Here is a 371,592-nt window from a genome sequence, read left to right as displayed (position 1 = left end):
GGGTGAAGGCTCCCTGATCAACATACGGCGGTTCCTTAGGTCACGAGCCGAAAGGCACGGTAATAGGGTTTGTCGGGCAGTGTTCCGAACAGCCGCAGCGATTGTCCGTCGTACACTCCAGGGTAGAACATGACGAGCGGGGTGCTGCCCATGCGGTGATGGAGGTTGTTCAAGAGGTTGTGTGTGCGCAGCAGCGGGTAGGCGCTGCCAACGCCCGAAACGAGGACCAGATCCTGTGACTCGGGCTGGACCGCCTCGGCGAAAACCTGGGCCAATTTGCCGGCATCCAGCGGCGCGGCGAGGACTTTCAGCAAGGCCGCGTCGCCCTTCTGGTGCTGCAGGTCCAGCGCCTTCTCGTAAAACCCGCGAACTTTCAGGTGGCGGACGATCAGGTCGAACAGGTTGACATGGACGTGACGCAGCTCCGGTCGGCGCTTGGGGATCTGGGCCAACAGAAACGCCAGGTGCGCGCGGACCTCCAGTTCCCGCTCGGGCGGATAGTCGAAGGCATAGAAGGGGATTTCGTTGCCGAGTCCCTTACCCTTGAGGAAATCATCAGCGATGACGCAGTCAAGGATCTGATCGAGGCGCTGGTTAAAGTCATGGCTCATGCGTTCACCTGCATGCAGCGCAGGATCCGATCCTCGCCCTGCGTCTTGAGATCGCTCGCCACCGCCGGCGAGATGATCAGCGGCTTCAGCGTCCGGGTGCGCGCGTCGGAAAGATAACCGACCTCGGTCAAGATGCCGAAGACACGGGAGCGCAAACTGATCAGGGTGCCCGTGGCCCAGTAGGGCATGCGGGGATCGCGGGTGTGACAGTCGTCCAGATAGCGGTCCCAATGCGCGGGCTTGAGCCGGTCCTCGAAGCGCCGGTAGAGATCCCGCATCACCAGGTCCAGAAAGTCACCCAGCAAGGGGGAGTATTTGAGGGTCGCGGCGAAGACGGCTTGGGTGGCCACGGGCTTGTCGCCGTCACGCACCAGACGCCAAAGGCCCGGGGTCATGGTCCGCAACCGCGCACGGATCAGGGTCGCCTTGGTCGATGCGGTGGTCAGCGAGCGCTTGCGCAGCCGATTCTCGACCTCGATGGCCTGCTTCCAGCCCGCAGGGTCGATACCCTGCAGTAAGAGATCGGCAACGAGGCGGCTCTCGGACACCATGAGCCCGCCTTTGGTGAAATTGGCCTGGTAGCGACCTGCATGCATCAGGGTCGTTGTGAGAAGAAATCGAACGGAAAATCCCTCAGAACTCGTCAAAACCGGCCCGACGATACCATTTGCGGGCCTCTTCGGGATCCTTCTCCACGCCCCGCCCCTCCTCGTACAGCATCGCCAGGGTGGTCTGGGAGCCTACCAGTCCCTGCTCGGCGGCCAGGCGAAACCAGTGCGCCGCCTGAACGGGGTCCTGTTTGGTACATTCGCCTTCCAAGAACATGAAGCCCAGGCCATGCTGGGCAATGTCCATGCCCGCCTCGGCGGCGGCCTTCATGAAGCGAAAGGCCATGCCATGGTTTTCATGCATGCCCAAGCCGTTCTGGGCCATGATCGCCATGCGATATTGGGCCTGGGGGTCGCCCGCCTCCGCCAGGGGAGACAGCAGACCCGAGGCGCGGGCGAAGTGCTTGGCCTCGAAGGCGGCGATGCCGCTGCCAATTTGCATATCGTAGTTGGAAATCGTGTCGGTCATGGGTCTAGTCCAGTCTCTTGTTGCGAATTGGCGGCACGGGGGCGGCCTTCGGAGTCCTCAAGCTGAGGCCCAGCCGGCCAGAATCAAAGGCCATTTTCGCCCGACCCCAGACGCAACCAGGCGGTCCACTGCTCCAGCAAGGCCGGATTGGCGGCGGCCACCGCCATGCAGGGCTCCAGCGACAGATTAACCGGGACTTTGCTACCCCCGGGGCTCAGGAGAAGGCTCTGGACCTCCGCCTCGCTGGCGATGAGGCGCCCGGCGGCCCAATCCCACAGCCGTTGGCCGCCATGCAGATAGAGCTGCGCCCGCCCCGCCGCCAGCCAGCACCACTCGAGGGCGACCGCGCCCAAACTGCGCTGCGAGCGGTAAGGGGCATCGCCACCGAGGCGCATCAGCAATTCCGCCGGCAGGCGCTTGATATCCACCAGGGCCAGGGCGTCCTTGAGGGCATCAGTGGCGGGTGCCCCCTGCAGGGGCTGCCCATTCAGCCAGGCGCCTACCCCCCGCTCGGCGGCAAAGCACTCATCGCGGACCGGGTCCAGCACCAGGCCCAAGCGAGCCTGCCCACCTTCGAGCAGGGCCAGCGAGATCCCAAAAAAGGGAAAGCCACCCGCGAAATTGCTGGTGCCATCCAGGGGATCCAGACACCAGATATTGCCTTGGGCGCCAGCCAGCAGGGCCCCTTGCTCCTGGGTCGTCATTTCTTCGCCCAGCACCGGCACGCCAGGAAAGCGATCTCTCAACTCGGCGAGGATAAAGGCCTGGGTCCCCACATCCGCCGCCGTCACCAGGCTGCCATCGGCCTTGGCCCTGGCATCCGGGTGCTGAAAGCGGGGCAGGATCTCGCTACGCGCGGCGGCGCGGAGCATGTGACACAGGCCTGTTAATTCCGGACTCATGGGGGTCTTCCTGGTGACAATATCGATTGGCATCATACCTCCTCCAGGTCGAAACAGCAGGGGTCAAGACCGGGGCGAGGCTCGTCCGCTTTTGTTAGACTGCTTTATATTCACTGAGTCTCAGCCATGACCCAGGCCCCTCAACTCGGCCGCAACGAGATGTTACCCCGGATGATCCAATCCCCTGGCCGGATCCCGGCCCTGATCCAGGTCCTGGTCAAACACCCGATCGGAACCCTGGTCCTGGCGATCACCCTGCTCTTCGCTACCGAGGCCTTGGCCGAGGACGCGGGCGCCGCTCCCCGGGCGGCCATGGCGGATGCCATGTCGCGGATGATGGAGGCCATGGGCTTCCTCAACCCTCCCACCAGCCCCGGCCTACCCATGACCACCCCTTTAGTCCCCTTAGGCGGGATGCCAGGCGGCCTGTCCATCCCCGGCATGACGGGCATACCCGGTGCCTCGTCCTGGCCAGCGCCCAGCGGCGACCCTTCCGGTCTCATGGGCAAGGGCGGCGAAGTCATGAAGCAGATGACCGAAGGCATGAAGTCCTCCGGCGGGGCCCTGCCCTCGTCCCCAGGCTCCCGATTGGATGGCGTCTGGGAGGGCCGCAATGGCGAGCTTCTCATTGTCCAGGGCAACCGTTTTCGCATCTACCCCGGCTCCAGCGGCTATGTGGACGGCTACCTGCAATTGAGCGGCGATCGCCTGGCCATGTACAACCCGGAAAATGCCCACATCAGCCCCTTTGACTTCGCCGAGTCCGATGGCCGACTGGCGCTACGAGACAGGAATGGCGGCCATTTTCTCTACCGGCGACTGTGGTTGGATCAACCGACGCCCCCGTTACCCTCCCCCGCCACGGCCGACAGGTAGTGCGGTCCAGCCGGACCCGATTGATCAGCCCAACAGCAACCTGGCGGCCACCAGCAACAGCAGGACCCCGAAGATGCGGGTCAGGATGGGGAGCGGCAGGCTGTGAGCCAGCCGGGCGCCCAGGGGCGCCATGGGCATGCTGGTCAGCAGGATACCCAGGACCGCTGGCCAATAGACGAACCCCGTGCTCATCGCGGGCAGCCCCTCCCTACCCCAGCCCGTGACCATGAAACCGATGGCCCCGGCCAAGGCGATGGGCAGTCCACAGGCGCTTGAGGATGCCACGGCCTGGCGCATGGTCAGGCCGGTCTTGACCAGGTAGGGCACCGTCAGGGTCCCGCCACCTATACCGACGATGGCGGAGAGGGCGCCAATCCCACCCCCCGCCGTCGCCAGCCCTAGCAGGCCAGGCGCGGTAACCCTCGGCGTCTCCGACCGAGGTAGCAGCATCCGCGCCCCGACATAGAGCAGGAAGACGCCGAACAGGCGCTGGAGCCATGCCTGAGGCAACAGGCCCGCAAGGGCCGCGCCCGCCCAGGCCCCCAGGACTATCCCCGGCGCCAGCCTCCGGACCAGATCCCAGCGCACCGCGCCACGCCGATGATGGGCCAGGGCCGAAGCGCCCCCGGTGCCTATGATGGTAGCCAGGGACGTGCCCACCGCCAGATGCACGATCCATTCCGGGGTAAAGCCCAGATGGCCGAAAACCAGGATCAGCGAGGGGACGATCAGTACCCCACCCCCCAGTCCCAATAAACCCGCCAGCAAGCCGGAAAAGACCCCGGTCACCAGATAGGCCAGGATTTCAATCAAGGTCATGGAATCTCCCGTTCACCCTTACCGATACCCCTACCCCAACCGATGGGAGGACCGGCCTTTTTGCGCACTGCAACATTAACATTTGCCTATATTAGCGAAATAATATATTCTCGTTGGCAGTTAAATTTTGCCCGAAGTCAATCGCGCCGTCATGTTGTCCCGACTCGCCAAAGCTCTGATTTTCTCCCTGTTAGCCCAGGCTGGCCCGGTGGCCGCCGAAAACCATTTCGACTGGGCCAAAGTCGGGGCAGAGGCACGGGAACGTGGGTTGCCCGTCGCCGTCCTGATCATGGGTCCCGATTGCGGCTACTGCGAACGCCTGCGTCAGGAATTCCTCGAAGCCCCCGCGACGCGTGGCACCCTGGAACGGGGGGCCGTCACCCAGGAGATCTCCCGGGACCTGGGCGGCAAGGTCACGGACTTCGACGGGGAACGCATCCGTACCCGTCGCTTCCTGGACCGCTACGAGATCTTCGCCACTCCGACCCTGCTTTTCCTTAGCCCGGAAGGCGAACTGCTAGCTCCCGCTCTCGTCGGCTTTAACGACCCCCAGAACTATGGGGAGCTGGTGGCCAAGCGCATGAATCGCGCCCATGCCAACCTGGCCTCTGGGGAGCGGCCATCCCGCTCCATGCTCGCCGAAAGCGAGTAGCACCGACGCCTGGCCCCTCACAAGCGGCCACGCAAATCTCTTAGGGAGAACCCCGTCCAAGGCTGATCGAGGTTCTTGGCGAGGCCCAAGACCCGAAAGCGCTCACCCATGGCGCTGGGCAGCACCAACTGCTTGGCCCCGAGCAGCCACTTCAGTTCCTCCTCGGCGGTAGCCGAATCGCCGCTCAGGCGTTCCGCCAGCAAACCGTCGAGGCCGAGTGCGATCAGGAAATGCGCCTGGGTCGCGAAACCCGCGACCGCCAGACCCGCGATCCGCGCCGCGTTGGCCGCCGCCGTAAAATCCACATGGGCCGTGATATCCTGGAGTCCCAGGTTCACATAGGGGTCCCCATGGGCCTGGTGGCGATAATGGCACATCAGGGTTCCCATGCCACGCTCGGGCCGATAATAGTCGGCGCGGTCGTAGCCATAGTCGATCAGCAGCAGCAGGCCGCGGGCCATGGACGCCGCCAGGGCTTGAATCCAGGGACCCAGCCGCAGATTGATTTCGGAGGCATAGCCAGGCTCCCGCGCCAGGCCCTGGGCCCAGAGGGCGTGAACCGCCTCGGACAGGCCGGGGCTAACGGGCTCCGCGCCCACCTCCTCCCAGCCAGTGCCCCGGGGCTTGACCAGGATTTCCGCAACCGCGCCCTCCTCGCGAACCTGGAAGCGATGCACCGGCAGGGCGTCCATAACCTCGTTGGCGACCAGCACGCCGGCAAACCCGAGAGGCAGGTCGTCCAGCCAGTGGATGCGGTCCATCATATCCGGATGGCGCGCCCGGAGCAGGTCCCGCTGACGCTCGCGCAACTCGGGGCCAGGTTCCAGGATGAGGTAGCGGCCGGGGAGACAGGCCGCGGTCTTGAGGCCATCAAGGAGATCCGCCGCCAATTCGCCGCCGCCGGCGCCCAGTTCCAGGATGTCGCCACCGCCCAGGGCCGCCAGGACTTCGCCACACTGACGGGCCAGGCATAGGCCAAAGAGGGGCGAGATAGCGGGGGCGGTCACAAAATCCCCGCCCCGACCAAACTTAGGCGCCCCGGCGACGTAATAGCCCAGTCCGGGGGCGTAGAGGGCCAGTTCCATGAAGCGGTCAAAGGGCAAGGCCCCGCCTCTTGCCAGGGCCTCGGCGCGGATCACGTCCGCCAGGCGGAGGCTGTGTTCCTGCGCCACCGGGTCCTCTCTGGCCCCCGGGTCAGTGCCCGCGCAAGTCATCGATTCGGCTGAAATAGGCATCGGGGGGCACGGAAGCGGCTAAAATCGCGGGAGGCTTATGATACAGGCAGACCCCTCCTTGGCACACGAACCCAACCATCAACCCCTGGTCCACAAGGTCGCCCTGATCACGGGGGCCGCCCACCGCATCGGGGCCGAAATCGCCCGCCTCCTCCATGCCCAGGGGGCGGACATCGTCATCCATTACCGCAACTCCATCGCCGCCGCCGAGGCCCTGCGGCGGGAACTGGAGAGGAGCCGCCCCTCCTCCGTCTTGTTGATAGGCGCCGACCTGCGCGACTGCCAGGCCTTCCCCGCCCTCATGGCCCGCGTGCAGGGCTTTCGTGGCCGGCTCGACATCCTCGTCAACAATGCCTCCAGCTTCTATCCGACGCCCTTCGACCAGGTTGACGAGGACCAATGGGAGGATCTGATGGCGTCCAACCTCAAGGGCCCCTTCTTTCTGGCCCAGGCCGCCGCGCCGCTCCTGCGTGCCAGCGGCGGCTGCATCATCAACCTGGTCGATATCCATGCCGAACGGCCCCACAGGAATCATCCCGTTTATTCTATCGCCAAAGCCGGCAACGCCATGATGGTCAAGGCCCTGGCCCGGGAATTGGGGCCCGAGATCCGGGTCAACGGTATCGCGCCGGGCATCATCCTCTGGCCCGAGGGCGAGGGCCCGGGCCCGGCGGTCAGGGCCGAGGTACTGAGCCGCACCGCGCTGGGCCGACCCGGCTCCCCCGCGGACATCGCCCGGGTCGTCTCCTTTCTGGCGCGGGAGGCGGACTACATCACCGGCCAGATCATCGCCGTCGATGGCGGGCGTACCCTGCAACAATGATGTCACCCGCCAAGTTCACGATTTCCACAAGTGCCTGAAAAACCGAGTAGCGCGATCAACGATAGGGAAATCATGGGCATTCAGTCCGTTTAGCGTTAGAATTTAATTAAATTGCGGTGGGTCCAGTCATCCACCCCAACCCCATAAGAAGAGATGAGCAGGACTCCATGACGGAAGAAGACATCAAATCCAGGACGGCGGTTGACGACGCCATCCTCCAGCAACAGTATCGGCGGGCCCTGAGTACCTTCGAGGGCATCATCCTTAGCGAAATCGAACTCACCAACCGCCTCAGTACCCGCCTCAATTACGGCATTCAGGCGGGCACCTTCATCCTGGCCGCCATCTCGATCTCCCTCTCCCTCCTGCTCTTCACCTTGACCTCCCAGGTCTCCCGCATCTCCAACGTCGTCGGGGGTATGAAGGAACACTTCATCTCGGTGAGCCAGCAGATGAGTGCCATCAGCGGCCACATGAACGCCATTGAGAGTCGCGTGGCCCTGTTGGAGGCGGTCGATCAACGCACCGCCCTCATGGACGTCGAGATGAGCAACATCCTCACGGACATGAATGATATGCGCGCCAACGTGGCGGGCATCGATGACTATCTCGCTACCGTCCGCAACCATATCTCTAATGTCTCGTTCAACATGGACCTGATGAATAACGAGGTCCAGATTATGAGCATCGAATTGGGCCGCATGGCGAAGCCGATGCGAAACATGAACAAAATTTTTCCATTTCCCTAGCGGACCCTCAAGGAGGGACAGAGCATGAGAAGCCGGCGAGTAGCAGACCCCAGGCGGGCCGTCATCGAGGTTATCAAGGACCTGGGTCGCGCGACCCAGCTCCATCTTGACGAGCGCCATCGCCATTTCCGCATCACCGATATCGTCATTATCGCCACCTCCCTGCTGCTCTTGCTGGGGGCCGCCTTCGACGTCTATCACGCCCGGGTCCTTTACCAGGACTTCAACGAGATTATTGCGGATATGTACTCCATGCACGACCACCTGATCGGCGTGGATGCGGACATGGGCGACATCACCGCGAACATGGAATCCTTTGACAATCACATGATTCACATGGATTCCATCGCCGCCCGCATGGACTCCATGGCCCGCATCATGCCCCAGATCCGCGGCAACACCCAAGCCATGGCGGGGGAAATGGCCAGCGTCGAAGAGAATATGGAACTGGTCCGCAATGCCATGGGCATCCTCGATTCCCGGATTCATGGTATGACCGGGGGGGTGGTCATGATGCGGGAGCACATGAGCCAGTTCGCCCGGCCCATGGCGGGGATCGTCCCCTTCATGCCCTGAGGACCGGGATCACCTACAATGACGGGACCGGCGGCCAGGGAGGCCCGCCACCCATCCTGGCCGAGGCAAACGCATGAGCGCTGCAATCCACAACGTCGATCCCGCCGAAATCAGTAAGTTCGAAGCCTTGGCGGCCCGCTGGTGGGATCCCCACAGTGAATTCAAGCCCCTGCACGAGATTAACCCCTTGCGGCTTGACTATGTGGACCAGATCGCGGGCCTCGCGGGCAAGGAGGTGCTGGATGTCGGCTGTGGCGGTGGCATTCTGGCGGAAAGCATGGCCATCCGCGGGGCCCATGTCACCGGTATCGATATGGGGGAGCTGCCCCTCAAGGTCGCGGAACTGCACACCCTGGAGACCGGGGTTGAGGTGAACTATCGCCAGGTCGCCGCCGAAACCCTGGCGGCGGAATGCCCGGCCTGCTTCGACATCGTCACCTGCATGGAGATGCTGGAGCACGTACCGGACCCGGCCTCCGTCATCGCCGCCTGTGCCCGCTTGGTCAAGCCTGGGGGGCACCTCTTCTTCTCCACCCTTAACCGCAACCCCAAAGCCTACCTCTTGGCCATCATCGGCGCGGAATACCTGTTGCGCTGGCTACCCCGTGGTACCCACGACTATGCCCGCTTCATCAGGCCCTCGGAATTGGGGCGCTGGATACGCGCTGCCCATCTGGAGTTGAGCCACCTCACGGGGATGACCTACAACCCCTTGCTGGGTGTCTATGGCCTCGACGCCCGGGACCTGGACGTCAATTACCTTGCGGCATGTCGGCGCCCAGTGGATGGCTGATGCTGGGAGCGACGGATCCTTGACGGAACCCTTTCGTGATACGAACCCCGCCGGGAGGGACCAGGTCGCCTCCGACCCACGAACCCTCGTGACCCATCGCCCCGCCTCCTGGCGTTTCCCCAACCCCGCCACCCCCCTGGGTTCCTCGACTTACTACAGCCTGAGATTTTCGCCACCTGGCCTACGTGATGACCTGGCGATCCTCGCCGCCTGGCGCCATCAGGTCCGCGCCATCCTGGTTGAGGTCAGGGATCCCGGCGTTGCCAGGCTTAAGCTCCAGTGGTGGCGCGAGGAACTGGACAAGCTCGCCGACGGCCGACCCAGCCACCCCTTAAGCCTGGCCCTGCAGACGGTAGCGAACCGACACCCCTTGCCCCTCCAACCTTTTTTCCAGATGGCCGATCAGGTGGAAGCGGAAATCTGGCGCCGCCCCCTGCCGGACTCGGCGGCCCTGGTCCACGCCTGCGACGCCGATCTCGGGGCCCTGTTCGAACTCATGGCCGGGTGCCATGGCCTCACCGATCCAGACCACCTCACCTCGGCGCGAGCCATCGGGGCCTTCTGCGCCCTGGTCTACCGCATTCGCGACAGCGGCTGGCTGGCCCGCCAAGGTCGGGTGCCTATCCCGCTGGACCTGTTGGGCCCTCATCACCTGACCCCCGACGCCCTCCGGGAAGGCCAGCACCGCGCCCGCCTGGTGGAGTGGCTCCCAGAACTCGCTCGCCAAGCCCAGGCCCTGCAGGCTCGGTCCGCCCATTTCGGCGCCCTCCCCCCCTTCGCCCGGGTACGGGCACGCATCCTCGCCAGCCTGCTCCGGGAGATCGAGGCCCTGTCCTTCCAGGTCGTTGACCAACGGCTCAGCCTCACACCGGTGCGCAAGCTCTGGATCGCCTGGCGCGAGACCTGGCGCTGACAGAGGACCCGCGCGGCCAGCCCTTATCCCTTCCGCCACATCGACATAACATTATGGAAAATTATCAGCCCGCCCCCAACCTCCTCGCCGGCCGCGTCATCCTCGTCACGGGCACCGCCGACAGCCTGGGCGCCGCCGTTGCCAGCGCCTGCGCCGCCCACGGCGCCACCCTCATCCTCTCGGACCAGGAAGAGGCTTCGATAGAGCCGCTCTATGATCGGATTGCGGCGAGCGGGGCCCCAGAGCCCGCGATCCTACCCCTGGACCTGGAGGCGGGCGACGAGCCGCACTATGCCGCCGTCGCGGCTACGATTGGGCGGGAATTTGGTCGGTTGGATGGCCTGGCTCACTGCGCCGCCTTCGCCCCCTTCCTGAGCCGCATCGATGACTATGACGCCAGTGAGTGGGAACGGGTCCTGCGCATCAACCTGACCGCCCCCTTCCTGCTCACCCAGGCCTGCCTGCCCCTGCTCCGGCAAGCCCCCGACGCCTCCATCGTCTTCACCGCGGATCGCGTGGGCCGCCAGGGCCTGGCCTATTGGGGTGCCTTCGCCGCCGCCAAGTTCGGCATCGAGGGCCTGATGCAGACCCTGGCGGAGGAAACCCGCGACCAGGGCCGGCTCCGGGTCAACAGCCTGTATCCCGGCATCGTCCGCACCGGTCTGCGCGCCCGCCTCTATCCCGGGGAGAACCCAGCGGACCTGGCCCCGCCCGAGTCCATTGCCAGCCAATATCTCTATCTGCTGGGACCCGCCAGCCGGATGGTGACGGGCCAAGCCCGTTAACCCCGACGATGAGCCCGCCGAATCGCGGGCCATTCGCCCGACACGGGCCTGATCCCCCAGTAGCAAGCGGTCTTCCCCACGCCGTGAATGGGCCCCAAGGGTTAGGGGTCGGTTTTTTTATCCTTCTCTTCCCGGCTGTCAGGCATCCCCTCAGCGTCCGGAATCCGCCGGGGGTCCACGGCATCCTCGTCCATGAGGATCCGCTGGCCATCCCCCTCGAGATCGTCGAATTGACCGGAACGGGCCGCCCAGAAGAGGACGATGACGGCCCCAAGGCCCAAGAGGATCATGCCAGGAATAAGACCGTAGATGACTTCCATGGAGCGGGATTCAGCCCTGGTTAGGTTTCTGGAAAAGTTTGCGAATGCGCGCGGAGTTGCCGATAACCGCGAGGGAACTCAGGGGCATGGAAACGGCGGCCACCAGGGGGGTCACGAGGGCCGCCATGGCGAGGGGCACCATGATGAGATTGTAGGCAATGGAGATGCCGATATTCTGGCGGATAGTCCTGAGGGTCCGGCGCGACAGGGCGGCGGCCTGGGGCACCCGGGCGAGATCCGCCTGCATCAGGACGATATCGGCGCTGGCAATGGAGACATCCGTGCCGCTACCCATGGCGATGCCCACATCGGCGCGGACCAGAGCCGGGGCATCGTTGACGCCATCCCCCACCATGGCCACCCGCTGGCCATGGTGCTGGAGATCGGCGATCACCCGATCCTTGGCCTCCGGCAGGACCTCGGCGATCACCTCGACCCCGCCCAGGGCGGCAGCGATCCGTTCTGCCGTGGCGCGGCGATCTCCCGTGAGGAGGGTGACGTGGATGCCCTGCGCCTTGAGACCAGCCACGACCTCCGCCGCGTTGAACCGCAACCGATCCTGGATAGCCAGCACCAGCAGGGCCTGGCCATCAAGGGCGACATGGATGAGGGTCGCGCCACTGGCGTTAAGCTCTTGATCCGCGATGGCCAAGGGTCCCGTCCAGGGATCGACGCCCTGAGCGATCAGCCAATCGGCGGTGCCCGCGATCACGGCCTGCCCACCCACCCGGCCCAGGATGCCCTGCCCCGGCCGCGACAGGCTGTCGGCCACCTCCAGATGACGGAACTCAACCCCCTGATCCCGGCAGAGATTAAGCACCGCCTGGGCGACCGGATGCTCCGAGAAGCGCTCCAGGGCCGCCAGGCTGGCCAGGTGCCGCGCCAGGTCCGAGTCAGGGTCCAGTGACCCGTCGCCCCTCCAGGTACCGCCCCCATGTGCGACGGCGGTCACCGCCGGCCGCCCTTCGGTGAGGGTGCCGGTCTTGTCGAAAACGAAATGGTCGATGTCGGACAGGCTTTCCAACACGGCTCCGGTCTTGACCAGGATGCCATGGCGGGCGCCTAACCCCGAGGCAACGGCAATGGCCATGGGCGTCGCCATACCGAAGGCGCAGGGACAGGTGATGATGAGAACGGCGGTGGCGGCCATAAGGGCGAGCTCGAAATCCGTGCTAACCCAGAAAAGGAAGGTCACCAGCCCCAGGGTGAGGGTGATGGCGACAAACCAGGGGACGATACGATCCGCGGTGCATTGGATGGGCGCCTTGCTCGCCTGGGCCTCCTCCACCAAGGCAATGATGCGCCCCAGAGCCGTGTCCCGCAGCAGGCCCTCGACCTGGACCCGGAGGGCGCCAGCACCATTCAGGGTTCCCGCCGCCACCCGATCGCCCCGCTTCCTCGCCACCGGCGCCGCCTCGCCGGTGAGCAGGGATTCATCCATCTGACTTTCGCCCTCCAGGATGACGCCATCCACGGGCACCTTTTCACCTGGCCGCACCAGCACGGTTTCACCGGCTTTAACGGCCCGAATCGGCAAGAGCACCTCATCGCCCCCGCGCAGAACGGTCGCAACCTTGGGCTGGAGATCAAGCAGCCGTTGGGTGGAGGCCACCGCCTGGCGCTTGGAGATCGACTCCAGGAAGCGGCCGACCAGGATCACAAAAAGGAAGTTTACGACCGTGTCCCAATAGACCTCGCCGATACGGGACCCGCTGATCGTGACGTAAAGGGAATAGCCATAAGTGATTGAAACACCAATGGCAATGGGCAGGTCCATGGTCAGGCTGCCGGCTCTGACTCCCAGCCAGGCGCCCCGATAAAAGGGCCAGCCGGAATAGATGAGGACGGGCGTGGCGACGGCGAAACCGATCCAATGGAAGAGGCCGCGAAACTCGCCCTGGTCCGCGCCGGAATAGAGGGCGATGGAAATCCACATGAGATTCATCATGCCGAAGGCCGCGACAGCCAGGCGATAGAGGAGTCGCCGATTGGCGCGCTGCAGCGAACCTTCCGCCACCTCCGGATCGAAAGGCACGGCGGCGTAACCGATCTCTCCCAGCCGCCGGAGGGCTTGGGAGAGCTTGAGGCGGCTATTGTCCCACTTGAGTCGCAGCCGCCGGCCGGTGAGGTTGACCCGCGCTTCGGCCACCCCCGGCAGGGCCTTGAGGCTATTCTCGATCAACCAGACGCAAGCGGCGCAATGGATGCCTTCGACCAGCAAGTTGATTTCGCGGGTCTCGCCCAGGGAATCGACGAACTCCTCCTGGACCGCATCGATATCGTAAAGGGCCAATTCCTTGGGGGGCTCTGGTGGCGGACCCAGGACTTCGCCCTCGGGGGTGCGCTGATAAAAGCCCTCGAGACCCGCCGCATGGATGGCCTCGCAGACGGACTTGCACCCGTTGCAACAGAAACTCCGCATCTGGTTTCGAACGGGGGCCCGCACCTCGGCCGGAGAGGCTACGGGCAGGCCGCAATGAAAGCAGCGTGATGACTGAAGCGAGTTCTGGCCAGGGATCGGGCCCTGGAAGGCGCTCACGGCCAAGGTCGATCGGAGACTGTCGCGCTGACCAGGGTCAATTCGTGACGGGAACCTGAGATCCGCCGCGGGGGGCGGGGACGGAAATGCGTCTGCCGAGATTGAACTCCTCCTCCCCCTGACGTACCGCCACCAGGGTGTCCCAAACCCCCATCAGGGGAAAGTTTACATCGACCCGAAAACGACCCGGCCCCTCTTCGATCATGGGCAGATCAAAATCCCGCTTGGCGTCCGAGGGACGGTAAGCGTAGAAGTGGGCGTTATCGATGTCCGCGGGCTGGCCGGCCTTATCGACAAGGAAGAAGCGGAGCACCGAGGGCTCACCGACCACCAGATCCTGGGGGACATCGGCCCGCAGGACCCAGCCCGGATCACGCTCCTGCCGACTGGCCCAGGTCTTCTCGTAATCCTGGCCACGATCGTAAAAGTTATCGACCACCAGACCCGGATTCGTGGAGAAACCCAGGACGACGAAGATGATATTGACGATCAGGACCACCACGACCAGGGAGACCCACCCAATGATCCAGGGGCTCTTCCAGGCAGGCAGGGGCTTGGGACTTGGCGAGGTTACAAGGGTCATCGCGGCTGATCTCCTCAAAGAAAACGTAGTGGACCTGAAACCGGCTTAGCGCTTGGGGCCAAAGAAAGTGCTCTGCCGTTCGGCGGAGATTACCTGGCCGTCCGGGCGGGTAGCCTCGATGCGGAAGGTGATGTCCTCCCGCTCGGCCTTCAAGTGCTTACGGGGCACCTTAACGTAGATCACGGCGGGCATCACAGCGCCATGCTTAGCCAGCAGGAGGTCATCAACACCCATGAGGGTCATCTTCTCCGGCCCCGTGGCACTGATTTTGACCTCGAGGTCCGAGTTGTCCTTATTCAGAATTTTGAGGGTGTACTTATTCTGAATCGAGCCATCGGATAAGGTAGCGAAGAGGGGGGCTCGTTCATGCAGCACTTTGAGCTCAATCGGGGCTAGCGAGGTCAATCCATACAGAATGCCCGATATGGCGGCCAGCAGGATGGCGGCATAGACCCAGACACGCGGTCTGGCCAGCATGGGCTTGACCGGCTTACCCTCCAGTTCGTCGAGGGAGGCATAGCGGATCAGCCCTTGAGGCCGACCGACCTTGACCATGACGGCATCGCAAGCATCCAGACAGAGGGCACAGGTGATGCAGCCTTCCTGCTGCCCCTCGCGAATATCGACGCCCGTAGGACAAACAGCCACGCATTGGTTGCAATCCACGCAATCACCCGTCGTGCGGTCCTCTTCCTTCTGGCCCTTCTTGACCCGGCCGCGCGGCTCGCCGCGATGGAAGTCATAAGTCGGGAGTATGGTGGTGCGGTCCAGCATGACGCCCTGGATGCGGGCATAGGGGCAGAGCCAGAAACAGACCTGTTCGCGCAGCCAGCCCGCCAGGCCATAGGTACCCACGGTAAAGAGAGCCACCGTGACATAGGCTACCGTCCCGGACTGGCCGGTGAAGAATTCCACCCAGAGGCTTGGGGCATCGACGAACCAACTCACAAAGGCGAAGCCAGTGGCAAAGCCGATCAGGAGCCAGACGAGATGCTTGGTCACCTTGATCCGGAACTTTATGAAGTCCATGGAGGCCTTGTCGAGCTTGCGGCGGGCGGCCGGCTGGCCCTCCAGCTTCTCCTCGATCCAGGTGAAGACGTCGGTCCAGACCGTTTGGAAGCAAAAATAGCCACACCAGACCCGTCCCGCCAAGGCCGTTACCACGGCCAGGAGGATGGCGAAAAACAAGAGCAACAGCGACAGCATCCAGAAATCCTGGGGCAGGATGGTCGCGCCAAAGATGTGGTACTGACGAGCGGGGATATCCCAGAGGATAGCCTGCTGGCCATTCCAGCGCAGGTAGGGGCCAACGAAAAACAGGATCCAGACAGCCGCGGAAATCCACTTGATGGTGCGCCACTTGCCAGGCATGCGCTTGGCGTGAATGGTCTCGCCACCCGTGTTGATGTGCCACTGGGCGGCCTCGGCGTAGAGATCATCCGCCGCCGCGACTTTATCGACTGTTTCGTTGCTCACTGAACCCTCTCCCAAGGTGATGCCATAGCAGGCAGGGTCGCCGGGTGTCGGGCGGACGGGCCGGTCTTACCTGATGCGAATGCTGAAAATCTAGATGAAAATGACTATTTCGGCATTGCGCAAACGCAATTATATCCCACCATTTTACCCTGCATTTGGACTCTCAAGGGACCTTGCAAGGCTTGCGTACCCAGGATTGTCCAGGGCCGTAAAAACATAAGGGGGGACACATGCCCCCCCTTTCACCCACCCCATTGGAGCACAGGATTCGCTAACTCCTCCTGTGTCCCTCCTTCTGGTGCGCCTCCGCATCCTTATCCATCAAGGCCTTTACCTTAAAACCCAGGTAAACAATGATGACGATGGCGATGATCACCATCAGGATGGACATCCACATGACGGGGTCCCAATTCATCATATTGCTGAAAAAACTCACGATGCGTTCCTCCGTTTGGATAGGTTGGCGACGGGGGCGCGATGACCGCCCCTCTTCCCTGGCCCCGACTAGTTGCCGCCACCCAACTCATGGACATAAACCACCAGCTTTTTAATCTGCAGGGGGTTCAACTTGCCCGTATCCGCGAAGGCAGGCATGACCCCCTCGCGAGTACCCACCACACCATCCTGATTAACGCCATAAAGAATGCTGTGCTTAGCGCTTTCAAAGCCACCTGGCTCGAAGCGCCAAATGCCATCGGTCAGGTTGGCGGCGCCAACGGATACGATCTCGCCCCCAGGCAATTCCGCCAGGACGCCATTCGCTTTCGGACCATGACAGGCGGTACAGCCCTTTTCATTAAACAAGGCCCATCCCTGATCCGTGGCCTTACCTTCACTGAGGTCAACCACGAACTGTGCCAGGGCATCGACCTCGGCTGGTGACAGGATATCCTTGTGTGCCGTCATGGCGCCCTTGCGACCGTAGGCTATGGACTCCTGGAGCTTAGCCAGGGAGCCGCCATAAAGCCAGTCGTCGTCGACCAGGACCGGGTAGCCGGGATTGCCTTGACCACCACTGCCGTGACAAGCGGAGCAATTATCACCAAACAGCACCTTGGCCGAGGCCAGGGTGTACTGCTTCATACCAGGATCCGCCAGGATCTGATCGGCCGTCATCGCGGCGATTTTTTCCTCATACTGGGCACGCATCTCCTGGAGTTGCTGGACGCCCTCCTCGTACTCCTTGATCTGGGTCCAGCCCATGACCCCCTTGGTGAAGCCTTCACTATCTGGAGGTTGATAAGGCATGGGCCACGAAGGGTAGAGGATGAAATAGCCTACCACCCAGGCAATGGATGCCCAGAAGCCAATCATCCACCAACTCGGGGGGGGATTGTTCAGTTCCCTCAGGTTGTCGTCCCAGAAATGACCGGTATTGTTTTCACCGGGAAAGGGATTAGGTCCCGCCATTTTTTTCTCCGCTCTCTTTATTGTCCTCTTCGAACAGGATGAAGCGTTTAGCCTCGAGCTTATCCTTGTTCTTGGGACGAAAAACCTGGAAGTAAGCCACCACCATGGCAACGAAGGTGACCACCGTCAGTATCGTACCGATCCAGTCGTTGGTGGTCATCGCCGCCCAATCGGTATGGAAATACTCGCTCAGACTAGTCACGATAGACCTTGCCCTCGTCAAGCTTCACCATGGTACCCAGCACCTGAAGGTAGGCCACCACGGCGTCCATTTCGGTCTTACCCTGGAGCAGGGCCGGGGCCGCCGCTATGTCGGCATCGGTATAGGGAACACCGATGGTGCGCAGCCCGCCCATATGGGTCTGGATATTGACGGCATCCGGAGAGGCCTTATCCAACCAGGGATAAGCCGGCATGACGGATTCCGGAACGAGCGCCTGGGGTCTGCGTAGATGGGACCGCTGCCAGTCGTCCGAGTACTTGCCGCCAACCCGGGCCAAGTCAGGCCCGGTACGCTTGGAGCCCCACTGGAAGGGATGGTCGAACATGGACTCGGAGGCCAGAGAGTAATGGCCATAACGTTCCTTCTCGTCACGGAAGGGACGAATCATCTGGGAGTGGCAGGTGTAGCAACCCTCGCGTTGATAGATATCGCGGCCCGCCAGTTCCAGAGCGGTGTAGGGACGCATGCCATCGCCGGGTTTCCAGTTCGCCTTCAGAACGCCAGCATCGGCGGCAATGATGGCCTCCTGGCCAACCTTGCTCCAGACGATCTCGGGATAGCGGTTGTACTCCATCGTGTTCTTCAGATAGAAGAGCGGGACAATCTCGACCAGACCGCCCACGGAGAGGACGAGCGCGACAACGATGAGCAGGGCCCAGATATTCCGCTCCAGGCGGTCCTGAAGGCCCTTGGGTGGTGTGTTTTCAGCCATGTGTCTTACCTCGGGTGATCAGGCGGTAACTGTCGCGAGACGGGCCTTCTGCAAGCTACCGCTGGTGGCGGACTTGCGAACGGTCATCAGCACGTTGAAGAGCATGACGATGGCGCCGATGAGGAAGATACCGCCACCGACCGCACGCATGGCGTAGTAGGGGTGCATGGCATCCACAGTCTCAACAAAGGTGTAGGCCAAAGCACCGTATTCATCAAAGGCACGCCACATCAAACCCTGCATGATGCCCGACACCCACATGGCGACGATATAGACCACGGTCCCGATGGTCAGGGCCCAGAAGTGGAAGTTCACCAGCTTCTCGGAGAACATCTCGGTGTGCCAGAGGCGGGTCATGAGGTGGTAGATGGAGCCGATGGCAACGCCAGCCACCCAGCCAAGGGCACCGGAATGCACGTGGCCGACTGTCCAGTCGGTGTAATGGGACAGGGCATTGACCGTCTTCAGGGACATGACCGGACCTTCGAAGGTGGACATGGCGTAGAAGGCCAGGGCGACGATCAGGAAGCGCAGCACATAGTCGGTACGCAGCTTATCCCAGGCACCGGAGAGGGTCATCATGCCGTTCACCGCGCCGCCCCAGGAGGGGATGATCATGGCGATGGAGACGGCGGCGCCGAGGGAACCGGTCCAGTCCGGGAGGGCGGTGTACTGAAGGTGATGGGCACCCAGCCAGACATAGCCGAACATCAGGGCCCAGAAGTGGATGACGGAAAGGCGATAGGAATAGACGGGACGATTAGCCTGCTTGGGCACGAAGTAGTACATCATGCCCAGGAAGCCGGCGGTCAGGTAGAAGCCCACGGCGTTGTGACCCCACCACCACTGGATCATGGCATCCTGGGTGCCGGAGAAAACGGAATAGGACTTGAAGATACCCACCGGGATGGACAGGCTATTGACCACGTGCAGGTAGGTGATCATCACCATCATGCCCAGGAAGAACCAGTTCGACACATAGATGTGCGAGGTTTTGCGGATGGCCAGGGTCATAATGAAGTTGAAGGAGAAGGCCAGCCAGACCACGGCAATGAGGATGTCGATGGGCCACTCCAGCTCGGCGTACTCCTTGGACTGGGTGATGCCCAGGGGCAGAGTGATGACGGCGGAGACGATGATGAGATTCCAGCCCCAGAAGACGAACCAGGCCAGCTTGTCACTCCAGAGGCGCACGCCACTAGTGCGCTGGACCGTGTAGAAGGCAGTGGCCATGAGGGCGCAGCCACCGAAGGCGAAGATCACCGCGTTGGTGTGGACCGGACGCAGGCGTCCGAAGGTCAGATAAGGAATATCGAAATTCAGGAATGGCCAAGCCAATTCCGACGCGATGTAAACGCCAACAGCTGCCCCTACCACCAGGTAGATGACCGCCATCACTGTGAACCATCGTACAACGTCAAAGTTGTACTTCTGTTCGAGTCCAGTTTCCATAAAACCTCCCCGAAATGACTGCATAAACAATGTAGATATGCCAATTCCCTGCCGCACTGATCGCCACGCCTTTGGTCCTTGGCATAACCTAGGCAATAACAAAGTAAGAGCCTTTGAAAGTCAAGGTCGGGAGGGCGGCTGACCCCGGCCTGAGGCAGATCACTCGCTTTTCGTTGATCTAGGTCAGGTCAGAGCGGCGTGGCGAAGAAGAAGGGGAGAAGGACCTTGGATGATCCTGGGGCAGGGAAAAGCCTAGCGGAGACGGGCCGGCAAGGCTGGGCTAACTCATTTGAAGAAAGCCTCCTGGGAGAAACCCTCCTTCTCCAAAATATCACGTAGCCGACGTAGGGCATCCATCTGGATCTGACGGACCCGCTCCCGGGTTACGCCCAATTCCTCGGCGACCTTTTCCAGCGTGCTGTTCTCGTAGCCATGGATGCCAAAGCGCCGCTCGAGGACCTCGCGCTGCTTCTTGGTGAGCTTGGTTAGCCAGCTATCGAGGTTTACCTGAACTTCACGATCCTGGATGCGGTCAGCGGGGTCCTCGGCGCCCTCATCCTGGAGGATATCCACGAGGGGCTTGTCGGCATCCTTGCCCAAGGGGCTATCAACCGAGGTGATGTGTTCGTTGAGGCCTAGCAGGCGCTTGACCTCGCCAATGGGCCTGTCGAGGAGTTCCGCAACCTCCTCGGCACTGGGTTCGTGATCCAGCCGCTGGCCCAGAAGACGCGCAGCCCGCAGATAAACATTGATCTCCTTGACCACATGGATCGGCAACCGCACCGTGCGGGTCTGGTTCATGATGGCCCGCTCGATGGTCTGGCGGATCCACCAGGTGGCATAGGTGGAAAAGCGAAAGCCCCGCTCGGGATCGAACTTCTCCACGGCGCGGATGAGACCCAGGTTACCCTCCTCGATCAGATCCAGAAGGGGCAAACCGCGATAGAGGTAGCGGCGAGCGATCTTGACCACCAGCCGCAGGTTACTGACGATCATATTCTGGCGGGCCAGATTATCACCTGCCTGAGCCAGACGGGCCAGACACACCTCTTCCTCCGCTGTCAGTAAGCGGGAGGCCCCGATCTCATTAAGATAAATGCGGGTCGCGTCAAGATCGGACTCCTGTGCGAATGGCCGCGATCGGGGGGCAAAACCTTCCGCTTCCTCGTCCGTATTCTCATCGGCGGCAAAGACCGGGGTTATGTCACCGGCATTCTCCTCATCGCCATCGGCATCGGGCATGCCCAACGATTCCGGATCAAGTTCCTCCTCGCGATCCGATTCCTCTCGATTATCGGCAAAAGCCATGCGTCCTCTCTCCTCTAGGGCGGCTTGCGCGCACGGGCAGGTAAGTCAAGGGATCGACAGCCCCACCATCTCGCCGGATCTTGAAGTTACACAGTCAAGTTCCTCCTGGCCTGGCCCCAGCCCCAGCCCCAGCCAGGCGATCGTGCGGACTCCATCCTTATCCTACCCGCACTACCAACAACGGGGGTTAAACCCGCTTGGGCCTATAATATTCATGTTGTTCTAGGGAATGATAAAGTCACCTTATCGCTTGAGTCCACTGCCCGCGTAGACATCCTCGCCCACCTCGGTAGTCGTGAAGGGAGTATCGGTTGGGTTTGCGCCAAAGATATCCTGATGCTGCGTAGGGGCATAGCCCGCTGGATAGGGGCCGCCCCTGACATCGCCGAGGGCTCGAACCGGGCTAAAATATCTTTTGGGACATACTGAGGCGATAAAGGCGAGCGAAATCCAAGGAGCGGCGTGATGGGCCCATTCAGGCCAGGCCGCCCAGGAGCGGCACGAAGGTGACAGGCTCCAGGATCTCATGGCGATAACCCGGCTCCGTACGGATGACTCTGACCAGAACTTGCTCGCTGCCATGGCCGATGGGCAGCACCATGCAACCCCCAATGGCGAGCTGATTAACCAAGGCGCGAGGAATCCCCTCCGGGGCCGCGGTGACAAGGATAGCGTCGTAAGGCGCGTAATCGGCCCAACCCAACCCGCCGTCGCCGTGGCGCAGACGCACATTGCGCAACCGCAGGTCCCGCAGCCGTTTGCGGGCCGATTCAAGGAGCGCGGAGACCCGCTCGACGCTGTAGACGCGTCGCGCCAGGGACGCCAGCACCGCCGTCTGAAATCCCGAACCGGTGCCGATCTCGAGAACCGACTCGGGCCGTCCCGGCTCCAGCAAGGCCTCGGTCATGCGCGCCACCATATAAGGCTGGGACAGGGTCTGGCCGTGGCCGATGGGCAGGGCCGAATCCTCATAGGCGTGACTGGCAAGGGCCTCGTCGACGAAGCGATGGCGCGGTAGGCGGCCCATGATCGCCAGCACTTCCTTATTGCCTATGCCCGCCGCCGCGAGGCGAAGGCGAAGCCGCTCCCGAGTGCGTGGCGAGGTCATGCCAACCCCGGGTTCATCCAGGCACCCCTGAACGGCGGCAAGGGGATGAGTCATGTCCCCGACCTCAAGCACACCCCTCCAGCCACTCCGCCAAGGGATCGAGCAGGGCATGGCGCGTCAGGTCCACCTGCAAGGGGGTAACCGAGACGAAACCATGGCGAACGGCGTGAAAGTCCGTGCCGGGACCGGCATCCTCCTCGGGACCCGCGGGACCAACCCAGTAGATGGTGCGACCGCGCGGGTCCTGGGTGCGGGTAGCGGGCTCGGCTTTGTGACGATGGCCAAGCCGAGTAGCCCTCAGCCCAGCCAACTGGTCGTAGGGCAGATCTGGCACATTAACATTGAGAATGAGTTTGGACCCCAGGACCTCGGCATCCAGATTCGCCACCAAATTCACGGCGACGCGGGCCGCCGTCTCCAGGTGCTTTGGCTCATGGGAGGCTATGGATACGGCTATCGCCGGCAGCCCCAAAAAGCGCCCCTCGGTAGCCGCCGCTACCGTTCCTGAATAGAGCACGTCATCACCCAGATTGGGCCCGTGGTTGATGCCGGCGACCACCAGATCCGGTTCCTCGTCCAAGAGGCCGGTGATGGCCAGATGGACGCAATCGGTCGGGGTACCCTCCACATAGTAGTGGCCATTGCCCAACTCATGGGCGCGCAGCGGGTTGATCAGCGTCAGGGAATTGCTGGCCCCACTGCGGTCCCGATCCGGGGCCACAATGATCACGGTGCCATAGGGGGCAAGGGCCTGGGCCAGGATCAAGAGCCCTGGAGACTGATAGCCATCGTCGTTACTGATGAGAATGCGCATGAAGGAACCCCGTGGAAGAAGCGCTTTCATCATACTGGAATCGGTAGCCGGGAACACGCTTACGCGCACCGAGGAGGGGCTGAATGAGGGACCTGGTTAGGCATGGGCCAGGGGCTATCCGCTATACTCCTTCTCCCTTCAACAGCCCGCCAACCCCCGAGTCCATCCGTGAGCCAACGTCTCCCCGATGCCGAAAGTCAGCTCTTCCGCGCCGAGGTGCGGGACACGGAACCCCTTACCCTGGCGCTCCCGGAACCCTGGCGCCGCCGGCCACCCCCCTTTCCAATCGCCCAGCCCCTGGATACGCTGGCTGACGGGGAAGTGTCCAGCCTCTCGGAAGCGCAGGTGGAGACCCACGAATATCTGCTTTACGCCAAGCCGGGCGTCCAGAAGCGGATCTTGGCGGATCTCCAGCGCGGTGCCATTCCCAGAGAACTGGAATTGGACCTCCATGGACTGACGGTCGTCTTCGCCGCGCAACTCTGCAAGGAATTCCTGGCCGACTGTATCCAGCACCGGGTGCGGTGCGCCCACATCATCCACGGCAAGGGGTACGGCTCCGAGGAGCGCCAACCGGTCCTGAAACGTAAGGTCAATTATTGGCTGCGCTTGCGATCGGATATCCTCGCCTTTTGCTCCGCCACCCCGCGCGATGGCGGTACCGGGGCCCTCTATGTCTTACTACGGAATCCGGATAAGGCCCGACGGGAAGGCAAACGCTGAGTCAAAGCCGTTGAGTGAAGGGGGCCTAGCGCGATTGCGCGGATCGGCATCGCTCTCAATATTGACGAAGCCCGAGCACATCCTGCATATCGAAGAGGCCCTTTTCTTGTCTGGCGACCCAGCGCGCCGCCCGTGCCGCCCCTCGGGCGAAAGTGAGTCGGCTGGAAGCCTTGTGCGCAATCTCAACCCGTTCGCCTTCTGCGGCAAACCAGACGCTGTGTTCACCCACCACATCCCCGGCGCGGATGGTTTCGAAGCCAATCGTGTGGCGCTCCCGGGGTCCCGTCTGGCCTTGGCGACCATAAACGGCGACCTCGCCAAGATCCCGACCCAATGCCTGGGCGATGATCTCTCCCATGCGGAGGGCCGTGCCCGAGGGGGCATCCACCTTATGCCGGTGATGGGCCTCGATGATTTCGATGTCCGCCTCGTCTCCCAGGACCCGTGCCGCAATGTCGAGCAGTTTGAAGCAGAGATTGACGCCCACGCTCATATTGGGCGCGAGGATGATGCCAATCTGCGCCGCCGCTGAGACTATGGCAGCCCGGCCAGCCTCGTCAAAACCCGTGGTACCAATGACCAGGCGGCGACCCGCGCGACGACATAACGCCAGATGTTTCAACGACGAGGCCGGCGAGGTAAAGTCGATCAGGACATCGAACAGATCGAGTGCATTTTCCAGATCCTCCCGGATCGCGATGCCAATGGGTCCAATACCCGCCAACTCCCCCGCATCCAGACCCAGTAGGGAGCTATCGGGACGTTCGGTCGCCAGAACCACGCCCAAACCTTCGGCCTCGTTAACCGCATTGACCAAGGCGCGGCCCATGCGCCCACCAACGCCCGCAATCGCCACACGGATATCACTCATTAATCGACTCCGAAAAAAGCTTAACGGAAAAGGCCCATGGCGATTTCATCTCCTACCTCCAGGCCCAGTTTAAGGGCCGCCGAACCCTGATTAACCGCAATTTCAACGAGGCCAAAGGCATTTTCATACCAAAAGGCAGTGCCATGGGGAACCTCGTTAAAGGTTCTGGCGCGGGGAACCCGTTGCCCCCTAACATCCATCATCCCACCGGGTTGCACTAAGGCTGCGCGTATCCCCGTAATCAAATTCCCAAAGCTATCCTGGTAGATAACCCTAGGCAGATCATTCGGCCATTTCGCACCTTGGAGGCGGTCAGGATCAAAGGGTGTCATGGCAAGGGGACGGCCAAGAGTCAGGGAAATAGCAACCGGGGCGAAGAGATCCCGACCCTGAAAACTCGGTGACAAAATCTCAGGACGCCAGTCAATGCGAAAAACAGAAAAGGACAGTGCACCTCGACAAACCAGAGCCAGAAGGCCGTTATCGGGGCCAATGAAGTAATTGCCGTCAGCCTCAACAGCGATGGCAAGACGATCGCCGCCGACGCCGGGATCGACCACACAGAGATAGAGAGTACCGCGGGGCAAGTCTCGGACCAGCGCGGGGAGAAGGTAAGCCGCCAGATCAGGGCGAAAAGCTGGCAGGTCGGATATCACCTCGATGATCGAAATGCCCGGGAGGGCAGCGGCCAGGCATAACCGCAGTTGACCGACATAGGGACTCGCAGCGCCAAAGTCGGTGAGCAAGGCAATGCGACTGTATCCGGCCATAAAGCAAGGAAAATGAGTTAATACCTAAAAATCAGATGCAAAAAAACCGGGACAAGCCCGGTTATTCGTCTGTTGTTCGATAAGTCCTAGTAATCAAGACTCATCAGCGACAACGACTTCGCCCGCCGGACGATCGACCAGTTCGACATAAGCCATGGGGGCGGCATCACTAAACCGAAATCCGCATTTGAGAATACGCAGGTAACCACCCGGACGGGTCTTATAACGTGGTCCTAGTTCGGTAAAGAGTTTGGCAACGACAGCGTTATCGCGCAAACGTGCAAAGGCCAGGCGCCGCTTATGAACCGAATCCTCTTTAGCCAAGGTAATCAAGGGCTCGGCAACTCGCCTGAGTTCCTTGGCCTTGGGCAAAGTGGTCTTAATGAGTTCGTGACTAAACAACGAGTTCGCCATGTTCTTAAACATAGCCTCGCGGTGCGAACTGTTACGATTGAGTTGCCTTCCGGCCTTACGGTGACGCATGGTTGATTACCAGAATCTAGTGAGTGTACGCCATCGAGGCGCCTTCTCCCTGAAAAAACGATGAAAGCCATCTTCAGTGGCCAAGGCTATTCGGCAGGCTAAGCCAAAAAAATGCCTTGCCCCTACTTTATTGCCAACTCATCAATATTTTCGGGTGGCCAATTCTCAAGACGAGAACCCAGGGACAAACCACGAATGGCCAAAACGTCCTTAATCTCGGTAAGCGATTTCTTACCTAAATTAGGAGTTTTAAGCAATTCAACTTCTGTCCTTTGAATAAGATCGCCGATGAGATAGATATTTTCAGCCTTGAGGCAATTGGCGGAACGAACCGTCAACTCCAAATCATCGACCGGCCTCAAGAGCATGGGATCGAAAACCGGCTTCTCCGGCTCCATGGACATACCGCTGTCGTCATAAGCAGTACGCTCCAAAACCACGAAGCTGCCGAGTTGGTCTCTCAGGATAGCCGCAGCCTGTTGAACGGCGCCCTTCGGGTCAATGGTTCCGTTGGTCTCAAGGTCAATGACCAGACGATCGAGATCCGTCCTCTGTTCCACACGGGCGGACTGCACGTCAATTGAAACCCGACGCACTGGACTGAAAGAGGCATCCAATGGTAATTTTCCAATGGGACGCTCCTCACTGCCCTCCAACTCACGTTGTGTAACAGGCTCGTATCCACGACCCCGTCTTACCGTAAGCGTCATACTTAATTCGGACTTACCTGTGAGGTTGGCAATGACCAAATCGGGATTAGCAATCTCGGCACTGTGATCCAGCGCGATGTCCGCGGCGGTGATAACGCCAGGCCCAACCTTGTGCAGCGTAAAATTGGCTTCATCCTTTCCATGCAAGGTAATAGCCAATTCCTTGAGGTTAAGTAAGATCTCGAGCACATCCTCTCGCACGCCTTCCAGCGTGGTGTACTCGTGAAGAATACCCTGTATCTCGACCTCGGTGACCGCGCAGCCGGACATAGAAGAAAGCAAAATGCGCCGTAACGCATTGCCTAATGTATGTCCAAAGCCGCGCTCCAAAGGCTCAAGGGAGATACGGGCACGGCTGGGGCTTCCGTCAACCGGATCGACTTTGACGATCCGCGGCTTGAGGAAGTCACTAACAGCTTCAGGCATGCGATAACCCTCTCCGTTGCCTACTTGGAGTACAACTCCACGATCAGCGATTCGTTGATATCGGCTGGAAGGTCGGATCTATCGGGAATACGACTAAAAACCCCTTTAAGGGCCTTGGTATCCACGTTAATCCAGTCTGCAAAGCCATACTGCTCGGCTAAGGCCAAGGCATTTTGAATACGTACCTGTTTCTGGGCCTTCTCGCGTACCGAGATCACATCCGCTTCCTGTACTTGATAGGAAGGAATATTCAGTGTTTTACCATTAACCAGGACCCCCTTATGGGCAACAAGCTGCCTGGCCTCGGCACGGGTCGATCCAAAACCCATACGAAAAACTACATTGTCAAGCCGGCGCTCCAACAGGCGGAGGAGATTTTCACCCGTCGCACCCTTTTGTGATGCCGCCAGTGCGTAATAATTACGGAACTGCTTTTCCATCACGCCATAAATACGACGTACTTTTTGCTTTTCACGCAACTGAACACCATAATCCGAAACCCGGCGACGACGATCACCGGCTTGACCGGGTGCCTTCTCCAGATTGCATTTGGTATCAATGGAGCGCGCACGACTCTTCAGGGATAAATCCACCCCTTCACGTCGGGCCTGTTTGCAGGTTGGACCTGTGTACCTTGCCATCTCGATTCCTAGCTTTCCGGGACTTAGACGCGCCGCTTTTTAGGCGGGCGACAGCCATTGTGGGGAATGGGAGTCACATCCTGAATGCCGGTTATCTTAAAACCGGCATTATTGAGCGCCCGCACTGCGGACTCACGCCCAGGACCGGGGCCCTTGACATTGACATCCAGGTTTTTCACACCGTACTCCTTAGCCGCCTGCCCCGCACGATCGGCAGCAACCTGGGCCGCAAAGGGGGTGCTTTTACGCGAACCACGGAATCCGGACCCACCCGAGGTGGCCCAAGCCAAGGCATTACCCTGACGATCCGTGATTGTGACAATGGTGTTGTTAAAGGAGGCATGGACGTGTGCGATACCGTCCGCGACCTGTCGCTTCACCTTCTTTTTAACATTACGAGTCGGTTTTGCCATCAGATTATATCCGGCGTAAGCAAGAAGCCAAGGTTAGCGCTTGATCGGACGCCGGGGACCCTTGCGGGTACGGGCGTTGGTACGGGTGCGCTGGCCGCGAACCGGCAGACCACGGCGGTGGCGAATGCCACGATTGCAGCCCAGATCCATGAGCCGCTTGATATTCATCGAGACCTCACGTCTGAGATCGCCTTCGACCGTGAACTTGGCAACCTCGGCACGGAGCTTGTCCACCTGCTCCTCGGTGAGATCCTTCATCTGGGTGCCATGTGCAATGCCAGCGGCGTCGCATATTACGGCCGCGCGGTTGCGACCCACGCCGTAAATCGCAGTAAGGGCGATCACGGCATGCTTTCTGTCAGGGATATTGACGCCGGCGATACGGGCCATGCTCTTCTGTCTCCAATTCGACTTATGCTGAACGCGGGTAATCGCGCATTCTAGCAGGTTTCAGCAATAGGTCAACGCGCTAGCGTCAACCTTGGCGCTGCTTGTGCTTGGGGTCTTTGCAGATGACGCGAACAACACCGTTGCGCTTGACGATCTTGCAATTGCGGCAAATTCTTTTAACCGAGGCCCTGACTTTCATGTGTATTCTCCCAAACGTTCTTTATAAAGGCTACCGGAGGGGTCGCCCGTCAGCGCATGAGGCCGCCGCCCGGCGCCCTGAGATTGGCCTTCTTCATCAATCCTTCATACTGATGAGACATGAGGTGCGCCTGCACCTGGGCCATAAAGTCCATCACCACCACAACCACAATCAACAGAGATGTGCCGCCAAAATAGAAGGGGACATTCCAACCCACGATCAAAAATTCTGGTATCAGGCAAACAGCGGTGATGTAGATCGCTCCCGCGGCAGTAAGCCGGGTCATGACCGTATCAATGTAGCGGGCGGTCTGTTCCCCCGGACGTATACCGGGTATGAAGGCGCCCGAACGCTTCAAATTATCCGCCGTCTCCTTGGCATTGAAGACCAAGGCGGTATAAAAGAAACAGAAGAAAATGATGGCTGTTGAGTATGCGATTACATAGACAGGCTCTCCTGGCGAGAGCTTACTAGTGATATCAGCAATCCAGCGGGTATTTTCTGACTGGCCAAACCATTGTCCAAGCGTCCCAGGGAACAGAATGATGCTAGAGGCAAAAATAGGGGGTATGACACCCGCCATATTTATTTTCAGCGGTAAATGGGTGCTTTGGGCGGCCATCAGCCGTCTTCCCTGTTGACGGCGCGCATAGTTAACCGTTATTCGCCTCTGGCCTCGTTCAACGAAAACCACAAAGGCCGTGACACCTAACGCCAGCACAAACAGAGCCAGTACCGCAAGGGCATTCATTTCCCCCGTGCGCACCAGTTCCAATGTCCCGCCAATTGCCGATGGCAGCCCGGCAACGATGCCAGAAAAGATTATGATGGAAATTCCATTTCCAATTCCACGCTCGGTGATCTGTTCCCCCAACCACATGAGGAACATGGTCCCCGTGACAAGGGATACAGTGGCGGTAAAGACAAAGCCATAGCCGCTCAAAACAACAATTGAAGAACCGCCAACGGATTGACCCTGTAGGGCCATGGATATACCTATGGCCTGGAAGGTGGCAAGACCAACAGTTCCGTACCGAGTGTACTGGGTTATCTTTCTCCGACCTTGTTCTCCTTCCTTTTTGAGTTGTTCCAAGGTAGGAATTACCGAAGTCATCAACTGGATAATAATCGATGCCGAGATATACGGCATAATTCCCAGGGCAAAAAGGCTGGCACGCTCCAGGGCACCACCAGAAAACATGTTAAACATGTCGAGCATTGAACCCTGGTTTTGATCAAACAGGATAGCCAATGCCTCTGGATTCACGCCAGGGACCGGAATGAAAGTGCCAATACGATAAACTAGCAAAGCGCCAAGCACGAACAGCAGACGCTGACGTAACTCGGTAAGCCGCCCCATGCCCCCCAGGGCTTCAGTCATCGAAGACATGTTTTTGGCCATTCGGGATCAGATTCTCACTAGGCCTCGACAGTCCCGCCGGCTGCTTCGATAGCAGCACGAGCACCCTTGGTGACCCCTAGACCGCGAATGGTGTAGGCGACATCAACCGTACCCGAGGCGATAATTTTGACGTTCTGGATACCAGAGCCAATCAGACCAGAGGCGTGCAAAGCCAGGAGATCAATGACATCACCCATCACATTCTTCAGTTCGCTCAGGCGAATCTCATCAGTTGCGCGAGCCTTGCGTGAACGAAATCCAACCTTGGGAAGACGACGTTGGAGCGGCATTTGACCGCCCTCAAAACCGACCTTATGAAACCCACCCGCCCGCGACTTTTGACCTTTGTGACCACGACCCGCGGTTTTACCAAACCCGCTGCCTATGCCACGCCCAACTCGCTTTGCGACTTTTTTGGCACCATCACCAGGGCTAAGTTCATTAAGACGCATCTCAGAATTCTCCAATCACTTTAACCATGTAGGAGACCTTGTTCACCATGCCTCGTGTGGCGGGTGTATCTTCAACCTCCACGATTTGGTGCATGCGTCTCAGCCCCAGCCCCTTAACACAGGCCTTATGGTTCGCCAAGCGCCCAAAAAAGCCGCGTACCAGGGTCACCTTCATCATTTTTCTGTCAGACATTGCTTACCCCAGGATCTCAGCTACGGTCTTGCCACGCTTTGCGGCAACGCCCTGAGCATCGGTCATCGTCTGCAGACCATTTAAGGTTGCGCGGACAACGTTCATGGCGTTGTTGGTGCCAATACACTTGGCCAGCACGTTTTGTACGCCCAGTACCTCAAATACAGCGCGCATCGCGCCACCCGCAATGATGCCGGTACCTTCGGAGGCGGGCTGCATGAACACCTTCGCGGCACCGTGCCGACCAATGATGGGATACTGCAGGGTAGCCCCCTTGAGTTTCACATCAATCATATTCTTGCGAGCACCTTCCATGGCTTTCTGGATAGCAACAGGTACTTCCCTGGCTTTACCCGTGCCAAAACCCACGCGACCTTTACCATCGCCGACCACGGTCAAAGCGGAAAAGCCGAACTGACGCCCGCCTTTAACAACTTTGGCGACCCGTCTTACGCCGACGAGTTTTTCCAAAAAATCATCGCCTTCCGGCTTAGGATTGTAATTCGACATGATTCAGCCCCTAGAATTGCAGACCGCCTTCACGAGCGGCATCGGCGAGCGCCTTTACGCGACCGTGGTAACTAAACCCAGACCGGTCGAAGGCAACCTTTTCCACACCCGCCAACTTCGCGCGTTCGGCAATGGCCTTACCGACGACAGCAGCGGCCGAGGTGTTGCCAGCGTGACCCGCAAGGAGTGTGCGGACGGACTTATCCAGGGTCGAGGCGGAGGCCACGACCATGTCACCCGTTACACCAGGCGCAAGAACCTGAGCATATATATGGCTTGGCGTACGAAATACGCACAAACGGAATACACCTAATTCACGGATTTTGGCGCGTCCACGAGCGGAGCGGCGAAGACGAGCTTGTTTCTTATCCATATCGGTACCCCTTACTTCTTCTTCGTCTTCTTGGTCTCTTTACGCAGAACCTGTTCGTTCGCGTAACGGACACCTTTACCCTTGTAAGGCTCGGGCGGCCGGAAGGCGCGGATCTCCGACGCCACCTGACCGACCTGCTGTTTGTCAGCACCCGACACCAGAATTTCAGTCTGGGTAGGGGTAGCGATATTGATACCCTCGGGAACCTGATAATTCACAGGGTGAGAAAAGCCCAGACTCAGATTCAGGGTCTTGCCTTGAGCCTGAGCGCGGTATCCCACGCCGATCAAGGCCAGCTTGCGTTCAAAACCTGAAGAGCAACCCACAACCATGTTATTCAACAGAGCACGGGTAGTACCCGCCTGGGCCCAACCTTCCCTATTGGTTTCATCGATGGGAGCAACCTTGAGGTTGCCTTCCTGATAGGAAACGGTGACCAAGGGATGTACATTCCAGGTCAGGATCCCTCGGGTTCCTTTGACCTGCACTGCTTGCCCGGAGATCTCGATGGAGACTCCAGCGGGAACCGTAATTATGGCTTTTGCGATACGAGACATGATCGGCGCCTCCGGTCAAGCTACAGTGGCGATAATTTCGCCACCAAAGCCCGCTTTTCGAGCGGCACGATCGCTCATCAGGCCCTGGGATGTAGACACAATGGCTACTCCTAGGCCGCCACGAACCGCAGGCAACTCGTCCTTACCGCGATAAATGCGCAAACCTGGGCGAGAGATCCTTTTGATATGCTCTATTACTGGCTTTCCGCGATAATATTTTAGCTTAATTACCAGTTGCGGTTTTGCGCCATTCTCTTCAACCTGTACATCCGTCAGATAGCCTTCATCCTTAAGAAGAAGAGCTATAGCCTGCTTTTGCTTAGATGAAGGCATGGTGATGTTGACCTTGCCCCGGGTCTGGCCATTGCGGATGCGCGTTAGCAAATCCGCAATCGGATCCGACATACTCATGGAATTCTCCCTGGGGTCAGACCGCCCTTTGGGCGCGATACCCTCTAATTGGGTTATTAGCGGGTCGGATTGGTTATGACCCGCGTCAATAGAAGATGATACCATAGCTCGTGGGATAACCCACGAGCTTTATGGCATCCTACCCTAAAGCTGGTGTCGATCTGCTACCAACTGGCCTTGACCAATCCTGGTACGTCGCCACGCATGGCCGCTTCACGAAGCATATTTCGGCTAAGACCGAACTTCCGGTAGACAGCGTGTGGTCGTCCGCTAATTCTGCAGCGTCGCTGCTGACGGGTTGGACTGGCATCCCGTGGCAACTTCCCAATGCTTGTCATGGCAGCATCAATCTGCTCAATGCTGGCCGAACGGTCATCGATAACGGCCTTGAGCGCCGCACGTTTTACCGCATATTTTTTCGCGATCTGGACGCGTTTTACATCACGCGCCACCATGCTTTTCTTCGCCATGTGGTCTGCTCAGGTCCTGAAGGGAAACTTAAAGGCCTCTAGAAGCGCACGACCCTCTTCATTGGTTCGAGCACTCGTCGTAATCGTAATATCGAGACCCCGGATAGTATCGATCTTGTCGTAATCAATTTCAGGGAAAATGATTTGTTCCTTGACGCCCAGGCTGTAATTGCCACGCCCGTCAAAAGCCTTCGGACTCACGCCGCGAAAGTCACGAATACGGGGAATGGCGACGTTGATGAGGCGATCCAGGAATTCATACATTCGATCGCGACGCAGGGTCACCTTACACCCCACCGGCCATCCCTCGCGGATCTTGAATGCGGCTACGGATTTGCGCGCATAGGTGACGATGGGCTTTTGGCCAGCTAGTGCGGTAAGATCAGAGACGGCATGGTCCATAATTTTCTTGTCCGCAACCGCCTCACCCACGCCCATATTGAGCGTGATTTTAACGACTCGAGGAACCTGCATGACGCTTTTATAGCCAAATCTCTCCATGAGTTGGCCGACGATCTTATCCTGGTATTCGCTTTGCAATCTGGGCATGGGTTACTTACTCAAACGTCAACGACTTCGCCAGTGGATTTGAAGACACGCACCTTACGTCCGTCTTCCAGAATCTTGAAGCCCACGCGGTCTGGACCACCCTTTACCGGGTTGTACAGGGCCACGTTAGACAAATCCATCGGCATTTCCTTGTCAACAATGCCGCCAGAGATGCCCTTTTGCGGGTTTGGCTTCTGGTGCTTCTTCACCATGTTCACGTTCTCGACGATGACCTTCTTATCAGCCACGACACGGAGAACGGTCCCACGAGAACCTCTATCCTTTCCGGTCAGAACGACTACGTCGTCCCCCTTTTTGATCTTGCGCATAGCCCCATTACCTCACAGAACTTCCGGCGCGAGGGAGATAATCTTCATGAACTTCTCGCCCCGCAGCTCCCTGGTCACCGGTCCAAATATACGAGTACCGATGGGCTGCAACTGATTGTTCAGGAGAACCGCCGCGTTGCCGTCGAAACGAATTAGCGAGCCATCCGGACGGCGGACACCGGAACGGGTGCGCACAACCACGGCATTATAGACGTCGCCTTTTTTAACCTTGCCGCGCGGAATTGCATCCTTTACGGCTACCTTGATGATGTCACCGATGCTGGCATAATGCCGATGCGAGCCGCCGAGCACCTTGATGCACTGCACGCGCTTGGCGCCACTATTATCGGCAACGCCCAGACTGGTCTGCATCTGAATCATTGTCTGTTTCCTGAATTATCACAACCAGTTCGGTAGGATTCTCACGAGACCTACCCGCATCGACCTAAACCAGCGCGATCAGCGGGCCTTTTCCACCACCTGGACGAGCCGCCAGGATTTTGTCTTAGAGATAGGACGGCATTGTTCTATGGTGACCCAATCGCCCTTACCGCAAACATTGGCCTCATCATGAGCATGAATTTTGGTTGACCGGCGGATGAATTTACCATAAAGAGGGTGCTTGACACGGCGTTCAACAAGAACCGTGATGCTTTTCTCCATGGCATTACTGACAACCTGGCCGGTCAAGGTCCGGTTAATTTTGACTTCCTCATTCATCGGCTGCCCGCCTTGATCTCAGTTAATACAGTCTTGATGCGTGCTATGTCTCTACGCACGGACTTCATCTCGGAGGGCCGGGTCAATTGTCCTACACCCCGCTGCATGCGCAGGTTGAACTGCTCCTTGAGCAACTCAAGTAACTGCTTATCTAGATCGACAGCACCCGTGTGTCTCAGATCACTCGCCTTCATCACATTATAGTCCGCTTGGTAAAGGAGGTCTGAATCGGCAACTTAGCAGCGGCAAGGGCAAAGGCCTCGCGGGCAAGTTCCTCGGTGACGCCCTCAATCTCGTAAAGCATGCGACCCGGCTGAATTTGGGCTACCCAATATTCGACACTGCCTTTACCGGAACCCATGCGCACTTCAAGGGGTTTTTTGGTAATGGGCTTGTCTGGAAAGATACGGATCCATATCTTGCCACCGCGCTTGACTTTGCGCGTTATGGTCCGGCGAGCGGCCTCAATCTGACGCGCCGTCAGTCGGCCACGGGTCATGGCCTTCAGACCAAACTCTCCGAAGCTGACATGGCAGCCCGTAAGAGCCAAACCGCGATTACGGTCTTTATGCAGCTTGCGAAACTTTGTACGTTTAGGTTGCAGCATTTCTTATCCCCTCCTGGCAGCGGGCTTAGGAGCTCGCGCAGGCTTGGCGGGGACTTCCTCCACAACCTGGCCCGGGAAAATCTCCCCCTTGAAGATCCAGACCTTGACGCCAAGCACGCCATAGGTGGTCCGAGCCTCCGCGAATCCGTAATCAATATCGGCACGCAGGGTATGCAAGGGGACACGTCCCTCACGATACCATTCACTGCGGGCGATTTCGGCGCCGTTCAAACGGCCGGCGATATTAACCTTGATGCCACCGGCACCCAATCGCATGGAATTCTGCACGGCACGCTTCATGGCACGACGGAACATGATGCGTTTCTCAAGCTGTTGGGTAATGCTTTCGGCAACAAGCTGAGCGTCTAATTCTGGTTTCCGAATTTCTTCGATGCTCAAATGGACTGGAACGCCCATGAGATCCGAAACCTCCTTACGGAGCTTATCAATATCCTCGCCTTTCTTACCGATCACGACGCCGGGACGAGCCGTGTGAATGGTAATGTGGGCATTATTAGCAGGACGATCGATTTGGATGCGACTCACCGAGGCCTGCGCCAATTTTTTGCGCAAAAAGGCTCTTACCTGCATGTCGGTGTTGAGCAGATCCGGAAAATGCTTGGAATCGGCATACCACTTCGAGGTCCAGTCCTTGACGATCCCCAAGCGAATGCCGGTTGGATGAATTTTGTGACCCATGCTGGCTTCTCTTTAGGCTTCAGGCTTCGGCAACCGTCACAATAATGTGACTGGTCCGTTTTGTGATTCGATTGGCGCGACCCTTGGCCCTAGGACGAATCCGCTTCATGCTCGGACCCTCGTTGACCTGGATTGCGGATACCCGGAGTTCATCCACATCAGCGCCGGCATTATTTTCGGCATTGGCTATGGCGGATTCCAGAATCTTCTTGATGAGAGCAGCGCCCTTCTTAGTGCTAAAGGCGAGAAGGTTGAGAGCCTTCTCGACGTGCAGCCCACGAATCTGGTCCGCCACTAGGCGCGCCTTCTGAGCGGACAGTCGCCCTGTCTTAAGTCTTGCTTCAGCCTGCATTAGTACGTCCTCAACCTATCGCTTCTTTTTGGCCTTTTTGTCGGCCGCGTGACCACGATAGGTCCGGGTCATGGAGAATTCACCAAGCTTATGCCCGATCATATTCTCGTTGATCAGAACCGGTACGTGCTGACGCCCGTTATGCACCGCGATGGTTAATCCAACCATCTCCGGTAACACCATGGAACGGCGCGACCAGGTCTTGATGGGGCGCTTGCTGTTCTGGGCAACCGCGTCCTCCACCTTTTTTGCCAGGTGGGAGTCCACAAAGGGTCCCTTACGAATCGAACGTGGCACTTGCTCAACCTCGCCTAGTTATTTGCGTCCGCGACGGCGCACGATCATTTTATCGGTGCGCTTGTTGGAACGGGTCTTGTGGCCCTTGGTCGGAACGCCCCAAGGCGTAACCGGATGACGGCCTCCTGAGGTACGGCCTTCGCCACCACCATGGGGATGATCGACCGGGTTCATGACTACGCCACGCACCGTTGGCCTGACACCACGCCAGCGACTCGCTCCGGCCTTGCCGAGTTTGCGCAAGCTGTGCTCATTATTGCCAACTTCGCCGACGACCGCGCGACATTCCACGCTGACCTTGCGCATCTCACCCGACCGCAGCCGCAAAGTGGCGTAGCCACCATCACGGGCAATGAGCTGGGCGGAGGCGCCCGCGGCGCGCGCCATTTGGGCGCCCTTGCCCGGACGCATCTCAATGCAGTGCACCTGGGTGCCCAAGGGCACGTTGCGCAGCGGCAAGCAATTGCCCGCGGAAATCGGGGCATCCTCACTTGCCACCACCACGGCACCGGCTTTCAAGCCCTTGGGGGCAATGATATAAGTCCGGTCGCCATCGGCATACTTCAGCAGGGCAATGTGAGCCGTGCGGTTCGGATCATATTCCAAACGCTCGACAACGGCGGGGACACCGGTCTTACCACGCTTAAAATCAATGATGCGATAACGCTGCTTATGGCCACCGCCATGATGACGAACCGAAATGCGCCCCGCATTATTGCGGCCGCCCGTCCGAGTCTTCTTGTCGAGCAGCGGCTCATGGGGAGCCCCTTTGTGGAGCTCCGGGGACACCACCTTGACGACAAAGCGTCGCCCCGGGGATGTCGGGTTAGTCTTTACGATTGCCATCTTGACTGGTCCAAATGCGCTTAGGCGTTGCCGCCGAAATCGATATTTTGTCCCGCCTGCAAGCGGACATAAGCCTTGCGCCAATCCTTGCGCTTACCGCTACGCTGACCCATACGCTTTTGCTTACCCTTGACGTTGAGGATCTGTACACGGTCTACCTGAACGTCAAAGAGGGTCTCAACTGCCTTGCCGATTTCCAGCTTGTTGGCATCGGGGACGACGCGAAACACATACTGGCCGTTAGCATCGGCGGCCAGGGTCGCCTTCTCGGAGATCACCGGGCCTAAAATCACCTTTAATAGTCTTTCCTGGTTCACGCTAACCGCTCCTCGAGCTTACGGATCGCACCCTCGGTAGCCACTAGGTTTTCGAAGGCAATCAGACTGACTGGGTCCACTTCCTCGGCCATCAAGACATCGACGCGAGGTAAATTACGCGCCGCCAGGAAGAGATTTTCGTCAAGACCCTCGATCAGGATCAACACGTCCGTCAGATTCATGGCGACAAGCCGATCGGCCAACAACCGGGTCTTGGGCTCATCGACGGAGAAATCGGGTACGATGGTCAAGCGGCCCTGCCGGATCAACTCCGAGAGGATGGACCGCATAGCGCCACGATACATCTTCCGGTTGACCTTCTGGGCATAGTTGCGTGGGCGGGCCGCGAAGGCCCTGCCGCCACCGCGCCAAATAGGGCCGCGAGAGGTACCCGCGCGGGCCCGACCCGTGCCTTTTTGACGGAATGGCTTAGCGCCACCACCAGAAACTTCGGCCCGGCTTTTCTGAGCCACGGTCCCGGAGCGGGCAGAGGCCATATAGGCGGTTACGACCTGATGAATCAGGGCCGGCTTATAGTCGACGCTGAACACCTCATCCGCCAACTGGATGCTCGCGTCTTCACCGATTCGTGCTTGGATTTCCATTGACTTATCAGCCCTTGCTCTTCTTCACGGAAGGCAGCACGACCAATCGTCCACCCTCGGCACCGGGTACGGGACCCCGCACCAGCAGCAGGTTGCGCTCAACATCAACCCGGATCACCTCCAGATTCTGCTGAACACGATTGACGTCGCCCATGTGGCCAGCCATGCGTTTGCCTTTCATGACCCGACCTGGTGTCTGGCACTGACCTATAGAACCCGGTGCCCGATGGGAGACGGAGTTGCCATGCGTTGCATCCTGCATGCGGAAGTTATGACGTTTGACCCCGCCAGCAAATCCCCGTCCCTTTGTCACGCCACGTACATCAACCTTTTGCCCGGGAGCAAATATGCTGACAAGAATCTCGCCACCCTCCGCCAGGTCAAGGCCCTCGCCATCGGCGAGCCGAAACTCCCGGAGGGTATCTCCCGCAGTCACGCCAGCACGAGCATAATGGCCCGCCATTGGCTTGGTGACTCGCGAGGCCCGGCGTTCGCCAATGGCGACTTGAACTGCCCGATAGCCGTCGGTCGCGGCGGTCTTTACCTGTGTCACCCGATTTGGCTGAACCTCAATGACCGTCACGGGGACGGACGCGCCTTCCTCGGTGAAGATCCGGGTCATGCCAGCCTTGCGGCCAATCAAACCTATGGTCATGGTCCTATCCTCAGCTCAGCTTGATCTGGACGTCAACGCCGGCCGCCAGATCGAGTTTCATCAGGGCATCCACTGTTTTATCAGTGGGATCAACGATGTCCATGAGCCGCTTGTGGGTCCTCAACTCATATTGATCCCGAGCGTCTTTATTGACGTGTGGGGAGATGAGGATTGTAAAGCGCTCCTTTTTCGACGGCAGCGGGATAGGTCCAAGGACCTGAGCGCCTGTCCGCTTGGCGGTATCAACGATCTCATGAGCGGAACGATCAATCAGGCGATGATCGAAGGCTTTGAGACGAATGCGTATTCTTTGGTTTGCCATGGCTCTTACTCGATGATCTTGGACACAACGCCAGCACCGACGGTCCGGCCGCCCTCGCGGACCGCGAAGCGCAGGCCCTCGGTCATAGCGATGGGGGCGATGAGCTTGATGGTCATCTTGACGTTGTCGCCGGGCATGACCATTTCCACGCCTTCGGGGAGTTCGCAGGCGCCGGTGACGTCGGTGGTGCGGAAGTAGAACTGGGGGCGGTAGCCGTTGAAGAAGGGGGTATGACGGCCGCCTTCTTCCTTGCCCAGGACGTACACTTCGGCTTCAAAGTGGGTGTGGGGGGTGATGGTGTTGGGCTTGGCCAACACTTGCCCGCGTTCGACGTCGTCGCGCTTGGTGCCGCGCAGCAGGACGCCAACGTTGTCGCCGGCCTGGCCCTGGTCGAGGAGTTTGCGGAACATCTCGACGCCGGTGCAGATGGTCTTGACGGTGGGCTTGATGCCGACGATGGCGACTTCGTCGCCGACCTTGACGATGCCGCGTTCGATGCGGCCGGTGACGACGGTGCCACGGCCGGAGATCGAGAAGACGTCTTCGATGGGCATCAGGAAGGGATGGTCGATGTCGCGGGTGGGCTCGGGGATGTAGCTGTCCATGGCTTCGACGAGCTTGTAGATGGCTTCGGCGCCGAGGGGGCCGGTGTCGCCTTCCAGAGCCTTGAGGGCGGAGCCGGTGATGATGGGGGTGTCGTCACCGGGGAAGTCGTAGCTGTCGAGGAGTTCGCGGACTTCCATTTCAACCAGCTCGAGGAGTTCGGCGTCGTCGACCATGTCAGCCTTGTTGAGGAAGACGAGGATGTAGGGCACGCCGACCTGACGGGAGAGCAGGATGTGCTCGCGGGTCTGGGGCATGGGGCCGTCGGCGGCGGAGACGACCAGGACGGCGCCATCCATCTGGGCGGCGCCGGTGATCATGTTTTTGACGTAGTCGGCGTGGCCGGGGCAGTCGACGTGGGCGTAGTGGCGCGCGGCGCTTTCGTATTCGACGTGGGCGGTGGCGATGGTGATGCCACGGGCGCGCTCTTCGGGGGCGTTGTCGATCTGGTCGAAGGCCTTGACTTCCCCACCGTACTTGGCGGCCATGACCTTGGTGATGGCGGCGGTGAGGGTGGTCTTGCCATGGTCAACGTGGCCGATGGTGCCTACGTTGACGTGCGGCTTCTTGCGTTCGAATTTGGCTTTGGACATCCCGATCTACCCTAAATATGCTCGTTAGTGTGTCTTGGCTAGGGTATCGGCGGCTTTGCCGGTACCTCAGTGATTTGGAACAGATTATCTAGAATTCGTGGCGAATCCTTACATTCCCCGGCGTGATTTGCTGGCCAAACCGAACAACTCCGCCAAGGCTGCCTCGGCCTCTATTGATTGCCGGCGGCGTACGCCGCACCGCGAGTCAATTTTTGGCGACTGGCCGGCCGCTACTTTTGGGGCCTTCCTGTTCCATTGATCATCCTACAACTTCCCAAAGAGGTTGCAGTAAACAGGTGCCGTCTATTTCGCTTCGCCCGCAGTGTCCCGCAGGGCGCAATCAAAATGCAAAGGAGGGAACCAGGATCTCCGGGCCCCGCGCAACCCCGGGCAGGGTCGGCGCTCCCACCCCACTACCACCGATAATGCGAGAAGGCCTTGTTTGCTTCCGCCATGCGGTGGGTATCTTCCTTTTTCTTGACCGCCGTACCCCGTGAATCAGCTGCATCCATCAGTTCACCAGCCAACCGTAGGGCCATGGACTTCTCGGAACGTTTGCGCGCGGCATCAATCAACCAGCGCATGGCCAGTGAATTCCGGCGCTGCGGGCGTACTTCAACGGGAACCTGATAAGTAGCACCACCTACGCGGCGAGACTTAACCTCAACCACGGGGCGCACATTCTCCATGGCCTGGTCGAGCATATTCAGTGGCTCACCACCCTTTTTGTTTGCCATGGTCTCCAAAGCGCCGTACATGATGCGCTCGGCAACGGCTTTCTTGCCGTCTTCCATCAGCATGTTTACAAATTTGGCGAGTAGGTTACTTCCGAACTTCGGGTCCGGCAGAACCTGGCGGCGAGCAACGATGCGTCTTCTGGGCATGTGAGACTCCGACCTTCTAAATTCGACTAGCGATCAGCTCTTTGGGCGCTTGGCGCCATACTTAGAGCGACCCTGACGGCGCTTGTCCACGCCCGAGGTATCCAGGGTACCGCGTACCGTGTGGTAGCGAACGCCGGGTAAGTCCTTGACGCGGCCACCGCGGATAAGGACCACCGAGTGCTCCTGGAGGTTATGGCCTTCACCGCCAATATAGGATGTGACCTCGAAGCCGTTGGTCAGGCGAACACGCGCGACCTTACGCAGGGCGGAGTTAGGTTTTTTGGGTGTCGTGGTGTAGACACGCGTGCAGACACCACGCTTTTGAGGGCACTCCTCAAGCGCGGGTACCGTGCTTTTCGCCACCTGACGCTTACGCGGCTTGCGGACCAACTGATTGATGGTTGTCATGCAAACACTCTCCAGCGGCGCCTTCGCGCACCAAATCCGGGAAACGCGGGGTTACCCCTTGCGCCTCACCCTGCCCAGTAATAAATCAAGCCGACCAGATGGCCGGCTTGGCTAAGACCCGAAAGTATAGGTTTCACCCTAGAACATGTCAATACCTTGACGCAGTTTCAGGGATTGAGGTCGCATATTCGGTCACTCGGCTTCCGCGATATTGAGGGCCTCCTTGAAGGCCTCCTCTACCTCGGCGCTCGCCATCTCGATCTTGGCGCCACCGGCCTCCGCCTCCAGTTCCCGCTCCTCGCGGCGTTTGCGACGGCGCTCCTTGTGAGAGGCCAGGCCAGTGCCCGCCGGGATGAGACGGCCGACGATGACGTTCTCCTTGAGGCCGCCCAGGCGATCCGTGGAGCCCCTTACCGCCGCCTCGGTAAGCACGCGGGTCGTCTCCTGGAAGGAGGCCGCGGAGATAAAGGACTCGGTCGCCAGGGAGGCCTTGGTAATGCCCAATAGGAGGGGCTCGTAGCGGGCGGGGTGACGGCCTTCCGCCAGGGCCCGCTCGTTTTCGATCAACACCTGGCCCAACTCCGCCTGTTCACCGCGCAGAAGCCGGGTATCGCCCGCATCCAGGATCTCGCCCTTGCGCAGCATCTGCCGGACGATGACCTCGATATGCTTGTCGTTGATCTTGACGCCCTGGAGGCGATACACATCCTGGATTTCCTTCACCAGATACTCGGCGAGTTGGGTAACGCCCTTCAGCCGCAGAATATCGTGGGGATTGAGCTCCCCATCGGAAACGATCTCGCCCCGCTCCACGCGCTCACCCTCGAAGACGTTGACGTGACGCCACTTGGGGATCAATTCCTCGATCTGTTCGCCGTCATCCGTGGTGATGACCAAGCGCTGCTTGCCCTTGGTGTCCTTACCAAAGCTGATGGTGCCCGATGCCTCCGCCAGGAGGGCGGGCTCCTTGGGCCGGCGGGCCTCGAAGAGGTCAGCCACCCGGGGCAGACCACCGGTGATATCGCGCGTCTTGCTCGACTCCTGCGGAATTCGCGCCAGGACATCACCCACCCCGACATTGGCGCCGTCGGCGACGCCCACGATCGCCCCGGCGGGCAAGAAGTAACGGGCCGGGATATCGGTACCCGCGATGTTGTGTTCCTGCTCATTTTCGTCGAGCAGCTTGACCATGGGGCGCAAGTCCTTGCCCGCGGCCGGCCGCTGCTTGGGATCAATGACCACCAGGGACTTTAGGCCCGTCACCTCGTCGGTTTCCTGCTGCACCGTAACACCCTCGATGAAGGAGTCGAAGCGCAGCCGCCCCGCCACCTCGGTCACCACCGGGTGGGTGAAGGGGTCCCAGGTCGCCGCCACCCAGCCGCCAGAGACGTAATCGCCGTCGGCGTTACGCAGGGTGGCGCCGTAAGGTAGTTTGTAGCGCTCTTTCTCCATGCCCAGTTCGTCGACCACGGAGAGTTCACCGGAGCGGGAGACGGCCACCAGGTGGCCCATCTGATGACGGACAACCTTAAGATTGTGCAGGCGCACGGTACCGGCGGACTTGATCTCGATGCTATTGACCGCCGCCGCCCGGGAGGCGGCGCCACCGATATGGAAGGTGCGCATGGTCAACTGGGTGCCTGGCTCGCCGATGGACTGGGCAGCAATGACCCCCACCGCCTCACCCATATTCACCAGATGACCGCGCGCCAGATCACGCCCATAGCAATGGGCACAGACCCCGGAGCGGGCCTCGCAGGTGATGGGCGAACGGACCCGCACCTGGTCGATACCGGCCTGCTCCATGGCCACCACCCCCTGTTCATCCAGAAGCGTACCCGTGGGGCAGATGAGTTCGTCGCTGCCCGGGCGATAGACATCCGCGGCCAGCACCCGGCCGAGGATGCGCTCGCGCAGGGGCTCGACGATGTCGCCCCCCTCGATAATGGGCGTCATCAGCAAGCCGCGCTCGGTGCCGCAATCCGTCTCCAGGACCACCATGTCCTGGGCCACGTCCACCAGGCGCCGGGTCAGGTAACCGGAGTTGGCGGTCTTGAGGGCCGTATCCGCCAGGCCCTTGCGGGCGCCGTGGGTGGAGATGAAGTACTGGATGACGTTCAGCCCCTCGCGGAAGTTGGCCGTGATGGGGGTCTCGATGATGGAGCCATCGGGCTTGGCCATGAGGCCACGCATGCCCGCCAACTGGCGAATCTGCGCGGCGGAACCGCGGGCGCCAGAGTCCGCCATCATATAGATGGAATTGAAGGAATCCTGCAAGACCGCCTTACCCTTGGTGTCGGTCACCAACTCCTTGCCCAGCTTACCCATCATGGCCTTGGCCACCAGGTCATTGGTATGGGACCAGATGTCGATGACCTTGTTATAGCGCTCGCCGTTGGTGACCAGGCCCGAGGCGTATTGCTGCTCGATCTCCTTCACCTGACGCTCCGCCTCACCCAGGATCCGCGGCTTCTCCTCCGGGACCGCCATATCCTCCAGACCGATGGAGATACCGGACCGGGTGGCCATGCGAAAGCCCAGGTACATGACCTGGTCGGCGAAGACCACGGTTTGCTTGAGGCCCAGGGTGCGGTAGCAGGTATTGATGAGGCGCGAGATCTGGCGCTTGCCCAGGGCCTGATCGACCAGGCTAAAGGGCAGGCCCTCGGGCACGATCTCATAGACCAGGGCGCGGCCCAGGATTGTATCCTTGAGGGATAGCCGCGATTCGCGCTCGCCCGCCTCGTTGATCAGCACCTCGGGGATACGTACCCGGACCCGAGCGTGAATATCGGCCTGGCCCGTCTCGTAGGCGCGCCGCGCCTCGTCGATATTGGCATAGACGCTGCCCTCGCCCCGGACGCCCGCGCGTTCGCGGGTCATATAGTAGAGGCCCAGGACCACGTCCTGGGACGGCACGATGATGGGTTCGCCATTGGCGGGCGACAGGATATTGTTGGAGGCCATCATCAAGGCGCGGGTCTCGATTTGCGCCTCCAGGGACAAGGGCACATGGACCGCCATCTGGTCGCCATCGAAGTCGGCGTTGAAGGCGGTACAGACCAGGGGATGGAGCTGGATGGCCTTGCCCTCGATCAGCACCGGCTCGAAGGCCTGGATGCCCAAACGGTGCAGGGTCGGGGCGCGGTTGAGCATGACCGGGTGCTCGCGGATGACATCCTCCAGGATGTCCCAGACCTCGGCGGCGCCGCGATCGACCATCTTCTTGGCCGCCTTGATGGTGGTGGCCAGGCCCCGCAACTGGAGTTTGCCATAGACAAAAGGCTTGAACAGCTCCAGGGCCATGCGCTTGGGTAGGCCACATTGGTGCAGTTTCAGCTTGGGGCCAACCACGATGACGGACCGCCCGGAGTAGTCAACCCGCTTACCCAGCAGGTTCTGGCGGAAGCGCCCCTGCTTGCCCTTGATCATGTCCGCGAGGGATTTGAGGGGACGCTTGTTGGTGCCCGTGATAGCCCGGCCCCGACGACCGTTGTCGAGCAGGGCATCCACGGACTCCTGCAGCATACGCTTTTCATTGCGCACGATGATGTCCGGTGCGATCAGGTCTAGCAACCGCTTGAGGCGGTTGTTGCGATTGATGACCCGGCGATAGAGGTCGTTGAGGTCCGAGGTCGCGAAGCGCCCGCCGTCCAGAGGCACCAGGGGCCTCAGTTCCGGCGGCAAGACCGGCAGGACGGTGAGGATCATCCATTCGGGCCGATTGCCGGACTCCAGCAGGGATTCCATCAGCTTGAGCCGTTTTGACAGCTTCTTGATCTTGGTCTCGGAGTTGGTGGCCTCGATCTCCTCCCGCATCTGGCGCATCTCCGCCGGCAGGTCGAGGGTCCGTAGCAGCTCGTAGACGGCCTCGGCGCCCATGCGGGCATCGAACTCGTCGCCATTCTCCTCCAGGGCCTCCAGATACTGCTCGTCGGTCAGGAGCTGGCGGCGCTCGAGCTGGGTCATCCCCGGGTCGATAACGACAAAGGACTCGAAATAGAGGATGCGCTCGATGTCGCGCAGGGTCATGTCGAGCAGCAGGCCAATACGGGAGGGCAGTGACTTGAGGAACCAGATATGGGCCACCGGGCTTGCCAGATCGATATGGCCCATGCGCTCGCGGCGCACCTTGGCCAGGGTCACCTCGACACCACACTTCTCGCAGACGACACCGCGATGCTTGAGGCGCTTGTACTTGCCACACAGGCATTCGTAATCGCTGACGGGGCCGAAGATCTTGGCGCAGAAGAGGCCGTCGCGCTCCGGCTTAAAGGTACGGTAGTTGATAGTCTCCGGCTTCTTGACCTCACCATAGGACCAGGAACGAATGGTGTCCGGCGAGGCCAGCCCGATCTTGATGGCGTCGAACTCCAGGGCTTGACCCTGGGCCTTGAGAATTTTGAGCAGATCTTTCAATTCAGTGTCTCCGTGATGGAGGACTCCAGGGCATGACCCGGGAGCCGAGAAGGCGCCGAGGACGGAGGCCTGGGGGGCTGGCGGTCCTCATTCCAGGACCGGCACCGCGCACCAGGGGTCCTCAGTCCTGTTCGAGTTCGACGTTGATGCTCAGGGAGCGTATTTCCTTGACCAGCACGTTGAAGGACTCGGGCATGCCGGCCTCCATGCGATGGTCGCCATCGACGATATTCTTGTACATCTTGGTACGCCCGTTCACATCGTCGGACTTGACGGTGAGCATCTCCTGCAAGGTGTAGGCCGCGCCATAGGCCTCCAGGGCCCAGACCTCCATCTCCCCGAAGCGTTGGCCGCCAAACTGGGCCTTACCGCCCAGGGGTTGCTGGGTAACCAGGCTATAGGGACCCGTGGAGCGCGCATGCATCTTGTCATCCACCAGGTGATTGAGCTTAAGCATGTACATGTAGCCGACGGTGACGGGGCGATCGAAGGCATCACCGGTACGGCCATCGTAAAGCTGGGTCTGGGCCATGGGGATGCCCGTACCGCTATTATCCCGGCCAGCCAGGCGCAGCATCTCGCGGATCTCCCCCTCGGCGCAGCCATCGAAAACCGGCGTCGCCATGGGTACGCCCTTGGTCAGGTTGCGAGCGAGTTCAAAAATCTCCTCGTCCGTCAGACTGTCCAGGTTCTCCGGCTTACCGCTGGAGTTATAAATTTGACCAAGGAAGTCGCGCAGATCGCCGACCGCCCGGTGGGCACGCAGCATCTCGTCGATGCGACGACCCAGGCCATTGGCGGCCCAGCCCAGATGGGTCTCAAGCACCTGGCCCACATTCATGCGCGAGGGCACGCCCAGCGGATTGAGGACGATATCCACCGGCTCGCCATCGGCGGAGAAGGGCATATCCTCCACCGGCACGATCATGGAGATAACACCCTTGTTGCCATGACGGCCGGCCATCTTGTCGCCCGGCTGGACGCGGCGCTTAACCGCCACATAGACCTTGACCATCTTCAGCACCCCAGGGGCGAGGTCGTCGCCCTGGGTGATCTTGCGCTTCTTAACCTCGAAGCGGGCTCGAAATTCCTCGCGTTGCTCCTTGATGTGCTTGGCAATGGTCTCAAGCTGGCTCGCGGAGTCTTCGGCGCGCAGGCGGATTTCCAGCCACTTATCGCGGGAATCCTGCTGGACCACCTCATGGAGATAGGTTTTGGTGATCTTGGCCCCAGCCTTGAGACCCCGTGGGCCACCATCGGCGATCTTGCCGACCAGCATGCGCTCGACGCGCTGGAAGGTATCGTTCTCCATAATGCGCAACTGGTCGGCCAGATCCTTGCGGACCTGCTCCAATTCCATCTCCTCGATTTGATAGGCGCGCTTGTCCTTTTCGACACCATCGCGGATGAAAACCTGGACATCGACAACCGTTCCGGCCATGCCGGAGGGCAGGCGCAGCGAGGTGTCCTTCACGTCCGAGGCCTTCTCGCCAAAGATGGCGCGCAGCAGCTTCTCCTCGGGGGTGAGCTGAGTCTCGCCCTTGGGGGTGACTTTGCCCACCAGGATGTCGCCATCCCGCACCTCGGCACCGACATAGATGATGCCGGACTCATCCAGCTTGGCCAGGGCCGCCTCGCCGACATTGGGGATGTCGGCGGAGATTTCCTCCGGACCCAGCTTGGTGTCGCGGGCCAGACAGGTCAGCTCCTCGATATGGATGGAGGTAAAGCGGTCCTCCTGCACCACCCGCTCGGAGATGAGGATGGAATCCTCGAAGTTGTAGCCGTTCCAGGGCATGAAGGCGACGCGCAGGTTCTGGCCCAGGGCCAGTTCGCCCATGTCGGTGGAAGGGCCGTCCGCCAGGACATCGCCCCGGGAGATGAGATCACCCACCCCCACCAGGGGCCGCTGATTGATACAGGTATTCTGGTTGGAACGGGTGTACTTGGTCAGGTTGTAGATATCGACGCCCGGCACACCCGGCTCCGCCTCGTCGTCGTTGACCCGCACCACGATGCGAGCGGCATCCACGGACTCGACCGCGCCCCCCCGCCGCGCCACCACGGTAACGCCGGAGTCGATAGCCACCACCCGCTCCATGCCCGTTCCGACCAGGGGCTTTTCGGCCCGCAGGGTGGGTACCGCCTGACGCTGCATGTTGGAGCCCATGAGGGCGCGGTTGGCGTCGTCATGCTCCAGGAAGGGGATCAGGGAGGCCGCCACGGACACGATCTGGCGCGGCGACACGTCCATGTACTGGACCTCGGCCGGGGCCTTCATGGTGAATTCGTTCGAGTGCCGACAGGACACCAGGGCATCGGTCAGGAGGCCATCCGCGTCCAGGGTCGCATTAGCCTGGGCGATAACGAATTTGCCTTCATCGATAGCGGAAAGGTAGTGGATCTCAGCGGTGACCTGGCCATTCTCTACCTGGCGGTAGGGCGTCTCCAGGAAGCCATAGCGGTTGGTGCGGGCAAAGACGGCCAGGGAATTAATGAGGCCAATGTTCGGACCTTCCGGGGTCTCGATCGGGCAGACACGGCCGTAATGGGTCGGATGCACATCACGCACCTCGAAGCCGGCGCGTTCGCGGGCCAGGCCGCCCGGACCGAGGGCTGATACCCGGCGCTTGTGGGTGACCTCGGAGAGGGGGTTATTCTGATCCATGAACTGCGACAACTGGCTGGAACCGAAAAACTCCTTGATGGCCGCCGACACCGGCTTGGCATTGATGAGTTCCTGGGGCATCAGGCCCTCGGACTCGGCCAGGGACAGGCGCTCTTTAACCGCGCGCTCGACGCGCACCAGACCGACCCGGAATTGATTCTCCGCCATCTCGCCCACGCAGCGGATGCGCCGGTTGCCGAGGTGATCGATGTCATCCACGGTCCCTCGCCCATTGCGCAACTCCACCAGGATGCGTAGCACATCAATGATATCGGAGCCATCCCCCTGCGCGGCGCAGAGCTTGTGGGAGACGTCGTCGTTGCGGGCGCCGAAATAGACGTGATCGTAGAGAATCCCGGGACCCTCCTCGCCCTCGCGGGCCAGGCGCCGATTAAACTTCATTCGGCCCACGGCGGATAGATCGTAGCGGTCGTGGGTGAAGAAGAGGTTGTGGAAGAGGTTCTGGGCCGCCTCCTTGGTCGGGGGCTCGCCGGGTCGCATCATGCGATAGATTTCGACCTGGGCCTCCAACTCGGTCGCGGTGGTATCGATGCGCAGGGTCTCCGACATGTAGGGACCCTGGTCCAGATCGTTGACGAACAGAGTCCGCAACTCACCGATACCCTTCTCCCGTACCAGTTGCAGCAACTCGGGGGTGATGAGGTCATTGGCGTTTGCCAGCAATTCGCCCGTCTCGGTATCAATAAGATGGTGAGCCAGGATGCGGCCTAACAAAAAGTCAGCGGGCACCGTCAGGCGCTCCACGTTCAGCTTCTGGAGTTCTCGCGTGTGGCGGGCGGTTACCCGGCGGCCGGCTTCCACCACCAGTTGGTCACCCACCTTGATGTCAAAGACCAGAGTCTCGCCCCTGAGCCGATCCGGAACCAGGTCCAACTCAAACTCGTCGCCGTTGAGGCGAAAGCAATCGGTCTCAAAAAAGCAGTTGAGTATGCGCTGGGTGTCATAGCCCAGGGCGCGCAACAGGATAGTGGCCGGCAACTTACGGCGACGATCGATGCGCACGAACACGTTGTCCTTGGGATCGAACTCGAAGTCGAGCCAGGAACCACGATAGGGAATGACGCGCGCCGAGAAGAGCAACTTACCGGAGGAGTGGGTCTTGCCCTTGTCATGGTCGAAAAAGACGCCCGGCGAGCGATGTAATTGGGATACGATGACCCGCTCGGTGCCATTGATGATGAAGGTACCGGTGTCGGTCATGAGGGGCATCTCGCCCATGTAGACTTCCTGCTCCTTGATGTCTTTGATGACGCGGGACCCGGCCGGGGCATCCCGATCGTAGATGACCAGGCGCAGCAGGACCCGCAGCGGGGCCGCATAGGTGGCTCCCCGTTGATGGCACTCGCGCACGTCAAAGGGCGGCTCGCCGAGACGATAGCTGACGTACTCCAGCACCGCATTCCCAGAGTAGCTCTCGATGGGAAAGACGGATTTGAAGGCGGCGTGCAGCCCCATGTCGTGCCGCTCGGAGGGTTTCATGCCCTCCTGAAGATAATCCCGATAAGAGTCAATCTGGGTCGCGAGCAGGAAGGGGACTTCCAGGATGCTGGTGCGCTTGCCGAAGTCCTTGCGGATACGCTTTTTCTCGGTGAACGAATAAGCCATGCTGCCTTACCCTCGACGTACTGATAATTGGGCCGCCCTGGAACGGGCGGCGGATCGGGACGGAACGTGCGGACTGCCTAACCGTCGTTCCCACCCGATGCGTGCGTGGCTCAAAGCCCCGCGACGGAAACAGGGAAAGGCCAGCGGTCCAAGGATCGCCAGCCCCTCATTCCTAATGGAAGAATAACGACGCAAGGTTGAGATTATTTAACCTCGACGGTGGCGCCAGCCTCTTCCAGTTGCTTCTTGGCGGTAGCCGCTTCATCCTTGGAAACACCTTCCTTGACGGTGGTTGGCACGCCTTCGACGGCGTCCTTGGCTTCCTTGAGGCCCAGGCCCGTCAGGGCGCGGACGACCTTGATGACGCTAACCTTGTTTTCGCCGAAGCCGGTCAGAACGACATCGAACTCGGTCTTCTCCTCAACGGCCTCGGCCGCGGCGGCGGCAGGGGCAGCGGCCACGGCGACAGCCGCGGCGGCGGTTACGCCAAACTTCTCTTCCATCGCGCTGATAAGCTCAACGACATCCATGACGGTCATGTTGGCGATGGCTTCCAGGATGTCTTCTTTGGATATAGACATGGGTTTCTCCTAAATCGAATAGCTGGTTGATGCCCTACCGAGGACCGGACCCGTGTGGTCAGGCCGCCTCTTTGGCATCGCGGACCGCCGCGAGGGTACGGACAAGCTTGCCCGGGACCTCGTTGATGGTCGCCACGAGTTTCTGCGCCGGGGCCTTCATGACGGACATGAGCTGGGATATCGCCTGCTCGTAGGTCGGCATCTTCGCGAGCGTGCCGAGTTCCGAGGGGGCGAGCAGCTTGCCGCCAATAGACACAAGCGTGACCTTGAGCGCGTTATTACCCTTGGCAAACGCCTCGACCACGCGTGCCGCCGAACCCGGATCCGTCTGCGAAAAGGCCAGGACCATGGGCCCCTTGAGGGCCCCCTGTATGCAGGCAAATTCCGTACCTTCGACGGCGCGCTTGGCCAGGGTGTTCTTGACGACGCGCAGATACACCCCGGCCTTGCGCGCTTCAACGCGCAGGCTGGTCATCTGGGCGACGGTCAAGCCCCGGTACTCGGCGCCAACGGCCGAATAGGCGCTCTTCGCGACTTCCGCGACCTCGGCGACGATGGTTTCTTTCTGGGCAAAATTCAGTGCCACAGTTCGTCACCTCCTGATTTCGGTTGTCTGGGGACGCTATCCCCTGTTCCGATTGCCGCCCGGGTTATCCCTAACCCAGTAAGGCGGCGGTTCCGTGCGCCGTTATCAGGGGTCTTGCCACCGCTTGCGCGGTCACCAGTCCGATTCGGGAGCACCGTCTGCGCGGGCCTGCGTAAATTTAAGTCTGGCGCAACCTGGAATCCCTGTGGCAGCCCGGACGCCCGCGGTCTTTGACGGCCCCCGGCAAATAACCAGGGCCCCAAAGATCACATCGAACCCCGACCCGAAGGCCAGGGTCCGAAAATTATCGCGGCCATCATTCCCGGTGGCCGCCAAGTCGAGGTGAGGCATCGCCCCCCTCACGTAGGGTTAGACGAGAGCCTGGTGATCCACCGTCAGTCCAGGCCCCATGGTCGTGGAGACCGTGACCTTGCGCATGTAAACACCTTTGGAGGTACTGGGCTTGACCTTCATCAGGTTGCGCAGCAGGGCCTCAAGATTTTCGCGCAGGGCCACGGCTTCGAAGGAGACCTTGCCCAGGGGGCAGTGGATGATGCCACCCTTATCGGTGCGATAGCGCACCTGACCGGCCTTGGCATTACGCACCGCCTCGGCGACATCGGCCGCCACAGTACCAACCTTGGGATTAGGCATGAGTCCGCGGGGACCCAGCAAACGCCCTAACTGACCAACCACGCGCATGGCATCCGGCGAGGCGATGATGACATCGTAGTTGAGGTTACCGGCCTTCATATCCTCCGCCAGATCCTCCATGCCAACGCGTTCGGCGCCGGCGGCCGTGGCCGCATCCGCCGCCGCGCCCTGGCAAAAGACGGCCACTCGCACCTGCTTGCCAATGCCATTGGGTAAGACGGTAGCGCCACGAACCACCTGATCGGACTTCCGCGGATCGACGCCCAGATTCACGGAGACATCAACGTTCTCCATGAACTTAACCTTGGATAGCCCCTGGAGAATCACGAAGGCCTCTTCCGCGCCATAGACCCGGCCTTTTTCAAATCCAGACCGAACCGCCTGCATGCGCTTTGAAAGCTTAGCCATTTCAGACTCCCTCCACATTCAGGCCCATAGCGCGGGCACTGCCGGCGATGGTACGAACAGCGGCGTCCATATCGGCGGCTGTCAAGTCCGGCATTTTCATGGTGGCGATCTCCTCAAGTTGGGCGCGCGTTACGGTGCCAATCTTGTTGGTATGAGGGATCTTGCTGCCCTTGGTCACGCCTGCGGCCTTCTTGAGGAGGACCGTGGCGGGCGGGGTCTTGGTTATGAAGGTGAAGCTGCGGTCGGCGTAGACCGTGATGACCACCGGGGTGGGCATACCCTTTTCCAGATTCTGCGTTTTGGCGTTGAAGGCCTTGCAGAATTCCATGATATTTACGCCGCGCTGGCCGAGGGCCGGGCCGACGGGCGGGCTCGGATTGGCCTCACCTGCCTTGACTTGCAGCTTGATATAAGCTGTTATTTTCTTTGCCATTTCAACCTCTATGAATGGGTTCGATCGCCAGCCGCGAGGAACTGGCTCCCCGGATCCGCTGCCCCCTCTCTAACAGAGCGGTGGGTGGGATCGGCTCATGGATTTGAATCCATGAATTCGTTTGTGGGTCGGACTTCGCGAAAGGGTGCCGGGGCAATCCAGCCTTGACCGCTTACTTCCTCTCAGCCCTTCTCGACCTTGGAGAATTCCAAATCAACCGGAGTGGAGCGACCAAAAACCAGAACCGACACTTTAAGACGGTTCTTCTCGTAATCCGCCTCCTCAACCACACCCGTAAAGTCCGTAAAGGGACCATCGATGACCCGTACCATTTCGCCGGGCTCATAGAGAACCTTGGGCCGCGGTTTGGTGGCACCGTCCTGCATCCGTTGCAGAATGGCATTCGCCTGGCTGTCGGGAATTGGGGCCGGTCTATCACGATGGCCGCCAATGAAGCCCATGACCTTGGGCACATCTCGCACCAGATGCCAGGTATCGTCGGTCATCTCCATGCTGATCAGGACATAACCCGGGAAGAACTTGCGCTCGACCTTGTGCTGGACACCATTGCGGACCTCAACCACGGTCTCGGTCGGGACCAAAATGTCGCCGAATTGATCCTCCACACCGGCACGCTTGATACGGTCTTCCAGCGCACGCTTGACTTGATTCTCCATGCCGGAGAAGGCGTGAATCACATACCAGCGCTTGGACACGCTCAACTCCCCTGCCCAGTCAGCAATCGCAGGACGCTCATCAGCACCATGTCAAATAGCCACAGAATGATCCCCAGAATCAGGACCATGACTACGACGATAAAGGTGGTTTGCAGGGTCTCCTGGCGGGTCGGCCATACCACCTTACGGACTTCGGTACGGGCATCTCCCACGAAGTGCCACAATTGGCTCCCTATCTGGGTGTTAAGGGCGATCGCCGCCGATCCGCCCCCAACGACCAACAGACCCAAAACTCTTAGCAATGCCGAATAATCGGCAAAGAAATAGAAGCCGTAAATGCCGGCTATTAACAAGAGGGCCGCCGCCGCCAGTTTGGCGGTATCCAAACGGTTTGCGCCGGCTTCGGCTTTTACATTCATGGAGTTACCACGCCGCTCAATACGAGGGGAAAGTGGCAGGCCAGGAGGGAATCGAACCCCCAACCTGCGGTTTTGGAGACCGCTGCTCTGCCAATTGAGCTACTGGCCTAAAAAAATCAGGTCCAGGTTTCGGGGCAGGGTCGGCAACCCCGATCCGCCCCGACACGAGGACAAGTGATTACGCAATAATCTTGGACACAACGCCAGCACCGACGGTCCGGCCGCCCTCGCGGACCGCGAAGCGCAGGCCCTCGGTCATAGCGATGGGGGCGATGAGCTTGATGGTCATCTTGACGTTGTCGCCGGGCATGACCATTTCCACGCCTTCGGGTAGTTCGCAGGCGCCGGTGACGTCGGTGGTGCGGAAGTAGAACTGGGGCGGTAGCCGTTGAAGAAGGGGGTATGACGGCCGCCTTCTTCCTTGCCCAAGACGTACACTTCGGCTTCAAAGTGGGTGTGGGGGGTGATGGTGTTGGGCTTGGCCAACACTTGCCCGCGTTCGACGTCGTCGCGCTTGGTGCCGCGCAGCAGGACGCCAACGTTGTCGCCGGCCTGGCCCTGGTCGAGGAGTTTGCGGAACATCTCGACGCCGGTGCAGATGGTCTTGACGGTGGGCTTGATGCCGACGATGGCGACTTCGTCGCCGACCTTGACGATGCCGCGTTCGATGCGGCCGGTGACGACGGTGCCACGGCCGGAGATCGAGAAGACGTCTTCGATGGGCATCAGGAAGGGGTGGTCGATGTCGCGGGTGGGCTCGGGGATGTAGCTGTCCATGGCTTCGACGAGCTTGTAGATGGCTTCGGCGCCGAGGGGGCCGGTGTCGCCTTCCAGGGCCTTGAGGGCGGAGCCGGTGATGATGGGGGTGTCGTCGCCGGGGAAGTCGTAGCTGTCGAGGAGTTCGCGGACTTCCATCTCGACGAGCTCGAGGAGCTCGGCGTCGTCGACCATGTCGGCTTTGTTGAGGAAGACGAGGATGTAGGGCACGCCGACCTGACGGGAGAGCAGGATGTGCTCGCGGGTCTGGGGCATGGGGCCGTCGGCGGCGGAGACGACCAGGATGGCGCCGTCCATCTGGGCGGCACCGGTGATCATGTTTTTGACGTAGTCGGCGTGGCCGGGGCAGTCGACGTGGGCGTAGTGGCGCGCGGCGCTTTCGTATTCGACGTGGGCGGTGGCGATGGTGATGCCACGGGCGCGCTCTTCGGGGGCGTTGTCGATCTGGTCGAAGGCCTTGACTTCACCACCGTACTTGGCGGCCATGACCTTGGTGATGGCGGCGGTGAGGGTGGTCTTGCCATGGTCAACGTGGCCAATCGTGCCTACGTTTACGTGCGGCTTCTTGCGTTCGAATTTGGCTTTGGACATGACTCTATCCCCGCGATATGCTGAAAAATCGGCCAGATGACAGAAACGGCAAACTCGCCGCGCATTGCCTCCTGTTTCGGCGGCCACACGCGACAAAATGGAGCCCATGATCGGAATCGAACCGATGACCTCACCCTTACCAAGGGTGTGCTCTACCATCTGAGCTACATGGGCGACTTCGCAAACAACAGCTTGGAGCGGGTGATGGGAGTCGAACCCACGCTATCAGCTTGGAAGGCTGAAGTTCTACCGTTGAACTACACCCGCGCTTTCATAATCCAGGCGCCGATGGTATACGGCAACGGCCTGCAACCCCGGCGAGTTTGCATTCCAAACAATAAATGGTGGAGGGGGGAGGATTCGAACCTCCGAAGGCTGAGCCGTCAGATTTACAGTCTGATCCCTTTGACCGCTCGGGAACCCCTCCAAATTAAGCGACGCATGATAGCCCCAGGCAAAGGGCCTGTCAACCTCGTTCGAGCCTTGGACGTACCTCCCCTTAGCCCCACGAAGCCTGGCATTCACTCGCCTCCCGTCACGGCGGGGTTTCCTTTAACATGTTGCGGAGATATTTTTTGCCTAACGCGGCGTAACCAGGGAGATCCGGATGGACGTAACGATTTTTGGCAGCGGCTACGTGGGCCTGGTGACAGGCGCCTGCCTGGCGGAGGTCGGTAACCGAGTCCTCTGTGTGGATATCGATCCGGCCAAAATCGACCTGCTCAACAAGGGCGGCATCCCCATCTTCGAGCCCGGACTGGAAGCCCTGGTGGCACGTAACCGCGCCTCCGGACGCCTAACATTTTCCACCGACCCAGCCGAGGGCGTTGCCCATGGCCTCTTCCAATTCATCGCCGTCGGCACTCCGCCCGACGAGGACGGCTCCGCCGACCTGCGCCACGTCATGGCTGTCGCCCACTCCATCGGCGAACACATGGACGCTTATCGGATCATCGTCGATAAATCCACGGTTCCCGTCGGCACCGCCGACCGGGTCGCCGCCCAGGTGCGCGAGTCCTTGACCGCGCGGGGCGCCGAGGTCGAATTTGACGTCGTCTCCAACCCGGAATTTCTCAAGGAAGGCGCCGCGATCGAGGATTTCATGCGCCCGGACCGCATCGTCGTCGGCACCGACAACCCTCGTACTGGGGAGTTGCTCCGTGCCCTATACGCACCCTTTAATCGCAGTCACAACCGCGTCATGCTCATGGATATTCGGTCGGCCGAGTTGACCAAGTACGCTGCTAACGCCCTACTGGCGACCAAGATCAGCTTTATGAACGAGTTGTCCAACATCGCCGAGGCCGTGGGCGCCGACATCGAGCAAGTTAGGGTTGGCATCGGTTCGGACCCCCGCATCGGCTACCAGTTCATCTACCCAGGCTGCGGCTATGGGGGCTCCTGCTTCCCCAAGGATGTGCGCGCCCTCGAGCGCACGGCCCGGTCGGTTGGCTACCAAGCCGAACTCCTGGGCGCCGTCGAGGCAGTCAACCTGCGCCAGAAGGAGGTCCTCTTCGCCAAGATCCGGGATCATTTCGCTGGCCATCTCTCTGGCCGTACCCTCGCCCTCTGGGGCCTGGCCTTCAAGCCCAACACCGACGACATGCGGGAGGCCTCCAGCCGCCGGCTCATGGAGGCCCTCTGGGAAGCCGGCGCCAAGGTACGCGCCTTCGACCCGGTAGCCATGGAGGAGGCGCAACGTCTCTACGGTGATCGCCCCGACTTGACCCTGGCGACCGACCCCCTCGACGCCCTTGATGGCGCCGATGGCCTGGTCATCGTCACCGAATGGCACCAGTTCCGCGGTATCGATTTCACCCTCGTCAAGGCCCGCCTGAAAAGCCCCGTCGTCTTCGATGGCCGCAACCTCTTCGATCCACGTCATGTTAGCGCTAGCGGCCTGACGTACTATTCCATTGGTCGAACCCCAACGACTCCGGGTTGAGGGGCCTGGCACGTCTAATGGAATAGCCACGCAACACGGGGCTTTCGAAATTTGAGGGCCATTGCATCTCGACGCCTTGCGCAGAGCCAGACCCTTCGCCACTCAGGGATCGTCGCCCTTCCGACCCTAGCCAAGGTCGGAATCCCCGAACGAGGGCGATGAAGCCCGTCAGAGCCATGGCCTTGGGGGCGCCGGTGTTACCGTGTGCAGGTGGTAGTCGTGATCCCTGGTGAGTTATTCGCCAGATTTCAGACATCCTTCTATGCGGACCCCCTGGATGCGGTATTCAAGGCGCTGGGGGTGGAATAGAGCCGATGGGAGTGTCATATGACGTAAATCGCAATCCAGTAGCATCAGGCGATTGAGGAGAAATCCACGGCCGCGAGGCCGAAACAATGGCATGGGCCTTATCTGGAACAGAGGGACATTGTGAAATACAAACCTATCGGGTCCTTGATGGTGCTGGTCACCGCGTGCGCGATGATGATCGTGAGTTGCGGCGGCGACAGCACGGGTGGGCCGGAACCTTGGGACGCATCACCCTACGCCACGCGCATCTACCTGCTGGCCGCGCAACAGGGGAACCTGACCCCGCTGGACACCGCCGATGACGAGAGGGTGCCAGCCGCGGGGTCGTCGTGGGGGCTGACCCTGGAGGGTCTCAACCCCGGTGCCCTCTGGTACATGGATCGGCCGGGCCGGGCAGTGGGCAACACGCCGCTGAAAGATTACGTGAACACCCTTTGGAGCCGGGTTTACGGGGATACCGACCCGAACGCGACGATTCAATTCGACCTGGGCGTCAGGGGTGGAGAGGAAGGGGTCTACATGGTTTTGTCCGATCCCTCCTATGACGCGGCGTCCAACAGCATGCGTTTCCATGCGGAAATGCTGAATCACAGCCTGGACCAGACGCCCACCACCCCCCTGAATTTCTCCGATGTCACGGTCAACGTACTCAACAATGCCATGGACGACCAGGAGGTGGTGTCCTACGTCCAGTACGCCGACGGAGCCGACCTCTATCCCACCGGCAGGGAACATGAGTACCAGTTGGTGCTGAGCGACGCCGGCCCGGGGATGTTCTGGGTGGACAACGCCCCAGGGCGCTATTCGGACCAGGCGCCCATGTCCTACTTTTTTCCGCAGTGGGACTACCTGTTTGGCGACGACCCACCCAACGCGGCCCTGTTCGGAACCACGGCCGGCGGCGCCTTGAAACTCTTCTTCCTGACCCTGACTGAACCCCTCTTTGACGAGGCCTTGGGGCAGGTGACCTACACGGCCAGGCTCCTGGGGCAGACGTCCGGACCGGTGGAGACCCTCCATCGGATCAACCTGAACATTGATTCGGGGACCTTTTCACGCTTCCCGCTACCGGGCAAGGGCACGGCCTACCAGGCCTTCAGCCAAGGCTACGACCCCTCCACGGCCAACACCAACGTCATCTATTTCGGCAGCGATATCGCCCGCAAGGAGGTGGCATCGCTGTGGGGAACCCAATCCAATCTTTCGGTAAGCTGCGCCCCCTACTGCCGGGACGACCTGCAAACCCTCACGGGCATGGGCATCAACCTGATCCGGCTCTATGACTGGGATCCGCGCAACGATCACAGCCAGTTCCTGGATTACGCCCATAGACTGGGGATCAAGGTGGTGGTGCCCATCAGCAACTGGCTGCCGCAGAACCCGGGGGCCTGGGATACCCAAGTCCCCCTCTACTTCAAGTTTGGCAACTTCGGCAACAGCGCCGGCACCGACTGGCACCCGGCCGTGGCCGGCGTCATCATCTCCAACGAACTGGACAACTCGGACGCGCAATACGGCCAGGCGATTAGCCTGGTAGCGCGTTTCCTCCAGGAGGCCGATAGGCAGGGCTTCAGCAAAAGTGTGCCCGTAGGCGTGCCCATCACCTTTGTCCCCCGCGGCACCCCCTACGGCCCGGGTGGTCAAAACATGCCGGGCTGGAACCAATTCAGCAAGCTGTTGACCGATCCCCGCACCGCGCCTTACCGGGACCGGCTGATGCTGTGCCCCAACACCTACAACTCCAAAGACTACCTCTTTGCCAACGCGGAGAGCATGGGTCAGGGCTGGGTCCCGTTGACCTACCAGCAATTCGGCACCCCTATTCTCTTCACCGAAATTGGCTACAGCCGCGTCAAAAGTGATTACACCCCGGACTACATCAAGGACCAGTTGGAAGGAGTGCTGACCTACCAAAAGGCGCACCCGGAGCAAATTCTCGGGGCCTGCCACTTCCAGTTCTCGGACAAGGTCTGGAAACAGGGCGGCAATGATACGGAAGGCGCCTTCGGCTCTTTCACCCACGGCCCGATTCTGAAGCAAATTCAAACGGTACAGAGCGACTTCAGCTACTGGCCAGGCGATCCGGCCATCGATTACGGCATCCTGACCATCGACAAGCTAGAACCCACCTCGACCTACAGCCCCGTGATCGAGGCCTATCAATAGCTTCCTCTCCGGCGGATCACCCCTTGGGGGACAAGGGGCCCGCCGGCCAGGGTGGCTCGGAACATTCAAGCCACCGGGGCCATCAATAGACCTCGGGAATGAATCTAAAGGGGTAATCGGGCGACTTGTAGCGGTCCAGCTTCTTGCGATCCGGCAGTTTGACCTTCTCGTGGGGCACTTCCTCGTAGGGGATACGACTCAGCAGGTGGTGGATGACGTTGAGCCGCACCTGCTTTTTGTTTTCGGAATTGGCGACGTACCAGGGGGCCCAGGCGCTATCGGTGGCAGCGAACATCTCGTCCCGCGCCTTGGTGTAATCATCCCAGCGGCTATAGGACTTGAGATCCATGGGCGACAGCTTCCAGATCTTGCGGCCATCGTCGATGCGCCCCTCCAGCCGGCGAGTCTGTTCCTCCGGACTGACCTCCAGCCAGTATTTGATAAGGATGATGCCCGAATCGACCATGGCCCGCTCGACCAGGGGGGTCATCTTCAGAAACTTTTGGGCCTGCTCCTCGGTGCAGAAGCCCATGACCCGCTCGACGCCGGCGCGGTTATACCAACTGCGGTCGAAGATGACGACCTCGCCCCCCGCAGGGAAATGGGGCATGTAGCGCTGGGCATACATCTGGGTCTTTTCCCGCTCCGTCGGGGCGGGCAGCGCCACCACCCGGAAGACCCGAGGACTCACCCGTTCGGTGATCGCCTTGATGGTGCCGCCCTTGCCGGCCCCATCGCGACCCTCGAAGACGATGCACACCTTCAGCCCCTGGTGTACTACCCACTCCTGCAGCTTGACCAACTCCACATGCAGCTTGGCCAACTCCCTGTCGTACAGCTTCTGGGTTAGCGCGACAACCGGTGCCTGAACAAGAGCCGTGATTTCCTGTTTCTTCTTCTTGTTTTTGTGCTTAGCCATGGTAGGGACCTCGATGGTGGTTTGCCTGAAGTTCTGGAGCATTGAGAAGGATATCGGGAGCGGTTTTGCACCTCGCTCCCCTTCTCAAGGAAACTATAGACCACCAGGGCCAGTGTCAACGTGAAAGAAAAAATGGGACTTAGCTCGCGGATAGCGTTCGAACTTCACCGTCATCTACGACGCGTGCGTGCTCTCCCGCCCAATAGCTTACATGGCGAACCGGCCAAAAAGGTCCCGGTCAGGTCGATAAATGAGGGCCCAGGACCGTCCTCATCAGTGAGCATCCGGGCTGAACGCCGGCGATCATCTCCCGGATCTGCTCCTTGACATCCTGGATCGATACGCCTGCGCCGGCCGCCGCCTGCATCACCGCCGCGTAGGCATCAAGCACATCAGCCCCGGTGATTTCATAGCCCTGGCCGAGGGCGATCCAGCGCAGGGCGGCCAGGCCGGCGGCGAGCGCGAAGTCCGGCTGCTTCCCGGCAAAATCACGGGCGGCGCGGGTCAAGGTGCGCGGATCGGTCGGGCTGCGGGTCGCCAGCTCAGCCGCCACCTCAAATAGACCCGCATCCTTGGCGGCGGCAAACCACTTGCCCTCGGCTCCAGGGGTGCTGGCCATCAGGTCGCGCAGGATCTCTTCTGGCGTCTTGTAGGGGTACTTCCCGGCAATGGAGCGAAACCTCGCGAGGTGGGTCGTGGCTTGATTGGCTTCCAGCGCATAGCGGCGGTAGGCCTCCTCGAACGAGCCGGATGACAAGAGAATGGCTTCGCAGGCCTGGCTGATCTGCCAGCCCCGATCATTGAGGCCGCGCGAATCCTCTGCGTATTGGATCGCCTCGGCTTTCTTGCCCAAGGCCACCAGGGATTTCACCCCCCAGCGCCGGTAGTGCCACCACTTGAATGGCGCTGTGTCGAGCAACACCAGCACTTCCTGATCGCGACCCGCCGCATACAGGCAGGCCAGGCAGGCACTGGTGCCCTTGAAGAATTCGTGCTCGGGCGCCGCGGGGCTCCAGGCCTGCTCGGCGAGCGGCAGAAACGCATCGGCCCAATCCGATGCCAGCGCTGGCGTCACGCACAGCTCGCCCCAGTAGTCGCCCAACAGTTCGATGTAGGGCATTTCGTCGTCCTGCAGCGCTCGCCATAAGCGCTCCAGCCAGCGTTGCCGTAGTTGCGGCTCGACATCCGCTTTGGCGATGATCGGCACTAGGATGGTGATGGCCTTGTCGACGGCGGAACCCAAGGCGCCCGAGGAGCTGTCGACATGCACCAAGGCTGGCGAGAGTTTTTCCAACAGGCTGATGCCCCCCTCGGCCGCCAGCACCGGCTCCGTGCGGGCGACCTGCTTGATCTCCGCGATGGCCTCCTTGATGCGCTGCACGGGTGTGCCGGACCGCCAACCGAAGGCGTGACGGCGGAAACGGGAGGCAAACTGCCACTTGTGGACACTCATGATGGATCCTCAAAGGGTTACACAGCTAATGAGCTAGGACTCGCCCTTCTCGGGGAAGCTATAGACCACTAGCGCCCGTGTCAACGTCCAGGCAAGGATAGGGCCCTGGTGCGCGAATGCCCGGGCCCAGCCTTTCCGGCCCTCTGCCCACGCCAAAGTCGGCACCGGGCGCTGGCCTTGCCCTATACTCCGCTGCCAGGATCGGCGCCACGGGTAACTGTCCAGCCCCAAGCCCTTGTCTCGATGGCGTCCGGCGCCCCCCAGGTACCCCCTCTTGGATACTTGATGCGATGCTCAATACCACTCCCGTCCGCTACAAGCCGCATCGGTTCATCCATATTTATTTGCAACTTGGCAAATTGCTGTTCTTAAATGGCGCGACGGTCCAGCGGGTCATCGACAGCATCGGCGCCATGAAAAACTATCTGGGCGGCGATGATCTGCAGGTCATGATTGATTACGACGGCCTGGTGATCACCGACATTAGCGGCCAGCACTATCACACGCGCGTGGAAAGGCGGAACACCTTTGTTGTATTCAACATCGAGGTGCTCATTGAGGTCAGCAAATTAATTCGTAATCTAGATGTCGAGCGTCCAACGGTTGTGGCGATCAAGCAACATCTGGATGAAATTTCCAATTTGCATTCAGGGCTTAGAGGTTGGGGCCTGCATATTCTGGTAGGCCTGATCGCCTGCGCCTTTGGCGTTATCAACGGCGCCGACGCCACGGCCAGCGCGGCGATATTTCCGGCGGCGATGCTCTTGAGCCTCGTCAAATCCAGCCTGCTGGGGCGCGGCCATAATCTCTACATGAGCGTGTTTCTCGCCGGTCTGACCGGTGTCCTCTTATCCGGATTGCTGGCGAGCCTGTTGGGCACCGGCACCGGCCTGGTGGCGATCATCGCCATACTGCTACCACAAATCCCCGGTTTTCCCCTCATCAATGCGGGCTTTGATATTCTGCGTAACCACAACACGGTGGCGTGGGGCCGGTTAGCCTTTGCCGCCATGATGATCGTGATCCTCACTCTGGCCGCGAGCGTCCCCCTCCTGGTGTTTTTCGACGCCTTGCAGGTTGAAACGGCACCAGAAATAGGCTATTGGCTCGTCCGGCTCGCGGATGCGCTCTTTGCTGGCCTGGCGGCCACGGGCCTGGGTCTCCTGTTTAATGTCCCCGGCCGCTTCATCCCCCTGCTGGGTCTGGGCGCGATTCTGGCGCGCGGTCTGCGCACGGAGCTCATGGCTTTTGGCGGCATGGACATGGCGGTGGCGGCATTTTTGGGCGCGGCGGCGGTGTCCCTGCTCATGTCGCTGATCTCGCGTCGCGGCCACTTCCCGGCGGCAGTCTTCGCCTTGATTTGCGTGCTGCCGATGGTTCCGGGGTTTTTGGCGATCGATGGATTGAACCATTTATTTTTGTTCACGCAATTGCCCCCCAGCGCGGTACCGCCGGAAATGGCTGTGCATACCCTGCAGACCCTGCTGAAGACGGCCTTCACGGTCAGCGCCCTGGTATTTGGTGTGATTCTCCCGGTATTTTTGATCGGGGGCCGGAGCCCGCGGGTCTAGGTTGGGACCCGCCGGTATCTCCCGGGGAATAGGGGCAATCCCGGCGATCAGGTCCTGGGGTTCAAACCATTTAACTAGCGGATTGAGGAGCTTGAATCCATAAGGCATCTGTTTCGCATCGGCAGTTTTCTGTCCTTCATCGGGATGATGTTCCTCAAGGCCTTCGTGGACCTAGGCCACAAGATCATCATCCAGAACACCCTCTTCAAGACCTACGACGGCGATACTCGGATCCTGCTGACCGCCATCGTCCTTGCCCTGATCCTGCTGCCCCTCGCCTTCCCTTCCCAGGGGAACTAGAGACGACCAGGGCCACTGTCAACGTGAAGGCAAGGAAAGGGACTTGTTGCGCGGACGCTTGGGCACCCAGAGCCTGATGCACAAGCTCCAGGGCTATTGCACCCTACGCGCTACGCGCTACGTTTTCGGCCCGGTTACGCAGGCGTGGTCGGGGCCACTGTCGCCTCGCCGACCACGACCGGGGGGCGATCACGCATGGCCTGGTAGTAGATGATCGGGACCGCCATGCGCGAGAGCAGCAGCGAGGCGATCTCGCCCGCCATCAGTGAGATAGCCAGACCCTGAAAAATCGGATCAAACAGGATAACGCTGCCGCCGACCACCACCGCAGCCGCGGTCAGCATCATGGGGCGGAAACGCACCGCCCCCGCGTCCACCACCGCCTGCACCAGCGGCATCCCCTGTTTGTTGCGCAGCTTGATGAAGTCCACCAGGATGATGGAGTTGCGCACCACGATGCCGGCCCCGGCCATAAACCCGATCATGGAGGTCGCGGTAAAAAAGGCCCCCATGGCCCAATGGGCGGGGAGTATGCCGACCAGCGAAAAGGGGATCGCCGCCATCACGATGAACGGCGTGCGAAGGGAGCGGAACCAGCCAACGATGAGGATATAGATCAGGATCAGGACCACCACGAAGGCGGCCCCCAGGTCGCGGAAGACCTCGTAGGTAATGTGCCACTCGCCGTCCCACTTGACGGACGGGGTCAGGGTCGAGAAGGGCTGGCGGGTACTCCAGACGGTCAGGTGCTCGTCCGGCACGGACCCGACCGGCGTCAGTGCCTCGATCGCTCGGCCCAGGTCCATAATCGCATAGACCGGGCTCTCCACATCCCCCGCCACGTCCGCCGTGACATAGACCACCGGGAGCAGGTTCTTGCGGTAGCGGCTGTGCTCGCCGGTCGTCCGCTCCAGCCGGACCAACTCACCCAGCGGCACCTGACCCCCATCCGGGGTGCGCAGAGGGATCGGCAACAGTTGGGAGATCTCGGCCCGCTGCTCCAGGGGCAGGCGCACCCGGATCGGCACGTCCTCCCGCTCTCCGGGGACATGCAGTAGTCCCGTCTCCACCCCGGCCTCGGCGATGGTCACCAACCGCTCTACCTGGCTGGCGCTGATTCCGTTGCGGGCGGCCTTTTCCTGATCGAAGCGGAAGATTAATAGCGGCTGGGCTTCCTCCATGTACCAGTCCACGTCCACCACCCCGGGCGTCTGTTCCAGGAGCGCCCGGATTTGGAGAGCGTTGGCGATCTGCTGGCCGTAGTCTGGCCCATAGACCTCCGCCACCAGGGTCTGGAGCACCGGCGGACCAGGCGGCACCTCCGCCACCTTGACCCGCGCCCGGTGGCGCTCCACGATCGGCTGGATGCGCTCGCGCAGGCGTTTGGCAATCTCATGACTCTGGGCCTGGCGCTCATCCTTCGGGACAAAATTGACCTGAATGTCGGCCAGGTTGGGCCCCCGGCGCAGGAAGTAGTGACGTACCAGGCCGTTGAAGTTGTAGGGCGCGGCCGTGCCCGCGTAGATCTGGTAGTCGGTCACCTCCGGCTCCTGGCGCACCACCGCAGCCAGTTCCTGGGCCACCTGGGTGGTCTGCTCCAAGGTGGTGCCCTCGTCCATGTCGACGATGAGCTGCAGTTCGCTCTTGTTATCGAAGGGCAGCATCTTGACCTTAACCGCCCCGGCCCAGACCAGCCAACAGGCCGCCAGCAGGGCGACCGTGATCCCGAACAGGAAGGCCAGGCCCCGCCAGCGGACTTCAATCAGGGGACCCATGACCCGCCGATAGAGGCGGGTGGTCCAGTCCTCCGCGGTCAACTCCGGGCCGCGATGCAGGGCGAGCTTGCCCAGCATCCGATTGGCCGCCCAGGGGGTCACGACAAAGGAGACCGCCATGGAGAACAGCATGGCGGCCGTCGCCCCGATCGGAATGGGGCGCATGTAGGGGCCCATCAGCCCCTGCACGAAAGCCATGGGCAGCACCGCCGCAATCACCGTCAGGGTGGCCAGGATCAGCGGGCTGCGGACCTCGTTGACCGCGTCGATCACCACCTCGCTCAGGGGCCGTCCCCGGTTTTCGAACAGCCGGAAGTGGCGCACGATGTTCTCCACGTCGACAATCGGATCGTCCACCAGGATGCCGATGGAGAAGATCAGGGCGAACAGGGTGACTCGGTTGAGGGTGAAACCCAGGAGGTAGAAGGTGGCCAGGGTCAGGGCCAAGGTCATGGGGATGGCGATAGCCACCACGAAGGCCTCCCGGACCCCGAGCACCATGCCCACCAGGATGCTGACCCCCACCACGGCCAGGCCCATATGGAGCAGGAGTTCGTTGGACTTGTCAGTAGCGGTGCGACCGTAGTTCCGGGTCACGGTAACCTCCACCCCCGCTGGGATGATGTGACCCTGGAGCAGGGCCACCTTCTCCAGCACCCGGTTACTTACCTCGATCGCGTTGGTCCCAGGTCGCTTGGCGATCGCCAGGGTCACTGCCGACCGCGTGACCCCGAACTCGGACCCGGCGGGGTCGGCGCCTTCCTGCCTCGGGCCACTCCCGAACAGGACATAGTTGGTGGGTTCCTCCGGCCCATCCAGGACCTGCGCCAGGTCGCGGAGATAGACGAGTTGGCCCTGGTAGGCCCCCACCACCACGGCCCCCACCTGGCCCGCATCCGCGAGGAAGCCCCCGGTCTCCACCAGGACCTCGCCCCCCGGGGTCGGCAGGCTGCCGGCCCGCGACTGGCGATTGGCCGCCTCCAGCTTGGCCACCACCTCGTTGGGATCGATGCCATAGGCGATCAGCCGCGTGGTATCCAACTCGACCCGCACCTGCCGGCGCAGGCCCCCGATGAGGGTCGTCTCGGCAACGTCCTGGACCTGCTTGACCTCATCGTTCAGGGCCGCGGCGATTTGCCGCAGGGCCAGGGCGTCGACGCCATCCCCGTGCAGGGTCAGCGCCAGGATCGGCACATCGTCAATGCGCCGGGGCTTGACCAAGGGCGGACTGGCGCCGGGGGGGATCAGGTCAAGGTTGGCCGCGAGCTTCTGATTGACCTCGACAATGGCCCGCTCCTCGTTCCAGCCCACCAGAAAGCGCACCACGGTCAGGGCACCGCCGGGGCTCGAGGTGGAATAGAGATACTCCACCCCGGGCAACTCCCAAATCAGCTTTTCCAGCGGCTTGGTGAGGCGCTGCTCCACCTCCTGGGCAGAGACGCCGGGCATCTGCACGAAGATGTCGATCATCGGCACCACGATCTGCGGCTCCTCCTCCCGCGGGAGGAGGAGGATGGCCAAGGCGCCGAGTAACAGCGAGGCCCCCAGAATCAGCGGCGTCAGGGGCGACTCGATGAAAAACGCGAGGATGTTGCGGATGGCACCGAAGCGACGAACACAGTACTTCGCCTTGCGTCTCATGGGAGATGGGCCTCTTTGCAACCTTGGAGCAGGATGGCAACCCCCGGCGTCGCGCTGGATGGCGGGAGTACCGCCTGGCTGAGCGCACGGGACCAGACTACCACGCCAATCCCCGCCGGACCGCCGGGATCGGCAACGCTAAAGAGTAAAGAATAGCTGAGATTTCTTAAACCTGATTACCTCCATGGCTCAGCTTTGCCGAGGAGGCGCCGAGGCATCGGCGGTGTGCGTACGGCGGCAAAGCCCAGGCGTGGTAGCATCACCTTGAGCGCAAGGCGCCGGTTGAACCGATAACAGAATTCCAGGCAGGTGTTTTGCCTGCATCGCGTGATAGGTGCCATGGATGGTATTTTTCACATTACCGATGATCATGTTGACCCATTTGAAAGCCTCCAGCATGACGCTCCATGGCCGCCGCGGTGGCGGGAAATAAGCTTTGAAACTCGCCGGCGGGGTTGCGTAGGATACCCATTGCACGAGGGCTCTTTGCATTGGTTAATGCATCGACTTAACGCCTTTTATGATGCCACGCGGCGAGCCTTTGTTCACCGCTAATAAAAACCATTTAACTTGCGCAATGAGGAGCTTGAATCCATGAGGCATCTGTTTCGCATCGGCGGTTTTCTGTCCTTCATCGGGATGATGTTCCTCAACGCCTTCGTGGACCTGGGCCACAAGATCATCATCCAGAACACCCTCTTCAAAACCTACGACGGCGATGCCCAGATCCTGCTGACCGCCATCGTCAATGCCCTGATCCTGCTGCCCTTCGTCCTCTTGTTTTCACCCTCGGGTTTCCTCGCCGACCGCTTTTCCAAGCCCAAGGTGATGCGCGTCTCGGCCTGGGCGGCGGTGGTCATCAGCCTGGGCATCACCGCCTGCTACTACCTAGGCTGGTTCTGGCACGCCTTTGCCATGACCTTCCTGCTCGCCGCGCAGAGCGCCATCTATTCCCCGGCCAAGTACGGCTACATCAAGGAACTGGTGGGCAAGGAGACCCTGGCGACGGCCAACGGCTGGGTCCAGGCCACGACCACCACCGCCATCCTCTTCGGTATCTTCTTTTTCTCGGTGCTCTTCGAGCATTACCTGAGTGGCATGACCTATTCCACGCCGGGAGAGGTGATGCACCTGATCGCCCCCCTGGGTTGGCTGCTGGTCCTGGCCTCCCTGGCCGAGGCGGTCCTCTCCTACCGCCTGCCCCAAAAGCACGCCGTGGACAAGATCACCTTCGATTGGGGCCAGTACCGGCGCGGCCGCTACCTGCGGGACAACCTCCAGGCCGCCTACGGCAACCGCGTGATCTGGCTCTCCATCATCGGCCTCAGCGTCTTTTGGTCCATCTCCCAGGTGATCCTGGCGGTCTTCCCGGCCTTCGCCAAGGAGACCTTGGGGGAGACCAACACCGTGGTCATTCAGGGCCTGCTGGCCTGCTCCGGTCTCGGCATCATCCTGGGCTCCATCGTCGCCGGCAAGGTCTCGCGCGACTACATCGAGACGGCCCTGATCCCGGTGGGGGCCATTGGCATCGCCATCGCCCTCTTCCTGGTCCCCGGCCTCCAGTCCTCCTGGGCCCACGCCGTCAATTTCTTCATGATCGGCGTCCTGGGCGGCTTCTTCCTGGTGCCCCTCAACGCCCTGATCCAGTTTAACGCTGGCGAGCAGGGCCTGGGCCGGGTGTTGGCCGCCAATAACTTCATTCAGAACATCTGGATGCTGGCCTTCCTGGGCATCACCGTCGCCGCCGCCTACGTCGAGATCGGCGACGTCACCCTCATCCTCGGCCTCGCCCTGGTGGCCCTGATCGGGGCCATCTACACCCTCTACCAACTCCCCCAGTCCCTGGTCCGTTTCCTCATTCGGCACCTGGTGGCCACCCGCTTCCGGCTCAAGGTCCTCGGCCTGGATAACCTGCCGGCCCAGGGTGGGGTCATGCTGCTCGGCAACCATATCAGTTGGCTGGACTGGGCCCTGGTGCAGATGGCCTGCCCGCGCCCGGTGCGGTTCGTCATGGAGCGGGAGATCTATGAGCGCTGGTACCTGAAGCGGTTCCTGGACTTCTTCGAGGTGGTCCCCATCTCCCGCGGCAGCAGCCGCCATGCCATCGCCACTCTGGCCCGGTTGCTAGAGGCGGGCGAGGTGGTGTGCATCTTCCCCGAGGGGACCATCAGCAAGAACGGCCAGGTCTCCGAGTTCAAGCGCGGCTTCGAGCTCTCGGCGCGCCAGGTCGCGGCGGGGACCGACGCGGTCCTGGTGCCCTTTTACCTGCGTGGCTTGTGGGGCACCTGGTTTTCCTACGCCACCGCCACCCTCCGCCGCAGCCGCGAGGAGGGCCGGTTAAGGGCAGTGGTGGTCGCCTTCGGGGCACCTCTGCCCCTGGCGTCCAGTGCCGAGCAGGTCAAACAGGCGGTCTTCGAGTTGTCCGTCACGACCTGGGAGGACTATGTCCGGGGCTTGCCCACCCTGCCGGTAAGCTGGCTGCGCACCGCCAAACGCACCCCGGGCCAGGTGACCCTGATCGAATCGAGCGGCGCCCACCTGACCAATCGGCGGCTGATCGCCGCCGTCCTGCTCTTCACCCGGCGCATCCGGCGCCTGGCCCCGGAGCCCGCCCTCGGCATCCTGCTCCCCGCCAGCGGCGCCTGCGCCATCGCCAACCTGGCGGGACTCATGGCCGGCAAGCAGGTGGTGAACCTCAACTACACCTCCAGCCCCGAGTCCCTGCGCGCCGCCCTCGCCAGCGCTGGCATCCGTCACGTCATCACGGCGGACCGCTTCCTGACCCGGCTTGCTGCCCGTGGCATCCACCTCGACGCCACCCTGGGCGAGGTCAGCCTGCACCCCATGGAGGCCCTGCGGGCGGACATCGGCAAGGTCGCCTCCCTGGGGACCCTCATCCTGGCCTCCCTGCTCCCGGCCGGCGCCCTCTTCACCCTCTTTGGGCGCCGCACCCGACCGGAGGACACCGCCGCCATCCTCTTCTCCAGCGGCAGCGAGGGCGCCCCCAAGGGCGTGGAGCTGACCCATCGCAACATCATGGCCAACATTCGCCAGATCTCGGACCTGCTCAATACCCGCGCCAACGATATCTTCATGGCCAATCTGCCGCCCTTCCACGCCTTCGGCCTCACCGTCACCACCTTCCTGCCCCTGGTGGAGGGCATCCCCCTGGTCTGCCACCCAGACCCGACCGACGCCTTCGGCAGCGCCAAGGCCATCGCCCGCTACCGCGCCACGGTGCTGTTCGGCACCTCCACCTTCCTGCGCCTCTACACCAAAAACCGCAAGGTCCACCCCCTCATGCTGGACTCCCTGCGGCTGGTGGTGGCGGGGGCCGAGCGCCTGGCCCCGGACGTGCGCGAGGCCTTCATGCTCAAATTCCAAAAGACCCTCTACGAGGGTTATGGGGCCACCGAGACCACGCCGGTGGCCAGCGTCAATGTCCCGGACACCCTGGATACGGATAACTGGAAGATTCAGACCGGTTCCCGCCCCGGCACCGTGGGCTTGCCCCTGCCCGGCACCAGCTTCCGCATCGTGGACCCGGTCACCCTGGCGACCCTGAACCCGGGCGAGGACGGCCTCATCCTCATCGGCGGGGTCCAGGTCATGAAGGGCTATCTCCAGGACCCGGAGAAGACCGCGGCGGCGGTGGTCGAGTTGGATGGCATGCGCTGGTACAAAACGGGTGACAAGGGCCACCTGGACGCGGACGGCTTCCTGACCATCGTGGACCGCTACTCGCGCTTCGCCAAGGTCGGCGGCGAGATGATCAGCCTGGGGGCGGTGGAGGAACAGGTCCGTCGGGTCCTGGCCGAACCGGAACTGGAACTTGCAGCGGTCAACATTCCCGACGAGCGTAAGGGAGAACAGATTCTGCTGCTGGTGGCGGCGGCGGACCTGGACACCGAGGCCCTACGCCGGTCCCTGCTGACCGCTGGCGTCAACCCCCTGAGCATCCCCGCCGAGGTGCGCCGGGTGGACGCCATCCCCAAGCTCGGCAGCGGTAAGACCGATTTCGGCGGGGTCAAGCGCCTGGCCAGCGAGCGGGTCTGAAGGCCCTTCTTTACCGGATGACCTTACGCATCAAGACCTCGTCCTGCCCGGCCATCACCAAGTCCGCGATGACGCCAATCGGGTGAAAGCCGTGCTGCTCGTAGAAACGCCGGGCGCCGGCGTTGAAGCCCGAGACCAGCAGCCAGAGGTTGGCGGTACGCCCGCGATAGCGCGACTCGATGAAAGCCAGGGCCGCGCGACCGATCCCCCGGCCCTGGGCCGCGGGGAGCACGGCGAACAGCTCGATATAGGCCCCGCGCAGCCAGGGATAGCGCACCACCACCAGCCCCTGTGGCTCGCCACTGCGCATCGCGAGGTAGCGGGTCACCTCCGGATGGGGTGACTCAAGCCCACGGGCCAGGGCCTCGGCGCCATAACCCAGGGTCTTCCAGGGGTCCATGACCGCCAGGGTCTCGCCGATCACCGCGGCCAATCCCGGCTCCAGCGCCGCCAGGGGGTGAAACTCCAGGGGCCCGTCCCTCATTTCCCGGTGCCCCGCCCGAACAGGACATCATAGCGGCGGTTGTCGCCGGGTCGCTCCTCGTAACAGGCCTCGACGGTGACCGGGCGACCGGCGGCCAGCAGTTCACTCAGGGTCACGAAACGATAACCCCGCCGCCGCAATTCCGGGATGAAGAGGGACAAGGAGCGGGCGGTGTTCCAGCCGCGCCCGTTGGCGTGGGCGACGACGATAGCCCCGCGGTGGCGTTTGACCCCGGCGAGGACCGCCTGGGCAATGGCCTGGGCGCTCTGGCCCTTGGCGGGGTCCCCGGTGACCACGGACCACTGGATGGCGGCAAGCCCGGAGTCCGGCGGTGGTCTCCAGTGCGTCCAGGTTGCAGGTGCCATAGGGAAAGCGGAGGACCGCCGGCCACTCCGGAATCCGCTCCAGGGCCGCGGGCCCGGCCGCCCGGGCGCAGGAACGCTCGGCCAGTTCCCGACGCAGCACCTGGTACTGGGCCTGGGTCCAGAGTATCTGGTCACGCGCCTCGGGGCCGGACACGACGCGCAGGTTGGCATGGGTCCAGGCGTGGTTACCGATCTCGAACCGGGGGTCGGCCATGAGTTGCATGGCCTGCTCCGGGTGTGTGCGCAGCCACTTGCCGCTGGCGAAGAAGGTCGCCTTGACCCCTTGCTCGCGCAAGGTCGCCACCAACTCGGCGTCATAGCCGGCGCGCTCGTTGGCCTGCTCGCAGAGATCAAAGGTCAGCGCCACCAGATGCGCCTGGGGGTCCGCGGGCTCCACCGACCGGATGGAGCCGCGCAGCCCGGCGGACAAAGGTGGCAGGGCGGTTTCGGCGGCACGGATGGCCCAGTCCGGAGGTGGGGCAGGGTCGTGCTTCAGGCCCCGCTGGATAATCCTGTCCCGAGGCGAACCGGCGAGTTGGGCCGGGGTCCAACAGGCTTGGAGAATCGCCGCGGGATCGGCGCCGTCTAGGGCCTCTTCTCTCCCGGCCCGGGACTCCGGGATCGGCCCGGCAGGGGGCGCCTCATCGGCCAACCGACCTGGAGAACTCGCGGGGGTCACCAGTAGCGGGGTCTCGGCCGGCAAGGCCCACCCCGGAAGACCCGCCAGGGCAAGGAGCAGGCACCCGCCGCGCATGACCCTCAACCCTTGAGAACGAAACAGAGGGGTGGGAATTAGGAGGATCTGCATGAGGCTTACCTGATGGACTTCTGGATGCCTGGGGAAATGCTGGTGGACCGGCCTCCCATCTCTAAGGGCCCGATCATGGAGTCCGAGCCGAGCGGATGAGGTCCAGTATAGCCGGCCACCGCGTCGCGGACATTCCAGGCCGCCACGGTCACGACGGGGCCCACTCCAACCGAAATTAACGGCTAACATAGCCGGTCGACGCGACCACCACGCCCGACCCCTTCCCATCCGGCCCACCCCCAGGAGGCAGCCGCTCATCATGACCCCTGACCCACCCCGCGTAACCGGCCAGGATTACCCACCGCCACCGGATACGCCCCCGGACCAGACCCCGGACGCGCTGGCCGCCCGCATCGGCCTGGCCGATCCCCCCCGCCGACGCTGGGCCGGATATGGACTGGCGGCACTCGGGCTGCTGGCGCTAGCGGCGGCCGCCTGGGTCCTGCTCCCGAGCGCCACCCCGGAGGGCCCGCGCTTCAAAACCACGCCGGTCGAACGGGGCGACCTGACGGTCAAGGTCACCGCCACCGGGCAATTGCAGCCGGTCACCCAGGTGGACGTGGGTACCGAGGTCTCGGGCACCATCGACCAGGTCAGGGTGGACTTCAACGACCGCGTCACCCAGGGCCAGGTCCTGGCCCGCCTCGACCCCGATACCTTCCAGGCCAAGCAACGCCAATCCCAGGCCGCCCTGCTGCTGGCCCGGGCCAGCGTTACCGAGGCCCAGGTCACCGTCACCGAGACCGCGAGCAAGCTGGGGCGCGTCCGCGACATGATCGCCAAGCGCCTCTCCTCCCCCGAGGAGCTCGACACCGCCATAGCCGCGGCAGGTCGCGCCGAGGCCGCCCTGGCGGTGGCCCAGGCCAAGGTCGAGCAGGCCCAGGCCCAACTCGACGCCGACAACCGCACCCTGGAGAAGTCCGAGATCCGCTCCCCCATCGACGGCACCGTGCTCAAGCGCCAGGTCGAACCGGGCCAGACCGTCGCCGCCTCCCTCCAGACCCCGGTGCTCTTCACCCTGGCCGAGGACCTGACCCAGATGGAGCTGAATGTCGCCGTGGACGAGGCCGACGTGGGCCAGATCGAGGCCGGCCTGAAGGCGGAGTTCACCGTGGATGCCTATCCCAACCGCCGCTTTCCGGCGACCATCACCCAGGTACGCTACGCCCCGGAGACCATCAATGGGGTGGTGACCTATGCCGCCCTCCTGTCCCTGGACAACCAGGACCTCTCCCTGCGCCCCGGCATGACCGCCACCGCCGAGATCATAGCCCGCGAGGTCAAGGACGCGGTGCTGGTGCCCAACGGGGCCCTGCGCTTCACCCCACCCGCGCCCAAGGCCACCAAGGAGGATAGTCGCGGCCTGGTCGGGATGCTGCTGCCCAACCGCTCCTCCTCCAGCCGGCGCGGCGGGAGCAAGGACGCCACCACCGGCAAGGGCTTCCAGGTCTGGATATTGAAGGAGGGGGTCCCGACGGCGGTGGCGGTCAAAAGTGGGGCCACCGATGGCACCCTGACGGAGATCCTGGACGGGACACTGGCGCCGGGAACCGAGGTGCTGGTGGACCTGGAGCGGACGGGGGCCAAGCCATGACCCAGGCCGCGGCACCCGCGTCCGCCCCACTCCTGCTCGAATTCCGCCAGGTGTCCAAGGTGTACGGTGCCGGCACCGCCGCCGTGCGCGCCCTGGACGCCGTGGATCTCCAGATCCGGGAAGGGGAGTTTGTCGCGGTCATGGGCCCGAGCGGCTCGGGCAAGTCCACCGCCATGAACATCCTGGGCTGTCTGGACACCCCCAGCGCCGGCTCCTACCGTTTTCGCGACGTGGGCGTCGAGACCCTGAGTCGGGACCAGCGCGCCCGGCTGCGGCGCAACTACCTGGGCTTCGTCTTCCAGGGCTTTAATCTCCTCAATCGCACCTCGGCCCTGGAAAACGTGGAGCTACCCCTCATCTATCGCCGCATCCCCAGCGGCCAGCGCCACACCCAGGCGGCGGCGGCCCTAGCCCTGGTTGGCCTCACCGGCTGGGAGACCCACACCCCCGGCGAACTATCCGGTGGCCAACAGCAGCGCGTCGCCATCGCCCGCGCCATCGTCACCCAGCCCAGCCTGCTGCTGGCGGACGAGCCCACCGGCAACCTCGACAGCGCCCGCAGTCACGAGATCATGGACCTGCTGACCTGGCTCAACCGGGATCGGGGCATCACTATCCTCATGGTCACCCATGAGTCAGACATGGCCGCCTACGCCCACCGGGTCATCCATTTTCGCGATGGTCAGGTGACCGACGACGGCCTCGGCACCGGGGCTCATCAAGAGGAGACCGCCTGATGCTCTGGAATGCCCTGCTCCTCGCCCTGCGGGAGATCCGTCGCAACGTCCTGCGCTCCATCCTGACCATCCTGGGGGTGGTCATCGGCGTGGCGGCGGTCATCATCATGGTCACACTGGGAGGCGGCGCCACCCGCGCGGTCTCGTCCCAGATCGAGTCCATGGGCAGCAATCTGCTCATGATTCGCATGGGCCAGAGCATGGGGCCCGGGTCCGGCATCGGCGTCCCGCCCTTCAAGATCGAGGATGCCATCGCCCTCCAGCGCGACATCCCCAGTATTCGCGTCCTGGCGCCCTCCGCCAGCCAGACCGCCACCGCCATCGCCGGCAACAACAGTTGGTCCACCTCCGTCACCGGCACCGACAACCGCTATCTGGATGTCCGTAACTGGCCTCTGGAACGGGGGCGCCTCTTCACCGAGGGCGAACTGCGCGCGGGCCAGGCGCTGTGCCTGATTGGGGCTACGGTCGGCAAGGAACTCTTCGGCGAGCAGGACCCCATCGGCGAGAGCCTGCGCATCAAGACGATCTCCTGCAAAATCATTGGTTTGCTCACCGCCAAGGGCCAGAGCAGCATGGGCCGGGACCAGGACGATCTCATCCTCATGCCCCTGCGCGCCTTCCAGCGGCGCATCGCCGGCAATCAGGACGTGACCCTGATCCAGGTCTCGATCAAGGATGGCGAGTCCACCGAGCGGGCCAAGGCCGACATGGAGCGCCTCCTGCGCGAGCGCCGCAAGATTGACGCCACGGAGCAGGACAACTTCGGCGTCAACGACATGAAGGAACTCACCAAGATGCTGACGGGGACCACCCAGGTCCTCACCACCCTGCTCAGCGCCGTGGCCGCCGTCAGCCTGCTGGTGGGTGGCATCGGCATCATGAACATCATGCTGGTCTCCGTCACCGAGCGCACCCGGGAGATCGGCATCCGCCTGGCCATCGGTGCCCTGGAACGGGAGGTGCTGATGCAATTTCTGGTCGAGGCCGTCGTCCTGTCGTCCCTGGGGGGCATCCTCGGCATCATCCTCGCGCTGGGGTCCTCCCTCGCCCTCGCCGACCTGCTCATGGTCCCCTTCATCTTCAACGGCGGCATCGTCCTCACGGCCTTCCTCTTCTCCGCCGCCGTCGGCATCATCTTCGGCTACTTCCCCGCCCGCCGCGCCGCCCGGCTCGATCCCATCGAGGCCTTGCGGCGGGAGTAGGCGCCAGCGCCCTGCCCGCGTGCCCGGGCGCCCCTTCCCTGGCGTCACGCATCCCGCCTCATGCAGGCGACAATACCGATTAGACTTAAGAGCGCCCCTGTCCCGGGGTCTTCTCAACCGGAATGATCACTCAACCTTGCACAGGAGAAGCCCCGATGACATCGACCACAACTGTCGCCCTCCCCTCCGAGGTCGTGACCTTCTGGTTCGCCGCTACCGTCCGGCCGCTCTGGTTCGCGGCGACGACGGAGTTTGACCAGGCCTTGCGCGAGCGCTTCCTGGCCACCTACCAGGCAGCGGCGGCGGGCGAACGGGCGGATTGGGAGATCACGCCCGAAGGGGCCTTGGCCCTGGTGATTGTGCTGGATCAGTTCCCGCTCAACATGTTCCGGGGTCAGCCGGAGGCCTTTGCCACCGAGACGGCGGCCCGGGGGGTCGCGGAGCGAGCTATCGACCGCGGGCTGGATCAAGCCCTCCCGCCCGAGCAGCAGACGTTTCTTTATATGCCCTTCATGCACAGCGAAGCCCTGGCGGATCAGGAGCGCTCGGTGCGCCTGTTCCAGCAGCCGGGCCTGGAACAGTCCTTGGGCTTCGCCCGCCATCATCAGGGGCTGATCCAGCGCTTCGGCCGCTTTCCGCATCGCAATGCCATCCTGGGGCGCGCCAATACGGCCGAGGAAGTCGCCTATCTAGCCTCCCCGGAGGCATTTCGCGGGTGAGGCCTCATACGGGTCTGTGTGATCATGATTCTGGCCGACCCCGGGTCGGTTGACGGGGGATGGGCCGGCTGGGATCTGGAAGCTAGGGTCTTCTTCATTTCTACCCTTGGCGGTGCCAACTGACCCAGGGGTCGGAAGCCACGCCCAGATCGGGCCTAGGCTGAGTTTAATGTGGCAGTGCCGCTCATGCTCCGCCACCTTCGGATGGTGCTTGAGCCTCTCGCCCATGACCGTTGGCCCAGGGTGTCAAAACGGGCTTGTTCGGTGGCGTTCACAGGGGTACTCTCCTCGGCGAAAAGCGCAACCGCCACAACCCTTTTCTCTGGTACGCGGGGCCGTGCCAGGCGGGGCCCCTTTAGGCCAGTCGTTAGCCCCCCATCACCATTATTTCTCGAGGAAAAATCATGAAAAGCAATCCAGTTGGTTGGTTTGAAATCTATGTCCAAAACATGGAGCGCGCTAAAGCCTTCTACGAATGCGTGTTCGCAATTCAATTTGAACAGCTAGAAAGTCCTGACCTTGAAATGTGGGCTTTTCCAATGCAAGAGGATGGGCCCGGTGCCATGGGTGCACTCGTAAGGATGGAAGGCTGCCCATCGGGTGGCAACAGCACCTTGGTTTATTTCACTTGCGCTGACTGCGCCCTTGAGGCCGAACGGGCCAAGGAAAATGGTGGTCAGATCTTCAAGGACAAATTTTCGATAGGCCAGTATGGGTTTATTTCCCTCGTTTACGATACAGAGGGAAATATGATTGGCCTTCATTCGATGCAATGATGCCAAGGCCCACCCCTTGACTGCCTTGGATTTTTGGAAAATCGGATAGTGGCGTCCTGTTCTGTGTGTGTACCTGGAGACCGGACATGACCGACACCGCAAGCCTCGGGACCACCAAACCCCAACGGCACGGGATCCACCCCAAGAGCTTGCGCGGCACTCAGGCCCGCCGCCGCCGCGAGGCCACCCCGCCCCCGGCCATGCCCAGGTCCGGGCAGACCGCCCCTGGGTCCGCGGCCGGCATCGAATACCACGAGCTGGTCCAGACCCCCGGCCTGCCGCCGGCGCGCATCATCTGCACCGACTACTGCCCCGACCAGATCCAGGTCCAGGAGGTCGCCGACATCGCCGCCTTTCTGGCCGTGCACCGACCGGCCTGGTCCAAGGTACGCTGGATCCATGTGGAGGGACTCCAGGACCGCCGGACCATCCGCGCCCTGGCGGAAAAATACCAGTTGCACCCACTGGCCATCGAGGACGCCCTGGACCCGAACCACAGACCCAAGGCCGAGGACTATCCGGGCACCGGCGACCTCCCCGGGCGCCTGTTCGTCATAGCCCGGCGGCTGCGCCTGGTGGACGGCGAGCTGCGCGGGGAACAAACCAGCCTGTTCCTCGGCCGCACCACGCTGCTAAGCTTCCAGGAGAGCCACTGCTCCGCCATGGAAGAGGTCCGGCGGCGCTGTGACAGCGAGCGCTCGCGGCTGCGCCAGAACGACGTGAGCTTCCTGCTCTACGCCATCCTCGACGCCCTGGTGGACCGCTTCTTCCCCATCCTGGACGAGACCTCCAGCCACCTGGAGGACGCCGAGGAGGATGTCCTGACCCGGCCGCACCGGCAAAGCCTCCAGGCCATCCACTTGATCAAGCGCGACCTGGTCATGATCCGGCGCATCGCCTGGCCCATGCGCGAGCTTATCGCTCAACTCCAGCGCGAGCCCCACGAGTGCCTCTCCCAGATCACCCAGACCTACTTCCGCGACGTCTACGACCACTGCATCCAGATCATCGACCTGATTGAGACCTACCGCGAGATCGCCTCCACGGTGGTGGAGACCCATGTCTCCATCATCTCCAACCGCACCAACGACATCATGAAGGTGCTGACCATCATCGGGACCATCTTCATCCCCCTGACCTTCCTAGCCGGGGTCTACGGGATGAACATGTACATCCCCGAGAACCAATGGCCCTGGACCTATGCCGTCTTCTGGGTGGTGTGCCTGGGCATCGCCGGCTTCATGCTGTGGCGCTTCCGGCGCGGCGGGTGGTTGTGATCCGCGCGGATCAGCCATCGAAGCAGCGTACCATGGCGTGACGACGAATGTCCGATAAGGAAGCCACCGCCCGCATCAAGATCAACAAGCTGCTCGAAGCGGGGGGCTGGCGATTTTTCCAAGCCGGCGCCGCGCCCGCCAACATTCGCCTCGAACCCAGCGTCACGATCAAGTCCACCGATCTGGACGCCCTCGGCCACAACTTCGAGAAGAGCACGACAGGCTTTGTCGATTTTCTCTTGCTCGATGCCAAGGGCTTCCCGCTGCTCGTCCTCGAAGCCAAAGCCGAGGACAAAAATCCACTCATCGGCAAAGAGCAGGCGCGTAAATACGCCAGGTCCCAGAACTGCCGCTTCGTCATTCTCTCCAACGGCAACCTGCACTATTTCTGGGATCTCGAACGCGGCAGCCCCTACCTCATTACCGCCTTTCCGACACCCGAATCGGTCACCGGCTACCGGAAGGTCACCCCTAATCCGCAACGCCTGATCGAAGAGCAAGTGGACGAGGACTACATAGTTCGCACCCAGCGCCCGAACTACCAGTCCGAAGCCGGGTGGCGAAACGCAGCGGAGCGACCCGGATACATCCAGACCAACAAGCTGCGCTTCCTCCGGCCCTATCAACTCAAGGCCATCCACCGCCTACAGGCCGCGGTCGGCGAAGGCAAGGACCGCTTCCTGTTCGAGATGGCCACCGGCACCGGCAAGACCCTGACCGCCGCCGCCGTCATCAAGCTGTTTCTCCGTTCCGGCAATGTGCGCCGCGTCCTCTTCCTGGTGGATCGCCTTGAACTGGAGGACCAGGCCAAGAAGGCCTTCGCCGCGGTCCTCTCCGCCGACTACCAGACCGTGATCTACAAGGAAAACCGGGACGACTGGCGACGCGCGGAGAATGTCGTCACCACCGTGCAATCCCTGCTCTTCAACAACAAGTACCAGAAGCTCTTCTCGCCGACGGATTTCGATCTCGTCATCTCCGACGAAGCGCATCGCTCTATTGGTGGCAATGCCCGCGCCGTGTTCGACCACTTCATCGGCTACAAACTCGGCCTCACCGCCACGCCGCGCGATTACCTGCGCCGGTTCGACCACGCACAGCCGGGCACCCGCGACCCGCGCGAGGCCGAGCGCCGCCTGCTGCTCGACACCTACCGCACCTTCGGCTGCGAGAACAGCCAGCCGACCTTCCGCTACTCCCTGCTCGATGGCGTCAGGGAAGGCTACCTGGTCAACCCCATCGTCGTAGATGCCCGCACCGAGATCACCACCGAACTGCTTTCCGAAGACGGCTTCGTCGTCGCCTTCACCGACGACGCCGGCGAGGACCAGCAGGAGACCTTCAAGAAACGCGAGTTCGAGAAACGCTTCTTCGCCCAAGCCACCAACCAGCTCTTGTGCAAGACCTTCCTGGAAAACGCCCTCCGTGACCCGGTTAGCGGCGAAATGGGCAAGTCGATCATCTTCGCCGTCAGCCAGGACCACGCCGCCAAGCTGACCCAGATCCTCAACCAGATGGCCGACCGCCTCTACCCCGGCAAATACCAGTCCGATTTCGCCGTGCAGGTCACCTCCCGGATACCCGACGCCCAGCAGTTCACCATCAACTTCGCCAACAACAAGCTGCTCGGCTCCGGCAACTTCATTCCCACCTACAAGACCAGCAAGGCGCGTATCTGCGTGACGGTCGGCATGATGACCACCGGCTACGACTGTACCGACATCCTCAACATTGGTCTTTTCCGCCCGATCTTCTCGCCCACCGACTTCATTCAGATCAAGGGTCGCGGCACCCGCAAGCACGACTTCCGCGAGCTGCTGTTCGACGACGCCCTCAAGGAAGGCGTGCAACAGCCCCTGAAAACGGCCTTCAAGCTGTTCGACTTCTTCGCCAACTGCGAATACTTCGAAAAGGATTTCAACTACGACGAGGTGCTGAAGCTCCCGCCGCCCCAGGGCAAGGGCGGCGACGGCGGGGGCGGCCCAGGCCCGGGGATGAGCGGCACTTACGAGCACCTCGGCGCCGACATCCTGGCTTCGCTGCGTGTCGAGCAGATTACCGCCGAGGGCATGAAGATCGACCGCATGTTCTTCGAGCAGTTTGAAGACGTAATCCGCGCCAATGACACCATCGCCGCCGCCGTTGAAGCCGGGCAGTGGGACCGCGTCATCGACTACGTCAACCGCGAGGTCTTCGACCAGCCCGAGGAGTACTACAGCCTCGACAAACTGCGCAAAGCCGCCGCTGTGGACCGCCGTCTGACCCTGCGCGAAATCCTGGAGAAGGTCTTCGGCCTCATCCCCCGCTTCAAGTCCAAGGATGAGTTGCTGGAAGAAGAGTTCACCAAGTTCATCGCCGACCGCATACCCGAGCCGCCCGCCACCATCCCGGCCATCAAGACCTTCTTCAAGGCCTACGCCACCAGTAACCGGGTGCGTGACATCATCGACAGCCGGCAATTCACCGATCTGGCGACCAACCCCTTCTTCACCACCCATGATTTCAGGGCCGTGCCCCAGCGGTACCGCACCCTCGTCCCCGAATACATCAAGGACTACGTCCCCTTGAACCAGTTTGCCGCCTGAGCCATGCATGACATGCCGGCGCTTCCAGTCACACAGATTCGGGTGATACACTTATTTATGTGTTCATCCCATGGGATCAAGATAATGGCAAGCACCGTCAATTTCACCGGCGCGGTCGACCGCGATCTGCTCAAGCGCGCCAAAATCATTGCCGCCAAAACGGACACCTCGGTCAATGCGCTGTTCAACGCCGAGCTTCGCCATCTGGTTGAAACCTTCGAGGCGGCCGAAGCAACAGGCAACCAGAATTACCGGCAGCTGCTCGATTTTTCGCTCGGGCGGCTCGCGAGCGACGAAGCCATGCGCGCGCTGGGGATCGACAGCGAAGAAGACCTCTTTTTGTTGATGGCACAAGCCCACCTGCCGATGCCGCGATTGTCGGAGGCCGTCACGCGCGACATGGTCGAGCAACTGAAATCGCTGGACAGCTGAGCCGCTCGCGATGGCCGCGAACGTCGCTCTGCTGCCCGACGCCGGGCCGCTCATCACGCTGGCCTATGCGGATGCGCTCGACCTGCTGTTCAAGCCCGGCTGGCCGATTGTGCTGGTCGATATGGTGCTGCACGAAGTAACGCGCAACCAGACGCCGACCAGCGAGAAACTGGCGCAGTGGGCCGCCTCCGGCCAGGTATCGATGCGCTCGACCCGCACCTTCCAGCATCACCAGCAGATGCTGACAGCGAACCCCGCCGCTGCCCGCACCGCCAATCTCGGCGAACTGGCGATCCAGGAAACCATGAACGACTTCGCACTGGAAGCATTCAACCTGGACCAGCCGCGACAAACCGGCGTGTTCCTGTTCGAGGACCACAAAATCGCCCGAGCCAGCTTTTTGCTGCCCGACAACTGCCGCAAGATCAGCACCCGCGCCTACCTGTTGTTTCTGGAGCAACAAGGCTGGCTTGCGTCGGCAGCGGAAATCGAGCGGCGCGCCATCCAGGCCGGGCGCAGCTTTTCGAAACTGCGGTTTCCGCCCGAATAATCCGTTTCAGGAATTCCCGTGCTCGACACCGACACCAAACGCCGCATCGACACCGCCCGCGACATCCTCGTCGGCAAAGTGCCCGACCCCAAATCCCAGGTCGAGCAGATCACCATCGCCCTCATCTACAAGTTCATGGACGACATGGACGCCGAGAGGACCGCAACGAGTTGCGGCGCATGCGCGGATTTCGGCCACGACGCTCGCTTCCTCCAACGCGGAAAGTCGGCGCTGGCGGGACGGCGGTTGTTCGGCCATTGCGGCCGGCGGGTTCTGAGCCAGTCTGATCTGCTATGTGGTCTTTAGCAGTCACTGATCATGAATTCACACCAATTACTGCTTTCCAATACGGCGAACGCGTATTCCGGAGACATTCAGCCTGCCGTCCCGATGGTTTGGTTTATATTGGTTCCAGCCGGTCGGATGCCGGATTGCAACGCTTGCGGCGGAAGGGGCTGGCCCTGAGATGCACAAGCAGACTCTGACGAAGGCGAGAGGAACGTAGGCATGCACGAAATCATCTGCCCACACTGCGGGAAAGCGTTCAAGATCGACGAGGCCGGGTACGCGGACATCCTGAAGCAGGTTCGCGATAGCGAGTTCGAGCAGCAATTGCACGAGCGACTTGAGCTGGCTGAGCAGGACAAACGGAATGCCGTTGAGCTTGCCACGACCAAGGTCGCCAGCGAGTTGCAGAAGGTTGCCGCGACCAAGGAATCCGAGATTCAGGAACTGAAGGCCAAACTCGATGCGGGTGAGGTCGCGCGGAAGCTCGCCGTTACCGAAGCGCTCAGCAAAGTGGAGAAAGAGCGTGACGCGCTCGCGAACGAACTTGAGCAGGCAAGGCGTGAAAAGGAATCTTCTTCCAAGCTGGCCGAGGCGAACCTTTTGAACGAATTGCAGAAGGCTGCTGCGACGAAGGACGCTGCGATCCAGGAACTGAAATCCAAGCTCGGCGCCATAGAGGTTGCGCAGAAGCTGGCGATCAACGAGGCTGTTGGTAGAGTCGAGAAAGAACGGGATGAATTGAGGAGTGGCCTCGAACGAGCCGCGCTTGAAAAGCAGCTTGCCGAGAAGTCGCTCAAGGACAAGTATGAGACGCAGATCAAAGATCGTGATGATGCGATCGAGCGTCTCCGTGACATGAAGACTCGCCTGTCGACCAAGATGGTTGGCGAAACACTCGAACAGCATTGCGAGACCGAGTTCAACCGCATTCGGGCTACGGCGTTTCCGAGGGCCTATTTCGAGAAGGACAACGATGCGCGGACAGGCAGCAAGGGCGACTACATCTTCCGCGACACGGACGAAGCCGGCACCGAAATCGTTTCCATCATGTTCGAAATGAAGAACGAGATCGATCGAACGGCGACAAAGAACAGGAACGAGGATTTCCTGAAGGAACTCGACAAAGATCGCACCGAGAAAGGGTGCGAATATGCGGTGCTGGTCTCCCTGCTGGAACCCGACAGTGAGCTCTATAACACTGGGATCATTGACGTGTTCCACCGCTTCCCGAAGACGTATGTCGTCCGGCCGCAGTTCTTCATTCCGATCATCACGCTGCTGCGGAATGCTGCGTTGAACTCGCTCAAGTACAAGTCAGAACTGGCGCTCGTTAAGGCGCAGAACATTGACATCACGAATTTCGAAACTGAGCTTGAGACCTTTAAGGTGGCATTCGCGAGAAATTACGACCTCGCCTCCGGGCACTTCCAAAAGGCTATCGTAGAGATCGACAAGTCAATCGACCACCTGCAGAAGACGAAGGACGCCCTCCTCGGTACCGATCGGAACCTTCGACTTGCGAACGACAAGGCGCAGGACGTGACGATCAAGAAGCTGACTCGGGGCAACGCGACGATGGCTGCCAAGTTTGTCGAACTCAAGAATCAAAATCCTTCCGATGCCAAATAGGTAAGGAAACAGGCCCGATGAAGACTATCAAGGAGGCGAGTCCCTGTGAGCATCACTAGAGAAAACGTAGATTCAACTGCCGGGCCAGTCGATGCGACTGCCCCGGCGGCAGCGCCGCCCAAATCGCTGCCTGCGATTCATGATGCCGCCCAGCAGACAAGGAACCTGCGGCAGGTACTCCAAGATGATAAACAGCGCATCGGCTGCTTCCTAGGTGCGGGGTGCCCACTTGGCGTATACGACGAGGCAGGTAGCAAAAGCGTGGTGCTCATTCCGGCAGTTGTCGAGTTGACCAAGCGAGTCGCAGACGGACTCCATGCAACAGATACCGCGCTCGGCGCTACCTCGAAGTTAAAAGCAAACTGGGATGCGCTCTGCGCTGAATGCAAGCCATCGGACGGCCAAGATCCAACCGTCGAGGACGTATTGACGGAACTACGGACACTTGCCAATCGCCGGGGCAGTGCCGAAATCCTTGGGATGAGCAAGAAGGATTTGGGCGAACTAGATGACAATGTGTGCGCACTCATCTCAGCGGAAATGCGGAAACCGCTTCCGGAGTACCGCAACGCATACAACCGTTTTGCATCGTGGATTGGCGGTGTTCACAGAGATTCACCCGCAGAGATCTTCACACCCAACTATGACTTGCTCTTTGAACAGGCTCTTGAGCAACATCCGCTTCCGCATTTCGACGGCTTCGTAGGCTCGCGTGAGCCGTGGTTTGATCTAGCGTCGATCGAACATGACACGATCCCGGCACGATGGACGCGGCTGTGGAAGCTCCACGGTTCCATCAATTGGGAAAAAAACGAAGAAACAGTGAACGGTAACAAGGTCACTCGGGTTGTCCGCGTTACCCGTGAGGCAGCAGCTGGCAAAGTGATGATCTTTCCTTCGCATCTCAAGTATGACCAGAGTCGGCGGATGCCATACCTTGCCATGCTAGATCGACTCCGCGCTTTCTTCCACGGGAAAGACGCACCGAGGCTTGTCGTGTGCGGCTATTCCTTTCTGGACGATCACCTCAATGAAGTTCTGCTCGATGGGCTTCGGGGCAATCGCAACGCTCAATGCTTCGCATTGATGTATTCAGGGCTGGATAAACATCCTAGAGTTGTTGAATACGCAGAGAAACAGAGCAATCTGACGGTTCTTGCTTGGGATGGGGCTGTAGTCGGAACACGTGTCGGTGGCTATCGAACCGGAACGACGGGCGGCACTGAACATGCGCCTTGGCTACTGGAAGAGGCATTGGCAGGGGGGGATGCGAAGATAATGCACCCACGCAGTCGTCTTGGCGATTTTCACTACTTCGGGCTCTTCCTTGAACAACTTTGCGGCGGGGGCGGTTATGACACGCAACCAGCCGTCTAATCCGGATCCGTCCCGACTTGGCACGGTCGAGGATGTGAACGGTTCGAGTGTCAGCGTGAAGCTGTCAGACAGCACGCCCGGTGGACTCCTTTTCGTGAACGGCGAGGCCTACCGCGTGGGGCAAGTCGGAGGCTTTGTGCGAATTCCGTCTGGATACGTCGATCTATATGGCGTGATCTCACAGGTTGGCGCAGGCGCTGCGCCCGGCCTCCCAGAGCTTGCGCCGCAATTCGGCAATCGATGGTTGAGAGTCGAACTCGTCGGGCAGGGCCGGCGCGGCACCAAATTCGAGCGAGGCATTGCGCAGTACCCCTCAATTGGAGATTCCGTCCACGTTGTCACCGAATCCAACCTAAAGACGGTCTATGCGCCGGGGGATGACGATGGCTACGTCGCCGTGGGGCGCGTCGCGAGCGCTGAGTCAATCCGAGCCTATCTGGATATGAACCGTCTGGTAAGTCGACATTCGGCGGTCGTCGGCAGCACAGGATCCGGGAAGTCAAACGCAGTCGCCAACCTTCTAGGTACCGTTTCTGATCCCGAGCGGTTCAAGGCTGCGCGAGTCGTGTTGTTTGACTTGCATGGTGAATATGCAAAGGCGTTCGGCAATCAGGCCAGAGTGTTTCGTGTTGGAGCAAACGCATTAGCAGGAGAACGGGAACTACGTGTCCCTTTTTGGGCGCTGACGGCGGAAGAGTTTATTTCCATAGCAATGGGGCCTGTATCCGGAGCGCCGTTGACTCTGCTTCAGGAGCGGCTGCTATCTGCCAAGCGGGCATCGAAGCCTGGCGGAACCCCGCACGGCATGTCAGAACTTGCCGTGACAGTCGATACGCCGCTACCGTTCTCCGTGTATCAGCTGTGGCATGACCTTTATTCGTTGCACTGCGCAACCCACACGGTTAGCAGCAACCAAAATCAAACCGAGGTTACGCGAGCCTATATCGAAGATGGTGTTCCATCAAAGAAAGCCACCGGCGATGCAGACACGCTTGTTCGTCCCCGATTCCAGCCGGTGACTGCTGCCAATATCTATAAGGGCGTCTACAGCGACCAACAGAGAACACATCTTGACGTGTTGGAAGGCAAGCTCCGCGACCCGCGCATGCAGTTTCTTTTCAATCCTGGCGAATGGGCAGCGTCGAAGGATGGAGTGACCCAGGCGGATCTCGATGCGCTGCTTTCGTCTTGGATCGGAGCTGATGCTCCTATTTCCGTTTTCGACCTGTCGGGCGTTCCCACTGCCATTGTGGACGACATGGTCGGAGCCGTTTTGCGAATCCTCTATGACTCAGTGTTCTGGGGTCGCCTAAAGCAGGAAGGTGGACGTGAAAGACCATTACTCGTTGTTTTGGAAGAGGCGCACGTATACCTCAGTGCCCAATCGAAGAGTCGTGCGGCCACTGCAGCTCGGCGTATAGCGAAGGAGGGTCGGAAGTACGGGGTTGGCTTGATGCTGGTGAGTCAGCGCCCGTCGGAAGTGGACTCGACGATCCTGTCACATGCGGTACCGTCATTGCACTTCGCCTCACGAATGATACCGACCGTGCTCAGGTTACTTCGTGTGCGTCGGACAACCTAAAAGGTCTGTTTTCGATGCTTCCAGTTCTCCGCACGGGGGAAGCACTGATTGTTGGCGAAGCAGTCAATATGCCTATCCGCGCAATCATCGATCGACCTCCAGAGGGGCGTCGACCGGATAGTGAAGATCCCGTCGTAGTGGTACCAAAGGATGCGGACGGCAAGCGTGTGAGAAGCGGCGGCTGGACCGAGCCGGTATTGAATGAAAACTACAAGCCTTTGGTCGAGTCTTGGCGTAAGCAAGACCCCACTGTGGGCAACCCAGTGGCGACGGCAAAACCGAAAACATAACATTTCAACCAGGAAGGCGATACACCATGGAACGGACACCTGTCAGCTCAAGCAACATCTCAGCGATTGGCTACGACGCAGATAACCAGGTACTTGAAGTCGAGTTCACCAATGGAGCGGTCTATTCGTACTCGGGCGTTCCGTCCGGCGAGTACGAAGGTTTCATGAATGCGGATTCCAAGGGTAAGTATCTTCACGCGAACATAAAGAATCGCTACTCGTTCATGAAGCACTGAGCCAGTTCTTGATGCTCTTGGCCCATACATGGTCTTCAACAGCACCTATTGGTCACGATGGTCAGCAGGTGGACGAGACTTTGTGCATGAGGCCGAGGACGATTGACCGGATCTCCTGGACACCAGTCTTTGCCCCAGGGAGATCGTCCGGCCGCAGTGGATCGAGAGCCGCAGTCGCAAAGATGGGAAGCGCGTTCAGCTTGGGTTTTATTCAACGACTGGTGCGCAGCGCATAGCAGACCACGTTGGCTCAGAACCCGGCGGCCGCAATGGCCGACCAACCGCCGTACCGCCAGCGCCGACTTTCACCCGTTTGAGCCCTTATGGCTAACTGTAAAAATGAGCAAACTGTCCTCCGAATTGGTTACGACTACCTGCCGCTCTCGTTCAAGACCCCGAAGGAGCAGGAGTACATCGAGTTCCTGTGGGACGCTTTCGAGACGAACTCTCGCGAAAGGACATCGAGATTTGTGCCGCCTTCGATACTGCTGGTTACAGGGCGCATCCCAATTTTTTCGGCATCGAGTCGCTTCACCACGCCTTACGAGAGCAATTTCCCCATGAATAATTGCCGCACCTCCCAGCAAGCCATCGTCGCCGAGATCGAAGCCGAGCAAGCGCTGGTGGCCGCCAACCGCGAACTGATCACCCGCTTCGAGCAAAAGATCCAGGCCACCCTCGCCCGCATCTGGGGCGAAAATGCAGCTGAACCATTCGGAGGAAACGCATGATCCGGCAACTGGAAGTCAAAGGCCTGCGCGCCTTGCGCTATGTTTCGGTCGATTTCGAGCCATTTCTGGTGATGGTCGGGCCGAATGCCTGCGGCAAAAGCACACTGTTCGATGCCTTGCTGCTGGTGCGCGACGTTCTGGCCAGCGGGCTGGATGCGGCGGTGTTCGGCAATGCCCGCATGAACATCGCGCCGCGCGCGGTTGATCCGCTGGACTTGACCTGGCTGCGCCAGGGCGGCGGCGTTGAAATCGCCGTGACCCTGGAATTGCCCGCCGCGATTGTCGAGAGATTGGGGCGGCGTTACCGCTACGCGCGTTATGAGTTGGGCATCCATACCGATGGCCGCTTGGGTTTCGATCATGAAACCCTGTGGCTATGCGACGAGATCAAGCCGCGCGAGATTCATCAGCAGACGCTGTTCCCATTCCCGGAAACGCCCCCGGAACATATTGTTTTACCCCAGAACAAAAAGAGCCCGCCGGGCTGGCGCAAGGTAGTCAGCAAGGTGGTTGAAAGCGGCAACGACTATTTCCGTTCGGAAACGTCGGACTGGAACAATCTGTTTCGCCTTGGCCCAGCCAAAAGCGCGCTCGCCAACTTGCCGGAAGACGAACAGAAATTTCCCGCCGCAACCTGGGCCAAGCGCGTGTTGATGGAAGGCATCCATCGCTTGATGCTCAATGCGGAAAAAATGCGCATGCCTGCTCCCGCGGGCTCCCCGTCCGATTTCTTGCCGGACGGTTCGAACCTGCCCTGGGTTGTGCATGCGCTGGAAAACAAAAGCGGGTCAAAAGCCAAGAAAAACTGGGTGGCGCATCTGGCGACCACACTGGATGATCTGGACGATGTGCAAACATGCGAAAAGCCTGAAGATCGTTCCCGTTATATCCAGTTGAAATACAAAAGCGGCTTGATCGCCCCTTCATGGGTGCTTTCCGACGGAACGCTGCGCTTGTTGGCGCTGACCTTGCTGGCCTATGCGCCGACCACCCCGAACGTGGTGCTGATTGAAGAGCCCGAAAACGGCATCCATCCGAAGGCGATGGAAACCGTCATGCAGTCGCTTTCGTCTGTCTATGACGCACAGGTCTTGTGCGCCACGCATTCTCCGGTGGTACTCAGCCTGCTGGAGTCAAAGCAGATTCTCTGCTTTGGTAAAACAGACGAGGGCGCAGTGGATATTGTTCGCGGCAATGAACATCCGCGCTTGCGCGAGTGGCAATCCGCACTGAATTTGGGTGAGTTGTTTGCAACGGGAGTGCTGGGATGAGGGATTGCCTGTTTCTCGTGGCGGACAAGAATATGGAGGGCATGCTCAAGGGCTTTTTCTCGCGAGATGCTTTTCATCGTGCCATGGGTTGCGGGCATTTTGATTTCGACTGGCGTCAGGATTTGCTGGTCGCCCATGGGCAAAATGACCCTGGGCTGTAGTCGCTACTTCAGCAGGGAAAAGCCCAGGTTCACCAGCAAGGCATTGGCCGTATCGGCGAACAGGGCGGCGGCCAGGGTGACCGCCAGGATGGCCTTGGGGGCGGGGCCGAAGTTCTGCGTCAGACGGTTCATCACCCCCAACCCCACCGGCATGGCGCCCATGGCAAAGCCGATGAAGCCGCCACAGCCCACCGCCCCCTGATAGCCCCGACCCAGGAGCGGATAGACCAGCAGCAGGCCCACCAGGCTGACGATAGTCACCTGGACGACCAGGGTGACGAGCAGCGGCAGGAGGAGATCCTGTAGTTCCCAGAGCTTGAGGCCCATCATGCTGATGGCCAAAAAGAGGCGCAGGGCCACGGTCCCGGTCAACTCCGCGACCACCATATCCACCGGATGGCGCAGCAGGTCGGCGCCATTGGTGAGCACCACGGCCACGGCCATGACGGCGAGGAAGCCTGGCATCACAATGCCCTCCTGCGAGGCCCACTGGCGCAGCACCTCCCCTAGGGCCAGACACAGGGCGATCACCAGGGTGATGACCAGCCAGCGGTCCGAGTTAAGCAGTTCCGCCGTGGACAGGTGCGGCGCCGGCGGTTCCCGGCTCAGCGCGCCCGGGGCGTCAGTGCCTCCGCCCCGATTGGGCTGGCGGCCTATCAACCAGGTGGCCAGGGGCCCCGCCACCAGGCCTCCGGCGATGAGGCCCAGGGTGGCGCAGGCCATGCCGACCTCCAGGACCCCCTCCAGCCCTTGGGCGGGGGTGGCCTGGGCCCAGGCGGCGGCGGTACCATGGCCGCCGAGAAAGGGGATGCTGCCGAAGAAGAGGCCCAGGCTGTTATCCAGGCCGAAACCGCCGGCAATGGCCACCCCGGCCAGGTTTTGCAGGCTGATGACGACCAGGATGGCGAGACAGATGACGGCCACACCAAAACCGCCCCGAAAGAGGGCCGAAAACTTGGCCGACAGGCCCACCCCAACGAAGAACACCAGGAGCAGGGTTTGGCGGATGCCATCGGCAAAGAGGATCTCGATGCCAAAAGCCTCGCGCGCGGCGGTGACCAGGGTGGCGATGAGCAGGCCCCCGGTGATGGCCGGGGGGATATTCCACTCCCGTAGCCGGGGCAGGACGCGATGGGTGAGGATGCCCAGCCGGATGGCGAGGACGGCCAGGATCAGGGTCCAGATTTCGCTAATGGGTGCGGGCATGAGGTTCCTTGGGCATGGCGGGGTGGGCGGGCAGTGCGGGAGCAAAATCGCTAGGCTGGCGAGATGGCTGCAAATATATTAACCGGCAACAGAGAGGGCGGAAGAATGCAATTTTTTCAATCGGTAGCCTGCCGCGGGAAGGCCCCGTCAACGGCAAGAAGCGGGTGGCACCTCTTGGGCCCGATCCTGGCGTTCGCGCTGATGGTTATGCCCTGCCTTACCCAGGCCGGCGGCGCGCCCGACACCGTCCCGCTCCAGATTCCCAACCTGGACAGCCTGCCCGCTGGCGAGATGGGAGAGAGCATCGTCCGGGGCCGCGCCTATCTGGCGAAGACGGGGGAGTTGCTGCCGGCCTTTGTCGGCAATGGCCTCACCTGCAAGAACTGTCATCTGGGCAATGATACGGAAGTAGGGATTATTGCCAATGCCGGGCCCTTTGTCGGGGTGGTCGCCGGCTTTCCCCAGTACCGGTCACGCGACGGCGCGGTAAACCTCCTGGAACAGCGGATCAATTCCTGCTTCGAGCGGAGCATGAACGGCAAATCCCTGCCCCTCGACCACCCCGCCATGGTGGACATGGTGGCCTACATGACCTGGCTTTCCCGCGGGGTGCCGGTGGGGGCCGCGATTGCGGGACATGGGATGCCGCAACTGGTGCTGGCACGGGCCCCCGACCTGGCCCAAGGGGCGGCGATCTATCAGGCCAAGTGCCCCGCCTGTCATGGCGTCACGGGGGCAGGCCTGGCGGGTCCCGATGGCGGCTATGTCTTCCCACCCCTGTGGGGTCCTCAATCCTTTAATATCGCCGCCGGCATGGCACGCCACTTCACGGCCGCCGGCTTCATCAAGCACAACATGCCCCTCGGCCAAGGCAACAGCCTGAGCGATGACGAGGCCTGGGACGTCGCGGCCTACGTCATCACCCAGGAACGCCCGGACTTCGCCGGCAAGACCAAGGACTGGCCTGGTGGCGATAAGCCCAAGGACGCCCGTTACTAGGCGGCCACCGCAGGGCAAGCCATTGTTTTAATAATTTCTATTTGAGTATCCCATGAGCATCAAGACCTCCCAAATTCTCAAAATCCTGCGCGAGCGCTTCCATGCCTTCCCGGGCATCTCCGAAAGGTGCCTGGTGGATTCGCTGCAGGTCTTCCGCCTCTTCGATCTCCGCGAGGGCGAAACCCTGCGCCTCACGGGCAGCGAACTCCCCGACCGCCTCTATGTCGCCCTCGGCCGGGTGGCGATCACCAACGCCGCCGGACAGAGCCACGAGATCGCCGCCAACGACCGCGGCTATGTCTTGCTGCCACCATTACCCGCGGCGGTGACGGTCGTGGCCCTGGAGGACTCCCACCTCTGCCACATTGATACCGCCCTCGCCGACTATCTGGTCACCCTGGAGGAGGTGGCTGGCAGCCTCGCCGCGTCCGGCATGGCCCATGAAGACTACCTCCGGCTGGTGCGCGATACGGCCCCCTTCCAGCGCATCCCCCTGGAAAACGCCGAGCGGGCCTTCGCCAGCCTCCGCGAGCGGCCGGTGGTGGCGGGGGAAGAGATCGTCAAGATGGGTAAGGAGGCGGACGCCTTTTACGTCATCGCCGCCGGCCGCGCCGAGTTGTGGCGGATCGATGACGAAGAGGGTATCCCGATGAAGGCCGCCGAGCTGGAGCGCGGGGCCGCCTTCGGCGAGGAGGGCCTCCTCACCGGCCAGACCAGCCCGGTGACGGTGCGGATGCTGGAGAATGGCGTCCTGCTGCAGCTCACCCGCGACGAGTTCGCCCGGCTGCTCGCCAAGCCCCTGGTGCGCGAGGTCGAGACGCCGGTGGCCAAGGCCATGATCGAGAACCACTACGTCGCCCTCGACGTGCGCCTGAATGAGGAATTCGACGAAGGCCACATCCCCGGGGCCCAGCTGATTCCCCTGTCGCAATTGCGTCAGCGGACCGCCGAACTCGACAGCACCACCCGCTATGTCGCTTACTGCCGCAGCGGCCGACGCAGCTCGGTGGCCGCCTTTTTACTCAGCCAACTGGGCTTCGACGTGGTGAGCATGGCCGGTGGGGTCCTGGCCTGGAGCGACCCGCTGACGGAACCGGAGCCGGAGGACTGAGGCCTGAGCCTAACCCACGAGGACCGGGCCGACCTGACCGGCTCAGTCGTTCATGGCGTCGATCATCTGAGCCTTGGCCTCGCGATAATCCTGATTGGCCTCCTGCATCATCTCCTCCGCGGCCTCCAGGGCCTTGAGAGCCTGATCGATATCGGACCCCGCGACCATCAGGGGGATTTTAGCCACATCCTCTTCGGAGCCTTCCACCAGGCTCATGGTGCCCAGATGTCCCCGCAGCAGGGTCAGCCGATGGAAGCAGAGGGTGTTTATGTCCTCGTGCTGGCAGGAGCAGGTAGCGGACATATTGGTACCCCTGCGCTGGAAGACCAATTTGCAAGGTTCCTGGTCGCCTTTCTGCACCACGAGACGGATCTCCCGGAGGGGATATTGCAAGGTCTCGTAGGCCTCCACCGCCTTCTTGACCGACACGTAGAACTCCTGGGTCCCAATGGCGGCGGAGAGGCCGACCTTCTTCAGTTGCTCCATGAAGGGCCGGGTGGCATCGGCGATCTTGACGTCGATACCCGCCTCTTCGAACTTGCGGTGCAGGTCGGCAAAGCGTTGGGCGGCGGTGATGTCCATGTCGGTGATCGCCTGGGCATCGATGATGACCCATTTCACCGGTGGATCAGCCTCGCCCACCAAGTTCTCCAGGCGATCCATGACGTAGCGCGCATTGGCGAAAATCAGGGGGCCATAGAGGCGATAGATCAGCAGGCCAGGCACGGTGTCGCCCGCCGACTGGGCCAAGCCCCCAGCGGCGGAGAGACCTTCCGGCAGGGCGGCGGTTGATTTAGGCCCCTTCCCCCCCGAGCGGATAGCGCCGAAATCCTGGAATTTACCCCCAGGCCGCCCTCGGCGCAGGATGGCATCCTTGGGGCGGGCGAATTCGACGATCACCCCGCCGAGAGAGATCACCAGCCCGATCAGGATCCCCGGGACCACGCCCGCCACCAGGATGGCGCCCGTGACGGTCATGGAGATGAAAAATTCCACGCGATCCATCCGGAACAGATCCCGCAGCGCGGCAATCTCCAGCATGCCGATACCGGTCACGATCAGGATGGCTCCCAGAGATACCTTGGGCAGCATCCCTATGAGCTCGGTCAGGAAGAAGAGCGACAACAGCAAACCGCCCGCCGCCACCAGTTGGGCCACCTGGGACTTACCCCCGGCGGCATCCACGATGGAGGTACGCGACTGGCTGGCGGAGACCGGGAACCCCTGCAAGAGGCCGGCGCCAATGTTAGCGACGCCAAGCGCCGTCAATTCGGCATTGGGTCTGATTTCGTAACGGTTTTTGTTGGCGAAAGACTGGGCCAGGAGGATGCCATCCGAGAAGGCGAGAAAGGCGATGGCCACCGCCGCCGGCGCCAGGGCGCTGACGTCCGACCAGTGGAATTGCGGCATCACCCATTCCGGGATACCGGAGGGGACGACCCCCACCAGCTTGATGCCCATCGCCTCGATGCCCATGAACTGGGTCGCCAGGATGCCAATCAGCGAGACCGCCAGGGCACTGGGAATGCGCGGCATCTGTTTGTTCAACAGGATCAGGATCAGGATCATCGCCGTGCCAAAGATGAAGGTCGGGGTATGGGCCTGGGGCAACTGGGAGATCACCTGCCAGAGCAGCGGGAAGAAATTCTCCCCCTCGGTATTGATGGCAAACAGCTTGCCCAACTGGGTGGAGGCGAGGATCAGGGAGGCCCCGTTGAGGTAACCGATCAGGACCGGCCGGGACAGGAAATCGGCGATGACCCCGACCTTGAGCCGGGCGGCGAGGATCAGCACAACCCCCGAGAGCAGCGCCAGAGTGGCGGCCAAAGCGGGTATGCGGGAGGGGTCGCCCGCCGCCAGGGGGAGGATGGCCGTACCCGCTAACAAACCGATCGCGGCATCCGGGCCGGCGATGACATGGCGCGAGGAGGCGAAGAGGGCGTACCCCAGGGAGGCCGCCAAGGCGGCGTAGATGCCCGTGATGGGGGGCATGTGGACCAGCTCGGCATAGGCGATGACCGAAGGGATCATCACCACGCAGGCCGTGATCCCGGCCAGGACATCGCCCCCCAACCAACTCAGCCGGTAGTTGGCCAAGACGTTCAGGAGGGGAATCCCCAAGGAGAACTTTCGCCCGGCAAGGGTCTGTGCCATCTATGGGACCTCGTGGATACCTGATTGTGGATGCGCATTCCCGGCACCCAGCCAGCGGCTAGGGCGGGCCTGGCGCCTCGCTAGGATGCGAGGGGCGCGGCGGGACGCGTCGGCACCCCGGTCCTGGACATGACCCGCGGGTGCCTTGAAGGGTAACAATAAGGTAACACGAGGCTAATGAAAAGTTTGGGTCCCGGCCTAGGGCGGACTCCAGGCGGTTTCGGGCACCCGATCAGTGCGGTCAGTGGCGAGGCGAGGTTTCCGCCGCCTGGCCGAGTTCGGCGCGCAGTTCGGCGATCTCCTCGTGGAGTGCCTGAAATTCCTGGTTCTTGCGCGCCAGGTAGGCGGAGGTCAAGGCCCGGCGCCGTTTGATGCCCGCGGGGGTCGGCAGGTAGGCGAACTTTTCGAGCTTTTTCTCGCCGCGCTGGAAGATGCCGCAACTAACCCAGTCATTGGTGACGAAGGTCTTGAGCAGATTGTTGACCGTGCCAACGCTGATGCCGAGGGCGGCGGCGAACTCGCGTTGGGTGCGGTGGGGGTTATGCTCAAGTTGGCGCAGGAAGCGGAAGTGGGTATCTTCTGCTTGGTGGGGGCGGATGGGTGAGGGCATGGCGGCTGGGTTTCCTGACTGGCTGCCCACCCGGCCCTGTCGGTTTCAGTGGGGCTCGGGGCTGGTGACCGGGTGGGCGGAGGCCCGTCCGGAGAAGTGGGCGGATTATCGACGCCTGGCCGAGCCTTGAATAGACATCAAATACGACAAGATACGTCCAAATACGACATTTTAGTCGTTAAGGCCTTGTATAAGCAATAAATCTCTGGCTAAAAATTTTTACGCAGGGGGTGATTTCGCCCTCCCAAACGCGGAAGCGGGCAAGGGTCTCCTAGGCAAGATACAGGGACAACCCCGTCCCAGGTCAGCAAAAGTCCTGGCGGCAAGGCCGGGGCAGAGCATGGAATACCCTTTGCTGGTCCCAATTCTTTGGAGTAGGCTTCCATGCCTTTCACGATTCGACGCTAAGAGGTTTTTCAGTGGAAAAGGATCTGCGCGAGGCCGCCCTCGAATATCACCGCTGGCCTACCCCCGGTAAGATTTCCGTCCGCCCGACCAAGGTCCTGACCAACCAGCGCGACCTGGCGCTGGCCTATTCCCCGGGGGTCGCCGCCGCCTGCGACGCCATCGTCGCCAATCCGGCGACGGCCGCTGATTACACGTCCCGAGCCAACCTGGTTGGCGTCGTCACCAATGGCACCGCCGTCCTCGGCTTGGGTGACATAGGCCCCCTCGCCGCCAAGCCGGTCATGGAAGGCAAGGGCTGTTTGTTCAAGAAATTCGCTGGCATCGACGTCTTTGACATCGAACTGGCAGAGCGGGACCCAGACAAGCTGATCGACATGATCGCCGCCCTGGAACCGACCCTGGGCGGCATCAACCTGGAGGATATCAAGGCCCCGGAGTGCTTCTACATCGAACGGAAGCTGAAGGAACGGATGAAGATCCCGGTCTTCCACGACGATCAGCACGGCACCGCCATCATCTCCGCCGCCGCCCTGCTCAATGGGCTCAAGGTCGTCGGCAAACCCATCGCGGAAGTCAGGGTCGTCTGCTCCGGCGCCGGCGCCGCTGCCATCTCCTGTCTCAATCTCTGGTGCTATCTTGGCGTCCAGCGCCAGAACATCATCGTCTGTGACTCCAAGGGCGTCATCTACACGGGCCGGCCGGGCGGCATGGACGAGACCAAGGCCCAGTATGCCCAGGACACGGCGGCGCGCACCCTGGGCGACGCGATCAAGGGCACCGATATCTTCCTGGGCCTCTCGACCGCCGGGGTCCTGACCCCGGAGATGGTCAAGACCATGGGCCCCCAGCCCATGATCTTTGCCCTGGCCAACCCGACGCCCGAGATCATGCCGCACCTGGCCAAGGCCGCGCGCCCGGACGCCATCATAGCCACCGGCCGCTCGGACTATCCCAACCAGGTCAACAACGTCCTCTGCTTCCCCTTCATCTTCCGCGGCGCCCTGGATGTCGGCGCCACCTGCATCACCGAGGAGATGAAGATCGCCAGCGTGCGGGCCATCGCCGAGTTGGCGGAGGCCGAGGCCACCGACGAAGTGGCCATGGCCTATCCCGGCCGGGAACTCAGCTTCGGTCCGGAATACCTGATTCCCACCCCTTTCGATCCGCGCTTGATCCTCAGGATAGCCCCCGCCGTGGCCAAGGCCGCCATGGATTCCGGCGTAGCCACCCGGCCCATCACCGACTGGCAGGGCTATCGCGCCAAGCTGACGGAGTTTATCTACCACACCGGCGTGGGTATGCGCGCCATCTTCCAGGCCGCCCGCCGGACCAAGGGCAAGCGCATCATCTTCGCCGAGGGCGAGGACGAACGGGTGCTGCGGGCCGCCCAGATCCTGATCGAGGAGCGGATCGCCCGCCCCATCCTCATCGGCTGGCCCGCCGTCATCGGCTATCGGCTGGAAAAGGCGCAACTGCGCATCCGGCCGGGGGTCGATTTCGATCTCGTCAACCCGGAATCCGACGAGCGCTATCGCGAGTGCTGGGAGGCCTACCTCAAGCTGATGGTGCGCCGTGGCGTCACGCCGGCCATCGCCAAGTCCGCGCTGCGCCGGGACAACAGCATCATCGGCGCCATACTGCTCCGGCTGGGCTACGGCGACGGCCTCCTCCTGGGTACCAGCGGCCTCTTCGCCGAGCATCTGCGGGTGGTCCGGGATCTGATCGGCAAGCGCTCCGACGTCCATACCCTGGGGGCCATGAACTACCTCATGCTCCCCGGCCGCTCCCTTTTTATCTGCGATACCCACGTCAACCAGGACCCCAGCGCCCAGGAGATCGCCGAGATCACCCTGATGGCCGCCGAGCAGGTGCGACGCTTCGGGGTCCAACCTAAGGTGGCACTGCTGTCACACTCCAACTTCGGCTCCAGCCCCTCCGAATCCGCCCGCAAGATGAGCCGTGCCGCCTCCCTGATTGACGCCATGTCGGCCGGGGAACTGGAGGTCGATGGCGAGATGCACGGCGACGCCGCCCTCTCAGAGGAGTTCCGCCGCGCCGCCAATCCCAACTCCATGCTCAAGGGCGAGGCCAACCTGCTCGTCATGCCCAACATCGATGCCGCCAACATCTCCTACAACCTGCTGAAGATGACCGGCGGCGAAGGGGTCACCATCGGCCCCATCCTCCTGGGCGTCGCGCGCCCGGTGCATATCCTCACCACCACCTCCACCGTCCGCCGCCTGGTCAACATGGCCGCCCTGGCGGTAGTCGAATCCCTGGAACGGTAAACAGGCTCAGTCCCCTTGGCACTCGCAATCTTCGATCTCGACAACACCCTGCTGGCGGGGGACTCGGACTACCTCTGGGGGCTCTTCCTCGCCGAGGAGGGCATCGTCAATCGGGAGGAATACGAGCGGGAGAACGAGCGTTTCTACCGTGAATACAAGGAGGGCCGACTCGATATCCAGGAATTCATGCGCTTCGCCCTGCGGGTCCTGAAAGACCATGAGCCCGAGGATCTGCTCCGCTGGCGGGAGCGATTTGTCCGGGAGAAGATCGAGCCCATCGTCCCGAACGCCGCGGTGGCGCTGGTGGAGCGCCATCGCGCGGCGGGGGATACCCTGCTCATCATCACCGCCACCAATGCCTTCGTCACCGCGCCCATCGCCGCGCACTTTGGCATACCCCACCTGATCGCGAGCATTCCCGAGGAGCGGGAGGGACGTTTCACGGGCCATCTGGCGGGCACCCCCGCCTTCCAGGCCGGCAAGGTCGAGCGCCTGCGCCAGTGGCTGGCCGAAGAGGGGGGCGACCTCGCGGGCAGTCATTTCTACAGCGATTCCCACAACGACATCCCCCTGCTGGAGCAGGTGGAATGTCCGGTGGCGGTGGACCCGGACGAGACCCTGGCGCGACATGCCCGGGCGAAGGGCTGGCCCATCATATCCCTGCGGGGCGAGGCCTGAGATAAGGGCCAGCGGACGGGACCATGCCATCGTTTCGGCTTCTCTGGCGCGGGTTGCGCCTCCTGCTCCATATTCTGACGGCCACCCTCCTGGTGGCTAGCGCCGTGGCGCTACCCCGGGCCCTGGGCCTACGCCCCGCCTGGAGACCGACCCTGACCCGCTGGTGGTACCGGCGCCTGTGCCGGATTCTGGGCCTGCGGCTAGCGGTGGCGGGGAGCCTGGCCCCCGGGATTCTGCTGGTAGCCAATCACATTTCCTGGCTCGACATCCCCGTGCTGGGGGCCCAGGGCGACGTCGCCTTCCTGTCCAAGGCCGAGATCCGCGCCTGGCCCCTGATTGGCTGGATGGCCGAGGTGCTGGGCACCCTCTTCATCCACCGTGGCGCCAATCAGGCCCGGGGCATAGCGGACCAGATTGCCAGCCGGGCCCGGGCCGGCCGGGTGGTCGTGATCTTTCCCGAGGCCACGACCGCCGACGGCAGCCGACTGCGGCCCTTTCATCCCCGCCTCTTCGCCGCCGCCCAGGAGAGCGGGGCCTGGCTGCAACCCGTCGCCCTGCGCTATGGCAAGCCGGACCGGCTGGATCGAATCGCGCCCTTCATCGGCGATGACCACCCCCTGCCCCATCTGCTCCGGGTGTTGCGCAATCCGGGCATCCGGGTTCAGGTCCAGTTCCTGCCGCCCCTGGCGAGCGCGGGTCTGGACCGGAAGGGGATGGCGGAGGCCTGCCGGCGGGCCATTGGCGATGCCTTGGGTTTGCCAGGGGACAGCTAGCCGATCGGGGCCCTCGTCACCACACCGGGCCCTTGGCGCCAGCCCGGTCCACCCCTAACGAAAAACCGCGCCGAAGCGCGGTTTTTTTGGGCCTGTCCTAGGCCTGTCTCCCATCCTGGGGGCAAATCACAGGGACTAATCCTTACTTGGCCTCGGCGGCGGGAGCGGCCGGAGGAGCGGGCGGGGCATAGGGGGCACCATAAGGAGCACCGTAGGGCGCGCCATAGGGGGCACCGTAAGGGGCGTAGCCGTAGGGGCCACCCCAGTAGGGGGCATAGCCATAGTAGTCCTGATAGCGGTTATAGCCACGGCCCCAGCCACGTCCGCCACCGGACATGTTCATGTTGAAGTCACCATAACCGTCACCGAACATGTCGTTCCACCAGTTGTTGGAGTTGTTGCCCCAACCATTGTTGCCCCAACCTGGGCCGCCCCAGAAGGCGGAAGCGGAAGCGGAGGCACCCAAAAGGGCGGCGATGGCGACGGCGGTAGCAAGCTTTTTCATTCGGATTCTCCTATTTATCAGTGGGCTGTTCATCAAGCGAGACACTCTGCGTGCCTACGGTATCTATAATATTAGCATTTGATTATTTTCAAAATCGGATTTTTTTATCACCTCCCGGGTTGTCATAGACAGATTCGAATACAGGCCCCGCGTGGCTTGGCCAGCCAGGGCCCTCAGGGGTCCCGCAACTTCCTGGCCACTTCCGTCAGATCCCGCCACGCCAGGGCCTTCTGCTCTGGCGAACGCAAGAGATAAGAGGGGTGGAAGGTCACCATCAGGGGCACGGCGTCGGGCCCGAAGCTGAACCAGCGTCCGCGCAGCCGACCCACGGCCTCGCCGGTGGCGAGCAGGTGCTGGGCGGAAATGCGCCCCAGGGAAAGGATGATGCGCGGCTGGACCCGCTCGATTTGCGCCATCAGGAAGGCACGGCAGGCCGCCGCCTCCTCGGGCTTGGGATCGCGATTGCCGGGCGGCCGGCACTTGAGGATATTGGCGATATAGACCTGGCCACGATCCAGGCCAATGGCAGCCAGCATCCGGTTCAGGAGTTGACCGGCGCGGCCGACGAAGGGCTCGCCCTGGCGGTCCTCATCGGCGCCGGGGGCCTCGCCGATCAGCATGAGGTCGGCATCCTGGCGACCCACGCCAAAGACGGTCTGGGTGCGGGTCTCCCACAGGCCACAGGCCTGGCAAGCCGCGACCTGGGCCTGCAACGCCTCCCAATCCAGGCCGACGCCGTTACCACCGGAGTCGAAAGCAGGCCAGGTGGCAAGGGGGGGGACCAGGGCCAACGGCACGGTCTGCGGAGGGATCGGGGCCGGGGTCGGCGCGGGGTCGCGGCGAGCCATCGCCACCTCGCCCCCCGCACCCGCCCCGGGCATTTTGGCCTGATCATCGCCAACCGCAACCCGCGGGCGCCAGGATTGGATACCCATGGCATCCAGATAGAGGTGGCGCCGGCTGGGGTCCATGGCGCTCAAGCCTCCTCAGACGTCGGCGGCCTGGGGGTGGGCCCGCTGCAGGGGCTTGAGCACCTTATTGCAGGCATTGATGTAGGCCTTGGCGGAGGCAATGATGATATCCGTATCCGCCCCTTGGCCATTGACGACGCGACCACCCTTCTCCAGCCGCACCGTGACCTCGCCTTGGGCGTCGGTGCCGCTGGTGATGTTGTTGACCGAGTAGAGTCGCAGCACGGTCCCGGAGTTGACGATGGACTCGATGGCCTTGAAGGTGGCATCCACAGGGCCGCCACCGATGGCCGCGCCGGGCTCCTCCTGGCCATCCACCAGCAGGACCACGTCGGCCCTGGGGGTTTCGCCGGTCTCGGAGCAGACCCTCATCGACACCAGTTTAACGCGCTCGTTGGTGGCGTCGAGATTGGCGTCGGTCACCAGGGTCTGGAGGTCCTCGTCGAAGATCTCGTGCTTTTTATCCGCTAATTCCTTGAAGCGGGCGAAGGCGGCGTTGAGTTCTTCCTCGGAGTCGAAGCTGATGCCCAACTCGACGAGACGGCTTTTGAAGGCATTGCGGCCCGAGTGCTTGCCCAGCACCATGCGGTTCTCGGTCCAGCCCACATCCTCCGCGCGCATGATCTCGTAGGTCTCGCGGTGCTTGAGGACGCCGTCCTGGTGGATACCGGACTCATGCGCGAAGGCATTGGCGCCCACCACCGCCTTGTTGGGCTGTACCGGGAAACCGGTGATGCCGGACACCAGCCGCGAGCAATGCAGGATTTGGGTGGTGTCGAGGCGGGTGTCGCAGGCGAAGTGATCCTGGCGGGTGCGCACGGCCATGACGATCTCCTCAAGGGCGGCATTGCCGGCCCGCTCGCCCAGGCCGTTGATGGTGCACTCCACCTGGCGGGCGCCATTGCGCACCGCCGCCAGGGAATTGGCGACGGCCAGGCCCAGGTCGTTGTGACAATGGACGGAAAAGACCGCCTTGTCGGCATTGGGGACCCGCTCCAGCAGGTTGCGGATGAGGTCACCGAATTGATAGGGCACGCTGTAACCCACGGTGTCCGGGATATTGACCGTCCGCGCGCCGGCATCGATCACCGCCTCCAGGACCCGGCAGAGGAAATCCAGTTCGGAGCGACCCGCATCCTCCGGGGAGAATTCGACATCGTCCGTGAAACGCCGGGCCCGCTTGACGGCATGGACCGCCTGCTCGACCACCTGATCAGGGGTCATGCGCAGCTTTCGCTCCATGTGGATGGGCGAGGTGGCGATGAAGGTATGGATACGGGCCGACTTGGCGCCGGCGAGGGCCTCGCCCGCGGTGTCGATATCGCGATCCATGGCGCGGGCCAGGCCACAGACGGTGCTGTCCTTGATAACCGCGGCCACCGCCTTGACGGCCTCGAAGTCGCCAGGACTGGCGATGGGAAAACCCGCCTCGATCACGTCAACCCGGAGCTTTTCCAGGGCCTTGGCAATGCGGACCTTTTCCTCCTTGGTCATGGAGGCGCCCGGACTTTGCTCGCCGTCCCGGAGAGTGGTATCGAAAATGATGAGATGTTCTTTGCTCATGGAGCGCTCCTGCCGCGCCTGGACCCTCTGGGCCGGCGCTATCGATGAAATTTAGGTCTGCATGGTCGCGTAATCTGGGGCCCCCGCCAGGGCCTGTTTGTCTCGTCTGCCCCTCAGGGCAGCAGCGGACGCGCCAGCAGGAGGGGCCGAAGCTGGAGCCTGGCCAAAAGCAGGGTCGCGGTAAGGCGCGAAAGGTAACTGGAAGTCATACTCGACAGAATAGGTGGTCTTCTCTGAAACTGGAATATAGGGCAAGCGACGACGGATGCCAAGAGCCCCAGCGCCCGTGACAGCCCGCGGCTTGCATGGAAAGCGGGCCGCTATCATATAGAATTGAGTTGAACAGACCCGATTCATTGGCCAGGGCCCGGCGCTTGCCGGGGGTTCATCCTCACCTTTCGGACGGCATGCGCAATGGAGTACAAAGACTATTACAAGACCCTGGGGGTGCCTCGCGACGCCACCCAGGAGGCTATCAAGCAGGCCTACCGCAAGCTCGCGCGCAAGTTTCACCCGGACGTCAGCAAGGAGCCGAACGCGGAAGCCCGGTTCAAGGAGATCAACGAGGCCAACGAGGTCCTGAAGGACCCGGAAAAGCGGGCTGCCTACAATGACCTGGGCAATCAATGGCGCGCGGGCCAGGAATTCCGGCCGCCCCCCGGCCGGGGTGGCTTCCACCGGGAGTTTCATTTCAACACCGGCGGCCCCGGCGACGCGGGCGGCTTCAGTGACTTCTTCTCCAGCCTCTTTGGGGGCGGCTTTGGCGGCGCCGGCGGGGATAACTTCGGCGATACCCGGCGCGGTGTCGGCGCGCGGCGCGAGGAGATGTTCCGGCAACGGGGCCAGGACCAGACCGCCCATGTCGAGATCAGCCTGGAGGAGGCCTTCGCCGGCGGTACCCGCGAACTGCGCCTGGAGACCCCGATCCAGGACGGCCAAGGCTATGTCAGCTCTCAGTCGCGCACCCTCAAAGTCCGCATCCCCGCCGGCGTCAGCCAGGGGCGCCAGATTCGCCTGGCCGGCCAGGGCCAACCCGGCGTCGGTGGCGGCCCCGCGGGCGATCTTTACCTGGAGGTCAAGCTCAAGCCCCATCGCCTCTATCAGACCGATGGCCGCGATATCCTGCTGCACCTGCCCGTCGCCCCCTGGGAAGCCGCCTTGGGGGCCAGCGTCCAGGTCCCGACCCTGGGCGGCACCGTCACCCTCAAGATTCCGGCGGGCAGCCAGACCGGCAAGCGCATGCGCCTCAAGGGGCGCGGCCTGCCCGGTGATCCCCCGGGCGACCAGTTGGTGATCCTCGAAATGGTGACCCCGCCCGCGGACACGGCGGAGACCAAGGCCTTCTACCAGCGGATGGCCGACACCCTGGCCTTTGACCCACGCGCCCGGCTCGGAGGCTAACGCCATGAATGAGTCCCCCGACTTCGTCCAGGGGGTGATCCTCGACGAAAACCTGGCCTTGGCCCTGGAGGACCTCACCGACCTGTGCGGCATCAGCGACGAACTCCTTGCCCTGCTCGTGGGCGAGGGTCTGCTGGCGCCGCGCGGCGAATCACCCGCCGACTGGCGCTTCGACGGCCTCCAGGTGCGCCGCATCCGCCGCGCCCTGCGTCTCAGCCATGACCTGGAACTGGATTGGCCCGCCACCGCCCTCGCCCTGGACCTGCTCGACGAGATCGATCGTTTGCGGGAGCGCCTCCAGGGCCTGGAGCTACAGGTGGTGCGGCGGGACTAGCCCCTCCTCCCGGCGCGGCCTGCCGCTTCCGGTATTACCCCCCACGCCAACCGACCCTGCCAGGCCCCTTCACGGGGCCCGTTCGGGGTTACCGCAACGCCCACGACCGCCGCCCCACTGGCTCAATATGGGCTGGTGCCGGCTATCCCGGCATGTTACGGTTACTTGAATTGAATGCCGATGCGTAGGCTTGCGATCCGCCTTGATGGTTGGATTCCCGACACACGCCGGTCCACCCTTCCAGACGACTCAGGGGAATAAGGATGCAGATACGGGTTGGATACGAGCTGATTTACGAGTGTCCACGGCCGACACCCATGTTGCTGACGCTGAATATCCATTACAGCCGCGCCTCCGATGTGGTTGTCGCCGACCACATCATCACCAACCCACCCCGGCCCATTAGTGCCTACCGGGACGGTTTTGGTAACTGGTGCAGTCGCATCGTCGCGCCTCCGGGGCAGATCCGCATCTCCTCGGACGCCCTCGTCAACGATAGCGGCTTACCGGACGAGGTCCATCCCTACCTGGCGCAACACGCCGTGGAGGATTTGCCGGCGGATACTCTGGTGTATCTGCTGGGCAGCCGTTACTGCGAGACGGACCGCCTCTCCGAAACGGCCTGGTCGCTCTTCGGGCAGACGCCTCCCGGTTGGCCACGCGTGCAGGCCATCTGTGATTTTGTCCACGCGCATATCGCCTTCGGCTATGAACATGCCCGGGCGACCAAGACCGCCCTCGAGGCCTTCCAGGAACGCACCGGCGTCTGTCGCGACTTCACCCATTTGGCGATTGCCTTTTGCCGGGCCATGAACATTCCTGCCCGTTACTGCACCGGCTATCTGGGCGACATCGGGGTGCCGGTCACGGGGCCAATGGATTTCTCGGCCTGGTTCGAGGCCTACCTGGGTGGACACTGGTACACCTTTGATTCGCGTAACAATGTCCCCCGCATCGGCCGGGTGCTGATCGCCCAGGGCCGGGATGCGGCGGATGTGCCGATCAGTCACACCTTTGGCCCCAATGAGCTGAAGAGCTTCAAGGTGTGGGCGGACGAGGTGGTCGGTCAGCCACGGGGCTGACGTCAATGCGGATGATGGCTCCCCTGCCGGGCCAGCAACCCATCGCGCTTTTGGAAGCCGACGAACCCGACGCCTTTGAGGTCGTTAACCGCCAGGGTGGCGGTATGGCCATGCTCGTCTGCGATCACGCCGCCAACCGGGTCCCACGCCAACTCGGCTCGCTGGGCCTGGACGCCGCCCAGTTAGCGGATCATATCGCCTGGGATCCCGGCGCGGCCGAGGTGGCGCGGCGCCTCTCGGCCCATCTCAATGCACCCCTGGTCTTGAGCGGTTACTCGCGCCTGGTCATCGACTGCAATCGGCCCCTCGGCCACCCACAATCCATTGCCGAATTGAGTGCCGGGGTGCCCATCCCCGGCAATCTCGGTATCTCCGCCGCGGAGCGCGAACGCCGGGGCGCGACCCTGTTCCAGCCTTATCACGACGCCATCGCCGGACTGCTCGCTGAACGCCGCCAGCGGCCGACGCTGCTGCTCAGTATCCACAGCTTTACCCCCGTTCTGAATGGCCAGCAACGGCCTTGGCAGGTGGGCATCTCGCACTGGCGGGATCGAAGGCTCGCCGATGGGCTGATCCAGGCCCTCACCCGCGATCCGGAGTTGACCGTGGGCGATAACGCGCCCTATCCCATCGAGGCCAGCATCGACTACACCCTCATCCGCTGCGTAGAAGGTTTCGCATTGCCAGGCGTCATGATCGAGATTCGCCAGGACGAGATTCACACCCTGGCGGGCGCCGCTCGCTGGGCCGCGCGCCTCGCCGAGGCCTATCGGCTGATCGAGGACGAGGCCCGATGCTTAGCGGGTCACTGACGCGACATCCTCCTGACAACGACCGGCGGTCATGTTAAGGAAGATGTCGCGTTAGCCAGGACGCTTGCGGTGTCGTTTGCGGCTCCTGTTTGAGGGGTGGCATCGATCTTGACCCTGAGGGTGATCGACCCCGACAGCGAATGGCGCCGGCACCGTCACTGGTTCGCAATGGCCGCGAATACTCGAAGAGGGGCTAGACTCAGCCCTTCGGGCGGGGTAAAAAGGGCTAGGAAGAGGCAACGCCACCGACCGAATGAGCGATCCGCATGTGACCAATCCCGAAATACTGAGCCAACTCAGCGGCCTGCAAACCATGATGGCGGACCTGATGCGAGGCCTGCCCGCCCATGAAGCCAACCAGCGCTTCCACCCCCGGCTCGCGCCCCTGGCCTGGTATCTCGGTCGCTCCGTCTATCGCGAACTCTATTGGCTACGGGAATTCCTGGCGGGAGACACGGAGCTGGCGGAGCGGGTCCGCCCCATCTTCGCGACCCAAGAAGCGGAGGCCCCCGCGGATCTGCTGCCCCCGCGGGACCATCTGCTGGCCTGGGCCGGGGAAGCGCAGGGTGAGCATCTGCGCCGGCTGGCGACCCCCGGGGCCTTGCCGGACAGCCCCTGGCTCCAGGATGACCGCCTGCCCTGGTTCCTGCTCCAGGAGACGGCGCGGGATTACGAGGCCATGCTCTGGGTCTTGCTCGCCCGTCGCCTGTCAGGGTCCGAGGAGGCTCCCGGCGGCGAACCCCTGCGGGCCCGCCCCCCCTCCACCCTGACGGTGGCGATGACTCAGGGTCACTACCGGATCGGTTCCCGCGAGGAGTCCTTCGCCTACGACAACGAATTCCCGCCCCAAGCGGCGGAGTTGTCCAGCTTCCGCATCGCCCGGCTGCCCGTGACCAATGCCGAGTTCCTGGGCTTCATGGCCGAGGGCGGCTATGCCCGCCCGGAGTTCTGGGATGCGGAAGGACAGGCTTGGCTGACCACCCACCAGGCCACCGCCCCCTGGCACTGGCGCCAGGACGAGGATGGCCACTGGTTCGGGCTGGGCCTCAACGGGGCGCGCCCCCTGACCGCCGAGGAGCCCGTCGCCGGGCTCGGCCGCCACGAGGCCCGGGCCTATGCCACCTGGGTGGCAAGTTTGGGGGGCGACCTCGCCGGGGCCGTGCTCCAGCATGAATATCAGTGGGAAATCGCCGCCCGCGCCGGCCACCTCCAGGGCACGGGCCGAGTTTGGGAGTGGTGCGCCAACCCTTTTCATCCTTATCCGGATTTCAGCCCCTCCCCGGAGCCATCGGCGTCCCAGCTTGCCTTCGCGGCCCAGCACGGCGTCCTGCGCGGGGCCAGCCTTTACACTCAACGCTGCCTGCGCCGCGCCAGCTTCCGGCACGCCGCCGGCCCAGAGGATCGGTACCGGGTCTCCGGCCTGCGCCTGGTTTTCCCTCCCGCCTAGACTCAACCCCAGCACCCGGTCTTGCGATCCTGGTTCCTTCTATGCTGCGCTGCAATACAATGGATTTATATAATTTGTTTTTTCAATAAAGGCTCAAGGTGTAACTTAGTCCTTGATTTATCCAGCGCAAGACTTCGCGCCCTGTTCGCCGGCCTTCCCGCCGAGAACCCACAGGGCGGCGCCTACCCGGTAGCGCCCCGCCAGCAACCCCCCCGAGCCGCCTTTCCCGTCAGCGGCCGACATCAAAGGAAGTCAACGATGGTGTCTATTTTCGTTGCCGTGGCCTTCATGAGCGTCCTGGGCCTGATGCTGGCTTCCATCCTGGTGGTGGCCAATAAACGCCTCTTTGTCTTCGAGGACCCCCGCATCGACCAGGTCGAGGAGTTGTTGCCCCACGCCAACTGCGGCGCCTGCGGTACGGCGGGCTGTCGGCCCTTTGCCGAACTCCTGGTCAAGCGGGAGATCGAGCCCGGCAAGTGCACGGTCAACTCCAAGGATATGAACCAGGTCATCGCCAACTTTCTGGGCGTGGCCATGGGCAACCAGGAGAAACAGGTCGCCCGCCTGGCCTGCGCCGGAGGTTCCCACGTCGCCTACATCCGCGCCTCCTACGGCGGCATCAATTCCTGCCGGGCCGCGGCCATGGTCTCTGGGGGTGGCAAAGGCTGTTCCTGGGGTTGCCTGGGGTTGGGTGACTGCGAGCAAGTCTGTGACTTCAAAGCGATTCACATGAACCGCTATGGCCTGCCAATCGTCAGCGAATCCGATTGCACGGCCTGCAATGATTGCGTCGAGGTCTGCCCCAAGGACCTCTTCAGCCTGCAACCCGTCAGCCACCAGCTCTGGGTCGCCTGCAAAAACCGGGAATTCGGGGATGAGGCCGAGGCCGAATGCAGCGTCATCTGCACCGCCTGCGGCCGCTGCGCCCAGGACTCTCCCGAGGGTCTGATCGAGATCCGCGACAACCTGGCGGTCATCGATTACTCCAAAAACAGCCTCGCCTCCCGCGTCGCCATTGAGCGCTGCCCCACCGGCGCCATCGTCTGGCTGGAAAAGGGCGGCCAGATCGAGAAGGGCAAGGACGCGCGCAAGGTGATCCGCAAGGAGGCCCTCAAGTCCGCGAACGCCAAGCCACTGCCCGTGGTCCGGGCCTAGCGGCCGTTCACCCCGAATTTAAACCTTATCCAGTGCCCAAAACGACAAGAATCCGGATCACCCGCGCCTTCCAGTGCCGGGATTCACTCCTACCAGACCGCTGAGAAGAACATGGCCATATTCGGAAAAAAAGACGAGAAGCCCTACAAGTATCCCGGCGTCCGCCAGGCGATGGACGGCAACAGCGCCGTCATCCTCTGCGAGCGCGAGGCCTCGGACGCCGCCGGTGCCTACCCCATCACCCCCTCCACCCAGATGGGCGAGTATTGGGCCGAGGAGGTCGCCAAGGGTCACCTCAACATCTCCGGCAAGCCCCTCATCTTCGTCGAACCCGAGTCCGAGCACGCCGCCGCGGCCGTCACCGCCGGTATGTCCATGACCGGCCTGCGCGCCACCAACTTCTCCTCGGCCCAGGGCGTGGCCTTCATGCACGAATCCCTGTACGGCGCCGTCGGCAAGCGCCTGCCCTACGTGCTCAACATGGGTTGTCGCGCCATCACCAAGGCCAGCCTCAACGTCCACTGCGCCCACGACGACTATCACTGCATCGATGACACCGGCTTCTTCCAGGTGTTCGGCAAGAACACCCAGGAAGCGGCGGACCTCAATCTCATCGCCCGCAAGGTCGCGGAACTCTCCCTGACCCCGGCGGTCGTGGCCCAGGACGGTTTCCTCACCACCCACCTGATCGAACCCCTGATGGTTCCCGAGCGGGCCCTGGTGGCGGAGTTCCTCGGCCGTCCCGCGGACATCATCCCCTGCCCGACCCCGGCCCAGAAGCTGGTCTATGGCGAGACCCGCCGCCGCATACCCGAGGTCTGGGATGTGGACAAGCCCATGGTGTCGGGTCCGGTACAGAATCAGGATGCCTACATGCAGGCGGTCGCCGCCCAGCGGCCCTACTTCTTTCAGCATATCGCCGCCCTCGCCGACCAGGCGATGGATGAGTACCACGCCCTCACCGGCCGCCGTTATCGGCGCGTCCGGGGCTACCGGATGGATGACGCCGAATACGTCATTCTGGGTCAGGGCAGCATGATCCTCCAGGCCGAGGCCGTGGCCGACTACCTGCGCGAGACCCGCAAACTCAAGGTAGGCGTGGTCAATCTCACCATGTTCCGTCCCTTCCCCGGCGACCTCCTCGGCCCCATCCTCAAGGGCCGGCAAGGCGTGGCCGTGCTGGAAAGAACCGACCAGCCCCTGGCGGAGGATCTGCCCATCATGCGGGAGGTCCGCGCCGCCCTCACCAAGTGCCTGGAGAATGGCGGCATCGGCCGCGACGAGCGCCCGCCTTTCCCCACCTACGCCACCTACAAGTCGGGTGACATGCCCCGCCTCTACTCGGGCTGCTACGGCCTGGGTTCCCGGGATCTCCAGCCCGAGGGGCTGATCGCCGCCATCGAGAACATGCTGCCCACGGGCCGCCGCCAGCGGTTCTTCTATCTGTCGATCGACTTCATGCGCGAGGCGACGGACCCCAAGGAAGAGATCCGCCTCCAGGCCCTGAGCGAGGCCTATCCAGACGCCATGAACCTGGCCCTCAAGGGCAGCGAGAACCCGAACCTGCTCCCCAAGGGCGCCATCACGGTGCGCCTGCACTCGGTGGGCGGCTGGGGCGCGGTGACCACGGGCAAGAACCTGGCCATGACCCTCTACGACCTGCTGGGCTTCGACATCCGCGCCAACCCCAAATACGGTTCCGAGAAAAAGGGGCAGCCCACCACCTACTTCCTGTCCGCCGCCCCCGAGGCCATCCGCCTCAACTGCGAATACACCTATGTTGACGTGGTGATGTCGCCGGACCCCAACGTCTTCACCCATTCCAATCCCATCTCGGGTCTGAAAAAGGGGGGCGTCTTCATCATCCAGTCCAGCCTGAACACCGCCGAGGCGGTGTGGGCCACCTTCCCCATCCAGGCGCGGCGCTTCATCATCGACAACGAGATTAAGGTCTTCTACGTCGATGGCTTCAAGATCGCCCGTGACGAGGCCTCCGACGTGGAACTCCAGTTCCGCATGCAGGGCAATGCCTTCCAGGGCGCCTTCTTCGCCGCCTCGCCACTGATGGAGCGCGCCGGCCTCGACGAGAATGGTCTCTTCCAGGCCATCGAGGACCAGTTAAGGTCCAAATTTGGCGGCAAGGGCGAGCGCGTGGTGCAGGACAACCTGCGCGTGGTGCGCCGCGGCTTCGACGAGATCATCGAGATCAAGGACAAGCCCTTCTCCACCGGCCAGCTCATCCCGCACAAGACGCCCAAGTTGCCCATCATGCTCAAGCAACTGCCGGAGGGCGATGGCTTTATCTCCGACGTCCACCGCTTCTGGCGGCAGACCGGTTACTTCTACGCCACGGGCCGCGGTAACAGCAACCTGGCGGACCCCTACCTGGCCCTGAGCCTGATGCCGGTCGCCACCGGCGTCTATCGGGACATGACCCAGATCCGCTTCGATTATCCCAAGTTCTTGCCCGAGAACTGCACCGCCTGCGGCGGTTGCTTCGCCACCTGCCCGGACAGCGCCATTCCTGGTCTGGTCAATACCGTCGCGGATATCTTCAACACCGCCATCCAGCGGGTTGAGAAGGGCATGCCCACCCAGTACCTTCGCCGCGAGACCCGCAAGGTCGAGAAGCGCTTGCGGGAATTGCTGGAAGGGGCGGGCGAGAGCGCCAGCACCCACGTCCTGCTCGACCAGGCGGTGCTGGAGACCCTGGCCGCCTCCGAGCTGGGAGGTGAGCAGAAGGCGGCCCTGGAGAAGGAGATGGGCCTCTTCCTGACGGCCCTGGCCGACTTTCAGCTCGCCGTTACCAAGCCCTACTGGACCAACCGCGAAAAGAAGGAAAAGGGCAGCGGCGGCCTCTTCAGCATCACCATCAATCCCTACACCTGCAAGGGCTGCATGGAGTGTATCGAGGTCTGCGAGGACGGCGCCCTGGTGGCCGAGCCCCAAACCGAACAGGCGATCGCCGAGATGCAGGCCCGGTGGGGCTTCTGGCTCAACCTGCCGACCACCCATCCCGACTTCATCCGCATCGACGACCTCAACGAGAAGGTCGGTGCCCTGGAGACCCTGCTCCTCGACAAGTCCAATTATCAATCCATGGTCTCCGGCGACGGCGCCTGCATGGGCTGCGGCGAGAAGACGGTCATCCACCTCTTCACCGGCACCGTCACCGCCCTGATGCAGCCGCGCATCAAGCAGCACCTGGCGGAGCTCGACGACCTCATCAACCGGCTGGAGACCCATGTCCGGCTCAAGCTGGCGTCCTGCGTGGACCTCACCAACACCGCCGCCATCGCCAAGGTGCTGGATGACAACCAGGACAAGGACATCACCCTTGGCGACCTCTCCGCCCAGCTCGATCAGGGCCACAAGGCGCATCCCGTCGATCCCGAGTGGCTCGGTTGGGTGACCAAGCTGCTGGGCCAGTTGCGCGACCTCAAGGGCCGCTACACCGACGCCCAGCCTCGCGCGGAGATGGGCGTGATCAACTCCACCGGCTGTACCTCGGTCTGGGGTTCGACCTACCCCTACAATCCCTACCCCTTCCCCTGGACCAGCCACCTCTTCCAGGATTCACCCTCGGTCGCCATGGGCATCTTCGAGGGCCACATGGGCAAGATGGCCGAGGGCTTCAAGGCCCTGCGCATGGCCCGGATCGAGTTGGACAAGGGCTACCAGGCCGCCGAACACCAGGCCTTCATGACCTATTTCAACTGGAAGAATTTCACCGAGGAGGAGTGGCGCCTCTGCCCGCCCGTGGTGAGCATCGGCGGCGACGGCGCCATGTACGACATCGGCTTCCAGAACCTGTCCCGCGCCCTCATGTCCGGCATGCCCATCAAGGTCCTGGTCCTCGATACCCAGGCCTATTCCAACACCGGCGGCCAATCCTGCACCTCCGGCTTCATCGGCCAGGTCGCGGACATGGCCCCCTATGGCAAGGTGTGGAAGGGCAAGACCGAGATCCGCAAGGAGATGGGCCTCATCGGCATGGCCCATCGCACCAGCTTCGTGCTCCAGGGTTCCATCTCCCATATGAGCCATCTGCTGGAGGGCTACATCGACGGCCTCAACAGCCACCGCCCGGCCCTGTTCAACATCTACGCGGTCTGCCAGCCGGAACACGGCGTCCCCGACGACAGCTCCGAGCGCCAGAGCCGCCTGGCGGTGGAGTCCCGGGCCTATCCCCTCTTCCGCTACGACCCGGATGCGGGCACCACCTTCGAGGAGTGCTGCTCCATCGAGGGCAACCCCAACCTCGAGGACGACTGGATCTCCTGGGCCGTCCAGTACCAGGACGAGGCCGGCAAGGCACAGCGCATGGAAGTACCCATGACCTTCGCCGACTTCGCCATGACCGAGGGCCGCTTCCGTAAGCACTTCCGCAAGGCCCCGCCGGAGACCTGGAACGACGCCATGGTGCCTCTGCATGAGTTCCTGGACCTGGACACCGAGGAGCGGGAGGACAAATTCCCCTTCATTTGGGGCGTGGATGGCAAGAATCGCCTGATGCGTGCCCTGGTGTCCCATGAGCTGGTCCTCTCCTGCGAGGAGCGGCGGGGCTTCTGGCGGCAACTGCGCGGCCTGGTGGGACTGGACCACCCCTTCGACGAGGAGATGGTGCGCAATCAGGCCAAGGCCGAGATCGCCCAAAAGCTGACTTCCAGCCTGCTCGCCCTAGCCCTGGGCGGTGCCGGGGCCGGAGTCCTGGCGGACTTCGCCCCCAATTCGGGCGGCAACGGCACGAGCGTGGCCGCCTCTGGCACACCCGGAGCCGCGGCTGGCTGGGAGCCGGTCTGGATCGAGAGCCCCGAGTGCACGGCCTGCGACGAGTGCATGAACATCAACCCCAAGCTGTTCGCCTACAACGCCCAGAAGCAGGCCATCGTCCTGGACCCCAAGGCCGGCCCCTTTAAGGACATCGTTAAGGCGGCGGAGAAGTGCACCGCCAGTTGCATCCACCCCGGCACGCCCTTCAACCCGGCGGAGAAGGATCTGGAGAAGCTCGTCGCCCGGGCGGCCAAATATCAATAGTCCGGACCCCGTCCGGCCCGCCACGGCGGGCCGGTCCCGGTATCCTTGTTGCGGAATCGGCATAAAGGGTTAGCGAATCATGGGCCTCTTGAATCTCTTCAGCTCGCGCAAGACCTTCGACCACGGCATCCATCCCGTGGAGCATAAGGAGCAGACCGCGGACAAGCCCATCCGGCGCCTGTCCTTCGCCCCGGAACTGGTGCTGCCCCTGTCCCAGCACCGGGGGGCGCCCTCCCGACCCATCGTCAAGGCCGGCCAGGAAGTGGTACGCGGCGAACCCATCGCCGAGGCCGATGGCTTCTTCTCCGTGCCCATCCATGCCCCCGCCGATGGCGTCATCCGCGCCATCGACCTGGCGCCCACGGCGGAAGGGCCCCGGATTCCCGCCATCTTCCTCAAGGTGCATCGCGCCTCGAACCAGGAAATCCTCTACGACCTGCCCCGCCATCTGTCGGTGCTGACGCCAGACGAACTCATCGATGCCGTCCGCTCCTCCGGCCTGGTGGGGCTAGGCGGCGCCGCCTTCCCTAGCCACGTCAAGATGAAGCCCCCGGAGGGGCGCAGGATCGAGACGCTGGTGGTGAACGGCTGCGAATGCGAGCCCTATCTCACCTGCGACCACCGGGTCATGCTGGAGCAGCCGGCCAGCATCATGGCGGGCATCCGGATCGCCATGCGGGCGACCGGGGCGACCCGGGCCGTGATCGGGGTCGAGGACAACAAGCCCGACGCCATGGCCAAGCTGCGGGAACACCTGCCCCTGGATATCCAGGTCACCGTCGAGGCGGTCGAGACCAAATACCCCCAGGGCGCCGAAAAAATCCTGATCAAAAGCCTCTTTGGCCGGGAGGTGCCCGCGGGGGGCCTGCCGGCGGATCTGGGCATCGCCGTTTACAACGTCGGCACCCTGGCCCAGATGGGCGACCTCCTGCCGCTCAGCCGCGGTCTCATCGAGCGCGTGGTAACCGTGAGCGGCCCCGGGGTCCTCAAGCCGGGCAATTACCGGGTCCCCATTGGCACGCCGCTGCGTTTCCTGCTCGAACAAACCAAGATGACCGACCAGGCCCACGAGGTCATCCTCGGCGGCCCCATGATGGGCATGTCGGTGGCCTCCCTGGAGGTGCCGGTGACCAAGGCCGTCTCCGGCGTCGTGGTCCTGGATGTCGAACATCCTGATCTGGCCCACCGCCAGGTCTTGCCCTGCATCCGCTGCTCGGCCTGCCTGGAGGCCTGCCCCGTCAACCTGAATCCCTCCATGCTGGGCCAACTGGCCCAGCACCGGGACTACGACCGCATGGCCAGGGAGTATTATCTAGATCAGTGTTTCGAGTGTGGCTGCTGCGCCTACGTCTGCCCCTCCAACATCCCCCTGACCCAGTACTTCCGTATTGCCAAGGCCATCAACCGCGACCAGAAGAAAAAGGTTCACTGAGCGCCCGCCATGCCCAGAATTATCGAGATCCGCACCTCCCCGCACCTGAAGCGGGCCAGGACCGTGCCGCAGATCATGCGCACCGTAGTCCTGGCCCTCTTGCCCATCTGCGCCTACGCCATCTTCCAGTTTGGACTGAGCGCCCTGCTCCTGCTGATCACCACCACCGGCGTGGCCATGGCCACCGAGTATCTTTTCTCGCGCCTCTCCGACCGGGGCAATAGCCTGGGGGACTGGAGCGTGGTCATCACCGGCCTGCTCCTCGGCCTGACCCTGCCGCCGGGCTTTCCCCTCTGGATGGCGGCGGTGGCGGCCTTTGTCGGCGTCGGCCTGGGCAAGTCCCTGTTCGGCGGTCTTGGCTTCAATGTCATGAACGCGGCCCTGGTGGGTCGCGCCTTCGCCCAGGCGGCCTTTCCGGTCGCCATCACCACCTGGACCCCCGGCTTCGCCCCCGGCCGCTTCCTGGAGCTCATCCCCTCGACCCTGACCCCCCCACTCATGAAGCCCATCCCGGTCACGGACTGGCTGGCGGGTCTGGGCATCGACGGCTTTACCGGCGCCACCGCCATGGCCCTGCAGAAATTCCAGCAAATCGAGGCCAATACCTGGGACCTCTTCCTCGGCCTGGTGCCGGGCTCGGCGGGGGAGACCTCCGCCGTCCTCATCCTGGTCTGCGGCCTCTATCTCGCCTTTCAGCGCATGCTGGATTGGCGGATTCCCGTGGGCGTCATGGCCGGGGCCGTCCTCATCGCCCTGCCCCTCTGGCTTTATGATGGCCACCTCTATCCCACGCCCTGGTTCGTTCTCTTTTCCGGCGGCCTCATGCTAGGGGCCTGGTTCATGGCCAGCGACATGGTCGGGTCGCCGGAGACGCCCTGGGGCGCCCTCCTCTATGGCCTCTTCATCGGCGCCCTCACCGTCGTTATCCGCCTCTTCGGGGGCCTCACGGAAGGCATCATGTACGCCATCCTGCTCGCCAACGCCGCCGCGCCCCTGCTGGCCGCCGCGACCCAGCCACGGGTCTATGGCGCCAAAAAGGAGGGCCGGTCATGACGGCATCCCTACAAGTTCCGGCTCAAGACCTGGCCCCGCCCGAGGCCCAGCCCGGCCAGGGCCCGCTGGCTGACCTCAAGGTCCAGACCGGCAACCCCGCCCCGGCCACCCCCAGTCGGGCCATGTTGACCACCCTGGGCCTCATCGCCATGATCTCCGGCCTGCTGGTGGCGGCGGCTTACGAGTTCACCGCCCCCATCATCGCCGAGAAGGAGCGACTCGCCACCGAGGCGGCCGTGCTGCGCATCCTTCCCGGGGCCGTCGCCAAACGCGATTACGTCATCGGGGCGGACGGCGGCCTGACCCCCGCCGAGATGGACGCGGGCCACAGCAGCGGCGGCCTCGTCTTTGCCGGCTACAACGCCGCGGGCCAGCTCCAGGGCCTGGCCATCACCGGCATCGCCAACGGTTACGCCGGCCCCGTGGAGGTCATGTTCGCCTATGACCCGCAGCGCCAGGCCATCGTCCGCAGCAAGGTGCTCAAGTCCACCGAGACGCCGGGTTTCGGCGATAAGCTCGACACGGACCCGGCCTTTTTGAAAAACCTCGAGGCCCTGGACGCCCGGCTCAATGCCGAGGGCAGCGCCCTGGCCAACCCCATCGTCACCATCAAGAACGGCACCAAGACGCATCCCTGGCAGATCGACGCCATCACGGGCGCCACCATCTCCTCGCGAGCCATGGGCAAGGCGGCGAACCAGGCCGCCCAGCGTGCCGCCCCCGCCATCCAGCGCAATCTGGCGCTACTGTCCCAACCGCGGTAACCGGGAGGCCGGCAAGATGACTGATTCCCCCCCCAAGACCCCGAGCGCCCCGGCGCCCGCCGACCCCTTCAACCGCCAGGAGAACCTGACCGCGGACACCTTCCTGCGCGGCCTTTGGCAAGAGAACCCGGTCTTCGTCATGATGCTCGGTATGTGCCCGACCCTGGCGGTGACCAACTCCGCCATCAACGCCATCGGCATGGGCCTGGCGACGACCTTCGTCCTGCTCGGCTCCGGGGCCCTGGTCTCCCTGCTGCGCCACTGGATCCCCAAGCAGGTCCGCATCGCCAGCTACATCGTCATCATCGCCACCTTCGTCACCGTGGTCGATTACGCCATCCACGCCATCAGCCTGGAGCTCTATGCGTCTCTCGGCGCCTTCATCCAGCTCATCGTCGTCAATTGCATCATCCTGGGCCGCGCCGAGGCCTATGCCTCCAAGCAGCGGCTGTTACCCACCCTGGTCAATGGCCTGGGCATGGGTCTGGGTTTCACCCTGGCCCTCCTCAGCCTGGGCTCGGTCCGGGAAATCCTGGGCAATGGCACCCTCCTCGGCTACTCCCTCTTTGGCGAGGGCTTCCAGCCCTGGCTGGTGATGGTGCTGCCGCCGGGTGGCTTCTTCGTCCTCGGGGCCTGGCTGCTGCTCTTTGCCTGGCTCAAACAGCGCCGTGAACGGCGTATCCTGGCACAAGCTGGAGTCGCCGCCCATGGCTAACGAATCCCTGCCCCTCATCTTCCTTAACGCCGCGGTGGTCAATAACTTCGTGTTGGCGCTTTTCCTGGGTATCTGCCCCTTCCTCGGCACCTCCGCCAAGAAGGAGACGGCCTGGAACATGGGCCTGGCCACCACCTTCGTCATGGTTGTCAGCTCGGTCAGCGCCTATGGCATCAACTGGCTCCTGGTCGAGCTGCAACTCGAGTTCCTGCGCCTCATCTGCTACATCGCCATCATCGCCGCGGCGGTGCAACTGGTGGAGATGTTCGTCAAGAAATACAGCCCGGCCCTGTTCCGCTCCCTGGGTATCTTTCTGCCCCTCATCACCACCAACTGCGCCATCCTCGGCCTGGCCCTCTTCCAGACCGCCAAGGAGTACGACTTCGTCCAAAGCCTGGTTTACAGCCTGGGCGCCGGCGCCGGCTTCATCCTGGCCCTGATGCTGATGGCGGGACTGCGGGAAAGACTGGAACTGGCGCGGGTGCCAACGGTAAGTCAGGGCGCGGCCATGAGCCTCATGCTCGCTGGCCTCCTGTCGCTGGCCTTCATGGGCTTCGCTGGCCTTGGAGCATCCCATGGCTAATGCCCTGATCGCCAGCCTGGTCATCTTCGCCGTCCTGGCCGGCTGGGTCTGGGTCCAGCAGCGTTATGCCGCCTTCGCGCGCCAGAACCCCAAGCTCGGCCCCTTCCGCGCCCCGGACGGCAGTTGTGGCGGCGGCTGTGCCTGCAAAAACGGCCAGTGCGAAACGCGGACGCCCTGATCCCGGGTCGGAGGCCAAGGCAGCCGTGATCCGCACCGCCGAGCAGGGCCACTCATAGCCGTAAATATATTTCCCAAAGGCCCGCCCCTTAACCCGGGGCGCGGGACCCCAACAACCAGAAACTCACCGGAACCAGCAAGATGAGCGAACTCGACCCACCTCTCGGCCCCACGGTCGCGGCCCAGATCACCGATTCCAGACGCATCACCCCCCTTAAATCGGAGGAGGTGCGTCATCTCAGCCTGCGGGTCGCGGACCCGGCCTTCCAGTTCGTCGAGGGTCAGAGCATCGGCGTGGTCGTCCCCGGGCCCCACCCCTTCGGCAACCCCTATCATGTGCGGCGCTACTCCATCGCCAATGCGCGCCCCCGGCCCCAAGACGAGGCCGTGGACCTGGAGATCCTGGTGCGTCGTTGCTTCTACATCGACGAAATCAGCGGCGAGCGCTTCCCGGGTATCGCGTCCCACTTTCTGTGCGATGCCAAGCCCGGCGACACCATCACCCTGACAGGCCCCTTCCGCAGCCCCTTCCAGATGCCCCTGGACAGGGGCTCCAACCTGCTCATGATCGGCACCGGCACCGGCATCGCCCCCTTCCGGGCCTTCGCTCAACTCATCTACGAGCGCCGCGGCGGCTGGGATGGTCAGGTCCGCCTCTTTTATGGCGGCCGCACCGGCCTCGACCTGGCCTATGCCAACGACGAGGCAACGGGCCTGGCCGACTACTACGACCTGGCCAGCTTCAAGGCCTTCAAGTCCCTGGCCGCCAATACCCTGATGCGCTCCTCCGACGCCCTGGCCCTGGGTCTCCAGGAAAACATCGGCGAGGTCTGGTCCCTCATCCAGGAGCCAAATACCTATGTCTTTCTCGCCGGCCTCGGCAAGATCGCCCAGGTCTTTGACAAGGTTATGAGTGAGCGCGCCGGTTCCCCCGAGGCCTGGCAGGGCATCAAGCAGCGGATGATCCGGGAGAAGCGCTGGTCGGAACTGATTTACTGAGGGACCCAGGCCCCGCCGTCAAGGACGGTCGAGGCCTGGGGGTCAAACACCCATGGCGCCTAGCGGCCGGTGGCCGTGTCGCCCATCTGGATCACGATCTTCTGGTAGAGCCCGCGAAAGGAAGTGACCTTTTCATAGGAGGCAATGGCGGCTTCCTGGGGCAGAATATCCCTGATCTCCTCCTTCCAGAGATCCAGGGCAAAGGGTTCCAGGGTGGCCAGGATCATCTTCATGACCAGGCGCAGCGGATGGCTGGACTCCGGGCCATGGTAATCGACAATGACCACCTTGCCGCCCGGTCGAGTCACGCGCAGGGCCTCGGCCAAGGTGGCTTGCCGCACCTCCGCCGGCTGCTCGTGAAGCAGGAAGAAGAGCAGCGTCCTGTCAAAGGTCCCATCCTTGAAGCTCAGTGAGCGCGAATCCTGTTGATGCAGATGAATCCGGGCATCCGGCTGCAACTTCTGGCGCAGATTGGTAAGCTGAATAGGTGCTACGTCAATGACATCCAATCGATCCTGTACCCCTAATAGCCCCCCCACCCGCTGGGTAAGATCCCCATAGACGCACGCCACCTGCAAGAGGCGCTGCCCCTCGCTCCCGGCGAGTTCCTGCAAGGCATCGTCACATAGACGCTGGTAATTACCCCATAGAATCAGATTGACCAGCCACTCGCGTTCGAAGAGGAACACGGCCCGGGGGTGCAAGTAGGCCCACCAGTAAACGCGCTGGAGATAATCCGGGATGGGGGGTGCCGCGAATTCGCCGGAAAGGCCGTCAGGGGAATAGGACATAGTTCTTCCTCAAGGGCAAAGTGCCTGATTGGATTATCAGGGCCGAGGTTCGACAACTCGGAATGGGGCTTATAGAGCAGACCTTCCCTGATGGACGCTAAGGATGGGCCATCCCTGACCAATCCTGGCAAACACTGACCGGTATCGCCGCCGGGACCCTGACTTCAGGGAACAAACAACCGCAAATCCCGCGCATCCCAGATTAACAGCCGGGATGGGTGTCCAGCGGTGCGACGAAGTAGCAGAGATACACCTTTCTTATAGTTACTATTTATTCTTGGCGTCCCACGGTGTATGCGCATTATTAGTCCAAAGACCCATAAATGACAATTATGTGACATAAAAAAATACCTTGCCCCGGATCTCCCAACCGAGGGGCACGGCGGGCCGAGGTCAGCCGCGCGTCATGATGCAAACGGCGATGGCATGGCTCGCCAATCCTGAAGAAGGCGCCGCGGGCCTTATGCTGGCCCCACATCAGCCAGCCAGTTCCTGGTACCGGAAACAATCCAGGGTATGGTCATTCACCATCCCCACCGCCTGCATCAGGGCCTGACAGATGGTGCCGCCGACGAAGCGGAAGCCGCGCCGCTTGAGTTCCCGGCTCATCCGGTCCGATTCCGGGGTCCGGGGGGGAATCTGCGCCAGGCTGGTCCAGGCGTTGTGCCGGGGCACCTGGTCCACGAAGCCCCACAGCAGATTAGCCAGGGTTTCGCCTTGCTCATGAAGGGCCAGCAAGGCGCGGGCATTGCTCACCGTGGACTCTACCTTGAGCCGGTTGCGGACGATCCCGGGGTCCGCGAGGAGTTCCGCCACCCTTGCCGCGTCGAAGCGGGCGATGGCCTCCGGGTCGAAGCCCAGGAAGGCGCGCCGGTAGCCCTCGCGCTTGCGCAGGATCGTCAGCCAGGACAGGCCGGCCTGGGCGCCCTCCAGGGTCAACATCTCGAACAGGTGCCGCTCGTCCCGGTTGGGGACGCCCCACTCGCGGTCGTGATAATCCACGTAAAGCGGATCAACGCCACACCAGGCGCAGCGCACCAGGCCGTCGCCGCTCATTGGGGCAGACGGTCCAGAATGCCGAACAGGGCCGCCTTGAGCTGATCATAGTCCTCGGGTACGGCGGCCAGCATGTGCGCCGCACTCTGGACGTAGGGGCCGGGGACGAGTTCATCGGCGCAGGCGGCGCAAATGCCCGCGACACTCTCCGGGGTGGACTCCAGATGGAACTGGAGACCCAGCACCCGCCCCTCGTACAGGAAGGCCTGCTGCTCACAGGCGGCGCTACGGGCCAACTGGACGGCTCCCGCCGGCGGATCGAAGGTATCGCCGTGCCAATGGAAGACGGGTAAGGAGAGAGGCAGAAACCCGAAGACCGGCGAGGCCTGCCCGGCCGGGGTCAGGGTGATGGGCATCCAGCCGATTTCCTTCTCACGATGGGGATAGACCCGCGCGCCCAGGGCCTCGGCGAGCAATTGGGCCCCGAGGCAGACCCCCACCAGGGTCTTGCCTGCCGCAATACTTCGGCGGATCAGGTCCTTCTCCACCGCCAGCCAAGGGTACCGGGCCTCATCGCCCACCCCCATGGGCCCGCCCATGATCACCAGCCAGTCGAATTCCGCCAACTCTGGCGGCGCGGCCCCGGCATAGATCGGGGTCACGCGCAGGGAATGACCGCGGGCCGCGGCCCAGTCAGCGATACCGAAGGGTCCCTCGAAAGGAACATGTTGCAGACAGTGAATCAGCATGAAAGAGATCCTCGGGAGTCAGCGCTGGCGCCGGCCTGGCAGGGCCGCGGCCAATTCTCAGGTGGTGGGGATGAAGAGCATTGGGTAGGAGTCGATGACGCTGCCGGATTATCGCGGTGAGCCCAGCCTGGATACCGCCGACGCGGCGGCCTTGGCGGGCCTCGAACTCCGGCTTGGCCGCCGCCCAGATCGAACAGCTGTCCTATCACGCCCGGATGTCCGATAAAAAATGCAGTTTCACCCTGCGCCAAACCCTGTGAGCCATTTCCGAATGCGCCGGTTACCTCTGCATTGGCCGAGCTCAACTCACCGCGCGACCGACCTGCGCGAGGTCGTGCGGCGCTGAGTGCGCCGCCAGCGAGTAGCAAGGTCAGGGGCATTGCGAATTACGGAGGTCAATTCACCTTTATATTTAATGCCGCGCATCTTTTAATATATTCGACACTGGCCGCCGACACGCCATCCAGATCCAAATCACCCTTTTGCCCGCCTATGTCATATTCAAGTCTGGAGGCGCCGCCCAGACCTGTTAGAAATATTTTATGGTTTTTATGATTAACCGTCAGGACCCCGCCCCGGCCATCATAACTCCAGGTCCCGGAGAACCCCTGGCCCTTGCCAAACTTGAACATAACCTCCGCCATGCTGGCGCCACGGGACTGCAGGCCCGCGTCGAACAGGACCGTCACGTTTTTATTATCGCAGGAAAGCTGCAAGAAGCCTTTGGAAATATTTTTATTTGATTTAAAGCAGGTCAATACCGAGGAATTGAGATTCGTGGCATCGTCGATATAGGAGAGCACCAGGCAATTCGCGCCGAAAGCCCGTTCGTTTGTCAGCCTGGCCTGGAGATTCGCGGAAATCAACAATAATACTGAAATAACCAGCAAGTAGGGCTTAGGGGTTTTCATGGGAAATAATGTCATGGCTATCGGGAGTTATCTCGGACCCTGCCGTCGGATCATTCAGACGGCGGCTCATAGGGGGTGACGCGGGTCGGAAGCCCTCAAGGGTGGGTGGCCAGGAAAGGCTGACGGCCAGTATGCCATCATCCCCAGGCCAGGATGGTCATCAAAGGATCAAATCCCGTTCATGGTATTTTCATATTGGCAACTTATATTGGCTACAAAAGGGTAACCGGCAGTCTAATCCGAGAACCGCCGCGCCACCCCTGAGATCAAACCTTAGCCATCAAGAGGAGCCATCATGACTAAAATCACCCACCGTCCGGGCGCTCTCGCCATGCTGATCCCCGGCATCGCCGCCATTCTTGTCGTCCTCGTTGCCGTCGTCTTGGTAAACATTGACGCCGCCATACAAGACCAGGACGTCTCTACCCCAGGCGCGTCAGCCATGCAGACAACGGGGCCTCGGGTTGCCAGCACCACGGACGATTAGCAAAGGGAGGCTTGCCCAACCCTCGCATCTGCACCTGTAACGGCCCCCGCTGGATATTTTCAGCCAGCCTTTCCTTGACGGACTCCAGCGGGGTTTCTTGTTCCCGGTATTGGCGGGACCTATCCTATCGCCTGGGATAGACACAGCCATAGTCAGGTGGCGGCGCGGGGATCATGTCCCGTGGACAGGTGATCGGGGTAGGCGCAGGGGTAGGTCGGCGATACTGGCGTGGGGGGGCGACGGGAGCCGTTGGCTTTTGGCTCATGGTTTCAACATGGCTTCCATATTCCTGCTCATATTGTCTCGCCAGGTATTCATCTCTCGTCCAGGCCTGCATATCCCGCACGCAGTTTTGCGAATAACAAATCACTTCTCCACCCGGCGTTTGCACGCTTGTCGCGCAGCCTGCTAATGGCAGCACAACAGCGGTTAGCAGGAAGATCCTGATGAAGAATGAAATTTTTCCAACCCGGTTCTTAGACATAAGGGACTCCAGCAAAAGAGACCGCCCACAGGCTGGCCTGGGAGGATTGTCGTAGCCCACCATCAGGCTGCGGAAGCGGGCCGAAATACGTCCGCGCAGTGACTTTTTGGTGGCTCAAACAGGAACGGCTTAGGGCTAAGGCACCTAAGCCGTTGTTTTATTGGAGCCGACGCACGGATTCGAACCGTGGACCTACTGATTACAAATCAGTTGCTCTACCAACTGAGCTACGCCGGCTTAGGATGAAGGATTCTATCTGGATGACTGGCGGGAGACAACGCCGCCCTCATCCCGGCACCAGCGCCAGGCCTTGCAGGACCAGATCGGGGACATGCAGGGCTCTCGACTGAATTCGGGCCATAAGGCGTTCAGCATCGCCGCCGGTGGTGACGAGGCCGGGTTCGGTGCCAGCGGCGTCGGCGAGCTGTCGCATCAGGCGCTCGGCTAGGGCGGCGGGGGCATCAAGGGAGGCGACGGCGATGGCGGTGGCGGTGTCCTTGGCCCAGAAGTCCGCAATCTCCTCGGGCTCGACGGGGGGGATCTGGGTATTGGCCAAGAGGGCCTGGCGCATGGTCTTGATGCCGGGGAGGATGAGCCCACCGAGGTGGCGTCCATCCGCGAGCAGCAGATCGTAGGTGATGGCCGTGCCGGCATCGAGGACGAGGACGGGCTGATTTAGGAGCCGGCGCGCGGCCAGCAGGGCCAGCCAGCGATCCACGCCCAGCCGGCCAGGGTCGGCATAGGCGACCGTCAGCCCCCCGCATACGGGCTGGGGACGGACGAATTCAGGTTCCTGTCCCCACAAGGCGCGACAAACGCGCGACAGGCCCTCGGCGACCTTGGGTGAGCCGACACAGGCAACTCGCGTCCGCACCGGTTTTTCCAGTATCTCCCAGGCGGCAAGCAGGTCGAGGGGGATGCCCCCATGATGGCGGAGGACGCGCATGGGCTCGAGCAGGGACTGTGGCCCGGCGGTGCGGAGGGTCCACTTGAGGTTGGTGTTACCTATGTCAACAAGAAGTTCCATGGCCAGTCCCTTCAGTAACCCGACGATTTAGATTCAATGTATGGGGACGGCCATGACACGACCGCCATGGGCCCCGCTAACCAGAACCCCTGTTGTTTGAGCCTCGCCACAAAAGGATTTCCCATCGCCCGCCTATCCGCCTATACTCCTGAGGCGTCAAAGATAGGCGTTGACCGCATTACCGTCATCCGCGACCTATAAGGGACTTCCACCGTCCGGGCAAGAATTAAGAATGGCGGCCGGGAAAAATACCACGTTTTAGCGGATTCGGGCAGTTCCGGGTTCGTTCGAGGTTTTGATTTCCCCAATCCTCCGTTCGCGACCCCTCCGGTCTTCCGTAAGGGCAAGCCCACGGGGCGGACAGTCCCCATCCACTCCCTAGAAGAGGTTCTCATCCCAATGAATAAATTTGTAAAGACTGCTGGCCTAGCGGCCGCTGTTGTGCTGTCCGCCACTTCCTTCTCCGCCAGCGCCTTTTGGGGTGGCGGGCCCTGGGGGAACAACGGTTACGGCAACAATAACAACAACATGATGAACGACATGTTCGGCGACGGCAGCGGCGACTTCAACATGAACATGAGCGGCAGCGGCCGTGGCTATGGTCGTGGCGACAACCGTTACTACAACAATTCCGGCTACGGCGGCTACGGCTATGGCCCCTACGGCTACGGTGCTCCCTATGGCTATGGCGCCCCCTATGGCGGTGGCTATGGTGCTCCTTACGGTGCTCCCTATGGCGGCGCCCCCTACGGTGCCCCCTATGGCGCCCCCCCGGCTCCTCCCGCCCCGCCGGCTCCCGCCCAATAAGTAAGGCAAGCCTGCCTTCGTTCCGGTCCTCCTGGACCGGAGCAACAACCGGCCCCGTCCTCGTGGCCGGTTTTTTTATCCCCCTGTCCTGAATCGCCGCACGCCAACCTGTCTGGGACAGGCGGAGGCAGCCCCCAGCGAGAGAATAAGAAGATGACCCAGCCGATTGAAGTCGCCGAGAACATTTACGCCATTGAGACAGGACTTTACCGCCATGGGCTGGCCTCCTGCTACCTGGTGCGCGAGGCCGATCGCCTGGCCTTCGTCGATACAGGCACGGCCCACACGACCCCCCACCTGCTCCAGTTCATCGCCGACCTGGGCCTGACCCCGATCATGTGGACTGGGTCATCCCCACCCATGTCCACCTGGACCATGCCGGTGGCGCCGGTGATCTCATGGCCGCCTGCCCCCAGGCCCGGCTGGTGATCCACCCCAAGGGGGCGCCCCACATGCTCGATCCTTCCAAGCTGACGGCCGGCGCTACCGCCGTCTATGGCGCGGAGGGCTTTGCCCGGGATTACAAACACCTCTTGCCGGTGCCCGCGTCACGCCTGATCGAGGCCGAGGACGGCCTGGAGATCGACCTGGCCGGACGCAAGCTGGTCTTCCTGGACACCCCCGGCCACGCCAATCACCACGGCTGCATCTACGACGAGCGCACCCGGGGGTTTTTCACAGGCGATACCTTCGGCATCTCCTACCGGGAATTCGATAACGAGCGCGGCGCCATGCTCTTTGCCCCCACCACCCCGGTCGCCTTCGACCCGGAGGCCTGGCAGACCAGCATCGACCGCCTCATGAGCTACGCCCCCGAGCGCATGTACCTGACCCATTACAGCCGTCTGGACAACCCGGCGGCCCTGGCGGGCGACCTGCGCCAGAGCGTGCGCGACCTGGCGGACCTGGCCCTGGCCGAGGCGGGTGGGCCACCCGAGGGACGCCTGGACCGGATTCGCGCGGCCGTCGGCGCTTACCTGGTCCAACGGGTTCGCGACCATGGCTGCGACATGGCGGAGAGCCGCATCCGCGAGCTCCTGGCGCTGGACACGGATCTCAATGCCCAAGGGCTCGAGGTCTGGCTGGCGAGACGGGCCAAGGCCGCCGGCCAAGCCGCCGCCGGCTAGCGCCCGGTGCCGGCCGGGCGGGATAACCCGCCCGGCCAACCCCCTAATCCCGGAGTTGGTAACGGGCCCCGCAATAGGGACAGGTGGCCTCGCCGGTCTTTTCGATGGGGAGAAAGACCCGGGGGTGCTGACTCCAGAACTTATCCCCCAGCGGGGGACAGGCCAGGGGCAGATCCTTGCGGGTGATGGAAATCACTTCCCGGGTCTGGGCATTGTCGGCGGCTGCGGCCATGATCGGATTCTCCTCGTGAGGGTAGCGGGAGGTCAGACCAGCGTGAGCCACTCGGGATGCTCGTCGCGGCGACCGTGGACCTGATCGAAGTAAAGACTTTGTAAGCGCTGGGTGATGGGTCCCCGGGTGCCGCTGCCAATGACGCGATTATCGACCTCGCGAATCGGGGTCACCTCGGCGGCGGTGCCGGTAAAGAAGGCCTCGTCCGCGATATAGACCTCATCGCGGGTGATGCGCTTCTCGACCACCCGGATGCCCAACTCCTCCGCCACCTGGATGATACTGCGGCGGGTGATGCCGTCCAGGGCCGAGGTTAGGTCCGGGGTATAGAGGATGCCATCCCGCACCAGGAAGATGTTCTCGCCACTGCCCTCCATGACATAGCCCGAGGCGTCCAGCAGCAGAGCCTCGTCATAGCCATCCCGCAGGGCCTCCTGAAGCGCCATCATGGAATTCATGTAGTTGCCGTTGGCCTTGGCCCGGCACATGGTGATATTGACATGGTGGCGGGTGAAGGAGGACACGCGGATGCGAATACCGTTGCGCATATTGTCCTCGCCCAGATAGGCGCCCCACTCCCAGGCAGCCACCATGCAGTGGACCTGCAGGTTATCGGCGCGCAGGCCCATGCCCTCGGAGCCGTAAAAGCACATGGGGCGGATGTAGGCGGAGGCCAGGCCGTTCTCGCGCACCGCCGCGCATTGGGCCTCGTCCAGGGTGGCGCGGTCATAGGGCATGGGCATGCCCAGGATTTTGGCGGAGTTGAAGAGGCGGTCCGTATGCTCGCGCAGCCGGAAGATGGCGGCGCCTTGATCGGTCGCGTAGGCCCGGACACCCTCGAAGACACCCATGCCATAGTGCAGGGTATGGGTCAGCACATGGACCTTGGCCTCGCGCCAGGGCACCAAGTCGCCGTCCAGCCAGATGAGGCCGTCACGGTCCGCCATCGTTCTCATGATCTTCTCCTGATTAGGTCGCGGACCGCCAGACTGGCGCCTTGCCAGGATAGGGCCCCCCAGGGTCGGGGACGGGCACGGCGGGGCCGGACCTCAATCCTCCATCAATGTTCGCCACAGGGCCGCCACCCGCTCGCGGCTGTCGAGCAGCACGTCCGCGGCGACCCGGGTCGGCTCATCCTGCAAGGCGCCGCGATGGTAGGCGGCCCGCAGAGCCTTATAGGCCGCGGTGAGATCCGTCGCCGCCGGGCCCGGCAGGAGATCCAGCCGGCCCAGGCTTTCCAGCAGCCGGATGTTATCGGACCAATCGGCCAGTTCCGGATATTGAGCTGCCCACCGCAGGATTGAGTATTGAACCATAAACTCGATGTCCGCAATACCGCCCTGACCCTGTTTGAGGTCGAAGCGGCCCCCGCCGCTCTTGTCCAGGCTGGCGCGCATCTTGGTCCGCATCTCCCGCACCTCCCCGCGCAAGCGGTCCGGATCGCGCTCCCGGCAGAGGACCTCGCGGCGAATACGGGCGAAGCGTTCATAGAGGCCCCGATCACCCGCCAGGGGCCGGGCGCGCACCAGGGCCTGATGTTCCCAGGTCCAGGCCTCCTGGACCTGGTAGTTCGCGAAGGAAGCGAGGGACCGCACCAAAAGCCCCTTATTGCCATCCGGGCGCAGGCGCATATCGACGTCGTAGAGCTGACCGGAAGGGGTCTGGGTGGTCATCATATGAATGGCGCGCTGGCCCAGGCGCGCATAGAACTGGTCGTTGGCCAGGACCTTGGGACCGGCGGTCATGGCATTGACGCTATCGCTGCCGTGGAGAAAGACCAGATCCAGGTCCGAGCCATAGCCCAACTCGATCCCCCCCAGCTTGCCATAACCGACCACCAGAAAGCCGGTCTCCCCGGCCCCCACCCCGGCGGGGGCCCCATGCCGCTGGACCAGATGGCGATAGGTCAGGGCGACAATGCGCTCCAGGCTGGCCTCGGCGATGTCGGTGAGATAGTCGCTGACCACCATGAGGGGGATGGCCCCCGTCAGATCGGCGGCGGCGACCCGCAGCCGGTTGCCTTGGGCGAACTGGCGCAGCCGCTCCATCTGCTGTTCCAGGTCCTCCGGGTCCAGGGGGTCCAGGAGGGCATCCAGCTCGGCCTCCAGCTCGGCCCGGCGCAGGGGTGAATAGAGGCGGCGGGTATCGATCAGCTCGTCGAGCAGCAGGGGCTGGCGGACGATCTGCTGGCCGATCCAGGGGCTCATGCCCGTGAGTCGCACCAGTTGGGACAGGATGACGGGCCGCTCCACCAGCATCGCCAGATAGGCGGTGCGGCGGGCCACCGCCTCCAGCACCCGCAGCACCCGCTCCAGGGCCAGGTCCGGGGCCTCGGAACCGGCGATCATGGGCAGGGCCAGGGGCATGAGTTGCCCCAGCCGCTCGCGCCCACGACTGCCGAGATCCTTGCGATGGACTCCCTCGCGGAAGGCCTCCAGGCTCAGCCGCGCCGCCTGGGGATCGGCAAACCCGGCCTGACTCAGCAGCTCCTCCGCCTGGGTCGCCTCCAGGCGCCCGCGCCACAGGGCGGTGAAGGCCGGTTCCTGCTGGGCCTGTTCGGCCTGAGGCGCGGCGAAGAGGCTGTCGAATTGGCCCTGGACCTGCCGCCGGTGCTCGTCGAGGGTCGCGAGGAATCCCGGCCAGTCGCCGAAGCCCATGGACCGGGCCAGACGCAGCCGGCCCAGGTCGTCCTCGGGCAGACGATAGGTCTGCTGATCCTTCCAGGCCTGGAGGCGATTTTCCACGCGCCTCAGAAAGACGTAGGCGGCGTCGAGCTGCTGGACGGCGTCGGCGGGCAAGAGGCCGCGCTCTCCCAGCAACCGCAAGACCGCGCGGATGGGGCGAATCTGCAGTTGGGGATCGCGCCCCCCGCGCACGAGCTGGAAGGTCTGGCCGATAAACTCGATCTCCCGGATGCCCCCCGGCCCCAGCTTGACGTTGTCCGCCATGCCCTTGCGCTGGAGTTCCTTGGCGATCATGGCCTTCATATCGCGGATGGATTCGATAGCGCCAAAGTCTAAATAGCGCCGATAGACGAAGGGCCGCAGCAGGGCCGCGAGCTGCTCCGCCTGGTCCCGGGGACCGGCCACCACCCGCGCCTTCACCATGGCGTAGCGCTCCCACTCCCGCGCCTGGTCCTGGTAGTAGTACTCCATGGCGGTAAAGCTCATGACCAGGGGGCCAGAGTCGCCAAAGGGCCGCAGGCGGGTATCGACACGAAAGACGAAGCCATCGACGGTGGGCGCGTCCAGGGCCCGCACCAGACGCTGCCCCAGCCGGATAAAGAATTGCTCGTTGGTCAGCCGCCGGGGGCCATCGACCAGACCCGTCTCCGGATAGGCCAGGATGAGGTCGATGTCCGAGGACATATTGAGCTCCCGCGCCCCCAGCTTGCCCATGCCGATGACCAGCAACCCCTGTGCCTCGCCCTTGGCATTGCGGGGGGTGCCCAGCTCCGCCCGCGTCCAGGCCTGGGTCCAATCCAGGGCCTGGTTGACGCATACATCCGCCAGTTCACTGAGATCCTCCAGGGTCTCCTCCAGGGCGGCGGCCCCGCCCAGATCCCGCCAGATAAGGCGCAGCATCTCGCGGCGGCGAAAGCGGCGCAGGCGACGCTGGAGGCCCTCGTCATCGGCGCCCGCCTGTTGCAGGTCTGCCAGCGCCGCGGCTAGCCCCTGGCCCATCTCGCCCGGCTCATAGGGGCGGTCCAGATCACCCGAGGCCAGGAGCTGGGCAAAGGTCTCGGGGTAACGGGCGACGGTGGTGGCGACAAAGTCACTCGCCTCCCAGACCCGGGCCCGGGTCTCTTCAAATGCCGGGTCCCGGGCGGAGGGGACGGCCATCCCCTGCCCCGCCGCCCAGTCCAGCCACTCCCGCCAGAGGCGCTCCGCATGGGCCATGGGTTCCGCTGCCACCGTCATAATTTCAAGCCTGTTTTGCCGAGGTCAAGGGCGGTCGCCCGGGTTAGGATCCATCTTGCTGGCCCAATCCATCGAGCCATTCCGCCAGGGCCAAAGAGTCGAGCACGGCCTGACCCATGCCGCCCGCCATCTCTCGCATCCCTGGCCCCATTATTGGCTAAAATGGCCGCTTCGCTCACCACCAAATAAGAAGGATTTCCCATGCTGCAAGCCTACCGTCAACATGTGGCCGAACGCGCCGCCCTCGGAATTCCGCCGCTGCCCCTGACCGCCCCGCAGACCGCCGAGCTGATCGAGCTGATCAAGCACCCCCCCGCCGGCGAAGAAGCCTTCCTACTGGACCTGCTGACCCATCGGGTACCGCCCGGCGTGGACGAAGCCGCCCAGGTCAAGGCCAGCTTCCTGGCGGCCGTGGCGCATGGCGACATCCAGGTCGGCCTGATCGGCAAGGCCAAGGCCACCGAGCTGCTGGGCACCATGGTGGGCGGCTACAACGTCCACCCCCTGATCGAACTGCTGGACGACCCCGAGGTCGCCGCCGTAGCCGCCGCGGGCCTGAAAAAGACCCTGCTGATGTTCGACTTCTTCAACGACGTCGCCGACAAGGCCAAGGCCGGTAATGCTCAGGCGCAGGCTGTCATCCAGAGCTGGGCCGACGCCGAGTGGTTCACCAGCCGCCCCGAGGTGCCCCAGTCCATCACCATCACCGTCTTCAAGGTGCCCGGCGAGACCAACACCGACGACCTCTCACCCGCGCCCGACGCCTGGAGCCGTCCGGACATCCCGCTGCATTATCTGGCCATGCTCAAAAACACCCGTCCCGACGCGGCCTTCCAGCCCGAGGAAGACGGTAAGCGCGGCCCCATGCGGTTCATCGAGGACCTCAAGAACAATGGCCACCTGGTGGCCTACGTCGGCGATGTCGTCGGCACCGGCTCCAGCCGCAAAAGCGCCACCAACAGCGTCGTCTGGGCCACCGGCCAGGACATCCCCTACGTACCCAACAAGCGCTTCGGCGGCGTGACCCTGGGCGGCAAGATCGCGCCCATCTTCTTCAACACCCAGGAGGACTCCGGCTCCCTGCCCATCGAACTGGACGTGTCCGGCCTGGAGATGGGCGATGTTGTTGACGTCCTGCCCTATGACGGCAAAATCCTGAAGAACGGCGCCACCCTCGCCGAGTTCCAGCTCAAGAGCGAGGTCTTGCTGGACGAGGTGCGCGCCGGCGGCCGCATCAATCTCATCATCGGCCGCGGCCTCACCGCCCGGGCGCGCGACTTCCTGTGCCTGCCCGCCTCCACCATCTTCCGCCTGCCCAAGCCCCCGGTGGACACCGGCAAGGGCTTCACGGTGGCGCAGAAGATGGTCGGCCGCGCCTGCGGCCTGCCCGAGGGCCATGGCATTCGTCCCGGCACCTACTGCGAACCCCGCATGACCACCGTCGGCAGCCAGGACACCACGGGCCCCATGACCCGCGATGAGCTCAAGGACCTGGCCTGCCTGGGCTTTTCCGCCGACCTGGTGATGCAGTCCTTCTGCCACACCGCCGCCTATCCCAAGCCGGTGGACGTCAAGACCCACCGCGAGCTGCCGACCTTCATCAGCACCCGCGGCGGCGTCTCCCTGCGCCCCGGCGACGGCGTCATCCATAGCTGGCTCAACCGCCTGCTCCTGCCCGACACCGTCGGCACCGGTGGCGACAGCCACACCCGCTTCCCCATCGGCATCAGCTTCCCCGCCGGCTCCGGCCTGGTCGCCTTCGCCGCCGCCACCGGCGTCATGCCTTTGGACATGCCGGAGTCCGTCCTGGTGCGCTTCAAGGGCGAGATGCAGCCCGGCGTCACCCTGCGCGACCTGGTCCACGCCATCCCCCTCTACGCCATCAAGGCCGGCCTGCTGACGGTGGCCAAGGCCGGCAAGGTCAACGCCTTCTCCGGGCGCATCCTGGAGATCGAGGGCCTGCCCGATCTGAAGGTCGAACAGGCGTTCGAGTTGAGCGACGCCAGCGCCGAGCGCTCCGCCGCCGGCTGCACCATCAAGCTGAACCAGGCACCCATCATCGAGTACCTGACCAGCAACATCATGCTGATGAAGAAGATGATCGCCGACGACTACCAGGACCGGCGCACCCTGGAGCGCCGCATCGAGGCCGTCGAGGCCTGGCTGGCCAACCCGCAACTGCTCGAAGCCGACCCGGATGCCGAATACGCCGCCGTCATCGAGATCGACCTGGCCGACATCAAGGAGCCCATCCTCTGCTGCCCCAACGACCCGGACGACGCCAAGTTCCTCAGCGAGGTCGCGGGCACCAAGATCGACGAGGCCTTCATCGGCTCCTGCATGACCAACATCGGCCACTTCCGGGCCGCCGCCAAGCTGTTGGGCGGCCAGCGTGACATCCCCGTCAAGCTGTGGGTGGCGCCGCCGACCAAGATGGACCAGAGCGAACTGGTCAAGGAAGGCCACTACAACACCTTCGGCATCGCCGGCGCCCGTACCGAAATGCCCGGCTGCAGCCTCTGCATGGGCAACCAGGCCCAGGTGCGCGAAGGCGCCACGGTGGTCAGCACCAGCACCCGCAACTTCCCGAACCGCCTCGGCAAGAACGCCAACGTCTACTTGGCCTCGGCGGAGTTGGCGGCCATCGCCTCCAAACTGGGCAAGCTGCCGACCGTGGCCGAATACCAGGCCGAGATGGGCATCATCAACCAGGACGCCGCCAGCGTGTACCGCTACCTGAACTTTGACCAGATCGAGGAATACGCCGAGACTGCCAAGGCCGTCGCCGCCTGATCGGTCCGGCCCAGCGCCGGACCGCGCCAGGGCCCGCCGGGGCAACCCGGCGGGCTTTTTTGTCAGCTAAGAGGCCTTTGAGGTTAAGGGCGGGAGTTCCATCTTGGAACGAACCAGAACGACGATGAGCATTTCCGCAAGGCGTATCTGCTCCCGGCCCTGGAGGCTGGGCTGATTGAAATGACCATCCCGGATAAACCATGCAGCAGCCGGCAGAAATACCGGCTGACCGATCTGGTGCGAGGCCGGAGTAGTGGTGAAGGTCGAGGGGCCCCTCGGCATACTCCTCCGCCGGCGACGGGAAGCCCGCGGGAACCCGGGAGGTGAAGAGCGGCCGGGATAGCGGCGGCCCCGGCCGGGCAAAATGGGTTCGTTTGGTAATTTGGCCTTTTTCGCGCCGCTGGGCGCCCGTTCCCCGTGCCCCCGCAAATGGGTTCGTTTGGTAATTTGACCCAAAACGCGGGTCGGGTCTGGCCAAGTCGAGTAAATTTCTGATGACCTCGGGCACCCCACCGAAGAACGCCAGCGCCCGGACTCTGGCGGGACTGCCGAGAACATCCCCCTGGCTGTTGCCCAATCCGCAGACGGGCAAACCCTACGTCTCCTTCTATCACGCCTGGGACACCGCCCGGAGACAGGCGGGCGGGGGTGCCGCTCTGTCGTTGGCATGATCTGCGGCATACGGCGGCGTCGTTGATGGCCAGTCAGGGGGTCAGTCTCTATAGGTGTTGGGGCATGCCCAAGCGAAGACCACCCAGCGCCATGCCCATTTGACGGATGACGCCCGGCGTCAGGCAATGGAGTCGGTATCGGCGGCTTCCGGGCTCTGAGATGCCAGGGGTGAGGGTCACGGCGCTCACCCCTGGCACACTGGGCTGTGAAGGGGTATTGGGTGGGGTGTGGGTGAAAATGATATGCGGTGGGTGCCGTGGATTTTACTAAGTGAAATTAGTGGTACTGGAAACGACAAAGACCGCGAAACGGGCTGTGGCCACCGTGGGAAGGGTGTGGGTGACCAGGAAAGACGGCGTGAAACAGCCAAGCACTGGCATGGGTATGTTGAACCGGCTTTGCATCGCTACTGTTAGGACCATCTACCAGGAGCAGATGGTTTTCTTGAAACCTATTATGTATCAGTGAGCTATGGCAGTTTGCTCTGCAAGGAGCGGCATTCGGCTCTAAAAGGAGCAGGGGCACTGCGGGCTTGCCATGGCCTGATGGCATGCATAGAGCGGACAAGAAGGACAGTAAGACGGAAAGATTTTCAGCGTATCCCTCAAGATGGGGAGAACCACTGCTGCATCAATAATAAGTATTGATAGATTTCTTGGGAAGTTCTGCGCCATTTGGACTCCTCAAACAGCAGATACAAATATCTTAACATATTGGTTTAGTTTAATAATTGCCAAAAATGTCGTATTTATACATGGATTAATTTAAGGGTTGTATAATAAAAAGCCAAGATCATAATCACATCGGAGATTCTGGCGATGGGGTACGGGCAAGGTGCAGGGACTGAGGGATATGCTGCCCAAATTGACCTGGATCAACGATCTTGGGGGAGATGAAAAAAGTTCAACTTTTTTATGTAGTTGAGTAATATCAGTAAAACGGCCTAAATGTCGCAAATGATAGTGATTTGGTCGTATTTGATGAGTAGACCTCGGGGCAAAGGGGGTCTAGCCTGTGGACTGGGTTCGGGACAGAAAGCGGGATTTATCATCAGGTGTTCGGTAAATAACCGGGGTTAACGCTGCGACGTTAGATACGCGGTGCTCAAATAGGTTTGCTACGGGTGGCTAAAACCATCGTGTCAGATAAGCAACACAGGCATTTAGCTAGCTTCCAAACTTTTGGCCCCAGAATAAAAACCAAAACTAGGGAATATTCGCACATGAAATTAAGATTTGGTAGTGCCCCGATTAGAAGGAAAGCAATGGCTTGAGCGTCTTTTGATTATTAATTGGGCGTGAGGCGTTATAGTGATGAACAAAATACCAAATGGCTCCGATATGGTTTTCCAGTTTTTTCGAGAAAGACAGTGCTTTCCTTACCAGTCGAGAAACACGTTGCCGAAGCGTATTGTTGAATCTTTCAATGTGATTGGTTTTGCCCGATTCCTTACCAACGGGAAGATGGCGTGTGGCGGGAAAGACGGCCGTATAAGCCTCCCAAAAGTCGGTATAGCTCAGCGCGTTTTGACGATAGTCACGTGGTAGAGAGTCCCATAAATGCTGGGCGGATTGCGCACTCCGGTCACCAATATAAAGACCAACAATTTCACGGGTATCTCGGTCTATAGCCAACAAAACCCATTGTTTATTATCATGTTTTATAACAAAAGACCATACTTCATCACATTCGATGATCAGTCGCCCTCCCGTTTTTTTTTAACGATGATCTCCCGGGGCACCTCTGCATATTTTTTATTGACAGAGTGCTGCAGCCAGCACTCTGAAACCCCAACACTACGTGCAATTCCAGCTAACGAGATTCTTTCTAAAAGCAAACGATCAATCAAGGCCTTCTTCTCATCGGAAATGGGTCCCTTCGCAGGATCTCGTACGAACTGACGTCCACACACCTGGCAACGGTAAATTTGCTTGTTGAGTGGATTGAATCCATTTTTGACGAGGTGATCAGAGTGGCAGGCAGGGCAGTGCATGAGAGAATGAACCTAATGCTGAAAATATAACCATAGCAGATTTTGCTAATTAATCCTACTGATCAGGGCACTACCTAAGATTTTTCGGTAGTGCCCCAATCCGCAGGATGATGACGAAGCTTATAGATATTAATCAGCATGTTAGAAAATTCTATCCTGCTGATCGGGGCACTACCGATTTTTCAATTTACTAGGGGTGTTGGTGCTTCTAAGCCTGACAACGGGGTGCGCGACGATCACGAGAGGGACCGAGGACACCTTAGTCATCAACTCCGAACCATCCGGCGCCGATATAAAACTTTCCAACGGCATGACAGGACAAACACCAGCGACCTTCAAACTGCCAAGAAAAGATGCAGTCTTTGTAAAGATCCAGAAGGCGGGATACCAAACGGTAGAGGTTAATGTGCAACCGCAAGTCTCCGGGGGCGGTGGTGCGGGCATGGCGGGCAATGTGTTGGTGGGTGGCATCATTGGGATGGCCGTTGATGCGGGCAGTGGCGCCATGAACGACCTGATGCCTAACCCATTAGATGTCAAGCTGGTTGCCACCGATGGCGAGATGATTGACATAGCCGGTGGCGGGGTCGAGGAACGGCTTGCACAACTCCGCGCACTGCGAAAAAACCGGAGTATCACAGAGTCCGAGTACCGGCGAAAGCGAGCCGAGATAGTTAGCAAACTTTAGGCAACTGATCACCTTTAGCCCCGGCCAGACGAGCAAGCCGGTCAGTATCAGTTCAAAGGTGATGTCGCGAAGGAAGCCAACGAAACGTTCTTCGTCAATCTCAGTGTTCCAACGGGCGCCACCTTGTTTGATGCCCAGGGGCGGGGAACGATCACCAACGATGACTAGCACAGTGATAAATGCCGCCAGAACCCAACGTGAGGCGCTTCAGAAATAACAGCAGGCGGAACAACAAAAAGCCGCGATTACCCCCTAACAACTTGCTAAGCAATTGAGGCCGCATAACTCACGCAACCAGGCACCCCATGCCTGATAGCGCGTATTCAGAAAAAAGCCAAATGAGGCAACCGGTGAATCAGAAAGGCGCATTACTACATGTAATGGGGTGGTTGTTTTTTAAATTTAGAAATATTTGGGGGCGCGATATAAATAGCAAGCTTAAAGCATTTACCTATGGCTTCATTGGTTTGGTCATTGGGATTGCTGTTTACCTATTCGTACGCGATCCGAGAATTTTATATTTAAATAACTTTCTGGATATACCTTTTATCTCTATAAATCAAGCCGATAATATAACATTTTTTATGAATGTTTACACTGGATCAATACCTACCGCAGTTCACGCATTCGCATTCTCGATTTTTACGGCTCTCGCGCTCGGAACTAACAGAAAAAATATCGTCTTAGCTTCAATCGTCTGGGCTGTGATTGATATTTTCTTTGAGATATTGCAAACAATCAAAGACTGCTCATTTATCCTTGGAAAACATATACTGGGCGACTTTCTTTGTGCCTACATTTCCAGTGGAACATTTGATTGGCTTGATATAGCTTCAATTATACTGGGAAGCTTTTTCGCTTATTATTTGATGTGCAATTTGTGCGTCCATAATGGAGAGTCAATCAATAATGGGTAGTGCGCCAGATCTGGATAGCACAGATTGCAGAGATTTTTCTTAACGACTATTTTTCAAGTTTCTATCCACGTCTGGACCCAGAAACTAATGCTGGCCAAACTAGGTAAAATCATTATGCCAATGCCATATGACGACAAGCCAATGACTGAAATCGCCAATTCGGCTGATTTAGCATGTGCTGCGGAGACTTAAATGAATTACTCGCGAATCTTTTTAACTTTCGCTTTCTTTGCCGTTGGCTTATTAGCCATTTTGGGTAGTGCGACAGAACCTGTAAATGTAGTAGAAGCTACTACGCCTTTCACATTGAGCGAGGCTGATGTCGCTGCAATCAAAAAAGGTGTTTCTGAAAAACTGCTAGATCCTACTAGCCCCCTATTTGGATCTATGCAAGCTAGAAAGGCAAACTCGAATAGAATCATTGTTTGCGGTTACGTTAATGCAAAAAATACTTTCGGGGGTTATACTGGAGATAAGCCATATGTGGGAGAATTATATCAATCAGGTTCAGGGAAAAAAGTAAAATCAGAATTTTCACCTATCCAGCTAGGAGGAACACGCCTTGAAAATTATGATGTAAGAGAAATGTGTTTAAGTAAAGGATTTAATTTTTAATACTACAGAAAGCGTCGAAATAAATAGGTAACAGGGGGCAGGCTCAATGATTATTTCCTAAATTTCCCTATTAAATTGCAGTCACCCAATCGGACATCCAGGCAAGAAACACGGAATTTAGACTCAATTCATGAAAACATAATATCCGTTCCCGATAATTTGAAAAAAAATGGGCAATCTCCTACTCTACCTTAGTATTGGGATTGCCCCCATAACCATGATTTTTTTATACAGGTATGTCTAAAGTAATTATGAAAGCGCAGGAATCTGGATACTTATTTGTAGCTGACAATAGTAAAAGATTCATTTTACTGGCGGCAGTACTTTTCACAGGTGTGATATCTATTTTGGGGTCTGGGAGTATTCCCACAAATAACAGTGATGGAAGTAAAGTTGGTGGTGCTACTATAACTATTTGGGAAGAGGCTGATAGTTATGCTGCTAAAGGAGAATTTTACCAAGCGTGGTATATGATTACTCGAACTCCACCGGGAATGGAACCCAAAACGAAAGAATATTTAAAAAATAATAACAAGATATATGATGCCGGAAAAAACTATTTTAATGCTTCTAACCTTAAAAATAAAAAAACTGACGGATACGGAAATAAATTCATCTATGAACAACTTGATGATTTTGAGCGCTTTGCAAAACCACAGGATATGAAATGGGCGAAAAATAATGTTCGCAACCTATACGGGAAAAGAGGGGAGAAATCACAATCACCAAAGACTCAAACGGTTAATACTGGAACATCACAATCAAAGGCTGAAACCGTTAGCCCTAAAGCATCAGAACCTCAATTACAGTATGCTCAGGCAAAAGCGCAATGTGATTATGAGGTTGAAGTAGCTGTGCCAATAGATAATACGCAACGGAATTTTCGAAGTTTTGGGGAAAGGTTTGTGGATGCATTAGGAAAAGATTTAGACCGAAGAAGTCGTAAAAGAGATTTACACCAATATTGTATGGCTGCCAAAGGATTCTAAGAGAATTAAAAGGAGTAATAATTGATTCAGGGTGGTGCCCCAATGCACAGGGTGAATCTTTCTTAACAGGCTGATAGATAGGGCTTAAACCAACCGCCATCTTATCGATTGAGGCACTAACCCAACTATAGGATTAGGGTATTGTGAAAAGGAACAATATCTAATGAAAACGCTGTTCGCCTTTTTGCTCTGCGTTCTCTATCTCCCCGCTCAAGCGGATCAGCATGACCACCAGATTGGCCAACATAACTACCACGCTGTCCGGTCTGATGGCTCCAATGCGCCCATCGTCCGCCGAGGGAGTACCTGCCCTCCCGGTTACTACCGAAACGGGGAGTACTGCCAGCCAGGGGCAGGCGCTAAGGAGCCTGCTAAGTCGTTCACACAAAGTCTTTATCACTAGAAAGCCATGTGGTACCGCGTGCCGACATTGTCGAGGATCTCGCCCACGTCACGCTCCAGCGTCGGAGCGTCGCGGTGCTTGGCAGGCATCCAAGAGTGCTTGACCAGATGCCAGAGCTTCTCGATGCGGTTCAGCTCCGGGCAGTACGGCGGCAGGAAGTACAGGGTCACGCTCCGGCGGCGGAGCACCTGCATCAGCGGCTCGATCGCACGGGCTTTGTGGACCGAGGCATTGTCCAGAATGATCGTCAGGGGCTTGGTGACCTGCGCAGTGAGGAGCGCGACGAACCCTGCACACAAGGGCGCCTTGAACGCACACCACAACTTGGCACTGAAGACCTTTCCGCTCGACAGCCGTGCGGCGACCACGTTGAGGCGCTTGCCGCGTGTGGCCTCGATGCAGTGCTGCTCGCCGATCGGCGTCCACGCGCTACGGTTCGGATGGATCTGCGCGAATCCGGCTTCGTCCAGGTACGCCAATTCGATCTCCCCAGCCTGGGCACGTGTTCTCAGGTCGACAATCTTTTGTTTTGCTTGTTCAAATGCCGCGTCGTCTCGTTTTTTTTAAGACTATGCCGGGTCCGTTTCCAAACGAACCCGCCGGCCTTGAGGACCGCCTTCAAGGTGTTCAGATGCACCACTGCGCCGCCCGCTTCTTCATGACGCGCCTTGAGCTCGGTCAGCGACAGGGGTTCCTCCCGCACCCACTGGGCCAAGCGCTCGATCTCCGACGGCGACACCTTCGCAGGTGCGCCACTACGAGGCAGATCCGCCAACCCGCCCAACCCCGCTGCAAGCCATCTTTTTCGTGTGTTGCTCACGGTCCGCATGGTCAATTCCTGCAACTCGGCGACCTGCGCACAGGTCTTGCCTTGCGCCAGCAGCAACACACTCCAGGCACGCTCGCGGACGCGCCAGTCAGGGTTCTTCTTCTCGGTCTGCAGCAACGCGTCCTTGTCTGCAGCACTCAGGGCCAACATTACGCGCAGCGGCACTTCACGACTCTCGATGACGGTACGGACCGACAACTTAACGCAAACGCGGCCAGCCGTCACTGATGACAATAACTTTATGTCAACGACTTATCAGCCGCGCAGGTAGCGTCTGTCCGCCCGGTTACTATCGGTACGGGGCCTACTGTGTGCAGAATAGGGATAAACTGCGGTAACGGATCATGCTGAAACTGGAAGACATCAAAAAGAACGCCGCCCTGGTGGGATTGGAACCGGGCCAGGTGGTGCGCATTGTCACCACGGAACCCGTGGGCGACCAGGCCCTGACCGTTTATTACAAGCTCCCGGACGGTCATGTTAGGGAGCGGAGACTGATAGGGTAATGACACCGACATGATTACAGAAACCGTAGTGACTGAACTGGCTGACGATGACGAATTGCTCAGATACATGGGGTTTGAGAAATTCTTACGGTTAGTTCATAACAAAAAACTATATTTTCCAAGAGCCGATTGCCTTGATGATAAACTTGAAGGTTATTATACGAAGCAAATATATGAAATTAGCAAAGCAGTTTCCGTTGGGACCAATGGAGAATTGAGTAACAAAGGAATTTGCGAGAGAACACAGGTAATCAGGGAAAGCGCCTATATCAGTTGTTGGACAAAATTCCAACATGAAAGCATGGCGCATTGGGAGGTGTATGGTGGAAAAAACTCAGTGGCAATAATGACATCAGTCGGAATATTGAAAAATCAATTAAAGGCTGAAGGTGACATTCTTTGTATCCTGGAAGAAGAAATCGTAGCAGTGGAGTATATTGACCATCATGCTATTGATAACAATTTGGCAACAGAACTGCTAAAGAATGCCAGGAACCCCCTAAAAAAGAAAAATGTAGCCTTCAGATACGAAGAAGAGGTTAGAATCATTTATAGTCATCACCATCAACTCGGGGGAAAGGAGGCACTTGATGCTAAACTTGGCAAAGGCTTTGACATTTCTATAGAACCCAATAAATTAATCCTTAGAATCTTTGTCTCACCTAAAGCAGATAACTGGTTCCATACTTTGGTTGTAGATCTTATGGAGCAATATCAGCTCTCTGGACGGGTTGAATGGTCAAGATTGCATTTAACGCCAATTGAAGAAGTGTTTTCGGGCAGTGCCCCAATCGGTAGGATAGCGGCTAGCTGAACTCCTTATTATCAGCCTGTTGGGTAAATGCGTTCTATGCATTGGGGCACTACCAAATTGGGCTATGGACGGTTTCTGATGCCATACCGCCGTGGGATTGGCGCAAACGGAAGTCCAGGCTTTTACGACCCGGCTAGACGGATCTAATCCATATGGTAGTGGTAAATGTGCGACTCCCCAGGGAACTTCATTAATAATTTAAATAGGAGAAGAATGTGATGAGCTTGTTTGAATTCGAAATGAAAGATAATGTTGCAAATTCAAAATCTGAAAAAATAATTGTGCAAGACGAAACTAGAAAATAATTAAGGTATGAGGAATTTCATCGATATTGCCTTCGTAATATTGATAGCTTCCATACAACCGCAAGAAAAATGGAGTCATTTAATGATAATTCAAATATTGAACGGTACGCACCATTTGACCAGATATTACCCAGATATAATCACATGAACATGGATCAAATGAAATCTTACTTTATATGGAGAACGAAAGTTAGAAATAAAATTGTTGAACCAATCAGCATTTCATACGTTCACGTTTACATATACGAATTGCTACATTTAGTGGGAGTTGGTAGCGCTGAAATTGGATTTTCGAAGCTGGTATTTCTTTGGGAAAATGCAGTTATATTTGCGCCAGGAATCAGTGAGAGCTTAGCAAGATGGATGATTGACTTTGTTGAGTACTACAATTTACCGATAAATTATCTTGAGCATCCAATGTTGAAGTCACATATTGAAAGTGATGCAGATAAGTTAGTAAAAGCTTTAAGCATGAGGGATTATTCGGTGATAAATGACATTATTGCTCGAAAAGGATACAATTATAAAGGAGGTGCTTTTAGCCGAAATGTAGATGGAACGACGCTAGAAAGATTGATAACAAATTTACTTCAAAATATCCTGGAGACTAATGATTTCATTTCGTATAATTTATTTGGAATCTGTACAAAATACTCATTTGTTTCAGCAGTCTTTGAGCCTTACAGATCTAAATACTCATTAGTAGAAAAGTCGGTCAATTATTTAAATTATCAGTACATTATTGAACTTGCTAGAACAATCGAAATTGCGCTAGACGAGATATTTGAAATCCCGCAGAAATTGATGAACAGGCCTTTATACCACTTAAAGAAAAAGGATGCGGCATTCATTAAAAGAGAATTAAAAAGAGATGTTATTAAAAATAAAATCTCTTTTTTGCCGAAAATAATTCCAGCAAAGAAGAAGTATTCTTCACCAAGAAATATTAATTCTTTGGTGAATGAAAGCGAAGTGATGCTAACGCCAAGAATTGTTGAGATTAACATTAGCAGTCTTTCTGAAATTCGGGATAAAACAGATTTAATAGCTGAGAAATTGATTTCTAAGGATTTATTAAATGAATATAAAAAAGAACCAAAAAAAGAATTGATCATAAATCATGACGTATACACGAATGACAAGGAAAAGGAAAAAGATGAATGGACAATATTCTTTAATAGTTTAGATGCCCATGGGAAAAAGATGCTTTCTCTTATTGCAGGCCAATCATCGTATAAAGATATTTCAGGGTATGCTGTTGGAAACCACTTAATGGTTGAAGAAGAAATTGAGAAGATCAACAACCTAGCAATTGAAACAATCGGAGATACAATCATCAAAGGAAATGGAACAGAATTATTAATATATGAGGAATATATTACTAATATAGACAAAAAATTAAATTAATGTACTGATATATTCCAAACAAGAAGGAGAAAAAAATTGAAAGTACCAAAAAGAATTGCTAAAGCTCTCATAGATTCTCTAAAAGCGGGAGTTGTTCCTCGAATAGGTCTTGAAAATGTCTTAGTAGGTAGAAGTGCTGAAATCAATGCACTGCTAGATGACATTGAGACTGTGAAAGAAGGTGGAGCCTCTTTTAGATTTATTGTTGGAAACTACGGAAGTGGAAAAAGTTTTATGCTGCAAATTATGAAAAATTATGCGATGGACAAAGGGTTTGTCATTGTAGACGCGGACATGTCCCCGGAAAGAAGATTAGCTGGAACTGGAGGTCAGGGTGTTGCAACATACAAGGAACTGATTCGTAATATGTCGACAAAAACAAAATCCGAAGGTGGCGCACTTCAACTTGTTATTGAAAAATGGATATCTAAAATAAAAATGGAAGTATTCCGAGAATCGGGGTTGGAGGAATGCGATCCCCTTTTCAATAAGAAGGTTGAATATAAAATAACAGAGACCATCCAAGAAATTGACGAACTTGTCCATGGGTTTGAATTTGGGCAGAATATTAGGACATATTGGAAAGCCTACAACGATGGAGATGAATATAAAATGCAGCTAGTGGTTAAATGGTTGAGGGGTGAATATACAACGAAGACAGAAGCTCGTGAGGAGTTAGGTGTTCGCGTAATTATTGATGACTCTTCGTGGTATGATTATTTAAAGGTCATGGCGCTTTTTATTGTTAAAGCTGGATTTGGAGGTCTCATGGTAATGATTGATGAGACGGTTAATCTATATAAAATCTCACACGCAGTCTCAAGAAACAATAATTATGAAAAGCTTCTAACAATATTCAATGATACGATGCAGGGCAAAGCAAAATACATTGGATTTATTCTTGGTGGAACGCCGCAGAGCATCACTGATAGTAGACGTGGGGTATATAGTTATGAAGCGCTCCAGTCACGGTTAGTGTCAGGAAAGTATGTAGTCGAAGGATATAAAGATTTTCTTTCCCCAATAATAAATCTAGCCGCACTTACCCCAGAAGAACTTGTAGTACTTACAGAGAAATTAAAAGAAATCCATGAAGCATATCTTGGATATGAATCAAGAATCACGCAAGATGATAGGATTTACTTTATCAAGTGCGAATTAAGCAGGGTTGGAGCCCAGTCAAAAGTAACACCTCGTGAGATAATTCGAGATTATATTGAGGTACTTAATATAACAATGCAAATTCCTGATACTAGCATTGCTGATATTATCGGGAAGCCTGATTTCGTATTCTCTACAAATGAAGTTACCGAGGAAGTTATTCATGAAACCTATGAGGAATTTAAGCTATGAGCGGAGTCTTTGATCGACTAGCAGAATTTATCCAAGAATATATTTATCGGAATAATTGGGATGAATTGCGAGACATACAGGTTAAAGCATGTGAGGTTATTTTTGATACGGATGCAAATTTGCTTTTATCTTCAGGAACGGCATCGGGCAAAACAGAGGCTGCCTTCTTGCCAATATTATCAGTTGTTCATAACTCCCCGAAAACAAAATCAGTCGATGTGTTATACATTTCTCCGCTAAAGGCACTGATCAATGACCAATTTGAGAGGCTAGATAAATTGCTCTTAGAGGCTGATATTCCAGTCTATAAGTGGCATGGCGATGTTAGCACATCCAAAAAAAAGAAATTACTCAATAATCCTGATGGGTTGTTGCAAACTACACCTGAATCTTTGCAAGGAATGCTTATTAATCAGCCAGGTAATATATTTATGCTTTTTAAATCATTGAAGTTCATAATCATTGATGAAATACACTATTTTATGAGTAATGACCGTGGTTTACAACTTCTGGCAGTGCTTGAACAAATACAAAGAATGATCGGGTGCGTGCCAAGAAGAGTAGGTCTATCTGCTACTTTAGGAGATTTGAAATCCGCAGAAGAATGGCTCAATACGGGTTCTTACAGAAAATCGATTGCACCGATTTCCTCAGAAGGGAGGCGAAGGATAGTAATTGGTATGAATCATTTTGAAAAAACAGAAAATAATCATAATGAAATTGCTTTTAATTATTACAAATGCTTGTATGACATAACGCTGAACAGACGGACAATTATTTATGCTCAGAGCAGAAACGATGTTGAGAAAAATATTCTATATCTGAAAAAGATGGCTACCAAGAACAAAACAGCAGATATTTATTATACTCATCACGGAGGCTTATCCGCACAACTGAGGAAATATGCAGAACAACTAATGAAGAACTCAGAACTTCCAATTGTTGTTGGTGCAACCCTTACCTTGGAACTTGGGATTGATATTGGAACTCTGGATAGGACGGTTCAAGTTCAATCTCCCATGACAGTATCGAGCTTCGCTCAGAGGTTGGGTAGAACAGGGCGTAGAGGCAATCCGAGCGAAATGATATTTCTACATATGTTCGAAGCAGATAGTAGTAGATTTGATAAACAATACGATTGGGATTTGATAAAAAGTATAGCAATAATTCATTTGTATGTTAAAAATAAATGGGTTGAGCCAATCGATATACAGCGAGTTAACTACAGTTTGTTATATCATCAAACAATGTGCTATTTGAAGCGAAAAATTGAAGCGCTACCGAAGGAAATGGCGCAGTATATCTTAACACTGGCAGTATTTAAATCAATAGACCAGAATGACTACAAAATATTACTGAATCACTTGATAAATATTGGACATATTGAGTACACGGAAGAAGGAAAATTAATGATTGGTGTCAAAGTTGAGAGGATGATTAATCATTACTCTTTTTTAGCTGTTTTTGTTACATCTGAAGAATACACTGTAAAAATCGACTCAACGACACTTGGAACCGTAGATGACATTGTGCCTATTGGAGAATTTCTTATATTATCCGGAAAAACATGGAAGGTTATAGACATTAACAATGATTCTAAAACATTGTTTGTAGAAGGCGGCGCAACACAGGCAAAAAGCCCTTGGCAGAAACAAATTACCATAATGGTGGATACGGAAATTGTAAGAGAAATGAAGCGAATACTAGAATCAGATGAAGCATATAAATTTGTATCGGAATCAGGGCAAAAAAATATAGAGAAAATGAGATGTAAGTTGCGAGATATTGGGGTATTAGATAAAGTCATCCACCAGGCATCAGAGTTTTCGTTTAATATATTTCCATGGCTTGGAACTAGAGATTTGATTAGGTTGTCGTATTTTTTTAAAGCCCACTTAATAAAAAATACAATTCATGATTGGGGAATTGAAATACCTCATACCAGGGTAGGGATTGCTAAGATTGAAGAGCTTTTCTTAAATGCGACTACTGAAAAATTCGATTTTGAAAATGTGGCAATTGATGAACACGATTTATCATATATTTTTGGTAAGTATAGTGGGTTTGTCCCTGAATATTTGTTACAGCAAGAGTTTAAAAAGAAAATTTTACAATTGAAAATACCCGATTCTATACCCATTAATCACGCCCTTTAATTATCCCCTAAAGCATCCCCCAAAAGATTCTTTATAAATACACCCCCAACCCCCTCATAACCCGCTTCGGCGGGTTTTTTTATGCCCGGAGAAAATGCCCATGCTGCAATTCAAATCCACCGCTGACCTCAAGCAACTCCCCGCTACCCATCCCGCCTATCCCCTCATCCAGGACCTGGTTGCAAGATTGATCGTCGATTACCAGCCCCCGGGTCGCGCTTATGCCCCCGAGGATGATGGCTGGATTGCCTTGATCGAAGAGTCAGATGTCCATCGCGTGCTCACGGAAATCTGGCCGGATTGGCAACTGGCCGATGTCGAATGGGAAGGGATCACCTATCGGGATGGTTTCTGGCAAGCCATTTACCTGGCGGACAATGAAAAAGGCTTTGTCCTGGTCATTCCCGACGAACCTTGGATCACTGACGAACTGCGGGAGACTATTGAATTCTATTTAGACCCCTGAACTGCGCCAATTTCAGCATCTTATCTGATAGGCAAACCTATCATTCCTTGATTTAACCGTGAGCCATTACATGAACGACATAGCACCACCCACCGACAACCTCCGGATCATCAAAGTGGCCACCTGTGAGGTGGACCCCAAGAACGCAGACCATCATGGGCCCTTCACGCCTTGCCAACCACAGAGGAGCCCGCTAAGATGCGTATATCTATTGTATATGCACAACGAGGATTCCTGACATGCGTGATGCAGCCATCAACCTCAGGGCACTACCCGAGCAGCGGGACCTGATCGATCACGCCGCCAGCCTGCTGGGCAAGAACCGCTCGGACTTTATGCTGGAAGCCGCTTGCGACAAAGCGCAAGCAGTCGTACTGGATCAGGTGTTTTTTCAACTGGATGATGGTCGGTTCAGGCAATTCACCGCACTCCTCGACGCGCCACCGCGTGCCAACCCGGGACTAGAACGCCTCATGGCCGTCCCGGCGCCATGGGATGATCAAGACGAACCGGCATGAGCCTGCGACTCAGTGCACCCGAGCCGATAAGTGCCACCCATCTCCTGAGTGAATTTAGCTGTGGCGAAGCCAGTCTGGACGAATGGCTGAAACGTCGGGCATTGGCCAATCAGGCCAGCGGCGCCAGCAGAAGCTTTATCGTGGCGGACGGTAACCATCGCGTCTACGCCTACTACGCCATAGCCGCGGGCGCGGTCACCCATCCGATAGCAACCTCTGCCGTGCGCCGCAACATGCCCGATCCCGTACCCGTGCTGATTCTGGCGCGACTGGCTGTCGGCCTTCACGCTCAGGGAATCAAGCTGGGCGCGGCCTTGCTGCGGGACGCCGTCAATCGGGCTGTGATCGTTTCGCATAACGCCGGGGTCAGAGCCTTACTCGTTCACGCCCTTGACCAGAATGCCAAGGGTTTTTATGAGCATTACGGTTTTCAAGCCTCGCCCTTACATCCCCTGACACTCATGCTGCGCTTAAATACCCTCGTGTCCTGAAGGGCCGATGCCAAGAACACCCTATGTCGCCGCCGACCTACACCAGCGCAGCGACGATCCTCAACATCTTCATCCAGTTCCAGGGCCGCGCTTACCCTGCAGGGCAATGCGCCTGCTGGTCTATATCGAGTTATCGCAATACCCATCGCCAGGGACGCGGGACCGCCCTCACACCAGATTCCACGGCCATGCCAGGACGGTCTCGCTGACCCAGCGCGGCTGTTCGACGGCGCACAGCAAGGCGCCCTGGGCCACCGGCAAATGGGGATGGGCCTGCCGGAAGGCCTCGATGCCGGAGGCCATGCGGCGGGTGGGCGCCGCGGTCAGCTTGATCTCGAAGGGGTAGAGGATGCCATCACGCTCCAGGAGCAGATCCACCTCGGCGCCGCCGGCCGATCGCCAGTGATGGCAGGCCGGTCGCGTGGGCAAGGCCCCGGCTTGCTTGAGGATTTCGCCCGCCATGGCGGTCTCGAACAGATGACCGAAGAGGGGATGGCCCGTCAGGGCCTGGGGTGAGGAGAGCTGGGCGTAATGGCAGGCCAGACCCGTGTCGGCCAAATAGCCCTTGGGGCGGGAGGAGACCCGTTTGGTCGGATTGCCGGAGAAAGCCGGCAGGGCCAGCCACTGGAAGGTGCCCTCCAGGATCTTCAGCCAGCGCCGGGCGGTTTGCGGGGTGATGCCGATCTCCCGGCCCAACTGGCTGTAATTGATCTCCTGGGCGGTGAGCGCACTCATCAGGCGCGCAAAGCGGCCGAAATCCTGCCAGTCTTCGACCTCGGCCAGCAAGCGGGCATCCCGTTCCACATAGGTGCGGTGGTAGCCGCTCCAGAAATCCGGGATGACCGCCGTCTCGATGGCGACCGCTCGCGGCAGGCTGCCCCGCCACAGCCATTCCGTTAGGGGGCCGGCATAGCGGCGGCCCTGGCGGGCCCAGGTCAGAAAGTCATCCGGCGTAGCCAACCAGCGCGGCAACCAACCCTGGGGCTCATCGCTGATTTCCTGGAGCGAAAAGCCATAGAGATCCAGGAAGGCCGCGCGCCCCGCCAGGCTCTCGGCCAGGGTGCGGATGACCTGCCATTGTTGCGAGCCGGTCATGAGGTATTGGCCAGCCCGTTCGGGGTTCCGGTCCACCCGGCGTTTGACGGCCGCCACCACCTCCGGCGCGAACTGCACCTCGTCCAGGATCACCGGCGGCGGATGGTTGAGCAGAAAGAGGTCGGGTTCCCGACGCGCGTCCTCCAGATCCAGGCTGGCATCGAAGACCACATAGTCATGGTCGGGAAAGACGTGCCGCAGCAGGGTGGTCTTGCCGACCTGCCGCGCGCCGGTCACCACGACGACTGGAAAGTTACCGGCCAGTTGCCGTAGGCGGTCGGTTTGGAGACGAGGATGAAACATACCTTGCAGATTAGTGATGGCATCACCAATTTGCAAGATTTTGACGGACATCATCACCCATTGAATTAGTTTTGCCCTTTGAGGCCGGGGCATGCCCTCTTCCCGACTAACCGAATACTTCCCCAGGTGGATAATATTAGGGCAGGTCCCATTCGCCCCCATCCACAGCCGCGAGGTCCCCCATGTCCCAACCCCTCCGTTTGCCCCGACCTGTCGGGGTCCCCAGTGCCTGGAGACGAGCCCCAAATCAGCCCTGGGTGCCTGCCAGGCGGGTTCTGCCGTGACCCCGGTCGGTGTCGCCTGGCGCGACCTCTTCCCCACCCTGGCCGGGGGCGATGCCCAGACAGGGGCGATCATGGAGACTGCCCACCAACTGACCCTGCCCCCGGACCAGCCGGTCTTCCGGGCTGGTTCGCCCTGTCTGAACTATGTCCTGCTCCTCGCCGGCCAGGTGCGGGTGCAGATCATCGGGGAGGGTGGCCGTGAGGCGGTCCTCTATCGCGTCCTGACCACATGCTGCATCCTGGCTCCTGAGTCAGGCCGGAGCTAGGTCTGTCTCCGCCACCCATCAGGAGATCGCTGTCGAACTGGGGAGTGCCCGCGAAGTGGTCTCGCGACACCTCAAGCGCTTGGAGGCGGCGGGTCTGGTCCGCCTGGGCCGTTCCAGCCTGGAGGTTTGATTGCCGCAAGATCGATACCGCCCCGGCCGACGTGAAGCGCGGCTACGAATACATCCATCACACCAGCAAGACCCTGGGCCCGGACGGCACCAAGAAGTACCCGAACGGTACCCCCTATTCCACCACCACCATCGCCTGTTCGAGCTGTCACTTCACGGGCGGCCATGTGCCCTTCGGTACCCTCATGTACCAGTCCCCGGACAAGTACGCCGGGCTGCCTTACTTTCGTCCCCTGAACTACAACCGCGACCTGGAAGATTCGATCATCGACTGCTTCCGCAACTGCATGAACGCCGCCCAGGCGCCCAGCAAGACCGATGTGGTGATGCGTGACATGGTGGCCTATATCCAGTGGCTGGCGGACGGCGTGACCAACCCAAATATGCAGGGCCCGGGCTGGGTCAATCTGCCGGGGAACGGCCTGCCGGTGGTTGATCCCAACGTCGCCAACATGACCGGAAATCCCGTTGCCGGGCGCAGCCGCTACAACGCCGAGTGCGGCAGTTGCCACAGCAAGGACGGCCCAGGGCGCGGCGAGTACCGCCGCGGCGAGGGCCGCCCACGCGTTCCGGCTCTGTGGGGCAAGGACGGCTACTCCCGCGGCGCGGCCTTCTACAACAGCCAGAACCTCGCCGGCTACATCAAGCAACACATGCCCTTGGGCGACGCCCTGACCCTGACGGCCCAGCAGTCGCTGGACATCGCGGTCTATATCAACGATCAGCCACGGCCCAGCGGCATGGCCAACCAGATGTTTTGTCACACGGAGAGTGACGGCATCCCCGGTGCCCTGCGCAAGCCCGCCGCCTGGCTCGTGGGCTATGGTTACCCCGGCGAACCCTTCACCGACCAGGACATCCTGTACGGTCCCTGGGCACCCATCACCGCCTGGCGCAATGCGGAAATCAATCGTCTGAAGGGACTCTGAACCGGGTCCGGCGGGGCCCAGTGTGGCCCCGCCGTCACTTACCCCCTTGTGACCGCGGGTGTTGCAGCCGCCTCAGCCCGGCAGGCAATCAGGGGGAAGATGGCGGATGATGCGATAGACATGACTGCCGGGGCGGGTAGGCCAGCGGCCACGTGGCGCGGGGTCCGCCGCCTGGGCACGTGAGGTGGCCTGCAGGACCAAGGGCTGAAAGCGGCCAGCATCAAGGTTAGTCTTGTTGTATGACCCGCCAAGCCCGGCGCGCAGCACCATTTCTATATCAGCGCACTTATCGGTATCCGGAATCCGCTCGCTGACATGGAACAGCAACCAGACCTCGAAGCAGGGGTTGCTGACCGCGAGGCTGAAACGCGCCGTTCTCGCCTCTCGGGCCATCGCACTGAGTTTCTTGCTACCCCATCGGTCGACATCCAGCATCAGCCAGAGGGAATCGTCCTTATCCAGGTCGTACTCGTCCCTGAATTGTCTCAGGCGCGCAAGCACCTGCTCAGGCGCCGAGCGGTTATCCTCCCCGGTGGCCAAGACCTTGATCTGGACCCGGGTGCTGCGGAAGAGGGCGAAGTATTGCTGTTCGGTCTTACGTCCTTCCGCGGCAATGATGACCAGTCGCGTATCCCGCCGATATTCCAGGCTGCGGTCCAGGGGGCGGGATTTTCGCGATGTCCGGATCATGACTCAGGCCGTCAACAGGGTTTCGCCGCCGTGAGTTCCGTAACCCGGATCAGCGGGATACCACCGAAACGGCCCTGAAGATAACTTTTTTCCAGCTTCAAATCCCGGCGCACATTCAGGGCGTTCATCGAATAAAGGGTGGAAGCACCAAAGGCATCCTTCTCGAAAAACCAGATTTCATCCCGGCGCAACAGGTCCAGATCCATCAGGTGAGTGTCATGGGTGGTGAACACGAGCTGACTCCGCTGATCCTGACCGCAGCGATCGAGGAAGGAGGAAACAAAGAACCGCGACAGATGGGGATGCAGTTTACGATCCAGTTCATCGACGACATAAACCCTTTCCCGCGTCCCCACATCCGCCAGAATTGGCAGGATCTCCATGAGCCTGCGCGTGCCGGATGATTCGTCCTCGAAATCGAAACGGACTTGTCCGCCATCCTTACCTTCGTGGACCGTTTTCAAACGGGCCGTCATGGGCTGACCCTGCTCGTTGCGATAAAAGGTCAGGGATTCACCCGTGGGACCCAGCAAGCCAACAATGGCACCCTCCTGGACATCCACTTCAATCTCCGTCCTGACGGTGGCGGAGGCGCCTGGCAGATGCTGATCAAAATCCAGAGGCACCTCCTCGGCGACCACGTCCTTGATGCCAGTCCCGGCCCGCCGCAGGAAATCGGCCAGAAAGGCCACAAAGTCCTGTTCGCGCCGCGCTCTGACCGCCAGCGGCTGAGGCACGCTTTCGGCCTTGACGATAGTCAGCACCGATTTGAACCAATCGTATAGAGGTGTCAGCCGTTCGACATTGCGGTCAGCCGCTTCCGTCAGGAAAAGCTGGTTCGGCCGGGTTCCCAGGGCGACCAACTCAAGAAAATCCTTTTGTTTTTTGGTGCGCCCGGTCAAGGCCGGGCCCGTCTCGACCCTAACCTTGCCTTCGATGTCCGTGACCCGTTCGAAGTACCTCACTTCCTTGGCCGTCGTGCGGACGAAGAGCCATTCCTCCTGGACCTGTTCCCCATCCACGGTAAAGCCATAGCTGTACTCGCTACCCTGGTAATCGATCAGGAAGTCGAACCTGGATGGCTGGTGAAGACGTTCGGCATCGAGACGGAAGGGCACCCGCGGAATCGGCGCCCCGCGCCGGGTACCTTCCACCACGAATAACTGGGCAAAGTGTAGCGCCTCGATCAGCCTGCTCTTGCCATGGGCATTGGGGCCATAGAGGGCCGCCACGCGCAGGATCCGTGGTCGGCGCCCGGCTTCGCTTTGCACGATGTGGCCGGGATGCTCAGTTGCCACGGATGCCACCATCGAGAAAAGCACCTCGTCGGCAAAGCAGGCGAAGTTTTCAACGGCAAATTGAACCAGCATGATCGAGCTCTGGCGGAAGAATCTGGTTAGATTATGGTCTATTTTCGTGAAAAAATCGAAAAATTTGCCAAATAACGGTACTGGTCCCGCCTTTGATCGGCCGGCCACGGATGCCCTCCTCAATCCCCGATAACATCCAGGACGTTGGGGCCACCCGCCTGATTGTTATCCCTCATACTTTACAGCTTCACTGTTCGATGTATTATCAAACCCACGAACGAACCCCTCGACATCAACACCATGAGCCGCGAGACCGGCATCAACGCCCGCACCATCCGCTACTACCTGGCGGAGGGGCTGCTGCCGCCACCCGCAGGGCGGGGACCGGCGGCCACCTATGGCGTGGGCCACCGCGACCGGCTTAGGCTCATCCGGTGTTTGCAGGATGCCCATCTGCCCCTGGCCGCCATCCGCACCCAACTGGAGGCCTTGGATGACGCCGGTGTGGCGGCGGCCCTGGTCGAACCACCGGCGCTGGCGGAGCCCAAGCCGGTCACGGCCTATCCCATCTTTGTCACCCCAACTCAGCCTGCCGCGCATTTTCAATAAGTTAGAGAATTTTCGCAGCAGAGTTGGTCACTACATTTGAGAAACCCCAGCACGCGGGTCGATGAACGTCTTCTCGGTCTTGCCGGGCAGGTGGGGCAGGCCCAGGGCGTTGTAGAGGACTTGCTGGTGGGGCTCGGGCCGGGTGGCCTTGCGGAGGTGGTAGATCTGGCCGTCGTCACGGTGGAGCACGACGGTGACCCGCTCCTGGCCGGAGAACTGATGGCGCAGGCTCTCCCAACTCAGGTGGATGCCCTGGGCCTTGAGCTGGAAGCGCAGGCTGTGGACCCGGTGGTAGGCCAACACCGAGATGAACAGATGGCCATCCACCCGGGCGCACGAGCTTGCGATCCAGACTCAGCCGGCGCAACGCCTCCAGCGCCACATGCTCGGCCCCGACGCTACGCGGGCGGATGACCTCCACCCGCGACAGGTCCACCCGCTGGTAGTCGCCCTCCGGCGCCGCAATATCCTGTTCGCAACCACCGTGCCGCGGCGACTGACAATGCGCGCCGCAACCTGCTGGGCCAGCGCCTCCCACTGCACATCCAAGCCATCGACGAGCAGATCCAACTGCCCCCCAGCAGCGCCTTGATGCGCTGGGCCAGCGGCGCCCATTGGGCGCGCGGCACCGCGAAGTTGCGCCCGAGATTGAGCACCGTGTGCTGGCGCACGTCCGCCCCAGAGCGTACCGACTCGACCAGGCGATAGGTGTAATAGGGCTCGCCCGATTCCCGGCTCTTGATGGTGGTGCGGCGGATGAACATGGCCACACCTGAGACGCTCGGCCAGGGTAGGTCAAGAGTGCCATAGAAAATTATGGCACTACACAAAGCCGGTTTACGCTAAGAGCTTGACGCGGCTTGGACCGCCTCCCCGCCGCGGCGGAAAACCGGGGTTTGGGGGCGGGTGGGCGGCCGAAACTGCTAAAGATGGATTAGCGCCTGTTGTCTGAGATCGATGCCTTCTCCCGCAATCGTTTCGGCTTCCTCAAACAGGTCGCCCGTGATAAGCCTGCGACGGGTGGCGTGACGGGGCTGGAAGCCGACGGACCGACAGTACCGCGACGCCGCTGGTGGTGGAGTGCGAGGGCCAGCCGAACAGGTCCTGACCATAGGTGGACATGCTGCTGGACATTAATTCCCAATGGTGGTATTAACTATCTATTTTAATTAGTTAATATTCGCATTTACCAAGGACATGGCGTTGGACATCAAGACCCTTTCCAGTCTGCCCGGGATCGCTACCCGCCTGGATATCCGCGTGGAAACCCGGCGGGCTGGCCCCTTTCGCTTCCAATTGGGGCTGGATGCCCAAGTCCTGGAGATGACCTATCAGCGGGTGCTGGATGCCCAGGCGCGCTTCCAGTCCGCGCCCCTGGCCCAGGTCGCCGAGCGCCTGGCCCCGGAGGTGATGGCGGGCGGGATTTTTGGTACCAACTCCATCGAAGGGGGAACCCTGACGGAGGAAGAGACCCGCCGGCTTCTGGACTTGACGTCGGACAGCGGGGTGGCGGAAGAAGAACGGCGCGCCCTTAATCTCAAGGATGCCTATCAATTGGCGATGATCACCAGCGCCACCCCTGATTGGCGGCCAGACCTTGATTTTGTCCGCGCCCTCCACGCCGCCATTACCCAGGGACTGACTCACTCTTACAACCGCCCCGGTCAATGGCGCGACAATCCCAAGACCATCCTGACTCATGTCGGCGATGCCGCCCACGGCGGTCGTTACAAGCCGCCTCAGCATGGCGGGGATATCCTGGCCTTGATGGGCGAACTCCTTGCCTGGCATGGACGTCTCGCCGAGGCGGAGGTGCCGGTCCTGATCCGGGCACCCCTTGTCCATCTTTACCTGGAGCGCATCCACCCCTTCTGGGATGGCAACGGCCGTGTTGGGCGGGTGCTCGAGGCCAGCCTGTTGCTCGCGGCGGGTTTTGATTATTGCCCCCTGGGCTTGTCCCGCTTCTATTTCGAGCATCTCGACCCTTATTTCACCCTCTTCAACCGGTGCCGTAAGGCGGAGGAGAGCGGTGAAGCGGCGGCTAATACCGCCTTTGTCAGCTTCCACCTGGAGGGGATGCTCGCCACCATCAACCGGCTCCATGACCGGGTTAACCGCCTGCTGGGCGACAGGCTGTTGCTGGCCGAGATCGACCGTCTGCTCCGCGACAAGGCCATCAATGCCCGTCAACACGCCATCCTCGACCACCTGCGGGAAGCCACCAGGCCCCCCACCCTGGCCGAACTGCGCCGTTCACCCTGGTATCTCGCCCTCTATGCCCGGCTCGCCGACAAGACTAAACAGCGCGACTTACGGGCCCTGCGGGAACGGGGACTGCTCCGTCTTGATGAAGCCGGGCGGCTGAGGCCAGTTCACTCCTAGCACTCAAGAACCGCGAATACCGCCCCGCGGGTGACTCACTCGCCATCTTGACCCGCACGGCTGGCCTCGGCCATTAGCGCATCTGATGGGATCCGTTACTTGCGCTCTACGCAGTAGTTACCGTTTGAGTAGTAACCCGGCGGGCAGGCGCCGAGTTTCTCCACCACCGCCTTGGCGTTGTCGCGCCCGACACAGTAATTGCCATTCGAGTAGTAACCGGGTGGACAGGCTCCACGCTTCTCGATGACGGGGTTGGCCGATTGGCGTGGCACGCAGTAATTGCCCGAGGAGTAATAGCCTGGCGGGCAGGCCCCGGCCTTGGGGATCGGTTTGACATCAGCGGCCAGGGCGCTGGTGACCCACAACATGAGGCTGACGGCGCCTATCTGACTGAAAAGCAATCGACTTATCCGGGCAGGCGCGCAGCGGGGGCGGTAGGGGCGGAACATAGGCCTATCCTCTTCTTGGTGTTGGGATGGGGATTACACCCGACGGATACGTCATGGGCTGACCGATGGCGGCCACCGATCTGGGGGGGGCAGCGCTTGGCCCTGCCTGGCCAGGATTGCGGTGCCGGGTGACATTATAGGGGCGGCCCGCCATCCTGTTCGGGGGTCCGCCCGAGGGTCCAGCGGAGTGCGACACCCTCTGTCAGCGGCTGGTGTTAATCTTGACCTCTGCCTTCCCCACCGCCCCTTCGCGCCAGGAGCCCCATGTGACCGCCACCCCCCTCACCCCCGGCCTGATGCTCGTCCACGGCAACCAGCCCGAGACCTTGCGGGACCTCCTCGTCACCTGGATGCGGCGCTACCCCCTGGCGCCCCTCGAACCGGAGATCATCCTGGCCCAGAGCAACGGTATCGCCCAGTGGCTCAAGCTGGCGCTGGCGGCCGATGCCACCGATGGCAAGGGCGCGGCGGGGGGTGGCGGTCTTGGCATCGCGGCGGCGCTGGAGATCTCCCTGCCGTCCCGCTTTCTGTGGCGGGTCTATCGGGCGGTGCTGGGTCCCGAGGCGGTACCGGAAGCCTCGCCTTTCGATAAGTCGCGCCTGGTCTGGCGCCTCATGCGTCTGCTGCCGAAGGCCATGGCCCGGCCCGAGTATGGGCCCCTGGCCCGCTTCCTAAGCCAGGACGCCGACCTGCGCAAGCGCTTTCAGCTCGCCGAGCGACTGGCGGATCTCTTTGACCAGTATCAGGTCTATCGCGCTGACTGGCTGGCGGCCTGGGCTCGGGGGGAGGACGTCCTGATCGATGCCCGCGACAAGTGCTCCCCCTTGCCGGAGGAGCAGCGCTGGCAGGCCTGTCTCTGGCGCGACCTGCTGGCGGATGTCGCGGCGGGCCCGGGCGACCCCACGGACCGGGACACTCCCACGGACGCGGGCCAGCGGGGGCCAGGCGCCCAGACCAGCCGCGCCAGCGTCCACGCGGCCTTCCTGGATCGCGCCCGGGACTGGCCGGGGGAGGAGCGCCCCCCCGGCCTGCCGCGCCGGCTGCTGATTTTCGGCATCTCCAGCCTGCCCCGCCAGGCCCTGGAAGTGCTGGCGGCCCTGGCGTGCTGGACCCAGGTCCTGATGTGCGTCCATAACCCCTGCGAACACTTTTGGGCCGACATCGTCGCGGATCAGGACCTGCTGCGGGCGGAGCGTAACCGCCAGCACCGCCGTAACGGCCGGCCGGCGGACCTGTCGGCCGCGGCCATGCACCTGCACGCCCACCCCCTGCTGGCGGCCTGGGGCAAGCAGGGGCGGGACTTCATCAGCCTGCTCGACGAGCATGACGAGGAGACGACGCGGACCGCCTATCAAGACCATTTCCAGGCCATCGGCCAGCGCATTGATCTCTTCCAGTCCAATGCCGATCCCCATCAGGTCCCCACCCTGCTGGCGCAACTCCAGGACGATATCCGCGACCTGCGCCCCCTGGCTGAAACCCGCGCGCTCTGGCCGCCGGTGAACCCCCAGGCGGATGGCTCCATCCGCTTCCACCTCGCCCACGGCCCCCAGCGCGAGGTCGAGATCCTCCACGACCAGTTGCTCGCCGCCTTCAATGCCGACCCGACCCTGACGCCGCGCGACATCATCGTCATGGTTCCGGACATCGACACCTATGCCCCCCATATTCAGGCGGTGTTCGGGCTGGTGGACCACCAGGACCCCCGCTATATCCCCTTCAGCCTCGCCGACCAGGGCCGGCGGGCCACCGACCCCCTGGTGCAGGCCCTGGCGACCCTGCTCGCCCTGCCCCAATCCCGCCTGGCGGTGAGCGACCTGCTCGATCTCCTCGAGGTCCCGGCCCTGCGCCGCCGGTTCGGTGTGGGCGAGGACGAATTGCCGCGCCTCCAGCGTTGGCTGCGGGGGGCCAACATCCGCTGGGGCCTCCACGCCGAACAACGCGCCAGCCTGGACCTGCCGGTCCGACCGGAAGCCACCACCCAGCACACCTGGCGTTTTGGCCTGCGCCGCATGATGTTGGGCTATGCCGTGGGCCAGGATGCCCAGGCCTGGCGGGACATCGAACCTTTTGATGAAATCGGCGGGCTGGATGCCGCCCTGCTCGGGCCCCTGGCGCAACTCCTCGACACGCTGGACAGGACCTGGCGGCAACTGCAAGAGCCCGCCACCGTCGCCGACTGGTGCACCCGCCTGCGCACCCTGCTGGCGGATTTCCTGGCCCCCGAGGACAGCCACGACGCCTTTACCCAGCTCCAGCTCGAAACCGCCCTCGACCAGTGGCGAGAGGTCTGCGACGAGGCGGGCTTGACCGAGCCGCTCCCCCTGTCCATCGTCGGCGAGCATTGGCTGTCCCGGCTCGACGAGGGGGGCCTCTCCCAGCGTTTCTTCGCCGGGGCCGTCACCTTCGCCACCCTCATGCCCATGCGCGCCATCCCCTTCCGCCAGGTCTGCCTGTTGGGCATGAATGACGGCGACTACCCCCGCCAGCGCCAGCCCATGGATTTCGATCTCATGGGCCGGGACTACCGACCTGGCGACCGTTCGCGCCGGGAGGACGACCGCTACCTCTTTCTCGAGGCCCTGCTCTCGGCGCGGGACCGGCTCCATGTATCCTGGGTCGGACGCAGCATCACCGACAACAGCGAACGCCCGCCCTCGGTATTGGTGGGCCAGTTGCGCGATCACCTGACCGCTGGATGGCGGCTGGATGGCCAGGCGGAGACCGGGGACCCGGATGCCGATAGGAAGGCATCGACGGCCTTGGTGAACGCCCTCACCTGGATACATCCCCTCCAGCCCTTCAGTCCCCGCTATTTCCCTGCGGACCCGGATGCCTCTCCCTGGTTCAGCTACGCCCAGGAGTGGCGCCCCCCCACGGATTTATGGGCCGCGACGGCAGCCGTGGGGCCAGGGGAACCGCCCTTGCCCCCCCTGGAGCCCGAGGAGCCCCTGACCCTCCGCGATTTGGCCGACTTTCTGAAGGCCCCGGTCAAGGCCTTTTTCCAGCAGCGGCTCAAGGTGGCCTTCGAGCTGGAAGACCCGGCCGGCGATGATCAGGAGCCCTTCGCCCTCAACCCCCTCCAGCGCTGGCAGCTCAACAACGAGCTGATCCGCGTCCAGGCCCGGGCGGTGGACCGGGGTGAAGCGATCGAGCAGGTGCGGACGGAGCGGCTGGCGCGCATCCAGCGGCGGGGCGCACTGGCCCCCGGCGCCTTTGGCGAGGCCCTCGCCGAGGAGTTGGCGGCACCCATGACCGATCTCTTCCAGCGCTACCAGGAGGCACTCTCACGCTGGCCGCGGCTGGTCGAGGCGGAAGAGGCCGTCCAGTTCGCGATCCAGGTCGAGGGCCAGACCCTGGAGTTGGCGGACTGGCTGAGCGCCATCCGGCTCGATGCGGCCGGCGAGCGGGGCCGGGTGGTGCTGGAGATCAGCGATGTGGTGCTCGGCCGGCAATACCGGGGGGACAAGCTCATCCGCCACTGGGTGGACCATCTCGCCGGGCACCTGGGGGGGGAGCCCCTGACCACGACCATCCTCAGCAAGGTCGGCGATGTCACCCTGGCGCCCCTCGACCCGGAGCAGGCGCGTGGGCACTTCACTACCCTGATGGCGGCCTGGCACGCCGGCATGTGTCGGCCCCTGCCACTGGCCACCAAGACCGCCTTCGCCTGGCTGAGAGGGGAAAAGGACGGCGCCGTGCGTGAGGCCTACGAAGGGGGCTATCAGCGAAGAGGCGAGGTCGAGACCGACCCCTATCTAGCGCGGGTTTATCCGGATTTCGGCGCTTTCGCCGCCCGAGGCGAGTTTGCCACCTGGGCCGAGACCCTGTTGCGCCCGCTGTATGCCGCGCTCCACCCCCCCAAGGACCAGCCCCCACCGACCGACCCCACCCAGCCCACGGGAGCCACGGCATGAACGGCACGACATACCCACCCCCCCCGCCAGCGGCGGACCCGGCCAGCCCCGCGACCCTCGACCCCCTGCGGTTCCCCCTCCAGGGGAGCCGCCTCATCGAGGCCAGCGCCGGCACGGGCAAGACATTCACTATCGCCACCCTCTTCGTGCGCCTGGTGCTGGGCCATCGGCCAGCGCCGAGGGATGAGTGCCCTGATCAGCCAGGGGAGGCCGAAGCCCTGGTTGAACCAGCCGCAAATGTGACCTCCCACCCTGGTTTGACGCCACCGGAGATCCTGGTCGTCACCTTCACCGAGGCCGCCACCCAGGAGTTGCGCGACCGCATCCGCTCCCGTCTGACCGAGGCCGCCGGCTATTTCCGCGCTGAGGCGGCCCACGTCCCCGCGCGTCCCGCCGGAGAGGACCTGCTCCACGACCTGCGACTTGAGTATCCCCCGGAGCAATGGCCAGGTTGCGCCCACCGGCTGCAATTGGCGGCCGAGTGGATGGACGAGGCGGCTGTTTCCACCATCCACGCCTGGTGCAACCGCATGCTGCGCGAGCACGCCTTCGACAGCGGCAGCCTCTTCACCCAGACCCTGGAGACCGACCAGAGCGAACTCCGCGCCGAGGTGGTCCGCGACTACTGGCGCACCTTCATGGTGCCCCTCGACGCCGAATCGGTCGTCGAGGTCCGGCGCTGGTGGCCAGACCCCGCGGCCCTGGAAAAGGGGCTAGAGGGGCTGGTCGAGCATGCCGATCGCCTGGATGACCCGCCCGAGCCGGGGCGCTCGCTCAGCGCCGCGCGCGCGAAGCGGCTCTCTCGCCTGGCCGAGATCAAGGCCCCCTGGATCGATGGGGAAACCCCTTGGGTGGATGAGTTGCGGCAATTGCTCGATGGGGCCGTCGCCGCGCGGCGGTGAACGGCCGCATGCTGCAAGCGCGCTTCTACCATGCCTGGTTACAGGCCCTGCGGGACTGGACCCAGGACCCGCAAGCCGTTTGGCCGGACCTGGATGCCAAGAGCACGGCTTGGCGACGCCTGACCCCCCAAGGCCTCCGGGAGGCCTGGCTCCAGGGCACCTCCCCCGCGCACCCCGCCCTGGAGGCCATGGTCACCCTTCAGGATGACCTCAACCAGCTCCCGGATGCCCGTGACGCCATCCTCTGTCACGCCGCCCGCTGGGTCCACCGGCGCTTTGCCGCCGAGCAGGCCCGCCGCGCCCAGATGGGCTTCAACGACCTCCTGACCCGGCTCGACGCCGCCCTCCAGGGCCCCCATGGCGAGCGCCTCGCCGCGACCATCCGGCGCCAGTTCCCGGTCGCCCTGATCGACGAATTCCAGGACACGGACCCGGTGCAGTACCGCATCTTCGATGCCGTCTATCGGGTGGCCAGCAACGATGCCGCCACCGCCCTGATCCTCATCGGCGACCCCAAGCAGGCCATCTATGCCTTCCGGGGGGCGGATATTTTCACCTACCTCCAGGCGCGGCAGGCCTGCGCCGGACGACTCCACACCCTCGGGAAAAACTACCGCGCCACCCAGGCCATGGTGCGGGCCACCAACCGCTGCTTTCAGGCCGGCGAGGAGCGCCCGACCGGCCAGGGGGCCTTCCTCTTTCGCCAGGAGACGGAGAATCCGGTGCCCTTCAACGCGGCGGAGGCCCAGGGGCGCTCCGACGCCCTCCAGGCCGATGGCCACGCCCTACCCGCGCTCACGGTCTGGTGGTTGCCACCCCCGGACTCGGGCAAACCCCTCGCTAAAGAGGCTTACCGCGACCAGATCGCCGAGACCTGCGCCAGCGAGATGACGCGGCTCCTGGAGGGGGGCGCGGCGGGTCGGGTGGGGTTCGTACCGACCGGCGCGCCCAGCCAACTCCGGCCACTACGCCCGGCGGATCTGGCGGTGCTGGTCAACAAGCGCGCGGAGGCCGACCTCATCCGCCAGGCACTGGCCCGCCGCGGGGTGCGCAGCGTCTATCTCTCCGACCAGGATTCGGTCTTCCAGAGCCCCCAGGCCCGGGAGCTCCAGCATTGGCTGGCCGCCTGCGCCGATCCCGACGACACCCGCCGGGTGCGCGCCGCCCTGGCGACCCAGACCCTCGGCCTGAGCTGGGCCGAATTAGACCAACTCAATCAGGACGAACTGGCCCTGGAGGGGCGCGTGCTCCAGTTTCGTGGCTACCGCGACCTCTGGCGTCGCCAGGGGGTGCTGCCGATGTTGCGGGGGCTGATCAACGATTTCCGGGTCCCGGCCAGATTGCTGGGCGGGATCGACCCTGGCGAGCGGGTCCTCACCGATCTGCTGCACCTGGCCGAACTGCTGCAACAGGCCAGCGGTCTGCTGGATGGCGAGCATGCCCTCATGCGCTATCTGGCGGAGGAGTGCCAGGAGGCGGTGCAGAGTTCGGGGAGCGATGCGCGGCTCATACGCCTGGAGACGGACGCCGACCTGGTGCGGGTGGTGACGGTGCACAAGTCCAAGGGGCTGGAATACCCGCTGGTCTTCCTGCCCTTCGCCGCGGACTATCGGCCCGTCAAGGAAACGGACCTGCCGCTCAAATGGCATGACGACCAGGGCGAAGCGCAACTGTCACTCGCCGCCCAGGGCGAGGTCGTGGCGAGGGCCAACCACGAGCGCCTAGGGGAGGACCTGCGCAAGCTCTATGTCGCCCTGACCCGGTCGCGTTATGCCACCTGGGTTGGCTTGGCGCCCATCAATGGCCTGGAACAAGGGGCCTTTGGTTATCTGCTGGGGGGCGGGGAGCCGCTGGCGCCGACGGATCTGGAGGCGGCGCTGGTGGCCTGGCGCGGGGAATGCGACGACATCGCCCTGATCCCGGCGCCCATACCGACAGAGCAAAGGTTCCGGGCCTTGGCGGCAACCGCCGTGCTGGGGACCGCCCGCGCTTCGCGCCAGGTCGTGCGCGAGCCCTGGTGGATCGCCAGCTACTCGGCCATCAGCCGCACCCTGGCGGGCGGCGTGGCGGTGGGGGGTGTCCAGGGCGATGCCGGTTGGGATACGGATGGCGGTGCCGCCCGGGCCGCCGAGACCCCGACCGAGGAGCGCTTCCTGGAGATGCAGGCCGCGCGGACGATGGTAACCGAGGTCCTGGCCCCGCTAGCAACCCCGCCAGACCGGGCCGAGATCCCCCTGGATCAGGGGTTCCCGGCGGGCCAGGAACCCGCGGTGATTCCCGCCCGTCAAAGGACCACCGCGATCCCGGCCAGCCCGCGAACGACGCCCGCCCCCGGCTCCCCCCATGCCTTTCCCCGTGGGCCCGAGGCCGGCACCTTCCTCCACGACCTACTCGAATGGGCGGCGACCCAGGGCTTCGCCGCGATCGCGGCGGACCCGGGCCGGCTGCGCGACATGGTGGCGCGGCGTTGTCAATCGCGGGGCTGGGAGGCCTGGATCGAACCCCTGACGGCCTGGCTGCTAAAGCTCATCACCCAGCCCCTGCACCTGCCAGCCCTGGGGGACGCCAAGCCCCTCTCGATCAGCCTCGCCGACCTGACCTGCTACGTCCCCGAGATGGAGTTCTGGCTCGCCGCCCACCGCGTCGATACTCAGGTGATCGACCAAGGGGTCAGCGCCCACACCTTGGGCGGGGCACCGCGCCCGGCGCTGGCCACCAACCTGCTCAACGGCATGCTCAAGGGCTTCATGGACCTGGTCTTCGAACATCAGGGCCGTTACTACGTCGCCGACTACAAATCCAACTGGCTCGGCCTCGACGCCACCGCCTACACCCCCGAGGCCATGCGCGCCGAGATCCTGCATGCCCGCTACGAGCTGCAGTACGTCCTTTATCTGCTGGCCCTGCATCGCCTGCTCCAGGCGCGCCTGCCGGACTATGACTACGACCGCCACGTCGGCGGCGCCGTCTATCTCTTCCTGCGGGGTCTCGCGGCACCGAGCCAGGGCCTGCACTTTGAGCGCCCGCCCCGGCGGCTGATCGAGGACCTTGACCGCCTTTTCACCGGCGCCACCCAGGAGGTGACGGCATGAGCGCCCCTGCCCCGAGTCTCAATGAATCAAGCGTCCTGGCCCAGAGCGCCAGTCCCCCGCGCCCCGCCAGCCCCGATGCCCAGGGCCAGCCGGCCCTGACCCGCGACACCCCGCCATCCGGCGACTCCCCTCGGGGCCCCGCCGCCCTGATCGCCGGTCCCGAGGGCCATCAGCAGTTACGCCGCCTCCTGGCCCGCTGGGCCGAGCGTGACTGGCTGCGCCCCCTGGATGTCGCCTTCGCCGCCTTTCTCCGGGAAGAGGCGCCGGACGCGCCGCCGCTCCTGATTCTGGCGGCCGCCCTGACCAGTCACCAGCTCGGGCGCGGCCATGCCGGCCTGGACCTGGCGGCGACCCTGAGTGATCCGGCCTTCGCCCTGTCCCTGCCCCCCGACGGGGCGGATCGACCCGATTACCAGCCCACGCCCCGCCCCGCCGAGGTCTTGGAGGGCCTGAGCCTGAGCGCCTGGCAGACCGCCCTGCGCCACCCCGAGCTGGTCGGTCCGGGCGCCGGGGCGACGCCATTGGTGCTGGTCGGCCCGCGCCTTTATCTGCGCCGCTATTGGCAATACGAGCAGGCGGTGAGCGCGGGCATTCAGGCGCGCCTGGCACCTGACCCCACGCCAGGAGCGGCTCTGCCAATGGAGGCCCTGCGCCAGACCCTGGCGGTCCTCTTCCCACCCGCGCCCATCCGACCCGATTGGCAGAAGCTCGCCTGCGCCCTGGCCGCCCCCCGCGCCTTCGGCATCATCACCGGTGGTCCGGGGACCGGCAAGACCACGACGGTGGTCCGACTCCTGGCCCTGCTGCAGGCCCTGGCCCTGGCGGCCCCCAGCCCCGGCAAGCCGCCCCGGCCCCTGCGTATCCGCCTGGCCGCTCCCACCGGCAAGGCCGCCGCGCGCCTGAATGAATCGATCGCCGGGGCCGTCGCCCGCCTGCCCCTGGCGGGACTCGCCAATGGCGCGGCGGTGCGCGCCACCATTCCCGTCACCGTCACCACCCTGCACCGCCTGCTGGGCAGTCGTCCCGATACCCGTCGCCTGCGCTACCACGCCGGCAACCCCCTGGCCCTGGATGTGCTGGTCATCGACGAGGCCTCCATGATCGATCTGGAGATGATGGCCGCCGTCCTCGCCGCCCTGCCGCCGAGCGCCCGCCTCATCCTGCTGGGGGACAAAGACCAACTTGCCTCGGTGGAGGCCGGCGCCGTGCTCGGCCAACTCTGCCAGCGCGCGGGCGAGGGTCATTACACCCCGGACAGCCACGACTGGCTGGCGGCCGCGACCGGGGAGAGGCTCGACCCGGCCCTGATCGACCCCGCCGGGCGCCCTCTCGATCAGGCCATCGTCATGCTGCGCCACAGCCATCGCTTCGCCGCGGACAGCGGCATCGGCCAACTGGCCGCGGCGGTCAATGCGGGCGACAACGCCGCGGTTCTGGATATCTGGACCCATGACCATCCGGATCTCGCCCTGGCTGTGGTCGAGAACCGGGAAGACCCAGGCTTGAGGTCCCTCGTCCGGGACGGGCGGCTAGCCGCCGCGGGCCCAACCCCGGCCTCTGGGGCGCCCCCGCCACGGGTGGGGTACCGCCATTACCTCGCGATCCTGCGCCAGGGTCACCCCGCCCCGGATGCGGATGCCGACGCCTTCGATGCCTGGGCGCGAGCGGTCCTCAAGGCCCAAGGTCAATTCCAGGTGCTGTGCGCCCTGCGTCGTGGCCCCTGGGGCGTCGAGGGACTGAATCAGGGTATCGCCCAAGCCCTCCAGGAAGCTGGGCTTATCGAGGCGAGCCGGGGTTGGTATCTGGGGCGTCCGGTACTGGTTACCCGCAACGACTATGGTCTGGGCCTGATGAATGGGGACATCGGCGTCACCCTGGCCCACCCCGGGCAGCCGGGGCAGCCGGCAATCCCGCGCGTGGCCTTCCCCGCGGGCGATGGCCAGGACGGCATCCGCTGGGTACTTCCCAGCCGCCTCCAGGCAGTGGAGACCGTCTATGCCCTTACGGTGCATAAATCCCAGGGTTCGGAATTCACCCATGTCGCCCTGGTCCTGCCCGAGCACCCGAGTCCGATCCTGACCCGGGAGCTGCTCTACACCGGCATCACCCGCGCCCGGAACTATTTGACCCTGGTCCGTCCAGGGGGCGAGGCGGTGCTGACCCAGGCCGTTCAGCGCCAGGTGCTGCGGGCCAGTGGCCTGATGGTGGATGGCACATGACAATCCGAGGGCCTGCGGCTATCAAGCCCCGAGAGGTTGTATAGAGAGCATGAGCAGCCTTCGCTCTTCTATGCGCTCAAGGCGATTAAATTGTAATAGACGGATGGTTGCTCGGCCTTCGGGTGTATCGCTCCAGATATGCCCTTCCAAAGTGAGGCGGAAATGGGTGTCCCAAGCCTCGCGCCGGGGATCAAACAGCAGAACGATGTTGCCGGTTTGGGGATCAATGGCCGTCAGGTCGCTACCCTTGTGGCGGTTGCAGAGGGTACAACAGAGGGCGAGGTTGTCCAGGTTGGTCTCGCCACCGTGCTTTTCGGCGACGATGTGATCGATCTGGTGCGGTGCAAAGCTGAAAGTCTCCGAAATCCCGCAGTATTCGCAGCGACCCGCGGCGCGCTTGTGGACCAGCCGCCGCAGACCAGCGGAGATAAAGGTCCGGCTCACGCCTGACGAAGTCGTTGGGCAGCGCGAATCTTCGCCTTACGAACCAAATGCTCGACGTACTGGTAGTTCCGCCATTGCTGTTCCTCCTCGTCCGATAGATCGCCTTCACGGCCACGTTCAAGGAGGTGGTCAATTTGGACTTGAAGGGCTTGATTTGGACGTAACGCCATGATTTGCCCTGGCGTGGGCAGACTGGCGAGGAATTCCAGCACGTCCGCCAGCCCCGCGAATCCGACAGCTCCCTCGGCGTCGAGTTCGCGTAAGCCAAGACGCAGGATGCGCGAGAGGCGCCCCTTGCCTGGCCGCAGCTCGGCTGCAAGGTCATCGGGGATTTGCAGGGTGAGTTCCATCATGCGGTGCTCGATCGAAAATATTGGCGATTTCAGCCTCGGCCCCCCCAGTATTCGTCCCACTATTCTCCTCGTCAAGTCGTGGCGAAGCCGCAGGGTGCGTCAGCCACGGGAGCCTGGATTGGATCGCGCTCATGGAACAGCCGGGCCAGGTTTTGCGTGGTCTCCCCGACAGAATTGCCAAGCCGCGAGGGTCAGAGGGTACTCTGAGCATGGGCTATTGGGCTTTGCTCGCTTGGCAAGGGGTCGGATCGACGCTGATAATCCGCTGTCAGGGCCGCCTTGGGCGAAACCGACGACTCGCCAGACCGGCAGCAGGGCTTATCCTGGACCCTTTTCCCAACCGATTCACCCACCCCCGGAGTACGAGACCCGCCATGGAACTCTCCACCCTGACCGCCGTGTCCCCCATCGATGGCCGCTATGGCGCCAAGACCGAGGACCTGAGGCCCATCTTCAGCGAGCTCGGCCTCATCCGGCACCGGGTGCTGGTGGAGATCCGCTGGCTCCAGGCCCTCGCCGAGCACCCCGGCATCCCCGAGGTGCCGCCCCTGTCTCCTCATACCCGCCATCTGCTGGAGGGCATCGTCGCGAACTTCTCCGAGGAGGATGGGCGCCGGGTCAAGAACATCGAGCGCACCACCAACCACGATGTCAAGGCGGTGGAGTACTTCATCAAGGAACACATCGCCGGCAACGCGGAATTGGAGGCGGTCAGCGAGTTCATCCACTTTGCCTGTACCTCGGAGGACATCAACAATCTTGCCCATGCCCTCATGCTGCGGGAAGGGCGGGGCCAGGTGCTGCTCCCCCGGATGGACGAGATCATCGCCGCCATCCGCGCCCTGGCGCACCGGTTGGCGGACCAGCCCATGCTGGCGCGCACCCACGGCCAGCCCGCCTCCCCCACCACCCTGGGCAAGGAGCTGGCCAATGTGGCGGCCCGCCTCGCCCGCCAGCGCGACCAGATCGCCGAGGTCCCCCTGCTGGCCAAGATCAACGGCGCCGTGGGCAATTACAACGCCCATCTCGCCGCCTATCCCGACCTGGATTGGCCCGGCCTGGCCCAGGGCTTCGTCGAGGGCTTCGGCCTGACCTGGAACCCCTATACCACCCAGATCGAGCCCCACGACTACATGGCGGAGCTGTTCGACGCCCTGGCCCGCTTCAATACCATCCTGATCGATTGCTGCCGCGACCTCTGGGGCTACATCTCCCTGGGCTATTTCCGCCAGCGGACGGTCGCCGGGGAAGTCGGTTCCTCGACCATGCCCCACAAGGTCAATCCCATCGACTTCGAGAACGCCGAGGGCAACCTGGGCCTGGCCAACGCCATCCTGGAGCATCTGGCCCGCAAGCTGCCCATCTCCCGCTGGCAGCGGGACCTGACGGACTCCACGGTGCTGCGCAACCTGGGCGTCGGCCTGGCCCACCTGAGCATCGCCCTCCAGTCCGCCCAGCGCGGCATCGCCAAGCTGGAGCCCGACCCCGCCCGCCTCGCCGCCGATCTCGACGCCAACTGGGAGGTCCTGGCGGAGCCCATCCAGACGGTGATGCGCCGGTACGGCATCGACAAGCCCTACGAAAGGCTCAAGGAACTCACCCGCGGGCATCGCATCGGCCGGGAGGAGCTGGCCCGCTTTATTGATGCCCTGGAGATGCCGGAGGAGGCCAAGGCCCGCCTGCGGGAACTGACGCCCGAGACCTACATTGGCAATGCCGCGGACCAGGCGCGGGGTGTCTGAGCAAGGGGTGGCCGCCGGGGAGGCCCCCCTGCTCATGAGGGACCCTTATCGCCCGGGGCGAACGGGGCTCATGGCGGCGGCAGGCCTCGGGGCCTGAAGGCCCCAGGCTCAATGCCGAGCTTACGCATCCGGGACCTCAGGGTATCCGGATGGATATCCAGGAGCCGGGCGGCGCCAAAGGGTCCTTCCACCCGCCCCAGGGTTTGGGCGAGGGCACGCTCGATGTGACGCAGGGTGACGACCTCCAGGGGCTCGATCGTCTGGGACCGGAGGCTGGAAGGCGGCGGGACTGGCCCTGGCGACGGTGGACTAAGGGGTCCGGCACCTAGGGCCCGCTCGACCTCGAGGCGCTGGCCATCGCCGAGGATGGCGGCCCGCTCGATCACGGACGCCAGTTCGCGCACATTGCCCGGCCAGGGATAGGCCCGCAGGAGTTCCAGGTCCGCCGGGCTCGGCAGGCGGGGTGCCAGGCCGAGCCGCTCCGCCGCCCGCTGGGCAAAGTGGTTGGCCAGAGTCGGAATGTCCTCGGGACGTTCCCGCAAGGCCGGGAGCTGGATGGGGAAGACGTTGATGCGATACCAGAGATCCTCGCGGAAATCGCCCTCGCGTACCATGGCCTGGAGGTCGCGATGGGTCGCGGCGATCAGGCGCACATCGACCTGCAGGGGGTGCTGACCGCCCACGCGCTCGAAGGTGCCATCCTGCAGAATCCGCAGGAGCCGCACCTGAATGGCCGGGGTCAGTTCGCCGATCTCATCGAGAAAGAGGGTGCCGCGATCGGCGCGCTCGAACCAACCCAGGCGGCGATTGGCGGCACCGGTGAAGCTGCCGCGTTCGTGGCCGAAGAGCTCCGAGTCCACCAGGTCCGGCGGTATGGCGCCACAATTGACCCGCAGAAAGGGCCCCTGAGCCCGGGAAGAGCGGACGTGAATGGCCCGGGCAATGACCTCCTTGCCGGAACCCGTCTCCCCGAGAATCAGGACCGGGGCCGTCGCGGGGGCGACTAATTCGACGCCGCGCATCACCTCCCTGAGGCCGGAACCGCCACCGATGAGGGTGTCCGTGATCTCCTGGCGACCGAGTCGCGCCAGCAGGGAGCGACGATCCGCCTCCGCCGCCTCCCGCAGGGCGGTCAATTCCTTGAGCCGCAAATGGTTGCGCAAGGCCACGGCGATGGGTTCGCGCAGGGCCAGCAGCCGGGGAGCCGGGGGCGACCCCAGGCCACCGACGGCGTCCATTCCCAGGAGCAGGGCCCCCAAGGGCTCGCCCTGGCTGGCCAGGCCCACCGCCAGCAGATCCCCCGTCCAACTCGCCGGCACCAGACCCGGCAACCGCTGGCGGACATCCTCGGCCCGGCCCTGGACCAGGTCGTCACCAAGGCACCAGCGACGCAAGGGGGCGAAGGGCGGCAGGGGGTCGAGCCCCTGACCAGGCCCCGCCGGCGTCATGCCGCATTGAGCGGCGGATTTCAACCGGGCCTGCTCCTGATCTAGCTCCAGGATCAGCAGGCGCTCAAAAATGACATGGCGGCCCAGGCCCGCGGCAATCTCCTCGATCACCTCATCCAACCGGCCATGACTGGCGGCCAGGCGCCAGAGCCCGAGTAGGGTCGTCGTCAGGTTATCCATGGTCCGGGAGTATAACGGAAATTCCAACATATTCACCGGAATTTCCGTCTTATTTAACGGATTATGCAAATCCCGGGGTTCGAGGGTGGTGACCTCGGCCCATCAGAGCCTTTCCATCGGGGCAAAACCAAGCAAAAACTATAACAAAGCCTATTAAAACAGATGGATGAATCTTCCATTCCGGCCAGGCCCATCCCATTGGCATCTTTCTTGAGTAGGCCTAGACATACCAACCCTCATAACCCGGAGCCCCACCATGATCCGCCACTCCCTTGCCACCCTTGAGACCTTTTACCAGTGGCATCGCAGCCGCCTGCTGATCCTGGCTAGCCTGACCGGCTTGATGATCATCGCCTTCGCCAGCCTGGGGGTCATGCAAAACCTGGGCTGGTTAGCCACCCCGGACGCCTCCTCCTGGACCTCCTCGACCCTGCTGCTGATCTTTCTGGCGGCCCTGGGCTGCGAGTATCTGGATTCCAGCCTGGGCATGGGCTATGGCACAACCCTGACACCGCTCCTGATGCTCGCGGGATACGCGCCGCTCGAGATCGTACCCGCCGTCCTCCTGTCGGAGCTGCTAACCGGCCTTGCCGCCGGGGCCATGCATCATCGCGACGGCAATATCGACCTGCGCACCAACCCCGCCGCTCGCCGCACCTTTGGCCTGCTGGGGCTCTTGAGCGCGGTGGGCGCCATCGTGGCGGTCATGCTGGCGGTCAAGATCTCGGCTCAATGGTTTTCGCTGTTGATCGCCATCATCGTCTTGACCATGGGTCTGGTGACGCTCCTCACCGCCCGCCGGCAGTTCCGCTACAACACCGGTGGCATCCTGGCTATCGGTCTGATCGCCGCCTTCAACAAGGGGCTCAGCGGTGGCGGTTATGGTCCCCTGGTGACCTCGGGACAAGTCGTTTCGGGCGTCCCGGCGCGCCAGGCGGTGGCCATCACCTCCATGGCGGAGGCCCTCACCTGCGCCGTGGGCCTGGGTGCCTACCTCTACTTCCAGAGCGGCATCGACTGGTCCCTGACCCTGCCCCTGGTAGCCGGCGCCTTGCTGTCCGTGCCCCTGGCCACCGCGACCGTCAAGCATCTGCCGGAGACCGGGATCCGGCGCGGCGTGGGCATTTTCACCCTGGTCCTGGGGGCACTCCTCCTGGCGCGGTTGCTGGGATAACCTGGCGCGTTTGACGGGATAAAGGCGCCCTCGGCGGGGACATCAGGCTGGGACTGACCCGCCCGTCTGCCTGACCGCCTGCCCCGAGGTCAACCGGCCTCAGTCGCCCGGGGAGACCCCGAAGGCCAGAACCGCCCGCCGGTAGGCACGCATCACCCCCACCAGCAGCCCCTCCAGGACCAGGGCGGACAGCGCAAGGGCCAGGCCGGCGGGGCGGGCCAGTTCCGGGATGAAGAGGGCTCCCATCATCAAGAGCAGTGCTAGCAGGTGGAGCCCAAACTGGACGCGGGCCCAGGGCATGGGGAGCAGGGTGCCCATGTGCGGCAGGCGCAGGTCAAAACGGCCCGAGGTGACCTGCCGGTGCTGGAGATGGAACCAGGCCAGGAAAGGCATGATCTTGAACAACATACCCGCGGGCAGGCCCAGCCCCAGACCCATCAGGAGCAGAACACCGATCGGGTGCGACGGCGCGCCCAGGACCCAGGCCAGCCCGCCCCCACCCAGGGCGAGCATGGCGGACCACCAATGGAGCAGGGTGGGATCGAGGCGGCGACGTCCCCGCTTGATCAGCAGTCCCAGCGTCAGCAGGGCAAAAAGGACAAAACCCAGGGCTGTCGCGCCCAGGGCCAGCCGGGCACCCAGGTCCCAGCCCAGAATTCCCGCCAGGCTGCCAAGGCCGATCCCGACCAGGAGCAGAGGGGCCAACCAGCTTCTGGCGAACCGGGGATAGGACGGGGTGATATAAAAGAGGGGGATCACCTGGACAGCCACGCCCAGGATCAGCAGTCCCACCCATCCCAGCAGTCCCCAGGTGGCGTGGGCATCGAGCCAGGGGTTGAACGCCGCCAGCCGCAGCCAGCCAAGCAGAGTACCCGTAAGGACCAGGCCCAGGCTCACCGTCATGACCAGCCCCAGGACGGCGGCACGCAGGGCCAGGCGCGTCCCGGGGTCACCGCGTGACCGCGCCAGGGCCAGGGTTACCGGGATAACAAAGACCAGCAAGGCTAGGGCGTTAGCGCTGGCACCCACCCCCAGGGCCAGGGTGCCGCCACCCCAGAGGCCCCAGGCCAGGCTCGGGGCACCCAGGGCCAGGCCGGCGTGGGTCAAGGCCCCCACCCAGCGGACCCCAGGCACGGGCGCCCCCACCACCACGGGCAGCATCTGCAGGAGGGCGCCGCACATCACCTGGCCGAGATAACCCAAGGTGATCAGATGGACGGCCGCCAGGGCCGCGGGCATCCAGCGCGAGGCCAATAGGCTAGGGCCTTCCCACACCAGCAGCAGGCCGGCGAGGATGGCAAAGAGGGGGCCGGTGAGGAAGAAGCGAGCCGGGATATGAAAGGGCGGTGCCTGGTCGAGGGCCAGCCCGCGGGTATTGATCATTCGCCCACCGGCCAGATGAGGATGCGGTAGCGACCTTCCTCCCCGGACGTCTCCCAACGATGGCCCATGGCGCGCAACATATCGAAGAGAGGAAAGGGCAGGCGCCGATGGATGACATCGAGACGATCTCCATGCCCTAAATCGGCAAGGGCGTCCAGGATCCGCTCCAGAGGCTCCGGCGGCTCCAGTTGACTGACATCCAGGACCCGATCCATGGTTCAGCGGGGCCGGAGTTGGTCCAGCAGCCCCTCGGCGCGGGAGGCCAGGCCCTGGTCGGCAAGGGGGTAGAGAATGCCCTCCTCCTTGGCGTTATGCTGCTGGATGAGGAAATGCAGGGTCTCGACCAGGCCCAGACACTCATCCGCGTCGCGCTTGCCGATGGCCCCTTCCAGATCGGCCAGCAGGGCACGCATCTGCCGATGCTCCAGGGTCATGACATGGACAGGCCCCCCGGCGCGGGGATCGACGGCTAACAACTCGGGGAAGAGCCTTTGCTCCTCCCGCGCGAAATGGTCCAGCAGGGCGGCCACCAGGCCCTGGCCGTCACCCACCGCCTGGTCCCAGTCCCTGGCGGCCGCGCGCTGCTCAAAATCTGCAAGAAATTGATCACAATGACGATGATCGGCGGTCATGGTGGCAGAGATCGAGTCGGTCATCCCGGTATCCTCGTTTAGAAAGGGGATGCCACTGTTGCCCAGACTCCCGGGAATCGCCTTGATCTTAGTCATATTGCGGCTTGCCGCCTCTTTACGGGCCCCAGGCCTGCCTCAAGGAAAAAAGCTGTTCATAAAAAAACCGGCCACGAGAACCGGGGCCGGCTTTTGTGCAAACCAAGGCGCCCGAGGGGCGCCTTGGCAGCGACCAGACATTACATGAGGTCGGTCTTGGTCAGCACGACACGACGCTGCTGGACCGAATCAGCCGGATACTCCTGCAACAGTTCGCGCTTGCCGCGGGATTCGGCGGGGGCGACATTCTGAGACGGGTAGCCCTGGGCAATGATGTAGCTGCGAACCGCGTCGGCACGGCGCTGGCCAAGGGCCATGTTGTAGGCATCGGAACCCACGGCGTCGGTGTGGCCCGTGACGGTGACCACTTCAGTCTCGGGGGTCGCCTGGATGTCGCGGATGTACTGGTCAATCAAGGCAACCTCTTCCTTGTTTACCACATACCTGGGCACTTCGTACTTGTCAAACTCAAAGTTCAGACGAACGGTGACCTGCTCGGCAACCACCACCTTGGGGGCGGCACAAGGGGGCAGGTTCTTGGGGCCATCCGGGTAGGCACTCTGCCAGCATTCCCCAGCGCTATTGACCCAGAGTTGGCCCTCGGGGAAGGAACGGTCGCCAGCGGCGAACCAGAAGCTATCCTGCTGCTCAACCGCTTGCGTGGCAGGCGCCATCATGGCGACGGCCAGGGCAATCGGCGCCACGCGCCCAAGGGCGCGAAGGGTCTTCGTTGCTTTATACATGTTCTCTTATCCTCTGTTCAGGTTAGAAGGACTTGGTTTAGAAATCGGCGTTTCGGCAAAGGCCTGAAAGTATATATTAGACGAATGACAACAACGACGCCCACCGCCTTTTCCCTAAGCATAGCTTTCGGGAAGCCGCCCTCCGAAACCGCGGATACCCGCCTCTGTTGCGACTAATCGTCCGTCGTTCTTAATTGTAGCGTAAACCGCAGACAAAAGTGCAACCTTTTTCAATTTCAGACTTATTCGCAACGCCCCCAACTCCCCAAATACGCAACTTATTGAATTAATTGGTTATAACAATGCCAGGAAGAGCGTGACAGCTTTGATACTGTATCATTATCGCAACGTATGCCGATCCGGATGAGGTTTCACAGGCCCAGGAAAAGCGTGTCACTGGGCATCGCCCTCATCATCGGCGGCCAATTTCTCTTTGCCGCAATGGGTGTTGGGATCCGATTTCTCGCCGACGGGGTGCCCAACGAGGTACTGGTGTTTTTTCGCAACATCCTGAGCCTGGGTCTGCTCGCCCCCTGGCTGTTCCGGGATGGACTCCCGAGGCTGCACACCCAGGTCCCCCATCTGCACCTGCTGCGCGGCGGCGCCGGACTGGCGGCCATGTACTGCTTTTACTACGCCATCAGGCACCTGCCCCTGGCGGAGGCCATGGTCCTGCTCCTCGGCGCCCCCCTCTACATCCCCCTCATCGGTCTTCTCTGGCTCAAGGAGCCGGTGCCGGGACGGGTCTGGCTCGGGGTAGCACTGGGATTTGGCGGCGTCCTGGTCATCATGCATCCCGGCTTTGGGGGCATTTCCACCCCCGTAGCCATCGCCCTGCTCGGCGGTTTTTTCGCCGCCATCGTCCAGGTCACCATCCGCCAGCTCTCGGGCACCGAACCCACTCTGCGTATCGTCTTCTATTTCGCCTTCACGGGGACCCTACTCTCGGGCGTACCCCTGGCCTGGTCCTGGAGTGCGCCCTCCCCCCGCGATCTTCTCTGGCTGCTGGCCGTCGCCAGCTTTTCCACCCTGGGCCAGGTCTGCCTGACCCAGGGCCTTTCGATGGCCAGCGTCGCCCGCCTGGGGATTTTCAGCTACTTCTCGGTCATCTTCGCCGCCGCCTTCGGCTGGCTGTTGTGGCAGGAGCCCATCACCAGTTGGCAGGTGACAGGTTCCCTCCTGATCCTGCTGGCGGGGCTGCTGGCAGGCGGGTAACGGCTCCCGGGGCGGAGATCCGGTTCAGGGCCGCGGCAAAAAATGGGGGGTCGGAACCGCCCGCCGGGGATGGCCTTGGCGGCGATTCCTTATATACCCAGCGCCGGCCACTCTCCGGCCTATCGCGGGAGGGCCGGGTGGGGGCTGGCGGGGGCTGGCGGGGGTGTCGACAGCAGGGATGCCGTCGTCAGGCCTACCGGGAGGTATTCACGGCGTCCCCAGCCAGACACCCCCCGGCCCGGGAAACCGAAAACTCAGGGGTGTTGGGTATAGAGACAGCCCCTCCCTCACCCAACCCAGGCCCGGGCATTGCGGAACAGCCGCATCCAGGGCCCATCCTCGCCCCAGCCATCGGGATGCCAGCTATGCTGGACGGTACGAAAGACCCGTTCCGGATGGGGCATCATGATGGTGACCCGGCCCTCCCGGTTGGTCAGGCCGGCGATACCCAGGGGCGAGCCGTTGGGGTTGGCCGGATAGCGCTCCGCGATGCCACCGGCGTTTTCCACATAACGTACCACCACCCGGCTGCCGGCGGACCGTAGGTGATCGCCATCGCGGAACTCGGCCCTACCCTCGCCGTGAGCCACGGCGATGGGCAGCCGCGAACCAGCCATGCCGGCCAGCAGGATGGAGGGCGTCTCCAACACCTCCACCATCAGGGTACGGGCCTCGAATTGCTCGGAGCGATTACGCACGAAGTGCGGCCAATGCTCGGCTCCCGGGATGAGTTCCCGCAGGTTCGACAGCATCTGACAGCCGTTGCAGACCCCTAGGGTAAAGGTATCGGGGCGCGCGAACCAGGCCTGGAACTGGTCACGGACCGGAGGATTGAAGAGGATGGACTTGGCCCAGCCCTCGCCGGCGCCCAAGACATCGCCATAGGAAAAACCGCCACAGGCCACCAGGCCCTGAAAGCCAGTCAGTTCCGCCCGCCCGGCCATGATGTCCGACATATGGACATCGACGCAGGCAAAGCCAGCTTGATGGAAGGCGGTCGCCATCTCGACCTGACCGTTGACGCCCTGTTCCCGCAGCACCGCCAGCCGCGGCCGGGCCCCGCGCAGAATGAAGGGGGCGGCGATATCCTCCTCGGGGTCGAAGCTCAGTTCGACGTGCAGACCGGGGTCGCCCCGGTCGCCGATGCGGTCATGTTCCTCGGCGGCGCAATCCGGGTTATCGCGCAGGGATTGCATCGCCAGGGTCGTTTCGGACCAGACGCGCTGGAACTCCTTTCGCGTCCCCGCCAGGACGGCAACCCCGTGGCGCAGGAAGCGGATGGTCCCCTCCCCGGCGACCCCGGGACTGCCGATCACGAAGGCGAGAGCCCCCAGGCCATGATCATGCAGCAGTTTGAGGACATCGTCCGTGTCCGTGTGCCGGACCTGGATGACGGCGCCCAGTTCCTCGCTGAAGAGGGCGGCGCCGGGCTCGTCGCCCAGGGCGTCCAGATCGATCTCGAGCCCGCACCGCCCGGCGAAAGCCATCTCGCATAGGGTAACGAAGAGACCGCCGTCGGAGCGGTCGTGGTAGGCCAGGGCCAGGCCCTCCCCCGCCAGTTCGCGGATGGCGGCGAAGAAGCGCTTGAGCGACTCCGGATGTTCCAGGTCCGGCCCCTGGTTCCCGACCTGCCCATAAACCTGGGCCAGACAGGAACCCCCCAGGCGGTTGCGGCCCGCCCCCAGGTCGATGAGGATCAAATCCGTATCGCCGAGATCGATGCGTAACTGGGGCGTCAGGGTGCGGCGGGCATCGGTGACGGGGGCGAAGGCGGAGACGATCAGCGACAGGGGCGCCGTCATGGCGCGCCGCTCGCCGTCCACCGCCCAGACCGTCTTCATACTCATGGAATCCTTGCCCACCGGGATGGCGATCCCCAGGGCCGGGCAGAACTCCAGGCCCACCGCCTTGACCGTCTCGAAGAGCCGGGCGTCCTCGCCGGGATGACCCGCCGCGGCCATCCAATTAGCGGAGAGCTTGATGTCGCCGATAGTGGCGATATCCGCCGCCACCAGGTTGGTAATGGCCTCGCCCACCGCCATGCGCCCGGAGGCGGCGGCGTCGATCAGGGCCAGAGGGGCGCGCTCGCCGATGGCCATGGCCTCGCCGCCGTAGCCAAAGCCGTCGCGGGTGGTCACCGCCACGTCCGCCACCGGCACCTGCCAGGGACCCACCATCTGGTCCCGCGCCACCAAGCCGGTGATGCTGCGGTCGCCGATGGTGATCAAAAAGGTCTTGTCCGCCACCGTTGGCAGACGCAGCAGCCGTAGGGCTGCCTCCTTGAGGTCCAGCCCGGCCAGATCCAGGGCCGGCTTGTGGAAGGAGTGATGATGGACATCCCGCAACAGGCGCGGTGCCTTGCCGAAGATCATGGGCATGGGCATGTCGATGGGGGTATTGGCGAAGTGGGCGTCGCCCAAGAGCAGATGCTCCTCCGCCGTCGTCTCGCCCACCACGGCGTAGGGACAGCGCTCGCGCTCGCAGAGGCCCTTGAACTCTTCCAGCCGCTCGGCGGCGATGGCCAGCACATAGCGCTCCTGGGACTCGTTGCACCAGATCTCCATGGGCGACATGCCGGGGTCGTCGTTGGGCACCGCCCGCACCTCGAATCGCCCGCCGCGACCGGCATCGTGGACCAGCTCCGGCAAGGCGTTGGAGAGGCCACCGGCGCCAACGTCATGAATGAAGAGGATGGGACTGTCCTCGCCCCGGGCGCAGCAGCGGTCGATGACCTCCTGGCAACGGCGCTGCATCTCCGGGTTGGCGCGCTGCACCGAGGCGAAATCCAGGTCCTCCGCCGAGGCCCCCGAGGCCATGCTGGAGGCCGCGCCGCCGCCCAGGCCGATGAGCATGGCCGGACCGCCCAGCACTACCAGGGGCGAACCCACCGGGAAGGGGTGCTTATGGACGTGCTCGGGGCGAATGTTGCCCAGGCCACCGGCGAGCATGATGGGCTTGTGATAGCCTCGCAGCTCGCTACCACTGGGCCCCGGTACCACCTGCTCATAGGTGCGGAAATAGCCACAAAGGTTGGGCCGGCCATATTCATTATTGAAGGCCGCCGCGCCGATTGGGCCTTCGAGCATGATGTCCAGGGCTGAGACGATGCGCCCCGGACGGCCGTGATCCTGCTCCCAGGGCCGTTCCAGACCGGGGAGGCGCAGATTGGAGACCGAGAAGCCACAGAGCCCCGCCTTGGGCTTGGATCCGCGGCCGGTGGCGCCTTCGTCGCGGATCTCGCCCCCCGAGCCGGTGGCCGCGCCCGGTTCCGGGGCGATGGCCGTGGGGTGGTTGTGGGTCTCGACCTTCATGAGGATGTGGATCTCCTCGTCATGCTCGCCGTAGATGCCGTTCTCGGGGTCGGGCATGAAGCGCCGACCCTCCCCGCCCTGGATGACGGCGGCATTGTCACGGTAGGCCGAAAGCACCTGGTCGGGCGACTGCTCGGTGGTGTGGCGGATCATGCCAAAGAGGGAATGGCGCTGGGGCTGGCCGTCGATGACCCAGCTCGCATTGAAGATCTTGTGGCGGCAATGCTCCGAATTCGCCTGGGCGAACATCATCAATTCCACGTCGGTGGGATTGCGGTTCAGGGCGACGAAGCTCTCCACCAGGTAGTCGATCTCGTCGTCCGACAGGGCCAGGCCCAGGTCACCATTGGCTCGTTCCAGGGCGGCACGGCCACCCGCCAGCAGGTCCACCCTCAGACAGGGCCGCGGCTCGGCCTGGAGAAAGAGGCAAGCGGCGTCCTCTTCGTCGAACAGGACTTGTTGGGTCATACGGTCGTGGAGGGCCGCCTCGGCCGCCCCTTGCTGCTCGGGGGTCAGAGATCCCTCGGTGGTCGCCAACCAGTAGGCCGTGCCACGCTCAATCCGCCGAATCTTGTTCAGGCCGCAATTGTGGGCGATGTCCGTAGCCTTGGAAGACCAGGGCGAGAGGGTCCCCGGCCTGGGGACCACCAGCAGGAGTTCACCGCTGGGCTCGCGCCCGGTCAGCTTGGGCCCGTAGCGCAAAAGGCGGTCCAGGACCGCTTGCTCCCCCTCGTCCAGGGTCTGCTCCAGCTCGACGAAATGGCGGAATTCAGCGTATAGGCTCAGGTTTCCGCCCATCTCGGCCGCCAGGCGCCTTTCGAGCTTACGCAGGCGGAAATCGGAAAGGGCGGGGGCGCCGCGTAGGACAAGCATGGGCAATGGGCTCCGGCGGAGGGGTCTGGATGTCGGGCATGATACCCCAAGGACCGAGGGCAAGGATGGTCAAAGGCCCCTGTGACCCGGCGCCACCCGAACTCGACCCAACAGGGGCCGGACGCGGGCCAGAACTAGGAGGCGGGGTCAGTCCAAGGCAGGGCGATGATGCCGTCCCGCGCGAAACCGGAGGGCTGCCCCAGTTCGTCGTAGCAGGTACAGCGCCTGCCTTCGAAATGGAAGTCGCCGATATAGCGGTGAGATATCTTACGGCGTAGGTTGCTGGCCAGGTCGAGGCCCAGGAGGTGACAGACGAGGGCGCGGATGACGCCGGCGTGGGCGACCAGAAGCAGGGTCTGGGTCGGGTGATCCGCGGCCATATCCAGGAGTCTAGCCAGGCAGCGGGTCTGCATCTGGCGGAAGCTCTCGCCGCCGGGAAAGACGTAATCCGGGTCCTGTTTGAACTTGGGGTAGGCCTGAATCACCTCATCCTTATCAAGGCCAAAGAGCTCGCCGTAGTTGATCTCGTTGAAGGCGACATGACTCTCCACCGCGTCACGGCCCCGGCTGCGGGCGTAGTAGAGGGCTGTATTGCGGGCACGGCCCAGATCGCTGGAATGGATGGCATCAAATACCAGCTTCCGGGTCGTCAGACAATGGTCCACGTCGAGCAGATCGCTCTCCCAGTCGCTGGCCCGCGGGGCATCGCCCCAGCCCATGATGCGCCGGGCCTCATTGCTCTGGGTGCGAAAATGGCGAACCAGAATCAGACGCATGAGGGCTCCCGCTAGCCTCCGCCGCCCAAGGGCCCGAAGAGGTCGTCGAGCACCGCGTGGATAGCGGTCGCGAACTCCTCGAAGGAATGGGGCTTGACGATATAGTCCTCGACCTCGTAGCGAAAGGCGGCGGCCCGGTCATTGGGCTCGTTGGATGAGGTCAGCACGATGACCCTCAGGTCCCGCAGTTCAGGGTCCGCCCGGAGCGCCTGGAGAAACTCGATGCCGCTCATGCGCGGCAGATTAAGGTCGAGGAGGATCAGGCCCGGCGGATCGATCCGTGCCCGGCCCTTGCCCCGCAACAGCTCCAAGGCCTCGGTGGCGGTGCGGGCCACGTACAGGGGAATGGGGATGGCGTGCCGCTTGAGGGCGCGCTGCACCGTCATGACGTCGACGCGATCATCCTCCACGAGCAGAATGCCGCTGCCAGGTTTGCTCATCTCGGTAGGTCTCGGTTGGTTTGTACGTCGTCTCCACCGGGGTCAAGCGCCTGTTCCCGCTTGGCCCAGGTGAACACGAAGCGGCAGCCGCGCCGCTTGCCCTTCCTATCCGCCAGATCCTCCAGGCGGATGGCACCCCCATGCTCCTCCACCAGCTTCTTGACCAGGGCCAGGCCAATGCCGGTGTTGACGCCGTAATCCTTGACGCTCAGGGTCTGGAACATGAGAAACACCTTGTCCTGGAACTCCGGGGGTATGCCCGGGCCATCATCCTCGATGGCAAAGAGCCACAAGTCCCCCAGATCCTGGCCCGAAACCCTGACCCAGCCACGATCACGGTCATGGTGACGAATGGCGTTGGCGATCAAATTGGCGAAGACCTGGGACAGATGCAGCCGATCGGTGTGAAGGACCGGCAGCCCCAGGGCAATCTTGACTTTGAAATGGCTGGGGGGAGCCAGGGTATCCACGACCTCCGCCACCAGGGGCCCCACGTCCACTTCTTCCAGGCTCCCAGCCACCCGGCCGATCCGGGAATATTCCAGGAGGCCCTCGATGAGGGCATTCATGCGCGCCACCCGGTCGCGCAGCAGATCGAGCTGCTCCTGGGTCTCGGGGGTCAGCCGGTCCTGGAGATCCTCCTTGAGCCATTCCGACAGGTTGGCGATGCCGCGCAGGGGGGCCTTGAGATCATGGGAGGCGACATAGGCGAACTGCTCCAGGTCCCGCGCCCGCCGCTCGGACTCGAAGGTACGCCGCTCCACCCGGTGTTCGAGAGTCATGTTGAGGCACTGCATGGCCTGCTCCGCCCGGCAGCGCTCGGCGATTTCGACGTTAAGGGCCTCGTTGGCGCGGGATAACTCCAGGGTGCGCTCCGCCACCAGCCGCCGCACCTGGCGGTCGCGCCCGGTGAGGGCCAGCAGATAAACACAGGTCAGCAGGGTGAAGACCAGTCCCATGAGCGGAATCAGCCAGACCCCCCACCCCTTGGTCTGGAAGGCGCCGGGCACCGGGGTACAGACCAGGGTCCAAGTCAGATCCCCGGCCTGCACCTGGCCTTGATAAGAAGTGGCGATCGAGTCCGTCCGCCCGTTGGCCTCGTCCCGGAGGCGGGAGCGATGGACATAGAAAAGGTGTTGCTTCTGGGTGTCGTCCCGAGACCAGAAGGCGATATCCACGCCACTGGGGCCCAGGCTGGCCATGGCCTCATCGATGAGTTCGCCAAACCGGAAGACGCCGATGGCAAAGCCGCGCACCTCCTGATCCTCGATGCCTACCGGCTCGGCATCGACATCATTTGGCATCTCCAGCCCCTCGCCTTCCTCGACCCGGGTAAAGACGGGACGATAAATGGAGAAGAGGCTTTCCCCGTCCTGGCCCTGCCGGGTTTCGGGCTCGCCCACCAGCAGAGTCCGGAGTTCCGCCGCCTTCGACAGGAGTTCCATCACCCGGGGAATGCCCGCCAGGTCCATGCCCAGCAGGGAGGTGTTTTCCGGGTAGGGCTGAACGTAGAGAATGGGGAAATGGACGGGCCGCTCCGGCGCTGGCTGGCTCTCGCCGCTGGCGGCCTGATCCTGGACCTGAAAGCGTGGTATGCGAGGGCGGACCTTGGCGACGAAATCACGGCGCTGATCACCGGTCACCCTGGGCGCCCATTGCAGCGACTGAATGATGCGGTTGCGTTTGAGGGTCGGACCGACGAACTCGCGGAACTGCCGCCGGGTGACCATGGAGGCGGCATCGAAGAAGCTGCCCAAATCCTGCACCAGACCCAGGGAGTAGTCCAATTCCCGCTGGATCACTAGCAAGCGGTCCCGGGCGGCCTCGGAGAAGGCGGCGAAGTGCCGCTGATTTTCCAGGTCCGCGATCCGCGCCGAGACCAGCCAGGTCCCCAGGGCACCCAGTAGGGCCACCACGAAGATGGGGCCATAGCTGCGCCAGAAGGCCGCCGCCTCGGCCAGCCACTCCCCCACCTTGGCCTGGGGCCACCTCATGCCAGGGCCTCGGGATCGGGGGGGAAGCGCTCGCCGATACGGCGCATGACCTCGTCCATGACCTGGCCCACCGTCTCGTTCATGTCCCAGTTCACCAGGACCGGAATGTCCGCCTTCTGGGCCTGATCGACCATGAAGGTTTGCAGGGTCCAGATCTCGGACAGCATCTCGCGATGACGATCGGAGTCGCGATCCGGGGCCTCGCGGCTACGGCGTTTGAACTGCTCGTCCAACCGCTTGCGCGTCGTCACCGCCAGCATCAGAGGCACCAGCACGGACTTGGTCCGCACCTCGGCCAGGTCCAGATAGGTCGGCATCACATGCACGCCATCGACGATGAGGTCGGTCCGCTCCTTGACGGCGCGGGCAATGGTCGCCTCCAGGGCCACGCGGACCGTGCCGAACTGGGCCAGAAATCCCGCTATGACCGGGTCCTGGGCGGAGGCCGCCGACCCTTTCACCTGGGGCAGGCCCCGCCAGGCGTCAAAACTGGAATAGCCCAGGGTGGGCGCCACATGGGGCACCAGGTAACAGCGGATGATCTCGCGCATCATGTCCGTGGACTGGGTACGGACGATATCCAGCAGGTAGGCCAGGCGGGTGGCCAGGGTGCTCTTGCCAGTCCCGGTGGCGCCGCCCAGCAGGATGATGAGGGGCTCGCCGCTATCATTGAAATGGCAGCGCGAGAGGAAGCGGTTGCCCGCATCCTGAAAGCCCCCGGACTTGAGGGTGGCATAGACCACCTGACGCAGTTCCTTGCGCCCCACCTGATTCACGCCCTGCTCGCGCAGGCTGGCGTGGACCAGGGCGGCCCCCCGGGCAGCCACGTCGGAACGGATACCACAACCCTCCAGATGGCGCGCCAGGACGCCGGTGGAAAAGGGCTCGGACCCCTCCTGGCGGCGCACCACGACCCGGGAAACCCCACCACCGGCATCATAGTCGCCGCGGATCTGGGCGCCGAAGCGACGTTCCAACTCCTCGCCCACCAGACGCCGCAATTCATTCGTGGACATGACCTCGGTATCGCCATCCAACTGATTACGAAGGCGATTGGCAATGGCGTAGGCTTGAGTAAAGGAGATGCCAACATCCACCAGCGACTGCACCAGGATGCCGCGCAGGAAGGGCAACCGCTCTCCCGTCGCCGTCTCTACCAATAAGGCCTTACTTGCCATAATGAGGCTCACCCCCCACCGACGCCACCGGGTGACACCAGCAACCTAGACAAAATTCGGGATCCCGAAAAACAGCATTGTCCGCGGAGGCTAGACACCGCTTTGCACGGTGGGTGGCCGCCCAGGGGAAGGAAGGGAGGGCCTGACTGCATCATCCCTAGGCCAGATTATCGCCCCAGCACCTGATCCAGTTGGGCAAAGATGCAATTCAATACGGGCTGGTTATCACCGGGAAGGAAAGTATTTATATTCGAGGCGTAGCCGTGACGGTCGATGCGTCCAAAGTAAAGCTTGGAAGTTTGGTCAATAAAGTAGATATTCGCGTCGCCACTTTCCACTTGCACCAGGTAATTCAGAGGCTGCCTGCCAATGTCCAATTTACCGCAGGCTTTGACAAGGCGATCCACGAAGGCATCGTCGCCAGAATCCTCGACGAGAGAATCCGGGGCCACCAGGGAGCCGCCACAGCCGGAAATCGCTATGACCGCCAGGATCACCGCCAGGTTGGTGCGCTTCGATAACATAGCCGTTACTCCTGGGGATGGTGTCCTGGTTAGGGATGGGTGTTGGACCGAGGCGGCGTGACCGGTACTAGCCAGCTCCGGGATCAATCGGGTCGTTTCGCGGGACATTTTAGTACCCGCGCGCCCATAGTCCAGCCTCTTTTCAAAATTAGGATTTTATGGTGCTCCCCCCTGACAATGGGGACCCCGGACCGGAAAATCATTTGATCCCTAGTGGTGTCCCTATGTCCAATCTGATCAAACTCCTTCATGAAACGGCCTCCTTGCGGGCCGAGTATCAGCGACTGCACCAGGATCTCACGGGTCTTTCCGTGCGCCGCCTGCTGTTTCTGGTCCGGTCTGGCGCACGACAGCAGGTGGATGCCCGGTTCCAGCAGCTGTTCCAGCGCCTGGGAGAAGTGCGGGAAGAGATGGGACGCTTGGCCCCCGACGACCTCGCCATCCGTAGGGGAGAAGAACTCTGCCAGGCCCTCAAAGACTTCCACCAAGCCTTTGACGAGACCCTGGGGCAACTCGAAATTCTCCACCGGGCGCAGGCCAGCCAAGCCACCAGGGTCCCTGGCAAGGACAGCCACAGCCTGCTTGCCCCCTATGACGACGCCCTCCAGCACCAGCGCCGGATGGGGGCCCGGATCAACGACTTGCTCGCCGATCTATGAAGACCCGCACCTGCGCGAGCGGGCCTTTATCAGTCCCCATGAGCGGCGGGGCGGAGACCTCCGCCAGCACCATCCGAGTTAGGGCCCTGGACCCGTCCCCCTGCGGCAACGGGTCCCCGCGCCGCCCCCAAGGCCCGGTGTCATTTCAAGGTCGCCGGCTGAAATCTATTTTCAACCAGTGCCTTGGCATCAGCCTGGGGTACATGACATTGGTTGCAGAAATAGCGGCTGCCCGCCGGCCGTACCAGCTTGCTTCCGTTGCGGTCAGTGAAGTGGGACTCGCTCATCTCCACCGACTTGGCCTCGTCTTCCTCCGGGCCCTTCATGTGACACTCCAGGCAGCCGTTCTCCTTGAGATTTATGGCGTACTTCTCGTTGGTATGCGGGACCAGGGGCGGCTGCTGCTCAAAGTTACGCGGGATATTTTCCTTGTTATTGATATACTTATAGGGCTCTGGCGCCGGCTCTGTCACCGGAATCGGCAGGTCGCCGCGCAAGGACACGACACCGGCGAGGACTTGCCCCGCCAGCCCCGCCTGACCGGTTACCAGAAGGGCCAGAAGGGTTAAGGATGGCTTCATGACGACACCTCTCTTTTGTGGTTTTCGCCGCCTAGGGCCGGGCGAGGGTTATTGGCAAAACGCGTGGTGAAGGCGAAGACGTCGCGACCGCAGACATCGATGCACCGTCCACAATTAGTACAGTGGCCGGACAGGATCAGGGGTCCCAGCCCCTTGTCGGCCCCCTTCAGCGCCGGCCGGATGACCCAGTGCTCGGGGCACACCGCGAAACAGTCCATGCAATCGTCGCAGCGCTCGCGCCGGACCGCGGCCACCCTCAGCACGGCCGCCGTCCCGACCAGGCCATAGAAGGCGCCGATCGGACAGAGATGGCCACACCAGGCCCGGCGACCGACGAAGAGATCCAGCAGGAACACCGCCGCCAGGACACCCCAGGCCAGGCCCATGCCAAAGACCAGGCCGCGATAGACCATGGCCACCGGATTCACCAGTTCCCAGGCCAGGGCGCCGCTGGCCGCCGTCACCAGCAGGATGGCGCCCAGGAGCCAGTAGCGGGTCTGATCGGTAAAATGCGCTCCGGCCTTGATGTTGAATCTACACCTCAGCCACTCGGCGGCATCCGTGACCGGGTTGATGGGACAGACCCAACTGCAATAGGCGCGACCGCCGACCAGCCAATAAAAGACCAGCACAATCAGGCCGCCAATCAGGGCCGTCAGCTCGGGGACATGGCCTGTCGCGAACAGCTGCAACAGGAGCAGGGGATCGGTCAGGGGCAGCAGATCCAGAGTCAGACTGGAGGCCAGGTTACCCGTGACGATCCAGGCGCCGAACCAGGGACCAGCCAGAAAGAGCGCCAGGACCAGCGCCTGGCTCAAGCGCCGCAGCACCAGATAGCGGTGAGCACCAAACCAGCCCTTGAGCCGGCGCGCCTCGGCGCCAGGACGACCGCCGGCTTGCATCAGAGACCTCCCTTGCGGTTGAGCGTCTCCAGCGGATTGCCGGGAAAGGGCGAGGCCGCGGAGGGTGCTAGCGGGGCGGCGGGTCCAGATGGCGCCAGCGGCTGGGGTGGGGAGAATGCCGGGTTAGGGGCCAAGGCAGCTGGTGGCCCGCCGGGCGCGGGTGGGAGCCCCAGGGATGGTGCCGGCAGGTCCGGCTGGCCCGGGATGAGCCCTCGGCCGCCGTGCTCGTAACGCGAGCCCTCGGGCAAGTGGTACTGGTGGGGGAGATCCGGGGTCACCAGGGATTCCCCGGCCTGGGCCTTTTGCTCCCAACCCAGACGATAGTGCTTACCGAGCATCCCCTTGGCCAGGGCGATCGGCAACACCTTGATGGCCGCCTCATCGAGAATGCAGGCCTTTTCGCACTTGCCGCAGCCCGTACAATCCCGCGAATGCACCACCGGGATGAAGAAGGCATGCTTACCGCTGCGGGGGTTATGCCGCATGTCGAGGGTGATGGCCTTGCCACGCAGCGGACAGCTATTGAAACAGACCTCGCAGCGCAGACCTTGAAAGGCAATGCAGGCCTCCTGATCGATGAGGACGGCGAGCCCCATGCGCGCCGCCTCGATCCGGGTCAGGCTCGGGTCCAGGGCCCCGGTGGGACAGGCCTTGACACAGGGGAGGTCATCGCACATCTCGCAAGGGATAGCCCGGGCCTCGAAGAAGGGCGTACCCAGGGCGACCTCGTCCCCCAGCCGGGCCAGTTTCAGGGTGTCATAGGGACAATCGCGCACGCAGAGACCGCAGCGGATGCAGGCACCCTGAAACCGGGTCTCGTCGTCCGAGGCCCCCGGTGGCCGGATGGCGGTCGCCGGCAGGGCCCGAGCCTGGCGCTGATAGACGCCCATCGTAACCGCCACCAGACCGACGCCCACCGCCGTCCGCAGGGTGTCCGTCAGCCAGCGCCGCCGCCCCGCGTCGAAACCCTTGGCGCCCTTCTCATGACCAGACATGGCCCCTCATCTCCCCTGCTCAAGCCGCGACCACCCGCTAGGGCGGCCAGCCCCGGCGCCCCTATCAGGCCGGCATGACCTTGACGGCCACCTTCTTGAAGTCCGTTTCCTTCGAGAGGGGATCGGTGGCATCCAGCACCAGTTTGTTGACCAGGCGGCTGGCATCGAAGAAGGGCACGAAGACCATGCCCTCGGGCATTTTATTGCGGCCTTTTGTCTCCACCCGACAGATGATCTCGCCACGGCGGCTGGCGATCTTGGCCGCGTCGCCGCGCTTGAGGCCGCGCTTCTCGGCATCCTTGGGGTGCATGAACACCTGGGCATCCGGCACGGCGCGGTAGAGCTCGGGGACGCGCCGCGTCATGGATCCGGAGTGCCAGTGCTCCAGCACCCGCCCGGTGGACATCCACATGTCAAATTCCTGGTCCGGGGCCTCCGCCGGCGGCTCGTAGGGCGCGGTGATGATGTTGGCCCTGCCATCCGGGTTGCCGTAGAAGGCGACTTTGGCGCCCTTGGGAACGAAGGGGTCATAGCCTTCGCGATAGCGCCACAGAGTCTCCTTGCCGTCCACCACCGGCCAGCGCAGACCCCGCACCTTGTGGTAAAGGTCGAACTCCGCCAATTCATGGCCCTTTTTTGGACCCTCCAGGCCGAAGATCCGATACTCCTCGAACAGGCCTTTTTGCAGGTAGAAGCCAAAGGCATCCATCTCGTCATTGGGGTAGAGGTTGCCCCGGTCATCGGTCACGGGCTGCTTGGCGAACTTGTTGACCGCGCCATTGGCGTAAAGCACCTCGAACAGGGTCTTGCCGCGATAATCGGGGTTTTTCGCCAGCAAGTCTTCGGGCCAGACCTCATCCGTTTTGAAGCGCTTGGAGAATTCGACGTACTGCCAGAGGTCGGAGCGCCCCTCGCCTGGGGGCTTGACCTGCTGGCGCCACACCTGGGTGCGCCGCTCGGCGTTACCAAAGGCCCCCTCCTTTTCGGTCCACATGGCCACCGGCAGGATCAGGTCGGCGGCCATGGCCGAGACGGTCGGGTAGGCCTCCGAGACCACCACGAAGTTGGCCGGGTTGCGCCAGCCGGGGTACATCTCCTCATTGATGTTGGGACCGGCCTGCATGTTGTTGGTCGTGCTGGTCCAGTAGCAGTTCAGCTTACCGTCCTTGAGCATGCGGCTCTGCAAGACGGCGTGATAACCGATCTTGCCCGGCAGGGTGCCCTCGGGCAGCTTCCAGACCTTCTCGGCGAAATCCCGATGCTCCTTCTTCTCCACCAACATGTCGGCGGGCAGGCGATGGGCAAAGGTACCGACCTCGCGCGCAGTACCACAGGCCGAGGGTTGGCCGGTCAGCGAGAAGGGGCTATTGCCCGGCTCGGAGATCTTGCCGGTCAGCAGGTGGACGTTGTACATGAGGCCATTGACCCAAACGCCGCGGACATGCTGGTTGAAACCCATGGTCCAGTAGGAGGTGATCTTCTTGCTGGGATCGGCGTAGAGCCTGGCGAGCCGTTCCAGGCTCTCGACCGGGACTCCAGACAGCTCTGAAACATATGCGGCGGTATAGGGCTCCAGGGACTTTTTGTAGTCCTCGAAACTGATCTTGGTCAGGTTGCCCTTGCCGGCATTCTTGGCCGCCTTTTCCAGGGGATGATCCGGGCGCAGGCCATAGCCGATGTCGGTCGGGGTGCTGTTGAAGTTCACATGGGCATTGACGAAGTCCCAGTTGACCTTATCGTTGGTGACCAGATAGTTGGCGATGTAGTTGAGGATCGCCAGGTCGGTCTGGGGCTTGAAGATAATGCCATGATCGGCCAGCTCGAAGCTGCGATGCTCGAAGGTAGACAGCACATGGACCTCGCAGCCCGGCCTGGTCAGACGGGTGTCGGTCAGGCGCGACCAGAGGACGGGGTGGTTCTCGGCCATGTTCGCCCCCCACAAGACGAAGGCATCGGCGTGCTCGAGATCGTCGTAGCAGCCCATGGGCTCGTCGGCGCCGAAGGCGCGCATGAAACCCACCACGGCGGTGGCCATGCAATGGCGCGCATTCGGGTCGATGTTGTTGGAGCGGAAGCCCGCCTTGTAGAGCTTGGAGGCGGCATAGCCCTCGTAAACGGTCCACTGACCCGAACCAAACATGCCCACCCGCGAGGTGATCTCCTCCGGCGGCTTGCCCTGGTTCTCCTCCAGGCTCTGCTTGATCGCGGCCTTCCATTTGACGGCCATGAGGTCGAAGGCCTCGTCCCAGGAGACGGGCTCGAAATCACCCTCCTTGTCGTACTGGCCATGCTTCTTGCGCAGCAGCGGCTGGGTCAGCCGGTCCTCGCCATACATGATCTTGGACAGGAAGTAGCCCTTGATGCAGTTCAGACCCCGATTGACCGGCGCGTCCGGATCACCCTGAGTGGCGACCACGCGGCCGTCCTTGGTCCCGACCAGCACTGAACAGCCGGTGCCGCAGAAGCGGCAGGGGGCCTTATCCCAACGGATACCCTGGTCTTCCTCGGCGGCGGTCGCCGGGATGCCCGGCAGTGCTAAACCCGCGGCGGCGGCAGTGGCGGCAATGGCATTGGTCTTGATAAATGTCCGACGGGTCTGATTCATGATACGACCTCCTCCTGGGGGGACTCGTTATCGACTTGGTAGTAAATGAGAGAAGACGCGGAGACCCCCGCGAGGGCAGCCAACCGGGCCATCAGGTCGGCGCAATAGCCATAAAAGGGCCCCTCGAGGGTGACGACCAGCCGCCCGCCCGCGCTGGCATGCAACTCCACCCCCGCCAGGCCAAGAAGCCTCTGCTCGACCGCTGCGGCCTGCTCGGATCGACATATCAGCAAGACGCCACAGACGTGGTATTCGGTCATGCCTTCTTCCGCCCTAGCCAGGCCTGGACAGGGGGACCGCCGCCACGACCGTTAGGCATCCCTTCGCGGCTGACGAATGGGGTGGGCGGGAATAGCATGAAGCCACCTTCAGGTTCAGGGCGCTGGCCGACCCAAACGTAGGCAGGTTTGTCCCAGGGCGGAGGTGCAACGCACACGAACGCGCCCCCGACAGGATGACCCGGGGCGCGGGCTGGTCTCAAGGCCTGGGTGGTAGTCATAGCCTGCGACGGATCTAAAATCGTGACCGCTTGGTTTAAGCGGCAGGCTAACCTTGAAGGCTCCCGCTAAAATTGACCCAGATCAAGGCTGGAAAAAATGCCTGCCGCGCCGCATCCACCCCTACCACCAATTCTTAATATTTTATTTTGGGTAGGGGGCTGTCTTGACGTAGGGGTCCTCCCTATGCAGCACCAGCAGCGCCAGGGTACGGCCGGTGAGGACCAGGACCGCTAGCGGGACCAGCAGATACATGGCAAGCAGCGGCCGCACCAAGGGCAGAGGGCGGTGCCACGGATAGGTCAGGTCCTTAAGCCGGGAGTCCATTAGGATGATGGCCCTAATGGCGAGCTTGAGCAGGATTAGGAGGGTGTGCGTCATGGGCCTATACAGGTTGCGACGGTATCGGGCCCAGGCCCGGTACCAATGGGAGGAGCGCCCGGCATCAGGCCAGGACCGAAGCCCCTACTTGCGCGCGACTCCCACAAGGATCAGCAACCGACACTCCTGGCCGATATCACCCTAGCCTTTACCACGCGGTGTCCGGGTGCGTACCCCGGGCCGCGACCAGAACCTTGGCGGGATCCCGCGGCTGACTGTCAGGCGACATGCAAAACTGGCCCGGAGGCGACCCGTAAAACCGACCCCGCACAGACCCAACGGAGGGGTCCAGATGAGCGAACGAGGCGTTACGGTAGCAACCCTTTGCGCGCACCCGCACCGGTCTGAGGCGAAAACTCGCGGTTGTGTTTGACAACTGGTGAGCCAGGTCTACGCTGAACTATTAGAGAACAACATGACGAGGCGACAACCCCACCGCTTCGTTCCAGTAATACCGCGCCTTAGAGGGGCCCAACCTGATGTACGCTTCTAGACTTAGGCTATTGACCTGTCTTTTGCTCTTTCTCACCGCGACAACCACCAGTATCCCGACGCAAGGAGCGCCTGGATCCTCGGGGACGATGGGGTTCGTCATCCAATGCCCCCATCTACCCCCGGGCCTGGAACCAATCCCTACCTGCCAAGGGAGACCAGCAACGTGCGTCGGGACGGAGGAAAACGATGTTCTTTGGGGAACGGAGGATGACGATGTCATCCTAGGGCTTGGGGGCGACGACGCTATCCAGGCAGACGCTGACGACGACATTGTGTGCGCAGGCCCCGGCAACGACACTGTCCATGGCGGCCCTGGCAACGACTCGATCTACGGCGAGGACGGGGATGATGTGCTCTTCGGAGCCAAAGGGAAGGACTCCCTTTATGGCGGTCATGGCCGGGACGTCCTATGGGGCGGACCTGAGTTAGATTCCCTTGACGGCGGTCCCGGCGAACTCGATGCGTGTCTCGGACAGAAAGACGAGGCTCAGTTCAACGAGGAGAACTGCGAGTTCATCTATCCTCCCCCAGGATTTACCCACGAAAAACAGCACCGTTTTGGGCCAGGAATTATCAAGGAAGCCACGCCGCGCCGAGCCACAGACGGGTGAATGCAGCCAACGCGTATGATTGAGCCCCAATCCCCGCAAGATAACCGGGGCTGCGAGAAGGGCCCATATCATAAGGTCATCTAGTTGAGGAAGGTCATCTAGTTGAGGACGGGGCCTCCCAGTAAGACTTGGCGAGCAGGCGGAGTGACCAATCTACTTGGCTGGTTTGCTACAGAAGGGTCACGCGGATTCAGTTCAGCGACTCGCCGCCTGAACCCCGGGAGTCACACTGTTGAAGAGGCGCGGTTACCCAAGGGCTCAGGCGGATCATGCGCACCCGGAAGCCTTTGAAGATGACCACCGGGGACTGCCCACCTAACTCAAGCACGCAGCGATGGCATCTTGGTAGCAGGGAGTCCGTCATTATCCGCTCGATTCCACACTCTGGAGGACTGAGGATCCGTGGCCGGATTTGGTTGGTAGTTCTGTAGCCCCGAAGGATCGCAGCCCGTACTTTCTTTGGACAGACTGGTGGCAACCTCCCACTGGCGCGCTGATCGCGCAGTGTCGAGTGGCGTTTCCCCAAGCGAATCCATCAGGTTCGCCTTTGCCCCAGCGCGAATCAGGTACTCCGCTACCTCGAGCCGGCCCTTGCGGGCTGCCTCGTGCAAGGGCGTTCGACCGCGATCGTCGCGCGCATTGATGTCGGCGCCCGCCAGTAGAAGCACCTCGACAGCGCCAATATGTCCGCTCGCCGCAGCGTCGTGAAGCGGGGTGTTACCGGGACGGTCTTGGGCATTTACACTTGCGCCTGCCCGGAGCAAGAGCAGGGCGATCTCCTCATCGCCTTCACTCACCGCGACATGCAAGGGGGTCTTACTTCTTTCGTCGGTCACGTTCGGGTTCAGACCATTGCTCAACAAGAGGCCAGTCATGTCCGTGTACCCGACCCGCGCCGCAACATGCAATAGCGTGTCGGTTTGTGGTGTATCCGGGATTGTTGCCCCCGCGGCGATCAGTATCCGAACCACGTCAAGGCTGTTGTTCTTGACGGCCTTGTGCAGCGGGGCCTCACGCTGCTTGCTAAGGGTATTGAGATCGGATCCGCGTTCCACCAGTAACTGGGCGAGGCGAGGGTCTCTGCACGCCGCTGCCTGGTGCAGTGGCGTCTCCCCACTCTTGTTGCGGGCATGGTAGTCTACCCCCGCATCCAATAGCTGGCGCAGGGAATCGAAGACACAGGTGGATGCGGCCTTGTGCAGCGGGGTGTCACCATAAAGATTCAAAGAATTGACCTTAGCCCCCCGATGCACCAATTTATTCACGGCATTAACCTGTCCCGCGGCAGCCGCATAATGTAACGGCGTTTCTCCCTGAGGGTCCGCCGCGTTCACATCCACACCCGATCGCAGCGCCATATCAATCGCAACGAGGTTTCCTGTCATCGCCGCCTCGAATATCGTCACCTGGGGCCCGAAATTACAGGCAGCAAGGGCCGTAGCAAGAATTACGAGCAGCAGGGAACGCAACATTAGATAGTTCATTGTGGATCTCGCACTTATCGCTGCGTATGCCTAGCTCCTCGTTTAGGTAGAAGCCACGAGTTATCCGCCCTATCTCCGTGTACCTGCAGCGGCCCCACCGTAGTCCAAACGTTGGGGGTGGAGCTGGCCGTTTCCTGCAAGGTCAGAAGTGGCTGACAGCCCGTGTCACCCATGGCGCCTTCCTGAGGCGAGCGGCTAGTCCTTATCATTTTCGCCTCGCTCCCTCCCAAGTGGCGACTGCCCATCTAACGTCCAACGACTGCCACTTAGGGCACTCGGCGTTGGGGTACGAGCCACAATATTCGCACCCCCATCGCCGCGAAGTAACCCCGACATGGCGATCGGCTCGATCGCGTGCCGCGCAAACTGCAGACAAGCCTCACCGACCTGGGAGAACCGCGCCTTATCGACCGCGCCTGACAGGGCGTGCTCGCCAAATTGAAGCCTTTAACACAAGCATATCAGTATATTTGAATATTTCAATATTATTTCACCACGGCATGATGCTATTCATAAAATTCATGGGACGGCCAATGTTCTGGTTAAGGCCGGACACGTTGCCACTGATATGCTGAGTCGCCGCCGTCACTGCCGCCATGTGTCCGTTCATGAATTGCAGGGTCGCGTTCATCGAACCCACGCGTCCATCTAACGAGCGCATGGTTTGATCCATGGACCCGATCCGTATGTCGACGTCCCGGATGGAATTCAGCATCGGAGGCAAGGTTTCCAACTTCACGTTCATAGCCGTTACCGTTCCGGTGAGGTCGTCAAGATTCACTGAGATGTCCCGCACGCTGCCAGTGAGCCCGTCGAGATTTCGCGAGATCTGACCCATTCGCTCTGACATGAACCCCAAATTGACATCGACCGCACGCGCCATGGTGTCAATGTCCTGCACGAGATTGTAAACCATGTAAAACGCGTAGGCAGCAAACAACGTGAAGCCGAATAGCATCGGAAACATCACCATCTGCCAGCGACGGTTGCTCTGCACTAAGGCCGTAACAAGTCTGCAGAGGACATCGTGCTCCGAAAGTAAGACCCCCGTTTGACCGCGTTGGCTCTCTTGCGTACCAGCCGGGGACTCGGGCTCGGTGCTGGTATCGCAGGGCCAATTTACCTTTGGCGTTTTCATAGAAACTATACCCTATTGGTCTGATCGTCTTACGCGAACCCCTTCGCAACCGGCCGATCGCTGGCCCCATTTTTTTGCCTACTCGGCATTATAACCTAGCCTTGGGGGGGGTCCGACCCCGGCGCTGCTCGAAGTACCGGCAGCTACCCAAGCAGAATGAGCGGATGTAAAAAATCAGCGTTTGGGTGAACCGTGACCCCGGTGTCCCGCTCGCCGCTCGGGCTCCTTGGTCTCTGCGGTCCGAAATCCTGTCTGAAGTTCCTTGCATATCTGCCAGCATGCCCCCGAACCAGGGTCACCTCTGGATGTTGACGTAGCCTCCGCTTGTTCACGATTTTTTTGAATCATAGGGCGCACTGCCGCGGCAGTCCATGGTAGGACGGGCGGGCTCAGTGCCCTTAGAATTGGTGGGTCCTGGGGGTGAGGATCGGCCAGGCGCACTTGGGGTCGATGCCGACCGCGTCCGACACGATCCGGTGCGGGTTAGGGCCGATCCACCTACCACAGGCGTTTCCGGTATAGCGGGCGCCCGCTCGTGATCCCCAATCTGCACCCTGGAGGCTGAGGAAAAACAGGATGGAAGGCATGCTGACCCGTCTAGCGGAATCCCCTGAACTAAAGAGGTTGCATTTCCGCGCCCTCTGCCATGTATCCGTCCGTGCCCCGACCCTCTTCGCCGATCTCGGCTTCACCGACCTAGACCAACGGCTCAAACCCATCCGCAACCAAGGTGCTGGTCAGTTCATGAAACAGCACCACGAAGCGGACGTCCAATAGGGATTGCCCGCGTTCGCACAGAGAAGGGCGCAGGCCGCTGATGTGGACCTGGACAACCTCGTAGTCCAGGTCCGACGGTGCACGGTCATCGGGGAGGAGGGCCACCTGGGTGGGGACGAGATCGGATCGCGGCGCTTGTACCAACCGAAGGCGCGGGACGCCGCGCCGAACTCTGGCCGCGGGGCCATCCGGCCTTGTCATGGGGCGGCCCCTGCGTGAGCATGGCACCGTGATCGCAATCCCATTCCTACCCTTTCCCAGCCCTCCAAAGTCAGGGGCGACGCCGTGATCGGGGCACTGGTCCGCCGCTGGCGTGAGCGAACCACGGCCAGAGCCCTGGCCCATTACCCCGCGAAGGCATGGAAGCAAGCCTGGGACGCCCTTCCGCTCTTGGCCGGGCTGGACGCAGGGGAGGCCCAGGGCCTGCAGGCACTTGCGGCCCAATTCCTGAGGTCCAAGACCATCGAGGCGGTCCAGGGAGCCAGCCTCGAACCCCACGATCAAATTGCCATCGCCCTGCAGGCCTGCCTGCCGGTCCTGCACCTCGGCCTGTCCTGGTACCAGGGGTGGTATGCCGTCATCGTCTACCCGGAAGAGTTCGTACTGGAGCGGGAGCACATCAATGCCGATGGGGTCGTCTGGATCGAGAGCGTGGTCAAAAGTGGGGAGGCCTGGGAGCAGGGGCCGGTGATCCTATCCTGGGCCGACGTGGAGGCTGGGATGCAGCGGGATGGCTACAACGTCGTCATCCACGAACTGGCCCATAAGCTGGATATGCGTAGCGGCCCCGCCAACGGCCACCCTCCCCTGCATGCCGGGATGAGCGACGGGACCTGGGCGCGGGATCTCGGGGCCGCCTATGCGGCCTTCGTCCACCGCGTGGACCGCCATGGGGAGACCGCCATCGACCCCTATGGGGCCGAGTCCCCGGGGGAGTTTTTCGCGGTATGCAGCGAGGCCTTCTTCGAGATCCCCCATCCGCTCCGGTTGGAGTTCCCGGCGGTCTATACCCAACTCGCCGCCTTCTACCGCCAGGACCCGATCGCCCGACTGGAGCCTGTGGTGTGGGACGAGATCCCTCGGAATGTGGACGACCTTATCGATACCGGCAGCGAGTGGCGGCTGCAAGGCACACAGGGCCCAGGGCGATCTGCTCGGTGAGGACTTTTACCATCCCACACCTGCTACCGCTGCCTGGACAAGCTCCTGGGTCCACCGTAACTGTTCAGGTCTCCCAGGCAGGCTTACGCCAGCCGGGGCATCGGCGGTTGGCTCTGGAAGGGCTGGCTTTTCACGGCCAGAAGAGCAGGAGCAGGGAGGCGGCCATCCCGATGGCAGGAAATACCCACGACGGTGGGGATAGATCGATCCTCTGCGGCGGATTCCAGGGTTCGGACTGGTTATCGGCGTCAAACCCGCGGGCTCGCAGGTAGTAAACACCGAAGAGCGGTTTTTGGAAGGTCGCCTCGTTCGTGGTCACCCCCACCCGCTGCACCGAGTGGTCGAAGCCCCGATCCTCGACCAACTCCACCTCGAACCGTTCGTTGGGCTCGCCGCGCCAGCGGAAGGTCATGCTCTGCCCCTCGATCTCCGGGGCCGCGAACTCCTGGGTGGGGCTTTGGCTGAAGGGGGGTTGGGTTGGGCGTCGACCTTGAGTCCCCGCTGACTGTCGAGACCCTCGATCCCGTCCCGATCCACCGGCCTTACCCGCAGGAAGCAATCTCCGTCGGGCACTCTTGTGAACTTCACCGAAGGCTCGGTGGTGATACGGTCCTGGAGCAGGATTTCGAAGGATGCGCTCGGTGCCACCTGGACCCGGTAGCGGATGGCCTTAGGCACTGTTTGTCGGGGTTGGCTTGGGATTCTGAGCGGCGTTCCTCGAGGAGCACCTCGGCATCGGAAACCTCACCGCCGATCAGGCGCGCGGAGACCAGTTGGAGGCGGCTCCGTTCCCGCACCAGAAGACGGGTGCCGTCGGCGAACTGCAGGGTGGCGTTGGCATCTTTGCCGGTTTCCAGGTCATCCCCGGCATACAGCGTCATACCTGGCTTGAGCGTGCGCTTAGTGTGGGGGGCACCGAGGTGGCCGCGGACCTCGCCCTGCACCTTGATGATCTGCACGGGGGCGTTCTCACTGCGGACCCACTACCGATCGGGGTCGAACTTGATGCTGGCCATGACCTCCGCCAGAGACCCGGCGGTCTCAGTCTCGACCCCCGCCACGGCCTCGCAACAATCACACAGTAGTCGGTTTAGGGCTTTTTGCTGCCATCGACCAGTAAAACTTTCTTGCCATAAGTTGCCCGCATGGGGTGCTTCGCTTGGCGCCAGGCGCACGGATTGGGTGGTGTCTTTGTTCTAAGTGGTCAGCCGCCGGTAAATGTCAGCCACTTTCAGGGGCAATTTGCGCACTTCGTCGATTTCCACCCAGTTGGCGTGGCCATACATGTGCGGCAGGTATTCCTTGCCTTCGCGATCGATGGTAATGCAGAAGGGGTGGATACCGCTACGGCGGGCTTCGAACAGGGCCTGCCGCGTATCCTCGATGCCGTATTGGCCACGGTAGCTGTCGAAATAATCGTCGGGTTTGCCATCGGAGAGGGTAATGAGGAGTTTGGTCTTGGCCTCGACCTCGTTCAGCCGTCTGGACAGGTGGCGGATGGCGACCCCCATGCGGGTGTATTCCCGCGGCACGATGCCGGCGATGCGCGCCTTGACGCTGGCGTCGTAGGCCTGATCGAAGGTCTTGATGCGGTAGATCTCGCAGCGCTTGCGGGTGGTGCCCGAAAAGCCATGGATGGCATAGCGGTCGCCCAGGGTCTCCAGGGACTCGCACAGCATGACGAGGGACTCGCGCTCCGCGTCATTGATCCACCCCTTGGTGGAGCCGCTCATGTCAACCATGAACATCACCGCCAGGTTGCGGTCGGCGCGGTGCCGCTGCATGAAGAGCTGCTCGCTCATTTCGCGCCCGTCCCGGGCATCGGCCAGCGCCTCCACCAGGGCGTCGATGTCCACGTCATCGCCCTGGGCCTGGCGCTTCAATAACCGGCTTTCGTCGCGCATGGCCTCGAAGGTGCGGCGCAGGTGCTTGACCAGGCCCTGGTGCTTGGCGATGACCTCCGCCACATAACCCGGATCGCCGGGCTCGAGGTCGATCTCGCGCAGCACGCACCAGTTCTTCCGGTAGTGCTGGCGGGCAAAATCCCACTCCTGATAGAGGTGCGCGCCCTCCAGGTGATAGGTGCCCTGCCAAACCTCGTTGGGGTCCTTATCCTTGACCTCATAGCGGGCGGCGTCGTATTCGCCATCACCGGCGGCGACCAGCATCTCGGGTGGAATCTCGCCCCAGTCCAGGACGACGGAGGTGAGCAACTGCCTCACGTCTTCCGGCGGGGCGATGGGCTGGTCATCCAGGGTCAGTTCCCAGCCCAGGCCATCCGGCTTGGCCTCGAATCGCGCTGGCGGCGGGGCCTGCCGCTCCTCGGACGGGTCCAGGGGGACGGGTGGGGCCTTCCGCCGCTGCTCTTCCGCGAGTTTCGCCAGCTTGACACGCAGCAGGATGGTCTCCCGCTCCAGGCGCGCCTGCCGGGCCGCGGCAATCGCCGGGGGATTGAGCCGGGCCTGATAGATGCGGGCGGCGGGCGGTTCGAGGACATAGGCGGTATCCAGCAGCGCCAGGGCGGTCTCGGGGACGGCGGGGTTGCGGTTCAAGGCCGCCGCGAAGGACCGCCAGCCAGCGGGAAGGGCCGTGTCACCATGCCGGTGCGAGAGGCCCTGCATGTCGCGCCACAAGCCGGGCAATTCGCGCGCCAGGCAGATATCCAGGCGCAGGCTGTCCAGGGCCTGGAAGGCCGCCAGGGCCTGGTCGGGATCGGGAAAGCGCGCGAGGACCGCGGCGAAATCCACGCGCGCGCTGCCAAAGCGTGTCTGGGCCCACATGAAGGTGACCTGGGCCTTGCAGAGCAGAAAATTGTCCGCCTCGCTCTCCATCAGGGCCATGACGTTGGGCAGGAAGAGGCGTTCGCTGTCGGTATAGACCTGCTCGCCCTCTTTCAGATCCAGCCGGCGCCCGGACAGTCCGCACAGAAAGCTGGAGAGGACGGGCTGGACCTCGTTGAAGAAGGCACCCGCGGCCCGCGCATGGGCGTGGGTTAGGAAGTCATCGACCTTGAACAGCACCTCGAGCGCCGGACGCAAGCCGACCTGATCATAGGTGTCCATGGCATGCACGGCCCAGGCTTCGATGACGCGCTGGTCCAGGCGGTCGAGGGCCGCCACCACCCGGCGGGTAAATTCATAGCTGATCTGGATGTTGGTGCTGGCGATGCGATCGACCAGATCGAGGATGAAGTCCTGGGTGTCCCGGTCCAGGGGCGCCAGGATATCGACCAGATGGCCGACCTTGTGGAAGGTGAATTCCACATCGAAGGCCGTTTCGAGCCGCCGGGTGAGTTCCTCTCCGGCGAGAGGCGGGCTAATCCGCACGGGGCGGCCCCTCGCGGCCAACCCGGCAGGCGCCGCCACGGGGCTCGAGCGGGAAGGCCGCTAGAGGGGTGCCGCCCATTCAGAAGAGGGCGGCGATCAGTTCATTGACCGCCGCGATCAGGTCTTCGTCATCGGTCAGCGCCAGCGATACGGCGCCCTGGCAGGCGGCGCGCGGCTCCACGCCTTGGGCGATGAGCTTGCCGGCATGGACCAATAAGCGGGTGGAGGCGCCCTCCTCCAGGCCATTGCCCTTGAGATTACGCGTCATTTCCGCCAACTTCAGCAGTTTGGCGGTGGCGGATTCGTCCAGTCCCGTTTCATGGCGGATGATCCTGGCTTCGAGTTCGGGCTTGGGGTAATCGAAGGACAGGGCCACGAAGCGCTGCCGCGTCGATTGCTTGAGCTCCTTCAGCACGCTCTGGTAGCCGGGGTTGTAGGAAATGGCGAGGCAGAAGTCGGGGGAGGCCTCCAGCAATTGGCCGAGCTTCTCGATGGGCATCATACGGCGGTCGTCCGCCAGGGGATGGATCACCACCATGGTGTCCTTGCGCGCCTCGACGATTTCATCCAGATAGCAGATGCCGCCAGCGCGCACGGCGCGGGTCAGGGGCCCGTCCACCCAGGTGGTCTCGCCGCCCTTGACCAGATAGCGGCCCACCAGGTCGGAGGTGGTAAGGTCGTCGTGGCAGGAGACGGTAATGAGGGGTCGCTTCAGGCGCCACGCCATGTATTCCATGAAGCGGGTCTTGCCGCAGCCGGTCGGCCCCTTCAGCAGCACCGGCAGGCGGTTGGCATAGGCGGCCTCGAACATCGTGACTTCATTGCCAACAGGTTCGTAATAGGGTTCCTGGGTAATGAAATGCGTTTCGGTGGGAGACTGGGTACTTTCCATGCGGCAGGGTGTCGTCAAGAGAGGTGGGCCAGGTGGGGGCGAGGCGATTATATACGAACAAACCGGCTTTTTAGCTTTGCCGACCCTAGCCGCCCTGCCCTCACACCTCCAGATCCAGGACATTCAAGTCTCCCCCGAAGACCTCGCTGGCCAGTTCCACCAAGTGGTGGTGGTGGCTGAGGAAGATGACCTGGGTCAGGCGGGACAGGTCGGCCAGGGCAGCGAAGCCGGCGCGGGCGCGGCCATTGTCGTAGTTGATGAAGAGGTCGTCGGCGATGAAGGGCAGGGGCGGGGTCTGTCGCAGATGCAGCTCCAGGGCGGCCAGGCGCAGGGCGAGATAGAGCTGGTCGCGGGTGCCCTCGCTCATGCCCTCGATGTGGACCCTGGCCCCATTGGGACGTTGACCCAACAGGGTCGGAGGCTGGATGTCATAGTCCACCTGGAGCCTCTCCAGGGCCCCGCCGGTCAGGCCCCGAAAGATAGCGCTGGCCCGGGCCAGCAGGGGTCCCTGCTTGTGTTCCCGAAAGCGTTCGATGGACCAGCGCAGCAGCTTGGCGGCGGTATGGACGCGAACGAAACGCTCAACGGCATTGCCCATGCGCGCCAGGGCCTCCTGCCGCCGGGCCTCTGCCTGGGCGGCCTCGTCCTGGCCGGCAATCCGCGCCAGATTGGCCTCGGCCAGCCTCAGGTCCGCGGTCCGCTGATTCTGCTGGCTGACCAGTTGTTCAATTTCCTCCCGGAGTGCCGACACACGGGCCGGGATGGCCAGGACATCAATACCGGCCCGTTCCGCCTCCAGGGCGCCAGGGTCTAGCCCGTCCCCATCCTTCAAGAGCTGCTCATGGAACTGATCGCGCTCGGTACCGAGTTGGCGCTGGTGATCCGAGCGTCGGATGGCCTCCCGCAGGATCTCCAGGTCGGCCCCCGGGGGTAAGCGCTGCCGCAGGGGGTCCAGGGTGGCCTGAGCAACCGTAAGGCGCGCGCGATCTGCCTGAGCCTCCCCGGTCGCCTGGGTCAAGGCCGCCTGGAGTCGGTCACGGTCCTGGGCGGCGGCGGTCTCCTGCTGGAGGCGGCGCGCCAGGGCCAGGGCAATGCCGTCGGCGGCTTCCGGGGCCAGCTCCGGGGCCAGGCCCCGGGCCAAGGTCTGGGCGGTCCCGGCAAAGTCCGCTAAATCCCGCCGCATCATGTCGATGCGGTTGACGCGCAGCTCACGAATCTTTTCCAGATCGCGGTGCATCTCCGCGAATAGGTCCAGCGCCTCTTGCAAGGCGCCGAGAGGGGTATCGGGTGGCAAATGCGCGAGGGCGAGGTTCTGCTGCAATTCCGATCGCCAGGCCGCCATGGCCTGATGGGCCTCCTCGCGCCGCTGACGGTTTTCGGCCAGGGTAGCCAGGGCGCGGACCTTCTGGTTGGCGAGGAGCTCGCGCTTGTCCGCGGCCTGGCGGGCGCTCGTCACCACCTCCTCGGCCAGCGGCAGGAGGGCGGCGAGGCCCTGGGACTCCCCATCCGGGGCCAGGGTGCCCAGGGCCCGCGCGAGGGCCTGGCTCGCCGCGGTAACCCGCCGCCCGAAGGCATCGCGGCCGGCACGGTCCTCCTCCAGGGCCTCCACCGCCCGCAGGACCCGCTCCCGGGCCGCCCGCCAGCTTTCGACGCGCGCCAAGGGCAACCCGGGCAGGCCAATATGGGCGATTTGCCGTTCCCAATCCTGGTGGTGAGCCGTCAGGTCCCGGTCATTCTCCTGGACCAATGCCTCCAGGTCCCGTTGTTGTTGCAGCAGTTGCTCCAGGCGATCAAGGCGGGCCTGGAGCCCGGCGGCCTCCTGGGCCTTGTCGTGGCGCTGATCGGACAGGACATCGGCGCTGGCGATCTGCTGCTCGAAGCGGTCGGCGGTTTCGGCCAGGGCCAGGGCCCCGGCCTTGATGCCTCCCCAGGTGGCGTCCCGCTGGGCACGCCGCTCCCGCACCTCCGCCAGGGTGACGGGCTTGTGAGTCGCCTGGTATTGACGGGTTTCCAGCTCCAGCCGCCCCACCTCGGCCCGCAGCTCCCGGAGGCCATCGGCCAGCTTGGCGGCGCTGGACTCCAGGGTGGCGCGCCACTGGATGATGTCGGTGATCTCCCGGGGGGCGGGCAACGCCAGGCTGCTCAAATGGTCCAGGGCGGGGTGCCCCTCGCCCAAGGCCAGCAGGGCCCGGTCCAGGTCGCGGGTCAGCCGCGCCACCTGGCCGTCCAGTTGCAGTTGCTGGACACTGATATTGCCCAGGTCCCGGGCCGCCACCAGGGCCTTGGGCAAGGCCGGCGGCGGTTGGGTACCCGGCAGTGCGACCAGATCGGCATCGATCACCTGGAGTTCCCGCTGGCGAGCGCGAATCGTCTCCTCGGCGCTGGCGAGGGTCTGGGCCAGGGCCTCATGCCGACGCAGCAGCTCATTGATAGCCGAGCGCACCAGCCGGCCCGGCAGCCGTTGGCCAAGGGCCGTCTCGTCCTCATCGGGCCAGCCCAGTTGCCGGGCACCGTTCTGAACCTGCTGCCACAGCACCCGGACCTCCTCCAGCCGCCGGCCAATATCCCGCTCGTGGTTGCCGAGGCGCTGGCGCTGTTCGGCGAGGGCTGCGATCTCGGTGGCACGTTCCAGGATGGCCGGGTCTGGGTGCAAGGCATCCCGCCGTGCCGTCAGGTCCACCACCTGGGCCTCGTGGAGTTGCAGGGACTGGCTAGCCATGGCGATATCCCGTTCGGCCCGGGCCAGTTGGGCGCCGGCCTCCTCCGGCAGGGTCGGGACCGCGCCGAGGACCGCCAACCGCTCCTCCCGGTCCCGGAGGTTGGCCAGGGGAGTGGCGATGCGCCACACCCGTTGCAGGCGGTCGCGTTCCTGCTCCAGGACCTGGCAACCGGCGCTAGTCCTCTCCAGGTCCGCCTGCAAGTCCCCGACCCGCTCCCGCGCCGCCAGCCAATCCTTGGCGCGCACCGTGGCCCGGTCCAGATCGGCCTTGGCCTGCTCCAGTTGGGCGCTGGCCTGGTAATACTCGCGGTTATCGGATTTGCGCTTGCTCCAGAGCCGGTCGGCCTCCTGTTCCAGTTGCTCCCGAATCTCCCCCAGGCCGCCGATCCCCGCCGCCGCCTGAAAGAGGATGCGGCCGATATCGTTGGAGGCATTGAGGATCTGCTCCCCGCCCGCCACCAGCCGCTGATGATCGAGGCCGAACATCTGGTCGAAGAAATGGCGGTCCACCTGGCCGAGGAAGGGGCTCAGGGCCTCCTCCGGCAGGGTGGCGCCCCCGGGGGTCTTGAGGGTGTTGGTGCGCGCCTTGAGGCGGATGAAATCCAGTGGCCCGGCGTCCTGACCGCCCTCGCGCTCCAGGCGGGCCCCCAGGCGCATCTCGTGATGCGGATGCAGAAAGTTGAAGCGCGAGCGGGTCTCGATGCCGAACAGCAGGTCCTGAATAGCCGCGCGCAGGGTGGACTTGCCGGCCTCGTTGGGACCGACGATAAAGTGAAAATCCTGGTCGGCCCGCGGCAGGGTCAGAGACCGGTCCGTGAATTTACCGTAACGCAGAAGATCGAAGCGGGCGATACGCATGGTCGGCCTCACCGGGCCCGGCCCAGATGGGCCAGCAGATCCGGCGTCACCGCCCTGATGAGATCCGCCACCTCGCCCTGGCGGATGGCCTCCAGTTCCGGCAGAGCCGCGAGGAGCTCCCGGGGGGCCTTGTCCACCAGGGGGCGCAGATCGTCCAGCAGAGCCTTGAGGAGGTCCGGGTCGTCCGGGGCCGCGGCGAGAAAGGCCTGGAGGTCGGCGATGGCATCTCCCCGGGCGCTCAGGAGGGCCGCGTCCCGTGGGGGCCGGGTCTCCAGGCACACCTTTTCGACCCACAGCCGGTCAAGGCCCTGGGCCGCCGCCTGGCCCAAAACCTCTTCCCGCAGGTGGGCGGCCAGACCGAAAAGCTCGCCATGGGCGGCGGTCTGGCCCCGCAGGACCAGGCGAACGGCCAGATAGAGGTGTTCCGGGGTGGTGGCGATGAGGCCCTCGAAGGCCCGGCCCACCCGGCGTACCACCTCTTCCAGGGTGGCGTCCGCCGCAACGTCCAGCTCCAGCCGTTCCCATCGCAGGACCGCCACCGCCAGCCGCTCGACCGTCTTGATACCGGCCTCATCGGCGGTGACCAGGAGGGCACCGCGCTCCCCGGTCTCCCGGCTATGACGCCCCTGGAGATTGCCGGGAAACACTACCCAAGGGTCGCGGTGCAGGATGGCGAACTCGTGCACATGGCCGAGGGCCCAGTAGTCATAGCCCTTGGCGGTGAGTTCCGCCAGGCTACAGGGGGCATAGCGGGCGTGACTGGCATAGCCCTCCAGCGCCGTGTGCAGGACGCCGATATTGAGCCAGCCGGCCACCGGGGGTGGATAGCTCGCGGCCAGGTTTTCCAAGGTCGCCGCCTCGCGATAACCGCGACCATGGAGGGCCACCTTGAGGGTGTCGAGCCGGAAGCTGCTGGCCTTGCGGCTCTCAAAAGTGTGGACATTGTCCGGCAGGGTCAGCTTCCGGGTCATCTCGCTCTCGGCATCGTGGTTGCCATGGAGCAGATAAACGGGAATGCCGGCCCGGTTCAGCCGCCCCATCTCCCGACAGAAGTAATGACCGGTATTGGCGTCCTTCCAGTTGCCATCGTAGAGATCGCCGGCGATGACCATGAAATCCACCGCCTCCTCCAGGGCCAGATCCACCAGCCGGCCAAAGGCCTCGCGGGTGACGGTGCGCAGCCGGTCCGCGGGGGCGTCCGGGTAAGCGGACAGCCCCGTGAGGGGGCTGTCCAGGTGGATGTCGGCGGCGTGGATGAATCTCATGAGGGTCCTGGAGAGATGTCAGGGGGTGGTCTAACGTATCCGTGGGCGGTCGCCGCCCCCAATATAAGGCTTTCTCGACCGGCCCTCCCTGCGGCATCATCCAAATCCCAGCCCCTCAGGCGGGCGCCGAGCCCCGAATCAGGTAGTCAAAGGCCGCCAGCGAGGCCTTGGCCCCATCGCCCATGGCAATGATGATCTGCTTGAAGGGTACCGTAGTACAGTCGCCCGCCGCGAAGACCCCCGGCAGCGAGGTCTGGCCCCGGTTGTCGATCTCGACCTCGCCCCGGGGGGAGAGTTGGAGCCTGCCCTTGAGCCAGTCGGTATTCGGCAGCAGGCCGATCTGCACAAAGACGCCTTCCAGATCCAGCCGGTGCGCGGCGCCGCTGGCCCGGTCCTGATAGACCAGGCCATTGACCCGCTCGCCGTCGCCCGTCACCTCGGTGGTCAGGGCCCGGGTGACGACCGTGACATTCGTCATACTGTGCAGCTTTTTCTGCAGGACGGCATCGGCACGCAGGGTTGGGTCAAATTCAATGAGGGTGACGTGGCCGACGATGCCGGCCAGGTCGATGGCCGCTTCCACGCCGGAATTGCCGCCCCCGATCACCGCCACGCGCTTACCCTTGAAGAGGGGGCCATCGCAATGGGGGCAGTAGGCCACGCCCCGCCCGCGGTATTCCAGTTCGCCCGGGACATTCATCTCCCGCCAGCGGGCCCCCGTTGAGAGGATGACCGTCTTGCTCCTGAGGGTCGCGCCGCTGGCGAGCCGGACCTCGGCCAGGCCGTCGGGGCCGGTCGTCAGGGCCTCGGCGCGCTGCAGATTCATGATGTCCACTTCGTATTCGCGGACGTGTTGTTCCAGTCCGGCCACCAGTTTGGGGCCGTCGGTCTCCTTGACCGAGACAAAGTTTTCGATCGCCAGGGTATCGAGCACCTGGCCACCGAAACGCTCGGCAACTATCCCGGTCCGGATGCCCTTGCGCGCCGCATAGATGGCAGCGGCAGCCCCGGCAGGACCGCCCCCGACGATGAGGACATCGAAGGCCGGCTTGGCCGCGATCAGCTCGGCGTCGCGAGCGGCGGCGCCAGTATCCAGCTTGGCCAGGATCTCTTCCAGGGTCATGCGGCCCTGACCAAAGGGTTCGCCATTCAGGAAGACGGTCGGCACGGCCATGATCTGGCGGTCATCGACCTCCTTCTGGAAGAGGGCGCCATCAATCATAGTGTGGCTGACGCCGGGATTGACCACCGCCATCAGATTGAAGGCCTGCACCACGTCCGGGCAGTTGTGACAGGAGAGGGAAATGAAGGTCTCAAAACGGAAGGTCCCCGGCAAGGCGCGCATCTGTTCAATGACGGCGGGCTCGACCTTGGGCGGGTGACCGCCGGTCTGGAGAAGGGCCAATACCAGGGAGGTGAATTCGTGCCCCATGGGGATGCCGGCGAAATGAATCCGCGCCGTTTCTCCCGGACGACCAACGGCGAAAGAGGGCCGGCGCACATCCTGACCGTCGTAGCGGATGCTGACTTGCGAGGACAGGGGCCCAATGTCTTCCAGCAGCGCCCGCATCTCTTGAGACTTGGCGCTGTCGTCGAGGGAGGCAACCACCTCAATAGGTTGTTGCAGGCGCTCAAGGTAGGCCTTGAGTTGGGTTTGGATGTTGGCGTCGAGCATTGATTTAATTCCCATGACAGCGGGGTTGCGCATCACCCCGGCATCACCCTCGCAACCCAGGGGCGGCGAGGGGGCCGGGGTCTTGGTTACGACCGGACTTAAATCTTACCCACCAGGTCGAGGGACGGCGCCAGGGTGGCCTCGCCTTCCTTCCACTTGGCGGGGCAGACTTCACCCGGATGCGCCGCGACGTACTGGGCGGCCTTGATCTTGCGCAGCAACTCGGCGGCATCGCGGCCTATACCGCCGGCATTAATCTCGATGATCTGAATCTTGCCCTGGGGATCGATGACGAAGGTGCCCCGCTCCGCCAGGCCGACCTCCTCGATCATGACCCCAAAGTTGCGGGTGAGGACCCCGGTCGGATCACCGATCATGGGGTAGTTGAGCTTGCCGATGGTCGCGGAGCTGTCGTGCCAGGCCTTGTGGGTGAAGTGGGTGTCCGTCGAGACCGAGTAGATTTCCACCCCCAGCTTCTGGAATTCGGCGTATTTGTCCGCCACGTCGCCCAGTTCGGTGGGGCAGACGAAGGTGAAGTCGGCGGGGTAGAAGAAGAACACGCTCCACTTGCCCTGCAGATCGTCGGCGGACACGGCGACGAACTTGCCCTGGTGGAAGGCGGTGGCGCTGAAGGGCTGGACTTCGGTATTGATGAGGGAGTGCATGCTGGCTACCTGTGGGTGAGGGGTTAATCAGAAACGATGGGTGCATGGTAGATACCCACCGATCTGGCAGCCAATTGATTGTTACGATGCTGGTGATAGGCGTTGACTATGTATTACCACTCCCCAGCCCCTCGGGGTCTACCAGTCTCCCGCGGGGGCATGGCGCGTACCGATGGCCCTGACCACCGATGGGTCTTTTGAGGTACTACCGTTCGTCTCCGTGACCAAAACCGATGACAGCAACGAACGCCAGCCCGGAGATTGAAACATACGGACAATAGCCGTTAAGGCGGGAGGAGGGAGGTAATTCTCTTAAGCATTTGATTTGGCGGTGGGGGTGGGATTTGAACCCACGGAAGAGTTTCCCCTTCGCTGGTTTTCAAGACCAGTCCAATAAACCGCTCTGGCACCCCACCCATGACTTTTTACCGGGGTCGCGGGTCCTTACAAAACCCTGTCGCGGGTTTTCAAGACCACCGCTGTCGGCCACTCCGCCCGCCTGCCGGGATTGGCGGGGCCCGGCTTGGATTGGAGCGGACTAGCCCCCAACATGTCGGGCAGGGATAAGGATACCGGAAGGGGCGCCCCAGGCCAACGCGACTTTAATTGCCTTTTCCACCCGGACCGGTATCCTTCGGAACTCCATTTATCGCTTACTGTCATAGGCTGGACAGATTCCAGATCCACTCACAACCCAGGAGAGACGCCAAATGGCTACCCCCCAATACTCCGTACTGAGCGGCGCCCAGAGCGCCATTTCCGCTAACAAGGTGTTGAAAAACACCTACATGTTGCTGTCCGCCACCCTGGCCTTCAGTGCCGTCATGGCCCTGGTTTCCATGACCCTGGCCCTGCCGAGTTGGATGTACCTGGTCTCGGTGATCGGCGCCATGGTGCTGGGCATGTTCGTGCTGCCCCGTACCGCCGATTCCAGCGCCGGTATCGGCGTCATCTTTGGCATCACTGGCCTGCTGGGCCTGGGACTGGGCTCCATCCTGACGATGTACATGGCCCTGCCCCGGGGTCCGGAGATCATCGCCACCGCCTTCGCCGGCACCGGCCTCATCTTCCTGGGCCTGTCCGGCTATGCCCTGACCAGCAAGAAGGACTTCAGCTTCATGGGCGGCTTCCTCTTCGCCGGCATCATGGTGGTCTTTATCGCCGCCATCGCCAATATCTTCCTGGCCATGCCGGCCCTGTCACTGGCGGTGTCCGGTGGCATCATCCTGCTGATGAGCGGCTTTATCCTCTTTGATACCAGCCGCATCATCAACGGGGGTGAGACCAACTACATCATGGCCACCTATGGCCTCTACCTGAACATGTTCAACATCTTCGTCAGCCTGTTGCAGATCCTGGGGATCATGAGCAGCGACGACTGATGATGACGGCTTGATGTCTGACCTTGACCCCGGCCCCGGCCGGGGTTTTTCTTGTGGCCCACCGAGACCCCGATCATGGACCTCTTTTTGAAAATCATCGCGGCCGCCGCCATGGGCATGATGGTCTTTTATGCCTGGCGGTCCTACCAGCAGTGGCAGGAGCATGGCCCCAAGGCCGAGAAGGGTGACTGGCAGGCGGTCATTCTCCCCCTGGCGCTGGTGGTGGGGCTGGTCGTCCTGCTCATCGCCATGGTGCGCTAGTCGGCCCGCAAGCCATCACCGGGTCCCTGGCCAACCTGACCAGGGACCCTTTTCCCCCGCCCTCCTCCTACAAAAATTCCGCCCCGCCCATGTAGGGCCGCAGGACAGCGGGGATGCCCAGCCTGCCGTCCTCCTCCTGGTAATTCTCCAATACCGCCACCAGGGTACGGCCCACGGCGAGACCGGACCCATTCAGGGTATGGAGCAGCTCGGGCTTGCCGGTCTCGGGATTGCGCCAGCGGGCCTGGAGACGGCGGGCCTGGAAGTCCTGGAAGTTGCTGCAGGAGGAGATTTCGCGGTACTGATGCTGACCCGGCAGCCAGACCTCCAGGTCGTAGGTCTTGGTGGCGGAAAATCCCAGGTCGCCAGTGCAGAGGGTCACCACCCGGTAGGGCAACTCCAATTTCTGGAGAATGGCCTCGGCATGACCGGTAAGAACCTCCAGGGCGGCGAAGGAGTCCTGAGGACGCACCATCTGGACCAGTTCCACCTTTTCGAACTGGTGCTGACGGATCATGCCCCGGGTGTCCTTGCCGTAGGAGCCGGCCTCGCTGCGGAAACAGGGGGTATGGGCGACCCAACGGCGGGGCATGGCGGCCGCGTCCAGGATCTGGTCCCGCGCCAGGTTGGTCACGGGCACCTCGGCGGTGGGTATCAGGTATAAGTCCTTCTCGCCGGGCACCTTGAAGAGTTCCTGCTCAAACTTGGGCAGTTGCCCGGTCCCATAGAGGCTTTCGGCATTGACCAGATAGGGGACATAGACCTCGACATAGCCATGCTCGCGGGTATGGGTGTCGAGCATGAACTGGATCAGGGCCCGGTGCAGCCGCGCCAGGGGGCCGCTCAGGACCACGAAACGCGAGCCCGTGAGCTTGGTGGCGACGTCGAAGTCCATCCAGCCGGTGGGGACACCCAGGTCCACATGGTCCTTTGGCGCGAAGGCAAAGACCCGGGGCTGGCCCCAGCGCCGCTCCTCGCGATTGTCGCGCTCGTCGCGGCCATCGGGCACGCTGGCATGCGGCAGGTTGGGCAGGCCCAGGGCGATCTGACTCAGGTCATTCTGGATCTCCGCCAGTTCGGCCTCGGCCGCCTTGAGTTGATCGCCCAGATCGGCGACCTGGGCCAGCAGAGGCGCCACCGCCTCACCCGCCTGCTTGGCCTGGCCGATGAGCCTGGAGCGGCTGTTGCGCTCACTCTGCAATTCCTGAGTTCGCACCTGGATGGCCTTGCGGCGCGCCTCCAGGGCCTCGATGCGCCCGGTATCGAGGGCGATTCCGCGACGGGCGAGCTGCTCGGCGACATAGGTCAGCTCGGCGCGCAACAAATGGGGATCCAGCATGATGACTAACCTGGGTTGGATGACCGGAGCCAGACGCAGCGACCCTCGCTGGCCTTGTCGATGGCGGCGAGGCGTTGCCGATGGGCATGGAGTTCCGACTCGGTGGCCCGCACCACGGGCAGAGGCAGACGGTCGGCGGGGAGGCGGCGGACGGGATGGCGATGGCTCTCCTGGCCCTGATCGCCCTGGCCCCCGAAGGCCAGCTTGACCTGGCCGCCGGTCATGGCGAGATAGACCTGGGAGAGGATCTCCGCATCCAGCATGGCCCCGTGCAGGTCGCGACGGGAGTTATCGACCTCGTAGCGCTTGCAGAGGGCATCGAGGGAGTTACGTTGTCCCGGATGGCTGCGGCGCGCCATCGCCAGGCTGTCGATAACCCGGCACAGGTCACCGATACGCGGGGCTTCCGGGCGCCAGAGCTTTAGCTCGTGATCCAGAAAACCCACGTCGAAGGGGGCGTTATGGATGATGAGCTCGGCGTCGCGGATGTAGGTGAGGAAGTCCTCGGCGATATCGGCGAAGCGCGGCTGATCGCGCAGAAAGTCGTTGGTGATGCCATGGACATTGACCGCCCCCTGCTCCACGTCCCGATCCGGTTGCAGATAGCAATGGAAGTCCTGGCGGGTCAGGCGGCGCTCCATCAACTCGACACAGCCGATCTCAATAATGCGGTGACCCTCGGCCGGCTCCAGGCCCGTGGTCTCCGTATCCAGCACGATTTGACGCATCGTTAACTACCGTCCTCGGGAACCATCAGCGGGGGATGCCCTGGTTGGCCAGGGCATCGGCGCGCTCGTTTTCGGGGTGCCCGGCATGACCCTTGACCCACTGCCACTCCACCTGGTGATCAGCCAGGGCCCGGTCCAGGCGCTCCCAGAGGTCCTGATTCTTGACCGGTTGTTTGCTCGCGGTCCGCCAGCCGTTGCGCTTCCAGCGCGCCATCCACTGCGTGACACCCTGGCGCAGATACTGGGAGTCGGTGACGACCCGGATGGGCATGGGCCGCTTGAGGGCCTCCAGGGCCTGAATGACGGCCATCATCTCCATGCGGTTGTTAGTGGTATGGGACTCGCCGCCGCACAACTCTTTCTCAAGGGCGCCGAAACGCAACAGGGCACCCCATCCACCGGGGCCGGGATTGCCCTTGCAGGCGCCATCGCTGAATATCTCAACCGGGTCAGACATTGCGGCTGGACCCGCGCGTGGTGGGTTCTACCGCGTTGCCGGGCAGCAGCTTGCGGCGGGTCTTCCAGGAAGGCCGCAGGGGCGTCAGGGTGGAGACGCGCTTGACGGCGCGCAGGGCATAGACACCGCCCAGGGCCGGCCAGAAGTGGCGGCCCGCCCGGTCAAGAAGACTGCCCGAACACCATCGGGAACCGCCCCAAGGGGCCTGAAACACCAACATCCGCTGCATCTCCAGATCAAAACCCAGTAGGGACAGCCACTCAGTCACCCGGTAGCGGGTCAGAAAGTGGCCACACCAGGGCACTCGCCCGGGGCTCACCAGGCGCAGGAGCGCCCAGGGGCTCAAGGCATTGAAGCCCAGAATGATGAGCCGCCCCTCGGGGATCAGGACCCGTTCGGCCTCCCCCAGCACCTGACGCGGATCGGCCGCGAAGTCCAGGCTGTGGGGCAGAAAGACGGCATCCAGGCTATCGCTGGCGATCGGCATCATCTCCGGGCTGGCGGCGATCCGCATCCCCAGCCCGCCACGATGAAAGGCGGGGGGTAGCGAAATGGCGTAGCGGACATGGCTGCCCGCCACCACCTCGCGAAAGACGTCATCGCCACCCACCTGGAGGAGATAATGGCCAAAGATCCCTTCCAGCATCGTCTCCAGGCAGGCCGCCTCCTGAGCCGCCACCTCCCGCCCCAGGCTCGACCCATACCAGGCCTCGATCTGGGCGATCAGTTCGACCCCTTGGGGACAGGTCTTGATGCTTATCGAAGGCATATCAGGCTTAATCCCCCGACGGCGGGGGCGCCAGGACTTCGCGGTTGCCATTGGTCTCGGCCGCGCCCACGATGCCGATGCGCTCCATCTCCTCAATCATGCGGGCGGCGCGGTTGTAGCCGATCTTGAGCCGGCGCTGGACGCCGGAAATGGAGGCGCGGCGGGATTCCACCACGATCTGCACCGCCTCGTCGAAGAGGGGGTCCTGATCCTCCAGGTCGCCACCCGGGCGCGGCTCCGGGTCGATGCCGGGGATACCATCGCCCATGTCCATGAGGATGGTGTCGATATAGTCCGGCTCGCCCTGGGCGCGCAGGAATTCAACGATTTTATGCACCTCATGGTCATCGACGAAGGCCCCGTGGATACGGTAGGGGATGCTGGTCCCCGGCGGCAAATAGAGCATATCGCCATTGCCGAGAAGATGCTCCGCGCCCATCTGGTCGAGGATGGTGCGGGAGTCGATGCGGGAGGACACCTGAAAGGCCATGCGGGTCGGGATGTTGGCCTTGATGAGGCCGGTCAGCACATCCACCGAGGGCCTCTGGGTCGCCAGCAGCAGGTGGATGCCGGAGGCGCGGGCCTTCTGCGCCAGGCGGGCGATAAGCTCCTCCACCTTCTTGCCCACCACCATCATCATATCCGCCAATTCGTCGATGATGACGACGATGTAGGGGAGATGATCCAGGGCGGGCGGCGAGTCCATGGGCATTTCCCGCGCCAGGTTGTAAAGGGGATCGAGGATAGGTTGGCCCGCCGCCAGGGCATCGGCGACCTTGCGGTTGTAACCACCGATATTGCGCACCCCCAGCCGCGACATCAGCTTGTAGCGCCGCTCCATCTCCGCCACGCACCACCGCAGGGCGTTGGCGGCCTCCTTCATGTCCGTCACCACCGGCGTGAGCAGGTGCGGTATGCCCTCGTATACCGATAGCTCCAGCATCTTGGGATCGACCATGATGAGGCGCACGTCGCGGGGTCCGGCCTTGTAAAGCAGGCTGAGGATCATGGCGTTGAGGGCCACGGACTTGCCCGAGCCCGTGGTGCCAGCGATGAGGGCGTGGGGCATGCGCGCCAGGTCCGCCACCACCGGGTGCCCGGAGATATCGGTGCCAAGGGACAGGGTCAGGGGCGACTTGGCATCCTGATAGGCGCTGGAACCCAGGATCTCGCTCAGGGCCACCGTCTCCCGGAAGTTGTTGGGGATCTCTAGGCCGATGACGGACTTGCCGGGAATCACCTCGACCACCCGCACACTGACGGTGGAGAGGGCCCGGGCGATATCCCGGGACAGGCCGGTGATCTTGCTGGCCTTGGTCCCCGGCGCGGGCATCATCTCGAAGAGGGTCACCACGGGGCCTGGGTGAACGGCGACCACCTGGACGGTGACGCCAAAGTCCGCCAGCTTGATCTCCACCTGGCGCGAGAGTTCGTCAAGCTGGTCCTTGGAATAGCCCTTGCCGCTGCGGCGCGCCTCGTCCAGGAGCAGCAGGGGCGGCAACTCACTCTCCAGGCCCAGAGGGGCCATGGGCAATAGCTCGGCCCCGTCCGCCTTATCCTGGGGCAGTTCGGGGGGCTGGAGGGGGATACTGGGTTGGGTGGCCTTGAGGCTTGGCTTGGGCTGGGCTTTGGCTTCTGGCTTGGGCTGAGGTTTGGCCTCCGGCTTGACGTGAGGTCTTTTAACCGGTGGTTCGCAGGGGGGCTCGATCTCCACGGGCAGGGGCCGGGCCAGCTCGATCAGGTCTTCCTCATCCAGCAGAGCCTCCTCCTCGATCAATTCGGGTTCGCGAAGCGCGACGGCCGCCGGCTCCCGGGCCCGCACCGGTGCCTTCTCGATTGGCGGCCGCATGAACCAGAGCACCAACTGGTTAGCTGCCCGCCACAGCAGCAGGGTCAGCCAGCCAATGCCATCCAGCACCGCCAGCCAGGACAGGCCGGTAAAGAAGGTGATCCCGGCCAGGAAGAGGGGTGCCAATAGCAGGGAGGCACCCGATGGGTGAAAGCTGGCCACCAGCTTGCCGCCGACCAACTGACCGACACCACCGCCGATGCCATTCGGGAGCGGGACGGGAATGCCCTGCAGCAGGATACCCGCCAGGGCACTGCCGGCGCCCAGGGTGAGCACAAAGCCAAGCAGCCGCAGGGCCAGGCGTTGCACCCGCGTCTCCGCCTCGTCGTCCATGCCGCGCAAGGTCAGCCAGGCTGTCCAGGCAATGGCGATGGGGAGCAGGTAGGCAAAGTAGCCGAAGAGCGACAGGACCACGTCCGCGAACCAGGCCCCAAAGGGACCGCCCAGATTCTGGACCTGATTGCTCGGCTCGATGTGGGTCCAGCCCGGATCCTCGGGGGCATAGGAAACCAGACAGGCCGCCAGAAAGAGGGCGACCGCGAACAGAGACCACATGATGGCCTCGCGCACCACGCGCTGAAAATAATCACTGAAGGTCAGTTGCCCGACCCGAGTCGCCTGTGCCAAATTCACTCCCTCCGTTTAGCCCCCTATTATAGGGGCGGGGGTGGTTGAGCCGATGCCGCCATCCTGCCTGGAAACTGCGCCCATGCCAAGCCGGTTCACCCGACCCCCGGGGTCCAACCGACCATCCTTTACCCGACAGGGGTCCATCCGTAACATGTAGGTCAACGCTACCCCTTATCAGGGGCGGCCCTGCCCTCAAGATTCAAGGAGTCCCGCCATGAACGCCAATAAGCACTGCCGCCTGCTGATCCTGGGTTCCGGACCCGCGGGCTACACGGCCGCCGTCTATGCCGCCCGGGCCAATCTGCATCCGGTCCTGGTCACGGGCATGGAACAGGGCGGCCAGTTGATGACGACCACGGACGTGGACAACTGGCCCGGCGACCCCGACGGCGTCCAGGGTCCGGACCTGATGGAGCGCATGCTCCGCCACGCCGAGCGCTTCGAGACCCAGATCATCCTGGATCACATCAACCAGGTGGACCTGAGCCAGCGGCCCTTCCGCATCTCCGGCGATGCCGGCGACTATAGCTGCGACGCCCTCGTCATCGCCACCGGAGCCAGTGCCCGTTATCTGGGCCTCCCCTCCGAGCAGGAATTCCGCGGCCGGGGCGTCTCCGCCTGCGCCACCTGCGACGGCTTCTTCTACCGCAATCAGAAGGTCGCCGTCATCGGCGGCGGCAACACGGCGGTGGAGGAGGCCCTCTATCTCTCCAACATCGCCGCCGAGGTCATCCTGGTCCACCGAAGGGATGCCCTGCGCTCGGAGAAGATCCTCCAACAGCACCTCTTCGAAAAGGCCGAGCACGGCAACGTCAAGATCCTCTGGAACAGCACCCTGGACGAGGTCCTGGGTGACCCCACGGGCGTTACCGGCATGCGGGTCCGCAATGTCCAGGACGGCGCCACCCAGGACATCGAGCTCCAGGGCGTCTTCATCGCCATCGGTCACCAACCCAACACCCAGCTCTTCGAGGGCCAACTGGAACTGCACAACGGCTACATCAGGGTCCAAAGCGGCAGCGACGGCAACGCCACCGCCACCTCGGTCCCCGGCGTCTTCGCCGCCGGCGACGTCATGGACCACGTCTATCGCCAGGCCATCACCTCCGCCGGCTCCGGCTGCATGGCCGCCCTGGACGCGGAGAAATTTCTCGATGCCCTGGGAGGCTGAACGTTAGCTACTTCACCGACGGGTTCCGGGCACGGCCTGCTAGCGCCGTGCCCCTCTGGCGATCGATCTCTGGGGCGATTCACGAGGAAAGTTATTCTGAGATTCAGGGGACAGCCTGAACCTTGAATTGAACACCAAGGGCGTGCATGAGTTTGAATACCGTTTCGTACCTGGGCTTGGCGCCAGGCGCGAGGGCCTTATAGAGGCTTTCGCGAGAAACTCCGGCGTCTTTGGCAAGTTGGGTCATGCCCCGCGCGCGGGCAACAGCTCCCACGGCCTGTAGGAAGTGATCCGGATCAGGGTCTTCCATTGCCACGGAAAGGTATTCAGCGATCATTTCCTCGCTATCCAGGTAGTCGGCAACATCGAAGGGGGTGATCTCGGCCGTGGGTTACTCCTTGGGAAAAGACTTGAGCAGTTAGGCCATTTTCCTCATTCTTTGCCAATGCCGTGGTTTGAACCAGGTTTTCCCTTGAGCCTGGCCAGCCGTCCGCGGGTCTTGAGGCCGAGCATGGCGGCTATCCCGATGCCGATGACGACTGAGAGTGCCCAGTCGAGCGGGGTGAAGAACCCCGTCGCCACCAGCAGCGTGATTATGCCGTATGGCAAGAGCAGGAAGGAGTTGGTGATGAGCCCCGGGTTGTAGGAAGGCTTGGCCCCCTGGAAGAGGATCGTGTGCGTCGCGTTGTTGATGATGAGTTCGAACCAGATCATCGAGAAACCGAGCCAGGGCGCTACCCCGGCAAGGATTGCGCCGAGGATCACGATCGGGTAGGCGATCAGGATGTTGACCTGGAAAACGTAGGCGTCATCCAGCGGGAAGTCGGGGTCGGTCTTCGAGCCAAACGGGGTCTTGAGATTGAAGAACTCCTTGAACCCAATGGGCGCAAGCACGTATTCCTCGGCCTCGTGGAGCATGAGCAAAGGCAGGTGCAGGCACAGGAGCCACTGGTAGAGGTCCATCGCAGGCCTGAACCAGAGGAGGAGGACGATGAGCGGCGGAGCGAGGAAAAGCGTCGCCGACTGCCAGATGCGGTTGACGACTCGGTAATTCATTGTGGACCCTCATCGCCCCTTTCCCGCAACAGCACCACGGCGAAGGCGGCGATACCCTCGCCGCGGCCGGTGAAGCCCATGCGCTCGGTGGTGGTGGCCTTGAGGTTGACGCGGGCCGGGGGGCAGCCAAGGTCGGTGGCGAGGGTCAGGGTCATGGCGGGGATGTAGGCGGCCAGCCTGGGTTGCTGGGCGACGAGGGTAAGGTCGGCATTGTGAACGGCGAGGCCCAGATCCCCCAGGGAGGCCATAACCCGGCGCAGTAGGATACGGCTGTCGATCCCGGCGTAAGCGGCGTCGGTATCCGGAAAATGGCGGCCGATATCGCCCAAACCCGCGGCGCCGAGCAGGGCGTCGCAGAGGGCGTGGATGGCCACGTCGCCGTCGGAATGGGCCTCCAGTCCCTGGTCGTGTGGCACCTGGACGCCAGCAAGCACCAGGGGTCGGCCAGGGCCGAAGCGATGGGCATCGACACCCTGTCCAATCAGCATAGCCGTCCCTGTTTCAACAGATGGAAATGAGCCAAGGCCAGGTCCTCGGGGCGGGTAATCTTGATGTTATCGGCATGGCCCGCCACCAGCAGGGGCTGGAAGCCGGCGATCTCCAGGGCGCTGGCGTCATCCGTCACCAGTTGGCTCGCCGCGATGGCCTGACGCAGCGCCTGGCGCAGGGGCCCCAGGCGGAACATCTGGGGCGTGTAGGCATGCCAGAGACCCGCGCGGGACACGGTGTTCAAGACCTCGCCACGGGCGTTCGCGGCCTTCATGGTATCCCGGACCGGGACCCCGAGGAGGCCACCGACGGGGTGATGTTCCAGGGTTGAGATGAGCAGATCCAGGTCCTCGCGCCGAAGACAGGGCCGGGCGGCGTCGTGGACCAGCACCCAATCGTCCTCCCGGGCACGCCCCGCCAAGGCCTCCAGGGCATTTAGGACCGAATGACACCGCTCGGCGCCACCGGTGACGCGGATTATGGCGGGATGATGTGCCGAGGGCAGTGCCTCCCAGCGCTCATCCGCCGCGTCCAGGGCGATCGCCAGGCCCCGAATCCGTGGATGGTCCAGAAAGAGCCGCAGGCTGTATTCGAGCACCGGCTGACCCGCCAGGTCCAGGTATTGCTTTGGGATGGCCGCGCCCATGCGCCGGCCGGCCCCGGCGGCGGGGATCAGTGCCCAACAGGCGGCTTCAGTCACCGGCCTTATACTCGGACATAGGCGGGGATTTGGACTCGAGCTTGGCGGCCGGCTTGGACTCGGGATTCGGTGCGGGCTTCGACTCAGACCTAGGCTTGGGCGCCTGCTTTGCCTCGGGCTTGGGCTTGGACTCCGGCTTAGGTGCCGACTTAGGTGCCGACTTCGCCTCGGGCTTGGGTGAGGACTTCGACTCGGATTTGGATACAGGCTTCGTCCCCGACTTAACCTCGGGCTTGGACGCCGGTTTCGGCTCGGGTTTGGACTTGGCCTCGGGCTTCGAATCGGACTTGACCTCGGACTTGACCTCGGGCTTAGCCTCGGGCTTAGCCTCGGGCTTAGCCTCGGACTTGGTCGCCGGCGTGGGGCCCAGGCTGGAGGCAGCCTGGGGAACCTTGGCCGTCCCAGCCGGGAACCTGGCCTTGCCTTCTTCCCGAGCCAGGGGCATCGGCGTTTGCGGCTCTATGACCTGGAGAAAGATTTCCCCCTCCTTGATCATCCCCAATTCACTGCGGGCGCGCTCCTCCAGGGCATCCTGGCCCTGGCGTAGATCTTCCACCTCGGCCTGCAGGCGGCGGTTACGGGTGCGCAGCTTTTCCAATTCCTCGCCCTGGGCCAGGATCTCGTGGCGCAGGGCGGCTACCTCCGCCAGGCTGCCCTCGCCCACCCAGAGGCGGTACTGGAGCCAGCCAAGCAACAGCAGCAGGACAAAAATCAGGATGCGCATGGGCGACCGGAATCAGGTTTCGCCGGCGCCGGTCAGGCGCCGGCAGGTCGGGTTCAAAGCCAGCGGAAGGCCGACCGGCCAGCAAAATCGGCCTCGGCGCCCAACTGATCCTCGATACGCATCAACTGGTTGTATTTGGCGACGCGATCCGAGCGGGACAGGGAGCCGGTCTTGATCTGGCCGGTGGCGGTAGCCACCACCAGGTCGGCGATGGTGGTGTCCTCGGTCTCGCCCGAGCGATGAGAGACGACGGCCGTGTAGCCCGCGGCATGGGCCATGGCGATAGCCTCCAGGGTCTCGGTCAGGGTGCCGATCTGGTTGACCTTGATGAGGATGGAGTTGGCGATGCCCCGGTCGATACCCTGCTTGAGGATCTGGGTGTTGGTGACGAAGAGGTCGTCGCCGACGATCTGGACCCGGTTGCCCAGGCGCTCGGTCAGGCGCTTCCAGCCGTCCCAGTCGCCTTCCGCCAGGCCATCCTCGATGGTCAGAATGGGGTACTGCTTGACCCAGCCCTCCAGCAGGTCGATCACGCCGTCGGCGTCGAGTTTGCGGCCCTCACCGGCCAGATCATAGATGCCGTCCTGGTAGAACTCGGAGGCGGCCACATCCAGGCCGATCCAGATATCCTTGCCCGCCGTGAAACCAGCCTTGCCGATGGCCTCCAGGATCGCCTCCACCGCGGCAATGTTGGAGGGCAGGTCCGGGGCGAAGCCCCCCTCGTCGCCCACGGAGGTGGCGAGCCCCCGGCCCTTCAGCACGGCCTTGAGGGCATGGAAGACCTCGGCACCATAGCGCACCGCCTCGCGGATGCTGGGGGCGCCCACGGGCAGGATCATGAACTCCTGAAAGTCCACGCTGTTGTCCGCGTGCTGGCCGCCATTGATGATGTTCATCATGGGCACCGGCAGCCGGTAGTGGCCCTGGCCGAGATAACGGTAGAGGGGCAGGGTCTCTTCCTGGGCGGCGGCATGGGCCACGGCCATGGAGACGCCCAGCAGGGCATTGGCGCCGAGCCGGCCCTTGTTCTCGGTGCCGTCGAGTTCGATCATGCGCCGGTCGATACCCCCCTGGTCGGTGACCTCCATGCCGACCACCGCCTGTTTCAGCTCGCCCTCGATATGGGCCACGGCCTTGCGCACCCCCTTGCCCAGGTAGCGGCTCTTGTCCCCATCGCGCAGCTCCAGGGCCTCGCGGGAGCCGGTGGAGGCGCCAGAGGGAACGGCGGCGCGGCCAACGGCGCCATCGGCGGTGATGACATCGGCCTCGACGGTGGGATTGCCGCGCGAATCCAGAATTTCCCGGGCACGGACGTCGATGATCTCGGACATGATGCAACTCCCCAGGGGGATCACCCCCAAAATTTGAAAAAAAGCGGTCTCGCGGCGGTGGCTTAAAGATCCGCCTCGGCAAATCTCCGCCCCTTGACCACCCGATCGATCTCGACCAGGGTTTCCAGCAGCTCCCGCATCCGCCCCAGGGGCCAGGAATTGGGTCCGTCGCTCAGGGCCTGGGTGGGGTCGGGGTGGGTCTCCACGAAGAGACCCGAGATACCCGCGGCCACCGCGGCCCGCGCCAGTACGGGGACGAATTCCCGCTGCCCGCCGGAGCTGTCCCCCTGCCCTCCCGGCAACTGGACCGAGTGAGTCGCGTCGAAGACCACGGGGCAGCCGGTCTCGCGCATCACCGCCAGGGCGCGCATATCGGAGACGAGATTGTTGTAGCCGAAGCTCACGCCCCGCTCGCAGACCATGATCTGGTCGTTGCCCGTGGAGCGGGCCTTCTCCACCACCCGCTTCATATCCCAGGGCGCCAGAAACTGGCCCTTCTTGATATTGACGGGCAGGCCCATCTCGGCGACGGCCAGGATGAAATTGGTCTGGCGGCAGAGGAAGGCCGGCGTCTGCAGGACATCCACCACCTCCGCCACCTCCCACAGAGGCGTGTCCTCGTGGACATCGGTGAGGACTGGCACCCCCAACCCGGCGCGCACCCCTTCGAGGATACGCAGGCCCGCCTCCAGGCCGGGGCCGCGAAAGCCGCCGATGGAGGAACGATTGGCCTTGTCAAAGGAGGATTTGAAGATGAAGGGGATGCCCAGTTCCGCCGTCAGTTCCTGGAGATACCCCGCCACTTCCTGGGCCAGGCCCGGGCTCTCGATGACGCAGGGGCCGGCGATCAGAAAGATGGGGCGATCCAGTCCGACCTCGAAGTTCAGGAGCCGCATCAGGCGTCCTTCCCGGCCGCCGCACCCTGGTATTCGAGGGCGGCGCGGATAAAGCCCGTGAAGAGCGCATGGCCATCGCGCGGGGTCGAGGTGAACTCGGGATGGAACTGGCAGGCGATGAACCAGGGGTGATCGGGGATCTCCACCATCTCCACCAGGCGACCGTCCAGGGACCAGCCGGAGAAGCGCAGGCCCGCGTCCTTCAAGGGGTCCAGATAGCGATTGTTGAACTCGTAACGATGGCGGTGGCGCTCGCGGACCTGGGGCTGGCCATAGACAGCCCGCGCCAGGCTGCCCGGCTCCAGACGACAGGTCTGGCCACCCAGGCGCATGGTGCCGCCCAGGTCGGTGTCCTGGCCGCGCCGCTCGATCTGGCCCTCCTCCGTCTGCCACTCGGTGATGAGGGCTATGACCGGGTGGGGGGTCGCGGCGTTGAATTCGGTGCTATGGGCGCCGGCCAGTCCCGCCACGTCGCGGGCGTATTCGATCACCGCCACCTGCATGCCCAGGCAGATGCCCAGATAGGGAATGCGGCGCTCCCGGGCGTAACGTACCGCCTGGATCTTGCCCTCGATGCCTCGTTCGCCAAAGCCGCCGGGGACCAGGATGGCGTCCAGGCCCTGAAGACAGGCGGTGCCCTCGGTCTCGACCCGCTCGGAATCGACGTAGCGGACCTTGACCCGGGTATGGGTCTGGACCCCGGCATGCGCCAGGGCCTCGGACAGGGACTTGTAGGCCTCGGTGAGGTCCATGTATTTGCCGACCATACCCACCGTCACGGTGGCGACGGGCTGGTCGAAGCCATCCAGGACCCTCAGCCATTCGCTTAGATCCGCAGCGGGCACCCCCAGACCAAATTGGCTGACCACCAAATCATCCAGACCCTGGGCGTGCAGCAGAAGGGGAATACGGTAAATGTTGTCCGCGTCCACGGCGGAGATCACCGCCGCCTCCGGGACATTGGTGAAGAGGGCGATCTTGCGCCGCTCGGGCTTGGGGATGTCCTGCTCGGCGCGACACAGCAGGATGTCGGGCTGGATACCGATGGACCTCAGTTCCTTGACCGAGTGCTGGGTGGGCTTGGTCTTGATCTCCCCCGAGGTCTTGATGTAGGGCACCAGGGTCAGGTGCATGAAGAGGGCGTTCTCGCGCCCCTCCTCCACCCGCATCTGGCGGATGGCCTCCAGGAAGGGCAGGGATTCGATATCGCCCACGGTGCCGCCGATCTCGACCATGGCGATGTCGGCGGCGCCGGCACCCAGACGGATGCTGGCCTTGATCTCATCGGTGATGTGGGGGATCACCTGCACCGTGCCGCCGAGATAATCGCCCCGGCGCTCCTTGCGGATGACGCTCTCGTAAATCTGGCCGGTGGTGAAGTTGTTGTTGCTCCCCATGCGGGTGCGCAGGAAGCGCTCATAGTGGCCCAGGTCGAGGTCGGTCTCGGCCCCGTCGTCGGTCACAAAGACCTCGCCATGCTGGAAAGGGCTCATGGTCCCTGGGTCCACGTTGATGTAGGGATCCAGCTTGATCATGGTCACGCGCAGGCCGCGCGCTTCCAGCAGGGCCGCCAGGGAGGCGGCCGCGATACCCTTGCCAAGGGATGAAACCACGCCGCCCGTAATAAAGATGTATTTGGTCATGAGGAAGGAGCCGCAGAGCGCGCGGGACGGTCCCGCGTAACCGGCGCAGGCTAACAAAATAGCCGCCTGGTCTCAATGGTCTCCGCGCACGGATCGTGGCGGCTGGCGGCCAGGCATTTTTAACCTGCCGTTTACTTGATCCTAATCAATTTAGATAGCAAAATGGTGGGTATGAAATCCTCCAGCCTCCCAGCGATGCACGAAAACAAGGTGATATCCTTCGAGGCCATACGGATCGCCTGCAAGAATTGCAGCCTCTCCGCCCTCTGCCTGCCCCTGGGGTTAAACCCCGAGGACGTGGAGCGCCTGGACACCATCGTCCGCCGCAACCGCCCCCTGCACCGTGGGGACTACCTTTTTCAGCACGGAGACCGTTTCCGCTCCCTCTTCGTCGTCAAGACCGGCTCCGTCAAGACCTTTGCCCCCAGTTCGGAAGGTGGGGAACAGGTGCTGGGGTTCCATCTGCCGGGTGAAATCATCGGCCTGGACGCCATCGAGAATAATGCCCATAGCTGCTCCGCCAAGGTCCTGGAGACCACCGCCTTCTGCGAGGTGCCCTTTTCCCGCTTCGAGGAACTGAGCGTCAACATCCCATCCCTTCAGCACCAGATGTACCGTCTTCTCAGTAAGGAGATCGCCCAGGAGACCGAGATGCTGCTCCTGCTGGGCAAGAAGAGCGCCGAGGACCGCCTGGCCACCTTCCTGCTCAGCCTCTCCCAACGCCTGCAAAAGCGGGGTTTGAGCCCCACCGATTTCTATCTCAGTATGTCCCGCCACGAGATCGGCAACTACCTGGGTCTGGCCGTCGAAACCGTCAGCCGCCTCTTCACCCGCTTCCACGAGGAAAGACTGCTCGTGGTCGATCGCAAGCACGTCCGCCTCACCAACCTCCGGGCCCTGGAGGCCATGGTCCAATGTGCCCCCCTGGAGGATTATCGGCGGCGGCTACCCTGATGGCCAGGCCTTTCGGGAGATCCGTATAGGCGGAGGAAGCGGAGGTTGAAAGCATCAACCCCAGCGCCCGATTCTAGAAGCTACTGGCGTTGAGATAGAGGTGACAGAGGATGCTGGCGGCATAACCCAGGGCCACCGCCCAAGTCCATTTGAGGTGGCTGGCAAAGGTGTACATGCCCTTGGACTGGCCCATGAGGGCCACGCCCGCCGCGGAGCCGATGGATAGCAGGCTGCCGCCTACCCCCGCCGTCAGGGTCACCAGCAACCACTGACCCTGGGCCATTTCCGGCTGCATACTCAGAACCGCGAACATGACCGGGATGTTGTCCACGATGGCGGAGAGCAGGCCGATGAGGATATTGGCCGTGGTCGGCCCCAGGTCGATATAGATGAATTCGGATATCAGCGCCAGGTAGCCGATGAAGCCCAGGCCACCCACGCACAGCACCACGCCGTAGAAGAACATGAGGGTGTCCCACTCCGCCCGCGCCAGCTTGCGGTAGATGTCGAAGGGCATGGCATCCGCCAGGCTCTCGCCCGGCAGCAGGGTTTTTTCGCCGGTCTTTTTGAGGAAGTAACCAAATATCTTGAGATAGGCCAGCCCCGTCATCATCCCCAAGACCGGCGGCAGGTGCAGGAAGTTATGGAAGCTGACCGCCGTGACGATGGTCAGGAGGAACAGCAGGATGACGCGTTTGGCGCCACGGCGCATGGGCACCTTCTTCCCCCCGGCCGGAGGCACCACATCGGGCACCGCGAAGTGCATGATGGCCGCCGGCACCACGAAATTGACCACGGAGGGGATGAAGAGCAGGAAGAAGGTCCAGAAATCCAGGAGGCCCTTCTGCCACACCATCAGGGTAGTGATATCCCCAAAGGGACTGAAGGCGCCACCGGCATTGGCGGCGACCACGATGTTGATAAAGGACAGGGCCACGAACTTGGGGCTGTCGGATCCTACCGCCAGGACCACCGCGCCCATCAGCAGGGCCGTGGTCAGGTTGTCCGCCACCGGGGAGATAAAGAAGGCCAGGAGGCCTGTCATCCAGAAGAGTTTCCGGTAGCCAAAACCACGGCTGATGAGCCAGGAGCGCAGGGCTTCGAAGACATTCCGTTCGTCCATGACGTTGATGTAGGTCATGGCCGCCAGCAGGAAAAGGAAGAGTTCGGCGAACTCCAGGATGTTATGGCGCACGGCCTCCCCGGCCTGCGTCGGCAGATCATTTTGGGCATAGACGATCGCGATCAGCACCCAGATGATGCCGGCGGCCAGCATGACGGGCTTGGACTTCCGCAGATGGGTAAACTCCTCGACCATCACGAAGCCATAGGCGACAACGAAGATCAGGATGGACACGAATCCCACCCAGTGCCCCGTCAGATCGAGACGATTGGCTGACTCGGTGGCGGCCGCCAGTCCTGGCGCGAGCAGGGTGGCGACTAATAGGAAGAGGCGCATCGGCGCGAGACCCGTCATGTGATATCTCCAGAAGAAATCAGAGGTACAAGGGCGGTCGTTCGGCGGACAGGGGGTGGGCGGCCAGGGGAACCGCTCGCCAATCCTCGGGAAACCGGGTATTCAGACCAGCCGGATTCTACAGGCGGCGATGGCGCGAACAATTGCGGTGGCGCAATTAAAGCCACGAAATCCGGTAAAGAATCCCGCTAGTATCGGAGGACAATTCGGATAAACTAGCGGCCTCGAATCGTCCGAGGCCGCGTGGAGTCCCCCACCACCCTTCCCCGATGCAAGAACTATTGATTCTCGCCATCCTGCTTGTCCTGTCAGGCATTTTCTCCGGATCGGAGACCGCCCTCACCTCTCTCTCCCTGGCCCGCGCCCAAGCCCTCCACCGGGAAGGTCGCCGGGGAGCCACCGCCGTCTATCGACTCAAGAAAGAACCGGCCCCCATGCTGATTGCCATCCTGATCGGCAACAACCTGGTCAATGTCGGCGCCTCCGCCCTCGCCACCGTGGTCGCCACCGACTGGTTCGGTCACCTTGGCCCCGGCATCGCCGTGGGCGTCATCACCCTGCTCCTCCTCGTCTTCGGCGAGATCACCCCCAAAAGCCTGGCTACCCACTATGCCGAGCGCATCTCCCTGGTGGCGGGGCCAATGCTCTACGCCTTCATGCGCGCCATTTACCCCCTGGTCTGGCTCTTCCTCAGCCTCACCAACCTGGCTCATCGTCTCGCCGGCAAGCAGGCCGACCCCCTGGTCACCGAGGCGGAACTCATCAGCATGGTGGAACATGGCGAAGAGGAAGGGACCATCGAGGCCGACGAGCGCGAGATGATCGAACGCGTCTTTAGCCTCAACGACCTGCGCGCCGAGGACGTCATGACCCCCCGGCGCCGGGTCTTCAGCCTCGACGGCCGCCGCACCCTGCAAGACCTGACAACGGAGATCATCAAGGAGGCCTATTCCCGCGTTCCTCTTCATGGCGACAACCCCAACGTCATTCTCAAGGTGCTGTTTGCCCGAGACCTGCTGGAGGCCATGGTCACGGGCCGCATGGACCTCAGTGCCCTGGAGATAGGCCGCGAACCGCTCTTCATCCCCGCCAATCAGATGATCGACAAGCTACTGCCCTTGCTACGTAAACATAAGCAGCACATGGCGTTAGTGGTGGACGACAGCGGCTATCTGGAGGGCGTTCTCACCCTGGAGGACATCCTCGAGGAGGTGGTGGGCGAGATCTACGACGAGAGCGACGAGGCCCCGGAACAGTTCGAGACCCTCACGGATGGCGGCATTCTGGTCAGCGGACATGTCGAGCTGCGCGTGATCGAGGACTTTTTCGACATTGAAATCCCGGGTAAACCCACGGACCGGGTCAGCCACTGGATTTTGAACCACACGGCACGCATCCCCGCCAAGGACGAAAGCTTCCTTTTCGATGGCATGAGGGTGCAGATCCGCGACGCCTCCCAGCGTCACATTCGTAAAGTGGTGATTAGCCGGGTCGATGACCAGCTACCCCAACCGAATGACATTCCACAACATCCCGCTTAAACGAGGCAAAGCCCCCCTTGGACATCGCATTAATCATCGAACTGGTCATCTTCATTATCCTGCTTGGCTTTTCGGGCTTTTTTTCCAGCACCGAAACCTCCCTCTTTTCCCTCAATAAGACGCAGGTGGAAAAGATGCGCGTGGATGGCAATCGCCGCGTGGATCTCATCGAGCGCCTCTTGAGCGAACCGCGCCGCCTCATCGTCACCATCCTCATCGGTAACGAGTTCGTCAACGTCGCCGCCTCGGTCATTTCGGCGGCCATGGTGATCCAGCTTTTCGGGGCGGATAACAAATTCGTCAACCTCTTCGTCATGGTCCCCCTCCTGCTGGTGTTTGGCGAGATCACGCCCAAGGTGCTGGCCATCCGCAATAATGTCGCCTTCGCGACCTTCGAGAGCGGGCCCATCGACCAGTTTGCCCGCCTGATCACCCCCCTCCGCTGGGTGGTGCGCGCGGCATCCGAGTTTTTCACCACCCTCATCGTCGGCAAGGAGCGCTCCAAGGGCAATATTGTCACCGAGGACATGGTCCGCACCCTGGCCCATGTGGCGGTCGGCGAGGGCACCCTGGACCACGCCGAGGCCCAGTACATCGACCAGATCTTCGATTTCGGCAGTCAGCGCGTGAACGACCTCATGACGGCCCGGGCCGACGTCACCTTTGTCCCCGTCGAGGCCACGGGCGGCGAGATCCTGGCGACCTTCCGCGACAGCCGCCAGTCGCGCATGCCCGTCTATGACGATAACCGCGACAACATCATTGGCATCCTCCACGCCCGGGACCTGCTGGCGGTGGACATCAACAATCTGGGCCAGGGCTGGCATACCCGCGAGGGTCTGCTACGCCCCCCCTACTTCGTCCCCGAATCCAAGTCCGCCTCCGACCTCTTCGCCACCTTCCGCCAACGCAAGAAGTCCTTCGCCCTCGTCGTGGACGAATACGGCGGTGTCACCGGCGTCATCACCATGGCCGACCTGCTGGAGTCCATTTTCGGCGATATCCCGACGCCCTCGGACGAGGCGGACGATGACTGGTGCCACGAACTCGCGGACAACCGCTTCGCCCTGCCCGGCGCGACCCCCCTCGAGGACTTCAACGCCCGTTTCCACGCCAATTTCGAGGTCGAGGATATCCGCACCCTGGGTGGTCTGGTGCTGCATCACTTCGGTGAACTCCCCACGGAGGGCGCCAGCGTGGAGATCTGGCCCTTCCACTTCACCGCCCAGCGCATCGAGGCCAACCGCATCCTGGAGATTCTGGTGGAGCTGCTCCCCGGGGCTACACCCAATGCCCTGGAGACCGGGGTTGAGCCTGGCCCATCGCCCGAGGCGGGCGGTGCGGCCCTCCCCCCGGACGAAGCCGCGCGCCCCTGACGCCAACTCCCGCCGCTCCCCGATCCCCACCGCGAGAACTCCCGATACATGGACATCGTCACTACCCTGCTCGTCATCCTTCTCTGCCTCCTGCTGGAAGGCTTCTTCTCGGGTTCCGAGATCGGCGTGGTCAGCGCCGATCAGATCAAGCTGCGCCACGATGCCGCCAAGGGCTCCAAGGGCGCCAAGCTGGCGATCGCCATGCTGAAGAAACCGGAATGGTTGCTCTCCACCACCCTGGTGGGCACCAATATTGCCGTCGTCACCAACACCACCATGGTCACCGCCCTCATGATCCACCTCTTCGGGGATCAAGGGAGCTGGATGGCCGTGGTATTGGCGGCGCCCCTCATCTGGGTCTTCGGCGAGATCGTCCCCAAGAGCGTCTTCCAGCAGCGCGCCGACACCCTCACCCCCATTGTCATCTTTGCCCTGCGCTTCTTCTCCCTCCTCTTCTGGCCCATCCTGATTTTCTTCAGCGCCGTGACCAAGCTCCTGGCCAAGCTGGTGGGCGGCACGGATCGCAACCCCTTCACCCTACGTGAGGAGATGATCACCATGTTGAAGATGCCCGCCTCCACCGACGGCGACATCCAGCCCGTCGAGAAGCAGATGATCCAGCGCCTCTTCAACTTTACCGAGACACGGGTCGAGGACAGCATGCGCCCCCTGATCGCCGTCACCGCCATCGACAGGGAAGCGACCTGTGGCGAGGCCCGGCGCCTGGCCATCGAGACCTCCCACGCCCGCCTGCCCGTCTTCGAGGAACGCATCGACCAGATCGTCGGCATGCTGTATGTGCTGGACCTGCTCGGCGAGCCCGAGGACCGGCCCATCGCGGATTTCATCCGCGAGGCCCTCTATGTACCGGCCACCAAGAGCGTCCAGAACCTGCTGGTGCAGTTACGCCAGACGGGGGAGGTGGTCGCCGTGGTGGTGGATGAATTTGGCGCCGCCGAGGGCATCATCACGGTCGAGGACATTGTCGAGGAAGTGGTCGAGGACCTGAGCGACGAGTACGACGGCAAGGAGCCCTCGTCGAGCCTCTTCCAGAAGCTGGACGAGCACGACTACCTGACCAGCGGCCGCACCGAACTGAGCCAGATCGCCGAGACCCTGGGGATCACGCTGCCCTCCGAGGATTATTCCACCATCGCCGGCTACATCCTCAACCGCACGGGCAACATCCCCGCCCCGGGCACCCAGATCGAGGCTGACAAGATCACCCTCAATATCCACCGGGCCTCGGCTCGCGCCATCGAGGAGGTAAGAATTCGCTGGTCCTGAGCCAATGACGGGACGGGAAGCCTCGTCCAGAAGCGCAAAAAAAACTCCGATGCCGGAACCAGGCCGGCATCGGAGCAGTTACAACAGGAACCCGCTAATTTAGAAAGTATGTTTACCAATCCACCAGAAAATGGCGGCAATCGCGCCACTGGCGGGAATGGTCAGCACCCAAGCCATCATAATCTTACCCGCCATACCCCATTTAACGGCATATTTACCGCGCGTACTGCCCACACCGAAGATGGAGCCGGTGATGGTATGGGTGGTCGAGACGGGAATACCGGCCATGGTCGCCAGGCCCAGGGTAATACCACCACCCAGGGCAGCGTTGGAACCGCTGATCGGGGTCAACTTGGTGATCTTTGACCCCATGGTCTTGACGATACGCCAGCCGCCCAGGTAGGTACCCCAGGCGATGGAGAAATAACAGGCATACACCACCCACATGGGCAGGGTGGACACATCCTTGGTGACGACATGCCCTATCAGGGGTACGCCACCGGCGCCGGCCGTGATCAGCAAGAGCCAGATGATACCGATGGTCTTTTGGGCATCATTACCGCCATGGGCGAGGGAGTAGAGGCCCGCCGACACCAACTGAGCGCGCATAAACCATCGCCCGACCTGATGGGGCGTTCGATTGCGAAACACCCAGGCGGTAATGAGCTGCAAGGTACCGCCAATCAGGAAGCCGATCAGGGGGGAGAGGATGATGAAGGCCAGAACGGTAATAAAGCCCTTCAGTTGCCAGAGGCTACCCCAAACGATGGCATCCCCACCGCCAACCTTGGCCAGGGTGGCACCCACCAGACCGCCGATAAGGGCATGAGACGAGGAGGAGGGGATGCCGTAATACCAGGTAATGATATTCCAGGACAGGGCACCCACCAGACAGCCGAAGATGACGTAATGATCCACGAAGGAAGGATCGATGACGCCCTTGCCAACGGTGGCCGCCACCTTGAGCTGGAAGACCCAGAGGGCAACAAAGTTGAGGGTCGCGGCAAACAACACCGCCTGTTTGGGGGTGAGGGCCCCGGTGGCCACGATGGTGGCAATGGAGTTTGCCCCGTCGTGAAATCCGTTCATGAAGTCGAAGGCCAGGGCGACCGCAATGAGGAGGACCAGGGTCCAGGTACCAATAAGTATTGCTGCTTGAGCTTCCATTATGGGTTCCTCAAGCGTTGGCGAGGATAACTTCTTCGAGGGTTTGACCCATATTCTCGGCCGCCTCTAGAACAGCCTCCAGAATTTGGTACATGCCCTTCACCTTGATGACTTGGATGGCATCGGTTTCCTCGCGGAACAACCGCGACATCCCGGCGCGCCAGAGCTTATCGGCCTTCGATTCGAGCGCATCAATTTCCTTGCAGTACTCCAGTGCCGTGGTGGCCTCACCCATCTTGTCAAGCAGGGTCACGGCCTTGCGCACCCGCTCCACCGCATCGGCCGCCAGTTCCGCTATCTCGCGCGCCTCTGGCGTAGCCTCCTTGAGATCGTAAAGTATGACCGACTCCCCTACGTCCTGCAGGCGATTGAGGATGCAGTCGAGACCACTGGCGATCATGTGGATTTGGTCGCGGTCAATCGGGGTGATGAAGGACTTGTGGAGCATGACGATGGTTTCGTGCTCGATGCGGTCGCCGCTGGCCTCCGCCATGTCTATCTCTTGGATCAGACGGGTGACCTCGGCGGGGTCCTTACCCAACTGAGTCATCATGCGCATCATGGCGTTGGCCGCCGCCGCGCAGCGATCGGCATGTGTATTGAATTGGATGAAGAATTCGTTTTTTTTCGGCATCAGGGCACTAAACACAGACTTCCCCTCTCAGGTGGATGGTTAAAGGCAGAACACGACAGTCATCAAAAAACCCTCAAGCCAGGGTGGCCAAGGGCATCTTCATTCCATGCTGGGTTTTTAGAGCAGGCCTTCGGAGGCCGAACGGCGGGAGCAAGGATAAGATTGCAGAATTGTTACAGAGATTTATTACGGTTTTGTTAATATTGTGTTACCAAGGCGGTTTTCCGCAAACCAAGGTTCATCCACGACTATATCGAAATAGTAAAATAACCCAAGAGTTGCGCCAGGCCGACCTTGTTCATAAGCCGGGCCACGGCCAAGTATTCCTTGGGAAATTGGACCAGAGGCGGAATATCCCACGGGAGATCAGTACAAATTAACCGCCTCGTATATCCGTCATTCCAACGCCGCGGGATTAGATTGATTCTTCATGGCCTTCATATCACATGCCAAGGCCCGATCGTTCTTAGCCACTATTGATTTTCTAAGCTTCAAATTTCTGTTTTTTATCTCTTTATTAATCCTGTATTTCTCATTTTCACTCACGTTTTCCATGTCCCAGCATGGCTCCACGGCGGCTTCCCAATATTCATAATCAGTTTTTTCCTTGTAATACTTCCTACCCAGGTCTCGCGCTCTATCCTTATCGGAATTTCTCAATGCGTTTTTATATTCCTCCTCCGATTTCATCAGTTTCTCCAATCGTTCCTTCACGCCTCCCTCGAGAACAAAAGCCTCGATATCTTTTCGATCCTTGCGGTTGATAAAAACAATAACCACCAATAACGCAATCACCAGAAGAATTATTAATTCCGGCATTTCTGATTACCCCCACTCAATATTTGATAATTAAGAGCATCGGTTCAAGAGGCGGATTGGCTCGCATACCCATGCGATCAGCCTCGGAGCGGTGAAGGCGCTATCAAGCTCCGCGATCGGTCACATGAGCGGCGGGTATGCGCGCCTTAAGGGCCTGGATCAGGCCCTCCATGTCGCCATAGCCCTCCAGGCGGATACCGCGATTATCCTTGCGCTTGATCTGAACGTGGCGCGGCGCCCCGCGCCGGCGGTAAACATTGACGGCGGCGACCTCCTCCAGGTCCAGTTCGGTGATGGCGCCGGCGGCATGAAAACGCACGCGGTCGGGCTGGATCTGGATCCAGTGATCCTTGACCAACCGCAGATAGCGGCGATGACGAACATAGTTGATCAAGTTGGCCGCGACCAAAAAGAGGTAGACGGAGACGAGGAGGGTATTGTTGAAGCTCTGGGGGAACTGTATATGGCCCCAGTATATTAACGAGGCCAGGCCAATACTGAGAACCAGGCCATATACGATGTTGCGGCTACGCTCGCGCAGGCTCTCCGGGCTGATGGTGAAGCGGGGATGTTTGAGGGTCATGATTGTATTTTCAGTTATTTGATAGAATGATATTATCGCATTGGCCTAACACTTTTGTTAACCGCTGATATTGGAAGACATCGGCTCGATTTTTCCGCCTCCCACCTGGCGGACTAGCTAGCAACTGGCGACCTCACCCCATCTCCCTGGAACGAAAGCGGTATCGCCCGGTTTCCAGCGACCGGGGAGAGGGAGCTCCCTGAATTCCCTCTGGACCCGGAGCATCGGCGATGCTGAAAAAAAGCCTCCTTCCCGTCATTTTCGCCATTCTCGCCTATGGTTTCTGGATCAGTCCGAACTTCAAGGAGATCGCGGCCGGTGTCGCCATCTTCCTGTTCGGCATGCTGTTTATGGAAGACGGCTTCAAGGCCTATACCGGTGGCATACTCGAGAAAATCCTCAAGCGCACCACCGACAAGCTGTGGAAAAGCATGTCCTTTGGCGTCGTTTCCACCAGCATCATGCAGTCCAGCTCCCTGGTGTCGGTCATTGCCATCTCCTTCCTCAGCGCCGGCCTGCTGGGTTTGACCGCCGGTATCGGCATCATCTTCGGCGCCAATCTGGGCACCACCACTGGGGCCTGGCTCATCGCCGGCTTCGGCCTCAAGATCGACATCGCCGCCTACGCCATGCCCATGCTGGTCTTCGGCATCATCCTCGCCTTCCAGAGCTCCAAGGCCGCCAAGGGGCTCGGCTACATCCTCGCCGGTCTCGGCTTCCTCTTTCTCGGCATCCACTACATGAAGGAGGGCTTCGAGACCTTTAAGGAGACCATCGACCTGTCCCAGTTCGCGGTCGGCGGCCTGGCGGGTCTGCTCATCTATACCGCCATCGGCATCTTCGCCACTGTGGTCATGCAGTCCAGCCACGCCACCCTGGTCATCACCATCACCGCCCTGGCCGCCGGCCAGATCACCTATGAGAACGCCCTGGCCCTGGCCATCGGCGCCAATGTCGGCACCTGCATCACCGCCATCCTGGGGGCCATCAGCGCCAACGTGGATGGCAAGCGCCTCGCCGCCGCCCATCTCATCTTCAATGTGACGACAGGCGTGGTGGCCATTATCTTCATGAACTACATCCTGGTGGCGGTGGACTCGCTCAGCACCCTGGTGGGGATCGCCCAGGACAACTGGACCCTCAAGCTCGCCGTCTTTCATACCCTCTTCAATACCCTGGGCATCGCCCTCATGGTCCCCCTCATCAACCAGTTGGTTAAGGTCCTATACAAGATCTTCCCGCAGCCCAAGGCGGACCTGGTGGCCCCCCTCTACCTCAACGAGGCCGTTGCCGATTTCCCCGATACCCTGGTGGAGACGGTGCGCAAGGAGGTGTTGCACCTCTACGACAATGCCTTCGAGGTCCTGGCCCATGGCCTCAGCCTGCACCGGCACGACATCCGTTCGGACGCCGACCTGGCCGAACTGACCCAGCGCCCGGACAAGCCGATGACTATCGACCTCGACGACATCTATGGCCGCAAGGTCAAGGTGCTCTACAATGCCATCATCGAATTCACCAGCCGCAAACAGGGCCAGTTGCCCCAGGAGCAGATGGAAGAGGTCATGATGCTGCGCGACGCCGCCCGCGACATCGTGGAGGCTATCAAGGATGTCAAGCACATGCGTAAGAACCTCATGACCTACATCGTCTCCGACAATGCCAGCATCCGGGCCGAGTACAACAAGATCCGCGCCCATTTAGGCGAGATTCTGCGCGAACTCGCGACCCTGCGGGATGCCGGGGAGGCGAGAGACCTGGTGGCCCTGGACGGTCTGCGGCTACAGATGGAAGAGAACGACATCACCCTGAATGGCGATCTGGACCACCTGATCCGCGAGGACAAAATCGCCCCCCCCATGGCCACCTCCCTGATGAACGACAGCAGCTACGCCTACGACGTGGCGCGCAATCTGATCGCCGCCGCCGGCGGCCTCTTCGCACCCCACGACAGCGGCATGCGCCAGGCTGCCCTTGAGGTGGAACTGGACGAGGAAGAAATGGACAAGCTGCTGCACGAACCGGAGCTAATCGGTATCCGGGCCGGGGAGACCCCTCGGCCCACCTCCACCTCAACTACCCTTCGGGAAAAACGCTAATGGCTGTCAAGAAATTCCTCAAACAAGTGGCGGACCTCTTCGACACCCGTCACCGCAAATGCAAGGATAAGAAGGTGTGCCTGGAGGAGGCCGTGGCTCGCCTCCAGGCGCGGCAGACGGAACTGGAGGCCAGTCTGACGGAGGATCAATCGGACAAGGGCCGCAACAAGCTGATTAAGCAGATAAGGGTCGTCACGGCCAAACGGCGGAAAGGCGAAAAGATCCTTCAAGAGCTGACGACCGAGGAATAGCTCCCTTTTCAACGACCTCGACCGCCCTGACGTGATGACCGCGCTCAGGTTGAGAAGGCGCGATTGTAAAGGGCCGTGAGGGGCTCGACGGGGTAGCGCAGAGGCAGGAAGCGCTCGCCGGCCAGGGCGACGATGCCGATCCATTCGGGATGGGCGCCAAAGACGACATGGTGGTTTTTTATGCCGCCGGCCTCCAGCCAGAGGGTGTCGTCGCAGGACAGAGGGGTGTGGCCGACCAGGACGGGTACCCGAGGGTCCAGGCCGAAGCAATTACGCAGGCGCTTGATGTCCCCTGGGCCATAACCGGCGGGGGAATTGGGTTTACGCAGCCGAACCCGGGTGACCTCGCGCTCCAGGCGCGGGTTATCCCGGATATTGATCAGCATGTCCCGGGTGACGGTGGAAGTCGGCGGGCCCGCATGACAGGCAACGAAGCGCGGCGAGGCGGCGACATAGGGCAGCCGCTGGTAGAGCTGGGTCATGGCCTCGAAATAGGCGGTGCCCCGCACGTCGCGCAGGGCGTGTTCCCAAAGGACGGCCTGGGGCACACCGTTCTTACTGATCTCCTCGGAGAAGCTGTCGTGGTTGCCGCGCAGGTAATAGACCTGGCCCGGGAAGGCGAGCTGGAGGCGAAAAATCAAGTCCATGAGGAGCATGGAAGTTCCCATGAAGTCCTCCAGACCCTCCTCGTCCGGGTGGGGCGCATCGCCAATGATGACGAGGGCCACCTTACCCGCCTCCAGCCCTTCCAGGATGGCGTTCTGGGTCAGCACCACCAGCAGGTTGTCGAGACGGGCGTGCAGATCACCCACGAAGACCGGGTCCAGTCCCGGTGGCAGCCTGACCACCCCACCGGGGCGGCCCTTGGCATCCTTGGGCTGGTTGGGATCGGACTCTATCCAGGCGATGACGGCTTCGATCAGGGTCAGAGCCTCCTCCCCGGAGGGCTCGGCGATCGGCCCGCCCAGGCGCTTGGCCAGGCGTTCAAGCTTGGCCAGGCGCAGGTTGGCGGCGGGTTTCCAACCCGCCTTGGGTGCCAGGGGCGAGAGGCAGCTCCCCTCGGTCGGCGCCAGATTCTTGAGGGTGAGACCCTCCGGGGTCAGCTTGATGCGCAGATGATGGGCCGCCACGGTCTCCGGATAGTCCAGCAAATCCTGCTGCTGATCCTCCTCCCGTCCCAACACCAGACTATCGCCGGGCACCAGGCGCAGAAAGCCATGGAGGGTATCGGTGGGATCTTCCGGGTCCTCGATCAGATAGGCCCCGCTGGGGACCGTTCCGCCCTCGGCGGTCAGCATGGGTTCGGGATAGAGTTGTAAACGTTTACCCTGCTCGCCCCCCAGTTGCATCAGGATCGGGGCCAGGGGGCAGATAAAGCGCACCTTGGCCTCGCCGAGACTAACGGCACCGGCGATTTCGATCTCCTCGCAGGCCCCAAACTCGTCCAGTAGATCGCTGAACCGGCGCAGAAAACCTCTCGAAGACTTCTTGGTGGGAAAATTCATCTCAACCTCCTGTCGCTTCCAGGGCAATCCGCCAGGGGGCGGCATCCAGGTCCTCGCGCACATAGACCCTCATGCCGGAACGTTGGAAATGCGCCGCAACCTCGCCAAAGATTTCCATCTGGCGGCGAATGTGCGCCAGGTCAAGAAACTGGTCCACCGGATGGGTGCCCTGACGGGCCCTGGCCAGGCGCCGTTCCAGGACCAGTTCCGGCGCGGGCAGGAGAAATTCGAAGACGAAGCGCTGGGCCCAATCCGGATCCCAAAAATGACGCTTGAGGGGCGGGCACCGGATACGCCCCCTCTCCAGGAGCAAGTCCTCGCAGCGCGCCAGCCATTGCGGCTCGAAGAGGGCCAGGCCCTCCTTCTCCCCCACGAAGGGTAGTCCTAGCTGAACCTCCCGAGGCCGCAGGGCCATGGCCTGGGACTTCCACCAACCAGCGACGCCGATATCGATATAGCCTTCCTCGGGCCAACCCTTGATCCGCTTGATCAGGGTGGTCTTACCGGAACCCGGTGGCCCGGTCACCACCAACTGCCGGAACTTGAGATCCGGCGGAAAAAGCATGCCCTTGATATCCTGACAGGGCTCGATAGGCGCCAACGTCAGGCCATTGATTATCCTCTTCATCTCACCCCACCCAACCCTAGGTGAATACCCAGTCCCGGTAAATCGAGATCTCCCATGGACCTAAGGCGGGTCCACTGCCGCTGAATCCGGTAGAAATTTGGTACAAAACAGAGGGCGCCAAAAGGCGCCCTCTGTTTTGTACCTCCTTGCCCAAGGGCAAGGAGGTGGCGACGCTGTCCCCCAGGGACGAGGGAGAGCGGCGCCCGCAGCCGGTCTGGCAGGTCTAGCCGCCAAAGATGGCCTTGAGGATATAGAAGAAGATGGCCGCCAAGGCCGCGCCCACCGGCAGGGTGATGAACCAGGACACCACGATGTTACCCAACACCCGCAGATCCAGGGCGCCGATGCCCCGCGCCAGGCCCACGCCCATGACCGCGCCCACGGCGATATGGGTGGTGGAGACGGGCATGCCGAGACCGGAGGCCACGATAACGGTAGCCGAGGACGCCAGGGTAGCGCAGTAACCGCGGCTGGGGGTCAGCTCGGTGATCTTGGAGCCGATGGTCTCCATGACCTTGTACCCATAGGTCGCCAGGCCCACGACGATGGCGATGCCACCCACGAGGAGCACCCACCAGGGCACCGGCGCCTTGGAGGCCAGGGTACCCGTATCGACCAGGCTGAGGACGGCGGCGATGGGCCCAATGCCGTTGGCCACGTCATTGGAGCCATGGGCGAAGGACATGGCGGCGGCGGTGAAGACCATCATGGGGGTAAAGACCTTCTCGACGCTGGCGTAGTGGAAGCTCTTGTCAGCCTTGTTATCGACCTTGACCTTGTTGACCAGGAAAGCGCCGAGGATGGCGCAGACAATGCCCGCGGCGATGGAGCCGATCTGTTCCTCCATGGTGCTGAAGTGGAGGTTGAAGTTCTTGAGGCCCTTGGAGATGGTCACCAGGGCGACGATGTAGCCCACCAGGAAGACATAGAAGGGGGCCCACTTCTTGGCATTACCAAAGGGGTCATCGGTCTCGAACACCAGCTTGCGCACGCTAAGCATGAGTACCAGGGCGATAACGCCGCCGGTGACGGGGGAGATGAACCAGCTCGCCACGATCTCGCCCAGGCCGCCCCACTTGACGGCGTGCATGCCAATGCCCGCGACCCCGAAGCCCACCAGGGCACCGACGATGGTGTGGGTGGTGGAGACGGGCCAACCGCGGCCGGAGGCCACCATGAGCCAGATGCCCGAGGCCAGCAGGGAGGCTAACATACCGTAGATCAGGAGGTGAGGCGTGCTTGCCAGCACCGCCGGATCGATGATACCGGACTTGATGGTGCCCGCCACGGTACCGCCCGCCAGGAAGGCGCCGGCAAACTCGAAGATACCCGCGATGATCACGGCCTGCTTGACGGTGATGGCGCCCGAGCCCACGGAGGTACCCATGGCGTTACCGACATCGTTGGCGCCGATGCCCCAGGTCATGTAGAGGCCGAAGACGAAGGCCAAGGCGAGAAACCAAGTGCCGTATTCGGCAATGATTTGAGATTCCATAAATCCCCCAAAAAAAATTCAGGTCAAAGGAGTCGGTCACCCCATGAGGGCACCCCAGCGCGGAATAGCCGGGAGCGGTTCATGGATCTTACCGGTCGGGAGCCGCGCTCAGCGGGCGATGAGCAGGCGCAGGCGATCGCCGACCTTCTCGGCGTAATCGGCCAGGTCGCCGATCCACTGGATCAGCTCGTACCAGAAGATGACCGAAACCGGCTTGAGGCTGTCTTCCTGGGCGAACAGGGACTGGGTCAAGGCCATGCCAAGCTTGTCGGTATCGTCCTCGATGAGGTTGAGCTTCTCGATCATGCCCGTGACCGTCTCGGCCTCGCGGCCGCCAAAGCCGGTCTCCACCAGTTCGTCCAGCTCGGAGATCAGGAGACCGGCCTGGTTGACGGCATCGACGCAGCGCGCCACCAACTGGCGTAGATCGGCGGCCATGCCCGGAGGCACCTGCATGTCGCGCTCCACCAGGAGCCCGGCGATATCCTGGGCGGTGTCGGCGATGGAATCCTGCATGCCCAGGAGATCGAGCAGGTCGCGTCGGTCCACGGGCATGAAGAGGCTCTTGGGCAACTGGGCGCGCAGCCCGTTCTTGATGGCGTCCGCCTCGTGCTCCTTGGCGAAGATGATGTCCTTGGCCTTGATAATGCCTGCCTTGTCGTTGGCGATCAGGGCCTCGAACAGGCCCGGAACCTCGGCGACGCATTCGCTAACCGCAACCATGTGCTTCTGCACTGGTTTGAAGGGGGAATGCCCGAACAGCGAGGCGATAGGATTGGTACCTTTCAAGAGATGACTCCTCAAAATGGGTGGAAGAGTGTTTGTTGGCCGCTCTAGTGGGGTCAGGGATCGGGCCCATGCCATCCCTGTCCACCAGGACCCAGCCGAGTCCAGGTTTCTTGACCTACTTTAGCGCGTCACTATTCTGTCAGGGAATTGTTGCAAAACGGCAAACCTTTTGTCATCTTTGCTTGATCGAAGTCATCCTTTTTCACGTCCTGAAACCCTTATGATTCAGGCTCGTTTTTGCGCGAGTCTGACGCCGCCGCCCGCCGCAGGGGAAGGCGTGGCCAGCCGCCGCCAAGGCGCCGTTAGGCCCCAGTCCGCGAGTCCCTTCCGAGGGGCGAACGCCCTCTCACCGCCGGATTCCCGGTACACAAGCAGGTAATAACACGATGCCTATGGAAACGGGTGACCTCGAACTCATCATTCGCATCCTCCTTCAGATCGTCCTCCTCTCGGGGTCGGCCATCTTTTCCGGTTCCGAGACCGCCCTCTTCTCCCTGAGCCGGATTCACCTGCAAAAGCTGCGCAACACCCGGGACCCGGCCTCGGAGGGTATCCACGCCCTCCTCGACGAACCCCGGCGGCTCATCATCTCCATCCTCTGCGGCAATGAGTTGGTCAACATCGCCTCCTCGGCCAACATGGCGGCCATCCTCTTGACGATCTTCGGGGCCGAGGATGTGGGGTGGATCAACATCCTGGTCATGGTACCCATGCTCCTGCTGGTGGGCGAGATAACGCCCAAGACCATCGCCGTCACCTTCCCCGTCGGCTTCGCCAAGAACGTCAGCGCCAAGGTCCTGCCGCGCTGGATCTGGCTCATCACCCCCCTGCGGGAGGCCGTGCGCCTGGTGGCGGACCGGGTCACCACCTGGGTCGTCGGCGACTCCGTGGCCCGTGAGAATCTTCTCCAGCCGGACGAACTCAAGACCCTTCTGGAGGAGGGCGAGGAGACGGGCGTCATCGACGCCACCGAGCGGGTGCTGATCGACAATCTACTGGAGGCCTCGAATACCGAAATCGCCCACATCATGACGCCAGGGCCGCGCATCCGCTTCCTCGACGCCGATCTGCCCCTGCCGGAACTCATCGAAGAGTTCCGCCGCCATCGCCACCCCCGCATCCCGGTCTATTCGGGGCACTGGGACAACGTCATCGGCTTTCTCTATTCCGAGGACGTGCTGCGGCTCATTCGCGGCGGGGCGGACCTGGAGCGGGTCCAGATCCAGGAAATGCTGAGGCCCATCCACTTCGTCCCCCCCACCATCAAGGTGGACGAGATGTTCAATTTCTTCCAGACCCACAACACCCGTTCCACCATCGTCCTGGGCGAGTTTGGCGAGGTGCTGGGCATCGTCACCATCAAGGACGTACTCAAGTTCATCTTTGGGGAGATCACCAGCCCCATGCGCGGTATCGAGGATCACGAGCGCGACGAGGGGGGCTACATAGTCCCCGGCGACATGCGGCTGCTGGACTTCTACAACCTCACGAATATCGATATCACGGACCCAGTGATGACTACGGTGGGCGGCGTCGTCTTCCGCCTCTTCGGCCGGCTGCCGAAGGTAGGGGAAAGCGTCATCCACGATGCCTACAGTTACACCGTGCTCCAGGTCGAACGGCTGCGCATCGCCCGCCTGCGGGTGGCCCCGGTGGAGGAAGGGGCCCTGGAGGAGGAGGAGCTGGCGGAATTGATCGAGACCCAGGAGGCCTTGCAGGACCAGGAACCTCCCGCCCTGGAGGCGGTTCTCGAAGCCGCACGGGAACCCAACCCCTCATCAACCCCCGACGCCCGCTAGGAGTACCGCGATGGACCTGCTCATCCCCTTCTTGATCATGATCTTCTTCCTGTGCCTGAAAGCCTTTTTTTCGGGGTCGGAGATCGCCATCGTCAATTCCGACAAGTTCAAGATGCGTCACCTGGCCAAAACCGGGGACCGCAAGGCGGCGCTCCTGCTCAAGATGTTCCGCACCCCGGACGTCATCCTGGGCACCACCCTGGTCGGTACCAATGTCGCCACGGTCACCATCTCGACCCTGGGCGCCATCATCGCCATCGAGGCCTTTGGCGAGATCGGCGACATCATCTCGGTGCTCATCATGACGCCCTTCCTGCTCATCTTCGGCGAAATCGTGCCCAAGAGCATCTTCCAGCAGAAGGCGGACACGGTGGCGCGGACCATCATCCCCTTCCTGCGTTTCTTCTCCCTGGCCTTCTATCCAGTCATCTTCGTCTTCAGCCGTATCGCCCGCTTCGCCACCCGCCTGGTGGGGGGCGCCACCACTGGCCACACCCTCTTCATCACCCGCGAGGAATTGAGCGTCCTGCTCGATATCAACGATACCGGCAGCGGTGTTGGCTCCGGCAAGGTCGATCGGCGCAGCATCCGTCGGGTCATCCGCTTTGCCGACACCACCGTGGGCCAGGCCATGATCCCCCTGGCGGACGTCATCGGCTTCAACGAGATGCGCAGTACCGCGGACGCCGTTCAGACGGTCATCAGGCACGGCTACAACCGCCTGCCGGTCTATCGGGGCAATATTACCAACGTCAAGGGCGTGCTCACCCTGACCACCTGGGACATGCTGGACCCGACGACCGAGGAACGGCGCTGCACCGACTTTATTCGCCCGCCCCTCTATCTCTCGGCCCAGCAGACCATCGACCAGACCCTGCGCCTGCTCCAGGCGCGCGAGGATCACATGGGTATCGTGGTGGACGAATTTGGCTCCGCCATCGGCATCATCACCATGGAGGACATCTTCGAGGAGGTGGTGGGTGATATCGAGGTGGGCTACGACTTCGATGAGTATCAGTCCAAGCGCCAGTACAGCATCGAGGAGGAGAGCGAAAACAGCTATGTCATGAGCGGCCGCTCACCCCTCTCGGAGGTCAACGACAAGCTGCATATCAAGCTGCCGGTTTACGTGGCCCATACCATCGGCGGCTATGTGATCACCCGGCTGCGGCGCATCCCCCAGGAAGGCGATTCCATCCTGGACGATGGCTTCCGCTTTACCGTCCTGGAGGCCGATCCGCGCACCGTGCTCAAGGTGCGGGTGGAGCGCGTCTGACCGGGGCGACCGGTAAGCCCCGCTCAAACCTTGTCACCCCATCCACCAGGCATCAGCCAAAGCGCCCTTCGATGTAGTCCGCCGTCTCCTGGCGCTGGGGCGTAACAAACATCTGCTCGGTCAGGGTGTGCTCCACCACCTTGCCCATGAGCATGAAGATGCACTCTTCACTGGCGCGGCGGGCCTGAGCCATGTTGTGGGTGACAATGAGGATGGTGTACTGGCCCCTGAGCTCCCAGATCAGTTCCTCCACCGCCTCGGTACCCTTGGGGTCCAAGGCCGAGCAGGGCTCATCCATCAGCAGGATGGCGGGCTTGACGGGCAACAGCCGGGCGATGCAGAGCTTCTGTTGCTCCTCCAGGGACAGCTCCGTGGCCTTGCGTTTGAGCTTGTCCTTGACCTTGTCCCACAACAGCACCTGGCGCAGGGATTCCTCGACGATCTCGTCCGGTTTGCCCTGGCTGACGTTGCCCCCGCCCTTGGCATGGAGGCGGTGGCTGAAGAGGATATTGTCGCGAATCGAGATGGGCAGCGGGTTGGGGCGCTGGAACACCATGCCCACCTGCTTGCGCACCTGGATCAATTCCACTTCCGGGTCATAGATGTTCTGGCCCAGGACCTCGATGGACCCCTGAATGCGCACATAGCCCAACCGCTCGTTGATGCGGTTGACGCTGCGCAGCAGGGTTGACTTGCCGCAACCCGAGGGACCGATGAGGGAGGTAATCATGCCCTCCCGGATGTTGAGGTCAACCTTGTAAAGGGCCTGGAAGATGCCATACCAGAGGTCGAGCTGGCGGGTGCGCATGGCGTATTCGCATCCAGTCACCCCGGCCGAGGCGTGTTGATCTTGGGCGTTCATAGGCGTTAGCGAAAATTCAGGTGGACCAGAAAGAAGGTTTGACAACCGGCGCGGATCGGCATCAACCGAACCGGCCATCCACATAGTCACGGGTGCGCTGGTCCATCACCTCCCCGGTGAAGAGGTCCTCCGTAATGCCGATCTCCACGCACTCCCCCCCCAAAAAGAAGGCCGTACGGTCCGCCAGGCGCCGGGCCTGCTGCACCAGGTTGGTGACCAGGATGATGGTCAACTCCTGGCGCAATTCCTTGAGCACATCCTCGATACGCATGGTGGTGACCGGATCGACCGCGATGGAGAATTCATCCAGCATCAGGAGCTCCGGGTCCTGGGAGAGGGCGCGGGCGATGGTGAGGCGTTGCTGCTGGCCACCGGAGAGGAGACTGCCGAGGGCATCGAGGCGATCCTTAACCTCATCCCAAAGGGCCGCCCGCATCAGGCAACGCTCGACGATCACATCCAGATCGGCCTTCCCCTTGATGCCCCGCAGTCGCGGTGACAGGGCCACATTGTCGTAAACCGTCATCGGCAAGCCCACGGGTAGGGGGAACACGACGCCGATGCGGCTGCGCAGGGCGTAAATGTTGTGCAAATGGCGGATGTCGTGGCCGCTGAAGCTGATGTCCCCCTCGACCCGCATCGCCGGGGTAAAAATATCCATGCGGTTGACGGCCTTGAGGAATGAGGTCTTACCGGCGTTGGCGGGTCCGATGATGCCGAAGATTTCATGCTCGTGAATATCCAGATTAACGCCATGCAGAGCCTGGGTATCACCGTAGCTGATCGCCAGGTCCCGGACCCGCAGCTTGACCCTCGCGGCATCGGGTTCCAGCCGGGACTCCGCGGAGGCCGTGTCCGGGCGCGGAGCAGATTGGCTTACCATTTCTTCTTACCCCGCAGATACATACGGAAGGCGATCGAGGTGCTGTTCATGACCAGGACCAGGCCGATGAGGACCAGGGCGACGGCGTAGGGGATGTTCTCGTTGATCCCTGGCACCTGGGTGGAGACCACGAAGAGGTGTAGGGACAGGGCCATGGTCTGGTCGAACACGCTCTCGGGCAGGAAGGGGGTGAAGAAGACGGCGCCGGTAAACATGATGGGCGCCGTCTCCCCGGCGGTGCGGGAAACTTCGAGGATGACGCCCGTGAGGATGCCGGTGACGGCGTTGGGGAGCACCAGGCGGCGAATGGTCTGCCAACGGGTGGCCCCCATGTTCCAGCAGGCCTCGCGAAAGGCCCGGGGGACCGCTTGTAGGGACTCGCGGGTCGCCACGATGACGACCGGCATGGTCATGATCGCCAACGTCAGGCTCGCGGCGAGAATGCTGGTGCCAAAGCCAAAGAAAATGACGAAGGCGCCGAGCCCGAACAGGGCGTGGACAATGGAAGGGACGCCCGCCAGGTTGATGATGGCGAGGTTGATGATGCGGGTAAACCAGTTGTCTCCCGCATACTCGCTGAGATAGATGGCGGCGAAGATGCCGATCGGCACCGACAGCAGGAGCGCGACCGTTACCAGCCAAATGGTTCCCAGCAGGGCTGGCAGGATGCCACCCGCGCGCATGCCATCGGTGGGATAGGTGAAGAGGAACTCGAAGGAGATGAGGCTCCCGCCCTTGTACAGCAGGGTCGCCAGCACGATCATGACCGGCGTGATAAGCAGCAGGGTCATGAGCCCGAACAGGATGCGATAGAGTCCCTGAATCCGGGCGTTGCGCCGGTTCAGGTCGGTGGCTTGAAACATAGCGTTAGCACTGGTCATCTCGTTACCCCTTGCGGATGCCGCGCACGATGAGATCGGCGGTCAGGTTGATGATGAAGGTGATGAGGAACAGGAAGATGCCGATGGTAAACAGCACCTGATAGTGTTCCTCCCCCACCGCCGCCTCCCCCAACTCCGCCGCGATGGTGGCCGTCAGGGCGCGTACCGAATCGAAGACACTCCCGGGGATGTTGACCGCATGACCGGTGGACATCAGCACCGCCATGGTCTCGCCAAAGCCCCGGCCGACGCCCAGCAGCACGCCACCCAGCAGCCCGGTCTTGGCTGCCGGCAGGACCACCTTGAAAATCACCTGCCAGCGGGTGGCCCCCATGGCCTCCGCCGCCTCGCGGTAACGATCGGGCACGGCCTTGAGGGCATCCTCCGCGATGGAGGTCATGATGGGCGCCGCCATCAAGCCGAGGATGATGCCGGCGTTGAGAACATTGAGCCCGACGGGGACGTTGAATACCGAGATAATCAAGGGGTTCATGATGACCAGGCCAATGAAGCCCCACACCACGGAGGGGATGGCGGCCAGCAGTTCGACCAGCACCTTCAACGCCTCGCGGGTTTTTCCGGTCGCGAATTCCGCGATATAGATGGCGGCCCCCAGCGAAAAGGGGATGGCCACCAGCATCGCCAGACCCGTGACGCTGGCGGTACCGGCAATCAGGGCCAGGATGCCGTATTCGGGCGCGTCGGGGTCGCTGGGGAACCAGTAGGGCGTGAGAAAGAACTCCCGGAAATCCAGTCGCTCGAAAATGAAGCCGATCCCTTCCTTGGTTACAAACAGAAAAATCCCCAGCACAAAGATAATCGCCGAGATTCCGCAGACAAAGACCAGGCCCCCCACGGCCTTGTCGATGTACCAGTCAAGATCCCGGCGGTCGAAATCGCCCACCCTGGCGGTGGGCATGCCAAGGGCACCCCTAGTGTCGGCCATATCAGGATGCCTCCTCGCCGCCGAGGATGGCCATCAGGTTGCTTACCTGGACGGCGATCTCCCGGTAACAGGTCTCGTAATAGGGGCGAAGCTGGTCCGACGGCAGATCCCTGGGCCCCTGCCCGAGATCCCAATCCAGTACCGCGGTGTGGAAGGGGATGCTTTCCAGGTAGGACTTAGCGGGCCCCTGCAGGCTGACAATCACATGGAAGTCCGCGAGTTCCTGGTGGGTCAGGTCCAGCACCCGGGGCTGATGGTTGCTGAGGTCAATGCCCCGCTCCCGCAGGAAATCGACCAGGGAGGGGGCCAGGTTGGCGGCGTGACGGCCAGCACTCTGGTAGTCGCCCGCGCCCGGGAAGTTCTTGCGGGCAATGGCGACCGCCAGGGGGCCCAGCAGGCTGTTGTCCTCATCCAGGAAGAGGATGCGGAAGACCTTGGCCGGCTTACCCTCCCCCGTCGCGGCGAAAACGGCCTCCTCGCACAGGTTCTTCGCCTGGTCCGAGACCCGCTCCAGCATGTTGAAAATCACCAGATAGGCGAACAGGTCCTTGACGCCCAGCCGATCGCCTTCGCCCACCAGGTCGGCGAACACCGTATCGAAGGTCCTGGCCACCTGATCGGCCATGGCCATGGTGGCCTTGGCCTGTTCGGCGTTACCGGCGATGAAGGCGGCAACGGACTGCTTGAGCATCTGCCGTGACTCGCCCGCCATCAGTTCCAGCTCCCGGGCGACCGTGCCCTGGGGACGGACCGCGAGCTGCACGGATTCCCGGCAGATGGTCACGGCATAGTCGCCGATCCGCTCCAGCCCCAGGTTGGCGCGAATGATGGCGGACATGAGGCGCAGGTGGCCGGCACTCGGCAGATGCAGGGCGATAAAGCCGTGGCACATCCGATCCAGGGCGCGACTGGCGCGATTAATGGACTGATCCCCCAAGGCGGTCAGGTGGGCGATCTTGTCGTTGCCGCTCAGCAGGGCGTGCAGCGCGTCACCAATAGCGTCTTCAACGCGCTGGGCCAGGATAGCCAGATGCTGTTTGATGCGGGACAGGTCTCTATCGAGACGCTCTTCGTAATGTGACATGAGTGCGGCTCCGCCAGGCGAGATCGGATAACAAAGGGTCCCAGGGGGCAGAGGCACCCACCGGGCACCCGCCGCCAACGAGCGTCAAGGGGTTATTTGCAGGCGATCTTGCGGACCGGCGCATACCCTTCCTTGGCCACCAGGCATTGGCCCGTGTCGCTCATGATCCAATCCATGTACTTCTTGATTTCCCCCTGGGGCTCGCCGTTGGTGTACATAAAGAGGGGGCGGGCGATGGGGTAGGTCCCGTCCAGGGCGGCGTCTTCCGAAGGCATGACGCAGGGCTTGCCGGCTTCCGGGGCGATGCAGACGGTTTTCACATGGTCCGTGGCATAGGCCAGACCGCTATAGCCGATGGCGCAGGGGGTCTTCTCCACCAGGTCCACCACGTCCTTGGAACCGTGCATGTCCAGGGTGCCCAGGCGGAACTTGCCCTTTTCGCCCAACACGTGCTCCTGGAAATAGGCGTAGGTGCCGGAGTTGTTCTGGCGGCTGACGACCACGATCTCACCCGAGTCGCAGCCCGGTATCTGGATGCCGAGATCCTTCCATTTAGTGGCGCCACCGTCGCGCCCGTAGATCTTGGCCAGATCCGCGATGGCCATGGAATTGGCGGGATTGTTCTTGTTGACGTAGATGGCCAGGGCGTCATAACCCACGATATGTTCGATCGGGTTATGCCCCCGCTCCTGGGCCTGCTTGATCTCCTTGTCCTTCATCTTGCGGCTGGAGTTGGCGATATCGACGGTGCCGTTGATCATGGCGGCGATACCGGTGCCGGAGCCGCCACCGGACACCGCGATGGCCACCTCCGGGTTGACCTTGGCGTACTCCTCGGCGAAGGTCTGGGCCACGTTGACCAGGGTATCCGAGCCCTTGTTCTGGATTTCGGTGCGCGCCTGCGCGTTGCCAGCCGCCAGGGCGATGGCGGTAGCAGTGGCAACGGCCAAATAGTTATTCATCTTCAACATGTTATTTCCTCTATCGTTTTCGCAATGGAATGTTCGGTGGTAAGCGGGGAATCTCTGCCTAGCAGCTTGACGAACGCCCATTACGGCAACTTTACCTCTTGATGAATATTTCTTGACCTGATCCCCGGCCCCGGCGGCAGTCGCGGGAAGGAGCCCCTCGGCTAGCCCGGCGGCCGGGAAGCCAGTCTTAACCTAATGTTCATTTAGCTGTACTAGAGTGTATTCAGTATCCAAACCACTGAAGAATCCCAGGGGGCTCCCATGAACAGGATCGTCGGCCAGTTGCGCATCGGCGAGAAGATCGGACTCGGCTTTGCCTTGGTGGGCATCCTCTACCTAGCGGCCATCTGGCAGTACCATCAGGGCCAGAACGCCCTGATCCGGGACTATGGCCAGCTTCACTCCAGCTTCGTGACACGGGTCAACCAGGCCTTTGCCATACAGACCCATTTCCACCAGGCGCGCCTGGCGGAGGGCGACTTCCTGCTCCACCGCCGGGAGGCGGATATCAACCGGGTGGAGGAGCAGGCCCGGCTCTTGCTGGAGGAAACCCGGCGACTCGCCGCCGCCCCCGATACAGCCGTGCCTGGCAAGGCCATGGGCCAACTGGCCGCGACCTACCAGCAGGGCTTTCTGGATATCACCGAGGCTTGGATCATCAAGGGGCTGGACGAAGATAGCGGGCTCCAGGGGGCCTTCCGCCGCTCGGTCCACGAGTTGCAGCAGAGATCGCGCAACTTCAACGCCGGCGAGCTCTATGTCACCCTCCTGCAGATGCGTCGCGGCGAGAAGGACCTGCTGCTACGCGGAGAGGAAGAGTACGTCACGCGCGTCCAGACCCTCATCGAGCAATTCCGGCACCTGGTCCAGGAGGCCGACTTCTATCCCGAGGTGCGCCAGGCCCTGCTGGATGAACTGGCTGTCTATGCCACGACCTTCCAGGACTATGCCCGGGGCGTCCTGGCGGGAGAGGAGATAGCGGGGGGCAAGGGGCCCTTCCGCGATTCCGGCCATCGCCTGGAGGCCATCCTCTCCGCCCATTACGTGCCGGGCCTGGAGACCGCTATCCTGGAGATGCGGCGCCGGGAAAAGGACTATCTGCTGCGGGGTGACCACGCTTACATTCGGCAGGTCCAGGATATCGCCGCCCTGATCCGTGGCCAGATCGGCACCGCCGCCATCGCGGCGGAGGATCAAGCCCAACTCGGCGCCCTCCTGGCCAACTACGAACGGGACTTCCTGGCCCTGGTTGCCCAGAATGATCTCATCGCCGGACTCACCCTCGGCATGGATAAGGCCGCGCGAGACATGGAACCCCTGGCGCGCCAAAACCTGGCGCAGGCGGACCAGGCCATGGTCGAGGAATCCGCGCGCCTGGTGGTGGCGACCCAGCGACAGGGGCGGCTCAACCTGCTGGTGGTATTGGGGGCCGTGGTCTTGGGTATCCTCTTTGCCTTCTTCCTCACCCGGCGGATCGTCCGACCGGTACAGGAGATGGCCGGTTTGCTCAACCGCCTGACCCACGAGAGCCCCAGCGAACGCATCGCCACCCTGCCCGGCTCCCGCGACGAAATCAATGCCATGGCCCAGTCCCTCAACACCCTGGCGGACCACCGCACCCGCTTCGTGCAATGGTGGAAGGCCGCCATGAGGGAGGCCACCGCCCTCCGCAAGCTCCATCAGGCCGCCGGCGAGGACAGCCGCGATCAGGCCTTGGAGGACCTTCGGCAGGCCGCCCTGGCGCAGGTCCAGCAACTCAATGGGATGCGCGGCCAGTTGCTCAAGCAGGCGGACCAGATCGACCAGGGCTGCCAGCGCCTGCGCCGGGCCCGTCCAGGGACCCCGGCCCCCGAGGTCGGACAACTGGAGGAGAGCGCCAAGACCATCCGTACCCTGTTAGAGGTCACGGCCTAGGCCGGGTATGGCACCAGGACGTCGGAGGTCTCGGCCCCGGCGCCCGAATCGTCACCAAACCGTCAATCCCTTGTCATGTTTTTTCATCTCCGCCACCCTTTTTGGTCCCTCACCCTCTATCATTAGCCGGTGATTTTCGGGTCCCACCGAGCGCCAAGCCCTTCTCCCCAACCAGCGCTGATCGTCTTGGTGCGGACCAGCCCCAATAACCGTCTCCCAGGTCCGCCAGGAAGACGAATATCCTGGGCGTTGACCTTGTCTGCACGATCCAAACCCCTCGGAGTTTGGTTACAGCCCCGTCACCTGCCCCTATCTCGCGCCCTTGATTCCGGCCAGGCATTGGCCAGGGGACCACCCACCATGATGATTGATACCCACACCCATGTAGCCGTCGCCGATTCCGGTGGAAAATTGCTCAAGCTCAGGGATGCCATCGAGCGTCTGTTGCGCCGAGACGCCAAGAAACCCTTGGAGAAGATCCTCTCCAAGATCCATCCGGCGGACCTGGGACAGGTGCTGGAAGGGATCCCGGAGGAGTATGTCACGGTCCTGTTCCTGAGCATCCCAAACCCGAGCGTAGCCGCCGAGGTCATGGCGACCCTATCAACGCGGATGCTTTCGGATGTCGTGCGCGAGGCGGACCTGGCTCGGCTGGCCCCGATTCTGGATCACCTGGCGCCGGATGATCTGGTCGATTTCATCGGCAAACTGGACGAGGAACTGGGTGCCAAGGTGACCTCGGCCCTGACCAAGGATAGTCAGGACGAGCTGGAGGACTTGCTCCAGTACGACCCGAACACGGCCGGTGGCATCATGACCACCGAGTTTTTCTCCATGACCGATGATTCGCGCGTGGAGCAGGCGGTCGAGGCCATCCGGGGCCGCGTGGACATGGAAGACGTGGAGATGGTTTATTACCTCTATGTCACCAACAGCCATGGCCGCCTGATGGGTGTCGTTTCCCTGCGCCAACTGCTCCTGGCGCATCCCTCCAAGCTGCTGCGGGATGTCATGAACTCCCGTATCGTGAGCACCCATACCAGCGACAGCCAGGAAACCGTGGCCAAGTTGGTGGATAAGTACCGACTGCTGGCCATCCCCGTGGTGGATGAGGAGGGCGTCCTGGTGGGCATGGTGACGGTGGACGACGTCATCGATGTCATCGAGAACGAGACCACCCGCGAGATGTTGGCCATGGCGGGTACCAGCAGCTCCGAGCTGTTGACCCAGTCGCCCCTGAACATCTTCAAGCTGCGCGCGCCCTGGCTGATGGCCGCCTTTCTGGGTGGTGTCGGCGCGGCCTTCGTGCTTGACCAGTACGAGGCCACCATGGCCCAGATCATTCAACTGAGCGCCTTCCTGCCGATTGTCATGGGCATGGCCGGCAACGTCGGCACCCAGGCCGCCACCGTCGCCGTGCGCGGTCTGGCCACGGGCTCCCTCAAGCTATCCCACTTCAAATCCCTGCTGATCAAGGAGTTGTCCGTTGGCCTGATGCTGGGCTCCTTCTACGGCCTCATGCTATCCCTCGTCTCCTACCTGATGTTCCACAATTTCGAAAGTGTACCCAACCTCATGCTCACCGTCGGCGTGGCCATGTTGATGAACATCTGCCTGGCGGCCATCATCGCCTCCTCGCTGCCCATGCTCTTTCAGCGACTAGGAACAGACCCCGCCCTAGCCTCGGGACCCTTCGTGCTGACCTCCATCGACGTGCTCGGCGTCATCAATTACCTGATCGTCGCCTCCATCATTTTCGATATCTAGGGCTGCCTTCTTAGGCCGCTGCGCCGCGCCAGGACAGGGTTCCGGGTCGCGGTGTCCGGGAGGCTGGCCCGCCGCTTTCCAAAATCCTGGGTGATCACGGATGCCGCCTTCCCAGTGGAGGCGGATGCCGTCGTCCCAGTGGAGGCGGATGCCGTCGTCCGCGGTGGGCGGGGTGCATCGCCAGAGATCCCCCACCGCCACCAGATGGGCGCCGTCAAAGAGGCAGGGTACGTAGGGCCTGAGCCAGGAGGGGATGGCGGCCTCCTGGAACAGGTGCTTGAGCCGCCGCTGGTGGGGCTGATCCGCGAGGCGGCACCTCAAACCCCGAGCGCCGAAGCGGACCTCCAGACCAGAGGGCCAGCAGCAGGCAACCGGGTCCTGCCTGGCCCCCACCCGATCCAGGAGGCGGAGGCAGCCCAGCCCCGCCGGCAGGGGTAGTTCCCCTTCCCGCCACTCCAGCACCGCGGCCCCCGGAACCGGGGGGAGCGGCGTCATGGCATAGAGGTCATCGCGGTAGCGGCGCGTCTCGCAGCCAGGCCAGGCCACCAAGGGGATACGATCCGGACGGGCCCGCATGAGCTCCGCGCGGATGCGCCCCAGATGGCGGCTGTCCGGGGTTGGCAGGCCAAGATCGGAGAGCCAGTGTCGCAGCACGGCGGCCTGGAGGGCGGGCGCGCGGACCGCTAAGGCCGCCAGGGAGAGGGTTCCGGGCCGACTGCCCCCTATCCGGCTGATTTCCCGCGCCGCAAGCACCGCGATCAAGTCCTGGGCCTCGGCGCAATGAGCGGCCGAGCGGGACAGACTGGCCGCGCAGGCGGGCCAACGCTCCGCCAATAACGGCAGGATGCGGGACCGCAGGTAGTTGCGATCGAAGTCGAGGTCGCCGTTGGAAGGGTCTTCGATCCAGGTTAGGCCCTGGGCGCGGGCATAGGCGAGGAGTTCGGCCCGCCGATAACCCAGCAAGGGCCGCAACAGCCAGGCCCCGCCCAGTCGCGCCAGCCTGGGCATGGCCGCCAGACCCTTGACGCCGCTGCCGCGCAGCAGGGCCAGCAGCAGAGTTTCGGCCTGATCGTCCTGGTGCTGGGCGGTCAACACCAGGTCACCGGGACCGGCTACCGCACTCAAGGCGGCATAGCGACCCGCCCGGGCCAGGGCCTCCAGACTCTCGCCGCCCTGGCGCTGGAGTGCCAGGTGGCGCAGGGTCAGGGGCACGGCCAGGTGCTTGCACAGGCGGCGGCAGTGGTCGGCCCAGTCGCCGGCGGCGGGGCTCAGACCGTGATCGACATGGATGGCGGCCAGGTCCAGGGGTCTCAGTTCCCGCGCGGCGGCCAGGACATGAAGAAGGACGGTGGAATCCAGGCCACCGCTCAAGGCGACCCAGAGGCGCCGGGTGTCGGGACAGAGATCAAGCGCCTGGAGCAGGCGCTCGGGGGTCGGAACGGCCATGGGAACGGCCTGGGCCGCCGGCTACTCCTTGAAGCGGGCGAAGCCCATGAGGCGCTTGTAGCGGCGGGCCAGGAGATCGTCCAGGTCCTGATCGGCGAGCTTGGCGAGGTGGCGGCTCAGGGCCTCCTTGAGGTTCGCGGCCATCTGGGCCGGATGGCGGTGGGCGCCGCCCAGGGGCTCGGGGATGATCTCGTCCACCAGGGCGTTCTCCTTGAGCTTGTCGGAGGTGATGGCCATGGCCTCCGCCGCCAGTTCCGCCTTGTCCGCGCTCTTCCAGAGGATGGAGGCGCAACCCTCGGGGGAAATGACGGAGTAGGTGCTGTATTGGAGCATCAGTAGCCGGTCGCCGACGCCGATGGCCAGGGCCCCGCCGGAGCCGCCCTCCCCGACCACGGTGCAGATGATGGGGGTGCGCAGATGGGCCATCACCAGCAGATTATGGGCGATGGCCTCGCTCTGGCCGCGCTCCTCGGCGCCGACGCCGGGATAGGCCCCCGGGGTGTCGATGAAGGTCAGGATCGGCATGCGAAAGCGCTCCGCCATCTCCATCAGCCGCAGGGCCTTGCGGTAGCCCTCCGGGCGCGGCATGCCGAAGTTGCGATAGATCTTTTCCTTGGTGTCCCGCCCCTTCTGGTGGCCAATGACCATGACCGGAAAACCGTCCAGCCTGGCCAGGCCCCCGACGATGGCCGGATCGTCGGCATAGGCCCGATCGCCGTGCAGCTCCTGAAAGCCCTCGAAGATGCGCGGCACATAGTCCAGGGTGTAGGGCCGCTGGGGATGGCGGGCGAGCTGGGAGATCTGCCAGGGGGTGAGGGCGGCGAAGGTGCTCTCGGTGAGCGCCCGGCACTTGGTTTGCAGCCGCTCGATTTCCTCGCCGATGTTGATGGCGCTGTCATTCCCAACCAGCCGCAATTCCTCGATCTTGGCCTCGAGTTCGGCGATGGGCTGTTCAAATTCAAGAAAGTTTAGATCCATGATGGCAACATCTTAATCAAAATTGGTCCTTGGCGACAGCGGCAAGGGGCCATGCGAGAATCGCGGGATTCGCAATTGTCATTTCGGGATTCCTTTCCCTGGAGGGGACCATGCGGCCGGTGCTGTTTGTCCTCCTGTTCTGCCTCCTGCCGCCAGCCCTGGGCCAGGCCGACGAGCCCTGGGTCACGACCGGACCCGATGGCCAACCCGGGGTCCACCTCTATTTCTACTGGGCCCTGACCTGCCCCCATTGCATCGAGGCCCACCCCGCGATTGAGGCCATTCCCCAGGCCCGGCCCTGGGTGAAGCTGCATGCGCGGGAACTCACCCACCAGCCGGAAAACGCCCGTCTTTACGAGGCCATGGCGGCGGACTTGGGCGAACAGGCGGCCTCGGTGCCCGCTCTGCTCTTTTGTGGCGAGATGCAGGTAGGCTGGGATAGCGATGACACCACGGGTGACATGATTCGTCAGCGTCTGGATGCCTGCCGGGCCAGAGCCGCCACGGCCGGGCCCAACCGGGTGGCCGGGGCCCAAGCCGCCGCGCCCCCGATCGGACTGCCGCTCATCGGCGCCATCGACCCTACCCACCTGTCCCTGCCGATGCTCACGCTGGTGCTGGCCGGGCTGGACGCCTTCAACCCCTGCGCCTTCTTCGTCCTACTGTTTCTGTTATCCCTCATGGTTCATCAAGGGAACCGCACCCGCATGCTGGCCATCGGCGGCATCTTCGTGACCGTTTCGGGGCTGATGTATTTCGCCTTCATGGCGGCCTGGCTCAGCCTCTTCCAGTTGCTCGGCCACCTTGATGGGGTGACCCTGGCCGCGGGGGCCCTCGCCGTGCTGGTGGGCCTCCTCAACGTCAAGGACTTCTTTCTGTTCCACCAAGGGCCATCCCTGTCCATCCCCGAGTCAAAAAAGTCGGACATCTTTCGGCGCGCCCGCACCATCCTGAGCGCCGATAGCCTGCCAGCCATGTTGGCCGCGACGGTCCTGCTGGCGGTGGCCGCGAATTTCTACGAATTGCTGTGTACGGCGGGCTTCCCCCTGGTCTATACCCGCTTGCTCACCCTGGCCGACTTGACGCCAGCGGGCCGCCTCGCCTATCTCGCCGCCTACAACCTCATCTATGTCATGCCCCTGGGACTGATTGTCATCCTCTTTGCCCGCAAGCTGGGGGCCCGCAGGCTCGGCGAGCGCGAGGGACGCCTGCTCAAGCTATTGTCTGGCATCATGATGCTGGGCCTGGGCGCCCTCCTCCTGCTGGCCCCCGCACTCATCAGCCAGGTGGGCAGTGCCTTCCTGCTGATGGCCCTGGCCCTGGGCATCACCTGGCTTGCCGCCAGGCTGACCCGCGGGAGCTGACGCCTTCCGACCCCGCCTGGCCCTTGGCACCGCTGGGCACGAGCCTGGCCCGCCGCCACCCTTATCACCCGGAGAACCCAGCCCGTGAGCAGTCCCAACGAACCCGCCACCTGGAGCCCCAGCCCAGCCAGATCCGACGGCCTGCGCGTCAATCACCAGATCCTGATCCCCGCGACGGACCTGGAGGAGCGCTTCATCCGCTCGCCCGGACCGGGGGGGCAGAACGTCAACAAGCTGGCCACGGCGGTGCAATTGCGTTTCGACGCCGCCCGCTGCCTGGCCCTGCCCGAGCCGATGCGGGAACGCCTGGCCCGCCTGGCGGGCCGGCGCCTGGGGAGCGACGGCTTCATCACCATCGAAGCCCACCGCTATCGCACCCGCGAGCGCAACCGAGACGATGCCCGCCAACGCCTGGCTCAACTGCTGATCCAGGCCACCGAGGAGCCCAAGCCGCGCCGCCCCACGCGTCCCAGCCGCGGGGCCCGGGAAAGGCGGATGGAGGCCAAGCATCAGCGGGCCCAAACCAAGCAACGACGCTCTGGCCCTCTGGGCGAGGGATGAGGGATGCCTGGCCCGGCGTCCTAACCCTGGCGGCCCGGGCATAAGGCCGCCAGGCAACAAACCCCGCACCGGGGCCGGGTACGGCAGACCTCCTTGCCGTGGCGGACGATGAGGGCGTGGTATTCGTTGAAGAGGGCGACGTCCGGTCCCAATGCGGTCTCCATGCCCTGGCGGATGGTCTCGTAGCCCTCGTTGCCATCGAGTTCGCCCAGGCGCGAGAGGAGACGCCGGCTGTAGGCATCGACGACAAAGACGGGCCGGTCGAAGGCGTAGAGGAGGATGTCGTCGGCGGTCTCGGGGCCGACGCCCTTGATGGCCAGCAGCCGCTGCCGTAGCTCGGCCGTGGCGAGCCGGGACAGCCCTGCCAGTCCCCCGTGGGCGAGATAGGCGGCGCAGAAGGCTCGCAAGCGCCGGGCCTTGACGTTGAAATAGCCTACGGGCCGCAGGCGGGCGGCCAGTTCCGGTTCGGGCAGGGCGAGGATGGCGGGGGCCGTCAAGGCCCCCAGGGCGGCGAGATTGTTCAGGCCGCGCTCGACGTTTGTCCAAGAGGTGTTCTGGGTGAGGACGGCCCCCACCATGACCTCGAAGGGCGTCTCCGCCGGCCACCAGTCCTGGGGGCCATGGGCGGCGAGCATGGCCTCGAAGACCGCGAGCAGGCGGTCTCCGTCCAGGTTCGACGCCATCCCCCTCAGAATTTGTAGCCCTTGGGGATAACCACCAGACCGCCTGCGGAGATATGAAAACGCGCCCTATCCGCCGCGGGATTGATGCCGATAGCGGTATCCGGCGGCACCTCCACCTCCTTATCGATGATGCAGCGGCGCAGGTGCGCGCGCTCCCCGACCGTGACGCAATTGAAGAGGATGGCGTCCTCGACGATGGCCCCATCCATCACCCGCACCCCCGGAAAGAGGATGGAGTGATTGACACCCCCGCCACTGATCACGGTACCAGCCGCCAGCATGGAGTTGACGAAGATCCCCTCGGTGCCGGACAGGCCGGGTATGGTGCGCGCCGGGGGATTCTGACCCTGAGCGGTGAAGATCTTCCAATCGCTTTGGTAGAGATTGAGGGGGGGATCGTGCTCCAGCAGGGCCATATTGGCCAGGTAGTAATCGTCGATGTTGCTCAGGTTATTCCAGTAGCGATCAGGGGAGACCCGGCCGCGTTCGCCGCCAAAGCGATAAACACAGACCTCGGTGTCCCCCGCCAGCTTAGCGACGGCCTCGGCCACGGAGACCCGGTCGGCGGCGACAACGGCCTCCACCGAATCCAGCAATTCGAGCAGGAAATCCTTGTTGAAGAGATAGACCCCCATGGGGGCACAACTGGTGCCCGGGACGGGGGCCTCCGCCGTCAAGAGACCGCACACCCGGTCCTCGCCGGCCAGATCAAAGGCCAGGGCGGGTTTGGGCCCACTGTCCGCGCCGCGGCAGGCGGCGGTGATGACCGCGCCGCGCTCCCGGTGGTGGCGGATCAACTCGGCGTAGTCCATGCGATAGACCAGATCGCCGTCCAGGGCAAGCACGAAGCGTTCCGCGTTACGTTCGATCAGATAGCGATTTTGGCGCATGGCGCTGAAGAGGCCACCGTACCAATCGGAGCCCTCGCGCATCTGGGGGGGGATGGGGGTGATGTACTCCCCGAGTTCCGGGTGAAAGATCGACCAGCCGTCGCGCAGGTGCTTCTGGAGGGAATGGGACTTCCATTGCGTCAGCACCAGGATCTGGCGCAGCCCGGAGTGCAGGCAATTGGCGAGGGTAAAATCGATGATGCGAAATTTGCCGCCGAAGGGGACGGCGGCCTTGGCTCGATGCAGGGTAAGAGGCGCCAGGCATTCGTCCTGGCCAGTCGCCTTCACGATCGTCAATGTCTGGGCGGGCATGGCTCTCCTTTGAGTGGGCTAGACAGGGGAACTGGGACCGATGTGGACGGCGCGCAGTCTAACCTATCCCGCGGCCAGGGGCGCGGAAATCGCCGCGCCCCCCGACCGCGCCAGCCCCGGGACGCTTAGCCCGTATTCCGCACCCCGGCGGCGATGGCATTGATGGACCTCAGCAGGGGCCCCAGCCACTGCTCGCGCTCCTCGGGCGTGGGGCCCCGCCGGTAACGTTCCAGAAGGACCACCTGGATATGATTCAGCGGGTCCAGGTAGATGTTGCGGCGCGCGAGGGAGAGCTGGAGTTCCGGGGTCTCCTCCATCAATTGGTGTTGTCCGGAGATATTGAGGATCTGGAAGACGGTGCGGTTGTATTCCTCGCGGATACGGCGGTAGATCAACTCGGCCTGGGGGCGGTCCTGGGCCAGCCGCAGGTATTGCTCGGCGATGTGCGGCTCGGCCTTGAAGAGGGCCATCTGGGTATTGCTCAAGAGGGCCCGGAAGAAGGGCCAGTCCTGGTACATCTTCTGGAGCTTGGCCAGGCGCTCCAGCCCATCGCCGCGCCAGCGCTCCAGGGCGGTGCCCAGGCTATACCAGGCCGGCAGGGTGTGGCGCGACTGGGCCCAGCCGAAGACCCAGGGTATGGCGCGAATGGAGGTCAGGGAGCGGTCGGCCTGCTTGCGGTGCGAGGGACGGGAGCCAATGTTGAGCAAGGCGATGGCGTCCATGGGCGTGACTTCATAAAAGTAGTCCAGGGTGCCCGGGGACTTGATCAGATCGCGATAGGCCTCCTCGCCCAACCGGGCCAGCTCGTCCAGGATGCCGATATAGTCGTTGCGATCCGGTTTCGGCTCCTCGATCAGGCAGCGGCTGGAAAGGATGAGGCCGCTGATGCCCATGGTCAGCTCGTAGCGGGCCGTCTCCGGGTTGGCATAGCGGTAGGACAGGACCTCACCCTGCTCGGTGAACTTGATCTGACCGTGGACCGTGTCCGGCGGCTGGGCGAGGATGGCCTCGTAGGTGGGGCCGCCACCGCGCCCGACGGTGCCGCCGCGACCATGAAAAAGACGGCAGGCGACGCCACGATCCTTGGCCAGGGCGATGAGCTTGCGCTGGGCCTCGTAAAGATGCCAGGTGGAGGCCAGGATGCCGCCATCCTTGCAGGAATCGGAATAGCCCAGCATGACATCCTGCTGGTTGCCGGAGGCCTGGAGCAGAGCGGCGTAGGTCGGATCATCGAAGAGGGTGGTCATGACCTGGTCGATGTGACCCAGATCCTCGATGGTCTCGAAGAGGGGGCTGACGCGAATGTCACGAAACCAGCCGCGATTGTCCCGCCCCGCCAGGCCCGCCAGGCGGGCCAACAGCATGACCTCCAGCACATGGCTGGCGCTGTGGGTCATGGAGATGACGTACTCGCCGAAGGCCTCGGGGCTGATCTCCGCCCGCAGCCGCGCCATGACCTCGAAGACCTCCAGGGTCTCCCGGGTCTCGGCGGTGAGGGTGGGCTTGTCAATGTGGAAGGGGTGTGGATGGGCGATGGCCTCCGCCAGGGCCACCCGCCGCTGATCCTCGGTCAAGGCCTGGTAATAGGGGGCGCCGGGCTGGCGGGCGAAGAGTTCCGCGACCGCCGCCGTGTGGCGCAAGGATTCCTGGCGGAGGTCGAGGTGCATCAAATGGAAGCCGAAGCTTTCGGCGAGGCGAATCAGGTCCTGTAAAGGCCCGGCCGCGGCGCTGGCATCGCCATGGCTGATGAGGGAGTCGCGGATCAGGTAGAGGTCCTGGCGGAAATCCGCTGCATCGGCATATCCCAGGGGCAAGTCCTCGGGCGCGGCGGCGATGCGGGCCCGCACCCGCGCCAGATTCGTCAGCAGGCGATGGCGGATGATGGCTAGCTTGCGTCGATAGGGCTCGTGGATGAAGCGGCGCAGATTCTCGCCCATGGTCTCGACCCAGTAGCCCTCGTCGGCGTCCAGGCCAGCGAGAAAGGCGGGCGATGGCTGACAGAGGGTGTCGCAGTGACTGAGCATGCGCCCCAGGTCGCGCACCCGTTCGCTATATTCCTGGAGCACCAACTCATGGTGCATCCGCACGGTCAGGGCGGTGGTCTCGGGCTTGACGAAGGGATTGCCGTCGCGATCGCCGCCAATCCAGGAACCGAAGCGGATGAAGCTGGGCACCTGGATGCCGGCCTCGGCGCCATAAATCCGCCGTATCACCCGCTCCAGGTTGGCATAGACCCGGGGCACGGCCTGAAAGAGGGATTCGCGGAAAAAGTAGAGCCCCTGGCGCACCTCGTCCGTCACCTGGGGCTTATGCTCCCGCACCTCGTCGGTCTTCCAGAGGATCTGGATCTGGGCGAGGATGGCGCCGAGCTTTTCCTCCGCCTCGTCCTCGTTGAGGCGGCGGGTGCGCAAATCCTGGGCCAGCAGGAAGATGCGGCGAAAGGTCTCCAGGATGGTGCGGCGCTTGGCCTCGGTGGGATGGGCCGTGAAGACCGGCAGATAGACCAGTTGGGCGAGGAGGCTCTGAAAACGCTCGGGGCTGACCCCCGCGGCCTTGAACTCGCGCACCGTATGATCGAAGGAGCCCAGCCAGAGGGGGCCGCCCTCGCTAACCTGGTCCATGCGGTGCCGGTAGCCATGCACCTCCTCGGCGGTACTGACCAGACCGAAGTAGATGGTGAAGGAGCGGATGATCTCGGCCAGGGTTTGGGGGTCCAGGCCTTCGATCTTGCGCATGAGTTCGTCGAGCCGCGCCGGATCGGGGCGTTCACGCAGCCGGGCGAAGCCCTCCCGCAGGCGCTCCACCATTACTAATACCCGCTTGGGGCTGTGCTCGCGGAGGACCTCGCCCAGGAGGGCGGTAAACAAATCAATATCGCGCCGCAGCTCGTCGTCGGAGGCTTGGTGATCCATGCTGGGATTCCGGACCGCCGGGACCGGCGGGGAGAGATAGAGGGTAAGGATATGTTATACCCAAAACACCCGCGTTTTCGGTATCCCGGGTCAGGGTCGGGTGGTGTCTGGCGGGGGACGCCGTGAATACGTCTCTGTAGGCTTGGCGACAGCATCCCTGCTGTCGACACCCCCGCCAGCCCCCACCCGACCCTCTCCGCGCCTGGCTAAGCGTGGCTGACGGGGGACGCACCCCGCGCCTGAGCGGCGCGGGGCTTCTTCAAAGGCTAGTTGGCGGCCTTGGCGGCCGGAGCGGCGGGGGGAACGGCTCCCCAGCCGGGATAGCCGTAGCCAGGATAGCCCCAGCCACCGCCATAGGGATTGCCCCAGCCGCCATAGTAGGGGTTGCCCCAACCACCGTAATAGGGATTATTCCAGCCACCATAATAGGGATAACCGCCATAGGGATAACCACCCCCATACCAGGGCTCGTCCCAGCCCCAAGGCCCACCGCCACCCCAGTTACGCATGGAGTTAAAGGGACCGAAGAAGGCATTGGCGGAGAAGGAAGCCACGACCGAGGATCCGGCGATGGCGGCGGCAAGCAGCAAACGTCTGTTGATCAACATGGTTGAGTCTCCTCAAGATTGGAGTAAAGCGCGGCCCCCGGTAACCTTGCCGGGAGCCGTCGCTAAAAAGAATACTAGTACCCCATCCCGAGCATTTTGACATCAATCAATATCAGTACATTTAGGTTTGCTGATATATCTGGCCACCCGGGCCGGAATACCTAAACCTTATGGGTGTTTGGTATGGCTAGGGCCGGCGGGGCTTGAGGCCCTTGGGTGGACCCGGGCGGCGATCCGCGCCCGGGTCATGGCCCTCGGGACCCACCTCGCGAGGCCTGAAGGGCCGCTTGACCGGGTCCCGGGGCGCCCCGGCCCCGGCCAGGCTGATATTCAGCCGCTTGCCGCGCACGAAGACACCACGCAGATGCTGGAAGATCTCCCGGGGCATGCCCTCAGGCAGATCGACCAGGCTATGGTCCTCCTCAATGGCGATGCGGCCGATGAAGCGACCCTCCAGGCCCGCCTCGTTGGCGATGGCGCCGACGATTTCGCGCGGGGCTACCCCGTCGCGATGACCTACCTCGATGCGGTAACTCACCAGGCCGGCGTTGTCACGCTCGCGCCGACCCGCTCCCCGCTCCTCGCCCGCTCCGAATTCCCGCCGCGGATCCGGCCTGTCACCGAAGCCCGCCGCCGGGCGCTCCGGGTGCGACTCGGGGCGAGGGGGACGCTCGGGACGGTCCGGTCGCGGCGGCCGCTCGCCCTGCTCGAGGCGTTCAGCCCGCTGCGGACGCGCGGGCCGCTCCGGCCGATCCAGAGGCGGCTGCTCCCCGACATCCCGCGGCGGTGGCGGGGCCTGGCGGTCAGGGCGATCGGGCCGTTCCGCGCGCTCGGGTCTTACGGGCTGACTGGGCGCCCGCTCCGGACGCTCGGTGGGTTCCCAGCGCGGCGCGCGTTCGGAACGGCCACCTCGCTCGGCAGCCCCCTCCCCGCGCTCGAACCGTTCCGGTTTGTCCTCGCGCCGCTTGAACTTGGGTTTGGGCGCCGGCTCCAGTTCGGACTCTAATCTTAGCGGCCGCTCGCGCTGGGCCAGGTAGGTCAGGGCGGCGGCGATATCCATGGCCTCTATCTCCCCCTCGCGGGCCATGCGGGCCACGACGCGGTAGAAAAAGTCCAGATCGGCCTCCGCCAGGGTCTGAGTCACCATGGAGGTGAAGCGTTCGATACGGTGAGCGCTGAGATCCTCCGAGGTCGGCGTGGCCAACTCGGGGATGGTCCGGCGGATGGTGCGCTCGATCGCCTTCAGCAAGTGGCGCTCCCGGGGCTCGACGAAGAGCAGGGCCCGGCCCGCGCGCCCGGCGCGCCCGGTGCGGCCGATACGATGGACATAGGCGCCGGGGTCGGTGGGGATATCGTAGTTGACCACCAGGCTCAGGCGCTCCAGGTCCAGGCCACGCGCCGCCACGTCGGTGGCCACCAGGATATCCAGGCGGCCGCGTTTGAGGCGCTCCACCGTGCGCTCCCGCTCCGACTGGGTCATATCGCCATTGAGGGGCTCGGCGGAGAAGCCGTGGGCGGATAGTTTTTCCGCCACCTCCAGGGTCTGGATCTTGGTACGCACGAAGATCAGCATGGCGTCGAAGGTCTCTACCTCCAGCACCCGCGTCAGCACGTCCAGTTTATGGAAGCGGGTCACCAGGCAGTGATACTGATCGATGGTGTCCACCGTCTCGGTGGCCGCCAGCAACCGCACCTCCACCGCATCATGCAGATGGGCATGGGCGACCCGGCGGATGGCGGTGGGCATGGTGGCGGAGAAGAGGGCCACCTGCCGCGCTGCGGGCGTCTGTTCGAAGATCCAGTCGATGTCCTCCGCGAAGCCCATGTCCAGCATCTCGTCGGCCTCGTCCAGGACCAGGGTGCGCAGACCCGCCAGGTCCAGGGTGCCCCGCCGCAGATGGTCCATGACCCGCCCCGGAGTGCCGACGATGACATGCACGCCGCGCTCCAGGGCGCGCGCCTGGAGGCCAAAACTCGAGCCGCCATAAAGCGGCAGGACATGAAAGCCGCGCAGGTTACGGGCGTAGGTCTGGAAGGCCTCCGCCACCTGCAGGGCCAGCTCCCGGGTCGGCGTCAGCACCAGCACCTGCGGCTTGGGCCCGGCGTCCAGTTCGACCCGACTGATGAGTGGCAGGGCGAAGGCCGCCGTCTTGCCCGTGCCCGTCTGGGCCTGGCCCAGGAGGTCGCGCCCCTGAAGCAGATGCGGGATGCACTGGCACTGGATGGGGGTCGGCGTCTCGTAGCCGAGCGACTGGACGGTAGCCAGGACGGCCGGGGCCAGCCCGAGTTGATCGAAACCCTCGCACTCGGTTAGGGGTTCCATGGTGGATGCGGATTCCATGGGTGATAAACCTCGGGGACCTGGGAAAAGAAAGGAGAGACAGTGACGCGGATAGCCGCCGGTCCCGCCTAGGGCAAGCCGGCGCAGGACACAGTCCGAATTCGACCGAGCAAAATAGCACGATCTGGCGTGGGAGACACGGCTAAATTAGCGCCACCACCCGCCCACCCTCGCGAACTGGCCGGGGTTAGGCAGGGAGAGGCGATCCGCAGCTTTACAAACGGTTTTGCAGGATGAGGAACCAGTGACGGCGGGGCGTGGCCCGCAGGCGGCCCTGGCCGTCGAGTTCCAGGGTGCTCTTGGACACGGAGTTGCGGACGTTGCCGCCGATGACCTCCAGGTCCTGGCCCTGCTTCCCGACCACCAGATCGCAATGGAGGTTGGTACCCTTGAGGGCCTCGGGACTGGTGTAGCCATCAAAGGTGGCCAGGTGAGTCAGGCCGCGGGTGGCGCAGACGAGGTCCCCGGGGTTTGGGCTGTAGTCCGCGACCCGCCGGGGGACGAAGAAGCGCCCCGGGTAGTCGGACAGATCGATGAGACGCGCGACATAGACCCAGTGGGCCGTCGCCGAGGGAAACTGACTCTCCGGGACAGCCACCCCCGCCATGACCCAGCTCAGGAAGGCGGCGGACCAGGGCTCCTGGCAATCCCGGCCGTCCAACCTGGGTTTTCCCGCCGCGCGCCAGTAGGCGTTGACCCGGCCGCTGTAGGGACCATCGTCGTCCTCCCAGGCTCCGACATGAGGGATGCTCTCCTCGCCACCCTTGAAGACCACGGTTTGGCGCCCGAAGAAGTCCCACTCCTGGTTCGCGCGGGAGATAAGGGCCTGCTTAAGGCCTGGGTTTGGCGCCGGCGGGGGCCCTATGGGCCGTCCCGCCCAGGTTTTAGGACCTTCATCCGGAGGTGGGGTCGTCGCACAGCCCAGGAGGGCAAGACAGAGCAGGAGGCAGAGGGGGAGCCTGGCTGTTGCCGCCAGGGACGCGGGAACAGGTCCCGGCATGGACACGGCGGGAATGCGGATGGGCAAGGCATGCCTCCTGGGCGGGGGCTAAAGAGATGGTTTGCCTTCAGGCCGACCGAGAGCGTGGGTACGCGGCCAACCGGGCTAAGGCCTGACCAAAAATGACCCGGACGAGTCCCGGAGCGGCGGTCATCGCGGCGGCCGGCGGGCCTCGCGGAACCAGGGACGGTATTCCTCCATGCGCGCCCCTTGTTCCTTGGGTGCCTGGCGGCGGCAGGTGGCATAGTCCGGGGTCCCGGAGGATGCCCCCCAGCGCCGCTCCACGCAGTCGTTGGGGTTGTACCCCACCTCAAGCCCGGCGCGGCGGGCGTAAATGTCCGCCAGGCTCAGGCGAAAGGGGCTGCCATCGCTGCGGCTGTAGGTCACGAAGCGCTCCTGGATGCGCCGCGCATGGAGCCGCTCGATGCGCGCCGCGGCCCCTGCCGGACGCTCGCCGCGCAGGACATAGAGCTCCGGATAGCGCCGGATACGCTCGGGCAGCCCTTCGAGGACCTTGAGGGCGATCAGCAGGCGCATGTCCCGCGAGGGTGTCGCGTAGTCCTCCCAGGGCCCCGTGGTCTCGAAGATGGCCGGGCCACTGGGCATGGGGACCGGTGCCCCGGGGTGGGCGCGCATATAAGTCTCGCCATTGTCCACCGAGGTGACCCGGGTCTCGATCTGTTCCATCAGGGCCGCCAGGGTGGCGTCGTAGGCGGCCTCGGGATCCAGCCCCCGGGGGTTGATGAGGTGCTCCATGCGGGCGTAGAAGTCCTCCGGCGACAAGCTGGCCTGCTCCGCCGAGTAGGGCGGAGTGCCATCGCGACCATCCAGATCGCCGTTGGGCAGGAGGCGCGACCCGGGGCCGCGGGCGACCAGCGGACGGTGGGCCTTGAAGCCGGGGCCAGCGCTAGGCGTGTCCGCAAAGAGGAAGGTTCCTTCCCAGAAGCGCTTGCGGCTGACCGAGTTGTCCGGCTGGGCGTCCACCGCGAGCAGGAGCCCACTGTTTCCGGCGGTCTGGGGGATCCACTTCACCAGGATCAGGGTGTGGCCGTAGGGGTCCGCGTAGAGGGTACCCGGCCAGAGCGCCGCGCGATCCAGGGGCACCGGATAGAAGTCCGTGGCCTCATCCCCCAGGGCCGTGCGCCCGCTGCCGGAATGGACCCGGTCCATGAGTCGCCGGCTGACGTCACGAAAGACCCCAGCCGGTACCGGTGAGCCGGCGAAGGCCGGGTCGATGGTCGGGGCCTCGCAGCGGGGGGGGCTGTCGCGACCGCCACGGCTGCAGGAGCGATAGGCGATGGGCAGGCCCAGCTTCCAGGCGAAGTAGGCGCGCAGGAAGTAGGACAGATCCGCGCAATCCGGCTCGGCCGGCAGGCGCTTGTCCTCGTCTTTACCCAGATAGCCATAGAGAAAGTTGCGCCCTGGGTCGGCCAGTACCGGGGCCAGCGACGGAAAACTCAGGGATTCGTTGGGCGGCGCATCGAAGAGGCGCTCGATCCAGGCAGCATAAAGGGCTTGGGCCGCCAGGTCCCACTGGCCGCTGCCCCGGTCCCCGGCCCCGGCTCCGACCTCTACCTCGGCGCAGGCCAGCACCCGGCCACCCCGCGTCGCCTCGATCCGGTAAGCCCCAGGCTGGGGTTCGTCGAGCGTCCCCTGGAGATGCCAGGGGGGTCCACCGCCCCGGGAAGTCCGCAGACCCGTCCGACGCCCACCCGGGTCCGTGACCTGGACCTGATCAAGGTCGCCGCCGGTGGCGACCGCCAGAACCGTCAGGGGCTCCCCGGGCTGGGGGTAGAGGGGGGCGGTCCAGACCCAGGCGTCGTCCCCCTGCCGGCAGGAGGACGCGGCCATGGCGGTAGCCGGAGAGCTGAGACACACCGCCAGCAGGCCGGCGGCCATCAGGGCAAGGGAGACGCCACGCGCATTCATAGCAACCTTTCGAACCAAACCCGAGGTGGCGGAAGTGTAACCGAACACCCCTGCGTTTTTCGGATTTCAAGGAGCGCATTAGCCATCCTTGAGTTCCTTATCCACGATGGCCGCCACCACCAGATCGCCCCAGACGTTGATGGCGGTAATGGGATAGTCGAAGAAGCGGTCCACCACCAGGTACAGGGCCAGATAGGTCGGGGGCAGGCCGAGCAGATCGAGCATGAAGGCCATCATGGCGATGCCGCCCCCAGGGATACCGGCGGTACCGGCGGAGGAGGCCATGGTCAGCAGGACGATGAAGACCGTCTGCCAGGGACTCAAATCGACGCCCGCCAATTGCGACATAAAAATTAGCAGGATGGATTGGTAGAGGGCGGAACCGTGCATGTTCAGCGTGGCCCCCAGGGGCAGGGTCAGGCTGGTGACCCGCTCGCTGACCCCGAAGGCCTCCAGGGCACGCTTGGAGACCGGGTAGGTGGCGTTGCTGGAGGCGGTGGACAGGGCGGTGAGCAGGGGCTCCCGGCAGGCCGCCACCAGCGACCAGGGGGAGCAACCGGTGCGGACGCGGTAAAGGGTCGGCATGACCAGGGCGCCGTGCAGGACGGCGGCCAGGACCACGGCCCAGACGAAGGCCCGGAGCTGGAAGGCCCCGGCCCAGTCCATGGTGGCGAGGCTGGCGTAAACCAGCCCGAAAATGCCGAGGGGCGCCAGGGCCAGAACCCCGTTCAGGGTCTGCATCAGCAGGGCGTCCAGGGCCTGGGCACCACCAACCAGGGTGGCCCTCTGGTGCTTGGCGAGGCGGCGGGAGGCGGCGGCGGCCATCACGGCGACAAAGACGATGTGCAGGACGTTGCCCGCGGCCAGGGAGGCGAAGAGGTTGCTGGGGACGAAGTTATCGATCAGCCGATCCAGGCTGAAGCTGGCCGTGGCCGGGGCGGCCGGCGCCAGGTTCAGCAGGCCAGCGGGGACCTCACGGGCAAAGACGAGACCGAGCAGGATCCCGATAATGGCAGCCACGGCGGAGGTGGCGAGGTAGTAAAGCAAGGTACGGCCGCCAATGCGCCGGAGATTATCCCCGCTGGCCAGGGAGGCGTAGATGGAGACCAGGATCAGGGGCAGGATCAGGAGCTTGAGGACGGAGATGAAGATCTGCCCAAGCCAGGCGACATAGGCACCCCCGGCCGGAAAGACGAGGGCCAGGGCGATGCCCAAAAGGAGCCCGCCGGGGATGGAATAGAGATAGCGCAGGGGCATGGCGGGTCCTGAGATGTTTTGGTAGGGCCGCCAAGCGACCGGGGCGGTAGGGGCTCCTGGTGGCGAGGCCGAGGTGAGGCAGAAGCCCCGCCTATCCGCCGAGGCGCTCCCGGTTGCGGTCCACCTCGTCCTGGTCGCTGTAATAGGTCTTGTGGCCACCGCGATCGATATAGCGCTCGTGGCCCTTGCCGGCGATCAGGGCCACCCAGAGCTCGGCCGCCGGGCGGCTGGCCAGCAGGTCAAAAAGGCGGGCGATGGCTTGCGGGCGCTCCACCACCACCTCCGGGGCCGGGCCCGCTATGCCGGTCAGGATGTCCGCGATGATCCGCTCGGGGTCCTCGGTGCGGGGGTTGTCCGAGGTCACGATGATGTGATCGGAGTGGCGCGCCACCGCGGCACCCATGAGGGGGCGCTTGCCGTGATCGCGATCCCCGCCGCAACCGAACAGGGTCGCGACCCTGGCCCCGGGAAAGGCGGCGCGGATGGCGGCGAGGATGGTCTCCAAGGCGTCCGGGGTGTGGGCAAAGTCGATGACCAGGGTCCGGTTGCCGATCACCTGGCACTCGAAGCGTCCAGGCACCGGATTCAGGCTCCGCCAGTAGGGGCGCTCCCCCGGGCCCAGGACGCCCTCCGCCAGGGCCACGGCCAGGGCGTAGTTGGCCCGATTGTGCTCCAGGGCCAGGAAGGGCTTAGCAGCGATGGCCTCCGGACCCAGGGCGGCGGGGGCCAGGACCTCGATCGGGACCCGCGACTCCCCCAGCCCCCGCAGGCGCTCGGCCACCGCGGGGCTGGAGCAGAAGAGGCGCCCCCCCTCCCGGATCAGGTCGAGGATGCGGGCCTTGGCGGCGAAGTAGGACGCCTCGTCGCGGTGATAATCCAGATGGTCCTGGGAGAAGTTGGTCCAGCCGGCGTTCCGCAAGGGGATGCCCTGGACCCGCCCCTGGTCCAGGGCATGGCTGCTGATCTCCATGGCCACCACATCGCACCCTCCCCGTTCGGCGTGCAGCAGGCGGCGCAACTCGATCAGGGGCGGGGAGGTAAAGCCGGTCTCCGCGAGGGATTGGCCGTTGCGGGAGACGCCCAGGGTGCCGATGGTCAGGACCCGCTGCCCCTGGGCCGCGAGCATGGACTCCAGATACTTGACGGTGGTGGTCTTGCCGTTGGTCCCGGTGACGCCCAGGAAGCAGGGGGCGCCCGGCTTCAGCGGGTAAACCAGGTCGCAGAAGCGCCGCACCGTTTCGGCCCAGTCCCCAGGCCGGGTGACGTAGATCCCCTTGGCCGGCATGGCATCGAAGCAGTCGAGCCTCTGGTTGGTCACCAGGACCGCGCAGGGGCTGGCCGCCAAATAGCGCTCATAGATCTCCCCATCGCTCTTGCCATCCGCGAAGCGCTGGAAGAAGAGGATGGAGCCCGGGTCGCAGGCGTCCGCGCGCCACTGGATATTGGTCAGGGTCGCGGGGTAGGCCGACTCACGCCGCCAGGCGAAATCGAGCGTCTCGATCAGATGGGACAGGGGGTCGGAGGGCATGGTGGTCCGGTGCGATTCGCGGAGGCGCTACTATAACAGGCCTCGAAAGCCACGCCTGGCGCAGATGCGGCCAGCAGCCCCGGACAGGGCATTGGGCACGGCGGTAACGAGCTTGAACATCAGGGAAACCGCTCCGGCATAATGTCCCCCTTGGGTGATCGCTCGGTGCGATCTGGATGCCCATTAACCCGGGGGAAAACCTCATGACCCGAATCGACAAGCTGCCCACCTGGCTGGCTCTGGCCATGAGTTGCGGGGCCCTGGCTGACCAAGCCACGGACCTCCCCTACCGTAATCCGGGCTTGCCTGTCGAGCAACGGGTCGCAGACCTGCTCGGGCGCATGACCCTGGACGAAAAGCTGGGCCAGATGGTCATGGGTGGGCGCGACTGGGTGACCCCGGCCCAGGTCGGTGAACTCAAACTGGGTTCGATGCTGTCCGGCGGCGACAGCCCACCCCCCGACCCCAATACCCCGGACGGCTGGGCCGCCCTGGTCCAGGGCTACCAGGCGGCGGCCCTGGGCACCCGCCTCGGCATCCCCCTCCTCTATGGCATTGACGCGGTTCATGGCTTTGGCGCACTGCCCGGGGCAACCGTCTTTCCCCACCAGGTGGCCCTGGCCGCGGCGGGGGACGAGGACCTGATGCGCCGCATCGGCGCGGCCACCGCCCGCGAACTCGCCGCCGTCGGCCTCTATTGGAATTTCGCGCCCCTGGTGGCGGTGGTCGACGACATCCGCTGGGGACGCGCCTACGAATCCCTGGGTGAGAATACCGATCTGGTCACCCGTCTGGCCCTGGCCTATACCAGCGGCTACCAGGGTGGCCTGGCGGAACTGGGGCCAGGACTCCCCCGGCCTCTGCCGACCGCCAAGCATTTTCTCGGTGACGGCGGTGTCGCCTACGGCAGTTCCCATTTCGAACTCAAGGGCGTCCGGTCGCACCTGGATCGGGGGGACACGCGCGGCGAGGAGGCGGCCCTCCTGGCGCGTTTCCTGCCGCCTTTCCAGGCTCAGATCGAGGCCGGCGTCGGTGCCATCATGGTCTCCTACAGTAGCTGGAACGGCACCCTGATGCATGGCCATGCCGAGCTGCTCCAGCGGCTCCTGCGCCAGCAACTCGGCTTCCGGGGCCTGGTGATCTCCGACTGGGAGGCCGTCGCCCTTCTCCCGGCCCAAGGCTTCGACCAGCAGGTGGCCATGGCCGTCAACGCCGGCGTGGATGTCCTCATGGAGCCCGCCAAAAGCGCGGAGGTCATCGGCCTGCTCCACGCCCTGGCCGCCGACAACCAGATCTCCGCTCAGCGGATCGATGAGGCCGTCGCCCATGTCCTGCGGGTGAAATTCGCCATGGGCCTCTTCGAACACCCCGGGCCGGTGGCCGCCGCGGGCGAGCTGATCGGCGGCCCCCAACACCGCGCCCTAGCCCGGGAGGCGGTCCGCAAGTCTCAGGTCCTGCTCAAGAACCAGGAAGCCCTGCCGCTGCGGCGCGGCCAGCACATTCGGGTGGCCGGGGCCCACGCCGATGACCTGGGCCTCCAGAGCGGAGGCTGGACCCTGGCCTGGAGTGGCTTTCAGGGCGACAACAGCCGCCTGCCCGGGGGGACCAGCATCCTCGCCGGCCTGCGTCAGGTCGGCGGCGCCACCACTCGCATCGACTATGCGGCGAACGGTGACTTCGAGGGTCCCCCGACCGACGTGGCCCTCGTCCTGGTCGGCGAGCCGCCCTATGCCGAGTGGTTGGGCGATCGCGATGCCCAGGGCCTGCGCCTGTCCCCCCAAGATCAGGCCCTGATCGCCAAGATGCGCCCCCTGGCCCGCAAGCTGGTCCTGGTGCTGGTCACGGGACGGCCGCTCATCCTCGATCAGGCCCTGGAGGCCAGCGACGCCCTGGTCGCCGCCTGGCTACCGGGTAGCGAGGGCGCCGGCGTCGCCGATACCCTGTTCGGCGATGCGCCCTTCACCGGCACCTTGCCCTATGGCTGGCCGCGCGACGCCGACAGTCTCTTACCAGCCAGCGCCTCCCCAGCGGGGCGCCCGCCGAGCCTGCTGTATGAATTCGGTTACGGACTGAGTTATACAAAGCCAATAGCTGGCGGCAGCACATGGCCCTGACCGACAAACAAAGTGGTGTTCTGAAAAGGATGATGGTCGGCTTGTTGCTAGCCTTGGCCATCGTCATCGGCAGTGGGACATGGAACCCCATGGGTTTTCCCGCCGGGATGACCCTCATTGACCGCCTGGCGGTCGCGGCCCAATGCGCCCTGGTACCCGGCCTCTTCATGATGATCGCGGTCGCGCGCATGGCGCGGCAGCGCTTCTTTTCGCCAGAGGATATCGATGGCGGAGTCACCGCCACGGATACTCCCCGGGCGCAATTACTACAAACCCTGTTGCAGAACACCCTGGAGCAGTCCGTAATCGCCCTGCTGGTTTATCTGGGGTGGGCCTTGACGATGCCAGCAACCTGGCTGTCGGTGGTGCCGGTGGCGGCCATGGCCTTTGCCATCGGGCGCATCCTGTTTTTCCTGGGCTATGAAGAGGGCGCGGCATCCCGAGCCCTGGGGTTTGCCATGACCTTCTATCCCTCCGTCGTCATGATGATAGCGCTGGGGGGCGTAGTATTCTGGGATATGATCTTCTGAAAGGAAGACTACCGGAGTCGCACCAGGTACTGTTCCACCCTCGGGCTTTCCGCGTATCAAGCTGTTCGACGGGATTGTGCCCGGCTGGCGGGCTGGAGATGGACATGAACCTTATCGAGATCAGTGTGTTAAATCCGTCCGAGGCCTTGAGCACCTTTGCCGCTACCTGGCAGGACGCCTCGGCTGGCAAGGAGCCCATCCCCCACCTGGCCTTTGGCAGCCTGAGCGAGTTATTTTCCGCCATTAGCGCCAAGCGGCTCGATCTGCTGCGCTATGTAGCCACCCATGAGGGGCTGAATGTCCGACAACTCGCTCAATCCCTACAGCGCGACTACAAAAACGTCCACACCGACGTGGTCAAACTTCTGGAACTGGGTTTGCTAGAGCGCAACGAGCAGGGCTTGCTGTCTGCTCCCTACGATGAAATCCTCATCCATGCCGAACTGCGCCATGCGGCATGAACACCTAACCTCTCCGCCCAGACCCTTCTAATCCGCGAGATCCCTGGATGGCTTTTCAAGTGGGAGCGATGATGCGAGTTTCCGATCCCACCTTCAATACAGGTGCCGCCAAGCTCGGCCTTTTCGAGCTTTTTGCGGCCATACACAATGGCGAATCCCTGGAATTAACCTGCCTACACCCCTACCAGCGGGCTCCAGCGGTCACAGTCCTTGCCATCATGATGGCCGCACTGCGCCGTTACGCCAATATCCCTCTACAGGCCGCACCGGACTGGGAACGGGAATGGCAGCGACAGGTCGGGGATGACGCCTTGCGGTTAATTGCCCCCGAGGAGGAGGTCGCCTTCTTCCAACCGCCCCTGGACCCTGGCAAAAACCGCTCGGAGATGACCCTGAGTGATATGGATTTCACCTTCACCAAGCTTGGGCACGCCGTAAAGCCATTCCTCCAGGGCACGGCCGAAGAGGCCATCTTTACCCTCTGGAGTGGCCTTTGGGCATTGACGGTGACCAAGTGGAATGGGGGCACGCGGCAAGGGCCTTCCGTCGTCCTCCCTTCCGAAGATGGCACCCTTGCGGGTGAGGTGCGTCACCTGATGGCGGCCTACGAGGCACGCGCCTCGACCATCATCGGCTCGCAAGCCTCCCCCAGCAAGGCAGGAGACCACTTTCTGTGGTTGCTTCCCGTGGGTAGCCATAGCCTAGGGGTGGATAGGATTCCTTACCCCTACCTAGAGGCGCGCCCCTGCCACCTCGTCCCCCTGGGCCCGGACCGTTACCGAGGGATCGGCGAGCACTCGGTTCCTGCCCGTCTGGCGGGCAAGGGGCACGCCGATGACCCTCATGTGCCCATTACCGAAGGTAAACCCTATCGCCTGTGGGGAGGCCGCGTCTGGTCGATGCGCACTCGCCACGCCATGCTGTTTGGGGGCGACAATATCCTCCGGCCGGCGGCCATGGGGCAATCGGGTTACCGGGTGGTGCGGGTCTGTGGGCTGGGTGTCGATAATGGCAAGACCCGTGGTTACTGGGAGGCGCTGCATCCCCTGACCCAGCGGGCCGCCTTTTCGTTGGCGATGCAGCCAGAGCGGGCTGCCGATCTCTCCCAACGGGCCTTGGATGCGGCGGAGAGGGTCGATAAGGCCCTCCGCTGGGCCGTCGAGGCCTTGATCGAGGGCTCGGCCAAATCGGCGGCTGTCAAGGCGGGCAAGGCGCGGGGGGCACAGGGACTCGCGTCCGCCCTCACCGAACCTCTGACCGCATGCCTTCTGACACTGCTGGCCGAGCCCCCGGATCCTCCGGCTGAGCAGGCCGCCCTGCTAGCGGCCGCCGTTGTCGTACTCCGAGAGGTGTGGGGACCGCTTGCCACCGGCTGCCCCGATCCGCTGCGGCGGGCGAAGAGCGCCAATCGATTGGATCATAAGATCAAAGAGCTTACCGGAGCCACCGCCATGACTCAGCCGCCGGACCTCGCCAAGCAGGTCCACGCCATCCTGCACGAGATCGGCGCGCACCTCACGCCCAATGACCGGGCGCGACTGCGCACCATGATCGCCACCGAACCACCGATGCTCTACTGGCAACTCCTCGGGCAGGTGCCGCCAAGGCTGAGGGATACCCCGGCGACCGAAGCCGTTTGGCGGGCCATCCTCCCCGCCCTAGGCGCTATCCGGGCTGGCGGCCTCCCCATTGGCAAGGCCCTGGCCCAGAGCGACTACCCTGAAATGCGGGTGCGGCAATTGCTCACCGCCACGGGTGAGACCCTGGTGGGTCTGGTGGCCGAAGTGGTGCGCTGGCTGGTCGCCCACCAAGTGACCACCCTGGACCTCTCGGCTCTTGGTGCCTTGGCCCTCGCGGACGGACTCGGCGAGGAAGAGACTCGGGCCGAACTCCGGCAACTGATTGCGATGAGCTGGGTGCGCGGGCACTCCCGTGAGGAGGCCGCCTGATGGACGGCACCCCCCAGCTCTCGGCTGCCAGTCCTGCCCCGCTGCTGGCGCAGCTTGCCGTGAGGGTGCCCGAAGCGGTGGCAGCCGTCCGGAGTTCGCTGACCCACGCCGGTCAGCGGGATGAATCCCTGTTACTCAAGACGATTCTTACCGAGACCCTTGGCGGCCCATGGGTCCGCCCCTGGCGCCTGCAGGGCGTCCGCGACGGCACCGCGACGATTCTCGGTTATAGCTTACAGGACGCCGATACCCTGCGGGATCGGCTGGCCTTCGCCCTGCCCGCCCTCCAGCAAGCCGTCGCCGTCGTAGCGACGGCTCCCCTGCCCCCGCTCCACGAGGGACAAGGCCTGCGTTTCCGGATACGGCTGGTCCCCACCATCCGCCAGACCGGCAAAGGGGAAATTGACGCCCTGCTGTACGCGGTTCGCAAGGACCCGGCAGGACAGCATGACCGCGCCCGGGTCTATGTCGACTACCTGACCGCGCGCTTGGCCGGGGCCGGGGTGCAACAAATCAGTCTCGACGGCACCCGCCTCGCCAGCATGGTGCGCCGCCAGGGTCCGAACTGGACGGAGCGGGTCTTCCCCATCGCGGAGATGAGCGGTACGCTGACCATCAGGGCTCCAAGCCAGTTCACCACCCTCCTCACCCAGGGCCTGGGCCGCCAGCGCGGCTATGGCTTCGGTTTTGTTCGCTTGGAACCCATTCACTGACAGGGGCATGGGACATGAAGGTTATTCAACTCCATTCACTCTTCTCGCTACCCGTGCATATCCCGAACCGGGGTGCCGACGGGCTTGCCAAGCGCGCCGTCTTCGGTGGCGTCGAACGACAGCGCATCTCCTACCAAGCTCAGCAGTACGCCCTCCGCAAGAGTCCCGAGATGGCTGGGCTCGAAGCAGCCGGCGGCATCGGCCATAGCTACCGAACGGCCCTGGTTGGGGATCGGCTATTGAAATTGGCTCTGGAGGAAGCTGGCATCACCCCCGCCGAGGCCTGGAGCGACGCGATCATGGCCCTGTGGCGCAAAGAGAAGGAGAAGACAGAGGTCGGCGAGCATGGCCATGATGCCGAGGAGACCACCGCGCCCTTGATCGTGGGCGAACAGGAAGTGCGCCTCTTCGTGGCTGTCGCCAGGACCTGTGCCGACGCCGACATCGGCCCCACGGGCTTGCGACCCCTGATTGACAAGAGGGCCCCCAAGGGAACCCCCGAGGCCGTGATACAGGCCATCGAGGCGCTCCGCTCCACCCGGGGTTCGGTCGGCTTTGATGGCGCCCTGTTCGGGCGCATGGCCACCGGCATCGCGGTAGCGACCGTGGACCGGGCGGTACGCATCAGCGATGCCCTGACCACCCACGCCATCACCCCGGTGGTCGATTTTTTCCTGGTGACCGACGACCTGAAAAACCGCGCGGCGGGAGAGGCCGGGGGCTCGCATATTAATACCCGCGAGGAGGCGGCCGGATTGTTCTACCGGCATGTGCTGATTGATACCGCCCAGTTGCGGCGTAACGGCATCGATCCGGCGGCGGTCCTTGCGCCGCTGGTCGTGGCGCTGCACACCGTATCGCCCATCGGCAACCGGTCACCCGCCCGCATTATCGAATCCCTGGTTGAGATCGGCGGTCAGGTGCGCTCCCTCATGGATGCCTTTGCGGCGCCGGTGGCCCAGCAGGAGCGGGCCGTGGCGCGGCTACGGGCCATGGCCACGGAGGACTATGCCACCTTTGGCAAACCGCCCGCCGCCTTCTGGCTTTCCGAGCAACCCGCGCCGCGGATAGCATCGCTGGCCCAGACCACCCAGGCTACCTGGGAGGCGTGATGGCTGCCTTGGTGATGCGCTGGCGCGGCCCACTGATGTCCCTCGCCGGGGCCCGTATCGATGGCTATGCCCAACAGATGCCGATCCCGTCCCTGACCATGGTCGCCGGGCTGCTGGGCGCCGCACTGGGGTATCGGCGCGGCGATGAGCGGCTGCCTATTCTGGCCGATAGCCTCAGGTATGGCGTTGTTGTCCATCGGCCCGGGACTCCTCTGGTGGATTTTCAGACGGCGGACCTGGCAACCATTGGCATGGAGTGCGCCGTGGTGGACCCGCAAGGTCAGTTACACCTCTTCCGGCGGGCAGGTAGTGGCGCGGCCAAGGACCGGCAAATGCAATATCGCCCCCTGCTCGCGGACGCGGACATGAGTGTGGTTGCCGAGGTTGCCGCTCCCTGGAGCGCCCAACAACTCCTGGAGGCGCTGCATGACCCCCTGTTTCCCTTGTGTCTGGGTCGCCAGTCGTGCCCGGCGAGTGGCCAGGTAGGGGAGCAGGTAATCGAAACGGCGTCCCTTGATGAGGCGCTGGAGACGGTGAGAAGCCGGCGGCATGGGTCCATCTACCGGCCGGTGCGGAGCCTGAGCGAAGGCTTGGTGGTTTCCGTGCCGTCGCGGGGGCGCGGTGCAGCGCTTTTTTCGGTGGCATAATTGGCGCTCCTATTTTTCATATAGGATCAGATTGTTATCGACAAGGGTCTCCTCCCCGTACGCGGGGGTTTACCGCACGAACTCAGCCACTGCCAGGGCTATGAAGAGTCTCCTCCCCGTACGCGGGGGTTTACCGCCGGGTCCGGCGCCGCCGCCATTGGTGTCGCCGTCTCCTCCCCGTACGCGGGGGTTTACCGGTTGGTGCGCTGATTGTGCCCTCCGTGGTGCAGTCTCCTCCCCGTACGCGGGGGTTTACCGTTTGTCGTCGTAGCCTATACCGCGACCGGCACGTCTCCTCCCCGTACGCGGGGGTTTACCGCAGGGCGACATCTTCGGCATGGTCCAGGCCACGTCTCCTCCCCGTACGCGGGGGTTTACCGGCCTCTAATGGCGCGTGAAAGGTAATCCAGTCGTCTCCTCCCCGTACGCGGGGGTTTACCGGCCGGTCTTTTGAACGGATCACCCATCAGGGTGTCTCCTCCCCGTACGCGGGGGTTTACCGGTCTTGAGTTGATTCTTCATTTGATACAACTCGTCTCCTCCCCGTACGCGGGGGTTTACCGTTTTACCTTCAGAATGCCCGCTGCACCATCGAGTCTCCTCCCCGTACGCGGGGGTTTACCGACCAGGTTCATGTGGTTGCGCTCGCGGTGCGCGTCTCCTCCCCGTACGCGGGGGTTCATTCACGCTTAGGTCATCTCCTGGCGTACTCTTACCGCTACCCCCTTGGTCGAGGCCTGTGATCCGTGACTGCCATAGCAAAAACCGACCGTGAGACAGGCGCAAGAAGATCCCTTATTGGCCATTCACTCGACGTTGCCCTCGCGGCATCCTGTTTGCTTTCCGCGGGCGTGCTGAAGGACCGACTTGCGGTTGCCTGCGGTCATGCCCTGACCGCTACACACCTTGCCAGGCTCGCTTACCTGGCCGGACTACATGACTGTGGCAAGGCCTTGGTGGGCTTCCAGGAACGCATTACCGGCCAGGGACCAGGCACCTCCCACCTCGCTGAAGCGCTCGCGGCACTGATGGGGGAGCCAAAGGTCCAGGCGGCACTGGGGGTATCAGAGTTAAGCCCTTGGTTCAGCGATGCTTCAGCGGCCCTGTTCTGTGCTATCTGTCACCACGGATCACCCGTGGCGCAGGGGGACATCTCCGTTGCACTGGCCCGGGTGAGGGCACAGGTTGCGGCCTCCGCGTCTTATGATCCGGTGAGGGAGATGGAGAGTCTCACCGCCGAACTCCGTCAACGCTTCCCGCAGGCCCGCGGAAGCGCCCCGCCAATCCAATGGACGACATCGTTCGACCATCTCTTTGCCGGGGTGGTGATGCTGGCGGACTGGCTTGGTTCGAGTTTGCCGGTCCCGGGGCCAGATTGGCGGCCCCAGGACGTCGCGGCCTTGCTCGCGACCCTGCCCTGGTCGGATTGGCACTCAGGTGCCCCCGCCAACCTGATCTTGCCAGGCCAGCCCCTCGGTGCCCAAGCGGTCATCCATGAGGTGCCACTCTCCGAGAGGCTGGTCATCATCGAAGCTCCCACCGGTACCGGCAAGACGGAGGCGGCTTTGCTGCGCGCCTTGCAACTGGTTGCGGCCGGTCGCGTGGACGGGATGTACTTTGCGCTGCCCACCCGGGCGGCGGCCACTGAGATTCATGAGCGTATCGGCAAACTCGCCCGGGCCCATTCTCCCGCACTCGCGGCTCGCGTCGTGCGGGCCGTCGCGGGGAACCTTGCCACGGACCCGATTGCCCGGGCCGTGCCCGGCTTGCTGGACCTCGATCCCTGGCAGCAGAGCCGCTCCTGGGCCGTTGCCAGCCCGAAGCGGGTGATGGCCGCGCCCATCGTGGTGGGAACCATCGACCAGGCCATGCTTGCAACCCTGCGCGCCAGGCACGCCTGGATGCGCCATGCCGCCCTGAGTCGTCATCTGCTGGTGATTGACGAGGTCCACGCCTCCGATCCCTACATGCTGGAGATTGTTCGTACCCTGGTCCGGCGTCACCTGGACCTTGGTGGTCATGTCCTTTTGATGTCCGCCACCCTGGGCGAACTGTTGCGTGCCGAGCTGGAGCAAAGGCCCCGATTACCCCTGGACCGGGCACTTGCAGCGCCTTACCCGGTCGTCAATGCGCTGCCCGTCGCCGTCCCGACCCTTAGCTCGACACTCCGACTCGCCGACTATCGGGTAGCCCTGCATGCCATCGCCGCTTGTGTTCGGGTCGGTGGCTGCGCCTTGATCATCCGCTCGACGGTGGACACGGCCATCGAAACCTATCAGGAGTTGAGCAACAAGGGGATAGCGGCGATGCTCCACCACTCCCGTTTCGCGGACGTGGATCGTCAGTATCTCGATGGGCAACTCGTTGGCATCATCGGCAAGGGTGGCACCCGCGCACCGATCGCCATTGTCGCTACCCAGACGGCAGAGCAGTCGCTGGATATCGACGCTGACCTACTGGTGTCGGATCCGGCCCCGGCTGACGTGCTGTTGCAGCGTCGGGGCCGGCTGGGACGGCATCGACCCGCCCAAGTTCTGCCGATGATCGTGCTCTCGGCTCAGGCGGAGGAGGAAACCGCCGCCATGGCATTACGCCGGGTACAGGGCAAGCGGGGCAAGATGCCAACCGGTAGCACCTGGGCCTACGTTTACGATGTCCTGGGGACTCTCGCCACCCTGGAGCTATTGCAGGGGAAGGACGCCATCACCGTGCCGACGGATGTCCGGCTATTGGTGGAGACGGCCACCCATCCCGATGGACTTGAGGCCTACGCTGAGCGGCGGGGCTGGACCCAGCTTTGGCGCGAAACCTGGGGCAAGCGGCTTGCCCAGCGACAACTTGCCCAGGGAGGGTTACTGGATTGGACGCAACCCTACGCCGGACAACCGGTGACCGAAGCCATTGCGACGCGGCTCGGCGAGGGCTCGGTCACTGTCGAACTCAGCACCCCCATACCTTCGCCGCTCACCGGGAAGGCCATCACGGCTTTGCCCTTTCCCTGGCATTGGCTGCGGGATGTCCAGAACGGCACTCCGGGTATTGCAGTACCCCATGCCATGGGCGGCTTCTCGATAGCGGTCGGTACCCAGCGCTTCCATTACGGGGTGCTGGGGCTGAGACGCTAACGGCCTATCCAAGGGAGATCGTGGGCCTTCTCGACCATTGCTGTGCTTCTGCTTAAACCCCCGGCTAATCGCTCCCGGTGTAAACCCGCAGGATGCGGAAAGGCAGCTCGGCACCATCCACGCCACCGTTCAGGGGTGGCGCGCGGTGAAGCTGGTTCACGGCGATGTAGAGCCAGTCAGGCTCGCCGAAATCCAGGGCGTCCGGCCAAAGGAGCCGGTCGTCCGCGACCAGGGTCTCCAGCTTGCCGTCCGGGCTCAGGAGGCTGATGGCGTTGTGACTCAGGTCGGTGAAGTAGTGATTGCCAGCGGCGTCGGTGGCGGCCCCGTCCGAAAGGGGCTTGGGTCCGACCTTGGCGATGGCGGCGGCGACCGTCGCCTCATCCGCCCCCTCGCGCAGCAACCGCGCCGGCACCAGGTACCAGGTCGCGCCGCTCATGGCCCCAAAGAAAAGTGTCTCGCCGTCCGCGGAGAGGGTGATGGGATTGACCGCGATGCGGGCCGGCTTGAGCTTGCCGTCCTCCCCGGGTAGGCCGATGACCCGGCCCTCGATCACCAGGTCCCGGTCCTCGGCTTGCAGGGCGGGCGAGGTGGTAAAGCGCCGGGAGACGCGCTGGTTGAGGTCCAGGATCACCAGCGCGGGGGCCTGGCTGCCGCCCGGGTCGGCGATATAAACAAAGCCCCGGTCCGCATCCACCGCCAGGTCGTTGAGAAAGCTGCCGGTGGGCGCGGTCTCCGGTGGAAAGTCATAGCGAAAGACCGGCCGGCCGTCGACGAGGGCGAAGGCCAGCAGCTTGGGCGGCTGGTCGGGCTGGTGGGCGGGGTCGCCCAGACCATTGTCGAGCACCCAGAGGCGATTCTGGCCATCGATCCGAATGCCGAGGACGCTGTTGAGTACCTCGGAACCCGAGCCAAAGGCCCCGTTCCAGGCCAAGTCCGGCCAGGGCCGGTAGCTGTTGGGCCCGGTGACCTCGATGAGTTGCGCCTCGGCGCGGCGGAATTGGTGAACCGTGGCGAAGACGCGCCCCGACTCGGTGACCGCGAGATTGCCAGGGTTGATGGGCAGCTCCGCCACCGCCTCGATGGCGCCAGGGAGCAATTGCTCCCCGGCCCGGGCCGGCAGGGTGGCGAGCAAGGGCAGGACCAGCAGGAGGGCGGCAAGGGCGGGACGCATGGCTTTCTCCTAGGAGATCTCAACAAAGTTCAAGGTTTATGGGAGTTAGGGATCAGGGACTTGGCTAGCAGGGACTCGCGGCTCATCCATCCTTGCCTTAACATAGTCCAATGACCAATAAGTCTGGAGGCCCCGATGCAAACGCTTTCCGTCGCCGACGCCAAGGCCCGCCTCACTGCCCTGCCTACCCAGGTTGAGGCAGGGGAGGAGGTCGTTATCACCCGTCGCGGGGTACCGATCGCGCGTATCGTCGCCGAACCGATCGCGGGAAGCCAGCCCTTCGATTTAGCGGAATTATTCGCCTTCGTTGATCGTCAACCCTGCATTCTGGCCCTGACGCGACGGCCGCTGGCATGTCCGATCAGAGTGACATACCCCTCCGGGCCCGCGATGCGTTACATCTGGCGGTCTGTGTCAGAGCGAGGGCACGCCTCGCCATTTTCGATGGCGGCTTGGCCAAGGCCGGGAAACATCATGGCGTGGCAACGGACTATTTGACGGCCCAGCCCCCTGATTAGGGGACATGGGCACCATCCACTTCACCAAGACTTCGGGTTTTCAACGCACCAAGACACATGCCCTGTCAATCCCGCCGGCGCGCCATGGCCAGGCCCGCGATGATGACCGCCAGGGACACAAACAGCAGGATGAGGGAGGCCAGGGCATTGATCTGGGGCGAGACGCCCAGGCGCACGCTGGAATAGACGACCATAGGCAGGGTAGTGGAAGCGGGTCCGGCGACGAAGCTGGCGATGACCAGATCGTCCAGGGACAGGGTGAAGGCCAGTAGCCAGGCGGACAGCAGGGCCGGGGCGATCAGGGGCAGGGTGATGCGCAGATAAACCACCAGGGGCCTGGCGCCCAGGTCCATGGCGGCCTCCTCCAGGGAGCGGTCCATCTGTGCCAGGCGCGCCCGTATCACCACGGTGGCGTAGGCCATGCTGAAGGTGATGTGGGCAATGGCGATGGTGGTGAAGCCACGCCCGTTGGGCCAGCCGATGACCTGCTGCATGGCGACGAAGAGGAGCAGGAGGGACAGACCGATCAGGACGTCCGGCATGACCAGGGGCGCCGTGAGCAGGAGTTCGAAGCCACCGCGCCCGCGAAAGCGCCCGTAGCGGACCAGGGCCGTGGCCGCCAGGGTGCCCAGGATCACGGCCAGGGTGGCGTTCACCGTTGCGATGCGGACGCTCAGCCAGGCGGCATCAAGGATCTGGGCGTTACGCAGCAACTCGCCATACCAGTGGGTCGAGAAGCCGCCCCACACGGTCACCAGGCGCGAGGCGTTGAAGGAATAGATGACCAGCAGCAAGACAGGCACGTAGAGAAAGGCGTAGCCGAAGGCCAGCATGCTGTAAATAGGCCAGCGATGGCCCTTCATGACTCGCCCTCCAGGCGCGACTGCCAGCGTTGCAGGGCCACGAAGGGCACGACCAGCAGGGCGAGCAGCACCAGCGCCAGGGCCGAGGCCAGGGGCCAATCCTTGTTGGAAAAGAATTCGGTCCAGAGCATGCGCCCAACCATGAGGGAATCGGGTCCACCGAGCAGGTCCGGGATGACAAACTCGCCCACCGCCGGGATAAAGACCAGCAGGCTGCCGGCCAGGATGCCGGACAGGGACAGCGGCAGGGTCACGCGGACGAAGGCTCGCCAGGGCCGGCAACCCAGATCCGCCGCCGCCTCCAGCAGGGTGAGGTCGAGGCGGCTGAGGGTCGCGTAGAGGGGCAGGACCATGAAGGGCAGATAGGAATAGACGATGCCAATATAGACGGCGAGCGGCGTATGCAGGATGGTCAGGGGCTCATCAATGACCCCCATGGATATCAAAAAGTTGTTGAGCAGGCCATTGTTCTTGAGAATGCCGATCCAGGCATAGACGCGGATCAGGAAAGAGGTCCAGAAGGGCAGGATGATGAGCATCAGCAGGGGCACGCGCCAGCGCTCGGGGGCGGTGGCGATGGCATAGGCCATGGGGTAGCCGATGAGGAGGCAAAGGAAGGTGCAGACCAGACCCACCCAGACGGAATTGAGGAAGGCGGCGCGGTAGAGGTCATCCATCCACACCAGGGCGTAGTTGCCCAGGTTGAGGCGAATCTGGAGCACGGCGTCATCCAGCCATTCCAGCAGGGCCGAATAGGGTGGCTGGGCCACCAGGGGCTCCGCCAGGCTGATCTGGAGGACGATGACGAAGGGTAGAAAGAAGAAGAGCAGCAGCCAGAAATAGGGCAGGCCGATGTTGGCCCAGCGCCCCGGTTGCCAGTAGCCCCGGCGCCTCATCCAGCCCCGCCAGCCCTCGGTCCGAGCGTCGGCATTCTGGCTCATGCCCAGGACCTTCCCCTGTTCCGCTGGCGACCCAGACGCGTCATGGCGCTAATCCGTCAGGACCACGCCGCAGACGGGTGACCAGGCCATGGTCACCTCCTGGCCCCAGGTCAATTTCTGCTCGGTACGGGGATGGATATTGGCCAGGGTCATGGTGGCGACGCGTTCCGGCGAGACGCGGACGTGGAAGATGGAGACATCACCCAGGTAGGCGATATCCTGCACCTGACCGGTGACGCAATTCTCGCCGGGACTGGGACAGTCCTCGCACAGGCGCATCTTCTCCGGCCGCACGGCAACCGCCACCGGCGTCCCCAGGGCCAGGGGCTGGCGGCAATGCACGCGCATGAGCAGACCCCCCTCCCCCGCCACCAGGACCTCGTCGCCACCGCGGGCGGTCACCTTGCCCTCGAAGAGATTGACCGAACCGATGAAGCTTGCCACCAGGCGCGAGTTAGGGAATTCATAGATACCGGTCGGGGTATCGATCTGCACGATCTGACCCGCGTCCATGACCGCGATGCGACTGGACATCGTCATGGCCTCTTCCTGGTCATGCGTCACGGTCACGAAGGTGATACCGATGCGCTCCTGCAACTTGACCAACTCGAATTGGGTGTGAACGCGCAGCTTCTTGTCGAGGGCGCCCAGGGGTTCGTCGAGCAAGAGCAGCTTGGGGTGCTTGGCCAGGGAACGCGCCAGGGCCACGCGCTGACGCTGTCCGCCGGAGAGTTGGTCCGGCCGGCGCTTGCGCAAGTCGCCGATATGGAGCAGGTCCAGCATTTCACCGATCCGCTCGGCGCGCTCGGCCCGGGGCATCTTCTCTTGCCGGAGGCCAAATTCGATGTTGGCCTCCACGTTCATGTGGGGGAAAAGGGCGTAGGACTGGAACATCATGTTGACCGGCCGCCGGTAGGCCGGGATGTCGGTGACATCCACGCCGTCGATCCAGATGCGGCCGCGGGTGGGACTGTCCAGCCCCGCCAGCAGACGCAGCAGGGTGGACTTGCCACAGCCGGAACCCCCCAGGAGCGAAAAGAACTCACCCTGATAGATATCCAAGCTGACGCCGTTGAGGGCATGAACCTCGCCAAAGAGACGACTCACGCCCTCAATACGCACATAGGGCCTGGCTTTAGGGTCTTGCCACACCTCCAGGGCACCGGGTTCCCGATCTTCTGGCCTAGCCACAGACTTCTTGCCGCCCGCCGGCCCGGATCAGCGATTGGCCTTGAGCCGGGTCCAGATGCGGTTGAGTTCGCGCATCTCCTTGTCGCTGGGTTCCTTGAGGGTAATGAAGCGGGCGCGGGTCTCCTTGGAGGGATAGATGCCGGGATCCTGGCGCACGGCCTCGTCCAGAAACTCCGTCGCCGCCAGGTTCGGATTGGCGTAGTTGACAAAGTTGGAGGCGTTGGCAATCACCTTGGGGTCCAGGAGATATTCGATAAAGGCCAGGCCTTGGGCAGGATTGGGGGCATCCTTGGGGATGGCCATGACATCCACCCACAGGACGGCACCTTCCTTGGGCACCAGGTAGGCCACCTTGACACCATTTGCCGCCTCCCTAGCCTTGTCTCGAGCCTGGAGCACATCTCCGGAATAACCTTGGGCGATACAGATGTCGCCGTTGGCCAGATCGCTGATGACCTGGGAGGTATGGAAATAGCGGATGTAGGGATGCACGGCCTTGATGAGGTCCTGGACCGCCTTCAGGTCCTTCTTGTCACGGCTGTTGGGGTCCTTGCCCAGATAGAGAAGGGCGGCGGCGAGGACCTCCGTCGGGTCATCAAAAAGGGTCAGACCGCAACTGGCCAGCTTCTTGGCCTTTTCCGGGTCGAAGACCAGGGCCCAGCTCGCCACCGGCTCCTCGCCCAGGGCCGCCTTGACCTTATCGACGTTGATGCCCAACCCCGTAGTGCCCCACATGTAGGGCACCAGGTATTTATTGTCGGGGTCTATGTCCTTGAGAGAGCTGTAGATCTCGGGGTCCAGGTTTTTCAGGCCGGGCAGCTGGGACTTGTCCAGGGGCTGATAGATACCGGCCTTGATCTGGCGCGCCGCGAAGGGGCGGGCCGTGGGGAAGACGAGGTCATAGCCGCTGGAACCCGCGAGCAGCTTGGCGTCCAGGATCTCGTTGCTGTCATAGAGGTCCAGCACCGCCCGCGTGCCCGTGCGCGCCTGGAAGCCTGCCAGGGTGTCTTCCGCGAAGTAATCGTTCCAGTTATAGATGTGAACGGTTTCGTCCGCCGCGCCTGCCGCCAGAGGGGCGAGCAGGGGAATCCAGGCAATTTTCTTGAGGAACTGGCGCATGGTGATCGTGTCCCGGGGTAATCAGCAAACAGTTAAAAGCCGCTCCCAACCCGGCTCATTGGGGGTTCGGAGCGGCTCGGGTAGTAGGTTGTGAATAAGCTCCTATTTTGCATGGGCGACACGACCTTGTCATCCGCCCCGTCCCATCTTTATTAAATCCCGCGGGGCGAGGCCGGCGGGGCATCGCCTGCCCGCAATAAAGACTGCCTGCTCGCCAGCCCATGGGATAAACTGATGGCTGATCAACCAGCCCCCAGGCCAGCCCCCCCAGCTTGCACGGCACACACGAAATTAAGGAGGAGAAGATGACCGAACCCAAGATTGCATCTCCCTTACGCACCTGGACCTGGCTTCTGGCCATCCTCGTCCTTGGCCTGGGCGCGCTCCTGGTCTGGCACTACCAGTACGCCCAAAAGCAGTTGCAAGGCCACCAGGCCGTAATCGCCGAGAAGGGCCAGGCCCTGACGGCCGCCGAAGCGGAGATAGCCGGTCTCAAAAGCAAGCTAACCGCCCTCGGGGGTGATCTGTACCTCGCCACCAAGGCCCAGCAAGACCTCAAGGCCCAGGTTCAGGCCAAGCAGGCGGAGCATGAGGCCGCCCTCGTCACCCTGCGTGACGCGGCCAAGGCCGCCGAGAGCACCCTGGAGCAACGCCTCCAGGGGGCGGGTGATGAAATTACCGCCCTGAAGGCCGACATCGCCCAGCTCAACCAGGCCGCCACCGATGCCGCCGCCACCCACGAGGCCCATGTCCTGCAAATCACCGCCGACCTGTCGGCCGAGGCGATGAAATACCGCACCCTCCTGGTCGGCAGTGACCCGGAAAAGGCGGCCCTAGTGGCCAACTGGGAGCATCGCGTCCAGGCCCTGCACGCCGAACTGCTCAAGACTCGCCAGGCCCTGGAGGCCGAGCGGGCGAACCTGGCCACCCTGGACAAGGATCTGACCCAGGCCAAGCAAGCGAACGAGGCGCTCAAGCAAAACCTGAGCGCGGCGACCTTGAAACTCCAGGCCGCCGATACCGCCCTGACCCAGGAGCACGATGCCCTGACGGACCTGCGCACCCAGGGCGAAGCGGCGGTCGCCGCAGCGGAGAAAAAGGCGCGGGAACTCGCTGACCGTCTGGATACCGCCATCCTGGCCCACACCTCGGATAAAGGCGAGGCCGAGGCCCTGATTGCCCAGCTCAAGCAGGAGATCGATGCCGGCGGCGCCGCCCTGTCCAGCCTCCGCGGCGAGCACGAAAACCTCCAGGGCACCCTCGCCACGACCCAGCAGGCCCATGCCGGTGCCCAATCCGAACTCGATCGCTTGAGCCAGGAGGCCGCCGAGGCCCAGGGCGCCCTGTCGCGGGAGCTGGCGGCGAGCAAGGATAAGATCGCTGCCCTGAGCACGGAACTGGATAAACTCCGCCAACAAGGCGAGGCCGATCAAGTCCGCGCCAAGTCCGATTTGGACGCCCTGCGGCAGCAATCGGCGGCCGATCTGGCCCGGGCTAAGGCTGAAGTGGACGCCCTGCGTCAACAGGCGGAAGCCGATCTGAACCGTGCGAAGACGGGGGCCGAGGCGGCCCTCAAGCATCAGCGGGAGGCCTTGACCCGCCTGAGCGGCCTGGGCGGCCGCACCACCCAGGAAGGCATCCTCTTCACCTTGAAGGAAACCGAGACGCGATTCCTCACGGGCAAGGGCACCCTCCCCGCCGGCCCGATCCCCAGTCTCGACCAGCTCGCCGCCGTCCTGGTCGAGTTCCCGGAACTCAAGGTCCGGATCGAGGGCTATACGGATAGCTCGGGGCGTGACGAGACAAACCTCGCCCTGTCACAGCAGCGCGCGGATGCCATCATGGCGGCCCTGGTCGAACGGGGCGTCGCCGCCGAGCGTCTGACCGCCCAAGGTAATGGCGAGACCAAGCCCATCGCCACCAACGACACCCCGGCTGGCCGGAGCCAAAATCGGCGTGTCGAAATCTACGTTAGCGAACCCTGAGCGACAGCTCGGGAGGCTAACGACCGTGCGCGAGATCATCCTCCTCGACAATGGCTCGCGACGTCCCCAATCCACCCTGGCCCTGCGGGAGTTGGCAGGGCGCTTGAGGGGACTCCTCCTCCAGCCCGTCCAGCCCTTATCCTTGGCCCATTCCGACCTCATTAGCGCCGATAAACTCGATGGGCAACCGGCCACCACCCTGGAACCCTGGCTGGTTGACCGTTTACACCGGGGTGCCCGGCGCTTTCTGATCATCCCCCTCTTCTTCGGCCCCAGCGGGGCCCTGACCGAGGCCATCCCGGCCCTGGCGGCCAGGCTGAGCGCGGACATCGGTCCGCTGGATATCCGGCTGGCCGCCCCCCTCTGCCCCCTGCCCCAGGGGGAGCCGCGCCTCACCGCCATCCTCCTGGACCGCATCGCGACCGCCGCCCGGGAGACCCAGCTCCAGCCCCGACGCCTGGTCCTGGTGGATCATGGTTCCCCCCGCCCCGAGGTCAACGCCGCCCGGCGCTGGGTAGCGACGGACCTGCGCGCCCGTCTGGCGGCCAGTATTCAGGTCGAGGAGGCCGCCATGGAGCGTCGCGCCGGCCCCCAATACGACTTCAATGGCGAACTCCTGCTGGAGGTTCTGCGCCGCCTGGCGCGCGCGGACAGCCAGAGCCCGGTCTTCGTCGCCCCCCTGTTCCTGTTCGCCGGCCGTCATGCTGGCCCCGGCGGGGATCTGGACGAGATCGCGGCCGCCGTCAAGGCCGAACACCCCGACCTGCGCATCGCCCTGACGGGGCTGGTGGGCGACCATCCGGCCCTCCTCGACATTCTGGAGTCGCGCTTCCTTGAGGCCAAAGAGGACGCCGGGGAGTGATCCCAGCCCCGGCCGTGAACCTGCCCATCGCGGCGGCGCTGGATGAACTCACCGCCGCCTTCAGGACCGGACATGCCCTGCTCCAGGCCCCCACCGGCTCGGGCAAATCCACCCAGGTCCCCCTGGCCCTGCTCGACCAGGACTGGCTGGCGGGCCAGCGCATCCTGATGTTGGAACCCCGTCGTCCCGCCGCCCGCCTCACCGCCGCGCACATGGCGGCCCTGCTGGGCGAAAAGCCGGGCGAGACGGTGGGCTATCAGGTCCGCTTCGAGCGCCGGATCGGACCGCGCACCCGCATCGAGGTGCTGACCGAGGGCATCCTGACCCGCCGCCTCCAGTCGGACCCGGCCCTAGAGGGCGTGGGGCTGGTCATCTTCGACGAACTCCACGAGCTGAATTTGCCCTCGGCGCTGGGCATGGCTCTGACCCTGGATGTGGTCGCTAACCTGCGCCCGGACCTGCGCATCCTGGCCATGTCCGCCACCCTGGATGCCGGGCCCCTGGCGGACCTGCTCGGTGGCGCGCCCCTGATCCAGGCTGGCGGCCGGCCCTATCCGGTCGAGATCCACTACGCCGAACGGGACCCTGGACGCGATGGGCTACCGACCCTCGTCGCTACCATCCGCCAGGCCCTGGCGGACCACTCTGGCGACCTCCTCGCCTTCCTGCCCGGCGCGGGGGAGATCGAACGCGTCCGCGAGCGGCTCGCCGGCCTGACCGAAGCGGGCATCCAGATCCTGCCCCTGCATGGCACCCTGCCCGTCGCGGCCCAGGACCTGGCCCTGGGGCCGGGGCATGGCCGGCGGCGCCTGGTGTTGGCCACGGATCTGGCCGAGACCAGCGTTACCATTCCCGGCATTGGCGTGGTGGTGGACAGCGGTCTGACCCGCAAACCACATTTCGAGCCGGGATCGGGTTTGACCCGGCTGGTGACGGAAGCCATCCCTCGCGCCTCGGCGGATCAGCGGGCCGGGCGCGCCGGGCGACTGGGCCCCGGCGTCTGTTACCGGCTCTGGACCCGGGCCCAGGAGGCCAGCCGCCCCGAACACCGCACACCCGAGATCCTGCAAGCCGATCTGGCCCCCCTGGCCCTGGAACTGGCTCTCTGGGGGGTGAGCGATCCGGCGGAACTCCAGTGGCTCCAGGCCCCACCGCGCCCGGCCTGGGAGCAGGGAGTCGCCCTGCTCGTCCGGCTGGGGGCCCTGGATGCCGCTGGCCACATCACCCGGCTTGGCCGTGCCATGGCGGGCCTGCCCGTCCATCCGCGCCTGGCCGCCCTGCTCACGGGGGCGCCAACCGACCTGGCCGGGGAGGCCGCGGACCTCTGTGCCCTCCTCTCGGAACGCGACCCCTGGCTACGCCGGCCCGGCGAGCCCGGCTCGGCGGACCTGGGGCCACGTCTCCTTGCCCTGGAGGCCTTCCGAAACCGCCGGAGCCCTGGCGACATGGACGGCCGCCGACTCGCCGCCCTCGACCGCGCCGCTAACCAACTGCGCCGACTGGTCAAGGACGCGGAGCCAGGGGAGCCGCGTGGCATTACCAGCAGCGGCGGCCTGCTCGCCCTGGCCTATCCGGACCGGATCGCCCAGCGGCGCGGCGGATGCGATGGCCGCTACCTCCTGGCCCAGGGCTCCGGCGCCGTGCTGCCGCCGGGTGATCCCCTGGCCAGTCACCCCTATCTGGTGGCCGCCGGCCTGGATGCCGCCGGGCGCGACGGCCGCATCCAACTCGCCCTGCCCATCACCGAAACGGAGATCCAGGCCCTGTTCGCGGATCGGATCCAGCGCGAGCGGGTCCTGACCTGGGACCCGGGCCGAGAGGCCGCCAGCGCCCAGGAGGTCACGCGACTAGGCGCCATCACCCTGGCCGCCCAGCCGGCGCCCCTCCTGCCCAGTGACCCCGTCGCCGACCTGCTGCTGGCACGCATCCGGCGCGACCCCGGCCTGGCCCTGGAATGGAGCGACGCCGCCCGCCAGTTCCAGGCCCGTGTCCTCCTGATGCACACCCTGGAACCCGATGCCGGCTGGCCGGACCTGACGCCCGCCCAACTTGAGCAGAGTCTGGAAACCTGGCTCGGCCCCTGGCTGGCCGGCAAGAGCCGCCTCGACGAGGTCCAAGCCCTCGACCTGGCCGCCCTCCTCGCCGCCCAACTCAACTGGGAGCAACGCCAGCGCCTGGAACAGGATGCCCCGGCCAGCCTCCTCACCCCCGCCGGCACCCGCCGGCCCATCGATTACCTGGCCGGCGCCATCCCCATCCTCGCCGTGCCCCTGCAAGAGATGCTGGGGGCTCGCGAGACCCCGAGCATAGCCCGTGGCCAGGTCCCCCTCCTGATGCAGCTTCTCAGCCCGGCGCGCCGTCCCATCCAGCTCACCCGGGATCTCCCGGGATTCTGGGTCGGCAGTTATGTCCAGGTGCGCAAGGAAATGCGCGGCCGCTACCCCAAGCACCATTGGCCTGAGGACCCCGCCAACGCGGCGCCCATGGCTCGGAGCATCAAATCAAGAGGGGTGTGACGGGTGTGCTGGGTATTTAAAAATGGGGGGGTCCCAAGCCCCACTACCAGGGCTTGTACTGAAATTGCGGCAGGCTATCGCGGTCAAAAATGGCAGGCAGGGTCTCGACCAACCGCACCAACTCATCCAGGTTCATGTAGCAGCCCCAGGAGGCCTTGGCGGCTTCCACGGGTAGTTCGACCCAAAAACGCGCCAGCTTGGGCTCGCAGAGGATCTGCAGAATATTATCCTGGCTATCGATGAGGCCGAGAAAGTCGTCCCCGCCATGAAAACGTCCCAGGAGTTGGCGCTGGATATCGCGGGCGCTCATCTCGACGGCGTTGGTCGAGGAGATGGTATCGCCGGAACGTTCGAAGTAGTAGAAGACTCGGTAATGCATGGCTAATTAACCCCGCTCCCCGCTCGACGACCTGGACGGGTGGCGAGGAGGCGAATGGCGCGACCTGGGCCCGGCCTTGCCCCGTGCTATGATTTCCAACTTCCGCTCCGGCCACGCCGGGAAGGGTAGGAACAATCCTGTCTTTTACTCCATCCGGGCCGTCACGGGCAAACTTTTCCTTGATCGCCTCAAGTTTTTGATCCCGCGCCAGCGGCCGGGGACCGGCGGGGCCGGCACAGGGACCTTGACCCATGCTGCATCTTCTTGACCCGCGGGATCCGACCGCACCCTTCCCCGACGTCACCCTGGCGGAGCGCGAGCCCGACGGCCTGCTCGCCATCGGCGGCGACCTGGACCCACGGCGCCTGCTCAACGCCTACCGCCACGGCATCTTTCCCTGGTTCAGCGCCGGTGATCCCATCCTCTGGTGGAGTCCGGACCCCCGGACCGTGCTGCTGCCAAACCGGGTCCATATCTCCCGCAGCCTGGCGAAGACGCTGCGCCGGGGACACTTTCAGATCACCCTGGATCAAGCCTTCCATCAGGTCATTGGCGCCTGTGCCGGCCTCCGCCGCCACGGCAACGGCACCTGGCTGGTGCCGATGATGATTCGCGCTTACCAGCGGCTCCATCGCGCTGGCTGGGCCCACTCGGTGGAGGTCTGGCGGGATGGCGACCTGGTCGGCGGCCTTTACGGCGTCACCCTTGGCCGCGTTTTTTTTGGAGAATCCATGTTCAGCCTCGTCAGCGATGCCTCCAAGGTGGCCCTGGTCCACCTGTGCCGGACCCTGGAAGACCGTGGTTATGGCCTCATCGATTGCCAGATGGCGACCGACCACCTGCTGAGTTTGGGCGCCTTTCAGATCCCACGCGCCGCCTTCACCGCGACCCTCGACCTCCTGTGCGCCGATCCGGGTACTCCCGAGCTCTGGAACCCCGAGGCCATAGCCACAGGGGGAGCGGATGCCCTGGCCCGATCGTCCGTCCCTTCAGACCAGAACGGGGCGGGCTCATGACCAGCCTTGGCTTCCAGCAGCGCCTAACCCTGTTCCTGACGGGGAGACGCCCTTGCGCTTATTTGCCGGGACGGGAAGAGCGCGTCCTCTTTGTCGATCCCAGGGTACCCATGAGCGGTCCTCTCTATGAACCCCTGTTGCGTAAGGGTTTCCGGCGCGCCGGGCGCTTCGTCTATCGCCCCGCCTGCGGCCCCTGTCAGAGTTGCGTACCCGTGCGCCTGGATGTCACCCACTTCGCCCCCAACCGGTCCCAACGCCGCAATCGCGACCAGAACGCGGATCTGATCCTGAGCGACTGTCCGGCCGCCTTCGCCCCCGAGCATTTTGACCTTTATGCCGCCTATATCCACCATCGCCACCCGGATGGGGGCATGGCGGAGCAGTTGACCCCGGAAAGTTACCAGGATTACCTGATCCAACCCTGGGGGGGCGAGACCCGTCTGCTGGAATTACGCCTCGGGGAGCGCCTGGTCGCCGTGGCCGTTACCGACCGGTTGCCCAATGCCCTGTCCGCTGTCTATACCTTCTTCGATCCGGCAGTGGCCGACCGCGCCCCGGGCGCTTACGCCATTCTGAGTCAGATCGGACTCGCCCGCCACCTGGGGCTCCAGTACCTCTACTTGGGGTATTGGATCAAGGACTGCCGCAAGATGGCCTACAAGGAAAGATACCGGCCCATCCAGGCCCTGATCGGGGAGCAGTGGCAAGAATTCGCGCGTGGACAACCCATTCCTGACCAAGACGGGTGGGCGTTAGGTACCCAGAGCCCGTCAATCCCTGGTCGGTAGCGGCAGGCGGGCGAGAAACCCCTAGACCGGTCCCAGCAGGCGTGTCGTGACCCCCACCGTCAGCCGATGATGACCGCCCCCGCGAATCACGCCCCGCAGGGGTGCGACATCGCCATAATCCCGACCGACCGCCAGGCGGACATGGCCGCTCGCGGGCACCAGATCGTTGGTCGGATCCAGGTCCAGCCAGCCATCGACGGGGACGCCGGGCGTACCTGGCGCGTAGACCTGAACCCAGGCATGCGAAGCGTCCGCCCCGACGAAGACGGGACCCTCCCCGGAATGAGTGCGTAGGTAGCCGCTGACATAGCGGGCGGGCAGCCCCAGCATGCGGAGGGCACCCGCCATCAGGTGCGCGAAGTCCTGGCAAACTCCCCGGCGTTGGGTAAAGGCCTCTTCCAGGGGGGTGTCTATCTCGGTGCTACGGGCCTCGTAACGGAAATCGGCATGGATGCGATGCATCAGGTCCAGTGCGGCCTCCGCCACCGGCCGGTCAGGGGGAAAAGACGGCAGGGCATACTCCCGCAGTGCCTCCAGGCGCGGCACATAGGGAGAGGGTTGCACGAACTCCACCGCTGGATCGAAGGGCGCGCGCGCGACGTAACGCAAACGATCACGCACCCGCCGCCAATCGGGCGCGGCCTCGGGCTGGAGCAACCCAAATCGCGGCGACACCCGCAGCCGGGAATGAGCTCGCACCCGCAGGACCCGGTGGGCTTGCTGGAGTGTGAAGTGACAACAGGCGTTACCAAAGACATCGGTGCCATCGCGGCATTGAGCTGGGGCTGGGTCCAGGTCCAGGGCGTAAGAAATCAGCGCCTGGTGGGCGTCGGCCAGGGGCCGCAGGTAGGCGAGGTGATGGGCGAGAGAGACCGGCGCCTCGTACTCATAACAGGTCTCATGCAGGACATCCAACTCCACCACTCCAGGGGCATCCCCGGCGGGCCTGGACCCGGCAGTCCCGGGGGTGGGGTCTACCTGGCTCATGTGTGCCGCACCTGATCCATGCCGTCCGCCAACGCGAAATAGCGATGGCCAATCTCTTCGCCCAGGGGGAGCGCCAAGCGGTTCAGGCGCCGCGCCACCTCCAGCAAGAGCTTGACCAGACCGGCGTCGTCCAGATCGCGCAGGTCCTGCAACGTAAATCCCACGCCCGCGCGTGGCAGCCATGACTGGATGGGGGCGAGGGCCTGCTTGCTACCGGGAAGCTTCGAAAGTTCGGTCCGCAACCGCCGCAGCACGCCCGCGAAGGCCCGGGGGTTGGTGTCCTCCAGCACCAGTAGATCCACCAGGGCCAGCAAGTCCTCATGCCGCTGATAACGGGCACGGTAAGTGATGGTACTGTCGAAAAGATCCAGCAGGGCTTCCACGCCATCGGCGCTGCCCAGGGCCCCCGCTTCAAGGAAGTCATCCAGGCACTGGGTGAGGCCAACCAGCCGCTCCAGGAGGCGACCCACGGTGAGGAACCGCCAGCCATGATCGCGGATCATGCGATCGGACTGGGCGCCCGTGGCCGCCGCTAATTGCAACGCCAGCCGATCCAGTGCCGGGGGCACCCGACCCCGCGCGGGTAATTCCCCACCCGCCAGGGCGAGTGACGAGGTGAAGGAGGCCCGCATCGTCCGCATCAGGCCCCACTGCTCGGGCGATAGCCGGTCACGCAAGGCATGAGAAGTGCGCTCTAGGGCACCCAGATTAAAGGCGATGCTGAAGGCATCCTGGTCATCGGCCAAGCCCGCCAGCAGGGCGCGTTCATAAAGACGGGGGGCCTTCACCAAAGGGGGTACTCCCGGGGGCACCAGGCCGGCACGCCCACCCTGTAGCGACAGGGCGTGGGACAAGGCGCCGCGGGTCATGCCATCGGCGGCGGTCAGGCGCAGGGTGGCGCGCGCGAGGCGCACGAGATGCTCGGTGCGTTCCGTGTAGCGTCCCAGCCAGAACAGATTCTCACCCGTGCGGCTACTGACGGGGCGACGCCGCCCCTGTACATCGTCCACGGACAGCCGGCCCGGCAGCATGGAAAAGCGATCAACTGGCCCATCTGTCAGGACCCAAGTGTCCAAACTGGTGCCGCCGCGTTGCATCGAGACGCTGGCCTCCGCGCCTTTGGCGACGCGCGTCATGCCACCTGGCAACAGCCGCCAGCGCCCTTGGCCATCGGCGATGGCATAGACACGCAACAAGGCCGGGCGTGGCGTCAGGGTGCCCTCACCCCAGATGGGTGCGCGCGAGAAGGGCAGGCGACTCTGCACCGTCCAGGCGTCCGGATCCAGTTCGACGTCGGCCTGGACGGGATCGAAAACCTTGGAGGTCCTGCCGGCCTCCGGGAAGGTACTGCGCAGCAGCTTGCCCTCCAGGTGACCCTTGACATCGGCCCAGGCCGCGGGCTCCCCGCACCACCAGGTCGGCAAGGAAGGCATCAACAGCTTCTGCCCCAGGATCTGCCGCGCGATGCCGGGAAGAAAGCCCTGGATGGCGGGCGACTCCAGGAAGGCGCTGCCCAGGGCATTAGCCATCACGATATGGCCGGCGCGAGCGGCGTCCACCAAGCCAGGGACCCCCAGCGCCGAGTCCGGACGCAACACCAGCGGGTCGCACCAGTCGTCATCCACGCGGCGGAGCACACCATGCACGGGCTCCAAGCCCTCCACCGTCTTCAGGTAGAGGTGCTCACCGCGCACGGTCAGGTCCCCGCCCTCGACCAGGGGCAGGCCCAGGTAGCGCGCCAGGTAGGCCTGCTCGAACCAGGTCTCGCTGTAGGGCCCCGGCGTCAGGAGCACGATGCGGGGCGTGTGACCACCGGCGGCCTCGCGCGCGGGTCCCTCCAGCGCATTCAGCAACCGCTGGTAGCTGCTAGCGATGTGCTGCACCCGCATCTCCCGAAAGATGTCGGGAAATTGCGCCGAGACCAGCAAGCGGTTGTGCAGCACATACCCCAGGCCCGGAGGCCCCTGGGTCCGCTGGGCGACGACCCACCAGCCACCATCGGGCCCGCGGGCGATATCAAAAGCCACGATCAGCAGTCGTTGACCACCCGCGGGCCGCGCCCCGTGCATGGCGCGCACATAGCCAGGATGGCGTAACAGCAGGGCGGGAGGCAAGAGGCCCTTATGCAGGAGTTGCCGCGCCCCATAGAGGTCCGCCAGCACCGCCTCCAACAACTCGGCGCGCTGCACGAGACCGGACTCGATTTCCGCCCAGTCCTTCGGCTCGATCAAGAGTGGTAGCAGTTCCAGCGACCAGGGGCGCGTGGCCACGCCATCGGCGCTGAAGACGTTATGGGTAACCCCATCCCGCTGAATCTGCTCATGGATCTGGGCCAGGCGGCGGTCCAGGTCCGCCGGCAGGCCGCGACCCGCCGCCGGGGAGGGCAGCAGGCCCAGGAATCGTGACCAGACGGGGCGCGGGGCCCCGACCGGTAAGCGCAGTTCGTCCCAGACCCCCTCCTCGACCGGTATCGCGGGCATCAGGGCGCCGCCAGCCGTCTCTGCGGGCGCGCGGGTCCCCGCGGTTGCCAGGGGCGCGGGGCTTATGCTCGGGGGTGGCAAGCTCGTTAGCGCCGCCGGCGCAGGTCCAGGGTGAAGGGGAACTCCAGGCTAGCGCGCGCTGGTTCCACCTTCAAGGTACCAGGGGTATGGCCAAACCGGAAAAAGCGGCCCAAGCGCCGGCTTTCCGCCTCGTAGGCGTTCACCGGAAAGGTCTCGTAACTGAGCCCGCCGGGGTGCGCCACATGATATTGGCAGCCCCCAAGGGAACGCCCCAGCCAGTTGTCAACGATATCCAGGGTCAGGGGGGCGTGGACGCCGATCGTGGGATGCAGGGCGGATGAGGGTTGCCAGGCGCGATAGCGCACCCCGCAGACGTATTCGCCGGCGCGGCCGGTGGGCTGCAGCGGCACCGCCTGACCATTGACCGCAATCACATGGCGGTTATCGTTAAGGCCCGTAACCTTGAGTTCCAGTCGCTCCAGGGAGGAGTCGACAAAGCGCACCGTGCCGCCGCCGGAATCCTCTTCGCCCATCACATGCCAAGGCTCGAGGGCGCTGCGCAGCGTCAGGCCAATACCCCAGCCCGATACCTCGCCCATCACCGGGAAGCGGAACTCGAAGTGCGGGGCGAACCAGGCCCCGTCAAAGGCAAAACCCGCTTGTTGCAGCTCGATGATAACGTCATCGAAGTCCATCTGGATAAAGGTGGGCAAGAGAAAGCGGTCATGGAGGCTGGTTCCCCAGCGCGTCAGGCGGGTGGCGATGCCACCCCGGTAGGGCTCGCGCCAGAACCAGGCCAAGAGGGCCCGCAATAGCAGTTGCTGCGCCAGGCTCATCCTGGCATGAGGCGGCATTTCAAAGGCCCGCATCTCCAACAGGCCCAGCCGGCCGGTGGGTCCCTCCGGCGAATAGAGCTTGTCGATGCAAAATTCGCTACGGTGGGTATTGCCCGAGGCATCGATCAAGAGGTTACGGAGCGACCGGTCCACGAGCCAGGGAGGCGCAATGCCGGCGGCACCACTGGCGGGGGCCATCCGCCGCTCCAACTCGTCGAGGGCAATCTCGATTTCGTACACCTGATCGTTGCGCGCCTCGTCGATGCGCGGCGCCTGACTCGTCGGGCCGATAAAGAGGCCGCTGAAGAGGTAGCTCAGGGCGGGATGGTTGTGCCAGTAGGTCAACAGACTCGCGAGCAGGTCCGGCCTGCGTAGGAAGGGACTGTCGGCGGGCGTCGCCCCGCCCAGTACGAAATGGTTGCCACCGCCCGTGCCCGTGTGCCGCCCGTCCAGCATGAACTTCTCGGTGGAGAGCCGCGACTGATGAGCCGCCTCATACAGAAACTCGGTGTGATCAACGAGCTCGCCCCAGTTGTGCGCCGGGTGGATATTGACCTCGATCACACCAGGGTCCGGGGTGACCTGCAGCAACTTCAGACGCGGATCGCGCGGCGGCGGATAGCCTTCCAGGACTACCTTCACGTCCAGATCAGCGGCCGTCGCCTCGACGGCCGTGACTAATTCCAGGTAGTCCTCCAGATGTTCGAGGGGCGGCATGAAGACGAACATCACCGCGCTCTTGCCGCCATGCTCCGTCTCGGCCTTGGTGCCGTTGGCACGCTGGGGATCGCGCACCTCGACACAGAGGGCGGTGCGGATGATCCAGCCCGCCGACTGCTGGCGCGCCGGCAAGGTGTCCGGTGTCTCCGCACGTGGGCTAGTCGCGTGGTGCGGGGAGGAACGGCCTTCGCCGGCTGTGGGTCCAGAGCCCCCAACACCGTCACCGGTCCCGGAATATCCCGGCACCTCTTGACCTTGCAGGGCGACGGCACCGCCCTCGGCAAATCCGTACCCCAGATGTCGGGCGTCATAACGCGTCTGGGATCTCAGTACCGCGGCACTGGGTAAGGGGGTAAAGGGTGCGAAGGGGTCCTGGGATATCGAAAAGGGCTGGTCCTCGGTGCTGGCCCACGGTAGGGAGTCGAGCGGCAACCGATACCCCATCGGCGAATCGCCGGGGATCAGATAGAGGCGATCATCGCGGGGAAACCAGGGTCCGCTGATCCAGCTTGGCCCCGCTTCACCCGCGATCAACTCACGCTTGAGGGGCAGCAGGTAGCCCACCACGCTGTCCAGCCCCTGGTCAAAGATACGCCGCAGGCGGACGCGCTCGAGCTCATCCTCGAGCTTGGAGTCGAAGGGGTCCACGTTGATCGGCAGCCGGCGCTCGCGCCACAGGTAGTACCAGGTATCCTCATAGCCGGTCTGAACATACTGGGTGTCGAGATCGAGGCGCCGCGTCAAAGCCATGATGAAGGCCTTGGCATCGGCGGCGGTATAGCGATGGGTATGGCGCTCGTCGGCGAGCAGTTCGGGGTTATGCCAGCAGGGCTGGCCATCGGCGCGCCAGCAAATGGAGAGCGCCCATCGCGGCAGTTGCTCTCCGGGGTACCACTTACCCTGGCCGAAGTGCAAAAAGCCACCTGGCGCATAGCGCCTCATCAGCCGATGTAACAGTTCGGTAGCCAGGCCCCGCTTGGTAGGACCCAGGGCGTCCGTATTCCATTCCGCGCCATCCCGGTCATCCACCGACACAAAGGTCGGTTCGCCACCCATGGTCAGCCGCACGTCGCCAGCCACCAGTTCCGCGTCCACCGCCTGGCCAAGCGCCGAGATCCGCTCCCACTGGTCATCGGTATAGGGCTGGGTCACCCGGGGGGACTCGTGAATACGCATCACCTGCATCTGGTGGGAGAACTCGACTTCGCACTCACCCACCGCCCCGGATACCGGGGCGGCCGTTGCCGGCTCGGGGGTACAGGCCACTGGAATGTGCCCCTCCCCCGCGAGCAGGCCAGAGGTCGGGTCCAGGCCAACCCAACCCGCACCGGGCAGATAGACCTCGCACCAGGCGTGGAGGTCGGTAAAATCGCTTTCTGCCCCGGAGGGACCATCGAGTGACTTGACGTCGGGCTTGAGCTGGATGAGATAGCCGGACACGAAACGCGCGGCCAAACCCATGTGGCGCAGCGTCTGCACCAGCAGCCAGGCGGAATCACGGCAGGAACCGGAGCCATGGGCCAGCGTCACCTCCGGCGTCTGCACCCCGGGCTCCAGCCGGATCAAATAGGTGATATCCCGCTGCAGGCGCTGGTTCAGCTCCACCAGGAAGTCGATGGTGCGCACCTCGTCGCGCGGGATGCTAGCCACAAAGGCCTTGAAACGCGGCTTCAAGTCACCCTTGATCAGATAGGGCAGCAGGTCGTGCTCCAGTTCCGGGGCATACCGGAAGGGGTAGCGCTCCGCCTCCGGTTCCAGAAAGAAGTCGAAGGGGTTGTAGACCGACATCTCCGCCACCAGGTCCACCGTGACCTTGAACTCCTGGGTACGATCGGGAAATACCAGCCTGGCCAGATAGTTGGAAAAAGGGTCCTGCTGCCAGTTGATGAAGTGCCCCGCCGGCTCGACACGCAGGGAATAGCTCAGGATAGGGGTGCGGCAGTGGGGTGCGGGTCTCAACCGCACGATCTGGGGCGACAAGGACGCCAACCGGTCGTAACGGTAGTGCGTGACGTGATTGAGCGCGACGTGAATGGACAATTGATTCTCCCGATCTGGCAGGCAAGGTACCCACAAAGATTTATTTAGCAAGGTCCGGGCCATCGCAATGGGAGATCCACGCCCACACAACCAGCATGAAGGCCACCCAGCCTGGTTGCGGACCCGGCGCCCGCCTCGCCCCACAAAGTGATGCTGCTTGCACGCTTTTAGGGCGCAACCTTCCTCGACGCACCCTCACTTGGTGCAAACGGGGATAGATGCCTTGCCCCCCCTGATGTCAGCGTGGCACTGATGCCGCGCCGACCCCACTCATCCCTTACCGATCGTCCGTACCGCCCCGACCCCGCACCTTGGCACCCCTCTTGCTTATTAATATCAAGAGGGTAACAAAACCCCCGGTAATTAAGACTACTGAGAGGGAATGGCACCATGGCTATTGATTGGAATCTCTACGACCCGAAGGGGGGCTATGACGAACTCATCGGCTCCCCGGGTATTCCTCGCCCCTCCGCGACCAACCTGACCGCCTGGCTGCGCTCCCTGTCGGACGATGAGTTGCAAATGCGCAAGCTCGATGCGGAGCTGGCGATTATCGATAAGGGTGTCACCTTCACCGTCTATAGCGATGGCGAGAATATCGACCGGGCCTGGCCTTTCGACATCATTCCGCGCGTACTACCCCTTAGCGAGTGGCGGGGGGTCGAAGCTGGCCTCAAACAGCGCCTCAAGGCCCTCAACCTCTTCATCGACGACCTCTACCACGCCCAAAAGGTGCTGGAGGATGGCGTGGTGCCCAGGGAACTCATCGCGAATTCCAAGGGCTTTCGCCAGGAATGCGTTGGTATCCACCCTGCCCACGGCGTCTGGGCCCACATCTGCGGCAGCGACCTGGTGCGGGATGCCGACGGCATCCTCTATGTCCTGGAAGATAACCTGCGGGTGCCTTCGGGCGTCTCCTACATGATTGAAAACCGCGAGGTCACCAAGCGGGTACTGCCGGAACTCTTTGAGAATACGAACATTTTGCCCGTCGATGACTATCCCGACCGGCTGCTGGAGATGCTCCAATCCATCTCCCCCGCCAAGGGTCCCCGCCACCAGGTCGCCGTGCTCACCCCCGGCATCTACAATTCAGCCTACTTCGAGCATGCCTTCCTGGCCCGCAGCATGGGCGCCCAATTGGTGGAGGGGGCCGACCTACGCGTGGATCAGGATGACTGCGTCTATATGCAGACCATTCAGGGCATGACGCGGGTGGATGTCATCTACCGGCGCGTGGATGACCTCTTCCTGGACCCGGAGGTCTTCAACCGCGATTCCATGCTCGGTGTGCCCGGACTGATGCGGGCCTGGCGCCAGGGCAAGGTCGCCCTGGCCAATGCCCCGGGCTGCGGGGTGGCGGACGACAAGGTCATCTATTCCTATGTCCCTGATATCATTCGCTATTACCTGGCGGAAGAACCCCTGCTGCCCAATGTGCCGACCTTCCGCTGCCACGTCAAGGCGGAACGGGACCAGGTTCTGGCGAACCTGGAGACCATGGTGGTCAAGCCCGCCAACGAATCCGGAGGCTATGGTATGCTCGTTGGACCTCAATCCACGGCCCGGGAACGAGAGGAGTTTGCCGTCTTGCTAGGGGCCAATCCTCGCAATTACATCGGTCAGCCCGCGCTAAAACTCTCCACCGCGCCGACACTCTGTGATGGATCCCTGGAGCCGCGTCATCTGGATTTGCGGCCCTTCATCCTCCAGGGACGTGATATTCACGTCACCGCTGGCGGCCTGACGCGGGTGGCGATGAAAAGGGGTTCCCTAGTCGTTAATTCATCCCAGGGTGGTGGCAGTAAGGACACCTGGGTCGTCGATAGCGAGATAGCCTGATGCTCTCCCGAGTTGCTGAACGCATTTATTGGCTGGCGCGTTACCTCGAACGCGCCGAAAACACGGCGCGCCTGGTCAGTACCTACCATTTTCTGCTGATGGACCTGCCGCGAGGCGCCCAGTTGGGCTGGAAGGCCTTGCCCGTCATTACCGGCGGACAGGAACTCTTCGCCGAGCACTATCTGCGCCAGGATGAACGCAACACGGTCAAGTTCCTCCTCGCGGATGCCTTCAACCCGAGCTCTCTGATCAATTCCATCGCCTGGGCGCGGGAGAACTGCCGGACTTCTCGTGAGGAGTTACCCGGCGCGGCCTGGGAACAGATCAACGAGTTCCACCTCTTCGTCACCGACCAGGTGATGGAGGCCCTGACCCGCCGTGGCCGCTTCGTTTTCCTGACCGGGGTCATCCGCCGCTGCCAGCAACTAACCGGACTGCTCCACGGCGTCATGAGTCGCGGTCACGCCTACGAGTTCATCGATCTGGGACGTTACCTGGAGCGGGCCGACATGACCTCCCGCGTCATCGATATCGGCACCCAGAGCCACCCCTTGAGCTATCAGTCCCGGGACGAGACGGGCAAGATCGATGTCCATGTCTGGACCAGCATCCTGCGCGCCCTTTCGGCCTATCAGATGTATCGCAAGGACCTGCGGATTGCCGTCAACGATACCGATGTCGCCGCTTACCTGCTCCATGATGGCAACTTCCCCCGCTCTATCCGCCACTGTCTGGACGAGGCCGAGGCCTGCCTGGGGAATCTGCCCCTGCATGGTGACATGCTCCGCCGGGTCCGGGCGGCGCGCCAATACCTCGATGACATCAAACCCGGCGAGTTGGATGGTCCTGGCCTGCATCAAGGGCTGGATGCCCTGCAAATAGGCATATCCAGCATCCACGAAGGCATCCGCAAGACCTGGTTCACGCACTTACACCAGGCCGAGAGTCCAGCTGGTCCAGCCCTCATGCGCCAGGTGGCTGGCCAGTCGCCTCCAGCGTAAAGGGTGGCAGAGCGGCTATGGCCAAGCGGATATTTTCCGCCCAACTGGCGCGCAGGGCGTTGAGATAGGCATCCTGCTCGTCCAGGCGGCGGTACATCCGTAGCACCAGGGAATCACGTTCGTAGAGCAGCAATTCCACCGGCGGCCCCACGGTGACATTGCTCTTCATGGTTGAGTCCATGGAGACCAGGGCGCAGCGCGCTGCGTCCTCCAGGGTTGATTTCTGCTCGATGATGCGATCCAGGATCGGCTTGCCATACTTGGCCTCCCCGATTTGCAGGAAGGGTGTCGCCCGGGAGGTGGTGATGTGGTTGCCCTCGGGATAAATCATGTGCAGGCAGGGCGCCTCTCCCGCGATCTGTCCCCCCAGGATAAAACTCGCGGCGGGGCTGAAACCCGCGTTAGGGGACTCCTTGTCCCGATGCCGCTTTTGCCGCAGGCGGCTAACCTCGCCAATGTAATCCGCCACCTCATTCATATAAGGCGCCTTGTTCAGTGGGCAGTCAGGATCATCCTTCAACTCATGCCGCAGTTGGGCAATCACCGCCTGGGTCGTTGCCAGGTTCCCCGCGCTCAGGATGACAAACTGCCTTTCCCCCGGAATGCCCAGGGTGTGCATCTTGCCGTAGCAACTCACCTGGTCCGAACCCGCGTTAGTCCGGGAGTCCGAAGCAAAAACCAAACCGGCATCAACAGAAATTCCCACACAATAGGTCATCGCGACGGCCCTCAGCCATTACCAGGTACGCACAGTTTAAGGCAAGAAGCGGACCAGCGGACGGGGGATTGGACCGGCCCGACTAGCTGGGGCTTGGTCGGAACCCTGGGTCAGGCGTTTTGACGAGGGAAAGGGTGATGGCCACGCCAAGTAAGCGCCAGCCTGCCAGAACTTATCCTGAGGGTAGGGCCGTCGAGGGACTGGATGCGCTGAGAGAGTGCCCGATGCCCCATGTCGGGGTCAGGCGGTAAGGACTAGGCCGCCTTGGCGCGTGCCCTTGCCGAAGCACCGAAGCGAAACCGAAGACGTCGCATCAGTGACAGGCGATCAACAAAGAGCTTACCCACCAGGTGGTCCATCTCGTGTTGGAGACAGACGGCAGGCATCCCTTCGAGATCCCGCTCGAACGCCTCGCCCTCCCGGCTGAAGGCCCGAACGCGCACCTGCGACGACCGGACCACGTTGCCAACGACACCCGGCACGGAGAGACAACTCTCCTCCACCAGGCAGGGTATGGTACTGGCGAGGATTTCGGGGTTGATGTAGACCTCCGGTTCGGCCTCGCCTCCGGAGAGATCGATCACCAGGACCTGGCGACGATCGCCGGTCTGGGGGGCGGCAAGTCCAATGCCCTTTGAAACCCCTAGGGTCTCGCAGAGATCATCGACCAGACGCCACAAGCTGGCGTCAAAGGCCTCCACGGGTTGCGCGAGCAGGCGCAGGCGCGGATCAGGGTATTCCAGGATCGCTAGGAGAGCCATACCTTAACTCGCTTAACCCGCCGTGCTACCGGGGGCATCAACCGCTTGCGGCACCGGCGCCACCGCATCCAGGGCTAGTCTGCTATCTGCAGAAAGCACACCGGCCCGGCTTGCCGATGCACGCCGGATAAGAGGCAGCGCGGCTAGGATGGCGACCAGCAGCAAGGCGATTTCGATCCCATAGACGAGAAGATAGCCACTGGCGGTCCCCGCAAGGCCCCAAGGCCCATCACCCGCCCCCACCCAGGCATTGACGAGATCGCGCATCGTGCCGCTAAGTGCCATACCGAGGCCCGCCGCAGTCGCCTGGACGGCACCCCAGGCGCCTAATGCCAGACCGGCCTGATGACGGGGGGCGCGATTCATGGTCGCGGTGAGGGTCCCATGACCAAAGAGGGCACCCCCGAAGCCAATCAGGAAATTGCCGACTAGGAACAGACTGGTAGCCCCGAGGGGCGCGGCAATGATCACCAGGGCAAAGGCAGGCAACCCGATCATGGCGCCAACATTGGCGACGCGATAGGGATCCGCGCCACGGCTCAGGACACGGGAGGCCCAGCCGAAGCCGAGCAAACCACCCAGGGCGAGCAAGGCCGTCAGTTTGGTCGTCGTGCCCACGGTGAGATTGAGCACCTGGCCGCCGAAGGGCTCAAGCAGGATGTCGGCCATGCCGAAGGCCATGGTGCCGATCCCAACGACCACGAGGCGACGCAGGGCATACTCCCCCTGGAGAAAACTCGACCAGGACTCGCGGAAGCTGGGATCGGCCGTGGGCGTAGGGGCACCCCGGAGGGGCCGTCGCGTCTCCTGCTTCCACATGGCGATGAGATTCAGCAACATGGTCGCGACAGCGGCACCCTGGATCACTTGAATCAAGCGGCCCGGAGAGAAGTTCGCCAGCGCGGCGCCAAAGATCAGGGAACTGGCGATCATGCCAACGAGCAACATCACATACATCAAGCCAACGACCTTGGGATGTGACTCCGGGGGAGTGAGGTCCGTCGCCAGCGCGAGCCCAGCCGTTTGCACAATGTGTACACCCGCGCCCACGAGGAGGAAGGCCAGGCCTGCCGAAACCAAGCCGATCCAGATCGGGGCATTGGCGGCCTGCAATTTGCCCGCCAGCACGAGCAGCGCGAAGGGCATGATCGCAAAGCCACCAAACTGCAACATGGTGCCATTCCAGATAAAGGGCACGCGCCGCCAGCCCAACTCGCAGCGGTGGGTATCGGAGCGGAAGCCGATCAGGGCACGGAAGGGTGCGAAAATCAGCGGCATGGCCAGCATGATGCCAACCAGGGACGCCGGTACACCCAACTCAACGATCATGACGCGATTGAGGGTCCCGACCAGCAGGACCAGGGCCATACCCACGGAAACCTGGAACAGCGAAAGCCGCAGCAATCGACTGAGGGGGAGATCGGGCGTGGCCACGTCCGCGAAGGGGAGGAAACGCGGGCCAAGGGAAACCCACGACGTCATCAGTTTATAGCCGATGCGGTTCACGTCGGTGATAATTCCTTTAAAAAACAACACGGGGCCGGGATTGGCCGCACCCGACCCCCTTGACAGCCTCCCGTGAGAGAGAGGCTGACGGTCCTAGCCACCCCAATAGGCGGCAAACCACTTCGCATGAGTCAGGATTTCGTAGTGAACGAGCAGGGCAATAACCGCGACCGAACCCAACAACAGCGGCAAGCCGACCGTGGGTTTAACGACACACCAAATTCTACCTTGGTTCATGATTTTCTCCTCAGCCTAGCCAGGGGGTCAAAACGGCCGCAAGCACATGCGCCACGAGAGCAATCGCGAAGAAGACTCGCGCGCCATCAATGACATGTTTATGAAGCTCTTCAGACTCGTTAATCGTAAGTCCGGTAGGCCACACCCGGTCAGGATCGTTCAGATCAGTTGCCATTAGTATTCTCCAAAGACATTAAGAGGTCTCATCAACCTCGAGCGTCGTGCGAACCTCGCACGGAGGGTTGCCATCAGCAGCATTCGGCGGCTTCTCGCTAACGGGAGGCCTCTTCCGCCCTGTGCAAGAATCTTACGAACACCCCCAGAAGTTGTCAACATGATTTGTCTATCATAAGTGTCAGGTTTGGTTGACACCCGCTGACGATCGGGCACGCGGAAATAACCGCGCCCAACGGAGCCCGCAGGGATTGCATCATGGAACCGAGTCTTGGGTCGGGACGGGTAAGCACCCGCTGGAGGTCACGCCGGGGGAGCGGCGTTACCCCCAGGCCAGCAAAATCAACGCTGGCTGGTCAGCAGGGGGAGGCCAAAGAAGGATGAAAGCGGTGCCGGATTTTCCATACGCAGCGGCAGCCCGAAGCTGAAATCCGCCGGGCCCGCCTTACCCATCAGGGTCTCAAGGCCGAACAATGAAGAGAGGGGCGCGGCCTTGCTGCTCAGCAGCCGGTAGCCAAAAGAGAGTTCGAGGCTAGATCCCGAAAATTTACTGATCATAGTGGGTTCAGAGCCCTCGCAACTCGAAATCAGGGGGATTCCCAGGAAGTCCGAGAAGGGCGCCGGCTCATTGCGCTTCAGCACCGGCCACTGCAAGGCCGTGGAAAGGGGTGCACCCGCCTCCTCCCAGGCAGCCGTATCCATCGGTGGCGCCAAAAGGTGGGAATCGACCGGGCCACAACTCTCCAGGATATTGATCGCGGCCTGGCCGAAGCCGAAGGCAGCGCGCACCAACACGATCGAGCGACCCCGCTCCAGACTTTGCGTCAGGATCTTGGCATCGCTGCTACCCAGGGTAAACCCCAACACCGCCTCGGCATTAGCACCGGGCGTCACCAGCAGGATGGTGTTGCTGGGGAAACCATCCTCCTTCAGCTTGTTGAAGGCGACGAGCGCCTGCTGCTCGGTTTCGTACATCCGTACGTAGGTCATGATAGGTCTCCAGAAGAGGTTGCAGGGAGATTTTGCTTTGGCGGCAGGGCGTATCCACCCGCGCCGCACAGTCGCACACTCACTTCAGCATACTCCTCACGACGAACCCAGGGAAACGCTGGTTTAATTCAATTCGCCACTATCGCCTAATTGAAAATCAATTGGTTAAAATCAAATTTTTCGGCCAAAAACCGATTTAATCAGCAACTTCCAAGAAAACGCCAGTAACCCAGGGCACGGCAACGTAGGTTTGAACCTGAAATACTTTAAAGCAAAAGCCCGAGGAAAACGGCTCTTGCGATTTCTGGTTACTCGCCCAATAAGTCCCCACCGACATCTATCTCAGATGATTTAAAGGGGGTCGGGTTTGGCCGACCCCGACCCCTATAGGCCAGACTCCCGCGGGAGAGGCCGAGAGATCTAACCACCCCAATAGGCGGCGAACCATTTGACGTTGGAGAGGATCTCGTAATGCACCAGCAACGCGATCACGGCGACCGAGCCCAGCAACAGCGGCAGGCCAACAGTGGGTTTAACGACACACCAAATTCTACCCTGGTTCATGATCTTCTCCTCAGCCAAGCCACGGGGTCAGGAACGCCGCAAGGACGTGTGCAATCAGGGCGATCACAAAGAACACCCGGGTACCGTCGATAACGTGTTTATGAAGCTCTTCCGACTCTTTGATAGTGAGCCCGGTGGGCCATACCCGGTCCGGATCGTTCAGATCAGTTGCCATGTGCATTCTCCAAGGACAAAAAGAGGTCTCAACCAACCTCGACATCGTGCGAACCCCGCACGGGGGATTACTCCTTACCGCACCCTTGGAAGTCGAAAGAGCACTTCATGCCTGGCGCGGGGCAGGGCCAAAAGGGGCCTTGCCATGGATCGGGAGGGATGTGAAGCGGCTTAACCTCTTCCGTCCCTGAGATGCATCCTACAAACGTCGGGGGCCCTTGTCAACAAAACTTGTCTATCGTAAGTGTCAATCTTGGTTGACACTTAAACCGAAGGCCGAAAAAACCTTGCAGCAGTCGGTTTTCCCGGCCATGCAGTCATAAGCAACTGATTAATATCTATAAAGATGGCATAACGCCTGGAGGGAAGGCCGCTGGAGGGCAGCGTCCCCTCCATGTAGGGAGAATCAGCCTTGGCTGGTAAGCAGGGGGAGACCCAACTTGGAGGATAGTGGCGCCGGATCGGCCAACAGCAGCGGCAAGCCAAAGCTCGCCTCACCCGGGCCCGCATCACCTGACAGCGTCTTGAGACCGAAGAGTGACGAGAGGGGCGCCGCCTTATTGTTCAGCACGGGGAAACCAAATGACCGATCAAAGATCGAGCTAGGGGCAATAGGCTGAATACCCAGCCATGCGGAGAAGGGCGCCGGCTGGTTTTGCTTCAGCACTTCCCACTGGAAGGAACGGGACAAGGGCGCGGCATCGTCATAGTCAACCGATAGCCGTGGCGGCGGCAGAAGCTCGGTCTCGACAGGCCCGCCACTGTCCAGGATATTGACCGCCGACTGGCCGTGACCGAAACCCGCGCGGATCAGCACGAGTGTCAGGCCGCGCTCCACGCCCTGGGCATAGACTTTGGCATCGCTGCCCAGCACATACCCCGCGGCGATCGCGTCTGAAATACTTCCGACCGATGGCCCAATGCCGCCAGACGCCGATGTCACCAGAAAGATGGTCTCTTCGGGAAAACCATCCTCCTCAAGTTTCCTGACGACATCACGCGCCTGCTGTTCGGTTTTATACATCCGTACATAGATCATATTCGCTCTCCAGAAGTATTTGCGGGGGGAGATTCACCGTGGCGGCAGGGGCGCGCCCGCGCCTCGCAATCGCACACGCAGAATAGATTACTCCTCGCAACAGAGCCAAGGAAGTAGCGGATTTACAGATTCGTTAAATCGCCACAAAGGGAAAAGACAGGGGAGTTGCCGCCCGGCAAGCCTATTTCAGCTTTGTACAGACCCCCCACGCGGAGAGCAGGAGGAGACAAGAAGCGCGGGCCGCGATCTTCGGCATGACAAAAAGCGACGCAAAAAAAACGGCGACCCGAGGATCGCCGTTTGCTTTTGAATTTGGAGCGGGAAACGAGGCTCGAACTCGCGACCCCAACCTTGGCAAGGTTGTGCTCTACCACTGAGCTATTCCCGCTTTGAACACCTCGACCAAGGGTTGTACCCAACTCTTGATCAAGAGCCCCGCATTTTACGGATGCTCGCTGGGGTGTCAAGCCTCACGGCTGAAATTTCGCGACGCCCCATCGGCCCCGAACCCCCGACTAACGGCTCGCGCCGGAATGGGTGAGGCTAGGCCAGGCCGCGCGGAGGTAGATGAACATGGACCAGAGGGTGAGGGCCGCGGCGAGATACAGCAGACCCAGCGCGGGTTCATAAATTGGCAGGCCCCAGGGGGCCTTACCCAGGATGAGGATCAGAATGGCAATCATCTGCGCCGTGGTCTTGAATTTGCCGACCTGGGAGACGGCGACCCGGGCGCGTACCCCCAACTCCGCCATCCATTCGCGCAGGGCGGAGACGGTGATCTCGCGGCCGATGATGACCGCCGCGGGCAGGGCCAGCAGGGGACGAGGGTCGGCCTCGACCAGCAGGACCAGGGCCACGGCGACCATGAGTTTGTCGGCGACGGGATCGAGAAAGGCCCCCAGAGCCGAGGTCTGACCCCAGCGGCGGGCCAGATAGCCATCCACCAGATCGGTGAGGGCGGCCAGGCCAAAGACCAGGGCGCAGGCCAGGCGTGCCCAGGTGAAGGGCAGGTAGAAAAAGCCCACGAAGACCGGGATCAGGAAGATACGCAGCAGGGTCAGGATGTTGGGGACGTTCCACATGCCTAGGGCCTCTGACTCGCGGGGTGAATGGCCTCGAAGATTTGCTGGGCCAACTGGCGACTGATGCCCTCGACCTGGGCGATGTCCTCCACCGCGGCGCCCTCCAAGGCCTGAATACCGCCGAATTCGCGCAATAGCCGCTGACGGCGCTTGGGGCCAATCCCAGCGATTTCCTCCAAAACGGAGACCGTGCGCGCCTTGGCGCGACGTTGGCGGTGGGCGGTGATCGCGAAGCGGTGCGCCTCGTCGCGAATCTGCTGGATGAGGTGCATGGCGGGGGAATCGGCCGGCAGTATAACGGCCGTATCCCGACCGGACAACCACAGCTGTTCGGCGCCGGGACGCCGATCCGGCCCCTTGGCGACGCCGATCAGGGTCAATCCCGTGATCGCCAGTTCCCTCAAGGCCGCCTCCACCTGGGCCAGCTGACCGCGCCCGCCGTCGATGAAGAGCACATCCGGCACGGGAAACTCGCCCTGTTTGACGCGGGCATAGCGTCGGCTCAGGGCCTGGTGCATGGCTGCATAGTCGTCGCCCGGCGTCACCCCCTCGATATTGAAGCGGCGATAGTCGGATGTGAGGGGGCCGTCGGTCCCAAAGACCACGCAGGAGGCTACCGTCCGCTCGCCGCTGGTATGGCTGACGTCGAAACACTCCAGGCGCAGCGGGGGGGCCTCCAGATTCAGGGCCAGACGCAGGGCCTCGCGCCGCTGGGCATAGCCGGCCTGACTGCCGAGGCGCGACGCCAGGGCCACCCTGGCGTTGTCGCGGGCCAGGTCGAGCCAATGGACCCGCTCCCCCCGTACCCGGTTCCTGATCACCACCTTATGCCCGGCCCGCTCGCCCAGGGCCGTCTCCAGAAGCTCGCGCTCCTCGGGCTCGGCACTGACCAGAATCACCGCCGGCACCGCCTTGTCTACATAAAACTGTGTCAGGAAGGCGGCGATGATACCGGCCTCTTCCATGCCCTCGGGCACCCGCGGGAAGAAGGCCTTATTGCCCAGGTTACGCCCAGCACGGATGTAGAAGACCTGGACGCACGTCAAGCCGCCGCCACTGGCACAAGCAACGATATCCAGGTCGCCGCCCTGGCCGCTCACATACTGGCGCTGCTGAATGCCACGCAGGGTCTTGATCTGGTCACGCAGCACGGCGGCACGCTCGAAGTCGAGGGCCACGGCGGCGGCCTCCATGCGCCCCGCCAGCTCGCCAATGACCTCGTCCGTGCGGCCCTCCAGAAACTGGATGGTATGCCGCACATCCTGGGCATAGTCCTCGGGTGTCACCAGCCCGACGCAGGGCCCGCTGCACCGCTTGATCTGATACTGGAGGCAAGGCCGTGACCGGTTCCGGAACACCGCATCTTCGCACTGGCGCACCGGGAAGATCTTCTGGAGGAGATGCAGGGTCTCCCGCACCGCCCAGCCGCTGATGAAGGGGCCGAAGAAGCGGTCGCGCCCCTTGGTCGAACCACGATGAAAGGTCAGGCGCGGGAAGGGGTCGCGGACCGTCAGACGGATATAGGGATAACTCTTGTCATCCCGCAGCAGGACGTTGAAGCGCGGCTGCAGGGACTTGATGAGGTTGTTTTCCAGCAGCAGGGCCTCACCCTCGGTGCTGGTCACGGTCACCTCGATGTCCCGGATCAGGGAGACCATGAGCTCGATGCGCCGGTTGTGGGCACGGCCGAAATAGCTCGACACCCGGCGCCGCAGGTCCTTGGCCTTCCCCACGTACAGTACCTTCCCCCCGCCATCCAGCATGCGATAGACGCCCGGAGTCTCGGGAATCTGCCTCAGGAGGCGGCGGGGGTCGGCGGGATCGACGGGATCGGAGTTGGACATCAGCCTCGGCCGGGCGTCCGAATCAGGCCGCCACCCAGTCCCGCGCCTGACCCACCACGGCGCGGAACATCTCGGTCGTCAGCCGACGGGTCTGGGTGTTGTAGCGGCTGCAATGATAGGAGTCCAGCAGCCGCAGCCCCCCAGGCAGGACATACCCGGCGCCGTGGGCAAAGGGATAATCCTTCTGCTTGAGTCCCAGGGCGGTCAGCACGGCCCCATGGGCCAGCCGCCCCAGGGCCAGCACCACGGCGCCCGCATCCAGGTCCGCCAGCTCCGCCCTCAGGTAGCCATTGCACTGGCGGGCCTCCAACCCTGTCGGCTTGTTCTCCGGCGGCAGGCACTTGACGGCGTTGGTGATGCGACAGCCGATCAGCTGGAGTCCATCGTCCCGGGCACGGGAGACCGGCAGGCTACCGAAGCCGAAAGCGTACAGGGTCTCGTATAGCAGGATACCGGCATGATCGCCGGTAAAAGGGCGTCCCGTGGCATTGGCTCCATGAAGCCCGGGGGCCAACCCCACCACCAGAAGCCTGGCCTCCCGAGCGCCAAAAGGGGGGACGGGGGCGGCATTATAAGCGGGATGTCGGCCCCTGACCTCGTCCAGAAAACCGGCCAGACGGGGACAGCGGCGGCAGCCAGGGTTGAACCAGGCCGCCGGGATAGGAATTTCGGAATGGGGCATCAGGACAACGGGGTTTAGCGAGCATGGCTCACAGCATAAAGCCTAGGCCCGACCGTACCAAACCCAGGGGAGCCACGGGATCCAGGGGAACCTCAACGGCCGGGCCTGCTCTGCTGGGCTTATCCAGCCCGACTCGCGATCAGCCCCCCAACCGGACACGAATGCGGGCTCCCCCCAGCGGGCTCCGGACGATAGCCAGATCCCCGCCGTAGGCGGCGCAGATCTCCCGCGCCACCGCCAGCCCGATGCCATGTCCAGGGGTAGCCAGGTCCAGGCGGGCCCCGCGTTCGCCCAACCCCCGCGCCTGCTCGGCGCTAATGCCGGGGCCATCGTCCTCCACCCATAACACCACTAGCCCGCTTTCGCGGCGGGCCCCGATCCGGACCCGGTGACGGCACCACTTAAAGGCGTTGTCGAGCAGGTTTCCCACCACCTCCAGGAGATCGCCCTCAGCCCCGCGGAAGCTGAGCCCAGGCTCCAGATCCCGTTCCACGCTAACCAGGCGCTCGGCATGGAGCTTGGTTAGGGTCGCCAGGAGACGCTCAACGGTCGAGGCCAGGGGAATGGGTCGCGATAGGGGGGCGGCTGGGCGGCCCCGGGCTCGCTCCAGTTGGTAGCTGATGATCTCGTCCATGCGGCGGATCTGCTCTGCCATGACGGCTCTCGGCGACGGATTCGCGGTCGGTGCCTCCTCGGCCCCCACCGGCGCCTCACTCTGCTCGCCAAGAGCGCCGCGCATCACGGCCAGGGGCGTCTTGAGGCTATGGGCCAGATCGGCCAGGGCATTGCCGAGCCGGCCCTGACGCGCCGCCTCGTGGGCCAGCAGGGCGTTGAGGTTCTCGGTCAGGGCACGCAGTTCCCTCGGGTAGGCGCCGTGCAGCCGCTCCTGGCGGCCAGCCTCCACGGCGGCCACCTCGGCGGCCACCCGCCGCAAGGGGCCAAGCCCCCAGCGCAGGGCCACCAGGAGGGTGGCCAGCAAGACCAGGGACATAGCGCCCAGCCAGGTGAAGAGGTGGACCCGAAATCGGGCCAGCTCCTCCTCGTAGGGCCCCAGGTCCTCCGCCACGCTGAAGGTGTAATCCCTGGGGGTCGGCCCGATGGACCAGGTGACGCCAAAGCCCTCCACGAAGAAGGCGCGACCCTGTGCCTCTTGCGCCATCTGGAAACGGCGCACCCCGGGGCCAAGCTGGTGCTCGAAGGGGATGTTCTCGCCGAGGGCGGAAAGGGAGCGCCACACCGGCTCACCCCTTGCGTCGGCGACCTGGGCGTAGAGACCGGAACCTAACAGGCTGAAGCGCGCCTCTGCCAGGTCGCGCGGGAGGGTCAAGCCATCATCGTCCACATCCGCCGCGGCCATCAGGAGGTAGATCTGTCCCAGCAGGCGCTCCTCGCGGGCCGCGCCGGCACTGGCCTGGAAGGCCTGTTCCAAAGCCAGGCTCGTCAGCGCCATAAATACCAGCATTACGAGGGCCGCGGCCCATGTCACCCGCGCCCGCAGGGAGCTCAAGCGCGGCCGTACCCGGCAAGGCGCGATGCCCCGCCCCTGCTCGTCACCCCCAGGCCACGAGGGTGCGAATCCCTGCTCAAGGCCGGGGTGATAACAGCGCCTTGACTCAGCCGGACCGGCCTTCTCACGGCTCCCCCAACGTAAAACGGTAACCCCGGCCACGCAGGGTCTCGATGGGGGCCAACTGGCCATCCGGATCCAGCTTGCGCCGCAACCGCCCGAGCAGGACCTCCAGCACATTGCTGTCGCGATCCTCGTCATGGGGGTAGAGGTAGTCCGCCAGTTCGCGCTTGGACAGGACACGACCGCGCCGTGTCATCAGGTGCTCCAGCAGGCGGAACTCAAAGGCCGTGAGCTCCACCAGCCGCTCCCCGACCCACACCCGCTGGGTAGCGCGGTCGAGTCGCACCGGGCCCGCACGCAACTCCTGGGTCGCGGCCCCATGGGCACGCCGCAACAAGGCCCTCAACCTCGCCACCAACTCATCTATCTCAAAGGGCTTGGCGAGGTAGTCGTCGGCACCCACCTCCAGCCCCTCAACCTTATCCTGCCAACGACCGCGAGCGGTCAGCACCAGGATCGGCAGCAAGCTGCCGGCAGCCCGCAAGCCGCGGATGATCTCGATCCCCGAGATCGTGGGCAGGCCCAGATCCACCAAGGCGACGTCAAAGGGATACTCGCTGGCCAGATAGAGCCCCTCGGCGCCATCCCCCGTCGCCTCGCACCAATAGCCCTCCGCAGTCAGGCGCGCCATGAGCTGGCCGCGCAGGGCCACCTCGTCCTCGATTACCAGGATGCGCATGGATCTGGGTATCTGGCGTCCTAGCGCCCGCTCGCCGGGATGAAGACGCCGCGCACCTCACCCGAGGGCGTCAGCACCTTGACCTCGTAACCCCCGCCCTTCTCCCGTACCGAGAGGACCTTGCCGCCCGTTTGGCGGCGGACCTGCTCCGCCGCCTGGGCGGCGGAAGCAGCCCCCCCGCCCTGGCCCGCGAGGCCTATCCCCGGCGCGGCCGCGCTGGCCGCGCCGGACCCCGCCAGGGCGACCAGGGCTAACAGGACCAGGGGTAAAGGGCTAGGTGGCATGGAGGTATCTCCAACGCTGGTACAGGGCGGGTATCGGCAAATCTATCACAGCCAAATTGCCCCGCGCAGCCCGGCCGCCCAAAAAACATCCGCTACCAGTCGCTGCGGAGAATGACCGTGACACCGCTGGCGAGCGGGGCCCACAAGGGGGCCACCACCGGGCGGGGCTGTACATAGACGGGTTCGCGGACCACCACGACCCGCCTGTCCCTGTCCCAGTAGCCATGGTGACCATGATCGTGGTGCCGCCGATGTCCACGGTGCTCGTGGTGATGCCGCTGGTTGCCGTATCCGTGGCCATCGCCTCGATCCGCTTGGGCCAGGCCGGGCAAGGTCAGGGCCCCAGCCAGCAAAGCCACCGTCATCCATCCCATCGATGTCGTTTTCGTGCTCATGATGATTCTCCTCTGGGGTTCGGCGGGGCCCGATGCCCTCACCGTTGGCAAGCATCCTAGCGCGCCATGCCTGAACCCAAGCTGAACCAAGGCCAAGACCCGCCAACCTAAATGCGTCCCTTGTGACCGGCACGCCATGATCCTGGCATTCTTTAAGGGACGAACCTGATGAGACCCCACGACCGCATTGAGTCAGCCTGAAATCCGACTGAAACAACAGGAAACGCTTGGATGCCCTAGCGACATCCCCCCGCTCAGACTCGGAACTCCGTTACGGCCAGTCCCTCCCCGAAAGGGGTATCAAGGTTGCACCGATTTTCCATCCTTACTGCACAAACTACCCTCGGTCATGGCACATCCTTATTCCTGACGGTAAGGCACCAGGCTCCCTGCCGGGGTAGGGGGCACCCAGTCCAAACCCGACCCACCGGCTCGAGGCAACGAGGCCTTTGATCACACCAACGGAGAAGAATCATGAAAAAATCAACACTTGCCAGCGCCATCATCCTGATGGCGATCGCGACCTCGACCGTGGCACAACCCCTTAGCGGCTATGGTCCCGGACCGGGGCCTGGAGGCTGCGGCATGATGTCAGGCGCGCCCTGTATGGGCAGTGGTGGTCCCGGTCCCGGCGGTGGCGGAGGCTTGGCCGGGATCGATTTCAGAGTCCAGCGCATGACCCAAATGCTGGGGTTGAGTCCCCAGCAGCAAGGCCAGGTCAGGGACATCCTGGAGGAACAGCAGAACAGCCGATATGCCACGAGGGCGCAAGTGGATGCGATCCTGACGCCGGAACAGCGCGCTCTGCACGCGCAAATGATGCGGAGAGGCGGGTCGAGGGGCTATGGGGGCGGATACAACCGCCAGGGCTGGTGACGGAACAGGGGTTTTGTCTGGAGCGGCGAGTTGGCCGGAATTCCGATAGCCGCCCCTGGGATTGCCCATTAGGAGAAGCAGAAATAGCTCTTTCCGGAGACATTCAGCGGGAGACTGAATCCAAAATATACCCAGCGATTGTCCGGCCCCCCGAGAAGCGCCAGTTTGGTCCCTTCGTCCTCGATTTAGCGGCGCGGCGCCTCTTGCGAGACGGCAAGGAGGGGCACCTGACCGGGGCGGAAATCGATCTGCCGTGCCTGCTGGTGGCCGGCTGCTGGCTCTGGTCTTCAGCCTCTTGCTCTTAACGGTGGCCATCGCCGGAGGCAGTTTCCAACCCTTCCACCGCGGCGATGCCTCGCGCAGCCCCGTCAATGGGGGGGCCGGGCTGGGGCTCGCGATCGTGCGGCAATTGACGGAGGCCAGGGGTTGGCGAACCCAACTTCAGCCGCGGGCAGGTGGCGGACTTGAGGCCTGGCTCACCATCGGTCTCACGCCATAGCCCCATCATCGCCGGGCATTGGGATAGGCGCCCATCCGCCAAGCCGCTCCGTCGCCGGTCGCCGGGATACCGCCATCGCTACCGATCAGCCCAGGCCTTAAGCAGGCCTTAAGAATATCCGCGCATAATTCCGGACTCCTCAAGCCGCCGGGTGCCTCCTCGAATCACACCATGTCCCAACCTGATCTCAGACGCTACGCCTGGCTCTCGATCGCCGCGGCCCTGGCGACCATCCTGCTCAAGAGTGGGGCCTGGTGGCTCACCGGATCGGTGGGGCTGCTGTCCGATGCCATCGAATCCCTGGTCAACCTGTCTGGGGCCCTAATGGCCTTGTGGATGCTCACGATCGCGGCCCAGCCCGCGGACGACGACCATTTCTACGGCCATGGCAAGGCGGAATATTTTTCCAGTGGTTTCGAGGGATTACTGATCCTGGCCGCGGCCATCGGCATCGGCTGGGCGGCCGTGGAGCGACTCCTCCATCCCCAGGCGCTGGAGCAGGTCGGGGTGGGTCTGGGCATCTCGGTGATCGCCTCCATCATCAACCTGCTGACGGCGCTCGTCCTGCTGCGCGCCGGCCGCGAGCACCGCTCCATCACCCTCGAAGCCGACGCCCATCACCTGCTCACCGATGTCTGGACCTCCGTCGGGGTGATCTTGGGGGTCGCCGCCGTCTGGCTGACCGGCTGGCTGTGGCTGGACCCCCTCCTGGCCCTCCTGGTGGCGGCGAATATCATCTGGACCGGGGTGCGGCTGGTGAGCCGCTCCGCCGCAGGCCTCATGGACGCGGCCCTGCCGACGGACCAGCAGGCCGCCCTGGCCGCGGTGATGGAGACTTACCGGCGCCAGGGCATCGATTTCCATGCCCTCTGGACCCGTCAGGCCGGCGCGCGCGTCTTCATCTCGGTGCATGTCCTGGTGCCAGGCCGCTGGACGGTCAAAGAGGGGCACGATCTGGTGGAGCGTATCGAGGCCGAGATGCGCGCCGCCCTGCCCCATGCCCACGTCCTGACCCATCTGGAGCCGATCGAGGACCCCCTTTCCCAAGAGGACCAGAGGCTGGATCGATAGCGGGCCCTGCCGATGGGCCCGGACCCCGGTGAGAAAGCCGGACCTGCCCACGCCCTGCGCTACCCCCGGACCCGTGGCCTAAAACGCCCTTAAGCTGGCCTTAAGGAGGAGCTTGGTAATATCCGCTCCCACGGCCGAACATCCCTTAATGGATTCTCATGATGTCCAAGATCCACCCGCTCCGGCTCCTCCTCCTCTGGCTCCCGACGACACTGGCCTGGTCGGGGGGCGAGCCACTGCTCCTGCAAGCGTCGCAAATCAGATCCCTGGGTATCGAAACCCTGGTCATCGGCGAGACCCTGGAGGCGCGCCCCAGCCGGTTGCCCGCCCGAGTGGTGGTACCCACCGATCAGATCCGCCTCGTCTCCGCCCCGGTCGCGGGCCTGGTCGAGCGGCTGACCCTGGCCACGGGCGCCCGGGTCAAGCGAGGCGAGGTCGTCGCGCGCCTCTCCAGCCCCGAGGCACTCACCTTGCAGCGCGACGCCATGGAGTCCAGCAGCCAATCCAGTCTCCAGCAGCAAAACCTCAAACGCGACGAGCAGTTGTACGCGGAGGGCCTGATCGCCGAGGCCCGTCTCCAGGCCACCCGCGCCGCCGCCAGCCAAGCCGCCGCTCGGGCCAGCGAGAGCCAGCAGCACCTGGAACTGGCCGGCGTGTCGGGTAAAGGCGCGGGTCCCCTGGCCCTGACCGCGCCCATGGATGGGGTGGTCCTCGAACAGGGAGCGGCCCTGGGCCAGCGGGTCGAGGCCTCGGCGGTGATCTACCGTATCGCCCAACTCGCGCCCCTCTGGCTGGAAATCCAGGCCCCGACCACGATTTTCGACGGGCTCAAGTTAGGGACCCCCGTACGGATTGCCAACAGCGACATCAAGGGTCGCGTCATTGCCATCGGCCCCAGTATCGATACGGCCAGTCAAACCCGGCTGCTGCGGGCCCTGGTCGACGAGGGCGCCGAACAACTGACGCCGGGGCAATCCGTCGAGGTGGAAATCGCCCAGGCTAGCGCCCAAGACCAGCGCCTGCCCGCCGCCGCCGTGGTGCGTCAGGGAGGCCAGACCTACGCCTTCGTGCAGATCGCCAGCGATAACAAGGGCGCCAGCTTCGAGGCCCGGCAGGTAAAGGTCATCGGCCAGAGTGGCGAAGGCCTGCGGGTTGCAGGCCTCCAGGTGGGCGACCGGGTGGTGTTGAAGGGCGTCTCCGGCCTCAAGGCCATGCTGTCCGGGGCCGGGGGCGAATAATGCTTGCCGCCCTGATTCGCTTTTCCCTGACCCAGCGCCTCCTGCTGATGGTCCTGACCGTCCTGCTGGTCGCGGCGGGTATTCAGGCCTTCCTGGGTCTGCCCATCGACGCCTTTCCGGATGTCTCCACGACCCAGGTCAAGATCATCCTGAAGGCCCCCGGCATGACGCCGGAGGAGGTCGAAACCCGACTGGCCGTCCCCGTCGAGCAGGAAATGCTCGGCATCCCGAATCAGCGCCTGCTCCGTTCGACCTCCAAGTACGCCCTGACCGATATCACCATCGATTTCGAGGACGGCACTGACATCTACTGGGCCCGCCAGCAAGTCGGCGAACGTCTGGCCGCGGCCATGGGCAACCTGCCACCCGGAGTCACGGGCGGCATGGCCCCCATCACGACCCCCCTCGGCGAGATGTTCATGTTTACCATCGAGGGCGACCTGCCCCTCGCGGAGAAGCGCGCACTTCTGGACTGGGTCATCCGCCCGCAACTGCGCACCATACCGGGCGTAGCCGATGTCAACAGCCTGGGCGGGGAGGTGCGTACCTTCGAGGTGGTGCCCAACCCGCAACTTCTGGTCGCCCGGGGCCTGGCCCTCCAGGATCTGCGGGAGGTACTGGAGGCCAACAACCGCAACGACGGCGCCGGCCGCCTGACCGATGGCGAGGAGGCCCTGCTAGTGCGTGCCGAGGGCGCCATTCGCACCATGGACGACGTCAAAGCCATCGTTTTGAAGGCCAGGGACGGCCTGGTGGTGCGCGTCGGCGACGTGGCCGAGGTACGCTTTGGGTCCCTGACCCGTTATGGCGCCGTCACCAAGGACGGCCAGGGGGAAGCCGTCGAGGGCCTGGTCCTGGGGCTGCGCGGCGCCAATGCACGATCGGTGGTCGAGGGCGTCAAGACCCGGCTGGCCGAGATCACGCCGACCCTGCCCAAGGGCGTCACGATCGAGCCCTTTTACGATCGCGGCAACCTGGTCAATCGCGCCGTTGGCACCGTGTCCAAGGCCCTGCTAGAGGCCATCGTGCTGGTGGTACTGCTCTTGCTCGCCTTTCTTGGCAACCTGCGCGCGGCCCTGGTAGTCGCCGTCATGCTGCCCCTCTCGGCCCTGGCCACCTTCATTCTCATGCGCATCTTCGGACTCTCCGCTAATTTGATGAGCCTGGGCGGCCTGGCCATCGCCATTGGCATGTTGGTGGACGCGGCGGTGGTGGTGGTCGAAAATATCGAGAGCGAACTGGCGGAGGCACCGGACAACCTGCCCACCCTCCATCTGATTTTCCGTGCCGCCCGCGAGGTCGCCGCGCCAGTCACCTCCGGCATCATCATTATCATCCTGGTCTTTCTGCCCCTGCTCACGCTCCAGGGGCTGGAAGGCAAAATGTTCGGACCGGTGGCACTGACCATCGTCTTTGCCCTCGCCACCTCCCTCGTCCTGTCCCTGACCGTGGTGCCCGTGCTGGCCTCCTATCTCATCCAGCGCGGGGTGCATCACGAGCCCTGGCTGGTGCGCAAGTTGTCCGCGCTCTACGATCAGGTCCTGACGACCGCCCTTGCCCATGGCCGGGTCTTTGTCGCCATCGCCCTCCTCGCCCTGATGGCGGGCGGGGGCATCTTCATGTTGTTGGGCAAGAGCTTCATGCCGACCATGGATGAGGGGGATCTCATCATGCAACTGGAAAAGCTGCCCTCCATCGGTCTCGACCAAACCCTGGTGATCGACACCCGGGTGCAACAGGCCATCCTGGCGCAGGTACCCGAGATCAAGGCCATCGTCGCCCGCGCGGGTTCCGACGAACTGGGCCTGGACCCCATGGGCCTGAACCAGACCGACACCTTTATGGTGCTGCAGCCACGCGAGACCTGGCGTAACCCGGACCCGGCCTGGTTGGCCGACCAACTGCGCACCGTCATGGCCGATTTTCCCGGCGTGGGCTTTTCCTTCACCCAACCCATCGACATGCGCGTCTCCGAGATGTTGACCGGCGTGCGGGGTGACCTGGCGATCAAGATCTATGGCCCCGATCTGGACACCCTGAACCGCCTGGCCGCCGAGGTCGAGGCCCGGGTCAAGCAGGTACCGGGCGCCGAGGATACCTTCACCCTGCAGAACAATGGCGTCCAATACATGAAGATCGAGATCGACCGGCTGGCGGCCGGGCGATTCGGGCTCAACGTGGACGCTATTCAGAACGACCTCAAGGCCCTGCTGGAGGGACGCGACGTCGGCACTGTCATCGAACAGGGGCGACGCATCCCCCTGATCCTGCGCGGGCCCGAACAGTTGCGCGCCACGCCCGCCGACTTCGAGGCGCTACGCCTGAGCCTGCCCGATGGCGGCAGCGTGCCCCTGACCAGCGTCGCGCGCATCGACCGGATCGATGGCCCGGTCAAAGTGGACCGGGAAAATGCCCAGCGCTACGTCGTGGTGCAGTCGAACGTGCGCGACCGCGATCTGGTGGGTTTCGTCGAGGACGCCAAGGCGGCGGTGGCCCGCGACGTTCCCCTGCCGGAAGGCTACCGGCTGGCCTGGGGTGGCCAGTTCGAGAACCAGCAGCGGGCGGCGGCCAGACTGATGGTCGTCGTGCCCGTGGCCCTGGCCCTGATCTTCTTCCTCCTCTTTTCGACCTTCCGCTCGGTGCGCCAAGCCCTGCTGGTCCTGTCCAACATCCCCCTGGCCATGATCGGCGGCATCTTCGGCCTCTTCATCGCCGGGGAATACCTGTCGGTGCCGGCCTCGGTGGGCTTCATCGCCCTGCTGGGTATCGCCGTGCTGAACGGCGTGGTCATGGTCACCTACTTCAATCAATTGCTTGCCCGGGGCCTGCCGGTGGCCGAGGTGGTCGTCGAGGGCGCCCGCCGCCGCCTGCGACCGGTGCTGATGACCGCCAGCATCGCCGCCTTCGGCCTGGTCCCCATGCTCTTCGCCACCGGACCGGGCTCGGAGGTCCAGCGCCCCCTCGCCATCGTCGTCATCGGCGGCCTGGTCTCCTCGACCGCCCTGACCCTGGTCCTGCTGCCCATCCTGTTCCGCCGCTTTGGGGTCAAACCCAACGTCGCCTTCGCCGAGAATGCCCATGCCTGACGTCTTGCTCTCCCTCGCCATGCCCACGGACGTCGCTCAACTCGTCGAGGACCTGCTGCTCTCCCGGCCTGACCTGGTGCGTGGCTTTACCTCCAGCCATGCCGAGGGCCACGGTTCCGCCGCCACCCTGGTGGAGCCCGCGGAACTGGTCGCCGGCCACTCGGCGCGGGTCATCATGCGCATGGTGGGGGGCGACGAGGCCCTGCGGGAGCTGCTGCGGCTTATCAAGGCTGAACTGCCCCGCGCCAACGTCTTTTACTGGCTGGTGCCCGTGCTGGAGCAGGGACGGCTATGAAGAGACTGCCCCTTGCCCTCCTGTGCGCCACCCTGAGCCTGGAGGCCCTGGCCGCGGAGCCGACCCCCAATCTGCCACCCCCCGGGATCGTGGCCCAGATCCTGCGCACCAACCCCGGGGTGCGGGCGGTGGACAGCCAGATCCCCGTCGAGCAGGCCAACCGTTCACGGCTGGAAGCGGGCGACTACGAGTGGACCCTGCTCCTCGGGGGCCAGCAGCGCCGTGTCAACCCCACCAGCGGTCCCGATGATCGCTTTCAGGAATGGAATGGCGATCTGCAACGCCAGGTGCGGCTGCCAGGCAAGGCCGCCCTCGATAGCGAGCTCGGCAGCCTTGGCGTCCATCAAGCCGAAAAGCGGCTGGAGGATGCCGAGCATGAGGCGGCACGCAACCTGCTGAAAGGCTGGTTTAGCTGGCTGAAGGAGGGCGCCGCCGTCGCCCAATGGGAAACGGAGGTCGCCCTGCTGAGGAAGCAGGCCAAGGCCGTAGCGCGCCGTCAGGAGCTGGGGGATGCCGCTCGCCTCGAGACTGTTCAGGGCGAGGCCGCCCTCGCCCAGGCCGAGGCCCAGTTGGCCCAGGCGCGGGGACGCCGGGATACCGCCGCGGAGGACTTGCGCCGCCGCTATCCGGACCTGCCTCTGGAGGCGCAAAAGCGGATTGTTGAGCCGCCGGCCCTGAATGGCGACGCGGAGGAATGGATCACCGCCATCATCCAGCACAACCACGAACTCGGCCTGGCCCAGGGTGATGTCCGCCAGTCGCGGGTCGGGGTCAAACGCGCCGACAGTGACCGCCTGCCCGACCCGACCTTCGGCCTGCACCTGGCCAGCGAGCGCGATGGCGAGGAAAACATCATCGGGGCCTATGTCATTGTCAACCTGCCCGGTGGCGCTCGCCGCGCCAAGGCCGATGCCGCCCTGGCGGAGGCGGAGGCCGCCAACCAACGCGAGGCGGCGGCCCTGCAAAAGGTGACCGCCGAGGCCGCCAGTCTTTATCAGACGGCCCGGGCCGCGCGCATTTCCTGGCAGTCCGCCAGCCAGGCCGCCACCCGCCTCGTCCACGCGGCGGACATGACCGCCCGCGCCTATCAACTCGGCGAGGGCAGCATGATTGATCTCCTCGCGGCCCGCCGCACCGCTAACGAGGCCCAGCTCACGGCCCGCGTCAGCCAACTCGAGGCCCTGGAGTCGGGCTATCGCCTACGGCTTGACGCGCATCGCTTGTGGGATTTTGGCCCCGGGGACCAACAGCCCTGAGGCGCGCCCGCGGGCGGCACCAAGCCGGCGGCCGCCCCGGCCTTCGCGCTGATTCAGTCCACCAGGACGTTCTTGAACTGCCAGGGGTCGTCCGCCGCCACGTCTTCCGCGAACAGGCTGTTGCGATCCAGGAGTGGGGTCCAGTCGCTGTAGACGCCGACCATGTCACCGAGATAGGGCAAGGCGACCGCCATGACCTCGCGGTAGTCCATTTCGTCGGGTTCCAGGATGCCGGCGTCCGGGTGATTCATGGCCCAAGCCAGGCCGCCCAGAACGCCCGCCGCGGTCTGGAGGGTCGTGGCCGTATTATGGGGACAGAGGGCGCGGGCCTCGTCAATGGTAAGGCGGGAGCCGTACCAGTAAGCCTGGCGGGCATGGCCCAGCAAGAGCACACCGAGTTCGTCCATGCCGGAGTGGATGTCGTCCGCGGTCAGCAGGCGTTGTCGCGGCTGGAGACACCAGTTCCCGCCGGCCAACTCGTGCAGCGACAGCACGGCGTCGTCGCAGGGGTAATAGGCATAGTGCACGGTCGGACGATAAAGCAGTTCGTCACCCGCTCGCAGCGTCAGGTACTCGGCGATCGACAGGGATTCCTCGTGGGTAATCAGGAAGCCGTGATAAGGACCCGCCAGGGGTGTCCAACTCCGCACCCGGGTACTGGCGCCCGGGCGCTCCAACCAGATGGCGGCCCGGCTGCCAAAATCATGACCCCGCCCGCTCGCCGGCCAGTAGCGCTCATGACTGCCCCAGCCCAGTTCGGCGGGCTGGCAGGCCTCGCCAGCGAAACCCTCGATCGACCAGGTATTGACGAACTCGCCGGGCTGTTTGGGGGCCAGTGAGGTCTGGGTGTCCCGCTCGGCGATATGGATCGCCCGGACGCCCAGGCGCCGGGCGCAGTCGGCCCAGTCCTGCCGCTCGCGGGGTTCCGCGCTGCCGGGGAGGAGATCGGCGGCCAGATTGAGCAGGGCCTGTTTGACGAAATGCGACACCAGGCCCGGGTTCACGCCATGGGACAAAATCGCGGTGGGACCGGCATTAGCCGCGTCGCGCAGGCCCAGGGCTGCCGCCCGCAGGGCATAGTTGGAGCGCCGGGCGGGGGTGACCGAGGCATCGAAGTGTCCCCCGGCCCAGGGACCGACGCAGGCATCCAGGTAAAGCACCCCTGCTTCCTGGCACCAGGCGATCAGGTCCCGACTGCTTACATCGACCGACAGGTTCAGCAGGAAGTCGCCCGGCCCGAGCCGCGCCGCGAGCAGTTGCCGGTAGTTGTCGGGCGTCAGGGCATCCACTTCATAAGCCACGCCCTGAGCGGCGGCCATGGCCCCCCACGCGCTTTCCGGGCTCATGATGGCGATCCGTTCCGGGGCGATCGCGATATGGCGCAGCAGCAAGGGCAGCAGGCCGCGCCCGATGCTGCCAAAGCCCAGCATCAGCAGCCGGCCATCGAAGCTGGCCCATTGACGCTCAATGTCTCGATCCACTTTTTCCATCCTTATGCCTTTGGCGGTTCACGATCAGCTTCGCAATATAGCCCACCCCGGGCCTTGTTGCCGTACCTAGGGACCCCGGCGCCCGACCATTCGCCCCCAGGGCACCCGGAAGGCGAGCAGGACCGCCAGTACCGCGGCATCGATCAAGGGTTCCAGGGTATCGGCCTTCACCAGCCAGAGGAAATGCAGCACGGCCAGGATGGCGATGACATAGACGGTGCGATGCAGGGTCACCCAGTGGCGGCCGAGGCGCTTGATCCAGCCCCGGGTTGAGGTGACGGCCAGGGGGACCAGCAGCAGCAGGGCGGTGAAGCCCACCAGGATATAGGGCCGCTTGGTCAGGTCGGTGGTGATGTCCTCCCAGACCAGGGCGCGATCCAGGACCAGATAAGCCGCGAAATGGAGCACGGCATAGAAGAAGGCGAAGAGACCGAGCATCCGCCGAAAGCGGATCAGCCAGGGCTGACCGCTGAGGCGCCGCAGGGGCGTGACCGCCAGGGTGACCAGCAGGAGCCGCAGGGCCCAACTCCCGGTGAAATGGACGACCGCCTCCACCGGATTGGCGCCCAGTCCGTCGCTCAGGGCACGCCAGACCAGCAGACCAAAGGGCGTCAGACAGAGCAGAAAGACGAGGGGCTTGCCAAAACGGACGGCGATATCCGGCCGGAGGCTAGGATTGACGGGCGACTGGGGGCTGGGCCTGGGGACGGACATAGCGTCAGAAAAAGCGCTTCAGATCCATGCCCTCATACAAGCTGGCCACCTGATCGGCATAGCCATTGAAGGGCAAGGTCTTCTGCTTGGGAGCAAAGAGCCCGGCGCCGATGATCCGGTGGCTCTTCTGGCTCCAGCGCGGGTGGTCCACCGCCGGGTTTACGTTGGAATAAAAGCCGTACTCCTCCGGCTGCATCTGATTCCAGGTGGCCAGTGGCTGGGACTCGACAAAACTGATGCGTACGATGGACTTGATGCTCTTGAAGCCGTACTTCCAGGGAACGATCAGGCGCAGGGGCGCCCCGTTCTGACCCGGCAGGACCTCTCCATAGAGGCCCGTGGCCAGGATGGTCAGGGGGTGCATGGACTCGTCCATGCGCAGGCCCTCCCGATAGGGCCATTCGAGCACCGCGCGCTTCTGCCCCGGCAGTTGCTTGGGGTCCTCTAGGGTCTCGAAGGCGACGAACTTGGCTTGGGCGGTCGGCTGGAAGCGCTTGAGCAGGTCCCCGAGGGGGAAGCCCACCCAGGGAATCACCATGGCCCAGGCCTCCACGCATCGCAGGCGATAGATGCGCTCCTCCTGGGGGAAGCCCGTCAGGATATCCTCGATCCCGATCTCCCCGGGCGCAGCGCAGGCCCCATCCACCCGCACCGTCCAGGGCCGGGTCTGGAGCAGGCCGGCATAGCGGGCCGGGTCACCCTTATCCGTGCCCAGTTCATAGAAGTTGTTGTAACCAGTCACGTCTTCGCGGCTGGTGAGCGTCTCGTCCGTGCTTAGGGGGCTGGGGACCAGGCCCGGGATCTTCTCCTCCGCCGCGGCCTGACCTGGCGTCAGCAGCCCGCCCAGGCCACCGAGAGCGGCGAGGCCCAGGCCCGCGGCGGCCCCGGCCATCAGTTCCCGACGCCGCAGCCAGTGCTCCTTGGGGGTGATCTCGGAGGGCGGAATGGGGTATGGCGGTTTTATCAACATGGATCGGTCCTCGACAAGTCATAGGGGCATTAGATTGGGCTGATTGCGACCTCATAAAGGCCCCCGATCACCAGGTATTCGTCCTCGCCCTTGAGCATGCCTGGCAACAATTGATTAAAGAGGAAGATCTTCGGCAAGGGGACCTCGACCCGCAGGATGTAGTCGCCGAACTCATCGGCACGCTCGCGGTTGCTGGTAAAGCTATTGAGATTATTGAAGAGGACCCGGTAGCGGCCACCGCCCAGGGTTGCCAGGATCTCGTGCTCGTCGATGCGGTTGATGCCGCGGTAAAGGGTCAGGTGCCTCTCCTGGGCATAGGCGAGGCGCAACTCGTACTGACAATAGGTGTAGAGGAGGTCGAGTTGGGCCTCCAGGGCATTGGTGGCGTAGAGGCCCCGGGTACTTTCGGCGAGATAGAGGCGATAGGCATCGCTACCGCGACCCTGGAGGGGGCCGGCGTGGTGGCGCGCCAGCAGGCCAAAGCGACTCTCCACCCAGCGCTTGAGAACCGCCCCCTCCCGCCCGTTCGAATCGAAGGACCAGCCGCGCGCCAGCCGCAGATAGTTGGCGTTCGCCCGCTTCTTTCTGGCCCGCCCCGGCACTAACCCCGCCTCATCCAGGTGATCAAGGAGGAAATGGGCGCTCATGTAGTCGCGGAAGGCCTGGGCCCGCGCCGGATGTTGATCGAGCGGCGCCAGGGTCCTGAACAGGGCCACGTGAAAGGCCCGGATGCCATCCAGCTCCAGCGGGACGGGGTACCGTTGGAAGGTCAGGCCACCCAGGATCGCCGCCGGGAGATTGCAGTGGTTGATCGCGAGCCGCGCGCTGGCGGGGAGCCCGGCCTCGGGCACCCCCGCGGCTTGTTCGCTTTGTCGCTTGTTATCCATGGCCAGGGGTAACTTTGTTGGAGATACCACCAAGCCGGGAACCAGGGCCCGAGATCTAAAATCATTCAAAATCAGCATGATGTTCGCATTAGCAGCATTGGCACATGGATTGCAAAAACGATATCGAAAGCACCGCATATTCACGCCCCCTCGCGGCGGCCCCACAGGAGATATCCCCATGGCAATACGTCAATGCGCCATCTACGGTAAAGGCGGCATCGGTAAGTCCACGACCACCCAGAACCTCGTAGCGGGTCTGGCCGAACTCGGTAAAAAGGTCATGATCGTCGGCTGCGACCCCAAGGCCGACTCCACCCGTCTGATCCTGCACGCCAAGGCACAGAATACCATTATGCAGATGGCCGCCGATGCCGGCTCCGTCGAGGACCTGGAGCTGGAGGACGTGCTCAAGGTGGGTTACGGCAATATCAAGTGTGTGGAATCCGGCGGCCCCGAGCCCGGCGTCGGTTGCGCCGGTCGCGGTGTCATCACGGCCATCAACTTCCTGGAGGAAGAAGGTGCCTACGACGAAGATCTCGACTTCGTCTTCTATGACGTGCTGGGCGATGTCGTCTGTGGCGGTTTCGCCATGCCCATCCGCGAGAACAAGGCCCAGGAGATCTACATCGTCTGCTCGGGCGAAATGATGGCCATGTACGCGGCCAATAACATCTCCAAGGGCATCGTGAAATATGCCAGCTCCGGGAGTGTTCGTCTGGCGGGCCTCATCTGTAACAGCCGTAACACGGCCCGGGAAGACGAGCTGATCATCGAACTGGCCCGCCAGCTCGGCACCCAGATGATCCACTTCGTGCCCCGTGACAACGTGGTGCAGCGCGCCGAGATCCGCCGCATGACGGTCATCGAGTACGACCCCAAGGCCAAGCAAGCCCAGGAGTACCGCGACCTGGCCCTGAAGATCATCGAAAACAAAAACTTCGTGATCCCCACCCCCATCACCATGGATGCCCTGGAAGACCTCCTGATGGACTTCGGCCTCCTGGACGAGGAAGACGAATCCATCATCGGTAAGACCGCCGTGCAGGAAGTGGCCCTGGCCGCCTAACCGAGTCAGCCCCCCTGTTCCCTGTTTCCCATGGCGCGACCGTCGGCGAGTGAGCCGCGGCGCTGAATCGAGGAAAGCCCATATGTCCGCATTGACTCACGAAGAGACGCTCGAACTCATCCAAGAGGTGCTCGAGGTCTATCCGGAAAAGGCCAAGAAAGAGCGCGCCAAGCATCTGGCGGTCAACGACCCCACGGTCGAGCAGTCCAAGAAATGCATCATCTCCAACCGCAAGTCCCTGCCTGGCGTCATGACGGTCCGGGGTTGTGCCTACGCCGGCTCCAAGGGCGTGGTCTGGGGTCCCATCAAGGACATGATCCACATCTCCCACGGCCCGGTGGGCTGTGGTCAGTATTCCCGCGCGGGTCGCCGCAACTATTACGTCGGCATGACCGGGATCAACACCTTCGGCACCATGAACTTCACCTCGGACTTTCAGGAGAAGGACATCGTCTTCGGCGGGGATAAGAAACTCGACAAGCTCATCTCCGAGATCGAGAGCCTCTTCCCCCTGAGTAAGGGCATCAGTGTGCAGTCCGAATGCCCCATTGGACTCATCGGAGACGACATCGAGGCGGTGGCCAAAAAGAAAAGCAAGGAACTCGAAAAGCCCGTGGTACCAGTGCGTTGCGAGGGCTTCCGCGGCGTTTCCCAATCCTTGGGACATCACATCGCCAACGACGCCATCCGTGACTGGGTCATCGGCAACCGCGACGGTGACGAGTCCTTCGCCACCACGCCCTATGACGTAGCCGTGATCGGCGACTACAACATCGGTGGCGACGCCTGGTCTTCGCGCATCCTGCTGGAAGAGATGGGTCTGCGCGTGGTCGCCCAGTGGTCCGGTGACGGCACTCTCTCCGAGATGGAACTGACCCCCAAGGTCAAACTGAACCTGATCCACTGCTACCGCTCCATGAACTACATCTCCCGTCACATGGAAGAGAAGTACGGGGTGCCCTGGATGGAGTACAACTTCTTCGGCCCCACCAAGATCGCCGAGTCGCTGCGCAAGATCGCCGGTTTCTTTGACGAGACCATCCAGGCCGGCGCCGAGAAGGTGATCGCCAAGTACACGGCCGAGTACGAGGCGATCATCGCCAAGTACCGCCCGCGGCTGGAAGGCAAACGGGTCATGCTCTATGTCGGCGGCCTGCGCCCGCGCCATGTCATCGGCGCCTACGAGGATCTCGGCATGGAGGTCGTGGGCACGGGCTACGAGTTCGGCCACAACGACGACTATGACCGCACCATGAAGGAAATGGGCAACGCGACCCTGCTCTACGACGACATCACGGGCTATGAGTTCGAGGAGTTCGTCAAGAAGGTCAAGCCCGATCTGGTGGGCTCCGGCATCAAGGAGAAGTACATTTTCCAGAAGATGGGCATCCCCTTCCGCCAGATGCACTCCTGGGACTACTCCGGCCCCTACCACGGCTACGACGGCTTCGCCATCTTCGCCCGCGACATGGACATGACCATCAACAACCCCTGCTGGAAACAGATGCAGGCGCCCTGGCAGCAGTCTGCCACGGGAGAGGCCCTGCCCGTGGCCGCCAGCGCCTGATCCCAGACGCGTAGGTTGGGTTAGCGCAGCGTAACCCAACGAGTCCGCGGGGGTGTCGGGTTACGCTTACGCTAACCCGACCTACGCCACTACCCCGCCGGAAGCCCGGCCAAGACACAGAACTCAGTACCCACCAGGTCGTTGTCCGCGGATTAGCGGCGCGACGGGAGCCTACCCATGAGCCAGACCATCGACCAGATCAAGCCCAGCTATCCCCTCTTCCGGGAACCGGAGTATGTGGATAACCTCGCCCGGAAGCGCGACGGCGTGGAAGAGGGGCACTCCGCCGAGAAGATCGAGGAGATCTTCCAGTGGAGCACCACCCCGGAGTATCAGGAACTCAACTTTAAGCGCGAGGCCCTGACCGTCAATCCGGCCAAGGCCTGTCAACCCCTGGGTGCCGTCCTCTGCGCCCTCGGGTTCGAGAAGACCCTGCCCTATGTGCATGGCTCGCAAGGCTGCGTCGCCTATTTCCGCACCTATTTCAACCGTCATTTCAAGGAGCCCATTGCCTGCGTCTCGGACTCCATGACCGAGGACGCGGCGGTGTTTGGCGGCCAGAAGAACATGTTCGATGGCCTGGAAAACGCCATGGCCCTTTACAAGCCGAAGATGATCGCCGTCAGCACCACCTGCATGGCCGAGGTCATCGGCGACGACCTCAACGCCTTCATCGGCAATGCCAAGAAGGAAGGTTACATCCCGTCCGAGTTTCCGACCCCCTTCGCCCATACGCCCAGCTTCGTCGGCAGCCATACCACGGGCTGGGACAATATGTTCGAGGGGATCCAGCGCTATTTCACGATCAACGCCATGGACGACAAGGTCGTCGGCTCCAATGGCAAGATCAACCTGGTGCCCGGCTTCGAGACCTATCTGGGTAACTATCGCGTCCTGCACCGCATGATGAAGGAGATGGGTGTCGATTACAGCCTGCTCTGCGACCCCACCGAGGTGCTGGATACCCCGGCCGATGGCGAATTTCGCATGTACGATGGAGGTACCCGCCTCGAAGAGATGCAGGATGCCCCCAACGCCATTGACACCCTCTTGCTGCAACCCTGGCAATTGGCCAAGACCAAGAAATTCGTCCAGATCACCTGGAAGCAGCCGTCGAGCCACCTCAACATCCCCATGGGGCTGGCCTGGACCGACGAATTCCTGATGAAGGTGGCCGAGTTGACCGGCAAGCCCATCCCCGACTCGCTCACCAAGGAGCGCGGCCGCCTGGTCGATATGATGACCGACAGCCATGCCTGGCTGCACGGCAAGAAGTTCGCCCTCTATGGAGACGCCGACTTCGTCCTCGGCATGGTCAAGTTCCTGCTGGAACTGGGGGCCGAACCGACCCACGTCCTCTGCCACCAGGCCAACAAGCGCTGGAAGAAGGAGGCAGAGACGCTGCTCGCCTCCTCGCCCTTCGGCAAGGAGGGCAAGGTTTACACCGGCTGCGACCTCTGGCACTTCCGCTCCCTGTGCTTCACCGACAAGCCTGATTTCATGATCGGCAACAGCTACGGCAAGTTCATCCAGCGCGACACCCTGCACAAGGGCAAGGAGCATGAGGTCCCGCTGATCCGCATCGGCTTCCCGATCTTCGACCGCCACCATCTGCACCGCATGACCACCCTGGGCTACGAGGGGGCCATGTACCTGCTGACCACCCTGGTCAACGCGGTCCTGGAGCGGCTGGATGACGAAACCCGCGGCATGGGGACCACCGACTACAACTACGACCTGGTGCGTTAGCCGCGGATGGCTGCCCGCGCCGCCTTTTCCATCCCCTGGAGAGCATCACCATGCCGAGCGTCATGATCCGCAAGAGCGACACCGGGGCCCTCCTCTTCTATGTCGCCAAGAAGGATATGGAAGAGACCATCGCCTCCGTGGAGACCGACACCCCGGAGGCCTGGGGTGGCAAGGTGGAACTGACCGATGGTTCCCAATGGTACCTGGACCCGATCAGCCCGCCCCCACGTTTTCCGACCACCCTGCGCTTCACCCGCGCCGCATAAATCACCGGCCGGGGTCCGCCGGCCACCGCCTAATGGGAGAGCATCATGGCCTTTCAGATCGTTAGAAGTATCTGCACCGCTTGCGGCGACTGCCTGCCGCTTTGCCCCACCAAGTCCATCAGCCCCTTCAAGGGGACCTACAAGATTGACGCCGAGACCTGCACCGAGTGCGTGGGCGAACACGACCTGCCCCAGTGCATCAGCGCCTGCATGGAGGATGACTGCATCATCGCGGCCTAGGCGGGTATCCGGACGGATCCCCAACCGCCAGGTAAAGCGCCGACATGGGCGACCGGACGGGGTGGCAAACCCCCGTCCGATTTTCGTGTGTGGCCAGGGAGGGCCAAGCCTCCGCGGCCGACCCGCGCACCGATTTGAGAAGCCAAGACCATGGATAAGCCACTTTCGAACGACATCGCCCTGCGCATCGGACTCGCTGCCCGGGTTCTGCCCGATATCTCGCCCGCCCGCCTGATCCGCGTCCTGGCTGACGCCATCGGCCTGCCGCCGACAGCGGATAAGCTGGCGAGCCTGCGCGTCAAGGACCTCAAGACCGCCGCGAATGGCGATCTCGAGGACCTGGACCTGGATGCCCTCAAGACCGCCCTGGCCCTGTTGAAGGGGGAAGGGATCGCCGCGACCGACCCGCCCCCGGCCCTGGACCCTTATGACGAAGGGATGATGCCCGGCGCCATCCGGGTGGCCTGTGCCTCTAATGGCGGCGAGGTCCTGGATGGCCATTTTGGTAGTGCCCGGCGCTTTCTCATCTACCAGGTCTCCGCCGCCGGGGTACGCCTGATCGACGCCCGCGACGTCGAGGACGGCCAGGCGGAAGACAAAACGGCCTATCGCGCCCACCTGATCCGCGATTGTCAGCTCCTCTATGTCGCCTCGATTGGCGGGCCCGCCGCCGCCAAGGTGGTCAAGGCCGACATCCATCCCATCCAGGATGCCGCCGGGGGTAGCGCCCGTCAGCGCCTGACCAGCCTCCAGCGCATCCTGGCGGACAAACCGCCCCCCTGGCTCGCCAAGGTCATGGGTCATGCCCCCGAGGCGCGCATCCGCTTCGAGCCGGCGCTGGAGGTGGAGGCGTGATCACCCCGGAGCGTATCGAGCAGGTGATGCAGGTCGTGGCGCGCGCCGGACTCAACGATCGGACCCTGGCGGCCCTGCGCGAGGTCTTCGCCGAGCACCACTTCACCTACTGTCGGGACGATGACATCGGCGGGGCCAGGCCCGTGCGCACCGCGGCGGGCTTCAACCTCTACCTGGTGGATGGACAGGCTGGGTGCCCGCGCCTCACGACGGACCTGGACATGGCCACCGGGCTGGTGCTGGCCGAAATGGAACCCGGGGTCTGACGGGCGCCATGGATAATCCCGCCATCACCCGCCCCGGGGACGCCCGGGGACCCACCGACCTGGAGATCGCCCTGGGGTCGGCTTGCGCCACCCTGCCGGCGCCCGCGGACCTGAATGCCCTGATCGCGGTACTGCGCGACCTGCTCCCGGGGATGGAGCCACGCCACGCCCTGACCCGTGGCGGCTGGCATCGGCTGGGCGGCCTGGTGGACCGGGAGGGCCAGCGCATCGCCCACCATATCCTCCCCTGGGCGGAGGCCGAGTCCGGCGGCGATATCGATGAGCTCCTGCTCAAGGTCGCCGACCTGCCCTATATCGCGACCCGTCTCAACGGCCAGACGCACTATCTGGTGGTCCCCATCGGGCCTGGATCGGCGGACTTCCTTCAGATCGAGGTCGAGCAGCTTCAGGAGGTCCAGGATCGCCCCATCACTGCCCCCGACTGGTTCCCCGACAGCATCGCCGAGTTCGTCGACCCCCTGGACTTCCCGCACCTGGAGCCCAAGCCCCTGGGACCCCCACGCCTCCTCTTCCGGCGCCTGCTGCGGGTGCCGGATTTCATGGCCTCCCGAGAGGCAGGTCCACGCCTCCAGCGTTTCGTAAAGGACTGGGAGCGCTGCAGCGCCCAGGAATCGGCCCACTTCAGCGAGCATTGGGTCCTCGCCATCCGGGAGTCTCAGAACCGCAAGGGCGCGTTACACCTCAGCGCCAAACCCATCCCCATCCTGGTGGGCGAGATTCCCCCCCTGCCCGACGGAGCAGTAGCCCGGGGCGCCCTCCTCGCCAACCGGATCCACGGGTTCGACCGGGCACTCGGCTACCCCTTCGCCTGGTACTTTCACATGCTCACCAGCCCCAAGGTCTCGCACCGGCTCGCCGAGGCGGTCCATGCCGACCTGATGGGGGCCTACGCCTATCTCCCCGCCCGGGATCTCAAGATCTTGCGGGATTGGTATGCCGATCCCTATGGGCTCTAGCCGTCAGGGGGATGTCTCTGGCTTATTTGGGGGCTGCGGGTCACGACTTTACGCTTAGACTTCGCTTACTGCTCCCTCAGGGCCTCGCAAATCCGATCAAGGTCGTGACCGTATTTTTGAACTGCCGAATTTCTGCGACGATGGGATCTTCACGCATGATCTAGCAGCATCTCGGCGGTCCCCTCGAAGCGAGGGTTAGGCCAAGGCGGTAATTCAGTGCGCAAACTAATCGTCATCGCACTTCATCGCGTCATCAGCGCGAACACACCCCAGCCCAGGTATTCACGCGTGTAAGCGGCGTAGCGCTCGGGTTCCGAAGTCAGTTGGGCGCGAACCTCTTTCGCTAACTCGTCGTCGGGATTGGCTTCAAGCCATCGGCGCATGGTGAGCCATTTGGCCGCCTCGTATCTGTCCCAGCCGTCCTGGTCAGCCAGAACCATTTCAACGACGTCGTAGCCGAGGCGGCCGAAGGACGCGAGAAGTTCTGGGAGCATGAGAAAGTCGGAGATCGAGTTGGCAAGACAGCCTTTGGCGACCTCTTCCGTCGCCGGTAACTGCCGCCAGTAAGGCTCGCCGATCAGGATGATCCCGCCGGCGCGCAGGCTCCGCGCCAGAAGCTCGATGGTGCCGGCGACTCCCCCACCGATCCAGGTGGCACCGACACAGGCTGCCACGCTGACCTTTTCGTCAGAGACATAGCCGGCCGCGTCGCCATGGCTGAACTTGACTTGATCGGCGACGCCGAGTTCTTCAGCACGGCGTTTCGCTTGCTCGGAGAACAACTGGCTCATGTCGATGCCGGTGCCGATGATGCCGTGATCGCGTGCCCAGGTGCACAGCATCTCCCCCGAACCGCTGCCGAGGTCGAGCACTCGGGCGCCCGGTTCCAGACGCAGCGCTGCGCCGAGAGTGGCGAGCTTTTCGGGTGTGATCGGGTTGTGGATGCGGTGAGCACTTTCAGTGATGTTGAATATCCGTGGGATGTCCATTGTGGAAAATTTCCTTACGCTCGTTTGTTAGGCGATATATCCCCATTGCCTGAATTTTTCTTGCAGGTCCGGGACATATTTAAAAGCCTGAAAATACAAAAACTCTGGGGCGAAATCCGCACCATTTGGCCAAACGATGGTATCGAGTTCTTTGTCAACACGAAGCTGAGCGAACACAGAGATGTCTTGCAGTTGCTGGAATGCGGATCCTTCTAGCGCCGAAGAAAGATCGGCGATGCCTTTTCTTCCATCGTTGAACAGAACCTCTACCTTATAGTCGGCGAGATAGCGTGCATCAGATACATGAAGAAACATTGACATTACTCCAGCGGCTCTATCTCTTTTAGGGTCTCCTTCCTTCGGCACAGCTCCCAATCTTCCAAAAGTTCGTCTTTATGGATTTCATGCCATTCCAATACATGGCGAAGAGCGCGTTTCGGGAATCTACCCTCCACAATGCCGGTGAGAATATCAACGGTAATCTCGTAATCACAATATTTGGCATGGAAATGAGGCGGCGAGTGATCATCCCAATACATCGCGATGACGATTCCGAGAAATCTACTGATTATTGGCATCGTCTTGTGCCTTTGCTCCTCGCCTAACACCAAGCACAGCCGAGAAAGACCGCACTGCGGCCTGACGTCGGCTGGGGCGCCATATTATGCTCTGATTTTCTTGGGTACAGGAGCACCTAGCGCCTCCGCTATTAGCTCAAAACCTGCCTCGTTTTTGAACGGTTCAATTTCATTCTGAAGTTTTTTCAACCGAACCTTTTGCCAGCTTGATGAAGTATCATGATTCTCTTTAATAAATTCTGGCGTTAACGTATAAAACTCAGGAGCTTCAGCGCCCGTTGTCCCATCATTACTTCCGTAAAATTTTCCGATATTCAGAAAAACTACAACAAGAAAATCGAAAGCGTCAAGTGCTTTTTCCTTGATTGGAAAGCCACGGTCGCAGACAGTCGCGTAGCGACTCTTTACCTGGATTCGAACCTGTGCCCGTTCATTATCTTTTGGTTTATATCGTGGCTCTGGGTGGATGCAAATGAGATCGTAACCCTCATTGCCTTCAGGTGCCTTGTAAGTCAGTATATTCCTTCGCATGAGGTGTCCCATGACGAGATACTCAGCCCCGGTTGAAACAACAGGAAGTCTTAGCCAATCTCTTTCGCTCACCAGTGGCTCCTGAAAGGCATAACGACTAAGATGAGCCGACCCCGCGCGCGGCACCACGATTGAGAACCAGCACGACGCCGAACGCGCGGGGTCGGCTTGAGCGCCTTGTTAACGGCTAGATGTCGATTAAATGCCATGCTTCCAGATACAAATTATCAGGATCTCTGAAATTGCGAACACTGGAATCTTTTCTTGCTGAACCATCGTTTTTGTAGCCCAATAGCCATTCACTGTGGGTTCTTGATATATATTCTGCGACAATTTTGCTAGGGACAATATAAAATTTCGGTCGTGTACCGAGTGCTTCCAAGGAAGCCAAGACATAGTAGTGATTATCTGAAAAGAACGTTTCTGATTTCTTATTGAGAATCCATTTGCTTTCGCCTTTACTATTGGTCTTCACTTGGATGCTTGCTGATTTTGTTCCGTCCGAATTGCTTGCAATGATGTCTATTCCTCTGCTGTTGCGCAGAGTAATAGATGCTATATACCCTCGGAGCGTCAACTCTCCTGCGACGAGATACTCGCCGGCAACACCCACAAGTGTAGACTCAAGTTCAAATGTCATCTTCTACCACTCAGCCCTAGGGACGTCGGTTGCCCGGCGCCCCCGGCACAGTCCCGGACGTGCAGTTTTCCCGCATCCGGTTCTTCGGTTGTACTCGCCTTCGCGCGAGCAAGTGATTCATGCAAACACCCGCCGCGTCGCTGGCTTCTCAGTGATGCGGGGCTTCGCGATGCCGAGCTTCGCTAAGGCGCGGTTGAACACCTGCCAGGTAAAGCGCTTGCGCTTGCCGCCGCGCCGATTCAGCCATTTGAACGCCTACTCCGTCGCCGTCTGGAAGAAGCGCCACAAGTCCCGCGAGTTGCCCCCGTAGACCGTAGTGGTTGTAGTGCCCGTCCCGTCGGCGATTGAGTCCCTTGATGAAGTCCCTGCCCGGCAGGCGCCGGTGGCCCTTGATCCAGTCCTTAAGACGCTGCACCGCACCACGGGGTTTCTTGCGGGCGGTGCGGCGTTTGACCCGCGGGGTACCTTCCCGGTCCGGAAACCAAATCCACTCGAAACCGATGAAGATGACCCACCGCGTCATGCTCGGATTAAAGCGGATGAAACGCAAGACCTGCGTTTTCTCAGGCGCCACCTCAAGACTGAACTTGGCCAACCGTTGAGGCAGTACTTTGAAGAACCGCTCGGCATCGTCAGGAAAGCGGAAGGCGCAGAAGAAATCGTCGGCGTACCGGCACAGCAGCGCCTGCCGGCGGCAGCTGGGCCTGACCCCACATTCGAACCAGAGGTCCAGAACAATCCGACCCTACCTGTCCGGCACGCGTTTCCTGTGCGGGCTGCATACTCCCGTCGTGTCCTTCGCCCTGTGGCTGGCTTTCCGAACCGCCGACTACGATGCCCGATAAGACACCTCCTTGGCATACGGCCGTCGCCGGCCTTCCTGGACCCTCAATGCTCGACGCATCCACCCGAGCGCACGCCGTGTCAGGGCTCTTCACCCGTACGTGTCCCAGCCCGGTCGGTTTCATCGTCTCACCTCGTCCAGGAGATTTGGGGGGCTTCCCGAGTTCTCCCGGGTCTCTCTTCCTGTCTGCCACGGCCTGAGGGCTCCGGGGTACCGCCACACCCAAGCCATAGTGGGTGCTTCGTGTTGCCTTCCCGGACGTTAAAAAGGTCGGTGTCCGCAATAAGCTGAATTTCGAAGTGGTACCCGCACATCAGGGAAAGCGATTGCCCCTACGGCCTACAGGATTGTCTGTGTACGCTTACCCCATCCTGTACGTGGGTTGCCTCGCTCCGCCAAGGGACCAACCCGCGATACGGGTGGGCGGCCCACCCTTACCCGACCGGGACTCTCACCCGGCAAGAGACACCGAGCGTCGCTCGGCACGATAACGTTTGAGCTAAGCGGCACACGCCGGCAGGACGTGGAAGGCCCAGAATGAAATGAGGGCCTGGAACGATATGCCGGTACGTGTCCGCTTGAGCGATGGGTTAGGCAATCGGCTTTTTCTTGCATCTGCGGTTTATGAGGCATCGAAAAAGTCTGAATCGATTTGTTTGACTTCATATTGATTGCGGACCTGTACCCCGACATTGAATTGATACATCAGGTCAACCAGACGTTCTCCATCCACAAGAATGATCGTATGATGCGCTTCGCGTGCCTTCTTTGATGCCTTTTCATCAAAGCCGCTGGTTGTGACAAATACGCCTTTTGTGGTGTCTCCGCTCATAGCGCCGATAAAGTTACGAATATCAGTTTCTCGCACCTTGTTGTCGGTGTAACGCTTCGCCTGTATGTATATCTTCTCCAAACCCAGCTTGTCTTCGTTGATTATTCCGTCGATTCCGGCATCTCCAGACTTGGATGTCTCGGTAAAATCTCCATACCCCATCTTCTTCAACAGAATGAGAATAACCTTCTCAAAATAGAACGGATCGATTTCCCGCAACCTATTTAGTAGTTCAGATTTCGTTTGTGCCTCAATCTCAGAAAACCCGGCATCTATCATATCTTGCGGAGATTGGTCGGCAGCAACACATGTGTCCGAATTTTTTGTTTTTTCTTCGGCGTAGAAATCCATCAGGTTCGATTCCATATCGCGAAGAGTAACTCCCTGATCGCAGGCTTTCTTTCCCGCTTCCGTGATCTGAACCATGCCGCGCTTCGGGAAATGAACGAGCCCGCCCTTCTTGAGATAAGACTTTCCCCATGCAATTCGATTTTCAATCAGTACTTCACCGCTCTTTGTCTTCTGTTTCAGCAAGTCTTCGGGCAAGTCCGAGTAGTACTGTTCCTGAACTAGCTTGATGAGTTTGCGATGATGAACGACCTCTCCGTTGCTAAGGGTCTGCAGAATCGGCATGAAGGTCTCGTTAAACTTTGGTAGCTCCATATCTTGTCCTCTCATGCTCAACTATTACTTTACAGATCTGTCTAGTCTCTAAACTGTCACTGTATCCGTGGGCCCCCGGAGCGGCCTCCGCCCGGACCCATGTCCAGCGCGCTCGAAAATACGCCCTGCCCGACACCCCGTCAACCCATGAGGAAAAGGGCCGCCCCTTCCCGGCTCGGTACGCCGAAAAAATCATGGAATCAGGCGTTAAGCCACCCTTCGGCCGCTGGCTCGTGATCCGGGCCGAGGCATGCGTCGCGGCCCATCCGGGGCGCCAACTGGTGGACCAGTCCCCCGCCGAAATCGATGCCTATCTGGCGGCGATCGGGCGCAAGCCGGAGGTAACGGGCTGGCAGGTGCGCCAGGCAGCCCTTGCGATACGGATATGGCTGGAGCTGGCCGGGGTGGCCTGGGTCCATGCAGTGGACTGGGCGTATTGGCAAGCCTCGGCGCGGGAGCTGGGCCCATCGCACCCGACGGTGGCGCGGGACGATAAGTCAGTCGCTGCGGCTGGGGCGTCGGCGGCCAGGCCTTTGGCGGCCATCATCGGGTCTCGGGAAGCAGGGTCAGACCCTGGGCTCAGGTCGATCCGGGTAGCAGGCTATATAATCATAGCTGGACCTGAGCCTGGCGGTCCCGCCTCACTCTTGATCCTCGTCTGATGGTACCCCACCGGATCGACGGCTTACCGAGAACCCCACGATGAACCGACCTGCACGCCTCATCGCCCTTGGACTGATTTGTTGGATGACGGCCGCTTGTGAGGCCCAGACGGGGCCGGTGCCGATCAGCGGGGATGTCCCCGAGGCCAAGGGCTGGCGTACCGAGGTCGTCACCGGCGGCCTGAGTCACCCCTGGTCCATCGCCTGGCTGCCGGACGGCTCGGCCCTGGTCACCGAGCGTGATGGGCGCCTGCGTCGGCTCCGCGACGGTAAGCTCGTCCCGACACCCATCTCCGGCCTGCCGCCGCTGCTCGCCACGGGCCAGGGTGGCCTGCTCGATGTCTCCATGCATCCGGACTTCGCCGATAACGGGCTGGTCTACCTGACGCTGGCCATCGGCAGCCCCGACGCCAACCGCACGGCCCTGGCCCGGGGGCGCCTGGACGGTGAGGCCCTACGGGACACGCGGATCATCTTTGAGAACGCCGACCCCAAGTCCGACGGCCAGCATTTCGGCTCGCGGCTGGTCTGGCTGCCGGATAAGAGCCTGCTGATCAGTATCGGTGACGGTGGTAATCCGCCGATCAGCTTCAAGGGGGACTTCATCCGTAACCAGGCCCAGAACCCGGGGACCCATTTCGGCAAGATCCTGCGGTTGAACGACGACGGCACGCCCCACCCGGGCAACCCCTTCGCGGGCCGCCCCGGCGCCCGACCCGAGATCTGGACCCTGGGTCATCGCAACATCCAGGGTCTGACCCGCGACCCGGTAAGCGGGCGCATCTGGGCCAACGAGCACGGAGCCCGGGGCGGCGACGAACTCAACGTCATCGAGGGCGGCAACAACTACGGCTGGCCGGAGGTGACCTACAGCAACGAGTACTGGGGGCCGCGGATCTCCAGCGAGACGAGCCGCCCGGGCATCGCCGAGCCCAAGCTGGTCTGGACGCCGTCGAATGCCCCGAGCGGCCTGACCTTTTACACCGGTGACGTCTATCCGCGGTGGAAAGGCAACCTGTTCAGCGGCGCGCTCAAGTTCCAGCAGATCCGCCGCCTGGTGCTGGACGGCACCCGGGTGGTCACCGAGGAAAAGCTGACCATCGGTCGGCGGGTGCGGGATGTGCGCCAGGGGCCCGATGGGTATCTGTATGTGCTGACGGACGAGGACGAGGGGGCGCTGCTGCGTATCCTTGCGGTGGATGAATGATTCCAACCCCGATTGTCCCGCCCTGGCCCCTGTTGCGTATGATTGTGAAGACTGACTCTGCCCGTATCATTCAGGACAGACAACGGCTTCCCATTAAAAAAATTCGGGGTCTGTCCCCTGTTTTGTCATACGGCAATGCCGTATCATCCGGGCGGTGTATACCTTCATCGAACTGCCAGTGTTCACCCGGTATGCGGCGGACTGCCTGGACGATGCCGACCTGGCCGCTTTGCAGCGGACCCTGGCAGTCAACCCGGAGGCTGGCGACTTGGTGCCTGGGACCCGTGGCGTGCGCAAGCTGCGCTGGACGCGCCCCGGGATGGGCAAGCGCGGCGGGCTACGTGTCCTCTATTACGTCCAGGACGTCCGGGGCCGGATCTGGCTGTTGACGGTGTACACCAAGAGCGCCCGGGAGAACATCGCCGTGGCGACCCTGAACGCCCTGCGGGAGTTGGCCGACCATGCCGAAATTGACTGAATCTGAACTATTGGCCCGGGATGCCGGGCGAGACCTGAATGCCGAGTTGCTCGAAGCCGCTGCCGACATGCAGGCCGGCCGGGTGGGTCGCGTCACCCTAGTCACGCGCCAAGGCCAGGCCGTGGAATCCCCAGTGGCCCGGGTGCGGATCATGGCGCGCTTGTCCCAGGCCCGGTTCGCCGCCCTCCTGGGGGTGTCGCCGCGGACCTTACAGGACTGGGAGCAAGGCCGCCGAGAGCCGACCGGTGCTGCTAAGACCCTGCTGCGTGTCGCCGAGCGGCATCCCGAGGTATTGCGGGAATTGGCGGCGTAGGGAGACTCGGACATAGGAATCGAAGCAAGGCATCCATGCATTGCTGCTTCAAGGCCTGTGAAACGAAAAGGGATATTCCCCCTTTCCCCTTAGAACAAACGCCTGAAAGCCGGCGGGGACGAGCACTGCCTGGAGGCATTAATGTTCCAGCCACCGAACTGTGGGCCCACAAGGCATCCATTAGAATCGTCGAATATTCGGAAAGCTTGATGCAACCGCCCTGTCCCTCTTACGCAGCGCAGCCGATGATCCTGATGGCCTACGAGGGGCGTGGTGCAGGCGCTGAAGTCACAAGACTCACTGCTGCGTAGATGTCTCCGCTGCTGCACGCATTCTCCGGAAAGCTCCTCTCGCCTTCCCTTTGGAAAGACGGAGTCTTGCATCTGCCCAAGCCCCTTGCCGACGCGCACCGCGAATACTTGATCGACAACGGCTGGTGGGGCCAATACGACCCTGCCGGTTCCGGCGGCGTGATCGGCGGTGCTTCCGACGAGGAAGCGTGCGATCACGTGGTGAACCGGTTCCTGAACTCGGCTGCCCGCATGCAATACGCCTGCTCGGACCCCAAGGACGAACAGGCTGACGTTCGCGATGCGGTACTCGACCAGCTTGCTGAGGGGCGCATCCACGTCATTGACCTTGCCGCCGGGAACGGCGCTGGCACCATGAGCATGCTGTCGCTTATCTGCGAATTGCGCTGCAAGGGTTTGATCCCGCAGCTTCCACTGAACGTCAGCGTCTCGGCAGTCGACTTTTCGCCAGCAGCGCTGAATCACTTTATCGCCCTACTGGACAAGTTATCTCCTTGGCTGGCTAGCGCCGGGATCAATGTTGAGCTCAACTTGTGCCATTGCGATCTGACTGTTCTGGGTGACTTCAGCGAGACTCTTGACGGCTTCTTCACGGACGCGCGGGCGCGAAGCGTGAGCCGGTTCCTGTGTGTCATCTCTGCCATCTCGGGCGCCAAGAAAGAAGGCGTAGAGCCAATCATCGACTCGCTCAAACACGCCGCCGCCATGCTAAGTCACAGCAGGAGAAGCAGTTCGTGGCTGTGGGTTGAGCCATACATTGGGAAGTCATGGTTCACGACGCTTGCCGATGTGATTCGCTTGACCCTTACAAAGATTCAGCACAAGTTTTTGTCCAAGGGCGAGTCGTTTTCGCTCACTGTGGATGTGCCGATGCTGGAGGATCCAGCTACCCGTTCCTTCAATTGGAAGGACCCACACAACGGAAAGGCTCCGCTCAGTCGGGTCATCGTCCTCGCGTTCCGGAATCGATGACCATGTTTGGAACGGACCAGACGCTTCTGATTCGGGCGTTGAACGCCACCAGGCAAAGTTACTTCCCAACTTACGTGGGGCTGCGACTCATCGCGAAGCAATTACCCTCCGTAGAGAACTCATACCTGAGGCGCGCAGTCGAGCGGCGCTTGTCGGCTGGCGACCGCTGGCGCTTCAGGCACTTTGACTACTTCAAGGCGATCGGTCAGGCCGCCGGGCAGGACGTGCCCGAGTACAGGAGCTGCCTAGCCCCGAGCCCGTTCACTGCTTTCGCGGAGGCGCTAGTCTTGGCCCAGCTGGCTTCAATGCCTAGTTTCGCGGCACCTGCGCGGGTATACAGCTACCTGTGGCCAAAATCGGAGTGGTCCGGGTCCAGCTACGAATTCTTCGCGGATGGTTACAAGCGCCGGAATATGGACATCGCCGAGGCGCTTCGGCGGCCAGGGTCCGTCGCTGTCGTCACTGACCTGAAGGGGTTCTATCCGTCGATCCAGCATGACCGCGTCATGTTCGAGCTGAAGGCACGCCTCAAGTCCCCGGGTCAGCGTGAAGGTCTTCCTATCGATGCAGTCGAGAATTTCTACAACCAACTATTCGCGGCCGGTGGTGGCGGGCTGCCTATTGGCCCCGCTTCCGCCCATGTTCTCGGGCATCTCGCCCTTGTAGATGTTGATCGTGAGCTGTCCGCCGCCTACGGGGCCGGCTACTTTCGCTATGTTGACGATATCATCGTCGTCTGTGATACGGCCGACGCTGCGGCAACGAAGAAGCGGATTGCGGATTGCGTCGATTCCCAGGGCTACCTCCTGAATGCAGACAAGTCTGTGGTCATGTCGGCGGAAGAGTGGAACTCAAGCGTCCTTCGACTGGATGTCGCGGGCAGCGATGATTTCCGCCGCTACACGCAAGACTTGGCGGCCTACTTGGTTCTGCACCCAGATCGGGGAAGTGAGTTGGGTAGGTTGTTGTCCGAGGCTGGGCTGTCGATCCCGATCCAGCGGCTTCAGGCTCTCTCGTCATATTCTCGGTTTCGATACTTCCTAGGTCGGCGCAAAGCGCCTGGCGGCCTGCCGCATGCCTTAGGCATGGTCTTCGCGCGAAATGCCGACTTCGTAGAACGAGCTGTGTGGTTGAAGCAGGACTACGAGCAATCTCTTGATGGCCTCGTGCAAGATCGCTCAGCAAAGGGCCCCGAATTGCGCCGCTGGCATGTGCAACGAATCCGTCGCGTCGTCAACACGCTCTTCTACCTTCGGCGACTCTCCGAATGGAAGTCGAACCTGGGTATCTTTGATTCAGTTCCCGAGTTGGTTGAGCAGCGCTCATTGGCGATCGCGCTGGCGTCGGGCACCGTGAATCCGGTACTTCCGTTCTTTCCCCGAGGCCCGGCTGCGTTCGCTGAACTTTGGTCAGAGCACGGCAAGGGACCAGCCGCAATCGACGTAGCCACTTGTCTGACGACAGCTGCGGCGACCGATTCACTTGTGACGCTGAGTCTCACTGGAACGATCTTTCCCGAGGCAGTTCCGGTCGCAGGGCAAGGAGACAGTGTGCGACTTCTTCACGTCGTCAAGAGCCGCGAGAGACTAGTTCGCTCCAATCCAGACCTTTCATACGAAGACGAGTTCGAGTCCTTGAGTCTGGGTGTGTCGCACGAAGCGATATCGACGCTTGCGCGAACGCGATATGCCCTAAGTGAAGGGACGATCCTTGATGCGTTGTCGTTGCTCAGTTCGGAGTACAGAAGCTGACCGAGATACGGGTCTTGACTTGTGCCACAAGCGAAAGGGGCCAGGCTCAAATGTCCCTTGGATGGCAGGCATCTCGGTCAGGCAAACACCTGACAGGTCATAGCCAGAACTCCATTCCCTGCAGCAACGCACGCCTAACTGTCAAGCCCCGGGAGATTATTAATCTCCGAAACGAATAGCTCAGGTTGTTTTGCCCGCCACTGTTCCAGGGCTTCCACCGGGCACACATGACCCAGTGCCCGCTGTGGAATGTGGTAATTATAGACGTTGACATAGCGCTGTAGGGTCTCCGCCAAGTGCTCCCCGGAGCGAAAGCGGTTGGTCGCCAGGACCTCGCTGATGCGGCCGTTAAAGCGCTCGATCATCCCGTTGGTCTGGGGATGGCGCGGCGGGATGAGGCGGTGCTCGATGTGCTGTGCGTGACAGATCCGATCGAAGCCATGTTTACCCGTCGGTTCCCGCTCACCGGTCGCGCAGAACCGGTCGGTGAATTCCTTGCCGTTATCGGTCAAGATGTTGGTGATCTTAAAGGCGGCGGCTTGGAGGAGATGGGTCAGGAAGCCCTGGGCGCAGGCGGCGGACTTTTCGGGCAGGATCTCGACATAAACCCAGCGCGTGGCGCGGTCGATGGCGGCGAACAGGTAGCGACGCGGGTCCTCGTCGGGCATCTGCGGCAGGTACTTGACGTCGACATGCACAAAGCCGGGGGCATAGCCTTTGAAGGGCTGATAGGCCGGCTTGCCGCGCTGTCAATGGCCACCAGAACTGATCCACATTCGGCCACGAAAATTGACCCCTCTGGAGATCCGGTTCAGCATCAGTTTCCGATTTTCTGCTTCAGTCGATAGCTTTCTCCTCCGAGCATGAAGACCTGCGAGTGATGGATGAGGCGGTCGACGATGGGCACCGCGACGTTCTCGTCGCGGAAGAACTCGCCCCAGTTGGTGAAGTCCTTGTTGGTGGTGAGGATCACCGAGCGGTACTCGTAGAGACCGTTGATGAGCTGGAAGAGGTTGTAGAGGCCCTGGCGGTTCATCGGCAGGTAGCCCAGCTCGTCGATGATCAGCAGATCGAACTTGAGCAGGCTGGCGATCTTCTTCTTCAGCTCTCCGCGCAGTTCGGCCAGTTCGAGGGTTTCCACCAGCGCCAGTGCCGTGGTGAAGAGCACCTGGTAGCCGGCCTCGAGGGCCTTCAGGCCGATGGCGACGGCCAGATGGGTCTTGCCTACGCCGGGCGGTCCGATGAAGACCAGATTGGCGCGCTCCTCGAGGAAGCGGAAGTCCAGCAATTGGCTGACCTGGCGTTTGGTGATGGTGGTCTGGTGGCGGTAGTCGAACTCCTCCAGGCGCTTGATCACAGGGAAGCCAGCCTTGCGCAGATTCGCGGCCAAGCGATTGGTCTCGCGGCCCTGCAGCTCCAGGTCGACGAGTTGCTCGACCAGATCCAGATAGGACAGGGCGTTGGCCTCGGCGGCGCCGAGCAGTGCGGCCAGGCCATGGGCCAGATGGCCGCAGTTGAGGGCACGGTATTGGTGCGCGACGGCATCAATGGAGGTCATGAGCGCCCTCCGGTGCGTTCTGCGCGGCAACGGCGGCGTAGCGTGCGAGCGGCGAGGATGCCGACGTACCGGTGCCCGACGGTGTGCGCGGTGGCGGTTCGCCGCAGCGTTCGGGATGCGCGCTGTAGGCGTCCAGATACGCGCGCAGCCGGGTGTAGCTCATGGCGGGTTTGTCGCACAGCGCGGCGACGAGACCCGGATCCAGCGCCGGGTAGCCTTCGAGGAGGCGTTTGACGCCCTGCAGTTGGTCTTTGTAGATCTTCGGCTCGGTGGCCTTGATCAGGGCGCACAGACGCTGTCCCGATGCCGCGCCCAAGCGCTGCGCGATGGCCGCCTCCAGGTCGGCGATCGCCACGGCGGGATCACGGTAATGGTGGGTGTTCTTGATGATCGCGCCCTTGCCGGGAGCCAGCCCGTGGCGGGCGATGACCGCGCCGCTGCCGGGGTCGCTGATCACCCGCTGCCCGTCGCTCTCCACGACGCCGACCCGACTGCGCTGATAGGCCAGGGGGACGGAGTACTTGTTGGCCTGCCAGGCGATCAGGCCGGTCTTGTCGGCGTGCCGGGTGAGCGGTGCCTCGCCGGCGAGCTCCGCAACCCCGGGCGGCCTTAGGTAGGGCGCCAGGTGCGGCTGCTCCGCGCGCGCATAGCGCTCGCGTGGCGCCTCGCCGGTGGTGGCATGGGTGCGGGCATTGGCCGTCTCCTCGAGCCACCGCTGCAGGTGGGTCACCACCTCCGTCCAACCCGCGAAGGTCTCGCCGTAGAGCCCGTTGGACTTGACGTACTTCACCCCGGCTTCGACCTTGCCCTTGCTCTCGGGGTCATAGCCACGGCAGGCCCGGATCGTAAAACCCGCAGTCGCCGCCTAGCGGGCGAAGCGTTCGTTGAGCGCCAGCTCGCGGCACTGCTCGTCGATCACCACCAGCCGGGTCTGGTCGTAGACACATTCGCGCGGACGCCCGCCAAACGCGCGGAAGGCCGCATCGTGCATCCGGATCAGCTCGGCGGTGTCGATCGGCCGGGCACTGGCCGCCACGTACAGCAGCCGTGAATAGGACAGGACAAAGACCATCAGATACACCGTGGTCGCGACCCCGTCGATCATCACCCCGCGCAGCTCCCCGCCGTCGACCTGGCACTGCACGCCGGGCACCCTGTCCAACACCGGCTCGTAGTAGCGCTCCTGCTTGAGCGCCACCGTCGCCTTCAGCTCCCGGAGGTAGCGCCGCGCCGTGCGGGCCGAGACCGCCAACTCCCCGTGGGCCTCGCGCCGCTTGCGCAGCACCTTCACCGCGCTCAAGCGCGGATAGGTCTCCAGCAGGTGCACCATGTACCCGTGATGCACATCCAAGCGCCGCTCCCGGCGCTGTCCCTCCCGATATGCCGTGATCTCCTCGGCACTCATCCTCAGGTACTTGCGCACGGTGTTGCGCGAAATCTTCAGCTCCGCCGCAATCGCCCGCAGCGAGCTCCCCCGGCCTTCGTCGTACATGGCTTTGATCTTGTGAATCATGACCCACTCCTGCATCTGCACCCCCGACCGGCAAAAAAGCCGCACAGTCTGAGGCTGCACACCTGAAAAAGCACACTCCTGGATGGATCAAAGTAAGTGGCCGTTAGTGGGTCAGTTTAGATGGCCAGTAACACGCGCTCGTCACGGGGCAGCAGCGCTTTGAAGTCCGAGACCCCCTGGCGGCGCAGGCAACGGTCCAGCCCGGAGCGCGAGACACGCGCGTTGAGAAACTCGCGGGTCACCGCCAGCACGTCATCCAGGGGCAGCAGCAAGGACTGGCGCAGGGCCACCACCACCGCCTCCTGGGCCGGCGAGAGGGTGGTGTGCAGGCGATGCGGGCGGTGGGAACGGTCGATAGTCGCCGCGCGGCGGCGCCACTTGCGCACCGTGGCCTTACTCAGGTGATAACGCCGGGCCAGTTCTGCGATGGGCAGCGGCGACTCGCGCAACTCGCGGCGAATGGCGGGGGTGGTACGGGCATGCTTATGCAGGTTCACTTGCAGGGGTGTGATCTCCGTGTGGCGTGGGGATGGCTAGCCATTCGGCAGCCCCCGGGGTGGCGAGATAGTCTAGGACCTCCCGGGCACGGAACAGAGGATAGCTCCTTCTGGGTATATAATCACACGGGGCGGAACACCTAACCCAACCTACGCGCTTGGTGGCTCATAACATGAGCCCGCGGGACCACCGAGTTTCGACGCTAATCACCTCAGGCAATCTCGATCAGGCGTTCGCCGGATGCGAGGGCACGTTCGATGTCCGGTAAGATATTATCGAACCAGATCAACAGGTCGCGCCGTCTGGTATTGCCAATGCGAACCCATACCACGGCTGCGCCATTAGGATCGATAGAATGGAGGGTCACGAAGTCTTGGTCCTTGGTGATAAGGACCGCCGCGGTCGCAACGGCCCGAGCCCAAATCGTGCGGTCGCTTGATTCCATCATATTGCAATCCAATACATGTTCGGCCTGGTGCCCTCGTTGCGTAAGCCAACGGGCCAAGGCCGGCGGCAGTTGGGCATCCACCAGAAAGCCCATCTTCAAGCCACACGCAAGACGAGGTGATCCGCTTGCTGTGCCGCGTATTCCAGCGCAGCCGAAATATCGCCATCCTCCAGGTAGGGATAATCGGCCAAGATCTCCTCGCGCGATGCGCCTGCCGCCAGCATGTCGAGCACATCCTTGACGCGAATCCGCATGCCGCGTAGACAGGGCCGGCCGCCACAAACCTTCGGGTCTTGGGTAATGCGATCAAAATGGTTCATGTAATGAACTCCGCAATCTCAGTTGTCAGCACGAATGTGCCGAGTCACCCCTGGTCCATCGCCTGGCTGCCGGACGGCTCGGCCCTGGTCACCGAGCGCGACGGGCGTCTGCGCCGGCTCCGCGACGGCCAGCTCGACCCGAGGCCCATTTCCGGTCTGCCGCCGGTGCTCGCCACGGGCCAGGGCGGGTTGCGCGATGTCTCGCTGCATCCGGACTTCGCCGACAACCGGCTGGTCTACCTGACGCTGGCCATCTCAAATCCGTGGCGGCCACGCGCTCGCGTCCACGGTTTCCCGGTAGGCATGCCAGGTAGCGTGACCAATTATCGGGAATATCACCACCAACCCTAGTAATCCTGTTACCACAGAAAACAACATCCCACCCACAATCGTCGTCGCCCACAGTAACATGACCTTTCGGTTGCGCAATACCGCATTGATACTGGTGACTATGCCCGTAACCAGATCGGTGTGACGATCCATGATCATCGGCAGGGAAAATGCGCTAATGCAAAAAGTAATCACGGCAAATACGGCGCCCACCGCAGACCCGATACCAAAGAAAAATACCAAATCTGTCTTGTTGCTTATGAAGCCGCCAGCTGGAAAAAAGAGATGCAGTAGGTGACCGACATGGATCCAAACCAGAAACAGGACTATGAGAACGCTTGTAAACAGGCCCAAGTTGCCGATACCTCGCGTGCCATCGCGAAAGCAATAGCTGAGTTTGGGAGACAGTCCCTTCTGTAGTTGGCAACTGATGGAATAGAGCCCGATGGCCATGACCGGCCCGATCAAGGTTAAACCGGAGAGGATCGTCAACAATACGAGCGGACCGCTGATGACAAATCCGGCATAGGCTGCGATATAGCACAGGATCGTCGCTGTCACACCATAGGCCAAACTTTTGCCCGGCGCCCGTCTCAGATCCGCAATGCCAAGTCTTATCCAGCGTTTCGGCGCTTCGATATCCAAATCGCGGCAAGGTGCAACGAATGGCAGGTTATGGGTGTTTCCAAGTGGATTCTGTGTATCCGAATCGGTGTGGTCAGACATGTCAGATGAACCATTTAAGGTGGTCTTAAATAAAAAACCTCTAAGGACAATGGCTTTGCTGGCCCCTGGGCTGGACCACGGGACTTGTCCGGCCCCCCGCTAGCGCGTCAATTGTTTGGACATTAGCCCAGGCTCCCGAACCTGTCAAACCAGGGGGAAATGGGCCCTTTCCGCCGGGGCCACCAGGTGCAACATGCCATGAATCCAGCGGCCAAGGGCCGCATGAGGAACCAGAATGCCCCCCAGGCCGCGCGGCTTGCGCTATCCGACGCCCGGCTCCGCGCCCATGCCCGCACCACTGCGGCCGCCAATTCCCCCGCCATTGCCCTATACTCTGGTTCTCGTAACACGAATCGGAGAACCAAGATGCCAAGAGGTGGTGCCCGCCCGGGCTCCGGGCGCAAGGTCGGATCGGGCCGCTGGGGCGAGGCGACCCAGGTGGTGCGGCTGCCCGTCAGCCGTATCCCCGAAATCCAGGCCTGGCTGCAAGCCATCCCCCGCCTAGGACCAGAGTTGACGGACCTGGAACCGGCCCGCCCAGGGCCGCCCCTATCCCGGCCGCTCTTCGCATCCCGGGTCCCCGCCGGCTTCCCCTCGCCAGCGGAGGAATACGCCGAGGGGCCGCTGGATCTCCATGACTACCTGATCCGCCACCCGGCGGCGACCTTCTATGTGCGCGTCACCGGCGAGTCCATGACCGGGGCCGGCATTCTGAATGGGGATGTGCTGGTGGTGGACCGGGCGCGCGAGCCGCGCCATGGCGATATCGTGGTGGCGGTCATCGATAACGAACTGACGGTCAAGCAACTGGACAGCCAGGGGCCGACGCCGCGCCTGCGCGCCCATCACCCGGACTTTGCCGTTATCGACTTGCGCCCGGGGCAGGAACTGCGCATCTGGGGGGTGGTGGGCGGCGTGGTGCGGCGGTTGCCGTGAGGCCCTGCTAAGTTTTCACGACGACTCCCCCGCCAGCCGACACAGCTTAGCCCCCAGATTGAGTTGGCCGATGCCAGCCAGGGCGATGAGCGGGGTGGTATTGCAGCAGATCACGCCCGCTCGCCCAACAAAGACGTTTCCCGTGCCAGGTCATCGGCGCTGTCTTCCAGTAAGACGGCGCCGGCGGCCATCGCCCGCTGCAAAAAGACCACCCGGGGCATCGCGAGCCAGGCCGCGGCGGTACCGGACGACAAACGCCCCTCCCGGAACAGGGTGATGGCCGTGTGCTCCTTCATGAAGCCCGCAAGCCCTTCGGCGTTCATGTGGAGGGAAAGCAGTATTTCCGCGGGACAATCGATCGCCACTGTTTGATTCATAACCGTCTCCGCAAGAGGGCCGGCCGGTGAGTCGGGCAGACCAGCCAGGCAGGGTGCCTGAAATTGTCACCCCTGGCGCTGACGGCGCGCGATCAGCGGTCATCGCCCCCTACGTCCTGATCGACGCCAACCCCTGCTAGGTGAGCTTTGAGCGGGTCTTTACCGGGGTCAGTCGGAAAAGGGAACCGAGGCGCCAGTCAGCATTGCGATCTCCACGGCGAGTTGCCGGGATAGCAACCCACCAGAAAGGACCCCAGACCGCGCGGATTGGGATAATCGCATCAATCGCCCCCCGATCGGGAGCGCAGGGCCCGACGCAGGAAGGCCATCTGTTGGCGGTACTGGTGGCAGCCACCGCACATCAGGTTGTGCAGGCCCAGGGCCAGGCGCTCACGCCAGGTGAGCGGACGGTCGAGCTCCTGCGACATCAGTTGGGTGGCCTCTTTACAATTCATCATGGACGTGCCCTCCGTCGGCTCAGCGGGTGAACCAGGTTTCCTCAAGGCAGAGCCGCAAGCCCATCCGGGCGCGGTGCAGGATGACCCAACAGTTGGCCATGGCGATGGTGAGTTCCTGACAGATCTCGGCGGTCTCCAGGCCTAACAGCTCCCGCATCATGAAGACGCGGGCGGTGCGCGCCGGGAGACGGTCAAGACAAAGCTCGAAAACCTGCCAGAATTGCTGCTGCTCCAGGGAATCCTCGGGGTCCGCCCAGCGGTGCGGCTTGTGCTCGGTGGCCCAGAAGCCGCGCCGGTCGAACAGGCTCTCGAAACCCTGGTCCTCGTCGTCGGTGTTACTCATGCCGGAGAGCGGTACCTCGCGGCGGCGGCTGCGCAGGGTGTCGACGATCTTATGCTTCAGGATCGAGTACACCCAGGTCTTGACGCTGGAGCGGCCGCTGAACTTGTCGGTGCCCTGCAGGGCGGCGATCAGCGTTTCCTGCACGACATCCTCCGCCAAGGCCTCGTCGCGCAACTGCAGGGTCGCAAAGCGCACAAGGTCGCGGCGCCGCTCCCCGCAGAATTCCTGAAGCTGTTCGGCAATGGCCACGGGCGCACCTCGAGGACGGTGATCAAAAATGGCATTATCGCATGACTGGGTCCGCACCCATGGCGCCCGCGGCGCCAAGCCGTCGCCGATGGATCAGGTCATCCAGGGGCAACGAGCCCATCGCCGCGGCCCGTCGTGGCGGTTACAGCGACCCCTCCGCCCGGTCGCCGGAACTCGCGAGAGGCCCTTATAGGGCGCTGCGTATCGGTGGTCCGCTGGGTAGCGCCGCCGGTCCCTTCACCCGCAACCCTGATCCGTCATCGTTAGTCGCGCGGCGCGGGCAATCCTTACGAGCAGCGCCCAGGAACGGGTGGCCGCAATAGTCTTTGACGTGGTCAGGCAGGGTGTTCTCCGGGGGGCGGTGGTCAGTGAGAGACAGGTCTATTGGGGATGGCGGCGGACGCAACGCCGGTCGATCCGTTCGACGGTTGGTCGAGGGTCTGCCGGAGCCGCTCCGGGAGCTGGAGCAGGTCCGGCGGCGTGTCGATATCCGCCAGCGCTGCCCCGACCCAGACGCGCCAGCCCAGGGCCTGCATCCGCGCCCGGGTCACGGCCGCGACTCGGGAGGTGCTCCAGGGGATATCCGCGAACAGGCTGGGGTGGTCGGCCCGCAGGCCCAGGAGCGTGTAGCCACCGTCCAGCGCCGGGTAGAGCGCCGCGTCGTGGTCGGCCAGGGCCGCCGCCGCAGCCTGGAGACGCACCGCCGACAGGGCCGGGCAATCGGTGCCGATCAGCAGCACGCGGGCGCCCTGCGCCAGGTGTCGCCGGGCGGCGCGGGCCAGGCGCGCGCCCAGGTCGCCATCACCCTGGGCGCTGGTCGCCACGCCGGGCGGCAGTGGGTAAGCAGCCCAGTCCGGGGCGCTGAAGTCCGGGCTGGCGCAGAGCTCCACCGCCCCGCTGCCGGCGGCCAGGGCCTGGGCCAGGGTGTGGTCCAGCAGGCGCCGGGCCAGCCGTGCCGCACCCAGCGCGCCCAGGGCGGGGATCAGTCGCGTCTTGACCCGGCCACTGACCGGCGCCTTGGCGAAGACCAGGATGCGCGTGGGGATGACGATGCCGGGACTCATGGCGTGCCGTTCAGACGTCCGTCATCATCAAAAAGGACCCATGAGCACCAGACGTTTCATCCTCTTCTCCAGGTATGAAAGCGGGCCAGGGCGGCCAGCAGGGTTTGTGGGGCATGGGCGCGCTTCCATTCGCCGGCGGCGTATTTGGCGGCTTCGCTCCAGGTGGGATAGGGGTGGATGGTGCCGAGGATCTTGTTGAGCCCCAGTCCGTACTTCATGGCCAGGGTGAACTCCGCCAACAGCTCGCCGGCGTGCGCGCCGACGATGGTCACCCCCAGGATGCGGTCTTTCCCGGGGGGAGTGAGGACCTTGACGAAACCCTGGGCGTCACTGTCGGCGATAGCGCGGTCGAGGTCATCCAGCCCGTAGCGAGTCACTTCATAGGCGATACCCTGGGCCTTGGCCTCCTCCTCGGAGAGACCCACCCGCGCGACCTCGGGGCTGGTAAAGGTGACCCAGGGGATAACGCGGTAGTCAGCCTTGAAGCGCTTGAAGCCACTGAAGAGGGCGTTGACCGCGGCGTACCAGGCCTGGTGGGCGGCGGTGTGGGTGAATTGATAAGGTCCGGCCACGTCGCCGACGGCGTAGATGTTGGGATAGCGGGTCTGGAGATAGGCATTGGTCTCGATGGTGCGGCCCGTGGGGATGCCCAATTCCTCCAGTCCGTAACCCGTCAGATTCGCCACCCGCCCGACCGCCACCAGCACCGCGTCGAAGGGGATGCGCTGGTCCGCTCCGGCGTGCTCGGTGACCAGGATCTTCTCGCCGTCCTCGACCAGGAACCGCTTCGCCCGATGATCCACCAGCACCGCGATCCCCTCGTCGCGGAAACGTGCGGCGATCAGGTCCGAGACCTCGGGGTCTTCGCGCACCAGCAGGCGCGGCAGCATCTCGACCTGGGTGACCTGTGACCCCAGCCGGGCGAAGGCCTGAGCCAGCTCGGCACCGATGGGACCGCCGCCCAGTACCACCAGCCGCCGGGGCAGCATGGGCAAGTCCCAGAGGTTATCGGAGGTGAGATAGCCGACCTCCTCGATCCCGGGAATGGGCGGCACGAAGGGCCGCGCACCCGTGGCGATCACGATGCCGCGGGTCGCGAGGCGTTGGACCGCACCGTCCTCGCCTCTGATCTCCACCGCCCAGGGCGAGACGATGCGCGCCCGACCTGCGACCACATCCACGCCCAGCCCCCGGTAGCGCTCCGCCGAGTCGTGGGGCGCCACCGTCCGCACCACCCGCTGGACCCGCTCCATCACCTGCTGGAAGTCGACCTCCGCCGGCGCCGCGCGGATGCCGAAGTCTTGCGACCGCCGCAGTTGGGCCAGCAGGGTCGCCGTGCGGATCAGCGCCTTGGAGGGTACGCAGCCGGTGTTGAGACAATCACCGCCCATGCGATACTGTTCGACCAGGGTGACCCGGGCCTTGACAGCGGCGGCGATGTAGGCGGTGACCAGGCCGCCGGCACCGGCGCCGATCACCACCAGGTTGCGGTCGAAGCGCCGGGGCTTGGGCCAGGCGGCATAGAGCTTGCGCGCCTGGACCAGGGTGACCAACCGTTTGGCCAGCCAAGGGAACACGCCGAGCAGGGCGAAAGAGGCCACCAGCCCCGGCGACAGGATGCCCGAGAGGCTGTCGAGCCGGGCGAGCTGGGTACCGGCGTTCACGTACACCAGGGTCCCCGCCAGCATGCCGATCTGGCTCACCCAGTAGAAGGTGCGGGTCTTGATCGGCGTCAACCCCATCAGCAGGTTGATGACGAAGAAGGGAAACACCGGCACCAGGCGCAGGGTGAAGAGATAGAAGGCGCCGTCCTTGGCCATGCCGGCGTTGACCGCCGCCAGGCGTTCGCCGTAGCGCCCCTGCACCCAGTCGCGCAGCAGCCAGCGCGAGACCAGGAAGGCCAGGGTAGCGCCGATGCTGGAGGCGAAGGACACCAGGAGGGTGCCGACCCACAACCCGAACAGGGCGCCACCCGCCAGGGTCATCACCACCGCGCCGGGCAGGGACAGGGCGGTCACGGCCACATAGAGCAGGAGGTAGGCTCCCGCCACCCGCCAGGGCGAGGCGTCATACCAGGTGGCAAAGGTCGCCTGGCCGGACTTGAGGGCATCCAGGGTCAGCAAGCGATCCAGATCGAAGGCGAAAAACACGACGATCAAGGCGATGATGAGCAGCAGGCCAAGCTTTTTCATGTGGTAAGCCCCTCGGTCCGCTGGGGGCCGGCGTTGAGGTGGCAAGGGACGCCAGTTTGGTTGCAGCGGTAGCCCAGATTGACCAGGCGGGTGGTCGGCCCGCGGTGGTGCCGCCGCGGAAAGGCACTGTCGCGCACCAGGGGGAAGGTGTCAGGCATGGCGAGGGATCCTTATCTGTGTTTGTGCTCGTAACAGAGGGTGAGGCATACCCAGCGCGGCGGCAACCTACCAAGCCGGGCTCGTCAATCTTAGTCCATCTTTTGCCGGTCGCGGAGCGGATCCACGCCGCCATAACCGCTGTACGGATACCCGCGCTTGCCGGGGACATCGCGGTCACGCTCAGCATCGGCATCGCCGAGGTGGGCCAACCAACCCAGGATGAGAGCGTGGCGCAGGTGATCAGCCGCGCCGATGAGGCCATGTACGCGGCAAAACGGGCCGGGCGCAACGGGTCGGCAACCTACCTGGCGGCGCGACCCGGAACCGGGCCCGGCTGAGCTAAAACACCGGGGGGTGCCCAACGAAGGTGTTGGTCTTCGTCCTCGAGGCCCTGGGGGCCGGCGTCAGCGCCCGACCGCCGCCCCCCAGCGCATGAAGAGGCGGTACAGGACCGGCACCACGAAGAGGGTCAGCAGGGTGGAAAAGGCCAGCCCCCAGACGATGCTGGCGGCCACCGGACCCCACAGGAGCGACTTGCCCGCCAGCCCGAAGGCCAGCGAGAAGAGCCCGGCGATGGTGGTGCCCGTGGTCATGAGGATGGCGATCACCCGCCGACGGGCGGCGTAGAGGGTGGCATGCAGGGTGGACAAGCCGGCGGCGCGGCGGGTGTTGGCGGCGTCGATGAGGACGATGGCGGCATTCACCGCGATGCCGGTCAGGGCGATCACCCCGTAGAGGGTGTAGAGCGACAGGGGATTGCCCGACACCAGCAGGCCCAGGGTGACCCCGGTGAAGGCCAGGGGCACCGTCACCAGGATCAGCAGCGGCTGGAAGTAGCTGCGGAACTGCGCGGCCAGGATCAGGTAGATCAGGCCCAGGCCCAGAAGGAACAGCGGGCCCATGGCGTCCAGGGATTCGTTGATGTCGTCGAGCTCGCCGGAGAAATCCAGGTCGGTCCCGGGGTAGCGCGCCCGGATCTTCTCCCACTCCGCCCGCAGCGTCGCGTTCGCGGCCAGGGTATCGGTTTTGTCCTGGTCCAGGTCGGCATCTACGGTGATGGCCCGGCGCAGGTTCCAGTGCCGGATCAGGCCGAGGCTTTCGCGCTCCTCGGCCACCAGCAGGGCGCCCAGGGTCGTGTTGCCGCCGCCGGGCAGGGCGACGGGGTCGTCGAGGACCTCGCGGATGCGCGCCACCGTGCGCGGCTCGGCGCGCACCCGCAGCTCGACCTTCTCGCCCCGGTCGCGCAGATCAGCCACCACCTCGCCGTCGATGTGCAGCCGCACCAGCCGGGCGACCAGGCCGGGGTCGAGCCCGGCGTTGCGGGCCGCGTTCACATCCACCCGCAGGCTCAGCTCATTGCGGCCCGGCGTGTCGTTATCCACGATATCGCGGGCGCCGGGGATCTGGGCGACGATCGCCTTGACCACATCGGCGGCGGCGCGCAGTTCGGTGCGGTCGTCCGCCCGCACCTTGACGCTGATGGGCTTGGCGGTCGGCGGCCCGCCGGAGATCTTGAGGAAGGAGATCCGCGCCCGGCCCGGCGTCTGTGTGACGGACTCGCGCATCCCCTCGATGATGTCATCCAGGGCCCGTACCTCCGGGGTGGCGGGGTTGAGGGACACGGTGATCTGGCCATACTGGTCGCCGTAGAGCGGCTCCATTTCGGTGAACTTGATGCCCGCCAGGGCGGTCACCGAACGAGCCTCCCCCTCCCGCAACTGGGCACGCACCCGCGCCTCGACCGCCAGGGTCTGGCGCAGGGTCTCTTCGATAGGCGCGTCCGGGGGCATGTCCACGTTGACGTAGTAGAGCCGGATCGGGTCCGCGGCAAAGAACTCGAACTTCACCAGCCCGGCCCCCACGGCCGCCGCCGCACCCAGGAAAAGCGCAAGCGCGAGCCCCAGGTAGGCGCTCGGGTGGCGCATCACATGGATGAGCAGCCGCGTGTAGCGGACCCGTAGCAAATGGGTCCACTTCTCGCGCAGGGCCTGGGTGCGCGAGCGGCTGATGGCGCGTCCGCCCAGGGCCACGACGTGGGCCGGCAGCATCCAGAATGCCTCGAGCAGGCTCACCGTGAGCCCCACCGTCACCACGAAGGGGATCACGAACATGAACTTGCCGACGATCCCCGGCAACAGCATCAACGGCAGGAAGGCCGCGATGGTGGTGGCGACCGCGGCCAGCACCGGCAGGCCGACCTCACGGATCGACTCCAGGGCGGCATCCAGAGCCTGCATGCCGCGCTCCATGCGGAAGTACATGGCCTCCACCAGGACCACGGCATCGTCCACCAACATGCCCAGCACGATGACAATGCCCAGGAGCACCGAGACGTTCAGGGTGAAACCGACCGCGTCCAGCAGGACGAAGGAGCCCATCACGGAGAAGACCACCCCCATGGCGACCAGGGCGGAGATGCGCGAGCCGAGAAAGAGCCAGCAGGTCACCAGCACCAGCAGCAGCCCGACGATAGCGTTGCTCTGCATGATCCCCAGGGCCTCGCGGGTCGCCACGGTCTGGTCGTCGGCGAGGACCAGTTTGAGGCCGCTACCGGCCAGGACCGCGTTTTTTCGCTCGAGGTAGTCGCGTACCCGACCGACCAGCTCCAGAGTATTGGTGTAACCGATCTTGTTCACCGAGAGCATGACCCCTGGCTGGCCCCCGAGGCTGGCGAGCTGCCGCGGGTCATCTCGCCCGCGCCGCACCTTGGCCACGGCGTCCAGCGGGACCCGGGCCCCGGCGGCGCCTGGGGGTTGCAGGTGGAACTCGGCCAGCAACTCCGGGTCCGGAGTCGCCCCGCTCACCCGCACCAGCCACTCACCCCCGTGGGTCTCCACCTTGCCGGCGAAGGTGTCGCGAAACCAGAGCCCCAGGCCCCGGGCCAGGTCCGCCGCCGTCAGGCCCCGCGCCGCCAGCGCCGGCGGGCTGAATTCCACCAGCAGCTCGGGGTCCTGGAAACCGAGGGCCAGGACCTGATCGACCCCGGGAATCTGCTCCAGGTCCTCCTTCACCCCCCTGGCCGCGGCGCGCAGGGGTTCGTCGTCGGCCTGGCCGGTCAGGACGACCATGGCGGTGGGAAAGCCGTTGGAGGTGGTGATCTCCTGGATCACCGGGTCCAGGGTCTCCGCCGGCAGTTCCGCATTGGCCTTGTTCTGGATCTCGCGGCGCAGGTCGTTGACCCGCTTGTCGAACACCCGCACCGGGATGTCGCGGAAGCGCACCAGGATGTTGGAGACGCCCTCGCGGGAGGAACTGACGACGAACTTCACGTCCTGGACGTTGCGGATCGAGTCCTCCAGGGGATTGGTGACACGCCGCTCCACATCCTCGGCGGAGGCCCCGGGCAAGGTGGTGGAGACGTTAACCCAGTTGAAGTTGATCTCCGGATCCTGCTCGCGGGGCATCTGGCCGTAGGCGAGCAGGCCCATCAGGATCACCACGACGAAGGCGATGTTGGCCAGGGGGTGATTGGTGATCAGGGCGCGGACCAGGCGCATGTCAGCGCGTCTCGGCGGTGGCAGTCACCGCCTGGCCGTCGCTCAGGCCTTGCTGGCCGCGCACCACCACCTGGGTCTCCGGCGGCAGGGCCACGGCAAAGGGTCGCCCCTCCTGGGCGGTGGGGGTCGCTACGAACCGGGCGCGCCCGTCAGCCACCACGAAGGCCCCCAGCCCCTGGTCGCGCTTGACCAGCAGCTCCGGTGGCAGCAAGACCCCGGGCGTCACCCAGCGCAAGGTGCCCGTGCTCCCGGCGGGGGCGGCGGGGCCGGCGAAGGCTAGCCGGGCGACCCGGGTACGGGCGGCGGCATCCACCACCGGCGACAGCCGTAGCAGATGGGCTGGATAGTCCCGACCCTGGGTCTCGAAGAAGATCTCCGTCGCGTCCGGCACCTCGTCGGCCTGGGCCGCCTGCACTTGGGCCTCGATCTCGGGCGGCGCCAGATCCACCAGCCGCAGCAAGGGCGTACCCGGAGTGGCCATGGCACCGACCTGGGCCTGCCGCTCCAGCACGGCCCCGGCGAAGGGGGCCAGAACGCGGCACTTGTCCACGTTACGCTTCGCCACCGCCCGCTGGGCCTCGGCGAGGTCGAGGTCGGCCTCGGCGGCCTGGACCCCGGTCTTCAGCTCCATCAAGGTATCGTCGGAGGTGAACTGCTTCTCGCTCAGGGTCAGGGCCTGGCGGCGCCGCTGCCCGGCCAGGGCCACCCGGGCTTGCGCCGCCGTGACCTGCGCCTCCGCCTGGGCCAGCGCAAGCTGGTAATCGGCGGGGTCGAGTTCCAGCAGCAGTTGCCCCGCCGCGACGGTCCCGCCGACCTCCGTCTGAACGCGCACCACCTTGGCCGTGACCTCGGCGGAGATCTGGCTGTCGTTGGGGGCGACCACGCTGGCCGGCGCCTTGCCCCGGTCCGGCAGGGCGACCTCCCGCAGGGGGCGCACACCAACCTCCACAGGCCCATCGCCTTGGGCGAGGGCGGCGGGGCCGAGGAGCAAACCGGCGATCAGTAAGAAAAGACGAGACATGGTGATACCTTCCAAACCCAGAGACCGCACATTTCAAGCAGGGCAAGGGACGACCGCATGCCGGCCCCACGCGGCGAAGATGGCGCGGAGGACCACGGTGCGGACGGCGATGGCCGAGGGTCAACGCCAATTTCGGGGGGTGAGGGATAGGAAATCCAACCGCAGAGGGGGCTGGCGTCGGGCGTAAGGTAGCAGCGCTGGGAGGCGGGTGGCAAGCCTCATTGCCCGAGGGCGCCCCAGTTCGCAGGTGCAGGTAGTCCGAGGCGCAGGTGAGCCGCGCCTACTGGGTGGGCAGGGCCTGGGCGGCCACCGCCAGCGCCGACTCGAACTGCTCCGTAAGCCCGGCACCGGCGGCCGCGGCGGCCCGGTCGGTCTCCAGGCGCTCCAGCACCGTCTTGACCGCCTCCGCTTGGATCTGACCCTGTTGGACGAGGCGGAGCGCCGTCTGGGCGAAGGCCAGGGAGTCGGCATCGAGCCCCTTGAGCCCGGCAAGGACCGTCTCCGGGGTCTGGCGCGGGGGCAGCTTGCCCTGCATCACGGCGTCGTAGGTGGTCGTCACCCCCTGTTCCAGCTCGGCTACCAACTTAGGCATGTAGCCCTTCAGGCCCTGGGCCTGATTCTTGTAGTCGTTGCGCCGGTCCGCCAGGCTCACCAGGGCCTCCCCGTCCACCTTGCCGGCGATGCCTTCGACCGGCGCCTTGGCGAGCTTGGAGAACAGGGCCCAGAAGCGCGCCTTAAGGTTCGGGTAGGCGGCGGCGCACTGGTCGAAGATGGCCTCGAAGGACTCGGCGGAGGGCAGCGCAATGGTGTCGTAGGTCGGCACATGGGGGGGCGCCACCGAGTCCAGCACCACCGAGCGCAGCCCTTCGGGTGCGGTGCGCATCACCTCCAGCCCCAGCTTGGTGCCGTAGGAGAGCCCGTAGGCGTTGTAGACCGGGTAGCCCAGGGCGCGCATCACCGCCTGGACATCCCGGGCGTTCTGCTCGGTGTTGATCTTGGAGATGTCGGCACCGGACGCCGCCAGTTCGTCGAGGCAGGCCCGGGTGACCTCCGGGGGCAGTGGCGCGCCCTTGCCCCCGGCCTTGGCCGCCGCGGCCAGTTCCCCGGCGTGATCGGCCAGGGTGGCGAAGCAGCGGGTCTCACGCCCGGAGGAGGTGTCCACCCCGCGCTGGTCGAAGGCCACCACGTCGCGCCGCGCCCTTAGGCCCTCGAAATAGGTCGAGGTCAGGGCGACGTTTTCGACGATGCCGCAACCGGGCCCGCCGTGCAGGTGCACCACGGCGTCCGGGGCCGGCACCAGGGAGCGGGACTTGAAGACCATGAACGTCAGCGGGATGCGACGACCATCTGGCTTGGCATGGTCCTCGGGGACCGAGACGGCGCCGCAGGCGACGGTATGGCCCTCGATCTCCAAGGGGGCCAGGGGGCGCGGGCAGGGCGCGACCTTGACCGGGAAGCGGCCGTCCGCCCCGCCTGCGGCAATGACCGGGAAGGCCGGTGCGGCGGGCTCGGGCGAGGTCAGGGCGAGGACGAAGGCGAGGATCTGGTCGGGGGGGTCATCGGGGCTCTTGGGTGGGTAGGGGTCTAGGCTGGTGTCGCGGGCGTCTGGGCGACAGGCCCGGGCGGGGGATCAGGGGCGCGCGGACGCCTCTCCTGTCCCCGAGGCGGCCCGGGAACCGCTGGGCTGCGCTGCAAAGAAGCCGCGGACATCGTTGGTGAATTCGGCCCGGCTCTTGGTGCGCAGATAGAACATGTGGCCCCCTGGATAGGTCCCGAAGTACAGCCGTTCGCGGGCGCCCTTGGCGCGGGTCGTTTGCTCCAGGACGTAGCGCGACAAGAAATAGTTCGTGACCAGGTCGTGGTATCCATGGACCACGAGCGCCTTCAGATCGGGGTTCTGCGCAAGCGCCACCCCGAGGTCGTCAGGACCGCCCAGCGTCGATTTGCTGTCCCAGGCCCCGTTCACCTCGAGATTGAGCGGGATGTAAGGCCGGTTGCTGACATAACCTAGGTCGTTGCGGACATAGTCCATGAAGGGCGCCAGGAGCACGCCGCCAAGGACGGTGAGCGAGCGGTCGAGAACGCCGAGACCCGCTTCCTCAGGCCGGGGATTGTCGCTCGCCTGGGTGCCGTCGTAGCGGTCGAGCACCAGCCCCTTGTCCGCGAGCAGGCTTCCCACGAAGAGGACCTCGGAGATCCGACCGCGATGACGTGCGATGAGCACCGGGTCGAGCCCGAGAAGACCCCCGACCTTGGCGTAGAAGGCGGCCTGCTCCTCGGCACTCGCCCGACCGAGCGACACGAGCCCGGTCAGGAAGCCGTTCAGGGCATAGTCCTCCACCGCCCGTAGGGCCGCGGGGTCGGTCCCGAGCGCGTTGCGCCCATGGAAGGCGGCAATGGCGGCCTGGCTCGGGAGCAGCGACATCGGATACAGAATGGAATAGGGGGCCGTGGTGAGCTCGACGTTGAGCGCCGGGGAGATCAGGATCGCCCGGTTCAGGTTGATCGCATATTGCTCGGCCAGGAGCTTGGACAGCGCCGCGACCCGCATGCCCCCGTAGCTCTCCCCGGCGATCGCCTTGGGCGAGGCCCAGCGGTTGTTGACCGTCAGCCATTGGCGGATGAAACCGGCAATGGCGTGCAGGTCGCCCTCGACGTTGTAATAGGGCTTGGGGTCACGCAGAGCGCCATCGGGTCCGGGCAGCATCCGGCTGTATCCGGTGCCGACCGGGTCGATGAAGACCAAGTCGGTGAAGCCGATCCAACTGTCGGGGTTCTCCTGTAAGCGTGCGGGCACCGGGGGAAAGCTGCCGTCCCCGGCCGTGGCGATGGTCTTGGGTCCAATGGCCGAGATGTGAAGAAAGATGCTGGCCCCGCCGGGGCCGCCGTTGAAGACGAAGGTCACCGGTCGGGTGGCCGGATCGGCATCTTTGAGGGTGTAGGCCACGTGAAAGATCTCCGCATCCGGACGCTCCGGGTCCTTGCCGATGTTGAGCATCCCCGCTTTGGCGTCATAGTCCGGCAACGCCTGCGCCATCGCGCCCGGGGGAACCGCGAACCCTACGCCAAGCACCAGGGCAAGGACCAGAAGCCACCGCCGTCCGATCAACAATGTCATCTCTTCAACCTCCGCTCATGTGTCATAGGAACTTGCGTGTCAGCGACCCCAGGTTCACTGCTATTTCGACCAGTTGCCATCCGGCAGCAGGAAGACCGGGATCAGGGCCTGGGTGCAGGCGGTGTCAACCAATGCCTCGGGGTTCTCCACAAAGGCCGCGGCGATGTCGCGGGAGCACTGGGAGAAGATGAAGGTGCCGTGGCCGGACTCGGGCAAGAAGGCAAGCTGGCCCTTGGGCAGAGTGGAGACCATCAGCGCCCCCCAGCTCGGCGCGGTCTGGGTATCGAGGGCCCCTTGCAGGACCAGGGTCGGGATGGCCGCGGTGACCGGGTCATTCATGCCGGGCCTGGGGTGCCGCTCGAATTCCTCGCAGGGCCCATAGACGCCCGAGATCATGCCGTCTTCGATCTCGGCGGTCAGCTTCTCGGGCCAGCCGAACTTGGCCCGCAATTGGGCGCTGGCGGCGGGGATAGTCGCGGGGCCGTTGATCTCCATGTCCTCCTGACAGGCGAACATCTGGAGCTGGAACTGCCCGACCAGGACCTCGTCCAGGGCGCTGTTGTCGCCGCCGACCCGAGCGAAGACCTGGGCGATCTGCCCCGCATCCATGCCGCCGGCCAGGGACTTGAGCCCCGCCAGGGTCTCGCCCGCGAAGTGGCGCCCCAGCATGGCCACCAGGGCCTCGCCGGAGGCGGCGCCGGCCCGCAACCGCAGGTAGTCCGCCGCGAAGGCCATGCGCTTGGGGTGATCCGGCAGGGCCCGTGCCGCGACCAACAGGGCCACCTCGAAGGCATCCACCAGCGCGGTCCCGGCGACGGCCGCGGTTCGATCTGCCTCCAGCCGGACCAGCACGGCCTTGACGGCCTCGTCGTTCAGCTTGCCCATCTGGGCCAGGCGCAGGGCGGTCTCGGCGAAGGCCTGGGTATCGGCGTCCAGCCCCGCGAGCTTGGCCAGGGCCGTCTCCGGCGACTCGGGCAGTCCCAGGCGGTGGGCGGAGATGTCCGAGTAGGTGCGCGCATCGCCCTGTTCCAGCTCGGCGATCATCTTCGGCAGGTAGCCGGTGGTGCCCTGATTGCCTGGCGCGAAGCCATTGCGCCGGACCAGGAGCATGTATAGGTCCCGGCCCGTGACCGGCCCCTGGGGCGTGGTCAGGGGCGCGGCGTCCAGCTTGGCCGACAGGGCCCAAAAGCGGTTGCGCAGGTCCGGGTAGGCCGCGGCGCACTGGGCGTCGGTGGTGCACAGGTCGAAGAGCGACTGGATGCCCTCGGCCATCGGCAGGCCCATCAGGTCGTACATGGGGACCTGGACCGGCCAGACGCTGTCGAGGATCAGGGCGCGCAGCCCCTCGGGGGCCGAGCGCATCACCTCCTGACCCAGCTTGGTGCCGTAGGAGGTACCGAAGATGTTGTAGTTGGGGCGGCCGATGGCCCGCATCAGGGCCCGCACGTCATAGGCGTTTTGCAGGGTGTTGATGGTGCCGATGTCGGCCCCGTTGGCCTTGATCTCGTCCAGGCAGGCGCGGATCGCCTTGCGGCCGATGGCCGGCAGGTCGCCCTGGCCCTGGGCCGCCTTCAGGGCCGTCTCGGGGTCCGCCGCCACCGTGGCATAGCAGCGCGAGTCCGGCCCCGCTGAGGTGCTGACCCCGCGCTGGTCGAAGGCAACGATGTCCCGCCGCGCCCGCAGTTCGTTGAGGAAGCCGGAGATCAGCAGGGGCTTGCCGACGATGCCCGACCCCGGGCCGCCGTGCAGATACACCACCGGGTCCGGGGCCGGCGCCAGGGAGCGCGCCTTAAAGACCATGAAGGTCAAGTCGATGCGCCGGCCCTCGGGCTTGGCATGGTCCTCCGGCACCTTGACCTTGCCGCAGGCGACGGTCTGGGCCTCGATTTCATAAGGTGCCAGGGGGCGCGGGCAGGGTGCCGCGACCACCGGATAGCGCGGGTCCGCCCCCCCGGCGGCGAGGACCGGGACGAGTGGCGCGGCGGGCTGGGGCGAGGTCAGCGCCAGTACAAAGGCAAGGATCTGGTCGGGGGTCATCGTGGCTCCTGGGAGGGTACGGGGTCTGCGCTGGTTGCACGCGCGCCCGGGCAACAGGCCCGGGTGGCGGGCTACTACAGCTTGCCTTCGCTGTCGGTATACATGACGTTGCTGACCCGCCCGGAGCGATCCGTGTTGCAGCGCCAGGGCGCCTCGGCGCCCGCCACGGTCGCCTGGACGGTGATCCCGGCCTGGGACTCGGCGACATCGAACACCGCCACATCGCTCGCCGAGCGGTTCATCTTCTTAGCAATTGCTGCTCGACAGGCACGGGCCGGCACGCCGGAGAGGTCGCCGCCGGTCACGACTGGGGTCTCCACGGTCTTTGTAGCGGTGGTCTCCACACAGCCGGCGAGGGCGACCGATGCGAGCAGAAGCGAGATTGAAAGCGGCTTAATCATGTTTTGAATCCCCGGTCTTGATGATGCCCCCAGTGGGGCATAAAAATCGGGCCAGGTAATGACCCGAATAGGCGAGTCAGACGCCCTTGACTCAGTCCTCGGGCCGCGCATGGGTGCAGCTCACATGCCGCAGCAGCCAGAGGGCATAGAGGGCGGTGGGCAGGACCAGCAGCAGGGGTGCGAAGGTTTGGAAGCTGGTTGGAGCCGTCGCTGGCCCCGCCG

At 62.9% G+C, this 371,592-nt stretch carries 337 protein-coding genes, 7 tRNA genes, 12 pseudogenes and 1 CRISPR repeat array (1 of these 357 cut by a window edge); of the genes and pseudogenes, 136 read left to right on the top strand and 220 right to left on the bottom strand.

All coding sequences use genetic code 11. The features are described from left to right. Nucleotides 1-35 precede the first annotated feature (35 nt). The 4 genes from IPN92_06860 to IPN92_06845 all read right to left on the bottom strand — a co-directional run bounded on the left by IPN92_06860 (nt 36) and on the right by IPN92_06845 (nt 2,590). On the bottom strand, nt 36-611 hold the full coding sequence (locus IPN92_06860; GenBank protein ID MBK8638009.1) for a DUF1788 domain-containing protein: 576 nt from the start codon (nt 609-611) through the stop codon (nt 36-38). Continuing rightward, entirely contained in the window at nt 608-1,207 is a 600-nt protein-coding gene (locus tag IPN92_06855; GenBank protein ID MBK8638008.1) for a DUF1819 family protein, read from the bottom strand. Before IPN92_06855 ends, IPN92_06860 begins: the two co-directional genes overlap by 4 nt. Before the next feature lie 37 nt (nt 1,208-1,244). Beyond that, nucleotides 1,245-1,688 carry a sel1 repeat family protein gene (locus tag IPN92_06850; GenBank protein MBK8638007.1) on the bottom strand — a complete coding sequence of 148 codons (444 nt, stop codon included), beginning with the start codon at nt 1,686-1,688 and terminating at the stop codon, nt 1,245-1,247. A gap of 83 nt (nt 1,689-1,771) precedes the next feature. Further along, entirely contained in the window at nt 1,772-2,590 is an 819-nt protein-coding gene (locus IPN92_06845) for an inositol monophosphatase family protein (protein MBK8638006.1), read from the bottom strand. Between the two features lie 126 nt (nt 2,591-2,716). On the opposite strand from IPN92_06845, the gene IPN92_06840 reads away from it, so the two are divergent. Further along, the gene (locus IPN92_06840; protein MBK8638005.1) at nt 2,717-3,466 is read left to right on the top strand and encodes a hypothetical protein; all 750 of its coding nucleotides are present in this window, start codon (nt 2,717-2,719) and stop codon (nt 3,464-3,466) included. Nucleotides 3,467-3,490: 24 nt separating this feature from the next. Here IPN92_06840 and IPN92_06835 read toward each other — a convergent pair whose 3' ends face one another. Then, a complete protein-coding gene (locus IPN92_06835) occupies nt 3,491-4,285 on the bottom strand; it encodes a sulfite exporter TauE/SafE family protein (GenBank protein MBK8638004.1) in 795 nt (264 codons plus the stop codon). Nucleotides 4,286-4,412: 127 nt separating this feature from the next. Between IPN92_06835 and IPN92_06830 the strand changes: the two genes are divergently transcribed. Continuing rightward, on the top strand, nt 4,413-4,937 hold the full coding sequence (locus IPN92_06830) for a thioredoxin fold domain-containing protein (protein MBK8638003.1): 525 nt from the start codon (nt 4,413-4,415) through the stop codon (nt 4,935-4,937). Between the two features lie 17 nt (nt 4,938-4,954). Here the strand turns inward: IPN92_06830 and IPN92_06825 are convergent, their stop codons facing one another. Then, nucleotides 4,955-6,151, bottom strand: a complete 1,197-nt coding sequence (locus IPN92_06825) for an SAM-dependent methyltransferase (GenBank protein MBK8638002.1) — start codon at nt 6,149-6,151, stop codon at nt 4,955-4,957. A 58-nt stretch (nt 6,152-6,209) separates the two neighbouring features. Between IPN92_06825 and IPN92_06820 the strand changes: the two genes are divergently transcribed. From IPN92_06820 to IPN92_06795, 6 genes are all read left to right on the top strand, one after another. Next, nucleotides 6,210-6,995: a pteridine reductase gene (locus tag IPN92_06820; protein MBK8638001.1), complete on the top strand. Its 786-nt coding sequence runs from the start codon at nt 6,210-6,212 to the stop codon at nt 6,993-6,995. Nucleotides 6,996-7,162: 167 nt separating this feature from the next. Beyond that, nucleotides 7,163-7,744, top strand: coding sequence for a translation initiation factor 2 (locus IPN92_06815; protein ID MBK8638000.1), 582 nt, complete (start codon nt 7,163-7,165; stop codon nt 7,742-7,744). A gap of 24 nt (nt 7,745-7,768) precedes the next feature. Continuing rightward, nucleotides 7,769-8,320: a translation initiation factor 2 gene (locus IPN92_06810; GenBank protein MBK8637999.1), complete on the top strand. Its 552-nt coding sequence runs from the start codon at nt 7,769-7,771 to the stop codon at nt 8,318-8,320. A gap of 73 nt (nt 8,321-8,393) precedes the next feature. Then, complete coding sequence (gene ubiG / locus IPN92_06805; GenBank protein ID MBK8637998.1) at nt 8,394-9,113, top strand: bifunctional 2-polyprenyl-6-hydroxyphenol methylase/3-demethylubiquinol 3-O-methyltransferase UbiG; 720 nt, start codon at nt 8,394-8,396, stop codon at nt 9,111-9,113. A gap of 88 nt (nt 9,114-9,201) precedes the next feature. Beyond that, nucleotides 9,202-10,026, top strand: coding sequence for a squalene/phytoene synthase family protein (locus IPN92_06800; GenBank protein MBK8637997.1), 825 nt, complete (start codon nt 9,202-9,204; stop codon nt 10,024-10,026). Between the two features lie 53 nt (nt 10,027-10,079). After that, the gene (locus tag IPN92_06795) at nt 10,080-10,811 is read left to right on the top strand and encodes an SDR family oxidoreductase (protein ID MBK8637996.1); all 732 of its coding nucleotides are present in this window, start codon (nt 10,080-10,082) and stop codon (nt 10,809-10,811) included. A 101-nt stretch (nt 10,812-10,912) separates the two neighbouring features. Here the strand turns inward: IPN92_06795 and ccoS are convergent, their stop codons facing one another. The 12 genes and pseudogenes from ccoS to surE all read right to left on the bottom strand — a co-directional run bounded on the left by ccoS (nt 10,913) and on the right by surE (nt 22,756). Next, the gene (gene ccoS / locus IPN92_06790) at nt 10,913-11,131 is read right to left on the bottom strand and encodes a cbb3-type cytochrome oxidase assembly protein CcoS (protein MBK8637995.1); all 219 of its coding nucleotides are present in this window, start codon (nt 11,129-11,131) and stop codon (nt 10,913-10,915) included. A 10-nt stretch (nt 11,132-11,141) separates the two neighbouring features. Continuing rightward, nucleotides 11,142-13,622, bottom strand: a pseudogene (locus IPN92_06785) (heavy metal translocating P-type ATPase). A gap of 85 nt (nt 13,623-13,707) precedes the next feature. Beyond that, entirely contained in the window at nt 13,708-14,253 is a 546-nt protein-coding gene (locus IPN92_06780; GenBank protein MBK8637994.1) for a FixH family protein, read from the bottom strand. Between the two features lie 45 nt (nt 14,254-14,298). Further along, on the bottom strand, nt 14,299-15,624 hold the full coding sequence (gene ccoG, locus IPN92_06775) for a cytochrome c oxidase accessory protein CcoG (protein MBK8637993.1): 1,326 nt from the start codon (nt 15,622-15,624) through the stop codon (nt 14,299-14,301). 376 nt (nt 15,625-16,000) lie between these two features. Continuing rightward, entirely contained in the window at nt 16,001-16,165 is a 165-nt protein-coding gene (locus IPN92_06770; protein ID MBK8637992.1) for a hypothetical protein, read from the bottom strand. A gap of 68 nt (nt 16,166-16,233) precedes the next feature. Then, on the bottom strand, nt 16,234-17,139 hold the full coding sequence (ccoP, locus tag IPN92_06765; GenBank protein MBK8637991.1) for a cytochrome-c oxidase, cbb3-type subunit III: 906 nt from the start codon (nt 17,137-17,139) through the stop codon (nt 16,234-16,236). Then, nucleotides 17,126-17,341 (bottom strand): cbb3-type cytochrome c oxidase subunit 3, encoded by a 216-nt coding sequence (locus IPN92_06760; protein MBK8637990.1) that lies wholly within the window; start codon nt 17,339-17,341, stop codon nt 17,126-17,128. Before IPN92_06760 ends, ccoP begins: the two co-directional genes overlap by 14 nt. Next, nucleotides 17,334-18,074 carry a cytochrome-c oxidase, cbb3-type subunit II gene (gene ccoO, locus IPN92_06755; protein ID MBK8637989.1) on the bottom strand — a complete coding sequence of 247 codons (741 nt, stop codon included), beginning with the start codon at nt 18,072-18,074 and terminating at the stop codon, nt 17,334-17,336. Before ccoO ends, IPN92_06760 begins: the two co-directional genes overlap by 8 nt. A gap of 18 nt (nt 18,075-18,092) precedes the next feature. Continuing rightward, entirely contained in the window at nt 18,093-19,526 is a 1,434-nt protein-coding gene (ccoN, locus tag IPN92_06750) for a cytochrome-c oxidase, cbb3-type subunit I (GenBank protein MBK8637988.1), read from the bottom strand. A 285-nt stretch (nt 19,527-19,811) separates the two neighbouring features. Beyond that, nucleotides 19,812-20,834 (bottom strand): RNA polymerase sigma factor RpoS, encoded by a 1,023-nt coding sequence (gene rpoS, locus IPN92_06745; protein ID MBK8637987.1) that lies wholly within the window; start codon nt 20,832-20,834, stop codon nt 19,812-19,814. Between the two features lie 475 nt (nt 20,835-21,309). Further along, on the bottom strand, nt 21,310-21,942 hold the full coding sequence (locus tag IPN92_06740) for a protein-L-isoaspartate(D-aspartate) O-methyltransferase (GenBank protein MBK8637986.1): 633 nt from the start codon (nt 21,940-21,942) through the stop codon (nt 21,310-21,312). Nucleotides 21,943-22,006: 64 nt separating this feature from the next. Next, on the bottom strand, nt 22,007-22,756 hold the full coding sequence (gene surE / locus IPN92_06735) for a 5'/3'-nucleotidase SurE (GenBank protein MBK8637985.1): 750 nt from the start codon (nt 22,754-22,756) through the stop codon (nt 22,007-22,009). Nucleotides 22,757-22,924: 168 nt separating this feature from the next. Here surE and IPN92_06730 point away from each other — a divergent pair, with 168 nt between their 5' ends. Further along, a complete protein-coding gene (locus tag IPN92_06730) occupies nt 22,925-23,479 on the top strand; it encodes a Smr/MutS family protein (GenBank protein ID MBK8637984.1) in 555 nt (184 codons plus the stop codon). Nucleotides 23,480-23,534: 55 nt separating this feature from the next. Here the strand turns inward: IPN92_06730 and dapB are convergent, their stop codons facing one another. The 46 genes and pseudogenes from dapB to IPN92_06500 form a co-directional block, all read right to left on the bottom strand. Further along, complete coding sequence (gene dapB / locus IPN92_06725) at nt 23,535-24,350, bottom strand: 4-hydroxy-tetrahydrodipicolinate reductase (GenBank protein MBK8637983.1); 816 nt, start codon at nt 24,348-24,350, stop codon at nt 23,535-23,537. 20 nt (nt 24,351-24,370) lie between these two features. Then, nucleotides 24,371-25,120 (bottom strand): SAM-dependent chlorinase/fluorinase, encoded by a 750-nt coding sequence (locus tag IPN92_06720; GenBank protein ID MBK8637982.1) that lies wholly within the window; start codon nt 25,118-25,120, stop codon nt 24,371-24,373. Nucleotides 25,121-25,213: 93 nt separating this feature from the next. Next, a complete protein-coding gene (gene rplQ, locus IPN92_06715; protein ID MBK8637981.1) occupies nt 25,214-25,603 on the bottom strand; it encodes a 50S ribosomal protein L17 in 390 nt (129 codons plus the stop codon). 122 nt (nt 25,604-25,725) lie between these two features. Further along, nucleotides 25,726-26,739 carry a DNA-directed RNA polymerase subunit alpha gene (rpoA, locus tag IPN92_06710; protein ID MBK8637980.1) on the bottom strand — a complete coding sequence of 338 codons (1,014 nt, stop codon included), beginning with the start codon at nt 26,737-26,739 and terminating at the stop codon, nt 25,726-25,728. 20 nt (nt 26,740-26,759) lie between these two features. Beyond that, nucleotides 26,760-27,380, bottom strand: coding sequence for a 30S ribosomal protein S4 (gene rpsD / locus IPN92_06705; protein ID MBK8637979.1), 621 nt, complete (start codon nt 27,378-27,380; stop codon nt 26,760-26,762). 23 nt (nt 27,381-27,403) lie between these two features. Further along, nucleotides 27,404-27,793: a 30S ribosomal protein S11 gene (rpsK, locus tag IPN92_06700; GenBank protein MBK8637978.1), complete on the bottom strand. Its 390-nt coding sequence runs from the start codon at nt 27,791-27,793 to the stop codon at nt 27,404-27,406. Between the two features lie 33 nt (nt 27,794-27,826). Continuing rightward, the gene (gene rpsM, locus IPN92_06695) at nt 27,827-28,183 is read right to left on the bottom strand and encodes a 30S ribosomal protein S13 (GenBank protein ID MBK8637977.1); all 357 of its coding nucleotides are present in this window, start codon (nt 28,181-28,183) and stop codon (nt 27,827-27,829) included. A gap of 85 nt (nt 28,184-28,268) precedes the next feature. Next, nucleotides 28,269-28,382, bottom strand: a complete 114-nt coding sequence (rpmJ, locus tag IPN92_06690) for a 50S ribosomal protein L36 (GenBank protein MBK8637976.1) — start codon at nt 28,380-28,382, stop codon at nt 28,269-28,271. A gap of 49 nt (nt 28,383-28,431) precedes the next feature. Further along, nucleotides 28,432-29,784, bottom strand: coding sequence for a preprotein translocase subunit SecY (gene secY / locus IPN92_06685; protein MBK8637975.1), 1,353 nt, complete (start codon nt 29,782-29,784; stop codon nt 28,432-28,434). Nucleotides 29,785-29,801: 17 nt separating this feature from the next. After that, the gene (rplO, locus tag IPN92_06680; GenBank protein MBK8637974.1) at nt 29,802-30,236 is read right to left on the bottom strand and encodes a 50S ribosomal protein L15; all 435 of its coding nucleotides are present in this window, start codon (nt 30,234-30,236) and stop codon (nt 29,802-29,804) included. A 1-nt stretch (nt 30,237) separates the two neighbouring features. Next, nucleotides 30,238-30,429, bottom strand: coding sequence for a 50S ribosomal protein L30 (gene rpmD / locus IPN92_06675; protein ID MBK8637973.1), 192 nt, complete (start codon nt 30,427-30,429; stop codon nt 30,238-30,240). A 3-nt stretch (nt 30,430-30,432) separates the two neighbouring features. After that, nucleotides 30,433-30,939 carry a 30S ribosomal protein S5 gene (gene rpsE / locus IPN92_06670; protein MBK8637972.1) on the bottom strand — a complete coding sequence of 169 codons (507 nt, stop codon included), beginning with the start codon at nt 30,937-30,939 and terminating at the stop codon, nt 30,433-30,435. Nucleotides 30,940-30,949: 10 nt separating this feature from the next. Then, nucleotides 30,950-31,312 carry a 50S ribosomal protein L18 gene (rplR, locus tag IPN92_06665; protein ID MBK8637971.1) on the bottom strand — a complete coding sequence of 121 codons (363 nt, stop codon included), beginning with the start codon at nt 31,310-31,312 and terminating at the stop codon, nt 30,950-30,952. Between the two features lie 11 nt (nt 31,313-31,323). Then, nucleotides 31,324-31,869, bottom strand: coding sequence for a 50S ribosomal protein L6 (gene rplF, locus IPN92_06660; GenBank protein ID MBK8637970.1), 546 nt, complete (start codon nt 31,867-31,869; stop codon nt 31,324-31,326). 15 nt (nt 31,870-31,884) lie between these two features. Next, on the bottom strand, nt 31,885-32,280 hold the full coding sequence (gene rpsH, locus IPN92_06655; GenBank protein ID MBK8637969.1) for a 30S ribosomal protein S8: 396 nt from the start codon (nt 32,278-32,280) through the stop codon (nt 31,885-31,887). Nucleotides 32,281-32,444: 164 nt separating this feature from the next. Further along, on the bottom strand, nt 32,445-32,750 hold the full coding sequence (gene rpsN / locus IPN92_06650; GenBank protein ID MBK8637968.1) for a 30S ribosomal protein S14: 306 nt from the start codon (nt 32,748-32,750) through the stop codon (nt 32,445-32,447). A gap of 9 nt (nt 32,751-32,759) precedes the next feature. Next, nucleotides 32,760-33,299 (bottom strand): 50S ribosomal protein L5, encoded by a 540-nt coding sequence (rplE, locus tag IPN92_06645; protein MBK8637967.1) that lies wholly within the window; start codon nt 33,297-33,299, stop codon nt 32,760-32,762. 11 nt (nt 33,300-33,310) lie between these two features. Then, nucleotides 33,311-33,628: a 50S ribosomal protein L24 gene (rplX, locus tag IPN92_06640; GenBank protein MBK8637966.1), complete on the bottom strand. Its 318-nt coding sequence runs from the start codon at nt 33,626-33,628 to the stop codon at nt 33,311-33,313. A gap of 12 nt (nt 33,629-33,640) precedes the next feature. Next, entirely contained in the window at nt 33,641-34,009 is a 369-nt protein-coding gene (gene rplN, locus IPN92_06635; protein ID MBK8637965.1) for a 50S ribosomal protein L14, read from the bottom strand. 78 nt (nt 34,010-34,087) lie between these two features. Then, nucleotides 34,088-34,348: a 30S ribosomal protein S17 gene (gene rpsQ / locus IPN92_06630; protein ID MBK8637964.1), complete on the bottom strand. Its 261-nt coding sequence runs from the start codon at nt 34,346-34,348 to the stop codon at nt 34,088-34,090. Then, entirely contained in the window at nt 34,345-34,542 is a 198-nt protein-coding gene (gene rpmC / locus IPN92_06625; GenBank protein MBK8637963.1) for a 50S ribosomal protein L29, read from the bottom strand. Before rpmC ends, rpsQ begins: the two co-directional genes overlap by 4 nt. Beyond that, nucleotides 34,542-34,955: a 50S ribosomal protein L16 gene (gene rplP / locus IPN92_06620; protein ID MBK8637962.1), complete on the bottom strand. Its 414-nt coding sequence runs from the start codon at nt 34,953-34,955 to the stop codon at nt 34,542-34,544. Before rplP ends, rpmC begins: the two co-directional genes overlap by 1 nt. A gap of 3 nt (nt 34,956-34,958) precedes the next feature. After that, nucleotides 34,959-35,654: a 30S ribosomal protein S3 gene (gene rpsC / locus IPN92_06615; GenBank protein MBK8637961.1), complete on the bottom strand. Its 696-nt coding sequence runs from the start codon at nt 35,652-35,654 to the stop codon at nt 34,959-34,961. A 19-nt stretch (nt 35,655-35,673) separates the two neighbouring features. Further along, a complete protein-coding gene (gene rplV, locus IPN92_06610) occupies nt 35,674-36,006 on the bottom strand; it encodes a 50S ribosomal protein L22 (protein MBK8637960.1) in 333 nt (110 codons plus the stop codon). A 15-nt stretch (nt 36,007-36,021) separates the two neighbouring features. Further along, on the bottom strand, nt 36,022-36,303 hold the full coding sequence (gene rpsS / locus IPN92_06605; GenBank protein MBK8637959.1) for a 30S ribosomal protein S19: 282 nt from the start codon (nt 36,301-36,303) through the stop codon (nt 36,022-36,024). Nucleotides 36,304-36,321: 18 nt separating this feature from the next. Beyond that, nucleotides 36,322-37,149: a 50S ribosomal protein L2 gene (rplB, locus tag IPN92_06600; protein MBK8637958.1), complete on the bottom strand. Its 828-nt coding sequence runs from the start codon at nt 37,147-37,149 to the stop codon at nt 36,322-36,324. A gap of 20 nt (nt 37,150-37,169) precedes the next feature. After that, nucleotides 37,170-37,466: a 50S ribosomal protein L23 gene (rplW, locus tag IPN92_06595; GenBank protein ID MBK8637957.1), complete on the bottom strand. Its 297-nt coding sequence runs from the start codon at nt 37,464-37,466 to the stop codon at nt 37,170-37,172. Beyond that, nucleotides 37,463-38,071 (bottom strand): 50S ribosomal protein L4, encoded by a 609-nt coding sequence (gene rplD / locus IPN92_06590; protein ID MBK8637956.1) that lies wholly within the window; start codon nt 38,069-38,071, stop codon nt 37,463-37,465. The genes rplW and rplD overlap by 4 nt, the downstream gene beginning before the upstream one ends. Before the next feature lie 7 nt (nt 38,072-38,078). After that, entirely contained in the window at nt 38,079-38,726 is a 648-nt protein-coding gene (gene rplC, locus IPN92_06585) for a 50S ribosomal protein L3 (GenBank protein ID MBK8637955.1), read from the bottom strand. A 10-nt stretch (nt 38,727-38,736) separates the two neighbouring features. Then, complete coding sequence (rpsJ, locus tag IPN92_06580; protein ID MBK8637954.1) at nt 38,737-39,048, bottom strand: 30S ribosomal protein S10; 312 nt, start codon at nt 39,046-39,048, stop codon at nt 38,737-38,739. A 5-nt stretch (nt 39,049-39,053) separates the two neighbouring features. Beyond that, the gene (gene tuf, locus IPN92_06575) at nt 39,054-40,244 is read right to left on the bottom strand and encodes an elongation factor Tu (GenBank protein MBK8637953.1); all 1,191 of its coding nucleotides are present in this window, start codon (nt 40,242-40,244) and stop codon (nt 39,054-39,056) included. Nucleotides 40,245-40,657: 413 nt separating this feature from the next. Next, complete coding sequence (gene rpsG / locus IPN92_06570) at nt 40,658-41,128, bottom strand: 30S ribosomal protein S7 (protein MBK8637952.1); 471 nt, start codon at nt 41,126-41,128, stop codon at nt 40,658-40,660. 33 nt (nt 41,129-41,161) lie between these two features. Next, entirely contained in the window at nt 41,162-41,536 is a 375-nt protein-coding gene (gene rpsL / locus IPN92_06565) for a 30S ribosomal protein S12 (protein ID MBK8637951.1), read from the bottom strand. A 192-nt stretch (nt 41,537-41,728) separates the two neighbouring features. Continuing rightward, nucleotides 41,729-45,955: a DNA-directed RNA polymerase subunit beta' gene (gene rpoC / locus IPN92_06560; protein MBK8637950.1), complete on the bottom strand. Its 4,227-nt coding sequence runs from the start codon at nt 45,953-45,955 to the stop codon at nt 41,729-41,731. A gap of 121 nt (nt 45,956-46,076) precedes the next feature. After that, nucleotides 46,077-50,249: a DNA-directed RNA polymerase subunit beta gene (gene rpoB / locus IPN92_06555; protein ID MBK8637949.1), complete on the bottom strand. Its 4,173-nt coding sequence runs from the start codon at nt 50,247-50,249 to the stop codon at nt 46,077-46,079. 203 nt (nt 50,250-50,452) lie between these two features. Next, a complete protein-coding gene (gene rplL / locus IPN92_06550; protein ID MBK8637948.1) occupies nt 50,453-50,830 on the bottom strand; it encodes a 50S ribosomal protein L7/L12 in 378 nt (125 codons plus the stop codon). A 58-nt stretch (nt 50,831-50,888) separates the two neighbouring features. Further along, the gene (gene rplJ, locus IPN92_06545) at nt 50,889-51,416 is read right to left on the bottom strand and encodes a 50S ribosomal protein L10 (protein ID MBK8637947.1); all 528 of its coding nucleotides are present in this window, start codon (nt 51,414-51,416) and stop codon (nt 50,889-50,891) included. A 369-nt stretch (nt 51,417-51,785) separates the two neighbouring features. Further along, nucleotides 51,786-52,478: a 50S ribosomal protein L1 gene (gene rplA / locus IPN92_06540; protein MBK8637946.1), complete on the bottom strand. Its 693-nt coding sequence runs from the start codon at nt 52,476-52,478 to the stop codon at nt 51,786-51,788. A 1-nt stretch (nt 52,479) separates the two neighbouring features. After that, nucleotides 52,480-52,911, bottom strand: coding sequence for a 50S ribosomal protein L11 (rplK, locus tag IPN92_06535; protein MBK8637945.1), 432 nt, complete (start codon nt 52,909-52,911; stop codon nt 52,480-52,482). A gap of 182 nt (nt 52,912-53,093) precedes the next feature. Beyond that, a complete protein-coding gene (nusG, locus tag IPN92_06530; GenBank protein MBK8637944.1) occupies nt 53,094-53,627 on the bottom strand; it encodes a transcription termination/antitermination protein NusG in 534 nt (177 codons plus the stop codon). 2 nt (nt 53,628-53,629) lie between these two features. After that, on the bottom strand, nt 53,630-54,007 hold the full coding sequence (gene secE / locus IPN92_06525) for a preprotein translocase subunit SecE (GenBank protein ID MBK8637943.1): 378 nt from the start codon (nt 54,005-54,007) through the stop codon (nt 53,630-53,632). Nucleotides 54,008-54,040: 33 nt separating this feature from the next. Continuing rightward, nucleotides 54,041-54,116: transfer RNA gene (locus IPN92_06520), tRNA-Trp, on the bottom strand. 69 nt (nt 54,117-54,185) lie between these two features. Then, nucleotides 54,186-55,375 (bottom strand): annotated as a pseudogene (tuf, locus tag IPN92_06515) (elongation factor Tu). A gap of 98 nt (nt 55,376-55,473) precedes the next feature. Continuing rightward, nucleotides 55,474-55,549 (bottom strand) — tRNA-Thr (locus IPN92_06510). 19 nt (nt 55,550-55,568) lie between these two features. Continuing rightward, nucleotides 55,569-55,642, bottom strand: a tRNA-Gly gene (locus tag IPN92_06505). A 75-nt stretch (nt 55,643-55,717) separates the two neighbouring features. Continuing rightward, nucleotides 55,718-55,802 (bottom strand) — tRNA-Tyr (locus IPN92_06500). Nucleotides 55,803-55,982: 180 nt separating this feature from the next. Here IPN92_06500 and IPN92_06495 point away from each other — a divergent pair. Both IPN92_06495 and IPN92_06490 read left to right on the top strand, forming a co-directional pair. Next, a complete protein-coding gene (locus tag IPN92_06495) occupies nt 55,983-57,320 on the top strand; it encodes a UDP-glucose/GDP-mannose dehydrogenase family protein (GenBank protein ID MBK8637942.1) in 1,338 nt (445 codons plus the stop codon). Between the two features lie 429 nt (nt 57,321-57,749). After that, the gene (locus tag IPN92_06490; protein ID MBK8637941.1) at nt 57,750-59,795 is read left to right on the top strand and encodes a hypothetical protein; all 2,046 of its coding nucleotides are present in this window, start codon (nt 57,750-57,752) and stop codon (nt 59,793-59,795) included. Between the two features lie 82 nt (nt 59,796-59,877). On the opposite strand, the gene ppk2 is transcribed toward IPN92_06490, so the two are convergent. Then, nucleotides 59,878-60,714 carry a polyphosphate kinase 2 gene (gene ppk2, locus IPN92_06485; protein MBK8637940.1) on the bottom strand — a complete coding sequence of 279 codons (837 nt, stop codon included), beginning with the start codon at nt 60,712-60,714 and terminating at the stop codon, nt 59,878-59,880. A gap of 238 nt (nt 60,715-60,952) precedes the next feature. Next, nucleotides 60,953-62,167: a hypothetical protein gene (locus tag IPN92_06480; protein MBK8637939.1), complete on the bottom strand. Its 1,215-nt coding sequence runs from the start codon at nt 62,165-62,167 to the stop codon at nt 60,953-60,955. A gap of 290 nt (nt 62,168-62,457) precedes the next feature. Between IPN92_06480 and IPN92_06475 the strand changes: the two genes are divergently transcribed. Continuing rightward, nucleotides 62,458-63,738, top strand: a complete 1,281-nt coding sequence (locus IPN92_06475; GenBank protein MBK8637938.1) for a threonine/serine exporter family protein — start codon at nt 62,458-62,460, stop codon at nt 63,736-63,738. Nucleotides 63,739-63,882: 144 nt separating this feature from the next. After that, nucleotides 63,883-64,038 carry a hypothetical protein gene (locus IPN92_06470; protein ID MBK8637937.1) on the top strand — a complete coding sequence of 52 codons (156 nt, stop codon included), beginning with the start codon at nt 63,883-63,885 and terminating at the stop codon, nt 64,036-64,038. 134 nt (nt 64,039-64,172) lie between these two features. Here the strand turns inward: IPN92_06470 and IPN92_06465 are convergent, their stop codons facing one another. Beyond that, entirely contained in the window at nt 64,173-67,454 is a 3,282-nt protein-coding gene (locus IPN92_06465; GenBank protein ID MBK8637936.1) for an efflux RND transporter permease subunit, read from the bottom strand. 189 nt (nt 67,455-67,643) lie between these two features. Next, nucleotides 67,644-67,853: a hypothetical protein gene (locus IPN92_06460; GenBank protein ID MBK8637935.1), complete on the bottom strand. Its 210-nt coding sequence runs from the start codon at nt 67,851-67,853 to the stop codon at nt 67,644-67,646. 195 nt (nt 67,854-68,048) lie between these two features. On the opposite strand from IPN92_06460, the gene IPN92_06455 reads away from it, so the two are divergent. Next, nucleotides 68,049-71,510: an acyl-[ACP]--phospholipid O-acyltransferase gene (locus IPN92_06455; GenBank protein MBK8637934.1), complete on the top strand. Its 3,462-nt coding sequence runs from the start codon at nt 68,049-68,051 to the stop codon at nt 71,508-71,510. A gap of 10 nt (nt 71,511-71,520) precedes the next feature. Here IPN92_06455 and IPN92_06450 read toward each other — a convergent pair whose 3' ends face one another. Then, nucleotides 71,521-71,994 carry a GNAT family N-acetyltransferase gene (locus tag IPN92_06450; GenBank protein ID MBK8637933.1) on the bottom strand — a complete coding sequence of 158 codons (474 nt, stop codon included), beginning with the start codon at nt 71,992-71,994 and terminating at the stop codon, nt 71,521-71,523. Nucleotides 71,995-72,096: 102 nt separating this feature from the next. Beyond that, nucleotides 72,097-73,167, bottom strand: coding sequence for a polysaccharide deacetylase family protein (locus tag IPN92_06445; GenBank protein ID MBK8637932.1), 1,071 nt, complete (start codon nt 73,165-73,167; stop codon nt 72,097-72,099). 259 nt (nt 73,168-73,426) lie between these two features. Between IPN92_06445 and IPN92_06440 the strand changes: the two genes are divergently transcribed. From IPN92_06440 to IPN92_06360, 17 genes and pseudogenes are all read left to right on the top strand, one after another. After that, a complete protein-coding gene (locus IPN92_06440) occupies nt 73,427-74,761 on the top strand; it encodes an efflux RND transporter periplasmic adaptor subunit (protein ID MBK8637931.1) in 1,335 nt (444 codons plus the stop codon). After that, nucleotides 74,758-75,498, top strand: a complete 741-nt coding sequence (locus tag IPN92_06435; GenBank protein ID MBK8637930.1) for an ABC transporter ATP-binding protein — start codon at nt 74,758-74,760, stop codon at nt 75,496-75,498. The genes IPN92_06440 and IPN92_06435 overlap by 4 nt, the downstream gene beginning before the upstream one ends. Next, nucleotides 75,498-76,703, top strand: coding sequence for an ABC transporter permease (locus IPN92_06430; GenBank protein MBK8637929.1), 1,206 nt, complete (start codon nt 75,498-75,500; stop codon nt 76,701-76,703). The genes IPN92_06435 and IPN92_06430 overlap by 1 nt, the downstream gene beginning before the upstream one ends. A 155-nt stretch (nt 76,704-76,858) precedes the next feature. Then, nucleotides 76,859-77,422, top strand: coding sequence for a DUF924 domain-containing protein (locus IPN92_06425; protein ID MBK8637928.1), 564 nt, complete (start codon nt 76,859-76,861; stop codon nt 77,420-77,422). Nucleotides 77,423-77,826: 404 nt separating this feature from the next. Continuing rightward, nucleotides 77,827-78,198 carry a VOC family protein gene (locus IPN92_06420; protein MBK8637927.1) on the top strand — a complete coding sequence of 124 codons (372 nt, stop codon included), beginning with the start codon at nt 77,827-77,829 and terminating at the stop codon, nt 78,196-78,198. 86 nt (nt 78,199-78,284) lie between these two features. Beyond that, a complete protein-coding gene (gene corA / locus IPN92_06415) occupies nt 78,285-79,475 on the top strand; it encodes a magnesium/cobalt transporter CorA (GenBank protein MBK8637926.1) in 1,191 nt (396 codons plus the stop codon). Between the two features lie 47 nt (nt 79,476-79,522). Continuing rightward, entirely contained in the window at nt 79,523-82,060 is a 2,538-nt protein-coding gene (locus tag IPN92_06410) for a DEAD/DEAH box helicase family protein (GenBank protein ID MBK8637925.1), read from the top strand. Nucleotides 82,061-82,144: 84 nt separating this feature from the next. Continuing rightward, on the top strand, nt 82,145-82,492 hold the full coding sequence (locus IPN92_06405) for a hypothetical protein (protein ID MBK8637924.1): 348 nt from the start codon (nt 82,145-82,147) through the stop codon (nt 82,490-82,492). Nucleotides 82,493-82,502: 10 nt separating this feature from the next. Beyond that, nucleotides 82,503-83,042 (top strand): hypothetical protein, encoded by a 540-nt coding sequence (locus IPN92_06400; GenBank protein ID MBK8637923.1) that lies wholly within the window; start codon nt 82,503-82,505, stop codon nt 83,040-83,042. 18 nt (nt 83,043-83,060) lie between these two features. Beyond that, on the top strand, nt 83,061-83,348 hold the full coding sequence (locus IPN92_06395) for a hypothetical protein (GenBank protein ID MBK8637922.1): 288 nt from the start codon (nt 83,061-83,063) through the stop codon (nt 83,346-83,348). A 201-nt stretch (nt 83,349-83,549) separates the two neighbouring features. Next, entirely contained in the window at nt 83,550-84,959 is a 1,410-nt protein-coding gene (locus IPN92_06390) for a DUF2130 domain-containing protein (protein ID MBK8637921.1), read from the top strand. Nucleotides 84,960-85,124: 165 nt separating this feature from the next. After that, on the top strand, nt 85,125-86,336 hold the full coding sequence (locus tag IPN92_06385) for an SIR2 family protein (GenBank protein ID MBK8637920.1): 1,212 nt from the start codon (nt 85,125-85,127) through the stop codon (nt 86,334-86,336). Beyond that, a pseudogene (locus IPN92_06380) lies at nt 86,314-88,208 on the top strand (ATP-binding protein). The gene IPN92_06385 and the pseudogene IPN92_06380 overlap by 23 nt, the downstream one beginning before the upstream one ends. 26 nt (nt 88,209-88,234) lie before the next feature. Continuing rightward, nucleotides 88,235-88,444, top strand: coding sequence for a KTSC domain-containing protein (locus IPN92_06375; GenBank protein MBK8637919.1), 210 nt, complete (start codon nt 88,235-88,237; stop codon nt 88,442-88,444). A 323-nt stretch (nt 88,445-88,767) separates the two neighbouring features. After that, nucleotides 88,768-89,175, top strand: a complete 408-nt coding sequence (locus tag IPN92_06370) for a hypothetical protein (protein MBK8637918.1) — start codon at nt 88,768-88,770, stop codon at nt 89,173-89,175. Then, nucleotides 89,172-90,446 (top strand): AAA family ATPase, encoded by a 1,275-nt coding sequence (locus IPN92_06365; protein MBK8637917.1) that lies wholly within the window; start codon nt 89,172-89,174, stop codon nt 90,444-90,446. The genes IPN92_06370 and IPN92_06365 overlap by 4 nt, the downstream gene beginning before the upstream one ends. Continuing rightward, on the top strand, nt 90,443-90,607 hold the full coding sequence (locus IPN92_06360) for a hypothetical protein (GenBank protein ID MBK8637916.1): 165 nt from the start codon (nt 90,443-90,445) through the stop codon (nt 90,605-90,607). The genes IPN92_06365 and IPN92_06360 overlap by 4 nt, the downstream gene beginning before the upstream one ends. Before the next feature lie 3 nt (nt 90,608-90,610). Here IPN92_06360 and IPN92_06355 read toward each other — a convergent pair whose 3' ends face one another. After that, nucleotides 90,611-91,813 (bottom strand): sodium/glutamate symporter, encoded by a 1,203-nt coding sequence (locus tag IPN92_06355; protein MBK8637915.1) that lies wholly within the window; start codon nt 91,811-91,813, stop codon nt 90,611-90,613. A 105-nt stretch (nt 91,814-91,918) separates the two neighbouring features. On the opposite strand from IPN92_06355, the gene IPN92_06350 reads away from it, so the two are divergent. Both IPN92_06350 and IPN92_06345 read left to right on the top strand, forming a co-directional pair. Further along, nucleotides 91,919-92,812, top strand: coding sequence for a c-type cytochrome (locus IPN92_06350; GenBank protein ID MBK8637914.1), 894 nt, complete (start codon nt 91,919-91,921; stop codon nt 92,810-92,812). A gap of 52 nt (nt 92,813-92,864) precedes the next feature. Then, nucleotides 92,865-93,923, top strand: a complete 1,059-nt coding sequence (locus IPN92_06345) for a cyclic nucleotide-binding domain-containing protein (GenBank protein ID MBK8637913.1) — start codon at nt 92,865-92,867, stop codon at nt 93,921-93,923. Between the two features lie 42 nt (nt 93,924-93,965). On the opposite strand, the gene IPN92_06340 is transcribed toward IPN92_06345, so the two are convergent. After that, nucleotides 93,966-96,077 carry an STAS domain-containing protein gene (locus IPN92_06340; GenBank protein MBK8637912.1) on the bottom strand — a complete coding sequence of 704 codons (2,112 nt, stop codon included), beginning with the start codon at nt 96,075-96,077 and terminating at the stop codon, nt 93,966-93,968. A 241-nt stretch (nt 96,078-96,318) separates the two neighbouring features. Further along, on the bottom strand, nt 96,319-96,687 hold the full coding sequence (locus IPN92_06335) for a MarR family EPS-associated transcriptional regulator (protein ID MBK8637911.1): 369 nt from the start codon (nt 96,685-96,687) through the stop codon (nt 96,319-96,321). Between the two features lie 419 nt (nt 96,688-97,106). Between IPN92_06335 and IPN92_06330 the strand changes: the two genes are divergently transcribed. The 3 genes from IPN92_06330 to IPN92_06320 are packed head-to-tail and all read left to right on the top strand — an operon-like array spanning nt 97,107 to nt 100,834. Next, nucleotides 97,107-99,383 carry an NADP-dependent malic enzyme gene (locus IPN92_06330; GenBank protein MBK8637910.1) on the top strand — a complete coding sequence of 759 codons (2,277 nt, stop codon included), beginning with the start codon at nt 97,107-97,109 and terminating at the stop codon, nt 99,381-99,383. A gap of 15 nt (nt 99,384-99,398) precedes the next feature. Beyond that, complete coding sequence (locus IPN92_06325; GenBank protein MBK8637909.1) at nt 99,399-100,061, top strand: HAD family hydrolase; 663 nt, start codon at nt 99,399-99,401, stop codon at nt 100,059-100,061. A 23-nt stretch (nt 100,062-100,084) separates the two neighbouring features. Further along, nucleotides 100,085-100,834 carry a 1-acyl-sn-glycerol-3-phosphate acyltransferase gene (locus IPN92_06320; GenBank protein MBK8637908.1) on the top strand — a complete coding sequence of 250 codons (750 nt, stop codon included), beginning with the start codon at nt 100,085-100,087 and terminating at the stop codon, nt 100,832-100,834. A gap of 142 nt (nt 100,835-100,976) precedes the next feature. Here the strand turns inward: IPN92_06320 and IPN92_06315 are convergent, their stop codons facing one another. From IPN92_06315 to IPN92_06305, 3 genes are all read right to left on the bottom strand, one after another. Continuing rightward, on the bottom strand, nt 100,977-101,339 hold the full coding sequence (locus IPN92_06315) for a sulfur globule protein CV1 (protein ID MBK8637907.1): 363 nt from the start codon (nt 101,337-101,339) through the stop codon (nt 100,977-100,979). 173 nt (nt 101,340-101,512) lie between these two features. Next, the gene (locus IPN92_06310; protein ID MBK8637906.1) at nt 101,513-102,310 is read right to left on the bottom strand and encodes a uracil-DNA glycosylase; all 798 of its coding nucleotides are present in this window, start codon (nt 102,308-102,310) and stop codon (nt 101,513-101,515) included. A gap of 15 nt (nt 102,311-102,325) precedes the next feature. Continuing rightward, on the bottom strand, nt 102,326-103,873 hold the full coding sequence (locus tag IPN92_06305) for a 2-isopropylmalate synthase (protein ID MBK8637905.1): 1,548 nt from the start codon (nt 103,871-103,873) through the stop codon (nt 102,326-102,328). A gap of 414 nt (nt 103,874-104,287) precedes the next feature. On the opposite strand from IPN92_06305, the gene IPN92_06300 reads away from it, so the two are divergent. From IPN92_06300 to IPN92_06235, 14 genes are all read left to right on the top strand, one after another. Next, nucleotides 104,288-105,274 (top strand): DnaJ domain-containing protein, encoded by a 987-nt coding sequence (locus tag IPN92_06300; protein MBK8637904.1) that lies wholly within the window; start codon nt 104,288-104,290, stop codon nt 105,272-105,274. 4 nt (nt 105,275-105,278) lie between these two features. Further along, nucleotides 105,279-105,608, top strand: a complete 330-nt coding sequence (locus tag IPN92_06295; GenBank protein ID MBK8637903.1) for a MerR family transcriptional regulator — start codon at nt 105,279-105,281, stop codon at nt 105,606-105,608. 263 nt (nt 105,609-105,871) lie between these two features. Beyond that, nucleotides 105,872-106,690 carry a transglutaminase family protein gene (locus IPN92_06290; protein ID MBK8637902.1) on the top strand — a complete coding sequence of 273 codons (819 nt, stop codon included), beginning with the start codon at nt 105,872-105,874 and terminating at the stop codon, nt 106,688-106,690. 11 nt (nt 106,691-106,701) lie between these two features. Beyond that, nucleotides 106,702-107,502 (top strand): N-formylglutamate amidohydrolase, encoded by an 801-nt coding sequence (locus tag IPN92_06285; protein ID MBK8637901.1) that lies wholly within the window; start codon nt 106,702-106,704, stop codon nt 107,500-107,502. A gap of 253 nt (nt 107,503-107,755) precedes the next feature. Beyond that, nucleotides 107,756-108,949, top strand: a complete 1,194-nt coding sequence (locus IPN92_06280; protein ID MBK8637900.1) for an SUMF1/EgtB/PvdO family nonheme iron enzyme — start codon at nt 107,756-107,758, stop codon at nt 108,947-108,949. Between the two features lie 258 nt (nt 108,950-109,207). Then, nucleotides 109,208-110,104 carry an RnfABCDGE type electron transport complex subunit B gene (locus IPN92_06275; GenBank protein ID MBK8637899.1) on the top strand — a complete coding sequence of 299 codons (897 nt, stop codon included), beginning with the start codon at nt 109,208-109,210 and terminating at the stop codon, nt 110,102-110,104. A gap of 117 nt (nt 110,105-110,221) precedes the next feature. Further along, entirely contained in the window at nt 110,222-115,141 is a 4,920-nt protein-coding gene (locus IPN92_06270) for a 2-oxoacid:acceptor oxidoreductase family protein (protein MBK8637898.1), read from the top strand. Nucleotides 115,142-115,220: 79 nt separating this feature from the next. Beyond that, entirely contained in the window at nt 115,221-116,573 is a 1,353-nt protein-coding gene (gene rsxC, locus IPN92_06265; protein ID MBK8637897.1) for an electron transport complex subunit RsxC, read from the top strand. A 9-nt stretch (nt 116,574-116,582) separates the two neighbouring features. After that, nucleotides 116,583-117,626: an RnfABCDGE type electron transport complex subunit D gene (locus IPN92_06260; GenBank protein ID MBK8637896.1), complete on the top strand. Its 1,044-nt coding sequence runs from the start codon at nt 116,583-116,585 to the stop codon at nt 117,624-117,626. Further along, nucleotides 117,623-118,390: an FMN-binding protein gene (locus tag IPN92_06255; GenBank protein ID MBK8637895.1), complete on the top strand. Its 768-nt coding sequence runs from the start codon at nt 117,623-117,625 to the stop codon at nt 118,388-118,390. The genes IPN92_06260 and IPN92_06255 overlap by 4 nt, the downstream gene beginning before the upstream one ends. 16 nt (nt 118,391-118,406) lie before the next feature. After that, entirely contained in the window at nt 118,407-119,105 is a 699-nt protein-coding gene (locus IPN92_06250; GenBank protein MBK8637894.1) for an electron transport complex subunit E, read from the top strand. Then, nucleotides 119,098-119,688 (top strand): RnfABCDGE type electron transport complex subunit A, encoded by a 591-nt coding sequence (locus IPN92_06245; GenBank protein MBK8637893.1) that lies wholly within the window; start codon nt 119,098-119,100, stop codon nt 119,686-119,688. The genes IPN92_06250 and IPN92_06245 overlap by 8 nt, the downstream gene beginning before the upstream one ends. Then, nucleotides 119,681-119,866 (top strand): hypothetical protein, encoded by a 186-nt coding sequence (locus tag IPN92_06240; protein MBK8637892.1) that lies wholly within the window; start codon nt 119,681-119,683, stop codon nt 119,864-119,866. Before IPN92_06245 ends, IPN92_06240 begins: the two co-directional genes overlap by 8 nt. A gap of 140 nt (nt 119,867-120,006) precedes the next feature. Continuing rightward, complete coding sequence (locus IPN92_06235; protein ID MBK8637891.1) at nt 120,007-120,864, top strand: oxidoreductase; 858 nt, start codon at nt 120,007-120,009, stop codon at nt 120,862-120,864. 59 nt (nt 120,865-120,923) lie between these two features. Here the strand turns inward: IPN92_06235 and IPN92_06230 are convergent, their stop codons facing one another. The 4 genes from IPN92_06230 to IPN92_06215 all read right to left on the bottom strand — a co-directional run bounded on the left by IPN92_06230 (nt 120,924) and on the right by IPN92_06215 (nt 124,311). Beyond that, nucleotides 120,924-121,655, bottom strand: a complete 732-nt coding sequence (locus IPN92_06230; protein MBK8637890.1) for a class I SAM-dependent methyltransferase — start codon at nt 121,653-121,655, stop codon at nt 120,924-120,926. Nucleotides 121,656-122,132: 477 nt separating this feature from the next. Then, nucleotides 122,133-122,711 (bottom strand): DNA-3-methyladenine glycosylase I, encoded by a 579-nt coding sequence (locus tag IPN92_06225; GenBank protein ID MBK8637889.1) that lies wholly within the window; start codon nt 122,709-122,711, stop codon nt 122,133-122,135. Continuing rightward, nucleotides 122,708-123,400 carry a type 1 glutamine amidotransferase gene (locus IPN92_06220; protein ID MBK8637888.1) on the bottom strand — a complete coding sequence of 231 codons (693 nt, stop codon included), beginning with the start codon at nt 123,398-123,400 and terminating at the stop codon, nt 122,708-122,710. The genes IPN92_06225 and IPN92_06220 overlap by 4 nt, the downstream gene beginning before the upstream one ends. Before the next feature lie 395 nt (nt 123,401-123,795). Then, a complete protein-coding gene (locus IPN92_06215) occupies nt 123,796-124,311 on the bottom strand; it encodes a hypothetical protein (GenBank protein MBK8637887.1) in 516 nt (171 codons plus the stop codon). A gap of 295 nt (nt 124,312-124,606) precedes the next feature. Here IPN92_06215 and IPN92_06210 point away from each other — a divergent pair, with 295 nt between their 5' ends. Further along, entirely contained in the window at nt 124,607-124,798 is a 192-nt protein-coding gene (locus IPN92_06210; GenBank protein MBK8637886.1) for a hypothetical protein, read from the top strand. Between the two features lie 645 nt (nt 124,799-125,443). On the opposite strand, the gene IPN92_06205 is transcribed toward IPN92_06210, so the two are convergent. Continuing rightward, nucleotides 125,444-125,519, bottom strand: a tRNA-Thr gene (locus IPN92_06205). 49 nt (nt 125,520-125,568) lie between these two features. Continuing rightward, the gene (locus IPN92_06200; GenBank protein ID MBK8637885.1) at nt 125,569-126,309 is read right to left on the bottom strand and encodes a type III pantothenate kinase; all 741 of its coding nucleotides are present in this window, start codon (nt 126,307-126,309) and stop codon (nt 125,569-125,571) included. Nucleotides 126,310-126,708: 399 nt separating this feature from the next. On the opposite strand from IPN92_06200, the gene IPN92_06195 reads away from it, so the two are divergent. Next, entirely contained in the window at nt 126,709-127,116 is a 408-nt protein-coding gene (locus IPN92_06195; GenBank protein MBK8637884.1) for a sulfur globule protein CV1, read from the top strand. 153 nt (nt 127,117-127,269) lie between these two features. Further along, a pseudogene (locus IPN92_06190) lies at nt 127,270-128,243 on the top strand (MBL fold metallo-hydrolase). Nucleotides 128,244-128,286: 43 nt separating this feature from the next. On the opposite strand, the gene IPN92_06185 reads toward IPN92_06190, so the two are convergent. From IPN92_06185 to glnE, 3 genes are all read right to left on the bottom strand, one after another. Next, nucleotides 128,287-128,475, bottom strand: coding sequence for a zinc-finger domain-containing protein (locus IPN92_06185; GenBank protein ID MBK8637883.1), 189 nt, complete (start codon nt 128,473-128,475; stop codon nt 128,287-128,289). A 32-nt stretch (nt 128,476-128,507) separates the two neighbouring features. After that, nucleotides 128,508-129,431 (bottom strand): branched-chain amino acid transaminase, encoded by a 924-nt coding sequence (locus tag IPN92_06180; protein MBK8637882.1) that lies wholly within the window; start codon nt 129,429-129,431, stop codon nt 128,508-128,510. A 93-nt stretch (nt 129,432-129,524) separates the two neighbouring features. After that, entirely contained in the window at nt 129,525-132,395 is a 2,871-nt protein-coding gene (gene glnE / locus IPN92_06175; protein ID MBK8637881.1) for a bifunctional [glutamate--ammonia ligase]-adenylyl-L-tyrosine phosphorylase/[glutamate--ammonia-ligase] adenylyltransferase, read from the bottom strand. A gap of 201 nt (nt 132,396-132,596) precedes the next feature. Between glnE and acnB the strand changes: the two genes are divergently transcribed. Together acnB and IPN92_06165 are read left to right on the top strand one after the other, a co-directional pair. Then, nucleotides 132,597-135,188: a bifunctional aconitate hydratase 2/2-methylisocitrate dehydratase gene (gene acnB / locus IPN92_06170; GenBank protein ID MBK8637880.1), complete on the top strand. Its 2,592-nt coding sequence runs from the start codon at nt 132,597-132,599 to the stop codon at nt 135,186-135,188. A 494-nt stretch (nt 135,189-135,682) separates the two neighbouring features. Beyond that, on the top strand, nt 135,683-135,859 hold the full coding sequence (locus IPN92_06165) for a hypothetical protein (protein MBK8637879.1): 177 nt from the start codon (nt 135,683-135,685) through the stop codon (nt 135,857-135,859). A gap of 1,251 nt (nt 135,860-137,110) precedes the next feature. On the opposite strand, the pseudogene IPN92_06160 reads toward IPN92_06165, so the two are convergent. Then, a pseudogene (locus IPN92_06160) lies at nt 137,111-137,853 on the bottom strand (IS1 family transposase). Nucleotides 137,854-138,049: 196 nt separating this feature from the next. Here IPN92_06160 and IPN92_06155 point away from each other — a divergent pair. The 4 genes from IPN92_06155 (at nt 138,050) to IPN92_06140 (ending at nt 141,062) form a co-directional block, all read left to right on the top strand. Next, on the top strand, nt 138,050-138,541 hold the full coding sequence (locus IPN92_06155) for a PEGA domain-containing protein (protein ID MBK8637878.1): 492 nt from the start codon (nt 138,050-138,052) through the stop codon (nt 138,539-138,541). 305 nt (nt 138,542-138,846) lie between these two features. After that, nucleotides 138,847-139,458: a hypothetical protein gene (locus tag IPN92_06150; GenBank protein ID MBK8637877.1), complete on the top strand. Its 612-nt coding sequence runs from the start codon at nt 138,847-138,849 to the stop codon at nt 139,456-139,458. Nucleotides 139,459-139,650: 192 nt separating this feature from the next. Then, on the top strand, nt 139,651-140,073 hold the full coding sequence (locus IPN92_06145; GenBank protein ID MBK8637876.1) for a hypothetical protein: 423 nt from the start codon (nt 139,651-139,653) through the stop codon (nt 140,071-140,073). A 236-nt stretch (nt 140,074-140,309) separates the two neighbouring features. Beyond that, the gene (locus IPN92_06140) at nt 140,310-141,062 is read left to right on the top strand and encodes a hypothetical protein (GenBank protein ID MBK8637875.1); all 753 of its coding nucleotides are present in this window, start codon (nt 140,310-140,312) and stop codon (nt 141,060-141,062) included. Nucleotides 141,063-141,461: 399 nt separating this feature from the next. Here the strand turns inward: IPN92_06140 and IPN92_06135 are convergent, their stop codons facing one another. Together IPN92_06135 and IPN92_06130 are read right to left on the bottom strand one after the other, a co-directional pair. Beyond that, a complete protein-coding gene (locus tag IPN92_06135; protein MBK8637874.1) occupies nt 141,462-141,986 on the bottom strand; it encodes a transposase in 525 nt (174 codons plus the stop codon). Continuing rightward, entirely contained in the window at nt 141,974-142,492 is a 519-nt protein-coding gene (locus tag IPN92_06130) for a helix-turn-helix domain-containing protein (GenBank protein MBK8637873.1), read from the bottom strand. The genes IPN92_06135 and IPN92_06130 overlap by 13 nt, the downstream gene beginning before the upstream one ends. 146 nt (nt 142,493-142,638) lie before the next feature. Here IPN92_06130 and IPN92_06125 point away from each other — a divergent pair, with 146 nt between their 5' ends. The 8 genes from IPN92_06125 to IPN92_06090 all read left to right on the top strand — a co-directional run bounded on the left by IPN92_06125 (nt 142,639) and on the right by IPN92_06090 (nt 150,310). After that, the gene (locus tag IPN92_06125) at nt 142,639-142,800 is read left to right on the top strand and encodes a hypothetical protein (protein MBK8637872.1); all 162 of its coding nucleotides are present in this window, start codon (nt 142,639-142,641) and stop codon (nt 142,798-142,800) included. A gap of 10 nt (nt 142,801-142,810) precedes the next feature. After that, nucleotides 142,811-143,614, top strand: a complete 804-nt coding sequence (locus tag IPN92_06120; GenBank protein ID MBK8637871.1) for a hypothetical protein — start codon at nt 142,811-142,813, stop codon at nt 143,612-143,614. 374 nt (nt 143,615-143,988) lie between these two features. Beyond that, nucleotides 143,989-145,326 carry a TerB N-terminal domain-containing protein gene (locus IPN92_06115; GenBank protein ID MBK8637870.1) on the top strand — a complete coding sequence of 446 codons (1,338 nt, stop codon included), beginning with the start codon at nt 143,989-143,991 and terminating at the stop codon, nt 145,324-145,326. 36 nt (nt 145,327-145,362) lie between these two features. Then, nucleotides 145,363-146,679: an ATP-binding protein gene (locus IPN92_06110; protein ID MBK8637869.1), complete on the top strand. Its 1,317-nt coding sequence runs from the start codon at nt 145,363-145,365 to the stop codon at nt 146,677-146,679. Then, entirely contained in the window at nt 146,676-148,835 is a 2,160-nt protein-coding gene (locus IPN92_06105) for a DEAD/DEAH box helicase (protein MBK8637868.1), read from the top strand. Before IPN92_06110 ends, IPN92_06105 begins: the two co-directional genes overlap by 4 nt. 100 nt (nt 148,836-148,935) lie before the next feature. Beyond that, nucleotides 148,936-149,301 carry a hypothetical protein gene (locus IPN92_06100; GenBank protein ID MBK8637867.1) on the top strand — a complete coding sequence of 122 codons (366 nt, stop codon included), beginning with the start codon at nt 148,936-148,938 and terminating at the stop codon, nt 149,299-149,301. 239 nt (nt 149,302-149,540) lie between these two features. Further along, nucleotides 149,541-149,819 (top strand): DUF1778 domain-containing protein, encoded by a 279-nt coding sequence (locus IPN92_06095; GenBank protein ID MBK8637866.1) that lies wholly within the window; start codon nt 149,541-149,543, stop codon nt 149,817-149,819. Continuing rightward, nucleotides 149,816-150,310: a GNAT family N-acetyltransferase gene (locus tag IPN92_06090; protein MBK8637865.1), complete on the top strand. Its 495-nt coding sequence runs from the start codon at nt 149,816-149,818 to the stop codon at nt 150,308-150,310. The genes IPN92_06095 and IPN92_06090 overlap by 4 nt, the downstream gene beginning before the upstream one ends. A gap of 168 nt (nt 150,311-150,478) precedes the next feature. Here the strand turns inward: IPN92_06090 and IPN92_06085 are convergent, their stop codons facing one another. Then, nucleotides 150,479-151,708: an ATP-binding protein gene (locus IPN92_06085; protein ID MBK8637864.1), complete on the bottom strand. Its 1,230-nt coding sequence runs from the start codon at nt 151,706-151,708 to the stop codon at nt 150,479-150,481. Nucleotides 151,709-152,063: 355 nt separating this feature from the next. On the opposite strand from IPN92_06085, the pseudogene IPN92_06080 reads away from it, so the two are divergent. Then, nucleotides 152,064-152,388: pseudogene (locus tag IPN92_06080) on the top strand (helix-turn-helix domain-containing protein). Nucleotides 152,389-152,419: 31 nt separating this feature from the next. After that, nucleotides 152,420-153,316: a c-type cytochrome gene (locus IPN92_06075; protein ID MBK8637863.1), complete on the top strand. Its 897-nt coding sequence runs from the start codon at nt 152,420-152,422 to the stop codon at nt 153,314-153,316. Between the two features lie 72 nt (nt 153,317-153,388). Here the strand turns inward: IPN92_06075 and IPN92_06070 are convergent, their stop codons facing one another. Both IPN92_06070 and IPN92_06065 read right to left on the bottom strand, forming a co-directional pair. Continuing rightward, nucleotides 153,389-154,006 (bottom strand): RloB domain-containing protein, encoded by a 618-nt coding sequence (locus IPN92_06070; protein MBK8637862.1) that lies wholly within the window; start codon nt 154,004-154,006, stop codon nt 153,389-153,391. Between the two features lie 11 nt (nt 154,007-154,017). Next, a complete protein-coding gene (locus IPN92_06065) occupies nt 154,018-155,376 on the bottom strand; it encodes an AAA family ATPase (protein MBK8637861.1) in 1,359 nt (452 codons plus the stop codon). A 240-nt stretch (nt 155,377-155,616) separates the two neighbouring features. Here IPN92_06065 and IPN92_06060 point away from each other — a divergent pair. Further along, nucleotides 155,617-155,835 (top strand): annotated as a pseudogene (locus IPN92_06060) (MerR family transcriptional regulator). Between the two features lie 120 nt (nt 155,836-155,955). Here IPN92_06060 and IPN92_06055 read toward each other — a convergent pair. Together IPN92_06055 and IPN92_06050 are read right to left on the bottom strand one after the other, a co-directional pair. Continuing rightward, on the bottom strand, nt 155,956-156,252 hold the full coding sequence (locus IPN92_06055) for a hypothetical protein (GenBank protein MBK8637860.1): 297 nt from the start codon (nt 156,250-156,252) through the stop codon (nt 155,956-155,958). 71 nt (nt 156,253-156,323) lie between these two features. Then, nucleotides 156,324-156,689 carry a hypothetical protein gene (locus tag IPN92_06050; protein MBK8637859.1) on the bottom strand — a complete coding sequence of 122 codons (366 nt, stop codon included), beginning with the start codon at nt 156,687-156,689 and terminating at the stop codon, nt 156,324-156,326. Between the two features lie 433 nt (nt 156,690-157,122). Between IPN92_06050 and IPN92_06045 the strand changes: the two genes are divergently transcribed. Then, nucleotides 157,123-158,307 (top strand): Fic family protein, encoded by a 1,185-nt coding sequence (locus IPN92_06045; protein ID MBK8637858.1) that lies wholly within the window; start codon nt 157,123-157,125, stop codon nt 158,305-158,307. Between the two features lie 95 nt (nt 158,308-158,402). Here the strand turns inward: IPN92_06045 and IPN92_06040 are convergent, their stop codons facing one another. Then, on the bottom strand, nt 158,403-158,708 hold the full coding sequence (locus IPN92_06040; protein MBK8637857.1) for a hypothetical protein: 306 nt from the start codon (nt 158,706-158,708) through the stop codon (nt 158,403-158,405). A gap of 344 nt (nt 158,709-159,052) precedes the next feature. Between IPN92_06040 and recC the strand changes: the two genes are divergently transcribed. The 3 genes and pseudogenes from recC to recD all read left to right on the top strand — a co-directional run bounded on the left by recC (nt 159,053) and on the right by recD (nt 168,886). Next, nucleotides 159,053-162,673, top strand: a complete 3,621-nt coding sequence (recC, locus tag IPN92_06035; protein MBK8637856.1) for an exodeoxyribonuclease V subunit gamma — start codon at nt 159,053-159,055, stop codon at nt 162,671-162,673. Continuing rightward, nucleotides 162,670-166,667, top strand: a pseudogene (gene recB / locus IPN92_06030) (exodeoxyribonuclease V subunit beta). Before recC ends, recB begins: the two are co-directional and overlap by 4 nt. Further along, a complete protein-coding gene (recD, locus tag IPN92_06025) occupies nt 166,664-168,886 on the top strand; it encodes an exodeoxyribonuclease V subunit alpha (GenBank protein MBK8637855.1) in 2,223 nt (740 codons plus the stop codon). The pseudogene recB and the gene recD overlap by 4 nt, the downstream one beginning before the upstream one ends. 21 nt (nt 168,887-168,907) lie before the next feature. On the opposite strand, the gene IPN92_06020 is transcribed toward recD, so the two are convergent. Beyond that, nucleotides 168,908-169,330, bottom strand: coding sequence for an HNH endonuclease (locus IPN92_06020; protein MBK8637854.1), 423 nt, complete (start codon nt 169,328-169,330; stop codon nt 168,908-168,910). Continuing rightward, nucleotides 169,327-169,680, bottom strand: coding sequence for a hypothetical protein (locus IPN92_06015; GenBank protein ID MBK8637853.1), 354 nt, complete (start codon nt 169,678-169,680; stop codon nt 169,327-169,329). Before IPN92_06015 ends, IPN92_06020 begins: the two co-directional genes overlap by 4 nt. Before the next feature lie 377 nt (nt 169,681-170,057). Between IPN92_06015 and purB the strand changes: the two genes are divergently transcribed. Next, complete coding sequence (gene purB, locus IPN92_06010) at nt 170,058-171,425, top strand: adenylosuccinate lyase (protein MBK8637852.1); 1,368 nt, start codon at nt 170,058-170,060, stop codon at nt 171,423-171,425. Nucleotides 171,426-171,493: 68 nt separating this feature from the next. On the opposite strand, the gene IPN92_06005 is transcribed toward purB, so the two are convergent. Then, nucleotides 171,494-173,053 carry a sigma-54-dependent Fis family transcriptional regulator gene (locus IPN92_06005; GenBank protein ID MBK8637851.1) on the bottom strand — a complete coding sequence of 520 codons (1,560 nt, stop codon included), beginning with the start codon at nt 173,051-173,053 and terminating at the stop codon, nt 171,494-171,496. A gap of 256 nt (nt 173,054-173,309) precedes the next feature. Between IPN92_06005 and IPN92_06000 the strand changes: the two genes are divergently transcribed. Beyond that, nucleotides 173,310-174,227 (top strand): sulfite exporter TauE/SafE family protein, encoded by a 918-nt coding sequence (locus IPN92_06000; protein ID MBK8637850.1) that lies wholly within the window; start codon nt 173,310-173,312, stop codon nt 174,225-174,227. Nucleotides 174,228-174,326: 99 nt separating this feature from the next. Here IPN92_06000 and IPN92_05995 read toward each other — a convergent pair whose 3' ends face one another. From IPN92_05995 to IPN92_05980, 4 genes are all read right to left on the bottom strand, one after another. Next, entirely contained in the window at nt 174,327-175,610 is a 1,284-nt protein-coding gene (locus IPN92_05995) for a hypothetical protein (GenBank protein ID MBK8637849.1), read from the bottom strand. Further along, nucleotides 175,607-175,825: a DUF2249 domain-containing protein gene (locus IPN92_05990; protein MBK8637848.1), complete on the bottom strand. Its 219-nt coding sequence runs from the start codon at nt 175,823-175,825 to the stop codon at nt 175,607-175,609. The genes IPN92_05995 and IPN92_05990 overlap by 4 nt, the downstream gene beginning before the upstream one ends. Before the next feature lie 3 nt (nt 175,826-175,828). Continuing rightward, the gene (locus tag IPN92_05985) at nt 175,829-176,338 is read right to left on the bottom strand and encodes a hemerythrin domain-containing protein (protein ID MBK8637847.1); all 510 of its coding nucleotides are present in this window, start codon (nt 176,336-176,338) and stop codon (nt 175,829-175,831) included. A gap of 140 nt (nt 176,339-176,478) precedes the next feature. Further along, nucleotides 176,479-177,081 (bottom strand): OmpA family protein, encoded by a 603-nt coding sequence (locus IPN92_05980; GenBank protein MBK8637846.1) that lies wholly within the window; start codon nt 177,079-177,081, stop codon nt 176,479-176,481. Between the two features lie 390 nt (nt 177,082-177,471). Between IPN92_05980 and IPN92_05975 the strand changes: the two genes are divergently transcribed. After that, nucleotides 177,472-178,296, top strand: a complete 825-nt coding sequence (locus IPN92_05975) for a DMT family transporter (GenBank protein ID MBK8637845.1) — start codon at nt 177,472-177,474, stop codon at nt 178,294-178,296. Nucleotides 178,297-178,583: 287 nt separating this feature from the next. Here the strand turns inward: IPN92_05975 and purL are convergent, their stop codons facing one another. The 6 genes from purL to IPN92_05945 form a co-directional block, all read right to left on the bottom strand. Beyond that, complete coding sequence (gene purL / locus IPN92_05970) at nt 178,584-182,480, bottom strand: phosphoribosylformylglycinamidine synthase (protein MBK8637844.1); 3,897 nt, start codon at nt 182,478-182,480, stop codon at nt 178,584-178,586. A 134-nt stretch (nt 182,481-182,614) separates the two neighbouring features. Next, nucleotides 182,615-183,256, bottom strand: coding sequence for a histidine phosphatase family protein (locus IPN92_05965; protein ID MBK8637843.1), 642 nt, complete (start codon nt 183,254-183,256; stop codon nt 182,615-182,617). A gap of 11 nt (nt 183,257-183,267) precedes the next feature. Next, complete coding sequence (locus IPN92_05960) at nt 183,268-183,696, bottom strand: response regulator (protein MBK8637842.1); 429 nt, start codon at nt 183,694-183,696, stop codon at nt 183,268-183,270. Continuing rightward, complete coding sequence (locus IPN92_05955; protein ID MBK8637841.1) at nt 183,693-185,690, bottom strand: CHASE domain-containing protein; 1,998 nt, start codon at nt 185,688-185,690, stop codon at nt 183,693-183,695. The genes IPN92_05960 and IPN92_05955 overlap by 4 nt, the downstream gene beginning before the upstream one ends. After that, entirely contained in the window at nt 185,687-186,868 is a 1,182-nt protein-coding gene (locus IPN92_05950) for a hypothetical protein (protein MBK8637840.1), read from the bottom strand. The genes IPN92_05955 and IPN92_05950 overlap by 4 nt, the downstream gene beginning before the upstream one ends. A 167-nt stretch (nt 186,869-187,035) precedes the next feature. Further along, on the bottom strand, nt 187,036-187,392 hold the full coding sequence (locus tag IPN92_05945) for a hypothetical protein (GenBank protein MBK8637839.1): 357 nt from the start codon (nt 187,390-187,392) through the stop codon (nt 187,036-187,038). 224 nt (nt 187,393-187,616) lie between these two features. Between IPN92_05945 and IPN92_05940 the strand changes: the two genes are divergently transcribed. Then, nucleotides 187,617-188,051 (top strand): hypothetical protein, encoded by a 435-nt coding sequence (locus IPN92_05940; GenBank protein MBK8637838.1) that lies wholly within the window; start codon nt 187,617-187,619, stop codon nt 188,049-188,051. Nucleotides 188,052-188,191: 140 nt separating this feature from the next. Here the strand turns inward: IPN92_05940 and IPN92_05935 are convergent, their stop codons facing one another. The 6 genes from IPN92_05935 to IPN92_05910 all read right to left on the bottom strand — a co-directional run bounded on the left by IPN92_05935 (nt 188,192) and on the right by IPN92_05910 (nt 194,012). Then, a complete protein-coding gene (locus IPN92_05935; GenBank protein ID MBK8637837.1) occupies nt 188,192-188,632 on the bottom strand; it encodes a nitrate reductase cytochrome c-type subunit in 441 nt (146 codons plus the stop codon). After that, nucleotides 188,629-189,534 (bottom strand): quinol dehydrogenase ferredoxin subunit NapH, encoded by a 906-nt coding sequence (napH, locus tag IPN92_05930; protein ID MBK8637836.1) that lies wholly within the window; start codon nt 189,532-189,534, stop codon nt 188,629-188,631. Before napH ends, IPN92_05935 begins: the two co-directional genes overlap by 4 nt. Beyond that, on the bottom strand, nt 189,534-190,529 hold the full coding sequence (gene napG, locus IPN92_05925) for a ferredoxin-type protein NapG (protein MBK8637835.1): 996 nt from the start codon (nt 190,527-190,529) through the stop codon (nt 189,534-189,536). The genes napH and napG overlap by 1 nt, the downstream gene beginning before the upstream one ends. Before the next feature lie 64 nt (nt 190,530-190,593). After that, complete coding sequence (napA, locus tag IPN92_05920) at nt 190,594-193,134, bottom strand: nitrate reductase catalytic subunit NapA (protein ID MBK8637834.1); 2,541 nt, start codon at nt 193,132-193,134, stop codon at nt 190,594-190,596. After that, nucleotides 193,131-193,394, bottom strand: a complete 264-nt coding sequence (locus tag IPN92_05915; GenBank protein ID MBK8637833.1) for a chaperone NapD — start codon at nt 193,392-193,394, stop codon at nt 193,131-193,133. Before IPN92_05915 ends, napA begins: the two co-directional genes overlap by 4 nt. Before the next feature lie 381 nt (nt 193,395-193,775). Continuing rightward, the gene (locus tag IPN92_05910; GenBank protein MBK8637832.1) at nt 193,776-194,012 is read right to left on the bottom strand and encodes a hypothetical protein; all 237 of its coding nucleotides are present in this window, start codon (nt 194,010-194,012) and stop codon (nt 193,776-193,778) included. Between the two features lie 581 nt (nt 194,013-194,593). Here IPN92_05910 and IPN92_05905 point away from each other — a divergent pair. Continuing rightward, nucleotides 194,594-195,118, top strand: a complete 525-nt coding sequence (locus IPN92_05905; protein MBK8637831.1) for a hypothetical protein — start codon at nt 194,594-194,596, stop codon at nt 195,116-195,118. Nucleotides 195,119-195,438: 320 nt separating this feature from the next. On the opposite strand, the gene IPN92_05900 is transcribed toward IPN92_05905, so the two are convergent. Both IPN92_05900 and IPN92_05895 read right to left on the bottom strand, forming a co-directional pair. Continuing rightward, nucleotides 195,439-196,602, bottom strand: coding sequence for an ankyrin repeat domain-containing protein (locus IPN92_05900; GenBank protein MBK8637830.1), 1,164 nt, complete (start codon nt 196,600-196,602; stop codon nt 195,439-195,441). Between the two features lie 490 nt (nt 196,603-197,092). Then, nucleotides 197,093-197,599 (bottom strand): hypothetical protein, encoded by a 507-nt coding sequence (locus IPN92_05895; protein MBK8637829.1) that lies wholly within the window; start codon nt 197,597-197,599, stop codon nt 197,093-197,095. A gap of 726 nt (nt 197,600-198,325) precedes the next feature. Here IPN92_05895 and IPN92_05890 point away from each other — a divergent pair. Further along, the gene (locus IPN92_05890) at nt 198,326-198,517 is read left to right on the top strand and encodes a hypothetical protein (GenBank protein ID MBK8637828.1); all 192 of its coding nucleotides are present in this window, start codon (nt 198,326-198,328) and stop codon (nt 198,515-198,517) included. Nucleotides 198,518-198,805: 288 nt separating this feature from the next. Next, complete coding sequence (locus IPN92_05885) at nt 198,806-199,678, top strand: zinc-dependent peptidase (protein MBK8637827.1); 873 nt, start codon at nt 198,806-198,808, stop codon at nt 199,676-199,678. Nucleotides 199,679-199,808: 130 nt separating this feature from the next. On the opposite strand, the gene IPN92_05880 is transcribed toward IPN92_05885, so the two are convergent. From IPN92_05880 to IPN92_05840, 9 genes are all read right to left on the bottom strand, one after another. Continuing rightward, nucleotides 199,809-200,090: a hypothetical protein gene (locus IPN92_05880; protein MBK8637826.1), complete on the bottom strand. Its 282-nt coding sequence runs from the start codon at nt 200,088-200,090 to the stop codon at nt 199,809-199,811. 172 nt (nt 200,091-200,262) lie between these two features. Then, nucleotides 200,263-200,637 carry a hypothetical protein gene (locus tag IPN92_05875; GenBank protein MBK8637825.1) on the bottom strand — a complete coding sequence of 125 codons (375 nt, stop codon included), beginning with the start codon at nt 200,635-200,637 and terminating at the stop codon, nt 200,263-200,265. 237 nt (nt 200,638-200,874) lie between these two features. Beyond that, the gene (locus IPN92_05870) at nt 200,875-203,004 is read right to left on the bottom strand and encodes a nitric oxide reductase activation protein (GenBank protein MBK8637824.1); all 2,130 of its coding nucleotides are present in this window, start codon (nt 203,002-203,004) and stop codon (nt 200,875-200,877) included. A gap of 79 nt (nt 203,005-203,083) precedes the next feature. Beyond that, on the bottom strand, nt 203,084-203,896 hold the full coding sequence (locus tag IPN92_05865; protein MBK8637823.1) for a CbbQ/NirQ/NorQ/GpvN family protein: 813 nt from the start codon (nt 203,894-203,896) through the stop codon (nt 203,084-203,086). Nucleotides 203,897-203,996: 100 nt separating this feature from the next. After that, nucleotides 203,997-207,473 carry an AAA family ATPase gene (locus IPN92_05860; GenBank protein ID MBK8637822.1) on the bottom strand — a complete coding sequence of 1,159 codons (3,477 nt, stop codon included), beginning with the start codon at nt 207,471-207,473 and terminating at the stop codon, nt 203,997-203,999. 8 nt (nt 207,474-207,481) lie between these two features. After that, nucleotides 207,482-208,738, bottom strand: coding sequence for a DNA repair exonuclease (locus IPN92_05855; GenBank protein ID MBK8637821.1), 1,257 nt, complete (start codon nt 208,736-208,738; stop codon nt 207,482-207,484). Nucleotides 208,739-208,853: 115 nt separating this feature from the next. Then, complete coding sequence (gene ahpF, locus IPN92_05850; GenBank protein MBK8637820.1) at nt 208,854-210,413, bottom strand: alkyl hydroperoxide reductase subunit F; 1,560 nt, start codon at nt 210,411-210,413, stop codon at nt 208,854-208,856. Between the two features lie 98 nt (nt 210,414-210,511). Next, the gene (gene ahpC, locus IPN92_05845) at nt 210,512-211,078 is read right to left on the bottom strand and encodes an alkyl hydroperoxide reductase subunit C (GenBank protein ID MBK8637819.1); all 567 of its coding nucleotides are present in this window, start codon (nt 211,076-211,078) and stop codon (nt 210,512-210,514) included. 326 nt (nt 211,079-211,404) lie between these two features. Continuing rightward, a tRNA-Ser gene (locus IPN92_05840) sits at nt 211,405-211,494 on the bottom strand. 294 nt (nt 211,495-211,788) lie between these two features. Between IPN92_05840 and IPN92_05835 the strand changes: the two genes are divergently transcribed. Beyond that, nucleotides 211,789-212,460 (top strand): Bax inhibitor-1/YccA family protein, encoded by a 672-nt coding sequence (locus IPN92_05835; GenBank protein ID MBK8637818.1) that lies wholly within the window; start codon nt 211,789-211,791, stop codon nt 212,458-212,460. A gap of 75 nt (nt 212,461-212,535) precedes the next feature. After that, on the top strand, nt 212,536-212,721 hold the full coding sequence (locus tag IPN92_05830; GenBank protein MBK8637817.1) for a hypothetical protein: 186 nt from the start codon (nt 212,536-212,538) through the stop codon (nt 212,719-212,721). 67 nt (nt 212,722-212,788) lie between these two features. Here the strand turns inward: IPN92_05830 and serS are convergent, their stop codons facing one another. Genes serS through IPN92_05805 form a run of 5 tightly spaced genes read right to left on the bottom strand, consistent with a single transcriptional unit; the run spans nt 212,789 to nt 218,490 of the window. Further along, nucleotides 212,789-214,060, bottom strand: coding sequence for a serine--tRNA ligase (gene serS / locus IPN92_05825; GenBank protein MBK8637816.1), 1,272 nt, complete (start codon nt 214,058-214,060; stop codon nt 212,789-212,791). A 5-nt stretch (nt 214,061-214,065) separates the two neighbouring features. Then, a complete protein-coding gene (gene dnaQ / locus IPN92_05820; protein MBK8637815.1) occupies nt 214,066-214,788 on the bottom strand; it encodes a DNA polymerase III subunit epsilon in 723 nt (240 codons plus the stop codon). 25 nt (nt 214,789-214,813) lie between these two features. Further along, nucleotides 214,814-215,245 carry a ribonuclease HI gene (gene rnhA / locus IPN92_05815; protein ID MBK8637814.1) on the bottom strand — a complete coding sequence of 144 codons (432 nt, stop codon included), beginning with the start codon at nt 215,243-215,245 and terminating at the stop codon, nt 214,814-214,816. Continuing rightward, the gene (locus tag IPN92_05810; GenBank protein MBK8637813.1) at nt 215,238-216,014 is read right to left on the bottom strand and encodes a methyltransferase domain-containing protein; all 777 of its coding nucleotides are present in this window, start codon (nt 216,012-216,014) and stop codon (nt 215,238-215,240) included. Before IPN92_05810 ends, rnhA begins: the two co-directional genes overlap by 8 nt. A 7-nt stretch (nt 216,015-216,021) precedes the next feature. Further along, a complete protein-coding gene (locus IPN92_05805) occupies nt 216,022-218,490 on the bottom strand; it encodes a DNA translocase FtsK 4TM domain-containing protein (GenBank protein MBK8637812.1) in 2,469 nt (822 codons plus the stop codon). 217 nt (nt 218,491-218,707) lie between these two features. On the opposite strand from IPN92_05805, the gene trxB reads away from it, so the two are divergent. Beyond that, nucleotides 218,708-219,664: a thioredoxin-disulfide reductase gene (gene trxB / locus IPN92_05800; protein ID MBK8637811.1), complete on the top strand. Its 957-nt coding sequence runs from the start codon at nt 218,708-218,710 to the stop codon at nt 219,662-219,664. 103 nt (nt 219,665-219,767) lie between these two features. On the opposite strand, the gene IPN92_05795 is transcribed toward trxB, so the two are convergent. The 8 genes and pseudogenes from IPN92_05795 to IPN92_05760 all read right to left on the bottom strand — a co-directional run bounded on the left by IPN92_05795 (nt 219,768) and on the right by IPN92_05760 (nt 226,503). Continuing rightward, a complete protein-coding gene (locus tag IPN92_05795; protein ID MBK8637810.1) occupies nt 219,768-220,001 on the bottom strand; it encodes a putative addiction module antidote protein in 234 nt (77 codons plus the stop codon). Nucleotides 220,002-220,096: 95 nt separating this feature from the next. Then, nucleotides 220,097-220,720: an HXXEE domain-containing protein gene (locus tag IPN92_05790; GenBank protein MBK8637809.1), complete on the bottom strand. Its 624-nt coding sequence runs from the start codon at nt 220,718-220,720 to the stop codon at nt 220,097-220,099. Further along, nucleotides 220,717-221,208 (bottom strand): 2-C-methyl-D-erythritol 2,4-cyclodiphosphate synthase, encoded by a 492-nt coding sequence (gene ispF / locus IPN92_05785; GenBank protein MBK8637808.1) that lies wholly within the window; start codon nt 221,206-221,208, stop codon nt 220,717-220,719. Before ispF ends, IPN92_05790 begins: the two co-directional genes overlap by 4 nt. Next, nucleotides 221,202-221,909, bottom strand: a complete 708-nt coding sequence (gene ispD, locus IPN92_05780) for a 2-C-methyl-D-erythritol 4-phosphate cytidylyltransferase (GenBank protein ID MBK8637807.1) — start codon at nt 221,907-221,909, stop codon at nt 221,202-221,204. The genes ispF and ispD overlap by 7 nt, the downstream gene beginning before the upstream one ends. A 460-nt stretch (nt 221,910-222,369) precedes the next feature. Then, nucleotides 222,370-222,633 (bottom strand): annotated as a pseudogene (gene ftsB / locus IPN92_05775) (cell division protein FtsB). 53 nt (nt 222,634-222,686) lie between these two features. After that, the gene (eno, locus tag IPN92_05770; protein ID MBK8637806.1) at nt 222,687-223,964 is read right to left on the bottom strand and encodes a phosphopyruvate hydratase; all 1,278 of its coding nucleotides are present in this window, start codon (nt 223,962-223,964) and stop codon (nt 222,687-222,689) included. Between the two features lie 62 nt (nt 223,965-224,026). Then, entirely contained in the window at nt 224,027-224,860 is an 834-nt protein-coding gene (gene kdsA / locus IPN92_05765) for a 3-deoxy-8-phosphooctulonate synthase (GenBank protein MBK8637805.1), read from the bottom strand. Beyond that, entirely contained in the window at nt 224,860-226,503 is a 1,644-nt protein-coding gene (locus IPN92_05760) for a CTP synthase (protein ID MBK8637804.1), read from the bottom strand. Before IPN92_05760 ends, kdsA begins: the two co-directional genes overlap by 1 nt. 195 nt (nt 226,504-226,698) lie before the next feature. Between IPN92_05760 and fnr the strand changes: the two genes are divergently transcribed. Beyond that, entirely contained in the window at nt 226,699-227,457 is a 759-nt protein-coding gene (fnr, locus tag IPN92_05755) for a fumarate/nitrate reduction transcriptional regulator Fnr (GenBank protein MBK8637803.1), read from the top strand. A gap of 73 nt (nt 227,458-227,530) precedes the next feature. Here the strand turns inward: fnr and nhaD are convergent, their stop codons facing one another. Next, nucleotides 227,531-228,916 (bottom strand): sodium:proton antiporter NhaD, encoded by a 1,386-nt coding sequence (gene nhaD, locus IPN92_05750; protein MBK8637802.1) that lies wholly within the window; start codon nt 228,914-228,916, stop codon nt 227,531-227,533. A 287-nt stretch (nt 228,917-229,203) separates the two neighbouring features. On the opposite strand from nhaD, the gene IPN92_05745 reads away from it, so the two are divergent. The 3 genes from IPN92_05745 to IPN92_05735 are packed head-to-tail and all read left to right on the top strand — an operon-like array spanning nt 229,204 to nt 233,138. Continuing rightward, complete coding sequence (locus IPN92_05745) at nt 229,204-230,475, top strand: HlyC/CorC family transporter (GenBank protein ID MBK8637801.1); 1,272 nt, start codon at nt 229,204-229,206, stop codon at nt 230,473-230,475. A gap of 17 nt (nt 230,476-230,492) precedes the next feature. Further along, nucleotides 230,493-231,851: an HlyC/CorC family transporter gene (locus IPN92_05740; GenBank protein MBK8637800.1), complete on the top strand. Its 1,359-nt coding sequence runs from the start codon at nt 230,493-230,495 to the stop codon at nt 231,849-231,851. A 48-nt stretch (nt 231,852-231,899) separates the two neighbouring features. Further along, nucleotides 231,900-233,138 carry an HlyC/CorC family transporter gene (locus tag IPN92_05735; GenBank protein ID MBK8637799.1) on the top strand — a complete coding sequence of 413 codons (1,239 nt, stop codon included), beginning with the start codon at nt 231,900-231,902 and terminating at the stop codon, nt 233,136-233,138. Between the two features lie 99 nt (nt 233,139-233,237). Here the strand turns inward: IPN92_05735 and IPN92_05730 are convergent, their stop codons facing one another. The 4 genes from IPN92_05730 to IPN92_05715 all read right to left on the bottom strand — a co-directional run bounded on the left by IPN92_05730 (nt 233,238) and on the right by IPN92_05715 (nt 236,341). Further along, nucleotides 233,238-234,305, bottom strand: coding sequence for an inorganic phosphate transporter (locus IPN92_05730; GenBank protein MBK8637798.1), 1,068 nt, complete (start codon nt 234,303-234,305; stop codon nt 233,238-233,240). A 10-nt stretch (nt 234,306-234,315) separates the two neighbouring features. Beyond that, nucleotides 234,316-234,954, bottom strand: a complete 639-nt coding sequence (locus tag IPN92_05725; GenBank protein MBK8637797.1) for a DUF47 family protein — start codon at nt 234,952-234,954, stop codon at nt 234,316-234,318. 381 nt (nt 234,955-235,335) lie between these two features. After that, the gene (locus IPN92_05720; GenBank protein MBK8637796.1) at nt 235,336-235,758 is read right to left on the bottom strand and encodes a hypothetical protein; all 423 of its coding nucleotides are present in this window, start codon (nt 235,756-235,758) and stop codon (nt 235,336-235,338) included. Nucleotides 235,759-235,861: 103 nt separating this feature from the next. Continuing rightward, on the bottom strand, nt 235,862-236,341 hold the full coding sequence (locus IPN92_05715) for a hypothetical protein (GenBank protein MBK8637795.1): 480 nt from the start codon (nt 236,339-236,341) through the stop codon (nt 235,862-235,864). 230 nt (nt 236,342-236,571) lie between these two features. On the opposite strand from IPN92_05715, the gene IPN92_05710 reads away from it, so the two are divergent. Together IPN92_05710 and IPN92_05705 are read left to right on the top strand one after the other, a co-directional pair. Beyond that, on the top strand, nt 236,572-238,440 hold the full coding sequence (locus IPN92_05710) for a Na/Pi cotransporter family protein (protein MBK8637794.1): 1,869 nt from the start codon (nt 236,572-236,574) through the stop codon (nt 238,438-238,440). Then, a complete protein-coding gene (locus IPN92_05705; protein ID MBK8637793.1) occupies nt 238,440-238,691 on the top strand; it encodes a hypothetical protein in 252 nt (83 codons plus the stop codon). Before IPN92_05710 ends, IPN92_05705 begins: the two co-directional genes overlap by 1 nt. Nucleotides 238,692-238,735: 44 nt before the next feature. Here IPN92_05705 and IPN92_05700 read toward each other — a convergent pair whose 3' ends face one another. The 4 genes from IPN92_05700 to IPN92_05685 all read right to left on the bottom strand — a co-directional run bounded on the left by IPN92_05700 (nt 238,736) and on the right by IPN92_05685 (nt 243,108). Next, the gene (locus IPN92_05700) at nt 238,736-240,196 is read right to left on the bottom strand and encodes a metallophosphoesterase (protein MBK8637792.1); all 1,461 of its coding nucleotides are present in this window, start codon (nt 240,194-240,196) and stop codon (nt 238,736-238,738) included. Between the two features lies 1 nt (nt 240,197). Then, entirely contained in the window at nt 240,198-240,824 is a 627-nt protein-coding gene (locus IPN92_05695; GenBank protein MBK8637791.1) for a serine/threonine protein phosphatase, read from the bottom strand. Nucleotides 240,825-241,047: 223 nt separating this feature from the next. Then, the gene (locus IPN92_05690) at nt 241,048-242,319 is read right to left on the bottom strand and encodes an inorganic phosphate transporter (protein ID MBK8637790.1); all 1,272 of its coding nucleotides are present in this window, start codon (nt 242,317-242,319) and stop codon (nt 241,048-241,050) included. A 108-nt stretch (nt 242,320-242,427) separates the two neighbouring features. Next, nucleotides 242,428-243,108 carry a TIGR00153 family protein gene (locus IPN92_05685; protein ID MBK8637789.1) on the bottom strand — a complete coding sequence of 227 codons (681 nt, stop codon included), beginning with the start codon at nt 243,106-243,108 and terminating at the stop codon, nt 242,428-242,430. A 386-nt stretch (nt 243,109-243,494) separates the two neighbouring features. On the opposite strand from IPN92_05685, the gene IPN92_05680 reads away from it, so the two are divergent. Both IPN92_05680 and IPN92_05675 read left to right on the top strand, forming a co-directional pair. After that, nucleotides 243,495-244,907, top strand: coding sequence for an HlyC/CorC family transporter (locus IPN92_05680; GenBank protein MBK8637788.1), 1,413 nt, complete (start codon nt 243,495-243,497; stop codon nt 244,905-244,907). Between the two features lie 10 nt (nt 244,908-244,917). Continuing rightward, entirely contained in the window at nt 244,918-246,183 is a 1,266-nt protein-coding gene (locus tag IPN92_05675; GenBank protein ID MBK8637787.1) for an HlyC/CorC family transporter, read from the top strand. A gap of 52 nt (nt 246,184-246,235) precedes the next feature. On the opposite strand, the gene IPN92_05670 is transcribed toward IPN92_05675, so the two are convergent. The 6 genes from IPN92_05670 to IPN92_05645 form a co-directional block, all read right to left on the bottom strand. After that, nucleotides 246,236-246,991: a phosphate ABC transporter ATP-binding protein gene (locus IPN92_05670; protein ID MBK8637786.1), complete on the bottom strand. Its 756-nt coding sequence runs from the start codon at nt 246,989-246,991 to the stop codon at nt 246,236-246,238. Between the two features lie 115 nt (nt 246,992-247,106). Next, nucleotides 247,107-247,928 (bottom strand): phosphate ABC transporter ATP-binding protein, encoded by an 822-nt coding sequence (locus IPN92_05665; protein MBK8637785.1) that lies wholly within the window; start codon nt 247,926-247,928, stop codon nt 247,107-247,109. After that, nucleotides 247,922-248,809, bottom strand: coding sequence for a phosphate ABC transporter permease PstA (gene pstA / locus IPN92_05660; protein ID MBK8637784.1), 888 nt, complete (start codon nt 248,807-248,809; stop codon nt 247,922-247,924). The genes IPN92_05665 and pstA overlap by 7 nt, the downstream gene beginning before the upstream one ends. Before the next feature lie 4 nt (nt 248,810-248,813). Further along, nucleotides 248,814-249,755: a phosphate ABC transporter permease subunit PstC gene (gene pstC, locus IPN92_05655; GenBank protein MBK8637783.1), complete on the bottom strand. Its 942-nt coding sequence runs from the start codon at nt 249,753-249,755 to the stop codon at nt 248,814-248,816. A 1-nt stretch (nt 249,756) separates the two neighbouring features. Continuing rightward, nucleotides 249,757-250,839: a hypothetical protein gene (locus tag IPN92_05650; GenBank protein ID MBK8637782.1), complete on the bottom strand. Its 1,083-nt coding sequence runs from the start codon at nt 250,837-250,839 to the stop codon at nt 249,757-249,759. A 92-nt stretch (nt 250,840-250,931) separates the two neighbouring features. Further along, the gene (locus IPN92_05645; GenBank protein ID MBK8637781.1) at nt 250,932-251,810 is read right to left on the bottom strand and encodes a phosphate ABC transporter substrate-binding protein; all 879 of its coding nucleotides are present in this window, start codon (nt 251,808-251,810) and stop codon (nt 250,932-250,934) included. Between the two features lie 261 nt (nt 251,811-252,071). Between IPN92_05645 and IPN92_05640 the strand changes: the two genes are divergently transcribed. Together IPN92_05640 and mgtE are read left to right on the top strand one after the other, a co-directional pair. Beyond that, nucleotides 252,072-253,724 (top strand): HAMP domain-containing protein, encoded by a 1,653-nt coding sequence (locus IPN92_05640; protein MBK8637780.1) that lies wholly within the window; start codon nt 252,072-252,074, stop codon nt 253,722-253,724. 360 nt (nt 253,725-254,084) lie between these two features. Next, nucleotides 254,085-255,491 (top strand): magnesium transporter, encoded by a 1,407-nt coding sequence (gene mgtE / locus IPN92_05635; protein ID MBK8637779.1) that lies wholly within the window; start codon nt 254,085-254,087, stop codon nt 255,489-255,491. On the opposite strand, the gene tilS is transcribed toward mgtE, so the two are convergent. Continuing rightward, entirely contained in the window at nt 255,402-256,937 is a 1,536-nt protein-coding gene (gene tilS, locus IPN92_05630; protein MBK8637778.1) for a tRNA lysidine(34) synthetase TilS, read from the bottom strand. The two genes, mgtE and tilS, sit on opposite strands and share 90 nt — an antisense overlap. Before the next feature lie 21 nt (nt 256,938-256,958). Next, nucleotides 256,959-257,915, bottom strand: coding sequence for an acetyl-CoA carboxylase carboxyl transferase subunit alpha (gene accA, locus IPN92_05625; GenBank protein MBK8637777.1), 957 nt, complete (start codon nt 257,913-257,915; stop codon nt 256,959-256,961). A 110-nt stretch (nt 257,916-258,025) separates the two neighbouring features. Here accA and IPN92_05620 point away from each other — a divergent pair, with 110 nt between their 5' ends. Together IPN92_05620 and arfB are read left to right on the top strand one after the other, a co-directional pair. Then, nucleotides 258,026-259,279 carry a hypothetical protein gene (locus tag IPN92_05620; GenBank protein ID MBK8637776.1) on the top strand — a complete coding sequence of 418 codons (1,254 nt, stop codon included), beginning with the start codon at nt 258,026-258,028 and terminating at the stop codon, nt 259,277-259,279. A 141-nt stretch (nt 259,280-259,420) separates the two neighbouring features. Further along, nucleotides 259,421-259,840, top strand: coding sequence for an aminoacyl-tRNA hydrolase (arfB, locus tag IPN92_05615; protein ID MBK8637775.1), 420 nt, complete (start codon nt 259,421-259,423; stop codon nt 259,838-259,840). A gap of 20 nt (nt 259,841-259,860) precedes the next feature. Here the strand turns inward: arfB and IPN92_05610 are convergent, their stop codons facing one another. From IPN92_05610 to IPN92_05570, 9 genes are all read right to left on the bottom strand, one after another. Continuing rightward, nucleotides 259,861-260,523, bottom strand: a complete 663-nt coding sequence (locus IPN92_05610) for an endonuclease (GenBank protein ID MBK8637774.1) — start codon at nt 260,521-260,523, stop codon at nt 259,861-259,863. A 5-nt stretch (nt 260,524-260,528) separates the two neighbouring features. Beyond that, a complete protein-coding gene (glgC, locus tag IPN92_05605; protein ID MBK8637773.1) occupies nt 260,529-261,725 on the bottom strand; it encodes a glucose-1-phosphate adenylyltransferase in 1,197 nt (398 codons plus the stop codon). A 125-nt stretch (nt 261,726-261,850) separates the two neighbouring features. Continuing rightward, nucleotides 261,851-264,637, bottom strand: coding sequence for a phosphoenolpyruvate carboxylase (ppc, locus tag IPN92_05600; GenBank protein MBK8637772.1), 2,787 nt, complete (start codon nt 264,635-264,637; stop codon nt 261,851-261,853). A gap of 266 nt (nt 264,638-264,903) precedes the next feature. Beyond that, nucleotides 264,904-265,245 (bottom strand): sulfur globule protein CV3, encoded by a 342-nt coding sequence (locus tag IPN92_05595; GenBank protein MBK8637771.1) that lies wholly within the window; start codon nt 265,243-265,245, stop codon nt 264,904-264,906. Between the two features lie 187 nt (nt 265,246-265,432). Continuing rightward, nucleotides 265,433-267,568 (bottom strand): DEAD/DEAH box helicase, encoded by a 2,136-nt coding sequence (locus tag IPN92_05590; GenBank protein MBK8637770.1) that lies wholly within the window; start codon nt 267,566-267,568, stop codon nt 265,433-265,435. A gap of 232 nt (nt 267,569-267,800) precedes the next feature. Next, entirely contained in the window at nt 267,801-268,586 is a 786-nt protein-coding gene (locus tag IPN92_05585) for a DUF2272 domain-containing protein (GenBank protein MBK8637769.1), read from the bottom strand. Between the two features lie 150 nt (nt 268,587-268,736). After that, nucleotides 268,737-270,515, bottom strand: a complete 1,779-nt coding sequence (locus tag IPN92_05580) for a hypothetical protein (protein ID MBK8637768.1) — start codon at nt 270,513-270,515, stop codon at nt 268,737-268,739. A gap of 78 nt (nt 270,516-270,593) precedes the next feature. Continuing rightward, nucleotides 270,594-271,772 carry a dicarboxylate/amino acid:cation symporter gene (locus IPN92_05575; protein ID MBK8637767.1) on the bottom strand — a complete coding sequence of 393 codons (1,179 nt, stop codon included), beginning with the start codon at nt 271,770-271,772 and terminating at the stop codon, nt 270,594-270,596. A 91-nt stretch (nt 271,773-271,863) separates the two neighbouring features. Beyond that, nucleotides 271,864-273,300 carry a UDP-N-acetylmuramoyl-L-alanyl-D-glutamate--2,6-diaminopimelate ligase gene (locus IPN92_05570; GenBank protein MBK8637766.1) on the bottom strand — a complete coding sequence of 479 codons (1,437 nt, stop codon included), beginning with the start codon at nt 273,298-273,300 and terminating at the stop codon, nt 271,864-271,866. A 203-nt stretch (nt 273,301-273,503) separates the two neighbouring features. On the opposite strand from IPN92_05570, the gene IPN92_05565 reads away from it, so the two are divergent. From IPN92_05565 to cas3, 8 genes are all read left to right on the top strand, one after another. After that, on the top strand, nt 273,504-275,414 hold the full coding sequence (locus tag IPN92_05565) for a glycoside hydrolase family 3 C-terminal domain-containing protein (protein MBK8637765.1): 1,911 nt from the start codon (nt 273,504-273,506) through the stop codon (nt 275,412-275,414). Continuing rightward, complete coding sequence (locus IPN92_05560) at nt 275,405-275,944, top strand: MAPEG family protein (GenBank protein MBK8637764.1); 540 nt, start codon at nt 275,405-275,407, stop codon at nt 275,942-275,944. The genes IPN92_05565 and IPN92_05560 overlap by 10 nt, the downstream gene beginning before the upstream one ends. A 104-nt stretch (nt 275,945-276,048) precedes the next feature. After that, entirely contained in the window at nt 276,049-276,405 is a 357-nt protein-coding gene (locus IPN92_05555) for a hypothetical protein (GenBank protein MBK8637763.1), read from the top strand. A 218-nt stretch (nt 276,406-276,623) separates the two neighbouring features. After that, nucleotides 276,624-278,354, top strand: coding sequence for a type I-E CRISPR-associated protein Cse1/CasA (locus IPN92_05550; GenBank protein ID MBK8637762.1), 1,731 nt, complete (start codon nt 276,624-276,626; stop codon nt 278,352-278,354). Next, a complete protein-coding gene (locus tag IPN92_05545) occupies nt 278,354-279,067 on the top strand; it encodes a type I-E CRISPR-associated protein Cas6/Cse3/CasE (protein MBK8637761.1) in 714 nt (237 codons plus the stop codon). The genes IPN92_05550 and IPN92_05545 overlap by 1 nt, the downstream gene beginning before the upstream one ends. A gap of 14 nt (nt 279,068-279,081) precedes the next feature. Beyond that, entirely contained in the window at nt 279,082-280,179 is a 1,098-nt protein-coding gene (locus IPN92_05540; protein ID MBK8637760.1) for a type I-E CRISPR-associated protein Cas7/Cse4/CasC, read from the top strand. After that, nucleotides 280,179-280,826, top strand: a complete 648-nt coding sequence (gene cas5e, locus IPN92_05535; protein MBK8637759.1) for a type I-E CRISPR-associated protein Cas5/CasD — start codon at nt 280,179-280,181, stop codon at nt 280,824-280,826. The genes IPN92_05540 and cas5e overlap by 1 nt, the downstream gene beginning before the upstream one ends. A 46-nt stretch (nt 280,827-280,872) precedes the next feature. Further along, nucleotides 280,873-281,511: direct repeats of the CRISPR family, unit length 29 nt; unit sequence GTCTCCTCCCCGTACGCGGGGGTTTACCG. Nucleotides 281,512-281,572: 61 nt separating this feature from the next. Continuing rightward, nucleotides 281,573-283,951: a CRISPR-associated helicase Cas3' gene (gene cas3, locus IPN92_05530; GenBank protein MBK8637758.1), complete on the top strand. Its 2,379-nt coding sequence runs from the start codon at nt 281,573-281,575 to the stop codon at nt 283,949-283,951. Between the two features lie 64 nt (nt 283,952-284,015). On the opposite strand, the gene IPN92_05525 is transcribed toward cas3, so the two are convergent. Then, nucleotides 284,016-285,122 carry a hypothetical protein gene (locus IPN92_05525; GenBank protein ID MBK8637757.1) on the bottom strand — a complete coding sequence of 369 codons (1,107 nt, stop codon included), beginning with the start codon at nt 285,120-285,122 and terminating at the stop codon, nt 284,016-284,018. A 135-nt stretch (nt 285,123-285,257) separates the two neighbouring features. Between IPN92_05525 and IPN92_05520 the strand changes: the two are divergent. Beyond that, nucleotides 285,258-285,380 (top strand): annotated as a pseudogene (locus IPN92_05520) (type II toxin-antitoxin system prevent-host-death family antitoxin). A gap of 325 nt (nt 285,381-285,705) precedes the next feature. Here the strand turns inward: IPN92_05520 and IPN92_05515 are convergent. The 4 genes from IPN92_05515 to IPN92_05500 all read right to left on the bottom strand — a co-directional run bounded on the left by IPN92_05515 (nt 285,706) and on the right by IPN92_05500 (nt 289,754). Continuing rightward, entirely contained in the window at nt 285,706-286,503 is a 798-nt protein-coding gene (locus IPN92_05515; GenBank protein MBK8637756.1) for an ABC transporter permease subunit, read from the bottom strand. Next, nucleotides 286,500-287,399, bottom strand: coding sequence for an ABC transporter permease subunit (locus IPN92_05510; protein ID MBK8637755.1), 900 nt, complete (start codon nt 287,397-287,399; stop codon nt 286,500-286,502). The genes IPN92_05515 and IPN92_05510 overlap by 4 nt, the downstream gene beginning before the upstream one ends. Before the next feature lie 93 nt (nt 287,400-287,492). Beyond that, nucleotides 287,493-288,635, bottom strand: coding sequence for a polyamine ABC transporter ATP-binding protein (gene potA, locus IPN92_05505; GenBank protein MBK8637754.1), 1,143 nt, complete (start codon nt 288,633-288,635; stop codon nt 287,493-287,495). 27 nt (nt 288,636-288,662) lie between these two features. After that, nucleotides 288,663-289,754 (bottom strand): polyamine ABC transporter substrate-binding protein, encoded by a 1,092-nt coding sequence (locus IPN92_05500; protein ID MBK8637753.1) that lies wholly within the window; start codon nt 289,752-289,754, stop codon nt 288,663-288,665. A gap of 305 nt (nt 289,755-290,059) precedes the next feature. On the opposite strand from IPN92_05500, the gene IPN92_05495 reads away from it, so the two are divergent. The 3 genes from IPN92_05495 to hrpB are packed head-to-tail and all read left to right on the top strand — an operon-like array spanning nt 290,060 to nt 295,117. Then, nucleotides 290,060-291,739 carry an OmpA family protein gene (locus IPN92_05495; protein ID MBK8637752.1) on the top strand — a complete coding sequence of 560 codons (1,680 nt, stop codon included), beginning with the start codon at nt 290,060-290,062 and terminating at the stop codon, nt 291,737-291,739. A 25-nt stretch (nt 291,740-291,764) separates the two neighbouring features. Beyond that, complete coding sequence (locus tag IPN92_05490; GenBank protein MBK8637751.1) at nt 291,765-292,601, top strand: cobalamin biosynthesis protein CbiX; 837 nt, start codon at nt 291,765-291,767, stop codon at nt 292,599-292,601. Beyond that, a complete protein-coding gene (hrpB, locus tag IPN92_05485; GenBank protein ID MBK8637750.1) occupies nt 292,598-295,117 on the top strand; it encodes an ATP-dependent helicase HrpB in 2,520 nt (839 codons plus the stop codon). Before IPN92_05490 ends, hrpB begins: the two co-directional genes overlap by 4 nt. Nucleotides 295,118-295,160: 43 nt before the next feature. On the opposite strand, the gene IPN92_05480 is transcribed toward hrpB, so the two are convergent. Beyond that, on the bottom strand, nt 295,161-295,496 hold the full coding sequence (locus tag IPN92_05480; GenBank protein MBK8637749.1) for a hypothetical protein: 336 nt from the start codon (nt 295,494-295,496) through the stop codon (nt 295,161-295,163). A 251-nt stretch (nt 295,497-295,747) separates the two neighbouring features. Here IPN92_05480 and IPN92_05475 point away from each other — a divergent pair, with 251 nt between their 5' ends. Both IPN92_05475 and IPN92_05470 read left to right on the top strand, forming a co-directional pair. Beyond that, nucleotides 295,748-296,512 carry a leucyl/phenylalanyl-tRNA--protein transferase gene (locus IPN92_05475; protein ID MBK8637748.1) on the top strand — a complete coding sequence of 255 codons (765 nt, stop codon included), beginning with the start codon at nt 295,748-295,750 and terminating at the stop codon, nt 296,510-296,512. Then, nucleotides 296,509-297,300, top strand: coding sequence for an arginyltransferase (locus IPN92_05470; GenBank protein ID MBK8637747.1), 792 nt, complete (start codon nt 296,509-296,511; stop codon nt 297,298-297,300). The genes IPN92_05475 and IPN92_05470 overlap by 4 nt, the downstream gene beginning before the upstream one ends. 21 nt (nt 297,301-297,321) lie before the next feature. Here the strand turns inward: IPN92_05470 and IPN92_05465 are convergent, their stop codons facing one another. The 3 genes from IPN92_05465 to IPN92_05455 form a co-directional block, all read right to left on the bottom strand. Further along, nucleotides 297,322-298,224: a transglutaminase family protein gene (locus IPN92_05465; GenBank protein ID MBK8637746.1), complete on the bottom strand. Its 903-nt coding sequence runs from the start codon at nt 298,222-298,224 to the stop codon at nt 297,322-297,324. Nucleotides 298,225-298,283: 59 nt separating this feature from the next. Further along, nucleotides 298,284-300,767, bottom strand: coding sequence for a circularly permuted type 2 ATP-grasp protein (locus tag IPN92_05460; GenBank protein ID MBK8637745.1), 2,484 nt, complete (start codon nt 300,765-300,767; stop codon nt 298,284-298,286). Between the two features lie 86 nt (nt 300,768-300,853). Continuing rightward, the gene (locus tag IPN92_05455) at nt 300,854-304,384 is read right to left on the bottom strand and encodes a transglutaminase family protein (GenBank protein ID MBK8637744.1); all 3,531 of its coding nucleotides are present in this window, start codon (nt 304,382-304,384) and stop codon (nt 300,854-300,856) included. A 390-nt stretch (nt 304,385-304,774) separates the two neighbouring features. On the opposite strand from IPN92_05455, the gene IPN92_05450 reads away from it, so the two are divergent. Together IPN92_05450 and IPN92_05445 are read left to right on the top strand one after the other, a co-directional pair. Then, entirely contained in the window at nt 304,775-306,226 is a 1,452-nt protein-coding gene (locus tag IPN92_05450; protein ID MBK8637743.1) for a circularly permuted type 2 ATP-grasp protein, read from the top strand. Further along, entirely contained in the window at nt 306,226-307,227 is a 1,002-nt protein-coding gene (locus tag IPN92_05445) for an alpha-E domain-containing protein (GenBank protein MBK8637742.1), read from the top strand. Before IPN92_05450 ends, IPN92_05445 begins: the two co-directional genes overlap by 1 nt. On the opposite strand, the gene IPN92_05440 is transcribed toward IPN92_05445, so the two are convergent. The 17 genes from IPN92_05440 to IPN92_05360 all read right to left on the bottom strand — a co-directional run bounded on the left by IPN92_05440 (nt 307,190) and on the right by IPN92_05360 (nt 319,986). Then, nucleotides 307,190-307,945, bottom strand: a complete 756-nt coding sequence (locus IPN92_05440) for a peptidase (protein ID MBK8637741.1) — start codon at nt 307,943-307,945, stop codon at nt 307,190-307,192. The genes IPN92_05445 and IPN92_05440 overlap by 38 nt on opposite strands. A 254-nt stretch (nt 307,946-308,199) precedes the next feature. Next, nucleotides 308,200-308,706, bottom strand: a complete 507-nt coding sequence (gene def / locus IPN92_05435; GenBank protein ID MBK8637740.1) for a peptide deformylase — start codon at nt 308,704-308,706, stop codon at nt 308,200-308,202. 12 nt (nt 308,707-308,718) lie between these two features. Next, complete coding sequence (locus IPN92_05430; protein ID MBK8637739.1) at nt 308,719-310,188, bottom strand: PucC family protein; 1,470 nt, start codon at nt 310,186-310,188, stop codon at nt 308,719-308,721. Between the two features lie 117 nt (nt 310,189-310,305). After that, entirely contained in the window at nt 310,306-310,449 is a 144-nt protein-coding gene (locus IPN92_05425) for a light-harvesting protein (protein MBK8637738.1), read from the bottom strand. A 10-nt stretch (nt 310,450-310,459) separates the two neighbouring features. Further along, nucleotides 310,460-310,624: a light-harvesting protein gene (locus tag IPN92_05420; protein ID MBK8637737.1), complete on the bottom strand. Its 165-nt coding sequence runs from the start codon at nt 310,622-310,624 to the stop codon at nt 310,460-310,462. A 341-nt stretch (nt 310,625-310,965) separates the two neighbouring features. Then, nucleotides 310,966-311,613: a hypothetical protein gene (locus IPN92_05415; GenBank protein ID MBK8637736.1), complete on the bottom strand. Its 648-nt coding sequence runs from the start codon at nt 311,611-311,613 to the stop codon at nt 310,966-310,968. Nucleotides 311,614-312,033: 420 nt separating this feature from the next. Next, nucleotides 312,034-312,177: a light-harvesting protein gene (locus tag IPN92_05410; protein ID MBK8637735.1), complete on the bottom strand. Its 144-nt coding sequence runs from the start codon at nt 312,175-312,177 to the stop codon at nt 312,034-312,036. 10 nt (nt 312,178-312,187) lie between these two features. Beyond that, nucleotides 312,188-312,352, bottom strand: a complete 165-nt coding sequence (locus IPN92_05405) for a light-harvesting protein (protein ID MBK8637734.1) — start codon at nt 312,350-312,352, stop codon at nt 312,188-312,190. Nucleotides 312,353-312,757: 405 nt separating this feature from the next. Then, nucleotides 312,758-313,390, bottom strand: coding sequence for a hypothetical protein (locus IPN92_05400; GenBank protein MBK8637733.1), 633 nt, complete (start codon nt 313,388-313,390; stop codon nt 312,758-312,760). Between the two features lie 313 nt (nt 313,391-313,703). Continuing rightward, nucleotides 313,704-313,778, bottom strand: a tRNA-Gly gene (locus tag IPN92_05395). A gap of 127 nt (nt 313,779-313,905) precedes the next feature. Next, nucleotides 313,906-314,472 carry a CDP-diacylglycerol--glycerol-3-phosphate 3-phosphatidyltransferase gene (gene pgsA / locus IPN92_05390; GenBank protein ID MBK8637732.1) on the bottom strand — a complete coding sequence of 189 codons (567 nt, stop codon included), beginning with the start codon at nt 314,470-314,472 and terminating at the stop codon, nt 313,906-313,908. A 2-nt stretch (nt 314,473-314,474) separates the two neighbouring features. After that, nucleotides 314,475-316,316 carry an excinuclease ABC subunit UvrC gene (uvrC, locus tag IPN92_05385; protein ID MBK8637731.1) on the bottom strand — a complete coding sequence of 614 codons (1,842 nt, stop codon included), beginning with the start codon at nt 316,314-316,316 and terminating at the stop codon, nt 314,475-314,477. A 22-nt stretch (nt 316,317-316,338) separates the two neighbouring features. After that, nucleotides 316,339-316,998 (bottom strand): uracil-DNA glycosylase, encoded by a 660-nt coding sequence (locus IPN92_05380; GenBank protein ID MBK8637730.1) that lies wholly within the window; start codon nt 316,996-316,998, stop codon nt 316,339-316,341. 139 nt (nt 316,999-317,137) lie between these two features. Next, nucleotides 317,138-318,505 carry a two-component sensor histidine kinase gene (locus IPN92_05375; GenBank protein ID MBK8637729.1) on the bottom strand — a complete coding sequence of 456 codons (1,368 nt, stop codon included), beginning with the start codon at nt 318,503-318,505 and terminating at the stop codon, nt 317,138-317,140. Between the two features lie 124 nt (nt 318,506-318,629). Beyond that, nucleotides 318,630-319,307 (bottom strand): response regulator transcription factor, encoded by a 678-nt coding sequence (locus tag IPN92_05370; GenBank protein ID MBK8637728.1) that lies wholly within the window; start codon nt 319,305-319,307, stop codon nt 318,630-318,632. 20 nt (nt 319,308-319,327) lie between these two features. Next, nucleotides 319,328-319,555, bottom strand: coding sequence for a hypothetical protein (locus tag IPN92_05365; GenBank protein ID MBK8637727.1), 228 nt, complete (start codon nt 319,553-319,555; stop codon nt 319,328-319,330). A 128-nt stretch (nt 319,556-319,683) separates the two neighbouring features. After that, entirely contained in the window at nt 319,684-319,986 is a 303-nt protein-coding gene (locus IPN92_05360; GenBank protein ID MBK8637726.1) for a hypothetical protein, read from the bottom strand. 474 nt (nt 319,987-320,460) lie between these two features. Between IPN92_05360 and IPN92_05355 the strand changes: the two genes are divergently transcribed. The 7 genes from IPN92_05355 (at nt 320,461) to IPN92_05325 (ending at nt 328,307) form a co-directional block, all read left to right on the top strand. Continuing rightward, nucleotides 320,461-320,862, top strand: coding sequence for a hypothetical protein (locus IPN92_05355; protein MBK8637725.1), 402 nt, complete (start codon nt 320,461-320,463; stop codon nt 320,860-320,862). Nucleotides 320,863-321,115: 253 nt separating this feature from the next. Continuing rightward, entirely contained in the window at nt 321,116-321,361 is a 246-nt protein-coding gene (locus tag IPN92_05350; protein MBK8637724.1) for a sensor histidine kinase, read from the top strand. Between the two features lie 171 nt (nt 321,362-321,532). Next, nucleotides 321,533-322,432 carry a cation transporter gene (locus IPN92_05345; protein ID MBK8637723.1) on the top strand — a complete coding sequence of 300 codons (900 nt, stop codon included), beginning with the start codon at nt 321,533-321,535 and terminating at the stop codon, nt 322,430-322,432. A gap of 158 nt (nt 322,433-322,590) precedes the next feature. Beyond that, entirely contained in the window at nt 322,591-323,670 is a 1,080-nt protein-coding gene (locus IPN92_05340) for an efflux RND transporter periplasmic adaptor subunit (GenBank protein MBK8637722.1), read from the top strand. Next, nucleotides 323,670-326,756, top strand: coding sequence for an efflux RND transporter permease subunit (locus IPN92_05335; protein ID MBK8637721.1), 3,087 nt, complete (start codon nt 323,670-323,672; stop codon nt 326,754-326,756). The genes IPN92_05340 and IPN92_05335 overlap by 1 nt, the downstream gene beginning before the upstream one ends. Then, nucleotides 326,749-327,051, top strand: a complete 303-nt coding sequence (locus tag IPN92_05330; GenBank protein ID MBK8637720.1) for a DUF3240 family protein — start codon at nt 326,749-326,751, stop codon at nt 327,049-327,051. Before IPN92_05335 ends, IPN92_05330 begins: the two co-directional genes overlap by 8 nt. Next, nucleotides 327,048-328,307: a TolC family protein gene (locus IPN92_05325; protein MBK8637719.1), complete on the top strand. Its 1,260-nt coding sequence runs from the start codon at nt 327,048-327,050 to the stop codon at nt 328,305-328,307. The genes IPN92_05330 and IPN92_05325 overlap by 4 nt, the downstream gene beginning before the upstream one ends. Nucleotides 328,308-328,360: 53 nt before the next feature. Here the strand turns inward: IPN92_05325 and IPN92_05320 are convergent, their stop codons facing one another. The 4 genes from IPN92_05320 to IPN92_05305 all read right to left on the bottom strand — a co-directional run bounded on the left by IPN92_05320 (nt 328,361) and on the right by IPN92_05305 (nt 332,368). After that, the gene (locus tag IPN92_05320; protein ID MBK8637718.1) at nt 328,361-329,797 is read right to left on the bottom strand and encodes a homospermidine synthase; all 1,437 of its coding nucleotides are present in this window, start codon (nt 329,795-329,797) and stop codon (nt 328,361-328,363) included. A 66-nt stretch (nt 329,798-329,863) separates the two neighbouring features. Next, a complete protein-coding gene (locus tag IPN92_05315) occupies nt 329,864-330,511 on the bottom strand; it encodes a sulfoxide reductase heme-binding subunit YedZ (protein ID MBK8637717.1) in 648 nt (215 codons plus the stop codon). 4 nt (nt 330,512-330,515) lie between these two features. After that, nucleotides 330,516-331,481 carry a protein-methionine-sulfoxide reductase catalytic subunit MsrP gene (gene msrP / locus IPN92_05310; GenBank protein MBK8637716.1) on the bottom strand — a complete coding sequence of 322 codons (966 nt, stop codon included), beginning with the start codon at nt 331,479-331,481 and terminating at the stop codon, nt 330,516-330,518. A gap of 29 nt (nt 331,482-331,510) precedes the next feature. Next, nucleotides 331,511-332,368, bottom strand: a complete 858-nt coding sequence (locus IPN92_05305) for an NAD(+)--dinitrogen-reductase ADP-D-ribosyltransferase (protein MBK8637715.1) — start codon at nt 332,366-332,368, stop codon at nt 331,511-331,513. Nucleotides 332,369-332,546: 178 nt separating this feature from the next. Here IPN92_05305 and nifH point away from each other — a divergent pair, with 178 nt between their 5' ends. The 8 genes from nifH (at nt 332,547) to IPN92_05265 (ending at nt 339,354) form a co-directional block, all read left to right on the top strand. After that, a complete protein-coding gene (nifH, locus tag IPN92_05300) occupies nt 332,547-333,434 on the top strand; it encodes a nitrogenase iron protein (protein MBK8637714.1) in 888 nt (295 codons plus the stop codon). An 82-nt stretch (nt 333,435-333,516) separates the two neighbouring features. Further along, entirely contained in the window at nt 333,517-335,001 is a 1,485-nt protein-coding gene (gene nifD / locus IPN92_05295) for a nitrogenase molybdenum-iron protein alpha chain (protein ID MBK8637713.1), read from the top strand. A 177-nt stretch (nt 335,002-335,178) separates the two neighbouring features. Further along, a complete protein-coding gene (gene nifK / locus IPN92_05290) occupies nt 335,179-336,750 on the top strand; it encodes a nitrogenase molybdenum-iron protein subunit beta (protein MBK8637712.1) in 1,572 nt (523 codons plus the stop codon). Nucleotides 336,751-336,800: 50 nt separating this feature from the next. Further along, complete coding sequence (gene nifT / locus IPN92_05285; GenBank protein MBK8637711.1) at nt 336,801-337,016, top strand: putative nitrogen fixation protein NifT; 216 nt, start codon at nt 336,801-336,803, stop codon at nt 337,014-337,016. Nucleotides 337,017-337,061: 45 nt separating this feature from the next. Further along, complete coding sequence (locus IPN92_05280) at nt 337,062-337,256, top strand: ferredoxin (GenBank protein ID MBK8637710.1); 195 nt, start codon at nt 337,062-337,064, stop codon at nt 337,254-337,256. A 150-nt stretch (nt 337,257-337,406) separates the two neighbouring features. After that, nucleotides 337,407-338,111 (top strand): dinitrogenase iron-molybdenum cofactor biosynthesis protein, encoded by a 705-nt coding sequence (locus IPN92_05275; GenBank protein ID MBK8637709.1) that lies wholly within the window; start codon nt 337,407-337,409, stop codon nt 338,109-338,111. After that, nucleotides 338,108-338,377 carry a hypothetical protein gene (locus IPN92_05270; protein ID MBK8637708.1) on the top strand — a complete coding sequence of 90 codons (270 nt, stop codon included), beginning with the start codon at nt 338,108-338,110 and terminating at the stop codon, nt 338,375-338,377. The genes IPN92_05275 and IPN92_05270 overlap by 4 nt, the downstream gene beginning before the upstream one ends. Before the next feature lie 65 nt (nt 338,378-338,442). Then, nucleotides 338,443-339,354 (top strand): hypothetical protein, encoded by a 912-nt coding sequence (locus IPN92_05265; GenBank protein ID MBK8637707.1) that lies wholly within the window; start codon nt 338,443-338,445, stop codon nt 339,352-339,354. Between the two features lie 242 nt (nt 339,355-339,596). Here the strand turns inward: IPN92_05265 and IPN92_05260 are convergent, their stop codons facing one another. The 7 genes from IPN92_05260 to IPN92_05230 all read right to left on the bottom strand — a co-directional run bounded on the left by IPN92_05260 (nt 339,597) and on the right by IPN92_05230 (nt 344,431). After that, nucleotides 339,597-340,343, bottom strand: a complete 747-nt coding sequence (locus IPN92_05260) for a class I SAM-dependent methyltransferase (protein MBK8637706.1) — start codon at nt 340,341-340,343, stop codon at nt 339,597-339,599. A 27-nt stretch (nt 340,344-340,370) separates the two neighbouring features. Continuing rightward, entirely contained in the window at nt 340,371-340,658 is a 288-nt protein-coding gene (locus tag IPN92_05255) for a DUF2442 domain-containing protein (protein MBK8637705.1), read from the bottom strand. Nucleotides 340,659-340,663: 5 nt separating this feature from the next. Continuing rightward, nucleotides 340,664-340,921, bottom strand: coding sequence for a DUF4160 domain-containing protein (locus tag IPN92_05250; protein MBK8637704.1), 258 nt, complete (start codon nt 340,919-340,921; stop codon nt 340,664-340,666). Nucleotides 340,922-341,005: 84 nt separating this feature from the next. Then, nucleotides 341,006-341,464, bottom strand: coding sequence for a hypothetical protein (locus IPN92_05245; GenBank protein ID MBK8637703.1), 459 nt, complete (start codon nt 341,462-341,464; stop codon nt 341,006-341,008). A 175-nt stretch (nt 341,465-341,639) separates the two neighbouring features. Then, a complete protein-coding gene (locus IPN92_05240) occupies nt 341,640-342,092 on the bottom strand; it encodes an aspartate ammonia-lyase (protein MBK8637702.1) in 453 nt (150 codons plus the stop codon). Nucleotides 342,093-342,240: 148 nt separating this feature from the next. Next, complete coding sequence (locus tag IPN92_05235; protein ID MBK8637701.1) at nt 342,241-342,831, bottom strand: hypothetical protein; 591 nt, start codon at nt 342,829-342,831, stop codon at nt 342,241-342,243. Nucleotides 342,832-343,558: 727 nt separating this feature from the next. Next, complete coding sequence (locus IPN92_05230; GenBank protein MBK8637700.1) at nt 343,559-344,431, bottom strand: restriction endonuclease; 873 nt, start codon at nt 344,429-344,431, stop codon at nt 343,559-343,561. Nucleotides 344,432-344,625: 194 nt separating this feature from the next. Between IPN92_05230 and IPN92_05225 the strand changes: the two genes are divergently transcribed. The 6 genes from IPN92_05225 to IPN92_05200 all read left to right on the top strand — a co-directional run bounded on the left by IPN92_05225 (nt 344,626) and on the right by IPN92_05200 (nt 350,125). Further along, nucleotides 344,626-345,093: a hypothetical protein gene (locus tag IPN92_05225; GenBank protein MBK8637699.1), complete on the top strand. Its 468-nt coding sequence runs from the start codon at nt 344,626-344,628 to the stop codon at nt 345,091-345,093. Between the two features lie 40 nt (nt 345,094-345,133). Next, nucleotides 345,134-346,300, top strand: a complete 1,167-nt coding sequence (locus tag IPN92_05220) for a PQQ-dependent sugar dehydrogenase (GenBank protein ID MBK8637698.1) — start codon at nt 345,134-345,136, stop codon at nt 346,298-346,300. 154 nt (nt 346,301-346,454) lie between these two features. Then, the gene (locus IPN92_05215) at nt 346,455-346,778 is read left to right on the top strand and encodes a type II toxin-antitoxin system RelE/ParE family toxin (protein MBK8637697.1); all 324 of its coding nucleotides are present in this window, start codon (nt 346,455-346,457) and stop codon (nt 346,776-346,778) included. Next, on the top strand, nt 346,762-347,091 hold the full coding sequence (locus tag IPN92_05210) for a helix-turn-helix domain-containing protein (GenBank protein ID MBK8637696.1): 330 nt from the start codon (nt 346,762-346,764) through the stop codon (nt 347,089-347,091). Before IPN92_05215 ends, IPN92_05210 begins: the two co-directional genes overlap by 17 nt. Before the next feature lie 377 nt (nt 347,092-347,468). Continuing rightward, on the top strand, nt 347,469-348,374 hold the full coding sequence (locus IPN92_05205) for a hypothetical protein (GenBank protein MBK8637695.1): 906 nt from the start codon (nt 347,469-347,471) through the stop codon (nt 348,372-348,374). 2 nt (nt 348,375-348,376) lie between these two features. Next, complete coding sequence (locus tag IPN92_05200) at nt 348,377-350,125, top strand: RNA-directed DNA polymerase (GenBank protein ID MBK8637694.1); 1,749 nt, start codon at nt 348,377-348,379, stop codon at nt 350,123-350,125. Between the two features lie 134 nt (nt 350,126-350,259). Here the strand turns inward: IPN92_05200 and IPN92_05195 are convergent. From IPN92_05195 to IPN92_05170, 6 genes and pseudogenes are all read right to left on the bottom strand, one after another. Then, nucleotides 350,260-350,847 (bottom strand): annotated as a pseudogene (locus IPN92_05195) (transposase family protein). Nucleotides 350,848-350,942: 95 nt separating this feature from the next. After that, a complete protein-coding gene (locus tag IPN92_05190; GenBank protein ID MBK8637693.1) occupies nt 350,943-351,683 on the bottom strand; it encodes an ATP-binding protein in 741 nt (246 codons plus the stop codon). Next, nucleotides 351,670-353,211: pseudogene (locus IPN92_05185) on the bottom strand (IS21 family transposase). The gene IPN92_05190 and the pseudogene IPN92_05185 overlap by 14 nt, the downstream one beginning before the upstream one ends. 101 nt (nt 353,212-353,312) lie before the next feature. Then, complete coding sequence (locus IPN92_05180) at nt 353,313-353,693, bottom strand: hypothetical protein (protein MBK8637692.1); 381 nt, start codon at nt 353,691-353,693, stop codon at nt 353,313-353,315. Between the two features lie 212 nt (nt 353,694-353,905). Further along, nucleotides 353,906-354,235, bottom strand: a complete 330-nt coding sequence (locus IPN92_05175; GenBank protein ID MBK8637691.1) for a DUF5615 family PIN-like protein — start codon at nt 354,233-354,235, stop codon at nt 353,906-353,908. A gap of 2 nt (nt 354,236-354,237) precedes the next feature. Beyond that, a complete protein-coding gene (locus IPN92_05170) occupies nt 354,238-354,462 on the bottom strand; it encodes a DUF433 domain-containing protein (protein MBK8637690.1) in 225 nt (74 codons plus the stop codon). Here IPN92_05170 and IPN92_05165 point away from each other — a divergent pair. After that, on the top strand, nt 354,454-354,813 hold the full coding sequence (locus tag IPN92_05165) for a PQQ-dependent sugar dehydrogenase (GenBank protein MBK8637689.1): 360 nt from the start codon (nt 354,454-354,456) through the stop codon (nt 354,811-354,813). The genes IPN92_05170 and IPN92_05165 overlap by 9 nt on opposite strands. On the opposite strand, the gene IPN92_05160 is transcribed toward IPN92_05165, so the two are convergent. Next, nucleotides 354,718-355,518, bottom strand: coding sequence for a DUF2189 domain-containing protein (locus tag IPN92_05160; protein ID MBK8637688.1), 801 nt, complete (start codon nt 355,516-355,518; stop codon nt 354,718-354,720). The genes IPN92_05165 and IPN92_05160 overlap by 96 nt on opposite strands. Nucleotides 355,519-355,884: 366 nt before the next feature. On the opposite strand from IPN92_05160, the gene umuD reads away from it, so the two are divergent. After that, entirely contained in the window at nt 355,885-356,454 is a 570-nt protein-coding gene (umuD, locus tag IPN92_05155; GenBank protein MBK8637687.1) for a translesion error-prone DNA polymerase V autoproteolytic subunit, read from the top strand. Between the two features lie 110 nt (nt 356,455-356,564). Here the strand turns inward: umuD and IPN92_05150 are convergent, their stop codons facing one another. The 6 genes from IPN92_05150 to IPN92_05125 all read right to left on the bottom strand — a co-directional run bounded on the left by IPN92_05150 (nt 356,565) and on the right by IPN92_05125 (nt 361,295). Continuing rightward, on the bottom strand, nt 356,565-356,831 hold the full coding sequence (locus tag IPN92_05150) for a UPF0175 family protein (GenBank protein ID MBK8637686.1): 267 nt from the start codon (nt 356,829-356,831) through the stop codon (nt 356,565-356,567). A 281-nt stretch (nt 356,832-357,112) separates the two neighbouring features. Continuing rightward, a complete protein-coding gene (locus IPN92_05145; GenBank protein ID MBK8637685.1) occupies nt 357,113-357,289 on the bottom strand; it encodes a zf-HC2 domain-containing protein in 177 nt (58 codons plus the stop codon). Between the two features lie 19 nt (nt 357,290-357,308). Then, nucleotides 357,309-357,875, bottom strand: coding sequence for a sigma-70 family RNA polymerase sigma factor (locus tag IPN92_05140; protein MBK8637684.1), 567 nt, complete (start codon nt 357,873-357,875; stop codon nt 357,309-357,311). A 371-nt stretch (nt 357,876-358,246) separates the two neighbouring features. After that, nucleotides 358,247-358,945: a TIGR04282 family arsenosugar biosynthesis glycosyltransferase gene (locus tag IPN92_05135; GenBank protein MBK8637683.1), complete on the bottom strand. Its 699-nt coding sequence runs from the start codon at nt 358,943-358,945 to the stop codon at nt 358,247-358,249. Between the two features lie 56 nt (nt 358,946-359,001). Further along, complete coding sequence (locus tag IPN92_05130) at nt 359,002-361,137, bottom strand: FAD-dependent oxidoreductase (protein MBK8637682.1); 2,136 nt, start codon at nt 361,135-361,137, stop codon at nt 359,002-359,004. After that, nucleotides 361,134-361,295, bottom strand: coding sequence for a hypothetical protein (locus IPN92_05125; protein MBK8637681.1), 162 nt, complete (start codon nt 361,293-361,295; stop codon nt 361,134-361,136). The genes IPN92_05130 and IPN92_05125 overlap by 4 nt, the downstream gene beginning before the upstream one ends. A 102-nt stretch (nt 361,296-361,397) precedes the next feature. Between IPN92_05125 and IPN92_05120 the strand changes: the two genes are divergently transcribed. Continuing rightward, nucleotides 361,398-361,634 (top strand): diguanylate cyclase, encoded by a 237-nt coding sequence (locus IPN92_05120; protein MBK8637680.1) that lies wholly within the window; start codon nt 361,398-361,400, stop codon nt 361,632-361,634. A 66-nt stretch (nt 361,635-361,700) separates the two neighbouring features. Here IPN92_05120 and IPN92_05115 read toward each other — a convergent pair whose 3' ends face one another. The 7 genes from IPN92_05115 to IPN92_05085 all read right to left on the bottom strand — a co-directional run. Beyond that, entirely contained in the window at nt 361,701-364,793 is a 3,093-nt protein-coding gene (locus IPN92_05115) for an efflux RND transporter permease subunit (protein ID MBK8637679.1), read from the bottom strand. 1 nt (nt 364,794) lies between these two features. Beyond that, nucleotides 364,795-365,814, bottom strand: coding sequence for an efflux RND transporter periplasmic adaptor subunit (locus tag IPN92_05110; protein ID MBK8637678.1), 1,020 nt, complete (start codon nt 365,812-365,814; stop codon nt 364,795-364,797). A gap of 280 nt (nt 365,815-366,094) precedes the next feature. Continuing rightward, nucleotides 366,095-367,228: an alpha/beta fold hydrolase gene (locus IPN92_05105; GenBank protein MBK8637677.1), complete on the bottom strand. Its 1,134-nt coding sequence runs from the start codon at nt 367,226-367,228 to the stop codon at nt 366,095-366,097. 216 nt (nt 367,229-367,444) lie between these two features. After that, the gene (locus tag IPN92_05100; GenBank protein MBK8637676.1) at nt 367,445-368,932 is read right to left on the bottom strand and encodes a peptidase S10; all 1,488 of its coding nucleotides are present in this window, start codon (nt 368,930-368,932) and stop codon (nt 367,445-367,447) included. A gap of 60 nt (nt 368,933-368,992) precedes the next feature. Beyond that, complete coding sequence (locus tag IPN92_05095; GenBank protein MBK8637675.1) at nt 368,993-370,969, bottom strand: alpha/beta fold hydrolase; 1,977 nt, start codon at nt 370,967-370,969, stop codon at nt 368,993-368,995. Nucleotides 370,970-371,043: 74 nt separating this feature from the next. Beyond that, entirely contained in the window at nt 371,044-371,370 is a 327-nt protein-coding gene (locus IPN92_05090; protein MBK8637674.1) for a hypothetical protein, read from the bottom strand. A 91-nt stretch (nt 371,371-371,461) separates the two neighbouring features. Beyond that, nucleotides 371,462-371,592: the end of a CPBP family intramembrane metalloprotease gene (locus tag IPN92_05085; GenBank protein MBK8637673.1), read on the bottom strand. Its footprint extends 634 nt past the window's final position; only the last 131 of its 765 coding nucleotides appear in the window; its start codon lies beyond the right edge, outside the window — the gene reads right to left on this strand; the stop codon is at nt 371,462-371,464.

Source organism: Chromatiaceae bacterium (assembly GCA_016714645.1).
GTDB lineage: Bacteria > Pseudomonadota > Gammaproteobacteria > Chromatiales > Chromatiaceae > M0108.
This window is presented reverse-complemented; position numbering and strand designations above follow the sequence as displayed.

Bases quoted from the DNA above. Each gene is read 5' to 3' on its own strand.
- IPN92_05595 (MBK8637771.1), bottom strand. From the start codon at position 265,245: ATGTTGATCAACAGACGTTTGCTGCTTGCCGCCGCCATCGCCGGATCC.
- IPN92_05960 (MBK8637842.1), bottom strand. From the start codon at position 183,696: ATGAGCAAACCTGGCAGCGGCATTCTGCTCGTGGAGGATGATCGCGTC.
- IPN92_05345 (MBK8637723.1), top strand. From the start codon at position 321,533: ATGTCCCAACCTGATCTCAGACGCTACGCCTGGCTCTCGATCGCCGCG.
- rplV (MBK8637960.1), bottom strand. From the start codon at position 36,006: ATGCAGGCTGAAGCAAGACTTAAGACAGGGCGACTGTCCGCTCAGAAG.
- IPN92_06195 (MBK8637884.1), top strand. From the start codon at position 126,709: ATGAATAAATTTGTAAAGACTGCTGGCCTAGCGGCCGCTGTTGTGCTG.
- IPN92_06445 (MBK8637932.1), bottom strand. From the start codon at position 73,167: ATGCAGATCCTCCTAATTCCCACCCCTCTGTTTCGTTCTCAAGGGTTG.
- dnaQ (MBK8637815.1), bottom strand. From the start codon at position 214,788: ATGCGTCAAATCGTGCTGGATACGGAGACCACGGGCCTGGAGCCGGCC.
- IPN92_05690 (MBK8637790.1), bottom strand. From the start codon at position 242,319: ATGGAATCTCAAATCATTGCCGAATACGGCACTTGGTTTCTCGCCTTG.
- IPN92_06345 (MBK8637913.1), top strand. From the start codon at position 92,865: ATGAGCATCAAGACCTCCCAAATTCTCAAAATCCTGCGCGAGCGCTTC.
- IPN92_05570 (MBK8637766.1), bottom strand. From the start codon at position 273,300: ATGCCCTCCGACCCCCTGTCCCATCTGATCGAGACGCTCGATTTCGCC.
- rplQ (MBK8637981.1), bottom strand. From the start codon at position 25,603: ATGCGTCACCGTAAGGCCGGAAGGCAACTCAATCGTAACAGTTCGCAC.
- ccoS (MBK8637995.1), bottom strand. From the start codon at position 11,131: ATGGAAGTCATCTACGGTCTTATTCCTGGCATGATCCTCTTGGGCCTT.
- IPN92_06825 (MBK8638002.1), bottom strand. From the start codon at position 6,151: ATGACTTGCGCGGGCACTGACCCGGGGGCCAGAGAGGACCCGGTGGCG.
- IPN92_05325 (MBK8637719.1), top strand. From the start codon at position 327,048: ATGAAGAGACTGCCCCTTGCCCTCCTGTGCGCCACCCTGAGCCTGGAG.
- nhaD (MBK8637802.1), bottom strand. From the start codon at position 228,916: ATGCGCCTCTTCCTATTAGTCGCCACCCTGCTCGCGCCAGGACTGGCG.
- IPN92_06050 (MBK8637859.1), bottom strand. From the start codon at position 156,689: ATGTTCATCCGCCGCACCACCATCAAGAGCCGGGAATCGGGCGAGCCC.
- IPN92_05250 (MBK8637704.1), bottom strand. From the start codon at position 340,921: ATGCCAATAATCAGTAGATTTCTCGGAATCGTCATCGCGATGTATTGG.
- rpmC (MBK8637963.1), bottom strand. From the start codon at position 34,542: ATGAAGGCGAGTGATCTGAGACACACGGGTGCTGTCGATCTAGATAAG.
- umuD (MBK8637687.1), top strand. From the start codon at position 355,885: ATGCCAAGAGGTGGTGCCCGCCCGGGCTCCGGGCGCAAGGTCGGATCG.
- IPN92_05320 (MBK8637718.1), bottom strand. From the start codon at position 329,797: ATGGAAAAAGTGGATCGAGACATTGAGCGTCAATGGGCCAGCTTCGAT.
- IPN92_05910 (MBK8637832.1), bottom strand. From the start codon at position 194,012: ATGACGCACACCCTCCTAATCCTGCTCAAGCTCGCCATTAGGGCCATC.
- rpsG (MBK8637952.1), bottom strand. From the start codon at position 41,128: ATGCCCAGAAGACGCATCGTTGCTCGCCGCCAGGTTCTGCCGGACCCG.
- IPN92_06470 (MBK8637937.1), top strand. From the start codon at position 63,883: ATGATGTTCCTCAAGGCCTTCGTGGACCTAGGCCACAAGATCATCATC.
- ppc (MBK8637772.1), bottom strand. From the start codon at position 264,637: ATGGATCACCAAGCCTCCGACGACGAGCTGCGGCGCGATATTGATTTG.
- IPN92_06795 (MBK8637996.1), top strand. From the start codon at position 10,080: ATGGAAAATTATCAGCCCGCCCCCAACCTCCTCGCCGGCCGCGTCATC.
- IPN92_06355 (MBK8637915.1), bottom strand. From the start codon at position 91,813: ATGCCCGCACCCATTAGCGAAATCTGGACCCTGATCCTGGCCGTCCTC.
- IPN92_05540 (MBK8637760.1), top strand. From the start codon at position 279,082: ATGAAGGTTATTCAACTCCATTCACTCTTCTCGCTACCCGTGCATATC.
- IPN92_05550 (MBK8637762.1), top strand. From the start codon at position 276,624: ATGATGGCCGCACTGCGCCGTTACGCCAATATCCCTCTACAGGCCGCA.
- IPN92_05900 (MBK8637830.1), bottom strand. From the start codon at position 196,602: ATGAACTATCTAATGTTGCGTTCCCTGCTGCTCGTAATTCTTGCTACG.
- IPN92_06440 (MBK8637931.1), top strand. From the start codon at position 73,427: ATGACCCCTGACCCACCCCGCGTAACCGGCCAGGATTACCCACCGCCA.
- rpoA (MBK8637980.1), bottom strand. From the start codon at position 26,739: ATGCCTGAAGCTGTTAGTGACTTCCTCAAGCCGCGGATCGTCAAAGTC.
- IPN92_05315 (MBK8637717.1), bottom strand. From the start codon at position 330,511: ATGTCCGTCCCCAGGCCCAGCCCCCAGTCGCCCGTCAATCCTAGCCTC.
- dapB (MBK8637983.1), bottom strand. From the start codon at position 24,350: ATGAGTGATATCCGTGTGGCGATTGCGGGCGTTGGTGGGCGCATGGGC.
- IPN92_06180 (MBK8637882.1), bottom strand. From the start codon at position 129,431: ATGAGAACGATGGCGGACCGTGACGGCCTCATCTGGCTGGACGGCGAC.
- IPN92_06150 (MBK8637877.1), top strand. From the start codon at position 138,847: ATGCCTGATAGCGCGTATTCAGAAAAAAGCCAAATGAGGCAACCGGTG.
- rplP (MBK8637962.1), bottom strand. From the start codon at position 34,955: ATGCTGCAACCTAAACGTACAAAGTTTCGCAAGCTGCATAAAGACCGT.
- ubiG (MBK8637998.1), top strand. From the start codon at position 8,394: ATGAGCGCTGCAATCCACAACGTCGATCCCGCCGAAATCAGTAAGTTC.
- IPN92_06295 (MBK8637903.1), top strand. From the start codon at position 105,279: ATGAATGAGTCCCCCGACTTCGTCCAGGGGGTGATCCTCGACGAAAAC.
- IPN92_05835 (MBK8637818.1), top strand. From the start codon at position 211,789: ATGGCTACCCCCCAATACTCCGTACTGAGCGGCGCCCAGAGCGCCATT.
- kdsA (MBK8637805.1), bottom strand. From the start codon at position 224,860: ATGCGGCTCCTGAACTTCGAGGTCGGACTGGATCGCCCCATCTTTCTG.
- IPN92_06310 (MBK8637906.1), bottom strand. From the start codon at position 102,310: ATGGACCCCAGCCGGCGCCACCTCTATCTGGATGCCATGGGTATCCAA.
- nifH (MBK8637714.1), top strand. From the start codon at position 332,547: ATGGCAATACGTCAATGCGCCATCTACGGTAAAGGCGGCATCGGTAAG.
- IPN92_05795 (MBK8637810.1), bottom strand. From the start codon at position 220,001: ATGATCGCTGAATACCTTTCCGTGGCAATGGAAGACCCTGATCCGGAT.
- IPN92_06335 (MBK8637911.1), bottom strand. From the start codon at position 96,687: ATGCCCTCACCCATCCGCCCCCACCAAGCAGAAGATACCCACTTCCGC.
- IPN92_06140 (MBK8637875.1), top strand. From the start codon at position 140,310: ATGTCTAAAGTAATTATGAAAGCGCAGGAATCTGGATACTTATTTGTA.
- ccoP (MBK8637991.1), bottom strand. From the start codon at position 17,139: ATGGCGGGACCTAATCCCTTTCCCGGTGAAAACAATACCGGTCATTTC.
- IPN92_05255 (MBK8637705.1), bottom strand. From the start codon at position 340,658: ATGTTTCTTCATGTATCTGATGCACGCTATCTCGCCGACTATAAGGTA.
- IPN92_05305 (MBK8637715.1), bottom strand. From the start codon at position 332,368: ATGGATAACAAGCGACAAAGCGAACAAGCCGCGGGGGTGCCCGAGGCC.
- IPN92_05705 (MBK8637793.1), top strand. From the start codon at position 238,440: ATGGCTGTCAAGAAATTCCTCAAACAAGTGGCGGACCTCTTCGACACC.
- IPN92_05670 (MBK8637786.1), bottom strand. From the start codon at position 246,991: ATGCGCACCCGCCAGCTCGACCTCTGGTATGGCATCTTCCAGGCCCTT.
- pstA (MBK8637784.1), bottom strand. From the start codon at position 248,809: ATGACCAGTGCTAACGCTATGTTTCAAGCCACCGACCTGAACCGGCGC.
- recC (MBK8637856.1), top strand. From the start codon at position 159,053: ATGCTCGTCCACGGCAACCAGCCCGAGACCTTGCGGGACCTCCTCGTC.
- IPN92_06425 (MBK8637928.1), top strand. From the start codon at position 76,859: ATGACATCGACCACAACTGTCGCCCTCCCCTCCGAGGTCGTGACCTTC.
- rpsD (MBK8637979.1), bottom strand. From the start codon at position 27,380: ATGGCAAGGTACACAGGTCCAACCTGCAAACAGGCCCGACGTGAAGGG.
- IPN92_06360 (MBK8637916.1), top strand. From the start codon at position 90,443: ATGAGGGATTGCCTGTTTCTCGTGGCGGACAAGAATATGGAGGGCATG.
- IPN92_05510 (MBK8637755.1), bottom strand. From the start codon at position 287,399: ATGAGGCGCCGGGGCTACTGGCAACCGGGGCGCTGGGCCAACATCGGC.
- IPN92_05945 (MBK8637839.1), bottom strand. From the start codon at position 187,392: ATGTTATCGAAGCGCACCAACCTGGCGGTGATCCTGGCGGTCATAGCG.
- IPN92_05125 (MBK8637681.1), bottom strand. From the start codon at position 361,295: ATGCCTGACACCTTCCCCCTGGTGCGCGACAGTGCCTTTCCGCGGCGG.
- IPN92_05545 (MBK8637761.1), top strand. From the start codon at position 278,354: ATGGACGGCACCCCCCAGCTCTCGGCTGCCAGTCCTGCCCCGCTGCTG.
- IPN92_06285 (MBK8637901.1), top strand. From the start codon at position 106,702: ATGATGGCTCCCCTGCCGGGCCAGCAACCCATCGCGCTTTTGGAAGCC.
- nifK (MBK8637712.1), top strand. From the start codon at position 335,179: ATGAGCCAGACCATCGACCAGATCAAGCCCAGCTATCCCCTCTTCCGG.
- IPN92_05585 (MBK8637769.1), bottom strand. From the start codon at position 268,586: ATGCCGGGACCTGTTCCCGCGTCCCTGGCGGCAACAGCCAGGCTCCCC.
- IPN92_06115 (MBK8637870.1), top strand. From the start codon at position 143,989: ATGGAGTCATTTAATGATAATTCAAATATTGAACGGTACGCACCATTT.
- IPN92_06005 (MBK8637851.1), bottom strand. From the start codon at position 173,053: ATGGATAACCTGACGACGACCCTACTCGGGCTCTGGCGCCTGGCCGCC.
- IPN92_06410 (MBK8637925.1), top strand. From the start codon at position 79,523: ATGTCCGATAAGGAAGCCACCGCCCGCATCAAGATCAACAAGCTGCTC.
- IPN92_05450 (MBK8637743.1), top strand. From the start codon at position 304,775: ATGGCTATTGATTGGAATCTCTACGACCCGAAGGGGGGCTATGACGAA.
- IPN92_05410 (MBK8637735.1), bottom strand. From the start codon at position 312,177: ATGAACCAGGGTAGAATTTGGTGTGTCGTTAAACCCACTGTTGGCCTG.
- recD (MBK8637855.1), top strand. From the start codon at position 166,664: ATGAGCGCCCCTGCCCCGAGTCTCAATGAATCAAGCGTCCTGGCCCAG.
- purB (MBK8637852.1), top strand. From the start codon at position 170,058: ATGGAACTCTCCACCCTGACCGCCGTGTCCCCCATCGATGGCCGCTAT.
- IPN92_06015 (MBK8637853.1), bottom strand. From the start codon at position 169,680: ATGGAACTCACCCTGCAAATCCCCGATGACCTTGCAGCCGAGCTGCGG.
- rplA (MBK8637946.1), bottom strand. From the start codon at position 52,478: ATGGCTAAGCTTTCAAAGCGCATGCAGGCGGTTCGGTCTGGATTTGAA.
- IPN92_06185 (MBK8637883.1), bottom strand. From the start codon at position 128,475: ATGGCCGCAGCCGCCGACAATGCCCAGACCCGGGAAGTGATTTCCATC.
- rsxC (MBK8637897.1), top strand. From the start codon at position 115,221: ATGGGCCTCTTGAATCTCTTCAGCTCGCGCAAGACCTTCGACCACGGC.
- IPN92_05360 (MBK8637726.1), bottom strand. From the start codon at position 319,986: ATGAGCACGAAAACGACATCGATGGGATGGATGACGGTGGCTTTGCTG.
- rplD (MBK8637956.1), bottom strand. From the start codon at position 38,071: ATGGAAATCCAAGCACGAATCGGTGAAGACGCGAGCATCCAGTTGGCG.
- IPN92_05590 (MBK8637770.1), bottom strand. From the start codon at position 267,568: ATGGAACCCCTAACCGAGTGCGAGGGTTTCGATCAACTCGGGCTGGCC.
- rplN (MBK8637965.1), bottom strand. From the start codon at position 34,009: ATGATTCAGATGCAGACCAGTCTGGGCGTTGCCGATAATAGTGGCGCC.
- IPN92_06460 (MBK8637935.1), bottom strand. From the start codon at position 67,853: ATGCTGGAGGCTTTCAAATGGGTCAACATGATCATCGGTAATGTGAAA.
- IPN92_06260 (MBK8637896.1), top strand. From the start codon at position 116,583: ATGCCCAGAATTATCGAGATCCGCACCTCCCCGCACCTGAAGCGGGCC.
- IPN92_05860 (MBK8637822.1), bottom strand. From the start codon at position 207,473: ATGCGTATCGCCCGCTTCGATCTTCTGCGTTACGGTAAATTCACGGAC.
- IPN92_05380 (MBK8637730.1), bottom strand. From the start codon at position 316,998: ATGCCCCATTCCGAAATTCCTATCCCGGCGGCCTGGTTCAACCCTGGC.
- IPN92_05880 (MBK8637826.1), bottom strand. From the start codon at position 200,090: ATGACCTTCCGCTGGCGCGGCGAGCCCAACGAACGGTTCGAGGTGGAG.
- rpsK (MBK8637978.1), bottom strand. From the start codon at position 27,793: ATGGCAAAACCGACTCGTAATGTTAAAAAGAAGGTGAAGCGACAGGTC.
- IPN92_06740 (MBK8637986.1), bottom strand. From the start codon at position 21,942: ATGACCTCGCCACGCACTCGGGAGCGGCTTCGCCTTCGCCTCGCGGCG.
- IPN92_06200 (MBK8637885.1), bottom strand. From the start codon at position 126,309: ATGGAACTTCTTGTTGACATAGGTAACACCAACCTCAAGTGGACCCTC.
- IPN92_06850 (MBK8638007.1), bottom strand. From the start codon at position 1,688: ATGACCGACACGATTTCCAACTACGATATGCAAATTGGCAGCGGCATC.
- rplE (MBK8637967.1), bottom strand. From the start codon at position 33,299: ATGCCCAGATTGCAAAGCGAATACCAGGATAAGATCGTCGGCCAACTC.
- rpmJ (MBK8637976.1), bottom strand. From the start codon at position 28,382: ATGAAAGTCAGGGCCTCGGTTAAAAGAATTTGCCGCAATTGCAAGATC.
- IPN92_05440 (MBK8637741.1), bottom strand. From the start codon at position 307,945: ATGACCTATTGTGTGGGAATTTCTGTTGATGCCGGTTTGGTTTTTGCT.
- accA (MBK8637777.1), bottom strand. From the start codon at position 257,915: ATGGATCTAAACTTTCTTGAATTTGAACAGCCCATCGCCGAACTCGAG.
- rnhA (MBK8637814.1), bottom strand. From the start codon at position 215,245: ATGTCTGACCCGGTTGAGATATTCAGCGATGGCGCCTGCAAGGGCAAT.
- IPN92_05760 (MBK8637804.1), bottom strand. From the start codon at position 226,503: ATGACCAAATACATCTTTATTACGGGCGGCGTGGTTTCATCCCTTGGC.
- napH (MBK8637836.1), bottom strand. From the start codon at position 189,534: ATGCAAGCCGGCGGTCGTCCTGGCGCCGAGGCGCGCCGGCTCAAGGGC.
- IPN92_05405 (MBK8637734.1), bottom strand. From the start codon at position 312,352: ATGGCAACTGATCTGAACGATCCGGACCGGGTATGGCCCACCGGGCTC.
- ccoN (MBK8637988.1), bottom strand. From the start codon at position 19,526: ATGGAAACTGGACTCGAACAGAAGTACAACTTTGACGTTGTACGATGG.
- IPN92_06315 (MBK8637907.1), bottom strand. From the start codon at position 101,339: ATGAAAAAGCTTGCTACCGCCGTCGCCATCGCCGCCCTTTTGGGTGCC.
- rpsC (MBK8637961.1), bottom strand. From the start codon at position 35,654: ATGGGTCACAAAATTCATCCAACCGGCATTCGCTTGGGGATCGTCAAG.
- mgtE (MBK8637779.1), top strand. From the start codon at position 254,085: ATGATGATTGATACCCACACCCATGTAGCCGTCGCCGATTCCGGTGGA.
- corA (MBK8637926.1), top strand. From the start codon at position 78,285: ATGACCGACACCGCAAGCCTCGGGACCACCAAACCCCAACGGCACGGG.
- rpsE (MBK8637972.1), bottom strand. From the start codon at position 30,939: ATGTCGAATTACAATCCTAAGCCGGAAGGCGATGATTTTTTGGAAAAA.
- IPN92_06720 (MBK8637982.1), bottom strand. From the start codon at position 25,120: ATGGCCGGATACAGTCGCATTGCCTTGCTCACCGACTTTGGCGCTGCG.
- IPN92_05575 (MBK8637767.1), bottom strand. From the start codon at position 271,772: ATGCCCCTGCGCTATCTCTATTCCATCCCCGGCGGGCTCCTTTTGGGC.
- nifT (MBK8637711.1), top strand. From the start codon at position 336,801: ATGCCGAGCGTCATGATCCGCAAGAGCGACACCGGGGCCCTCCTCTTC.
- pstC (MBK8637783.1), bottom strand. From the start codon at position 249,755: ATGGCCGACACTAGGGGTGCCCTTGGCATGCCCACCGCCAGGGTGGGC.
- rpoB (MBK8637949.1), bottom strand. From the start codon at position 50,249: ATGGCTTATTCGTTCACCGAGAAAAAGCGTATCCGCAAGGACTTCGGC.
- tilS (MBK8637778.1), bottom strand. From the start codon at position 256,937: ATGGCCGTTCCGACCCCCGAGCGCCTGCTCCAGGCGCTTGATCTCTGT.
- IPN92_06125 (MBK8637872.1), top strand. From the start codon at position 142,639: ATGCTGAAACTGGAAGACATCAAAAAGAACGCCGCCCTGGTGGGATTG.
- IPN92_05090 (MBK8637674.1), bottom strand. From the start codon at position 371,370: ATGATTAAGCCGCTTTCAATCTCGCTTCTGCTCGCATCGGTCGCCCTC.
- IPN92_05335 (MBK8637721.1), top strand. From the start codon at position 323,670: ATGCTTGCCGCCCTGATTCGCTTTTCCCTGACCCAGCGCCTCCTGCTG.
- rpmD (MBK8637973.1), bottom strand. From the start codon at position 30,429: ATGTCTGACAGAAAAATGATGAAGGTGACCCTGGTACGCGGCTTTTTT.
- rplO (MBK8637974.1), bottom strand. From the start codon at position 30,236: ATGCGTCTTAATGAACTTAGCCCTGGTGATGGTGCCAAAAAAGTCGCA.
- rpsH (MBK8637969.1), bottom strand. From the start codon at position 32,280: ATGAGTATGTCGGATCCGATTGCGGATTTGCTAACGCGCATCCGCAAT.
- IPN92_05855 (MBK8637821.1), bottom strand. From the start codon at position 208,738: ATGAGATTCATCCACGCCGCCGACATCCACCTGGACAGCCCCCTCACG.
- IPN92_06240 (MBK8637892.1), top strand. From the start codon at position 119,681: ATGGCTAATGCCCTGATCGCCAGCCTGGTCATCTTCGCCGTCCTGGCC.
- eno (MBK8637806.1), bottom strand. From the start codon at position 223,964: ATGTCCGAGATCATCGACGTCCGTGCCCGGGAAATTCTGGATTCGCGC.
- rplL (MBK8637948.1), bottom strand. From the start codon at position 50,830: ATGTCTATATCCAAAGAAGACATCCTGGAAGCCATCGCCAACATGACC.
- ccoO (MBK8637989.1), bottom strand. From the start codon at position 18,074: ATGGCTGAAAACACACCACCCAAGGGCCTTCAGGACCGCCTGGAGCGG.
- IPN92_05495 (MBK8637752.1), top strand. From the start codon at position 290,060: ATGACCGAACCCAAGATTGCATCTCCCTTACGCACCTGGACCTGGCTT.
- IPN92_05700 (MBK8637792.1), bottom strand. From the start codon at position 240,196: ATGAATTTTCCCACCAAGAAGTCTTCGAGAGGTTTTCTGCGCCGGTTC.
- IPN92_06390 (MBK8637921.1), top strand. From the start codon at position 83,550: ATGCACGAAATCATCTGCCCACACTGCGGGAAAGCGTTCAAGATCGAC.
- IPN92_06450 (MBK8637933.1), bottom strand. From the start codon at position 71,994: ATGAGGGACGGGCCCCTGGAGTTTCACCCCCTGGCGGCGCTGGAGCCG.
- IPN92_05915 (MBK8637833.1), bottom strand. From the start codon at position 193,394: ATGACCGAATACCACGTCTGTGGCGTCTTGCTGATATGTCGATCCGAG.
- IPN92_05095 (MBK8637675.1), bottom strand. From the start codon at position 370,969: ATGACCCCCGACCAGATCCTTGCCTTTGTACTGGCGCTGACCTCGCCC.
- IPN92_05210 (MBK8637696.1), top strand. From the start codon at position 346,762: ATGCCGAAATTGACTGAATCTGAACTATTGGCCCGGGATGCCGGGCGA.
- IPN92_05650 (MBK8637782.1), bottom strand. From the start codon at position 250,839: ATGTCACATTACGAAGAGCGTCTCGATAGAGACCTGTCCCGCATCAAA.
- IPN92_06320 (MBK8637908.1), top strand. From the start codon at position 100,085: ATGCCATCGTTTCGGCTTCTCTGGCGCGGGTTGCGCCTCCTGCTCCAT.
- IPN92_06280 (MBK8637900.1), top strand. From the start codon at position 107,756: ATGAGCGATCCGCATGTGACCAATCCCGAAATACTGAGCCAACTCAGC.
- IPN92_05190 (MBK8637693.1), bottom strand. From the start codon at position 351,683: ATGACCTCCATTGATGCCGTCGCGCACCAATACCGTGCCCTCAACTGC.
- rplC (MBK8637955.1), bottom strand. From the start codon at position 38,726: ATGACCATAGGTTTGATTGGCCGCAAGGCTGGCATGACCCGGATCTTC.
- IPN92_05145 (MBK8637685.1), bottom strand. From the start codon at position 357,289: ATGATGAATTGTAAAGAGGCCACCCAACTGATGTCGCAGGAGCTCGAC.
- IPN92_06300 (MBK8637904.1), top strand. From the start codon at position 104,288: ATGGAGTACAAAGACTATTACAAGACCCTGGGGGTGCCTCGCGACGCC.
- IPN92_05965 (MBK8637843.1), bottom strand. From the start codon at position 183,256: ATGCGTCTGATTCTGGTTCGCCATTTTCGCACCCAGAGCAATGAGGCC.
- ppk2 (MBK8637940.1), bottom strand. From the start codon at position 60,714: ATGGCTAAGCACAAAAACAAGAAGAAGAAACAGGAAATCACGGCTCTT.
- IPN92_05580 (MBK8637768.1), bottom strand. From the start codon at position 270,515: ATGAATGCGCGTGGCGTCTCCCTTGCCCTGATGGCCGCCGGCCTGCTG.
- IPN92_05680 (MBK8637788.1), top strand. From the start codon at position 243,495: ATGCCTATGGAAACGGGTGACCTCGAACTCATCATTCGCATCCTCCTT.
- ahpC (MBK8637819.1), bottom strand. From the start codon at position 211,078: ATGCACTCCCTCATCAATACCGAAGTCCAGCCCTTCAGCGCCACCGCC.
- IPN92_06275 (MBK8637899.1), top strand. From the start codon at position 109,208: ATGGTGTCTATTTTCGTTGCCGTGGCCTTCATGAGCGTCCTGGGCCTG.
- IPN92_06840 (MBK8638005.1), top strand. From the start codon at position 2,717: ATGACCCAGGCCCCTCAACTCGGCCGCAACGAGATGTTACCCCGGATG.
- IPN92_05460 (MBK8637745.1), bottom strand. From the start codon at position 300,767: ATGCCCGCGATACCGGTCGAGGAGGGGGTCTGGGACGAACTGCGCTTA.
- IPN92_06340 (MBK8637912.1), bottom strand. From the start codon at position 96,077: ATGGCACAGACCCTTGCCGGGCGAAAGTTCTCCTTGGGGATTCCCCTC.
- IPN92_06815 (MBK8638000.1), top strand. From the start codon at position 7,163: ATGACGGAAGAAGACATCAAATCCAGGACGGCGGTTGACGACGCCATC.
- IPN92_05220 (MBK8637698.1), top strand. From the start codon at position 345,134: ATGAACCGACCTGCACGCCTCATCGCCCTTGGACTGATTTGTTGGATG.
- glgC (MBK8637773.1), bottom strand. From the start codon at position 261,725: ATGCCCGCCCAGACATTGACGATCGTGAAGGCGACTGGCCAGGACGAA.
- IPN92_05665 (MBK8637785.1), bottom strand. From the start codon at position 247,928: ATGGTAAGCCAATCTGCTCCGCGCCCGGACACGGCCTCCGCGGAGTCC.
- rplX (MBK8637966.1), bottom strand. From the start codon at position 33,628: ATGCGCAAGATCAAAAAGGGGGACGACGTAGTCGTTCTGACCGGAAAG.
- IPN92_06405 (MBK8637924.1), top strand. From the start codon at position 82,145: ATGGCAAGCACCGTCAATTTCACCGGCGCGGTCGACCGCGATCTGCTC.
- IPN92_06860 (MBK8638009.1), bottom strand. From the start codon at position 611: ATGAGCCATGACTTTAACCAGCGCCTCGATCAGATCCTTGACTGCGTC.
- IPN92_05985 (MBK8637847.1), bottom strand. From the start codon at position 176,338: ATGACTAAGATCAAGGCGATTCCCGGGAGTCTGGGCAACAGTGGCATC.
- acnB (MBK8637880.1), top strand. From the start codon at position 132,597: ATGCTGCAAGCCTACCGTCAACATGTGGCCGAACGCGCCGCCCTCGGA.
- IPN92_05695 (MBK8637791.1), bottom strand. From the start codon at position 240,824: ATGAAGAGGATAATCAATGGCCTGACGTTGGCGCCTATCGAGCCCTGT.
- IPN92_06465 (MBK8637936.1), bottom strand. From the start codon at position 67,454: ATGAGACGCAAGGCGAAGTACTGTGTTCGTCGCTTCGGTGCCATCCGC.
- rpsM (MBK8637977.1), bottom strand. From the start codon at position 28,183: ATGGCCCGTATCGCCGGCGTCAATATCCCTGACAGAAAGCATGCCGTG.
- IPN92_05165 (MBK8637689.1), top strand. From the start codon at position 354,454: ATGGTTCATGTAATGAACTCCGCAATCTCAGTTGTCAGCACGAATGTG.
- fnr (MBK8637803.1), top strand. From the start codon at position 226,699: ATGCACGAAAACAAGGTGATATCCTTCGAGGCCATACGGATCGCCTGC.
- IPN92_05240 (MBK8637702.1), bottom strand. From the start codon at position 342,092: ATGACATTTGAACTTGAGTCTACACTTGTGGGTGTTGCCGGCGAGTAT.
- IPN92_06045 (MBK8637858.1), top strand. From the start codon at position 157,123: ATGGCGTTGGACATCAAGACCCTTTCCAGTCTGCCCGGGATCGCTACC.
- IPN92_06475 (MBK8637938.1), top strand. From the start codon at position 62,458: ATGCTCAATACCACTCCCGTCCGCTACAAGCCGCATCGGTTCATCCAT.
- IPN92_05990 (MBK8637848.1), bottom strand. From the start codon at position 175,825: ATGGATCGGGTCCTGGATGTCAGTCAACTGGAGCCGCCGGAGCCTCTG.
- IPN92_06250 (MBK8637894.1), top strand. From the start codon at position 118,407: ATGACTGATTCCCCCCCCAAGACCCCGAGCGCCCCGGCGCCCGCCGAC.
- IPN92_06145 (MBK8637876.1), top strand. From the start codon at position 139,651: ATGAATTACTCGCGAATCTTTTTAACTTTCGCTTTCTTTGCCGTTGGC.
- IPN92_05675 (MBK8637787.1), top strand. From the start codon at position 244,918: ATGGACCTGCTCATCCCCTTCTTGATCATGATCTTCTTCCTGTGCCTG.
- ahpF (MBK8637820.1), bottom strand. From the start codon at position 210,413: ATGCTCGACGCCAACATCCAAACCCAACTCAAGGCCTACCTTGAGCGC.
- IPN92_05280 (MBK8637710.1), top strand. From the start codon at position 337,062: ATGGCCTTTCAGATCGTTAGAAGTATCTGCACCGCTTGCGGCGACTGC.
- IPN92_06855 (MBK8638008.1), bottom strand. From the start codon at position 1,207: ATGCATGCAGGTCGCTACCAGGCCAATTTCACCAAAGGCGGGCTCATG.
- IPN92_05480 (MBK8637749.1), bottom strand. From the start codon at position 295,496: ATGCATTACCGAGTCTTCTACTACTTCGAACGTTCCGGCGATACCATC.
- IPN92_05955 (MBK8637841.1), bottom strand. From the start codon at position 185,690: ATGAGGTGGCCCCAGGCCAAGGTGGGGGAGTGGCTGGCCGAGGCGGCG.
- IPN92_06220 (MBK8637888.1), bottom strand. From the start codon at position 123,400: ATGCTGATTCACTGTCTGCAACATGTTCCTTTCGAGGGACCCTTCGGT.
- IPN92_05245 (MBK8637703.1), bottom strand. From the start codon at position 341,464: ATGGGACACCTCATGCGAAGGAATATACTGACTTACAAGGCACCTGAA.
- IPN92_06225 (MBK8637889.1), bottom strand. From the start codon at position 122,711: ATGAGCGGCGACGGCCTGGTGCGCTGCGCCTGGTGTGGCGTTGATCCG.
- IPN92_06105 (MBK8637868.1), top strand. From the start codon at position 146,676: ATGAGCGGAGTCTTTGATCGACTAGCAGAATTTATCCAAGAATATATT.
- rpsQ (MBK8637964.1), bottom strand. From the start codon at position 34,348: ATGAATGAGGAAGTCAAAATTAACCGGACCTTGACCGGCCAGGTTGTC.
- IPN92_05420 (MBK8637737.1), bottom strand. From the start codon at position 310,624: ATGGCAACTGATCTGAACGATCCTGACCGGGTGTGGCCTACCGGACTT.
- IPN92_06420 (MBK8637927.1), top strand. From the start codon at position 77,827: ATGAAAAGCAATCCAGTTGGTTGGTTTGAAATCTATGTCCAAAACATG.
- ispF (MBK8637808.1), bottom strand. From the start codon at position 221,208: ATGCTGATTGGACAGGGTGTCGATGCCCATCGCTTCGGCCCTGGCCGA.
- IPN92_06245 (MBK8637893.1), top strand. From the start codon at position 119,098: ATGGCTAACGAATCCCTGCCCCTCATCTTCCTTAACGCCGCGGTGGTC.
- IPN92_05225 (MBK8637699.1), top strand. From the start codon at position 344,626: ATGGAATCAGGCGTTAAGCCACCCTTCGGCCGCTGGCTCGTGATCCGG.
- IPN92_05645 (MBK8637781.1), bottom strand. From the start codon at position 251,810: ATGTTGAAGATGAATAACTATTTGGCCGTTGCCACTGCTACCGCCATC.
- IPN92_06085 (MBK8637864.1), bottom strand. From the start codon at position 151,708: ATGTTTCATCCTCGTCTCCAAACCGACCGCCTACGGCAACTGGCCGGT.
- IPN92_05745 (MBK8637801.1), top strand. From the start codon at position 229,204: ATGCAAGAACTATTGATTCTCGCCATCCTGCTTGTCCTGTCAGGCATT.
- IPN92_06305 (MBK8637905.1), bottom strand. From the start codon at position 103,873: ATGAGCAAAGAACATCTCATCATTTTCGATACCACTCTCCGGGACGGC.
- surE (MBK8637985.1), bottom strand. From the start codon at position 22,756: ATGCGCATTCTCATCAGTAACGACGATGGCTATCAGTCTCCAGGGCTC.
- IPN92_06495 (MBK8637942.1), top strand. From the start codon at position 55,983: ATGGACGTAACGATTTTTGGCAGCGGCTACGTGGGCCTGGTGACAGGC.
- IPN92_05275 (MBK8637709.1), top strand. From the start codon at position 337,407: ATGGATAAGCCACTTTCGAACGACATCGCCCTGCGCATCGGACTCGCT.
- rplK (MBK8637945.1), bottom strand. From the start codon at position 52,911: ATGGCAAAGAAAATAACAGCTTATATCAAGCTGCAAGTCAAGGCAGGT.
- IPN92_05715 (MBK8637795.1), bottom strand. From the start codon at position 236,341: ATGACCCTCAAACATCCCCGCTTCACCATCAGCCCGGAGAGCCTGCGC.
- napG (MBK8637835.1), bottom strand. From the start codon at position 190,529: ATGTCTGGTCATGAGAAGGGCGCCAAGGGTTTCGACGCGGGGCGGCGG.
- IPN92_05415 (MBK8637736.1), bottom strand. From the start codon at position 311,613: ATGACCTACGTACGGATGTACGAAACCGAGCAGCAGGCGCTCGTCGCC.
- uvrC (MBK8637731.1), bottom strand. From the start codon at position 316,316: ATGTCCAACTCCGATCCCGTCGATCCCGCCGACCCCCGCCGCCTCCTG.
- IPN92_05980 (MBK8637846.1), bottom strand. From the start codon at position 177,081: ATGTATAAAGCAACGAAGACCCTTCGCGCCCTTGGGCGCGTGGCGCCG.
- IPN92_05890 (MBK8637828.1), top strand. From the start codon at position 198,326: ATGCTGACCCGTCTAGCGGAATCCCCTGAACTAAAGAGGTTGCATTTC.
- IPN92_05170 (MBK8637690.1), bottom strand. From the start codon at position 354,462: ATGAACCATTTTGATCGCATTACCCAAGACCCGAAGGTTTGTGGCGGC.
- IPN92_05135 (MBK8637683.1), bottom strand. From the start codon at position 358,945: ATGAGTCCCGGCATCGTCATCCCCACGCGCATCCTGGTCTTCGCCAAG.
- IPN92_06480 (MBK8637939.1), bottom strand. From the start codon at position 62,167: ATGAGTGTCCACAAGTGGCAGTTTGCCTCCCGTTTCCGCCGTCACGCC.
- IPN92_05160 (MBK8637688.1), bottom strand. From the start codon at position 355,518: ATGTCTGACCACACCGATTCGGATACACAGAATCCACTTGGAAACACC.
- IPN92_05620 (MBK8637776.1), top strand. From the start codon at position 258,026: ATGCGGCCGGTGCTGTTTGTCCTCCTGTTCTGCCTCCTGCCGCCAGCC.
- IPN92_05260 (MBK8637706.1), bottom strand. From the start codon at position 340,343: ATGGACATCCCACGGATATTCAACATCACTGAAAGTGCTCACCGCATC.
- IPN92_06230 (MBK8637890.1), bottom strand. From the start codon at position 121,655: ATGTCCTATTCCCCTGACGGCCTTTCCGGCGAATTCGCGGCACCCCCC.
- IPN92_06835 (MBK8638004.1), bottom strand. From the start codon at position 4,285: ATGACCTTGATTGAAATCCTGGCCTATCTGGTGACCGGGGTCTTTTCC.
- IPN92_05935 (MBK8637837.1), bottom strand. From the start codon at position 188,632: ATGAAGCCATCCTTAACCCTTCTGGCCCTTCTGGTAACCGGTCAGGCG.
- rplR (MBK8637971.1), bottom strand. From the start codon at position 31,312: ATGGATAAGAAACAAGCTCGTCTTCGCCGCTCCGCTCGTGGACGCGCC.
- IPN92_06095 (MBK8637866.1), top strand. From the start codon at position 149,541: ATGCGTGATGCAGCCATCAACCTCAGGGCACTACCCGAGCAGCGGGAC.
- IPN92_06000 (MBK8637850.1), top strand. From the start codon at position 173,310: ATGATCCGCCACTCCCTTGCCACCCTTGAGACCTTTTACCAGTGGCAT.
- IPN92_05865 (MBK8637823.1), bottom strand. From the start codon at position 203,896: ATGGAAAGTACCCAGTCTCCCACCGAAACGCATTTCATTACCCAGGAA.
- IPN92_06290 (MBK8637902.1), top strand. From the start codon at position 105,872: ATGCAGATACGGGTTGGATACGAGCTGATTTACGAGTGTCCACGGCCG.
- IPN92_06430 (MBK8637929.1), top strand. From the start codon at position 75,498: ATGCTCTGGAATGCCCTGCTCCTCGCCCTGCGGGAGATCCGTCGCAAC.
- rpsJ (MBK8637954.1), bottom strand. From the start codon at position 39,048: ATGGCAAACCAAAGAATACGCATTCGTCTCAAAGCCTTCGATCATCGC.
- trxB (MBK8637811.1), top strand. From the start codon at position 218,708: ATGAACGCCAATAAGCACTGCCGCCTGCTGATCCTGGGTTCCGGACCC.
- IPN92_05370 (MBK8637728.1), bottom strand. From the start codon at position 319,307: ATGCGCATCCTGGTAATCGAGGACGAGGTGGCCCTGCGCGGCCAGCTC.
- IPN92_06255 (MBK8637895.1), top strand. From the start codon at position 117,623: ATGACGGCATCCCTACAAGTTCCGGCTCAAGACCTGGCCCCGCCCGAG.
- IPN92_05560 (MBK8637764.1), top strand. From the start codon at position 275,405: ATGGCCCTGACCGACAAACAAAGTGGTGTTCTGAAAAGGATGATGGTC.
- IPN92_05470 (MBK8637747.1), top strand. From the start codon at position 296,509: ATGACCAGCCTTGGCTTCCAGCAGCGCCTAACCCTGTTCCTGACGGGG.
- IPN92_05565 (MBK8637765.1), top strand. From the start codon at position 273,504: ATGACCCGAATCGACAAGCTGCCCACCTGGCTGGCTCTGGCCATGAGT.
- IPN92_05400 (MBK8637733.1), bottom strand. From the start codon at position 313,390: ATGATCTATGTACGGATGTATAAAACCGAACAGCAGGCGCGTGATGTC.
- IPN92_05200 (MBK8637694.1), top strand. From the start codon at position 348,377: ATGTTTGGAACGGACCAGACGCTTCTGATTCGGGCGTTGAACGCCACC.
- serS (MBK8637816.1), bottom strand. From the start codon at position 214,060: ATGCTGGATCCCCATTTGTTGCGCGCCGAGCTGACCTATGTCGCCGAG.
- IPN92_05720 (MBK8637796.1), bottom strand. From the start codon at position 235,758: ATGCCGGAATTAATAATTCTTCTGGTGATTGCGTTATTGGTGGTTATT.
- IPN92_05150 (MBK8637686.1), bottom strand. From the start codon at position 356,831: ATGAATCAAACAGTGGCGATCGATTGTCCCGCGGAAATACTGCTTTCC.
- secE (MBK8637943.1), bottom strand. From the start codon at position 54,007: ATGAATGTAAAAGCCGAAGCCGGCGCAAACCGTTTGGATACCGCCAAA.
- IPN92_05330 (MBK8637720.1), top strand. From the start codon at position 326,749: ATGCCTGACGTCTTGCTCTCCCTCGCCATGCCCACGGACGTCGCTCAA.
- IPN92_06370 (MBK8637918.1), top strand. From the start codon at position 88,768: ATGGCTAACTGTAAAAATGAGCAAACTGTCCTCCGAATTGGTTACGAC.
- napA (MBK8637834.1), bottom strand. From the start codon at position 193,134: ATGAATCAGACCCGTCGGACATTTATCAAGACCAATGCCATTGCCGCC.
- rpoS (MBK8637987.1), bottom strand. From the start codon at position 20,834: ATGGCTTTTGCCGATAATCGAGAGGAATCGGATCGCGAGGAGGAACTT.
- IPN92_05905 (MBK8637831.1), top strand. From the start codon at position 194,594: ATGGGGTTCGTCATCCAATGCCCCCATCTACCCCCGGGCCTGGAACCA.
- IPN92_05445 (MBK8637742.1), top strand. From the start codon at position 306,226: ATGCTCTCCCGAGTTGCTGAACGCATTTATTGGCTGGCGCGTTACCTC.
- IPN92_06165 (MBK8637879.1), top strand. From the start codon at position 135,683: ATGACCTCGGGCACCCCACCGAAGAACGCCAGCGCCCGGACTCTGGCG.
- IPN92_05710 (MBK8637794.1), top strand. From the start codon at position 236,572: ATGCTGAAAAAAAGCCTCCTTCCCGTCATTTTCGCCATTCTCGCCTAT.
- nifD (MBK8637713.1), top strand. From the start codon at position 333,517: ATGTCCGCATTGACTCACGAAGAGACGCTCGAACTCATCCAAGAGGTG.
- IPN92_06120 (MBK8637871.1), top strand. From the start codon at position 142,811: ATGATTACAGAAACCGTAGTGACTGAACTGGCTGACGATGACGAATTG.
- IPN92_05790 (MBK8637809.1), bottom strand. From the start codon at position 220,720: ATGAATTACCGAGTCGTCAACCGCATCTGGCAGTCGGCGACGCTTTTC.
- IPN92_05110 (MBK8637678.1), bottom strand. From the start codon at position 365,814: ATGTCTCGTCTTTTCTTACTGATCGCCGGTTTGCTCCTCGGCCCCGCC.
- IPN92_06820 (MBK8638001.1), top strand. From the start codon at position 6,210: ATGATACAGGCAGACCCCTCCTTGGCACACGAACCCAACCATCAACCC.
- IPN92_06065 (MBK8637861.1), bottom strand. From the start codon at position 155,376: ATGCTGGTTCAATTTGCCGTTGAAAACTTCGCCTGCTTTGCCGACGAG.
- IPN92_05555 (MBK8637763.1), top strand. From the start codon at position 276,049: ATGAACCTTATCGAGATCAGTGTGTTAAATCCGTCCGAGGCCTTGAGC.
- IPN92_05515 (MBK8637756.1), bottom strand. From the start codon at position 286,503: ATGAAGGGCCATCGCTGGCCTATTTACAGCATGCTGGCCTTCGGCTAC.
- IPN92_06455 (MBK8637934.1), top strand. From the start codon at position 68,049: ATGAGGCATCTGTTTCGCATCGGCGGTTTTCTGTCCTTCATCGGGATG.
- IPN92_06375 (MBK8637919.1), top strand. From the start codon at position 88,235: ATGGAACGGACACCTGTCAGCTCAAGCAACATCTCAGCGATTGGCTAC.
- IPN92_06435 (MBK8637930.1), top strand. From the start codon at position 74,758: ATGACCCAGGCCGCGGCACCCGCGTCCGCCCCACTCCTGCTCGAATTC.
- secY (MBK8637975.1), bottom strand. From the start codon at position 29,784: ATGGCCAAAAACATGTCTTCGATGACTGAAGCCCTGGGGGGCATGGGG.
- IPN92_06235 (MBK8637891.1), top strand. From the start codon at position 120,007: ATGAGCGAACTCGACCCACCTCTCGGCCCCACGGTCGCGGCCCAGATC.
- IPN92_06070 (MBK8637862.1), bottom strand. From the start codon at position 154,006: ATGATCCGGACATCGCGAAAATCCCGCCCCCTGGACCGCAGCCTGGAA.
- IPN92_05355 (MBK8637725.1), top strand. From the start codon at position 320,461: ATGAAAAAATCAACACTTGCCAGCGCCATCATCCTGATGGCGATCGCG.
- IPN92_05500 (MBK8637753.1), bottom strand. From the start codon at position 289,754: ATGCGCCAGTTCCTCAAGAAAATTGCCTGGATTCCCCTGCTCGCCCCT.
- IPN92_06365 (MBK8637917.1), top strand. From the start codon at position 89,172: ATGATCCGGCAACTGGAAGTCAAAGGCCTGCGCGCCTTGCGCTATGTT.
- IPN92_05995 (MBK8637849.1), bottom strand. From the start codon at position 175,610: ATGATCAATACCCGCGGGCTGGCCCTCGACCAGGCACCGCCCTTTCAT.
- IPN92_05730 (MBK8637798.1), bottom strand. From the start codon at position 234,305: ATGGAAGCTCAAGCAGCAATACTTATTGGTACCTGGACCCTGGTCCTC.
- IPN92_05175 (MBK8637691.1), bottom strand. From the start codon at position 354,235: ATGGGCTTTCTGGTGGATGCCCAACTGCCGCCGGCCTTGGCCCGTTGG.
- IPN92_05830 (MBK8637817.1), top strand. From the start codon at position 212,536: ATGGACCTCTTTTTGAAAATCATCGCGGCCGCCGCCATGGGCATGATG.
- IPN92_05100 (MBK8637676.1), bottom strand. From the start codon at position 368,932: ATGACATTGTTGATCGGACGGCGGTGGCTTCTGGTCCTTGCCCTGGTG.
- rpsL (MBK8637951.1), bottom strand. From the start codon at position 41,536: ATGACAACCATCAATCAGTTGGTCCGCAAGCCGCGTAAGCGTCAGGTG.
- rplF (MBK8637970.1), bottom strand. From the start codon at position 31,869: ATGTCTCGTATCGCAAAAGCCATAATTACGGTTCCCGCTGGAGTCTCC.
- glnE (MBK8637881.1), bottom strand. From the start codon at position 132,395: ATGACGGTGGCAGCGGAACCCATGGCCCATGCGGAGCGCCTCTGGCGG.
- IPN92_05130 (MBK8637682.1), bottom strand. From the start codon at position 361,137: ATGAAAAAGCTTGGCCTGCTGCTCATCATCGCCTTGATCGTCGTGTTT.
- IPN92_05940 (MBK8637838.1), top strand. From the start codon at position 187,617: ATGTCCAATCTGATCAAACTCCTTCATGAAACGGCCTCCTTGCGGGCC.
- pgsA (MBK8637732.1), bottom strand. From the start codon at position 314,472: ATGTGGAACGTCCCCAACATCCTGACCCTGCTGCGTATCTTCCTGATC.
- IPN92_05115 (MBK8637679.1), bottom strand. From the start codon at position 364,793: ATGCGCCTGGTCCGCGCCCTGATCACCAATCACCCCCTGGCCAACATC.
- msrP (MBK8637716.1), bottom strand. From the start codon at position 331,481: ATGTTGATAAAACCGCCATACCCCATTCCGCCCTCCGAGATCACCCCC.
- IPN92_06210 (MBK8637886.1), top strand. From the start codon at position 124,607: ATGACTAAAATCACCCACCGTCCGGGCGCTCTCGCCATGCTGATCCCC.
- ccoG (MBK8637993.1), bottom strand. From the start codon at position 15,624: ATGCCTGGCAAGTGGCGCACCATCAAGTGGATTTCCGCGGCTGTCTGG.
- IPN92_05950 (MBK8637840.1), bottom strand. From the start codon at position 186,868: ATGGCAAGTAAGGCCTTATTGGTAGAGACGGCGACGGGAGAGCGGTTG.
- IPN92_06780 (MBK8637994.1), bottom strand. From the start codon at position 14,253: ATGACCCTTGTAACCTCGCCAAGTCCCAAGCCCCTGCCTGCCTGGAAG.
- IPN92_05610 (MBK8637774.1), bottom strand. From the start codon at position 260,523: ATGGCGTCGAACCTGGACGGAGACCGCCTGCTCGCGGTCTTCGAGGCC.
- IPN92_05230 (MBK8637700.1), bottom strand. From the start codon at position 344,431: ATGGAGCTACCAAAGTTTAACGAGACCTTCATGCCGATTCTGCAGACC.
- IPN92_06090 (MBK8637865.1), top strand. From the start codon at position 149,816: ATGAGCCTGCGACTCAGTGCACCCGAGCCGATAAGTGCCACCCATCTC.
- IPN92_05735 (MBK8637799.1), top strand. From the start codon at position 231,900: ATGGACATCGTCACTACCCTGCTCGTCATCCTTCTCTGCCTCCTGCTG.
- IPN92_06845 (MBK8638006.1), bottom strand. From the start codon at position 2,590: ATGAGTCCGGAATTAACAGGCCTGTGTCACATGCTCCGCGCCGCCGCG.
- def (MBK8637740.1), bottom strand. From the start codon at position 308,706: ATGGCTCTCCTAGCGATCCTGGAATACCCTGATCCGCGCCTGCGCCTG.
- IPN92_05525 (MBK8637757.1), bottom strand. From the start codon at position 285,122: ATGCGTCCCGCCCTTGCCGCCCTCCTGCTGGTCCTGCCCTTGCTCGCC.
- IPN92_05810 (MBK8637813.1), bottom strand. From the start codon at position 216,014: ATGCCTTCGATAAGCATCAAGACCTGTCCCCAAGGGGTCGAACTGATC.
- IPN92_06100 (MBK8637867.1), top strand. From the start codon at position 148,936: ATGCTGCAATTCAAATCCACCGCTGACCTCAAGCAACTCCCCGCTACC.
- IPN92_05640 (MBK8637780.1), top strand. From the start codon at position 252,072: ATGAACAGGATCGTCGGCCAGTTGCGCATCGGCGAGAAGATCGGACTC.
- IPN92_05475 (MBK8637748.1), top strand. From the start codon at position 295,748: ATGCTGCATCTTCTTGACCCGCGGGATCCGACCGCACCCTTCCCCGAC.
- IPN92_05425 (MBK8637738.1), bottom strand. From the start codon at position 310,449: ATGAACCAAGGTAGAATTTGGTGTGTCGTTAAACCCACGGTCGGCTTG.
- IPN92_05430 (MBK8637739.1), bottom strand. From the start codon at position 310,188: ATGACGTCGTGGGTTTCCCTTGGCCCGCGTTTCCTCCCCTTCGCGGAC.
- IPN92_06215 (MBK8637887.1), bottom strand. From the start codon at position 124,311: ATGAAAACCCCTAAGCCCTACTTGCTGGTTATTTCAGTATTATTGTTG.
- cas5e (MBK8637759.1), top strand. From the start codon at position 280,179: ATGGCTGCCTTGGTGATGCGCTGGCGCGGCCCACTGATGTCCCTCGCC.
- rplB (MBK8637958.1), bottom strand. From the start codon at position 37,149: ATGGCAATCGTAAAGACTAACCCGACATCCCCGGGGCGACGCTTTGTC.
- IPN92_05340 (MBK8637722.1), top strand. From the start codon at position 322,591: ATGATGTCCAAGATCCACCCGCTCCGGCTCCTCCTCCTCTGGCTCCCG.
- IPN92_06350 (MBK8637914.1), top strand. From the start codon at position 91,919: ATGCAATTTTTTCAATCGGTAGCCTGCCGCGGGAAGGCCCCGTCAACG.
- IPN92_06810 (MBK8637999.1), top strand. From the start codon at position 7,769: ATGAGAAGCCGGCGAGTAGCAGACCCCAGGCGGGCCGTCATCGAGGTT.
- IPN92_06400 (MBK8637923.1), top strand. From the start codon at position 82,503: ATGGCCGCGAACGTCGCTCTGCTGCCCGACGCCGGGCCGCTCATCACG.
- rpsN (MBK8637968.1), bottom strand. From the start codon at position 32,750: ATGGCGAAGAAAAGCATGGTGGCGCGTGATGTAAAACGCGTCCAGATC.
- tuf (MBK8637953.1), bottom strand. From the start codon at position 40,244: ATGTCCAAAGCCAAATTCGAACGCAAGAAGCCGCACGTCAACGTAGGC.
- purL (MBK8637844.1), bottom strand. From the start codon at position 182,480: ATGCTTGTCCTACGCGGCGCCCCCGCCCTTTCCGATTTCCGCCTGCGT.